General features: G+C 75.0%; 414 protein-coding genes, 5 pseudogenes and 1 riboswitch (2 of these 420 only partly in view). Of the genes and pseudogenes, 216 read left to right on the top strand and 203 right to left on the bottom strand.

Annotated elements, in window-relative coordinates:
* The 3 genes from MTO91_RS14375 to hisG all read left to right on the top strand — a co-directional run.
* Positions 1–449, top strand: partial view of an HAD family hydrolase gene (locus MTO91_RS14375; protein ID WP_476651488.1) — the 3' portion only. 253 nt of this gene lie to the left of the window's left edge; only the last 449 of its 702 coding nucleotides appear in the window; its start codon lies off the left edge, out of view; its stop codon occupies positions 447–449.
* A gap of 165 nt (positions 450–614) precedes the next feature.
* Positions 615–878 carry a phosphoribosyl-ATP diphosphatase gene (locus tag MTO91_RS14370; protein WP_062395155.1) on the top strand — a complete coding sequence of 88 codons (264 nt, stop codon included), beginning with the start codon at positions 615–617 and terminating at the stop codon, positions 876–878.
* 53 nt (positions 879–931) lie between these two features.
* Entirely contained in the window at positions 932–1,822 is an 891-nt protein-coding gene (gene hisG / locus MTO91_RS14365; RefSeq protein ID WP_476651486.1) for an ATP phosphoribosyltransferase, read from the top strand.
* 102 nt (positions 1,823–1,924) lie between these two features.
* Here hisG and MTO91_RS14360 read toward each other — a convergent pair whose 3' ends face one another.
* The 4 genes from MTO91_RS14360 to MTO91_RS14345 are packed head-to-tail and all read right to left on the bottom strand — an operon-like array spanning position 1,925 to position 5,530.
* The gene (locus MTO91_RS14360; RefSeq protein WP_379672762.1) at positions 1,925–2,770 is read right to left on the bottom strand and encodes a thioesterase family protein; all 846 of its coding nucleotides are present in this window, start codon (positions 2,768–2,770) and stop codon (positions 1,925–1,927) included.
* Between the two features lie 7 nt (positions 2,771–2,777).
* The gene (locus MTO91_RS14355; RefSeq protein ID WP_476651485.1) at positions 2,778–3,665 is read right to left on the bottom strand and encodes a RecB family exonuclease; all 888 of its coding nucleotides are present in this window, start codon (positions 3,663–3,665) and stop codon (positions 2,778–2,780) included.
* A gap of 42 nt (positions 3,666–3,707) precedes the next feature.
* Entirely contained in the window at positions 3,708–4,952 is a 1,245-nt protein-coding gene (locus tag MTO91_RS14350) for a calcium-binding protein (protein WP_476651484.1), read from the bottom strand.
* Complete coding sequence (locus MTO91_RS14345) at positions 4,949–5,530, bottom strand: TasA family protein (RefSeq protein ID WP_476651483.1); 582 nt, start codon at positions 5,528–5,530, stop codon at positions 4,949–4,951. The genes MTO91_RS14350 and MTO91_RS14345 overlap by 4 nt, the downstream gene beginning before the upstream one ends.
* Before the next feature lie 127 nt (positions 5,531–5,657).
* Between MTO91_RS14345 and MTO91_RS14340 the strand changes: the two genes are divergently transcribed.
* The 5 genes from MTO91_RS14340 (at position 5,658) to MTO91_RS14320 (ending at position 10,022) form a co-directional block, all read left to right on the top strand.
* Positions 5,658–6,203 (top strand): signal peptidase I, encoded by a 546-nt coding sequence (locus MTO91_RS14340; RefSeq protein WP_476651481.1) that lies wholly within the window; start codon positions 5,658–5,660, stop codon positions 6,201–6,203.
* An 11-nt stretch (positions 6,204–6,214) separates the two neighbouring features.
* Positions 6,215–7,219, top strand: coding sequence for a tRNA (adenine-N1)-methyltransferase (locus MTO91_RS14335; RefSeq protein ID WP_476651479.1), 1,005 nt, complete (start codon positions 6,215–6,217; stop codon positions 7,217–7,219).
* Positions 7,220–7,445: 226 nt separating this feature from the next.
* Positions 7,446–9,266 carry a proteasome ATPase gene (gene arc, locus MTO91_RS14330; protein ID WP_178373760.1) on the top strand — a complete coding sequence of 607 codons (1,821 nt, stop codon included), beginning with the start codon at positions 7,446–7,448 and terminating at the stop codon, positions 9,264–9,266.
* 156 nt (positions 9,267–9,422) lie between these two features.
* Positions 9,423–9,569: a hypothetical protein gene (locus MTO91_RS14325; protein WP_168172083.1), complete on the top strand. Its 147-nt coding sequence runs from the start codon at positions 9,423–9,425 to the stop codon at positions 9,567–9,569.
* A 54-nt stretch (positions 9,570–9,623) separates the two neighbouring features.
* Positions 9,624–10,022, top strand: coding sequence for a VOC family protein (locus MTO91_RS14320; RefSeq protein ID WP_405417011.1), 399 nt, complete (start codon positions 9,624–9,626; stop codon positions 10,020–10,022).
* A 26-nt stretch (positions 10,023–10,048) separates the two neighbouring features.
* Here MTO91_RS14320 and MTO91_RS14315 read toward each other — a convergent pair whose 3' ends face one another.
* Both MTO91_RS14315 and MTO91_RS14310 read right to left on the bottom strand, forming a co-directional pair.
* Positions 10,049–10,801, bottom strand: coding sequence for a DUF6597 domain-containing transcriptional factor (locus tag MTO91_RS14315; RefSeq protein ID WP_476651478.1), 753 nt, complete (start codon positions 10,799–10,801; stop codon positions 10,049–10,051).
* A gap of 76 nt (positions 10,802–10,877) precedes the next feature.
* The gene (locus MTO91_RS14310; RefSeq protein WP_346107368.1) at positions 10,878–11,435 is read right to left on the bottom strand and encodes a YceI family protein; all 558 of its coding nucleotides are present in this window, start codon (positions 11,433–11,435) and stop codon (positions 10,878–10,880) included.
* A gap of 90 nt (positions 11,436–11,525) precedes the next feature.
* On the opposite strand from MTO91_RS14310, the gene MTO91_RS14305 reads away from it, so the two are divergent.
* A complete protein-coding gene (locus MTO91_RS14305; RefSeq protein WP_346107370.1) occupies positions 11,526–12,044 on the top strand; it encodes a MarR family winged helix-turn-helix transcriptional regulator in 519 nt (172 codons plus the stop codon).
* 9 nt (positions 12,045–12,053) lie between these two features.
* On the top strand, positions 12,054–13,457 hold the full coding sequence (gene lpdA, locus MTO91_RS14300; protein ID WP_251782498.1) for a dihydrolipoyl dehydrogenase: 1,404 nt from the start codon (positions 12,054–12,056) through the stop codon (positions 13,455–13,457).
* Positions 13,458–13,563: 106 nt separating this feature from the next.
* On the opposite strand, the gene MTO91_RS14295 is transcribed toward lpdA, so the two are convergent.
* The gene (locus MTO91_RS14295) at positions 13,564–13,758 is read right to left on the bottom strand and encodes a hypothetical protein (protein ID WP_062395124.1); all 195 of its coding nucleotides are present in this window, start codon (positions 13,756–13,758) and stop codon (positions 13,564–13,566) included.
* A gap of 166 nt (positions 13,759–13,924) precedes the next feature.
* Positions 13,925–14,482: an NUDIX hydrolase gene (locus MTO91_RS14290; protein WP_208823751.1), complete on the bottom strand. Its 558-nt coding sequence runs from the start codon at positions 14,480–14,482 to the stop codon at positions 13,925–13,927.
* A 109-nt stretch (positions 14,483–14,591) separates the two neighbouring features.
* On the opposite strand from MTO91_RS14290, the gene dop reads away from it, so the two are divergent.
* The 5 genes from dop to MTO91_RS14265 all read left to right on the top strand — a co-directional run bounded on the left by dop (position 14,592) and on the right by MTO91_RS14265 (position 18,828).
* Positions 14,592–16,100: a depupylase/deamidase Dop gene (gene dop, locus MTO91_RS14285; RefSeq protein ID WP_178373948.1), complete on the top strand. Its 1,509-nt coding sequence runs from the start codon at positions 14,592–14,594 to the stop codon at positions 16,098–16,100.
* Positions 16,101–16,207: 107 nt separating this feature from the next.
* On the top strand, positions 16,208–16,405 hold the full coding sequence (locus MTO91_RS14280; RefSeq protein WP_020626587.1) for a ubiquitin-like protein Pup: 198 nt from the start codon (positions 16,208–16,210) through the stop codon (positions 16,403–16,405).
* A 164-nt stretch (positions 16,406–16,569) separates the two neighbouring features.
* The gene (gene prcB, locus MTO91_RS14275; RefSeq protein ID WP_083474099.1) at positions 16,570–17,457 is read left to right on the top strand and encodes a proteasome subunit beta; all 888 of its coding nucleotides are present in this window, start codon (positions 16,570–16,572) and stop codon (positions 17,455–17,457) included.
* A 40-nt stretch (positions 17,458–17,497) separates the two neighbouring features.
* Positions 17,498–18,313 (top strand): proteasome subunit alpha, encoded by an 816-nt coding sequence (gene prcA, locus MTO91_RS14270; RefSeq protein WP_208823746.1) that lies wholly within the window; start codon positions 17,498–17,500, stop codon positions 18,311–18,313.
* A complete protein-coding gene (locus tag MTO91_RS14265) occupies positions 18,310–18,828 on the top strand; it encodes an SRPBCC family protein (protein ID WP_374107506.1) in 519 nt (172 codons plus the stop codon). The genes prcA and MTO91_RS14265 overlap by 4 nt, the downstream gene beginning before the upstream one ends.
* Before the next feature lie 6 nt (positions 18,829–18,834).
* Here MTO91_RS14265 and MTO91_RS14260 read toward each other — a convergent pair whose 3' ends face one another.
* A complete protein-coding gene (locus MTO91_RS14260; protein WP_476651475.1) occupies positions 18,835–19,344 on the bottom strand; it encodes a copper chaperone PCu(A)C domain-containing protein in 510 nt (169 codons plus the stop codon).
* Between the two features lie 88 nt (positions 19,345–19,432).
* Here MTO91_RS14260 and MTO91_RS14255 point away from each other — a divergent pair, with 88 nt between their 5' ends.
* Positions 19,433–20,458: an LLM class flavin-dependent oxidoreductase gene (locus tag MTO91_RS14255; protein ID WP_073574829.1), complete on the top strand. Its 1,026-nt coding sequence runs from the start codon at positions 19,433–19,435 to the stop codon at positions 20,456–20,458.
* Positions 20,459–20,510: 52 nt separating this feature from the next.
* Here the strand turns inward: MTO91_RS14255 and MTO91_RS14250 are convergent, their stop codons facing one another.
* A complete protein-coding gene (locus MTO91_RS14250; RefSeq protein WP_062395109.1) occupies positions 20,511–21,458 on the bottom strand; it encodes a LysR family transcriptional regulator in 948 nt (315 codons plus the stop codon).
* 73 nt (positions 21,459–21,531) lie between these two features.
* Between MTO91_RS14250 and MTO91_RS14245 the strand changes: the two genes are divergently transcribed.
* Positions 21,532–22,488 (top strand): DMT family transporter, encoded by a 957-nt coding sequence (locus tag MTO91_RS14245; protein ID WP_476651473.1) that lies wholly within the window; start codon positions 21,532–21,534, stop codon positions 22,486–22,488.
* A gap of 9 nt (positions 22,489–22,497) precedes the next feature.
* On the opposite strand, the gene fdhD is transcribed toward MTO91_RS14245, so the two are convergent.
* Positions 22,498–23,325 carry a formate dehydrogenase accessory sulfurtransferase FdhD gene (gene fdhD / locus MTO91_RS14240; protein ID WP_062395101.1) on the bottom strand — a complete coding sequence of 276 codons (828 nt, stop codon included), beginning with the start codon at positions 23,323–23,325 and terminating at the stop codon, positions 22,498–22,500.
* A 51-nt stretch (positions 23,326–23,376) separates the two neighbouring features.
* Between fdhD and MTO91_RS14235 the strand changes: the two genes are divergently transcribed.
* From MTO91_RS14235 to MTO91_RS14220, 4 genes are all read left to right on the top strand, one after another.
* Positions 23,377–24,165 carry an NTP transferase domain-containing protein gene (locus MTO91_RS14235; protein WP_476651472.1) on the top strand — a complete coding sequence of 263 codons (789 nt, stop codon included), beginning with the start codon at positions 23,377–23,379 and terminating at the stop codon, positions 24,163–24,165.
* A 65-nt stretch (positions 24,166–24,230) separates the two neighbouring features.
* Positions 24,231–26,156 (top strand): molybdopterin oxidoreductase family protein, encoded by a 1,926-nt coding sequence (locus tag MTO91_RS14230; protein WP_405417028.1) that lies wholly within the window; start codon positions 24,231–24,233, stop codon positions 26,154–26,156.
* The gene (locus tag MTO91_RS14225; RefSeq protein WP_476651471.1) at positions 26,157–28,043 is read left to right on the top strand and encodes an NAD(P)H-dependent oxidoreductase subunit E; all 1,887 of its coding nucleotides are present in this window, start codon (positions 26,157–26,159) and stop codon (positions 28,041–28,043) included.
* Positions 28,040–29,233, top strand: coding sequence for a 2Fe-2S iron-sulfur cluster-binding protein (locus MTO91_RS14220; RefSeq protein ID WP_476651469.1), 1,194 nt, complete (start codon positions 28,040–28,042; stop codon positions 29,231–29,233). Before MTO91_RS14225 ends, MTO91_RS14220 begins: the two co-directional genes overlap by 4 nt.
* Here the strand turns inward: MTO91_RS14220 and MTO91_RS14215 are convergent.
* Both MTO91_RS14215 and MTO91_RS14210 read right to left on the bottom strand, forming a co-directional pair.
* Positions 29,184–29,786 carry a TetR family transcriptional regulator gene (locus MTO91_RS14215; protein WP_062395095.1) on the bottom strand — a complete coding sequence of 201 codons (603 nt, stop codon included), beginning with the start codon at positions 29,784–29,786 and terminating at the stop codon, positions 29,184–29,186. The genes MTO91_RS14220 and MTO91_RS14215 overlap by 50 nt on opposite strands.
* 11 nt (positions 29,787–29,797) lie before the next feature.
* Positions 29,798–30,343 (bottom strand): pyridoxamine 5'-phosphate oxidase family protein, encoded by a 546-nt coding sequence (locus tag MTO91_RS14210; protein WP_178373773.1) that lies wholly within the window; start codon positions 30,341–30,343, stop codon positions 29,798–29,800.
* Positions 30,344–30,522: 179 nt separating this feature from the next.
* Between MTO91_RS14210 and MTO91_RS14205 the strand changes: the two are divergent.
* A pseudogene (locus MTO91_RS14205) lies at positions 30,523–30,696 on the top strand (short-chain dehydrogenase); the annotation flags it as partial.
* Positions 30,697–30,832: 136 nt separating this feature from the next.
* On the opposite strand, the gene MTO91_RS14200 reads toward MTO91_RS14205, so the two are convergent.
* Both MTO91_RS14200 and MTO91_RS14195 read right to left on the bottom strand, forming a co-directional pair.
* Positions 30,833–31,375, bottom strand: a complete 543-nt coding sequence (locus tag MTO91_RS14200) for a recombinase family protein (RefSeq protein WP_405417036.1) — start codon at positions 31,373–31,375, stop codon at positions 30,833–30,835.
* 44 nt (positions 31,376–31,419) lie between these two features.
* Positions 31,420–32,085 (bottom strand): thiolase C-terminal domain-containing protein, encoded by a 666-nt coding sequence (locus tag MTO91_RS14195; protein WP_405417037.1) that lies wholly within the window; start codon positions 32,083–32,085, stop codon positions 31,420–31,422.
* Positions 32,086–32,261: 176 nt separating this feature from the next.
* Between MTO91_RS14195 and MTO91_RS14190 the strand changes: the two genes are divergently transcribed.
* Positions 32,262–32,855, top strand: coding sequence for a plasmid pRiA4b ORF-3 family protein (locus tag MTO91_RS14190; protein WP_337826784.1), 594 nt, complete (start codon positions 32,262–32,264; stop codon positions 32,853–32,855).
* A gap of 18 nt (positions 32,856–32,873) precedes the next feature.
* On the opposite strand, the pseudogene MTO91_RS14185 reads toward MTO91_RS14190, so the two are convergent.
* The 3 genes and pseudogenes from MTO91_RS14185 to MTO91_RS14175 all read right to left on the bottom strand — a co-directional run.
* Positions 32,874–33,338 (bottom strand): annotated as a pseudogene (locus tag MTO91_RS14185) (IS5 family transposase); the annotation flags it as partial.
* A gap of 15 nt (positions 33,339–33,353) precedes the next feature.
* Positions 33,354–34,630, bottom strand: a protein-coding gene (locus MTO91_RS14180; RefSeq protein ID WP_232021061.1) for an IS3 family transposase whose coding sequence is annotated in 2 segments (ribosomal slippage) — positions 33,354–34,342 and positions 34,342–34,630 — 1,278 coding nt in all. Because the reading frame shifts where the segments join, the coding sequence is not laid out codon by codon here.
* A gap of 40 nt (positions 34,631–34,670) precedes the next feature.
* A pseudogene (locus MTO91_RS14175) lies at positions 34,671–35,057 on the bottom strand (transposase); the annotation flags it as partial.
* Between the two features lie 497 nt (positions 35,058–35,554).
* On the opposite strand from MTO91_RS14175, the gene MTO91_RS14170 reads away from it, so the two are divergent.
* Entirely contained in the window at positions 35,555–36,571 is a 1,017-nt protein-coding gene (locus tag MTO91_RS14170; protein WP_405417039.1) for a transposase, read from the top strand.
* Positions 36,572–36,771: 200 nt separating this feature from the next.
* Here MTO91_RS14170 and MTO91_RS14165 read toward each other — a convergent pair whose 3' ends face one another.
* From MTO91_RS14165 to MTO91_RS14130, 8 genes are read right to left on the bottom strand one after another with little or no spacing between them, the layout of a single operon-like run.
* Positions 36,772–37,293: a thiolase family protein gene (locus MTO91_RS14165; protein ID WP_476654879.1), complete on the bottom strand. Its 522-nt coding sequence runs from the start codon at positions 37,291–37,293 to the stop codon at positions 36,772–36,774.
* 53 nt (positions 37,294–37,346) lie between these two features.
* Complete coding sequence (locus MTO91_RS14160; protein WP_405417043.1) at positions 37,347–38,492, bottom strand: thiolase family protein; 1,146 nt, start codon at positions 38,490–38,492, stop codon at positions 37,347–37,349.
* Positions 38,485–38,898 (bottom strand): Zn-ribbon domain-containing OB-fold protein, encoded by a 414-nt coding sequence (locus MTO91_RS14155; protein ID WP_405417044.1) that lies wholly within the window; start codon positions 38,896–38,898, stop codon positions 38,485–38,487. Before MTO91_RS14155 ends, MTO91_RS14160 begins: the two co-directional genes overlap by 8 nt.
* Positions 38,899–38,956: 58 nt before the next feature.
* Positions 38,957–39,721, bottom strand: a complete 765-nt coding sequence (locus MTO91_RS14150) for an SDR family NAD(P)-dependent oxidoreductase (protein ID WP_405417045.1) — start codon at positions 39,719–39,721, stop codon at positions 38,957–38,959.
* A gap of 30 nt (positions 39,722–39,751) precedes the next feature.
* On the bottom strand, positions 39,752–40,888 hold the full coding sequence (locus MTO91_RS14145; protein WP_405417047.1) for an acyl-CoA dehydrogenase family protein: 1,137 nt from the start codon (positions 40,886–40,888) through the stop codon (positions 39,752–39,754).
* Positions 40,881–41,693: an enoyl-CoA hydratase/isomerase family protein gene (locus tag MTO91_RS14140; protein ID WP_405417049.1), complete on the bottom strand. Its 813-nt coding sequence runs from the start codon at positions 41,691–41,693 to the stop codon at positions 40,881–40,883. Before MTO91_RS14140 ends, MTO91_RS14145 begins: the two co-directional genes overlap by 8 nt.
* Positions 41,690–43,279, bottom strand: a complete 1,590-nt coding sequence (locus MTO91_RS14135; protein WP_405417051.1) for an AMP-binding protein — start codon at positions 43,277–43,279, stop codon at positions 41,690–41,692. The genes MTO91_RS14140 and MTO91_RS14135 overlap by 4 nt, the downstream gene beginning before the upstream one ends.
* A 24-nt stretch (positions 43,280–43,303) precedes the next feature.
* Positions 43,304–43,630, bottom strand: coding sequence for an AMP-binding enzyme (locus tag MTO91_RS14130; protein WP_405417052.1), 327 nt, complete (start codon positions 43,628–43,630; stop codon positions 43,304–43,306).
* A gap of 499 nt (positions 43,631–44,129) precedes the next feature.
* Here MTO91_RS14130 and MTO91_RS14125 point away from each other — a divergent pair, with 499 nt between their 5' ends.
* Together MTO91_RS14125 and MTO91_RS14120 are read left to right on the top strand one after the other, a co-directional pair.
* The gene (locus tag MTO91_RS14125) at positions 44,130–44,618 is read left to right on the top strand and encodes a MaoC/PaaZ C-terminal domain-containing protein (protein ID WP_476651466.1); all 489 of its coding nucleotides are present in this window, start codon (positions 44,130–44,132) and stop codon (positions 44,616–44,618) included.
* 31 nt (positions 44,619–44,649) lie between these two features.
* Positions 44,650–45,249 (top strand): TetR/AcrR family transcriptional regulator, encoded by a 600-nt coding sequence (locus tag MTO91_RS14120; protein ID WP_405417056.1) that lies wholly within the window; start codon positions 44,650–44,652, stop codon positions 45,247–45,249.
* 311 nt (positions 45,250–45,560) lie between these two features.
* On the opposite strand, the gene MTO91_RS14115 is transcribed toward MTO91_RS14120, so the two are convergent.
* On the bottom strand, positions 45,561–47,360 hold the full coding sequence (locus MTO91_RS14115; RefSeq protein WP_379674665.1) for an IS1634 family transposase: 1,800 nt from the start codon (positions 47,358–47,360) through the stop codon (positions 45,561–45,563).
* A 659-nt stretch (positions 47,361–48,019) separates the two neighbouring features.
* Here MTO91_RS14115 and MTO91_RS14110 point away from each other — a divergent pair.
* Together MTO91_RS14110 and MTO91_RS14105 are read left to right on the top strand one after the other, a co-directional pair.
* Positions 48,020–49,441 (top strand): alpha/beta hydrolase, encoded by a 1,422-nt coding sequence (locus tag MTO91_RS14110; RefSeq protein WP_476651465.1) that lies wholly within the window; start codon positions 48,020–48,022, stop codon positions 49,439–49,441.
* 381 nt (positions 49,442–49,822) lie between these two features.
* Positions 49,823–50,377 (top strand): hypothetical protein, encoded by a 555-nt coding sequence (locus MTO91_RS14105; protein ID WP_405417061.1) that lies wholly within the window; start codon positions 49,823–49,825, stop codon positions 50,375–50,377.
* A 75-nt stretch (positions 50,378–50,452) separates the two neighbouring features.
* Here MTO91_RS14105 and MTO91_RS14100 read toward each other — a convergent pair whose 3' ends face one another.
* Positions 50,453–53,455: a Tn3 family transposase gene (locus MTO91_RS14100; protein WP_405421813.1), complete on the bottom strand. Its 3,003-nt coding sequence runs from the start codon at positions 53,453–53,455 to the stop codon at positions 50,453–50,455.
* A 113-nt stretch (positions 53,456–53,568) separates the two neighbouring features.
* Here MTO91_RS14100 and MTO91_RS14095 point away from each other — a divergent pair.
* Positions 53,569–53,796, top strand: a pseudogene (locus MTO91_RS14095) (short-chain dehydrogenase); the annotation flags it as partial.
* 3 nt (positions 53,797–53,799) lie between these two features.
* Here MTO91_RS14095 and MTO91_RS14090 read toward each other — a convergent pair.
* From MTO91_RS14090 to MTO91_RS14075, 4 genes are read right to left on the bottom strand one after another with little or no spacing between them, the layout of a single operon-like run.
* Entirely contained in the window at positions 53,800–55,038 is a 1,239-nt protein-coding gene (locus MTO91_RS14090; protein WP_280118254.1) for an MFS transporter, read from the bottom strand.
* Between the two features lie 56 nt (positions 55,039–55,094).
* Positions 55,095–55,730, bottom strand: coding sequence for a class I SAM-dependent methyltransferase (locus MTO91_RS14085; RefSeq protein ID WP_476651464.1), 636 nt, complete (start codon positions 55,728–55,730; stop codon positions 55,095–55,097).
* A complete protein-coding gene (locus MTO91_RS14080; RefSeq protein WP_476651463.1) occupies positions 55,723–57,285 on the bottom strand; it encodes an amidohydrolase in 1,563 nt (520 codons plus the stop codon). Before MTO91_RS14080 ends, MTO91_RS14085 begins: the two co-directional genes overlap by 8 nt.
* A 5-nt stretch (positions 57,286–57,290) precedes the next feature.
* A complete protein-coding gene (locus MTO91_RS14075) occupies positions 57,291–58,868 on the bottom strand; it encodes a bifunctional phosphatase PAP2/diacylglycerol kinase family protein (RefSeq protein WP_357545625.1) in 1,578 nt (525 codons plus the stop codon).
* 42 nt (positions 58,869–58,910) lie between these two features.
* Here MTO91_RS14075 and pafA point away from each other — a divergent pair, with 42 nt between their 5' ends.
* The gene (pafA, locus tag MTO91_RS14070; protein WP_062395087.1) at positions 58,911–60,272 is read left to right on the top strand and encodes a Pup--protein ligase; all 1,362 of its coding nucleotides are present in this window, start codon (positions 58,911–58,913) and stop codon (positions 60,270–60,272) included.
* Between the two features lie 43 nt (positions 60,273–60,315).
* Here pafA and glsA (MTO91_RS14065) read toward each other — a convergent pair whose 3' ends face one another.
* From glsA (MTO91_RS14065) to MTO91_RS14035, 7 genes are all read right to left on the bottom strand, one after another.
* Positions 60,316–61,311 carry a glutaminase A gene (glsA, locus tag MTO91_RS14065; RefSeq protein WP_405417064.1) on the bottom strand — a complete coding sequence of 332 codons (996 nt, stop codon included), beginning with the start codon at positions 61,309–61,311 and terminating at the stop codon, positions 60,316–60,318.
* 51 nt (positions 61,312–61,362) lie between these two features.
* Positions 61,363–62,001 (bottom strand): DUF6226 family protein, encoded by a 639-nt coding sequence (locus tag MTO91_RS14060; RefSeq protein WP_405417065.1) that lies wholly within the window; start codon positions 61,999–62,001, stop codon positions 61,363–61,365.
* Between the two features lie 111 nt (positions 62,002–62,112).
* On the bottom strand, positions 62,113–63,201 hold the full coding sequence (locus MTO91_RS14055) for a sugar-transfer associated ATP-grasp domain-containing protein (protein WP_476651461.1): 1,089 nt from the start codon (positions 63,199–63,201) through the stop codon (positions 62,113–62,115).
* Positions 63,202–63,265: 64 nt separating this feature from the next.
* A complete protein-coding gene (glsA, locus tag MTO91_RS14050) occupies positions 63,266–64,315 on the bottom strand; it encodes a glutaminase A (RefSeq protein WP_062395077.1) in 1,050 nt (349 codons plus the stop codon).
* A gap of 64 nt (positions 64,316–64,379) precedes the next feature.
* On the bottom strand, positions 64,380–64,619 hold the full coding sequence (locus MTO91_RS14045) for a hypothetical protein (RefSeq protein ID WP_208823721.1): 240 nt from the start codon (positions 64,617–64,619) through the stop codon (positions 64,380–64,382).
* 104 nt (positions 64,620–64,723) lie between these two features.
* A complete protein-coding gene (locus MTO91_RS14040; RefSeq protein WP_346107411.1) occupies positions 64,724–65,386 on the bottom strand; it encodes a response regulator transcription factor in 663 nt (220 codons plus the stop codon).
* Positions 65,379–67,421, bottom strand: coding sequence for a sensor histidine kinase (locus tag MTO91_RS14035; RefSeq protein WP_476651460.1), 2,043 nt, complete (start codon positions 67,419–67,421; stop codon positions 65,379–65,381). Before MTO91_RS14035 ends, MTO91_RS14040 begins: the two co-directional genes overlap by 8 nt.
* Before the next feature lie 152 nt (positions 67,422–67,573).
* Between MTO91_RS14035 and MTO91_RS14030 the strand changes: the two genes are divergently transcribed.
* The 9 genes from MTO91_RS14030 (at position 67,574) to MTO91_RS13990 (ending at position 77,745) form a co-directional block, all read left to right on the top strand.
* A complete protein-coding gene (locus MTO91_RS14030; protein ID WP_405417069.1) occupies positions 67,574–67,993 on the top strand; it encodes a hypothetical protein in 420 nt (139 codons plus the stop codon).
* Between the two features lie 81 nt (positions 67,994–68,074).
* Positions 68,075–69,067 (top strand): helix-turn-helix transcriptional regulator, encoded by a 993-nt coding sequence (locus MTO91_RS14025; RefSeq protein ID WP_476651459.1) that lies wholly within the window; start codon positions 68,075–68,077, stop codon positions 69,065–69,067.
* Positions 69,064–70,092, top strand: a complete 1,029-nt coding sequence (locus tag MTO91_RS14020) for a helix-turn-helix transcriptional regulator (RefSeq protein ID WP_405417071.1) — start codon at positions 69,064–69,066, stop codon at positions 70,090–70,092. Before MTO91_RS14025 ends, MTO91_RS14020 begins: the two co-directional genes overlap by 4 nt.
* A 160-nt stretch (positions 70,093–70,252) precedes the next feature.
* Entirely contained in the window at positions 70,253–70,546 is a 294-nt protein-coding gene (tatA, locus tag MTO91_RS14015) for a Sec-independent protein translocase subunit TatA (protein ID WP_405417072.1), read from the top strand.
* A 61-nt stretch (positions 70,547–70,607) separates the two neighbouring features.
* Positions 70,608–71,618, top strand: coding sequence for a twin-arginine translocase subunit TatC (tatC, locus tag MTO91_RS14010; protein WP_405421815.1), 1,011 nt, complete (start codon positions 70,608–70,610; stop codon positions 71,616–71,618).
* A gap of 102 nt (positions 71,619–71,720) precedes the next feature.
* Positions 71,721–72,467, top strand: coding sequence for a UMP kinase (pyrH, locus tag MTO91_RS14005; protein ID WP_405417073.1), 747 nt, complete (start codon positions 71,721–71,723; stop codon positions 72,465–72,467).
* 73 nt (positions 72,468–72,540) lie between these two features.
* Positions 72,541–75,447 carry a DEAD/DEAH box helicase gene (locus MTO91_RS14000; RefSeq protein WP_337831541.1) on the top strand — a complete coding sequence of 969 codons (2,907 nt, stop codon included), beginning with the start codon at positions 72,541–72,543 and terminating at the stop codon, positions 75,445–75,447.
* An 82-nt stretch (positions 75,448–75,529) separates the two neighbouring features.
* The gene (locus MTO91_RS13995) at positions 75,530–76,411 is read left to right on the top strand and encodes a DUF4333 domain-containing protein (protein ID WP_476651457.1); all 882 of its coding nucleotides are present in this window, start codon (positions 75,530–75,532) and stop codon (positions 76,409–76,411) included.
* Between the two features lie 68 nt (positions 76,412–76,479).
* Positions 76,480–77,745, top strand: coding sequence for a GNAT family N-acetyltransferase (locus MTO91_RS13990; RefSeq protein ID WP_476651456.1), 1,266 nt, complete (start codon positions 76,480–76,482; stop codon positions 77,743–77,745).
* A 25-nt stretch (positions 77,746–77,770) separates the two neighbouring features.
* Here the strand turns inward: MTO91_RS13990 and MTO91_RS13985 are convergent, their stop codons facing one another.
* Entirely contained in the window at positions 77,771–78,544 is a 774-nt protein-coding gene (locus MTO91_RS13985; protein ID WP_476651455.1) for an SAM-dependent methyltransferase, read from the bottom strand.
* A 66-nt stretch (positions 78,545–78,610) separates the two neighbouring features.
* Between MTO91_RS13985 and MTO91_RS13980 the strand changes: the two genes are divergently transcribed.
* A complete protein-coding gene (locus tag MTO91_RS13980) occupies positions 78,611–79,207 on the top strand; it encodes a helix-turn-helix domain-containing protein (protein ID WP_304580074.1) in 597 nt (198 codons plus the stop codon).
* 9 nt (positions 79,208–79,216) lie between these two features.
* On the opposite strand, the gene MTO91_RS13975 is transcribed toward MTO91_RS13980, so the two are convergent.
* A complete protein-coding gene (locus tag MTO91_RS13975; protein ID WP_476651454.1) occupies positions 79,217–80,554 on the bottom strand; it encodes a M20 family metallopeptidase in 1,338 nt (445 codons plus the stop codon).
* Entirely contained in the window at positions 80,551–81,516 is a 966-nt protein-coding gene (locus MTO91_RS13970; RefSeq protein ID WP_476651452.1) for a 5'-3' exonuclease, read from the bottom strand. Before MTO91_RS13970 ends, MTO91_RS13975 begins: the two co-directional genes overlap by 4 nt.
* Before the next feature lie 71 nt (positions 81,517–81,587).
* Here MTO91_RS13970 and MTO91_RS13965 point away from each other — a divergent pair, with 71 nt between their 5' ends.
* From MTO91_RS13965 to MTO91_RS13945, 5 genes are all read left to right on the top strand, one after another.
* Complete coding sequence (locus MTO91_RS13965) at positions 81,588–82,439, top strand: GAF and ANTAR domain-containing protein (protein ID WP_374231367.1); 852 nt, start codon at positions 81,588–81,590, stop codon at positions 82,437–82,439.
* 129 nt (positions 82,440–82,568) lie between these two features.
* A complete protein-coding gene (locus MTO91_RS13960) occupies positions 82,569–83,696 on the top strand; it encodes a M24 family metallopeptidase (protein WP_346107429.1) in 1,128 nt (375 codons plus the stop codon).
* A gap of 115 nt (positions 83,697–83,811) precedes the next feature.
* Positions 83,812–84,006, top strand: a complete 195-nt coding sequence (locus MTO91_RS13955; RefSeq protein WP_345650873.1) for a PspC domain-containing protein — start codon at positions 83,812–83,814, stop codon at positions 84,004–84,006.
* Positions 84,007–84,273: 267 nt separating this feature from the next.
* Positions 84,274–85,080 (top strand): PIG-L deacetylase family protein, encoded by an 807-nt coding sequence (locus MTO91_RS13950; RefSeq protein WP_224402491.1) that lies wholly within the window; start codon positions 84,274–84,276, stop codon positions 85,078–85,080.
* A gap of 200 nt (positions 85,081–85,280) precedes the next feature.
* Positions 85,281–86,057 carry a polyprenol monophosphomannose synthase gene (locus MTO91_RS13945; RefSeq protein ID WP_476651450.1) on the top strand — a complete coding sequence of 259 codons (777 nt, stop codon included), beginning with the start codon at positions 85,281–85,283 and terminating at the stop codon, positions 86,055–86,057.
* A 24-nt stretch (positions 86,058–86,081) separates the two neighbouring features.
* Here the strand turns inward: MTO91_RS13945 and MTO91_RS13940 are convergent, their stop codons facing one another.
* The 5 genes from MTO91_RS13940 to ligD all read right to left on the bottom strand — a co-directional run bounded on the left by MTO91_RS13940 (position 86,082) and on the right by ligD (position 92,642).
* A complete protein-coding gene (locus tag MTO91_RS13940) occupies positions 86,082–87,833 on the bottom strand; it encodes a DUF885 domain-containing protein (RefSeq protein WP_476651448.1) in 1,752 nt (583 codons plus the stop codon).
* Between the two features lie 105 nt (positions 87,834–87,938).
* Complete coding sequence (locus MTO91_RS13935) at positions 87,939–88,280, bottom strand: RNA polymerase-binding protein RbpA (protein ID WP_020627709.1); 342 nt, start codon at positions 88,278–88,280, stop codon at positions 87,939–87,941.
* Between the two features lie 241 nt (positions 88,281–88,521).
* Complete coding sequence (locus tag MTO91_RS13930; RefSeq protein WP_476651446.1) at positions 88,522–89,847, bottom strand: MFS transporter; 1,326 nt, start codon at positions 89,845–89,847, stop codon at positions 88,522–88,524.
* A 63-nt stretch (positions 89,848–89,910) separates the two neighbouring features.
* Positions 89,911–90,678: a glycerophosphodiester phosphodiesterase family protein gene (locus MTO91_RS13925; protein ID WP_476651445.1), complete on the bottom strand. Its 768-nt coding sequence runs from the start codon at positions 90,676–90,678 to the stop codon at positions 89,911–89,913.
* A 5-nt stretch (positions 90,679–90,683) separates the two neighbouring features.
* Positions 90,684–92,642, bottom strand: coding sequence for a non-homologous end-joining DNA ligase (ligD, locus tag MTO91_RS13920; protein ID WP_476651443.1), 1,959 nt, complete (start codon positions 92,640–92,642; stop codon positions 90,684–90,686).
* A 113-nt stretch (positions 92,643–92,755) separates the two neighbouring features.
* Here ligD and MTO91_RS13915 point away from each other — a divergent pair, with 113 nt between their 5' ends.
* Entirely contained in the window at positions 92,756–92,983 is a 228-nt protein-coding gene (locus tag MTO91_RS13915; protein WP_226357144.1) for a DUF3072 domain-containing protein, read from the top strand.
* 10 nt (positions 92,984–92,993) lie between these two features.
* On the opposite strand, the gene MTO91_RS13910 is transcribed toward MTO91_RS13915, so the two are convergent.
* Positions 92,994–93,386, bottom strand: a complete 393-nt coding sequence (locus MTO91_RS13910; RefSeq protein WP_476651442.1) for a VOC family protein — start codon at positions 93,384–93,386, stop codon at positions 92,994–92,996.
* A gap of 160 nt (positions 93,387–93,546) precedes the next feature.
* On the opposite strand from MTO91_RS13910, the gene serA reads away from it, so the two are divergent.
* Positions 93,547–94,746: a phosphoglycerate dehydrogenase gene (serA, locus tag MTO91_RS13905; protein ID WP_062395041.1), complete on the top strand. Its 1,200-nt coding sequence runs from the start codon at positions 93,547–93,549 to the stop codon at positions 94,744–94,746.
* A gap of 4 nt (positions 94,747–94,750) precedes the next feature.
* Here the strand turns inward: serA and MTO91_RS13900 are convergent, their stop codons facing one another.
* Together MTO91_RS13900 and MTO91_RS13895 are read right to left on the bottom strand one after the other, a co-directional pair.
* A complete protein-coding gene (locus MTO91_RS13900) occupies positions 94,751–95,230 on the bottom strand; it encodes a hypothetical protein (protein WP_405417094.1) in 480 nt (159 codons plus the stop codon).
* A 188-nt stretch (positions 95,231–95,418) separates the two neighbouring features.
* On the bottom strand, positions 95,419–95,904 hold the full coding sequence (locus MTO91_RS13895) for a GNAT family N-acetyltransferase (RefSeq protein ID WP_208825088.1): 486 nt from the start codon (positions 95,902–95,904) through the stop codon (positions 95,419–95,421).
* A 356-nt stretch (positions 95,905–96,260) separates the two neighbouring features.
* Here MTO91_RS13895 and MTO91_RS13890 point away from each other — a divergent pair, with 356 nt between their 5' ends.
* Positions 96,261–96,788 (top strand): histone-like nucleoid-structuring protein Lsr2, encoded by a 528-nt coding sequence (locus tag MTO91_RS13890; protein WP_405417096.1) that lies wholly within the window; start codon positions 96,261–96,263, stop codon positions 96,786–96,788.
* A gap of 37 nt (positions 96,789–96,825) precedes the next feature.
* On the opposite strand, the gene MTO91_RS13885 is transcribed toward MTO91_RS13890, so the two are convergent.
* Positions 96,826–100,242 (bottom strand): arabinosyltransferase domain-containing protein, encoded by a 3,417-nt coding sequence (locus tag MTO91_RS13885; protein WP_405417097.1) that lies wholly within the window; start codon positions 100,240–100,242, stop codon positions 96,826–96,828.
* Between the two features lie 53 nt (positions 100,243–100,295).
* Complete coding sequence (locus tag MTO91_RS13880) at positions 100,296–100,949, bottom strand: antibiotic biosynthesis monooxygenase (protein ID WP_405417098.1); 654 nt, start codon at positions 100,947–100,949, stop codon at positions 100,296–100,298.
* A gap of 112 nt (positions 100,950–101,061) precedes the next feature.
* Here MTO91_RS13880 and MTO91_RS13875 point away from each other — a divergent pair, with 112 nt between their 5' ends.
* The 4 genes from MTO91_RS13875 (at position 101,062) to MTO91_RS13860 (ending at position 104,132) form a co-directional block, all read left to right on the top strand.
* The gene (locus MTO91_RS13875; protein ID WP_307799761.1) at positions 101,062–101,517 is read left to right on the top strand and encodes a GNAT family N-acetyltransferase; all 456 of its coding nucleotides are present in this window, start codon (positions 101,062–101,064) and stop codon (positions 101,515–101,517) included.
* 440 nt (positions 101,518–101,957) lie between these two features.
* Complete coding sequence (locus MTO91_RS13870; RefSeq protein WP_405417100.1) at positions 101,958–102,389, top strand: hypothetical protein; 432 nt, start codon at positions 101,958–101,960, stop codon at positions 102,387–102,389.
* Positions 102,390–102,487: 98 nt separating this feature from the next.
* On the top strand, positions 102,488–103,444 hold the full coding sequence (locus MTO91_RS13865) for an esterase/lipase family protein (protein WP_476651440.1): 957 nt from the start codon (positions 102,488–102,490) through the stop codon (positions 103,442–103,444).
* Positions 103,445–103,463: 19 nt separating this feature from the next.
* Entirely contained in the window at positions 103,464–104,132 is a 669-nt protein-coding gene (locus MTO91_RS13860; protein ID WP_476651438.1) for a pentapeptide repeat-containing protein, read from the top strand.
* 6 nt (positions 104,133–104,138) lie between these two features.
* On the opposite strand, the gene MTO91_RS13855 is transcribed toward MTO91_RS13860, so the two are convergent.
* The 5 genes from MTO91_RS13855 to MTO91_RS13835 form a co-directional block, all read right to left on the bottom strand.
* The gene (locus MTO91_RS13855; protein WP_476651436.1) at positions 104,139–104,765 is read right to left on the bottom strand and encodes a hypothetical protein; all 627 of its coding nucleotides are present in this window, start codon (positions 104,763–104,765) and stop codon (positions 104,139–104,141) included.
* 69 nt (positions 104,766–104,834) lie between these two features.
* Positions 104,835–105,428, bottom strand: coding sequence for a hypothetical protein (locus MTO91_RS13850; protein ID WP_476651435.1), 594 nt, complete (start codon positions 105,426–105,428; stop codon positions 104,835–104,837).
* Positions 105,429–105,755: 327 nt separating this feature from the next.
* Positions 105,756–106,619, bottom strand: coding sequence for a hypothetical protein (locus MTO91_RS13845; protein ID WP_476651434.1), 864 nt, complete (start codon positions 106,617–106,619; stop codon positions 105,756–105,758).
* Positions 106,620–106,780: 161 nt separating this feature from the next.
* On the bottom strand, positions 106,781–107,752 hold the full coding sequence (locus MTO91_RS13840; protein WP_405417107.1) for a 5-oxoprolinase subunit C family protein: 972 nt from the start codon (positions 107,750–107,752) through the stop codon (positions 106,781–106,783).
* Positions 107,749–108,165, bottom strand: a complete 417-nt coding sequence (locus MTO91_RS13835; protein WP_476651433.1) for a carboxyltransferase domain-containing protein — start codon at positions 108,163–108,165, stop codon at positions 107,749–107,751. The genes MTO91_RS13840 and MTO91_RS13835 overlap by 4 nt, the downstream gene beginning before the upstream one ends.
* Between MTO91_RS13835 and MTO91_RS13830 the strand changes: the two genes are divergently transcribed.
* Positions 108,143–108,433 (top strand): TSUP family transporter, encoded by a 291-nt coding sequence (locus tag MTO91_RS13830; RefSeq protein WP_405417109.1) that lies wholly within the window; start codon positions 108,143–108,145, stop codon positions 108,431–108,433. The genes MTO91_RS13835 and MTO91_RS13830 overlap by 23 nt on opposite strands.
* 40 nt (positions 108,434–108,473) lie before the next feature.
* Here MTO91_RS13830 and MTO91_RS13825 read toward each other — a convergent pair whose 3' ends face one another.
* Both MTO91_RS13825 and MTO91_RS13820 read right to left on the bottom strand, forming a co-directional pair.
* The gene (locus MTO91_RS13825) at positions 108,474–110,537 is read right to left on the bottom strand and encodes a serine/threonine-protein kinase (protein WP_476651432.1); all 2,064 of its coding nucleotides are present in this window, start codon (positions 110,535–110,537) and stop codon (positions 108,474–108,476) included.
* A 124-nt stretch (positions 110,538–110,661) separates the two neighbouring features.
* Entirely contained in the window at positions 110,662–111,171 is a 510-nt protein-coding gene (locus MTO91_RS13820) for a MarR family winged helix-turn-helix transcriptional regulator (RefSeq protein WP_476651431.1), read from the bottom strand.
* A gap of 271 nt (positions 111,172–111,442) precedes the next feature.
* Between MTO91_RS13820 and asnB the strand changes: the two genes are divergently transcribed.
* A complete protein-coding gene (gene asnB, locus MTO91_RS13815; protein WP_476651430.1) occupies positions 111,443–113,317 on the top strand; it encodes an asparagine synthase (glutamine-hydrolyzing) in 1,875 nt (624 codons plus the stop codon).
* A 73-nt stretch (positions 113,318–113,390) separates the two neighbouring features.
* Positions 113,391–114,221, top strand: coding sequence for a DUF427 domain-containing protein (locus tag MTO91_RS13810; protein WP_476651429.1), 831 nt, complete (start codon positions 113,391–113,393; stop codon positions 114,219–114,221).
* A 16-nt stretch (positions 114,222–114,237) separates the two neighbouring features.
* Here MTO91_RS13810 and MTO91_RS13805 read toward each other — a convergent pair whose 3' ends face one another.
* Positions 114,238–114,729, bottom strand: a complete 492-nt coding sequence (locus MTO91_RS13805) for a MarR family winged helix-turn-helix transcriptional regulator (RefSeq protein ID WP_476651427.1) — start codon at positions 114,727–114,729, stop codon at positions 114,238–114,240.
* A gap of 76 nt (positions 114,730–114,805) precedes the next feature.
* On the opposite strand from MTO91_RS13805, the gene MTO91_RS13800 reads away from it, so the two are divergent.
* Entirely contained in the window at positions 114,806–115,921 is a 1,116-nt protein-coding gene (locus tag MTO91_RS13800) for a M20/M25/M40 family metallo-hydrolase (protein ID WP_476651426.1), read from the top strand.
* On the opposite strand, the gene coaA is transcribed toward MTO91_RS13800, so the two are convergent.
* Complete coding sequence (gene coaA, locus MTO91_RS13795; protein WP_476654877.1) at positions 115,893–116,822, bottom strand: type I pantothenate kinase; 930 nt, start codon at positions 116,820–116,822, stop codon at positions 115,893–115,895. The two genes, MTO91_RS13800 and coaA, sit on opposite strands and share 29 nt — an antisense overlap.
* A 313-nt stretch (positions 116,823–117,135) precedes the next feature.
* Here coaA and MTO91_RS13790 point away from each other — a divergent pair, with 313 nt between their 5' ends.
* Genes MTO91_RS13790 through MTO91_RS13780 form a run of 3 tightly spaced genes read left to right on the top strand, consistent with a single transcriptional unit; the run spans position 117,136 to position 120,545 of the window.
* On the top strand, positions 117,136–118,506 hold the full coding sequence (locus MTO91_RS13790; protein WP_405421822.1) for a hemolysin family protein: 1,371 nt from the start codon (positions 117,136–117,138) through the stop codon (positions 118,504–118,506).
* A complete protein-coding gene (locus MTO91_RS13785; protein WP_476651425.1) occupies positions 118,503–119,564 on the top strand; it encodes a hemolysin family protein in 1,062 nt (353 codons plus the stop codon). Before MTO91_RS13790 ends, MTO91_RS13785 begins: the two co-directional genes overlap by 4 nt.
* Before the next feature lie 27 nt (positions 119,565–119,591).
* Complete coding sequence (locus tag MTO91_RS13780; RefSeq protein ID WP_476651424.1) at positions 119,592–120,545, top strand: 3-methyladenine DNA glycosylase; 954 nt, start codon at positions 119,592–119,594, stop codon at positions 120,543–120,545.
* A 4-nt stretch (positions 120,546–120,549) separates the two neighbouring features.
* Here MTO91_RS13780 and MTO91_RS13775 read toward each other — a convergent pair whose 3' ends face one another.
* The 4 genes from MTO91_RS13775 to MTO91_RS13760 form a co-directional block, all read right to left on the bottom strand.
* Positions 120,550–120,747 carry a hypothetical protein gene (locus tag MTO91_RS13775; RefSeq protein ID WP_208820333.1) on the bottom strand — a complete coding sequence of 66 codons (198 nt, stop codon included), beginning with the start codon at positions 120,745–120,747 and terminating at the stop codon, positions 120,550–120,552.
* 126 nt (positions 120,748–120,873) lie between these two features.
* The gene (locus tag MTO91_RS13770; protein ID WP_476651423.1) at positions 120,874–121,737 is read right to left on the bottom strand and encodes an SDR family oxidoreductase; all 864 of its coding nucleotides are present in this window, start codon (positions 121,735–121,737) and stop codon (positions 120,874–120,876) included.
* A gap of 54 nt (positions 121,738–121,791) precedes the next feature.
* A complete protein-coding gene (locus MTO91_RS13765; protein ID WP_476651422.1) occupies positions 121,792–123,495 on the bottom strand; it encodes a P-loop domain-containing protein in 1,704 nt (567 codons plus the stop codon).
* An 84-nt stretch (positions 123,496–123,579) separates the two neighbouring features.
* Positions 123,580–124,260, bottom strand: a complete 681-nt coding sequence (locus tag MTO91_RS13760; RefSeq protein ID WP_405417131.1) for a DUF4232 domain-containing protein — start codon at positions 124,258–124,260, stop codon at positions 123,580–123,582.
* A gap of 138 nt (positions 124,261–124,398) precedes the next feature.
* Here MTO91_RS13760 and MTO91_RS13755 point away from each other — a divergent pair, with 138 nt between their 5' ends.
* Positions 124,399–125,472, top strand: a complete 1,074-nt coding sequence (locus MTO91_RS13755) for a DUF368 domain-containing protein (RefSeq protein WP_476651421.1) — start codon at positions 124,399–124,401, stop codon at positions 125,470–125,472.
* A 37-nt stretch (positions 125,473–125,509) separates the two neighbouring features.
* Here MTO91_RS13755 and MTO91_RS13750 read toward each other — a convergent pair whose 3' ends face one another.
* The gene (locus MTO91_RS13750; RefSeq protein ID WP_476651419.1) at positions 125,510–127,033 is read right to left on the bottom strand and encodes a CoA transferase; all 1,524 of its coding nucleotides are present in this window, start codon (positions 127,031–127,033) and stop codon (positions 125,510–125,512) included.
* Positions 127,030–128,781: an acyclic terpene utilization AtuA family protein gene (locus MTO91_RS13745; protein WP_476651418.1), complete on the bottom strand. Its 1,752-nt coding sequence runs from the start codon at positions 128,779–128,781 to the stop codon at positions 127,030–127,032. The genes MTO91_RS13750 and MTO91_RS13745 overlap by 4 nt, the downstream gene beginning before the upstream one ends.
* Before the next feature lie 81 nt (positions 128,782–128,862).
* On the opposite strand from MTO91_RS13745, the gene MTO91_RS13740 reads away from it, so the two are divergent.
* Positions 128,863–129,768 carry a LysR family transcriptional regulator gene (locus MTO91_RS13740; protein ID WP_208820321.1) on the top strand — a complete coding sequence of 302 codons (906 nt, stop codon included), beginning with the start codon at positions 128,863–128,865 and terminating at the stop codon, positions 129,766–129,768.
* 36 nt (positions 129,769–129,804) lie between these two features.
* Here MTO91_RS13740 and MTO91_RS13735 read toward each other — a convergent pair whose 3' ends face one another.
* Together MTO91_RS13735 and MTO91_RS13730 are read right to left on the bottom strand one after the other, a co-directional pair.
* The gene (locus MTO91_RS13735; protein WP_476651416.1) at positions 129,805–131,166 is read right to left on the bottom strand and encodes an MFS transporter; all 1,362 of its coding nucleotides are present in this window, start codon (positions 131,164–131,166) and stop codon (positions 129,805–129,807) included.
* Positions 131,167–131,315: 149 nt separating this feature from the next.
* A complete protein-coding gene (locus MTO91_RS13730; protein WP_476651415.1) occupies positions 131,316–131,972 on the bottom strand; it encodes a TetR/AcrR family transcriptional regulator in 657 nt (218 codons plus the stop codon).
* A gap of 142 nt (positions 131,973–132,114) precedes the next feature.
* Here MTO91_RS13730 and MTO91_RS13725 point away from each other — a divergent pair, with 142 nt between their 5' ends.
* From MTO91_RS13725 to MTO91_RS13715, 3 genes are read left to right on the top strand one after another with little or no spacing between them, the layout of a single operon-like run.
* Positions 132,115–133,047, top strand: coding sequence for a shikimate dehydrogenase (locus tag MTO91_RS13725; protein ID WP_476651414.1), 933 nt, complete (start codon positions 132,115–132,117; stop codon positions 133,045–133,047).
* 4 nt (positions 133,048–133,051) lie between these two features.
* Entirely contained in the window at positions 133,052–134,416 is a 1,365-nt protein-coding gene (locus MTO91_RS13720; RefSeq protein ID WP_476651412.1) for a sugar phosphate isomerase/epimerase family protein, read from the top strand.
* Between the two features lie 29 nt (positions 134,417–134,445).
* The gene (locus MTO91_RS13715) at positions 134,446–134,952 is read left to right on the top strand and encodes a hypothetical protein (protein WP_476651410.1); all 507 of its coding nucleotides are present in this window, start codon (positions 134,446–134,448) and stop codon (positions 134,950–134,952) included.
* An 86-nt stretch (positions 134,953–135,038) separates the two neighbouring features.
* Here the strand turns inward: MTO91_RS13715 and MTO91_RS13710 are convergent, their stop codons facing one another.
* Positions 135,039–136,424 (bottom strand): chloride channel protein, encoded by a 1,386-nt coding sequence (locus tag MTO91_RS13710; protein WP_476651409.1) that lies wholly within the window; start codon positions 136,422–136,424, stop codon positions 135,039–135,041.
* 53 nt (positions 136,425–136,477) lie between these two features.
* On the bottom strand, positions 136,478–139,369 hold the full coding sequence (gcvP, locus tag MTO91_RS13705; protein ID WP_476651407.1) for an aminomethyl-transferring glycine dehydrogenase: 2,892 nt from the start codon (positions 139,367–139,369) through the stop codon (positions 136,478–136,480).
* Between the two features lie 168 nt (positions 139,370–139,537).
* Positions 139,538–139,632, bottom strand: a riboswitch (glycine riboswitch).
* Between the two features lie 73 nt (positions 139,633–139,705).
* Here gcvP and MTO91_RS13700 point away from each other — a divergent pair.
* A complete protein-coding gene (locus tag MTO91_RS13700) occupies positions 139,706–140,005 on the top strand; it encodes a YiaA/YiaB family inner membrane protein (protein WP_062394965.1) in 300 nt (99 codons plus the stop codon).
* Between the two features lie 122 nt (positions 140,006–140,127).
* Here MTO91_RS13700 and MTO91_RS13695 read toward each other — a convergent pair whose 3' ends face one another.
* From MTO91_RS13695 to clsA, 5 genes are all read right to left on the bottom strand, one after another.
* A complete protein-coding gene (locus tag MTO91_RS13695; protein ID WP_208623102.1) occupies positions 140,128–140,706 on the bottom strand; it encodes a MerR family transcriptional regulator in 579 nt (192 codons plus the stop codon).
* Positions 140,707–140,979: 273 nt separating this feature from the next.
* Positions 140,980–141,456 carry a bifunctional nuclease family protein gene (locus tag MTO91_RS13690; RefSeq protein WP_010224693.1) on the bottom strand — a complete coding sequence of 159 codons (477 nt, stop codon included), beginning with the start codon at positions 141,454–141,456 and terminating at the stop codon, positions 140,980–140,982.
* 388 nt (positions 141,457–141,844) lie between these two features.
* Positions 141,845–142,297 carry a glycogen accumulation regulator GarA gene (garA, locus tag MTO91_RS13685; protein ID WP_062394962.1) on the bottom strand — a complete coding sequence of 151 codons (453 nt, stop codon included), beginning with the start codon at positions 142,295–142,297 and terminating at the stop codon, positions 141,845–141,847.
* 183 nt (positions 142,298–142,480) lie between these two features.
* Entirely contained in the window at positions 142,481–142,873 is a 393-nt protein-coding gene (gcvH, locus tag MTO91_RS13680) for a glycine cleavage system protein GcvH (RefSeq protein ID WP_062394959.1), read from the bottom strand.
* Positions 142,874–142,883: 10 nt separating this feature from the next.
* Positions 142,884–143,522 carry a cardiolipin synthase ClsA gene (gene clsA, locus MTO91_RS13675; protein WP_318299300.1) on the bottom strand — a complete coding sequence of 213 codons (639 nt, stop codon included), beginning with the start codon at positions 143,520–143,522 and terminating at the stop codon, positions 142,884–142,886.
* A 189-nt stretch (positions 143,523–143,711) separates the two neighbouring features.
* On the opposite strand from clsA, the gene MTO91_RS13670 reads away from it, so the two are divergent.
* The 4 genes from MTO91_RS13670 to MTO91_RS13655 all read left to right on the top strand — a co-directional run bounded on the left by MTO91_RS13670 (position 143,712) and on the right by MTO91_RS13655 (position 147,486).
* A complete protein-coding gene (locus MTO91_RS13670; protein WP_476651406.1) occupies positions 143,712–144,239 on the top strand; it encodes an OsmC family protein in 528 nt (175 codons plus the stop codon).
* 295 nt (positions 144,240–144,534) lie between these two features.
* Entirely contained in the window at positions 144,535–145,452 is a 918-nt protein-coding gene (locus tag MTO91_RS13665; RefSeq protein ID WP_405417139.1) for an MEDS domain-containing protein, read from the top strand.
* Positions 145,449–146,318, top strand: a complete 870-nt coding sequence (locus MTO91_RS13660; protein WP_476651405.1) for an ATP-binding protein — start codon at positions 145,449–145,451, stop codon at positions 146,316–146,318. Before MTO91_RS13665 ends, MTO91_RS13660 begins: the two co-directional genes overlap by 4 nt.
* A 298-nt stretch (positions 146,319–146,616) precedes the next feature.
* Positions 146,617–147,486: an AfsR/SARP family transcriptional regulator gene (locus MTO91_RS13655; protein WP_476651404.1), complete on the top strand. Its 870-nt coding sequence runs from the start codon at positions 146,617–146,619 to the stop codon at positions 147,484–147,486.
* Between the two features lie 63 nt (positions 147,487–147,549).
* Here MTO91_RS13655 and MTO91_RS13650 read toward each other — a convergent pair whose 3' ends face one another.
* The gene (locus tag MTO91_RS13650; protein WP_224402517.1) at positions 147,550–148,329 is read right to left on the bottom strand and encodes an enoyl-CoA hydratase/isomerase family protein; all 780 of its coding nucleotides are present in this window, start codon (positions 148,327–148,329) and stop codon (positions 147,550–147,552) included.
* The gene (gene fgd / locus MTO91_RS13645) at positions 148,326–149,330 is read right to left on the bottom strand and encodes a glucose-6-phosphate dehydrogenase (coenzyme-F420) (protein WP_208820313.1); all 1,005 of its coding nucleotides are present in this window, start codon (positions 149,328–149,330) and stop codon (positions 148,326–148,328) included. The genes MTO91_RS13650 and fgd overlap by 4 nt, the downstream gene beginning before the upstream one ends.
* Before the next feature lie 368 nt (positions 149,331–149,698).
* On the opposite strand from fgd, the gene recQ reads away from it, so the two are divergent.
* The 3 genes from recQ to MTO91_RS13630 all read left to right on the top strand — a co-directional run bounded on the left by recQ (position 149,699) and on the right by MTO91_RS13630 (position 152,983).
* Positions 149,699–151,525, top strand: coding sequence for a DNA helicase RecQ (gene recQ / locus MTO91_RS13640; RefSeq protein WP_476654875.1), 1,827 nt, complete (start codon positions 149,699–149,701; stop codon positions 151,523–151,525).
* Positions 151,522–152,292 carry a gamma-glutamyl-gamma-aminobutyrate hydrolase family protein gene (locus MTO91_RS13635; protein WP_405417142.1) on the top strand — a complete coding sequence of 257 codons (771 nt, stop codon included), beginning with the start codon at positions 151,522–151,524 and terminating at the stop codon, positions 152,290–152,292. The genes recQ and MTO91_RS13635 overlap by 4 nt, the downstream gene beginning before the upstream one ends.
* A gap of 115 nt (positions 152,293–152,407) precedes the next feature.
* Positions 152,408–152,983 (top strand): DinB family protein, encoded by a 576-nt coding sequence (locus tag MTO91_RS13630; RefSeq protein WP_405417143.1) that lies wholly within the window; start codon positions 152,408–152,410, stop codon positions 152,981–152,983.
* Positions 152,984–153,002: 19 nt separating this feature from the next.
* Here the strand turns inward: MTO91_RS13630 and MTO91_RS13625 are convergent, their stop codons facing one another.
* The 4 genes from MTO91_RS13625 to MTO91_RS13610 all read right to left on the bottom strand — a co-directional run bounded on the left by MTO91_RS13625 (position 153,003) and on the right by MTO91_RS13610 (position 160,605).
* Positions 153,003–155,276: a HelD family protein gene (locus MTO91_RS13625; RefSeq protein ID WP_476654874.1), complete on the bottom strand. Its 2,274-nt coding sequence runs from the start codon at positions 155,274–155,276 to the stop codon at positions 153,003–153,005.
* A gap of 301 nt (positions 155,277–155,577) precedes the next feature.
* Positions 155,578–157,962 (bottom strand): glycoside hydrolase family 65 protein, encoded by a 2,385-nt coding sequence (locus tag MTO91_RS13620; RefSeq protein WP_208820309.1) that lies wholly within the window; start codon positions 157,960–157,962, stop codon positions 155,578–155,580.
* Positions 157,959–158,693 (bottom strand): beta-phosphoglucomutase family hydrolase, encoded by a 735-nt coding sequence (locus MTO91_RS13615; RefSeq protein ID WP_405417145.1) that lies wholly within the window; start codon positions 158,691–158,693, stop codon positions 157,959–157,961. Before MTO91_RS13615 ends, MTO91_RS13620 begins: the two co-directional genes overlap by 4 nt.
* Before the next feature lie 73 nt (positions 158,694–158,766).
* Complete coding sequence (locus MTO91_RS13610; RefSeq protein ID WP_476651403.1) at positions 158,767–160,605, bottom strand: histidine kinase; 1,839 nt, start codon at positions 160,603–160,605, stop codon at positions 158,767–158,769.
* Positions 160,606–160,765: 160 nt separating this feature from the next.
* Between MTO91_RS13610 and MTO91_RS13605 the strand changes: the two genes are divergently transcribed.
* Positions 160,766–163,315, top strand: a complete 2,550-nt coding sequence (locus tag MTO91_RS13605; RefSeq protein ID WP_476651401.1) for a DEAD/DEAH box helicase — start codon at positions 160,766–160,768, stop codon at positions 163,313–163,315.
* 123 nt (positions 163,316–163,438) lie between these two features.
* Positions 163,439–165,583, top strand: a complete 2,145-nt coding sequence (locus MTO91_RS13600) for a putative bifunctional diguanylate cyclase/phosphodiesterase (protein ID WP_476651400.1) — start codon at positions 163,439–163,441, stop codon at positions 165,581–165,583.
* Positions 165,584–165,585: 2 nt separating this feature from the next.
* Here MTO91_RS13600 and MTO91_RS13595 read toward each other — a convergent pair whose 3' ends face one another.
* From MTO91_RS13595 to MTO91_RS13585, 3 genes are all read right to left on the bottom strand, one after another.
* Positions 165,586–166,371, bottom strand: a complete 786-nt coding sequence (locus MTO91_RS13595; protein ID WP_208820301.1) for an LLM class F420-dependent oxidoreductase — start codon at positions 166,369–166,371, stop codon at positions 165,586–165,588.
* A 47-nt stretch (positions 166,372–166,418) separates the two neighbouring features.
* Positions 166,419–167,321 (bottom strand): DUF742 domain-containing protein, encoded by a 903-nt coding sequence (locus MTO91_RS13590; protein ID WP_476651398.1) that lies wholly within the window; start codon positions 167,319–167,321, stop codon positions 166,419–166,421.
* Between the two features lie 203 nt (positions 167,322–167,524).
* Positions 167,525–168,463 carry an alpha/beta hydrolase gene (locus tag MTO91_RS13585; RefSeq protein ID WP_179759882.1) on the bottom strand — a complete coding sequence of 313 codons (939 nt, stop codon included), beginning with the start codon at positions 168,461–168,463 and terminating at the stop codon, positions 167,525–167,527.
* 93 nt (positions 168,464–168,556) lie between these two features.
* On the opposite strand from MTO91_RS13585, the gene MTO91_RS13580 reads away from it, so the two are divergent.
* Together MTO91_RS13580 and MTO91_RS13575 are read left to right on the top strand one after the other, a co-directional pair.
* On the top strand, positions 168,557–169,486 hold the full coding sequence (locus MTO91_RS13580) for a hypothetical protein (protein WP_476651397.1): 930 nt from the start codon (positions 168,557–168,559) through the stop codon (positions 169,484–169,486).
* Positions 169,480–169,833 carry a GntR family transcriptional regulator gene (locus MTO91_RS13575; RefSeq protein ID WP_251782654.1) on the top strand — a complete coding sequence of 118 codons (354 nt, stop codon included), beginning with the start codon at positions 169,480–169,482 and terminating at the stop codon, positions 169,831–169,833. The genes MTO91_RS13580 and MTO91_RS13575 overlap by 7 nt, the downstream gene beginning before the upstream one ends.
* 16 nt (positions 169,834–169,849) lie before the next feature.
* On the opposite strand, the gene MTO91_RS13570 is transcribed toward MTO91_RS13575, so the two are convergent.
* Entirely contained in the window at positions 169,850–171,058 is a 1,209-nt protein-coding gene (locus MTO91_RS13570; RefSeq protein WP_073574915.1) for an acyl-CoA dehydrogenase family protein, read from the bottom strand.
* A gap of 233 nt (positions 171,059–171,291) precedes the next feature.
* Here MTO91_RS13570 and fdhA point away from each other — a divergent pair, with 233 nt between their 5' ends.
* The gene (gene fdhA / locus MTO91_RS13565) at positions 171,292–172,506 is read left to right on the top strand and encodes a formaldehyde dehydrogenase, glutathione-independent (protein WP_073574916.1); all 1,215 of its coding nucleotides are present in this window, start codon (positions 171,292–171,294) and stop codon (positions 172,504–172,506) included.
* A gap of 43 nt (positions 172,507–172,549) precedes the next feature.
* On the opposite strand, the gene MTO91_RS13560 is transcribed toward fdhA, so the two are convergent.
* Positions 172,550–173,392 (bottom strand): DUF1932 domain-containing protein, encoded by an 843-nt coding sequence (locus MTO91_RS13560; protein ID WP_476651395.1) that lies wholly within the window; start codon positions 173,390–173,392, stop codon positions 172,550–172,552.
* A 220-nt stretch (positions 173,393–173,612) separates the two neighbouring features.
* Here MTO91_RS13560 and MTO91_RS13555 point away from each other — a divergent pair, with 220 nt between their 5' ends.
* On the top strand, positions 173,613–174,350 hold the full coding sequence (locus tag MTO91_RS13555; protein ID WP_476651394.1) for an HpcH/HpaI aldolase family protein: 738 nt from the start codon (positions 173,613–173,615) through the stop codon (positions 174,348–174,350).
* 4 nt (positions 174,351–174,354) lie between these two features.
* On the opposite strand, the gene MTO91_RS13550 is transcribed toward MTO91_RS13555, so the two are convergent.
* From MTO91_RS13550 to MTO91_RS13535, 4 genes are all read right to left on the bottom strand, one after another.
* Entirely contained in the window at positions 174,355–175,518 is a 1,164-nt protein-coding gene (locus MTO91_RS13550; RefSeq protein ID WP_476651393.1) for a VanZ family protein, read from the bottom strand.
* Between the two features lie 54 nt (positions 175,519–175,572).
* Positions 175,573–176,556, bottom strand: coding sequence for a methylmalonyl Co-A mutase-associated GTPase MeaB (gene meaB / locus MTO91_RS13545; RefSeq protein WP_346106699.1), 984 nt, complete (start codon positions 176,554–176,556; stop codon positions 175,573–175,575).
* Positions 176,557–176,676: 120 nt separating this feature from the next.
* Positions 176,677–178,887 carry a methylmalonyl-CoA mutase gene (gene scpA, locus MTO91_RS13540; RefSeq protein WP_251782676.1) on the bottom strand — a complete coding sequence of 737 codons (2,211 nt, stop codon included), beginning with the start codon at positions 178,885–178,887 and terminating at the stop codon, positions 176,677–176,679.
* Positions 178,884–180,815 (bottom strand): methylmalonyl-CoA mutase family protein, encoded by a 1,932-nt coding sequence (locus tag MTO91_RS13535; RefSeq protein ID WP_476651391.1) that lies wholly within the window; start codon positions 180,813–180,815, stop codon positions 178,884–178,886. Before MTO91_RS13535 ends, scpA begins: the two co-directional genes overlap by 4 nt.
* A 259-nt stretch (positions 180,816–181,074) precedes the next feature.
* Between MTO91_RS13535 and MTO91_RS13530 the strand changes: the two genes are divergently transcribed.
* The 13 genes from MTO91_RS13530 to MTO91_RS13470 all read left to right on the top strand — a co-directional run bounded on the left by MTO91_RS13530 (position 181,075) and on the right by MTO91_RS13470 (position 200,347).
* Positions 181,075–181,569, top strand: a complete 495-nt coding sequence (locus MTO91_RS13530) for a DUF3237 domain-containing protein (protein WP_476651389.1) — start codon at positions 181,075–181,077, stop codon at positions 181,567–181,569.
* A gap of 43 nt (positions 181,570–181,612) precedes the next feature.
* Entirely contained in the window at positions 181,613–182,218 is a 606-nt protein-coding gene (locus MTO91_RS13525; RefSeq protein WP_179759888.1) for a sulfite oxidase-like oxidoreductase, read from the top strand.
* Between the two features lie 2 nt (positions 182,219–182,220).
* Positions 182,221–182,949, top strand: a complete 729-nt coding sequence (locus tag MTO91_RS13520) for an FAD-binding oxidoreductase (protein WP_100877794.1) — start codon at positions 182,221–182,223, stop codon at positions 182,947–182,949.
* A gap of 67 nt (positions 182,950–183,016) precedes the next feature.
* The gene (locus tag MTO91_RS13515; RefSeq protein WP_350590312.1) at positions 183,017–183,946 is read left to right on the top strand and encodes an alpha/beta hydrolase; all 930 of its coding nucleotides are present in this window, start codon (positions 183,017–183,019) and stop codon (positions 183,944–183,946) included.
* A 239-nt stretch (positions 183,947–184,185) separates the two neighbouring features.
* Positions 184,186–188,748 carry a Pls/PosA family non-ribosomal peptide synthetase gene (locus tag MTO91_RS13510; protein WP_476654872.1) on the top strand — a complete coding sequence of 1,521 codons (4,563 nt, stop codon included), beginning with the start codon at positions 184,186–184,188 and terminating at the stop codon, positions 188,746–188,748.
* Positions 188,745–189,446, top strand: a complete 702-nt coding sequence (locus MTO91_RS13505) for a BPL-N domain-containing protein (protein WP_301548893.1) — start codon at positions 188,745–188,747, stop codon at positions 189,444–189,446. Before MTO91_RS13510 ends, MTO91_RS13505 begins: the two co-directional genes overlap by 4 nt.
* Positions 189,443–191,044, top strand: a complete 1,602-nt coding sequence (locus MTO91_RS13500) for a heparan-alpha-glucosaminide N-acetyltransferase domain-containing protein (RefSeq protein ID WP_405417162.1) — start codon at positions 189,443–189,445, stop codon at positions 191,042–191,044. Before MTO91_RS13505 ends, MTO91_RS13500 begins: the two co-directional genes overlap by 4 nt.
* Positions 191,045–191,101: 57 nt before the next feature.
* Positions 191,102–192,553 (top strand): M1 family aminopeptidase, encoded by a 1,452-nt coding sequence (locus MTO91_RS13495; protein WP_405417164.1) that lies wholly within the window; start codon positions 191,102–191,104, stop codon positions 192,551–192,553.
* A gap of 110 nt (positions 192,554–192,663) precedes the next feature.
* Complete coding sequence (locus MTO91_RS13490) at positions 192,664–194,151, top strand: cytochrome ubiquinol oxidase subunit I (RefSeq protein WP_476654784.1); 1,488 nt, start codon at positions 192,664–192,666, stop codon at positions 194,149–194,151.
* Positions 194,152–194,167: 16 nt separating this feature from the next.
* Positions 194,168–195,232 (top strand): cytochrome d ubiquinol oxidase subunit II, encoded by a 1,065-nt coding sequence (gene cydB, locus MTO91_RS13485; protein ID WP_476654782.1) that lies wholly within the window; start codon positions 194,168–194,170, stop codon positions 195,230–195,232.
* A gap of 5 nt (positions 195,233–195,237) precedes the next feature.
* Positions 195,238–197,010, top strand: coding sequence for a thiol reductant ABC exporter subunit CydD (gene cydD / locus MTO91_RS13480; protein WP_476654780.1), 1,773 nt, complete (start codon positions 195,238–195,240; stop codon positions 197,008–197,010).
* Complete coding sequence (cydC, locus tag MTO91_RS13475; protein ID WP_476654779.1) at positions 197,007–198,713, top strand: thiol reductant ABC exporter subunit CydC; 1,707 nt, start codon at positions 197,007–197,009, stop codon at positions 198,711–198,713. Before cydD ends, cydC begins: the two co-directional genes overlap by 4 nt.
* 185 nt (positions 198,714–198,898) lie before the next feature.
* Positions 198,899–200,347, top strand: a complete 1,449-nt coding sequence (locus tag MTO91_RS13470) for a GH39 family glycosyl hydrolase (protein ID WP_476654777.1) — start codon at positions 198,899–198,901, stop codon at positions 200,345–200,347.
* A gap of 63 nt (positions 200,348–200,410) precedes the next feature.
* On the opposite strand, the gene fabG is transcribed toward MTO91_RS13470, so the two are convergent.
* Complete coding sequence (fabG, locus tag MTO91_RS13465; RefSeq protein ID WP_178373846.1) at positions 200,411–201,169, bottom strand: 3-oxoacyl-ACP reductase FabG; 759 nt, start codon at positions 201,167–201,169, stop codon at positions 200,411–200,413.
* A gap of 166 nt (positions 201,170–201,335) precedes the next feature.
* On the opposite strand from fabG, the gene MTO91_RS13460 reads away from it, so the two are divergent.
* From MTO91_RS13460 to MTO91_RS13450, 3 genes are all read left to right on the top strand, one after another.
* Positions 201,336–202,094 (top strand): class I SAM-dependent DNA methyltransferase, encoded by a 759-nt coding sequence (locus MTO91_RS13460; protein WP_100877803.1) that lies wholly within the window; start codon positions 201,336–201,338, stop codon positions 202,092–202,094.
* Between the two features lie 222 nt (positions 202,095–202,316).
* On the top strand, positions 202,317–203,183 hold the full coding sequence (locus MTO91_RS13455) for an iron-siderophore ABC transporter substrate-binding protein (protein ID WP_476654871.1): 867 nt from the start codon (positions 202,317–202,319) through the stop codon (positions 203,181–203,183).
* 19 nt (positions 203,184–203,202) lie between these two features.
* Positions 203,203–203,964, top strand: a complete 762-nt coding sequence (locus MTO91_RS13450) for an SDR family NAD(P)-dependent oxidoreductase (RefSeq protein WP_226365196.1) — start codon at positions 203,203–203,205, stop codon at positions 203,962–203,964.
* Between the two features lie 54 nt (positions 203,965–204,018).
* Here the strand turns inward: MTO91_RS13450 and MTO91_RS13445 are convergent, their stop codons facing one another.
* The 5 genes from MTO91_RS13445 to MTO91_RS13425 all read right to left on the bottom strand — a co-directional run bounded on the left by MTO91_RS13445 (position 204,019) and on the right by MTO91_RS13425 (position 209,183).
* Positions 204,019–204,612 (bottom strand): TroA family protein, encoded by a 594-nt coding sequence (locus tag MTO91_RS13445; RefSeq protein WP_405417177.1) that lies wholly within the window; start codon positions 204,610–204,612, stop codon positions 204,019–204,021.
* Positions 204,609–205,376: an ABC transporter ATP-binding protein gene (locus MTO91_RS13440; RefSeq protein WP_476654775.1), complete on the bottom strand. Its 768-nt coding sequence runs from the start codon at positions 205,374–205,376 to the stop codon at positions 204,609–204,611. The genes MTO91_RS13445 and MTO91_RS13440 overlap by 4 nt, the downstream gene beginning before the upstream one ends.
* Complete coding sequence (locus MTO91_RS13435; protein WP_476654774.1) at positions 205,373–206,401, bottom strand: FecCD family ABC transporter permease; 1,029 nt, start codon at positions 206,399–206,401, stop codon at positions 205,373–205,375. The genes MTO91_RS13440 and MTO91_RS13435 overlap by 4 nt, the downstream gene beginning before the upstream one ends.
* A gap of 46 nt (positions 206,402–206,447) precedes the next feature.
* A complete protein-coding gene (locus MTO91_RS13430) occupies positions 206,448–206,969 on the bottom strand; it encodes a cytochrome P450 (RefSeq protein ID WP_476654772.1) in 522 nt (173 codons plus the stop codon).
* 624 nt (positions 206,970–207,593) lie between these two features.
* Positions 207,594–209,183, bottom strand: a complete 1,590-nt coding sequence (locus MTO91_RS13425; protein WP_251783001.1) for a Na+/H+ antiporter — start codon at positions 209,181–209,183, stop codon at positions 207,594–207,596.
* Positions 209,184–209,288: 105 nt separating this feature from the next.
* On the opposite strand from MTO91_RS13425, the gene MTO91_RS13420 reads away from it, so the two are divergent.
* The 4 genes from MTO91_RS13420 (at position 209,289) to MTO91_RS13405 (ending at position 212,179) form a co-directional block, all read left to right on the top strand.
* Positions 209,289–209,822 (top strand): YbhB/YbcL family Raf kinase inhibitor-like protein, encoded by a 534-nt coding sequence (locus MTO91_RS13420; RefSeq protein ID WP_476654770.1) that lies wholly within the window; start codon positions 209,289–209,291, stop codon positions 209,820–209,822.
* A 10-nt stretch (positions 209,823–209,832) separates the two neighbouring features.
* Positions 209,833–210,810, top strand: coding sequence for a hypothetical protein (locus tag MTO91_RS13415; protein ID WP_476654768.1), 978 nt, complete (start codon positions 209,833–209,835; stop codon positions 210,808–210,810).
* Between the two features lie 78 nt (positions 210,811–210,888).
* Complete coding sequence (locus MTO91_RS13410) at positions 210,889–211,356, top strand: nitroreductase/quinone reductase family protein (RefSeq protein WP_476654767.1); 468 nt, start codon at positions 210,889–210,891, stop codon at positions 211,354–211,356.
* Positions 211,357–211,396: 40 nt separating this feature from the next.
* Entirely contained in the window at positions 211,397–212,179 is a 783-nt protein-coding gene (locus tag MTO91_RS13405; protein ID WP_476654765.1) for an LLM class flavin-dependent oxidoreductase, read from the top strand.
* Here the strand turns inward: MTO91_RS13405 and MTO91_RS13400 are convergent.
* A complete protein-coding gene (locus MTO91_RS13400) occupies positions 212,163–213,860 on the bottom strand; it encodes a class I adenylate-forming enzyme family protein (protein WP_476654763.1) in 1,698 nt (565 codons plus the stop codon). The two genes, MTO91_RS13405 and MTO91_RS13400, sit on opposite strands and share 17 nt — an antisense overlap.
* A 144-nt stretch (positions 213,861–214,004) precedes the next feature.
* On the opposite strand from MTO91_RS13400, the gene MTO91_RS13395 reads away from it, so the two are divergent.
* On the top strand, positions 214,005–215,084 hold the full coding sequence (locus tag MTO91_RS13395) for an AbrB family transcriptional regulator (protein WP_476654761.1): 1,080 nt from the start codon (positions 214,005–214,007) through the stop codon (positions 215,082–215,084).
* 7 nt (positions 215,085–215,091) lie between these two features.
* Here the strand turns inward: MTO91_RS13395 and MTO91_RS13390 are convergent, their stop codons facing one another.
* Positions 215,092–215,973, bottom strand: coding sequence for an ABC transporter substrate-binding protein (locus MTO91_RS13390; RefSeq protein ID WP_476654759.1), 882 nt, complete (start codon positions 215,971–215,973; stop codon positions 215,092–215,094).
* A gap of 54 nt (positions 215,974–216,027) precedes the next feature.
* On the opposite strand from MTO91_RS13390, the gene pgm reads away from it, so the two are divergent.
* The 3 genes from pgm (at position 216,028) to MTO91_RS13375 (ending at position 219,257) form a co-directional block, all read left to right on the top strand.
* Complete coding sequence (gene pgm / locus MTO91_RS13385; RefSeq protein ID WP_476654757.1) at positions 216,028–217,683, top strand: phosphoglucomutase (alpha-D-glucose-1,6-bisphosphate-dependent); 1,656 nt, start codon at positions 216,028–216,030, stop codon at positions 217,681–217,683.
* The gene (gene ppgK / locus MTO91_RS13380) at positions 217,680–218,429 is read left to right on the top strand and encodes a polyphosphate--glucose phosphotransferase (protein WP_179759904.1); all 750 of its coding nucleotides are present in this window, start codon (positions 217,680–217,682) and stop codon (positions 218,427–218,429) included. Before pgm ends, ppgK begins: the two co-directional genes overlap by 4 nt.
* A 204-nt stretch (positions 218,430–218,633) precedes the next feature.
* The gene (locus tag MTO91_RS13375; protein ID WP_179759905.1) at positions 218,634–219,257 is read left to right on the top strand and encodes a TetR/AcrR family transcriptional regulator; all 624 of its coding nucleotides are present in this window, start codon (positions 218,634–218,636) and stop codon (positions 219,255–219,257) included.
* Between the two features lie 12 nt (positions 219,258–219,269).
* On the opposite strand, the gene MTO91_RS13370 is transcribed toward MTO91_RS13375, so the two are convergent.
* Positions 219,270–219,815, bottom strand: coding sequence for a dihydrofolate reductase family protein (locus tag MTO91_RS13370; RefSeq protein ID WP_062402989.1), 546 nt, complete (start codon positions 219,813–219,815; stop codon positions 219,270–219,272).
* Between the two features lie 80 nt (positions 219,816–219,895).
* Positions 219,896–221,377 (bottom strand): mannitol dehydrogenase family protein, encoded by a 1,482-nt coding sequence (locus MTO91_RS13365; RefSeq protein WP_476654755.1) that lies wholly within the window; start codon positions 221,375–221,377, stop codon positions 219,896–219,898.
* Positions 221,378–221,583: 206 nt separating this feature from the next.
* Between MTO91_RS13365 and MTO91_RS13360 the strand changes: the two genes are divergently transcribed.
* Genes MTO91_RS13360 through MTO91_RS13320 form a run of 9 tightly spaced genes read left to right on the top strand, consistent with a single transcriptional unit; the run spans position 221,584 to position 230,988 of the window.
* Positions 221,584–222,501 carry a TetR/AcrR family transcriptional regulator gene (locus MTO91_RS13360; protein WP_073574947.1) on the top strand — a complete coding sequence of 306 codons (918 nt, stop codon included), beginning with the start codon at positions 221,584–221,586 and terminating at the stop codon, positions 222,499–222,501.
* Entirely contained in the window at positions 222,498–223,391 is an 894-nt protein-coding gene (locus MTO91_RS13355; protein ID WP_073574948.1) for a beta-keto acid cleavage family enzyme, read from the top strand. The genes MTO91_RS13360 and MTO91_RS13355 overlap by 4 nt, the downstream gene beginning before the upstream one ends.
* The gene (locus MTO91_RS13350) at positions 223,384–224,352 is read left to right on the top strand and encodes a 3-hydroxyacyl-CoA dehydrogenase NAD-binding domain-containing protein (protein ID WP_476654753.1); all 969 of its coding nucleotides are present in this window, start codon (positions 223,384–223,386) and stop codon (positions 224,350–224,352) included. Before MTO91_RS13355 ends, MTO91_RS13350 begins: the two co-directional genes overlap by 8 nt.
* Entirely contained in the window at positions 224,349–224,822 is a 474-nt protein-coding gene (locus MTO91_RS13345) for a thioesterase family protein (protein ID WP_253068963.1), read from the top strand. The genes MTO91_RS13350 and MTO91_RS13345 overlap by 4 nt, the downstream gene beginning before the upstream one ends.
* Before the next feature lie 56 nt (positions 224,823–224,878).
* Complete coding sequence (locus MTO91_RS13340; protein WP_179759909.1) at positions 224,879–226,435, top strand: ABC transporter substrate-binding protein; 1,557 nt, start codon at positions 224,879–224,881, stop codon at positions 226,433–226,435.
* 5 nt (positions 226,436–226,440) lie between these two features.
* Positions 226,441–227,400 carry an ABC transporter permease gene (locus tag MTO91_RS13335; protein WP_476654870.1) on the top strand — a complete coding sequence of 320 codons (960 nt, stop codon included), beginning with the start codon at positions 226,441–226,443 and terminating at the stop codon, positions 227,398–227,400.
* Entirely contained in the window at positions 227,397–228,278 is an 882-nt protein-coding gene (locus MTO91_RS13330; RefSeq protein WP_246352627.1) for an ABC transporter permease, read from the top strand. Before MTO91_RS13335 ends, MTO91_RS13330 begins: the two co-directional genes overlap by 4 nt.
* Complete coding sequence (locus MTO91_RS13325; RefSeq protein ID WP_476654751.1) at positions 228,275–229,870, top strand: ATP-binding cassette domain-containing protein; 1,596 nt, start codon at positions 228,275–228,277, stop codon at positions 229,868–229,870. Before MTO91_RS13330 ends, MTO91_RS13325 begins: the two co-directional genes overlap by 4 nt.
* Before the next feature lie 8 nt (positions 229,871–229,878).
* On the top strand, positions 229,879–230,988 hold the full coding sequence (locus MTO91_RS13320) for a serine hydrolase domain-containing protein (protein ID WP_476654749.1): 1,110 nt from the start codon (positions 229,879–229,881) through the stop codon (positions 230,986–230,988).
* A gap of 62 nt (positions 230,989–231,050) precedes the next feature.
* On the opposite strand, the gene MTO91_RS13315 is transcribed toward MTO91_RS13320, so the two are convergent.
* The 4 genes from MTO91_RS13315 to MTO91_RS13300 form a co-directional block, all read right to left on the bottom strand.
* On the bottom strand, positions 231,051–231,650 hold the full coding sequence (locus MTO91_RS13315) for a malonic semialdehyde reductase (RefSeq protein ID WP_253069073.1): 600 nt from the start codon (positions 231,648–231,650) through the stop codon (positions 231,051–231,053).
* A gap of 80 nt (positions 231,651–231,730) precedes the next feature.
* Positions 231,731–232,663 (bottom strand): aldose 1-epimerase family protein, encoded by a 933-nt coding sequence (locus tag MTO91_RS13310; RefSeq protein ID WP_100877823.1) that lies wholly within the window; start codon positions 232,661–232,663, stop codon positions 231,731–231,733.
* A gap of 27 nt (positions 232,664–232,690) precedes the next feature.
* The gene (locus tag MTO91_RS13305) at positions 232,691–236,233 is read right to left on the bottom strand and encodes an AAA family ATPase (RefSeq protein WP_476654747.1); all 3,543 of its coding nucleotides are present in this window, start codon (positions 236,231–236,233) and stop codon (positions 232,691–232,693) included.
* Positions 236,230–237,456: a metallophosphoesterase family protein gene (locus MTO91_RS13300; RefSeq protein WP_073574958.1), complete on the bottom strand. Its 1,227-nt coding sequence runs from the start codon at positions 237,454–237,456 to the stop codon at positions 236,230–236,232. The genes MTO91_RS13305 and MTO91_RS13300 overlap by 4 nt, the downstream gene beginning before the upstream one ends.
* Before the next feature lie 223 nt (positions 237,457–237,679).
* Between MTO91_RS13300 and MTO91_RS13295 the strand changes: the two genes are divergently transcribed.
* Both MTO91_RS13295 and MTO91_RS13290 read left to right on the top strand, forming a co-directional pair.
* Positions 237,680–237,862: a hypothetical protein gene (locus MTO91_RS13295; RefSeq protein ID WP_062394822.1), complete on the top strand. Its 183-nt coding sequence runs from the start codon at positions 237,680–237,682 to the stop codon at positions 237,860–237,862.
* Positions 237,859–238,086: a hypothetical protein gene (locus MTO91_RS13290; protein ID WP_179759914.1), complete on the top strand. Its 228-nt coding sequence runs from the start codon at positions 237,859–237,861 to the stop codon at positions 238,084–238,086. The genes MTO91_RS13295 and MTO91_RS13290 overlap by 4 nt, the downstream gene beginning before the upstream one ends.
* An 8-nt stretch (positions 238,087–238,094) precedes the next feature.
* Here MTO91_RS13290 and nhaA read toward each other — a convergent pair whose 3' ends face one another.
* The 3 genes from nhaA to edd all read right to left on the bottom strand — a co-directional run bounded on the left by nhaA (position 238,095) and on the right by edd (position 242,207).
* Entirely contained in the window at positions 238,095–239,408 is a 1,314-nt protein-coding gene (nhaA, locus tag MTO91_RS13285; RefSeq protein WP_476654745.1) for a Na+/H+ antiporter NhaA, read from the bottom strand.
* A gap of 314 nt (positions 239,409–239,722) precedes the next feature.
* Positions 239,723–240,340, bottom strand: a complete 618-nt coding sequence (gene eda / locus MTO91_RS13280) for a bifunctional 4-hydroxy-2-oxoglutarate aldolase/2-dehydro-3-deoxy-phosphogluconate aldolase (RefSeq protein ID WP_179759916.1) — start codon at positions 240,338–240,340, stop codon at positions 239,723–239,725.
* Positions 240,341–240,365: 25 nt separating this feature from the next.
* Positions 240,366–242,207: a phosphogluconate dehydratase gene (gene edd, locus MTO91_RS13275; protein ID WP_476654743.1), complete on the bottom strand. Its 1,842-nt coding sequence runs from the start codon at positions 242,205–242,207 to the stop codon at positions 240,366–240,368.
* 139 nt (positions 242,208–242,346) lie between these two features.
* Here edd and MTO91_RS13270 point away from each other — a divergent pair, with 139 nt between their 5' ends.
* A complete protein-coding gene (locus MTO91_RS13270) occupies positions 242,347–243,525 on the top strand; it encodes an ROK family transcriptional regulator (protein WP_179759918.1) in 1,179 nt (392 codons plus the stop codon).
* Between the two features lie 5 nt (positions 243,526–243,530).
* On the opposite strand, the gene MTO91_RS13265 is transcribed toward MTO91_RS13270, so the two are convergent.
* Positions 243,531–244,268: a GNAT family N-acetyltransferase gene (locus MTO91_RS13265; protein ID WP_476654741.1), complete on the bottom strand. Its 738-nt coding sequence runs from the start codon at positions 244,266–244,268 to the stop codon at positions 243,531–243,533.
* Between the two features lie 135 nt (positions 244,269–244,403).
* Here MTO91_RS13265 and galK point away from each other — a divergent pair, with 135 nt between their 5' ends.
* Positions 244,404–245,540 (top strand): galactokinase, encoded by a 1,137-nt coding sequence (galK, locus tag MTO91_RS13260; protein WP_073574965.1) that lies wholly within the window; start codon positions 244,404–244,406, stop codon positions 245,538–245,540.
* Between the two features lie 138 nt (positions 245,541–245,678).
* Positions 245,679–247,175 carry a glucose-6-phosphate dehydrogenase gene (gene zwf / locus MTO91_RS13255; RefSeq protein ID WP_100877830.1) on the top strand — a complete coding sequence of 499 codons (1,497 nt, stop codon included), beginning with the start codon at positions 245,679–245,681 and terminating at the stop codon, positions 247,173–247,175.
* 7 nt (positions 247,176–247,182) lie between these two features.
* Here zwf and MTO91_RS13250 read toward each other — a convergent pair whose 3' ends face one another.
* The 4 genes from MTO91_RS13250 to cobT form a co-directional block, all read right to left on the bottom strand.
* Positions 247,183–247,860, bottom strand: coding sequence for a cutinase family protein (locus tag MTO91_RS13250; protein WP_253067601.1), 678 nt, complete (start codon positions 247,858–247,860; stop codon positions 247,183–247,185).
* A gap of 133 nt (positions 247,861–247,993) precedes the next feature.
* Positions 247,994–248,737 carry a precorrin-4 C(11)-methyltransferase gene (gene cobM, locus MTO91_RS13245; protein ID WP_073574968.1) on the bottom strand — a complete coding sequence of 248 codons (744 nt, stop codon included), beginning with the start codon at positions 248,735–248,737 and terminating at the stop codon, positions 247,994–247,996.
* Between the two features lie 10 nt (positions 248,738–248,747).
* On the bottom strand, positions 248,748–249,959 hold the full coding sequence (gene cbiE / locus MTO91_RS13240; RefSeq protein WP_073574969.1) for a precorrin-6y C5,15-methyltransferase (decarboxylating) subunit CbiE: 1,212 nt from the start codon (positions 249,957–249,959) through the stop codon (positions 248,748–248,750).
* Entirely contained in the window at positions 249,952–251,670 is a 1,719-nt protein-coding gene (gene cobT, locus MTO91_RS13235; protein WP_476654738.1) for a nicotinate-nucleotide--dimethylbenzimidazole phosphoribosyltransferase, read from the bottom strand. The genes cbiE and cobT overlap by 8 nt, the downstream gene beginning before the upstream one ends.
* 100 nt (positions 251,671–251,770) lie before the next feature.
* On the opposite strand from cobT, the gene MTO91_RS13230 reads away from it, so the two are divergent.
* The 6 genes from MTO91_RS13230 to MTO91_RS13205 all read left to right on the top strand — a co-directional run bounded on the left by MTO91_RS13230 (position 251,771) and on the right by MTO91_RS13205 (position 257,441).
* A complete protein-coding gene (locus MTO91_RS13230) occupies positions 251,771–252,157 on the top strand; it encodes a YchJ family protein (RefSeq protein ID WP_073574971.1) in 387 nt (128 codons plus the stop codon).
* A gap of 58 nt (positions 252,158–252,215) precedes the next feature.
* On the top strand, positions 252,216–252,863 hold the full coding sequence (locus tag MTO91_RS13225) for a hypothetical protein (RefSeq protein ID WP_476654737.1): 648 nt from the start codon (positions 252,216–252,218) through the stop codon (positions 252,861–252,863).
* 86 nt (positions 252,864–252,949) lie between these two features.
* The gene (locus MTO91_RS13220; protein ID WP_476654735.1) at positions 252,950–254,218 is read left to right on the top strand and encodes an HNH endonuclease; all 1,269 of its coding nucleotides are present in this window, start codon (positions 252,950–252,952) and stop codon (positions 254,216–254,218) included.
* 50 nt (positions 254,219–254,268) lie between these two features.
* Positions 254,269–255,453: a CaiB/BaiF CoA transferase family protein gene (locus MTO91_RS13215; RefSeq protein WP_073574974.1), complete on the top strand. Its 1,185-nt coding sequence runs from the start codon at positions 254,269–254,271 to the stop codon at positions 255,451–255,453.
* Between the two features lie 63 nt (positions 255,454–255,516).
* Positions 255,517–255,999 (top strand): DUF4188 domain-containing protein, encoded by a 483-nt coding sequence (locus MTO91_RS13210; RefSeq protein WP_073574975.1) that lies wholly within the window; start codon positions 255,517–255,519, stop codon positions 255,997–255,999.
* A gap of 44 nt (positions 256,000–256,043) precedes the next feature.
* Entirely contained in the window at positions 256,044–257,441 is a 1,398-nt protein-coding gene (locus MTO91_RS13205) for a sugar porter family MFS transporter (RefSeq protein ID WP_179759927.1), read from the top strand.
* Here the strand turns inward: MTO91_RS13205 and MTO91_RS13200 are convergent.
* The gene (locus MTO91_RS13200) at positions 257,422–259,725 is read right to left on the bottom strand and encodes a molybdopterin-dependent oxidoreductase (protein ID WP_476654732.1); all 2,304 of its coding nucleotides are present in this window, start codon (positions 259,723–259,725) and stop codon (positions 257,422–257,424) included. The genes MTO91_RS13205 and MTO91_RS13200 overlap by 20 nt on opposite strands.
* 53 nt (positions 259,726–259,778) lie before the next feature.
* Between MTO91_RS13200 and MTO91_RS13195 the strand changes: the two genes are divergently transcribed.
* Together MTO91_RS13195 and MTO91_RS13190 are read left to right on the top strand one after the other, a co-directional pair.
* On the top strand, positions 259,779–260,294 hold the full coding sequence (locus MTO91_RS13195; RefSeq protein ID WP_073574978.1) for a mycothiol transferase: 516 nt from the start codon (positions 259,779–259,781) through the stop codon (positions 260,292–260,294).
* 27 nt (positions 260,295–260,321) lie between these two features.
* Entirely contained in the window at positions 260,322–261,245 is a 924-nt protein-coding gene (locus MTO91_RS13190; protein WP_073574979.1) for a LysR family transcriptional regulator, read from the top strand.
* Between the two features lie 21 nt (positions 261,246–261,266).
* On the opposite strand, the gene crcB is transcribed toward MTO91_RS13190, so the two are convergent.
* The 5 genes from crcB to MTO91_RS13165 form a co-directional block, all read right to left on the bottom strand.
* Positions 261,267–261,635 carry a fluoride efflux transporter CrcB gene (gene crcB / locus MTO91_RS13185; protein ID WP_073574980.1) on the bottom strand — a complete coding sequence of 123 codons (369 nt, stop codon included), beginning with the start codon at positions 261,633–261,635 and terminating at the stop codon, positions 261,267–261,269.
* Positions 261,632–262,021 carry a fluoride efflux transporter FluC gene (locus tag MTO91_RS13180; protein ID WP_476654730.1) on the bottom strand — a complete coding sequence of 130 codons (390 nt, stop codon included), beginning with the start codon at positions 262,019–262,021 and terminating at the stop codon, positions 261,632–261,634. The genes crcB and MTO91_RS13180 overlap by 4 nt, the downstream gene beginning before the upstream one ends.
* The gene (locus MTO91_RS13175) at positions 262,018–263,265 is read right to left on the bottom strand and encodes an MFS transporter (protein ID WP_476654728.1); all 1,248 of its coding nucleotides are present in this window, start codon (positions 263,263–263,265) and stop codon (positions 262,018–262,020) included. Before MTO91_RS13175 ends, MTO91_RS13180 begins: the two co-directional genes overlap by 4 nt.
* Positions 263,262–263,702 carry a MarR family winged helix-turn-helix transcriptional regulator gene (locus tag MTO91_RS13170; protein WP_073574983.1) on the bottom strand — a complete coding sequence of 147 codons (441 nt, stop codon included), beginning with the start codon at positions 263,700–263,702 and terminating at the stop codon, positions 263,262–263,264. Before MTO91_RS13170 ends, MTO91_RS13175 begins: the two co-directional genes overlap by 4 nt.
* An 81-nt stretch (positions 263,703–263,783) precedes the next feature.
* Positions 263,784–264,251, bottom strand: a complete 468-nt coding sequence (locus MTO91_RS13165; RefSeq protein ID WP_073574984.1) for a MarR family winged helix-turn-helix transcriptional regulator — start codon at positions 264,249–264,251, stop codon at positions 263,784–263,786.
* Between the two features lie 509 nt (positions 264,252–264,760).
* Here MTO91_RS13165 and MTO91_RS13160 point away from each other — a divergent pair.
* Positions 264,761–265,171 (top strand): DoxX family protein, encoded by a 411-nt coding sequence (locus tag MTO91_RS13160; RefSeq protein ID WP_179759933.1) that lies wholly within the window; start codon positions 264,761–264,763, stop codon positions 265,169–265,171.
* On the opposite strand, the gene MTO91_RS13155 is transcribed toward MTO91_RS13160, so the two are convergent.
* From MTO91_RS13155 to MTO91_RS13145, 3 genes are all read right to left on the bottom strand, one after another.
* Entirely contained in the window at positions 265,168–265,647 is a 480-nt protein-coding gene (locus MTO91_RS13155; RefSeq protein ID WP_073575352.1) for an SRPBCC family protein, read from the bottom strand. The two genes, MTO91_RS13160 and MTO91_RS13155, sit on opposite strands and share 4 nt — an antisense overlap.
* A 62-nt stretch (positions 265,648–265,709) precedes the next feature.
* Positions 265,710–266,807 carry a baeRF2 domain-containing protein gene (locus MTO91_RS13150; protein ID WP_476654726.1) on the bottom strand — a complete coding sequence of 366 codons (1,098 nt, stop codon included), beginning with the start codon at positions 266,805–266,807 and terminating at the stop codon, positions 265,710–265,712.
* Between the two features lie 48 nt (positions 266,808–266,855).
* On the bottom strand, positions 266,856–267,566 hold the full coding sequence (locus MTO91_RS13145) for an IclR family transcriptional regulator (RefSeq protein ID WP_476654724.1): 711 nt from the start codon (positions 267,564–267,566) through the stop codon (positions 266,856–266,858).
* 57 nt (positions 267,567–267,623) lie between these two features.
* Between MTO91_RS13145 and MTO91_RS13140 the strand changes: the two genes are divergently transcribed.
* Genes MTO91_RS13140 through MTO91_RS13125 form a run of 4 tightly spaced genes read left to right on the top strand, consistent with a single transcriptional unit; the run spans position 267,624 to position 271,664 of the window.
* Entirely contained in the window at positions 267,624–268,841 is a 1,218-nt protein-coding gene (locus MTO91_RS13140; RefSeq protein ID WP_246352628.1) for a CaiB/BaiF CoA transferase family protein, read from the top strand.
* Entirely contained in the window at positions 268,838–269,575 is a 738-nt protein-coding gene (locus MTO91_RS13135) for an acetoacetate decarboxylase (protein WP_476654722.1), read from the top strand. The genes MTO91_RS13140 and MTO91_RS13135 overlap by 4 nt, the downstream gene beginning before the upstream one ends.
* Positions 269,572–270,471 (top strand): 3-hydroxyacyl-CoA dehydrogenase NAD-binding domain-containing protein, encoded by a 900-nt coding sequence (locus MTO91_RS13130; RefSeq protein ID WP_476654720.1) that lies wholly within the window; start codon positions 269,572–269,574, stop codon positions 270,469–270,471. The genes MTO91_RS13135 and MTO91_RS13130 overlap by 4 nt, the downstream gene beginning before the upstream one ends.
* Positions 270,468–271,664, top strand: a complete 1,197-nt coding sequence (locus tag MTO91_RS13125) for an acyl-CoA dehydrogenase family protein (protein WP_476654718.1) — start codon at positions 270,468–270,470, stop codon at positions 271,662–271,664. Before MTO91_RS13130 ends, MTO91_RS13125 begins: the two co-directional genes overlap by 4 nt.
* Here the strand turns inward: MTO91_RS13125 and MTO91_RS13120 are convergent.
* On the bottom strand, positions 271,618–272,469 hold the full coding sequence (locus MTO91_RS13120) for a hypothetical protein (protein ID WP_476654716.1): 852 nt from the start codon (positions 272,467–272,469) through the stop codon (positions 271,618–271,620). The genes MTO91_RS13125 and MTO91_RS13120 overlap by 47 nt on opposite strands.
* A gap of 107 nt (positions 272,470–272,576) precedes the next feature.
* On the opposite strand from MTO91_RS13120, the gene MTO91_RS13115 reads away from it, so the two are divergent.
* From MTO91_RS13115 to MTO91_RS13090, 6 genes are all read left to right on the top strand, one after another.
* Positions 272,577–272,906, top strand: a complete 330-nt coding sequence (locus MTO91_RS13115; RefSeq protein WP_251782760.1) for a hypothetical protein — start codon at positions 272,577–272,579, stop codon at positions 272,904–272,906.
* Positions 272,907–272,952: 46 nt separating this feature from the next.
* Positions 272,953–273,348 (top strand): hypothetical protein, encoded by a 396-nt coding sequence (locus tag MTO91_RS13110; protein ID WP_073574993.1) that lies wholly within the window; start codon positions 272,953–272,955, stop codon positions 273,346–273,348.
* A gap of 214 nt (positions 273,349–273,562) precedes the next feature.
* Positions 273,563–274,681 (top strand): polyprenyl synthetase family protein, encoded by a 1,119-nt coding sequence (locus tag MTO91_RS13105; protein ID WP_476654714.1) that lies wholly within the window; start codon positions 273,563–273,565, stop codon positions 274,679–274,681.
* Between the two features lie 85 nt (positions 274,682–274,766).
* A complete protein-coding gene (locus MTO91_RS13100) occupies positions 274,767–275,525 on the top strand; it encodes a class I SAM-dependent methyltransferase (RefSeq protein WP_476654712.1) in 759 nt (252 codons plus the stop codon).
* Positions 275,522–277,132: an FAD-dependent oxidoreductase gene (locus MTO91_RS13095; RefSeq protein ID WP_476654710.1), complete on the top strand. Its 1,611-nt coding sequence runs from the start codon at positions 275,522–275,524 to the stop codon at positions 277,130–277,132. The genes MTO91_RS13100 and MTO91_RS13095 overlap by 4 nt, the downstream gene beginning before the upstream one ends.
* Positions 277,133–277,155: 23 nt before the next feature.
* A complete protein-coding gene (locus tag MTO91_RS13090) occupies positions 277,156–278,163 on the top strand; it encodes a Rieske (2Fe-2S) protein (protein WP_476654708.1) in 1,008 nt (335 codons plus the stop codon).
* Positions 278,164–278,196: 33 nt separating this feature from the next.
* Here MTO91_RS13090 and MTO91_RS13085 read toward each other — a convergent pair whose 3' ends face one another.
* On the bottom strand, positions 278,197–279,228 hold the full coding sequence (locus MTO91_RS13085) for an AraC family transcriptional regulator (RefSeq protein WP_405417249.1): 1,032 nt from the start codon (positions 279,226–279,228) through the stop codon (positions 278,197–278,199).
* Between the two features lie 117 nt (positions 279,229–279,345).
* On the opposite strand from MTO91_RS13085, the gene MTO91_RS13080 reads away from it, so the two are divergent.
* From MTO91_RS13080 to MTO91_RS13070, 3 genes are read left to right on the top strand one after another with little or no spacing between them, the layout of a single operon-like run.
* Positions 279,346–280,929, top strand: a complete 1,584-nt coding sequence (locus MTO91_RS13080) for a flavin-containing monooxygenase (protein WP_476654706.1) — start codon at positions 279,346–279,348, stop codon at positions 280,927–280,929.
* A complete protein-coding gene (locus MTO91_RS13075; protein ID WP_224402586.1) occupies positions 280,929–281,789 on the top strand; it encodes an SDR family NAD(P)-dependent oxidoreductase in 861 nt (286 codons plus the stop codon). Before MTO91_RS13080 ends, MTO91_RS13075 begins: the two co-directional genes overlap by 1 nt.
* The gene (locus MTO91_RS13070; protein WP_476654704.1) at positions 281,786–282,673 is read left to right on the top strand and encodes an alpha/beta fold hydrolase; all 888 of its coding nucleotides are present in this window, start codon (positions 281,786–281,788) and stop codon (positions 282,671–282,673) included. The genes MTO91_RS13075 and MTO91_RS13070 overlap by 4 nt, the downstream gene beginning before the upstream one ends.
* On the opposite strand, the gene MTO91_RS13065 is transcribed toward MTO91_RS13070, so the two are convergent.
* Complete coding sequence (locus MTO91_RS13065; protein WP_476654702.1) at positions 282,610–283,029, bottom strand: SRPBCC family protein; 420 nt, start codon at positions 283,027–283,029, stop codon at positions 282,610–282,612. The two genes, MTO91_RS13070 and MTO91_RS13065, sit on opposite strands and share 64 nt — an antisense overlap.
* Before the next feature lie 69 nt (positions 283,030–283,098).
* Between MTO91_RS13065 and MTO91_RS13060 the strand changes: the two genes are divergently transcribed.
* Positions 283,099–284,451 carry a PQQ-dependent sugar dehydrogenase gene (locus tag MTO91_RS13060; RefSeq protein WP_476654700.1) on the top strand — a complete coding sequence of 451 codons (1,353 nt, stop codon included), beginning with the start codon at positions 283,099–283,101 and terminating at the stop codon, positions 284,449–284,451.
* 104 nt (positions 284,452–284,555) lie between these two features.
* Complete coding sequence (mtnA, locus tag MTO91_RS13055; RefSeq protein ID WP_476654698.1) at positions 284,556–285,611, top strand: S-methyl-5-thioribose-1-phosphate isomerase; 1,056 nt, start codon at positions 284,556–284,558, stop codon at positions 285,609–285,611.
* Here the strand turns inward: mtnA and MTO91_RS13050 are convergent.
* Entirely contained in the window at positions 285,529–286,209 is a 681-nt protein-coding gene (locus MTO91_RS13050) for a class II aldolase/adducin family protein (RefSeq protein WP_476654696.1), read from the bottom strand. The genes mtnA and MTO91_RS13050 overlap by 83 nt on opposite strands.
* 95 nt (positions 286,210–286,304) lie before the next feature.
* Between MTO91_RS13050 and MTO91_RS13045 the strand changes: the two genes are divergently transcribed.
* From MTO91_RS13045 to MTO91_RS13035, 3 genes are all read left to right on the top strand, one after another.
* Positions 286,305–286,841 (top strand): hypothetical protein, encoded by a 537-nt coding sequence (locus MTO91_RS13045; RefSeq protein WP_476654694.1) that lies wholly within the window; start codon positions 286,305–286,307, stop codon positions 286,839–286,841.
* Entirely contained in the window at positions 286,838–287,842 is a 1,005-nt protein-coding gene (locus tag MTO91_RS13040) for a hypothetical protein (protein WP_476654692.1), read from the top strand. Before MTO91_RS13045 ends, MTO91_RS13040 begins: the two co-directional genes overlap by 4 nt.
* A gap of 169 nt (positions 287,843–288,011) precedes the next feature.
* The gene (locus tag MTO91_RS13035; RefSeq protein ID WP_476654690.1) at positions 288,012–288,314 is read left to right on the top strand and encodes a hypothetical protein; all 303 of its coding nucleotides are present in this window, start codon (positions 288,012–288,014) and stop codon (positions 288,312–288,314) included.
* A 7-nt stretch (positions 288,315–288,321) separates the two neighbouring features.
* Here the strand turns inward: MTO91_RS13035 and MTO91_RS13030 are convergent, their stop codons facing one another.
* The 3 genes from MTO91_RS13030 to MTO91_RS13020 all read right to left on the bottom strand — a co-directional run bounded on the left by MTO91_RS13030 (position 288,322) and on the right by MTO91_RS13020 (position 293,375).
* On the bottom strand, positions 288,322–289,170 hold the full coding sequence (locus tag MTO91_RS13030) for a CBS domain-containing protein (RefSeq protein WP_476654688.1): 849 nt from the start codon (positions 289,168–289,170) through the stop codon (positions 288,322–288,324).
* A 40-nt stretch (positions 289,171–289,210) separates the two neighbouring features.
* Positions 289,211–292,621, bottom strand: coding sequence for a proline dehydrogenase family protein (locus MTO91_RS13025; protein ID WP_476654686.1), 3,411 nt, complete (start codon positions 292,619–292,621; stop codon positions 289,211–289,213).
* A gap of 70 nt (positions 292,622–292,691) precedes the next feature.
* Positions 292,692–293,375, bottom strand: a complete 684-nt coding sequence (locus MTO91_RS13020; protein WP_208825587.1) for a maleylpyruvate isomerase family mycothiol-dependent enzyme — start codon at positions 293,373–293,375, stop codon at positions 292,692–292,694.
* A gap of 176 nt (positions 293,376–293,551) precedes the next feature.
* On the opposite strand from MTO91_RS13020, the gene MTO91_RS13015 reads away from it, so the two are divergent.
* Positions 293,552–294,259, top strand: coding sequence for a DUF4190 domain-containing protein (locus MTO91_RS13015; protein ID WP_476654684.1), 708 nt, complete (start codon positions 293,552–293,554; stop codon positions 294,257–294,259).
* Positions 294,260–294,286: 27 nt separating this feature from the next.
* Here the strand turns inward: MTO91_RS13015 and MTO91_RS13010 are convergent, their stop codons facing one another.
* Entirely contained in the window at positions 294,287–295,450 is a 1,164-nt protein-coding gene (locus MTO91_RS13010) for an SGNH/GDSL hydrolase family protein (protein ID WP_476654683.1), read from the bottom strand.
* Between the two features lie 49 nt (positions 295,451–295,499).
* On the opposite strand from MTO91_RS13010, the gene MTO91_RS13005 reads away from it, so the two are divergent.
* Together MTO91_RS13005 and MTO91_RS13000 are read left to right on the top strand one after the other, a co-directional pair.
* On the top strand, positions 295,500–295,922 hold the full coding sequence (locus MTO91_RS13005; RefSeq protein ID WP_357460952.1) for a hypothetical protein: 423 nt from the start codon (positions 295,500–295,502) through the stop codon (positions 295,920–295,922).
* Positions 295,923–295,936: 14 nt separating this feature from the next.
* On the top strand, positions 295,937–296,704 hold the full coding sequence (locus MTO91_RS13000; protein ID WP_253069497.1) for a PIG-L deacetylase family protein: 768 nt from the start codon (positions 295,937–295,939) through the stop codon (positions 296,702–296,704).
* Between the two features lie 21 nt (positions 296,705–296,725).
* On the opposite strand, the gene MTO91_RS12995 is transcribed toward MTO91_RS13000, so the two are convergent.
* A complete protein-coding gene (locus MTO91_RS12995; RefSeq protein ID WP_476654681.1) occupies positions 296,726–297,664 on the bottom strand; it encodes an ATP-binding protein in 939 nt (312 codons plus the stop codon).
* Positions 297,661–298,545 (bottom strand): MEDS domain-containing protein, encoded by an 885-nt coding sequence (locus tag MTO91_RS12990; protein WP_476654679.1) that lies wholly within the window; start codon positions 298,543–298,545, stop codon positions 297,661–297,663. Before MTO91_RS12990 ends, MTO91_RS12995 begins: the two co-directional genes overlap by 4 nt.
* 231 nt (positions 298,546–298,776) lie before the next feature.
* Between MTO91_RS12990 and MTO91_RS12985 the strand changes: the two genes are divergently transcribed.
* On the top strand, positions 298,777–298,998 hold the full coding sequence (locus tag MTO91_RS12985; protein WP_208825571.1) for a hypothetical protein: 222 nt from the start codon (positions 298,777–298,779) through the stop codon (positions 298,996–298,998).
* Between the two features lie 38 nt (positions 298,999–299,036).
* Positions 299,037–300,626, top strand: coding sequence for a benzoylformate decarboxylase (gene mdlC, locus MTO91_RS12980; protein WP_405417263.1), 1,590 nt, complete (start codon positions 299,037–299,039; stop codon positions 300,624–300,626).
* Positions 300,627–300,645: 19 nt separating this feature from the next.
* Here the strand turns inward: mdlC and MTO91_RS12975 are convergent, their stop codons facing one another.
* Positions 300,646–302,448, bottom strand: a complete 1,803-nt coding sequence (locus MTO91_RS12975) for an ABC transporter ATP-binding protein (protein ID WP_476654678.1) — start codon at positions 302,446–302,448, stop codon at positions 300,646–300,648.
* A gap of 71 nt (positions 302,449–302,519) precedes the next feature.
* Between MTO91_RS12975 and MTO91_RS12970 the strand changes: the two genes are divergently transcribed.
* Positions 302,520–302,975: a MarR family winged helix-turn-helix transcriptional regulator gene (locus MTO91_RS12970; RefSeq protein WP_476654676.1), complete on the top strand. Its 456-nt coding sequence runs from the start codon at positions 302,520–302,522 to the stop codon at positions 302,973–302,975.
* A 46-nt stretch (positions 302,976–303,021) separates the two neighbouring features.
* On the opposite strand, the gene MTO91_RS12965 is transcribed toward MTO91_RS12970, so the two are convergent.
* Positions 303,022–304,293, bottom strand: a complete 1,272-nt coding sequence (locus tag MTO91_RS12965; RefSeq protein ID WP_476654675.1) for an APC family permease — start codon at positions 304,291–304,293, stop codon at positions 303,022–303,024.
* 55 nt (positions 304,294–304,348) lie between these two features.
* On the opposite strand from MTO91_RS12965, the gene MTO91_RS12960 reads away from it, so the two are divergent.
* Entirely contained in the window at positions 304,349–304,636 is a 288-nt protein-coding gene (locus MTO91_RS12960) for a YrhK family protein (RefSeq protein WP_476654673.1), read from the top strand.
* 10 nt (positions 304,637–304,646) lie between these two features.
* On the opposite strand, the gene MTO91_RS12955 is transcribed toward MTO91_RS12960, so the two are convergent.
* From MTO91_RS12955 to MTO91_RS12935, 5 genes are read right to left on the bottom strand one after another with little or no spacing between them, the layout of a single operon-like run.
* Positions 304,647–305,321 carry a phosphonatase-like hydrolase gene (locus MTO91_RS12955; protein ID WP_476654672.1) on the bottom strand — a complete coding sequence of 225 codons (675 nt, stop codon included), beginning with the start codon at positions 305,319–305,321 and terminating at the stop codon, positions 304,647–304,649.
* Positions 305,318–306,148 carry a phosphonate ABC transporter, permease protein PhnE gene (gene phnE / locus MTO91_RS12950; RefSeq protein WP_476654670.1) on the bottom strand — a complete coding sequence of 277 codons (831 nt, stop codon included), beginning with the start codon at positions 306,146–306,148 and terminating at the stop codon, positions 305,318–305,320. Before phnE ends, MTO91_RS12955 begins: the two co-directional genes overlap by 4 nt.
* Positions 306,145–306,888, bottom strand: a complete 744-nt coding sequence (locus MTO91_RS12945) for a phosphonate ABC transporter ATP-binding protein (RefSeq protein WP_476654669.1) — start codon at positions 306,886–306,888, stop codon at positions 306,145–306,147. The genes phnE and MTO91_RS12945 overlap by 4 nt, the downstream gene beginning before the upstream one ends.
* Complete coding sequence (locus tag MTO91_RS12940) at positions 306,885–307,796, bottom strand: phosphate/phosphite/phosphonate ABC transporter substrate-binding protein (protein WP_405417272.1); 912 nt, start codon at positions 307,794–307,796, stop codon at positions 306,885–306,887. Before MTO91_RS12940 ends, MTO91_RS12945 begins: the two co-directional genes overlap by 4 nt.
* Before the next feature lie 14 nt (positions 307,797–307,810).
* Positions 307,811–308,965, bottom strand: a complete 1,155-nt coding sequence (locus tag MTO91_RS12935) for a TIGR03364 family FAD-dependent oxidoreductase (RefSeq protein ID WP_476654667.1) — start codon at positions 308,963–308,965, stop codon at positions 307,811–307,813.
* A gap of 125 nt (positions 308,966–309,090) precedes the next feature.
* Here MTO91_RS12935 and MTO91_RS12930 point away from each other — a divergent pair, with 125 nt between their 5' ends.
* Positions 309,091–309,825, top strand: a complete 735-nt coding sequence (locus tag MTO91_RS12930; RefSeq protein ID WP_202968498.1) for a GntR family transcriptional regulator — start codon at positions 309,091–309,093, stop codon at positions 309,823–309,825.
* A 256-nt stretch (positions 309,826–310,081) separates the two neighbouring features.
* On the opposite strand, the gene MTO91_RS12925 is transcribed toward MTO91_RS12930, so the two are convergent.
* Positions 310,082–311,137: an alcohol dehydrogenase catalytic domain-containing protein gene (locus MTO91_RS12925; RefSeq protein WP_476654665.1), complete on the bottom strand. Its 1,056-nt coding sequence runs from the start codon at positions 311,135–311,137 to the stop codon at positions 310,082–310,084.
* A 140-nt stretch (positions 311,138–311,277) separates the two neighbouring features.
* On the opposite strand from MTO91_RS12925, the gene hchA reads away from it, so the two are divergent.
* Positions 311,278–312,156 carry a glyoxalase III HchA gene (hchA, locus tag MTO91_RS12920; protein ID WP_100877878.1) on the top strand — a complete coding sequence of 293 codons (879 nt, stop codon included), beginning with the start codon at positions 311,278–311,280 and terminating at the stop codon, positions 312,154–312,156.
* Positions 312,157–312,171: 15 nt separating this feature from the next.
* On the opposite strand, the gene MTO91_RS12915 is transcribed toward hchA, so the two are convergent.
* The 3 genes from MTO91_RS12915 to MTO91_RS12905 are packed head-to-tail and all read right to left on the bottom strand — an operon-like array spanning position 312,172 to position 317,070.
* The gene (locus MTO91_RS12915) at positions 312,172–314,886 is read right to left on the bottom strand and encodes a molybdopterin-dependent oxidoreductase (protein WP_476654662.1); all 2,715 of its coding nucleotides are present in this window, start codon (positions 314,884–314,886) and stop codon (positions 312,172–312,174) included.
* A complete protein-coding gene (locus tag MTO91_RS12910; protein WP_345645078.1) occupies positions 314,883–315,689 on the bottom strand; it encodes an FAD binding domain-containing protein in 807 nt (268 codons plus the stop codon). Before MTO91_RS12910 ends, MTO91_RS12915 begins: the two co-directional genes overlap by 4 nt.
* Positions 315,690–315,693: 4 nt before the next feature.
* Positions 315,694–317,070 (bottom strand): 8-oxoguanine deaminase, encoded by a 1,377-nt coding sequence (locus MTO91_RS12905; protein WP_405417278.1) that lies wholly within the window; start codon positions 317,068–317,070, stop codon positions 315,694–315,696.
* 92 nt (positions 317,071–317,162) lie between these two features.
* On the opposite strand from MTO91_RS12905, the gene MTO91_RS12900 reads away from it, so the two are divergent.
* The gene (locus MTO91_RS12900; RefSeq protein WP_476654661.1) at positions 317,163–318,716 is read left to right on the top strand and encodes a PucR family transcriptional regulator; all 1,554 of its coding nucleotides are present in this window, start codon (positions 317,163–317,165) and stop codon (positions 318,714–318,716) included.
* Between the two features lie 7 nt (positions 318,717–318,723).
* On the opposite strand, the gene MTO91_RS12895 is transcribed toward MTO91_RS12900, so the two are convergent.
* Positions 318,724–320,649: a solute carrier family 23 protein gene (locus tag MTO91_RS12895; RefSeq protein WP_476654659.1), complete on the bottom strand. Its 1,926-nt coding sequence runs from the start codon at positions 320,647–320,649 to the stop codon at positions 318,724–318,726.
* Between the two features lie 249 nt (positions 320,650–320,898).
* On the opposite strand from MTO91_RS12895, the gene MTO91_RS12890 reads away from it, so the two are divergent.
* Genes MTO91_RS12890 through MTO91_RS12865 form a run of 6 tightly spaced genes read left to right on the top strand, consistent with a single transcriptional unit; the run spans position 320,899 to position 325,418 of the window.
* Entirely contained in the window at positions 320,899–321,201 is a 303-nt protein-coding gene (locus tag MTO91_RS12890) for an urease subunit gamma (protein ID WP_020622559.1), read from the top strand.
* On the top strand, positions 321,198–321,524 hold the full coding sequence (locus MTO91_RS12885; protein WP_476654657.1) for an urease subunit beta: 327 nt from the start codon (positions 321,198–321,200) through the stop codon (positions 321,522–321,524). Before MTO91_RS12890 ends, MTO91_RS12885 begins: the two co-directional genes overlap by 4 nt.
* Positions 321,521–323,236 (top strand): urease subunit alpha, encoded by a 1,716-nt coding sequence (locus tag MTO91_RS12880; protein ID WP_476654656.1) that lies wholly within the window; start codon positions 321,521–321,523, stop codon positions 323,234–323,236. Before MTO91_RS12885 ends, MTO91_RS12880 begins: the two co-directional genes overlap by 4 nt.
* Entirely contained in the window at positions 323,236–323,913 is a 678-nt protein-coding gene (locus tag MTO91_RS12875) for an urease accessory protein UreF (protein WP_476654654.1), read from the top strand. The genes MTO91_RS12880 and MTO91_RS12875 overlap by 1 nt, the downstream gene beginning before the upstream one ends.
* On the top strand, positions 323,903–324,622 hold the full coding sequence (gene ureG / locus MTO91_RS12870; protein ID WP_405417289.1) for an urease accessory protein UreG: 720 nt from the start codon (positions 323,903–323,905) through the stop codon (positions 324,620–324,622). The genes MTO91_RS12875 and ureG overlap by 11 nt, the downstream gene beginning before the upstream one ends.
* Before the next feature lies 1 nt (position 324,623).
* Entirely contained in the window at positions 324,624–325,418 is a 795-nt protein-coding gene (locus MTO91_RS12865; RefSeq protein WP_476654653.1) for an urease accessory protein UreD, read from the top strand.
* A 57-nt stretch (positions 325,419–325,475) separates the two neighbouring features.
* Here the strand turns inward: MTO91_RS12865 and MTO91_RS12860 are convergent, their stop codons facing one another.
* Positions 325,476–327,113, bottom strand: coding sequence for a purine-cytosine permease family protein (locus tag MTO91_RS12860; protein WP_476654652.1), 1,638 nt, complete (start codon positions 327,111–327,113; stop codon positions 325,476–325,478).
* Positions 327,114–327,394: 281 nt separating this feature from the next.
* On the bottom strand, positions 327,395–328,174 hold the full coding sequence (locus tag MTO91_RS12855) for a GNAT family N-acetyltransferase (RefSeq protein ID WP_476654651.1): 780 nt from the start codon (positions 328,172–328,174) through the stop codon (positions 327,395–327,397).
* Between the two features lie 154 nt (positions 328,175–328,328).
* Here MTO91_RS12855 and uraD point away from each other — a divergent pair, with 154 nt between their 5' ends.
* Genes uraD through MTO91_RS12835 form a run of 4 tightly spaced genes read left to right on the top strand, consistent with a single transcriptional unit; the run spans position 328,329 to position 331,561 of the window.
* Complete coding sequence (gene uraD / locus MTO91_RS12850; protein WP_476654650.1) at positions 328,329–328,835, top strand: 2-oxo-4-hydroxy-4-carboxy-5-ureidoimidazoline decarboxylase; 507 nt, start codon at positions 328,329–328,331, stop codon at positions 328,833–328,835.
* Positions 328,832–329,137: a hydroxyisourate hydrolase gene (locus MTO91_RS12845; protein WP_405417297.1), complete on the top strand. Its 306-nt coding sequence runs from the start codon at positions 328,832–328,834 to the stop codon at positions 329,135–329,137. Before uraD ends, MTO91_RS12845 begins: the two co-directional genes overlap by 4 nt.
* 2 nt (positions 329,138–329,139) lie before the next feature.
* On the top strand, positions 329,140–330,054 hold the full coding sequence (pucL, locus tag MTO91_RS12840; RefSeq protein ID WP_476654648.1) for a factor-independent urate hydroxylase: 915 nt from the start codon (positions 329,140–329,142) through the stop codon (positions 330,052–330,054).
* A gap of 28 nt (positions 330,055–330,082) precedes the next feature.
* Positions 330,083–331,561: a nucleobase:cation symporter-2 family protein gene (locus MTO91_RS12835; RefSeq protein WP_476654647.1), complete on the top strand. Its 1,479-nt coding sequence runs from the start codon at positions 330,083–330,085 to the stop codon at positions 331,559–331,561.
* Positions 331,562–331,657: 96 nt separating this feature from the next.
* Here MTO91_RS12835 and MTO91_RS12830 read toward each other — a convergent pair whose 3' ends face one another.
* From MTO91_RS12830 to MTO91_RS12810, 5 genes and pseudogenes are all read right to left on the bottom strand, one after another.
* A complete protein-coding gene (locus MTO91_RS12830) occupies positions 331,658–332,578 on the bottom strand; it encodes a type IV toxin-antitoxin system AbiEi family antitoxin domain-containing protein (RefSeq protein WP_405417301.1) in 921 nt (306 codons plus the stop codon).
* Positions 332,579–332,789: 211 nt separating this feature from the next.
* The gene (locus MTO91_RS12825; protein ID WP_476654645.1) at positions 332,790–333,611 is read right to left on the bottom strand and encodes an IclR family transcriptional regulator; all 822 of its coding nucleotides are present in this window, start codon (positions 333,609–333,611) and stop codon (positions 332,790–332,792) included.
* A 9-nt stretch (positions 333,612–333,620) separates the two neighbouring features.
* Positions 333,621–335,030 (bottom strand): allantoinase AllB, encoded by a 1,410-nt coding sequence (gene allB, locus MTO91_RS12820; protein ID WP_476654643.1) that lies wholly within the window; start codon positions 335,028–335,030, stop codon positions 333,621–333,623.
* 10 nt (positions 335,031–335,040) lie between these two features.
* A pseudogene (locus MTO91_RS12815) lies at positions 335,041–335,760 on the bottom strand (aspartate/glutamate racemase family protein); the annotation flags it as partial.
* Positions 335,760–337,235, bottom strand: a complete 1,476-nt coding sequence (locus tag MTO91_RS12810) for an NCS1 family nucleobase:cation symporter-1 (RefSeq protein WP_476654642.1) — start codon at positions 337,233–337,235, stop codon at positions 335,760–335,762. The gene MTO91_RS12810 and the pseudogene MTO91_RS12815, both read right to left, overlap by 1 nt.
* Before the next feature lie 288 nt (positions 337,236–337,523).
* Between MTO91_RS12810 and MTO91_RS12805 the strand changes: the two genes are divergently transcribed.
* From MTO91_RS12805 to alc, 6 genes are read left to right on the top strand one after another with little or no spacing between them, the layout of a single operon-like run.
* Positions 337,524–337,916 (top strand): allophanate hydrolase-related protein, encoded by a 393-nt coding sequence (locus tag MTO91_RS12805; protein ID WP_405417308.1) that lies wholly within the window; start codon positions 337,524–337,526, stop codon positions 337,914–337,916.
* Between the two features lie 20 nt (positions 337,917–337,936).
* Positions 337,937–338,725 carry a hydroxypyruvate isomerase family protein gene (locus MTO91_RS12800; RefSeq protein ID WP_476654640.1) on the top strand — a complete coding sequence of 263 codons (789 nt, stop codon included), beginning with the start codon at positions 337,937–337,939 and terminating at the stop codon, positions 338,723–338,725.
* Complete coding sequence (locus MTO91_RS12795; protein WP_476654639.1) at positions 338,722–339,603, top strand: NAD(P)-dependent oxidoreductase; 882 nt, start codon at positions 338,722–338,724, stop codon at positions 339,601–339,603. Before MTO91_RS12800 ends, MTO91_RS12795 begins: the two co-directional genes overlap by 4 nt.
* A complete protein-coding gene (gcl, locus tag MTO91_RS12790; RefSeq protein WP_476654637.1) occupies positions 339,600–341,390 on the top strand; it encodes a glyoxylate carboligase in 1,791 nt (596 codons plus the stop codon). The genes MTO91_RS12795 and gcl overlap by 4 nt, the downstream gene beginning before the upstream one ends.
* Positions 341,387–342,553 (top strand): glycerate kinase, encoded by a 1,167-nt coding sequence (locus MTO91_RS12785; RefSeq protein WP_476654635.1) that lies wholly within the window; start codon positions 341,387–341,389, stop codon positions 342,551–342,553. The genes gcl and MTO91_RS12785 overlap by 4 nt, the downstream gene beginning before the upstream one ends.
* Positions 342,550–343,542: an allantoicase gene (gene alc, locus MTO91_RS12780; RefSeq protein WP_100877899.1), complete on the top strand. Its 993-nt coding sequence runs from the start codon at positions 342,550–342,552 to the stop codon at positions 343,540–343,542. The genes MTO91_RS12785 and alc overlap by 4 nt, the downstream gene beginning before the upstream one ends.
* A 21-nt stretch (positions 343,543–343,563) precedes the next feature.
* On the opposite strand, the gene MTO91_RS12775 is transcribed toward alc, so the two are convergent.
* The 4 genes from MTO91_RS12775 to MTO91_RS12760 all read right to left on the bottom strand — a co-directional run bounded on the left by MTO91_RS12775 (position 343,564) and on the right by MTO91_RS12760 (position 346,088).
* Positions 343,564–344,028 (bottom strand): sodium-independent anion transporter, encoded by a 465-nt coding sequence (locus MTO91_RS12775; RefSeq protein WP_476654633.1) that lies wholly within the window; start codon positions 344,026–344,028, stop codon positions 343,564–343,566.
* 351 nt (positions 344,029–344,379) lie between these two features.
* Complete coding sequence (locus MTO91_RS12770; protein ID WP_405417316.1) at positions 344,380–344,808, bottom strand: DUF2795 domain-containing protein; 429 nt, start codon at positions 344,806–344,808, stop codon at positions 344,380–344,382.
* The gene (locus MTO91_RS12765; RefSeq protein ID WP_405417318.1) at positions 344,805–345,005 is read right to left on the bottom strand and encodes a hypothetical protein; all 201 of its coding nucleotides are present in this window, start codon (positions 345,003–345,005) and stop codon (positions 344,805–344,807) included. Before MTO91_RS12765 ends, MTO91_RS12770 begins: the two co-directional genes overlap by 4 nt.
* Before the next feature lie 183 nt (positions 345,006–345,188).
* The gene (locus tag MTO91_RS12760; RefSeq protein ID WP_405417320.1) at positions 345,189–346,088 is read right to left on the bottom strand and encodes an isocitrate lyase/PEP mutase family protein; all 900 of its coding nucleotides are present in this window, start codon (positions 346,086–346,088) and stop codon (positions 345,189–345,191) included.
* A 140-nt stretch (positions 346,089–346,228) separates the two neighbouring features.
* On the opposite strand from MTO91_RS12760, the gene MTO91_RS12755 reads away from it, so the two are divergent.
* The 4 genes from MTO91_RS12755 (at position 346,229) to MTO91_RS12740 (ending at position 349,627) form a co-directional block, all read left to right on the top strand.
* A complete protein-coding gene (locus MTO91_RS12755) occupies positions 346,229–346,885 on the top strand; it encodes a GntR family transcriptional regulator (RefSeq protein ID WP_476654632.1) in 657 nt (218 codons plus the stop codon).
* A complete protein-coding gene (locus MTO91_RS12750; RefSeq protein ID WP_476654631.1) occupies positions 346,882–347,523 on the top strand; it encodes an isochorismatase family protein in 642 nt (213 codons plus the stop codon). The genes MTO91_RS12755 and MTO91_RS12750 overlap by 4 nt, the downstream gene beginning before the upstream one ends.
* Positions 347,524–348,603, top strand: coding sequence for an LLM class flavin-dependent oxidoreductase (locus MTO91_RS12745; RefSeq protein ID WP_476654630.1), 1,080 nt, complete (start codon positions 347,524–347,526; stop codon positions 348,601–348,603).
* 76 nt (positions 348,604–348,679) lie between these two features.
* Entirely contained in the window at positions 348,680–349,627 is a 948-nt protein-coding gene (locus MTO91_RS12740) for an acyl-CoA desaturase (protein WP_405417324.1), read from the top strand.
* A 20-nt stretch (positions 349,628–349,647) separates the two neighbouring features.
* Here the strand turns inward: MTO91_RS12740 and MTO91_RS12735 are convergent, their stop codons facing one another.
* Genes MTO91_RS12735 through MTO91_RS12725 form a run of 3 tightly spaced genes read right to left on the bottom strand, consistent with a single transcriptional unit; the run spans position 349,648 to position 353,347 of the window.
* A complete protein-coding gene (locus MTO91_RS12735; RefSeq protein WP_476654629.1) occupies positions 349,648–350,715 on the bottom strand; it encodes an ABC transporter ATP-binding protein in 1,068 nt (355 codons plus the stop codon).
* Positions 350,712–352,301 carry an ABC transporter permease gene (locus MTO91_RS12730; RefSeq protein WP_476654627.1) on the bottom strand — a complete coding sequence of 530 codons (1,590 nt, stop codon included), beginning with the start codon at positions 352,299–352,301 and terminating at the stop codon, positions 350,712–350,714. Before MTO91_RS12730 ends, MTO91_RS12735 begins: the two co-directional genes overlap by 4 nt.
* A 2-nt stretch (positions 352,302–352,303) precedes the next feature.
* On the bottom strand, positions 352,304–353,347 hold the full coding sequence (locus MTO91_RS12725; RefSeq protein ID WP_476654625.1) for an extracellular solute-binding protein: 1,044 nt from the start codon (positions 353,345–353,347) through the stop codon (positions 352,304–352,306).
* A 123-nt stretch (positions 353,348–353,470) separates the two neighbouring features.
* Between MTO91_RS12725 and MTO91_RS12720 the strand changes: the two genes are divergently transcribed.
* The 5 genes from MTO91_RS12720 to MTO91_RS12700 all read left to right on the top strand — a co-directional run bounded on the left by MTO91_RS12720 (position 353,471) and on the right by MTO91_RS12700 (position 358,979).
* Positions 353,471–354,133, top strand: coding sequence for a LuxR C-terminal-related transcriptional regulator (locus MTO91_RS12720; protein WP_476654623.1), 663 nt, complete (start codon positions 353,471–353,473; stop codon positions 354,131–354,133).
* Complete coding sequence (locus MTO91_RS12715) at positions 354,130–355,434, top strand: sensor histidine kinase (RefSeq protein ID WP_476654622.1); 1,305 nt, start codon at positions 354,130–354,132, stop codon at positions 355,432–355,434. Before MTO91_RS12720 ends, MTO91_RS12715 begins: the two co-directional genes overlap by 4 nt.
* A gap of 90 nt (positions 355,435–355,524) precedes the next feature.
* Positions 355,525–357,486, top strand: coding sequence for an MFS transporter (locus tag MTO91_RS12710; protein ID WP_476654621.1), 1,962 nt, complete (start codon positions 355,525–355,527; stop codon positions 357,484–357,486).
* Positions 357,479–358,105, top strand: a complete 627-nt coding sequence (locus MTO91_RS12705) for a TetR/AcrR family transcriptional regulator (protein ID WP_405417338.1) — start codon at positions 357,479–357,481, stop codon at positions 358,103–358,105. Before MTO91_RS12710 ends, MTO91_RS12705 begins: the two co-directional genes overlap by 8 nt.
* A gap of 31 nt (positions 358,106–358,136) precedes the next feature.
* Positions 358,137–358,979 carry an alpha/beta fold hydrolase gene (locus tag MTO91_RS12700; RefSeq protein ID WP_476654619.1) on the top strand — a complete coding sequence of 281 codons (843 nt, stop codon included), beginning with the start codon at positions 358,137–358,139 and terminating at the stop codon, positions 358,977–358,979.
* A 32-nt stretch (positions 358,980–359,011) separates the two neighbouring features.
* Here MTO91_RS12700 and MTO91_RS12695 read toward each other — a convergent pair whose 3' ends face one another.
* The 11 genes from MTO91_RS12695 to MTO91_RS12645 form a co-directional block, all read right to left on the bottom strand.
* Positions 359,012–359,866, bottom strand: coding sequence for an ABC transporter permease (locus tag MTO91_RS12695; protein WP_083474056.1), 855 nt, complete (start codon positions 359,864–359,866; stop codon positions 359,012–359,014).
* Positions 359,867–359,870: 4 nt separating this feature from the next.
* Positions 359,871–360,719, bottom strand: a complete 849-nt coding sequence (locus MTO91_RS12690; protein WP_083658341.1) for an ABC transporter ATP-binding protein — start codon at positions 360,717–360,719, stop codon at positions 359,871–359,873.
* Between the two features lie 47 nt (positions 360,720–360,766).
* Entirely contained in the window at positions 360,767–361,795 is a 1,029-nt protein-coding gene (locus tag MTO91_RS12685) for an ABC transporter substrate-binding protein (RefSeq protein ID WP_073575059.1), read from the bottom strand.
* A complete protein-coding gene (locus MTO91_RS12680) occupies positions 361,792–362,907 on the bottom strand; it encodes an amidohydrolase family protein (RefSeq protein ID WP_337826166.1) in 1,116 nt (371 codons plus the stop codon). Before MTO91_RS12680 ends, MTO91_RS12685 begins: the two co-directional genes overlap by 4 nt.
* Complete coding sequence (locus MTO91_RS12675) at positions 362,904–364,034, bottom strand: amidohydrolase family protein (RefSeq protein ID WP_179759994.1); 1,131 nt, start codon at positions 364,032–364,034, stop codon at positions 362,904–362,906. Before MTO91_RS12675 ends, MTO91_RS12680 begins: the two co-directional genes overlap by 4 nt.
* Positions 364,031–364,471, bottom strand: a complete 441-nt coding sequence (locus tag MTO91_RS12670; protein ID WP_073575062.1) for a Rieske (2Fe-2S) protein — start codon at positions 364,469–364,471, stop codon at positions 364,031–364,033. The genes MTO91_RS12675 and MTO91_RS12670 overlap by 4 nt, the downstream gene beginning before the upstream one ends.
* Positions 364,468–364,905: an aconitase X swivel domain-containing protein gene (locus MTO91_RS12665; RefSeq protein WP_062394624.1), complete on the bottom strand. Its 438-nt coding sequence runs from the start codon at positions 364,903–364,905 to the stop codon at positions 364,468–364,470. Before MTO91_RS12665 ends, MTO91_RS12670 begins: the two co-directional genes overlap by 4 nt.
* Positions 364,902–366,182 (bottom strand): aconitase X, encoded by a 1,281-nt coding sequence (locus MTO91_RS12660; RefSeq protein ID WP_476654615.1) that lies wholly within the window; start codon positions 366,180–366,182, stop codon positions 364,902–364,904. Before MTO91_RS12660 ends, MTO91_RS12665 begins: the two co-directional genes overlap by 4 nt.
* Positions 366,183–366,237: 55 nt before the next feature.
* Positions 366,238–367,545, bottom strand: a complete 1,308-nt coding sequence (locus tag MTO91_RS12655; protein ID WP_476654613.1) for an FAD-dependent oxidoreductase — start codon at positions 367,543–367,545, stop codon at positions 366,238–366,240.
* Positions 367,546–367,630: 85 nt separating this feature from the next.
* Positions 367,631–368,581 carry a LysR family transcriptional regulator gene (locus MTO91_RS12650; RefSeq protein ID WP_062394618.1) on the bottom strand — a complete coding sequence of 317 codons (951 nt, stop codon included), beginning with the start codon at positions 368,579–368,581 and terminating at the stop codon, positions 367,631–367,633.
* Between the two features lie 11 nt (positions 368,582–368,592).
* The gene (locus MTO91_RS12645; protein ID WP_476654612.1) at positions 368,593–369,576 is read right to left on the bottom strand and encodes an AraC family transcriptional regulator; all 984 of its coding nucleotides are present in this window, start codon (positions 369,574–369,576) and stop codon (positions 368,593–368,595) included.
* Positions 369,577–369,657: 81 nt separating this feature from the next.
* On the opposite strand from MTO91_RS12645, the gene MTO91_RS12640 reads away from it, so the two are divergent.
* The gene (locus MTO91_RS12640; protein WP_476654611.1) at positions 369,658–370,107 is read left to right on the top strand and encodes a pyridoxamine 5'-phosphate oxidase family protein; all 450 of its coding nucleotides are present in this window, start codon (positions 369,658–369,660) and stop codon (positions 370,105–370,107) included.
* Positions 370,108–370,141: 34 nt separating this feature from the next.
* On the opposite strand, the gene MTO91_RS12635 is transcribed toward MTO91_RS12640, so the two are convergent.
* On the bottom strand, positions 370,142–370,720 hold the full coding sequence (locus tag MTO91_RS12635) for an Rv1733c family protein (RefSeq protein ID WP_251782835.1): 579 nt from the start codon (positions 370,718–370,720) through the stop codon (positions 370,142–370,144).
* Between the two features lie 314 nt (positions 370,721–371,034).
* Between MTO91_RS12635 and MTO91_RS12630 the strand changes: the two genes are divergently transcribed.
* Positions 371,035–371,607, top strand: a complete 573-nt coding sequence (locus MTO91_RS12630) for a L,D-transpeptidase (RefSeq protein ID WP_476654610.1) — start codon at positions 371,035–371,037, stop codon at positions 371,605–371,607.
* Between the two features lie 23 nt (positions 371,608–371,630).
* On the opposite strand, the gene MTO91_RS12625 is transcribed toward MTO91_RS12630, so the two are convergent.
* A complete protein-coding gene (locus tag MTO91_RS12625) occupies positions 371,631–372,131 on the bottom strand; it encodes a DUF4234 domain-containing protein (protein WP_476654609.1) in 501 nt (166 codons plus the stop codon).
* A gap of 129 nt (positions 372,132–372,260) precedes the next feature.
* Positions 372,261–372,773, bottom strand: coding sequence for a peptide-methionine (S)-S-oxide reductase MsrA (gene msrA, locus MTO91_RS12620; protein ID WP_073575069.1), 513 nt, complete (start codon positions 372,771–372,773; stop codon positions 372,261–372,263).
* 125 nt (positions 372,774–372,898) lie between these two features.
* Between msrA and MTO91_RS12615 the strand changes: the two genes are divergently transcribed.
* Both MTO91_RS12615 and MTO91_RS12610 read left to right on the top strand, forming a co-directional pair.
* Complete coding sequence (locus tag MTO91_RS12615) at positions 372,899–374,071, top strand: acyl-CoA dehydrogenase family protein (protein WP_476654607.1); 1,173 nt, start codon at positions 372,899–372,901, stop codon at positions 374,069–374,071.
* Positions 374,072–374,153: 82 nt separating this feature from the next.
* Positions 374,154–376,697: an HAD-IC family P-type ATPase gene (locus MTO91_RS12610; RefSeq protein WP_476654605.1), complete on the top strand. Its 2,544-nt coding sequence runs from the start codon at positions 374,154–374,156 to the stop codon at positions 376,695–376,697.
* Here the strand turns inward: MTO91_RS12610 and MTO91_RS12605 are convergent.
* The 3 genes from MTO91_RS12605 to MTO91_RS12595 form a co-directional block, all read right to left on the bottom strand.
* Positions 376,682–378,049: an AI-2E family transporter gene (locus MTO91_RS12605; protein WP_476654604.1), complete on the bottom strand. Its 1,368-nt coding sequence runs from the start codon at positions 378,047–378,049 to the stop codon at positions 376,682–376,684. The genes MTO91_RS12610 and MTO91_RS12605 overlap by 16 nt on opposite strands.
* A gap of 99 nt (positions 378,050–378,148) precedes the next feature.
* Positions 378,149–378,811 carry an SDR family NAD(P)-dependent oxidoreductase gene (locus MTO91_RS12600; RefSeq protein ID WP_100877922.1) on the bottom strand — a complete coding sequence of 221 codons (663 nt, stop codon included), beginning with the start codon at positions 378,809–378,811 and terminating at the stop codon, positions 378,149–378,151.
* Positions 378,812–378,866: 55 nt separating this feature from the next.
* Complete coding sequence (locus MTO91_RS12595; protein WP_476654602.1) at positions 378,867–379,745, bottom strand: hypothetical protein; 879 nt, start codon at positions 379,743–379,745, stop codon at positions 378,867–378,869.
* A gap of 157 nt (positions 379,746–379,902) precedes the next feature.
* Between MTO91_RS12595 and MTO91_RS12590 the strand changes: the two genes are divergently transcribed.
* The 4 genes from MTO91_RS12590 (at position 379,903) to MTO91_RS12575 (ending at position 383,670) form a co-directional block, all read left to right on the top strand.
* Positions 379,903–380,439, top strand: a complete 537-nt coding sequence (locus tag MTO91_RS12590) for a dimethylamine monooxygenase subunit DmmA family protein (protein WP_476654600.1) — start codon at positions 379,903–379,905, stop codon at positions 380,437–380,439.
* Positions 380,436–381,374 carry a PDR/VanB family oxidoreductase gene (locus tag MTO91_RS12585; RefSeq protein ID WP_226369467.1) on the top strand — a complete coding sequence of 313 codons (939 nt, stop codon included), beginning with the start codon at positions 380,436–380,438 and terminating at the stop codon, positions 381,372–381,374. The genes MTO91_RS12590 and MTO91_RS12585 overlap by 4 nt, the downstream gene beginning before the upstream one ends.
* A complete protein-coding gene (locus MTO91_RS12580; RefSeq protein WP_476654598.1) occupies positions 381,371–382,345 on the top strand; it encodes a heme-dependent oxidative N-demethylase subunit alpha family protein in 975 nt (324 codons plus the stop codon). Before MTO91_RS12585 ends, MTO91_RS12580 begins: the two co-directional genes overlap by 4 nt.
* 89 nt (positions 382,346–382,434) lie before the next feature.
* Positions 382,435–383,670: a hypothetical protein gene (locus tag MTO91_RS12575; protein WP_357546994.1), complete on the top strand. Its 1,236-nt coding sequence runs from the start codon at positions 382,435–382,437 to the stop codon at positions 383,668–383,670.
* 79 nt (positions 383,671–383,749) lie between these two features.
* Here MTO91_RS12575 and MTO91_RS12570 read toward each other — a convergent pair whose 3' ends face one another.
* The 4 genes from MTO91_RS12570 to MTO91_RS12555 are packed head-to-tail and all read right to left on the bottom strand — an operon-like array spanning position 383,750 to position 387,941.
* Positions 383,750–384,676 (bottom strand): hypothetical protein, encoded by a 927-nt coding sequence (locus MTO91_RS12570; RefSeq protein ID WP_476654597.1) that lies wholly within the window; start codon positions 384,674–384,676, stop codon positions 383,750–383,752.
* 45 nt (positions 384,677–384,721) lie between these two features.
* A complete protein-coding gene (locus MTO91_RS12565) occupies positions 384,722–385,975 on the bottom strand; it encodes a glycosyltransferase family 2 protein (RefSeq protein ID WP_476654595.1) in 1,254 nt (417 codons plus the stop codon).
* Complete coding sequence (locus tag MTO91_RS12560) at positions 385,972–386,931, bottom strand: hypothetical protein (RefSeq protein ID WP_476654593.1); 960 nt, start codon at positions 386,929–386,931, stop codon at positions 385,972–385,974. Before MTO91_RS12560 ends, MTO91_RS12565 begins: the two co-directional genes overlap by 4 nt.
* A complete protein-coding gene (locus MTO91_RS12555) occupies positions 386,928–387,941 on the bottom strand; it encodes a glycosyltransferase family protein (RefSeq protein WP_346108207.1) in 1,014 nt (337 codons plus the stop codon). Before MTO91_RS12555 ends, MTO91_RS12560 begins: the two co-directional genes overlap by 4 nt.
* Before the next feature lie 75 nt (positions 387,942–388,016).
* Between MTO91_RS12555 and MTO91_RS12550 the strand changes: the two genes are divergently transcribed.
* The 4 genes from MTO91_RS12550 to MTO91_RS12535 all read left to right on the top strand — a co-directional run bounded on the left by MTO91_RS12550 (position 388,017) and on the right by MTO91_RS12535 (position 391,996).
* Complete coding sequence (locus tag MTO91_RS12550; protein ID WP_346108205.1) at positions 388,017–388,919, top strand: WcbI family polysaccharide biosynthesis putative acetyltransferase; 903 nt, start codon at positions 388,017–388,019, stop codon at positions 388,917–388,919.
* Between the two features lie 145 nt (positions 388,920–389,064).
* Complete coding sequence (locus tag MTO91_RS12545) at positions 389,065–390,126, top strand: glycosyltransferase (RefSeq protein ID WP_346108203.1); 1,062 nt, start codon at positions 389,065–389,067, stop codon at positions 390,124–390,126.
* The gene (locus MTO91_RS12540; RefSeq protein WP_476654592.1) at positions 390,123–391,199 is read left to right on the top strand and encodes a glycosyltransferase; all 1,077 of its coding nucleotides are present in this window, start codon (positions 390,123–390,125) and stop codon (positions 391,197–391,199) included. Before MTO91_RS12545 ends, MTO91_RS12540 begins: the two co-directional genes overlap by 4 nt.
* Positions 391,196–391,996: a glycosyltransferase family 2 protein gene (locus tag MTO91_RS12535; protein ID WP_476654590.1), complete on the top strand. Its 801-nt coding sequence runs from the start codon at positions 391,196–391,198 to the stop codon at positions 391,994–391,996. Before MTO91_RS12540 ends, MTO91_RS12535 begins: the two co-directional genes overlap by 4 nt.
* A gap of 283 nt (positions 391,997–392,279) precedes the next feature.
* Here the strand turns inward: MTO91_RS12535 and MTO91_RS12530 are convergent, their stop codons facing one another.
* Positions 392,280–392,843: a hypothetical protein gene (locus tag MTO91_RS12530; RefSeq protein ID WP_208823552.1), complete on the bottom strand. Its 564-nt coding sequence runs from the start codon at positions 392,841–392,843 to the stop codon at positions 392,280–392,282.
* 30 nt (positions 392,844–392,873) lie between these two features.
* Complete coding sequence (locus tag MTO91_RS12525) at positions 392,874–393,494, bottom strand: LysE family translocator (RefSeq protein WP_179760011.1); 621 nt, start codon at positions 393,492–393,494, stop codon at positions 392,874–392,876.
* Positions 393,495–393,575: 81 nt separating this feature from the next.
* On the opposite strand from MTO91_RS12525, the gene MTO91_RS12520 reads away from it, so the two are divergent.
* From MTO91_RS12520 to MTO91_RS12510, 3 genes are all read left to right on the top strand, one after another.
* A complete protein-coding gene (locus MTO91_RS12520) occupies positions 393,576–394,058 on the top strand; it encodes an Lrp/AsnC family transcriptional regulator (protein ID WP_100877935.1) in 483 nt (160 codons plus the stop codon).
* A gap of 47 nt (positions 394,059–394,105) precedes the next feature.
* Positions 394,106–395,599, top strand: a complete 1,494-nt coding sequence (locus tag MTO91_RS12515) for a CoA-acylating methylmalonate-semialdehyde dehydrogenase (protein WP_476654868.1) — start codon at positions 394,106–394,108, stop codon at positions 395,597–395,599.
* A 166-nt stretch (positions 395,600–395,765) separates the two neighbouring features.
* A complete protein-coding gene (locus MTO91_RS12510; RefSeq protein WP_178374918.1) occupies positions 395,766–396,035 on the top strand; it encodes a hypothetical protein in 270 nt (89 codons plus the stop codon).
* A 61-nt stretch (positions 396,036–396,096) separates the two neighbouring features.
* Here the strand turns inward: MTO91_RS12510 and MTO91_RS12505 are convergent, their stop codons facing one another.
* Entirely contained in the window at positions 396,097–397,281 is a 1,185-nt protein-coding gene (locus tag MTO91_RS12505; protein WP_476654587.1) for an alcohol dehydrogenase catalytic domain-containing protein, read from the bottom strand.
* A gap of 126 nt (positions 397,282–397,407) precedes the next feature.
* Between MTO91_RS12505 and MTO91_RS12500 the strand changes: the two genes are divergently transcribed.
* Positions 397,408–397,713, top strand: a complete 306-nt coding sequence (locus tag MTO91_RS12500; RefSeq protein ID WP_476654586.1) for a hypothetical protein — start codon at positions 397,408–397,410, stop codon at positions 397,711–397,713.
* Between the two features lie 30 nt (positions 397,714–397,743).
* Here MTO91_RS12500 and MTO91_RS12495 read toward each other — a convergent pair whose 3' ends face one another.
* Entirely contained in the window at positions 397,744–398,361 is a 618-nt protein-coding gene (locus tag MTO91_RS12495; protein ID WP_476654585.1) for a DUF4383 domain-containing protein, read from the bottom strand.
* Between the two features lie 162 nt (positions 398,362–398,523).
* Here MTO91_RS12495 and MTO91_RS12490 point away from each other — a divergent pair, with 162 nt between their 5' ends.
* The 4 genes from MTO91_RS12490 to MTO91_RS12475 are packed head-to-tail and all read left to right on the top strand — an operon-like array spanning position 398,524 to position 403,351.
* Complete coding sequence (locus tag MTO91_RS12490; protein WP_476654583.1) at positions 398,524–400,116, top strand: phytoene desaturase family protein; 1,593 nt, start codon at positions 398,524–398,526, stop codon at positions 400,114–400,116.
* A 54-nt stretch (positions 400,117–400,170) separates the two neighbouring features.
* Positions 400,171–401,226: an acyl-CoA dehydrogenase family protein gene (locus tag MTO91_RS12485; protein WP_476654582.1), complete on the top strand. Its 1,056-nt coding sequence runs from the start codon at positions 400,171–400,173 to the stop codon at positions 401,224–401,226.
* Positions 401,226–402,512, top strand: a complete 1,287-nt coding sequence (locus tag MTO91_RS12480) for a PIG-L family deacetylase (RefSeq protein ID WP_476654580.1) — start codon at positions 401,226–401,228, stop codon at positions 402,510–402,512. Before MTO91_RS12485 ends, MTO91_RS12480 begins: the two co-directional genes overlap by 1 nt.
* Positions 402,509–403,351: a glycosyltransferase family 2 protein gene (locus MTO91_RS12475; RefSeq protein WP_476654578.1), complete on the top strand. Its 843-nt coding sequence runs from the start codon at positions 402,509–402,511 to the stop codon at positions 403,349–403,351. The genes MTO91_RS12480 and MTO91_RS12475 overlap by 4 nt, the downstream gene beginning before the upstream one ends.
* A gap of 16 nt (positions 403,352–403,367) precedes the next feature.
* On the opposite strand, the gene MTO91_RS12470 is transcribed toward MTO91_RS12475, so the two are convergent.
* The gene (locus MTO91_RS12470) at positions 403,368–403,865 is read right to left on the bottom strand and encodes a bifunctional nuclease domain-containing protein (protein WP_251782884.1); all 498 of its coding nucleotides are present in this window, start codon (positions 403,863–403,865) and stop codon (positions 403,368–403,370) included.
* Between the two features lie 130 nt (positions 403,866–403,995).
* Between MTO91_RS12470 and MTO91_RS12465 the strand changes: the two genes are divergently transcribed.
* From MTO91_RS12465 to MTO91_RS12455, 3 genes are all read left to right on the top strand, one after another.
* Positions 403,996–404,655: an HAD family hydrolase gene (locus MTO91_RS12465; protein ID WP_346107247.1), complete on the top strand. Its 660-nt coding sequence runs from the start codon at positions 403,996–403,998 to the stop codon at positions 404,653–404,655.
* A 72-nt stretch (positions 404,656–404,727) separates the two neighbouring features.
* Entirely contained in the window at positions 404,728–405,723 is a 996-nt protein-coding gene (locus MTO91_RS12460) for an amidohydrolase family protein (RefSeq protein WP_476654577.1), read from the top strand.
* A 314-nt stretch (positions 405,724–406,037) separates the two neighbouring features.
* Positions 406,038–408,164, top strand: a complete 2,127-nt coding sequence (locus tag MTO91_RS12455; protein WP_346107250.1) for a DEAD/DEAH box helicase — start codon at positions 406,038–406,040, stop codon at positions 408,162–408,164.
* A 9-nt stretch (positions 408,165–408,173) separates the two neighbouring features.
* Here MTO91_RS12455 and MTO91_RS12450 read toward each other — a convergent pair whose 3' ends face one another.
* Together MTO91_RS12450 and MTO91_RS12445 are read right to left on the bottom strand one after the other, a co-directional pair.
* Positions 408,174–408,530: a VOC family protein gene (locus MTO91_RS12450; protein WP_346107252.1), complete on the bottom strand. Its 357-nt coding sequence runs from the start codon at positions 408,528–408,530 to the stop codon at positions 408,174–408,176.
* A 91-nt stretch (positions 408,531–408,621) separates the two neighbouring features.
* Positions 408,622–410,529 carry a S9 family peptidase gene (locus MTO91_RS12445; protein ID WP_476654576.1) on the bottom strand — a complete coding sequence of 636 codons (1,908 nt, stop codon included), beginning with the start codon at positions 410,527–410,529 and terminating at the stop codon, positions 408,622–408,624.
* Between the two features lie 324 nt (positions 410,530–410,853).
* Here MTO91_RS12445 and MTO91_RS12440 point away from each other — a divergent pair, with 324 nt between their 5' ends.
* On the top strand, positions 410,854–412,410 hold the full coding sequence (locus MTO91_RS12440; protein ID WP_476654575.1) for an FAD-dependent oxidoreductase: 1,557 nt from the start codon (positions 410,854–410,856) through the stop codon (positions 412,408–412,410).
* A 44-nt stretch (positions 412,411–412,454) separates the two neighbouring features.
* On the opposite strand, the gene MTO91_RS12435 is transcribed toward MTO91_RS12440, so the two are convergent.
* Positions 412,455–413,072: a hypothetical protein gene (locus MTO91_RS12435; protein ID WP_476654574.1), complete on the bottom strand. Its 618-nt coding sequence runs from the start codon at positions 413,070–413,072 to the stop codon at positions 412,455–412,457.
* A gap of 128 nt (positions 413,073–413,200) precedes the next feature.
* On the opposite strand from MTO91_RS12435, the gene MTO91_RS12430 reads away from it, so the two are divergent.
* The gene (locus MTO91_RS12430; protein WP_405417393.1) at positions 413,201–413,836 is read left to right on the top strand and encodes a TetR/AcrR family transcriptional regulator; all 636 of its coding nucleotides are present in this window, start codon (positions 413,201–413,203) and stop codon (positions 413,834–413,836) included.
* 27 nt (positions 413,837–413,863) lie between these two features.
* On the opposite strand, the gene MTO91_RS12425 is transcribed toward MTO91_RS12430, so the two are convergent.
* Positions 413,864–414,730 carry an alpha/beta fold hydrolase gene (locus MTO91_RS12425; protein WP_476654573.1) on the bottom strand — a complete coding sequence of 289 codons (867 nt, stop codon included), beginning with the start codon at positions 414,728–414,730 and terminating at the stop codon, positions 413,864–413,866.
* A gap of 96 nt (positions 414,731–414,826) precedes the next feature.
* Between MTO91_RS12425 and MTO91_RS12420 the strand changes: the two genes are divergently transcribed.
* Entirely contained in the window at positions 414,827–415,309 is a 483-nt protein-coding gene (locus MTO91_RS12420) for a CGNR zinc finger domain-containing protein (protein ID WP_405417397.1), read from the top strand.
* 7 nt (positions 415,310–415,316) lie between these two features.
* On the opposite strand, the gene MTO91_RS12415 is transcribed toward MTO91_RS12420, so the two are convergent.
* Positions 415,317–415,760: a Rid family hydrolase gene (locus tag MTO91_RS12415; protein ID WP_208818580.1), complete on the bottom strand. Its 444-nt coding sequence runs from the start codon at positions 415,758–415,760 to the stop codon at positions 415,317–415,319.
* 71 nt (positions 415,761–415,831) lie between these two features.
* Between MTO91_RS12415 and MTO91_RS12410 the strand changes: the two genes are divergently transcribed.
* Together MTO91_RS12410 and MTO91_RS12405 are read left to right on the top strand one after the other, a co-directional pair.
* Entirely contained in the window at positions 415,832–416,323 is a 492-nt protein-coding gene (locus tag MTO91_RS12410; RefSeq protein WP_405417401.1) for a MarR family winged helix-turn-helix transcriptional regulator, read from the top strand.
* A 167-nt stretch (positions 416,324–416,490) separates the two neighbouring features.
* Positions 416,491–417,486 carry an LLM class flavin-dependent oxidoreductase gene (locus MTO91_RS12405; RefSeq protein WP_178374929.1) on the top strand — a complete coding sequence of 332 codons (996 nt, stop codon included), beginning with the start codon at positions 416,491–416,493 and terminating at the stop codon, positions 417,484–417,486.
* 89 nt (positions 417,487–417,575) lie between these two features.
* Here MTO91_RS12405 and MTO91_RS12400 read toward each other — a convergent pair whose 3' ends face one another.
* Positions 417,576–417,857 carry a helix-turn-helix domain-containing protein gene (locus MTO91_RS12400; RefSeq protein WP_476654867.1) on the bottom strand — a complete coding sequence of 94 codons (282 nt, stop codon included), beginning with the start codon at positions 417,855–417,857 and terminating at the stop codon, positions 417,576–417,578.
* 168 nt (positions 417,858–418,025) lie between these two features.
* Between MTO91_RS12400 and MTO91_RS12395 the strand changes: the two genes are divergently transcribed.
* Positions 418,026–418,949, top strand: a complete 924-nt coding sequence (locus MTO91_RS12395) for a DUF5996 family protein (RefSeq protein WP_476654572.1) — start codon at positions 418,026–418,028, stop codon at positions 418,947–418,949.
* Positions 418,950–419,026: 77 nt separating this feature from the next.
* Here MTO91_RS12395 and MTO91_RS12390 read toward each other — a convergent pair whose 3' ends face one another.
* Positions 419,027–420,745, bottom strand: a complete 1,719-nt coding sequence (locus tag MTO91_RS12390) for an AMP-binding protein (protein WP_476654571.1) — start codon at positions 420,743–420,745, stop codon at positions 419,027–419,029.
* A 304-nt stretch (positions 420,746–421,049) separates the two neighbouring features.
* On the opposite strand from MTO91_RS12390, the gene MTO91_RS12385 reads away from it, so the two are divergent.
* The 5 genes from MTO91_RS12385 to MTO91_RS12365 are packed head-to-tail and all read left to right on the top strand — an operon-like array spanning position 421,050 to position 428,006.
* The gene (locus tag MTO91_RS12385; RefSeq protein ID WP_476654570.1) at positions 421,050–422,651 is read left to right on the top strand and encodes an acyl-CoA carboxylase subunit beta; all 1,602 of its coding nucleotides are present in this window, start codon (positions 421,050–421,052) and stop codon (positions 422,649–422,651) included.
* Between the two features lie 7 nt (positions 422,652–422,658).
* Positions 422,659–424,647, top strand: coding sequence for an acetyl/propionyl/methylcrotonyl-CoA carboxylase subunit alpha (locus MTO91_RS12380; RefSeq protein WP_476654569.1), 1,989 nt, complete (start codon positions 422,659–422,661; stop codon positions 424,645–424,647).
* A gap of 1 nt (position 424,648) precedes the next feature.
* A complete protein-coding gene (locus MTO91_RS12375) occupies positions 424,649–425,410 on the top strand; it encodes an enoyl-CoA hydratase/isomerase family protein (RefSeq protein WP_251787094.1) in 762 nt (253 codons plus the stop codon).
* Positions 425,411–425,421: 11 nt separating this feature from the next.
* Positions 425,422–426,249 carry a TIGR03084 family metal-binding protein gene (locus tag MTO91_RS12370; RefSeq protein ID WP_476654568.1) on the top strand — a complete coding sequence of 276 codons (828 nt, stop codon included), beginning with the start codon at positions 425,422–425,424 and terminating at the stop codon, positions 426,247–426,249.
* Positions 426,246–428,006, top strand: a complete 1,761-nt coding sequence (locus tag MTO91_RS12365; RefSeq protein ID WP_476654567.1) for an acyclic terpene utilization AtuA family protein — start codon at positions 426,246–426,248, stop codon at positions 428,004–428,006. Before MTO91_RS12370 ends, MTO91_RS12365 begins: the two co-directional genes overlap by 4 nt.
* A 24-nt stretch (positions 428,007–428,030) precedes the next feature.
* On the opposite strand, the gene MTO91_RS12360 is transcribed toward MTO91_RS12365, so the two are convergent.
* On the bottom strand, positions 428,031–429,545 hold the full coding sequence (locus MTO91_RS12360) for a class I adenylate-forming enzyme family protein (protein ID WP_476654566.1): 1,515 nt from the start codon (positions 429,543–429,545) through the stop codon (positions 428,031–428,033).
* Between the two features lie 226 nt (positions 429,546–429,771).
* Between MTO91_RS12360 and MTO91_RS12355 the strand changes: the two genes are divergently transcribed.
* Positions 429,772–430,794, top strand: a complete 1,023-nt coding sequence (locus tag MTO91_RS12355) for an ABC transporter substrate-binding protein (protein WP_476654565.1) — start codon at positions 429,772–429,774, stop codon at positions 430,792–430,794.
* Here the strand turns inward: MTO91_RS12355 and MTO91_RS12350 are convergent.
* The 10 genes from MTO91_RS12350 to MTO91_RS12305 form a co-directional block, all read right to left on the bottom strand.
* A complete protein-coding gene (locus MTO91_RS12350) occupies positions 430,781–431,593 on the bottom strand; it encodes an alpha/beta fold hydrolase (RefSeq protein ID WP_476654564.1) in 813 nt (270 codons plus the stop codon). The two genes, MTO91_RS12355 and MTO91_RS12350, sit on opposite strands and share 14 nt — an antisense overlap.
* Complete coding sequence (locus tag MTO91_RS12345; RefSeq protein ID WP_476654563.1) at positions 431,590–433,230, bottom strand: (2,3-dihydroxybenzoyl)adenylate synthase; 1,641 nt, start codon at positions 433,228–433,230, stop codon at positions 431,590–431,592. The genes MTO91_RS12350 and MTO91_RS12345 overlap by 4 nt, the downstream gene beginning before the upstream one ends.
* Positions 433,227–434,585, bottom strand: coding sequence for a salicylate synthase (locus MTO91_RS12340; RefSeq protein WP_476654562.1), 1,359 nt, complete (start codon positions 434,583–434,585; stop codon positions 433,227–433,229). The genes MTO91_RS12345 and MTO91_RS12340 overlap by 4 nt, the downstream gene beginning before the upstream one ends.
* A gap of 87 nt (positions 434,586–434,672) precedes the next feature.
* Entirely contained in the window at positions 434,673–435,356 is a 684-nt protein-coding gene (locus tag MTO91_RS12335) for a formyltransferase family protein (RefSeq protein WP_405417420.1), read from the bottom strand.
* Positions 435,353–436,711 (bottom strand): MFS transporter, encoded by a 1,359-nt coding sequence (locus tag MTO91_RS12330; RefSeq protein ID WP_405417422.1) that lies wholly within the window; start codon positions 436,709–436,711, stop codon positions 435,353–435,355. Before MTO91_RS12330 ends, MTO91_RS12335 begins: the two co-directional genes overlap by 4 nt.
* Positions 436,711–450,924 (bottom strand): amino acid adenylation domain-containing protein, encoded by a 14,214-nt coding sequence (locus tag MTO91_RS12325; protein WP_476654561.1) that lies wholly within the window; start codon positions 450,922–450,924, stop codon positions 436,711–436,713. Before MTO91_RS12325 ends, MTO91_RS12330 begins: the two co-directional genes overlap by 1 nt.
* Before the next feature lie 86 nt (positions 450,925–451,010).
* A complete protein-coding gene (locus MTO91_RS12320; protein WP_476654560.1) occupies positions 451,011–454,466 on the bottom strand; it encodes a non-ribosomal peptide synthetase in 3,456 nt (1,151 codons plus the stop codon).
* 35 nt (positions 454,467–454,501) lie between these two features.
* On the bottom strand, positions 454,502–454,909 hold the full coding sequence (panD, locus tag MTO91_RS12315; RefSeq protein WP_178375031.1) for an aspartate 1-decarboxylase: 408 nt from the start codon (positions 454,907–454,909) through the stop codon (positions 454,502–454,504).
* A 68-nt stretch (positions 454,910–454,977) separates the two neighbouring features.
* Positions 454,978–455,187, bottom strand: coding sequence for an MbtH family protein (locus MTO91_RS12310; protein WP_476654559.1), 210 nt, complete (start codon positions 455,185–455,187; stop codon positions 454,978–454,980).
* Between the two features lie 641 nt (positions 455,188–455,828).
* Positions 455,829–456,821 (bottom strand): iron-siderophore ABC transporter substrate-binding protein, encoded by a 993-nt coding sequence (locus MTO91_RS12305; RefSeq protein ID WP_476654558.1) that lies wholly within the window; start codon positions 456,819–456,821, stop codon positions 455,829–455,831.
* 238 nt (positions 456,822–457,059) lie between these two features.
* Here MTO91_RS12305 and MTO91_RS12300 point away from each other — a divergent pair, with 238 nt between their 5' ends.
* Entirely contained in the window at positions 457,060–458,268 is a 1,209-nt protein-coding gene (locus MTO91_RS12300; protein WP_476654557.1) for a TetR/AcrR family transcriptional regulator, read from the top strand.
* A gap of 159 nt (positions 458,269–458,427) precedes the next feature.
* Here MTO91_RS12300 and MTO91_RS12295 read toward each other — a convergent pair whose 3' ends face one another.
* Positions 458,428–459,066 (bottom strand): TetR/AcrR family transcriptional regulator, encoded by a 639-nt coding sequence (locus MTO91_RS12295; RefSeq protein WP_476654556.1) that lies wholly within the window; start codon positions 459,064–459,066, stop codon positions 458,428–458,430.
* A gap of 96 nt (positions 459,067–459,162) precedes the next feature.
* Between MTO91_RS12295 and MTO91_RS12290 the strand changes: the two genes are divergently transcribed.
* Both MTO91_RS12290 and MTO91_RS12285 read left to right on the top strand, forming a co-directional pair.
* A complete protein-coding gene (locus MTO91_RS12290; RefSeq protein WP_476654555.1) occupies positions 459,163–460,662 on the top strand; it encodes an MFS transporter in 1,500 nt (499 codons plus the stop codon).
* Positions 460,663–460,919: 257 nt separating this feature from the next.
* Positions 460,920–461,373 carry the 5' end (the start) of a DNA alkylation repair protein gene (locus MTO91_RS12285; RefSeq protein WP_405417431.1) on the top strand. It continues 665 nt past the right edge of the window, so the window shows 454 of its 1,119 coding nt (coding positions 1–454); the start codon lies at positions 460,920–460,922; its stop codon lies beyond the right edge, outside the window.

The raw sequence follows: 461,373 nt of genomic DNA, 5'->3' as shown, positions 1-461,373 counted from the left end.
GGCTCTACGACCGCGCCGGGGAGCTGTTCTCCCACGGCGTGCCGTGGCGGCCCGGTGCCCGGGAGCTGCTCGGCGCCCTGCGCGAGGCGGGCATCCCGACCGTGCTCGTCACCAACACCATCCGGGTGCTGGTGGAGCGGGCGCTGGAGACCCTGGGCCGGGAGCACTTCGCCGCCGTCGTGCCCGGCGACGAGGTGCGCGAGCCCAAGCCGCAGCCCGAGCCCTACCGGCGCGGCGCCGAGCTGCTCGGGGTCGAACCGGGCGACTGCGTCGCGGTGGAGGACTCGCCGACGGGTGCGCTGTCGGCCGAGCGGGCCGGCTGCGCGGTCCTGGTGGTGCCCTGCGAGCTCGAGGTGCCGGCCGGTCCGCGCCGGGTGCTGCGCGAGACCCTCGCCGGGATCGGGCCGGCCGAGCTCGGGGCGGTCCTCGCGGAGGTCCGGGCCCGCTGAACGGCGCAGGCACCGGTGTGAGCGGGCCGTTCGCGGCGACGAGCGGCACCCCGACCTGGTCTTGCTCACTCCGGGTGAACCATCCGGCGCGGTCCGTTGCCCACACGGCTTACCGCCCCGGATGCGCCCGGCGTGCGGCGTGGGTCACCGTTCACACTGGTACCCGTGAAGACATTCGACGACTTGTTCGCCGAGCTGCAGGCCAAGGCCCAGGAGCGGCCGGCCGGTTCGGGGACCGTCGCCGCGCTGGACGCCGGGGTGCACGCCCAGGGCAAGAAGGTGCTCGAGGAGGCCGGTGAGGTCTGGATCGCCGCCGAGTACCAGGGCGACGACGAGCTGGCGGAGGAGATCTCGCAGCTGCTGTACCGGCTGCAGGTGATCATGCTCCAGCGGGGGCTCACCCTCGAGGACGTGTACAAGCATCTGTAGGTCGACCCGACCCACCGACACCACCACCGACGACGACCGTCAGGAGAGCGGAAATGCTCCGCGTGGCACTGCCGAACAAGGGCACCCTGGCCGAGCCCGCCGCGACGATGATGCGCGAGGCGGGGTACCGCCAGCGGACCGACTCGCGCGACCTCAGCGTGGTCGACGACGAGAACGAGATCGAGTTCTTCTACCTGCGGCCCAAGGACATCGCGACCTACGTCGGCAAGGGTGACCTGCATCTGGGCGTCACCGGCTTCGACCTCATGGAGGAGTCGGGCAGCCAGACCCAGGAGATCATCCCGCTCGGCTTCGGCAAGTCGCGGTTCCACTTCGCGGCCCCGGCCGACGCCGACTGGAAGATCGAGGACCTCGACGGCCGCAAGATCGCGACGTCCTACCCCTGTCTGGTCCGCTCGTACCTCTCCGGCAAGCGGATCGGCGCGGAGATCGTGAAGCTCGACGGCGCGGTGGAGATCTCCATCCAGCTGGGTCTGGCCGACGCGATCGCCGACGTCGTGTCCTCCGGGCGCACGTTGCGCCAGCACGGTCTGCAGATCATCGGCGAGGCCATCGCCACCTCGCAGGCCACGCTCATCGAGCGGGAGAAGCGGCACGACCGCGCCGAGGACGCCGAGACCACCCGCCTGAAGAAGGTCTTCGCCGACCGGCTGCAGGGCGTCGTCGTGGCCCGCGAGTACCTGATGATGGACTTCGACTGCCCGGAGGGGCTGCTGGAGGCCGTGGAGAAGGTCGCACCGGGCCTGCAGGCGCCGACGGTCTCGCCGCTGTCGAAGAAGGGCTGGGTCGCGGTCCGCACGATGGTGCGCACCAAGGACACGAACCGCGTGATGGACAAGCTCGCCGACATCGGCGCCACCGCGATCCTCACCTCGGAGATCCGGTCCTGCCGCGCGATGACGGTCAACGGCCACGGCCACTGAGCCCACCCCGTCCGACGTCCGTTCCCCCCACGGCGGCCCGCCCCGGTGACTCCGGTGGCGGGCCGCCGTCGTGCGGCCGGGGCGGTGCCGGCGGCCGTACGGCTAGCGGGCCCGGACGGTCAGGGCCTGGGCGATCCGGCCGGTGTGCCCGTCGTCGTCGAACAGGGTGGCCGAGCAGGTGCCCAGCCCGTCCGGCCCGACGACGGTCGCGGCGTCGACGCCGATCCACTCGCCGGCCGGGGCCCGGTGCAGGTGCACCGTCAGCTCGGTGTTGACGAACAACCAGCGCGTCACGTCCAGCGGTGCGGCGAGCCCGTTCGCACAGTCCGCGGCGACCATCAGTCGCTGCGCCGGGCTCGGATCCTCACCCTCGACGAGCGGGACCCGCATCCGGATCCAGCCGCGCCCCGGGCCCTCGTCGCCGAGGCTGCCCCCGTCGAGCCAGGCCCACTCGATCGCGTCGAGGAACCCGGGCAGCCAGCCGTCCGGCCGCTCGGTGCGCACGACGGCGGCGTCCCGCCCGGGCAGCGCGGCTGCCTGCCCCTGCGCGACGACGGCGGTGTCGGACGCGGCGAGCCGCCAGGCCCGGGCCCGCAGCACGTCCCGGTCACCGGCGCGCATCGTCGCCGACAGCAGCTCGATCGTCCGCCCGGGCCGCTCGACGCCCGCGGTGACCGTGACCGGCCCGGCGGGCACCGCCCCGAGCACCTCGACGGTGACGCGGGCGATCCGCCACCCCGCCTCGGCGCCGCCGGGGCGGGACTCGGGCAGCCGTTCGAGGGCGCGGACCAGCAGCGCCGAGGGCGGGCCCATGTGCTGGGCGTCGGCGAACCAGGGGCCGGTCGTCGACGGCGTCGCCTCGAAGGCGGCGTGGGTGACGCCGTCGGCGGTCTGCTCGCCGCGGGGCAGGTAGAACGGGCCGGGCGGGATAGGGGGCGGTGCGCTCACCCGTCGATCATGCCGCGCCGCCCGGCCAGCCGGGATACGGCGGGGGAGTACCGCCCCACGCGGGGCAGTGGGCCTTGTGGTCGCAGGTGCGGCAGGCCGGGCCGGTGCGGGGCCGGAAGTCCCCGGTGGGGGCGGCGAGCCGGATGGCGGTCCACACCGCCTCGAGCAGGCGCCCGAAGCGGGTGAGCTCCTCGGCGTCGGGCCGGTAGGTCAGGGCGGTGCCGTCGGCCAGGTAGAGCAGGCGCAGCTCGTCGGGGACGCGGCCGTGGGCCAGCAGGACGGCCAGTGCGTAGAACTTGAGCTGGAACAGCACGCCGGACTCGTAGCCCTCGCCGGGCGTCGCGCCGGTCTTGTAGTCGACCACCCGCAGCCCGTCGGGACCGTCGTCGAGCCGGTCCAGGATGCCGCGCAGCGGCACCGGCGCCGCGTCGCCGGCGCCGGGCAGGGCCGCCTCGATGCGGGTCTCCACCGCCGTCGCGGTGACGCCGGCCGGGTCCTCCAGCGCGAAGTAGCGGTCGAGGAGCGCCGACGCCGAGTCCAGCCAGAGCGCCAGCTGCGGGTCATCCGGGCCGCTGAACAGCGCCGCCGCGGCGGGCTCCGCGGCCGCGAGGTCGTCCCAGCAGGGGCCGAGCAGCTCCCGCGCGGCCTGCGGGGTCCGGTCGGCCGGGTCCCGGGCGAACAGCCGCTCCAGCACCGCGTGCACCAGTGTCCCGCGGACCTGCGCCTGCGACGGCGGCTCCGGGAGCCGGTCGACGGCACGGAACCGGTAGAGCAGTGGGCAGCGGCGGAAGTCCGCCGCACGCGACGGGGACAGGGCGGGGGGACGCGGTGCGGTGGCGGCCGGGGACGCACCGGGTCCGGCCGCGCGGGCGGACGGGGGCTCCTGGACGGTCACGCGGGCAGGCTAGCCGTGCCCCCCGACGATTCCGGGATCCGATCAGCCGGGCGGGGCGGTCGTCGCCGGGTCGGGCTCGCCCTCGGGCACGGCCGGCGCGGGCGGGGCCGGCTCCGGGGGTGTGGAGGCGGGGTCCCCGGGCGCGGCCGGGTCGGCCGAGCCCTCCGGCACCGGAGTCGCGCCGGGTGCCGGTGACGGTGCGGTCGCCGGTGGCGTCGCGGCGGGGGCCGGTGCCGTGCACGCGGTCAGGAGGTCCTCCGGGCCGGCGTCCGGACAGGTCGCGCCGTCGGCGAGCCCGCCGTGCAGCACGTCCGGCACGCGCGGGTTCTCCGGTCCGCCGAGCAGGGTGTCGGCTCCGGCGCCGCCGTACAGCCGGTCGGCGCCGTCCCCGCCGGAGAGACGGTCGTCGCCGTCGCCGCCGAGCAGCACGTCGTCCCCGGCCCCGCCGTCGAGCACGTCGTCCCCGCCCGCCCCGACCACGCAGTCCCGCCCCGCGGACCCGGTGATCCGGTCGGGCCCGGGGGTGCCCACGACGAGCAGCGGCCCGGTGGCCCCCGGCCGGTCGGTGCGGGCGTCGAAGACGGCGCCGTCCCCGCTCAGGACGACGGTCTCGGTGACCGAGGTGATACCGGCGTCCACGCACTCGGCGGGCGGGGCGGCGACGGCCGGGACGACGCTCGGCGCGGCGACCCGCAGCGAGCGGGCCCCGAGCACGGTCGTGCCGATCCGCAGGGTCCCGTCCACCCGGTCGGTGAACCCGCCCGAGACCCCCAGCCGCAGCGTCGCGCTCTCGGTGCGGGGCAGGAGCACGACCGGGCCCACCGCGACGGTCAGCGGGACCGTCACCACGGTGCCGGGGGCGAGTGTGGTGACGATGCGGTCCTTCCCGTCGAGCAGCGCGCAGTACGACTCGGCGGCCCGCGACCCGATGCGGACCGTGAGCGAGCCGACGTTCAGGCCGTCGAGCAGCCCGCCGACCCCGCTGGTGCAGGCGGTCGAGGAGTACGCCGGCAGCGACATCGACAGCGTCGCCGGCACCGAACCGCGGTAGTCCACGGTCACCGAGGTGGTCGTCGTCGAGTTCGCCCGCAGGCCGGTCAGTGCGACCGCGGGCGGGGTCGCCCGCCCGCCCAGCACCACCGTGCCCGCCGAGGTCGAACCCGCGGCACCCGGGTCGCTGTCGGTGAACACGGCCCAGGTGCCCCAGGCCGCGGCCGACACCGCGACGAGCACGGCCGCGGCCCCCAGCGCGAGCGCTGCCCGCCGCCGGGGGACCGCCGGGCTCACGACTGGTTCAGGGTGAACGTCGACCCCACGGTGATCCGGTCGCCCTGCACCTTGTTGTCCGCCGACGACGGCAGCGCGAAGGTCAGCGTGTAGGTACCGGTGGCCCCGGCGCCCAGCGGCCCGGACGGCAGCGGGCTCTGGACGAAGGTGCGCAGCGGAACCGCCGCCCCCGCGGTGCCCACCCCCGGCCCGGAGACGACCTGGACGGTCATCTCCTCCTGCAGGTTGCCGCCGGCGGCGCAGGCGTTCGCGGCCACCTTCTCCGCCTCCGCCTCGGGCTCGGTGCAGGTGACGTCGGACCCGGTCGCGGTCAGCGATCCGGTGACGGTGCCGGGGACAGAACCGGCGTTGCGGACGTCGACGGTGACGGTGGTGGAGAAGCCGGGGGCGATGGTGGCCTGGTTGAAGAGGACCTTGTCGGCGTTGGAGCCGACGGTGAGGTCGAGGGTGCCGGAGGAGACCTGCCCACCCGGCCCGTCCTCGGTGTCGGTGAAGGCGGCGTAGGTGCCGAGGCCGATCGCGAGTACCGCGACCGCGACCGCGACGACACCGATCCCGACGCGTGTGCGTGTGTCCATGCGCGTGGAGGTTCCCATTGCATCGTCGCAGCTCACCGCCCGATCGTGTACGTCGGGTGTCCGGGAGCGGACCTAGGGTGAGCGGATGGGCCGAGATTCCGTCGCTCCCTCGCATACGTCATGGCCGGTGCCGGCCGTATCCCGCCCGTCCGCGTGGCGCCGGATCGGTGGGGCGCTCGTCACCGTCGTCGTGCTCGGGCTGGTCGGGATGGCCGCGGCGGTCGCGGTCGTCCCAGCGCTGACCGGGTCCCGCGCGTACACGGTGCTGTCCGGGAGCATGGTCCCGACCCTTCCCGTGGGCTCGCTGGTCGTGTCCCGCCCGGTGGACGCGGCCGACGTCGTGATCGGTGACGTGATCTCGTTCGTCGACCGCGACCGGACCAGCGGCGAGACCCGGACCGTCACCCACCGTGTGGTCGCGGTCGATCCCGGCCCCGCGTTCACCACCCGCGGCGACGCGAACCCGGCGCCGGATCCGCATCCGGTGACGGCGCGGGACCTGCTGGGCCGGGTCTGGTACCACCTGCCCTGGGTCGGTGGCGCAGCCGGGTTCCTGCGCACCGGCCCGGGCCTGGTGGTCGGTGGGGGAGCGGTGCTCCTGCTGCTGGGGCTCGGCCTGCTCGTGCCGCGCCGCCGACGCCCCGGCGACCGGGCCGTGCGGGAGCGCGGATAGCGTCGTCGCCCGTGCACGACGCCCTCCCGACCTCCGACGGTGCCACCGGTCCCGTCGACGCCGACCCCACCGACGCCGACCTCACCGGCGCCGACCCGGCCGACGCCGACCCGGCCGACGCCGACCCGGCCGACGCCGACCCCGCCGACGACGACCACGTCGCCGGGAGCGCCGACGTCGTCTGGGAGCCCCCGCGCCGCGGCGGGCCGTTCCGCGAGGGCGACCGGGTCCAGCTCACCGACCCCAAGGGGCGCCGCTACACCGTCGTCCTCCAGGCCGGCGGGGCGTACCACACCCACCGCGGCCAGATCGACCACGACGACATCATCGGCTCGCCCGAGGGCGGGCTCGTGCACTCCGCGGCGAACACGCCGTACCTGACCATGCGCCCCCGCCTGGCCGACTACGTGCTGTCGATGCCCCGCGGCGCCCAGGTGATCTACCCCAAGGACTCCGCGCAGATCCTCATGTGGGGCGACGTGTTCCCCGGCGCGCGGGTGCTGGAGGCCGGCGCCGGGTCCGGCGCGCTGACCTGCTCGCTGCTGCAGGCCGTCGGGCCGACCGGCAAGGTGATCTCCTACGAGGTCCGCGACGACCACGCCCCGCACGCGGTCACCAACGTCGAGACCTTCTTCGGCCACCGGCCCCCGCACTGGGAGCTGACCGTCGGTGACGTCCGGCAGCACCGCGGCGAGGTCGACCGGGTCGTGCTGGACATGCTCTCGCCGTGGGACGTGCTCGACACCGTGCGCGACTGCCTGGTGCCGGGCGGGATCCTCGTCGGCTACGTCGCGACCACCACCCAGCTGTCGGTGCTCACCGAGGCGCTGCGGGAGATGCAGTGCTGGACCGAGCCCGAGTCCTGGGAGGCGATGGTCCGCCCCTGGCACGTGGTGGGTCTGGCTGTCCGTCCGGAGCATCGGATGATCGCCCATACGGCCTTCCTGCTGACCACCCGGCGGCTCGCCGACGGCGTCACGCCGCCCCGGCAGCAGCGACGGCCGACCGGCCGCTGACCTGTGCGTTCTGTCCGGTTTCGACCGGATCGCGGCCGCGACGCGCCGGAGCGCGGAACGAGAACGTTACGAACTACCCTCCGTGTGGACGTGGCGGTGACGCCCGTGAAGCCGCAGAGTGACCACATGGTGCCGACCGGCTGAGGCCCGGATCACCGGTTCGACGCACCGTCGCGGTCACCCGTCACGGGTACCGTGGTGAGACGGAACACGGAGGGAGGCTGCCGTGAACCACCCCTACGACGACGGTCCCGGCAACCAGGGTTTCCAGTCTGACCGCGACCTCAGCCCCGCTGAGGCCGCCGAGCACATCCGTCATCTCGAGCACGAGATCTCCACGCTGCGTCAACGGCTGACCGAGACGCCCCGGCACGCCCGAGTGCTGGAACAGCGGCTCGCCGAGACCACGAGCCGGCTCTCCGCGCTCAACGCTCGGAACGAGAAGCTGACCGAGACCCTCAAGGAGGCCCGCGGCCAGCTGGTCGCGCTCCGCGAGGAGGTCGACCGGCTCGCGCAGCCGCCGTCCGGCTACGGGGTCTTTCTCGGCCGGTACGACGACGACACGGTCGACGTCTTCACCTCCGGCCGCCGGATGCGGGTCCCCGTGTCCCCGGCGGTCGAGGGCGAGACGCTGCGCAGCGGCCAGTCCGTCCGGCTCAACGAGGCGCTCACCGTGGTCGAGGCCATGGGCTTCGAGCAGGTCGGTGACCTCTACTCGCTGCGGGAGATCATCTCCCGTCCGGGTGAGGACGGCTCGGCCGGTCGCGGCCTGGTCGTCGGCCACTCCGACGAGGAGCGGGTCGTCTGGCTGGCGGCGCCGCTGTTCGAGCTCGGACAGGAGGAGGGCACCAGCCCGCTCAAGTCCGGCGACTCGGTCATGGTCGACTCGCGGGCGGGCTACGCCTACGAACGGGTCGCCAAGGCCGAGGTCGAGGACCTCGTGCTCGAGGAGGTCCCGGACATCGCCTACTCCGACATCGGCGGCCTGTCCCGGCAGATCGAGCAGATCCAGGACGCGGTCGAGCTGCCGTTCCTGCACACCGAGCTGTTCACCCAGTACGAGCTGCGCCCGCCCAAGGGCGTGCTGCTCTACGGGCCGCCCGGCTGCGGGAAGACGCTCATCGCGAAGGCCGTCGCGAACTCGCTGGCGAAGAAGATCGCCAAGCAGCGGGGCGACGACCCGGACGAGGGGCGCGCGTTCTTCCTCAACATCAAGGGCCCCGAGCTGCTCAACAAGTTCGTCGGCGAGACCGAGCGGCACATCCGGCTGATCTTCCAGCGCGCGCGGGAGAAGGCGAGCGCCGGCACCCCGGTGATCGTGTTCTTCGACGAGATGGACTCGATCTTCCGGACCCGTGGCTCGGGTGTGTCCTCCGACGTGGAGACGACGATCGTCCCCCAGCTCCTGGCCGAGATCGACGGCGTCGAGGGCCTGGAGAACGTCATCGTCATCGGTGCCTCGAACCGTGAGGACATGATCGACCCGGCGATCCTGCGGCCGGGCCGGCTCGACGTGAAGATCAAGATCGAGCGCCCGGACGCCGAGGGCGCGATCGACATCTTCTCCAAGTACATCACCGACACCCTGCCCATCCACGAGGACGACCTGGCCGAGTTCGGCGGCGACCGCACGGCGTGCACCACCGCGATGATCCAGCGGATCGTCGAGCGGATGTACGACGAGTCCGAGGAGAACCGCTTCCTCGAGGTCACCTACGCCAACGGGGACAAGGAGACCCTCTACTTCAAGGACTTCAACTCCGGCGCGATGATCCAGAACATCGTCGACCGCGGGAAGAAGTCCGCGATCAAGGCGGTGCTCGAGTCCGGCCAGCCGGGGCTGCGGGTCCAGCACCTGCTGGACGCGATCGTCGACGAGTTCGCCGAGAACGAGGACCTCCCGAACACGACCAACCCCGACGACTGGGCGCGGATCTCGGGCAAGAAGGGGGAGCGGATCGTCTACATCCGCACCCTGGTCACCGGCAAGAACGACGCCACCGGCCGTGCGATCGACACCGCGTCGAACACCGGCCAGTACCTGTAGGCGCGCTCCGCGCGCACGGGCCCCGCCGCATCCTGCGGCGGGGCCCGTCGTGTGTCCGGGGATCGTCACCCGGTGGAATGATGTCCGGACGAAACGGGCATCCTGTGCACGGAGCCGTGCACGTCCGTGTCGCGGCCCGCCACCACGGAGGTCGTCATGGCCGGCATCATCGGGCGCATCAGCGCATTCCTGAAGAGCCCGCAGGGGCGTCGCTACAGCGACCAGGCCAAGCGGATGGCGAGCGATCCGCGCAACCGGCAGCGGGCGCAGGACATGCTGCGCCGCTTCCGCGGGAAGCGCTGAGCGCTGTCCGATCCGTTCACGACGCCGGGCCGCCCGCGGCCTAGCGTCGTGGGCATGGACACCTCGATCGGCGCCGAGCTCGACATGATCGGCATCGTGGTCACCGACATGACCCGCTCGCTGGCCTTCTACCGCCTGCTGGGGCTGGAGTTCCCCGAGGGCTCCGAGACCGAGGCGCACGTGGAGACCACGCTGCGCGGCGGTGTGCGTCTGGCCCTGGACCTGCAGTCGATGGTGGAGGGCTTCCACCCGGGCGCCGCCCCGGACGGCCACGGACGGGTCGGGCTGGCGTTCCGGCTGCCGACCGTCGCGGCCGTCGACGACGCCTGGCGCCGGATCACCGCGGCCGGTCACGCCTCGGTGCTGGACCCGTTCGACGCGCCGTGGGGGCAGCGCTACGCCACCGTCGCCGACCCCGACGGCTCGTCGCTGGACCTGTTCGCCTGGACCTGACCTCGCACACGTTCCCCCGATGTCGCCTACCCCGCAGTGGCTGCGACGTCGGGGGAAGCCGTGCGAGGTGCGAGGGACGCCGGCGACACGCCGGCGAGTGCGCGGACCTCGCGGGACAGGTGGGGCTGGTCGGCGTAGCCGGTACGGGCGGCGACCGCGGCCGGGGGGACGCCGTCGTACAGCAGCGCGGCCGCGGCCCGGAAGCGCAGCACCCGCCGTGCGACGGCCGGTCCGTACCCGAGAGTGGCGACGCAGCGGCGGTGCAGGGTGCGTCCGGTGACGCCGAGCCGGTCGGCCAGCTCCGCGGCGGGCATGCCCCCGGCCAGGGCGCGCAGCGCGGGACGGGGGAGCGGGGCGGGCGTCCGGTCGTCCACCGCCGCCGCCTGCAGGGCGAGGGCCAGCCGGGCGAGCCACCCGGCGTCGCCGTCGCCGTCGTCGGCGGGGGTGGGCCGGAGCAGCCGTCGCCGGCCGGGGTCGAGCACGTCGGCGAGCGGGACCCGGCGGTCGCGCAGCGCGTCGGCCGGGACGCCCAGCAGGGCCGGGAGGGCGCCGGGGCGGAAGCGCAGGCCGGTGGTCACGCCGCCCGCGGGCGAGCCGGCGAGGTGCGCCGTGGTGTCGGGACCCGCGACGACCGCCCGGCCGCCGGACAGGAGCAGGTCCATGCAGCCGTCGGGGAGGACCCGCTGGACGTGCGGCGCAGTACCGGTGTGCGCCCGCCAGGCCACCTCGACGACCGCGCGCAGTGGCCCGGTGGGAGGCGTCTCGGCGTAGCTGCGCACACGGTCAGGCTACGGACGCGCCGCGACCCCGGGCCGCGGGTGCGGTCCGGGGTCGCGCAGGCGTGCGAGGGTGCGGTCAGGCGGTCTTCAGGACGGCCTCGATCTCGAGCAGGACGCTGATCTTGTCGCCGACGACGACGCCGCCACCGTCCATCGGCAGCTCGATGTCGACCCCGAACTCGGAGCGCTTGACGGTGGTCGTGGCGGTGAAGCCGGCGCGGGTGCCGCCGTAGGCGTCCGGGCCGAAGCCGCCCAGCTCGAGGTCGAACTCGACGGGACGGGTGACGCCCTTGATCGTGAGGTCGCCGGCCAGGACGAAGTCCTCACCCTTGGCGGTGAGGCCGGTGGAGCGGAAGGCCCACTCCGGGTACTTCTCGACGTCGAAGAAGTCGGCGGAGCGGATGTGGCCGTCGCGCTGCTCCTGGCCGGTGGTCAGCGAGGTGGCGTCGACGGTCGCGGTAACGCTGGAGTCCTCGAACTTCTCCGCGGTGACGAGCTCGCCCGAGACGCCGGTGAAGCGCCCGCGGACCTTGCTGACCATCATGTGACGGACGGAGAACGAGACGTCGGAGTGCGCCGCGTCGATGTCCCAGGTGCCGACGACGTAGCCGGGGATCGTGGTGGCCGTGGTCATGATGTCTCCTCGCGAGATGGTTGAACTTTCACTTGTTGAGAGCGATACTAGGGACAACAAGAGAAACGCTCAAATGTTTCGGAGGGTGCTGTGGGTCACACACGCTGGCTCGACGACGAGGAGCAGCGGACGTGGCGGGCGTTCCTCGCCGCGCAGCGGCTGGTGTCGGACAAGGTCGAGCGACGGCTGCAGTCCGGGGCGGGGATGCCCCAGGCGTACTACGAGATCCTGGTCCGCCTGTCCGAGGCGCCGGACCGCACTCTGCGTATGAGCGTCCTCGCGGACTCCGCGCTGTCCTCGCGCAGCCGGGTGTCGCACGCGGTGGCCCGGATGGAGGAGGCGGGCTGGATCGAGCGGCGGTCCTGTCCCACCGACCGCCGCGGCCAGCTGGCCCGGCTGACCGACCGCGGCTTCGAGGTGCTGGCCGGTGCGGCCCCGGACCACGTCGAGAGCGTCCGCGAGGCGGTGTTCGACGGGCTGACCCCTGCCCAGCAGGCCGGGCTGCGCGAGGCGTGCGAGGCGGTCGTCGCGCACCTGTCCGGTGGCGGGGAGTGGCCCGTGACCCGGGACTCGGGACCGGACGGCCCGGACCCGGCCCAGGCGTCCTAGGCTGGGCACATGCCTCATTTCGACGTCGTCGTACTCGGAGCCGGACCCGGTGGATACGTGGCGGCCATCCGTGCCGCCCAGCTCGGCCGCAGTGTGGCGGTGATCGAGGAGAAGTACTGGGGCGGTGTCTGTCTCAACGTGGGCTGCATCCCCTCCAAGGCGCTGCTGCGCAACGCCGAGATCGCCCACATCGTCACCAAGGAGCAGAAGACCTTCGGTCTGTCCGGTGAGGTGTCGCTCGACTTCGGCGCCGCCTTCGACCGCAGCCGCTCGGTCGCGGACGGGCGCGTCAAGGGCGTGCACTTCCTGATGAAGAAGAACAAGATCACCGAGTTCGACGGGTTCGGCCGGTTCACCAAGCCGGGCGAGATCGAGGTCGAGCTGTCGAAGGGCGGCAACGAGACCGTCACCTACGACGACGTGATCATCGCCGCGGGCTCCACCGTCAAGCTGCTGCCGGGCACCGAGCTGTCCGACCGCGTCGTGACCTACGAGGAGCAGATCCTCACCCGCGAGCTGCCGGAGAGCGTGATCATCGCCGGCGCCGGTGCGATCGGCGTCGAGTTCGCGTTCGTGCTGGCCAACTACGGCGTCGACGTCACCATCGTCGAGTACCTGGACCGGCTGCTCCCGCTCGAGGACGCGGACGTGTCCAAGGAGCTGCTCAAGGCCTACAAGAAGCTCGGCGTGACGGTCCGGACCTCCACCAAGGTCGAGTCCATCACCGACGACGGCAAGGGCGTCACCGTCTCGGTCTCCTCGTCCAAGGGCAGCGAGGAGCTGCGCGCCGACAAGGTCGTGCAGGCGATCGGCTTCGCCCCGCGGGTCGACGGCTACGGCCTCGACAAGCTCGGCGTGAACCTCACCGAGCGCGGCGCCATCGAGATCGACGACTACATGCGCACCAGCGTGGAGCACGTCTACGCGATCGGTGACGTCACCGCGAAGCTCATGCTCGCCCACGTCGCCGAGGCGCAGGGCATCGTCGCCGCCGAGACCCTGGCGGGCGCCGAGACCCAGGAGCTGAACTACAAGATGATGCCGCGCGCGACCTTCTGCAACCCGCAGGTGGCGTCGTTCGGCTACACCGAGGCCGAGGCCCGCGAGCTGGCCGACGAGAAGGGCTGGAAGGTCAACACCGCGACCTTCCCGTTCACCGCGAACGGCAAGGCGCACGGCATGGCCGAGCCCGCCGGCTTCGTCAAGCTGATCGCCGACGACACCTACGGCGAGCTGCTGGGCGGGCACATCATCGGCGCCGAGGCGACCGAGCTGCTGCCCGAGCTGACCCTGGCCCAGAAGTGGGATCTGACCGTCCACGAGATGGCGCGCAACGTGCACGCGCACCCGACCCTGTCGGAGTGCCTGCAGGAGGCGATCCACGGCCTGGCCGGCCACATGATCAACTTCTGATCACGGCCGCGACGGGCCCGCGTCCCACCCGGGAAGCGGGCCCGTCGCGCTGTCCGGCCCCGCCTCCGGGTGCACGGGGACCCGCCGGCGGGGCGGGCGGGGAGGGTCAGGACCGGCGGGAGTCCGGCTCGCGGCGGGCGGTGTGCTCGCGACGCGTGGTGGAGCCCGCGGCGGCGCGCTGCTCGTGGCGCTCGGCGGCCAGTGCCGCCTCCACCGCGGCCTGCACGGCGGCGGTGTTGACGTCGGGATCGATCAGCCTGGCGGCGGCGAGGGAACGGGCCGAGACCGAGATGCTGACCATGGGTGACTCCTGGAACTGTCGCGTGGTGGGCGTGGTGGGCGTCGGGGAGGCTCCACGCTGGGCCCTTCCCGGGGTGGCGTCGCGCGACCCGCCCGGTGTCGACCGATTCAGGTACCGATGTGGGTGACGTATGTTACCCACTGGTAAACGCGCTGGCCCGAGGACCTTAACGGACGAGGTCGGCCAGCAGCAGGCGGGTGACGTACAGGCCGTCGGGGACCCAGGCCCGGTCCGGCGCGCCGATCCGGGCCGCCAGCTCGTCGAGGGTCCACCAACCGCCCTCGGCCACCTCCGAGGGCTGGTGGGTCACCGGGCCGTCGGAGAAGGCGCGGTAGACGTGCACGTGGGCCCGCAGACCGTCCGGGCCGGTGCCGGGCCCGGTGTCGACACCCAGCGCGGCGGCGTCGAAGGCGACCACGGCCAGCTTCTCCAGCGGCACGCCGGTGACGCCGAGCTCCTCGCCCAGCTCGCGGGCGGCGCACGCGTCGGGGGTCTCGCCCTCGTCGAGGACCCCGCCGGCGAGGCAGTCCCACATCCCGGCCATGACCAGCTTGGTGTCGGTGCGACGGTGCACGTAGACCCGCGTGCCGTCGGCGGAGCGGAGCAGGACCGCCGTCGTGGCGTGCCACAGCGAGCGCGCGTAGACCTCGCCGCGCTCGGCGACGCCGGTGGGCGCGCCCCCGGCGTCGAAGACGGTCAGGCGCTCACGTGCGGGATCGGTCACGCCACGATGATCCCGCCGGGCCTCGGTGCACCCCGGGTGGGGGCGCGGACGGTTAGTCTCGTGCAATGCACTCTCGCGCAGGGGGCCGGTCGTGACGGCCCGCCGGATCATGGGCACCGAGGTGGAGTACGGCATCGCCGTGCCCGGTGACCCCACCGCGAACCCCGTCGTCACCTCGACGCAGGTGGTGCTGGCCTACGCCGCCGCGGCGGACGTGCCCCGCAACCGCCGGGCGCGCTGGGACTACGAGGTGGAGTCGCCGCTGCGCGACGCCCGGGGGTTCGACCTGTCGGCGCCGTCGCTGGCGCCGCAGCTCGACACCGACCTCGACGACCTCGGCGCGGCGAACGTCATCCTCACCAACGGCGCCCGGTTCTACGTCGACCACGCCCACCCGGAGTACTCCACTCCCGAGGTCCTGTCTCCGCGCGACATCGTGACCTGGGACAAGGCCGGCGAGCGCATCATGCTGGAGGCGGCGAACCGCGCGGCCACCGTGCCGGGCGCGCCGCGGATGCAGCTCTACAAGAACAACGTCGACGGCAAGGGCGCCAGCTACGGCTCCCACGAGAACTACCTGATGGCCCGGACGACGACGTTCCCGTCGATCGTCACCGGCCTCACCCCGTTCTTCGTGACCCGCCAGGTCGTCTGCGGCGCCGGCCGGGTCGGCCTCGGCCAGCAGGGTGACGAGGCCGGTTACCAGATCGCCCAGCGCTCGGACTACGTCGAGGTCGAGGTCGGCCTGGAGACCACGCTCAAGCGCGGCATCATCAACACCCGCGACGAGCCGCACGCCGACGCCGACAAGTACCGCCGCCTCCACGTCATCATCGGCGACGCGAACCTGTCCGAGATCTCGACGCTGCTCAAGGTCGGCACCACCGCCCTGGTCCTCGACATGATCGAGAAGGGGCGCTCGTTCGAGGACCTGCGCCTGGCCGAGCCGGTGAAGTCGGTCTCACGGATCAGTCACGACCCGACGCTGCAGCGGACCGTCCCGCTGGCCGACGGCCGTCACCTCACCGCGGTGCAGATCCAGCAGGAGTACCTGGCCCGCGCGGTCGAGCACATGGAACAGACCGTCTCCCCGCGCCGCGAGGAGTGGGACCCCGACACCCGCGAGGTCGTCGAGGAGTGGGAGTCGGTTCTGGTCGACCTGGAGCGCGACCCGATGCTGACCGCCGACCGGCTCGACTGGACGGCCAAGCTCAAGCTGCTCGAGGCCTACCGCGAGCGCGACGGCCTGACCTGGGCGTCGGGCCGGCTCGGGATGGTCGACCTGCAGTACTCCGACGTGCGGCTGGCCAAGGGTCTCTACAACCGGCTCGTCACCCGCGGGTCGATGCGCCGGCTGGTCACCGAGGAGCAGGTCGCCGCGGCGATGACCGAGCCGCCCGAGGACACCCGCGCCTACTTCCGCGGCACCTGCATGGGCCGGTTCCCGGTCGAGGTCGCCGCCGCGTCCTGGGACTCGGTGATCTTCGACCTGGGCCGCGAGTCCCTGGTGCGCATTCCGACACTCGAGCCGCTGCGCGGGACCCGCAAGCACGTGGGGGAGCTGTTCGAGGCGGTGTCGACGGCCGAGGAGCTGGTCGACAAGCTCACCGCCTCCTGAGCCCGCCCGCCGGGGGGAGCGGATCACACGCCGCTGCGCAACAGGCGATTTTGTCGCCCCCGGTAGGTAGGGTGAACCTGCAGGCAACTCTGCGAGGAGGAGGCGTCATGTCCCAGGAGCAGACCAAGCGCCAGGGTGGCGGCGACGGAGACGACGAGTCCGGGGAGAACGCGTCCGGATCCGGTCAGGAGCGCCGCGAGAAGCTCGGTGAGGACGTCGACACCATCCTCGACGAGATCGACGACGTGCTGGAGGAGAACGCGGAGGACTTCGTGCGGTCCTACGTGCAGAAGGGCGGTGAGTGAGCCCCACGAGGCCACTCACCCTGCCGCACCCCGGCACCAGCAGTACCGTCCCGGCCGGGTCCGCACCTGCGGGCCCGGCCGTGCCGGAAGGGCCGCGGACCCCGCCGACGTGGGGGAGCGGGACCACCGGCGCACGCAGTTCGAACGAAAGGCACGTCCGAGAGATGGAGTTCCGGCCGTCGGTCACCTCCGGGCTGGTGCCCGGGCACCACACGGGTCAGCTCGGCACCTTCCTGACCGGGTCGCAGTCGTTCTCCGACTTCGTCGGCGGCGCGGCCCCGCACCTGCTCCCCGGCGCGGGCCTGGACCGGACAGCCGGTCCCGGCACCTCCGCCGACGCCCTGGGCGTCCCGCACGGCACCACGATCGTCGCGCTGCTGTTCGCCGGCGGCGTCGTGATCGCCGGTGACCGGCGCGCGACCGCGGGCAACGTGATCGCCCAGCGCGACATCGAGAAGGTGTTCGTCACCGACACCCACTCCGCCGTCGGCATCGCCGGCTCCGCGGGGATCGCGCTGGAGATGGTCCGGCTGTTCTCGGTCGACCTCGAGCACTACGAGAAGCTCGAGGGCGTCCCGCTCTCGCTCGACGGCAAGGCCAACAAGCTCGCCGGCATGGTCCGCCAGAACCTGGGCGCGGCGATGCAGGGCTTCGTCGTCGTCCCGCTGTTCGCGGGCTACGACACCGACGCCGCCGACCCGGCGCAGGCCGGCCGGATCGTCACCTTCGACCCGACCGGCGGCCGGTACGACGAGAACCTCGGCTTCCACGCGGTCGGTTCCGGCTCGGTGTTCGCGAAGTCGTCGCTGAAGAAGCTGCACGACCCGGCCGCGGACCTCGACGGCGCGGTGCGCACCGCGGTCGAGGCGCTCTACGACGCCGCGGACGACGACACCGCCACCGGTGGGCCGGACACGGTGCGGCGCATCTACCCGGTGGTCGTCGGCATCACCGCCGAGGGCGCCGTGCGCCGCGACGACGCCGAGATCGCCGCCGTCGTCGACCAGGTGATCGCCGGGCGCCGGGAGCGCCCTGGCGGTCCGTCCCGCTGACCCCCTCCCCGCACGAAGCACGAGCCTGGAGCGCCTCCCCATGACGATGCCGTTCTACTCCTCCGTCGACCAGCTGCTGCGCGACCGTTCCGAGCTGGCCCGCAAGGGCATCTCGCGCGGCCGCAGCGTGGTCGTGCTGACCTACGCCGGTGGCGTGCTGTTCGTCGCGGAGAACCGGTCGACGGCGCTGCACAAGGTCTCCGAGATCTACGACAAGATCGGCTTCGCCGCGGTCGGCCGGTACAACGAGTTCGAGAACCTGCGTACCGGCGGGATCCGGATGGCCGACTTCCGCGGGTTCACCTACGACCGGCGCGACGTGACCGGCCGGATGCTGGCCAACGCCTACGCCCAGGCGCTGGGCACCGCGTTCGTGGAGCAGCAGAAGCCCTTCGAGGTGGAGCTCTGCGTCGCCGAGGTGGGCGTCGAGGCCGCCGGGGACCAGCTGTACCGGATCACCTACGACGGGTCGATCACCGACGAGCCGCGGTTCGTCGTCATGGGCGGTCAGACCGAGCCGATCTCGCAGAAGCTGTCCGAGACCTACGAGTACGGCCTGGAGCTGGGTGCGGCGATCGAGGTGGCGCTGGGCGGGTTGCAGGTGCCGGGCGCGGACCCGGCGTCGCCCGGCAACGGCGCGAACGCGCAGCCGCGGGTCCTGGGCGCCGAGGCGCTGGAGGTCGCGGTGCTCGACCGGACCCGGCCACGGCGGACTTTCCGCCGTCTCGAGGGTGCGGCGCTGGCCGACCTGCTCCCGGCCGCGAACCGCGGCACCGAGGAGCCCGAGCCCGACGTGGCGGGCGGGGACGACACCCCGGCCGCCGGTGGGGCGCTGGGCGGGGACGGGGCGTCCTGACCCGCTTCTCCGCGACCACCGCGTCCGAGGCCGTCGTGACGGCCTCGCGAGACGACGTATGGCGCGTCCTGACCGATCCCGATGTGCTGCCGACGCTGACGCCGCTGCTCAACCGGATCGACGCCGACTCCGCGCGGGACGCGGCCGTCGACGGCTACGAGCTGTGGCGCTGGCACATGGTGCGGATCGCGGTGCTCGGGGTGGGCATCAAGCCGGTGTTCACCGAGCGGATGACCTTCGTCGAGGGCAAGCGGATCGAGTTCACCCATGCGCCGCCCACCGGGGTCAGCGAGTGGGCGGGCGCGGAGGGCTACTACGCGCTGAGCGACGCCGACCCGGAGCCGGACGGCTCGCCGGCGACGCACCTGGAGATCTCGCTGACCGTCGACGTCGACATGCCGCTGTCGCGGCTCGCGGCGCCGGTGGTCACCCGCACGATGAAGGCGACGATGGACGCGACCGGGGACCGGTTCGCGGCCAATCTGCTGCGTCGCCTCGGGGCGCGCGAGCGCTGAGCGGGTTCAGCCGCGGTCCGGGTTGTCGACCGGGAGCTCCAGGGTGACCGACCCGGCGCGCTCGAAGGTCAGGGTGACCGGGTAGGTCGGGCCGACCGACAGGGCCTGGCGCAGGTCGTCGAGGGTCACCGTGGCCCGGGTGACCGACGCCGCGCCGGCGGGGGCGGTGGACCCGGTGTCACCCACCAGCAGCGTCGCGCCGCCGAGCAGGGCCTGCTCGCCGCCGACGGCGACGTCCTCGGCCAGCGGGGAGCTCGCCGAGACCAGCCGGTCGGCGGTGTCGCCGCTGTTGACCGCGACGAGGCGCAGCCCGACGTCGGAGCCCGCGGGGTGGGCGATCCCGCCCTCGGCGTCGTCGGCGGGTGCGATGGCCGCGTCGCGGATCTCGATCGTGCCGATCGAGGCGACCGCGTCGCCCGCGGTGCCCATCGGGTCGTCCAGGTCGACGGTGGGTGCGGCGGTGCCGCACCCCGCGAGCAGGAACAGGGCCAGCAGTGCGGGCGCGGTACGTCGCATGTGCCCGGGTTCCCCGTTCCGGGCCCGTCCACGCACGGTCCGTCTCCGTGGCATGATGGTTGAAGAATCAACCATATTGGGGGAGCGGATGAGCGACATCGTCTTCGGCATGGACACCTTCGGCGACGTGCCGGTGGGCGACGACGGCACGCCGCTGTCGCACCCGCAGGCCATCCGCCAGGTCGTCGACGAGGTGGTGCTGGCCGACGGGGCCGGCGTCGACGTCGTCGCGCTGGGGGAGCACCACCGCCCCGAGTACGCCATCACCACCCCGGAGACGGTGCTCGCCGGGATCGCGACCCGTACCTCCCGGATCCGGCTGTCCTCCGGTGTCACCGTGCTCAGCTCGGACGACCCGGTGCGGGTGTACCAGCGCTTCGCCACCCTCGACGCGCTGTCCGACGGCCGTGCCGAGGTCATCGTGGGCCGCGGCTCGTTCACCGAGTCCTTCCCGCTGTTCGGCTACTCCATGAACGACTACGAGCAGCTGTTCGAGGAGAAGCTGGAGCTGTTCGTGCAGCTCCTCGACGAGAAGCCGGTGACCTGGCGGGGCGCCACCCGCGCCGCGCTCGACGGCGTCGAGGTCTTCCCGACGACCGGCCGCCGGCTGCCCGTGTGGGTCGGGGTCGGCGGCTCGCCGGAGTCGGTGGTCCGCACCGCCCGCCACGACCTGGGCCTGATGCTCGCCATCATCGGCGGCCCGGCCGGACGGTTCGCGCCCTACGTCGACCTCTACCACCGCGCCGTCGAGCAGTTCGGGCACGCGGCGAAGCCGGTCGGCATGCACTCGCCGGGCTTCGTCGCCGACACCGACGAGGAGGCGAAGGAGATCTTCTTCGCCCCGTACAAGGCGCAGATGGACCGGATCGGCGCCCAGCGCGGCTGGCCGCCGCTGGACCGCGCCCGGTTCGAGGCCGAGGTCTCCGGCGGTGCGCTGCACGTCGGGTCCCCCGAGACGGTGGCCCGCCGCATCGCCGACTCGATCCGCTCGCTGGGCGCCCAGCGCTTCGACCTGATCTACACCGTCGGGCCGCAGCCGGTGTCCGCCCGGCTGCGCGCGGTCGAGCTGTACGGCACCCGGGTCATCCCGATGGTGCGCGACATGCTCGCCTGAGCGGACCCACACTCCCCCCGGCGGCCGGAGGGAGTGGCTGCGGCCCCGGGACTCAGGCGGGGATGATGCGGGCCGCCGCGGCGCGCAGGCCGTCGACCAGGGCGCGCAGGGCGGGGAGGTCGGCGTCGGACCCGCGGGTGGCCAGGACCAGTGAGCGGCCCGCCGCGGGCCGGCAGGGCAGCAGGCGCACGCCGTCGTCGGCGGTGACCGGGACCGGGCCGGTGCCGCCGGGGACCGCGGACCCCGCCACCGCCATGCCCGGGACCAGCGCGATCGCGAGCCGCGCACGGACCAGCGCCAGCTGGGTGGCGAAGTCGCCGACCCGGTAGCGGATGTCCGGTTCGGTCCCGACGCCGCGCAGCAGCTGCAGCAGCGCCTCGTAGGGCTCGGTGCCGACCGGGCCGGAGGTCCACACCCGCCCGGCCAGGGTGCGCAGCGGCACCGGGTCGGGCCCGGTGAGCGGGTCGTCGGCGGGGACGGCGAGCATCGCGGGCTCGGTGGCCAGCGCGGTCACCCGGATCCCCGCGGGCAGCCGGGCCGGACGCTGGGTCCAGCTCTCCATGAGCACCGCGTCCAGGTCGCGCGACTGCAGCGCGGGCAGCAGGTCGACGACCTCGCCGTCGTCGACGGTGGGGACCAGCCGGGGGTGCGCGGCGGCCAGTCCGTCGATGACCTCGGGCAGCAGGGTCCGCAGGGCGCTCGCGACCGAGCCGATCCGCAGGGGTCCGGCGGCGTCGTCGTGCAGGGCGGCGAGGTCGCGCTCGGCGCCGGCGACGGTCGCCGCCGCGGTGGCCGCGTGCCCGGCCAGCACGTGCCCGGCCGCGGTGAGCCGGATCCCCCGCCCGTCCGGTTCGACGAGCCGGGTGCCGGTCTCACGTTCGAGCTTGCGCAGCTGCTGGGTCACCGCGGGCCCGGTGATGTGCAGCGCGGCCGCGGCGGCGCCGACCGAACCGTGCTCGGCGACGGCGTCGAACACCCGCAGCCGGTCCCAGGAGATCACACAGCACAGCTTATCGGTACCGGGTAGGAACAATCATTGGAGCTTCGCGGTGCCGGCGGGGATCGTGGAGCACGTGAACGCACGCACCACCCCCGATCCGCACTCCGCCCTCCTTCTCGTCGCCGGCGCCTCGGTCCTGGCCTGGACCGGCATCCTCGTCGCGCTCGCGGGCGCCGACCCGGCGACGGCGTCGGTCTGGCGGTGCGTGCTCGCCCTGGTCGTGCTGGGGCCGTGGGCACTGGCCGAGTACCGCCGCGCCGGTGGCCTCCCGCCGGCGACGGTCGGCTGGTCCCTGCTGTCCGGGGTGTTCCTCGGTGCGGACTTCCTCCTGTGGACCCGCGCGGTGCTCGACGCGGGCGCCGGGATCGCGAACGTCGTGCTCAACATCCAGGTGCTGGCGCTGCCGCTGATCGCCTGGGTCGTCGCGGGGGAGCGGGTCCCGCGCCGGCTGGTGTACGCGGCGCCGCTGCTGCTGGGCGGCATCGCGCTGGCCGGCGGGGTGCTCGGAGCCGGGGTGGGTGGACCCGAGCCGGTGCGCGGCGCGGTGCTCGGCACCCTCGCCGGGATCGCCTACGCCGGGTTCCTGCACCTGAACCGCTCGGTGTCGCGGGGCCGCCCGCGTCACCTGGTGACCCCGGTCGCGCTGGCGACCGTCGGGGCCGGGGTGACCTGCGGGATCGTCGCCGTCGCCGGGGGCGGGATCGCGGTCGCCCTGCCCGCGACGACCTGGGCCTGGCTGATCGTGCTGGCGCTGGCCGGGCAGGTGGTGTCCTGGGTGCTGATCGGGCGCGGCTCGGCCGGGCTGGCGCCGGGCACCGCGGGGGCGCTGCTGCTGGTGCACCCGGTGCTGTCGGTGGTGCTCGGCATGCTGGTGCTCGGGGAGACCCTGACCGCGTGGCAGGTCGCGGGCTGCGCGCTGGTCGTCGCCACCGTCGCCGCGCTGGTCGGTCCGGCCGGGACCACCGGGCGGCTGCGCCGGGTGGTGGACCGCCACGAACGGGCCTGGGCCACGCTCACCCCGCGGGCCTGACCCGCCTGGTCAGAGCTCGATGCGCTCGGCCCCCGTGTAGACGTTGCCGGTCCGCCCGCGCAGGAACCCGACCAGGGTCATCCCGGACTCCTCGGCCAGCTCGACGGCCAGCGACGACGGCGCCGACACCGCCGCGAGCATCGGCACCCCGGCCATCACGGCCTTCTGCACCAGCTCGAACGACGCCCGCCCCGACACCATCAGCACGGTGCCGGTGGCGGGCACCCGGCCGTCCATCACCATCCGGCCCAGCACCTTGTCCACCGCGTTGTGCCGGCCCACGTCCTCGCGGGCGGCGAGCAGGCCGCCGTCGGCGTCGAACAGGGCGGCGGCGTGCAGCCCGCCGGTGGAGCCGAACACCTTCTGGTGCTCGCGCAGCCGGTCGGGCAGCTCCAGCAGCAGCTCCCGGCCGATCCGCAGCGGGTCCGCGGCCGGGGAGTGGCGGGTCTTGAGCTTCACCGCGTCCAGCGAGGCCTTCCCGCACACCCCGCACGACGAGGTGGTGTAGAAGTTCCGCTCCACCGACGCGTCCGGCGGGGCGACGCCCTCGGCCAGGTCCACGTCGAGCACGTTGTAGGTGTTGCGGCCCTGCTCGTCGACGGAGTTGCAGTAGCGGGCCCCGGCCAGGTCCAGCCCGGAGCCGATCACACCCTCGGTCAGCAGGAACCCGTGCGCGAGCTCCACGTCGTGGCCGGGGGTGCGCATCGTCACCGACAGCGCCTTCCCCCCGACGCGCAGCTCCAGCGGCTCCTCGGCCACCAGGGTGTCCGGCCGCGAGCGAGTGCTGCCGTCCGCGTTCAGGTGCAGCACCGGTCGCCGCACGGTGAGCCGTCCCATTCCGATCCCCTCCCGCTGTCGACCCCCCAGGGTAGGAGGAGGATCGGCCGCGTGCGCGGGTACGGGGGGCGGCGGCCGGGGGCGGGGATCGTGCCGGCGGGCGGTGCGTCCTCGCGGATGGGGTCGGCGAAGGCGTCGCTGGACTGGCACGGGGCGGCGCTGCTGACCCGCACCGTCGCCGTACTGGGCCGGGCGGTGGACGGGCCGCTGGTCGTGGTGCGTGCCGCCGGGCAGGAGCTGCCGGAGCTGCCGCCGGGCACCGAGGTCGTCGACGACCCGGTCCCCGGGCTCGGCCCGCTGCCCGCGATCGGCGCCGGGCTGGCCGCCGTCGCGGGCCGGGCGCAGGCGGCGTTCGTCGCGTCGGTCGACCTGCCGCTGCTGCACCCCGCCTTCGCCGCCCGCGTGCTGGACCTGCGCGGGGAGCACGACGTCGCGCTGCCCGAGGCGTTCGGGCACCACCAGCCGCTCGCCGCCGCCTACGCCACCGCACTCGCCCCCGTGATCGACGGGCTGACCGCGGCCGGGCAGGGCCGCCCGCCGTCGCTGTTCGACCGGGTCGCGGTGCGCCGGATCGGCGAGCAGACCCTGCGCAGCGACCCGGTACTGGCCCGCCTCGACCCGGACCTGGCGTCGCTGACCAACGTCAACACCCCCGCCGAGCTGGCCGCGGCCCGGGCCCGCCCGCTGCCCGCGGTGCGGCTGGTCGAGGGGGGCGTGATCCGCACCGTCCGCGCCCGCACGGCGGGGGAGCTGGGGCGCCCGGTGGCCGTCGCGGGCGGGACGGGGCCGCTGCCGCCGTGGTTCCCGCTGGTGACCGGTGACGAGCTCGAAGGGGTGTGACGGGGGTCTCGACCTTGCTACGGTGCGGAGGCCGAAGGTCACCACCACCACCCCGGAGGTCGACGATGACCGCCACCCGCCCGCAGGGATCGCGCCGGGGCTTCCGCCCCCGCCACGTCCGCCTCACCGAGCCGCTGGTCCGCGAGAACGGGGTGCTGCGCCCGGCGTCCTGGGACGAGGCCCTCGACCGTGCCGCGGCCGGGTTCGCCGGTGTCCCGGGCGACCGCTTCGGCATGTTCAGCTGCTCCAAGGCGACCAACGAGATGAACTACGTCGCCCAGAAGTTCGCCCGGGCGGTGATGGGCAGCAACAACGTCGACAGCTGCAACCGCACTTGACACGCTCCCAGCGTCGTCGGTCTGACGGCAGTGTTCGGTGCCGGCGGCGGCACCTCCGCCTACGTCGAGGCGGAGAACGCCGACCTCCTCGTCCTGTGGGGTAGTAACGCCCGCGAGACGCACCCGATCTTCTTCCACCACGTGCTGCAGGGGATCCGCAAGGGCGCCCGGATGTTCTCGGTCGACCCGCGCCACACCTCCACCGCGCACTGGGCGGACTCCTGGCTCGGGCTCGACGTGGGCACCGACATCGCGCTGGCCAACGCGGTCGGCCGCGAGATCATCCACGCCGGGCTGGTGAACCACGCGTTCGTCGAGCGCTCCACCACCGGCTTCGAGGACTACCGGGCCGCGGTGGAGCCGTACACGCTGGAGCGCGCCGAGGAGATCACCGGGGTACCGGCGTCGTCGATCCGGGAGCTGGCGCACGCCTACGGCCGCGCCGACCGCGCCCAGATCTGCTGGACCCTGGGCATCACCGAGCACCACAACGCCGCCGACTACGTCTTCGCCCTGATCAACCTCGCGCTGCTGACCGGGCACGTCGGCCGCTACGGCTCCGGCCTGGTGCCGCTGCGCGGGCAGAACAACGTGCAGGGCGGCGGCGACATGGGTGCCATCCCGGCCAAGCTGCCCGGCGGCTACGACGTCGGCGACGCCGAGGCCCACGCCCGTTTCCACGCCGTCTACGGCGGCGTCGAGTTCCCCGACCGTCCCGGCCGGCACCTGTCGCAGATGTTCGAGGCGATGGAGGCCGGACAGATGAGCGCGCTGTACTGCATCGGGGAGAACCCGGCCGAGTCCGAGGCCGACGCCACCCACGCCCGGCACCTGTTGTCCTCCCTCGACCACCTCGTCGTCCAGGACATCTTCCGCACCGCGACGGCCGAGCTCGCCGACGTCGTGCTGCCCGCGGCCGCGGACTGGTGCGAGTACGAGGGCACCGTCACCAACTCCGAGCGCCGCGTCCAGCGGGTCCGCAAGGCCCTCGACCCGCCGGGCCTGGCCCGCCCCGACACCCACATCATCTGCGGCGTCGCGCAGCGGCTCGGGCACGACTGGGGCGAGCCGACGGCCGAGCAGGTGTGGGACGAGCTGCGCTCGGTGTCGCTGAACTGGCACCACGGCATGAGCTACGACCGCCTCGACGCGCTCGGCGGCATCCAGTGGCCCTGCCCCGCCGAGGACCACCCGGGCACCCCGCTGATGCACACCCGGCTGTGGGCCGACGACCCGGACGAGCGCGGCGCGCCGGCGCCGTTCACCCCGGTCGAGCACGTCCCGCCGGCCGACGAGCTCACCGAGGAGTACCCGATCCGGCTCACCACGGTGCGGCTGCTCGACGCCTACAACTCCGGGGTGCAGACCGGCGGCTACGCCTCGCCGCTGCGCCGCCGCGAGTCGCTGCGCATCGACGCGGCCGACGCCGCCGCGCTCGGCGTCACCGACGGCGACCGGGTGCGGGTCACCAGCCGTCGCGGCAGTGTCGAGGCGCCGGTGTGGGTCGACCGGTCGCTGCGGCCGGGGCTGGCGTCGTTCACCCCGCACTTCACCGAGCAGGTCGACGTCAACGCGCTCACCAACGACGCCTGGGACCCCAAGTCGGGCACCTCGGAGTTCAAGGCGACCGCCGTGCGGATCGAGAGGCTGTGAATGGATCTCCACATCTCCACCGCCGCACCGACCGCGGCCGAACGGGACACGATCGACGCCGCGTTCGCGCTGCTCGCCCCCACCGCCGCGGACGCCACCGCCGGGGACCGGCCGACCCGGTCGGCGCACGCCGGGCACGCCGCCCGCTCGCGGCGCCACCTGCTGCTGCCGCTGCTGCACGCGGTGCACGACGCGGCGGGCTGGCTGTCGGAGGGGTCGCTGAACCACGTCGCGCGGACGCTGCAGGTCCCGCCGGCCGAGGTGTACGGCGTCGCCACCTTCTACGCGATGTTCTCGGTGGAGCCGCGCGCGCCGCGGGTGGTGCACGTCTGCGACGACGTGGCGTGCGGCCCGTCCGGCGGCGAGGAGATCGTCGCGGCGCTGGAGCGCGACCTCGACGGCGGGCGCGCCTGCGTGGTGCGCAGCCCCTGCCTGGGACTGTGCGAGCGGGCGCCCGCGGTGCTGCACCAGCGCGCGGGCGAGCCCGACCTGTCCCAGGCCCCCGCGACCCCGCAGGCCGTCCTCGCCGCGGCGCACGCGCCCGCCGACCCGGCCGGGGAGCAGGCGGCCGAGGCCGACCGGGCCTTCGCCGACACCACCGTCTCGGCCCCGCAGACCCGGACCGGGGAGCACCTGCGGCTGCTGCGCCGGGTCGGCGTCGTCGACCCCACCTCGCTCGACGACTACCGCGCCCGCGGCGGTTACGCGGCCCTGCGCCGCGCGGTCCGCCTCGGCGCCACCCGGGTGATCGCCGAGCTCAAGGACGCCTCGCTCACCGGGCGCGGCGGCGCCGCGTTCCCCACCGGCGTCAAGTGGGAGGGTGTGGCGCAGTCCCCGGAGCGCCCGCACCACCTCGTCTGCAACGCCGACGAGTCCGAGCCGGGCACCTTCAAGGACCGGGTGCTCATGGAGGGCGACCCGTTCGGCCTGGTCGAGGCCATGACGATCGCCGGCTACGTCACCGGCGCCACCGTCGGGCACCTCTACGTCCGCGGCGAGTACCCGCTGGCCACCCGCCGGCTGCAGGACGCGATCGCCGCGGCCCGGGCGCGCGGCCACCTCGGCGACGACGTGATGGGGGAGGGCTTCGCCTTCGACATCGACCTGCGCCGCGGGGCGGGCGCCTACATCTGCGGTGAGGAGACCGCGCTGCTGGAGTCGATCGAGGGCTACCGGGGCGAGCCGCGGAACAAGCCGCCGTTCCCGGCGACCTCCGGGCTGTTCGGGAAGCCGACCGCGATCAACAACGTCGAGACCCTCTACAACGTGCTGGAGGTGCTGAACATCGGCGGCGGGGCGTTCGCCGCGGTCGGCGGTGGCCGGTCCACCGGGTCCAAGCTGTTCTGCGTCTCCGGTGCCGTCGGCGCCCCCGGGGTGTACGAGGTCGACTTCGGCACCACCCTGCGCGAGCTGCTCGACCTCGCCGGGGGCACCCGCGGCACGCTGCGCACCGTGCTGCTGGGCGGCGCCGCGGGCGGGTTCGTCCTCCCGCAGGACCTCGACGTGCCCCTCACCCTGGAGGGGGCCCGCGACATCGGCGCCACCCTCGGGTCCGGTGTCGTGCTCGTGTTCGACGACCGCGCCGACCTCACCGCCACCCTCCGCCGGATCGCGGCCTTCTTCCGCGACGAGTCCTGCGGGCAGTGCGTGCCGTGCCGGGTCGGGACGGTCCGCCAGGAGGAGGCACTGGCCCGGCTGGAACGCGGTGCCCCGCTCGGGTCGCGGGAGACCGAGCTGGGCCTGCTCGACGACCTCGCGCGGGTCATGCGCGACGCGTCGATCTGCGGGCTCGGGCAGACCGCGCCGTCGGCCGTCGCCTCGGCACTCGACCTGGGGCTGATCGCGGCGCCGTCGCACTCGTCGAACGGACACGGAGGGCGTCGATGACCACGACCAGCGGGAAGGGCCCGATGGGGCCGGGCGGCGGCTCGCGGGCACCCCGGGCCGGGGAGGTCGACGGTGCGCCCGAGGCCGACGCGTCGTCCGGCGACGGCACCCCCGGCGACGGCCCCGGCGCGGGCGAGGGCGTCGCCGCCCTGCACCGCACGAACGGGGCCGGCGCGGTCGGCGTGACCGTCGCCGACCCGGCGGGCTCCGGTCCCGGACCGGCCGAACGGCTCGCCGGCGGCCCGGTGATGCTCGGCGCGATCCGGCGCACCGTCAGCGTCTCCCTGGACGGCACCGAGGTCCGGGTCCCGGAGGACGCGACGATCCTCGACGCCCTGCACCGCGAGGGCTCGCCCGCCCAGGCCGACACCCCCACCCTGTGCTGGGCGCCGAACATGGACCCGGTGAACGCCTGCCGGGTCTGCGTGGTCGAGGTCGAGGGCTCCCGCGCGCTGGTGCCCTCCTGCGCGCGGCGCTGCGAGGACGGCATGGAGGTGCGGACCGACACCGACACGGTCCGGCACAGCCGCCGGATGGTCCTCGAACTGCTGGCGTCCTCGGTGGACATGACCCAGGCGAGCGCCGACGTGGCGCGCTGGATGACCGACTACGGCGTCGACCCCGACCGCTACGGCCCACCCGCCCCGCCGGCCGCGGCGGGGGAGCGCGACCGCCGCCACGCCGGTCACCACCCGGCCCCCGACGGCGCGACCCGGGCCACCGTCGCCCAGCCCGTGAAGATCGACAACGAGCTCTACGTGCGGGACTACTCGCGGTGCATCATGTGCTACAAGTGCGTCAACGCCTGCGGGACCGACGCCCAGTTCACGTTCGCGATCGCCGCCGCGGGCCGCGGGTTCGACGCCCGCATCGCCACCGAGCACGACGTCGAGCTGCCCGGGTCGGCCTGCGTCTACTGCGGCAACTGCATCGGGGTCTGCCCGACCGGGGCGCTGAAGTCCGTCGCCGAGCACGACCGCCGCGAGGCAGGCGACTGGCACCCCGACGAGGAGACCGTCACGACGACGATCTGCTCGTTCTGCGGGGTCGGCTGCAACCTGGAGCTGCACGTGCAGCGGGGCGAGGTCGTCAACGTCACCAGCCCGGCGGACCACTCGGTCACCCACGGGCACCTGTGCATCAAGGGCCGGTTCGGGTTCCGGCACGTGCAGAACCTGCCGGAGGCGTGAGCACCGCGGCCACGAACCGGGTCAGCTCCCGCTCCACGTGCTCGGCCACCGGCAGCCGGGGGTCGAAGCTCCACCACAGCAGGGTGCCCTGCCAGTGGGTCGCCAGGAGCGCGCCGGCGCCGTCCGGGGCGCCCGGGGTGCCGGCCAGGCACGCGTCGAGGACGTCGGTGAGCGCCTGCCGCCAGGCGGCGCCCCGCCGTCGGACGTCGGGGTCGAGGAGGTCCTCGCGCAGGACCAGCAGTGCGTCGGCGTAGCTGTCGATCCCGCCGTACTGCCCCGACAGCCCGACCAGGAACGCGACGGCGCCCTCCGGCGTGCGCTCCGCCTCGGCGCCGCTCCCGGCGGTCTCGCGGTCGAGCCGGTCCCACGCGTGCAGCAGGGTCCGGCGCAGCAGGTCGGACTTGCCGCCGAAGCGCTGCACGAGCGTGGCCGGGGCCAGCCCGCTCGCCCCGGCCAGCGCGGCGAAGGTGAGCGCCTGCGGCCCGCGGGCGTGCAGCACGTCGAGGGCGGCGTCGAGGACGTCCGCGTCGGGGACCTGCTTGCGACGGGGCACGGCTCACCCTCTCAGGCGGGCGGCGCCGTCGACGCCGCGGACCCGGCGAGGCCGGCCGGGTCGGGGCTGTAGGCGACCATCCAGGTCGGCTCGATCCGGTAGAAGACGACCTCGTCCCAGACGAACCCCTCCGGTCCGTAGCAGCGCTGCAGGTGGTCGAGGGTCGCGGGCCACCGGGGGTGCGCGGGCGCGCCGGCCGGGTTGAGCGGGTGCGCGGTCCCGTGCGTGAAGATCCCGAGGTCGTCGCCGCGCAGGTGGGCGGCGCTCACCGCGGGGCGGTCCGCGAGGTGACGTGCCTTCACGGCGCCGGGGTCGGTGCCGACGACCCACGCGCCGTGCAGGAAGTGTCCGTCCACACCACTGACCCGGGGCTCGCCGCGCCGCGTGGTGGTGGCCAGCGCCAGGGTGCAGATCCCGGTGGCGACCCGGACGAGCTGCGCGGCGGTCAGCGTCCGTTCCCCCGGGGTGACGATGCTGCGCAGGTGGTCCCCGGCTCCGGAGACGGAGGCGTCCAGCAGCCGCTGGAGGTCGGTGAGCTCGGTGGTCGTCTCGAACATGCCGGTGGTCGGTCCCCTCGTCGGCTCGGGTCGGCTCCGACGAACATAACCGAATGCTCGTTTACAAACAATTCGGTCCCTGGCAGGCTGCCCGGTGTGACGGACCTGAGGGACAGGGTGGCGCTGGTGGCGGGCGCGACGCGCGGCGCCGGGCGGGGGATCGCGGTCGAGCTGGGCGCCGGCTCAACGTCTTCTACGACCTGGCCAAGATCGCGCCCATCCGGCTGGCCCGGTCCTGGGCGCACGAGCTGCGCGGGCACGGCGGGACCGCGGTCGCGGTCACCCCGGGCTGGCTGCGCTCGGAGATCATGCTGGAGCAGTTCGGGGTCACCGCCGACACCTGGCGCGACGCGTGCGGGGGTCGCCGTAGTTCTCGCCGAAAATCGGGCGGATATAGCTGAGTAGCCTCCTGAGCTGCGGATGGTGGTTGCGCGGGAGAGCGCAGTTGGCGACGACCCGAAGTGCAAGGTAACGGCCGAGCCGGTCGGGTCAGCCCACCTTCGCGCGAGCGCGGGAGAGCGCTCGGTAGACCGTGGAGCGGGTGACGGAGAAGAGCTCCTCGAGCTCGCTGATGGTGTGCTCGCCGGCGGAGTGGAGTGAGACGAGGTGCGCTTCCTGCCGCGGCGAGAGCTTGGGCTGCTTGCCGCGCAGCCGGCCCTTGGCTCTGGCGACCTTCATACCCTCCCGTGGCCTCATCCTGACGAGATCGGCCTCGAACTCGGCGATCATGGCGAGCGCGTTGAACAGCAGTCGGCCGATTGGGTCGGTGGGGTCGTGCACCGAGCCGCCGATGCAGAGCTTGATCTCGCCGGCAGTGAGCTCGTCGGCGATCGCACGGGCGACGGGCACCGAGCGGGCGAGGCGATCAAGCTTCGTGACCACGAGGGTGTCGCCGGCGCGGCATGCGGCAAAGGCTTCGCGTAGCCCGGGTCGGGCGCGGTTCGTGCCGGTGAGCCCGTGGTCGACGTAGATCCGCTCGGTCGCGACGCCGAGCGCGATGAGGGTCGCTTGCGGGACAGCCGACGCAGTCATGCCGAGCGCGCTGCGGACCCGGGAGGGTGGTCATCACAAGCGCTTCAGCCGACGACTGTGACGACGCCGGCTCCGCCCACACCGATGTTGTGCTGCAAACCGATTCGCGCTCCCTTGACCTGACGGCCGTCAGCAACCGCGCCGCGGAGCTGTTGGGTGAGCTCGGTGATCTGCGCCAGTCCCGTGGCACCGATCGGGTGTCCCTTGGAGAGGAGACCGCCCGATGGGTTGACGACGACGCGACCGCCGTAGGTGTTGTCGCCGGCGTCGATGAACTTCTCCGACGTGCCCGGCGCCGTGAGGCCCAGCGCTTCGTAGCCGAGGATCTCGCTGACCGTGAAGCAGTCGTGCAACTCGACCACGTCGACGTCACCCGGGCCCAGACCCGCTTGCTCGTAAGCCACGGCTGCGGCCCGCTCGGTGACTCCGTAACCGACGACCCCAGACAGGTCGTCTGGGTCGAAGCTCGCCGCCGTGTCCGTCGCCAGCCCCTGTCCCAGGATCCGGGCACCGGAGTCGATGTTATGGGCCCGGGCGAAGTCCGACGTGCAGACGATGACCGCGGCGGCGCCGTTGGTGGGCGGGCACGCCTGCAACCGCGTCAGCGACTTGAACAAGGTCGGCGAGGCCAGCACTTGCTCGACCGTGACTGGGTCACGGAAGACGGCGTTCGCGTTGGAGCATGCGTGCTGTCTCGCCTTGACCGTCACCTTCGCGAATGTTTCCGGTCGCGTTCCGTATCGCTCCATGTAGTCGGCGCCGGCAGCCCCCGAATAGTAGGAGCGCCATGGGCACGTCCTAGTAAGAGGTCATTGCAGAAGTCCGGGAGCGGGTACCGGGCGCTCCCAGGGGCGGTGGGAGCATCGCGGGCATGGCGAGGCCTCGGGTGACGACGAAGACGAAGATCTTCCGGATCGAGATCGTGCTGGTCGATGTCGAACCGACCGTGCGGCGGGTGGTCGAGGTCCCGGGTGAGGCCAGTCTCGCGGTCCTGCACGAGGTCGTGCAGGACGCGATGGGCTGGACCAACTCCCACCTGCACGAGTTCGAGATCGACGCTGTGCGCTATGGGATGCCTGATCCGGACTGGGACTCCGGCACGCTCGACGAGGCCAAGACGAAGCTGTTCCGGGTGCTGGCCGCCGGGCAGGACGCGGGCTATGTCTACGACTTCGGCGACAACTGGCACCACGTCCTGACCGTCGACGCAGTCACCACTCCAGAGCCTGGGGTGCGCTACCCGCGCTGTGTCGAGGGGCAGGGTGCATGTCCACCCGAGGACGTGGGCGGGGTGTTCGGCTACCCGGAGTTCGTCGACGCGCTCGCCGATCCCGATCATGCTGAGCACGCCGAGCGGGTCGAGTGGTGGGGCTCGGACCAGTTCGATCCGCACCATTTCGACCTCGCCGGCACCGACCGAGCGCTGGAGCGGTTGGCCTGGTCGCCGCTGGCCGGGTCGAGCGCGACGGCGCGGTCCTGATCCACCGCGAGGGGTCGTTCAGGGCAGACGGCGCAAGCAGATCAACGCGCACGCCAGCTTCAGCAAGGCCTCGATGCTGGTGCGGGAGCGTTCGTAGCGCAGCCCGAGCCGCCGGAACGACAGCAGCCAGGCCATCGTGCGCTCCACGACCCACCGGACCCGGCCGAGCCGGGCCGAGTCTTCGACTCCGCGGCGAGCGATCCGCACCCCGATCCCGCGCCCGGAGAGGTAGCGCCGACACCGTGGGTAGTCGTAGCCCTTGTCGGCGTGCAGCTTGCCGGGACGCCGCCGCGGGCGTCCGGCCTGGCCGCACCGTTCGCGGACGCCGGGATTGGTGTCGAGCAGCTCGGCCAGCATCCGGCTGTCGTGGGTGTTCGCGCCGGACACGACCGCGTGCAGCGGCAGGCCGTTGCGGTCGCAGAGCACGTGGTACTTCGACCCGGCCTTCCCACGGTCGGTCGGCGAGGGCCCTTGAACCGCCCCGGCGTGTCCGGAGAGCTATCGGGTTGAGTGCTCTGACTCGGGCTGGCCGATGTGTTGACGGTAGTGCGCGGCCTCCAGCTCGGCCGGGGGCAGGTCCGCGGCAGCGGAGTGCAGCCGTCGGTGGTTGAACCAGTCGACGTACTCGAGGGTGGCGATCTCGACCTGCTCGACCGTGCGCCACGGACCTCTCGGCTTGATCAGCTCGGTCTTGAACAGCCCGATCGTCGACTCCGCCAACGCGTTGTCATACGCGTCGCCCACCGACCCGACCGAGGGCGCCGCGCCGGCCGCGGCGAGTCGTTCGGTGTAGGCGATGGACCGATATTGCGACCCCGCATCCGAGTGTGCGACCAGCCCGGACAGGTCCTTATGGCCCTGTCGGGCGCGAGTCCATACCGCGTGTTCGAGGGCATCGAGCACCAGCTCGGTACGCATCGACGTGGCCGCGCGCCAGCCCAGGATCCGCCGCGAACAGGCATCGATGACGAAGGCGACGTAGACCATCCCCGACCACGTCGGCACGTAGGTGAAGTCAGTAACCCAGAGCTGGTCCGGGGCCGGCCGGTCGAACCGGCGCTCGACCAGGTCACCGGCCCGCGGCCCACCACCGTCGATCGTGGTGCGGACCCGGCGTCCGCGGCGGACCCCGGCCAGCCCCGCCGCGCGCATCAGCCGCTCGACCGTGCATCGGGCGACGTCGATGCCCTCGCGGCCCAGCTGGATCCAGACCTTCCGAGCGCCGTAGACGCCATAGTTCTCGGCATACACCCTGCTGATCTGAGCGGTCAGTTCCTCGTCACGCACCTGCTGTCTGCTCGGGGCCCTCAACGCCGCGGCGCGGGCGGCGTAGTAGGTCGACGGGGCGATCGCCACGCCCAGCTCGGCGAGCTGGGCGCAGATCGACGCGACACCCCACCGCCGTCCCACCGTGGAGCGGGCGGCGTGCTGGTCGATGAACCTCACCAACGCTTGTGTGGCCGGTCGATCTCGGCCGCGAAGAAAGCCGAAGCAGCCTTGAGGATCTCGTTGGCCCGCTTGAGCTCCGCGACCTCCCGGCGCAGCCGCTTGACCTCCTCGGACTCCTCAGTGGTGGTGCCCGGCCGGACACCACCGTCGATCTCGGCTTGACGGACCCACTTGCGCACCGTCTCCCCGGTGCCGACCCCGAGCTTGGTGGCGACGGCGTTCATCGCCGCCCACGGCGAGTCGTAGTCCGACTCGACCTCGGCGACCATGCGCACCGCCCGCTCACGCAACTCCGGCGGATACGGCGGCTGGGAACGACGTGTCATGACTCCATCTCCTCAGAAGATCAAGTCTCCCGACACGCCGGGGCGGTTCACCTGTCTGTTCGCCGCGGCGCTTGGCGCGCACGCTGACCGAGTCCACCGCAGCTCGCGACCAGTCCAGAACCCCAGCCTGGCCGAGCCGATCAAGGACCACTCGGTGCAGCTCACCCCAGACCCCCGCCCGCTGCCAGTCGCGTAGCCGTCGCCAGCAGGTGGTCCCTGATCCACAGCCCAACTCGGGCGGCAGGTCGTTCCAGCCGATCCCCGTGGCCAGCACGAACACGATCCCCGCCAGCGCGGCCCGGTCCGGTACCGGTGGCCGGCCCGTCCGCGCGCCTCGCCGACGTGGCCGAGGCCGGGGAAGCAGCGGCTCAACCAGCTCCCACAGCTCGTCGGTGACCAGTCGTTCGACCGTCGATGCCCTTGCCATCGACCCCGAGCATCACCCGACCAGATCCATCTACATAGGACCGACACACCCCGACTTCTGCAACGACCTCTAAGTGGCGGTAGAGGTTGATCCGGGGTTCATCGTGCTGCGTCTCCTTTGGTGTGGTGATCGACTCGGGGTCTGGCTACTACCGAGGAGGACTCGTTGTCGAACAAGGCTGGGAAGCTCACCCGCGGTGATCGTCGGCGCAACGAGCGGCTGGCTCGGTTGCGGTCGATCGTCGATCGGAACTACACGATCGTGGCGGTGGACCTGGCCTCGGCCAAGCAGGCCGCGGCGGTGACCGACCATGACTCGGCGGTGCTGGCTCGGCGGATGTTCGCCGGCGACGCGTGGGTGATCGACCAGATTCTGGACTGGGCCCTGCCGATCGCGGCCGAGGCCGGGTTCTCGGGGGTAGTGCTGGGCTGCGAGCCGACCGGGCACCGCTGGAAGCCACTGCTGGACCGGGCCCGAGATCGTGGGATCGAGCTGCTGTGTGTGAACGGGAGGAGGAAGACTTCACTCGCGACCGCTCGGATTTCAAAGACGCCACCATCATCGCCAAACGGGTCGCCGAACTGCGCTGCTACGTGCCCTTCCAGCTGGAGGGCCACTGGTGCCGGCTGCGCCACCTCGGGGCCCGTCGTGACGGCCAACTCGTGGTGGCCACCGCAGCGCGCCAATGCCTGCGTGACGTACTCGAGTGCGCCTGGCCCGCGGTGCTGCGCGTGGCGTCCAAGCCGCTGGAGGCGATCACCTGGCGGGCGGCGATGGCGGTGTCCACCCAGCCCGCCCAGATCGCCGCGATGAGCTACGCCGACCTCGCCGCGGCGGTGCGCGCCGAGCTCCCGCGGTGGGGCGGCACCCGCTGCAACCACCGTGTCCTGCGCGCGGTGCACGCTGCCGCCTCGGCCCCGGGCGCAGTGCCCGCCGAGCGCGACGCCGCGGCCGAACGCGCCGCGTTCGCGCTCTCGGACTGGGCCCGCGCCCTCGACGAGCTCGTCGAGGTCGAGACCCGCATGCTCACCGTGCTCGACGCCCTGGAACTGACCGAGCTGGTCACCACCATCCCCGGGGTCTCCGCGATCGGCGCGGCAGCGATCCTGGCCGAGACCGGCGACCCCGACCGCTACGACTGCGCCCGGACCTGGGTCAAACACGCCGGGCTGTGCCCACGCGACAACGAGTCCGGCACCTTCGCCGGCACGACCACGATCTCGCGGCGCGGCCGGCCCGGACTGCGCACCGCGGCCTGGCGCGCGGTCTGGGGCGCCCTGCGCCACAACCACGTCTACGCCGCCCGCTACGCCCACCTGACCGGGCGCACCCACAACCCGCTGCGCGACGGACAGGCCCGCGCCGCGATCGCCGCCGCCCTGCTGCGCCAGCTGTTCAACATCGTCACCCGCCGGGTGGCCTGGGACCCCCTCCTCGCCGGCAGCGCCACCACCGGTGACACCGGTCGCACCCCCGGCGAGCACCGCCCGGAGGTGGCGTCGCTGGCCGCATGAAGCGATGATGGCGCCGGGCGGGGCGAACCCCACCAGTCCTTGGGCAGAACCCGTAACTGAGCAGGGGCGCCCCGCCCACCCTCCACCCGAGCTCGCATGAGGGCTGTTGGGCCGAACCCGGTTGTCCGCTAGGTCGAGCACGGAGCGTGGGCGCAGGCACCCGCCGACACGGCGCCAGCCACCGCTACCACCCACCACGATCAACCCCGCCCGACCCGCGGGGGCGACGACCCCTGCCCAGGAACCGAATCAACCGCCCTTGACTTCGCCCTCATAGGTTGCTCAGTGCCCTCGTAGCGGCGGCCGACAACGTCGATGAACTCCTGGGCGGGGCTCGGTCGGTCAGTCCACATCATGTTGAGCGCGCCCCTTTGAATCTGCTCGAAGCCGAAGCCGAAGCCGAAGCCGAAGCCGAAGCCGAAGGCGAGGGCGCAGTCCGCGGTCCCGCTGCGCACTGCTTGGGTCGCCAACCACAGGGCGGTCGACCCGGACGAGCAGTTGTTGTTGACGTTGACGATCGGCATCCCGGTCTTGCCCACGTGGTATAGGCCACGCTGCCCTGAGGTTGAGTCCCCGAATACGTAGGAGGCATAAGCCTGGTCGATGTCAGTGAGTTCCAGACCCGCATCGGTCAGGGCGCGTCGGACTGCGTCGGCCGCCATGACGTCGTACGTGGCTGACGCTCCGGGCTTGGCGAAGGGAGTCATTCCGACCCGCGCGATGAGGGCGAGTCCATGGTCGTGGGTCCTTCGGTGGTTGTGGGCAGGGTTGCGGATCAGCGGGTGAGAACGTGCACACTTGCGGCGGCGACGTCCATGCCGTTGACCACGCCGCCGAGCATCTGGGCGAGACCCACTCGGGCGTCTGGCACCTGCACGTCGCCGGCACGACCGCGCAACTGGTTGGTGATGTCGGCGATCGTGCGCACACCGGATGCGGCCAGTGGATGGCCCAGGGAGAGCAGGCCCCCACTGGGGTTGACCGGGATCCGCCCGCCGGGAGAGGTCGCTCCGGAGCGCAGCAGGCCCACGCCTTCGCCGCGCTCGCACAGCCCGAGATCTTCGTAGTGGACGATCTCCTCGCTGGCGAAGGCGTCGTGCAGTTCGACGACGTCGACGTCTGAGGGTGAGACACCCGCCTGCTCATAGGCTAGCTGCGCGGCCCGCTGCCCTGCCGGCATCGAGGTGACGTCCGGACGCAGGAAGTCCTGCTCTCCGGAGACCAGTGCCGAGCCCGCGATGCGGATCGGCAGGTCGGCGTACTTCTGGGCCACCTCGGCGGAGGCCAGCACAACTGCTGCCGCGCCGTCGGTGTTGGGGCAGCACTGTAGGAGGGTGATCGGGTCGGCGATCATCCGCGAGCCGAGAACCTCCTCGACGGTGAATCGCTTGCGGTACTGGGCCCGCGGGTTGAGCGCACCGAAGTCGTGCGCCTTGACCGACACCCGAGCAAAATCCTGAGGCGTAGCTTCGTGGGTCTCCATCAGGCGCTGGGCCTGCAATGCGAAGACCACCGGCATGGTCAGGCCCATCTGCCCGTCGAGGTCGTCCTTGTCCGGTGGGATGAGCTTGCCGGCGACCGGGCTGGTGGTCATCGACTCGACACCGATGGCGATGCCGATATCGATGAAGCCCGCGGCGATGTCCTTGTACAAGCTGCGGACGGCGGTGGCGCCTCCGGAGCAGGCGTTCTCCACGTTGACCATCTCGATGCGGGCGGCACCGATGTCCTTCATGATGGTCTGGCTCGTGACCATGGCGTCGAAGACCCGTGACGAGACGGCACCTTGCAGGTCGGCGGGCCGTATCCCGGCGTCTTCGATCGCTGCGAGCGCGGCCTGGCGGCCCATCTGTGCGGCGCTGCGCTCCGGTGTCTTGCCGAAGTCGCTCTGCCCGGTGCCGATGACGAAGACGTCACGCATCCTTGGTCTCCTTCGTGGCGGGGACGAATCGGTAGGCGAGCACGTCCTGCTCGCCCTCCTGCCACAGGGGCGCGATCTCGAGCCGCATCGGCGTGCCCGAGGGGAGCGGCTGCTCACCGCTCGTGGTGATCTGGCTGAAGACCCGGATGCCGTGGGGCATCATCACGTAGCCGACGCTGTACCCGGGTTTGAAGCGACCGTTGCCCATGTGCACGACAGTGGCGCAGAGCAGCTCTCCTTCCGCGCCGAGCTCGACGCTCTCGATGCTGCGGTGCCCGCACTCGAGGCAGTGCTCGGTCGCCGGGAAGACGGTGCGCCCGCACTGGGCACACCGCCCCGCGAGCAGGGTTGGTCCATCGTCGGTCTCCTGGAAGAGACCCTCCCGAACGGGGATTGCGGCGGTCACTATCGGTTCTCCTGTGTCCGGGCGGTGGCCCGTGGTCGGCTGCAGTGGGTGCGCATGGTCAGCTCGGACGGAGGATCATTCCGGCGTCGAGTCGGATCGTGCGGCCGTTGTGCATGGGGTTACGGACGATCTCCTCGATGAGCAGGCCGAACTCCTCGGGTCGCCCCATCCGCGGTGGGAACAGCGACTGGGCGGCCAGCTCCTCCTTCAGCGCCGGTGGCACCCCGCCGTAGATGGGCGTGTCGAAGGCGCCCGGGGCCACGGTCATGACGCGGATGCCATGAGCGGCGAGCTCCCGGAACAGCGGCATCGTCAAACCCACGAGCGCAGCCTTCGACGCGCTGTAGGCCACCTGTCCGACCTGGCCCTCGTAAGCAGCGCCCGAGGAAATGTTGATAATGACGCCCCGCTCGCCGTCCGCATCGGGGTCGCTGCCGGCCATCCCCGGAACCACGCTGCGCATGAGGTGGATCGGACCGTAGAGGTTGACCTTGATCCCTGTGTCGAAGACGTCCATCGGCAGCGGGCCCCGACTGCTGAGGAGCTTGGCAGGAGCGGGCACGGCCGCGGCGTTGACGACGACCCGGACGGGTCCGTGTTCTGCCTCGACGGCGGCGACCGCGGTCTCGACCTGCTCGAGCTGGCTGACGTCGACCTTGTAGTACCGGAACCGCTCGCCGAGCTCGGACTCCAGCTGTCCTCCCTTCGCGTCGTCGAGGTCGAAGGCGGCCACGGTGGCGCCGAGGTGGATGAGACGCCGGACGGCAGCCTCCCCGAGACCCGAGGCACCGCCGGTGACGATGGCGGTGGTGTCGAAGTGCATGTGCTGTCTCCTTCGTGGTGACCGGGTCGGTCAGCGGGCCATGACCTCGGGGCCGATGGCCGCTCGGGCGATGATGAGCTTCTGGATCTGGGGCGTTCCGTCGCCGATCTGGAAGCCGGAGACGTCACGCAGGAGCGCCTGGAGCGGCATCTCCTCCGACCACCCGAGGTGTCCATGGAGGACCACGCACTCCTGGACGGCCTGGAAGCCGACCTGCGGGGCCCACCACTTGAGCATTGCGGCCTCGACCGTGTGCGGCCGGCCGGCGGAGCGTGCATCGAGCGTGGAGTCCGCCAGCGCCCGCACCGCCGCGAGGTGGGTGAGGTGTTCGGCGATCGGGAAGGTGACACCCTGGTAGTGGCTGAGCGGCTTGCCGAAGCTCGTGCGGTTGCGCACGTGCTCGATCGTCAGGTCGATGGCCCGGTGGGCGATGCCGAGCACCATGTAGGCGATCAGCGTCCGGGTCAGGTCGAACTCCTGCATGATCAGCGCGAAGCCCCGACCGCCCGCCCCCAGACGATGTGACACGGGCACGGAGACGCGGTCCATCATGATCGAGCCGCGGCCGACCGCTCGGAAGCCGGGGTCGTCGAAACGCTGCCGCGAGATGCCCGGGGCATCCATCGGCATGACGAAGGCACTGATCCGCCCGGAGTCGCTCTCCCGCGCGACGACGATCGCGACATCGGCGTCCGGCCCCTGAGTGATCGAAGTCTTCTCCCCCGACAGCTCCCAGCCGCCGTCGACGGGCACGGCCTTGGCCGCGAGCCCCTGGGCGTCCGACCCCGACCCGGGCTCGGTGAGCGCGATCGCGCACACCGCCCGCCCCTCGACCGTCGGGGCGAGCCAGTCGTCGATGACCTCCGGCGAGCCCGTCGTGAGGAACAGCTCGGCCGCGACATTGTTGGCGAAGACCTGGTAGGCGCACGCCGAGTCGGCGTAGGCCACCTCCTCGCAGGCGATCCCTAGGGCCCGCAGCCCGGCCCCCTGGCCCCCGTGCTCCTCGGGCAGGCACAAGCCGAGCAGGCCGTTGTCGCCGAGGACCTTGAGGGTGTCGCGTGGGTAAGTCCCGCTCTTGGCCCGCTCGAGGTATCCGTCGAGGAAGGTCTTGCGAGCCAGCGCGCGCACTGTGGCCCGGAAGTCGGACAGTTCGGCAAGGTCAGTCATCGTTCTCCTTCATGGTCGTGAATCGCGGCTCGCGCTGCTCGGCGAAGGCTCGTAGGCCCTCGTCCACGTCGCCGCTGTGCAGATGCTCGGCTGTCGCCAGGAGCTCGAGCCGCAGCGCGCTCTGCAGGGGCTGGTCCAGGCCGTCGTCGATGACCTGCTTGAACAGTCGTAGTGCGCTCGGGCTGCGCCGGGCGATCGCCAGGGACAGTTCCTCGGCCCGTGGCTCGAGCTCGTCCGGTGGGACGACCTCGACGACCAGACCCATCGTCATCGCCTGCTCGGCAGTGAGTAGCTCGCCGGTGAAGGCGAGGTACTTGGCCCGTGTCGGACCGATCACCCGTGGCAGACGCGCCGCCCCACCGGCACCGGGCAGCAAGCCGTAGTTCGTGTGGCCGTCGCCGACGCGCGCCTGCGACGAGGCGATGATGAGGTCGCAGTGCAGTGCGAGTTCCAGACCACCGGCCATCGTGATGCCGTTGAGCGCGGCAATGGTCGGTTTGGGCAGGGCGGCCACCCGAGTGAAGGTTGCCTGGGCTTGCCGCTCGAAGCCGAGCATCCGGGCTGGATTCAGGGTGTCCCCCGCTCCGAGAACTGCCTTCAGGTCGGCGCCGGCGCAGAAGGCGCGACCGGTCGCGGTGATGACCACCACGCGCACGGCCGGGTCGTCCGCCACCGATCGGGCGTGGGCGTCCAGCTCGCCGAGCAGATCCGTGTCGAGCGCATTCATCGCGTCCGGACGGTTCAGGGTCAGCCACGTGACCGATCCTCGGTCCTGCCGGATCACCATCGGCTCCGTGCCGCTCACCGACCGTGCTCCCCGAGCTCACGCAGCTTCTTCTTGTCGATCTTGCCCACGAGTGTCGTGGGTAGGTCGTCGATGACATGCACCGCCTTGGGCGACTGGTGGGCTCCCTTGGCATCGCGCACGACCCGTTGGATTTCGGTCGCATCGACCCGGGCACCGTCGCGGACGACAACGAAGGCGGTGACGGCCTCACCCCAGGTGTCGTCGGGCAGCCCGACCACGGCAACGGCGGCCACGTCGGGATGGGTGGCGATCGCGTTCTCGACCTCCTTGGGATAGACGTTAAAACCACCGGTGATGATCATGTCCTTGGTGCGGTCGACGATGTGCAGGTAGCCCTGCGCGTCACGGATGGCGACGTCGCCGGTGTGCAGCCATCCATCGCGGAGCGTCTCCCGGCTGAGGTCTGGCAGCTTCCAGTAGCCGGTCATCACCGCTCGCGAGCGCACGCACAGCTCGCCCGGGGCGCCGTCCGGGACCTCGTGGCCCTGCTCGTCGACGACCCGGACCGCGGTGCCCATGACGGGACGGCCGCATGAGCTGAGCAGTTCTGGACGACCGATGGGGTCGTGCTCCTCGCGGTACAGGCTCGTGGTCACGCCCGCGCACTCGGTCTGCCCGTAGATCTGCATGAGCCTGGGGCCGAATCGCTCGAGCGCCTGGGCCAGCCGGTCCGGGGTGATCGGGGCCGCTCCGTAGAAGAAGGTCTCGAGACTGCTCAGGTCGCCGTCCTCGGCCGTCGTGTGGTCGAGCAACGCGTTGATCATCGTCGGCACGCCGAAGGTGCAGTTGGCCCGCTCCCGCTCGATGGCCGCGACGAAAGACTTCGGCTCGAAGCCCTGCAGGAGAATCACGGTGCCGCCACGGGCAAGGGTCGGGAAGAGTGGGAGCAGGCCGGCGTGGGTGATGGGCGGCGCCACGAGATAGCGGGGCGTCTCCGGCATCTGCCAGCTCGTCAGGGCAGCTCGGGCCAGCTCAACCATGGAGCGGTGCGGGACCATGACGCCCTTCGGCCGGCCGGTGGTGCCGCCCGTGTACTGCAGCCAGGCGAGGTCCTCCTCGCCCACGGGGCCGGGGACGAGGGGCTTGGGTTCGAAGCGCTGCATGGCCTCGAAGAGGTCCTCGGTGCCCTCGGCGTCGCCGAAGACGAGGAGGTGGCGCACGGAGCTCGATCGTTCGGCGACCTCGAGACCGACCTTGGCAAACATGGGGTGGACGACGAGCACCTCGATCTCGGCGTCGTCGCAGATCCACACATGGTCATCGACGGAGCCGAGGGGGTGCAGGCCGCTGTAGTGGGCACCCAGCGCGTAGGACGCGGCCTGGGTCAACCACACCTCGGGGATGTTGCCGCTGAGCGCTCCCACCCCGGAGCCGTGCACGATGCCGCGGTCCTCGAGGACCTGCTGGATGCGGCTCATCGACTCGGCGGCCTCGGCGTAGGTCATCCTCGTCTGATCGAGGACGAAGGCCTCACGCTCGGGATACCTGGTCAGGGCCTCGATGATCAGACGGTCGTAGGTGGTGCCGCGGGCGGCCTCGGTCGCCACCGGGATGTCGTGATTCGTGGACGTCATCTCATACATCTCCAGAAAGTGTGTCGTCGGTCGTCAGGCGGGGGTGAGGTCTTTACGGATGACGTGCTTGAGGACCGTGCCCGAGGGATCGTCCGGGATCTCCCGGACGACGATCTCGCGCGGCAGCTTGTCGGCGACGTACGTCGCCGCGAACTCCCGGATGCCCTCGAGGGTGACCTCAGGCCCGTCGTGCGGGGTGACCACGGCGACGATCCGTTCGCCGTAGGTGTCGTCGGGACGGCCGATGATCGCCGCGTCAGCGATGTCGGGGTGCGCCGCCAGCGCGTTCTCCACCTCCACGGAGTACACGTTGCGGCCACCCGTGATGATCAGGTCCTTGAGGCGGTAGACGATCGTCATGTAACCCTGCTCATCGACGACCGCGAGGTCACCGCTGTGCAGCCACTCGTCGCGGATCGTCGCGGCGGTCGCCTCGGGCTGCTGCCAGTATCCTCAATCAGAGTCTCGCCCCGATAGACGAGCTCGCCGGCGCCGCCGTCGGGGGTCGACGACGCGACCTCGCAGTTGGGGATGGGCCAGTGGCCGGACGGGCGCGGACCGATGTAGTCGGGAAGCAGCGCGCTCACTTTCCCCTCTCCTCGGTCCTCGGTCGGGGGCGCATGTGCAGGTAGGCCGCGAGAGCCACGGTTATGACGACCTGACCGCGCTGGTTGGGCAGCTCGCCAGCGAAAGTGACCAGCCCCCGACCCCGGTCCGGCTCCGGGACCGCGGGCGGTGGAGGGTCGGAAGCATCCATGTCTGCACCTTTCGTTAGATTAACTAGTCAGTTAGTGTAGATAGGTGCTCGTGCACGTCAAGGGGCTGGTTCAGATTTCGTTCCGAGAGGGGTTCCCTGTCGATGAGTAGCGGTGCTGGCCGAGCTCAGCGTGAGGACGGCCTGCTGTACGCCGAGGACCTTGCTGTGCGCTCCGGCGAACTCCACCCGCTGGGCCCGGTCGCCATGACCGAGTCCGAAATACGCGCCTTCGCAGAGCAGTGGGACCCGCTTCCCATTCATGTCGGCGACGGCGGGCCGTTCGGCGGTGTCATCGCCAGCGGGCTCCACACCTTCGCTGTGTTCCAGCGGCTCGCGGTTGACGCCGCGTACTCCTCGTGGGCCGTCGTCGCCGGACGTGCGATCCGGGAGATGGTGCTGCCGCGGCCGGTCTTCCCCGGTGATGTCCTGACCGGCTGGGTCCGTATCAACCGCGCTGCTCCCCCGCGCAACGGCATGGTGCAGCTGGAGGTGGAAGGCCGGTTGGCCAACCAGCACAACGAGCCGGTTCTCACCCTGCTCATCGCGAGCTACGTGCAGACCCGCGCCGCCTTCGACCATTCGGTCGAGTAATCTCTCACGGTTCGACCCGGAAGGAGTGCGCGTGGCGAGACAACGGGCGACGACCACCGCTGCGATCGTCGCGGCAGCCGCGCAGGTCTTCGAGACTAAGGGCTACCGGAACTCCACCATCGACGACATCTGCCTCGAGGTGGGCATCTCACGTCCCACGGTCTACAAGTACATCGAGAGCAAGCCCTGGCTCCTCGACCAGATGGTTGCCCTCGTCACCGTTGAGCTCGGCGAGAAGCTCCAGGAGCTGCTGACCAGCCCGCTCTCGCCCCGGGAAAAGATCCGGGCAGTGATCAAGCTGCACATCGAGTCCGCCACGAACAAGCGCGTCTACTACGCGACTGTCTGGAGTGAGCAGCCGGAGCTGTCCGAACAGTCCCTCCAGTCGTTCCGTGCTTGGTCGCACACAGTAACCAACGAGTTCGTCCTACTCCTCGACGATTTCATTAAGGACGAGGGACTCGAGCCACGGGCTGACACGACGGTGCTGGCGAACCTGACCCTCACCATGCTCACCGGCCTCTTCCGGTGGTACGACCCGAACGGGCCGACCACGCCAGACGACCTGGCCAACCAGGTGCTGGCCCTGCTCTCCGGTCCGCTTCCTGGGATCGACCAGGTCGGGCACTGATATTCACAGTCAGCCCGAGAACCGCAGCTGCAGGCTGCGATCGCGCAGCCATTCCCCTGCATAGCCTCTCCGAAGCGACAGCGACCACGACAGCCGCGCCCAGCCCGCGACCCCGGAACCGGGGTTCCGCAGCTGTCGGCCGGGTGAAAGTGCCCGAATGTGGGGTCTGAGCTGGGCAAACAGGTGTCGGCCTGGTCCGGGGTTCCGCAGCTGTCGGCCGGGTGAAAGTGCCCGAATGTGGGGTCTGAGCTGGGCAAACAGGTGTCGGCCTGGTGACATGTCGTGTCACTAGGCGTAGGTGTTGTGCCTGGTCAGCGCGTTGCGGGCTGCTCGGGGTCGAGGTGCAGGATCCGCGGTGGCAGCGCGAGGTCGAGGGCGGTGTATAGCCGGCGGGCCTCGGTGCTGGGCTGGCTGGTCTGGCGGAACATCCCGGCCGGGCCGGTGAAGGTGCCGACGTGCAGGCGCTGCAGCTCGGTGCGGGCGCGGGGCCAGCTTGTGTGCGCGCGGGTCTCGACGATGCGGGCCAGCAGCAGCGCGAGCCAGCAGAGCAGGACGTGGGCGCGGATGCGGTCCTCGAGCCGGTGATAGACCGGGCGCAGGTCGAGGACCTGTTTCATGTCGCGCCAGCCGCGCTCGACCTCCAACAGCTGCTTGTAGCCCAGCGCGATGTCCTCCGTCGTGAGGTGCGGGTCGCTGGTGCGCAGCAGGTACTTGCCATCCAGCTTCGCGTCGGCGGCGATCTTGGCGGCATCTATGCGTAGTAGCCCGCCCGGTGTGACGCGCAGGAACCGGTTCAGCCCGGGCTTGGTGGAGATCACCCCGCGCAGCTCGGCACGCTTCGACGGTGAGAGCCGGTCCGAGCCGGCGATCATCGCTTCCAGGCGGTCGACGAGCCGGGCACGGACCGCGGCGTCCCGGTCGGCGGCGTCGGGGTTGCGGCAGATCACGAACCGCTCGGTCTCGGAGATCTTGACTTCCTTGACCCGCAGGTTCGCGTTCACCTCCTGGTAGCGGCCTTGCCGGGCCATCGCGGCGGTCGCCTCCGCCGAGCCGGAGCGTAACTTCTCACCGAGGATGTAGCCCCCACCGCCGGCGGACAGGTGACGCCGGTTCTCCTTGGAGGTGAACCCGCGGTCGGCCACCCAGATGACCTTCCCCAGCGTCCAGTCCCGCATGTCGTCCTTGACCTGGCGGATCAGCGGCGAGTCGGACGTGTTGCCCGGCCAGCACCACACCCGCACCGGGATCCCGTCCCGGGTGACGGCCATGCCGACCACGACCTGGGGCAGGTCGTCACGGGAGTCCTTCGACTTGCCGTGGGTGCGGAACCCGGCCTGTCCCGCCGCTCCCGGCGGCGGCTCAGCGCGCTCACCGCCATCTGCCCGTTCGGCGTCCTGCCCGGCGTCCTGCTCGACGGGGCGGCCATGCTGGTCGCGCCAGACTGGGGCGTCGGCGTCCTCGGTCTCGAAGTAGGTGCTGGTGGTGTCGAAGAAGATCAGGTCCACTTCCAGGTTGAGCAGGTCGGCGACCGCGTCGAACACTCCTCGCGCGAGCCGGTCCTCCACCGCGATCAGCCAGTCCATGGCCCGGTAGCAGGCATCGTCGGACACCGTGTCCAGACCGGGAACGTGCACGTCATGGGCGACCCAGCCGGTAGCGGCCAGCTTCGAGGACGGCGCCAACGCCCGGTTCGCGACCAGCGCGAACAGCACCCGCTCCACGACCGGATCCCGCCGTGATCTCCCCCCTGATCTGCCGGAGGTCCCGGCGGCGAGGCGGCGCAGCAGCGTGTCGATCCCCAGCCGATGCCACAGCCCGTCGAGCAGCCACACCCCGCCCAGCGGGCGGGACTCGATGAACTCCAGCCCCGGCACCCCGACCGCCCGCGCCCGATCCGGGCCGACCGCGGCGGGTTCGACGCCCACGACCCGGGTCAGCGCGGCGATCAAGCGTTCGATCGCAGGCCGGTCGAGCTGATCGGCCCGGCCGAACGAGTACAGCACCTTCGTCCGCGCGGTCTTCGCTGTCGGGTCCCACTCGTTGTGCGCCAACTGCAGGTAGGACACCTTCGACCCGTCCCGGTTCCGCCGGGTCGACGTACGCACGAACACGCCACCAGACCTTACACGGTCCGTAGCAGCTCAACGGCCCTATCTCGGGTTAAGTCGTGTTACTAGGGCTTTCGAACGACCGGACCAGGTCTCACCCCGCTGACCTGCACCAACGCCCGTGATCATGCACCAGATCACACGTTAGCTGCGGAACCCCGGCCGGAAGCGGAGGACCCAACTCCAGGCGTTCAGGCCGAGCACGACCGGTGATGATCGGCTCAACCTCGCCTCCGTCGTGCTGGGGGTCGATCGTTCGGCCCGAGACAGCCGCAGGTCGAGTTCCGACGCGAAGAACGGACTGGTCGCCAGCAAGATCTCTTGGGCGCGCCGGACCCGAACGCCTCTAACCCAGAACCTCGGCCCTGGCCGCACCGGCGCGCGCTCAGGTGCCCGCGCCGGTGGGGGCCTGAACCGCCGCCATCCAACGAGTGCGCCCCGGCCGTACGGAATTCAGCCACAAGCGTAACCAAATACTACTCAGGCAGTTAACTTTAGGTCGGCCTCGTGAACCGCCGACGCACGGAGCTTCCTGCGACCTGAGAGGACGACGAACATTGGGGTTCCTCGGACTACGCGCGCCACGCACAGCGGTGGTCGCGTCCTTGGTAGCGATACTTGCCATCACCTCGTCCACGATCGCGGCAGCGCAGGACCGGTCGGTGGATCCGACCTCCGAGCTTCCTGACTCCTTCTCTGACTGGAACGTGCAGGTCGAGCCGCACCCGGGCACCCGCGGTGTGCTCGACCTCGTTTTCGACAGCCCGTTGCTGGAGAAGCGGATCACGAACCGGGTTTACCTCCCGAGCAGCTACCGTCCCGACGGTCCAGCACTGCCAGTCATGTACTACCTGCACGGGACGGTCGAACCGGCGCTCGACAACCCGGTCGTCGGGCCGGTCACCCAGCATGAGGCACTGCTCGACGCGATCGGCCCCGGCGGAGGGGCGCGGCAGACCGACATCTTCCGCTTCGAGGAACAACGCGACCGGGCTCAGTACCTGCTGGTTGCCCCGGACACTGCCTACGAGGACACGATCTGCGAAACCTGCATCTGGATCGACGGTCGCCCGGATCCCGTGCCCACCGCACCTCCGGCGACGGCCGAGACTCTCCCCGCAGACAGCTTTCTCCACCAGGAGCTCTACCCGTTGGTCGAGGCGCTGTTCAACGTCCGGCACGACCGTGGCGGCCGCGGGGTGATGGGCTTCTCCATGGGCGGAGTCGCCGCCTACCTGCAGGGCATGCGCCACCCCGACCAGTACGGGGTCACCGCATCGATCAGCGGCGCTCTCGACGTGGTTGACGAGCCGGGGGGGCGCGGCATCTGGGAGTCGATCGGCTACATGCGTGACCAAGGCTATGGCACCGCAGCTACCAACGAGGCCGACTGGCGAGGCTTCAACCCCATCGACCTGGCCTCCAACCTCAGCGGAATCGACCATCCCGTGTTCTCCAGCACCGGCGACGCCTGCCTGCCGCCCTCGTCGCTGACCCATGAGGACTGCATGCGCCTCCCGCCAGCGACCAACCCCGCCGCCGCGAGCGTCGAAGCTTTGCTGGCGCGCCAGTACGCGCTCCATTCCCGCGTGCTGCCGGAGCAGGGCGTCACCGAGACGCGCGCCCAGCGCCCCGGCGTGCACGGGGCAAACAACCACCGCGTGTACGCCGAGAACGTGGTACCGCTGGCGAACTCGGTCTTTGAACGTGACGTGAAGAAGCCCGACACATTCCGCTACCGGTCCACCGCGAGTCAATTCTCGGTGTGGGGCTATGACCTCTCCGTCGGGCGGAGCACCGTCGAGTTCCTCGATCTCAACGACGCGCGCAGTGACGGCCGGAGTTTCCAACTACGCGGATCCGGCGCTGTGCGCATCTTGACCCCACCGACTCTCGAGGCCGGGAAGTCGTACCAGGTCGCCACCACCGCAGACGACGGCACCACGTCAGCAAGTTCCATCGTGGCGGACAGTGACGGCCGCCTGCCTATCCTAGTCGATCTCGGCCGGGGCCAGCTGAGCAACCAAGTTCTCGAACCCACCGGCGCCAGTCCGGCGAGGTCAATGACTGTCGAGGTGAGCTGAGAAACGCGCCTTCACCGAGTGGCGGCGGGGCTGACTCCGCGTGCGTCGGTACCCGTCGCCGCGGAGTCACCCGACTGCGGCTGCGCTGTCAGGCGCCACGGTGGATGACGATGAGCGGCGGCGTTCGCGCCATTCACAGTGACGAGGAAGCGGCCGCACATGGCGGCTTGGTCGGCGGCGCCACCGTGCAGATGAACGTCGGAACCCGGCCCGAGCGGTCGGGCCCATCTTCGGCGTGGCGGGCCGGTTGCCGGCGAGGTGCTGCGGCCCGCGGGCGGGTCGCAGCGGCACCCGCGCAACACCAGTTGAGCCCTACCGGCGTCGTTGCTGGTAGACCGTGCCCGTGCGCTGTGGCGAGATCAGTGGGTCATGATCGGAGTGTTGGATCCCGACGGAGCCGAGGCCGACCTGACCGAGGGCCGGCTGGGCTGCCCAGGCTGGTCGTTCCCGACGGGCCGGGTGACGATCGTGAAGTTCCTCGACGGCGCCGAGCACGTCGACCGCTACGTCGGCCTGACCCCGCTCTGGGACGGCACGAACACCGCCGGGCTCGCGTTCCTCAACCGCACCGGCGAGCAGCTGGGCTGCGGCGCCGGGTTGCGGCCCTGGGGCGACGCCCGGCCCCGACGAGTGCGCGACCAGGACTCGACCCAGATGGTCCTGCGGCCCCGGCGCGCCCGCTGCCCCGGCTGCGGGGGACTCAGGTGCTCCCCTGCCCAGGACGGTGTTGCCCCGCCGGGCCCACACCCCCGAGGTGATCGGGTCGGCGCTTCGGCCAGCGCGAACGGGATCGGCTACCGGCGGATCGCTGCTGAGCTCGCCTGCCCACCGGCCACCGTGCGCCGCTGGATCGCCGCGGTGCGCGGGGCGCACACCGAGTGGCTGCGTACCCACCACAACCCGCTCACCGGCCCGAGCAGCGATCGTCGTGCGTAAGGGGATCCGCTTACGGCACTCGGATTCGCCGCTCGGCTGGGAGTGGCTCCACAGGCACTGGGGGCCTGTGACCGATCAGAACAGGGTGTCGCGCACGCGCAGCGGTCGGTACCCGGAGGGGTCGAGCTGGGCCAGTTCGCCATCGATATCGACGTCGATCGTGCCGAAGAAGTTGATGTTCTCGCTGTGCGCCGGTGAGATGTGCGCGAGCACCTCATCGTCAACGCGCCGACCCGCCGCGCGCATCGACTCCACCGCCAGGCCGTAGTACTCGGTCGTCCACGCCACGACGGCGTTCGTGACCAGGGTCAGACACCACGCCTGTTCGGTTTGGGTCTGCAGCTGCCGGGCGCGGACGGTGCCCTCGTGGGCGTAGAGCAGGTCGCGCTTGAGCGCGTGCAGCGACTCGCCCTTGTTGAGCTGCCGCGAGATCCTGCGCCGGTAGGTCGGGTCGGACAGGTAGCGGGCGGCGTAGATCGTGCGCCGCAGCGCCCCGTACTCCTTGAGCGCGGCGGCCAGCGCGTTCTGCCGAGACGACGCCGAGAGCTTCCCGACGATCAGCGACGCGGTGGCGTGCCCGAACTTCAGCGACCCGGCCAGGCGTAGCAGGTCGTCCCAGTGCTCGGCGATCAGCTCGACGTTCACCCGCCGGGTGAGCAGCGGCCCGACATGCGGGTAGTCGGTCTCGGCGCGGGCCTTCGCGGCGATCCGGTGCAGCGTGATCTTGCCCAGGTCCCGGATCCGCGGCGAGAGCTGCAGGCCGAGGAGATCGAACAGGCCGAAGTTGACCAGGGTGACACCGTGGGTGTCGGTGGCGTGCTCGGTGATCGGGACGTCAGTGGCGTTGCCGAGGATCTCATCGAGCACGTAGTGGGCCTCGCGCTTGGTCGCGACGATGATCTTCGTGCCGTAGGTGGTGTGCTGGTCGGTGACGTGGGTGTAGGTCGAGAGGACCTGCCCGCCGTGGATGGTCATCTCCCGCCCGGTCGTCGTCTTGCCCCGCACCGGGAACCGCTGCCCGTCCGAGGAGGACAAGGTGCCGGTGCCGAACACCTCGGCCAACGGCATCCGCTGGTGGTGATCGATGATCGCCAGGTTCGCCGCGCGCAGCGTCTCCTCGCGCACGTACCACTCGGCGGTCCAGGCCAGGATGTCGTAGGAGATCCCGCACGCATCGGCCATCCGGGTCAGCCCGAGGTTGGTGGAGTGGCTCAGCAGCACCGCGATCAGGTTCCGCTTCAACTCCGGGGAGCGGGCCTGTTTCCCGCCGGCGTGGGTGAAGCAGTCCAACAACCCGATCCGCCCGTCCAGCTCGATCAGTAGCGACACGATCGGCGCGAACGGCAGCATGTCGGTGAGCTCGGCTTTGAGCGCGACCGCCTCGCCGGGAATGTCCTCCGCGGTCAGCGGGGAGATCACCAGGTCGCCGGCGTCGTCGAGGCGGACCGGGCCGTGCCCGGCGGCCAGGACCTGCTCGAGCTCGCCGAGCGCGCCGGACAGCTCGTCGGCGACCGCGGCCAGCGCGACCGCCGGGCCGGCGGACTTGCCGACGAGCCCACAGAACGACGTCCGCTGCAACGACCACTGCTCGGCGGTGAGCAGGTAGGCGGCGGGGTCGGAGTAGCGGCGCGAGCCGGGCACGTACACGTCCCCGGTGCGCAGCCCGTCGCGGAGCCCGAGCAGGGTGCACAGCTCCCAGAAGTGCCGGTAGGCGCTGGCGTTCCCCGCTGCGTGGGCCGTGTCGAGGTAGCCGCGCCAGCGCGTGGGCACGAATCCCGTCGGTGCGCCGGCCGGGACCCGGCGGGCCCCGGTGGCGTTCAGGGTCCGCAGGATCTCCACCGCCGCGAGCAGCTCGGCCGCCGCGGTGCCGCCGGCGAACTCCACCGCGGCCAGGACCTGCGGGGTGAACTGCCGCAAGTACCCGTAGGACGACACGTCGAGCGCGCCGAGGTGGCCGTGATCCCGGGGAAGGCGGGGAACGGCTTGGGCCATCGCCGCCCGGATCCGTGCCCATCCGATCCGTTCGCCCCGAATCACGCTGCCGATGTCCTCGTCGGCGATCGTGGTGTCGGCGATAACGGCCAGCAGCTCGTCGAGCAGCGCCTGGCGGTCTTCGCCGGCCTTGCCCCGTTCGGCCAGCGCGTTGCGCATCGTTCGCTCGGCCTTGCCCTCGCGCGCCGACACCGCCTGGTCGAACAGGCTCACGACCTCGTCGAGCACGTCGGTTGCGGACTGGGCCAGCAGCGTCAGCAGGATCGGGTAGCGGCGCTGCGGCTCCCGCCGGTCGAGGGCTTGCGCGGTCAGCCGGCGCCCGACCGTGGCCAGGAAGCGGCGCCGCTCGGCCGGCAGCACCGACAGATCCAGGGCGTCGGCGCCCAGCCCGCGCAGGAACTCCAGCTTCGTGGCCTCGGCCTTGATCCCGGCCGGGGAGGCCTCGACCGGGGCGGTGCTCAGCCATCGCAGCCGGGTCATCCCGATCGCGGGATCGACCACCAGCAGCCCGTCGAGCCCGGCACAGCGCTGTTCCGTGAACTCGTGCGCGAGCCGGTCGTAGGTCTCTCGCTGGGCCTCTGCGCGGGCGTGCGCGACCCGCTCCAGCACCGTCACCGGGCCCGGCCGGATCACCTGTACCGAGATCAAGTACTCACACGCCAGCCGGAACAACAACGTCGGAGAGTCGTGCTCCATCGCCCGCGCCAGCAGGAACTCGTCGAACTCCTTGAACTCCAGCGACGTCGGCACCCGCCAGCTGCGGTACTGCGCTACCAGTCGTAGATGTTCAGTGCGGGTCTTCGCCCGCCGGCCGTAGTGCCGCAGCACGCCCGGATCGACGGTGAGCTGGTCAGCCAGCCGGGCGACCGCCACTGGAGGCGCGGCGGCGACGTCGTCGGGCACGAACCCCAGCCACGGCAACGTGCACAACGCCACCGACAAGCCCAACCGGTCCGCCGGTCCGCGGCCCCGGCCCGGGTCGACGAACGCGACATCCGCCGGCGCCAGCGTGAAGAACCGGAACAACTCCTCCCGGCCGATCTCCGGGAACCCCCGCAGCCGCTCCAGCTCCTCGTCCGAGAACACCTGCGTCGCCAACCCCGACCTCCCCCCGCGCAACCACCATCCGCAGCTCAGGAGGCTACTCAGCTATATCCGCCCGATCTTCGGCGAGTACTACGGTGACCCCGTGCGTGACCGAGCCGCACTTCGCGATCTCGGAGAGCCCGCGGTTCGTCGGCCGCGGGATCGCCGCGCTGGCCGCCGACCTCGACCGGCACCGCTGGAACGGCCGCTCCACCTCCTCGGGCGAGCTCGGGCGGGTCTACGAGGTCGACGACGTCGACGGGTCCCGGCCCGACGCCTGGCGCTACGTCACCGAGGTCCAGGACGCGGGACTGCCCGCCGACACGACCGGCTACCGGTGAGGCTCACACGGACGCGCGCGCGTCGCGCCGCCGGATGACCAGCAGCGCCGCCAGCGCCAGCAGCGCGAGCACCGCGGCCGCGACGCAGAATGCGATCCCCGCGGTCCGCAGCCCCCACGCCTGGCTCGACGCCCCCAGCCCGACGACCGGCAGCGAGATCGCCACGTAGACCACCACGAAGTACGACGACGTCGTCCCCGCCCGCTGGTGGGCCTCCACCCGCGCGTTCACCGCGGCCAGGCCCTTGGAGAACGTCATTCCCTGACCAACCCCGGCGACCACCGCGCCGGCCACCAGCTCGGCCATCGACCCCTGCGCCACCGACAGTGCGACGAGCGCGAGACCGGCCGCCAGCAGCACACAGCCCAGGGCGAGGATCCGCTCGGTGGGCGCGGTGCGGACCGCGAGCTGTGCGAGCACCGAGGCGCCCAGCAGCAGCAGCGACATCGCCCCGGCGACGGCATGGTTCGGGATCCCGATCAGGTCCGACACGATGCGCGGGGACAGCGCGGTGAACAGGCCCAGCACCGCGAACCCGGCGAACCCGGCCGTCGCCGCCGGCACGAACACGGCGCGCACCGCGGGCGGCACCTCGGGGACCTGCGGCCGCAGGGCCGGGTGCGCGGGCCGGTCGGTCACCGTCTCCGGGGCGCCCAGCACGAGGAGCCCGCACAGCGCGACGGCGACCGCGTGCACCGCGAAGGACAGGTGCAGCGGCGCGGGCAGGTACTCCACGGCCACCCCGGCGAGCGCGGCGCCCAGCCCGAGCCCGCCGATGTTCGCGACGGTCGCGACCGCGGCCCCGCGTTCGCGCCACGACTCCGGTGCGGCCTCGATGACCGCGGCGGTCGCCGCCCCCGCGAAGATCCCGGCGGAGAACCCGGACAGCAGCCGCCCCACCAGCAGCACCCACACCGGACCCGCGACCAGGAACACCAGGCTCGACGCCAGCGACAGCGCCACACCGGCCAGCAGCACCGGTCGCCGCCCCAGCTGGTCCGACCACCGGCCGGTGACCAGCAGCGCGGCGAGCACACCGACCGCGTAGAGCGCGAAGACCACGGTCTGGACGGTGGGGGAGAACCCGAGCTCGCGCTGGTAGAGCGCGTACATCGGGGTCGGCATCGTCGCCCCGAGCATGACCACGGCGAACGTCACGGCCAGGCCGGCGAAGGCGGCGGCCCGAGGCAGGCGGAGGATGGCGGAACCCCTTCCGGTGGACGTTGCGCGGTGCACCGCCATGATCGCAGCCGGTCGGTGCGACGGCATCCGCACCTTGGCCGCCCCCGGCCGGACGGTCAGGGGCGGCGCAGGACGTGCAGGTCCACCCCGCCCGGCAGCCTGCGGGATGTGACCGTCCAGGTCTCCCGGGCCGCGTCGAGCCAGCGGGGCGCCTCGGGCCGCCCCGGGTCGGCCAGCCACACCTGCCCGTCCGGGCCGGTCACCTGCGGCAGCAGCGCGGTGAGCGCGTCCGCGGCGGCCGCACCGTAGAGCACGTCGGCGGCCAGGACCAGGTCCCAGCCGCGGCCGGTCAGGGCGTCGCCGGAGCCGTCGAACGCGGCGACCGCCGTCGCGACCCGCAGCCCCGCGCGGCGCGCGGTCGCCGCCACCCAGCCCGGTGCGGCGGGCGAGCGGTCGGTCGCGAGCACCGGGTGCGCCCCGGCCCGGGCGGCCACCAGCGACGGCAGACCCAGCCCGCAGCCCAGCTCCAGCACCGAGCGTCCGGCCAGCAGGTCGGGACCGGCGTCGTCCAGCGCCGCCGCCAGCGCCCGCCCGGACGGCCACAGCCGCGCCCAGTGCGGCGGGTGCAGCTCCTCCACGCCCTCGTCGACGGCGACCGGGTCGAACGCGACGGCGTCCGGGTCGGCGGGACGCAGCAGGTCCAGCGGCCCGCCCGGGAGCCGAACCCGCTCGTGCGCCCCCGGGTCAGACACCGGCGCGGTGGGTGAACCGGCCGCCGACGAGCGTCGCCGCGACCGGCATGGCCCGCAGCGTCGCCGGGTCGCAGGAGGTCGGGTCGGCGTCGGTCAGCACGAGGTCGGCGGGCGCACCCACGGCGACCGCGGCGGCCGAGCCGTCGACCACCCCGAACGACGCACCGAGCGCGGTCGCCCGGTCGATCTCCTGCTCGGGGTGCCAGCGGTCCCGGTCGTCGGCGGTGCGGTGCACGGCCGCGGCGAGCGCGATCCACGGGTCCAGCGGCGCCACCGGGGCGTCGGAGCCGAGCGCGAGGCGGGCCCCGGCACGGTGCAGCGTCGCGAACGCGAACGCCCGGCCGGTGCGGCCCGCCCAGAGGCGGTCGGCGACGTCGCGGTCGTCGAGGGCGTGCTCGGGCTGCACGCTCGCGACCAGGCCGAGCCCGGCGAAGCGGGGCACGTCGTCGGCGGTGAGCAGCTGGGCGTGCTCGACCCGCCCGCGGGCGCCGCTCCCGGCGAACGCGTCGAGGACCAGGGTGTTGGCGTGGTCGCCGATGGCGTGCAGGGCCGCGGTGAGGCCGGCCGCGTGCGCCCGGCCCAGCAGCGGCCGCAGCTGTGCCGGCGGGACCAGCAGCAGCCCGCACGGGTGCTCGAGGGGGTTCTCCGGCGGGGAGGGGTAGGGGTCGTAGCAGTAGGCGGTGCGGGTGTTGAGCGACCCGTCGGTGATCACCTTCAGCGGGCCCGCGGTCAGCAGACCCCCGGTGCCCTCGACGACGTCGCCGCTGCGCAGCCCGGTGGCCAGGGCGTCGTCGAGGCGGTCGGGCCACACCGACGCCTCGACCCGCAGTCCGGTCGTGCCGCCGGCGATCCGGCGCCGCCAGTCCGGCAGCGACCACGGCGCCTCGAAGTCGACGACGCCGACCACCCCGCGCGCCGACGCCGCGGCGACGGCGTCGGCGACGAACCCGTCGAGGACCTCGGTCGGTGCGTCCTGGAGCGCGGGGGAGACGACGGCGAAGAACTCCGACTCCCGGATCCGGCCGGTCGGGTGCCCGCCGTGCCCGAAGCGGGCCAGCGCGGCGCCGTTGAGCCACCCCTGGTGCAGGTCCCCGGACACCAGCACGACCGGGGTGTTACCGGTGACCGGGTCGAGCAGCGAACGGTGCGCCTCGTCGGGCCACAGCGCGTCGCGGAACCCGAACCCGACCAGTACCTCACCGGCGGCGGGCGGTGCGGTCGCCATCCGGGCCGCGACGAGTGCCGCGGCGTCGGCGGCCGAGCGGGCGCCGGACACGTCGAGCCTGCGGCGGGCCAGCGCCCACTGCGCCATGTGCACGTGGTGGTCCCACAGCCCGGGGAGCAGCGCCCGCCCGTCGCACCCGACGACCTCGGCGCCGCCCGGGTCGAGCCCGGCGCCCACGGCGCGCACCCGGCCCCCGGCCAGGAGCACGTCGACGGGGTCGCCCAGGCCGTCGCAGCCGGGCCGCAGCGGCCGCACCGACCGCAGCAGCACGGTGCCCGTCGCCACGGTGTCCGTCGCCACGGTGTCCGTCGCCACGGTGCCCGTCGGCACGCCGCTCATCCCTGGAACGGGCGGTCCCGCCCGGTCCAGCGGTCCTCGTCGCGGCGGTAGACCGGGATCGGCTTCTCGGCGACCCGGAAGGTGTAGCGCCCTGCCTCCTCGACGACCTCGCCGTCGGTGGCCAGCATGCTCGGCTCCAGCAGCTCGACGTCGAGGCTGGGTACCTCCCGCTGGTGGTAGACCCGGCTGTGCCCCAGGGCCCCCAGGATCAGCGCGAGGACGACCCGCAGCCGGGAGAACCGCACGTCGGCGCGCAGCCAGCGGACGTCGAGCAGGCCCGAGTCCAGCGTCGGACGCCAGGCGGGCACCGCGCCGCGCGGGTGGTACGGGCCGTTGCCCACGAACAGGAACCAGACCTTGTACCAGCGGTCCCCGAGCCGGACCGAGATCTTCTCCGAGCGCTGGAGCACCGTGATCAGTGCCGCGGCGAACGCCGGCCACTTGCCGTAGCGCGGCTGCCACTGCTCGCGCAGCCGCACCAGCTCCGGGTAGGAGCCGATCGAGGCGGTGTTGATGAAGTAGCGGGTGCGGGTGACCGAGACGTCCTCGGGGTCGTCCAGGCGGCCCGGATGGGCCTCGACCAGGGCCAGGTCGACCGCGACGGCCTCGCCGGCCTGGGTGGCGTCGACGGCCTCCTGGGTGTCGTAGACACCGACGTCGCGGGCGAAGTGGTTCAGGGTCCCGCCGGGCACGACGACCAGCGGCAGGCCGTGCCGGTCCGCGACCGCGGCGGCGGTCGCGACGGTGCCGTCCCCGCCCGCGACGCCGACCGCCTGCACCCAGGAGCCGAGCCGGTCCAGGGCGTCGGTCAGCATGTCCTCGACCTTCACCCCGTCACCGACGACGAGGTGGTGCGCGGCGGGCAGCCGCTCGCGGACCTCCTCGGACACGTCCTGGTCGGGCGGCCCGGAGAACGGGTTCGAGACGATGACCAGGCCCTCGCCCTGCGGCAGGACCGGGACGGTGTCGATCGGGCGGGCGCGGGCCTCGTCGCTGGGACGCACCGGCCACCAGCGGTTCGTCAGCTTCGCCACGCCGGTGCCGATCGCCGCCCCGACGAGCACGTCGGAGGTCCAGTGCACGCCCACGTGCACCCGCGACCAGCCCACCAGCGCCGCCAGCGGCACCACGACCGGTGCGGCCCGGCGGTTCTCCATCACCACCGCGGTCGCGAACGCCGCGGCCGAGGCGGCGTGCCCCGACGGGAACGACGACGACGACGGCGGGTCGGCCACCGTCCGGTAGACGGGCAGCTCCGCCGCGGCCGGCCGCCGGCGCGGCAGCAACGGCTTGAGCAGCGCGTTCGCGGTGAGGCTGGTCAGCGCGATGGAGGCGATCCCGCGCATCGCCGCCTTGCGCCCGGCGCCGCGGCGCACCGCCATCAGCGCCGCGATGGTGAACCACAGCACGCTGTGGTCGGCGGTGCGGGTGAGCCGGCGCAGCGAGGTGTCCACCCGGCTCGGCGGACGGCTCGCGATGAACTCGGTCACCGCCCGGTCGGCCCGGGAGACCGAGTCCACCCCGCGGTCCAGACGACGGGACCTGCGGGCGACGCGTTCGAACCATCCACTCACAGTCGTGACAGTAGAGGGGGTCGGGCGCCTACCCTGAACGGCATGCAGCGTCGGATCTTCGGGGTCGAGACGGAGTTCGGTGTCACGTGCACCTTCCACGGGCAGCGCCGACTGTCCCCGGACGAGGTGGCGCGCTACCTCTTCCGCCGGGTGGTGTCGTGGGGCCGGTCCTCCAACGTCTTCCTCCGCAACGGTGCCCGTCTCTACCTCGACGTCGGGTCGCACCCCGAGTACGCCACGGCGGAGTGCGACTCGCTGACCCAGCTCGTGTCGCACGACAAGGCCGGTGAACGGATCCTCGAGGACCTCCTCGTCGACGCCGAGCGGCGCCTGGTCGACGAGGGCATCGGCGGGGACATCTACCTGTTCAAGAACAACACCGACTCCGCGGGGAACTCCTACGGCTGCCACGAGAACTACCTCGTCGCGCGGCAGGGCGAGTTCTCCCGGATCGCCGACGTGCTCCTGCCGTTCCTGGTCACCCGCCAGCTCATCTGCGGTGCCGGGAAGGTCCTGCAGACCCCGCGCGGCGCCGTGTACTGCCTGTCCCAGCGGGCCGAGCACATCTGGGAGGGCGTCTCCTCGGCGACGACCCGGTCCCGGCCGATCATCAACACCCGCGACGAGCCGCACGCCGACGCCGAGCGCTACCGGCGGCTGCACGTGATCGTCGGCGACTCGAACATGTCCGAGGTGACGACCCTGCTCAAGGTCGGGTCGGCCACCCTGGTGCTGGAGATGATCGAGGCCGGCGTCCAGTTCCGGGACTTCACCCTGGACAACCCGATCCGCGCGATCCGCGAGATCAGCCACGACCTCACCGGGCGCCGCCCGGTGCGGATGGCCGGCGGCCGGGAGGCCTCCGCGCTGGACATCCAGCGCGAGTACCACGCCCGCGCCGTGGAGTACCTGGAGGCGACCGGGCACCCGGACCCGGCGATGGCGCGCGTGGTCGAGCTCTGGGGCCGCACCCTCGACGCCGTCGAGTCCCAGGACCTGTCGAAGATCGACCGGGAGATCGACTGGGCGATCAAGCACCGGCTGGTGGAGCGCTACCGGGCCAAGCACGACCTGGAGCTGTCCAGCGCCCGCGTCGCCCAGCTGGACCTGGCCTACCACGACGTCCGCCGTGGTCGCGGCCTGTTCGACATGCTGCAGCGCAAGGCGCTGGTCGACCGGGTCACCGACGACGGCGAGATCGAGGCGGCCAAGGACACCCCGCCGCAGTCGACCCGGGCCAAGCTGCGCGGGGACTTCATCGCCGCCGCACAGGCGGCCGGACGGGACTTCACCGTCGACTGGGTGCACCTGAAGCTGAACGACCAGGCCCAGCGAACCGTGCTGTGCAAGGACCCGTTCCGCGCCGTCGACGAGCGGGTGGACCGCCTGATCGCCTCGCTCTGACCGCGGCCCCGGGGTGGGTGGACACCCACCCCGGGGGTACGGCTCAGTCGGGCTGGGCGATCCGGCCGAACCGCGACTCCTGCGGGTCGGCGAACACGTGCAGCCCGAACCGCGACGACAGCTCCCGGCAGACCGCGACGCCGCGCACCGAGTTGCCGTGCCGGTCCAGGCCGGGGGAGTACACGCCGAGCCCGAACCAGCGCGGCAGCACCCCCATGATCCCGCCGGACACCCCGCTCTTGGCCGGGATGCCGACGTCGTGCGCCCACTCGCCGGCGGCGTCGTACATGCCGCACATGCTCATCACGCTGACCACGGTGCGCAGGTGCTCGCTCGGCAGTGCGCGCTCGCGGGTCAGCGGGTTGACCCCGCCGTGGGCCAGGGTGGCGCCCATCGCCGACAGCTCCGGCGCGGTCACCGTGATCGAGCAGGCGGCGAGGTAGACGTAGAGGGTGTCGTCGATGTCGCCGTGCAGCATGCCCAGGCTCCGCATGAGGTAGCTGAGCCCGAGGTTGCGGTCGTTGGAGACCAGCTGCTCGTCGAGGACCGCGCGGTCGATCTCCAGCGACGGGTTGCCGGTGTAGACCCGGTTGCGCTCCAGGAGCCGCTCGGCGCGCTCCTCCTTGGTGGCCCCCTTGACCATGTTCGCCGCGACCAGCGCCCCCGCGTTGATCATCGGGTTGAACGGGCGGTGGTGCGTCTCGTCGAAGGTGATCGAGTTGAACGGGTCCCCCGACGGCTCGACCCCCACCCGGCGCAGCGTCTCGGCCAGGCCGTTGTCCTCCAGCGCGAGCCCGTAGGTGAAGACCTTCGAGATCGAGTGCAGCGGGAAGCGGACGTCGCAGTCGCCGACCTGCCACTGCGTGCCGTCGACGTTCGTGCCGGCCAGGCCGAACTCCTCGGCGCGGGCCTCCATCTCCGGCGGGTAGTAGCTGACGACCTCCTCGCCGGGCAGCAGGATGCCGCTGCCGGCGGTGCAGGTGCTGCGGAGGTCCTCGAACTGCTGCTGGACCATTTCGCGTTCGGCCTGCGCGACCATCGGTGTCCCTTTCGTCGAGGGTGTCCGGTCGCACCGTAGCGAGCGCGCGGCTCAGGCGTGGCGCAGCGGCCAGGGCGCCCACACGACCGGAGCGTCACCCGGGCCGGCGCACGCGGTCGCCCCACGGCCGTCGGACGCGGTGCCGGCGACGGTCTCCCCGGACGACGACCTGCCGCGGTGCGGTCCGAGCGCGTGCCCGGCCCACGTGACGCCGTCGCGACGGGCGCACCACTCCCGGAACGTCCCGGCGACGACCGCCGCGACGGTGTGCTCGAGCTCGTCGGCGACCTGCTCCCAGGTGTCGTCGCAGGCGTCGCACCCGCACGGCGGCAGGTGCGCGGACAGCAGGTGCCCGGCCCGGACCACGACGCCCGGGAAATCCGTCCGGACCAGCGTCACCGTGGCCGCGTCCGGGTCGCGCGGGCGCAGCGTCGTCACCCGGACCGCGCCCGGCTCGTCCCGGGCGGGGGCGTCCTCGTGCTCGACATCGACGTCGTAACGGGCGGCCAGGTGCGCGGCGACGGCGTCGGCGACGGTGTGCAGCGGCCGGAACCGCTCGGAGTGGGTCACCACCGAGTAGCTGTCCTCCGGCGGGCCGTCCGGACCCCAGCGGCTCCCGTGCGGGACGACCGCGCCGGTGGCGTCGTGGAACACGGCGGCCGGCACGTCCGGTCGCCGGTAGGTGTCCATGCCCCGCAGGGTGCCGGACCCCGCGGGGCGGCCGCACCCGGATTCCCCGGGCCCGGCTCGGCCATGACACCGGAGCGTCGTCCCCCGGCCGGGGGCGTCCGGCGACCGAACCTACGGGCCGGGCCGCCGCGGGGCCGGGATCCGGGCCGCGGGTCGCCACAGCCGCTCCCAGCCCATGTCCGCGAAGCAGGGACCCTGGGTGGCCTCGGAGAACTTGATGTCGTTGTGCCCGGCGTTCCACTCCAGTACGACGGGCCGCTCGTCGGCGTCGACGGCCAGGTCCCACCCGACGCAGCGCGCGAACGGCATCCCCCGGTGCAGCTGCAGCACCGCGGCGACGCACCCGTCGAAGCCCGGCACGGTGGTCCCCGTGAACCCCGCCCCGGAGTCGGGGTGGGCGTCGACGCGCGTCCAGCGCGGGGTCAGGCCGTGGTCGGCGAGCCGGCCGGTCGTGGTGTCCACGGCGACGCGCACGTGGCTGGCGGAGCGCACGTGGGTGTCGGCGGCGCGCCCGAACCGCAGGTAGGCGGCCCGGACCGAGGCGACGCCGTCGTCGGTCACGACGGTGGTGACCCGCATCGTCGCCACCGAGCCCGGGGTGAACCCCGCGAGCAGCGGGTGCTGGTCGACCCAGCTCTGGAACACCCCCGACGGCAGCCCGCCGAGCTCGGCGGGGTCGAACCCCGACCGGTGCAGCACCCGCACCCCGGCGCCCTGGATCGAGTCGTCGGACTTGAACACCGCCCGGTCCGAACCGGCGAACAGCACCGACGCGAGCCCGGCGCGGTCGAGGTGGCGCAGGTCGCGGTCGTAGAGGCCGCCGTTGACCCAGTAGGCGACGTCGGCGATGAGGTCGGACCGCAGCAGCCGCCGCGACAGCGGCTTGAGCTTCGAGACCTCGCCGTAGGGCCCCTGCACGGCGGGGAGCACGACCCGGCCGTAGTAGTTGTCGGGGATCCAGCCCTCCCGGAACTCCCCGGCCACCGCGGCGTAGACGCGCAGCCAGGGGGCGTAGCCGCGCCAGCCCAGCACGTCGACGGCCCAGGCGTCGCACGCCCGGGCCGTCGCCGGGTCGGACGGACCGCGCTCGGCCTCGATCGCGGCGAGGAGCGCCGCAGCCTCCCCGCGGTGGCGGCGGTGGAACCGGATGGCCCCGGCCCGGCGCAGCGCCCGGTCCGCGACGACGTCCAACGTGGCCATGCGTGCCCTGCTCCCGGTGTCGACGACGATGTCCCCCAGAGGACTCGTCCGCGGCGCCGGATCGTTAGAGCCCGTCGGGCAGCCAGCCGTCGCCGGAGGGGTACATCTCGGTCGCCTCCTCCCGCCGGCCCGGGCGCACGATCCGGCCCAGCCGCGACTCCGACGGGTCGGCGAACACGTGCAGCCCGAACCGGTCGGACAGCTCGCGGCACACCGCGACCCCCCGCACCGAGTTGCCGTGCCGGTCCAGCCCGGGGGAGTAGACGCCGACCCCGATCGCGTCCGGGATCGCCGCCAGGATCGCCCCGGACACGCTCGACTTGGCCGGGATCCCGACCTCGTAGGCCCACTGCCCGGCGGCGTCGTACATGCCGCACATGCTCATCACGCTGAGCACGTCACGGGTGTAGGTCCGGGGCAGCGCAGGCACCCCGGTGAACGGGTTCGCCCCGCCCCGGGCCAGGGTCGCCGCCATCGTCGACAGCTCCGCGGCGGTGACGGTCACCGAGCAGGCCGCCAGGTAGACGTACAGGTTGTCCTCGATGTTGCCGTGCAGCATCCCCAGGCTGCGCATGAGGTACGACAGGGCGACGTTGCGGTCGTTGGAGACCAGCTGCTCGGCCAGGACGTCGTCGTCGACGGCCAGGTCGGGGTTGCCCGCGTAGATCCGCAGCCGGGTCAGCAGCCGCTCGACCTTCTCCTCCTTGGTGGCGCCGTGCACCAGGTTCACCGCGACCAGCGCCCCCGCGTTGATCATCGGGTTGAACGGGCGGTGGTTGACCTCGTCGAAGCTGATCGAGTTGAACGGGTCGCCGGAGGGCTCGACCCCGACCCGCAGCAGGACCTCCTCACGGCCGTTGTCCTCCAGCGCCAGGCCGTAGGTGAACACCTTGGAGATCGAGTGCAGCGGGAAGCGGACCCCGGCGTCGCCGACCTCCCACTGCGTGCCCTCGATGTCGGTGGCGGCCAGCCCGAACAGCTGCGCCTGCCCGGCCATCGACGGCGGGTAGTACGCGACGACCCGCCCGTCGGGGACCCCGCCGGGGCTCCCGACCGCACGGTGCAGCTCCTCGAGCTGCCGCTGCACGATCGCGCGCTCGGTCTGCTGCTCCATCGGCGCCCCTCCTCGCGGACCGGTCCGTCCGGTGCGGAGCGCAAACTAGATCACCGGTGCCGGGTCACTCGATCCCGGGCATGATGCGGCGGCGCAGCTCGGCCAGCTCGTCCTGTACCTCCGGGTCGGCCGGACCCGCCTTCTCCGGCGCCGGGGCGACCCCCATCGACCGCAGCAGCCCGGTCGCGGCCGCGGCCGGGTCCCCGGTCTCCCCGAGGACCGGGTGCAGACCCTGGTCGGCCAGGTGGTGGAACACCAGGTTCACCACGGTCCACGGGTTGAACGTCTCCTGCTCACCGGACATGCGCCACCTCCACGTGCCGGTACGGCCGCGGCGCCGCACCCGGGGTCGAGCCTTTTCCGTACACGCGCCGCCGTCAACGACCCTGTCGCAGGATGAGACACCGATCAGCGGTGACCGGTCCCCAGACCGGCGTCGCGGGCGGCGACGATCGCTGCGGCCCGGTCCGCGACCCCCAGCTTGAGGAAGATCGACGACACGTAGTTGCGGACGGTCTGGTGGCTCAGGTGCAGCTCGGCTGCGATCACCGGGTTCGGCAGGCCCGCCGCGATCCGGTCGAGCACCTCCCGTTCCCGGGCACTGAGCTGCGGGAACGTCTCCGGGGCCGCAGCCGTGCCCCGGTGCACCGCCAGGGCGGCGTCGGCGACCGCGGGCCCCAGCACCGACCCGCCCGCCGCGACGATCCGGATCGCCGCGGCGATCTCGGCCTCGTCGGAGCCCTTCACCAGGTAGCCGCGGGCACCGGCGCGCAGCGCGGCCAGCACCGTGCCGTCGTCGGACAGCATCGTCAGCACCACGACCGCGACGTCCGGGTGGCGCTCGGCGAGCCGTGCGGTGACCGTCATCCCGTCCGGACCGGGCAGGTACAGATCCAGCACCACCAGGTCGGGCCGGGTGGTGGCGACGGCGGCGAGCGCCGCGTCGCCGTCCGCGGCCTCACCGGCGACCTCGGCGTCGGGCATCCGCTCGACCACCCCGCGCAGCCCGGCCCGGAACAGCGGGTGGTCGTCGACGACCAGCACCCGCACCGGGCGTCCCGGCTCACCCACCGGACCGTGCCCCGCCCACCGGAAGCACGGCCCGGACCAGCGTGCCCGTGGGCACTCCGGGGAGCACCTCCAGCGTCCCACCCAGCGACCGGGCCCGCTCCGACATCGAGGCCAGACCGGTCCCGCCGCCCGGCGCCGCACCGCCCGCGCCGTCGTCCTCGATCTCCAGGCACAGCCTCGGCCCGTCCAGGGTCAGTCGCACCGAGCACCGCCCGGCCGCCGCGTGGCGCAGCACGTTCGTGATCGCTTCAGAGGTGATCCGGTAGGCGGCGACCTCGACGGCGGCCGGCAGCGTCGTGCCGTCCAACCCGCTCTCCACGACGAACCGCGGCGCGCTGTCGGTGTGCCGGAACGTGGTGAGGTACCGGTCCAGCGCCCCGGCCAGACCGAGCTCGTCGAGCGCTGGGGGGCGCAGCGCGTCCACGATCCGCCGCAGCTCCCCGATCACGTCCCGGACCTCGGACTTGACCGCGTCCACCCGGTCCGGGACCGCTCGGGCCGGGTCGGCACCCCGTGCGGCGTGCGCGATCCCGTCCAGGGCGAGGACCAGCGCCGCCAGTGACGGCCCGACGCCGTCGTGCAGGTCGGCCCGCAGTCGTCTCCGTTCCCGCTCCAACGCCTCCACCAGCGCCTCCCGGGACCGGCGCAGCTCGGAGCGCAGCACCGCCGCCTGCACCGTCGCGGCCAGCGGGCGCGCCAGGTCCGCCAGCAGGACCTGGTCGCGCGCGGTCAGCGGCTCCCCGGGGCGGCGGGTCGCGACGTGCAGCTCACCCACCGGGGTCCCCTGGTGCAGCAGCGGAACCGTCTCCACCGCGCGCCCGTCGCCGGGGCGGCGGCCGAGCACCGACTCGGTGCCGCACTCCCCGCCGCTCCCGTCCGCCTGGCCGTCGTGGACCCGCAACGCCACGTACGGGACCCGCAGCGCGGTGCGGACCTCGGCCAGCGCCGCTCCCGGAACGTCCTCGGGGTCCAGGTTCGCCTCGAGCCGCTCGGCCAGCCGGGTCAGCGCGGCGTAGGGGTCGTCGCGGTCGCCGTGGATGAGGGTCCGCGCCATCCGTTTCACCCGCGACAGCAGCGGCGCGAGCACCAGCGCGACCGTGGCCGCGCCCAGCAGCGCCGCGCCCTCGGGCAGGACCCGGTCGGCCAGACCGACCACCCCGACGTAGACCAGGAGCAGGCACAGCGCGACCGTCCCGAACACCAGCGTCCGGTGCAGGGCGGGCTCGACGCCCCAGAGCCGGTGCCGCACCACCGCGACAGTGATCGCCAGCGCGGCCAGCCCCAGCGCCAGGCCGGTGAGCACGTCGCTCACCGGTGGCCCCGGCACGAACATCGACGCCGCGACCACCGCGGCCGCCAGGAGGAACCAGCGCAGCCGCACCCGCTCCCCGTCATCGCCCCGCAGATGGGTCACCACCGCCGCGGGGACGCAGACGAACGCCGCCGCGAACACGCACCCCACGACGAGCCCCTCGACCAGCGGCGTCACCCACCGCGGGCCGGTCACCAGGGGGTTCGCGGCCAGTCCCAGGGCGACCCGCGGCTCGAGCAGGCTCAGCACCGGTACCGCGACCAGCACGACCAGCAGCACCCGTTCGGCGACCGTCCAGAACCGGCCGGCGGGCCGTCCGTCCGGGAACCACAGCGGCAGCAGCGTGATGAGGGCCAGGAACGGCGTCCAGGTGGCGCCCGCGACCAGCGCCGCCCACTCCGCCCCGGGCAGTGCACCGGGGCGGCTCCGCAGCGCGTAGTCGGCCCAGCTCAGCGCCAGGAACGACACCCCGAGACCGGCAGCAGACAGGAGCACCAGACCGATCCGGTGCCCCGGCCGTCGCGCGAGAACGAACGCTCCCGCCGGCGGGACGAGCACCCCGACCAGGGCGTTCACGACGTACACCGACCCGGGCCCGAGAGTCCGCCAGTTCACCACCGCCGGCGGGACGGCCGCGGCGACGCACACCGCGGACCCGACGGCCACCGCCCACACGGCGACGACGGTGCCGCGGCGGGCCGGACGTACCCCGGCGGGTTCCACCGGCCCATCATCGTGCGCCGGGGTCCCGCTGTCACCGGACACCGGTCACGGACCGGACGGGTACACCGGTCCCTGGCCGTGGGACCGCCGCCCGCGCTGCACTCGTCGTCGTCCGTCGAGTGACGGGGCGAACGGAGAGAGGGTGGACGGCGATGACAGGGACCGAGCGATGGCTGGCGATCACCGCGGGCGCGGGTGTGCTGGGCGGCGTTGCGTGGACGGCGAAGGTCGTGACGCTGTGGGCGACCGGCACGGAGGGCGGGCTGGACCAGCTGTTCTTCGGGGTGGGGTTCGCCGCGTTGCTGCTCGCGGCGACCGGGCCGGGGGTGTGGCTGCTGCGCGGGCGGCCGGTGGCGTGGCGGGTCCTGGGCGGCGTCCTCGGGCCGCCCCTGGGCGTCCTGATCTTCCTCGTGGGGGTGCAGGGGGCGGTGGAGCCGGTGAACCCGGCGCTGCCGTTCGGGCTGGCGGGGGAGGTCGGGATCGTGCTCGCCGCGCTCGCCGGAGTCGTGCTCGGCGGCGGGCGGATGGTGCGGGTCGTCGGCGACCGGGTGTCGGCGCCGTCGGCGACCTGAGGCGACACCCCGGCGCGGTCCCGGGTGCCCGCGGCCCGGGGCGCCCGATCCGTCCCGTCCGGCCTGGCTACGATGCCCGTCGTGTCCTCCGCCCGCGCCGAGCGACTGGTCAACCTGGTGCTCTGCCTGATGTCGACGCGCCAGTACCTGTCCGCGGAGCGGATCCGGTCCATCGTCCCCGGCTACGCCGACGGCGCCGGCGACGAGGCGTTCTTCCGGATGTTCGAGCGGGACAAGGCCGAGCTGCGGGAGCTGGGCGTGCCGCTGGAGACCGGCCACAACTCGGTGTTCGACACCGTCGAGGGCTACCGGATCGCCCGGGCCGACTACGAGCTCGGCGAGATCCACCTCGACCCGGACGAGGCGACCGTCGTCGCGCTGGCCGGGAACCTGTGGGACTCCCCGGAGCTGGCCGGCGCCGCGCACGGGGCGCTGGTGAAGCTGCGCGCCGCGGGCGTCGAGGTCGCCGAGACCCCGGCCGCGGCGATCCGGCCGGGCGCCGCCGCGGGTGAGCCGGCCCTCGCGCCGCTGCTGGGCGCGGTGCGCACCGGCCGCGTGGTCACCTTCGACCACCGCCGCGGCGGCCCCACCGGGGAGCTGGTGCGGCGGACCGTCGAGCCCTGGGGCGTGGTGTCGTTCCGGGGCCGCTGGTACCTGGTGGGCCACGACCGCGACCGCGACGACGTGCGCTGTTTCCGGCTCACCCGCGTCGAGGGCCCGGTGCGTGCCGTCGGACCGGAGGGCGCGGTCACCGTGCCCGCCGGTGTCGACCTGCGGGCGCTGGTGCGTGCCTCGGCGGGCCCGCAGCCGGTGTCGGGCACCGCGCGGGTCTGGGTCGCGGCGGGACGCGCGGCCGGGCTGCGCCGCGCCGGCCGCGAGCGCGGGCCACGCGAGCACGCCGGACGGCCGGGCGTGGAGATCGAGCTGGACCTGCGCGACCGGGGCACCGTCGCGCGGTGGCTGGCCGGGCACGGCCCGGACGTCGCCGTCCTCGACCCGCCGGAGCTGGCCCGCGCGGTCCGCGAGCTGTGGGAGGCCGCGCTCGGTGCCGGTGCCCTCGGGACCCGCACGTGAGCCGCCAGGGCGTCGCCCAGCGCCTGCCCCGGCTGCTGTCGCTGGTGCCCTACCTGCGGGCGCACCCCGGGGTGCCGGTCGCCGAGGCCGCCGCGGACTTCGGCGTCGACGAGCGGCAGCTGCGCAAGGACCTGGAGCTGCTGTGGATGTGCGGGCTGCCCGGCTACGGGCCGGGTGACCTGGTCGACCTGTCGTTCGCCGGGGACACCGTCGACGTCGTCTTCGACGCCGGGCTGACCCGGCCGCTGCGCCTGACCACCACCGAGGCGACCGCGCTGCTCGTGGCGCTGCGGATGCTGCACCAGACCGCCGGGGTCGTCGACTCCGACGCCGTCGGGCGGGCCATCGCGAAGGTCGAGGCCGCGGTGGGGGAGGCGGCCGGTCCGGGCGGTCTGGTCACCGTCGAGTCCGGGATCGGCGAGCGCGACACCACCGCCGTCGTGCGCCGGGCGCTCGACCGCGGGCGCGCGCTGCGCATCGTCTACTTCACCGCGGGCCGTGACGCGGTGTCCCGCCGCGACGTCGACCCCATGCGGCTGGTCGTCAGCGGCGGGCGCGGCTACCTGGAGGCGTGGTGCCGCCGCGCCGAGGACGTGCGTATGTTCCGCCTGGACCGGGTGGAGCAGGCCGAGGAGCTCGACGAACCGGCCCGCGCCCATCCCGAGGCCCGGCCCGTCGACGTCTCGCACGGGCTGTTCAGCCCGCGCGCCGAGCACCGGTACGCGGTCCTGGAGCTCGACCCGGACGCGCACTGGGTCGCCGAGTACTACCCGGTCGACGAGGTGCGCACCGGCTCCGGTGAGCTGGTCGAGGGCGACCCGCCGCCCGGCGCGCCGGACCCGGTGCCCGCCGCGGCGGGCGACGACCGGCTGCGGGTGCTGCTCCGCTTCGCCGACGACGACTGGCTGGTCCGCCTCGTCCTGGGGCTCGGTGGCGCGGCCCGCATCGTCGAGCCCCCGGAGCTGGCGACGGCGGTGCGCGAACGGGCCCGCGAGGCCCTCCGGATCGCCGACGCATCACCCTGAGTCACCCCGGCACCCCCGGGAGGGGGAATGCGACAGGATGACGACGACGGCATGAACACCGGGTGACCGGAGCCACGTCCCGGGACGGGGGGACCGGGCGACCGATTCGCCCGTGTCTACACTCGGTGTCGACCCGGCCCGATCGACGCGAGGTGGACCCATGCCCGGTGGTTACGAGTGGCTGATCATCATCGCCGTTCTGCTCCTGCTGTTCGGCGCGAAGAAGCTGCCCGAGATGGCGCGGTCGGTCGGTCAGTCCGCCCGCGTGTTCAAGGGCGAGATGAAGGGCCTCAAGGACGACGACGCCCGCAGCCGGCAGGCCGAGGAGCCCAAGCCCGCCCAGCAGCTGCCCTCCGCCGCACCGGCGCCGCAGCAGACCGCCCCGGCCCCGCAGCAGACGCCGCAGCAGCCGCAGGCACAGGCCACCGACCGGTCCGCCGGTCCGACCGCCTGAGGCACCTCCTCCCGTGAAGGCGCCGTTCCGTCGGAAGCGCAGGCTGAACCCCGACGGGACCATGACCCTGATCGAGCACCTCTACGAGCTGCGCAACCGGCTCGGCATCTCGCTCGCCGCGATCGTGGTGACGACGGTGTTCGGCTACATCTGGTTCGAGGTCTCGTTCTTCGGTTTCCCGAGCCTGGGTGAGCTGCTCAAGGAGCCGTACTGCTCGCTGCCGCCCTCGGCGCGCGCGTCGCTGACGGCCGACCCGAACGCCTGCACCCTGCTCGGCACCACCCCGTTCGACCAGTTCATGCTGCGCCTGAAGGTCGGGGCGACGGCCGGGGTGATCCTGGCCTGCCCGATCTGGCTCTACCAGCTGTGGGGCTTCATCACCCCGGGCCTGCTGAAGAAGGAGCGCCGCTACGCGCTGGGCTTCGTCTCGGTGGCCGCGGTGCTGTTCGTCGCCGGCGCGGTGCTGGCCTACCTGATCATCCCGCAGGCGCTCGGCTTCCTGCTGACCATCGGTAGCGAGATCCAGACGACGGCGCTGACCGGCACGTCGTACTTCTCGCTGGTCGTGAACCTGATCGTCATCTTCGGGGTCAGCTTCCTGATCCCGCTGCTGGTCGTCGCGCTCAACGCGGCCGGGGTCGTGTCCTACGACGTGCTCCGCCGCTCCCGGCGCGGGCTGATCTTCGGGCTGTTCTGCTTCGCCGCGATCGCCACGCCCGGCCAGGACCCGATCTCGATGCTGGCGCTGGCGTTCGCGCTGACCCTGCTGTTCGAGGGCGCCATCCAGGTCTGCCGGATCACCGACCGGCGCCGGGCCCGCCGTCGCGCCGCCGAGGGCTGGGACTCCCTGGACCCGGACGAGCCCTCGCCGCTGGACACCACGCCGTCGCCGATCGAGGGGCCGTCCCGGATCGAGCCGTCCCGGATCGAACCCCCCGCGCCGGTGTCGACCACCCGGGCACCCGTCGTTGCCCCGGACGGCGGCACCGCGGGTGCGGGGAACGGCCGCACCGGGGGTGCCGGGACGAACGGGACCGTGCCCGGGCCGCCCCGCTACGACGACATCACCTGACCGGGGCGGTGCCGCGGATCCCCCCGCGGCCCCGTCCGGCACGGCTCCGTAGGCTTGCCCCCCGGATCGGGTCGGGCGGCACTGAGGAGCGGGTCGGGACAGATGAAGTACAACCGGGTGGTCATCAAGCTCAGCGGACAGGCGATGGCCGGTGCCGACGGCTTCGGGTTCTCCGCGCACGCCCTGTCCCACCTCGCCGACCAGATCCGGCAGATGCGTGCGCTGGGGGTGCAGGTCGCGGTCGTCGTCGGCGGCGGGAACGTGTTCCGCGGCAACCGCTCCGAGACCTGGGGGATCGACCGCGTCGAGGCCGACAACATCGGCATGCTCGGCACCGTGATCAACGGTCTCCTGCTGCGCGGCAAGCTCTCCGCGGGCGGTGAGGAGAACGTCCGCGTCATGACGGCGATCCCGATCAACGCCGTCGCCGAGCCGTTCCTGCGGCTGCGCGCCAAGCGGCACCTGGAGAAGGACGCGATCCTGATCTTCTCCGGCGGCAACGGGCAGCCGTTCATCACCACCGACTACCCGAGCGTGCAGCGCGCCCTGGAGATCGGCGCGGACGCGCTGCTGGTGGCCAAGCACGGCACCGACGGCGTCTACGACACCGACCCGCGCACCAACCCCGACGCGCGCCGCTACGAGCGCCTGCCCTACGACGAGGTCCTGTCGCGCCGGCTGGCCGTGATGGACCAGACCGCGTTCATCCTGGCCCGCGACCACGGCCTGCCGCTGCACGTGTTCGACATCGAGAAGGACGGCCTGATGGCCGCGATCTGCCGCGGTGAGCACCACGGCACGGAGATCAACCCTGACATCGTCGAGGCGGAGTTCGCCCACCCGGAGTAGGCCGGCGGTGCCACGTGGCCCGGCTCACCCTGTGACGGAGCAGGGTGTCGGTGCCGTGTGACAGCCTGGGGCCGTGAATGGTTCCGCCGCCGACCCGGCCGCCGCGTACGCGGCGGCGAAGGCCCGCGCCGCCTATCCGCGGCTGGCCGAGTTCACCGGTCTGATGCCCTTCGACCTGGACCCGTTCCAGCGCGAGGCGTGCGAGGCCCTGGAGGACGGCCACGGCGTCCTGCTCTGTGCGCCCACCGGCGCCGGCAAGACCGTCGCGGGCGAGTTCGCCGTGCACCTGGCCCTGTCCGAGGGCCGCAAGTGCTTCTACACCACGCCGATCAAGGCGCTGTCCAACCAGAAGTACGCCGACCTGGTCGCCCGCTACGGCGCGGACGCGGTCGGCCTGCTCACCGGTGACACCGCGGTGAACGGTGACGCCCAGGTGGTCGTGATGACCACCGAGGTGCTGCGCAACATGATCTACGCCGACTCCGACAAGGCGGCGAACCGGCGGCTGGACCACCTCGGCTACGTGGTGATGGACGAGATCCACTACCTGGCCGACCGGTTCCGCGGCGCGGTCTGGGAGGAGGTCATCCTCCAGCTGCCCGAGCACGTCGCGGTCGTCGGGCTCTCGGCCACGGTCAGCAACGCCGAGGAGTTCGGCGACTGGCTGGTCGAGGTCCGCGGTGACACCCGCGTGGTGGTCGACGAGCACCGCCCGGTGCCGCTGTGGCAGCACATGATGGTCGGGAACCGGCTGTTCGACATGTTCGGTGAGCGGAGCACCCCCGGCGGGCCCGGTGAGGTCGTCGTCGACCCGGAGCTGGTCCGCTACACCCGCGAGATGGCGCGGCGGGACTTCACCACCTCACGCGGCTCGGACCGGGCGGGCGACCGCGGGCCGCGCGGCCGGGGTGGTCCGCAGCGCGGCCGCACCCGGGGCGGGAAGACCGACTCCACGGCCGTCGTCGGGCGGGGGCCGCGCGGGGGCGGGCCGTCGCGCGGTGGGTTCCGGCCGCCGTCGCGGGTGCAGGTGATCGACCGGCTCGACCGCGAGGGGCTGCTGCCCGCGATCACGTTCGTCTTCTCCCGCGCCGGCTGCGACGCCGCGGTCGGCCAGTGCGTGCGGGCCGGGGTGCGCCTGACCGTGCCCGAGGAGGTCGACGAGATCCGCCGGATCGTCGAGAAGCACACCGGCGACCTGCCGCAGGCCGACCTCGGCGTGCTCGGGTACTGGGAGTGGCGCGAGGCCCTCGAACGCGGCGTCGCCGCCCACCACGCCGGGCTGCTGCCGGCGTTCAAGGAGACCGTCGAGGAGCTGTTCGTCGCCGGCCTGGTGCGCTGTGTGTTCGCCACCGAGACCCTGGCGCTGGGCATCAACATGCCCGCCCGCACCGTCGTGCTGGAGCGGCTGGTCAAGTACAACGGCGAGGCCCACGTCGACCTCACCCCCGGCGAGTACACCCAGCTCACCGGGCGTGCCGGGCGGCGCGGGATCGACGTCGAGGGCCACGCCGTCGTGCTGTGGGCACCCGGCATGGACCCGGAGCAGGTCGGCGGGCTGGCCTCCACCCGCACCTACCCGCTGCGCAGCTCGTTCCGGCCGGTCTACAACATGTCGGTCAACCTGGTCGGGCGCCTGGGCACCGACGCCGCCCGCGAGCTGCTGGAACGCTCCTTCGGGCAGTTCCAGGCGGACCGCTCGGTGGTCGGGCTGGCCCGGCGGATCGACCGCAACACCGAGGCCCTGGACGGCTACCGGGAGGCGATGAGCTGCCACCTCGGCGACTTCGCCGAGTACGCCGACCTGCGCAGGCGCATCGCCGACCGGGAGAAGTCGCTGCGCCGCCAGAACACCGTCGCCGCCCGCGACGAGGCCTCGGAGTCGCTGCGCGAGCTGCGCCCCGGCGACGTGATCGCGGTGCCCTCGGGCAAGCGCGCCGGGATCGCCGTGGTGCTCGACCCGGGGATCGGGGCGGTGTCGGCCGCGGGCCGCGACGCCGAGGTCCGGCCGCTGGTGTGCACCGAGGACCGCTGGGCGGGACGGTTGTCGGCGGCGGACTTCCCGGACGCGGTGGAGGTGCTGGGCCGGATCAAGCTGCCGAAGCGGGTCGAGCACCGGTCCCCGCAGGTCCGCCGGGACCTGGCCTCCTCGCTGCGTGCCTCCCGGCTGGGGGAGGGGCGCGCCCTCGGGCGTCGTCGCCGGCCCGGGGTGCAGGACGACCCGGAGCTGTCGACACTGCGCCGGGCCCTGCGCGCGCACCCCTGCCACGGCTGCGACGACCGCGAGGCGCACGCCCGCTGGGCGGAGCGGCACGCGAGGCTGGAGCGGGAGACCGAGACGCTGCGGCAGAAGGTGCGGGCCACGACGCACTCGCTGGCCCGGGCGTTCGACCGGATCCGGGCGCTGCTCGCCGAGCGCGGCTACCTCGTCCCGGCCGGGGAGACCGAGCCCGGCGAGGAGGAGATCACCGCGCACGGCCGGGTCCTCGCCCGGCTGTGGGGCGAGTCGGACCTGCTGGCCGCCGAGTGCCTGCGGCACGGCGCGTGGGACGGCCTGGAGCCCGACGAGCTGGCCGCGGTGGTCTCGGCGCTGGTCTACGAGTCCCGCCGCGACGACGCACCGATGCCGCGGCTGCCCACCGGCCCGGTGTCCGACGCGCTGGAGCGGACCGTTCGGCTGTGGGAGGAGCTCGACGCCGACCAGCGCCGGCACAAGGCCGAACGCACCCGCGCACCCGACCTGGCCTTCGCCTGGCCGATGCACCGGTGGGCCCGCGGCGAGTCCCTGGCACAGGTCCTGGAGGCCGCCGAACGGAACGGGCACGAGCTGTCCGCGGGCGACTTCGTACGCTGGACCCGGCAGGTCCTCGACCTGCTCGACCAGATCGCCGGGGTCGCCGGGCGGTCGAGCGCGGTCGGGAAGGCGGCCCACCGGGCCTCCGGTGCGGTCCGGCGCGGCGTGGTCGCGGCCGGTATGCAGTAGCAGTCACGAACAGCACCGGCAGTCACGAGCAGCACCAGCTGTCACGACGGCACGACGAGAGAGACGGGCGGACGAGTAGGCGATGAACAACCCGCAGGGACCGGACCGGCATCCCGAGGATGCCGCGGAGCGGACCGGGGAGATCCCCGCCTGGGGCACGCCACCGCCCGGCGGGTGGGGCGCCGACCCCGAGACCACCGGAGCCTGGTCCCCCGACCGCGACGACCGTGACGGCTGGGCCGCCCCCGACGCCGCCCACGACGCCGGCGGCGCACCCGCGCAGGGCACCGGCGGCTGGGACGCCGTCCCGCCCGCGGGCGGACGCCACAGCGGCGACACCGGCGGCTGGGCCGCCCACGACGGGGGCGCCGGGGACCCGGCCCGCGGCGAGCCGCTGTGGGGCGACGAGGCCGGCCCCGACACCGGCACCGACGGCGGATGGGCCGTCCCGACGGGGCGCCGCGCCCGTCGCCGGGCCGCCGAGACCGGAGCGCCCACCGACGCCGTCCCCGCGTCGTCGCCCGGGTCGCCCTGGGCCGACGCGCAGACCACCGCGGCCGTCCCGGCCGACGGCGGGTCCGGGCCGGGCGGATGGCAGAACCCCGGCCCCGGCGAGGACGAGCCCTGGGTCTCCCGGGACGCGGTCCGCTCCCCGTCGCGGACGCGGCGCTACGTCCTGGCCGGGATCGGCGCCGTGGTGGTGGCCGCACTCGTGGTCGGCGCGCTGTTCTGGGCGGGCGTGCTCGGCAGCGACCGGCTCGACCGCACCGCGCTGCAGGCCGGGGTCAACCAGGTCCTCACCCAGGACTACGGCCTGCAGGTCGGCGCGATCGCCTGCCCGGAGGACGTCGAGGTATCGGCCGGCACGCAGTTCACCTGCCAGGCCGTCGTCGACGGCGAGCAGGTGGAGGTCCCCGTCGTCGTGACCAGCGACCAGGGCGACTATCAGGTCGGGCGGGTCTGACCGGGCCGCGGTGGCGGGCCGGGTAATCGGCTGGCGCGCGGGGCGCGCGGACGCGAGGCTCGTCGGATGTGAGCCCCGATGACCCGTTCGCCCCGTACCCCGCCCCGCCGGCCGTCGCCCCCCACCCGGTCCGGACCCTGACCGACCCCGCCGACCGGCGCCGCGCGTTCGACCTGTTCCTGGGCACCCTGCACCACGGCCCGATCACCGACGACGCGTGGGAGGCCCACGGGCAGGCCCCCGACGAGCACTGGCTCGGCGTCGTCGACCCCTCCGGTGCGGTGGTCGGGTCGGCGTACTCCTTCCCGACCCGGCTGACCCTGCCCGGCGGGGCCCGGGTCCCCGCCGCCGCGGTCAGCGGCGTCGGGGTGCGACCCGACCGGACCCGCGCCGGGCGCCTGACCGCGCTCATGCGCGCCCAGCTGACCGCGGCCCGCGACCGCGGCGACGTCGCCGCGGTGCTCCGCGCGTCGGAGGCCGGCATCTACGGTCGCTACGGCTACGGCGTCGCCTCCCGCGCCGACCAGGTCCGCGTCACGGCGGGGGCCGCGTGGCGCCCGGAGGCCCCGGCCGGGGGCACGGTGCGGATGCTCGACCCCGACGAGGCGACCGGGCTGCTGCCCGGCCTGCAGGAGCGCCTCGCCGCGGACCGCCCGGGCGGGATGACCCGCTCCGCGCGCTGGTGGCGGCGGGCGCTGCGCCCCGCGGGCCCGCCCGCCGGCGAGTACAAGGGCGTGGCGGTGCACACCGGCACCGACGGCGTCGACGACGGGTTCGTGGTGTGGGGTGTCGCGGAGGGCGACCTGGCCACCGGCGGCACGGACGAGGTCCGGCTGCAGCAGCTCTGGGCCGCCGGGCCCTCCGCGACCGCCGGGCTGTGGCGGTTCCTGACCGGCCTCGACCTGGCCGGCGCGGTGACGAGCTGGGCACGTCCCCTCGACGAGGACCTCGATCTGGTGCTGGCCGACTCCCGGGCCCACCGGGTCACCGGCCGCGGCGACGACCTGTGGCTGCGCCTGCTCGATCCGGATGCCGCGCTGCGGGCCCGCGCCTGGGGCCCCGGCGGACCGGTCGTGCTGCGGGTGCACGACGCGTTCCTCGGCGACACCGGCACCTGGCGTCTCGCCGACGGCGCCGCCGAGCCCGCCGCCGGCACCGATCCCGACCTGGAGTGCACCGTCGACGCGCTGGCGGCGGCGTTCCTCGGCGACCGGTCGCCGTCGTCGCTGGTGGCGGCGGGCCGCTGGCGCGAGCACACCCCCGGCGCCCGGGCCCGGGCGGACGCGCTGTTCGCGGTGCCCGGACCGGCGCCGTGGTGCGGCACGTTCTTCTGAGCGTCCCCGCCGGCGACGCGGACGCTCAGGCCCGGCGGCGGGCCCGGACGACCGCGTCGTGGCCGGTCACCGTGCTGCCGTCGGGCAGCGTCACCGGCCGCGCGTCGGCGACCAGCACCTCCCACCGGTCCGGGTCGAGCGCACCGGCGAGCTCGTGCTCGTCGGGGAACAGCTCCGGCTCCGGCGGGCGCGGGATCCCGGCGGCCAGGTCGCGCGGGTGGTGCAGCACCAGCAGCAGCGTCCCGCCGGGGGCGACGGCGTCGGCGAGCGCGGCGTACAGCGGGCGGCGCACGTCCGGGGGCAGGTGCAGGAACTGGGCGTTGACCAGGTCGTAGACGCCCGCGGCGGGCGGGGCGGAGCGCAGGTCGGCGGCGGTGAGGGTGACCGCGTCGGCCCACCCGGCCCGCTCGACGGCGGCCCGGGCCCGCTCCACCGCGACGGGGGAGACGTCGACGGCGTCCACCCGCCAGCCCCGCGCGGCGAGCCACACCGCGTCGCCGCCCTCCCCGCAGCCGACGTCGAGCGCCCGCCCGGGCGGCAGGTCCGCGGCCTCGGCGACGAGGGCGGCGTTGGCGTCGCCGCTCCAGATCTGCGGACGGGTGTCGTAGTGGGCGTCCCAGAACGCCGCGGACCAGCGGTCCTCGGTCACGGTGGCTCCTCCGGTGGATGTGGTCGGTGTGGTGGGCGCAGCGGCGGTGGTGATGCCGGTGGCGAGTCCGTGCACCCGGTCGTCCGCGACGAGCGCGGCGACCCGGCGCTCGGACGCGGCACCGAACGGGTCTGCGGGAGAGGAGGTCATGGCACCACCCTGCGCGCCTCCGCGCGAGACTGGCAAACATCGTTGCCAGGATGGCAAACTGCCGGTGTGGACGAGGCGATCGCGGACACCCTGGCCGGCGTCGGCCCCCGGCTGGCCGGGCTGCGCACCGCGCACGGCATGACCCTGGCCGACCTGTCGGAGGCCACCGGCATCTCGGTGAGCACGCTGTCGCGCCTCGAGTCCGGCGGGCGCCGTCCGACCCTGGAGCTGCTGCTCCCGATCGCGGCCGCCCACCAGGTGCCGCTCGACGAGCTCGTCGCCGCCCCACCGGTCGGCGACCCGCGGGTGCGGCTGCGGCCGCGCCGGGCCAACGGGATGACCGTCGTCCCGCTGACCGAGCGCCCCGGCGGGCTGCAGGCGTTCAAGATGCTCATCCCGTTCCGCGGCGACGAGCCCGACCCGCGGGTGCACGAGGGCTACGAGTGGCTCTACGTCCTCGACGGCAGGCTGCGCCTGGTCCTCGGCGGGCACGACGTCGTGCTCGGCGCCGGGGAGGCCGCCGAGTTCGACACCCACGTCCCGCACTGGTTCGGCTCCGCCGACCGCGACCGCGCCGTCGAGCTCCTCAGTCTGTTCGGCCCGCAGGGCGAGAAGATCCACACCCGCGCCGCGCCGCGGGAGCGCCGCACCGCAGGCAACTGAGGCTGAGCCTCAGTCGAAGAACGCGGGCACGTCCACCGGGCCGCCCGCCTCGGCGAACTCCGCCGCGACCGCCCCGCGCAGCGCCTCGTCGTACAGCAGGTCGGCCACCACCGCCGCCAGCCCGGCGGCGCCGTCGAGCACCGCGCGGTCCCCGGCCGCGCTCGCGGCGGCCTCGGCGAACCCGGTGGTGTGCAGCGCGGTGCCCGGCTCCGCGATCGCGATCATCGGATGGATCGACGGCACCCGCAACGAGACGTTGCCCAGGTCGGTCGACCCGGTCTCGGTCTCCGGCACCACCCCGCGCGGGTACACCGTGCGCCCCCGCCCGGCCTGGTGCACCGCCCAGCGCGCGGCGAGGGTCCGGTTGTGGCGGATCGGCAGGTACGGCGGGCGCGGGTCCCACTCCAGGGTGTGGCCGCAGCCGGTCATCGCCGCCGCCGCGACGGCGATCGCCTCCACCCGCGTGGTCAGGTCCCGCAACGTCTCCGGGCGCTGCGAGCGCAGGTAGTAGCGCGCCGCCGCCCGCTCCGGCACGACGTTGGGTGCCTGCCCGCCGTCGACGACGACGCCGTGCACCCGGTCGGAGTCGGGGATGTGCTGGCGCAGCATCGCGATCCCCTGGTAGCCCAGGACGACCGCGTCCAGGGCGTTGCGGCCCCGGTGCGGCTGGGCCGAGGCGTGCGCGGCGACCCCGTGGTAGGTCACCTCCAGCTGACGGCGCCCCAGGAACGGGTGGTCGGCGATGTCGTGGGCGAACGGGTGCAGCATCACCGCGGCGTCGACGCCGTCGAAGGCACCGTCGCGGGCCATCGTCTCCTTCCCGCCCCCGCCCTCCTCCGCCGGCGTGCCGAGCAGCACCACGGTGCCGCCCACCGGGTGCGCGGCGAGCACCCGCGCCAGCGCCAGGAACGCGCCCACCGCCGCCGAGCAGATCACGTTGTGCCCGCAGGCGTGCCCGATGCCGGGCAGCGCGTCGTACTCGGCGAGCACCGCGACCGCCGGGCCGTCCCCGGAGCCGAGCGTCGCCCGCAGCGCCGTGTCCAGCCCGTGCACGCCGACGGCGGCGTCGACCCCGTGCCCGGCCGGCAGCGCGGCCACCGCGGCGACCGAGCGGTGCTCGGACAACGCGGTCTCCGGGTGGGCGTGCAGGTCGTGCGAGAGCGCCAGCAGCTCGTCCCGCAGCTCCTCGACCGCGGTCGCCACCGCCTCCCGCACCGCGGCGGGGGCGCCGTCGTGGGGGGAGGTGATCGGCCCGGCCGCCGCCGCGCGCACCGCGGTCTCCCGGGCCACGACCTCGTCGTACGCCGACGACGGCGGGACCGGCAGCCCGTGGTCCGGGCAGGTCACGGCGCCGCCGCCGCGTCCAGGGCCTTCCGCAGCCGCCCGACCGAGGACTCCAGACCCCACCTCCGTGCCAGCTCGTCGAGCCGGTCCGGGTCGGCGAACGACGCCGGGAGCACGTCGTCGCGGCTCAGGTCGACCTCGGCGTCGGTCCGCACCCGCACCACCGGCTCGACGACGTCGAGGTAGTCCCGCGCCGCCGCCAGCTTCGCCCGCGGCCCCGCCCCGATCCGGGTGTCGCCGTCGCCGACCGCGGCCAGCAGCTCCGCCCACGAGCCGAACCGGCCCACCAGCGTCGCCGCGGTCTTCGCCCCGACCCCGGGCACCCCGGGCAGCCCGTCGGAGGGGTCCCCGCGCAGCATCGCCATCTCCGCGTACGCCGCGCCCGCCCGCTCCCGGGGCACCCCGAACTTCTCGGCGACGTCGTCCGGGCCCAGGTTCTCGGCCTTGTTCAGCCCGCGGCCGATGTACAGCAGCCGCACCGGGGGGGCGTCGCGCACGATCTGCATGAGGTCCCGGTCCCCGGACACCCCCAGCACCGGGTCGGAGGCCTCCCGGTGGGCCAGGGTCCCGATCACGTCGTCGGCCTCGCAGCCCACGGCCCCGCCGGTCGCGATCCCCGCCGCGGCCAGCACCTCCATGATCAGCGGCACCTGCGGGGCGAGGGTGTCCGGCACCTCCTCGGGCACCCCGGCCGGCACCTCGTCGCCGGCCCGGCCCGCCTCCACCCGGTGCGCCTTGTACGACGGCAGCGCGTCCACCCGGAACGCCGGCCGCCAGTCCAGGTCGAGGCAGGCCACCAGCCGCACCGGGCGGTGCTCGGTGACCAGCCGCGCGATCATGTCGGTGAACCCGCGCACCGCGTTCACCGGCGTCCCGTCCGGGGCGGTGACGCTCTCCGGCACGCCGAAGTAGGCACGGAAGTACATGCTCGCGGAGTCCAGCAGCATCAGCGGGCGCTCACTCATGCCGCGAGTCTGGCACCGCCGCCGTACCCGGGTGGGCGCCGGACCCGCGCGGACCGTGCAGAATGCCCGGTGTGGAGAACAGCGGAACCACCACGAACAGCGGACCTGCTGCGGTCACCGGGCGCGACGACTGGACCGCCGAGCGGGATCTGTTCGTCGTCACCGAGCAGCGCGGTGGCCCCGCCGAGGACGCCCTGGCCGACACCGGCCCGCTCGCCCGCGAGTTCGCCGCCCTCACCGGCGCCCTGCTCGCCTCCGGCTCGGTCGCCGACGTCCTCGCCCGGGTCGTCGCCGCGGTCCGCCGGGTCGTGCCCGGCGCGGACATGGTCAGCGTCACCCTCCGCGACGACGACGGCCGCTTCCACACCCCGGTCGAGACCGACCCCGCCGCCTCCTCGATCGACGAGGCCCAGTACACCAGCGGCTGCGGCCCCTGTGTCGAGGCCGCCCGCGCCGACGGTCCCGCGCTGGCGTTCTCCGACGACCTCGCCGCCGAGAGCCGCTGGAGCGACTTCGCCCACGCCGCCGTCGGGCACGGGTTCCACTCGGTGCTGGCGGTCTCGCTGATCCCCGACGCCGAGCCGCCGCGGCTGCCCGGCGCGCTCAACGTCTACGCCACCGACCGCCGGGCGTTCACCTCCGCCGACCGCGACCGCCTGATGCTGCTCGCCACGCACGCGTCGCTGGCCCTGGCCACCTGCGTCGCCGTGTCCGACGCCGGGCTCCAGGAGACCCAGCTGCGCCAGGCGATCGCCTCGCGCGACGTGATCGGCCAGGCCAAGGGCATCCTGATGGCGCGCCGCGGGCTCACCGCCGAGGAGGCCTTCGACGTGCTCCGACGCACCTCCCAGGACCTCAACGTCAAGCTCGTCGAGCTCGCCGGGACCGTCACCGCGCACCCCACCGCGCTCGACACCGACTGACCCGCCCTCCGGCTCCGCAGGCGTCGGGTCACGCAGCGCGTCCGGACGCCCACCGGCTTCCGCCCGGCCCACGCCGCGGTGCTCCGGGTGGCGGTCGTGTACCCCCCGTGCCCGCCTACGCTCACGGTCATGACCGATGCCGTCCCCACCGAGCTGCTCGCCGACCGGCTGCGCCGTGCCGGTGAGCACGCCGCCGAGCAGGGCACCGACGTGCTGTTCCTGACCCCGGGAACCGACCTGCGCTACCTGACCGGGTTCGACGGGTCCTCGCACGAGCGCCTGACCTGCCTGATCGTCCCGGCCGCCGGGCACCGGGCGCCGCCCGCGCTCGTCGTCCCGTCGCTGGAGGCGCCCGGGTTCGCCGGTGTGCCGCTGGAGGCGCTCGGCATCGACCTGGTCACCTGGACCGACGGCGAGGACCCGTACCTGCTGGTCAGCGACCTCGCCGGCGGCCCCACCCGGATGTCGGTCGACGACGACATGCCCGCCCGCCACGTCCTCGGCCTGCGCCACGCCTTCCCCGACGTCCCGCAGTACCTCGGCGGCACCGTGCTGCGCGAGCTCCGCATGCGCAAGGACCCGGCCGAGATCGACCGCCTGCGCGAGGCCGGCGCCGCCATCGACCGGGTGCACCGGCGGATGGGCGAGTTCCTGCGCCCCGGCCGCACCGAGGCCGAGGTCGGCGCCGACATCACCGCCGCGATCATCGCCGAGGGCCACACCGAGGCCGCGTTCGTCATCGTCGGCTCCGGCCCCAACGGCGCCAGCCCGCACCACGACGTCTCCGACCGCGTGATCGAGGCCGGCGACGTCGTCGTCATCGACATCGGCGGACCGCTGCCCGGCGGCTACAACTCCGACTGCACCCGCACCTACGCCGTCGGCGGCGAGCCCGGCCCGGACGTCAAGGAGACCTACGCGGTGCTGCAGGAGGCCCAGGAGCGCGCCGTCGCCGCCGTCCGGCCCGGTGCCACCGCCGCCGACATCGACGCCGCCGCCCGCGAGCACATCGCCGCCGCCGGGCACGGTGAGCACTTCATCCACCGCACCGGGCACGGCATCGGCCTCGACGTGCACGAGGAGCCCTACATCGTCGGCGGCAACGACCTCGTCCTGACCGAGGGCATGACCTTCTCGATCGAGCCCGGCATCTACCAGGCCGGCAAGTGGGGCGCCCGGATCGAGGACATCGTCGTCGTCACCGCCGACGGCGTGGAGCGGCTCAACACCACCGCCCGCGACCTCGTCGTCCTGTAACGACCCCCGGGGCGCGTTCGGGGTCACCCTCCGGGTGTTCCCCGAGCGCGCCGGGCCCCGGTGGTGCCAGGGTGGGGGAGGTCCCACCCGCACCACGAAGGAGCACCCCGTGAACATGCCCGTGACCCAGCGTCTCGTCCGTCCCCGCAACGGGAAGGTGATCGCCGGGGTCTGCGCCGGGCTGGCCGACCGTTTCGGGATGGGTCGCAACACCGTGCGGTTCCTGTTCGTGCTGTCCTGCCTGCTGCCCGGCCCGCAGTTCGTCATCTACCTGGCGCTCTGGCTGATCATGCCGAGGAGCACCGTCTGACCGGTGTGAGCGCCGTCGCGGGGGCCCGGTGTGGACCCGTGACGGCGGCCCTGCCATCATCTCCCGCGTGATCGAGCCGACGACCGCCGCCGCCGCGCGCCCCGTGCGCGCCGCCGTGTGTCGCTGTCGTCGGGGTCCGTCCCCGCGCGGCTGACACTGCCGTCCCGGCTCACCGTCCGTGGACCGCTCGCGCCGCCCGGGTACCGACCCGCTCCGGACCCGTGTCCGTACCGGCCGCCCCGGCCCCGCACGCGAAGCGATCACCAGGTGCACACCCTCTCCGGCCAGACCGTCCTGGCCCTGCACGCCCACCCCGACGACGAGTCGATCTTCACCGGCCTGACCCTGCGCCGTCTTGCCGACGCGGGCGCCCGCGTCGTGCTCGTCATGGCCACCGGCGGCGACCTCGGCGAGTCCCGCCTCCCCCTGGAACCCGGCGAGACCGTCCCCGACCGCCGCCGCCGCGAGCTCACCGACGCCGCCGCCCTGCTCGGCGTGCACCGCCTGGTGCTGCTCGGGCACCGCGACTCCGGCCTGCCCGGCGGCCCCGGCCTGCGCCATCCGCGCGCCCTCGCCGCCGCCGACCCCGTCGCGCTCGGCCGCGCCGTCGCTGAGATCGTCGACGCCGAGGGCGCGGGCACCGTCCTGCACGACGACGACGCCGGCATCTACGGCCATCCCGACCACCGCGCCGCACACGCCGCGGGCGCCATCGCCTGCTCGCTCACCGGCGCCCACGGCTACCGGATGACCGTCGACCGCGAGCACCTCGCGCTGGCCGCGCGTGACCGGCACCTCGTCCACGGCGCCGCGCACGCCGCCGGCGTCGGCTACGGCCGGGTCACCGCCGAGATCGCCGTCGCCGTCGGGGGCGGCCCGGCCGAGCTCGCCGTGAAGCGGGCCGCGATGCTCGCCCACGCCAGCCAGATCGCCCCGGACGCGGTCGACGAGGCGGGCTTCGCCGCCGCCTACGGCTACGAGTGGTTCCTCCCCGGCGAGAACACCGGCGGCCGGGCCCGCGGCGGTGTCCTGGAGGCGCTGGGCAACGCCCATCTGCTCGCCGGGACCCGCTGACCGCCGCCCCGTCCCGCGCCGGTTCCCGCCCCGGGCCCGGTCCCGCGTCCGATGCCGCCGCGTCGGGCGGTCGCGGCGCTCCACTACGCTGTCCGCACGACCGCGCTCCGCCGCAGCACGACGAGCGGTGACCGAGCAGGTGCGGTCGGTACGGGTAGGGTCGCCCGGTCGACACCGATCGGGCGGGGGAGAGGACGAGCATGGTCGAACCGCCGGGCCCGGTCCTGGTCGTGGTTCCCACCTACGACGAGCGGGAGAACCTCGGTCCCGCCGTCGCGCGGCTGCACGCCGCGCTGCCCGACGCCGACGTCCTCGTCGTCGACGACGCCAGCCCCGACGGCACCGGAGAGCTCGCCGACGCCCTCGCCGCCGCCGACGAGCGGGTCCGCGTCCTGCACCGCTCCGGCAAGGACGGCCTCGGCGCCGCCTACCTCGACGGCTTCCGGCACGCGCTGACCGGCGAGCACCAGGTCGTCGTCGAGATGGACGCCGACGGCTCGCACGCCCCCGAGGACCTCCCCGCGCTGCTCGCCGCCCTGACCGACGCCGACGTCGTCCTCGGCTCCCGCTACGTGCCCGGCGGGCGCGTCGTGAACTGGCCATGGCACCGCGAGCTCCTCTCCCGCGGCGGCAATCTCTACTCCCGCCTCGCACTCGGCGTGCCGCTGCGCGACATCACCGGCGGCTACCGCGTCTACCGGCGCACCGTGCTCGAGCAGCTGCAGCTGGACTCGGTCGCCTCCCAGGGCTACTGCTTCCAGGTGGACATGGCCTGGCGGGCCCTGCAGGCCGGGTTCCGGGTCAGCGAGGTCCCGATCACCTTCACCGAGCGCGAGCGCGGTGCGTCCAAGATGAGCGGCGGCATCGTCGCCGAGGCGCTGTGGCGGGTCACCTGCTGGGGCCTGTCGCACCGGCTCGGCCGCGACACTCCCCAGCGCCCCGCGGGGCCGGTCACCGAGGGCGCCGCACACGGCTGAGCCGCGCGGCGCCCCCGGGTGCGCTCAGGCGCGCGCCGGCAGGGCCGCCAGCTCCGGCACCAGGTCGTCGAGACCCAGCGTGCCCTGCGCGAGCGCGGCGGCGTGCCACGCGGCGAGGTCGAACTCCTCCCCGCGGGCGGCGTGCGCGGCCCGGGCCCGCTCCCGCCCGGTCAGCCAGGCCCGCTCGCCCAGCTTGTAGCCGATCGCCTGGGCCGGTCCGCCGAGGTAGCGCAGCAGCTCCGAGTCGGCCATCGCGTCCCCGCCGCCGACGTGCCGGCCGAAGAACTCCCGCCCCAGCTCCGGGGTCCACCGCTGACCGGCACCGACCGGGGAGTCGTCGGGTACCGGCAGCGACAGGTGCATCCCCAGATCGATCACCACACGCACCGCGCGCAGCATCTGGGCGTTGAGGTAGCCCAGCCGCGACCCCGGGTCGGAGTGGTGGCCCAGCTCGTCCATCAGCCGCTCCGCGTAGAGCGCCCAGCCCTCCACGTCCGCGCTCACCGCACCCACCAGCGACGTCTGGAACGTCGACAGCTCCCGGCTGCGCACCGCCCACGACGCCAGCTGCAGGTGGTGGCCCGGGACGCCCTCGTGGTACCAGGTGCTGATCAGGTCCCAGAGCGGGTAGCGGTCGTCCTCGCTCGCGGGCAGCCAGGTCCGGCCCGGCCGCGAGAAGTCCAGCGCCGGCGGTGTGTAGTACGGCGCCGCCGCACTGCCCGCCGGCGCCAGCCGGGACTCGACCTCCCGCAGCCGGCCGGACAGGTCGAAGTGGACGCCGTCGAGCTCGGCGATCGTGTCGTCCATGATCTTCTGCAGGTGCGCCCGGGCGGCCTCCCCGCCCACGACGACCCCGGTCGAGCCCCCGTCGGTCTCCAGGAACTCCATCGCCTCGCGCACGCTGCCGCCGGGCACGATCCGCGCGGCCTCGACGGCCATCTCCTCACGGATCCGGCGGAACTCCGACCAGCCCCACTCGTAGACCTCGACGGTGTCGATGTCGGCGCCGTTCCAGAACCGGTTCGCGATCCGGTACCGGTCGGGGCCCACGCCGACCGGGGTCCCCTCCGCGGCCGGCAGGTACTCCGCGGCCAGCCAGTCCCGCAGCTCGCCCAGCGCCGCCGTCGCCTCCCGCGCACCGCGGTCCAGGTCGGCGCGCACGGCGTCACCGACGGAGGCGTCCGCGGCGAACCCGGCGAACCAGCCACGGCCGCCCGCGTCGCCGTTCCAGGCGTCGATCTGCTCGGTCACCCGCACCACCTGGCGCGGCGCGGCGAACAGCCCGCGACGGCGGCCCTCGGCCAGCGACGCCCGGTACCCGGCGAGTGCCTCGGGGACCCGCGCCATCCGCGCGGCCACGGTGGCCCAGTCCTCGTCGCCGTCGACGGGCATGAGGGTGAACGCGGTCCGCAGGGTCGCCAGCGGTCCGAACAGCTCCTGCACCGCACGCAACGGCTCCCCGGAGGTCAGGTGGTCGAGCTGGGCGCCGAGACGCTCACGCAGCAGCCGCGCGCAGCGACGCTCGTCGGGGTCCGCGGGCTGCCGGGCGCCCGTGGTGGTGTCCAGCCGCTCCAGGGTCTCCCGGCAGGCGGCGACGAGCGCGGCGGTGCCGTCGGGGGAGAGGTCGGGCAGCTCGTCCTGCCGCTCGGTCCAGCCGAGGTCGCCGGCGAGGACCGGGTCGAGCTCGGCGAGGCGCCGGACGTGGTCGTCGGCGAGGTCGCGGACCGCTCGGGCGGGGCGGGAGGGGCTGGCGGTGCCGGTCTGCTGATCGTTCATCACCGGTCATCATGCCCGCACGCGACGGAGCCCGGACCCCCTGAGGGATCCGGGCTCCGTGGTCACCGGGTGGTGGTCCGGTGTGTGCCTGCGGTGCGGCCGGGATCAGGCGATCTCGGCGCGCCGCTCGCGCAGCAGCTCCAGGCGCTCGTCGAGCAGCTCCTCGAGCTCGGCGATCGACCGGCGCTCGAGCAGCATGTCCCAGTGCGTACGCGGCGGCTTCTGCTTCTTCTGCTCCGGCTCGGTCCCGTCCACCCGACGACCGACGCCGCCCTGCGGGGACTCCCACGTCGCGGGAGCCTCGGCGTCGTTCGCGAACGGCACCTGGAACTCGTAGCCGGACTCGGACACATAACGGACCATCTGCCGCGGCGCCAGGTCGTGGTTGCGGTCCGTCTCGTAGCTGACAGCCCCGAGCCGGCTGCCACGCAGAACGCGGTCGGCCATGCGTCACCCTCCTGTAGCGCGATGTCGAGGGAGCACCTCGACGGTTACGTCTTCGCCACCGGGTGTAACGTACGTGGAGCTACGGTATTCCGGCGGCAGGGCAGAACAGACCCGCTCGAGTTACCTCGCGGTAACCCGCTCTGCGCCCGATTGACCAGTGTTCCCTATCGCCGCCCGTTACACACTCCGATGTGACGTGTCAGCCATGTGTGACGGTGCCCACCCGGGTGTCGACGAGTGTTCATACAGCCGACCGGACCGGTGCACGGTCGGGGGAGCGCACCGGCAGCAATGCGACCAGTCCCGCCGCCAGGACCAGCACGATCCCGATCGTCCCGGCCCGGTCCGAGCCGAACACGTAGGTGAACAGGCCGATGAGCGCCGGCGCCAGGAACGACACCGCGCGCCCGGTCGTCGCGTACAGACCGAACAGCTGGCCCTCCTGCTGCGCCGGGCACACCCGCAGCAGGTACGACCGCGACGACGCCTGCGCCGGCCCCACGAACAGCCCCAGCACCAGCCCGAAGATCCAGAACATGGTCGGCCCGGACACGAACAGCAGGATCACACCCACCGCCACACTCCCGGCGAGCGACCCCACCACGACGGCCTTGGGCCCCAGCCGGTCGTCCAGCCGGCCGCCCATCACACAGCCCAGCGCCGCGACCACGTTGATCGCCACACCGAAGATCAGCACCTGGCCCGGCTCCAGCCCGTACACCGTCACCGCCAGGACCCCGCCGAAGGCGAAGACCGCGTTGAGGCCGTCCCGGTACAGCGCGCTCGCCCCGAGGAAGTACACCGTGTGCGGGCTGGCCCGGTAGAGCGCGCGCAGGTCGGCCACCAGTCTGCGGTAGGAGCCGACCACGCCCAGCTTCGGTGCGTCCGGCGCCACCGGTGGAGTCTCGGGCAGCAGGAGGAACATCGGCGCGGCGAACACCGCGAACCACACCGCCGCCACCAGCACCGCGATCCGCACGTCCAGACCGTCGGCGGTGGGGACACCGAGCAAGCCGCCGTCACCGGACAGCAGGAACGCGTACACCCCGAGCAGCAGCACGATCCCGCCGATGTAGCCCAGCGACCAGCCGAAGCCCGACACCCGCCCGACCGTCGTCGGCGTCGACACCTGCGCCATCAGCGCGTAGTACGACACGTACGCCAGCTCGACGAAGATCGACGCCAGCGCCAGCAGCAGCAGACCGAGCCACAGGTAGGACCAGTCGTCGCGGACGAAGAACATCCCGGCCATGCAGAGCACGACCAGCGCCGTCCACACCCCGGTCGCCCGCAGTCGCCGCCCCGTGCGGTCCGCGCTCTGCCCGACCACCGGCGCCATCAGTGCGATCAGCACCCCGGCGGCCGCGGTCGACCACGCCAGCCAGCTGTTCGCACTGACCGAGCCCGGCAGGTCCGCCCCGACGGCGTCGGTCAGGTACACCGAGAACACGAAGGTCAGCGCGATGTGCTGGAACCCCGAGGAGCCCCAGTCCCAGAGCCCCCAGGCCCACAGCCGGGATCGGCGGGGCGGGGCCGGCTCTGCGGTCGGAGCGGTCGAGGCGGTCACGGCGCGAGCGTATCGACGCCCGCGGGACCCGGCCTCCGATCATCTACGCAGGCGCCCACCCGGTCAGCTCCCGACGACGTCGAGCAGCCGGTCCGGCCGGTCGGACAGCAACCCGTCCACCCCGAGGGCCAGCAGCCGTCGCATCTGCTCGGTCTCGTCCACCGTCCACACGTGCACCTCGTGCCCGGCCCGGTGCGCCGCCTCGACGAACCGGCGGTCCGACGCCACCGGGATCAGCCCGAACATCGGCGGGACCTGCGCGAACACCCCCGCCGACGCCGGCAGCAGCCGGCCCGGGACGCCCCACGCGCGGGCCCGCAGCGCCACCACCTCGGCCTGCCCCATCGACGTGCACAGCCTCGGCCCGGCCAGCCTCCGGGCGACGCCCAGCCAGCGGGTGGAGAACGAGCCCAGGCACACCCGGTCCCAGGCGTCGGCGGCGTCGAGCACCGCCAACGTCGGCGCGACGACCTCGGCCGACTTCAGCTCGATCGTCACCCGCACGCCGGGGACCGCGTCGAGCACCTCGGCCAGCCGCGGCAGCGGCTCGGTGCGTTGTGTCCCCGTGATCCGCACGGTGTCGAGCTCCGCGGCGGGGCGCGCGTCGATCCGGCCGGTGCCGTCGGTGGTGCGGTCCAGCGTCGGGTCGTGGTGCACGAACGGCACCCCGTCGGCGCTGGCGTGCACGTCCATCTCGACGTAGCGCAGACCGTGGTCGGCGGCGGCGGTGAACGCGGCGACGGTGTTCTCGCAACCTGCCAGCTCGCCGATGTGCCAGCCACGGTGGGCGTAGGCGCGGGGGTGCGGACCGTCGAGGTACGGGTGGTGCACGGCGGTCAGCCTGGCACCTGCCCGATCACGCCACCACGGGGGAGCCGGAAACCCTCGGTGTCGATCAGGGGACGCATGAGGTCGCCGTGCGTGTCCAGCCGGGCCGGCAGGTCGTCGAGGGTGAACACCAGGTCCGCGGGCTCGCGGCAGCCCTCGACCTCCGCCCACGTCACCGGGGTCGCGACGGTGGGTCGCTCGCGGCCGCGCAGCGAGTACGAGGCGATGGTGGTCTTGGCGGTGTTGTTCTGACTCCAGTCGACGAAGACCTTGCCGCGCCGACGGGCCCGGGTCATCACCGCGATCACCTCGCGCCGGTGCTCCTCGGCCAGCCGCTCGGCCACCTCGCGGGCGAACCCACTGGTCCGCTCCGGAGCGGTGACCCGCGCCGGCAGGTAGAGCTGCATCCCCTTGCCGCCCGACGTCGACGGGTACGCCACGAGTCCGTGCTCGTCGAGCAGGTCCCGCACCCACAGCGCCACCCGGCAGCACTCCACGATCGTCGTGCCCTCGCCCGGGTCCAGGTCGAACACCACGCGGTCCGGCGGGTGGCGTCCGTCGCGCGGGCCCAGGCGCCACTGCGGCACGTGCAGCTCCAGCGCGGCCAGGTTCGCCGCCCAGGCCAGTCCCTCGGCGTCGGCGAGAACCGCGAAGTCCGCGGACTCCGACCGGCCGCCGGGCGTCCCGACGCGGGCGGTGCGCAGCCAGCCCGGCGCGTGCCGGGCCACGTTCTTCTCGAAGAACGACGACCCCTCCACCCCGTCCGGCCAGCGCTTGAGCGTCGCCGGCCGGGCGTCGAGGTGCGGCACCATCACCTCGGCGACGGCCAGGTAGTGCCCCAGCACGTCGGCCTTGGTCGTGCCGGTGGCGGGGTAGAGCACCTTGTCCGGGTTGGACAGCGACGCCCGCCCGTACCCCTCCCGTCGCGCGGCCCCGCGCTGTGCCGTCCTCCGGCTCGCCCCGTCCACCCGGACCTCCCGCCAGTCGTCGCCCGCGCCCTCGGGGTACCCGGATCCTGCCCGGACGGCGACCACCCCGGGCAGGCCCTGGTCGCGCACCGCGTCGAGCAGCCGGGCGCCCGCGTTCGGGTACGACGGCGCCGCCCGCCGGTGCGGCCCGTCCAGCGGCAGCTCCTCCAGCAGCGCGCGACGCTCCTCGGCGGGCAGCGCCCGGACGTCGCGGCCGCCGGTGTGCAGGACGTCGGCCACCCACAACTCGCCGCGGCCGGTCAGCTCGGCGTCGAGCAGGTGCCCCCCGGCGCCCAGGGCGGGCCCCAGGCCCCGCAGCGCACCCGGCGGGTCGAACGGCTCCCCGGCCCGGCCGTCGTCGTCCACGGGGCGCAGGGAGAGCCGGCCGCCGTCCACCCGCACCAGCACCCGGTGGCCACCGAAGACCGGGCGGACCGTCCAGCCGTCCCCGGTGGGCAGCCGGTCGGCGGGGCGCGGGACGGCCAGGACGACGTCGTGGGGGAGCGGCTCACCCCCGGCGTCCATGCCGTCGGGCTGGTCCCGGGTGCGGCGCAGCAGCCAGTTGTCCTTCCGCCCGCCGGAGCTGCGGTGCAGCAGCACGAAGCGGCCGCGGACGCGCCCGCCGTGCAGGACGAACGCGATCTCGCGGTCGTTCCACTTCTCGGTGTCGTAGCGGCCGTGGTCCCAGATCGCCATCCCGCCGCCGCCGTACTCGCCGCGCGGGATCTCCCCGGAGAACTCGAGGTACTCCAGCGGGTGGTCCTCGGTCCGGACGGCCATCCGGACGGTCTCGGAGTCCTCGGGCAGTCCCTTGGGGACCGCCCACGACGCCAGGACGCCGTCGCGTTCGAGCCGCAGGTCCCAGTGCAGCGCCGTCGCATGGTGCTCCTGGACGACGAACCGGTCGCCGACGGTGCCCGGCGGCCCGGCGTCGTGCTCGGGCACCGGCTCGGGCGTGCGCCGTGCGTCGCGCCGGCGGCGGTACTCGTCGAGGGGCACAGCGGCAGCGTAGTGACCGGCACCGACACCGACCGGGTCGTCGTTATGACAGTTCCGGTGGGGCCGGGACGGCTCGACGTGCGGGGAGTGCCGGTCGAATATACGTTCGACCCATGACCAACGACCACAGCACCGACGCCGTCGACCCCGGGACGGCCGAGAAGGACCCCGCGGACTGGACGACCGGCGACGAGCCGATGACCGGCCCGCAGCGTTCCTACCTGGAGACGCTGCTGCAGCAGGCCGGGCAGGACGCCCCGGAGGACCTGGACAAGCTGACCAAGGCCGAGGCCTCGAAGCGGATCGACGAGCTGCAGGACGCGACCGGCCGCGGCAACTGAGCCGGTCCGGTCAGGGCGCGACGAGTTCCACCTCGAAGCCCTCGGCGTTCTCCGCGAACAGCGCGGTGTGGTCCGGGCCGCCGGCATGCGGGTAGGCCCCGGCGAACAGCTCGGACCACCCGTGCGCGGCGCAGTCCGCGCGCAGCGCGTCGAGCCGGGCGCGGCCGGACACGGCCAGGGCCAGATGGTTCAGACCCGGACGCGTCCGGTCGTGCACGCCGTGGACGGCCGGCGACTGTTCCAGGACCACGTACACGCCCGAGGGGTGGGTCCAGATCCGGCCGCGGTCCCAGCCGTCGTCACGCAGGGTCCAGTCGAGCTCTGTGAGCAGCCAGTGGAACGACGGCGCCGTCCCGGTGAGGTCTCGGGGCCACAGCTCGACATGATGGATGGCGGTGGTCATCGATCCACCTTAGCGTCGAGCCGATAATGCACGTTATGACAGTTCGAGCGGTGCGGGCCTGCGCACCGAGGTGACCCTCCTACCCCCCGAACGGCGTCATGCCGCAAGGATCACCCGGCCCCGGTGCCTCCGAGACCTCCCGGCGTCCTAGGTTGGACGCGTGAAGGTCCTGCTGCTCGAAAACATCCACCCCGGCGCCGCCGAGGCGTTCCGACGCGACGGCTTCGAGGTCGAGACCCGGCCCGGGTCGCTCAGCGGCGACGAGCTGCACGACGCGCTCGCCGGTGTGCAGCTGCTCGGCATCCGCTCCAACACCACGATCACCGCCGAGGTGCTCGACGCCGCCAAGGACCTGCTGGCCGTCGGCTGCTTCTGCATCGGCACCAACCAGGTCGACCTCACCGCGGCCGCCGAGCGCGGCATCGCCGTGTTCAACGCGCCGTACTCGAACACGCGCAGCGTCGTCGAGCTGGTCATCGGTGAAATCGTCGTGCTGGCGCGGCGGCTGACCGAGAAGACCCAGCGGATGCACGAGGGCGTCTGGGACAAGTCCGCCAAGGGCGCGCACGAGTTCCGCGGCCGCACCCTGGGCATCGTCGGCTACGGCAACATCGGCACCCAGCTGTCCAACATGGCCGAGGCCATCGGCCTGCAGGTCGTGTTCTACGACACCGCCGACCGGCTCGCCCACGGCAACGCCCGGCGGATGCCGAGCCTGGACGCGCTGCTGGCCGAGTCCGACGTCGTCTCCATCCACGTCGACGGCCGCCCCGGCAACGCCGGCCTGTTCGGCGCCGAGCAGTTCGCCCGGATGAAGCCCCGCTCGATGTTCATCAACGCCTCGCGCGGCATGGTCACCGACGAGCACGCCCTGCGGGACAACATCCTGTCCGGGCACCTCGCGGGCGCCGCCGTCGACGTGTTCCCGGTCGAGCCCAAGGCCCAGGGCGACGAGTTCGACTCACCCCTGCGCGGCCTGGACAACGTCATCCTGACCCCGCACATCGGCGGGTCGACCCAGGAGGCGCAGGAGGGCATCGGCACCTTCGTCTCGCGCAAGATGCTCGACTTCGTGCAGCTCGGTGCCACTCCCCTGTCGGTGAACCTGCCCAACGTCGGCGCCCCGAACCCGCCCGGGGTGTTCCGGACCGCCTACCTGCACACCAGCACCCCCGGTGTGCTCGCCGACATCAACCGGCTGCTGGCCGACGCCGGCGTCAACGTCGTCGGGCAGTCGCTGTCCACCGGCGGCGACCTCGGCTATGTCCTGACCGACACCGACCAGGTCCTGCCCGAGGACGTGCTCTCGGCGCTCCGTCGGGCCGCCCAGACCGTCTGGCTGCGGTCCTACCGGCTCTGAGCGCTCAGGCGCAGGCGTTCGCGCCGTACTCCTCGACGTCGGAGGGATGCATCGGGCCGTGCACCCCGTGGAAGACGACGAACTCGACGCCGGTCGGGCGGCGGAACAGCCCGCCCGTCCGGCGCCGGTACACCAGCGGCGCGCAGCGGTACCCGAACAGTGCTCGCGCCCACCCCTCGGCCTCGCCGCGCGCCAGCGGCTCCGACCCGGTGACGGCGAGCTCCCAGATCCCCACGCCGGTCGCCGGGGAGCTCCGGTCCGGTGCGGTCGAGGCCACCAGCGTCAGCTCACCGGTCCCCCGCATCGCCGGGACGACGGTCCGCGCGCGGTGCCAGTCGGCCACCGGGTGCGGGTAGGGGTAGGTCAGCAGGCCCTCGCGCAGCGCCGTCACGGGTCCCCCGTGCTGCTCGTGGATCAGCTGTGCCAGGTCCACCGACCGCTTGCGGCGCAGGTCGGCGTTGACCAGACCGGCTTCGACCGTCATCCCCGTGGCCTCATTTCCGTCCCCGCGTCCCGGGACGGACCTCCGGCGCTGAGGCGGCGCGGTGGGGCCCGACGCCCGGGTGGGAGGACCCTCGAACGGTCCGGCGTCGGCACCGTGTTCTACGGCTCGTAGAGCATTCTAGATCACGTGTGGCATCCGGGCGAGAGCGGGATCACATGATCGCCGGATCACACGAGTCGTCGGTAGTGCACGCTCAGCGGATCGACCGGGTAGTCGGCGAACGGCGGGCAGACGGCGAAGCCGAAGCGCTCGTAGAGCCGCCGCGCCGGGGCCCAGTACTCCCCCGCGCCCGTCTCCAGGTACACCGCCCGGTGCCCCCGCCCGCGTGCCGCGTCGAGCAGCCGGGTCAGCACCGCGGCGCCGACGCCGCGACCGCGGGCCCGCTCGGCCGTCCGCATGGACTTGATCTCCGCTGCCGGGTGCTCGGGCACCGACCCGGCCGCCAGCTCGCTCAGCGCGCCGCAGCCGAGGAGGGTGCCGTCGTCGTCGCGGGCGGCCCAGACGGTCACACCGGGCCCGCGGAGTCCGTCGAGGTCGAGCGCGTGTGTGCTCTCCGGCGGCCCCTGGGCGCGCATGTCGGAGAGGTGCCCTGCCAGGAACCGCCGGATCTGCGCTCCGGACAGGTCGTCGACGTCGATCTGCACGTGCTCCATCCTGGACCCTCCCCCGGCGGGCACGGCTCAAGAATTGCTCAAATACCGCGCCGACCCATTCGGCACGCTCCTATCGTCGGTACATCGCACTTTCACCGGCGGCGGGTGGCCGCGTACCGACCGGCGAGGAGAACACCGTGAGCGCAGTCGTCGCAGTACTGCTGGTCATTGTCCTGATCGGCCTCGCCGTCCTGATCGGAACGCTCCGTGAGGTGCGTCCGACCAGGCCGAGTGTGGTCCGGGCGCGGGAGTTCCGCCGTTCCGCCCGGCCGGGCGCCCACGATTAGGAGGACCTCCATCGTTATGCTTCCGGAGATCCCGGGTGAATCCGGGGCGGCGAACCGGGAGGAACTGCAGTGGCGAAGGTCGAGACGATCCGGCTGGTCGACGACATCACCGGCGGCGACGCCGACGAGACCGTCGATTTCGGGCTCGACGGCCGCCGGTTCGAGATCGACCTGACCGCGGACAACGCCGCGGCGCTGCGGGACGCGCTCGCCCCGTTCGTCGGGGTCGCGCGTGCCGCGGGGTCCCCGCGCACCGGACGCAACGCGGGCGTGTCCGCGCCGTCGGCCGGGCGCAGCGGTGCGGACGGCTCGGACACCGCGACCCGCGAGCACAACCGCGCGGTGCGGGCCTGGGCCCGGGAGAACGGCTGGACGCTGTCCGAGCGGGGCCGTATCCCGTCCGAGGTCGTCGAGGCCCACCGCCGCGCCCAGGACGGCGACGCCGCGGGCGACACGCCGCAGGGCCCGGTCACCGACGAGCCCGCCGCCGAGGCCGTGCCGGCAGCCCGGGCCGTCCCGGACCGCGAGACCGGGGACGAGGGGCCCGCGGAGCGCAGGCAGTCCTCCGCGGCTCCCGCGGTCGAGTTCAGCGGCTGACCCCGTTCCCCGGGCCGTCACCGGCCCGGGCCCGCCGTCACCGGCTCGGTGACGGGATGCCCGGCGGCGGCGCCGGCAGCGGACCGGAGCTGTAGAGCCCGGAACGGTCCACGTCGCGACGTTCCAGGGTCGGGGTGACCGCGTTCGGCCGGTACGGCTGGATCGCCTGCACCTTGCCCCAGTCCCGCCCCGGGTCGCCCTCGAGGTAGGTGGGCAGCTCGGTCTGCTTGCCGATCACGGTGATCCAGCCCAGTGGGCCACCGGCCTGCGGGGACGACCACCCCTCCCCGTCGGCACGCATCTGGCTGCCGTCGGCCTGCAGCCGGTAGGCGGGGACCTCGGCGATGCCGCCGGAGGTCCGGAACGGGTGCAGGCACGGGCTGGCGAGCGACACCGGGTACTCGAGGAACATTGGCTGGTCGCCCACCACCTGTGACAACGGCGCCAGCTGGGGCGCCCGCAGCGGCGCGATGGCGAGCCAGCCGTCGGCGCCGAGTGAGTTGTCCTGCACGACCATCCGGACCTCGGTCGCGGCGCGGGCGGTGTCGGGCAGGTCGAAGCGCAGCTCGCGCCACGGCATCTCCTCCACCCGGCCGTCGTCGAGGGTGGTCTGCTCGACGACGCGGACCCGCCCGTCCGACAACCGTGTCGCGTACTGGACGGTGAGCCGGTTCCCGTTGCCCAGGCGCCCGGCCGCGGTGACGACCAGCGGCGTGGTGCCGGCGCGCTGCTCGGCGGTCAGCATCACCCACGGGGTGCGCAGGGTGCCGGTGTTGCGGTCGCCGCGGGGCACGTAGCTGCCGAACGCGGGTGCCGCGTCGCTGCCGAGCCCACCGGACAGGACGTACTCGAACCCGGAGGCGCCGGTGCCGCCGCCGGTCGGCGGGATCCCGTCGCGGACGAAGCCGCTGCCCCCGCTGTTGGGGTCGAGCAGCTGCGCGTCGGGGCTGTTGGCGGGGACCACCCCCGGGGCCAGCGGTGCCGGGGTCGAGGTCGGCTCCCCCGGCGGGGGCGGCGGGGCGACGGTCGGGAGCAACCCGGAGCGGGCCGGAGCGGCCATCCCGGTCGGTTCCGGGGCGGGGGGCAGCACGCCGTCGACGGGGCGGCGCTCGGCGAACACCTGGCTGGCGAGCCCGCAGGACCCGCCGAACGGATGGGACAGCGCGTCGGCGCCCATCGTCCAGGTCCCGGAGCGGTCCTGGACGGCCGAGACCATCGACCACACGTTGAACGTGACCAGCAGCCCGCACAGCACCGCCAGCGGTGCCGAGGTCAGCCGCAGCCGCCGTGTCGCCCGCAGCGCCGATGACGCGTCGCGGCGCCAGTCCCGGGCACGGACCCAGCGGCCCAGCAGCGGGATCCGGCCCAGCGCCCGCTCCACACCCGCCAGCTGGTCGGGGTGACGCTCCTCGCGGATCCCGCGCAGGTGCTCGACACCGGCGCCCGCGGCGAGCAGCAGCGCGACGAGCAGCAGGATCGTGGAGAGTTCGTAGCCGGCGACGGTGACCTGCTCGCCGGCCCAGGGCACGCCCCAGTTGTTCGTGTACCACCACAGGTTCGGCCCGGCCGCGGACAGCGCCGCCACCAGGAACACCGCGGACAGGAACGCGAGCCGGTTGCGCAGCGAGCGCAGGACGTCCGAGCCGGTGGCGATCGCGGCGAGCGCCACCATGCCCGAGCCCAGACCGACCAGATCCCCGAAGTGGTGGGTCCACTTGGTCGGGGTGAGCGCGAAGATCAGCAGCGCGATCACGGTGCTGCCGATGAGGCGCTGGGCGGGCCCGAGCGCGGCACCGGGGATCCGGTTGCGCCGGATCAGCACGACGACGCACGCCAGCAGGCAGAGGATGACCAGCAGGATCGGGAACCGACGGGCGATGGATCCGTCTGCGAGCCCCTCGAACAGGGGCGCGTAGCGCTGGGCGATCTCGGTGTACCAGGGCCAGTCCGGGCCGATGTCGGACCGCAGTCGGGTGGAGTCGACCACCGCTGCCCAGCTCTGGTCCGCCCAGGCGATCATCAGGATCGCGGTGCCGGAGGCCAGCAGCGGGGCGAGAACGGGGACGGCGCCGACCGCCCGCACCCGGGCCGACAGCAGGTGCCACAGCGGACGCACGCCGGCGATGAACGGCGCGATCGCGATCAGCCCGGCCGGGTTCGCCCCGACCGCCATCGACGCCGCGAACAGCCCCAGGGCGACCGGCAGCAGCCGCTGCAGGGCCAGCGCCCGCTCCACGCACACCAGGGCGAGCAGCGAGCACACGACGACGACCGGCTCGGGCCGCAGCCCGGAGTTGTAGGCCATCCAGAACGCCAGGAACACCATGCCCGCGGCCCAGGTGGCGGCGCGGGAGCGGCGGGCCTGACGGCCCAGGCGCGGGAGCAGGCCGCGGGAGACCAGCCACCAGGCCATGATCCCCATCAGCACCGAGGGCAGCCGCAGCCACAGCAGCGAGTCCGAGACCCGCACCCACAGCGCGTAGAGGTCGTAGAACCAGCCGAACGGCGCCTCCGCGGCGTCGTACCAGCGGTAGTAGTTGCCGACGTAGCCCGAGGTGGGGACGTCGCGGACGATGCCGAGGGTGAACCCGTCGTCGGAGGTCTGGCCCCCGATCGCGGCCCACCCGACCAGCACCACGGTGACGATCAGGTCGATCGGCCGGGGCCTCGCACGGGACCACCAGCGGCGCAGCCGCGGCGGCCACCGCCCGGCGAGACCGCCGATGGCGTCGCGGCCCGCCCGGTGCGGGCTGCGGCCCAGGTGCCGGTCGACGCCGGCCAGCGCGAGCAGCGAGCCCAGCAGCGCCACCGCGGCGACGACGGTGGCCGCGGTCTTCCACACCGACGGGCTGGTGTCGAAGCGGGTGTCCGGGGTGATCCGGACCGCGGTGCCGGCCGTCGGGTCGAGCGCGGTGTCCAGGTCGGAGTAGATCCCCACGACCTGCGGCCGCAGGTCCCCCTCGAAGGTCTGCGCCCCGGAGCCCAGGTCGATCGTGGTGGACGTGCCGTCGGAGGTGATCCGGACCTCCGACGGGCCGGCCCGCAGCGGCGCCGTCGCGAGCTGCTGGCCGCGGTCGACCAGCGCCAGCTGGCCGTCGGCGACGGTCAGGACCATCCCGGAGCGGGCGCCCTCCGGCGACTCCGGCGGGACGGTCGACAGCACCGTGGCGGAGCCGTCGGCGCGGTCGTCGAGGCTGCGGATCGCGTCGGCGGGGACGACCACCGACATCGTCTCCGGGCGCAGCGCGACCAGCGGCGCGTTGACGTCGGCGGTGCCGTCCGCCACCGACGGCCAGACGATCGTGGTCGTGTGCTGCACCACGGGCAGGAAGGGCACCGCGACGGCGAGCACGAACGCCAGGAGACCGAGCCGGCCCGCCCAGTGCAGGCGTCGACGGTCGCGGAGCGTGTCGACCGGAGCCGGCGCGGCGACCGTCGCTTCGGAGGTGAGCACCGAACGACGGTAGCGGCCTCGCTCCGCGTGATCCGGGGAGCCCCCGGGGGTGATCAGCCCACCGGGACGCGGTGCCGGTCGCGGAACCGCCTGCCCTGCAGCCACCACCACAGCACACGGGTGATCCAGGGCAGCATCACGTACACCATGACCGGGGTCAGGACGATCGTCGTGACCGCCAGCCGCGGCACGACGGGCCAGTCCGCGAGCAGCGCGCCGAGGGTCACCGTGGCCAGGAGGTTCATCGGGAAGAAGACGAGCCAGATCGTCGTCGCCTGCTTCCAGCGCGGGGGTGTGACCTGGGGCGGGCCGGCCGTCTCCACCGCGGTGGGCTGGTCGAACCAGCCCTCGATCCCGGTGCGGCGCTCGGCCCGGGTCATCTCCGCCAGGCCCTGGGCGGACCCGAGCCACCAGCGGCGCTCGGGGCTCGCCTCCCAGCGCCCGAGCGACTCCGGGGAGTCGAAGCGGGCCAGCATGTGCCACTCGTCGGAGCCGTCGCGGCTGCGGACCCAGCCGCCGCCGAGGAAGCCGGGGAACCCTTCGGCCATGAGCAGGCCGGAGCGGATCCAGGCGGTCATCTCCGCGGCGTGACCGGGGTCGGCGCGACGGGTGAACGAGACCGTGACGGGGTCGCCGCCGGTCGGAGCGGGAGCGGACGCGGCGGCGGGGGTGGTGCCGTCGGCCCGGTCGCGGGTGTCGAGGGACATGCCCCTCATGGTGACCGCCGACCCGGCGGACTCCCAGCCCGGCCGCACGACATCACTCCGGGACACTCTCCGGAGCCCGCTCCCCCGCCGTCCCGCGTCGAGAGGTCCCGCCGTGCCCGTACCCGTCCTGCGCCGGGCCACGGTCCGTGACGTGCCGTCCGTCGTCGCGCTGCTGGCCGACGACCCGCTCGGCGCCACCCGGGAGACCCCGGAGGACCTGGCGCCCTACCTCGCCGCGTTCGCCGAGCTCGACGCCGACCCGCGACACCTGCTCCTGGTCGCCGACGACGACGGCACGGTCGTCGGGACCCTGCAGCTCAGCCTGCTGCCGGGCCTGGCCCGCCGCGGCGCGCTGCGGGCACGGATCGAGGCCGTCCGGGTGGCCGCGGGCCGGCGCGGCGACGGGCTCGGGGCGACCATGGTCCGGTACGCCGTCGACGAGGCCCGTCGACGTGGCGCGGCGCTCGTCCAGCTCACCTCCGACCGGTCCCGTACCGACGCCCACCGGTTCTACGAGCGCCTCGGGTTCCTCCGGACCCACGACGGCTTCAGCCTCCCCCTCACCTGACGGCCGCTCCCCCGGCTCGGCTCGGTCCTGGCGGCTCTGTTGTCGTCGTTTCGACGACCACGAGTAGGCGTCAATGAAACATTGACCTCAGAGGAAACCGAGGCGCCGGCGGCGGGGATCCGGACCACGAGCGGGTCTCGACAGCCGTGGGGGCATTCCGGTTCGCCCCCGTCCGGCCGCGGGAGGTTCAGCGGGCCCTGGACAGGCCCGGTCGTGCGTGGCCGCCGGATGGTCCACCCCCACCGCGGCGGCCCGCACAGGGCCGTCCAGGGCGCTCCCAGCGCCTCCTGGGCCTCCTCCGGCGACGACCGGTACCCCGGGGCACCCGGCGCGTGGCCCGGTCGCCGGTACCGCGGCCGTCGTTGTGGCCCGCTCCCCCGCGACACGCCGGTGTCGCGCAACGGTTGACCGCGCGTACGCGTCAATGAACCATTGACATCATGAGGTACGAGGAAGCGCAGCGCTGGCTGGAACGGGCCGACCCCTCGATCGCGAAGAAGCGGGAGTCCATCACCGAACAGCTGGACGGGATGAAGGAGCGGGCGGCCGACGGCGTCCTCACCCACGACGGGGCGGCCGCCTGGTACGCCCTGGTGCAGGAGATGCGCCGGCTGGCCGACTACTACGAGCGCGACCTGATCCGCACCCTGCGGGCCGGCGGGATGACCTGGAAGGAGGTCGCCGACGCCGTCCAGGCCCAGCTGTCGAGCCGACAGGCGGCCCAGGCCAAGTGGAAACGCCTGGTCGACCCGACCCGGCGGACCACCAACGGGAACATGCGCCGCGGCGGACGTCCCCGCCAGGACCAGGTCCCCCGGCACGACGGGTCCACGGAGCCGGACGGGAGCGCCGGTCAGGATCGGACGGAGTAATCACCCCTCCCCCGGACGGCCCTGTCCGGTGACGGTGCGCAACCTCCGGTGACCGTCGTCGTTGATCCTCGTGACGACGGCACCCGAGGAGGCGGCTGGTGGCTGGACAGGGCAACGACCGGCGCAGGTGGGCGGCGGTCGTCTCGATCGCGGTCGCGGTGTGCACGGTCGGCCTCGCGCTGGTCCCGCCCGCCCAGGCGGCGGCACCGGAGCCCGAGCAGGTCGCCTCGGTGCAGGACCTGCTGGACCCCTCCCCACCCGGGTCGAACGACTGGGGCTGCCGGCCGTCCGAGGCGCACCCGGAGCCGGTCGTCCTCGTCCACGGCCTCTCGGCCAACCAGGGGAACAACTGGGCCTACATGGCCCCGCAGCTGGCCCAGCGCGGTTACTGCGTGTTCTCCCTGACCTACGGCCGCAACCCCCTGGCCCCGCCGCCGCTGACCCAGGTCGGCGGGCTCGCCCCGATGGAGGACAGCGCCGCCGAGCTCGCCGCGTTCGTCGACCGGGTGCGCGGGGCCACCGGTGCCGCGAAGGTCGACATAGTCGGCCACTCCGAGGGTTCGCTGATGCCGAACCACTACGTCCGGTTCCTCGGCGGCGCCGAGAAGGTCCGGCGCTACGTCGGCCTGACCCCGCTCTGGGACGGCACGAACACCGCCGGGCTGGCGTTCCTCGACCGCACCGGTGAGCAGCTCGGCCTCGGCCCGGCGGTCGGCACCGTCCTCGACCCGCTGTGCGCGTCCTGCCGCCAGTTCCTGCACGGCTCGGACTTCCTGCAGCGCATGAACTCCGACGGCGGACCCCGCGCCGACGGCGTCGACTACACGATGATCCTCACCCGCTACGACGAGCTGGTCGTCCCCTACACCTCGGGCCTGCTCGACGGCGCGCACAACATCGTCCTGCAGGACGGCTGCCCCACCGACCTCGCCGAGCACGTCGCCGTCGCGTTCGACCCGGTCACGCTGCAGCACGTGCTCAACGCGCTCGACCCGGCCCATGCGGACCCGGTGCGCTGCCTGCCGGTGGGCCCGGACGCACCCGCCGCATCCTGACCGTGCCACGCTGTCGCCCGTGACGGCGGTGACGACGGCGGAGGACCTGCTCGCGGCGGCCCGGGACGGCGTGGAGGTCGGCTCGGCCGTCCTCGACGAGACCGACCTGCGGGAGACCGACCTCGCCGGGCTGGTCCTGCGGGGCGGTTCGCTCGCCGGGGCCGATCTGCGCGGCGTGCGGCTGGACCGGGCGCGGATCACCGGGACGTCGCTGGCCGGGGCCGATCTGCGCGAGGCGGACCTGACCGACGCCGTGCTCGGCGGGGTCGACCTGTCCGGGGCCCGGCTGGCCGGGGCGACCCTCGGCGACACCCGGTTCACCGGCTGCCGGATGATCGGCACCGTCCTGCGCGGACTGCGTGGGCTGACGGCGTCGTTCGTCCTGGACGACTGCTCGCTGCAGCTGGCCGACCTGCGCGACCTCGCGATGCGCGGGCTGCGGATCGCCGACTGCGACCTCTCCGAGGCCGATCTGTCCGGCGCCGACCTGCGCGACGTCCGGTTCGAGCGGTGCCGGCTGCGCGGCACGGTGCTGCGGTCCACCCGGCTCGACGGCGCCGACCTGCGGGGCTGCGATCTCGGCGAGGTCACCCCCGACACCCCGCGCGAGCTGCGCGGGGCGATCGTCTCCCCCACCCAGGCGGGCGCGATCTGCGCGGCGCTGGGACTGACGGTGCTCGAGCCGTAGGCCGGGTCAGCCGACGGGGCGGTCGAGACCGCCGCGGCGCATTGCGTCGTCGACCTGGCCGGCGATCCACGGGTCCTCGTCGCACTGCGGGCCGGCCGCGGTGAGCGGGCCGAGCCGGACGACGTCCGCGGCGCGGCAGAGCGGCGAGGTGCCGGCGAGTTCGTCGTCGCCGGTCTGGTCGTCGGGGACGACGGGGCGCGAGGCGTCCGCGACCCGGTCCTGCCGGGCCGCCTCGTCGCGGTGGTAGGCGGCGAGCTCGGCGTCCCCGGCGGCGCGGGCCGCGTCGGCCCGGGACCGTGCCTGGTCGCGCAGCTCGGCGGCCACGGTGCTGACCCGGTCCGCGGTCCGTGCGTCGCCCGCGCGGGTGGCGGCGTCGCGGGCCCCGCCGACGGCGTCCAGCACGATCTCACCGCGCCCGGGGACAGCCACGGCGTCGGTCGGGTCGACCGCTGTGCCGTCGACCGTCGTGCCGTCGGCGGCCGCGGCGGTGGGGGTGAGATCCCGGGCCGGGTCCGTGCCGGCGACGCCACCGACGAGGGCGGCCGCCAGACCGGCACCGCCGACCAGCGGGACGGTGCTGAGAAGGGCCAGGCGGCCCGGCGTGGTGCGTGGACGTCGGTGCCGTGCGCTCATCGTGATCGCCTCCTGCACTGTCGGTAGCCGGAGCCGGAGGGGCTCAAACCTGCCTCGCCCGGCCGGGCCTCAGCAGGGGACGATCACGAACCGGACGACACGACAGACGACGCCCTCGGTGCGCGGGGTGTCCCCGGTCGGGGCGGGGGTCGCGGTCCGGGCGTCGTCGGGCGCGGTGCCGGTCGGCGGGGCCGGGGTGGTGGTCGGGGCGGGCGGCGTCGTGGGTGTCCCGGTCGGGGGGACGGCGGCGCGACGGCGCGCGTCGGCCTGCTCCCGGGTCCGTTGCGCGGCACGGTCCTGCGCCGCGCGCTGCTCCGCGGCCAGACGCTCCCGTGCGGCGGCCTCGGCGGCCCGGCGCTCCTCGGCGATCCGGGCCGTGGCCGCCCGCACCGCCCCGTCGGCGACGGCGGCCGCGCGCGTCTCGCGGGCCGCGACCGGTGCCGTGGTGGGCGCGATCCCGGTGCCGGAGCCGTACCAGCGCGACGGCATCGGGATCGAGGAGGCGTCGTCGACGGTCGGGCCGGACGCGAAGGTCGGTACCGGGACGTGGTCGTCGACCCGCTGGTCCGCCGGAGCGACCCCGCCGAGGACCCCGGTCCCGAGGAGACCCGCGACGGCGACCGACGCGACCAGCACCACCGGGACGACCCCGGCCAGGGTCACGCGGAGACGCCGGCGGCCCCGCGGCGGCCGGGCCCGGCCCTCGACCGGTCGTGGCGCGTCCCACGGGCCGACGGGCGCCGTCGCGGTCGCGCCCCGGGAGCGGGCAGCGGAGCTCGGCCACACCTCGGGCCCGGCGGGGTCCGGGCCGGCCGGGCCGGGCCCGCCCGGCATCCGGTGCCGGCCGGTCACGTGGTGGAGCCGCTCGCCGTGCGCATGGGGTGATCGTCACCGGCGGACGGCGGTACGGCCATGCACCGAATGGGTGTGTCGCCGTCGCAGGCCGTCCCGGTGGGGTGAACTGCGCGCCGCCCGGACGGGCGGCCGGGCTCAGCCCCCGAGCAGCGACAGCGCGGGTCCGGGCACCCGGACGTCGACGGGCGGGGTCTCGGCGATCCGCAGGCGCAGCCGGAGCAGCGCCCCGTCCGCGGCGCCGGTGTCCGGGTCGGCCGGTGTGACGGTGCCCGGGGAGACACCGGAGGAACCGCTGCCGGCCGGGTCGTCGTCCGGCGGCGCGGCGGACCGTGGGGCGGCCTGGGGCGGGACGGCCACGCGCGGGGCGGGCACCACCGGCCGCGGGACCGTCGGCCGGGACGGGGCGGACCATCCGGTGTCGTCGCCGGGTGCGGTGTCGTCGGCCGGGGGCGTGTCGTCCGGGGCGGTGTCGTCCGGGGCGGTGTCGTCCGGGGCGGTGTCGTCCGGAGCGGTGTCGTCCGGAGCGGTGACCTGGCCGGGCGCCGGCGCAGTGCCCGTGCCGGGCGCGACCGCGAGGGGTCCGGGCGCGGTGCGGTCAGCCGGGCCCGCCGGAGCGGGGCCGTCCGCCCCGCCGGTCGTCGACGGCGGTGCGGCGGCGCGCGACGCACCACCCCCGCCGGACCGGACCGGGCCGGACCCGCCGGTGGCCGTACCCGGCGACCCCGGCTCCCGGGGCGACCCCGCCGTGGCTTTCCGGGGTGCGGCGGCCGCGGCGTCGGCGGCCGCCCGCACCGGTGCCTGCGCGAGCGGTGCCGGGTCGGCCATCCGCGCCGGGGAGCCACCGCCGGGCACGGCGGGACCGGCGGCGAGCGGCGCGGCCGGGCGGGGGCCGGTCTGCTCCCCCTGCTCTCCCTGCGCCGCGACGGGCTGCTCCCCCGGCGTCACGGTGACGACGACCGCCGCGGCGACTGCGATCGCCCCGACCACGGGGACCGTCACGGCCAGGACCCGCCTGACCAGTCCGGCCCCCGCCGCCCTCCGGTGCCTGCCGCTCATCGCTCGGTCCTCCCCCACGTCCGGTACCGCCCCGCGTCACCGAGCGTCGAGTCTGGACCAGACGGCGCTGCGGGGCCAGCCCGAACGGGTGAGCAGGAACGGTGTCACCGCTCCAGTGCGCTGTGCATCCGCGCGAGCCGGTCCGTGCGCTCGGCCCGCAGCGACAGCGCCGTCTCCAGGTCGACCGCCACGAACCGGGTGCGGGTGCGCGGCGCCGACTGGGCGACGACGTCGAGGTCCCCGGAGATCACCGTCGCCACCATCATGTAGCCGCCGCCGGACACCGCGTCCCGGTGCAGCACGATCGGCTCCACACCGCCCGGGACCTGGATGGAGCCGATCGGGTAGGGCGAGTCGACGATGTTCGACGGGTCCTGGCCCGCCCCGAACGGCGGCTCACGGTCGACGGTCTCCAGCTCCCCGCCGGTGTAGCGGAACCCGATCCGGTCCGCGACCGGGGTCAGCGTCCACGTGGTGTCGAGGAAGGTGGCGCGGCCCCGGTCGGTGAGCCGGTGGTCGTAGAGCCCCATCACGACCCGGACCTCGACGTCCTTCGCGAGCGACGGCCGCAGGTCCTCGGGTACGACGAGCCCGGCCCGGCCGGTGCCGGACCCGACGGGCAGGACGTCGCCCTCGGCCAGCGGCCGGCCGTCGAGCCCGCCCAGGGCGCCGAGCGCGTACGTGGCGCGGCTGCCGAGCTTCTCCGGCACGTCGATCCCGCCGGACACCGCGAGGTAGGCCCGTGCGCCGGCCTTGAGGTAGTCGAAGGCCAGCACGTCGCCCTCGGCGACGTCGAAGGACTCCCAGACGGGCACCGCCGACCCGTTGACCTTCGGGGCGATCGTCGCCCCGGCGACGGCGAGGGTCGCCGGGCCGGTGAACACCAGCTCCGGGCCCATGTAGACGATCTCCAGTGCGGCGGCGCCGTCCGGGTTCCCGACCAGCGCGTTCGCGCAGGTCAGCGAGTACTGGTCCAGCGCGCCCGACGGCGGGATGCCCAGGTGGTAGTAGCCGGAGCGGCCACCGTCCTGCACGGTGGTGGACAGACCGGGCTTGCGGACCTCGATGCGTGTCACGCGAGCACCTCCAGCAGGCGCTTGTTGTAGCCGTCGGGGTCGTCGAGGAACGGTTGCAGGTCGAACGCCACCGGACGGGCGGTGATCCGGTACTCCCCCGCCTCGGCGGCGGCGTGGAGCTGGTCGTACTCGTCGCGGTCGATGCCGCGGAACTTGACCATGTCCCCGGGCCGCATGAACACCATGTGCTCGGTGAAGTCGGGCTTGCTCTGGGTCGGGTCGTAGATCGGCGCCGGGGTGATGCCGAACATCTGGTAGCCCCCGGCGCCGCGCACCGAGTAGATGCAGGAGAAGCAGCCGCCGTAGCCGACGGTCTGCTTGGGGGTGTCGGTGCGCGGACGCAGGTACTTCGGCACCACGATCTGCCGGTCCCGGGGCACCATCTGGTACTTGAACGGCAGCCCGGCGCTCACGCTGTCGCTGCCGGGCGCGACCCTGCTGCGGGCCAACGCGCTGAAGAACGTGCTGACCTGGGCGGCGAACGCCGTCGCCGCGGTCGGGTTCGCGGTCCTCGGCGACGTCGCGTGGGCCGCGGTGCCCGCGCTGGCCCTGGGCCTGCTCATCGGCGGCCGGCTCGGCCCGGTCGTGGCCCGGCGTCTCCCGGCCCGCCTGGTCCGGATCGGCATCGCGGTCGCGGGCCTCGGCCTGGCCCTGCGGCTGTTCGTCCAGGCCTGGCTCTGAGCGGTCCGGCGTGGCCCTGCGCCACGCCGTGGGCGGGCCCTCAGCCCCGGCGGTACTCCAGCATCGCGGTGACCGGGCCGTCGGTGCGGTGCCCGTGGCGGCGCAGCCAGCCGTCGAGCTTGCCCTGCACCGTCGGCAGGTCCGGGCGCCGGTGCGGCTCGGTGCGCATCGCCTGCTTGAGCAGCGCCAGGTGTGCGGTGCGGCTCGGCAGGTGGGTGAGCTTCGCCCCCGCCGCGGCCGCCCGCAGCCCGGCGACGGCGTCGGCGGACTCCCCGCGCGGTGGGTGCCCGCTCAGCGCGAACGACACCGCCGCCGCGAGCTGCCAGGCGTCGGAGGCGGGCGAGGCGGGCTTCCCGGCCGCGGCCTCCGGCGCCAGGTAGTCCGGCGTGCCCAGGACGTAGCCGGTCTGGGTCAGCGTGGAGTCGCCCTGCTTGCGCGCGATCCCGAAGTCGATCAGGTGCGGGTGCCCCTGCGGGTCGACGACGATGTTGCCGGGCTTGATGTCGCGGTGCAGCACCCCGGCACGGTGCGCGGTGTGCAGGGCGCCGGCGATGCCGGTCCAGATGCGGGCCGCGGAGATGTCGTCCACCGGGCCCTGCTCGCCGACGAGCTGGCCCAGGGACATGCCGTCGACGTACTGCATGACGATGACCAGCCCGTCCATGCCCTGCAGGCCCGGGTCGGACGAGGCGTGCAGCAGGTCGTGGATCTGCACGCAGCAGGGGTGGCGCAGCGCGCCGAGCGCGGCGGCCTCCCGGCGGATGCGCTCCTCGGTCTCCGGGTCCGCGGCGTGCGCGGACTTGACCGCGACGGTGTGGCCGAGCTTGGCGTCGTGGGCCAGCCAGACCCCGCCGAAACCACCGGCACCGAGGCGGCGCATCAGCCGGAACCGGGGCGCCCGCGGCGGACCGCCCGCCACGGGTGCGACGAGCGTGGGCCGGCGCGGCGGCCCCGCCGGGGGCCGTCCCGCACCGGAGACCGGGCCGCGGGCCGCTCCCGGCACCGGGCCGCGCAGCGGACCCGCGGCGGGGTGCGCGGCCGGGCCGGTGAACGGCGGCGGTCCGGCGGGCGGGCGCCCGGCCGGGCCGGGGGCGTACCCGGCGGGCGGCGGCGCGCCGTACCCGGACGGCGGGCGGGGCGCGGCGGCGAACCCGGCATAGGGCGCGGACTGCTCGACCGAGGACGGCCCGCGGGTGCCGTTCGTCCCGGCGGTGCCCGGGGTCTCGCGGGCGGAGAAGCGCTGGGCGAGCCGCTCGGCGACGCTGGGCGTCGCGGCGGCGCCGGACTGCGGGGCGAGCCCGTCGCCGCCACCGCGCCCGGCCCGCGACGACCCGGTGCCGGTGCGTCCCGCGGCGGGTGGCTCGGCGCGGCGCGGCGGCGCGTCGCGCCCGGCGCGGATCCGCTCGACCGTCGCCCGCGACGGTGCGGGGAACAGCGGGACGATCAGCACCCCGGCCAGGCTCGCGGCGAGGATGCCGACCCACAGGTGCTCGGCGGTGCCCGCGGGGACCCCGCCGGTCAGCACGATCAGCGCGAACAGCGGGAGCCAGAAGAACTTGGCGGGCCAGCGGGGCCCGCGACGCAGCGCGGTGCGCGCCTGGACCGCGACGAGCACGGTCGCGAGCAGCGGCACGACGCCGAGCAGGGCGACGGAGGTGACCGAGGTGACGACGTCCCCGCCGATGGACCCGGCCACGGTGCCGCGGCCCAGGTAGCTGCTCTGGGTCCCGACGACGCTGCAGGTCTCGACCCGGATCGACGAGGTGGCCGACGAGCTCAGCCCGGGGACGGCCGGCACGCCGGCGGTGGCACGGCTGAACACCCCGCCCGCCCCGACGAACACCGCCAGCGGGAGCAGGCCCGCCGACAGCACTCCGATCCCGGCCAGCAGCACGGACTCGGCCGAGCCGTAGCCCGACGAGGACCCGGAGCCGATCCCCCGGCGCAGCAGCGCGACCAGCGCCGCACCCGCGGTGGGCAGCAGCCCCGTCAGCACGCCGAGCGCGGTGACCGACCAGGCCCAGTCCCCCGGGCACACGTCCGGCACACCGAGCCCGCGGATGCCCTCCAGAACCCCGGCGACGAGCGCCACCAGCGCGTCCACGCCCGTCCTCACCCCCGAACTCGCTCCGGGTGCGGCCACCCGGACTGCCCACTATCGCATCACCCGGGTGGGGCCCGGCGGAGCAGCGGGTGCACGGGGGCGCGCGCGGGCGGGTGCAGCGGGGTCAGCGCACGAAGAGGTCCAGGTCGGTGTTGAACCGGTCGAGCAGCTCGGCCAGGGAGTCGCGGTCGTGGGTCGGCCAGTGCGCGATGACCTCGCGCAGCGGCGCCAGGCGGGCCTCGCGGACCTGCTCCCGGGCGGCGAGGCCGGCCGGGGTCAGGGTGACGCTGACCGAGCGGGGGTCGCGCTCGTGCGGGGACACGTCGACCAGGCCGGCCCGCGACAAGCGCGAGACCTGGCGGCTGGCGGTGGGCTTGGAGACGCCCAGCTTGCCGGTCAGCGCGGTGAGCGAGAGGGCGCCCTCGTCGTCGAGCAGCATGAGGACCGGGTAGGTGTAGCGGTCCACGGCGTCGTTCGCGCCGTAGCCGTGGGACCACACCGACTCCATGGTGCGGCGGACCAGCAGCGTGATCTGCTTCTCCAGCGAGTGCAGCGGGTCCTGGGTCGCCGTGGCGAGACCGCCGGCCGCCACGGTTGCGTCGTCGTCAATCGGGCCAATCGGACGTTCCGTCATGATTCGCATGCTACACAGGTTGCGGACTGCAACATTGACGATCGCAATCACGTAAGCGGATCGAAAGGTTCGTGCGCCTTCACGCAACGATGCTGCGCCGAACGGGTGTGATCAGCGACGCCTGTCGTCGAAAGTGCTGGACGAACCGCCCATCACCGGACGGAGCGCCCACGTCGTGTTACCCACGTGTTGCGGCTCGCAATCATTAGCGTTGCAATCGATCTTACCGGGCGGCGCGGCCCGGGCCACGAGATCGAGGAGGCGCTCAACCGTGTGCGGAATCTGCGGCTGGATCGACTACCGACACGACCTGGGGGCGGACGAGCACGCCCGCACCCTCGCGGCGATGAACGAGACGATGTCCTGCCGCGGACCGGACCAGCAGGGCGTGTGGGCCCAGGGTCCGGCGGCGCTGTGCCACCGCAGGCTCGCGGTCATCGACATCGAGGGCGGCCGCCAGCCGATGACCCTCGACGAGGGCGGGGCCCCCGCCCTGCACATGGTCTACTCCGGCGAGACCTACAACTTCCGCGAGCTGCGCGAGCAGCTCGCCGCCGCCGGGCACCGGTTCCGGACCTCCAGCGACACCGAGGTCGTGCTGCGGGCGCACCGCGAGTGGGGTGCGAAGGACCCACGGGACGTCGCCCGCCGACTCAACGGCATGTTCGCCTACGCCCTGTGGGACTCCGGCACGAACGAGCTGGTGCTGGTGCGTGACCGCCTGGGCATCAAGCCGCTGTACTACTACCCCACCCCGCACGGGGTGCTGTTCGGCTCCGAGCCCAAGGCGATCCTGGCCAACCCCGAGGCCGAGCGGGTCGTCGACGCCGAGGGCCTGCGCCGGGCGCTGGCGTTCGTCTCCGACATGTCCAACGCGGTGTTCCGCGGCATGCGCGAGGTCCCGCCCGGCTGCGTCGTGCGGGTCTCGCGGGACGGCGGCGTCCGCGAGGAGCGCTACTGGCAGCTCACCGACACCGGGCACACCGACGACGTCGACACCACCGTGCACCACGTCCGCGAGCTGCTCGAGGACACCGCGCTGCGCCAGCTCTACGCCGACGTCCCGCTGTGCTCGCTGCTCTCGGGCGGGCTGGACTCCTCGGCGCTCACCGCGCTGGCCGCGAAGCACGTCGACGGCACCGTGCGGTCCTTCGCGGTGGACTTCGTCGGCTACGCCGACAACTTCGTCGCCGACGACGCGCGCGGCACCCCCGACTCCCCCTACGTGCACGAGGTCGCCGAGTACGTCGGGACCTCGCACCGCGACATCGTGCTGCGCACCGAGGACATGATGGACCCGGCCGTGCGCCGGGCCACGGTGCACGCCCGCGACCTGCCCGCCGGCATCGGCGACATGGACTCGTCGCTGTACCTGCTGTTCTCCGCGATCCGCAAGGAGTCCACGGTCGCGCTGTCCGGGGAGTCCGCCGACGAGGTGTTCGGCGGCTACCGCGACTTCCACGACCCGGAGACCGTCGCCGCGGACACCTTCCCGTGGCTGGCCGGGCGGATGATGAACGCCGACCAGTCCGACCCCGGGCTGTTCGACCGGGCCCTGTGGGACAAGCTCGACGTCCCCGGCTACCTCGACGACCAATACCGGGCCGCGCTCGCCGAGGTGCCGGAGCTGACCGGCCCGGCCGCCGACGACCCGCACGAGCGCCGGATGCGCGAGATCTGCTACCTCTACCTGACCCGCTGGCTGCCGGTGCTGCTGGACCGCAAGGACCGGATGAGCATGGCCGTCGGGCTCGAGGTGCGGGTCCCGTTCTGCGACCACCGCCTCGTCGAGTACGTCTTCGGCACGCCGTGGGCGCACAAGAACTTCGACGGGCGCGAGAAGTCGCTACTGCGCCACGCCACCTCCGACCTGCTGCCCGAGTCGGTGGTGCAGCGGGTCAAGAGCCCCTACCCCTCCACCCAGGACGACTCCTACGAGAAGTCGCTGCGCGACCAGGTCGCCGAGATCGTCGGGCAGGGCGACGACGCGCCCGTCGCGCCGCTGGTGGACCGGGCGGCGGTGCGGCGCAGGCTCGACGAGGGCGGTGGCCACGAGGCCAACTCGATGGGCCGCCGGATGCAGCTGGAACGCATCATCGACCTCAACACCTGGATCGGCGACTACGACGTGCAACTCTCGCTGTAGCCCCGTGGCAGGTTCTCCCCGTGGGTGGTTGTGTGGGTACCGACCCGCACGACCACCCACGAGGTGAGGCCACATGGGACTGACCCGCACCGACGGCCCGCTGTCGCCGTACGCGCCGACCACGGTGAACTACGCGATCGACGGCCCGCCGCACAAGCTGCTCATGCATCCGTTCCCGAGGCGGGTGCGGGCGGAGTTCGCCGGGCGCACCGTGCTCGACACCCGCGGCGGGTTCCTCGTCCACGAGTCGAACCTGCTGCCCGTGCTCTACGTCCCCGAGACCGACCTCGACCAGGACGTGCTGGTCGCCACCGACCACACCACGCACTGCCCGTTCAAGGGCGACGCGTCCTACCGGTCGCTCGTCGTGGGCGACCGGATCGCCGAGAACGCCGTCTGGCACTACCCCGAGCCCGTGGCGGCCGCACCCTGGCTGCGCGGGCTCGCCGCGGTGTACTGGAACGCCGCCGACGCCTGGTACGACGAGGACGAGCAGGTCTTCGCCCACCTCACCGACCCCTACACCCGGGTCGACGTGCGCCCGACCCACCGCGAGGTCGTGGTCACCCACGTCGCGACCGACGGCGTCGAGACGGTGCTGGCCCGCTCGGAGCACCCGTGGGTGCTGTCGGAGACCGGGCTGCCGAACCGCTGGTACCTGCCCGCCGCCGACGTCGCCGTCCCGACCACGCCGAGCGGGCTGCGCACCCGCTGCCCCTACAAGGGCGAGGCGCACTACGAGCACGCCGACCTGCCCGGCGGGACCCGGCTGGCCGAGGTGTTCTGGCACTACCCCGACCCGCTGCCGGAGTCGGCGCGGGTCGCGGGACTGCGGTCCGTCGCGGGCGGCAGCCGGGACGACGGCTCCCGGGTCGTGGTCACCGTCGACGGCGCCGAGGCCTGAGGGGATCCGGCAGCGCTCAGTCCTCGTCGGCGACGATCAGGGCCTCGATCGCGGGCAGCGCGGCCTCCAGCGCGGCGCGCTGGGCGGCGTCGAGCCGGTCGAGCCGGCGGGCGACCAGCGCGGTGCGCTGGCTGCGGACCTCGCGCAGCCGGTCGAGCCCGTCGGCGGAGATCGAGATGAGCACGCCGCGGGCGTCGCCCGGGGCCGCCGCGCGCTCGACCATGCCCTGGTCGTCCAGCGCGGACAGCACCCGGGACATCGTCGGTGCGGTCACGCCCTCCCGACGGGCCAGCTCCGACAGGCGCAGCGGGCCGTGCTGCTCGACGGTGACCAGGGTCGACAGCTGCAACGGCGGCAGCGACTCGGAGCCGTCGATGCGGATCCGGCGGTTCAGCCGGCCCACGGCCAGCCGCAGCCGGGATGCCACCTCGTCGTCGCTCGTCTCGAAGCGGCTCGACACCACGGTGCCGCCGGAGCCGCCGGACTCGCTGCCCGATCCCTCACTCATCGCCCCATTCTGCCAAAGAAGTGATGAGCAATGGCATCGGCCCTCGGAGCGGCGGGGTCGTGGAAGGGTCGGGGAGATGGAGACCCCCGACCCCGTCGCCCTCGCCGGCTCGCTGATCGCCCTCGACACCCGGGGCGGCGGGGAGCGCGCGGCCGCCGACCTGCTCGCCGGCCTGCTCGACGACGGCGGCTTCACCGTGCGCACCGAGCCCGACCCGGCCGACCCGGCGCGGGCGAACCTGGTGGCGCGCCGCGGCGACGGCCGCCCGCCGGTGACCCTCACCGGGCACCTCGACACCGTCCCCGCCGACCCGGCGGGCTGGTCGTTCGACCCGCACGCCGGTGACGTCGTCGACGGGCGGCTGCGCGGGCGCGGCAGCACCGACATGAAGGCCGGGGTCGCGGCGCTCGTCGTCGCGGCGCTGCGCAGCGACCCGGCCACCCCGCTGCAGCTGGTGTTCACCTTCGGCGAGGAGACCGGCGGCGACGGCGCCCGCCTGCTCACCGGCCTGGAGCCGTCACCGCTGCTGGTGGTGGCCGAGCCGACCGCCAACCGGGTGCTGCACGGCCACAAGGGCGTGCTGTGGCTGCGGCTGGTGCAGCACGGGGTCGGCGCCCACGGGTCGCGCCCCGAGCTGGGCGACAACGCACTCGTCGCGCTCGGCCGGGTCGCGGCGGCGCTGCACGACCACACCTGGCCCGTCAGCGCCACGCACGGCGCCGCCACGGCCAACCCCGGGACGCTGCACGCCGGGCTGCAGCCCAACCTGGTGCCCGACCGCGCCGAGCTGGAGGTCGACCTGCGCCTGGTCCCCGGCCTGGACGCCGCCACCGCCCGCGACGAGGTCGCCGGGATCGCCCGCGCCGCGCTGGCCGCCACCCCCCACCGCGGCGTCCCGGACGTCGAGGTCCGCCTGGACCTGCCCGCCGTCGCGACCGACCCGGCCGACCCGCGGGCGGCCGCGGCCGCGACGGTGCTCGGGTACGGCGGGCCGGCGGCGTACGCGTCCTACTTCACCGACGCGTCGGTGCTCGTCGGGGCGCTCGGGGACCCGGCGGTGCTGGTGTACGGGCCCGGCGACCCCGAGCTGGCGCACGTCACCGACGAGACCTGCTCCGCGGCCCGGGTCGGCGAGGCCGCCGACGCCCTGGTCCCGGCGCTGGTCAGAGCTTGCGCAGCCGCACCCGCGTGACGTCGTGGCTCGGCCCCTTGGTCAGCACCGCGCTGGCCCGTGAGCGGGTGGGCAGCACGTTCTGCTCCAGGTTGGGCTGGTTGATCGTCGCCCAGATGTGCTCGGCCCGGGCCACGGCCGCGTCGTGGTCGAGCTCGGCGTAGCGGCGGAAGAACGACTGCGGGTCCCGGAACGCGGTCTCGCGCAGCCGCAGGAACCGCTCCACGTACCAGCGGCGGACGTCGGCCGTGGCGGCGTCGACGTAGACCGAGAAGTCGATGAAGTCCGACACGGTCAGCGCGCCCGCGACCGCGGGCTGGAGCACGTTGAGGCCCTCGACGATGAGGATGTCGGGGCTGCGGACCACGAGCTGGGAGTCGGGCACGATGTCGTAGACCAGGTGCGAGTAGACCGGGGCGCTCACCTCGGGGCGGCCCCCCTTGATCTCGGAGACGAACCGCAGCAGCTTGCGGCGGTCGTAGGACTCCGGGAAGCCCTTGCGCTCCATCAGCCCGCGGTCCTGCAGCTCGGCGTTGGGGTAGAGGAACCCGTCGGTGGTGACCAGCTGCACGTCGGGGTGCTCCGGGGAGCGGGCCAGCAGCAGGCGCAGCAGCCGCGCGGTGGTCGACTTGCCGACCGCGACCGAGCCGGCGATCCCGATCACGAACGGGGTGCGGGCCCCGCCCGAGCCGAGGAAGCGCCGGTAGGCCCGGTAGAGCCGCCCGCCCTCCTCCACGTGCAGGTTGAGCAGCCGCGACAGCGGCAGGTATACCTCGCGGACCTCGTCGAGGTCGACGAAGTCGCCGTAGCTGCGCAGCTGCTCGAGCTCCTGGGCCGACAGCGGCACCGTGGTCGAGGACGCGAGCTGCGCCCAGGAGCGGCGGTCGAAGTCCACGAACGGTGAGGCGCTCCCCCGGGCCAGCCCGGAGCTGCGCCGGCCGCCGTACTGCGGGGGCGCCGCGGCCGCGCGGGTCGCGCGCTCCGACGGGGGCGTCGGCTGCGGGGCGCTCACCGCTGCGCCGCGGTCGGGGCCCCGGCCACCGGCCCCCGGCGGCCGTCCGGGGGACCCGGTGGCGCGGGGAGCGGTGCGGAGGGCGACGTCGCCGTGGTCATGGCTGACCAACCTAGACCCCGGTCACGGCCCGGATCACCGTCGGGACGCCGTGAGATCACTCGCAGCTCCCGTCGGGCGGGCCGGGCGCGGCCGCCGTATCGTCGTGCACCGTTTCTCCCTGATGGAGGCCCTGAGCTCCGTGTCCGTCCTGCTCTCCTGTCTCGGGCTGCTCGCGGTCGTCGCGCTCACCCTGGGAACCGCCGTCTCCGTCGCCTCGGAGTTCTCCCTCACCGCGCTCGAGCGCAGCCGCATCGACGCCGCCGTCGCCCGCAGCGACGACCGGCGGACCCGCTCGGTGCAGCGGGCGCACGCGGGCCTGTCGTTCCAGCTGTCGGGCTGCCAGCTTGGCATCACCGCCACCACCCTGGCCACCGGCTACATCGCCGAGCCCGCCGTCGCCGAGCTGATCCGGCCGGTGCTGGAGGCCGTCGGGCTGCCCGCCGGGATCGCCTCGGGCACCGCCACCGTGCTGTCGCTGGTCCTGGCGACGGTGCTGTCGATGGTGTTCGGCGAGCTGGTCCCGAAGAACCTCGCCATCGCCCACCCGATGGAGGTGGCGCGCTCGGTGGTGTGGCTGCAGGCCGGGTTCGCCGCGGCGTTCCGCTGGCTCATCACCGGCCTGAACACCGCGGCCAACGCCATCGTGCGCCGCCTCGGCATCGAGCCGGCCGAGGAGCTGCGCTCGGCCCGCTCCCCCGGCGAGCTGAGCTCGCTGGTCCGGGCCAGCGCCGAGAGCGGCAGCATCGACCCGGGCACCGCGGTGCTGCTGGAGCGCTCGCTGCGCTTCACCGACCGCGTCGCCGAGGACCTGATGACCCCGCGCGTGCGGGTGGAGACCATCGACGCCACCGACACCGTGACCGACCTGGTGGCGCTGGCCCGCCGGTCCGGGTTCTCCCGGTTCCCGGTCGTGGACGGCGACCCGGACGTCCCGCTGGGGCTGGTGCACGTCAAGCAGGCGTTCTCGGTCCCGCCGGCCCGCCGCGCCGACACCGCGGTGCGGGACCTGGCCCGGCCGGTCGAGACCGTGCCGTCGTCGCTGGACGGTGACGAGCTCATGACCCGGCTGCGGGCGGCCGGGCTGCAGACCGCCGTCGTCGTCGACGAGTACGGCGGCACCGCGGGCCTGGTGACCATGGAGGACCTGGTGGAGGAGATCGTCGGCGACGTCCGCGACGAGCACGACCGCGGCGAGCAGAACCGGGTGCGCCGCCTCGGCGACGGGGTGTGGGCACTGTCCGGGCTGATGCGCGACGACGAGGTCGACGAGGCCACCGGCTTCCGGATGCCGCACGGGGAGTACGAGACCCTCGCCGGCCTGGTCGTGGCCCGGCTGGGCCGCATCCCCGACGTCGGCGACGCCGTCGAGGTCGACGGGTGGACCCTCGAGGTCCTGCGCCGCGACCGCAACCGGGTCGCCGAGGTCCGGGTGGGCCGCACCACCGACCGCGCCACCGACCGCACCGCGGCGCACGGGGCGGTGCCGGCGTGAACGACCTGATCGCACTGCTCGCCGCCGTCGCCCTGCTCGGGGTGAACGCGTTCTTCGTCGCTGCGGAGTTCGCACTGATCTCCGCCCGCAAGGACCGCCTGGAGGCCATGGCCGACGGCGGGTCCGCCGGGGCGCGCCGCGTGCTCGACGCCTCGCACGACCTGTCCCGGATGCTCGCGGCCTCCCAGCTGGGCATCACCATCGCCTCGCTGCTGCTCGGCCGGCTCGGCGAGCCCGCCGTCGCGCACCTCATCGACGGGCCGCTCGCCGCCGTCGGGGTGCCGGAGGCGTTCGCCTACCCGGTCGCGTTCGCGGTGTCGCTGATGATCGTCGTCGTCGCGCACATGATGCTCGGCGAGATGGTGCCGAAGAACATCTCGATCGCCGGTCCCGAACGCGCGGCGATCCTGCTGGTCCCGCCGTTCCTGGTGTGGACCCGGGTCACCCGCCCGTTCATCGACCTGTTTAACGCGATGGCCAACGGCACCCTGCGCCTGGTCGGGGTGACCCCGCGCGACGAGCTGGAGACCGCGTTCACCACCGGCGAGCTCGCCGAGATGCTGGGCGACTCGCGCCGGGAGGGCCTGCTCGACGACTCCGAGAGCTCCCGGATCGAGCGGACCCTGTCCTCGGCGGAGGCGACCGTCTCCGACGTCGTCGTCGCGCTGGAGGACCTGGTCTGCCTCGACGCGGGCCCCGGCGGGTCGACGACGGTCGCCGCGCTCACCGAGGCCGTGGAGCGGACCGGGTACTCCCGCTTCCCGATCCGCGGCGCCCAGGGCAGGCTCACCGGGTACCTGCACGTCAAGGACGTGCTGGACCTCGCCGACTCCGAGTCGGCGACGATCCCGCCGCAGCGGGTGCGCAGCCTGCCCTCGGTCCCGGCCTCGGCCCGCCTGGACGAGGCGCTGGCGACGCTGCGGGCGGCCCGGGCACACCTGGCCCGCGCCGTCGACGGGCACGACACCACCGTCGGCATGGTCACCATGGAGGACCTCACCGAGGCGTTCGTCGGCAGCGTCCGCGACGCCACCCACGCCCCCGGCACCCCGACCTGACCCGGGCGGGTCGTACCGTCGGACACCGTGCCCACGCCCTCCGCCCCCACCGCCGCCGTGCCCGTCCTCGACGGCGCCGCGTGGCGGGCGCGGGCGGCGGCGCACCGGGAGCGGGTCGCGGTGTGGACCGTGCCGCACCGCGAGCGGCGACGGCACGGCGAGCCGCACCCGGTGTGGGACTTCCTGTTCACCTACTACTCCCACCGCCCCGCCCAGCTGGAGCGCTGGGACCCGGGTCCCGGGGTGGCGCTTGCCGACGCCGCGGAGCTCGCCGACCGCCCCGGCCACGTCACCCGGCCCGACGGCACGGTGCTGTTCGACCCCGCGGCGGCGCCGGCGCGGCTGCGGACGACGGCGGCGTTCGTGCACCGGCTGCTCACCGCCACCCGCTCCCGGGCGCCGCGGCTGGGCTGCTTCGGCCTGCACGAGTGGGCGATGGTCTACCGCACCGACGACGCCCGGCACCGCGACACGGTGCCGCTGCGCCTCGGGCGGGCGGGCACCGACGCCGTCGTCGAGTCGGCGCGGATCAGCTGCACCCACTACGACGCCTACCGGTTCTTCACCGACGCCGCGGCCCCGCGCAACGAGCTCGTCCCGACCCGGGAGCGGCAGGTCGAGATGGAGCAGCCGGGCTGTCTGCACGCGACGATGGACCTCTACAAGTGGGCCTACAAGCTCGCCCCGGCGGTGCCGTCGGAGGTCGTGGCCGACTGCTTCGCCCTGGCCGCGGACGTGCGCGAGCTGGACATGCGGGCCTCCCCCTACGACCTGTCCGGCCACGGGTTCGACCCGGTGCCGATCGAGACGCCCGCCGGGCGCGCCGAGTACGCCCGCGCCCAGGCCGGGTTCGCCGAGCGGGCGGCGCCGCTGCGCGAGGAGCTGATCGACCTCGCGGGGCGCCTCGCCGGGGCCGGTGACCGGCCCGGGAACGACGACGGGGCCGCCGGGGAGGTCCCCGGCGGCCCCGCGACCGCGTAGCGGCTCAGCTCGCGACGAGCTCGTCCAGCAGGCCGTTGCGGGCCGAGGCGACCAGGTCGGCGAACTGGTCCACGCTCATCTGCACGCGCTGGCCGAAGTCGTCGGTGACCACGATGCGCTTCTCCGGCGCGGCGGCGTCGTCGACGTACAGCTCGGGGCATCCGCAGTTGCAGCTGCCGCAGAAGGTGGCGATGTGTCGCACTCGGGTGCTCCTCGTCGTCGGTCCGGGGTGGCGGGACGGGTGCCCGCGCCGTCGTGAGGGGTCGCGCATCCGGGCCCGCCGGTTCCGGGCGTCACCCGATGGGGTCAACCGGTCACCGTCGGGGCACTAGTAGTGCTTCGGGAGGTCGGCCGGGTCGGTGCCCTCGATGAAGAAGTCGATGTCGTTGTGCTCGGAGGCGCCGTACGGGGCGAGGTCGGTGACGCCGTGCGCAGCGAGCACCTCGTCGTCGATGAAGGTCTGCCCGGTGGGGCGGGCCGGGTCGGTCAGGACGGCCACGGCGGCGTCGGCCATGATCTCCGGGGTGCGGGCCCGCCTGCCGGCGTCGTCGCCGCCGAGCAGGTTGACCACGGCCGCGGTGGCGATGGTGGTGCGCGGCCACAGGCAGTTGGCCCGGATGCCGTCGCCGGCGAACTCGTGCGCCCAGCCCAGGGTCAGCAGCGACATGCCGTACTTGGAGAGCATGTAGGGCGGGAACTCCCCGAGCCACTTCGGGTCGAGGTTGATCGGCGGGGACAGGGTGAGGACCTGCGCGTCGTCGGAGGCCTTCAGGTGGTCCAGCGCGGCCCGGGTCAGCAGGTAGGTGCCGCGCGAGTTGATCGACTGCATGAGGTCGTAGCGCTTGGGCGTGACGTCGGCGGTGCCGCTCATGTTCAGCGCACTGGCGTTGTTGACGACGATGTCGACGCCGCCGAAGGTCTCGACGGCGGTCGCGACGGCGCGGTCCACGTCCTCCTCGACCCGCACGTCGCCGACGACGGCGACGGCCTTGCCGCCGGCCTGCTCGATCTCGGCGACCGCGGTGTGCACGGTGCCGGGCAGACGGGGGTCGGGCTGGTCGGTCTTGGCCAGGATGACGGAGTTGGCGCCGCGGCGGGCGGCCGCGAGCAGGATCGCGAGGCCGATGCCACGGCTGCCGCCGGACATGACGATGGTGCGGCCGTTCAGGTCCCGCTGGGCAGGCTGGGTCATGGGGTCCTCCGGTGACGGTGCGTCGGTGCACGTGCTCGGAGCGCACTGTAACAGTCAGATCTGACCGTTTCCGTGGAGGTGGGTCACACGCGCCGGTCGCAGTCGGTTCAGGGCGGCCGCGACCTCGTGCCGCCGCGGCACCGCGACGTCCACGGGGGCGCCCCGGGTGATCGCGTCGGGCCCCTCGCGGCGCACCGCCTCCTCCAGCCGGTCCAGGGCCTGTGCGAGGGTGACCCCGCGCAGGTCGAGGGCGGCCAGGGCGTACCCGACGCCGGTGGTCTGGCCGGGGTCGGCGAGCTGGGCTATCGCGGACAGGTCGATGTCGTCGGCGCCGAAGGTGAGCCGGCCGCGGCCACGGGCGGTCACCCGGCGCCGGCCGCGCACCGAGGCGTCCACGCTGCGGGGGTCGAACTCGCGGCGCGCGAACGCCGGGAACGCGGAGTCGCCCGCCTCGTCCGCCCGCCCGGCGATCTCCCGGGCCCGCCCGGTGACCTCGGAGGCGGTGTAGTCCTGCAGCAGGACCACCGTGTCGGCGCGGTCGAGGTACTCCCCCGACCCGCCCATGACGAGCACAGTGGACACCCCGTGCCCGCGGTGCAGCGGCCGGACCCGCTCGACGAACGGGACCAGCGGCTCGGCCGGGATCAGCGCGCGCATCCGGTCGTCGCGGATCATGGCGTTGGTGGCGGCGGTGTCCTCGTCGATCAGCAGCACGCCGGCACCGGCCTCCAGCGCCTCGACCGTGGCGGCGGCCTGGGAGGTCGACCCGGACGCCGACTCCGTCGAGAAGTCGTCGGTGGGGTTCCCGGACGGCAGGCCGGTGACGAAGGCCGACACGTCGACGCGCTGCACCGAGCGCTCGTCCTCGGCGCGCACCGACACCGTGTCGGCACGGGCGACGACGAGCTCACGGCCGTCGCCGGGGACGTGGTCGTACACGCCGCTCTCCAGCGCGCGCAGCAGCGTGGACTTGCCGTGGTAGCCGCCGCCGACGATCAGCGTGACCCCCTCGGGGACGCCCATCCCGGTCACCGTGCCGCGGTGCGGGACGTCCAGGGTCACCCGCAGCTCCGGCGGGGAGACGAACGGCACCCCGCCGGCCAGCGGCCGGTCGTCGACACCGGAGGCCCGCGGCAGCACCGCGCCGTCGGCGACGAACCCGACCAGGCCACGACCGGCCAGCGCGTCGCGCAGGGCACCCGCGTCCTCGACGGTCTCCACGAACTGCTCGGCCGCGGCGGTGTCGGCGGTCTCCCAGCGCAGCGCGCCGAGCACCGCGCGGGGCAGCATGACCGTCAGCGCGGCGGCCGCGGCCCCGCCGTCGATCCGGCGCCCACGGCCGGGCAGCGGGACCGACAGCTCGGCGACGACCGTGCCGTCGGGCCGGATGCGGACCGCGCTGCGGTCGAGCACCTCCTGGCCACCCGCGTCGACCCGCAGGGTGCTGTGCTCCACCGCGCGGCGCAGGGCGCGGGCGAGGAACCCGCCGAGGGCACGCGCGCGGACGGCGCCGTGGTACAGGCCGGGCGGCAGTCCCGCGGTCCGGGCGGGCACGGTCACCCGCAGCCGCGACGGCGGCGCGAACGGGTCGGCCTGCACCGTCCGGATCTCGAGGTCGTAGCCGTCCTCACCCGTCCAGACGCCGGTGAGGCCCTTGTAGGAGCGGTACGAGGCTCCGTCGAGGTCCTGCAGCCGGTAGCCGAGCGCGGCGACGTCGCCACGCCGGTGGGGTGCGTCCGGGCGGTCGTGCGGGGTCATGCGGGGTTCACTCCTCCACCGTCGTGGCGGCCACCCGCGGAGCCCGCCGGGCCCGGTCCGCGGCGGACCGGGCCCGGGCGCGGGTCAGCGCGCGGTGAACGCCTGGATCACCAGCTGGTCCCCGGGCGGGGTGGCGGCGCAGCCGGTGCCCTCCATCGGGACGAACAGCGAGTCGGTCTCGCCGGGCGGGTAGACGCGCAGGCCGCGCACGGCCGTCGGGCGGCAGGCCGCCTCGTCGAAGTTGCGCACGTTCACCACCCGCAGTGTCGCACCGGCGGTCCCGCCGGGGGCGAGGCGCACCGGGTCGCCGTGCCCGCCCTGCATCGCGGCGGCCGGGCCGATCTGGTGGCCGTCGTCGCCGCCGACGTAGGACACGCCGGGGAAGCCCCGCACGTAGCAGGTGCGGCCGCCCTGGTTGCGCAGCGTCAGCGTGACGTACGACGAGCCCGCGGCGCCGCCGCCCGGGTCGGCCGCGACCGAGCCGGCGAGCTCGGAGGTGTGGCAGCGCTCGTCGCCGCCCGCCTCGGCGCCCCCGGTGCCGGTGTGGGTGCCACCGTTCCCGGCTCCCCCGGCCGATCCGGTGCCCCCGGCGTCGGACACCGGGGCGCTCGTCGTCGGCGCGGCGGCGCTCGGGGTGGCGGAGGCGCCACCGGAGCCGGCGGCCGCCGGCCAGTCGCCACCGCCACCGCAGCCGGCCAGCACGGCGCCGCAGGCGGCGATGGTCACGGCCCAGCGGGCGGTGCGGTGCAGGACATACCCGTCCATGTCAGTCCCCCGATCGTCATGGTGTGTACGTCTCCTCGGACGTATCGGCACGCAACCGGTTGCCCCGATCCTTCGTGATGCGAACGAGAGTTCACCCGTCCGTTCCCGACAGGCGCCCGGTCGGTACCGTCCTGTCCCGTGTTGTCGCGTATGTCCGGTATTCATCTGGCCCGTGGGGCCGCGATCGGCGTGGTCGAGACCATCCCGGGGGTCAGCGGCGGGACCATGGCCCTGGTCGTCGGGATCTACGAGCGCCTGATCGCCCAGGGGGCCCACCTCGTCGCCGCGGCCCGGGGGCTGCTCCCGGGCGCGGCGGGCGGTGACGCGGCGCCCCGCGAGGAGCTGCGACGGCTGGACTGGGGCCTGCTGCTGCCCGTCGCACTGGGCATGGTGCTGGCGGTCCTGGCGGCGTCGCAGGTGCTCCCGGGGCTGATCGAGGACCACCCCGTCGGCGCCCGGGCAGTGTTCCTGGGGATGGTCGCCGCGTCGGTGGCGGTCCCGCTGCGGATCACCGGGCGGCTGCGCGGGCCGCGCGAGTGGGCGCTGGTCGTCGTCGCGTTCGTGGCGACGTTCGCGGTCAGCGCGCTCCCCCCGGCCGTCGGCGACGGCCGCCCGCCGATGCCGCTGGTCGGGCTGGCCGCGGCGGTCGCGGTGTGCGCGTTGGTGCTGCCGGGCTTCTCCGGGTCGTTCCTGCTGCTGGTGTTCGGGCTCTACGAGCCGACCCTGCGCGCGGTGCGCGACCTCGACCTGGCCTACATCGCGGTGTTCGGGCTCGGCGCCGTGCTGGGGCTCGCGAGCTTCGTGTCGGTGCTGACCTGGCTGCTGGAGCACCACCGCCGCACCCTGATGGTGATCATGACCGGGGTGCTGCTGGGGGCGCTGCGGGCGCTGTGGCCCTGGCAGGACGACGCCCGCGGTGTCCTGGCGCCCGACCCGGGCTGGTGGTGGATGCTGCTGCCGGCCGCGGCCGGCGCCGCGGTCGTCCTGGCGATCATGGCCGTCGAGCGGCGGGTGGACGGGTCGGCGGCGCCGGCCGCCCCGGAGGACACCCCCGAGCGCGCCCCTGACCGGGCCGCGACCCGGGTCATGGACCGCGTCCCGGGCCCCGTCGCGGACCCGGGCGCGCACCGCGCCCTGGACCGGACCGTGGACGACGCCGACGTGACCCGCCCGATCCCCCGGGTGGAGCCGCCGCCGCGCCGCGACCGCTGAACGGCGGGCCCGGGATCCCGACGGCCGGGCGCCCGGTTCAGCGCTCCAGCCACTCCGGGCGTCCGGAGCCGCGCGGGACGAGCACCGTGCGGTACTCCCCCGGCGTCGCGCTCATCGTGACCTGGTCGGTCACCCCCTGGTAGTGCCCCAGCGCGGTCTGCGCGGTGAACGTCTCCGGGGCGGGGTAGGCGTGGCGCTCGCCGGTGCCCGCGACCTCGCGGGCGTAGCCGAGGTCGAGGACACCGAGCTCCAGCATCCAGAGCGCGGCCCGGGCCAGCGACACCTCCACCGCCCAGGAGCCGCCCTCCACCGCGCGGCGGCGCAGTGCCGCCGCGACCCCGGCGGCGGTCAGCCAGGACACGATGTAGTCGTTGACGACCAGGATCGGTGAGAGCCGGGGCGCCACCGTCGGGTCGGTGGCCGAGCCGCCCTCCAGGGTCATCATCCCGACCAGGGTGCCCGCGGACTGGTCGAACCCGACGCGGTGCGCCCACGGCCCGACCGGCCCGTGCAGGGTGTTCGAGGCGTGCACGATGCCGGGCCGCACCGCGGCGGCCTCCTCGGCGGACAGCCCGAGCCGGTCCAGGTAGCCGGGGCGGCGGTTGGCGTAGAACACGTCGGCGTCGGCGAGCAGCCCGCGCAGCAGCGCGGCGCCGTCGGCGGCGTGCGGGTCCACCGTGGCGGACCGGACGCCGACGTTCGCGGTGACGTAGGTGCTGTCGTGCTCGAACTCCGTGGGGCGCCAGATGTTGAGCACGTCCGCGCCGTGCAGGGCCAGCGCCCGGCCGGTCCCGGCGCCGGCGATGACGTGGCCCATCCCGAGTGCGCGCAGCCCGTCCAGCGGCAGGTCGGCGCGGCGGCGCTGCGGGAACGGCTCGGGCGGGGCGTCGCCGATGCGGCGCAGGGTGATCGGCGGGGTGCCGGCCAGCGCCGCGTGCTGCTCGGTCGCGAGCCACTCGGCGGGGGTGCGGGCCATCGGCATGACGATGCCGGCGTCGCTCGCGGCCGCCTCCAGCTCGGCGGCGTCCCACCGGGCGACCGCGTCGGCGACGCCGCTCTCGGGCACCCCGAGGAAGGTCTCGGCCCGGGCCCGCAGTGCCGGGTACGGGTTGAGCGGCATCACCCAGCGGTCGTCGCGGGTGCGGTGGAACGAGAACCCGAGCGCCTGCGAGGTGATCGCCGGGCTGGCGGCGGGATGGCCGTTCACCAGCTCCCAGCGGCGGTCGTAGAACGGGCAGAGCCGGTGCGGGGCGCGGCGCACGTCGACGGTGACGTCCTGGCCGTCGCCGCCGCGGTCGCGGTGCACCGCGGCCATCCCGACCGACTTCGCGGCGAGCGCGACGGCCGCACCGCCGCCGAGGCGCAGCGCGCTGGGCACGACCGGGTCGGCGCCGACGAAACCGACCCGCCCGCCGGCGTCGGCGCCGCTCATCCCGACGCAGCCCAGCAGCCCGTCGAGGGCCGCGCCGGGGTCGAAGGCGTCGTCGGTGGCGGGGGACGCGACGTTCGCGAGGATGCGCTCGGCGGTGGCGTCGCCGGTCGTGGCGCCGGTGGTGCTCATGCGGTGGGTCCTTCCACGTGCCGGGCCCGCAGGTACTCGCCCACGGACTTGCCGATCTGGTCCACGCGCAGATTGGCCGAGCCGCCCGAACCGAGCAGCCCGACGAGCACCAGGTGCACCGCGCGCAGGTGCGGGAACTCGTGGCGGACGATGCGGCCCTGTGCCTCGGGGAGCAGCGCGGCAGCCCGCTCGGTGGTCAGGGTGGCACGCAGCCACTCCCAGTGTGCGGGGTCGCGGCACCAGACGCCCACGTTGGCGTTGCCGCCCTTGTCCCCCGCCCGGGCCCACGCGTACTCGCCCAGCTCGGCGCGCGGGCCGGTCGGTGCGGGCAGGTCCGGCTCCGGGTGCACCGGCTGCGCGGTCTCCTCCGGGGTGGCGGTCCGGGTGGCGCGCGGGACCTCGACCCGGCCGCCGTCGTCGTCGAGGACGGCGTGGTGGTCGAGCAGCGCGGACTCCAGCAGCGCGGGCCAGTACTCGATCCGCGGCCACGGCTGCGACGCCCGTGGCGCGTGCCCGTCGTGGTGGAAGCCGGGGAAGCCCTGCAGGTACAGCGACCCGACGGCCGGTGCGAACCGGAGCAGCGGTTCCTTCTCGCGGGCGGTCGCGATCACCCGGATCGGGACGGTCGCCGCCCACTGGGTCGGCGGGTCGACCGCGGCGACGCCGAGCGGGGTGACCTCGAGGGAGTCGACGTGCCCCTCCAGCGCGGCACGCAGCTGGGTGCGCAGCAGCTCCACCTTGCCCTCGACGTCCGGGGCGGTGCAGAACAGCATCGTGGAGATCTCGTAGCCGATCGGGGCGAACAACGCGACCTTCGCCGTGGGCGGCGGCGGGGACCCGGTGACGGGGCCGATCGCGACCCGGTCCGGGCCCTCCCTGCTCAGCCGCACGGTGTCGAGGTGCACGGTGACGTCGGGGTTCAGGTAGCGGGGGCCCTGGATCTCGTAGAGCAGCTGCGCGGTGACGGTGTCCACGGTGACGGTGCCGCCGTCGCGGGCGTGCTTGGTGATCACCGAGGAGCCGTCGGCGGCGACCTCGGCGATCGGGAAGCCGGGGCGCAGCATGCCGGGCACCGACCGGAACCCGGAGAAGTTGCCGCCGGTGGCGTGCGCGCCGCACTCGATGACGTGCCCGGCGGTGACCGCGCCGGCCAGCGCGTCGAACTCGTCGGGGCCCCAGCCGTGCCACCAGGCGGCCGGGCCGGCGGTGAGCGAGGCGTCGGTGACCCGCCCGGTCACGACGACGTCGGCGCCGGCGGCCAGCGCCGCGGCGATCCCGAAGCCGCCGAGGTAGGCGTTCGCGGTGATCGGGGCGAACCCCCAGTCCTTGAGCGGGGCGCCGGTGTCGAGGTGCTCCAGCCCGTGGCCGTCGGTGTGGAAGTCGGCGAGCCGGTCGAACACCCCGTCCCCGGCGACGTGCGCGACCCGCAGCGGCAGCCCGGCCGCCGCGATCCGGCCGCGCAGCTCCTGCGCCATCCCGGCCGGGTCGAACCCGCCCGCGTTGGTGACGACCCGGATCCCGCGCCGGGCGATCTCGGGCAGGTGCGGGGTGAGCTGGTCCAGGGCGTAGGCGACGTAGCCGGGGCCGCCGCGCCCGGCGGCGGCGGCGAGCGCGGCGAGGGTGATCTCGGCGAGGTAGTCGCCCATCAGGACGTCCACCGGGTCACCGGCCATCGCCTCGTCGACGGCGGTGTACCGGTCGCCGAGGTAGCCGGAGACGTTCGCGATGCGCACGGGACGGGAGGCCATGCCGGTCACGCTAGGACGGCAGCCGGACCGGTGACCAGGACCGATGGATGCAGGCCGGCGTGACCTCTAGGGTCACGGTCCGTGGAGCTGTTCCATCTGCGGTACTTCCTCGCCGTCGCCGACGAGCTGAACCTGACCCGGGCGGCGGCCCGGCTGCACCTGGCCGCGTCGCCGTTGTCGCGACGGGTCCGCGACCTGGAGCGGGAGCTCGGCGCGCCGCTGTTCACCCGGTCCGCGCGCGGGATGGCGCTCACCGCGGCCGGACGCGCGCTGCTGCCGCGGGCCCGCGACATCGTGGCCCGGGTGGAGGCGCTGCCCGGCGCGCTGGCCGCCGCGGACGGGCACCCGGTCGTCGTGGTGGGGATGGCGCCGGACGTGACCGCGGCGGTCCGCGACGGGTTCCTGGAACGGCTGCGGGCCGCCCGCCCGGAGCTGGCGGTGCGGATCCGGCCGGGGACCAGCGCGGAGCTGGCCCGTGCGGTCGCCCGCCGCGAGCTGGACCTGGCGTTCCTGCACGGCGGGAGCGACGACCCCGCGCTGACCGTGCGGCGGGTGGACACCCGGCCGGCCGCCGTCGCCGTCGGGCACGGGCGCGGCTTCGACGACCGCACCGAGGTCCGCCTCGAGGAGCTGGCGGAGCTGCCGTACGTGTCCATCCGCTACGACGCCGCCCCGGCGGTCTACCGGGCCACCGGGGAGCTGCTCGCCCGGCACGGCGTGCACCGGCGGATCGAGCTCGACACCCACAACCCGGGCGACCTCACCCACGTCGTCGCGGCCGGGGAGGCGTTCACACTGGTCGGGCTGGGGTCCGGCGCCACGCACAAGGCGTTCGTCGGGGAGCCGGTGCACGTGCTGCCGGTGACCGGGGCGCAGGTGCGGCTGGGCACCGACGCGGTGTGGCGCGGTGACCGGGCCGCCGACCCCGGCGACGTCGTCGGGGTGCTGGCGGCCGCGGCCGGGACGCCGGCGGGCCCCGTGGCGTGACGCCACGGGGCCCGCTGCGGGACGGGTGCGGTCGGGTCAGACGCGGGCCGGGGCCCGGTCACGGGCCTCGAAACCGGCCTCGATCTCGTCGAGGGTCAGGTGCGCGGTCTCCGGGGCCGACCAGGCCGACGCCGCCGCCACCAGGCAGATCACACCGCCGAACACGGCGACCGGCAGCCAGCCGCCGACGCTGTTCTCGGCCAGGGCTGCGGCGATGGTGGGGGCGAACCCGCCGAACGCGAAGCCGATCTGGGTGCCGACGGCCATACCGGTCAGGCGGACCCTGGCCGGGAACATCTCGCCGTAGAACGAGGGCCACACGCCGTTGGCGGCGCTGTAGACGATCCCCGACAGCAGGATGCCCACGCCGAAGACCAGCAGGTACACCCCGGTGGACACGGCCCACAGGTAGGCGGCGAGCAGCACCGCGCTGCCCAGCGCCCCCGCGATGAACACCGGGCGCCGCCCGATCCGGTCGGCGAGCGTGGCGAACAACGGGATGGCGGCGAGGGCGACGACGTTCGCGCTCACGACGACCCACAGCATGGTCGAGCGCTCCAGGCCGACGGTGTTGACCGCGAACGACAGGGCGAACACCGTCATCAGGGTGCTGACCGAGGCCACCGTCGCGGCGAGGGTGACACGCAGCAGGTTCGGCCAGTGGCCGCGGAACAGCGCCGCGATCGGGAGCTCGTCCTTCGCCTTCGGCGCGCCGTCGGTGTCGGCGACCTCGGTGGTGAACACCGGGGTCTCGTGCAGCGTCCGCCGGATCAGCACACCGGCGACCATCACCAGCACGCTCGCCCAGAACGGCACCCGCCAGCCCCAGGACAGCAGGGCGTCCTCGGGCAGCAGCGCGATCGGCAGGAACACCGCGGTCGCGATGATCTGCCCGCCCTGGGTGCCGGACAGGGTGAAGCTGGTGAAGAACGCGCGGCGGCCCTGCGGGGAGTGCTCCAGCGTCATCGAGTTCGCGCCGGCCTGCTCACCGCCCGCGGACAGGCCCTGCAGCAGCCGGCAGGTCACCAGCAGCGCCGGGGCGAGCACCCCGACCTGGCCGTAGGTGGGCAGGAAGCCGATCGCCAGCGTCGCGACCCCCATCATCATCAGGGTCGCGACCAGCACCTTCTTGCGCCCCAGTCGGTCACCGATGTGACCGAAGAGCACCGCACCGAGCGGGCGGGCGACGTAGCCGAAGCCGAAGGTGGCCAGCGACAGCAGCGTGCCGGCGACCGGGCTGGATTCGGGGAAGAACACCTTGTTGAACACCAGCGCCGCGGCGGTGCCGTAGATGAAGAAGTCGTAGTACTCCAGGGCGCTGCCGATCCACGCGGCCAGGGCGGCCCGTGTCGGTTGCGCCTGCGGCGCGGTGGGCGCGTCGGACGGTTGCTGGCTCACGGTGGCTCCCGGCGTGTGCGACGTTGCAGGCACTGGTGTGGACGACGGCTCCCGGGCGGCGAGCCGCTCGCTTATGTACCGTCTGGTTACGTACCGAATAGTGAGTTGCGCAGCGACACCTGTCAAGAGCCGGATGGACGCCGGTCCCGTCAGTCCTGCCCGACGCGGGCGGTCAGGTACTCCACCACCAGGTCACCGACCATGCGGCGGTAGTGCGCCCGGCGAGCCGGGTCCAGCAGGTCGCGGCCGAAGATGGCCGAGACGGTGTGCCGGTTGGCCACCCGGAACACGCAGAACGAGCTGATCAGCACGTGGACGTCGAAGGCGTCGACGTCGTCGCGGAACATGCCGGTCTCCCGGCCGCGGGCGAGGATCGGCTCCAGCACTCCGACCGCGGGCCCGGCCAGCCCCTCGCGCACCGGGGAGGACCGCAGGTGCTCGGCGTGGTGGATGTTCTCGATCGCCACCAGCCGGATGAAGTCCGGGTGCGCCTCGTGGTGGTCGAAGGTGAGCTCGGCGACCGCACGCACCGCACGGGCCGGATTGAGGTCCGACACCGACAACTGCTGCTCCAGTGCCCGGATCCCGGTGTAGGCGCGTTCGAGAACCGCCAGGTAGAGGCCCTGTTTCGAGCCGAAGTAGTAGTAGAGCATCCGCTTGGTGGTCCGGGTGCGCGCGGCGATCTCGTCGACCCGCGCCCCGGCCAGTCCCCGGTCGGCGAACTCCGCGGTCGCCTCGTCCAGGATCTCGGTGCGGGTGCGCTCGGCGTCGCGCTGCCGGACGCCGTCCTCCGGTGCCGCTGCCACTGCGGTCCCCCTCCGCCGGTCCGCGCCGCCGGGATCCCGGCGGCGTCCCCGGACTCTACGGATCACCGGCCGTCTCCCCTGGCCGATCCGTCCGCCGTCCGGTACAACTAACCGTACGGTACATAAATCCGAGGAGGGATCCGTGCGGAGCAGCAGCGAGACCCGGCGCGACACCGACGCCACCGGAACCGGCACACGGGTGCGGACGGGGCTGATCGGCGCCGGCATCGGTCCGTCGCTGTCGCCTGCCCTGCACGAGCGCGAGGGCGCCGCGCACGGCCTGGACCTGACCTACCGGCGCCTCGACCTCGACGTCCTCGGGGTCGCACCGGACGGCGTCGGCGACCTGCTCCGCCGGGCCCGCGCCCAGGGCCACGCGGGACTCAACATCACCCATCCCTGCAAGCAGCGCGTGATCGGCCACCTCGACGCCCTCGCCCCGGACGCCGCCGCCGTCGGCGCGGTCAACACCGTCGTCATCGGCACGGACGGGTCGATGACCGGGCACAACACCGACTGGACCGGGTTCCGCGACGGCTGGCGGGCCGGGCTGCCCGGCGCCGCGACGGGCCGGGTCGTGCTGCTGGGTGCCGGGGGCGCCGGCGCCGCGGCCGCCTACGCCATGGCTCGCGAGGGCGTCGGCGTCCTGCAGGTCGTCGACGTCGACGGGGACCGCGCCGCCGCGCTCGCCGCGTCGGTGACCCCGCACCTGGCCCCGGGCGCGCAGGCCACCGGCCACCCGTCGCCGGAGCTGGCCGCGCTGCTCCCCGGCGCCGACGGCCTCGTGCACGCCACACCGGTGGGGATGGCCGAGCACCCCGGCCTGCCGTTCGACCCCGCGCTGCTCGCGACCCGCCCGTGGGTCGCCGAGATCGTCTACCGGCCGCTGGACACCGCGCTGCTGGGTGCCGCGCGCACCGCGGGCTGCCGCACCGTCGACGGCGGCGCGATGGCCGTGCACCAGGCCGCGGAGGCGTTCCGGCTGTTCACCGGCGTCGCACCGGACCCGGCGCGGATGCTCGCCCACCTCGCCGAGCTGATCACCGCCGAGCAGGAGGCCGCCCGTGTCGCCTGAAGCCGTGCCCACCGGAACCGCGCCCACCGGAACCGTGCCCACCGGAACCCCGGCCACCGGGACCGCGCGCCTGTCCCTGGCCACGGTCTGCCTGTCCGGCACGCTGGAGGACAAGCTCGCCGCCGCCGCGACCGCCGGATTCGACGGCGTCGAGATCTTCGCGCCGGACCTGCTCGCCGACCCCGGGTCCCCGGCGGCGATCGGCGCCCGCTGCCGCGACCTGGGCCTGTCGGTGGACCTCTACCAGCCGCTGCGCGACATCGACTCGACCGACCCCGACCGGTTCGCGGCGAACCTGCGCCGCGCGGACGCGACCTTCGAGGTCATGGCGGGGCTCGGCGCCGACACCGTGCTGGTGTGCTCCTCGGTGTCCCCCGACGCCGTCGACCCCGCCGCCGACGCCGACCTGCTCGCCGACCAGCTGCACACCCTCGCCGCCCGCGCCCACGAACGCGGGCTGCGCATCGCCTACGAGGCGCTCGCCTGGGGCAGGCACGTCGACACCTGGGACGCCTCCTGGGACGCCGTGCGCGCCGCCGACCACCCCGCACTCGGCCTCTGCCTGGACTCCTTCCACGTCCTGGCCCGCGGCTCGGACCCGGCCCCGATCGCCGAGGTCCCCGGCGGGAAGCTGTTCTTCCTGCAGCTCGCCGACGCCCGGGAGCTGTCGATGGACGTGCTCTCCTGGAGCCGTCACCACCGGCTGTTCCCCGGTCAGGGCGGGTTCGACCTGCCCGCGTTCCTCGCCCCGGTGCTGGCGGCCGGGTACGCCGGGCCGCTGTCGCTGGAGGTGTTCAACGACGTTTTCCGCCAGTCCGACCCGGTCCGCACCGCCGTCGACGCCCGCCGCTCGCTGATCGCCCTCGCCGAGGCCACCGCGCTGGCCGGTGCCGGGACCGACCCGGTCGCCACCGCGGCGCCGTCCCTCGACGGGACCGCGTTCGTCGAGCTGACCGCGGGCCCGGAGCTGGGCCGGGTGCTGCGTGCACTGGGGTTCAGCCGTACCGGGGTGCACCGCACCAAGCAGGTGGAGCGCTTCGAGCAGGGCGGTGCCCGGCTGCTCGTCAACGCGGCGGGCACCGGGTCCGGTGCGGTCGCGGCGATCGCCGTCGAGACCCCCGACCCGGACGCCTCCGCGCGCCGGGCCGCCCGGCTCTGTGCCTCCCCGGTCCCCCGCGCGACCGGGCCGGGGGAGGCCGAGTTCGCCGAGATCCCCGCATCGGACGGCACGGCGCTGTTCCTGTGCCGCACCTCCGGCGACGCGGGCCCGGACTCCACGCACGGCCCGCCTGGCCGCACGACTTCGTCGGCGTCGACGAGGCGCCGGCCCCCGGGACCGGGATCACCGGGATCGACCACGTCGGCCTGACCCAGCCCTACGACGCGTTCGACGAGGCGGTGCTGTTCCACCGTGCCGTCCTCGGCCTGGACCCGGTCGGCGACGGGGAGTACGCGGCCCCGTTCGGGCTGGTCCGCAGCCGGGCGCTCGCCGACCCCCGGCGCCGGGTCCGGCTCGCGCTGACCGTGTCGGTGCTGCGTCGCGGGGACTGGAGCCCGGCCGTCGCCGACCCGCAGTACGTGGCCCTGGCCTGCGACGACGTGCTCGCCACCGCCGCCGCGGCACGGGCCGCCGGGGTGCCGCTGCTCGCGGTGCCCGCCAACTACCACGACGACCTGGCCGCCCGGCTCGACCTGCCCGCGGACACCGTCGCCGCCTACCGGGAGCTCGGGGTCCTGCACGACCGCGACGCGCACGGCGACTACCTGCAGGTCTGCACCGAGCTGCTCGGCGGACGGCTGTTCCTCGCCCTGGTGCAGCGCACCGGCACGCACGACGGGCACGGCTGGCCGGACGCCCCGGTCCGGATGGCGGCCCACCGCCGGTCCCGGCTCGCCCGTGGCTGAGCGGTCCCGCCGGCGTCGCGGCCGTCGTCGGGGAGGTCCCGGCCCCGCGCACGCCGCCCCGCTGCCGGGGACCTGACCGCCCGGTCTCAGGTCGACTGCTCCGGCGACGGCTGCGCGGCCAGGCGCGCCGAGTAGATCGAGTACCCGTCGAGCCACCGGGCCACCGCGGTCGCCACCAGCGTCGCGGCGACCAGCGGGACGGCGATCCCGAACCCGGTGCCGGTCAGCTCCAGCACCAGCACGAGGCCGGCCAGCGGCGCCTGCATCCCGGCCCCGATCATCGCGGCCGCCCCGACCAGGGCGAACGTGCCGACCGGGGTGCCCGGCCACAGCGCCGACCAGGCCCCGCCGAGCGCGGCCCCGAGCACCGCGCCGGTGCACAGCGTCGGGGTGAACAGTCCGCCGGACGCGCCGCTGCCCAGGCACATCGCCGTCACCAGCGGCTTCAGCACGGCCAGCGCCGCGAACAGCAGCAGCGCCCCGCCGCCCAGGAAGGCCTGCTCGGCCAGGTCCGCGCCGTTGCCGTAGAGCTGCGGGAACGCCAGCCCGGCCACACCGAGCAGCCCGAACGCGACGACCGGGGCGGCGATCCGCCACCACGTCCGCCGGGGCCCGTGGTGCGACACGAACCCGATCAGCCGGACCCAGCCGGTCGCGAGCACCCCGATCAGCACACCCGCGGGCACCGCCCACACCAACAGCGACGGCGTCGTCGCCGGGACCGGGAGGCCCGGGTAGACCGGCCCGGCGGGCAGGTACAGCCAGGCGACGACGGTGGCGGTCGCGGTGCAGGCCAGCGCGGGCAGCACCACCGGCAGCCGCACGGTGCCGACGAGCACCTCGGCGGTGAACAGCGCCCCGCCCAGCGGCACGTCGTAGACGCAGGCCAGCCCGGCGCCCGCGCCGCAGGCGACCAACAGCCGTCGCTGCTCGAGCGACAGCCCGCCCCAGCCGGCCAGGACCGCGCCCCACACCCCGCCCATCAGCTTGGGCGCGGCCTCCCGGCCGAGCGAGGCACCCAGCCCGACGACGATCTCCGACAGCGCCGCGGTGCCGGTGCTGCGGCGCACCCCCAGCCGCGCGTCGCCGGTCCAGATCGCGTCGTCGACGTCGGTGCGGCCGGGCACGAACCGGCGCAGCAGGTACCCGCCGACCCCGGCGACGAGCCCCGCCACCAGCAGCGGCCACACCCGCCCCCAGGCGTCGGCCCGCTCGACCGCCGCCTGGAACCCCTCCGCCGCCCCGGACCCCCAGACCCGCTCCGACACCGCGTGCAGCAGTGCCATCAGCACGATCCCGGACAGCCCGGCGGCGACCCCGGTCACGACGAGCAGCAGCCAGAACCGGACGGTCAGCGGCGACGCGCCGTCGCCGGTGACGTTGGGCTGGTCGGTGGCGGCCCGCTTCGACCCGACGCGCGTCCGCAGGACGGGGGCGGGGACCCGGAGGCGCTCACTCGGTCGGCGTGACACGCCACCATGATCCCCGCCCTGTCCGGACATTCGCCCGGCGGGCCGGTGCCGGCTCAGGCGAAGGCGTCCGGCGGCGGGCAGGAGCAGACCAGGTTCCGGTCGCCGTGGGCGCCGTCGATCCGGCGCACCGGAGGCCACACCTTGCGGTCGTGCACCCCCGGGGTGACCCCGGTGGGGTACGCGGCCAGCTCCCGCGGGTACGGGTGGTCCCACTTGTCGTCGGCCAGGCAGGCCGCGGTGTGCGGGGCGTTCCGCAGCGGGTTGTCCTCGGCGGGCCACTCCCCCGCGGCGACCCGGTCGATCTCGCCGCGGATGGACACCATCGCGGCGACGAACCGCTCGATCTCCGCGAGGTCCTCGGACTCGGTGGGCTCGACCATCAGCGTCCCGGCCACCGGGAAGGACATGGTCGGGGCGTGGATGCCGTGGTCGATGAGCCGCTTGGCGACGTCGTCGACGGTCACCCCGGTCTCCTTGGTCAGCGTGCGCAGGTCGAGGATGCACTCGTGGGCGACCGTGCCGTCGGCGCCCGCGTAGAGCACCGGGAAGTGCTCCCGCAGCCGGGTGGCGACGTAGTTGGCGGCCGCCACCGCGGTGAGCGTGGCGCGGCGCATCCCGTCCAGGCCCATCATCCGCAGGTAGGCCCAGGAGATCGGCAGGACGCCGGGCGAGCCGTGGCGGGCGGCCGACACCGGGCCGACGCCGCCGTCGGAGCGGGGCGTGCGCCCGGGCAGGAACGGCGCCAGGTGCTCGGCCACCGCGACCGGGCCGACGCCGGGCCCGCCGCCGCCGTGCGGGATGCAGAAGGTCTTGTGCAGGTTGAGGTGGCTGACGTCGCCGCCGAAGGCCCCCGGGCGGGCGACCCCGACGAGCGCGTTGAGGTTGGCGCCGTCGACGTAGACCTGGCCGCCGGCGTCGTGCACCGCGGCGCACACGTCGCGGACCCCGGCCTCGTAGACGCCGTGCGTCGACGGGTAGGTGATCATCAGCGCGGCGAGCCGGTCGCCGTGCTCGGCGATCTTCGCGTGCAGGTCGTCGAGGTCGACGTCGCCGCCCGGTGCGGTCCCGACGACGACCACCCGCAGCCCGGCCATGATCGCCGAGGCGGCGTTGGTGCCGTGCGCGGAGGCCGGGATCAGGCAGACGTCGCGGTCGGTCGCCCCGCGGCTGCGGTGGTACGCGGCGATGGCGAGCAGCCCGGCGAGCTCGCCCTGGCTGCCCGCGTTGGGCTGCAGCGACACCGCGGCGTAGCCGGTGAGGTCGGCCAGCCAGGTCTCCAGCTGGTCGATCATCTCCCGGGTGCCGGCGGTGTCGGACTCCGGCGCGAGCGGGTGCAGGTCGGCGAACTGCGGCCAGGTCACCGCCTCCATCTCGGCGGCGGCGTTGAGCTTCATGGTGCACGAGCCCAAGGGGATCATCGTGCGGTCCAGTGCGAGGTCGGCGTCGGCGAGGCGGCGCAGCCACCGCATCAGCGCGGTCTCGGACCGGAACTCGTGGAACGTCGGGTGCGTGAGGTACTCGCTCGCGCGGCGCAGGCCCGCGGGCAGCGCGTCGGCGGTGTCCCCGTCGAGCGCGGCGACGTCCACCCCGGTGACGCCGAACGCCGCCCACACCGCGTGCAGGTGCGCCACGGTGGTGATCTCCGAGGTGGCGACGCCGACCTCGTCGTCCGAGGCGCGGCGCAGCGCGATACCGGCGTCGTGCGCGGCGGCGACGACGGCGTCGGCGCGGCCGGGGACGCGCGCCAGCACGGAGTCGAAGAACGCGTCGTGGACGATCTCCACCCCGCCCGAGCGCAGACCTGCGGCGAGCACCGCGGCCATCCGGTGGGTGCGGGTGGCGATGTCGCGCAGCCCGTCTGGGCCGTGGTGCACCCCGTAGCAGGCGGCCATGACCGCGAGCAGGACCTGCGCGGTGCAGATGTTGGAGGTGGCCTTCTCCCGGCGGATGTGCTGCTCGCGGGTCTGCAGCGCCAGCCGCAGGGCGTAGTGGCCGTCGGCGTCGCGGGAGACCCCGACCAGGCGTCCCGGCAGCTGACGGGCGTGGCGCTGCCCGACCGAGAGGTAGCCTGCGTGCGGGCCGCCGAAGCCGAGCGGCACCCCGAAGCGCTGGGTGGACCCGACCGCGGCGTCCGCGCCGAACTCCCCGGGCGGGGTGAGCAGGGTCAGGGCCAGCAGGTCCGCCGCGACGGCGACGAGTGCCCCGCGCCCGTGCGCGGCCTCGACCAGCGCCGACGGGTCGGCGACCCGGCCCGACGCGCCCGGGTAGGACAGCAGCATCCCGAAGAACTCGCCCTCGGGCAGCACGCCGTCGCCGAGGTCGGCGACGACCAGCTCGATGCCGAGCGGCTCGGCGCGGGTGCGCAGCACGTCCACGGTCTGTGTCACGGTGTCGGCGTCGACGACGAACCGCGGGCTGGTCGAGCGGTTGGCCCGGCGCAGCAGCGTCATCGCCTCGGCGGCGGCGGTGGCCTCGTCGAGCAACGAGGCGCCGGCGACCGGGAGCCCGGTCAGGTCGGACACCATCGTCTGGAAGGTCAGCAGGGCCTCGAGCCTGCCCTGGCTGATCTCGGGCTGGTACGGCGTGTACGCGGTGTACCAGGCCGGGTTCTCCAGCACGTTCCGGCGGATCACCGACGGGGTGCGGGTGCCGTGGTAGCCGTAGCCGATCATCGGGACGGTGACGGTGTTGCGCCCGGCCAGCTCGCGCAGCTCGGCGAGCATCTCGGCCTCGCCGACCGGCGCGGGCAGCGAGGCACCGACCGGTGCGTCGTCGCGGATGGTGTCGGGCAGCGCGCGGGCGGCGAGCGCGTCGAGGGAGTCGACGCCCAGCACCTCCAGCATCCGGGCCAGGTCATCGGGGCGGGGCCCGATGTGGCGCTCGGCGAACGGGAGCCCCCGCTCCAGCTCGGCGAGGGTGGGACGGTGCTCGGACGTCGGGCTCACGGCGCCTCCGGAGGTCGTCGGGCGGATCGGGGCAGGGCGACTGGCCCCTTCCCCTCTGTCCGTACCCGGAGACCGGGCGCCTGAGAGATTCACCGGAGGCTTCCGGCTTTCCCCGTCGGCGGACGGGCGCCCCGCGTGCGTGTGCGGCCCGTCGCTTTCCAGAGGCGCCTCGACCGCGCGGTCCGTGTGCCTGAGAGATTCCGGGAAGGGGTTGCTCCTTCGGCGCCCGGGCTCGTTCCCCGGGGCTCTCCCGCGCGGCGTCGACGACTACCGGGCCAGCCTACCTGCGTAGTTCTGCGGCGTCGCCGCCTGCGCCGGCTCGTCACACTTCCTGCCATGTCGAACACCAGCGCTCCGAACACCACCCCGGCCACCACCGCCGCGTTCCACACGCAGGCGATGCTGTCCTTCGGCGTGTCGCTCGCGGCCGTCGTCGTCGGAACCGTCTACCTGCCCGTCGACGGGTGGGTGAAGGCGTTCCTCGCCATCGCCGTGCTGTACGCGATCACCTCGGCGTTCACCCTGGCGAAGTGCGTCCGGGACCGGCAGGACAGCCTGACCGTGGTCAACCGGGTCGACCAGGCGCGGATGGAGAAGCTGCTGGCCGAGCACGACCCGTTCCGCGCCGTCGCGTAGGCCCGCCGGAGCGGCGCATCGACGCCGTCGCGTAGGCCCGCCGGAGCGGCGCATCGACGCCGTCGCGTAGGCCCGCCGGAGCGGCGCATCGACGCCGTCGCGTAGGCCCGCCGGAGCGGGAGTCAGGAGATCGCGCGGCGTGCGCGGCGGCGGGCCAGCTCGTCCTCGGGGGCCTCGTCGACGGTGCCGCCGTCGGCCCGCTCGGCCGGGAAGTCCTTGATGACGCCGGAGATCTCGCGCATCGCCCCGGACACCGCGATCCCGAACACGCCCTGGCCGCCCTGCAGCAGGTCGACGACCTCCTCCGGGGAGGTGCACTCGTAGACGGTGGTGCCGTCGGAGAACAGGGTGATGCCGGCCAGGTCGCGGATCCCGCGCCGGCGCAGGTGCTCGACGGCGATCCGGATGTTCTGCAGCGAGACACCGGCGTCGAGCAGCCGCTTCACGATCTTGAGGACGAGGACGTCCTTGAAGGAGTACAGCCGCTGGCTGCCCGACCCGGCGGCGCCGCGGATCGACGGCACGACCAGGCCGGTGCGGGCCCAGTAGTCGAGCTGCCGGTAGGTGATGCCGACGACCTGACACGCGGTCGGCCCGCGGAAGCCGACCAGGCGGTCGGTCACCCCGTCGAGCCCCTCACCGACGAGCGGGTCCGGGAACAGCTCTCCCTGACCCGGCCCCTCGGGTGGTGGCGTCTGCACCGCGCGGTCTCCCTCGGTCGGGACCGTGGCCCTCCCCTACCATGTGACTCTGGGTAGTGGGTGAGTTCCACGGATGTCATCAGTCGTGATGACGGTAGGCCCAGTGGCCGAGGTGGTCAACGCGGCTCGCCGACCCGGGCGTACCGGACACCCGCCCGGGTTGCCGGGTACGGAGGGCGTACAGCCGCCGAACGGTCGGTGACGTCGGTGAACGGTCGGACGGTGGTCCATGCGGTTCCACCGCCGGATGACGGCGGTGGTCACCCGGACGGGTCAGCCCGGCTGGGCCCCGCGGAAGTCCTCCGGCGACACGGAGTCGAGGAACTCGCGGAACTTCTCGACCTCGTCCTCCTGCTCGTCGGGGATGACCAGGCCCGCCTCGGCGAGGACGCTCTCGTCGGCGTGCACCGGGACACCGGTCCGCAGCGCCAGCGCGATCGAGTCGCTCGGCCGCGCGGACACCGTGACGCCGCCGTCGAAGATCAGCTCGGCGTAAAAGGTGCCCTCCTGCAGGTCGGTCACCCGCACCTGCTCGAGCCGCCGCCCGAGTGCCCCGATCACGTCCTTGAGCAGGTCGTGGGTCAGCGGCCGCGCGGGCTTGACCCCCTGCTGCTCCAGGGCGATCGCCGTCGCCTCCACCGATCCGATCCAGATCGGGAGGTATCGGTCGCCGTTCGTCTCCCGCAGCAGCAGGATCGGCTGGTTCGCCGGAAGTTCGACCCGGACGCCCACGACGCGCATCTCGCTCATCAGCCCGCCTCCCCGGCCCTGTCGGGCCTGTCGGGCCACCCGGGTGGACACGCCACCCCGGCCGCCCTGATCGCCTTGCTCGCCCTGGCCCGTGCGGCGGACCCCGACGGGCTCCGTGCCGTTGTCACCGCACTGCCACCGACACCTGATGACGCTACACGGCGGTCCGCTCCGACGCGCGCCTCCGGACGGGGAGTGACGGGGTCCGTTCGACGATCGTCACACGCCCGTCGCGCACGGCGTGTCGGCTCGACACCCGCCGGTCCCCGTGCGCGCAGAAGGCCCGTCGTACCAGGGGGTACGGGAGCACCCCCGGCCGCGACGGGCCGGTCGTACGCGGGGGGGTCCGTGAGCGACGCACAGGGGGCGCCGCCGCACGGACCCGCGGTCAGCCCTGGGCGCCCGGCTCGCGGGGCCCGGTCAGGAAGACCAGCCGGAACTTGCCGATCTGCACCTCGTCGCCGTTGGCGAGCACCGCCGTGTCGACCGGCTCGCGGTTGACGTAGGTGCCGTTGAGGCTGCCGACGTCGACCACGACGAACTCACCGGCGTCGCGGCGGAACTCCGCGTGCCGCCGGGAGACAGTGACGTCGTCGAGGAAGATGTCGCTGTCGGGGTGCCGGCCGGCGCTGGTGGTCGGCACGTCCAGCAGGAAGCGCGAGCCGGCGTTCGGACCGCGCCGGACGACGAGCAGCGCCGACCCGGCGGGAAGCCCGTCGACACCCGAGACGGCGGGCTCGGCGGCCGGCTGCTCGACGTCGGCGAGGAAGTCCGCCCGGAAGACCGACGTGGTCTCCGGTGCGCGCTCCGGTGGCACGTCGCGCGGGTCGTTCGTGGTCACCTCGGGGACTCCTCCTCGCGGATGCGGTGCCCGGACGGCGTCCGGGCGGTCAGGGCTGTGCGGGGCCGGTGTCCCGGTCCCTTCCGGACGGCACGTCCAGGGGATGTGAACCTACCGGTCGGAGCGGCCGGGGCGATACGGAGGTCGGCGCGCCGTGCCGCGTGGTGCGGCGGGCGGGCCGGCTCAGGCGCCGTCGGACAGCTGGCGGTAGGCCTCGGCGTCGAGCAGGCCGTCGAGCGAGGCCCCCTCGGCCAGGCGGATCTCGACGATCCACCCGTCGCCGTAGGGGGCGGAGTTCACCAGCTCCGGACCGGCGTCCAGCCCGTCGTTCACGGCGACGACCTCACCGCCGACCGGGGCGTAGATGTCCGACACCGACTTGGTCGACTCGACCTCGCCCATGGCGTCGCCCGCGGCGAGGGTGTCGCCGACGGCCGGCAGCTGCACGAAGACGACGTCACCGAGCTGCGACTGGGCGTGGTCGGTGATGCCGACCCGGACCACCCCGTCCCCGCTGCGGCGCACCCACTCGTGGGCCTCGGTGTAGGACAGGTCCGACGGAATCTCCGAGCTCACGCCGGGGAGCCTATCCCCCGGCGCCGCCGTGATCGAACCGGGTCGACGGGGCCGGGACGCCCGGCGCCGGGCGCCGCAGTGCCAGCCGGAACTGGACCAGGTACAGCAGCCCGGACCACAGGTAGAGGGCCACGCCCCAGATGGCGAAGGCGTTCGCGACGACGCCGACCACGGCCTCGGCGGGCGAGGGACCGTCGCCGAGCAGGAGCAGCGGGAAGGCGTAGAGCAGGACGAAGGTGGCGGCCTTGCCGAGGTAGACGACCTCGAAGGGGCCGTAGCCGCGGTGGCGCAGCACGAACACGCAGACGGCGAGGACGACGTCGCGGGCCACCAGGGCGACCACCGCCCACCACGGCACGATGTCGCGCGCGGCCAGCCCGACCAGCGCGGCCAGGATGTAGAGGCGGTCCACGGCCGGGTCGAGCATGGCGCCGAACCGGCTGAACTGGTCCAGGACGCGGGCGAGCTTGCCGTCGAGCCAGTCGGTGAACCCGCCGATCGCCAGCACCGCGACGGCCCAGCCGTCGGCCTCCGGGCCGAGCATCAGCCACAGGAACAGCGGCACCCCGGCCAGGCGCAGCATGCTGAGCGCGTTCGGGACGGTCCACAGCCGGTCGTCGTCGGTGGGCGGGCCGACGGTGTCGTGCACCGAGTCCCGGACGGTGTCGCGCACCGTGTCCCGGACGGTGTCGCGGGCCTCGCGGACCGAGTCGGCGGCCTCGCGGGCGCTGCGGCGCACCGCTGCCGCCCGTCCGGTGTCGCTCTCCCCGCCCACACCGGGCACCCTAGTCGTCGGGTCGGGATGTGCGGGGCGCCCCGTCGAGGTGAGGATGGGGACATGACCGACACCAACATCTCCCTGCGCGACATCCAGGCCCCCCTCAAGCAGCAGTACCGCGACGACCCGGAGTCGGCGGTCATCACCCTCAAGGCGGACGGCGAGCTCGGCTCCGGTGTGGCGTGCAAGGTCTCGACCGGCCAGGCGATGGCCGAGGCGGGCCTGCACCCGGCCACCGGCGGCGACGGCACCCAGCTGTGCTCGGGCGACATGCTGCTGGAGGCGCTGGTGGCCTGTGCCGGGGTGACCCTGCGCGCGGTGGCCACCGCGCTGGAGCTCGAGGTGCTCGGCGCCGTGCGCGCCGAGGGCGACCTCGACTTCCGCGGCACCCTCGGCGTCGCGAAGGACGCCCCGGTCGGTTTCCGGGAGATCCGCCTGTCCTTCGACGTCGACATCCGCGACGGCGGCGCGCCCGCCGCCGAGGACAAGGTCGCGACCCTGGTGAAGCTGACCGAGCGGTACTGCGTCGTCCTGCAGACCGTCCAGGGCAGCGCGACCACCTCGGTCGCGGTCAACCCGGCCGCCTGACCCGCCCGCGGCGCGCCGGACGGCGACCACCCGGACACCGGGTGCCACCGCCGTCCGGCGTGCACCGGGCAGCGCCGAACGGCCGTAGGTCCTGGTCGGACCGGGTCTGCCGACCCCGGTCGCCCGCCGGTGGCGATCCGCTCGTCGCGCGTCACCGTCGGTTCGGCGCCCCACACGCTCCGAGGTCTCCGGTCCCCGCCGAGGGCCTCCGTACGGTTGATCCGTCCAGGAGTTCGTGACGGGGTGTGCCCGGCGCCGCGACGTGCGGCGGCGGGGCGCGCGCGGCAGGTGAGACGTGATCAAACTGGCGGACGCGCTGACGTCCGGCGATCACGTGTGCGCGGTCCCGGACAGCACGGAGCACCTCGGCGAGCTCGCCGCCGCCTACGTCGCGCACGGTCTCGACCGGGGCGAGCGCATCCTCTACTTCGACGACGACGGCGCCGCCGACGTCCTGCTCCGCCGCCTCGTCGAGGACGGCGTCGAGGTCGACGACCCGCTGCGGCGCGGCCAGCTGGAGATCCTGCCCGCCGAGCGGACCCGGCGCACCTTCCGCACCCCGCTGTCCGAGGTGCACGCCGGGATGTCCGGCGAGGTCGCCCGCTCCCGCGAGCTCGGCTGGAACGGCACCCGGATGACCGGCCAGATGCACTCGGTGCTCGAGGCGGGCGCCGCGGGCACCCTGCCCGAGTACGACGGCCTGCTGGCCCGGCTGGTCCGCGAGAGCGCGGGCGGGCTGACCGCGCTGTGCACCTACGACACCGAGCACTTCCCGGCCGAGCAGATCGACATCATGCGGGCGCTGCACCGCGACCACGTCCCCTGCTCCACCGCCTACGACGACGGCCTGCTCCGGATCGTGCGCCTCGGTACCGGTCACGCCCGGCTGGCCGGCGAGGTCGACCACAGCAACCGCTCGAAGATCACCTCGCTGCTGCACTCGGCACTGGACGCCGCGCTGCGGTCCGCGGACGCCTCCACCGACATCGGCCTGGACCTGGCCTCGGTGCGGTTCGTCGACGTCGCCACCGCGATCGCGCTGGTGCACGCCGCCGAGGGCTTCCCGGCCACCCACCGCCTGGTGCTGCACCGGGTCCGGCCGCGGGTGCTGCGGGTGCTCGAACGCTGCGGCGCGGCCTTCTCGCCCCAGCTCGTGTTCGACGACCGTCCGCCGGCCCCCGGGGTCGTGCACCCGGGAGGACAGCTCCGGTGAAGGTCAACCCCGCTCCCCGCCCGCCCGGCTTCCGGCACGCCCTCGTGCACGCCGACGACCCGGTCGAGCTGCTCGCCGCCGTCGCCCCGGCCGCCCGGGCCGCGGCGCGGGACACCGGCGCCCGGATCGCGGTGGACCTGCCCGCGCCGCTGGAGCAGGCGCTGCACGACGAGCTCGGCGACGAGGTCGAGCTCGGCAGGCTCACCTCGCTGACCAGCTCGGCCCGGGAGTCCGGACAGACCGTCGCCGCCTGGCGGGCCCGGGAGCTGCGGGCGCTGACCTCCTCGGGCCGCCCGGTGTTCGTGGTGGGCGCGCACGACCCGGACCTCGACGGCGTCGACGGCGGGTTCTGGGTCGAGCTGGAGGCCGCGCTCAACATCTCCCTCGCGGGGCTGCCGGTCCTGCAGGTGTGCGCCTACCCCCGGCTGCCGCTGCACGGCGCGGTCGGCGAGTCGGCGGTGGCCAACCACCCGCTGCGGCTGCGCGCGTCCGGGCTCACCGAGAACCCGCGGCACCGCCCGCCCGCCGAGGTCCTCGCGGCCCTGCCGATCGCGCCGCCACACCTGCTCGGACCGCCGGACATCACGTTGTCCTACAACACCTTCGAGCTGTCCCGGGTGCGCGACGCCGTCGAGGAGGCCGCCCGGGTGTGCCGGTTCGACACCGTGCGCGGCGAGGACATGGTGCAGGCGGTCAACGAGGTCGCCACCAACGCGGTCGAGCACGGCTCCCCGGAGGCGGGGCTGTCGGTGTGGGCGCGCGACGGGGAGCTGGTCTGCGAGGTGCAGGACAGCGGGGCGATCGCGCTGCCGCTGATCGGGCTCGCGCCGCCGCACCCGTCGCAGGCACGGGGGCGCGGGACCTAGATCGCCCGGCAGCTCTGCGACAGCCTCCACGTGTGGCGGGCCCCGGACGGGACCCACGTCCGGCTGCTCTCCCGGGCCTGACGCAGATCTCACAATCCGGCCGTACCCGGATCTCACACCGTGGGCACTGCTGGGCTATCCTCGTCCCACGACACCACACGGAGACGCCGCCCGCCGTCCGTGTCGGTGCGGTTCCGTCGTGCCCGCTCCGCGATCCGAGGCCTCCCGCCCGGCGCGCCCCGGCTCCGTGCGGAGCCGATCGCGGGCCGCACGTCACGACCGATCCGGGGAAACGGCCATGTCCGACGATCACTGTCGATCCAGTGAGCAGAGCACTCCCACCTCCACCCCGCACGTGCGGGTGCTGGGCTCGTTCGGGCTGCGCGCGGGTGACCGCGCCGTCCCGCTGCCGGTCGACTCCCGTCGCCTGGTCGCCTACCTCGCCGTCCACCGGCGGCCGCAGCCGACCGCGGCGCTCGCCGCGACGCTGTGGCCCGGGGTCGGTCCCGTCCCCGCGGCCCGGCTGCTCGACGATGCCGTCGCCGGCGTCGACGTACCGGGCCTGCTCGACGCCGACCACCTCGGCCGGCTGCAGCTCGGCGACGACGTGGTCGTCGATCTCACCGAGGCCATGCTGTTGATCCGTGGGCTGTCCGCGCCCAGCATGCTGCGCACCGTGCGGGAGATCGGCGCGCCGGAGACCGCGCTGCTGGAGGCCGACATCCTCCCGTCGTGGACCGCGGCGTGGATCGCCGTGGAGCGCGAACGGTTCCGCCAGCTGCGCCTGTCCGCCCTGGAGGGGCTGGCCGGCACGCTCACCGCCGCCGACCGGCACGACGACGCCGTCGCCGTCGCGCGCCGGGCCGTCGCCACCGCGCCGAGCCGCGAGCGGTCGCGCCGCGCCCTGGTCGAGGCCCTGCTCGCCGGCGGTCAGGTCGCCGACGCGCTCGCCGAGTACGAGGAGTTCCAGCGGCTGCTCCGCAACAGCGTCGGCGCCACCCCGGACTCCGAGCTGGACCGCCTGCTCGCCCCGCTCGACGCGGGCTGGCCGCTCGGCCCGGGCCTGCACCGCCCGGCCCGGCGCTTCGCCGTGGGCATGCCCGGCACCGCCCGCGGCGCGCAGCGCTCACGCCGGGTCGTCGCGGGGAGCCCCGCCAGCGGGCGCTGACCGGCCACACCGACGACGAGGGGGCGCGACCGGACGGTCGCGCCCCCTCGTCGTGTGCGGTGGTCAGTGGAACTGCGGGCGGCGCTTCTCGCCGAACGCGGCGAGCCCCTCGGCACCCTCCGGACCCGCGGCGCAGGTCGCGATGGAGTCCGCCTCCGCCGCGAGCTGCTCGTCGAGCCCCCGGTCCCAGGTCGCGGTCAGGAGCCCGCGGATGCGGCCCAGCGCGGCAGTCGGTCCCTGGGCGAGCCGGTGCGCGACCGCGGCGGCCTCGTCGGCCACCCGGTCGTCGTCGACGACGGAGGCGAGCAGCCCCAGCTCGGCCAGCGTCCCGGCCTCGAGGACCTCGTCGGTGAGCAGGACCCGCCGCGCCCGCGCGGCGCCGATCAGCCGCGGCAGCGTCCAGGTCATCCCGCCGTCCGGGGAGAACCCGATGCCGGGGTAGGCCGGACGCATCCGGGTCGAGGTCCCGCCGACGGCGAGGTCGCAGGCCAGCGCGATGCTCATGCCCGCACCGGCGGCCCAGCCCGGCACCGCCGCGACCGTGGGCACCGGGGACGCGGCCAGCGGGCGCAGCATGGAGTGGAAGGTGTCGGCGAGGCCGTGCACGTAGGCGTAGCGGTCCTCGGCCCCGGCGAAGGCTCGCACGTCACCGCCGGTGCAGAAGTTCTCGCCGTCGCCGTGCACCAGCACCGCTCCGGTCTCGGCCGGGTCGAGCGCCAGCAGCGCCTCGGTGACCTCGGCCATGGCGGGCCCGTCGAGGGTGCCGTGCCGGCCGGTGGAGACCCGGCAGCGCAGCACCCGCCCGTCGCGGGTGACGGCGGGCGCGCTCGTCGCGGCGCTCACGCGAGCGCCCGCAGCTTCGGCGCGACGTCCTCGGTGAACTGCGTCAGGAACCGGCGCTGGTCGTGCCCCGGTCCGTGCACGACGAGGTGGTTCAGGCCCGCGTCGAGGTAGGGCTTGATCTGCTCGACGGCCTCGTCGGGATCCGACGCGACGATCCAGCGCTTCACCACCTGCTCGATCGGCAGCTCGTCGGCCAGGCGCTCCATCTCCTGCGAGGAGTCGACGGAGTTCTTCTGGTCGGCGGTCAGCGACAGCGGCGCCCAGAACCGGGTGTTCTCCCGCGCGGCGTCGGGGTCCCGGTCGTAGCTGATCTTGATCTCGATCATCTTGTCGATGGCGCCCGCGTCGCGGTCGGCCTTGCCCGCGCCCTCCTCGACGCCCGGGAGGAGCTTGTCGGTGTAGAGGTCCATGCCCTTGCCGGAGGTGCAGATGAACCCGTCGCCGAACCGGCCTGCGAACCGGGCGACCATCGGGCCCCCCGCGGCGACGTAGATCGGCACCGGCTGCTCGGGCCGGTCGTAGATCATGGCGTCGACGAAGGTGTAGTACTCGCCCTCGGTGCTGACCGACTCCTCGGTCCACAGCGCGCGCATCATCTTCACGGCCTCGCGCAGCCGGGCGAAGCGCTCCTTGAACTCGGGCCACTCCCGCCCGGACACCGCGATCTCGTTGAGCGCCTCGCCGGTGCCGACGCCGAGCGCGACCCGGTTGCCCGTGAGCAGCGCCATCGTGGCGAACTCCTGGGCCAGCACCGCCGGGTTGTAGCGGAACGTGGGCGTGAGCACGGAGGTGCCGATCTGCACCCGCTTCGTGCGCTCCCCCACCGCCGCCATCCAGGGCAGCGCGGCCGGGGCGTGCCCGCCCTCGTGCCGCCACGGCAGGAAGTGGTCCGACGCCCAGACGCTGTCGAGCCCGAGCTCCTCGGCCAGCACCGCGTACTCGACGAGGTCGCGGGGGCCGAACTGTTCGGCCGACGCCTTGTACCCGATCTTCAGATCCACGGATCCGTCCTTCTCGCGTGATCGCCCGGCGCCCGGTGTGCGAACGCCGTTGGTCCTGCAGGCCTTGCTACACCCCGGGGCCGTCCGGCGCAGCACCGCGACGCCCGCGACACCCGGGCGGTGACCGGGACCACGCCACGGCCGGGCCCGGGCGCGGCCGGCGGTGCCGTGAGGTGAGTGCCGGGCGGGGCGCACGCGGCGGGGCTCGTACGATCGACGACGTGTTCGACGCCTCCGACCCGGACGAGATCCCGCTCCCGCCCGAGCCCGAGGACGACTACGGCGACGAACCCCCGCCGGAGGACGCCTGGGCCGCCGCTCCCGCCGGGCCGGGCCGGGAGCCGGAGGCGGAGCCGGTCCCGGAGCGCGTGCACAGCAGCGACCCGCACGAGATCCTGCGCCGCGTCTTCGGCTACGACGCGTTCCGCGGCGAGCAGCAGGCGATCGTCGAGCAGGTCACCGGCGGCGGGGACGCGCTGGTGCTCATGCCGACCGGTGGCGGCAAGTCGCTCTGCTACCAGGTACCGGCGCTGGCCCGGCCGGGCACCGGGGTCGTGGTGTCGCCGCTGATCGCGCTGATGCAGGACCAGGTCGACGCGCTGCGCGCGCTCGGGGTGCGGGCCGGGTTCCTCAACTCCACCCAGGACGCCGACGAGCGCCGCCTCACCGAGCAGGAGTTCCTCGCGGGCGAGCTGGACCTGCTCTACCTCGCCCCGGAGCGGCTGCGGGTCGAGGCCACCGTGCGGCTGCTCGAACGCGGCCGGATCGCCCTGTTCGCGATCGACGAGGCGCACTGCGTCGCGCAGTGGGGGCACGACTTCCGGCCCGACTACCTGCTGCTCTCCGAGCTGCCGAAGCGCTGGCCGGACGTCCCGCGGATCGCGCTGACCGCGACCGCGACCGACGCGACCCGCACCGAGATCGCGCAGCGCCTGGAGCTGACCGGGGCTCAGGCCTTCGTCGCGAGCTTCGACCGGCCCAACATCCAGTACCGGATCGTCGCGAAGAACGAGCCGCGCCGTCAGCTGCTGGAGCTGCTGCGCTCCGAGCACGCCGGGGACGCGGGGATCGTCTACTGCCTGTCGCGCAGGTCGGTCGAGCAGACCGCGGAGTTCCTCACCGCGCAGGGGATCCGGGCACTGCCGTACCACGCGGGGCTCGACGCGTCGGTGCGCCGGGAGAACCAGTCCCGGTTCCTGCGCGAGGACGGCCTGGTCATGTGCGCGACGATCGCGTTCGGCATGGGCATCGACAAGCCCGACGTCCGCTTCGTCGCCCACCTCGATCTCCCGAAGTCCGTGGAGGGCTACTACCAGGAGACCGGGCGTGCCGGCCGCGACGGCGAGCCGTCGACGGCGTGGCTGGCCTACGGGCTCGCCGACGTCGTCCAGCAGCGCAAGATGATCGACGACGGCGAGGGCGACGCCGCGCACAAGCGGCGCCTGGCCCAGCACCTGGACGCGATGCTCGCGCTGTGCGAGACCACCGAGTGCCGCCGGGCGCAGCTGCTGCGCTACTTCGGGCAGAAGCCCGCTTCCCAGCGGTGCGGGAACTGCGACACCTGCCTGACGCCGGTGTCGTCGTGGGACGGCACGGTCGCGGCGCAGAAGGTGCTGTCGACGGTGTGGCGGCTGAAGAAGGAGCGCAACCAGGAGTTCGGCGCCGGGCAGGTCGTCGACATCCTGCTGGGCAGACGCACCCCGAAGGTCGACCAGCACCGCCACCACGAGCTGTCGGTGTTCGGCGTCGGGACCGAGCTGACCGACGTCGCGTGGCGCAACGTCCTGCGCCAGCTCGTCGCGCGCGGACTGCTGACCGTCGGCGGGAACTACTCGACGCTGCGGTTCACCGACGAGTCCCCGGCGGCGATGCGTGGCGAGCAGAAGGTCATGCTGCGCTCCGAGCCGGAACGCGCGGCGCGGTCGTCGCGGTCGCGGGGCGGGTCGAAGCAGGCCGTGGAGATGCCGGCCGAGCTCGCGCCGGTGTTCGAGCGGCTCCGGGCCTGGCGGGCGGCGACGGCGAAGGAGCAGGGCGTCCCCGCCTACGTGATCTTCCACGACGCGACGCTGCGCGAGATCGCGATGCGGTCCCCCGCCGACCGGGCCGCGCTGGGCACGATCTCCGGGATCGGCGAGGGCAAGCTCGCGCGCTACGGCGACCAGGTGATCGACGTGTTGCACGGGGCCGGCTCGTGACGCGCCCGCTGATCGGCATCAGCTGCTACAGCGAGCGGGCCGACTACTGGATCATGCGCGACGACGACGTCGTGCTGGTCCCGCGCACCTACGTCGAGATGGTGCTGGCCGCGGGCGGGGTCCCGGTGCTGCTCGCCCCGACCGACGGCGCCGTCGAGGCCGTCGACGCCCTCGACGGGCTCCTGCTCACCGGCGGCCAGGACGTCGACCCGGCCCGCTACGGGCAGGTGGCCGGCGCGCACACCGACACACCGCGCACCGGGCGTGACGCCGCCGACGTGGCGGCGCTGCACCGGGCGCTGGGCCGCGGGATCCCGGTGCTGGGCGTGTGCCGCGGGCTGCAGCTGCTCAACGTGGCGCTCGGCGGGACGCTGCACCAGCACCTGCCCGACGTGGTGGGTGCACAGGTCGCCGGAGCGCACTCGGTCGGACCGGGGGTGTACGCGCCGGTGCCGGTGCTGACCGAGCCGGGGACCCGGGTCGCGGAGATCCTGGGTCCGGGCCCGGTGACGGTGCGCTGCCACCACCACCAGGGGGTGGACCGGGTCGCCCCCGGGCTGCGGGTGTCCGCCCGCGCCGGGGACGTCGTCGAGGCGCTGGAGTGGAGCGACCCGTCGGGCCCCGCCGGCACCGACGCGCCCTGGGTCGTCGGTGTCCAGTCCCATCCCGAGCGCGACGCCGACGACCTGCGCCTGGCCGGTGCCCTGGTCGCCGCCGCCACGCGGGCCCGCAGCCGCGCCTTCCGCCCGGTCCGCCTCGCCGGCTGACCCGGATCCACACCCCCTGTCCGGTGTCCACACCTGCCGCACCGGGTGTGCCGACCGGGCAGGGGGTGTGGACGCGGGCAGTCGGTGTCCGCGATCAGGGGCAGGCTGTGGGGTCATGACGGAGACGGGGACGAGGACGGGTGTCGACTGGAACGGCGAGCTGCTCGCGCAGCTGACGTTCCACTGGGAGACCGCACTGCGCCCGCGGCTGGCCGGGCTCACCGACGACGAGTACCACTGGGAGCCGGTGCCCGGCTGCTGGGGCGTGCGCCGCCGCGGGGAGTCGGTGACCCCGCCGGGCGCCGGGTCCGGCGACTGGGTGATCGACTTCGCGTTCCCGACGCCGGAGCCGCCGCCGGTCACGACGATCGCGTGGCGGTTCGGGCACCTCCTGGTCGGGGTGTTCGCGATGCGCTCGCACTCCCACTTCGGCGGGCCGGCCGTCGACTACGACTCCTACGCCTACCCCGGTACCGCGGCGTCGGCCCTGGACGCCCTGGACACCGAGTACGCCCGCTGGACCGCCGGGGTCGCCGCGCTCGGCGCCGAGGGCCTGGCCCGGCCGTGCGGACCGGCCGAGGGTCCCTACGCCGACGCGCCGCTCGCGACGCTGGTGCTGCACATCCACCGGGAGGCCATCCACCACGGGGCGGAGATCGCGCTGCTGCGCGATCTCCTCCGGGCCGGCTGAGCCGAACGCCGGGCCGGGCTCAGCCGGCCCGCCCGATCCGCTTGAGCACCGGGGGCAGGTCCCCGGAGTGGAGCACCCCGAGCCGCTGGGTGGCCCGGGTGATCGCGACGTAGAGGTCGTTGAGCCCGCGCGGGGACTCGTCGAGCATCTCCTGCGGCTCCACCACGACGACGGCGTCGAACTCGAGGCCCTTCGACGCCGCGACCGGCAGCACGACGACCGGTGCGTCCAGCTCGGACTCCCCCTCGGCGGGCTCGGGGGTCGTGAGCCCGGCGGCGTCGAGGACGGCCCGGACCCGGTCCAGGCGGCCCTGCGGCGTGAGGACGACGGTGCGCCCGTCCCCGACGGCGTCGCGCTCGGCGCGCACCCGCTCGGCCAGGACCCGGTCGCCGTCGGCCCCGGCGGGCAGCGCCGCCGCCGACGGCGGCACCCCGGTCGAGCGCACCGACGACGGCGGCTGCAGCGAGGCGTCGATCTCGGCGAGCACGTCGTCGGCGACGTCGGCGATCTCCGAGGGCGTCCGGTAGTTCACCGTCAGCTGCTCCAGGCGCCAGCGGCGTGCGACGAACGGTGACAGGACCTCGTCCCACGAGCCCGCGCCGCCGCGGTCACCGGTCTGGGCGATGTCCCCGACGAGGGTCATCGACCGGGCGGGGGCGCGACGCATGACCATCCGCCAGGCCATCGCCGACAGCTCCTGCGCCTCGTCGACGATGATGTGGCCGTAGGTCCACTCGCGGTCCGCGGCCGCCCGTTCGGCGGTGGAGTCGTAGCGGGAGACCTGCATGCGCTCGGCGAGCCGGTCGGCGTCGATGATGTCGGTGGCGCGCAGCAGCTCGGGGTCGAGGTCCTCCTCCAGGTCGAGCACGTCGAGCACGCCCTGGGCGTACTCGACCTCCTCGCGCAGCGCCGCGGCCTCGGCGGCGGCCTGGGCGGCGCCGTCGTCGCCGAGCAGTTCGGCGGCCTCGTCGAGCAGGGCGACGTCGGCCGGGGTCCAGCGCAGGTCCGGGGGCACGTCGGCGGCGGGCGCCGCGCGCTCCAGCAGGGCCCGCTCGGGCGCCGGGATCCGCCGGGCCACCGAGTTGAGCCGACGGCGGTCGGCGAACAGGTCGGTGAGCAGCTGCTCGGGCGACAGCGTCGGCCAGAGCTCCTCGAGCTGCGTCGCGACCTCGCCGGACTCGGCGAGCTCGTCGCGGATGTCGTCGACGTCGCGCCGGTCCAGCAGGCCGGACTCGCCGCCGCCGACGCGACGGGCGACCTGCTGGGCGAGCAGCCGCAGCAGCTCCTTGCGGAAGATGCGGCGGGCCTCGTTGTGCGGCTTGCGGGAGCGCCGGGCCCGGGTGCGGGCCTGGGCGACGGTGTCCCGGTCGAGGACGACCCGCTGCTGCTCCACGACGAGCTCGACCGGGGTCCGCGGCAGCTGCTGCCGGTCGCGCACCGCGGCGGCGATCACCGGCGCCATGTCGGCGCGGCCCTTCAGCTCGGCCGTCGCCGGGGACTCGGTGCGTCGCGCGTCCAGGCCGGGGAACAGCTGGGCGACGGTGCCGAGCACGACGCTGGTCTCCCCCAGCGAGGGCAGGACCTGGCCGATGTAGCGCAGGAACGTCGGGTTCGGCCCGACGACGAGCACGCCGCGCCGGGCGAGCCGGTCGCGGTGGGTGTAGAGCAGGTAGGCCGCGCGGTGCAGCGCCACCGCCGTCTTCCCGGTGCCGGGGCCGCCCTGCACGACCAGCACCCCGGACGGCTTCGACCGGATGATGCGGTCCTGCTCGCCCTGGATGGTGGCGACGATGTCGCCCATCCGCCCGGTGCGGGCCGAGGACACCGCCGCCAGCAGCGCGGCCTCGCTGGTGAGCCCCGAGCCCGAGCGGGCCCGCTCCGCCTCGGTCATCTCGGCCAGGTTGAGCGGCTCGTCGTCGACCGCGACGACCTGCCGCAGCCGGGTCCGCAGGTGCCTGCGCCGCCGCATCCCCTCGGGGTTCGCGGCGGTGGCGGTGTAGAACGGCCGGGCGGCGGGTGCCCGCCAGTCCATCAGCAGCGGCTCGTACTCGTTGTCCTCGTCGAGCAGGCCGATGCGGCCGACGTAGCGGATCTCGCCGTCGTCGGCGTCGAGCCGGCCGAAGGCCAGCCCGTGCTCGGCGGCACGCAGACCGGCGAGCCGGTCGGTGAGCATCTCCGCGGCGGCGTCGCGCTGGGTGATGGCCTGCGGGGTGCCGACGGTCTCCTCGCGCAGCGTGTCGGCCAGCCGGCGCGCGGTGTCGCGACGGCGGTCCTCGAGCTGCTCGTAGAGCATGGCCACGTAGGACTGTTCGTGGGCCAGCTCCGGGTCGACCGGCGCGGCGGGGTCGGCCGCGTCAGCCGGGGAGCCGGCAGCAGAAGTGGGTTCGGGCACGGCGCGGGGATCCTCCACCGGGGGGACGTACACGACACGTCCGCGCGGTGGCAGGACGAGCCTGTCGCCGACGGAGCGACTGACCAGGCTACCAGTGGTGCACGACCATCCGGTGAACGACGGACCGGGCACCGGACCGCCGCGGGGGACGGCGGCGGGATCCGCCGTCCCCCGCCGTCCTGCACGGCCCGGCCCGGCGCGGTCAGCCGCGGACCCGCGGGGCCCGTCCGTGGGGCTGCTCCACCGGCTCCACCCACTCCGGGGTGGGGGTCGGCGCGGTGGCCGGGCCCTCGTCGTCGAGCGCGATGGGCTCGCCGTGGTGGCGCAGCCGCATCGGGGCGCCGTCGGTGAGCCGGTACTCGGTCTCCTCGGGGGTGATCGAGACCCGGATCCGGCGCCCCTGCCACTTCAGGCCGAACGAGATCCGCGACAGCGACGCCGGGAGCACCGGGGCGAACGACAGCCCGTCGGCCTCGCAGCGCATCCCGCCGAAGCCCAGCACGACCGCGGTCCAGGTCCCGGCCATCGACGCGATGTGCATGCCGTGGTCGGTGTTGCCCGCCAGGTCCTGCAGGTCCACCAGGGCGGCCTCGGCGAGGTACTGGTGGGCCAGCTCCAGGTGCCCGGTGCGGGCGGCCATCACCGACTGGGTGCACGCCGACAGCGACGAGTCCCGCACCGTGATCGCCTCGTAGTAGGCGAAGTTGCGGCGCTTCTGCTCCTCGGTGAACGCCTCCGGGAAGATCTGCATCGCCAGCACGAGGTCGGCCTGCTTGATGACCTGCTTGCGGTACAGGTCGAAGTAGGGGTAGTTCAGCAGCAGCGGGTACCGCTCGGCCGGGGTCTCCTCGAAGTTCCACCGCTGGTGGTCGGTGAAGCCCTCGGACTGCGGGTGCACGCCGAGGCGCTCGTCGAACGGGATGAACATCGCGCCGGCGGCGTCGCGCCAGGACGCGATCTCCTCGGAGTCCACCCCGAGCCGTGACGCCGACCGCGGGTGCTTCGCGGCGACCTCGGCGGCGTAGCGCAGGTTCTGCTGGGCCATCAGGTTGGTGTAGACGTTGTTGTCCGCGATCGAGGAGTACTCGTCGGGACCGGTGACGCCGTCGATGCGGAAGTTGCCCGCCGAGTCGTGGCTGCCCAGCGAGCGCCACAGCCGCGCGGTCGCGACCAGCAGCTCCAGCCCGACCTCCAGCTCGAACTTGGTGTCGCCGGTGGCGTGCACGTGCCGCTTCACCGCGTCGGCGATGTCGGCGTTGATGTGGAACGCCGCGGTGCCCGCGGGCCAGTAGCCGGAGCACTCGTGGCCGCGGATGGTGCGCCACGGGAACGCCGCGCCCTTGAGACCGAGGGTCTCGGCGCGCTCGAAGGCCAGCGGCAGGATCGACTTGCGCCAGCGCAGCGCGTCCGCCGCGGCCTCCGGGGCGACGAAGGACAGCACCTGCAGGCAGAACGTCTCGGTGTCCCAGAAGGTGTGGCCGTCGTAGCCGTCGGCGGTCAGCCCCTTGGCCGGGATGCAGCGGCGCTCGGCGCGGGCGCCGGCCTGCAGGATGTGGAAGGTCGCCAGCCGCACGGCCTGCTGCAGCTCGGCGTCGCCGTCGATCTCGACGTCGGCGGTGGCCCAGAAGTCGTCGAGGTAGTCGCGCTGCTCGGCGACCAGGCCGTCCCAGCCGGTGTAGCGGGCGGCGGCGATGGCGGCGCGCACCTGGTCGTAGACGGCGGGCAGGCTGCGCCGCGAGGACCAGCCGTAGGCGAGGTACTTGACCACGCGCAGCGACTGGCCGGGCTTGACCCGGGCGATGACGGTGGTGCGGGCGAGGTCCTCGTTGGCGTCGGTGGACACCTGGACCCCGTCCGGGCCGAACACCTCGTGCTCCATCGCCGCGCCGCAGCGCAGCTCCGACTTGCGGGTGCGGTGCACCAGAGTCGCCCCGGCGTCCCCGGCCCGGGACTGCTCGGGCTCCAGGACGTTGTCCAGCGCGGTGTCCAGGCGCGGGTCGTCGGCGTCGCGGCCGGGCAGCTGCTCGTTGGCGACGAGCTCGGACTGCAGCACCAGCAGCGCGGCGTCACCGGCGGCGCCGCTGCCGTCGTTGCCGTTGCTGACCAGCTCGACCTCGTAGGAGATCGCGGCGACCGCACGCTGGGTCAGCGACACCATGCGGGTGGAGCGGACCCGGACCCGGCGCCCGGCCGGGGACTCCCACTCGACCTCGCGGTTCAGCGTGCCGGCCTGCATGTCCAGCACCCGCTCGTGCCGGTGCAGGGTGCCGTAGCGCAGGTCGAACGGCTCGTCGTCGACCAGCAGCCGGATCAGCTTGCCGTTGGTCGTGTTGATGATCGTCTGCCCGGACTCGGGGTAGCCGTAGCCGCCCTCGGCATACGGCAGCGGACGCACCTCGTAGAACGAGTTCAGGTAGGTGCCGGGCAGGACGTGCGGCTCACCCTCGTCAAGGTTGCCGCGCAGCCCGATATGGCCGTTGGACAGCGCGAAGACCGACTCGGTCTGGCCCATCGCGTCCAGGTCGAGGCGCGGTTCGCGGACCACCCACGGCTCGACGGTGAAGGTGGGCAGGTGGTCGGGCTTCACGAACGCTCCAGCAGGTCGGCGAGATCGGTGACGACGACGTCCGCGCCGTGCTCACGCAGCGCGTCCGCCTGTTCGAGACGGTCGACACCGACGACGGCGCCGAAGTCCCCCGCGTGGCCGGCCTGCACGCCGGCCAGCGCGTCCTCGAACACGACCGCGGCGGACCGGTCGACCCCGAGGTCGGCCGCGGCGGCGAGGAAGGTGTCGGGAGCGGGCTTGCCGGGCAGGCCGCGCTCGCGGGCGGTGACGCCGTCGACGCGGTGGTCGATGAAGGTCTCCAGCCCGGTGACCCGGAGGATCTGCTCCGCGTTCGCGCTGGAGGACACGACGGCGGTGGTGAGCCCGGCGTCCTTCACCGCCTCCAGGTAACGGCGCGACCCCGGGTAGACCTCGACGCCGTCGGTGCGGATCCGCTCCTGCACGAGGTCGTTCTTGCGGGTCGACAGGCCCCACAGGGTCCCGGTGTCCGCGGAGTCGTCCGGGGACCCCTCGGGCAGCTCGATCCCGCGCGAGGCGAGGAAGCTGCGGGTCCCCTCGAGACGGGGCTTCCCGTCCACGTACGGACCGTAGTCGGCGTTGACGTCGAACGGGGTGTACCCGTCACCGTCGCGGGAACGGAGGTACTCGTCGAACATCTGCTTCCACGCCGCGGCGTGGACGCTCGCGGTGTCGGTGAGTACGCCGTCCAGGTCGAACAGGCACGCGCGTGTGCCCTCGGGCAGCCCCAGCATGGCGCGCACGCTATCCGGATCGATGAAGGTCCGTCGCCCCGGGCGGTGCACGCCACTCCCCCGCCGACGGGTGTCACACGACGGGCACGCCCAGCGGCAGGACCAACAGGACGAGCGGGACGCGGGCGGACCGCTCCGCCGGGTCCGCCGGATGGACCTCCACCCGGGCCGCGGGCCCGCCGGGGGCGTCCGGGTCCAGCCGCACGTGGACCGCGCCGCCCGCGCTGTGCGGCTCGATCTCCTCCTGCACCCCGCGGCGGACCGCGGCGAGCACCGACAGCGGCGGCACCGCCGACGACGGGTCGACACCGGCCCCGGACGGGTCGTCGAGCTCGGTGGTCAGCCGGGCGCCGAACCGGGTCCGTTCGATCTGCAGGTACGCCCGCACGGCGGCGAGCTCCTCGTCGAGCCGGATCGAGGGCTCCCCGGCCCGGTCCGCGGCCCGGGACAGGTCGGCGAAGCCGAGCAGCAGTTCCCGGGCCCGTGGCGGGTCGGTGCGCACCAGCGAGGCGATGGTGTTGAGGGTGTTGTAGACGAAGTGCTGCTCCAGCCGCCGCGACAGCGGCCCGTGCCAGGGGCCGTCCGGGGCGGCGGCCGGCGGCGCGGGGTCCACGGGGACGGGCGGGACGGCGTCGCGGACCCGGATGCGGACGGTCTCGTCGGGGGCCGGGGCGCGATGCGCGCCGGGCCGGGCCGGGCGGCCCTCGTCCGGTGGCGTGTCACCGGCGGGCCGGTCGGGGTCCGCGGTGCCGGCGCGGCCGGCGGGGCCCGGGGCTCGGGTGCCTGCCGCGGCGTCCCCGTCCTCGGACGCGGGCCGGGTGCCCGGTGCGGCCGCGGCACCGGCGCGGGGCAGGACGACGGTCTCCAGGCCGTGCCCGGGTGCCTGCCCGGTCCCGCGGCCCGGGCGGCGCAGCGCGACGGTCGGGCGGGCCGCCGACGCCGCCCGGCGTGCCGCGTCGATCGCGCCGGCCAGGTCGTCGTCGTGCTCGGCGGGCGCCACCAGACCGCGCCAGGACGGCAGGGTGAGCCGTCCGGCGGCCGTACGGCCCCGGTGCTCGACCGCCGCGACCAGGCCGGGGGCCAGCCAGCGGGCGTCGACACCGATCCCGTCGGGCACCCCGAGCGGCGGGCTCCCGGTGGCGGGGACGCGCAGGACGGTGCGGGCGTCGACGTCGGCGGCGCCGATCCCGACGCGGCCCACGTAGCGGAGCCCGTCGGGCTCGGGCAGCGCCAGCAGCACGGCACCGATCCGCTCCCGGCCCCCGCCGGGGCCCCCGGCGGGCACCCAGCCCGCGACGAGCACCTGCCGGTGGCGGCGCAGCGGCACCCGCAGCCAGTTCCGGGTGCGCCGCCCGGGCTGGTAGGGCAGGTCGAGCCGCTTGAGGTGCAGCCCGTCGAGGCCGTAGCGCTCCGCGGTCCGGACCACGAGGTCGGCCTCGTCGAGCCCGAACGAGGGCGGGACCAGGATCTTCGGCCCGGCCAGGTCGAGCGCCTCCAGCTCCGCGCGGCGCCGCCGGTAGGGCAGCTCGAGGGTGCGGCGGCCGTCGCAGAACAGCAGGTCGGTGACCACGTAGCCGACCGGCACCTCGGTCCGCAGGGCCGCGTCCGGGGACACCGTCGCGGTGCGGCGCAGCAGCGGGGCGCGCGACGGGCGGCCCGCCTCGTCGAGGGCGACCACGGTGCCGTCGAGCACCATGCCGCCCGGCGGGGCCTGGTCGCCGAGCACGGCGAGCTCGGGGAAGGACCCGGTCACGCTGCGTGCGGTGGAGGACAGCAGCCGGACGCGGCCGGGCCGGGCGTAGGCCACACAGCGGTGGCCCTCCCAGGCGAACTCGACCGCCCAGCGGTCCGGGTCGCCCGCGTCGGTCAGCTCCCCCGCGGCGGGCAGCATCGGCGGGACGAGGTCGGGCATGGGCGCAGCAGGACCCGCGCCGGCGCGCGCCTGCCCGGCGCCGTGCGTCGCACCGACCCCCACCACGGCATCCACGCTATCCCCCGCACGGGCGAGTGCGGCCGCCACCTCGGCGCTGCGGCGCCCGGTGTCGGGGGTGTCTGCGACGATCGGTCCCATCATGACGCTCACCGACCGGCTGCCGCGCTCCTCCGACCCCGCGAACCCCCCGGATCCCGCCGCGCTGGTGGACACCTTCGCCGAGTGGGCGTTCGACGAGCGCGGTCTGTCGCTGTACCCGGCGCAGGAGGAGGCGCTGCTGGAGCTGGTCACCGGCGCCAACGTGATCCTCTCGACGCCGACGGGCTCGGGGAAGTCGCTGGTCGCGATCGGCGCGCACGCCGCGGCGCTGGCCCGCGGTGAGCGCAGCTTCTACACCGCGCCGATCAAGGCGCTGGTCAGCGAGAAGTTCTTCGCGCTGTGCGAGGTGTTCGGCGCGGACAAGGTCGGCATGCTCACCGGCGACGCCGCGGTGAACGAGAAGGCGCCGATCATCTGCTGCACCGCGGAGATCCTGGCGAACCTCGCCCTGCGCGAGGGCCCCGGGACCGACGTCGGCTCGGTGATCATGGACGAGTTCCACTTCTACGCCGACCCGTCGCGCGGCTGGGCCTGGCAGGTGCCGATCGTCGAACTGCCGCAGGCACAGTTCCTGCTGATGAGCGCCACGCTGGGCGACACGTCGTTCTTCGCGGAGGACCTGACCCGGCGCACCGGGCGGGAGACCGCGGAGATCACCTCCGTGGAGCGGCCGGTGCCGCTGCACTTCCGCTACGTCGTCGAGCCGCTGCACGAGACGATCACCGAGCTGCTGTCGACGCGTGAGGCGCCGGTCTACGTCGTGCACTTCACCCAGCAGGCCGCCGTCGAACGGGCGCAGGCGCTGATGAGCGTCAACGTCACCTCCAAGGAGGACAAGGCCGCGATCGCCGAGACGATCGGGGCGTTCCGGTTCACCTCCGGCTTCGGCCGCACCCTGTCCCGCCTCGTGCGCCACGGGATCGGCGTGCACCACGCCGGCATGCTCCCCCGCTACCGCCGGCTGGTGGAGACCCTCGCCCAGGCCGGCCTGCTCAAGGTCATCTGCGGTACCGACACCCTCGGCGTCGGCATCAACGTGCCGATCCGCACGGTGCTGTTCACCGCCCTGTCCAAGTACGACGGGCGCCGCGTGCGCCCGCTCAAGGCCCGCGAGTTCCACCAGATCGCCGGCCGCGCCGGGCGGGCCGGGTACGACACCGTCGGCACCGTCGTCGCGCAGGCCCCCGAGCACGACATCGAGAACGCCAAGGCACTGGCCAAGGCGGGCGACGACCCGAAGAAGCGCCGCAAGGTGGCGCGCAAGCAGCCGCCCGAGGGGTTCGTCGGCTGGTCGGAGACCTCGTTCGAGAAGCTGCAGCAGGCGCGTCCGGAGCCGCTGACCAGCCACTTCGAGGTCACCCACGCGATGCTGCTCAACGTGGTCTCGCGCGGCGGGGACACCTACGCCGCGATGGAGCACCTGCTCATCGACAACCACGAGCCCCGCAAGCGGCAGCTGAAGCACATGCTGCGGGCGATCGCGATCTACCGGGCGCTGCGCACCTCCGGCGTCGTGGAGCAGTACACCGTGGACGGTGCGACCCGTCCACGGGCGCGGGTGGTCGACGAGCTGCAGCTGGACTTCGCGCTCAACCAGCCGCTGTCGCCGTTCGCGCTCGCGGTGTTCGAGCTCCTCGACCGGGAGTCGCCGACCTACGCACTCGACGTGCTCTCGGTGATCGAGTCGACCCTCGACGACCCCCGCCAGATCCTCGCCGCCCAGCAGAACAAGGCCCGCGGCGAGGCGATCGCGGCGATGAAGGCCGACGGCATCGAGTACGAGGAGCGGATGGCCCGCCTGGAGGAGGTCACCCACCCCAAGCCCCTCGACGAGATGCTGCACGCCGCGCTGGAGACCTACCGCCGCGGCGCACCGTGGGTCGCCGACGCCGTCCTGTCGCCGAAGTCGGTGGTCCGGGACATGAGCGAGCGGGCGATGACGTTCACCGAGTACGTCTCGCACTACCAGCTCGCCCGCTCCGAGGGCCTGGTGCTGCGCTACCTGGCCGACGCCTACCGGGCGCTGCGCCAGACCGTGCCCGAGCACGCCCGCACCGAGGAGCTCACCGACCTCGTGGAGTGGCTGGGCGAGCTGGTCCGCCAGACCGACTCCTCGCTGCTCGACGAGTGGGAGAAGCTCGCCGCCGGGGCGGGTGCCGACGGGGAGGTGCTGCCGCCGGGGGCCGAGGTCGCCGTCGCCACGCCGACCGGGGTCACCGGCAACGCCCGCGCGTTCCGGGTCATGGTGCGCAACGCGCTGTTCCGCCGGGTGGAGCTCGCGGCGATGGGCCGCTACGCCGAGCTGGGCGATCTCGACGCCGACGCCGGCTGGACCGCCGACCGCTGGCGGGACGCCCTGGCCCCCTACTTCGCGATCCACGACCGGATCGGCTTCGGGCCGGACGCGCGCGGGCCCGAGCTGTTCGACCTCACCGAGGAGACCGACCGCTGGCTGGTGCGCCAGGTCCTCGACGACCCGGCAGGCGACCGGGACTGGGCGATCACCGCCGAGGTGGACCTCGCCGCCTCCGACGAGGCCGGTGAGGCCGTCGTGTGGGTGACGGAGGTGACCGACGGGTCGCCGGACTGACCCGATCGGTCCGTCGCGGGGCGTAGAGGTAACCCGGTCGGCCCCACCGGGCGGGTCGGATCGGTTACGGTGTCCACCGATCATGAGGGATGTCCCTCCCACCGGAGCGAACGGGGGCGGTGGATGCAGCAGGCCGACGTCGCCGCTGCTCGCGCCGACCACGGACGGGCGCTCGTCCCCGCAGCGCTGCCCGACCCCGCCGACCTCGCCGCTCCCTGGGCCTCGGAGCTGGCCCGGCACTCGGTGCTGCCGGCCACCGAGCTCCGCCCGGTCCTCGACCGGGTGACCACGCAGCTGCGGGAGGCCGCGCTGGCGGAGCGGTACGACCCGGCCCTCCCGGCGGCAGCCGGCGGGGACCTGGTGCGGGCGCGGATCCACCAGCCGGGCTGCCTGGAGATCGGGATGGAGCTGCTCGGGGCGCACCTGGAGCCGGCCGCGGACACCGCCGCCCGGGTCCGGCGGATCGCGGCCGTGCTGGCGGCGTTCGCCCGCGGGTTCACCGAGGCGACCCGCAGCCTGGTCCTCGCCGAGCACGAGCAGGTCACCCGGGCCGCGCTGGAGGCCCGCCGCGTCGCCGAGGAGGCCCGCCGCCGCTCGGACCTGCGGCTGCGGACCGTCGTCGACTCCGCGGCCGTCGGGATCGTGATCTTCGAGCCGGACGGGCGGCTCGTCGAGGTGAACGAGGCGGCCGCCGTCATGACCGGGTACACGCCCGCCCAGCTGCTGAGGATGCGGGTCACCGACTTCGTGCACCCGGAGTCGGCGCCGGAGGTGTGGGCCGAGCGGCCACGGCTGCTCGACGGCTCCCTGGACCGGCTCCGGGTGGTCCGCCCGGTCCGGCGCGCCGACGACAGCGACGTGTGGATCGACGCCGTGGTCACCCTGCTCGGCCCGGTCGGTGGTGACGAGCAGCTGCTCGTCGCGGTGGTGTCCGACGTGACCGACCAGTTGCTGATGCAGGAGAACCTGGCCCACCAGGCGTCGCACGACCCGCTGACCGGGCTGCCGAACCGGTCGCTGTTCTTCGAACGCCTGGGCGCCGCGATCGACGCGGGCTCCTCCGGTGCCCGCCCGGGGATCTGCTACCTGGACCTGGACGGGTTCAAGGTCGTCAACGACACCCTGGGCCACCAGTCCGGGGACCGGCTCCTGCAGGTGCTGGCCGACCGGCTCCGGGGCGCGCTGGAGCCCGGCGGGCATCTCGTCGCGCGGATGGGCGGCGACGAGTTCGTCGTGCTGGTGCCGCGCACCGCCGACCGGGCCGAGCTGGAGGAGGTCGCGACCCGCGCGCTGGGGACCGTGCGCCGCCCGGTGCGCGTCGACGGCCGCGACATCGTGATCTCGGCGAGCGTCGGGGTGGTGCGCCACGACGGCGAGCTGGGCATCGACGAGCTGATCGCCGCCGCCGACACCACCCTGTACTCGGCCAAGCGGGCCGGCCGCGGACGCTACGTGCTCTACGACCGCGACCGGCACCGCGACGACGTCGCCCGCTTCGAGCTGTCCTCGCAGATGCCCGAGGCGCTGCGCCGCGACGACTTCGTGGTCGTCTACCAGCCCCTGGTGCGCCTGACCGACGAGCAGACCATCGGGGTCGAGGCGCTGGTGCGCTGGCAGCGGCCCGACGGGCAGCTGCTGGGCCCGGACCGGTTCATCCCGCTCGCCGAGGAGACCGGGCTGGTCGTGCCGCTGGGCCGCCGGGTCCTCGACGAGGCGTGCCGGCAGGGCCGGGTCTGGGCCGACGCGTACCCGGACAGGCCGCTGACGATCAGTGTGAACGTCGCCGCCCGGCAGGTGACCGAGTCGGACCTGGTCGCCGACGTCGCGGCGACGCTGGAGCGCCACGACTGGCCGCCGGAGCTGCTGCAGGTCGAGCTGACCGAGTCCGACCTGATGGGCTCCCCCGGCCGGCCGCTGGCCACGCTGCGCGAGCTCGATCGGCTCGGCGTGAAGATCGCCATCGACGACTTCGGGACCGGCTACTCCAACCTCGCCTACCTGCGGCACCTACCGGTGCACCGGCTCAAGCTGGCCGGGCACTTCCTGGCCGGGACCGCCGAGCGCGACGACGTCATCCTGCGCACGCTGATCTCGCTGGCCTCCGCGCTGGACCTGGAGGTCACCGCCGAGGCGGTGGAGACCCGGGAGCAGGCGGCGCGGCTGCGCGAGTACGGCTGCGCCAACGCGCAGGGCTGGTACTACGCACCCGCGGTCGTCGCGGAACGGGTCCCGGATCTCATCCGGGACCCGTTCCTGCGTGCCCTCTGAGCTCAGCCGTTGCGCTCGTCGCGCCAGGCGATCCAGTCCTTCAGCCGGGACAGGTCGTAGCCGCCCTGGCCGTCCTGGCCGACGGTGAACAGGCGCACCCCGGCGTCGTACAGCGCGGCGCCGTCGTCCTCCGGGGCGCCCTCGACGCCGACCGAGCGCTCGATCTCGGCCGGGTCGCGGCCGATGTCGCGGCAGTGCCCGTCGAGGATGCCGCTCTTGCGGGTGACGGTGTCGACGTCGCCGAAGCCGTGCCAGATGCCGGCGTGCTCGGCGGTGTAGCGCAGGGTCTTCTTCTCGCCCCCGCCGCCGATGAGGATCGGGATGTCGCGGGTCGGCGCCGGGTTGAGCGCCGACCAGCGGCTCCGGATGCGGGGCAGGGCCGCGGCCAGGTCGTTCAGCCGGCCGCCCGCGGTGCCGAACTCGTAGCCGTACTCGTCGTAGTCGCGCTGGAACCAGCCGGAGCCGATACCCAGGATCAGCCGGCCGTCGGAGATGTGGTCGACGGTGCGGGCCATGTCCGCGAGCAGCTCGGGGTTGCGGTAGCTGTTGCAGGTCACCAGGGCGCCGATCTCCACCCGGGAGGTCGCCTCGGCCCAGGCGCCGAGCATGGTCCAGCACTCGAAGTGCTTGCCGTCGGGCTCGCCGTAGAGCGGGAAGAAGTGGTCCCAGTTGAAGACGACGTCGACGCCGGCCTCCTCGGCGGCGGCCACGGTGCGGCGGATGTCGGCGTAGTCGGCGTGCTGGGGCTGCAGCTGCAGTCCGATGCGGACGGGACGGGGATCGGTCATGTCCCCATCCTGGCCCCGGCGGCCGGGCCCCGCAGGGCACCCGCGGGTCAGAGCCGGCGCAGCCCGGCCAGCACCCGGTCCATCAGCGCGACGCTCGGCCCGTCCTCCGCCGAGGACACACCGTGCACCACCAGGCGCCCCTCGGAGGCGAGGTCGTCGATGAGCACCCGGGCGACGCCCAGCGGCACCGCGGCGAGCGCCGCGACCTCCGACACCGACCGGGGCCGGGTGCACAGCCGCAGCACCGCGGCGCGCTCGACCGAGTCGGCGCGCGGGACGGGGCCGGGGGCGGGCCGCACCGAGACCAGCGTCTCCAGCCGCAGCTCGGCGCGGACCCGGGTACGGCCGCCGGTCATGACGTAGGGCCGGACCGTGGCGAACGCCGGGACCTGGATCGGCTCGGCGTCCGGCGGCGCGGCGAGCTGGGGCACCGGGTGCGGGGACGTCGCGTGCGGGGGCGCGGACGGGGAGGAGACGGGGCCCGCCGCCGCGGCCGGGCGCCCCGGTCCCGGCGCGGGGCGGCCGGCGACCACGGGCAGCGGCGCGGTGTCGGCGGGCCCGGGCGTGCCGGTGTCGCCCTCCGGGCCGCGACCGGTGCCGGCCGCCGCGGGGTCACCGGTCGCGGTGCCGCCCGCCGTGGTGCCGCCCGCCGTGGTGCCGCCCGCCGTGGTGTCGTCGGCCGGGAGCCCGTCCGTCTCCGCGCGGGCCGCCGCACGGCGCGCCGCCCGCTCACGGCGGCTCAGCCGGGTGCGCTTCGCGGAGTGCCCGCCGAACCGGGCCCCGGTCACCCCGACCAGGTCCTCCGGCCCGGGCTCCGGCTCCTCCGCCACGACGGCGGGCTCCGGGTCCGGCTCCGGCGGCCTGCCGTGCGGGTACTCCGGGTCGGGGGCGTGCCGGGACGGGGGCGCCCCGAACCGGGCCCCGGTGCGTCCGATCTCCGACCGTGCCATCCACCCTCCGCGCCTCGCGGCCGCGGCGACCCGCGGGCGCCGCTGTCGTCCGTTCCGTCCCGCGGTGCGGTCGTCGTCACGATGCGCGACCGGGGAGCCACAGGGTGGCGCGGGACCACTACCGCACCGTGTCGCCCGTGTCACATCCGTGTGACGTGACCTCGTCGGTGCAGGTCACGAGCACAGCGGTTCACCCGATCCGGCTAGCGACGCAGCAGCGTGGTGAACGTGGCCAGCGCCTGCCCGGCGATCCGCTCGGCCGCGGGCACGACGCCGAGGAACGCGACGTAGCCGTGGATGAGACCGGGTCCGTCGACCTCGGTGACCTCCACCCCGCCCGCGCGCAGCGCCGCGGCCCAGTCGCGGCCCTCGTCGCGCAGCGGGTCGAACTCGGCGGTGGCGACCACCGCGGGCGCCAGCCCGGACGGGTCGGCGGGCGCAGCGGCCCCCAGCGGCGCGACCTCGGGGTCGGCCGGGGCGGGGCCGGACAACAGGCTGTCCCAGAACCAGCGCATGTCCGCCGCGGTGAGGAAGTAGCCCTCGCCGTTCTCCCGGTGCGACGGCGTCGCCCCCTCCGGCGCGAGGGCCGGGTAGAACAACAGCTGGGCGGCCGGGCGCGGGCCGCCGCGGTCGCGACAGCGCAGCGCCAGCCCGGCGACCATGCTCGCCCCGGCGCTGTCGCCCGCCAGCCCGAGCCGCCGGCCCGGGAACCGGCCTGCGACGGCGAGCAGCGCGGCCCAGGCGTCGTCGAGCGGCGCGGGGTGCGGGTGCTCGGGCGCGAGCCGGTAGTCCACCGCGACGACGACCGCGCCGGTCGCATTCGCCACCCGCCGGCACACCGGGTCGTGGGTCTCCAGGTCCCCGACGACCCAGCCGCCGCCGTGCAGGTAGAGCACCACGGCCGCGCCGTCGTCGCCCTCGGGGACGTAGCTGCGCACCGGCACCGGGCCCGCCGGGCCGGGGACGGTGTCGTCGTCGACCCGGCCGACCTGCTCGGGCACGAACCCCGGTCCGCGTCGGGCCAGGGCGAGCGACCGGTAGTGGGCCCGGGTGGCGACCGGGTCGCCGTCGCGGACCAGCGGCAGGGCCCCCGCCCCGGCGAGGGTGTCGAGCACGGTCCGGAACGCGGGGTCGAGCGCCATGGCCGTGACGCTAGCCGGTCCCCGGGGGATGCGCAGACACTATTGTTCTAGTACATTGCGAACAAGTTCGGATCACTCGACGAGAGGGACGCCATGACCACACCCGTCGTGCGCACGAGCCGTCGCCGGCTCCTCGCCACCGCACCGGCCACCGCACTGACCGTCGCGGGCCTGGCCGCCCTGGTGGCCACCCAGCCGCCCGGCCGGACGCTCCAGACCACCCTCGCGGTGGTCGTCGTGGGCCTGCTCGCGATCGGGCTGCCGCTGCTGCGGCTGCGCTCCGGGCGGCCCGACGTGGAGCGCCGCGCCGTCGGCACCGCCTGGGCCTTCGCCGTCATCGTGTGGTGGGTGCCCGGCACCCGGCTGGCTCCGCAGGTCCCGGGCTGGGCCTGGACCGCCGGCGTCCTGACGGCGGTCGCCGCCGCCTACGGCATCGGACACCTGCTGGCCGGGCCGGACGCCCCGCGGCCGTCGGCGACCGGCAGCGCCCCGGCCGGAGCGGTGCGCACCCCGCTCGCGCCCGGTGAGCGGTACCTGTGGGCCCGCACCGTGCTGTCCCGCCCCACCCTGGTCGTCGCGGCGGTGCTGCTCCTGGCGGCCGTCGCCCAGCTGGCGGCCGGCGGCAGCGCGGTGCTGGTCGTCGTGCTCGTCGCCGCCGCCGTCGTCTCGACCGCACTGACCGCCGTCGCCCGGGTCCGTGTCGACGGCGACGGGGTACACGTCCGGCAGGCGCTGCTCGGACGGCCGCTGGCGGAGGCACCGCTCACCGAGGTCCGCGGCGCGCGGTCGGAGCAGCTCGACCCGGAGCGCTTCGGATGGAACGAGTACGGCGTCCTGCGCCGGTCGCCGTCCGTGCTCGGCTACCGCGCCCGGCGGGCCGGGGAGGCGCTGGTGCTCGACCTCACCGACGACCGCCGGTTCGTGGTCACGGTGCCCGACGCCGCCACCGCGGCCGGGCTGGTCAACGCCGAGCTCGACCGTCGCGCCGGGCACGGCGCGGCCGGCGCCGCACCGTCGTGCTGATCCGGGTCGACCCGTCGTCGCCGGTGCCGCTCGGGGACCAGGTCGCGGCCTCGGTCCGCCGGGCGGTCGCCGACGGCCGGGCCACCGCCGGGGACCGGCTGCCCCCGGCCCGCGAGGTCGCGGGCGCACTGGGGATCAATCTGCACACCGTGCTGCGCGGCTACCAGCAGCTGCGCGACGAGGGCCTGGTCGACCTGCGGCGCGGCCGCGGGGCCGTGCTCACCGAGCGGGCCACCGGCGGACGCGCCGAGCTGGAGCGCAAGGCCGGTGAGCTGGCCGAACTGGCCCGGCGGCTCGGGCTCGACGAGTCCGACGCCCTCGGCGCGGTGCGGGCGGCCTTCCGCTGACGCCGCGGCGCCGCCGTCAGCCGAGCGGGCTGCGCGGCAGCAGCCGGTCGGAGATGATCTTGCGCTGGATCTCGCTGGTCCCCTCGAAGATCGTGGTCAGCCGGGCGTCGCGCCAGTGCCGTTCCACCTGGTGCTCGGTGGTGTAGCCGTTGCCGCCGTGCAGCTGGATGCCGTCCGCGGTGACCTCGGCGGCCATCTCGGTGGCCAGCAGCTTGACCATCGCCGCCTCCCGCTCGCAGGGCTCGCCAAGGTCGAGCCGGTGCGCCACGTTCTGGTAGAAGGCGCGGGCCTGCTCGACCCGGGCGGCCATCGTCGCGAGGGTGAACCGGACGGCCTGGAAGTCGCCGATCGGGTGCTCGAACTGGTGGCGTCGCTGCAGGTAGCGCACGCAGTCCTCGACGGCGGCCCTGGCGAGCCCGACCGCCCGCGCGGCGGTGTGCACCCGGGCGATGTTCAGCCACGACTGGGCGTCGGCGAAGCCCTCGCCGCCGGCGCCGAGCTGGTTGCCGACCGGCACCCGCACGCCGTCGAACTCCAGGTCCCAGGTGACGAAGCCGTGGTAGCCGATCTTGTCGATCGGGCGGCCGGTGATCCCGGCGGGGAAGGTGTCGCGCTCCTTCTCCACGACGACCGTCGCCAGGCCCGCGGAGCGCTTCTCCCCCGGCGCAGGGTCGTCGGTGCGCACCAGCACCTGGATGAAGTCGGCGGCCTTGGCGTTGCCGGTCCAGCGCTTGTGCCCGGTGATCACGAACTCGTCGCCGTCGCGGACCGCGCGGGTCTCCACCCCGGCCAGGTCGGACCCGGCGTCGGGCTCGGACAGCGCGATCGCGCCGATCCACTGCCCGCGGGCCGACCGGCGCAGCAGCTCCGCACGGCGCTCCGGGTCGGTGACGGCGGTACCGGCGCCCTGCGCGCGGGCGATGATCGACCCGACGCTCATCCACGCCCGGGCCAGCTCCTCGGCGACCATGCAGTACTCGAACGCCCCGAGGCCCAGCCCGCCGTGCTCACGGTCGACGGTGATGCCGAAGTAGCCCAGCTCGCCCATCTCGTCGAGCAGGTCGCGCGGGATCTCGCCCTTGCGCGGGTCCAGCTCGTCGGCGACGGGCAGCACCCGGGTCGCGGCGAACTCACGGGCCTGCTTCTGCAGCGCCTCGCGCTCGGGGGTGTGGTACGGCGCGGTCAGTACCGGGACAGGCGGCTCGAGAAGATCGTCACTGGCCATGGGCGCAGTATCACCCGTCCCGGCCGCCCCCGCCCGGACCCGACCGGTCCGGCCCCGACCTTCGGCACAGGACCGCTGCGTCTCGCATCGCCGCGTGCGCATGTCGGCACGGGGTGGGAGGGTCGGCAGCGGGCGGCGCGGCCCGACCCGTGGGGGCGCGGGATCGGGTGACCGCGACGCCGCCGCGCGGCCGCGACCGCGGTCCGCGCGTCCACGCAGGAGGGGAGCGCACCATGCCCGACAACCGCGTCGTCGTGTACAAGGGACCCGGCGAGGTCGCCGTCGAGTCGATCGACTACCCGAAGCTGGAGCTGCCCACCGACGTCGTCGACGGGCTCGGCATCCAGCGGAAGGCTCCGCACGCGGCGATCCTGAAGATCGTCACCACCAACATCTGCGGATCCGACCAGCACATGGTCCGCGGCCGCACCACCGCACCGGTCGGGCAGTCGCTCGGCCACGAGATCACCGGCGAGATCGTCGAGGTCGGCGACGACGTGCTGTTCGCGAAGGTCGGCGACATCTGCTCGGTGCCGTTCAACATCGCCTGCGGGCGTTGCCGGATGTGCAACGAGGGGAAGACCGGCGTCTGCCTGAACGTCAACCCGGCCCGTCCCGGCGCCGCCTACGGCTACGTCGACATGGGCGGCTGGATCGGCGGCCAGGCCGAGTACGTGATGGTGCCCTTCGCCGACTTCAACCTGCTGCGCTTCCCCGACCGCGACCAGGCGTTGGAGAAGATCCTCGACCTCACGATGCTGTCGGACATCTTCCCGACCGGCTACCACGGCGCGGTGACCGCCGGGGTCACCACCGGATCGACGGTCTACGTGGCCGGCGCCGGGCCGGTCGGGCTGGCCGCGGCGCACGCCGCGCAGCTGCTGGGGGCGGCGGCGGTCGTCGTCGGGGACATGATCCCCGAGCGGCTTGCGCAGGCGCGCAGCTTCGGCTGCGAGACCGTCGACCTGTCCGGCGACGGGACCCTGGCCGAGCAGCTGGAGCAGCTGCTCGGCGAGCCCGAGGTGGACGCCGCCGTCGACGCCGTCGGGTTCGAGGCCCGCGGGCACGGCCGCGACGCCGGGGAGGCGCCCGCGACCGTGCTGAACTCGGTCATGGAGGTGACCCGGGTCGGCGGCGCGCTCGGCATCCCGGGGCTCTACGTCACCGGCGACCCGGGTGCCGCCGACGACAAGGCCAAGGAGGGCACCCTCGGCGTGCGGATCGGGCTGGGCTGGGCGAAGTCGCACAGCTTCACCACCGGCCAGTGCCCGGTGAAGAAGTACAACCGGCAGCTGATGCAGGCGATCCTGTCCGACCGGGCGCAGATCGCGAAGGCGGTCAACGCGACCACGATCTCGCTGGACGACGCCCCGCGCGGCTACCAGGAGTTCGACGGCGGCGTGGCCCGCAAGTTCGTGATCGACCCGCACGGCAGCGTCGCGGCGTGAGACCGGCCGGGTCCGGTGCCGCCGTCGCGGTGCCGGGCCCGGCTCACCCGCCCGCCCCGGCGGCGCGCCGGTAGAGCTCGGCGGCGGCGCGGGAGAAGCCGTCGGGCACCCCGGCGGCGGCGAACGCGTCGGCCGCCTCGTCCATCTCCCCCGCCCAGCGCCACGCCTTTCCCGCCATCCGCTCGCGGGCGCGGGCCAGCGCGGCGGCGTGGTCGACCCCGGCCCGGTCCAGCTCGGCGTGCAGGGCCCCGGTGACGCCGAACGCCGCGGCGGCCTCCTCGAGCGCCAGCCACAGCACGGGTGCCGCCTTGCTCTGCAGCGCGAAGCAGGCCTTCAGCCCGCTCGCGGCGCCCAGGTCGGTCCCGGCGGTGCCGAGCACCCGGGCGTCGAACGGGCCCGGCTCGAACAGGGTGGCGGCGGTGTCCGCCCCGGGCCCGGACAGCCACAGCGTCGTGGTGCCCACCGTCCAGGCGGGCGGGCCGATGACGGCGCCGTCGCAGACGGTCGCGCGGTCGCCGAGCAGTGTCGCGATGCCGCGGACGGTGTCCGGGGACACCGCGTTGGCCTCGACGTAGAGCGGGCGGTCGGTGCGCCCGGCCAGCCCGGCGCCCACCAGGCCCGCCACCTCCCGCGCGGCGTGCGGCGGGCAGATCGACACGATCACGTCGGCCCGGGCGGCGAGGTCGGCGACGGTCGGCACCGCCTGCAGGTCGGCCAGCTCGGCGCGCTTGGCGGTGGCGTGCGAGCGCCCGGCGTCGGCCCAGATCACCGCGCCCGCGCGGGCCTTGAGCGCCGATCCGAGCGCGGCGCCCATCGCGCCGGGGTGCAGGACCCCGACCACCGGCCGGGCGGGCAGGGACACCGGCTGCGCGGACGGCGACGACATGGGGTGATGATGGCACCCCGCCCCGCCCGTCGCGGCGGGCTCACCCCGTCCCGAGTGCGGAGGCCAGGTCGTCGAGCACCACGCGCGCGGCCTGCGGGCCCGCGTCGAGGAACCCAGATGTCGTCGTCGACGGCGGTGGTGTGCCGGACAGGCGCCCGGCACACGACGGGACGACGGCCTCGACTGGCGTGTCGGGCGGGCGGGGCGGCACGGTCGTCGCATGACCCCTGATCCACTGTTCACCGGCGACGCGGTCGGTGGCTGGCTCCAGCTGCCCTCCCCCGCCGTCGCCGAGATCGCCGGCTCCGTCGGGTTCGACCTGGTCTGCGTCGACACCCAGCACGGCCTGATCGGCGACGACACCGTCCTGGGCATGCTGCAGGCCCTGTCCGCGACGGGCACGCCGTCGCTGGTGCGGGTCCCCGGCCACGGCGCCGAGGGCATCGGGCGGGCCCTGGACCGGGGCGCCGACGGCGTGATCGTCCCGCTGGTCGACACCGCCGAGCAGGCCGCTGCGGCGGTCGCGGCGTGCCGCTACCCGCCGGACGGGGTCCGCAGCTTCGGGCCGGTCCGCCCCTCGTGGCAGGGCCGCGACGTGTTCGCACCGCCGCACACGGTGGTGATGGTGGAGACGGTCGCGGCCGTGGCGAACCTGGCCGACATCGTGGCCGTCGACGGGGTCGCGGCGGTGTTCGTCGGGCCGTCGGACCTGGCGCTGGCGCACGGGCTCCCGCTCGCCGCCCAGGGCGACGGCGGCCCGGAGTCCCGGCACGCCGAGCTGGTCTCCGGGATCGCCGCGGTGTGCGCGGGGGCCGGGGTACCGGTGGGGATCTACTGCGACTCCCCCGCACACGTGCGCCGCTTCCGGGGGCTGGGGTGCACCTTCACGATGCTCGCCGCCGAGCAGGCGATCCTGCGGTCGGCGCTGGCGGAGAAGCTGGCCGACGCCCGGCCCTGAGTCGTCAGCCCGCGGAGCGGTCGGGCACTGCGGGACGGCCGGGCACAGCGGGACGGTCGGCCGGGGCGGTGCGGGCGGGCTCCCGGGCGTCGACCATCGTGAGCCCGGTGAGCCAGCCGGCCACCCCGCGGTGGCCGGTGCTGCGCCGGAGCCCGACCAGGCCCGCGATCCCCCACAGCAGCCCGAGCACGCCGAGCGCGCCGGACGGCCCGGACAGCAGCAGGAACCCTCCGGTGCCGAGCAGTACCCGGGCGAGGCGGCGCCCGCGGCCGGGGACGCCGCCGCCGGGCAGCGCGGGCCGCAGCCGCACCGCCCGCTGGCCGACGGTGCCGCCGCGCCCCACCAGCGGCACCACCAGGAACATCAGCAGCGGCAGCCAGAACCCGAGGACGGTGTTCGCGGTGTCGAACCAGTCGGGCAGCGGCCCGCCGGTGTACCCGGTCAGCGCGGTCCCGGCGAGCAGCAGCGAGCCGAGCAGGGACCCGGTCACCCAGACCGCCGCCAGGTCGCAGAGGGCCCCGAGCAGCCGGCGTCCGGCCGTCACCGGGGCGGGCCGGTCGGGGTCGGCGCCGGCGTCCCACGAGCGGGGCCGCACCAGGGCCGCGGCGAGACCGCCGAGCAACGCGCCCGCGGTGTTGGCGATCAGGTCGTCGACGTCGGCGAGCCGGTAGGCGCACGGGAACAGGAACCAGTTGCCGGTGTACTGGGTGGCCTCGACGAGCAGGGACACCGCGAGCCCGGCGGCCACGGTGACCGGCAGCGAGCGGCGGAACACCCCGCGCAGGAACCAGCCCAGCGGCGCGAACAGCGCCACGTTGAGCACCACCTGCTGCACCGCGGCGTTCGCGAGCCAGGCCCGCACCCCGGTCGCGTCCTGGCGGGCGGCGATCCGGGTGATGTCGCCGACGAAGGCGAACGGCCGGGTCTGCAGCGAGTCCGCCGCGGTCCGCCCCGCGCAGAACGCCGCGTCGACCTGGGGCAGCGGGAGCAGCGTGTAGCCGAGGACCGCCAGCCCGTACACCGGGACGGCGACGAGGACGGCCAGCTCGCCGGGCCCGAAGCGGCCGCGGCGGCGGTAGGTCAGCGCCACGGCGGGGACGAGCACGGCGAGCACCAGCGCCGACCCGAGCCCGATCGCGAGCACCCCGGGGATGATCCGGTCGTTCACGGTCGCCGACGTTAGCGACCGCCCGGGGTGCGCCCGGGGACCGAAACGGGTGGTTCAGCCCAGGACGTCGAGGATCTGCTGGGCGGCGAGGGTGGGGGTGAGCCCGCCGTCGCGGACCTCGGCGGTGAGCTTCGGGAGCCGCTCGGCCGTCGCCGGGTCGTGCAGCACCCGGTCCATGAGCCGGTCGCGCACCATCTGCCACATCCACTCGACCTGCTGGTCGGCGCGCCGGGTCGCGAGCTCGCCGCCGGACTCGAGTGCCTCGCGGTGGGCGGTGACCTTCTCCCACACGGTGTCCAGGCCCTTCCCGGTCTGCGCGGAGCAGGACAGCACCGGGGTGCGCCAGTGCGCCGAGGTGGGGGTCATCATGTGCAGCGCGCCGGCGAGCTCGCGGGCCGCGGCGCGGGCGTCGCGCTCGTGCGGGCCGTCGGCCTTGTTCACGGCGACGACGTCGGCGAGCTCCAGGATGCCCTTCTTGATCCCCTGCAGCGCGTCGCCGGTGCGGGCGATGGTGAGGAACAGGAAGGTGTCGACCATCCCGGCGACGGCGGTCTCGGACTGGCCGACCCCGACGGTCTCGACGAGGACGACGTCGAACCCGGCGGCCTCCATGACGACCATCGTCTCCCGGGTGCGGCGGGCGACCCCGCCGAGCGTCCCCGCCGACGGCGACGGCCGCACGAACGCGTGCGGGTCGACGGCCAGGCGCGGCATCCGGGTCTTGTCACCCAGGATGGACCCGCGGGTACGGGTGGACGACGGGTCGACGGCGAGGACCGCCACCCGGTGGCCCCGAGAGGTGAGCGTGGAGCCCATCGCCTCGATGAAGGTCGACTTCCCGACCCCGGGTACCCCGGAGATGCCGACCCGCACCGCGTGCCCGGCCTTCGGGGTCAGCTCCAGGAGCAGCTCCTGGGCGGCCCGCTGGTGGTCGGGCCTGCTGGACTCGACCAGGGTGATCGCCCGGGCGAGCAGGGTGCGGTCGCCGGCCAGGACACCGCGGGCGAGCTCCGCGGGGTCGGGGACGCGAGGGGCCATCGGCGGGACTCTCCTTGCGGGTCGGCACCGCGCCCGGTGCGCGGGTGGGCGCACCGGGCGCGGCGACGGCGGCACGATGACGAGCCACCGTGACGGCGGCACCGTGACGGCGGCGGCGGCTCAGTCGGCGTAGACGCTGCCGGTCGGGGCGGACGTGTCCGGCTCGTCGTGGCCGAGCGCGGCGGCCAGCTTGCCGAGCAGGTCGACCGCCGCCTCGGCGATGACCGTGCCGGGCGGGAACACCGCGGCCGCGCCCATCTCCAGCAGCTCCGGCACGTCCGCGGGCGGGATGACCCCGCCGACGACGACCATGATGTCGTCGCGCCCCAGCTCGGCGAGCTCGCGGCGCAGCTCCGGGACCAGCGTGAGGTGCCCGGCGGCCAGCGAGCTGGCGCCGATCACGTGCACGTCGGACTCGGCGGCCTGCTTCGCGACCTCGGCCGGGGTCTGGAACAGCGGCCCGACGTCGACGTCGAAGCCGATGTCGGCGAACGCGGTCGAGATGACCTTCTGGCCGCGGTCGTGGCCGTCCTGGCCCATCTTCGCGACCAGGATGCGGGGCTGGCGGCCCTCGTGGCCGGCGAACTCGGAGACGAGCTCGCGGGCGCGGTCGATCGCCGGGTTCTGCCCGGCCTCGGCGGAGTACACACCGGAGATGATGCGGATCTGTCCGGCGTGGCGCCCGAAGACCTTCTCGAGTGCGTCGGAGATCTCCCCGACCGTGGCCTGGTCGCGGGCCGCGTTCACGGCCAGCTGGAGCAGGTTCTCGTCGTCGGAGCGCGACGAGCCCTCGGCGATCTTCTCCGCGGCGCCGGTGAGCGCGCGCAGGGCCTCGTCGACGGCGCGGTCGTCGCGGTCGGCACGCAGCCGGGCGAGCTTCTCGAGCTGCTCGCGGCGCACGTTCGCGTTGTCGACCTTGAGCACGTCGATCTGCTCGTCGGCCTCGACGACGTACTTGTTGATGCCGATGACCGGCTGGCGGCCGGAGTCGATCCGGGCCTGCGTGCGGGCCGCGGCCTCCTCGACGCGCATCTTCGGGATGCCGGCGTCGATGGCCTGGGCCATGCCGCCCGCCTTCTCCACCTCGTCGATGTGCGCCCACGCCCGCTTCGCGATGTCGTAGGTGAGCTTCTCGACGTAGTACGAGCCGCCCCACGGGTCGACGACGTCGGTGGTGCCCGACTCCTGCTGCAGCAGCAGCTGGGTGTTGCGGGCGATCCGGGCGGAGAAGTCCGTCGGCAGCGCGAGGGCCTCGTCGAGGGCGTTGGTGTGCAGCGACTGGGTGTGGCCCTGGGTCGCGGCCATCGCCTCGATGCAGGTGCGGACGACGTTGTTGTAGACGTCCTGGGCGGTCAGCGACCAGCCGGAGGTCTGCGAGTGCGTCCGCAGCGACAGCGACTTGGCGCTCTGCGGCTCGAAGCGGTTCACGAGCTTCGACCAGAGCAGGCGCGCGGCCCGCATCTTGGCGACCTCCATGAAGAAGTTCATGCCGATCGCCCAGAAGAAGCTCAGCCGCGGTGCGAACTTGTCGATGTCCAGGCCCGCGTCGACCCCGGCCCGCAGGTACTCCACGCCGTCGGCAAGGGTGTAGGCGAGCTCCAGGTCGTTGGTCGCCCCCGCCTCCTGGATGTGGTAACCGGAGATGGAGATCGAGTTGAACTTCGGCATCCTCCGGCTGGTGAAGCTGAAGATGTCGGAGATGATCTGCATCGACGGCTGCGGCGGGTAGATGTAGGTGTTGCGGACCATGAACTCCTTCAGAATGTCGTTCTGAATGGTTCCGGTCAGCTTCTCGGGGCTCACGCCCTGTTCCTCGGCCGCGACGATGTAGAGCGCCAGCACCGGGAGCACGGCGCCGTTCATCGTCATCGACACCGACATCCGGTCCAGCGGGATGCCGTCGAACAGCTGGCGCATGTCGAGGATCGAGTCGATCGCGACACCGGCCATCCCGACGTCGCCGGCGACGCGCGGGTGGTCGGAGTCGTAGCCGCGGTGGGTGGCCAGGTCGAACGCGATCGACAGGCCCTTCTGCCCGGCGGCGAGGTTGCGCCGGTAGAACGCGTTGGACTCCGCGGCGGTGGAGAACCCGGCGTACTGGCGCACCGTCCAGGGCTGGTTGGTGTACATCGTCGGGTACGGCCCGCGCAGGTACGGGGTGATGCCCGGATAGGTGTGCAGGAAGTCGACGCCGGCGAGGTCGTCGGCGGTGTAGAGCGGCTTGACGCCGATCCCCTCCGGCGCCTCCCAGACCTCGGCGGAGCCGGTCCAGGTGGTCGCGGGGGTGGTGTCGCCCAGGAGCGGCACGCCGGTGAAGTCGGGAATGCTCACTTCGAGCCCTCCAGGTGGGTGTACACGTCGTCGAGGACGGCGAGGGCGTCGCAGCCGGCGAACAGGTGACCGTCGACGCCGGGCACCTCGTCCTTCGGCTTCCCCGCGAGCAGGATGCGCGCGGCGCCGGCCTCGCGCAGCGCGGCGGCGGTCTCGGCGGCCCGCTCGTCGTAGACCGTGTCCGAGGAGCAGAGCACCACGACCGGCGTGCCGTCCTTGCCGTAGGCCTCGACGACGTCGGCGGTGGAGTCGGTCGGGCCGGCGTCGACGGTGTCGACGCCACCGGCGGCCAGCAGGTTGCGGGTGAACCCGGCGCGGGCGGTGTAGACCGCGAGCGGGCCGAGGGTGGCGAGGAACGCGGTGGGCCGCGAGCCCGTCTCGCTCAGCAGCGCGTCGGAGCGGTCCCGGTGGGCCTCGTAGGCCTCGGCGGGGCGGTAGAGCGGCAGCCCCCCGCGCTCGACGGCCGGCGGCAGCGGGGTGCGCTCGACCGGCTTCTCGTTCAGGTCGGGGAACTCCGAGACGCCGGTGAGCGGCGTCCTCCGCTTCGCGACGTCGGCCTCGCGGCGGGCGCGGACCTCGCCGACCCGCTCGGCGACCAGGCCGGAGTCGAGGGCGGCGACGGCGCCGCCCGCGGCCTCGATCTCGACGAAGAACTCCCAGGACAGCCGGGCGAGGTCGTCGGTGAGGTGCTCGATGTACCAGGAGCCGCCGCCCGGGTCGATGACCCGCGCCAGGTGCGCCTCCTCCACGAGCAGGTTCTGGGTGTTGCGGGCGATGCGGCGGGAGAACGGCTCGGCGACGCCGAGGGCGGCGTCGAAGGGCGGCACGGTGACCGCGTCGGCCCCGCCGACGCCCGCGGCGAACCCGGCGACGGTGCCGCGGAGCATGTTGACCCACGGGTCGCGGCGGGTGAACAGCGCCTCGGGGACGGTGGCGTGCTGGGTCTGCGGCACGTCGGTGACGCCGGAGGCCTCCAGCACCCGGGCCCACAGCCGCCGCCCGGCGCGCAGGGCGGCGATCGTCGGGAACTGCTCGGGGGTGGCGGCGTAGCGGAACTCGAGCAGCCGCGCCGCGTCGGCGACGGCGATCCCGGCCGCGTCGAGCGCCCGCAGGTAGGCGACGCCCGCGGCCAGGGACCAGCCCAGCTCCTGGGCGTCGGAGCCGCCCGCCTCGCGGATCACGGTCGCGTCGACGGTGATCGCGGTGACCTTGTCGAAGGTGCCGTGGACGCGGCGGGCGACCTCGACGACCGCGTCGACGTCCGGGCCGGACCCCGCGCGGGCGCGCAGCCCGATCGGGTCCACGCCCAGCGAGCCGAGCAGCTCGGCGTCCTCGACGCCGTTGCGCGCGGCCAGGTCCAGGTAGGCGTGCGCGGCGGCGACCTGCTCGGTCCCGGCGTCCAGGGCGACCCCGGCCAGGTCCAGGTGCACGCCCTCCAGGGCGCGGGCCAGGTCGGCGACGGCGATGCCGCCCTCGCCCACGCGCAGCCACACCGAGGTGACGCCGCACTCCAGGTCGGCCAGCACGGCCTCGCGGACGGCCGCCGGATCGGTGCCGGCGTGGCGCTGGCGGATGTCCCAGCCGTCGGGTACGTGCCCGTCGGTGCGGGCGCCGCGGGTGAACGGCCACGACCCCGGCACGCCGGTGGGCGGCAGGTCGGTGGTGTCCTCGTCGGCGTAGAGCGGCGCGACACGGATGCCGTCGGGTGAGGTGCGGGTCAGGGTCTCGATCCCGGCCCCGAGCTCGGCGTCCTCGCCGATCCGGCCCGACTTGCGCACCACCGCGTCCGCGGCGGCGAGCCACTGGTCACGGGTGACCGGGTCGAAGCCGCCGGCCAGGACCAGCTCCTCGGGCTCCACCGGACCGTCCACGGCAGAGCCCTCCGGACCGGCTGCGCGGTCGACCGCGCTGCGGTCACTGTCCGTCATCCGCTCTGTTCTCCTCACCGGCCCGCGGGGCGGCCTCGTTGCCCGCCGGGTGGCGCCGTCGTCGACGCCACCGAAGTGCAGTGGAGTCTAGTGAGCCGGTGCCGCCGGGGGCATGCGCTGTGGCGAGGCGCGCACGGCCTGTGATGCACCCGACTGGCGCAACGGGACCGTCCGGGGGTCTCGCGGCGTACACCCGGCGGTTCCCCGCCGGTAGTCCTCACGGGTAGCCCCGGGCGGCCCCGGACGCCAGTCTGGGGCCGTGTCGACTCCCGGACCCGCACCCGCCGCCCCCGGGCTGACCCCGGTCGCCCGCGTCCACGTCTTGCTCGACCCGCCGCTGGAGGTCGGCCGGACCCCGTTCGGCCGGGAGCGGGAGATCCCCATCGTGGGCGGCACGGTCTCCGGACCCGGCCGCGACGGCGAGGGCCTGCACGGCGAGGTGCTCCGCGGCGGGGCCGACCGCCAGAGGGTGCTCGACGACGGCACCGCCGTGATCGACACCCGCTACACCGTGGCGCTGCGGTCGGGGCACCTGCTGCAGCTGGCCACGGCGGGCTACCGCACCGGTCCGGCCCCGGTCCTCGACGCGCTGCTCGCCGGGGAGCCCGTCGACCCGGCCCGCTACTACTTCCGGGTCGTCGTCGACGCCCGGACCGCCGACCCGGACCTGGCCTGGCTCAACACCGCGGTGCTCGTCGGCTCCGCGGTCCGCACCGCCGACGCGGTCGCCTACGACGCCTACCTCGTGACCTGAGACGGGTGGGAACAACCGGGGGTGGGGGTGCATTGTGATCGGCATGCCCCCCGTGACCCGAGGATTCGTCGGGCGCAGGCCGCGGGACCGGCGGCTGCCACCCGGCCAGTACGACGCCGGTGACCAGTGGCCGGTGCTGACCGCCGAGCGCGCCCCCACCCTGGACACCGCCCGCTGGACCTTCCGCATCGACGGCCTCGTCGAGCGCCCGGTCGAGTGGACCTGGGACGAGATCCGCGCCCTGCCCCGCGAACGCTGGGACGGCGACATCCACTGCGTCACCACCTGGTCGAAGTTCGGGATGCGCTGGAGCGGGGTCGCGGTCGACACGCTGCTGGAGACCGCGGGGCCGCTGCCGGAGGCACGGTTCGCCGTCGCGCACTCGCACTCGGGCTACACCACCAACATGCCGCTGTCCGACCTCACCGGCGGCCGGGCGTGGCTGGCGTTCGAGGCGCAGGGTGCGCCGCTGACCCGCGAGCACGGCGGCCCGGCGCGGCTGCTCGTGCCGCACCTGTACTTCTGGAAGAGCGCGAAGTGGGTCGCCGGTCTGCGCCTGACCGCCGAGGACGAGCCCGGTTTCTGGGAGCGCAACGGCTACCACGACCGCGGCGACCCGTGGTCCGAGCAGCGCTTCCAGGGCGACTGACCGTGGACACCACCCCGGCCACCACCCCTCGCCGGACCCTGCGCTGGCAGACCGCGACCGTGCTGTCGGTGCACGACGAGGCCCCGGGGGTGCGGACGTTCCGGCTCGGCCTGGCCGAGCCCGCCACGCACCTGCCGGGCCAGTACTACGTGCTGCGCCTGACCGCCGAGGACGGCTACACCGCACAGCGCAGCTACTCGGTGGCCTCCGCTCCCGACGGGCGGCCGGAGATCGCGCTGACCGTCGAACGTCTCGACGACGGTGAGGTGTCGGAGTTCCTGCACGACGTCGTCGTCGTCGGGGACGTGCTGGAGGTCCGCGGCCCGGTCGGCGGCTGGTTCGCCTGGGACGGGGTCTCCCCCGCGCTGCTGGTCGGCGGCGGCTCCGGTCAGGTCCCGCTGGCCGCGATGCTGCGCCACGCCCGCGCCACCGGCCGTCCCGACCTGGTCCGGATGCTGGTCTCGGTCCGCACCCCCGACGACCTGTTCTACGGCGAGGAGCTCACCGGGCCCCCGGTCACCACGGTGTTCACCCGGACCGCCCCACCCGGCGCGGTCCGCCCGGCGGGCCGGCTCACCCTCGACGACCTGGCCCCGCTCGTCCGCGGCGGGGAGACCGCGTTCGTGTGCGGCTCCCCCGCCTTCGCCGCCGCCGCGGCCGACCTGCTCGCCGCCGCCGGGGTCCCCGACCACGCGATCCGGATCGAGCAGTTCGGCCCGACCGGGGCCTGACCCTGCGGCCCGCCGCGGGGGTGCGGCAGGATGACGCCGCCCCGCCCGCGCACCGCAGGAGCCGACGATGACCGTCACCCCCGCCGAGACGTCGTTCCCGAGCGGCGGGCTGCGCTGTGCGGCCTGGCACCTCGCCCCGGTCGGCGACGCGCTCGCGAACGACCGCGGCCGCCCCTGCGTGGTCATGGCGCACGGCTTCGGCGCCACCCGCGACTCCGGGCTGCTGCCCTTCGCGCAGCGTTTCGCCGCTGCGGGCTGCGCGGTGCTCGTGTTCGACTACCGCGGGTTCGGCGCCTCGGACGGCACCGGCGATCCCCGTCTGGACCAGGACGTCCACCACGGCAGGCACCGCGCCGACTACCACGCCGCGATCGCGCACGCCCGCACGCTGCCCGGCGTCGACCCCGAGCGGATCGTGCTGTGGGGCAGCTCGTACTCCGGCGGGCACGTCGTCCCGGTCGCCGCCCGCGACGGCCGGGTCGCCGCGGTGATCTCTCAGGGTGCGGCGATGGACGGGACCGCCGCGCTGCTGGAGATCCTGCGCTACGCCGGACCCGGGCAGCTGGCCCGCCTCACCGGGCACGGGCTGCGCGACGCCGCCGCCGGGCTGCTCGGACGCCCGCCGCACCGGATCGCGGTGTTCGGACCGCCCGGGTCGACCGCGGCGATCACCTCGCACGACGCCGAGAGCGGCTACTCCTCGATCACCGGGCCCGGGTTCCGCAACACCATGCGGGCCCGGGGCGCGCTGCGGATCCCGCTGAACCGCCCGGTGACGGCGGCGGCGCGGCTGCGGGCGCCGATCCTCGTCGTCGTCGCGGCGCGGGACTCGATCGCGCCACCCGCGTCGGTGCGCGCGGTGGCCGCGCGGGCCGGGGCGGGCTCGGAGGTGCTGGAGCTGCCGTGCGGGCACTTCGACATCTACCTCGGCGCGATGTTCGAGCGGTCCGTGACCGCACAGGTGGACTTCCTCCGCCGCACGCTCGCCGTCGCCTGACTGAGCCGGACGGAGGACCCGGAGGCCCCGGCTGGGGCAGCACCACCTGTGAGCGGCCACACTCCGTAAAACTGAGCACCTATCGCTTACTCGCTCGCCGTAACAGGCCCCTCCCCCGTGGCGATGTCACGGGGGACCACGGCGGCCTCACCGGTCCGTACCCCTGAACCCACAGGGAGCTCCCCACTGGACCGGAGGAAGCGTTCCGTCGCCGTGTAGGGAGATGACGGCACGTGACGATGTCCCCGCCCCGCGCGGGGGTCGCCGTGGCGCACCCGGCCCCGGCCGGTGCGCCCGCGCGACACCCGGACCGCCTGCACCGGTTCTTCGAGGCCACGGTCGCCCGGACACCACGGGCGGTCGCGCTGCAGGACGGCGGCCTGGAGCTGACCTACGCCGAGCTGGACGCGCGCGCGAACCAGCTCGCCCGCCACCTGGCCGGGCTCGGCGCGGGCCCGGGCCGGCGCGTCGGGATCCTGCTGCACCGGACCTGGCGGACCTACGCGGTGCTGCTGGCGATCGGCAAGACCGGCGCCGCGTTCGTCCCGATCGACCCGGCCGCCCCGGCGGACCGGGTCGGCTACATCCGCGACGACGCCGGGCTGGACCTGCTGGTCACCACCTCGGACCTGGCGGGCGAGCTGCCCACGCCCGGGCTGGTGCTGCTCGACACCTGCGTCGACGCCGTCGCCGCACTCCCCCGTCACCCGCTCGCCCCGGTCGCCCCCGACCCGGACCCGGCGCCGCTGGCCTACATCATCTACACCTCGGGCTCCAGCGGGCGACCCAAGGGCGTCGCGATCGCCCACCCGAGCATCTGCAACTTCGTGCACGTCATCACCCGCGTCTACGACGTCCGCTCGCACGACCGCGTCTACCAGGGCATGACCATCTCCTTCGACTTCTCGATCGAGGAGATCTGGCCGACCTTCGCGGCCGGGGCGACGCTGGTGGTCGGGCCGACGGACTCGCGCCGGATCGGCGCGGAGCTGGGCGACTTCCTCGCCGGCACCGGCGTCACCGTGCTGTGCTGCGTGCCGACCCTGCTGGCGACGATCCCGCGGGAGCTGCCCGCGCTGCGCACCCTGCTCGTCGGCGGCGAGGCCTGCCCGGCCGGCCTGGTGGAGCGCTGGGCGCGCCCCGGGCGGCGGATGCTCAACACCTACGGCCCCACCGAGACCACCGTGACCTGCACCTGGGGCGAGCTGCACCCGGGGAAGCCGGTCACGATCGGGCGCCCGGTGCCGACCTACTCCGCGGTGATCCTCGACGACACCCTGCGCGAGGTCCCCCGCGGCGAGGTCGGCGAGCTCTGCATCGGCGGCCCCGGGGTCGGCATCGGCTACGTCAACCTGCCGGAGAAGACCGCCGACCGGTTCGTCCGCCACCCCGCGGCGCCCGCGAACGGCGACGGGCGGCTCTACCGCACCGGTGACCTCGCCCGGTTCGACGAGCACGGAGAGATCGTCTACCTGGGCCGCGCCGACGACGAGGTCAAGATCCGCGGGCACCGCGTCGACCTGGGCGAGATCGAGACCGTCGCCCTGGAGCACGCCGACGTGGAGAGCGCCGTGGCCGCGGTCGCGAGGACCGACGACGGCACGGGCGAGGAGCTCACCGTCTACGTCGTCCCGGCCGCCGGGCCGGGCGGGCCGGTGGACCGGGCGGCGCTGCACGAGCTGCTGCGGACCCGGCTGCCCGAGTACATGGTGCCGGGCTACCTCGAGGTGCTCGACGCGCTGCCGATGATGCCCAGCGGCAAGGTCGACCGGCCGAAGCTGCCGGCCCCGTCCGGGCCGCGGATCGTGGTGACCCACGGCCCGCACGTCGAGCCGTCGACGGAGCTGGAGACCGGGGTCCGGGCGGTGCTCGCCGAGGTGCTGGCGCTCGACGCCGGCCAGGTCTCGGTCACCGCCGACTTCTTCGACGAGCTCGGCGGGCACTCGCTGCTCGCCGCGCGGCTGGTGACCCTGCTGCGCGAGCGCGGCGTCGGCCGCTCCCCCGCGGTGCGCGACCTGTACGAGCACCCGACGGTCCGCGGCCTGGCCGCGGCACTGGACCCCGACGCGGCGGGCGACGGCGGCGACGGCTCCGTGCCCCCGCCACCGCGCCCGGAGCCGCTGCGCCACTCGCGGCGCCGCTACTCCGCCGCCGGGACCGCGCAGGGCGCCGCGCTGTTCGTGCTGATGCTGGTCATGACCCTGCCCGCGGCCGGGGTGTACGCCTGGCACGGCGGCCGGGTCGCCCCGGACGTGCTGGCCCAGCTCGCCCTCGGCGCCACCGCGATCTTCCTGCTGCAGCGTTGGCTGCTCGCCCCGCTCGCGGTGCGCGCGCTCACCGCCCGGGTCGCACCCGGCCGCTACCCCATGTGGGGACGGGTGCACCTGCGCCTGTGGGCCGCGGACCTGCTGCTGTCGATGTCACCGCTGCCGGTGCTGTCCGGCGGTCCGCTCGCCCCGGCCTACCTGCGGATGCTCGGCGCCACCGTGGGCCGCGACGTGCACCTGGGCACCTCGGTGCTGTCGATGCCCGCGCTGCTGCGGATCGACGACGGCGCCACCGTCGGCTACGGCGCCGCGCTGCGGCCCTGGACGCTGGCCGACGGCTGGGTGACCGTCGCCCCGATCGCGGTCGGCGAGGGCGCCCACGTCGGCGCCAGCGCGGTCGTCGAACCGGGTGCGGTGGTCGGCGCGGACGCCGTCGTCGGGGAGCAGTCCGCGCTCGCCGCGGACCAGGTGGTGCCGCCCGCCGAGCACTGGGCCGGGTCCCCCGCGGTGCCCGACGCCGCCGACGCCGCGGTCGCCGAGCTGACCGAACGCGGCCCGGCACCGTCCTGGACGCGGCCGCAGCGGGCGGCCGCGCTGGCCGGGATCGTCGCGCTGGAGCTGGTGTCGCTGCTGGCGCTGGTCCCGGCGGTGCTGCTGGTGTGGTCGTCGCTGCTGCTGTTCGGCGACGGCCCCGCCCTGCTCGTCGCCGCCCTGGTCGGGCCGGTGTTCGTGGTGACGGTGTGCGTGCTGGTGGCCGTCGGCCGGTGGGCCGTCGCGCCCCGCACCGGGCCCGGGGTCTTCCCGGCGCGCTCCGCGCTGGGGCTGCGCAAGTGGTTCGGCGACAAGCTCCTCGAGATGAGCCTGACCTACACCAACTCGCTGTACTCGACGCTCTACACGGTCGGCTGGCTGCGGCTGCTCGGCGCCCGGATCGGGCGCGGCGCGGAGGTGTCCACCGCCTCGCACATCGACCCGGAGATGCTGACGATCTCCCAGGGCAGCTTCGTCGCGGACATGGCGAGCGTGGGCAGCGCGACGTTCCACAACGGCTGGATGGTCCGCCGTCCGACGCTGGTGGGGCGGCGCGCGTTCGTCGGGAACGCCGCCGTCGTCCCGGCCGGGTCGACGCTCGGCGACGAGTCGCTGATCGGCGTCGCGACGGTGCCCCCGGCGTCGGGCGTGCCGCACGACACCACCTGGCTGGGGTCCCCGGCGATGCACCTGCCGGTGCGCCAGGACTCCGGGGACCACCCGGAGTCGCTGACGTTCACGCCCTCACGGCGCCGCGTCGCGGAGCGGCTCGGCATCGAGTTCCTCCGGGCCACGCTGCCCGCCTCGGCGATCTCGGTGTCGATCTACCTGTTCCTGCAGGGCCTGTCCGGCGTGGCCCGCACCGGCGCCGCGTGGCAGGTCGTGCTCGCGGCACCGGTGCTGGCGCTCGCCTCGGCGCTCGCGCTGGTCCTGCTGGTCGCAGCGGTGAAGTGGCTGGTCGTGGGCACCTACCGGCCGCGGACCGAGCCGCTGTGGAGCCGGTTCGTGCGCCGCTCGGAGTTCGTCACCGGACTCTACGAGGCCTCCGCGGTGCCCGGGCTGCTGAGCATGCTGTCCGGGACCCCGTTGCTGCCGCCGATGCTGCGGCTGCTCGGCGCCCGGATCGGGCGGCGGACCTGCGTGTCGACGACCTACCTCACCGAGTACGACCTGGTGGAGATCGGGGACGACGCCGTCGTCGGGCGGGACGTGTCGCTGCAGACCCACCTGTTCGAGGACCGGGTCATGAAGATGTCGACGGTGTCGGTCGCGGACGGCGCGTCGGTCGGGGACCGGGCGATCGTGCTCTACGACGCCGTGGTCGGCGCCGGGGCGCGGCTCGACCCGCTGTCGCTGGTGATGAAAGGCGAGCACCTGCCGCCCGGCTCCCGGTACCGGGGCATCACCGCCCGCGCGGTGCCCGACGCCGCACCGGCCGACGCGGCACCGGTCGTGCCGCCTGCCGTGCTGCCCGCCGTGCAGCCCGCCGCGGCGCCGGAGACCGTGGCCGGGACCGTGCGGGTCGCGGCCGTCGACCCGGAGCGCACGATGGTCCTCACCCGGTTGCAGGGGACCGACGACCCGGGCCGCACGCTGCGGATGCGCTCGGTCCTGGCCGGGCGCCAGGCCCCGCGCCGCGGCAGCACCGGCCGGCACCGCGCGGGTGCCGCCGGCTCGGCCGGTGCCCCCGGGACCGGGCCCGCCGGCGCCGGGCACGACCGCCGTGCCCCCGCCCGGCCGGGCAGCACGCCCCGTGCGCGGCACCGCCACGCCGCCGCGGGCCCCGACGATGGCGCCGGCGCGGTCGTCGGTGCGGGCGACGGGGGAGCGACCACCGGAGCAGGTACCGCCGCACGCGTCCCGGTCCCCGCGGCGCGGTCCGCGGAACGCACCGCACGGACCCTCCCCGCCGTGCCGCCCCGGCCGGGACCGGGGACGGCACCGCCCCCGGTGCCGCAGCCGCGCGACCACCGTTCCGCCCGCTCCGGGCCGGGCCCGCGGTGAGCCTGTTCGGGCGACTGCTCGGCCGCCGCGGCCCGGCCCCCTCCGCCGGCGACCGCCCGGTGGCGCTGGTCTACCGCGGACCGGCGTCGCGGCCGACGGGGTGCGCGGAGTCGGTGGCGGCGCTGCTGGCGTCCTCGCGGCACGGGTTCGACGTGCACTACACCGGCCCGCGCGAACGGCTCCCGCTCACCGCGGACACCCTCGCCCGCGCGACGCTCTACGCCCAGCCCGGCGGCGGCACCCTGTCCGCGGCGTGGCGCACGATGCGGCCCGCGGCCGGCCCGCTGCGCGACTGGGTCGGCGACGGCGGCCGCTACCTCGGGTTCTGCCTGGGCGGCTACCTGGCCGGGGCCACCCCCGGGTTCGGCCTGCTGCCCGGCGACACCGACCGCTGGATCGACTCCCCCGGCGCCACCGTCGGCCACGACGGCGACGCCCTGGTCCGGCTCGACTGGCGCGGCCGCGACCGCACCCTGTTCTTCCAGGACGGCCCGCACTTCCTGCTCGACTCCGGGACCGTCCTCGCCCGCTACCCCGACGGGCTCGTCGCCGCCGCCGTGACCCCGTTCGGGCACGGCCGGGTCGGCGTCGTCGGCCCGCATCCCGAGGCCGGACCCGACTGGTTCGCCGACGCCGGGCTGCCCCCGGCCGACGCCCGCGACCTCGGGCACCAGCTGATCGACGAGGTTCTGACATGACCCGACCGCAACCGCCCGGCAGCCACCGCCGCGGCGCCGACCGCCCCGCGCCGCCCCGTCCGCCGGCGCCCGCCCTCGTCCCCGTACCGGGCGCGCCCCGGCGGACCGGCACCGGCACCCACCGCGCCCCGGAGGGACGGCCGGACGCCGCCGCCACCCGGACCGCGAGCCGGCCGCGCCGGCCGTCCGGTCCGCCCGGCACCGCGCCCGCGACGACCGTCGCCGTCCCGGCCCCCCGCACCGCGGGTCCCCCGCCTGCCCCGTCGGCACCCGCGCGGACCCTGCGCACCCCGTCCGCACCACCGGACACCACGGGGACCACCACCGTGCTCCCGGCCACCACCCGGGCCACGCCCGCCCCGGACCCGGCTCCCCCGGCCGCGCCGGAACCCGCGCCGCCCCGCGAGCGCGCCTCGCGCCTGCTCGGCGTCGACGCCACCCGCGGGATCGCGCTGCTCGGCATCATCGCCGTGCACGCCCTCGTCGAGGCCACCGACGACGGCACCCCCACGCCCAGCTACCTCGTGTTCGGCGGCCGCTCCGCGGCGCTGTTCGCCGTCCTCGCCGGGGTCTCGTTCGCGTTCATGACCGGGCGCGCCCGGGTCCGCACCCCCGACCTGCGCGCCACGGCGGCGATGCTCGCCACCCGCGCCGGCGTCCTGATGGTGCTGGCACTGGCCCTGAGCTGGACCGACCCGTCGATCGCGGCGCTCATCCTCCCCTACTACGCGATCGCGTTCCTGCTCGCGATACCGCTGGTCGCGCTGCCGACCCGGGTCCTCGCGCCGCTCGCGGTGCTGCTGGGTCTCGGGATACCGGTCGGATCGCACCTGGTGCGCCCGTTCCTGCCGGTGCCCGACCTCGGCAACCCCTCGGTGCTCGACCTCGTCACCGACCCCGGCGCGCTGCTGTCGGAGCTGACCCTGACCGGCGCCTACCCGGCGGTGGTCTGGCTCGCCTACATGGCGGTCGGGATCGTGGTCGGACGGCTGCGGCTCTCGGACCGGCGCACGGCGGCGGCGCTGCTGGCCGGCGGCGTCGTCGCGGCGACGGCGGCCACCGGGCTGTCGATGTGGCTGCTCGGCCCGGGCGGCGGGTACGCCGCGATCGCCGCGGTGAGCCCGCCGGAGATCCTCGACAGCGCGCCGACGATCGCCGATGCCGTCACCGGCTACCCCGACGGCGTCACCCCCACCTCGACGTGGTGGTGGCTCGCGACCGTCGCGCCGCACTCGGGCACGCCGCTCGACGTCGTCCAGACCACCGGGTCCGCGCTCGCCGTGCTCGGCGCGGTCCTGCTCCTGGCTTCGGTCACCGCCCGCGGTGCCGGGCCGCTGCTGGGGCACCTGCTGCGCCCGCTCGCCGCAGCCGGGTCGATGACGCTGACCCTCTACGTCGGCTCGATCCTGTTCATGAACTCCCCGCTCGACGACCTGGGCCCCTGGGAGGGCTACCTGTGGCAGGTCGCCGTCGCGGTCGGGATCGGGCTGGCCTGGCGGCGCGCGGTCGGGCGCGGTCCCCTGGAGACCGTCGTGTCGGCGCCCGCGCACGCCGTCCGGGACCGGCTCCGCGGCCGGGCCCGCGATCGGGTGGCGTAGCCGGGCGGTGCCGCACGCCGGTCGCCGCCCGTGCGCACCGCGGCTAGCCTCGCCCTCATGATCGACCTGACCCGGCTGCGCCGGGCCCTCGTCGGCGTCGCCGTCGTCCTGGCCGTGCTGGGGGGCTGCGCGGCCGGCGTGCCGCAGGTCGAGCGGGCGGCCCCGTGGCCGCAGCGCCCGGTCGTCGACGCGTCGCTGGACCTCGCCCCGGACCTGTCCTCGGCCACCGGCCGCCAGACCGTCCGCTTCACCCCCGACGCCCGGATCTGCGAGCTGGTCTTCCGGCTCTGGACCAACCGGCCGACCGTCGTCTCCGACGGCGGCTCGTCCCGGGTCACCGACGCGAGCGTCGACGGCACCCCGGTCACCCCGCGCACCGAGCAGGCGGGCGCCCCGGACGGCGCGCCCGGCACGCTCGTCGAGCTGCCGCTGCCGTCCTGCGCCGACGCGGGCACCACCGTCACCGCGCAGCTCGGGTTCACCCTCACCCTCGGCGAGGACTCCACCGAACGCATCGGGCACTCCCCGTCGGCGGGCACCGCCTGGCTCGGCAGTCCGCTGCCGGTGCTGGACTGGGTCCGCGGCCGCGGCTGGGTCCGCACCCCCGCGGTGCGGATGTCCGGCGAGACCGTCGTCGCCGAGGACTACCGGCTCGCCTCGCTCGCCGTCACCGCGGCGGCGGACCAGCAGGTCGTCGGGGTCGGGACCGCCACCGGCACCCGCGACGCCGGCGGCGGGCGGCTCACCCGCACCTTCGCCGCCGACGCGGTCCGCGACGTCGCGGTCGCCGTCGGCGCCTACGAGGTCACCGAGTCCACGGTCGGCGCCACGAGGGTGCACGTCGCGCTGCCCACCGCGGGCCGCGCCGGCGCCCGGCGCGGCGGTGAGCTCCGCGGCTCCGCGCAGGACTGGCAGGGCGACGTCGCCCGCTTCCTGCCCGCCCTGGAACGGCTCCTGGGGCCCTACCCGTACCCGGACCTGTGGCTGACGGTCGTGCCCACCCAGAGCGACGGCGTCGAGTTCCCGACCCACCTGCAGTTCGGCGACGTCGACGACGCCACCCGCCCGTCGCTGGCCGCGCACGAGATCGCCCACTCCTGGTTCTACGCGCTGGTCGGCAACGACCAGGCCCGCGACCCGTGGCTGGACGAGGCGTTCACGACCTGGGCCCAGGCCCTGGTGGCCGACCAGCGCGACCTGTACCGGATCGGCAGCTTCGGGCCCGGCGACGTCGCGGGCCCGATCGGCGCCCCCATGTCGTTCTGGGACTCCCGCGGCGGGTTCACCGACCTCGTCGACGGCGTCTACGACCAGGGTGCCGCCGCGCTGTTCGCGGGTCGCGACGCCGTCGGCGCGCAGCGCTTCGACGCCGCGGTCCGCGCCTACGTCGAGGCGAACGCACACCGCGTCGCCGCCCCGGCCGACGTCGAACGGGCCTTCGCCGACCTGCCGCAGGTGCTCGACGTGCTGCGCGAGCACGGCGCCTTCGACCCGCGCACCGGCGGCTGAGCGCCTCCGCGGCGACCCGCGTGTCCAGGGCCACCGGGTCCGACCCCCCACTGATCTTCTACTTACGGTAGAACTACTACTGGACGTAGAACTTCGCTCGGGAGGTCCGGATGGACGCGCTCGACCTGGCCCGCTGGCAGTTCGGGATCACCACGATCTACCACTTCCTGTTCGTGCCGCTGACCATCGGCCTGTCGGTGATCGTCGCGTCGCTGCAGACCGCCTGGTTCCGCACGGGCCGGGAGGAGTACCTCCGCGCCACGAAATTCTTCGGGAAGCTGTTCCTGATCAACTTCGCGATGGGCGTGGTCACCGGGATCGTGCAGGAGTTCCAGTTCGGGATGAACTGGAGCGCCTACTCCACCTTCGTCGGCGACGTGTTCGGCGCACCGCTGGCGATGGAGGCGCTCATCGCCTTCTTCCTGGAGTCCACCTTCATCGGGCTGTGGATCTTCGGATGGGACCGGCTGCGGAAGGGCGTGCACCTGGCCTGCATCTGGGCCGCGGCGATCGGGTCCAACCTCTCGGCGTACTTCATCCTCGCGGCGAACGCGTGGATGCGGAACCCGGTCGGCTACGAGGTCGACCGCGCCACCGGACGGGCCCGGCTCACCGACATCGGCGCCGTGCTGACCAACCCGCAGGCCTGGTCGACCTACACCCACGTCGTCGCCGCGGCGTTCCTGATCGCGGGGCTGTTCGTCGCCGCGGTGAGCTCCTGGAAGCTGATGCGCGAACGCTGGAGCCGTCCCGGCGACCGGGCGCCGCACCCGAGCGAGCACACCCTGTTCCGGAAGACCCTGCGCACCGGGTTCCTCGTCACCCTCGTGGCCGGGGTGCTGGTCATCGCCTCCGGTGACCACCAGGCCAAGCTGGCCGCCACCTACGAACCGATGAAGCTCGCCTCGGCCGAGGCGCTGTGGCAGACCGAGGAGTCGGCCGGGTTCTCGCTGTTCGCCGTCGGCGACGTCCAGGGCAGCCGCAACCACGTCAACGTGCAGATCCCCGGTGTCCTGAGCTTCCTGGCCACCGGCAGCCCGTGGGGTCCGGTGCACGGCATCGAGAACGTGCAGGCGCAGTACGAGGCGCTCTACGGGCCCGGGGACTACCGGCCCAACATCGCCGTCCTCTACTGGGCGTTCCGGCTGATGATGGGCCTCGGCCTGGCCGGGGTCGCGGTCGCGACGGCCGGGCTCTGGCTGACCCGCGGCGGCCGGCTGCCCGGCTTCACCCGCGACGGCGCACCGGCTCCGGCCGGGCGGCTGTCGCGGTGGGCCTACCGGGGTGTGGTCGCCGCGCTGCCCGCGGCGCTGGCGGGGAACATCGCCGGCTGGGTGCTGACCGAGATGGGCCGCCAGCCCTGGACGGTGCACGGCGAGCTGCTCACCGCGCAGAGCGTGTCCCCCGGAGTGAGCCTGGGCCAGGTCGCGTTCTCCCTGGCCGCGTTCACCGCGCTCTACGGGATCCTCGCCGTCGTCGAGGTGCGGCTGCTGTTCCGCTACGTCGCCGCCGGACCCGCCGCCCCCGCGGCCCCGCCCGACCCCGCCGACGACGCCGACACCGACGCCGAGCGCCGCCCCGCGGCGTTCAGCTACTGACCCCGGAGGGACGACGATGGACCTGCCCACGATCTGGTTCCTGGCCGTGGCCGTGCTGTGGACCGGCTACCTGGTGCTCGAGGGGTTCGACTTCGGCGTCGGGATGCTGGTCCGCGTCCTGGGCCGCGACGCCGAGGACGACCGCGAGGCCGCCCTCGGCGCGATCGGCCCGGTGTGGGACGGCAACGAGGTGTGGCTGATCGCCGCCGTCGGCGCGATGTTCGCCGCGTTCCCCGCCTGGTACGCCGCCATGCTGTCGGGCCTCTACCTGCCGGTGCTGCTGGTCCTGCTGGGCCTGATCGTGCGCGGGGTCGGGCTGGAGTACCGGCACAAGCGCTCCGACCCGCCGTGGAAGGCCCGCTGGGACCTGTTGATCGGTCTCGGGTCGCTGGTGCCGGCGTTCGTGTGGGGCATGGTCCTCGCGAACCTGGTCCGTGGCCTGCCCACCGTGCTCAGTGCCCCCGGCAGCGGGCAGAACACCGTGGTCACCGCGTCGCTCGGGGACCTGCTGAACGGCTACGCGCTGCTCGGCGGCGTCGTCACCACGGCGCTGTTCCTGCTGCACGGCGCGGTGTTCCTGGCACTGAAGACCGACGGGCCGGTGCGGTACCGGGCGCGGCGGTTCGCGCTGCGCGCGGTGGCCCCGGTGCTGCTGGTGACCGTCGCGTTCCTGGCCGCGACGCTCGCGCTGCGCGAGCCGTCCTGGACCACCACGGTCGCCTGGGTCTCCGGCGCGGCCCTCGCCGCGGCCGGGGTGGCGCTGCTGGCCGGCCGCGAGGGGTGGGCGTTCACTGCCACCGCGCTCGCGATCGGCGGGCTGTCGGTCGTGCTGTTCGGCCAGCTGTACCCGACGCTGCTGCCCTCGACGACCGACCCCGCGCACACCCTGACCGTCGCGAACGCGGCGTCCGCGCCGTACACGCTCGGCGTCATGTCCTGGATCGCGGCCGTGTTCCTGCCGCTGGTGCTCGGCTACCAGTCCTGGAGCTACTGGGTGTTCCGCCGCCGCCTCGGCGGGGCGCGGGTCGCCCCGGCCGGGACCTCCGACACTGGTGACACCGCGGTACCGGCCCCACGATGACGACCGTGTCCACCCCGTCCGCCACCGCCGGGGCGCCGCCCGCGGGCGGCCCGCCGGTCGACCCCCGGCTGCTGCGCACGGCGAGCGCGGTCCGGGTGCACCTGGCCGTCGCCGCGGTCTGCGGGGTCGCCGCGACCGGGCTGATCCTCGCCCAGGCCTGGCTGGTGTCGCGGGTGGTGGCCGGGGCGACGCCGTCGTTCGGCCTCGACGGCGCACGCACCGGGCCGGGTGCCGGGCTCGACACCCTGGCCTGGCTCGTCGGGGGCGTCGCCGTCGTCGCGGTGGCGCGGGCGCTGCTGTCCTACGGCGCGGAGTCCGCGGCGCTGCGCAGCGCCGCCCGCGCCAAGTCCCAGCTGCGGATGCAGCTCGTGCGCCGGCTCGCGCTCGCCGCACCGGACCCGCGGCGGTCCTCCGGTGAGATCGTCACCCTGGCCACCCGCGGCCTCGACGCCCTCGACGACTACTTCGCCCGCTACCTTCCCCAGCTGGTGCTCGCGGTGCTGGTCCCGGTCGCGGTGCTGGTCGTCGTCGCCGACGCGGACTGGATCTCCGCGGTCGTCATCGCCGTCACGCTGCCGCTGATCCCGCTGTTCATGGCCCTGGTCGGGATGCACACCCGGGCCCGCACCGACCGCCAGTGGCGGCTGCTGTCCCGTCTCGGCGGGCACTTCCTCGACGTCGTGCAGGGGCTGCCGACGCTCGCGCTGTTCCGCCGTGCGCAGGTCGTCGCGGGCAAGGTCCGGGAGACGACCGACGCCCACCGGCACGCCATGACCGGCACCCTGCGGGTCGCGTTCCTGTCCGCGTTCGTGCTGGAGGTCCTCGCGACGCTCGCCGTCGCCCTGGTCGCGGTCGAGGTCGGGCTGCGGCTGCTCTACGGGGACCTCGACTACGCCACCGCACTGTTCGTGCTGGTCCTGGCCCCGGAGGCCTACCTGCCGCTGCGCGAGGTCGGTGCCCGGTTCCACGCCAGCATGGAGGGCGTCGCCGCGGCCCGGCAGGTGTTCGCCGAGCTGGACCGCCCGGCCGGCGGCGCGCCCGGCGGGACCGCACCGGTGCCGGCGGCCGACCCGGCGGGCCGCGGCCTGACCGTCGACGGGCTGCGGGTGCGCTACCCCGGCGCGGACGCCGACGCCGTCGCCGGGCTGTCGCTGGACCTCGCCCCCGGGGAGACGGTGCTGCTGCGCGGCCCGTCCGGGGCCGGGAAGTCCACCCTGCTCGGCGTGCTGCTCGGCATGGTCGCCCCGACCGGCGGCACCGTCACCGTGCACGGCCGCGACGGCACCGGCGCCGACCTCGCGGACCTGGACCTCGACGCCTGGCGCCGCGGGGTGGCCTGGGTGCCGCAGCAGCCGCACCTGTTCGCCGACACCGTCGCCGCCAACGTCCGGCTCGGCGCCGGGCGGGACCACGCGGGCGTCACCGACGACGCCGTGCGGGCGGCCGCACGCCGGGCCGGGCTCGACGCCGTCGTCGCCCGGCTGCCGCACGGCTGGGACACCGTGCTCGGCGAGGGCGGCGCGCAGCTGTCGTCGGGCGAGCGGCAGCGGGTCGCGCTGGCCAGGGCGTTCCTGCGCGACGCCCCGCTGGTCCTGCTCGACGAGCCGACCGCGCACCTCGACCCCGACTCCGCCGACGCGGTCCGCACCGCGGCCGCCGAGCTGCTCCGCGGACGCACCGCGGTCGTCGTCGCGCACGACGCGGGCTGGGCCGAGCACACCGACCGCACCGTCACGATCACCCCGGTCGCGACCACACCCGCCGGAGGCCCGCGATGAGCCCCTGGTCGCTCGCCCGCAGCGTGCTGGCGCCCCGGCTGCGCGGCGTCGTCGGCGGGGCGCTGCTCGGCGCGCTCGCCACCGCCTGCGGCGCCGGGCTGCTGTCGCTGGCCGCCTGGCTGCTCGCCACCGCCGCCCAGCACCCGTCGGTGACGGCGCTGTCGGTCGCCGTCGTGCTGACCCGTGCCCTCGGCGTCGGACGGGGCGTGGCCCGCTACGCCGAGCGGCTGGTCGGGCACGACGCCGCGCTGCGCGCGCTGTCGGACATGCGCGCCCGCGTCTACGCCCGGCTCGCCGCCACCGAGCCGGTGCGCCGGTTCCGGTCCGGCGAGCTGGTCGCCCGGCTGGTCGGCGACACCGACTCGGTGCAGGACCTGGTGGTGCGCGGGGTGCTGCCGGTCGTCGCGGCCGGGGTCGCAGGGTCCGGTGCGGTGCTGCTCGCCACCGCGCTGTACCTCCCCGGCGGGGCGCTGCTCGCCGCCGGGCTGCTGCTCGCCGGGGTCGCGGTGCCCGCGCTGGCCGCGGCGCTGTCGCGGCGGCCCGCCGAGCGCGCCGGCGTCGCCCGGGACCGGCTCGCGACCGCCCTGGTCGACCTGCTCGACGGGGGTCCGGAGCTGCTGGCCCACGGCGCGACCGGCCGCGCCGTCGACGCGGTCGCCCACGCCGACGCCGAGCTGACCCGCACCGCCCGCCGCGACGCCGCACTGCTCGGCCTCGGCGCGGGGTCCGGCGCCCTGGTCGCCGGGCTCACCCTGGCCGGGACGCTGCTGCTGGGCGTCGCCGCCGTCGACGCCGGCGCCCTGGGCGCGGTCCCGCTGGCCGTGCTGGTGCTGACCGCGCTGGCCGCGTTCGAGATCGTCGCGCCGCTCCCGGCCGCCGCGGCGCGGCTCGCCGCGGTCCGCGCCGGGCTGGCCCGGCTGGTGCCGGTGCTCGACGCCGCACCCGCCGTCGTGCACCGCGACCCGGGGCCGGGACCGCTGCCGCACCGCGGTGACCTGCAGGTCCGCGGGCTCACCGCCGCCTGGCCCGGGCCGGGACCGGACGGGCGCGGCCGCACCGTCCTGCACGGGGTGGACCTCGACGTCGGACGCGGGGAGGTCGTGGCGCTGGTCGGTGCCAGCGGGTCGGGCAAGTCGACGCTGGCCGCGGTGCTGTTCCGGTTCCTCGACCCGCGCGCGGGGTCGGTCCGGCTCGACGGGCACGACCTGGCCCTGCGCCCGCCCGACGAGGTCCGTGCGGTGGTCTCCGGGGTACCCGCCGACCCGCACGTGTTCGACTCGACGGTCCGGGAGAACCTGCGCCTGGCCGCCCCCGACGCCGACGACGCCCACCTCACCGACGTCCTGCGCCGGGTCGGGCTCGCCGGCCTGGCCCTCGACGACGAGGTCGGCGTGCACGGCGCGCGGCTCTCGGGCGGGATGCGCCGGCGGCTCGCGCTGGCCCGCGCACTGCTCGTCGACCCGGCGGTACTGGTGCTCGACGAGCCCACCGCGCACCTCGACCCGGACACCCGCGACGCCGTCCTCGACGACCTGCTCGCCGCCGCGGCGGGCCGGGCCGTGCTGGTCATCACCCACGACCCGGCGGTGCTGCCGCGGGCCGACCGGGTGTACACGCTGCGCGACAAGAGGGTTCACCTGCGCAGCGGGGCTGCGTGCGGCCCTCGCGAACCGCGGCCCTACTCTGCTCCGAACGTCCGATAGCGGGCCCCGGCCGGCTCCGGGCGTTCGCGAGGTTCTCTCAGTCGGGTCACAGGAGCCCCCTGACACGCTGGGAGCACCTCGCCGGGACACCGTCCCGCGCAGGAGTGCAGGAGTCAGTACGAGCCCGCGCGCGCCACGGCATCCGCCCGGCGCCGCGTCCGGTCAGAACGTGAGGTCACCAGCCCGTGCGAGCGTCACGCCGTCCCTCCCCGACGACGTCCGGACCGAGGTCCCCGTCGCGGACCCCCCGGTTCCGGCCCGGCCTGCGCCGGACCCCGGCCCTGGCCCTGCTGCTCGCGGGGGTCCTGGCCCTCGCCGCCTGCACCTCGGGGACCGGCGGCACCACCACCGGTGACACCGTGCCGTCGTCGGCGCTGGAGGCCTCGGCGAAGGCCGTCGACCTGAACGGCTGGCGCTGGGACGAGCAGCCGGGCCCGATGGAGATCGGGGTGACCCACACCCAGGACAGCCTCGACGACACCGAGCCCGCGCAGGCCCGCCAGCGCGGCGTCGACATCCTGTCGAGCCTCGGGCAGGAGTACCAGAACCACCACCTCATGGGCTTCGGCACGCTGAACCCCGAGCCCCGGCCCGGTGAGTTCGAGTGGGGCTCGCTGGACCGCCGGATGCAGCTCACCGAGGAGACCGGCGGCAAGGCGATGCTGACGCTCTGCTGCTCCCCGGACTGGATGAAGGGCGCGCCGCGCGACAGCGGCGCCACCCGCTGGGACCGGCTCGAGAAGGCACCGCTGCCCGAGCACTTCGCCGATTTCGCCAACCTCGCCCGTGAGGCCGTGCAGCGGTACCCGCAGGTCGACCGCGTCCTGGTGTGGAACGAGCTCAAGGGCTTCTACAACCAGGCCGAGAACCGCTGGGACTACGAGGGCTACACGAACTTCTACAACCAGGTCTACCAGGCGGTGAAGTCCGTCCGGCCCGACGTCCAGGTCGGGGGCCCGTACGTCGTGATGAGCAGCGTGCCGGTCGACTCGGGCGACGCCTCGGCCATCCGCGGCCCCTGGGGCGCGCTCGACCAGCGGCCGCTCGACGTCCTGGACTACTGGCTGAAGAACAACGTCGGGGCGGACTTCATCGTCGTCGACGGCTCCACCACCAACCGCGGCCAGCAGGACGCCATCTCACCGGTCGACGTCGGCGCCGAGAAGTTCTCGGTGATCGACCGCTGGATCCAGGAACGGACGCAGCTCCCGATCTGGTGGGCCGAGTTCTACGCCAACGTCCCCGCCGACGCCCAGGCCGGTTTCGCCTCCCCCGCCAGCGCGGTCTCGACGATCGCCGCCCTGCAGGCGATGGCCCGCTCCGGCACCCAGGGCTCGCTGCTGTGGGGTCCCGAGGGCAGCAACTCGCTCGAGTACTCCTCGCTGTGGACCCCCGCGACCGACGAGAACGGCGGTCAGCCGACCCCGCTGACCGACGCGTGGCGCTGGCTGGTGCCCAGGCTCCGTGAGGGCACCGTCGAGCTGGGCCGGGCGACCGACGGCTCGTCGCTGGGTGGTTTCCGCGCGGCGGACGGCTCGGTGCTGCTCGTCAACTTCTCCGCGGACGCCGTGCCGGTCTCCGGCCAGGACGACATCCCCGGCTGGGCGATCGTGCCGATGACCAGCAGTTCCTGACCCCCGCGACGACCGACGGGCCGGCACCGCAGCAGCGGAGCCGGCCCGTTCGTCGTGGGTGGGTCAGGCCTTCGGGCCACCGGCCACGTAGATGACTTGGCCGCTGACGAACGACGAGCGCTCGTCGACGAAGAACGACACGGTCTGGGCGATGTCCTCGGGCGCGCCGGGGCGCTGCACCGGGATCTCCTTGGCCCGGGCGGCCTTGAACTCCTCCCAGTCCACGCCGATGCGCTCGGCGGTCGCCTTGGTCATCTCCGAGGCGATGAAGCCGGGGGCGATGCAGTTCGCGGTGACGCCGAACTTGCCGAGCTCGATCGCGAGGGTCTTGGTGAAGCCCTGCATGCCGGCCTTCGCCGCGGAGTAGTTCGCCTGGCCGCGGTTGCCCAGCGCCGAGGTCGAGGAGAGGTTCACGACCCGGCCCCAGGCGGCGTCGACCATGTGCTTCTGCACCGCGCGGGTCATCAGGAACGCACCGCGCAGGTGCACGCCCATGACCGCGTCCCAGTCGTCGACGGTCATCTTGAACAGCAGGTTGTCCTTGGTGATACCGGCGTTGTTGATCAGAACCGTCGGGGCGCCGAGGCGCTCGGTGACCGCGTCGACGGCCGCGGCGACGGCCTGCTCGTCGGCGACGTTCGCACCGAACGCGGCCGCGGTCCCGCCGGCGGACTCGATGGCCTCGACGGTGGCCTTCGCGGCCGACTCCTCCAGGTCCAGCACCGCGACCTTGTGCCCGTCGGCGGCGAGCCGGATCGCGGTGGCGGCCCCGATGCCGCGCGCCCCACCGGTCACGACGGCGGTCCTCTGCTGCTGGGTCATGTCTCTCCTCGCTGATCGACGGTGATCTCCGGGTGTCTCCCGCAGCCGATCGTGTCACCACCTACCGCCGAGTCACATCGCGGCCCGTGCGACATCGCTCACCCCCGGTCGGAGGCGCCGGGTGCACTAGCGTCGAGGTGTCCGTTCCCGACCAGGAAGGATTTTCATGGCCGTCGAGCGTTCCGAACCGACCTACCGGCTTGCTCTGCCGGAACCCACGACCTCGTTCGAGCAGGACGCGGAGTACTGCGTGCTGGACCTCGGACACGGGTGGACCGAGTACCGCTTCCACGACTACGACGAACTCTTCAAGATCCCGGGCCTCTACGAGAAGCTGTTCTACGACATCCTGCAGTGCCAGTCCCCGGCCGTGGTGGCCGGCGCGCTGGCCGAGCAGCTCGACGCCGTCGGCGTCGACCCGTCCGGGCTGCGGGTCCTCGACGTCGGCGCCGGCAACGGCATCGTCGCCGAGGAGCTGCGTGCCCGCGGCGTCGGCAAGGTGGTGGGGATCGACATCCTCCCCGAGGCCCGCGAGGCCGCCGAGCGGGACCGCCCGGGGGTCTACGACGACTACCACGTCGTGGACCTCACCGACCTGGACGAGGAGACCACCGAGACCATCGCCGCGGGCGGTTTCGACGCCCTGACCTGCGTCGCCGCGCTCGGCTTCGGCGACATCCCGCCCGCGGCGTTCCGCGCCGCGTTCGACATGGTCGCGGTCGACGGCTTCGTCGCGATCACCCTGCGGGACGACTTCCTGAGCGACGGCGACACCTCCGGGTTCGCCGGTCTCATCTCCTCGATGCTGGCGTCCGGCGAGCTCGAGGAGCTCGGGTCGACCGTCTACCGGCACCGGCTCGCGACCAGTCGCGACCCGCTGCTCTACCGGGCCGTCGTGGCCCGCAAGCGCCGCCCGCGCGGCTGAGCCCGCGCGTTCGCACCGGTCCGCGACGCGTCGGCCGGTGCGAACGCGCCGCGGCGAGATCTTCCGGACATTTCGGGTTAGGTTAGCCTCGGTTATTGTCCCGATGTGCTTCGACGACTGATCCCCCTGCTGGCCCTCGTGGGCCTGCTCACCGCCTGTACGTCCGGCGGTCCCGGCCCGACGGCCGCCCCGTCCACCGCCGACGGCGCGTTCCCCGTCCGCATCGACAACGCCTTCGGCACCGCGGAGATCCCCGCCCGCCCACAGCGGGTCATCGCCCTCGGCGTCACCGACGCCGACCCCGTCCTCGCCCTGGGTACGACCCCGGTCGCGGTCGCCTCCTACACCTTCTACCAGGAGACCGGCGGGCTGGGCCCGTGGGCCCGCGGGCTCGTGCGGGGTGAGGCGCCGCAGGTGCTCACCGAGCCCGAGCCGAACCTGGAACGGATCGCCGCGCTGCGCCCGGACGTGATCATCGCGCTGTCCTCGGGCATCGACCAGGCCGCCTACGACCGGCTGACCGCGATCGCGCCGGTCGTCGCCCGTCCCGCGGGCTCCATCGCGTTCGGGGTGAGCCGCACCGACCAGATGCGCGCCGTCGCGACCGCGCTGGGTGAGACCGCTCGCGGCGAGGAGCTGGTCCGGACCGCCGACGCCGCGTTCGCCGACGCCGTCACCGCGCACCCGCAGTTCCGCGGGAAGGTCGGGGCGACGGTGCTGCCCTTCGACGGCATGTACGGCGCCTTCACCGCCGCCGACGCCCGCGGCCAGTTCATGACCGGTCTCGGCTTCGCGCAGCCACCGGCCATCTCCGAGCGCGACGATCGGCAGAGCTTCTACGTCGAGGTCTCCTCCGAGCAGGCCGGCCTGCTCGACGGCGACGTCCTGGTGATGCTGGCCGACGAGGGCGCCGCGAAGCAGCAGGTCGACTCCGACCCGGTCCTGCGCCAGGTCCCGGTCGTGGCCCGCGGCGACATGATCGTCCCCGACGCCGACACCCGCGGCGCGATGACCTACAACTCCGTCCTGTCCGCGCCGTTCGCCCTGGAGCGGCTCGTCCCGCAGCTCGCGGAGAAGCTCGGCGGCTGATCCGGGTTAGGGTCGCCGGGTGAGCGTGATCGAGCGATTCCGACTGGACGGCAGGGTCGCCGTCGTCACCGGCGCCTCCTCCGGCCTGGGCGTGGCCTTCGCCAAGGGCCTCGCCGAGGCCGGCGCGGACCTCGTGCTGGGGGCGCGGCGGGCCGAGAAGCTGGCCGACACCGTGGCGCTGGTCGAGGCGGCCGGGCGGCGGGCGGTGGCCGTCGCCACCGACGTGGCGGAGCCGGAGGACTGCCGGGCCCTGGCGCAGGCCGCCGTCGACGAGTTCGGCCGGCTCGACGTGCTGGTCAACAACGCCGGCGTCGGCACCGCGGTGCCCGCCCTGAAGGAGACCCCGGAGCAGTTCACCAGCGTCGTCGACGTGAACCTCAACGGCTCCTACTGGATGGCGCAGGCCTGCGCCGCCCACATGGCGCCCGGGTCGAGCATCGTCAACATCTCCTCGATCCTCGGGCTCACCACCGCGTCGCTGCCGCAGGCGGCCTACTCCGCGTCCAAGGCGGCGATCGTCGGCCTGACCCGGGACCTGGCCCAGCAGTGGACCGGCCGCCGGGGCATCCGGGTCAACGCGGTCGCGCCCGGGTTCTTCGCCTCCGAGATGACCGACCAGTACCAGGACGGCTACCTGGAGCGGATGACCGAGCGGATCCCGATGGGCCGCAAGGGCGACCCGGAGGAGCTGACGGCGGCCGTGCTGTTCCTCGCCTCCGACGCCGGTGGCTACGTCACCGGCCAGACCTGGGCCGTGGACGGCGGCATCACGATCACCTGACCGGCCGGTCCGGTCCCGGGGGCGCCGTACGGCGTGCCCCCGGGACCTCCGCGCTCAGCTGCGGGGCACGTCGTCGGACTCCGGGGTCAGGCCGGAGGCGGGCACCAGGTTCCAGCGCTCCAGCGCCGCCCGGACCTGCTCGGCGGCGTCGACGTTGAGCGGGCCCGAGGTCCACAGGGCGTAGGGCAGGTTCAGGAACCGGTTCTCCCTCACCGCGGGCAGGTCGCGGGTGTCGGGCGGGGTGAGGTTCTTCTCCTCGCCGTAGCCGTAGTTCCAGCCGGCGACCATCACGTCGGGGTCGCGGGCCAGGACGGTCTCCAGCGTCGGGTACTCCGGCGCGGCCTGCGCCAGGCCGTCGACGGCGGCACCGTAGTGGCGGCGCAGCGTGTCGGCGTCGCGCTGCATGCTCGACACCGCGGTAACCCGGTCCTGGGCGCCGAGCGCCAGGACCATCGAGATCATGTTGCCGTCGTTAACGAACAGGCGCTGCGCCGGCGCCGGGAACTGCGCGGGGGCACCGCAGTTCTGCACGGTGACCGTGCCGGCGGGGTCACCGGCTGCGGCGGGTGCCGGGGCGGGCGCCGAGCAGGCGGCGAGGGCGACCACCCCCGCGGCGAGGACGGCGGACAGGCGTAGCGGACGGGTCACGAGCTCTCCCTGAGCGAGTCGAACACGAGGCGGGACCGCCCGGTCACCGGATGCGTGACACGGGCGGCGGCGACCCCGAAGACCCGAGAGACGGTGTCGGGGTCGAGGTCGGACACGGCCGGGAGGGCCCGGCCGTCGTGCAGGACGACGAGGCGGTCGCACCAGCGGTCGGCCAGGTCGAGGTCGTGCAGGCTCACCACCACGGTCCGGCGCAGCGACCGGACCAGCTCCAGCAGGCCCAGTGCGTGCCGGACGTCGAGGTGGTTGGTGGGCTCGTCGAGCAGCAGGACACCGGCGTCCTGGGCGAGGCCGCGGGCGAGCAGCACCCGGCGCCGCTCACCGCCGGAGAGCCGGTCGACCGGGCGGTCGGCGAGCCCGTCGAGCTCGACCGCGGCCAGCGCCGCGGTGACCGCGGCCCGCTCGACCGCGTCGCCGCCCGCCCACGGCGGCCGGTGCGGCACCAGACCGAGCGCGACGACCTCCCCGGCGCACAGGTCGGGCGGCAGGTCCTCCTCCTGGCCGACGAACGCGATCCGCCGGGCCCGCTGCCGGGCCCGCAGCGCGGTCAGCGGGGTGCCGTCGAGCAGTACGCGCCCCGCGGCGGGCCCGCGGATCCCCGCGAGGGCGCGCAGCAGGGTGGACTTGCCGCTGCCGTTGGGCCCGACGACGCCGAGCACCTCCCCCGGCTCGACGGCGAGGTCGATCCCGGTCAGGACGGTGCGGCCGCCCAGCGCGCAGGTGAGCCCCTCGGCACGCAGGCTCACGCCAGGCTCCCGGCGGTCCGGTAGCGGCGGCGGCCCATCAGGATCAGGAACACCGGGGCGCCGATCAGCCCGGTGACCACGCTCAGCGGCATCTCGGTGGGCCGCACCGCGATCCGGGCGGCGACGTCGACGACGAGCAGGAACAGCGCGCCGCCCAGCGCGGTCACCGGCAGCAGCACCCGGTGCCGGGACCCGACGAGCAGCCGGGCCAGGTGCGGCACGACCAGGCCGACGAAGCCGATCGCCCCGGACACCGCGACGAGCACGCCGACCGCGACCGCGCACACGGTGAACAGCGCGGTCCGGGCGGCGGTCACCGGCACGCCGAGTGCGGCCGCGGTGTCGGGCCCGGCGGTGAGCGCGTCGAGCCAGCCGCTGAACGCCACGAGCAGCACCAGCAGGAGCGCCACGGTCACCGCCGGCACCGCGACCCGGTCCCACTGCGCCCCGGACAGGCTCCCCAGCAGCCAGAACAGCACGGACTGGGCGGCGGCCGGGTCACCGGAACGGAACACCAGGTAGCTCGCCGTCGCCGAGAACGCCGAGCCGAGCACGGTGCCGGTGAGGATCAGCCGGATCGGGGTGAGCCCGCCCTGGGCGACGGCGATCGCCCCGACCAGTGCCCCGGCCGCGAGGGCCCCGAGGAGCGCGCCGGTGAACAGCGCCCAGGTGCCGAGCGCACCCAGCACCCCGGTGGTGATGACGGCCGTGGCGCCCACGCTCGCGCCGGAGGACACCCCGAGCAGGTAGGGGTCGGCGAGCGGGTTGCGCACGAGGGTCTGCACCCCGGCGCCGGCGAGCGCGAGGCCCGCGCCGACGATCGCGGCGAGCAGCGAGCGCGGCATCCGCAGGTCCCGGACGATCGTCGAGACGGGGCCGGGCCGGTCGTGCAGCACCGCGTCGACGACCTTCGCGACGGGGAGGACCTCGGCGCCGAACGCGAGCGAGCCCACGAGCGCGACCGCCAGCAGTACGGCGAGTGCCGCGGTCACGGTCGCGGACCGCACCGCCCGTCGCTCGAACATTTGCACAGTTCATCATGTGATGGCTGGAGAGGGGATGCGGGAAGGATCACCGCGCGGGATGCAGCCGTACCGGTAACGCGGCGAGCCGCGCCCCGACCGGTCCGCCGGGGTGCACCTCGACGAGCCCGCTCACCGGGCCGGCGGGACGGGCGTCGGGGAACCTGTCCCGCAGCACCTCCAGCACGGCGCGGAGCTCGAGGCGGGCCAGGTGCGCACCGGCGCAGAAGTGCAGGCCGTGCCCGAAGGTCAGCGGGTGCCCGACGGCCGGGCGGGCGTCGATCCCCCGGATGTCGACCAGCACCGGTGCCCCGGCGGGCAGCGGCTCACCGCCGAGGTCGGTGTCGGTCCGGGCGAAGCGCCACAGCGAGAACGGGGCGGGCGGGTGGACCCGCAGCACCTCGGCGACCAGCGCGTCGAGCTCCTCGGCGGTGCGGTCGGCGAGCCCGGAGTCCAGGGCGTGGGCGACGACGTACCCGAGCGCGGCGTCGGTGGTGAGCTGCCCGGCGAAACACCAGCCCGAAGACGAGGTAGCCGACCTGGGCGTCGGTGAGGTCGGGCAGGCCGGCACGCAGTCCGGCCGCGACGCCGTCGCCGGTCCCGTCGGTGACCGCGGCCGTGCCGATCGCCTGCAGCCGTCCGAACGCCGCTCCCGCCACCGCCGGGTCGGGACTCCACATCGCCCGGCAGGCGGCGACGGCGTCGTCGAGGAGCCCGGGTGGGGCGCCCACGACCTCGAGCACGACGGCCAGCGGGTAGCGGGTGGTGAAGTCCTCGGTCAGGTCGACCTCACCGGGGCCGAGGCCCTCGAGGAGGGCGGAGGCGAGGGAGCGGGCGCGCCCGGCGTACCGGGCGAGCGCGCGGGCGGACAGCAGCGGTGCGTGCGCGCGACGCAGCCGGGCGTGCCCGGGACCGTCGGCGGTGGTGAGCGAGAGCCGCTCGGTGGCGGACGGTTCGAGGTCGGTGACGCCCGGAGGGGCGAGCGCGGGGTCCTTCGCGAACCGCGGGTCGGTGAGCACCCGCCGGGCGAGCGTTTCGTCGGTGACCACCCACACCGCGGCCCCGCCGGCCGGCGCCGTGCGCACGACCGGCCCTCCGGGAACCGTGGGATCGGGCTCGGACAGGGATCGGGTGCGGGCGCTGAACGGGCACGTCATGCGGTGAGCGTGACCGTCGACGCGGACACGTCCGGCCCTCAGTCGAGCAGCACCGTGCGCAGGTCGAGGCGGCGCAGCACCCGGTCGACGGCGTGCGGGTCGACACCGGGCTCACGCCGCGCGGCCAGTACCTCGGTCCGGGCGGCGGCCAGCGCCGAGGCCTGGGCCTCGGCGAAGGCGGTGCGGGCCTTCTTCACCGCCGCGATCCGGGACCGCTCCTCCTCCGAGGGCGTCTCCCCCGACAGCACCCGCTCCAGCCGCTCGACCCGCTCCCGCATCGCGGTGCCGACCTCCTCGGGCAGGCCCCGCACCGTGCGTTCGAACTCCAGGGTCGCGACGGCGGCGCGGCGCGCCCGCAGCACGATCTCGCGTTCGGCGCGCTCCTCGGCGTCGGCCTCGTCGTCGATGTCGAGGGCGCGGACCAGCATGCCGAGGGTGAAGCCGGGCACGAGCAGCGTCACGAACAGCACCGACACGGCGATGAGGACGAGCTGGTCGCGGGCGGGGAACGGCGCCCCGGACGCGGTCTGCACCGGCAGCGACAGCGCGAGGGCGAGCGTGGCGAGACCGCGCATGCCGCACCAGGACAGCAGCACCGCCTCGCGTCCGGTGAGCGGCGCGGCGCCGGCCGCGGCGGCGTCGTCGGCGCTGCGGGACAGCAGCCGCCAGGCGACGACCATCCACAGCACCCGCACCGCGACGACGACCACGCACACGACCGCCGCGTGCGCGAGCATCGCCGGCAGCTCGTCGCCCGCGGCGAGCACGACCTGGCGCAGGTCGAGCCCGATCAGGCCGAACGCGAGCCCGGTGACCAGCAGCTCGACGACGTTCCACAGCGAGGACTGGGTGAGCCGCTCGGCGGCCTCGTCGGCGTCGGCCCCGGCGCGCAGCTGCAGCGCGAGCACGACGACGGCGATCACCCCGGAGGCGCCGAGCTCGTCGGCGGCCAGGTAGGTGGCGAACGGCAGGACCAGGGTGAGTGCGCTGCGCCCGGTGGCGTCGGTGAGCCTGCCGAGCACCCGGCGCGCCAGCCAGGCCACACCCAGTCCGATGAGGACCGCGCCGGCGGCGCCGAGCACGAACCGCAGGCCCAGCCCGAGCGGGCTCAGCTCGTCGCCGGAGACGGTCGCCAGCACCGCGGCCTGGAACACGACCAGCGCGGTGGCGTCGTTGAACAGGCCCTCGCTCTGCAGCACCGCCACCACCCGGCGCGGGATCGGGACCTGCCCGGCGACGGCCTCGACGGCGACCGGGTCCGGTGGGGCGACCATCGCCCCGAGCGCGACGGCGGCGGTGAGTGCGAGCCCCGGCACGAGCAGCCAGACCGTCCCGGCGACGGCGGTGGCGGTGACCAGCACCAGGCCGACGGCGAGCAGCGCGATCGTCCGCCTGCGCGCCCGGAACAGCGCCCACGACGTGCGCTGCGCCGTGGCGAACAGCAGCGGCGGCAGGAACAGCGGCAGGATCAGCTCGGGGTCGATGACGAACGCGTCGGGCAGTCCGGGCAGCAGCGCGACGACCACGCCGAGGACCACCATCAGCGCGGGCCAGGGCAGCCGGAGCCGGTCCCCCACCCCCACCAGGACGACCGCGGCCACCATCAGCCCGACGAGCACGAGCAGCATCTCCACGGACCGACACCCTGCCCTCCCCGCGGCCGGACGGCGGCCGACGCGCCGTGCCAGGATCACGGCGAGACCCACCGCCACCGATCCGAGGAGGTCCGCCCCGTGCCCCGCAACCCCTACGACGAGCTGCCCCCGGTCCCGTCGTTCACCCTGACCAGCACCGACGTGAACGACGGCGCTGCGCTCGCCACCCCCCAGCTGTCCGGCATCTTCGGCGCGGGCGGGGAGGACGTCTCGCCGCAGCTGTCCTGGTCCGGCGCGCCCGAGGGGACGCAGTCCTACGCCGTCACCTGCTACGACCCGGACGCCCCGACCGTCGCCGGGTTCTGGCACTGGGCGGTGTTCGACGTGCCGGCCTCGGTGACCTCGCTGCCGTCCGGCGCGGGTGACGACAGCGGGTCAGGCCTCCCCGAGGGCGCGGTCCAGCTGCCCAACGACGCGAGCCTGGCCCGCTACCTGGGCGCCGCGCCGCCGCCCGGGCACGGCCCGCACCGGTACTACTTCGTGGTGCACGCGGTCGACGTGCCCACGCTGGACGTGCCCGCCACCGCGACGCCCACCTTCCTGGCGTTCACCCTGTTCAGCCACACCGTCGGCCGCGCCGTCCTGGTCGGGACGCACGCGAACCTGAGCTGAGGCCGCCGGCGTGGACACGGACGCGGAGCTGGACCGGCTGTACCGGGTCCCGCCGGAGGACTTCGTCGCCGCACGCGACGATGCCGCCGCCCGTGCCCGCGCCGCCGCGGACACCGACGCGGCCCGGGAGATCGCCGCCGCCCGGCGGCCGACGCGGGCCGCGTGGCTGGCGAACCTGCTGGTCGACGACGCCCGCGACGAGGTCGAGGGGCTCCTGGCCCTGGCCCCGGTGCTGGCCCACGCCCAGCGTTCCCTCGACGGCGCGGCCCTGCGGGAGGTGTCCGCGCAGCGCAACCGGCTGGTCGGGGCGCTGGCGCGCCGGGCGGCGGCCCTCGGTCGCGCCGCGGGGGCCCGGGTGGGCTCCGGTGTGGAGCGCGACGTGCGGTGGGTGCTGGAGTCGGCGCTGGCCGACCCGGACCTGGCCGACCGGGTCCGGTCGGGGCGGCTGGAGCGCTACGAGCGGCACAGCGGCTTCGGGCCGCTCGGGGAGGCGGGGTCCGGGGCGGCGGGCTCCACGGCGGACGCGGACGCTCCGCGTCGCGCCCGGTCCCCGCAGCCGGACGGGGGCGGCGAGGGCCGTCACGGCGACGGGGAGCTCGCCGGGCGACGGCGCGACGCCCGCCGGCGGGAGGCCGAGCACCGCGCCGCGCAGGAGCGGGAGCGACGCGAGGCCGAACGGCGTGCGCAGGCGCTCGCCGATGCCGAGAAGGCCGTCGAGACCGCCCGGCTGGCCGCCCACGACGCCGGCCGCGAACGCGACGACGCCCGCGACCGCGCCGACCGGGCCGACGGGCGTCGCGACGACGCGCACCGCCGGGTGGACGAGCTGACCGCCGAGCTGGACCGCGCCCGCTCCGCCGCCGAGGACGCCGACCGTGCCCGCGACGAGGCCGGCCGCGCCGCCCGGGACGCCGCGGGGCGGGCCGAGCGGGCCGAGGAGGACCTGGCCCGGGCCGAGGAGGCGCTGGACGGGCTGCGGTCGGACTGAGTCCCCTCCGCTCCGACACCCCGCGCCCGCCCGCCGGCCCGTGGCATCCTGACCCGGATCCGAGAACGAGGAGCCCCCGTGTCCGACGATCCCCGCCGTCACATCCGTGCCCCGCAGCAGATCAAGCACCTGAACGACGACCTGCTCGCCCGGCGCGACCGTGGCGAGCTGCCGTTCGAGCTGCCCGTCCTGACCGTCCCCGGCCGGCGCAGCGGCACACCCCGGCACACGCCGCTGACGGTGTACGCGACCGGCGGGCAGCGGTTCGTCGTCGGCGGGTTCCCGGGCGCGGACTGGATCGTCAACGTCCGGGCCGCGGGCGGGCGGGCCACGCTGAGCACGGGACCCGACGCCGACCCGGAGTCCGTCGTGCTGGTGGAGGTGCCGCCGGAGCAGGCGCGCCCGGTGCTGGAGGTGTGGCCGCAGGTCACCCCGGAGGGCGTCGGGATCATGGTCGAGAACGGGGTCGTCGCCGAGCCGACGCCCGCGGCGCTGGGCGCCCTGACCGGCATCTGCCCGGTGTTCCGCATCGACCCGGCCCGGTAGCCGTACGACGCCGGCGGCCGCGCGTGGCACGGTGACCGCCATGGACATCGGCATCGTCTTCCGGCCCGAGCTGCCCCCCGAGGAGCTGCCGGGCGTGGCCCGTGACGTCGAGGCCGCGGGGCTGGACCAGCTGTGGCTGTGGGAGGACTGCTTCCTGCACGGCGGGACCGCCACCGCGGCCGTCGCGCTGGCCCGCACCGACGCCCTGACCGTCGGGGTCGGGCTGTTCCCGGTGCCGCTGCGGAACCCGGCGGTCGTCGCCATGGAGACCGCCTCGCTCGCCCGGCTGTTCCCGGGCCGCTACCTGCCGGTCCTCGGGCACGGCGTGCTCGACTGGATGGGCCAGGTCGGCAACCGGGTCGCCTCGCCGCTGACCCTGCTGGCCGAGCTCACGACCGCGGTCCGGGACCTGCTCGCCGGTCGCGAGGTCACCCGCTCCGGGCGCTACGTCTCCCTGGACCGGGTCCGGCTCGACCACCCGCCCACGACCGTCCCACCGGTGCTGGTCGGCGGGCGCGGGCCACGCACCCTGCGGCTGGCCGGGGACCTCGCCGACGGGGTCCTGCTCGACTCGGGCCTGACCCCCGCCGACGTCCGGTCCTCGCTCGACGCGTGCGGCCCGGGCGGCGCCGCGGACGGGTTCCGGCGCATCGGCTACGTCGCGCTGCCGGAGCACCGGGCCGAGGTGGAGGCGGTCGTCCGGAGCCACGCCGCGGCCGGCCCGGACACCGTCGACCTGGTCCCGCCGGCCGGCGCCCCGGACCCGCGTCCCTGGCTGGAGGCCGTGGCCGCGGCCCGCAGGACGCTCACGCCGGAGCGGTGAACCCCGAGCGCAGCTCCCGCTTGCGGACCTTCCCGGTCGCCGTCCTGGGCAGCGGCTCGTCGGTCCACCGCACGTGCGCGGGCGCGGCGAACTCCCCCACCCGCGCGGCGACGGCGGCGCGGACGGCGTCGTCGTCGCGGGCCGCTCCGGGGCGGGCCCGGACCAGTGCGGCGACCTCCTCGCCCAGGCGCGGGTGCGGCACGCCGAGCACCGCCACCTCCAGCACCCCGTCGACGGTGTGGATCGCCGCCTCCACCTGCGCGGAGTAGACGTTCTCCCCACCGCGCAGCACGACATCCTTCAACCGGTCCACGACGTACACCCAGCCGTCGGTCACGTGCCCCAGGTCGCCGGTGCGGAACCAGCCGTCGACGAACGCCTCGGCGTCGGCGTCGGGCCGGTTCCAGTAGCCGCGGACGACGTTCGGGCCGCGGAACCACAGCTCGCCGACCTCGCCGTCGCGCAGCGCCTCCCCGTCCGGGCCGGCGACCCGCAGCCGGGCCCCCGGCGCGGGCCGGCCGACCGAGTCGGGACGGGCCCGGTACTCGGACCTGGTGTTCGCGCAGATCGCCGAGGTCGTCTCGGTCAGGCCGTAGCCGTTCGCGGCCCCGGCGCCGAGGTCGCGCCCGATCCGCGCGACGAGCTCGGGCGGCACGGGTGCCCCGCCCATCCCGACCGTCCGCAACGACGCGAGGTCGGCGGGGTCGGCGCCGTCGAGCAGCTCCGCCGTCGTCGACGGGACACCGTTGGAACGGGTCAGCCGCTCGGACCGGACGACGGCCCGCGCCGCGGCCGGGTCCCAGCGGTGCAGGGTCGCGAGCTTCGCCCCGCCGAGCACGGCGCCGACGAGTCCGTTGATGCCGGCGATGTGGAACATCGGGTACATCAGCAGCGTTCCCTGCTGCCCCGGCGGCGGTCCCACCCCGGAGTCGAGCGCGGTGGCGCGGGCCTGCAGCGCGACGTTGAGCAGGTTCGTCACGTGGTTGCGGTGGGTGCCGACCGCGCCCTTCGGTCGGCCGGTGGTGCCGGAGGTGTAGAGGATCGTCGCGTCGTCGTCCGGGCCGGGCGCGGTGACCCCGACCGGGTCACCGGGGCCGTCGGTGCGCAGCCCGAGGTCCTCCCACCCGGTCACCGGACCGGGCTCGGGCGCGCCGCCCCCGCGGACCCGGACGACCGGCACCCCGGTGCCGCTCCCACCGCACAGGGCGGCGCACCGTTCCGGGTCGGCCACGACCAGCCCGGCACCGGAGTCGGCCACCGCCCACGCCAGCTCGGGTGCGCGCCACCAGGCGTTCAGCGGGACGACGACCAGCCCCGCGACCTGGGCGGCGAAGAAGACCACCGGCCACTCCGGCAGGTTCCGCATCGCGATCGCGACCCGGTCGCCGGGGCGCAGCCCGAACCGTCCGGTGAACACGCAGGCCAGGTCGGCGACCAGGCTCCGGTGCTCGCCGTAGGTGCGACGCTCGCCGTGGTGGACGGTGAACGTGCGCTCCGGCCACGCCGCCGTCGCCGCCCACAGCTCGGCCAGGGTGTGCGGGCCACGCCGGTAGACCCGCATCGCGGCGCCGCGCACGTCGGCGTCGACCAGCTCGAACTCCCCGCCGGGCGCGGTCAGTGCGGCGATCACCGGGCCGAGCCCGGTGGTCGCGGCGGTGTCGTCTCTCGGGGTGTCTCGCATCGGCGCACCTCCTCGTGCCCGTCCGTCCTACCCCGGCGGGGTCCGGAGGGGAAGCCGTGGTCGTTCGCTCTCGACAACGATCGTGTCCCGACTCACCGCGCACCAGTACGCCTGTCCCATTTAGGCTCGGGTCGTGATCACACGGTGAGCCCCCGCCCGTCGCTGTCCGGATGGTGGCGCTGGCTGCTGCTCGCCGCGCTGACCGTGCTCGTGACCGCCGGGCTCGCCGCGGTCGACGTGCCCTCCCCCGCCCTGTTCGCCGGGCTGCTGGTCGCGACCGTCCTCGCCCTGACCGGGCTCGGCCCCGCGCGGGTCGCCCGCCCGGCGACGTCGGGTGCGCAGGCGGTCATCGGCGTCGTCATCGGCCTGCTCGCCCGCCCGGACACCCTGGCCGCGGTGGCAGCCGAGTGGCTGCCGGTCCTGCTGATCAGCCTCGCGACGCTGCTGGTCAGCATGGTATCCGGACTCCTCATGGGTCTGCAGCGGGGGGTCACTCCGCTCACCGGGATGCTCGCGCAGACCGCGGGCGGCGCGTCCGGGCTCGTCGCGATCAGCCGCGAGCTGGGTGGCGACGAGCGCACCGTCGCCGTCATCCAGTACCTGCGGGTCGGGCTGGTCACCGCGACGATGCCGGTGGTCGCCGCGGTCGTCTACGGCGCCTCCCCCGGCGCACCTGCCGCCGCGCCCACCGGCCCCGGCGCGCCGTGGTGGGTCGGGCTCGCGGTGACCGCGCTGTGCGTGGGCGTCGGCGTCCCGCTCGGGAAGCTCGCCCGGGTCCCCGCCGGTGCGCTGCTCGGACCGATGGTGGTGGCGCTGGTCATCAGCCTGGCCGGGTTCTCCTTCGCCGCGTCGGTGCCGCTGCCGCTCGTCGACGTCGCCTACGCCGTCATCGGCTGGCAGGCCGGGCTGCGCTTCACCCGGGCCGCGCTCGGCACCGTCGCGCGGGTGCTGCCGCTGGCGACCGCGCTGATCCTGGGCGTCGTCGCGCTCTGCGCCGGACTGGGGCTGCTGCTGTCGCACTTCACCGGCATGACCCCGCTGGAGGGCTACCTCGCGACCACCCCGGGCGGGGTGTACGCGGTGCTGGCGACGGCGATCTCCTCCGGCGTGGACGCCACCTCGGTGGTCGCGGTGCAGGTGCTGCGGGTGATCCTGATGCTGCTGGTCGCGCCGTGGATCGCGCGACTGGTCGGCCGGCGGCTCGGCCCGGGCGGCGCGGCCTGAGGCCCGCTCAGCGGACCCGCGCGACCCTCCCCGGCGGCGGCGCCGGGACCGCACCGGGGTGCAGCAGGGCGGCGATCGCCTCGACCCCGTCGACCAGGCGCGGACCGGCCCGCACCACGAACGACGCCGAGTCGATCGCGTGCACCGGGACCCCGGCGGGCAGCCACGGCAGCGCCGCGCGGGCCTGGGCGAGCGCGTCGTCGAGGCCGAAGCCGCACGGCGCGACCAGCACGGCGTCGCACGGGGGCAGGTCGGCCGGGTCGACGGCGGTGCTGCGACCGCCCGGGGCGGCCGCCACCGGGACGCCACCGGCCGCGGTGACCAGATCGGGCACCCAGTGCCCGGGCAGGAACGGCGGGTCGGTCCACTCCAGCACCAGCATCCGCGGCGCCGGGCGGCCCCGCACGGCGGCGGCGACGGCGTCGAGGCGCGCCGACAGGCCCGCGACCAGCGCGGCGGCCCGGTCCGGCACCCCGGCCGCGGCGCCGACCGCGATCACCGCGTCGAGCACGTCGGCCAGCCGGTGCGGGTCCAGCGACAGCACCCGGGCCCGGGTCCCCAGCTCCTCCTGCACCTGCGCGACGGTCGAGCCGGGCAGCGCGCACACCGCGCACAGGTCCTGGGTGAGGATCAGCTCCGGGTCGGCGGCGCCGAGCCGGGCGCGGTGGACCTCGTAGAGCGGCAGCCCGGCCGCGGCCCGCTCGCGGACGACGGCGTCGATCTCCCCCGGCGACGCGGCGGGCGGCAGCGCGGAGCCGACGACCACCGGCACCCGGTCCCGGACGCCCACCGGGTCGTCGCACTCGAAGGTGACGCCGACCAGGTCGGCGGCCAGGCCGAGCCGCCCGGCGATCTCGGTCCCGGCAGGGAGCAACGACGCGATCCGCACACCGCGGAACGGTAGGCGGTGGCGTGGGCCGCGGCGAGGAGGAAGGATCGCGGCATGACCGTGCACGAGCGCGCCGGGACCCCGGCCCGCCCCGAGGACCTCGTCGACGTCGACGCGCTGCTGGCCGCGTACGCCGCGACCCACCCCGACCCGTCGGTCGACGTGCAACGGGTCGCGTTCGGCACGTCGGGGCACCGCGGGTCGGCGTTCACCGCGACCTTCAACGACGACCACATCGCCGCCACCAGCCAGGCGATCGTCGAGTACCGGGCCGCGCAGGGCACCGACGGCCCGCTGTTCCTCGGGCGCGACAGCCACGCGCTGTCCGAGCCGGCCTGGCGCACCGCGGCCGAGGTGTTCGCCGCCAACGGCGTCGACGTCGTCGTCGACTCCCGGGACGGGCTGACCCCGACCCCGGCGATCTCGCACGCGATCCTCGTGACCAACGCCGGGCGCGACGTCCGGCACCTCGCCGACGGCGTGGTCGTCACCCCGTCGCACAACCCGCCCGCCGACGGTGGCTTCAAGTACAACCCGCCGGACGGCGGCCCCGCCGGCACCGAGGCGACGTCCTGGATCGCCGACCGGGCCAACCAGCTGCTCGAGAGCGGGCTCACGGAGGTGCGCCGCGCCCGGTTCGACGCCGCCGCCGCGCACCGCTACGACTACCTCGGCACCTACGTCGACCAGCTCGACCAGGTGCTCGACATGGCCGCGGTCCGCGACGCCGGCGTCACCATCGGCGCGGACCCGCTCGGCGGGGCCTCGGTCGACTACTGGGGCGTGATCGCGCAGCGCTGGGGCCTGGACCTGACCGTGGTGAACCCCGACGTCGACCCGGCCTTCGGGTTCATGACCCTGGACTGGGACGGGAAGATCCGGATGGACTGCAGCTCGCCGTACGCGATGGCGTCGCTGCGCGCCCGGATGGAGGCCGACCCGGCCCCCTTCACCATCGCCACCGGCAACGACGCCGACGCCGACCGGCACGGCATCGTCACCGCCGACGGCGGCCTGATGAACCCGAACCACTACCTCGCCGTCGCGATCGGTTACCTGTTCGCCCACCGCCCCGGCTGGCCGGCGGCCGCCGGGATCGGCAAGACCGCGGTCAGCTCGTCGATGATCGACCGGGTCGCCGGTGACCTCGGCCGCAGGCTGTTCGAGGTGCCCGTCGGGTTCAAGTGGTTCGTTCCCGGCCTGCGCTCGGGGGAGATCGGCTTCGGCGGCGAGGAGAGCGCGGGCGCGTCGTTCCTGCGCCGCGACGGCTCGCCCTGGAGCACCGACAAGGACGGCCTGCTGCTCGCCCTGCTGGCCTCGGAGATCACCGCGGTCACCGGGTCGACCCCCAGCGAGCACTACGCCCGGCTCACCGAGCGGTTCGGCGCCCCCGCCTACGCCCGCACCGACGTCGCCTGTTCCCGGGAGGACAAGGCGGCGCTGTCGAAGCTGGACGCCGACGCCGTCACCGCCACCGAGCTCGCCGGGGACGCGATCACCGCGAAGCTCACCCGCGCCCCGGGCAACGACGCCGCGATCGGCGGGCTGAAGGTCGTCACCGACGCCGGGTGGTTCGCCGCCCGCCCGTCGGGCACCGAGGACGTGTACAAGGTCTACGCCGAGAGCTTCCGAGGGCCGGAGCACCTGACGCGCGTCCAGGACGAGGCGCGCGGCGTGGTCGCGGCGGCCCTGGAAGGATCGGGGGCGTGAGCAGCACGCACGCACTCGGGTTCGGTATCGACATCGGCGGCTCCGGCATCAAGGGCGCCCCGGTGGACCTGCACAAGGGCCGGCTGGCCGCGGACCGGGTGCGGATCCCGACGCCGCAGCCGTCCACCCCGGAGGCGGTCGCCGAGACCGTCACGCAGATCCTCGACGAGTTCGACTGGCGGGACTCCTTCGGCTGCACGTTCCCGGCCGTCGTCCAGCACGGCGTGACCCGCACCGCGGCCAACGTGGACCGGGCCTGGATCGACTGCGACGCCGCCGCGGTCCTGCGCCGGGTCACCGGCCGGGACGCGCTGCTGGTCAACGACGCCGACGCCGCCGGCGTCGCCGAGGCCGAGTTCGGCGCGGCCGCCGACCACCATCACGGGCTCGTGCTCGTCGTGACCCTCGGGACCGGCATCGGGTCGGCGCTGGTCAACCACGGGAAGCTGGTGCCCAACACCGAGTTCGGGCACCTGGAGATCGACGGGTTCGACGCCGAGTCACGCGCCGCGGACTCCGCCCGCGAGCGCGAGGACCTGGACTGGGAGGAGTGGGGCGGGCGGCTGCAGCGCTACTTCACCCACGTCGAGAACCTGCTGTGGCCGGACCTGATCGTGGTCGGCGGCGGGGTGAGCAAGAAGTTCGAGAAGTGGTCGCCCTACGTGCGGACCCGCACCGAGCTCGTCCCGGCCGGGCTGCTCAACGAGGCCGGGATCATCGGGGCAGCGCTGCTGGCGCACGGCTGACCGGGTCCCCCGGCGCTGGCGCGGCGGCCGCTCCGGTTCCCGCGCCTTCTCCTGTGACACGCGTCCTCCGTCCGGGTTTGCGTCATGCAATAGTTTGCGGTGCTCACGAATGTACGAGCACACTGCAGTGACTGCACGACTGCACTCCCCGCACGTTTCGAGGGTGCGAGCCGCGCCGGGACCGGCGGGAGAGGTGGGACGGGCATGATCGGCGAGATGCTGACCGACCAGGAGGCGCACTGCCACGGGCTGCGGGAGCGCAAGAAGGTGCGGACCCGCCAGGCGCTGCGCGCAGCGGCCCTGGAACGCGCGCGCACCCAGGGCCCGGACGCGTTCACCGTCGAGGAGATCTGCGCCGACGTCGACCTCGCGCCGCGCACGTTCTTCAACCACTTCCCGTCGAAGGACGCGGTGCTCTTCGACTGGGACACCGCCTCCCTCGACGAGCTCGCCGCCGAGGTCCGCGCCCGGACCGAGGTCTCCCCGCTCGGGGCGGCGACGGCGGTGCTCGCCGAGGTCACCGTGGCACTGACGACCAGCCCGACCTGGCACGGGCAGATGGAGCTGCTGCGCGCCCACCCCGAGCTGCACCCGCGGATCGCCCACGTCGGGCGGACCGTGGAGCAGACCGTCGCGCAGGCGCTCGCCGAGCGCGACGGCGCCGACACCCCCGCGAGGAACCACCGGCTCGCCGCGGCCGGTGCGATGGCGGTGATGCAGGTCGCCGTCGCCGGCTGGCTGGCCGACCCGGCGGGCCCGCCGGCCCGCCGGGTCTACGGCGACGTGCTGGCGGCCGCCCGGGAGGCTTTCGCGGCCCTGCCGGACTGAGCGCGCTCGGACTCAGGTGAGCGGCGGACCGTAGGTCAGCCGGACCACGCCGTTCTCGTAGGCCTCGGACTCGCGCAGCCGCAGCGGCACCCGCGCGCCCTCGGCGAACAGCCGCAGCCCGGCCCCGAGCGACACCGGGTAGACGAACAGGTTGAGCGTGTCGACCAGGCCGTCGGCGAGCAGCGCACGGACCAGGGTGACGCTCCCGGAGACGTAGATGCCGCCGTCGGTCGCGTCCTTGAGCTGCCGGATCCGCGCCGGGTCGTACGGGCCGAGCACCCGGGAGTTCTCCCACTCCAACGGGTCGGCCAGGGTGGAGGTGACGACGTGCTTGGGCGCGCCGTTGAAGAACGCGCCGCCGGACTCGACGTCGTGCCCGCGGGCCGACCATGCCGGGTGGAACATCTCGTAGGTGTTCCGGCCGAGCAGGATCGCCGCGTCGGTCAGCCGGCCGATCGCCTCCCCCATCGCGTCGGTGAAGCCGTACTCCGCCGTCCAGGACGGGTCGGAGACGACCCCGTCGAGGCTGATGAACTCGTGCACGTCGATCGTGCCCACTGTGGTCTCCCGGGGTCGAGGCGAGGGGTCATCGGCTACGACCGCAGACGCGTGGGGAACTCATCGGTTCCCCCTGCCGGTCACGCGAGGTCGGCGACGGTCGCCGCGGCGCCGCGGGACCACAGCGACTCCAGCGCCGACCGGAACGCTCCGGCGAACCGCTCGTCGGAGCCGAGGTCGCCGAACACCCCGCGGTGGGACAGGAACGACCCCGGGGTGTCCCGCTCGGCCCGCGCGAGCGCGGTCATCTCCTCCGCCAGGCGGTCCTGCTGGGGGATCTCCCGCCCCTGCTCGTCGGCGCCCTCGGCGTAGCGGCACCATCCGGCGACGACGGCCGCGGCCCGCTCGACCGGCCCGCCCGCGGCGAGCTGCTCGCGCACCACCGGCAGGAGGAAGATCGAGATCCGGTCGGAGCTGCCGTAGTTGATCCGCATCAGGGTGTCGGCGACGCCCGGGTTCGCGAAGCGTTCCAGCAGGGTGTCCTTGTACGCGTCGAGGTCGATGCCGGGCACCGGGCGCAGCGTCGGTGTGGCCTCGTCGTCCATGTAGCCGCGCAGGAACGCCGCGAACGTCGGGTCCTGGGCGACCTCGTGCACGTAGCGGTGCCCGGCGAGGTAGCCGAGGTAGCCCAGCGCCTGGTGGGTGGCGTTGAGCAGGCGCAGCTTCATGAACTCGTAGGGGACGACGTCGTCGACGACCTGGACCCCGACCCGCTCGAACTCCGGGCGGCCCGCGGCGAAGTGGTCCTCGAGCACCCACTGGGTGAACGGCTCGCACACGACCGGCCAGCCGTCGCGCAGCCCGAAGCGCCCGGCGAGGGCCTCGCGGTCGGTGTCGGCGGTGGCCGGGGTGATCCGGTCGACCATCGAGTTCGGGAAGGTGACCGACTCCGCGACCCAGGCGCCCAGCTCGGCGTCACGGAGCTGGGCGACGCCGGTGAACACTCGGCGGGCGACGTCGCCGTTGCCCTGCATGTTGTCGCAGCTCATGACCGTGAGCGGGCCGGTGCCGCGCTCCCGGCGGCGCGCCAGCGCCTCGACGACCAGCCCGAACGCCCCGGTCGGGGCGGAGCCGGCGGCCGTCGCGTCGAGGTCGGCGCGAATGCCGGGGAAGTCCGGGTCGAACTCGCCGGTCTTCTGGTCGATCGCGTAGCCGCCCTCGGTGATCGTCAGCGAGACGATCCGGGTGTCGGGGTGCGCGATCCGCTCGATGACGGCCTCGGGGTCGTCGGGGGCGTAGAGGTAGTCGACGAGCGACCCGACGACCCGGGGCGTCAGCGTCCCGTCGGCCTCCTTGAGCACGAGTGTGTACAGCCCGTCCTGGGCGGCGAGCACGTCGCGCATCCGGTCGTCGGCGGCGAGCACACCGACCCCGCAGATCCCCCACCCCGGTGCCCCGCCCGAGGCGAGCAGCGCGTCGACGTACATCGCAAGGTGCGCGCGGTGGAAACCGCCGACGCCGATGTGGACGATCCCGCGGCCGACGGTGGCCCGGTCGTAGCCGGGGACCTCCACGCCCTCGATCCCGTCGGTCCAGATCCCGGTCTCGTCCAGCGAACGCATGGTCCCCCTCGCCACGTCCCCGGCGCCCCTCCGCGCCGTCGGGTGAGAGGCCGACCCTACCGCCCACACCGTCCGACGCAAGCGCTTCCGAGAGCAGCTCCCGCGAACTGGTCGACGCACCGGAAACCTCCGGGAAACACCTCGTGTGCTCGAACGATCCGATTCGATGCTTGCGCTCATCGCAAGTCGCAGCCTACGGTCGCCCGGTGACCGACCCCTGTACCCCCCGGACCGCCGAGGACGCGGTGGCCGGGCGGGTGCGCGCCCTGCTGCAGCGGGACGGCTGGACCCAGCGCCGGTTCGCCGCCGCGGTCGGGCTGGAGGAGACCAAGCTGTCCAAGTCGCTCGCCGGGCGCCGCCGTTTCGCCGCCGACGAACTCGTCCGCATCGCCGACGTCACCGGCGAGACCGTGGCCCGGCTGCTGCACGGCCGCGACGGCGCCCGCGCCCGGACCGCGGTCCCCACCGGGGCCGCCGCCGCGGCCGCCGAGCCCGACCCGGGCCGCGAGCCCGGCGGGACCCACGGCACCCGCGGCCGGATCCTCGACGCGGCCTGGGAACTGATCGCCGACCACGGATACCACCGGGTCCGCACCGCCGACGTCGCGCGGGCGGCGGGCACCAGCCCGGCGGCGATCCACTACCACTTCCCCACCCGCTCGGAGCTGCTCGACTCCGCGCTGCGGCACAACGTGCGCCTCGCCTTCGACCGCCAGGTCGCCGAGCTCGACACGATCGCCGACCCGCACGACCGGCTGCTGCGGCTGATCGACCTCCAGCTCCCCGACGGCGCGCTGCTGGAGCGCGAGTGGTCGATCTGGATCCAGGTGTGGGCGGAGTCGGCGATCGACCCGGCCCGGCGCGATCTGTACTGGGACGCCTACGACCGCTGGTTCCGCACCGTCGCCATGACCCTCACCGAGGGCGCCGCCGCCGGGGTCTTCGTCCCCGACGCCGGTGACGCCGCCCGGCAGCTCACCGCGCTGGTCGACGGCCTGGGCATCCAGGTCATGGCGCGTACCCCCGGCACCTCCGCCGCGCAGATGCGCGCGGACCTCGCCGCCTTCATCGATCGGGCCGTGCTCGCGGCACCGGCACGCACGGAGCGAACGGAGAACGGATGAACCGTGACGTCATCATCACCTGCGCGGTGACCGGGGCCGGGGACACGGTGGGCCGCAGCCCGCACGTGCCCGTCACCCCGGCCCAGATCGCCTCGGACGCGATCGCCGCGGCCCGGGCCGGCGCCGCCGTGGTGCACATCCACGTGCGGGACCCGGAGACCGGCAGCCCGTCGCGGGCGGTGGAGCTCTACCGCGAGACCGTGACCCTGATCCGGGACTCGGGCGTCGACGTCGTGCTGAACCTGACCGCGGGTATGGGCGGTGACCTGGTGATCGACGCCGAGGACCCGCTGAAGCCGATCGACGGCACCGACCTGGTCAACGCCCTGGAGCGGCTCCCGCACGTCGAGGAGCTGCTGCCCGACATCTGCACGCTGGACTGCGGCTCGCTCAACTTCGGCGAGGGCAACCAGCTCTACATCTCCACCCCGGACATGCTGCGCACCGGCGCCAGGCGGGTCCAGGAGCTCGGTGTGAAGCCGGAGCTGGAGATCTTCGACACCGGCCAGCTGTGGTTCGCCACCGTGCTGGTCGAGGAGGGCCTGATCGACGCCCCGGCGCTGTTCCAGCTGTGCATGGGCATCCCCTACGGCGCTCCGGCCGACCCGGGCGTGCTGGCCGCGGAGGTGAACCTGCTCCCCGAGGGCGCCAACTTCGCCTCGTTCGCGATCGGGCGCGACCAGCTGCCGTGGGTGGCGCAGTCGGTGCTGGCCGGCGGGCACGCCCGCGTCGGGCTGGAGGACAACCTCTACCTCTCGCGCGGGGTGAAGGCGACCAACGAGCAGCTGACCGAGCGGGCGGTGGAGATCGTGCAGAACCTCGGTGCCTCGGTGGCGACGCCGGACCGCGCCCGGGAGATCCTCGGCCTGAAGGAGCGCACCGGTGCCTGAGCCGCGTCCCGTCACGGAGATCCGGACCGTCGCCTGCATCGGCGCCGGGGTGATCGGCGCCGGCTGGGCGGCGTACTTCCTGGCCCGCGGGCTGCGGGTCCGGGCCTGGGACCCCGCCCCGGACGCCGGGGAGAAGCTGCGCCGGGTGGTCGACGCCGCCTGGCCCGCGCTCACCGAACTGGGCCTGGCCGAGGGCGCCGACCGGGACGCGTTGTCGGTGCACCCGACCGCGGCCGAGGCCGTCGCGGGAGCGGACTTCGTGCAGGAGAGCGCCCCGGAGGACCTGGAGCTCAAGCGCGCCCTGCTGGCCGAGCTGGCCGACGCCGCCGTGGCGGCCGGGCCGGACGTGGTGGTGGCGTCGTCGACCTCGGGGTTCCCGATGACCGACATGGCGACCACCGCGGCCGAGCCGGGCCGGCTCGTCGTCGGGCACCCGTTCAACCCGCCGTACCTGATCCCGCTGGTCGAGGTCGTCGGCGGCGAGAAGACCGAGGCCTGGGCGGCGTCGCGGGCCGCGGACTTCTACCGGCACATCGGCAAGTCGGTGATCGAGATGGAGCGGGAGCTGCCCGGCTTCATCGCGAACCGGCTGCAGGAGGCGATCTGGCGCGAGGCGCTGCACATGGTCGCCGCCGGTGAGGCCACCCCCGAGGAGATCGACCGCTCGATCACCGACGGCCCGGGGCTGCGCTGGCCGGTGCACGGTCCCTGCCTGACCTTCCACCTGGCCGGCGGCCAGGGCGGGATGGCGCACATGCTGGACCACTTCGGACCGTCGCTGAAGGCGCCGTGGACGCGCCTGGAGGCCCCGGAGCTGACTCTGCAGCTGCGCGACGACATGGTCGCCGGCGCCGAGGTCTCCGCCGGTGGGCGGCCGATGGCAGAGCTTGTCGCCGAGCGCGACCGGGCCGTGATCGCGGTCCGCCGGGCGGTCGCCGCGGCCCGGGGGAACGCCCGGTGAGCGCGCCGCCGGTGCACCACGACGTCGTCCGTCCCGAGTGGATCGACTACAACGGCCACCTGTCCGAGCCGTACTACGTGCTCGTGTTCGGCGACGCCACGACCGCGCTGATGGACCGGACCAGGATGGACGCCGGGTACCGCGCGGCCACCGGCCGCTCGCTGTACACCGTCGAGGCGCACGTCCGGTATCTGCGCGAGATCGGCCCGGACGCGGCGCTGGAGGTGCGGACCAGGGTCCTCGGCCGGGACGCGAAGCGGCTGCGCCTGTGGCACGAGCTGTACGTCGACGGCCGCCTGCGGGCGACCGAGGAGCTGATGTGCCTGCACGTCGGCCCGGACGGTGCCGAGCCGTTCCCCGACGACGTCGCCGCGGCCCTCGACGCCCTCCACGTGCCCGGCGAGCCCGAGCACGCGGGCCGGTCCATCGCCGCCGTCGGCCGGGGGGAGGTGCGGCGCCCCTCGACGTGATGTGCCCGAGACCGCGGCCCCGGCGCGACCGGGGCCCTCTGCGAGGAGACACGTTCATGATCAGCCCGACACCGGCGCGCGGCGGGTTCTCCCGCCGCCGCCTGCTGGGTGGAGCGGCCGGCCTCGCCGCGGCGGCCGTCCTGGCCGGCTGCGGCGGGCCGGCCACGGCCCGTGAGGCCGGAGCCCCCCGCCGCGGCGGGGTCCTGCGGGTGGGGGTGACCGGCGGCGGATCGTCGGACTCCCTCGACCCGCACAGCCCCGCCACCAACCCGGACATCGCCCGCGTCGTCAGCCTCTACGAGCCCCTCGTGCGCTGGGACGACGACTACACGCTGCAGCCCGCCGTCGCCGCGTCCGTCCGCCCCGACCCCGGCGCCCGCAGCTGGACCGCGACCATCCGGCCCGGCATCACCTTCCACGACGGGCGCCCGGTGACCCCCGACGACGTCGTCGCGACCTTCCGGCGGATCACCGACCCGGCCGACCCCAAGTCCGGCGCCGCGCAGCTGGAGACGCTCACCGACGTCGTCGTGGTCGGCGACGACCGGGTCCGGTTCGTGCTCAGCGAGCCCGGGCCGGTGTTCGACCAGTACCTGGCCGAGTACAGCTGCGGGATCGTCCCGGCCGACTTCTCCGTCGACCGTCCGGTGGGTACGGGTGCGTTCCGGTTCGAGTCCTTCTCCCCCGGGCAGCAGAGCGCCTTCGTCCGCCACGACGGGTACTGGCGTCCGGACCAGCCCTGGGTCGACCGCCTGGAGCTGATCAACTTCAGCGAGGAGGACGCCCGGATCAACGCGCTGCTGTCCGGGCAGGTCGACGCGATCGACCAGGTACCGCTGTCGCTCACCGAGGTGGTCGGCGCCTACGACTCGATCTCCCTGCTCACCGCCGAGACCGGGAGCTGGCTGCCGTTCACCATGCGGGTCGACGCCCCGCCGTTCGACGACGTCCGGGTCCGGCAGGCGCTGCGGCTGGCCACCGGCCGCGGCGAGATGGTCGCCCAGGTGCTCTCCGGCCAGGGCGTCGCCGCGGGCGACCTCTACGGCCGCTTCGACCCCGACTACCTGGACCCGCGCCGGGAGCAGGACCTGGAGCGGGCGCGCGACCTGCTGGCCGCCGCCGGGAAGCCGAACCTGTCCCTGGAGCTCGTGACCTCACCGATCCAGGCGGGCTCGGTCGAGTCCGCCCAGGTGCTCGTCACCCAGGCCCGCGCCGCCGGCATCGACATCGGGCTGCGCCGGGTGGACACCTCCACCTTCTTCTCCGACCAGTACCTGCAGTGGGAGTTCGCGCAGAGCTTCTGGAACACCCGCAACTACCTGCCGCAGGCCGGGTCGTCGTCGCTCCCGGACTCGCCGTTCAACGAGACGCACTGGAACGATGCCGAGTACATCCGGATCGTCCGCCGGGCCCGCGCCGAGGTGGACACGGCCCGGCGCGGCGAGCTGGTCCGCCAGGCCCAGCGCATCGAGTACGACCGCGGCGGCTACCTCATCTGGGGCTTCCCGAACCGGGTGGACGCCCACCAGACCTACGTCGGCGGGCTCACGCCCAGCCGCACCGGGCTGTCGCTGTCCGGCTACGAGTTCCGGAAGGCATGGGTCGGCGCATGAGCCTCGTGACGAGAATGATCCTCCGGCGGCTGCTGGTGAGCGTCCTGGTCCTGTTCGTGGTGTCGCTGCTGGTCTTCGCGGCGACGCTGCTGCTGCCCGGCGACCCGGCTCGCGCCATCCTCGGTCAGCAGGCCACCCCGGAACGGGTCGCGGCGCTGACCGAGCAGCTCGGCCTCGACCGCCCGGTCTGGGAGCGCTACCTCGGCTGGCTCGGCGGTGTCCTCACCGGCGACCTCGGCTACTCCGCCGCCACCCAGGGGCCGGTCACCGAGCTGCTCGGCGGCCGGATCACGGCGTCCGCGGTCCTGCTGGTGCTCACCGCGCTCGTCGCCACCCCGGTGGCCCTGGCGCTGGGCGCCTGGGCCGCGGTCCGCCGCGGCACCCGCACCGACTCCGCGCTGTCGGGCACCAGCCTGGTCCTGGCCGCGCTGCCCGAGTTCGTCATCGGTGTGCTGCTCGTCGTGCTGTTCGCGACCTCGGTGCTGCAGGTCCTGCCGTCGGTCACGATCGCCCGCCCCGGCGAGCCCGTGTGGACCCGCCCCGGGCAGCTCGTGCTGCCGGTGCTGACCCTGGCGCTGGTCGTGATCCCCTACGTCGTCCGGATGACCCGGGCGACGCTGTCGGAGACCTTCGACACCGGGTTCGTCGAGATGGCCCGGCTCAAGGGGCTGCCCGAGCGCACGGTGCTGCTGCGCCACGCCGTCCCGCACACGATCGGGCCGGTCGCGCAGGTGCTGGCACTGCAGCTGGCGTGGCTGGCCGGCGGCGTCGTGGTCGTCGAGTTCCTGTTCCGCTACCCCGGCATCGGGCAGGCGCTGATCGACGCCGTCAACAACCGCGACGTGCAGGTGGTCCAGGCGATCTCGATGCTGATCGCCGCGTTCTACGTCGTGGTCAACCTGGCCGCCGACGTCGCCGGGATCGTGGCCGACCCGCGGATCCGTACCGCCGGAGGTATCCGATGAGCGTCACCAGTCCCCCCGTCACCTCCGGCACCGCGTCCGCACCGGCCGGACTCATCCGTCGTACCTTCCGGCGCCGCCAGGCCCGGATCGGCGCAGCGCTGACCCTCGTCGTCGTCGCCGTCGCCCTGCTCGGGCCGACGCTCGGCCCTCTGCTGACCGGCTTCGGCGTCGACGACTTCGCCGGCCGCCCGTTCAGCTCGGACGGTGTCGTCGGCACCGACGACCTCGGGCGCGACGTGGTCGCCCGCTTCCTCGCGGGTGGTGGGCCGGTCCTGCTCTACGCGCTCGCCGCGACCGCGCTGGGCCTGGTCGGCGGTGCGGTCGCCGGCATGCTGGCCGGATACTCCGGCGGCCGGCTCGACACCCTGATCATGCGGGGCGGCGACGTGCTGCTGTCGTTCCCGCAGCTGGTGCTGGCGCTGCTCGCGGTGGCCGTGCTCGGCTCGTCCGGCTGGCTGCTGGTGCTGGTCATCGGCATCTCGCACATCCCTCGGGTGGCCCGGGTCGCGCGGCAGGCCACGCTGTCGGTCGCCGGGCAGGACTACGTGCTGGCCGCCCGGATGTACGGCGTCCCGCGCCGCCGGATCCTCGGCACCGAGATCCTGCCGAACATCACCGGCCCGCTGATGGTGGAGCTGGGCCTGCGGTTGACCTACTCGATCGGCTACATCGCCTCGCTGTCGTTCCTCGGTCTCGGCGTGCAGCCGCCCGCCGCGGACTGGGGCCTGCAGATCAACGAGAACCGGATCGCGCTGATCGTCGCCCCCTGGGGCGTCCTGCTGCCGGTGCTGGCCATCGCGATCCTCACCGTCGGCACCAACATGATCACCGACGCCCTCGCCAAGGAGTCGGCCGACACCACCGGGGAGGGCGCATGACCGCCACCGCGACACCCACGATCGGCTGCACGGGCCTGCGCGTGTCCACCACCGGCGGGCGGGAGGTGCTGCACGGTGTCGACTACGCGGTCGCCCCGGGTGAGATCCTCGCGCTGGTCGGCGAGTCCGGCTCCGGGAAGACGACGGCGGCACTGGCCGCGCTCGGCCACTTCCGGACCGGGCTCGCGCACACCGGCGGCACCATGGCGTTCCACGGCCACACCGAGACCCACGACGACCTGCTCACCCTCGACCCGGTCACGCTGCGCGGGGTCCGCGGCCGGCTGGTCAGCTACGTGCCGCAGGACCCGGCGCTGTCGCTGAACCCGTTGCTGCGGGTCGGCACCCAGGTCGCCGAGGTGCTGGAGGCGCACTCCTGGGACGGTGACGTCACCGGCCGGGTCCGGGAGGTCCTCGCCGAGGTCGGCCTGCCCGACGACGACGCGTTCCTGGCCCGCTACCCGCACCAGCTCTCGGGCGGGCAGCAACAGCGGGTCGGGATCGCGGCCGCGTTCGCGAACCGGCCCGACGTCGTCGTGCTCGACGAGCCGACGACCGGGCTCGACGTCACCACCCAGGACCTCGTCCTGGACACCGTGCGGGAGCTGGTGACCCGCTCGGGAACGGCGGCGCTCTACATCACCCACGACCTCGCCGTCGTCGCCGGGCTGGCGAACCGGGTGGCGGTCATGCAGTCCGGGGAGGTCGTCGAGACCGGGCCGGTGGCCCGGGTGCTCACCGCACCCGAGCACCCGTACACGCGGGGCCTGATCGCCGCGGTGCCCGACCTGGACCGGCGTGTCGAGCGGGCACCGGTCCCGAGCGGCGACGCGGCCGGCGAGCCGGTGCTGCGGGTGTCCGGCGCCGGGAAGCGCTTCGGCGCGACCACCGTCCTCGACGGGGTGGACCTGGAACTGTGGCCGGGCGAGTGCCTGATGCTGCTGGGCGAGTCCGGCTCGGGGAAGACCACGCTGGCCCGCGGGCTGTCCGGGCTGCTGCCGCTGGACTCGGGGACGCTGACGCTCAAGGGCGAGGAGCTGGCCACCCCGCGGTCCCACGCCCAGCTGCGCAGCGTGCAGTACGTGTTCCAGAGCCCGTTCGCGTCGCTGAACCCGCGCCGGACCCTGGCCGGGTCGCTGGAGGTTCCGCTGCGCCACCTCACCGACGCCGACGCCGGCACCCGCCGGGCCCGGGTCCTGGACATGCTGCGCCAGGTACGGCTCGACGAGTCGTTCGCGGCGCGCTACCCGGGGTCGCTCTCGGGCGGCGAGCGACAGCGTGCGGCCATCGCGCGGGCCCTGGTCACCGCACCGGACGTGCTGGTGTGCGACGAGGTCACCTCGGCGCTGGACGTGTCGGTGCAGGCCGCGATCCTGGACCTGCTCGCCCTGGTCCGCCGCGAGCTGGGCACGGCGATGGTGTTCGTGACCCACAACATCGCCCTGGCCCGCGAGGTGGCCGACCGGATCGCGGTGCTGCAGGGCGGCCGGATCGTCGAGCAGGGCACCGTCGAGGAGGTCCTGTCGAACCCCGCGAACGACTACACCCGCGAGCTGCTGGCGCACACGCCGTCGATGGCGGCGGTCCGATGAGCGGAGGGATGCGCGGCACCGTCGCGCCCGGGTACTCCGCCGTCGCGGACGCCTTCGCCGCGGTGCTCGCCGGGAGCCGTGCCGGCGTCGCGTTCTCGGTGGTCCGCGACGGGGAGGTGCTCGTCGAGCTGCACGGCGGGCTCGCCGACCCCGCCACCGGACGGCCCTGGGAGGCGGACACGGTCGCGGTGCTGTTCTCCGGCACCAAGGGTCTGACCGCGGCCGCCTGCGCGGCGGTGTCCGACCGGCTGGAGCCGGACGCTCCGGTGGCCCGGTACTGGCCGGAGTTCGCTGCGGGCGGCAAGGAGCGCGTGACCGTCGGCCAGGTGCTCTCGCACACCGCCGGGCTGCTGTACCCCGACCCCGAGCCGGTCGGGGCCGACCGGTGGGACGACCGGGCGTGCGCCGCGGTGCTCGCCCGGCAGGAGCCGCTGTGGGAGCCGGGCACGGCGGTCGCCTACCACCCGACGACCTACGGGGCGATGACCGCGGAGCTGCTGGCGCGGGTCACCGGGCGGGACCCCCGTGCGGTCGTGCGCGACCTGGTCGCGCAGGTCCCCGGTGCCGGGGTGTTCCTGGGTGCGGCCCCGCCGGGACCGGCGCGGATCGTGCGTGACCCGGACTACCGGATCTCGACGTTCCTCACCGAGCCGCGGCGTCGACGACTCGTCGAACGGATGTACCGGATGCTGCTCGAGGAGCCGGACCTGCCGAACACGAGCGTCTACCACCGGTCCGGCGGTCTGGCCGGGGCCGGCCTGGGGAGCGCCCCGTCGATGGCCCGGTTCTACGCGGCGCTGTGCCCGTCGGGCCCGGCACCGGGGGTCGCCCCGGTACCGGCCGCGGCGCTGGCCCGGGCCACCCGGACCTGGTCGGAGGGGACCGACGCGGTCAACGACCGGCCGCTGCGGTTCGGCCTCGGCTTCGAGCTCGCCGACCCGATCGGGACCTACGGACCCGAGCCGGTCGCGTTCGGCCACTCCGGCGCGGGCGGCGGGCGGCACGGTGCCTGGCCCGAGCGGGGGCTCGGGTTCTCCTTCCTCACCAACGAGATGCGCGCCGAGGACGTCGACGACCGGGCGTCGAGCCTGCTGGCGGCGCTGCAGACCTGCGGGTGAGCTCCGACGCCGACGGGGGCGCCCGCTGTGCGGACGCGCCCGTCGGTGCGGTCGTGGCGCGCTCAGGCGAAGTCGAGCACGTCCGCGGCGTCGAGGCGGGGCAGCCGCGGGTGCCAGGCGTCCGGGCCGGGGTGGCCCAGGTTGACCACGAGCAGCGCGCGGTGCCGGCCGCCGGGGAAGAACTCCTCGGTGACGGCGTCGGCGTCGAAGCCGGCCATCGGGCCGGTGGCGAGACCGTGCGCGCGGGCGGCGAGCAGGACGTAGCCGATCTGCAGCGAGGCGTTGAACCGCGCCATCGGCTCGCGGCCCTCACGGCCCTGGGACTCCAGGCCCTCGCGGAAGCCGGGCTTGACCGGGAACGTGGTGTCCGAGTGCTCGTGGAAGTCGAGGTCCGCGGCCAGGATCGCGACGACCGGGGCGGCCTCGGACTTGGCCCGGTTGCCCTCGGCGAGCAGCGGCAGCAGGCGCTGCTTCCCCTCGTCGCTGCGGACGAAGGTCACGCGCAGCGGCTGGGTGTTGGCCGCGGTCGGCGGCCACTGGGCCAGGTCCCACACCGCGCGGAGCGTCTCGTCGGTGACGGGCTCGTCGGTGAAGGTGTTGGCGGTGCGGGCCTCGGTGAACAGGGCGGCGCGGCCGGCCTCGTCGAGGCGGGGCAGGAGCACCGGGGAAGCGGTCTCGGCAGTCACAGAAGGTAGAGCGTTCAACGACCTCTCCGGTATTCCGCTCCCGGCGATGATCCGGATCACCCGGTGGCGTGGACGCCCCAGCGCAGCACCTGGGACTCGCCGGGGACGAGCTCGATCAGGTCGGTGCCCGAGTTCAGCGCGTCCGGCGGGCAGGTCATCGGCTCGACCGCGATCGCCCGCGACGGCGTCACCGCTCCGTCCGGGCCCTGGCGCGGGAAGTCCGACGGGGTGAAGACCTGCACCCAGCCGAACGCCGCGTCGGCCCACAGCTCGGTGCCGCCGCCGTCCCGGGACCCGACGCGGTGCCGGACCCGGCCGTCGGCGCCGCCGTCCGGGCCGTCGCCGGGGGTGCAGCCGCCGAACGCGCTGTCCAGGACCAGCCCGGCGAGCCGGGTCCGGGAGACCGCGCCGTCCAGCGGCCGCGCCGGGCCGTCCGGGAGCTGGTCGCGCAGCGGCAGCTCGGTCCGGGCGGACAGGGTCAGCTCCAGCTCGTCGGTCGGCACGTCACCGACCCGCAGGTACGGGTGGAAGCCGAGGCCGAACGGGACGGGCGCGTCCCCGAGGTTCTCCACGACCGTGGTGACGGTGAGCCCGTCGCGGCCGACGGCGTAGGTCACCGTGACCCGCACCGGCTGCGGCCAGCCGGGCTGCACCGGCGCGACGGCGGTCAGCGTGATCCGGTCCCCCGCCCGCTCCACCGGGGTCCAGGTCACGTGCCGCAGCAGGCCGTGGATGGCGTTGCCGGCGTCCGGCTCGGTCAACGCGAGCTGCCTGCGGGTCCCGCGGTGGGTCCAGGCGCCGCCGCGGACCCGGTTCGGCCAGGGCGCGAGCACCGCGCCGGAGCCCTTCGGCGGGCGGGCCGTGGGCGGGTGCGGCTCGACCCGGACCCGGCCGCCCTGGGAGAAACCGGCCAGCGCCGCCCCGACCTCGTCGACCTCGGCCCGGGAGTCGCCGCTGACGATCACGAACCGTTCACCGCACGCGTCCACGTCGGTGAGTCTCCGTGATCGCTCCGCTCAGCCGGCCAGCGGGGTGGCGCGGGCGGTGTCGGCGTCGCCGACGACCTCGACCGGGGCGGGCGGCCCCAGCTCGGCGACGGTGAACCCGACGCCCGCGTCGCGGGCGAGCCCGACGACGTGCTCGTGGTGGGTGAACAGCAGCACCTGCGCGGTGGCGGCCAGCTCCCCCAGCACGGCGACGGCGGCGGCGCCGCGCTCGTCGTCGAAGGTCATGAGGACGTCGTCGAACACGACCGGCACCGTCGGCAGCCCGGCGGCGACCCGGTCGGCCTGCAGCTGCTCGATCCCGGCCAGGCGCAGCGCGAGGTGCACCTGGTCGGCGGTGCCCTCCGAGAGCCGGGTCGGGGCGAGCTCCTCGCCGTCGGCGCGCACCGCGACCAGGCTGCGTCCGGCGCCGCCCGCGTCGGCCGGGGGCCGCAGCGCGACGAACCGGCCGCCGGTGAGGCGTTCGAGCACCACCCCGGCGCGGACCAGCAGCGGGGAGGCGTGGCTGCGCTCGTAGGCCTCCAGCTCGCGACGCAGGATCTCGCGCTGCAGGTGCAGCACCAGGTAGCGCTCCGCGGCGTCGGCGACGCCGGCGAGCTCGGACTGGGCGCGGGCGTGCAGCTCGGCGGCGCCCTCGGCCTCCTCCAGCTCGCGGCGTCGGGCCCGCAGCCCGCCCAGCTGCTCGCGCACCTCGTCCTGCTCCGCGCCGAGGTCGCGCTCGTGGGCCTGCGCCCGGTCGAGCGCCTCGGTCAGCGCGCCGGGCTCGGTGTCCGGGGCCGCGGCGACCAGCTCGTCGGCGTCGAGGTCGGGGGCGGCGGCGGCCAGCAGGCGCTCCTGCTCGGCGATGCGGGTGTCGAGCCCGGCGACGTGCGCGCCCCGCTGCGCCGCGGCCTCCAGCCCGCCCGGCTCCGGGGCCTCGGTCAGCGCCAGCTCGACGGCGAGCCGGTCCAGCACCGCGGTCGCCGCGGCCGCGCTGCGGGCGGCGCGGGCGGCGTCGTCCTCGGCGGCGGTGATGCCGTCGTCGAGATGGCCGGCCGACACCGCGGCCTTGGTGACCTCGCGGACGCGGTCGGCGAGCTCGCCGAGCCGGTCCGCCGACGCGGTACCGGTCGGTGCGGGCTCCAGGTGCCGCTCCACCAGCGCGACGACGGCCCGGCCGTGGGCGGCCACGGCCCGCTCCAGGCGGCGGGCCTGTTCGTCGTCCTGGCGGGCGAGCGCCCCCGCGGTGCGGGCGTCGGCGACGGTGTCGCGGCGGGTGTCCCAGCCCGCGGGCTCCAGATCGGTGGGCAGCCCGGCGCCGCGCAGCGCGAACCGCCAGCGCTGGGCGGCCAGCTCCCGTTCGTGGCGGGCGGCGTCGGCCGCTCCCCCGGCGCGTTCGGCCTCGCTGCGCAGCCGGGCCAGCAGCACCCGCCGGTCCCGGGCGTGCTCGGCCTCGGTGGCGAGGTCGGCGGCCGCGACGAGCAGCACGTCCAGCGGGGCGCCGTCGCGCGGGCGCCCGGCCGCGGCGAGCGCGGAGCCCAGCGCCCGTTCCTGCACCTCGGCCTGGTCGCGCAGCCGGGCCAGGCGCTCGTCGGCGCGGGCGGCGTCGTCCTCGGCGCGGGCGGCCTCGGCCAGCGCGGCGACGACGGCGTCGGCGTCGTCCGGGTCCGGGACGGCGACGCCGTGCGCCCGCCACAGCGTCGCCCAGGCCGTGCCGGCGGCGGCGGTGCGCTCCCCGGCCGCGGCAGCGGCGGCCGCGGTCCGGGCGGCCTCGGCGTCGGCGGTGTCGAGCTCGGCGTCGCGGTGGGCCAGCTCGGCGACCCGGTCCGCAGAGGCGATCATGTCGTCGGCGACCCGGTCGGCCCCGGCGAGCGCGGCGGACAGCCTGCCCGCGGCCGCGGCGGCGCCGTCCGGGCCCGCGGCGAGCAGCTGCTCCAGCGCGGTGTCACGGGCGGCGCGGGCCGCGGCGAGCGCGTCCGCGCCGACGGGGCGGCCGTCGGCGGCCACCCCGTCGCGGGCGGCCCGGGCGCGGTGCGCGCGGTCCGCGGCGTCCGCGGCGGCCCGCTCGGCGCCGCGCTGGTCCTGCTCGGCGGTGCGCAGCGCGGCCCGCAGCTCCCGGACCTCGCGGCGCGGCGGGGCCAGCACACCGCGACCGTCGACGGCGGGGCCGTCGGGGGTGCCGCGGTACCCGGCCGCGGCGAGCGCTTCGCCGCGCCGGGTGCGGGCGCCGTCGCGGTCGGCGACGGCGGAGCGGCACAGCGCGGCGGCGGAGCCCTCGGCCTCGATCGCGCGGCGGACCTCGGCGACCCGGCCGACCCGGTCGGCGTCGAGACCGCCCGGGACGTCGGCCACCTCGCGGACCTCGGCGAGCGCGTCGGTGTGCAACCGCTCCGCACGGGTCTGCTCCGCGAGCGCCTCGGTGAGGCGGCGGGCGTGCTCGTCGAGGTCGCGGGCCCGGTCGGCCGGCAGGTGGACGGCGGCGAGCCGGTCGGCGGGGCTGCGCCCGTCCTCGGCGACCAGCCCGGCCAACGCGGTCTCCGCGCGGCGGTGGGCCTCGGCGGCGTCGGCGCGCAGCCGGGCCGCCCGCTCGGCGTCGCCGCGGCGGGCCTGCGCGGCGGACTCCAGCTCGCGGACCCGGGTGGCGTCGGCGAGCAGGTCCTCGTCGAGGTCGAGCTCGGCGCGGCGGGCCCGCAGTGCGTCGGCGGTGGCACGGTGCTCGTCGCGGGCGGTCTCGGCGTCGGCCAGCGCGGCGGTGGCGCGGGTGTACTCCTCCAGCGAGGCCGCGTCGAGGGCGGCGCCGGTCGCGCACAGGGCGGCGCGTTCGGCGCGCAGCGCGGCCAGCTCCCGGGCCGGGTCCTGGCCGCGGACGGCTTGCCGGGCCCGGTCCGCCGCCCCCGCCGCCGCGCGACGGGTGCGGGTCAGCTCCGCGGCGCGGCGTTCCAGACGGGCGATCTCCTCGGCCAGCGCCGTCACCTCACCGGCCCGCGACACCCGCTCCCCCACGGCCTTCTCGGTCTCGGTGAACCGGGCGAACGCCGCGCGCACCTCGACCGACCGGTTACCCCGGTGGTCCTTGAACAGGGCGTCGGCCTCGGTGTCCAGCGCGGCGATCAGGGCGCGGGCGTCGCGGCCGCTGCGGGCGGTGAACACCAGCTCGGCGAGGTCCCCCTCTCCCGCGCACAGTGCCCGGCCGCCCTCGCGCAGCTCCTCGTGGCCGAGCCCGAACCCCTCCCGCCAGCGGCGCCGGGCGTCGGCACCGGACTCACCCCAGGGCGGGTCGGCGACGGCGCCGGTGTCGTCGTGCAGGCCGCGGGTGGTGCGGCGGAGCACGGTCTCAACCCCCGCAGCGGCGACCCGGGCCGAGACGGCCAGCCGCGACGGGCCGACGGCGTAGGCGTGGCGCACCGGGCGTGGCATCCCCCACAGCAGGTCGGACAGGGCGTCGAGCAGGGTGGTCTTGCCGGCCTCGTTGGGGCCGGACACGATCGTCAGACCGTCGCCGAGGGTCAGCTCGCGGCCCTCGTAGGCGCCGTAGCGCTCCAGGACCAGGGTCCGCAGCCGCGCGGTCGTGCTCACGACCCGGCCATCCGGGCGAGCAGCTGCTGCTCGGCCTGGCGGGCCAGCGCGGCGAGGCGCTCGTCGTCGCGCAGGTCCAGCAGGCCCGCCTCGCGCAACCGGCGGCCGACCTCGCGTTCCAGCGGGGCGGCGAGCTCGCGGATGCGGTCCGGCTCGGCGGCCAGACCGGCCGCGGCGGCGGACACCGCGGCGGTCAGCTCCGGGTCGACGGCGAGCGCCCCGGCGGGCGGGCGGGTGCGGTTGCGGACCTTCTCCAGCACCGCGCCGCAGCGCTCGGCGAGCAGCTCCAGCTCGGTGCGGACCCCCTCGGCGGAGGTGAGGTCCGCGGCGGCCGGCCCGGCCCCGTGCAGCGTCACCTGGGCGACGACGGTGCGCGGCGCGGCGGCGGCGCACCGCTCGCGCAGCGCGGACTCGACGGCCTCGTAGACCTCGTCCGCGCCGCCGAGTCCGGCGATGTCGACCTCGACCAGCTCCCAGCGGGCGACGTCGAGGACCAGCGGGGTGACCGTCGCCCACCGCTCGGGGGCCGCGTCGACGAGCAGGGCGCCCTTCGCGCCGCGCTCCTGCGGGTGGCGGCCCTGCAGGTTCCCGGAGAACCAGGCCGGGTGCGGGCCGTCGCAGACGGCGCGCTGCTCGTGCACGTGGCCGAGGGCGAAGTACTCGTAGCCGCAGCCGGACAGGTCCTCGGGGCGGCAGGGGGCGTAGGTGTCGTGCCGGTCGTCACCCTGCACCGAGGTGTGCAGCATGCCGACGTTGACCAGGCCGGGGATCCGGTCGGGGTAGGCGGGGACGAGGTTCTCCAGCACCGCGCGGCGGGCGAAGCCCTGGCCGTGCACGGCCAGGCCGAGGTCGTCGTCGACGACGGTCTCGGGCGCGTCCACCGAGAGCCGGTGGGTGTTGGGCGGCAGCCGCAGCGACCGGGTGATCTCGGACTCGGCGTCGTGGTTGCCGCTGATGAGGAACACCGGGATGCCCTCGTCGTGCAGCCGCGAGAGCTGCCGGACGAAGAACGCGCCGGTCGCGTAGTCCTTCCAGTCGCCGTCGTAGACGTCACCGGGCAGCACGAGCGCCTCGGCCCGGGAGTCGACGACCGCGTCGACGAGGTTCTCGCAGGCCCGCCGGGTCGCCGCGCGCAGCGTCGTGGCGAGCCCGGAGTCGCCGAGCCGCGACAGGCCGCGCAGCGGGCTGTCGAGGTGCAGGTCGGCGGCGTGCACGAAGCGCACGGAGGAACTCCCGGAGCGGTCGGGTACGGGGAACCGCCGAGTCTAGGACGGGGCCCCCACCGTTCCCCGCCGCGACACCGCCCGCCCGCTCACCGATGACGACGCCGCAGGTCAGGTGGGGCGGACCACACAGCGGCGCCGGTCACGTTCCGGTGTCCGGACGATGGCCCGTGGGTGGATCCTGGGCGTCCGATCCCGAGAGAGAGCCGCGAGGTCGAGCCCGATGATCCAGCTCTGCGAGCGCTGCTACGCCCCCGTCGACGCCGCGACCGAACGCGTCTACCGGTTGTCCCACATCGAGTCGGCCGACGCGGCCGGCGAGGTGACCTGGCGCGAGGCCGTCGTGCACGTCGCGGCGTGCGTCCCCGCGGGCACCGTCGTCCCGGCCGGGCGGTGGGCCGCGTGATCCGGGACGCGTTGTGCGAGCGCTGCCTCAACCCGATCGACCCGACCCGCGAGCCGCTGCGGATGCGCACCCACGGCGGCACCGCGGCCGACGGCGGACCGGCCCGCAGCTTCGTGCACGCCCTGCCGTGCGTGCGCCCGGACACCGGTGACTGGGACCGCGGGCGCCGCGGCCTGTCACCGGCCGCGGTGCGGCACGCCGCGGCCCGCGCCGACCACCGCTGACCCGGCGCTCACCCGTCCCGGTGGGGGTCGCCCTCCTGGTAGACGTCCGGCACCCCGTCACCGTCGGCGTCACGCGTCTCGATCTGCTCGATCCGCCGGTAGTGGGCGTTGCGGGCGCGCAACACCACGGTGGCGAGCAGGGCCGCGAGCAGTGAACCGGCCAGCACACCGATCTTGACGTGGTCGTCCTGCGGGGTTCCGGTCCCGAAGGCCAGCTCGCCGACCAGCAGGGACACGGTGAACCCGATCCCGGCGAGCTGGGCGAGACCGAGCAGGTCCCACCAGGACAGATCGTCGGACAGCCGGGCCCGAGTGAACCGCTGCACGAGCCAGGTCGCGCCGAGCACACCGACGGTCTTGCCGAGCACCAGGCCGGCGACGATGCCGAGGGTGACGGTGTCGAGCAGGGCGCCGCCGATCCCCCCGCCCTCGCCACCGACGACGGTGACCCCGGCGGCGAAGAACGCGAACACCGGTACCGCGAACCCGGCCGACAACGGGCGCCAGCGGTGCTCGAAGTGCTCCGACAGCGACACCCCGTGCACCCGGCGACGCCCCAGGACCGGCACCGCGAACCCGAGCAGGACCCCGGCGACGGTGGCGTGCACCCCCGACTCGTGGACCAGCACCCACGTGACCGCGGCGAGCGGCAGCAGCACCCACCAGGAACGGATCCCACGCTGCACCGCGAGGGTGAACAGTGCGAGCGGTACGAGGGCACCGAGCAGCGCGGGCACCGACAGCTGGTCGGTGTAGAAGACCGCGATGATCGTGATGGCCAGCAGGTCGTCGACGACGGCGAGGGTCAGCAGGAAGGTCCGCAGCGCGGTGGGCAGGTGCGTCCCGATGACGGCGAGCACCGCGAGCGCGAACGCGATGTCGGTGGCCGTCGGGATGGCCCAGCCGACCAGGGCGTCGCGGTTCGCGAGGTTGATCGCGACGTAGACCAGGGCGGGCACCGCCATGCCGCCGACGGCCGCCGCCACCGGCAGCAACGCCGTCCGCGGGTCGCGCAGGTCCCCGGCCAGGAACTCGCGTTTGAGCTCCAGCCCGACGACGAAGAAGAAGATCGCGAGCAGACCGTCGGCGGCCCAGGTCGCGAGCGACAGGTCCAGATGCAGCGCGGCGGGCCCGACGGTGAACTCCGACAGCGCCGTGTACGTGTCGCGCCAGGGCGAGTTGGCGAACAGCAGCGCGACCGCGGCCGCGATGACGAGCAGGACGCCCCCGACGGTCTCGGTGCGCAGCACGTCGGCGACGCGACGGGCCTGCGCCCACGAGCCGCGGGAGAACAGGCGACGGGAGGCGGGGGTGGTGTTCACGGGGCTCCGGGGAGGTCGGGAGGGCAGGGGACAGCGCTCGCCGACCAGACTTCCCGGCACACCGAACGAGATCCTAACGGTCCCGGGCCCCCGCGTCAGCCCGTTCGAGGCGCTCGCCACCTCCCGCACCGGATGCCCGGGGGCGGCCCCCTCGTGCCGTCCCCGGGCATCAGGATCGCGTCAGGACCCGGCCCGTCGGTGTCGCCGCGGGCGCACGATGACGCGATGAGCGACATCGCCGGGTGGGCGCTGATCCTGGTCTATCTCCTGCTGGCCGTGGCGGCGGCCAGGACCGTGCTCGTGGGCCCGCGCCGTCAGCCCAGCGCGGCGGCGGCCGCGGCGAGGCCGCGGATCCGGTCGAACTCCCCCGCGGCGACGGCGTCGGCCGGGGTGAGCCAGGAGCCCCCGACGCAGGAGACGTTGGGCAGCGCCAGGTAGCCCGGTGCCGAGTCGACGGTGATCCCACCGGTCGGGCAGAACCGCAGGTCCGGCAGCGGCCCGGCGACCGATTGCAGGAACGGGCGCCCGCCCGCGGCCTCGGCGGGGAAGAACTTGCAGGCGGTGTGACCGCGCTCGGCGACGGCCATCATCTCCGAGATCGTCGCGGTGCCGGGGAGGAAGTCCAGCCCGGAGTCCTCCATCGCGTCGAGCAGCCGCGGCGTCGCACCGGGGCTGACCAGGAATCGGGCGCCCGCGTCGACCGACGCGCGGACGTCGTCGGGGGTGCGGACGGTCCCGGTGCCGACGACGGCGTCGGGCACCTCGGCCGCGATCCGGCGGACGGCCTCGAGCGCGGCCGGGGTCCGCAGGGTCACCTCGATGACCGGCAGTCCGCCGTCCACCAGGGCACGGGCGAGCGGGACGGCCGTCGCGGCGTCGTGCAGCACGACGACGGGGACGACGGGGGCCAGCTCCAGCAGCTTCTCGCTCATGGTTCCTCTCGGACGGGACGGTCCCTCAGTGGGGCAGGACGACGGTCGCACCGGAGTCGGCGGGCCCGACCGCGGCGCGGAACGCGGCGAACAGCTCGCGTCCGGTGCCCGTCGTCGGGCCGGACGGGCCGGCGGGCCGGGCGGGCTCGCGGGCGTCGAACTCGTCGGCGTCGACCAGCAGGGACAGGGTGCCGTTCAGGGTGTCCAGGCGTACCAGGTCGCCGTCGCGCACGTTCCGCAGCGGTCCGCCCTGCGCGGCCTCCGGGGTGACGTGCAGCGCGGCGGGGACCTTGCCCGAGGCGCCGGACATGCGACCGTCGGTGACGATCGCGACCTGGTGCCCGCGGTCCTGCAGCAGTCCCAGCGCGGGTGTCAGCTTGTGCAGCTCGGGCATGCCGTTGGCGCGCGGTCCCTGGTACCGGACGACGGCGACCAGGTCACGCCCGTCGAGCTCGCCCGCGGTGAACGCGGCCAGCAGGTCGTCCTGGTCGTCGAAGACCACGGCCGGTGCCTCGACGACGCGGTGGTCGGGCTCGACGGCGGAGGTCTTGACCACCGAGCGGCCCAGGTTGCCGTGCAGCACGCGCAGCCCGCCGTCCGGGGAGAACGGGTCGGCGACCGAACGCAGCACCGACTTGTCCAGGCTCTCCGTGGTGCCCTCACGCCACACGAGGGTGTCCCCGTCGAGGAAGGGCTCGCGGGTGTAGCGGGACAGGCCGGGACCGTCGACCGTGCGGACGTCGTCGTGGGCCAGGCCGTGGTCGAGCAGCTCGCGGATGAGCAACTGCATCCCGCCGGCGGCGTGGAAGTGGTTCACGTCCGCCGTGCCGTTGGGGTAGATTCGGGCCAGCAGCGGCACGACGGTGGACAGGTCCGAGAAGTCGTCCCAGGTGATCTGCACGCCCGCGGCGGCGGCCATCGCGACCAGGTGCATCGTGTGGTTGGTGGAGCCGCCGGTGGCCAGCAGCGCGACGATCCCGTTGACCACGGCCTTCTCGTCGACGACCGCACCCATCGCCTTGTCCGGGTCACCCGCGGCGTCGAGCGCGCGGTGGGCGACCTCATCGGTCAGGGCGTCGCGCAGCGCGGTGCCGGGGTTGACGAACGACGACCCCGGCAGGTGCAGGCCCATGACCTCCATCAGCAGCTGGTTGGAGTTCGCGGTGCCGAAGAAGGTGCAGGTCCCCGGGCCGTGGTAGCTGGCCGACTCCGCCTCGAGCAGCTCGGCGCGGTCGGCCTCGCCCGCGGCGAACGCCTGCCGGACGCGGGCCTTCTCCTTGTTCGGCAGGCCCGAGGTCATCGGACCGGCGGGTGCGAGCAGCACCGGCAGGTGCCCGAAGGACAGCGCGCCCATCACCAGCCCGGGGACGATCTTGTCGCAGACCCCGAGCAGCACCGCGGCGTCGAACATGTCGTGGCTCAGCGCGACGGCGGTGGACAGGGCGATGACATCGCGGGAGAACAGCGACAGCTCCATGCCGGCGCGGCCCTGGGTGATGCCGTCGCACATGGCGGGGACCCCGCCGGCGACCTGGGCGACTCCGCCCGCGGCACGGGCCGCGGCCTTGATCCGCCCGGGGTAGGTCTCGAACGGCTGGTGGGCCGAGAGCATGTCGTTGTAGGCGGTGACGATGCCGATGTTGCGGGCGGGCGACGCGGTGAGGGTCAGCTTGTCCGGCCCGCACGCGGCGACCGCGTGGGCGAGGTTCGCGCAGCCGAGGTCGGCGCGGCCGGGGCCGGCGGCGGGCCCCGCGGCGGCGGCCGCGCGGATGCGCTCGAGGTAGGCGGCGCGGGTGGTGGCCGAGCGGGCGGTCACCCGTCGGGTGACGGCGTCGACGACGGGGTGCAGCGGCACGGAAGCGGTCACGGTACGTCGATCTCCAGGTGGTGGGGTGCGTGGCGAACCGTTCAATAGGCACTCTACCGACTGACTTATGTACTCACAAGACGTTAGTGAGACCCGATCAGCGTTTCACCAGGTCGAAGCCCTGTGGTTCACTGGACGAATGCGAGGACGCACCCCGACCAGCGCGCCCGCCACGGCGGGCGAGATCTTCCGGTTGGTCCGGGACGGCGTGGCCGGGACCCGGACCGAGATCGGTCGCGAGACCGGCCTGTCCCGGACCGCGGTCGCCGCGCGCGTCGACCGGCTGCTCGCCGACGGCCTGGTCACCGAGGTGGTCGGCGCCGCCGCGACCGGCGGACGGCCGGCCGCGCGCCTGGAGTTCAACGCCGCGGGCGGCACCGTGCTGGCGCTGTCGGTCGGCGTCAGCCGGTCCAAGGCCGCCGTGTGCGATCTGTCCGGCGCCGTGCTCGCCGAGGAGGTCGTGGACATCCCCGCCTCCGCCGGGCCGGAGCACCTGCTCTCCGAGGCGGTCATCCGGCTGGAGAAGCTGCTGCTCACCGCCGGTGTCGACGACGCCACGATCCGCGGCATCGGGTTGTCGATCCCCGGCACCGTCGACGGCGCACGCGGCTGGTCGGTGGGTGTCCCCGCGCTGCCCGGCTGGGAGCGGATCGCGCTGCCGCCGCTGCTCACCGCCCGCTTCCCCGCCCCGGTGCTGGTCGACAACGACGTGAACGTCATGGCCCTGGCCGAGCACGACGCCCACCCCGACGTCGACGACCTGCTGATGGTCAAGATCGGCTCCGGGGTCGGCGCCGGGCTCGTCTGCGGCGGGGTGCTGCAGCGCGGCGCCTGGGGCGCGGCCGGCGAGATCGGGCACACCCCGGTCCACGACGGGCCGGGCATCGGCTGCGGCTGCGGCAACATCGACTGCCTGGAGGTGCTGGCCTCGGGCCGCGCCCTGGTGCGCGACCTCGCCGAGTGCGGGCAACCGGTCACCGCGATCGCCGACGTCGTCGCCCTGGTCAAACAGGGCGACCCGGACGCGGTGCGGCTGGTGCGCATCGCCGGGCGCCGGCTCGGCGAGGTCCTCGCCGCCGCGGTGAACCTGGTCAACCCCGCGCTGGTCGCGATCGGCGGGGACCTGGTCGGGGCGTTCGACCCACTCGTCGCGGGCGTGCGGGAGGCGATCTACCGGCGCTCGATGGCCGCGGCCACCCAGAACCTGCGCATCGAGCCGGGACTGCTCAGCGGGCGGTCGGGCGTGATGGGCTGCGCGATCCTGGTGCTCGACGAGGTGCTCTCCCCCGGCTCCGTCGACGCCGCCCTGTCGGCCTGAGCCGCTCAGCGGTGCGGCGCGCGGAGCAGGTCGAACCGCATCGTGCGCGACAGCGTGAACCCCATCGCCTCGTAGAGCCGGATCGCGCCGCGGTTGTCCGCGGCCGCGTGCAGCACCGGGCGCTCACCGCGGGCGACGATCCCGGCGGCGACGGCGTCGACCAGGCGGCGGGCCAGCCCCCGGCCCCGGAACTCCGGGGCGGTGCAGACAGCGCTGATCTCGGTCGCCCCGGCGGCGCCCTCAGCGCCGATCCGCATCCGCTCCCCCGCCATCGCGACCAGCCGGCCGTCGTGGCGGACGCCGAGGTAGCGACCCAGCTCGGCGGTGCGCGCCAGCCAGGGCCCGGGCCGGGTACGACCGGTCAGCTCCGCCATCTCCGCCCGGTCCGACGGTCCCAGCTCGACGAGGTCGTCCGCGTCCGCGCCCGGCACCGCGCCGCCGTCCATCTGCACCCCGGGAAACGCGCGCAGCAGCTCCCAGCCCGCCGGGATCCGCGGCGGCCCGGCGGCGGCGCGCACCACCACGACCTCGCTGCCCGGCGCGCAGAGCGCCGCGAGGTCGGCCCAGTCCCCGGCGCTGCCGTGCCCGTCGGCGTCGAGCGGGAGCGCCGCGAAGGGCGACACCTCCGGGTCGAAGCGCGCCGCGGCACCGCGGGTCGCGCCGAAGCCGGCCAGCCGCCCGCGCAGGGCGGAGGCCACCGGGTCGGTCAGGGCGGTGTCGAGGCGGTCGGGGGCGTCGGGCACGGCCGTCATCGTGCCCCGGCGCCCCGGCCACCCGGCGCAGGGGTCGGCTACCGTGCCCGCGCCCCCGGCCGCCACCTGCCGCGGGATCCGTCCCGATCATGCCACCGACCACGCACCAGTACGTCCGGAGCTGCCATGTCCACCGTCGCCGACGCCTTCGCCACCCGTCACGGGGCGGCCCCGACCGGGGTCTGGTTCGCCCCCGGGCGGGTCAACCTGATCGGCGAGCACACCGACTACAACGACGGCTTCGTGCTGCCCTTCGCGCTGCCGCACCGGGCCGTCGTCGCCGCGGCGCCCGCGGCCGGGGGCCGCAGCCGGGTCCGGTCGGTGCAGGAGCCGGGCGCCCCGGTGGAGTTCTCCGCGGCCTCCGTGGTGCCCGGCGAGGTGCCCGGCTGGGCGGCCTACGTGGCCGGGACCTGCTGGGCGTTCCGCGAGGCCGGCTACCCGGTGGGCGAGGTGGAGCTCGAGCTGGACTCCGACGTGCCGGTCGGGGCCGGGCTGTCGTCGTCGGCGGCGGTGGAGTGCGCGGTCGGCGTCGCGCTCGCCGGGCTCGCCGGGGCCGACGTCGACCCGACCACGCTGGCCCGGATCGCGCGGCGCGCGGAGAACGAGTTCGTCGGCGCCCCCACGGGCGGCATGGACCAGATGGCCTCGATGCACGGGCGCGCCGGCCGGCTGGTGTTCCTCGACACCCGCGGTGACACCGTCGAGCTGGTCCCCTTCGACCTGCCGGCGCACGACCTGGAGCTGCTGGTCATCGACACCCGGGCGCCGCACGCGCACGCCTCGGGCGAGTACGGCGCCCGGCGCGCCGACTGCGAGGCCGCGGCCGCCGCCCTCGGCGTCCCGGCCCTGCGGGACGCGGGCCCGGACGACCTGCCCCGGATCGCCGACGAGCGGATCCGGCGCCGGGCCCGGCACATCGTGACCGAGAACGCCCGGGTCGTCGAGACCGTGCGGCTGCTGTCGGGCGGCGCGGACCCGCGGGCGATCGGGCCCCTGCTCGACGCCTCGCACACCTCGATGCGCGACGACTTCGAGATCACCGTCCCGCACGTCGACGTGGCCGTCGAGGCGGCCCGCGACGGCGGCGCGACCGGCGCGCGGATGACCGGCGGCGGCTTCGGCGGCTGCGTGATCGCGCTGGTGGAGGCCGACGGGGCGGCCGCGGTCACCGCCTCGGTGCGGGAGGCCTTCGCGCAGCGCGGCTGGGCCGAACCGGTCGTGTTCCCGGGCACGCCGTCGGACGGGGCGGGCCGGCTGACCTGACCGGGGTCCCTTCCGCCTTTCGTGAGCGGAACGGAATCGGTACAGTACGGAAGTGCCCGTCACGCGGGCCCTGGCACCGCTCGACCCGCACCCGTTCGCTTACCGAGGAGACGGCTCGTGCCGCACCCCCTTCCCGTCATGGACCCCGCCGACGTCGTCGTGTTCGGCGGCACCGGCGATCTCGCGATGCGCAAGCTGCTGCCGGCGCTCTACCTCCGCGACCGCGACGGCCAGCTCGCCGACGACACCCGCATCGTCGCCGTGTCCCGATCAGGGCTCGACGACCCCGGCTACCGCGACAAGGTCGACTCCGAGCTGCGGCGCACCGCGCCGCGCTGGGCAGGCCCCGACGCCTGCGCCGACGACGCGCAGCACCACCGCTTCCTGGACCGGCTGCACCACGTGACCCTCGACGTCGCCGACGACGACTGGTCGCTGCTGTCGGAGCTGATCGGGGCACCCTCCCCGAGGCGCACCCGGGTGCTCTACCTCGCCTCCGCCCCGCAGCTGTTCGGGCGGATCTGCGTCGGCAGCGCGGCCGCCGGCATCGTCGACGACCGCACCCGCGTCGTGCTGGAGAAGCCGCTGGGCACCGACCTGGCCTCGGCGCAGGCGATCAACGACGAGGTCGGCTCGGTCTTCGCCGAGGAGCAGATCTACCGGATCGACCACTACCTCGGGAAGGAGACGGTGCAGAACCTGCTGGTCCTGCGCTTCGGCAACTCCCTGTTCGAGCCGCTGTGGAACGCCTCGCAGATCGACCACGTGCAGATCACCGTCGCCGAGTCGATCGGCGTCGGGAACCGCGCCGACTACTACGACGGCTCCGGCGCGCTGCGCGACATGGTGCAGAACCACCTGCTGCAGCTGCTGTGCCTGGTCGCGATGGAGCCGCCGGCCAAGATCGACGGCGAGGGCGTGCGCGACGAGAAGCTCAAGGTCCTGCAGTCGCTGCGGCCGCTCGACGGCCCGGACGTCGTGCGCGACACCGTGCGCGGGCAGTACGCCGAGGGTCTCGTCGACGGCACCGCCGTGCCCGGCTACGCCACCGAGCTGGCCGAGTCGCGCGCCGGGACCCCGCGGGAGCGGGAGCGGTCCTCGACCGAGACCTTCGTGGCGCTGCGCGCCGAGGTCGCCAACTGGCGCTGGGCCGGGGTGCCGTTCTACCTGCGCACCGGCAAGCGACTGGCGACGCACGCGTCGGAGATCGTGGTGCAGTTCAAGCCGGTCCCGCACTCGATCTTCCCGGCGTTCGGCGAGGAGATCCCGGCCAACCGGCTCGTCCTGCGGCTGCAGCCCGACGAGGGCGTCCGCCTGCACATGACGGCCAAGCAGCCCGGCCCCGGCGGCATCCGCCCGATCCCGGCGCCGCTGGACCTGAGCTTCGCCCGCACCTTCGGCGACCGGCTGCCCGACGCCTACGAGCGGCTGCTCATGGACGTGCTGCGCGGCAACCCGACACTGTTCATGCGCCGCGACGAGATCGAGGCCGCGTGGCGCTGGGCCGAGCCGATCCTGCGGACCTGGGAGGCCACCGACCAGCGGCCCCGCCCCTACTCCGCGGGCAGTCACGGCCCGGCCTCGGCCACCGCGCTGATCGAGCGCGACGGCCGGGCCTGGCACGAGGACTACTGAGCCGGGTTCAGCCCCCGATCCGTCCCAGGGCGAACGTGGTGGCGGCGGTCCGGTCGCTCGCGTAGCGGTAGTGGCCGCCGCCGCTCGCCCCGCGCTGACAGAAGTTGTCGGTGGCGTTGCAGTAGGAGCGGATCGACGAGGCGTAGGCCGACAGCGCGCCGCGGGAGCGCGGGAACACGCCGTTGCGGGCCGCGGAGTAGCTGCCGGTGTTGTAGCTCTCACGGCCATTGAACGTCGGGTCGCCGAACAGCACCACCGCCGGGATGCGGTCGGCTCCGGGGACGCCACCGCCGGCCAGGGTGTCCCCGACGACCTGGGCACCCTGCGAGTACCCGATCAACACGAACCGGGTGGACGGGCACTGCGACGACGTCGACGACAGCCGGCTGCGCAGCGCGGACACCCCCTGGCGCACGCTGCTCGCGTAGTTGCTCAGCGTCGCCGGGTAGACCAGGTCATGGGTCCGGACGGTCTGCGTCGACCGTGACCGGATCGACGACGCCAGCGGACCGGCGATGCTGCCGCCGCCCTGGGCCTCGGTGCTGCCGCGTACGGCGATCGTCTCGATCTGTGGGCACCCGCTCGGCGGGGCGGGTGCGGCGCCCGCCGTGGGGGCGGCGACGACGCCCGCCAGCGCGATGCCGGCCACGGCCGCGATCACGGTGACGACACTCCTGATGTGCACGGCTTTCCCCTTCCTACACGGATCCGATCCACCGATCGGGCGTATCAAGTGGGCCATGCGCAGACGCATCGGATGATCTTTGCGCGCCGAGATCCCGGCTTCGCGCGGCGAGCGGAGGGCGAACGGTCGGGCCTCAGCTCCGGCAGCGGTCCGAGCTGTAGAGGTGCGAGTCCGGGAAGTGCCGGGCCGCCAGCGCCTCCCCGACGATGATCACGGCGGTGCGCTGGATCCCGGCCTCGTCGACGGCCTTGGGCATCTGCTCCAGGGTCCCGCGCAGCACGATCTCGTGTGCACGCGACGCGTGTGCCACCACCGCGGCCGGGCAGTCGCCGCCGTAGGAGGGGGCCAGGGCGTCGACGACCTCGGCGATCCGGTGCACGGCCAGGTGCAGCACCACGGTGCCGCCGGCGGCGCCCAGCTTGTCGAGTCCCTCGTTCTCCGGCATCGGGGTCGCGCGCGCGGCGATCCGGGTGAGGGTGACGGTCTGGGCGACCGTGGGGACGGTGAGCTCGCGGCCCAGCGCCGCGGCCGCCGCCGCGTAGGCGGGGACTCCGGGGCACACGTCGTAGGGCACGCCCTCGGTCTCCAGGCGGCGCATCTGCTCGGCCATCGCCGAGAACACCGACGGGTCCCCCGAGGCGAGGCGGGCGACGTCGAGCCCGTGCCGGTGCGCGCGCACCATCTCGTCGAGAATCTCGTCGAGGGTCATCAGCGCGGTGTCGACGGTGCGGGCGCCGGGCGGGCAGATCTCCAGCATCTCCGGCGGCACCAGGCTGCCCGCGTAGAGGCAGACCGGCGCGGCCGCGATGAGGTCGCGGGCCCGCAGCGTCAGCAGGTCGACCGCACCGGGTCCGGCCCCGATGAAGTGCACCGTCACAGCTCGGTCCTCACAGAACGTTCCTCCAGCTCCACAGGGTCACGGGCATGGCGGGGCGCCATCCGTGGAAGCCGCCGACGGGGACGGCGCGGGCGACCTGCACCCGTACGAGGTCCCCGCCGTGTGCGGCGTGGGCGGCGGCCAGGGCCGCCTCGGTCTGGACGGTGACCGCGTTGGCGACCAGGCGACCGCCCGGGCCCAGCGCGGCCAGGCAGGCGTCGAGGACGCCCTCGCGGGTCAGCCCGCCGCCGACGAACACGACGTCGGGCCGTTCCAGCCCGGCCAGTACGTCCGGCGCGGGACCGGTCACCACCCGCAGGCCGGGGACACCGAGCGCCGCGGCATTGGCGGCGACCCGGTCGGCGCGCTCGGGGCGGGTCTCGACGGCGATCGCGCGGCACCGCGGGTGCGCGCGCATCCACTCGATGCCGATCGACCCGGACCCGGCGCCGATGTCCCACAGCAGCTCCCCCGCGCGGGGCGCGAGGTGGGCGAGGGTGACGGCGCGGACCTCGCGCTTGGTGAGCTGACCGTCGTGGTCGTAGGTGTCGTCGGGCAGGCCGGGTGCCTCCCCCGGCGGGACGAGCCCGGCGTCGGGGACGCACTCGAGCGCGACGACGTTCAGCGCGTCCGCGTCGCCCCGCCAGGCCGCGGCGGTGGCGGACACCCGGCGCTCGTCGGGCGCACCGAGCCGCTCCAGCACCGTCATCCGCGAGTCGCCCCATCCGGCGCCGGCGAGCAGCCCGGCGATCTCGGTGGGTGACCCGGCTCCGGCCGAGAGCACGACCAGCCGGGCGCCCGGGGCCAGCGCCCGGCGCAGCGCGTCGAGCGGGCGGCCCACGACGCTCAGCACCGCCACGTGCTCCGAGCCCCAGCCCAGCCGGGCGCAGGCCAGCGCCACCGACGACGGGTGGGTCAGCACCCGCAGCCGGTCCGGCCCGGCGACGCGGGCCAGCGTGGCGCCGATCCCGAAGAACATCGGGTCGCCGGAGGCGAGCACCGCGACGCGCCGGTCGGCGAGGGAGTCGAGGATCCCCGGCAACGCCGGGACCAGCGGCGACGGCCACGCCCGCCGGTCCCCCGCCACGTCGGCGGGCAGCAGGTCGAGCTGGCGGGGCCCGCCGAGCAGCACCTCGGCGTCGCGGAGCGCGTCGCGGTGGGTCTCCGGCAGCCCGGCCCAGCCGTCGGCGCCGATCCCGACGACGGTGAGCGGGTCACCCACCGGTCTTGTCCGTGACCCCGGCGGCGTCGAAGGTGGCGACGTCGGCCATCGCCCGCGCCGCGCCCTGCAGCACCGGCAGCGCGAGCAGCGCGCCGGTGCCCTCGCCGAGGCGCATGTCGAGCTCCAGCAGCGGCGCGAGGCCGAGGTGGTCCAGGGCGAGCGCGCCGCCCGGCTCGGCGGAGCGGTGCCCGCCCAGGCAGTAGCCGACGACGTCCGGCGCGAACGCGGCGGCGACCAGGGCGGCGGAGCCGGCGATGACGCCGTCGAGCACCACCGGGACGCGCAGCGCGGCGGCGCCCAGGACGAACCCGGCCAGCCCCGCGTGCTCCAGCCCGCCGACGGCGGTGAGCACCCCGAGCGGGTCGGCCGGGTCGGGCCGGTGCAGCTCCAGGGCGCGGCGCACGACGTCGGCCTTGCGGGCCAGGGTCTCGTCGTCGACGCCGGTGCCGCGCCCGGTCGCGACGGCCGGGTCGGCGCCGGTGAACGCGCACACCAGCGCGGCCGCGGCGGTAGTGTTGGCGATGCCCATATCCCCGGTGAGCAGGCAGCGGTTCCCGGCGGCGACCAGGTCGCGGGCGACCTCGATGCCGTGCTCGAGCGCGGCGCGGGCCTGCTCGCGGGTCATGGCCGGGCCGGTGGTCATGTCGGCGGTGCCGCGGGCGACCTTGCGGGGCAGCAGGCCGGGCACCGGGTCGAGCCCGGCGGCCACCCCGACGTCGACGACGAGGACCTCCGCCCCGAGCTGGCGGGCGAACGCGTTCACCACCGCACCGCCCGCGGTGAAGTTCGCGACCATCTGTGCGGTGACCTCCTGCGGCCACGGGGTGACGCCCTGGGCGTGCACGCCGTGGTCGCCGGCGAAGATCGCGACCGCGGCCGGGGACGGCACCGGCGGCACCTCGGCCCCGGCGATCCCGGCGAGCGCGACGGCCACGTCCTCCACCCGGCCGAGCGCGCCACGCGGCTTGGTCATCCGGTCGAGCCGGTCGCGGGCCGCGGCCCGGGCGACCCCGTCGACCGGTGCGACGGCGTCCACGGTGGACTCCAGCAGGGCGGTGGGCGCGGCGCCGGGCAGCCCGCGGGCGCCCCAGGTGTCCTGGTGCACCGCCCAGTCCAGCGGGCGCCGCCGGGCCCAGCCGTGCTGTTCCAGCTCGGGCCGGTCGGGGAAGGCGTCGACATGGCCGACGCACAGGTAGGCGACGACCTCGACGTGCGCGGGCAGCCCGAGCAGCGCGCCGAGCTCGGTGAGGCCGTCGTCGCCGAAGAACGACACCCAGCCGACCCCGAGGCCCTCGGCGCGGGCGGCCAGCCACAGGTTCTGCACCGCGAGGGCGGCGGAGTACGGACCCATCTCGGGGCGTTCGTGGCGGCCGAGGGTGTGCCGGCCGCCGCGGGTGGCGTCGGCGGTCACGACGACGTTCAGCGGGGTCTCGCGGATCGCCTCCACCCGGATCGCGCGCAGCGCCTCGGCGCGGGCGGCGGGCAGCGACGCGGCGTAGCGGTCGCGCTGGGCGGAGACGAGGGCGTGCACGCGCTCGCGGACGCCCGCGTCGCGGACCAGGACGAAGTCCCAGGGCTGGGAGAACCCGACGCTCGGGGCGGCGTGCGCGGCCTGCAGGACGCGGGTGAGGACCTCGTCGTCGACCGGGTCGGGCCGGAAGCCGGTGCGTACGTCGCGGCGGGAGTGCAGGACGTCGTAGAAGTCCGTCACGTCGGCATTCCTCCTGCGGTACACGGCTCGGCGACGGATGAGACGACCACACGTCCGTAGAGGTGGTCAACTGTCCCTTCGGGTCGGTCGGGCACCTCACATGCCGGATGGGGCATGCTCGACGACCGTGCTCTGCCCCTGCGGTACCGGCCGCCCCGAGGACACCTGCTGCGCCCCCGTGCTCGCCGGGCGCCCCGCCGCCACGGCGGAGGCGCTGATGCGCAGCCGCTACACCGCCTTCGTGCGGGGCGACCGTGCGTACCTGCTGGCGTCGTGGCACCCGTCGACGCGGCCGCGACGGCTGCGGCTGGAGCCGGGGTCGGTGTGGACGGGGCTGGAGATCGTGGCGCGCTCGGGCGGGACGATGTTCTCCACCGACGGGACCGTCGAGTTCCGGGCCCATCGGACGGACGGGGTGCTGGCCGAGCGCAGCCGGTTCGTCCGGGAGGACGGGCGGTGGTTCTACGTCGACGGGGACGTGGAGTAGGTAACACCCCGTCCCCCGGCGACGACTCCGCGTGGACTCACGGGTGGGGGACGGACGGTTGGCACGGCACAAGGAGCGCGGCCCGGACGGGCGGTTCGTGAAGGCGGGCACGGGCGTCGGGGCGTTGCTGCTGGCCCTTTGGCTCGCCGTGTCCGGCGGAGGCCTGGGCGGCGGCGCCGCCGGTGGGGTCGCCGGGTCGGGTTCGTCGGCTGCGGCAGGCTCCTCGGGGTCCGGCGCATCGGCCTCGCGGAGCGTCCGGGCGAAGAACCGCAGCCAGGACGGGACGGCACGACGGCTGTTCCGCGCGGGGCGGGAGGTGCATCGCCTCGGCGGCGACGTCCGGACCGACTGCGGGTCCGTGTCCTACGGTCGCGTGCGCGACTTCTTCGTCGGGACCCCGTGTGTCGGGGTCGGCCGGGCGTCGTTCGAGGTGCGGGAGGGTGGCGCGCGGGTGGTGGTGGCCGTCGCCGCGGTCGAGATGCCCGGAACGGCCGACGCGGTGGGATTGAAGCGCCTCGTCGACACCTACGGCACCGGCAACGTCCGGGAGCTGCGGACACCGCGTGGGGTGCGCTGGACGGGGCGCCACTACACCTCGGGGCGCGATGACGTGACGGTCGTGAACGCCCAGGCCGAGCCGATCGGTGCCTCCGCCGTGGCAGCGCGGCTGGCCGACGCGGTGGCCCGCGACGCCGCCCGGAGCTGAGGTCCGGGATACCGGGGACGGCGAACGGCCCTCCACCTGCGGCGACCGAACTTGTATCGAACATGTGTTCGATTATACTAGGTGGCGTGACCGTGACCCACGAGCCTCCCGTCCACGCCCCCGGCGTGGACGGGCGCGGGTTCGCGTCCGGTGAGCTCGCGCTGCTGCGGCTCCTGATCGACCAGGTCGTCGACGACGACGTCTCCGTGCTCTCCGAGGCCGACCTGATCGACCAGATCCGGCAGATCGAGTCCCTGCAGTCGTCCCTCGCCGCGCTCCAGGCGACGCGCATCCGGGCGTTCGCCCAGGCACACGTCGAGAACAGGCTCACCGACGACCGCGCCGACGCCGACGAGCTCCATCGCAGTGTGGTCGCGCAGGTCCAGCTCGCCTGCCGCGTCTCCACGGCCGAGGCCCGCACCCGGGTGGCGAACGCCCGGGACCTGTACGCCGGGTTCGGTCGTGTCCGGGACCTGCACATAGCCGGGCAGCTCAGCGCCGCGAAGGTCTCCGCGATCGCACTCGAATGCCGTGACCTCGATGCGCGCCGGCGCAGGCAGGTCGATGCCTGTCTCGCCCTGCACGACCTGACCCGCCTGGGCATCGGACGGCTCCGCGCGATGACCCGCCGGCTGGTCGCCGAGATCGCCCCCGACCGGTTCCGCGCCCGCGTCCACACCGCCCGAGCCGAACGCCGGGTCACGCTGCGGCCGGCGCCGGACGCGATGAGCTACCTGACCGCCTACGTGCCGGTCGAACAGGGCGCCGCCTGCCTCGCCGCCCTCCAGAAAGCCTTCGTCGAGGTCCAGGTCAACCCCGCGCCGCTGACCCGCACCCGCGGACAGGTCCTCGCCGACACCCTCGTCGAACGCGTCACCGGACAGACCACCGCCACCGCGGTGAACCTCGAGGTCCAGGTCACCGTCCCGGTCCAGGCCCTGCTCGACCCCACCTCCCCGCTCCCCGCGGAGATCCCCGGCCTCGGGCCCGTCCCGGCCGATCTGCTCGCCACCTCCGACGGGACGAAGGCGCTGCGCCGGCTGCTCACCGACCACGGTCTGGTCACCGGCGGCGACTCCCGCCGACGCACCTTCACCGGCCTGCTCGCCACCCTGGTGAGGGCCCGTGCGGAGAACCGGTGCACCGAGCCCTACTGCGACGCACCGATCCGCCACCTCGACCACATCCACCGCACCGCCGACGGCGGCCGCACCGAGCTGGACAACGGGCGGGGTGTGTGTGAGTTCCACAACCACGTCCGCGAACAACCCGGCTGGCACGTCGCCCGTGGACCCGCCGGGGTCACGACCACCACCCCCACCGGACACACCTACCTCGCACCCGACCCACCGTGAGCCGCGTCGCGACTGTCGCCGGTGCGGCGACGCGGCTAGCGTGCCGGGACGTGGATCATTCCCCGCTCGGCGACGACCCCACCGGCGGACCGCTGGACGGCGTGCTGGTCGCCGACTTCTCCCGCGTCCTCGCCGGGCCCTACGCCACGATGATGCTGGCCGACCTCGGCGCGACGGTGATCAAGGTCGAGGGTCCCGGCGGCGACGACACCCGCACCTGGAAGCCGCCGGTGGTCAGCGACCCCGAGCAGGGCGACATCTCCACCTACTACCTGTCGATCAACCGGAACAAGCGGTCCGTGGTGCTCGACCTGACCGACCCAGGCGACCTCGCGGCGGCACGCGAGCTGGCGCGGCGGGCCGACGTCGTCGTCGAGAACTTCCGGCCGGGCGGCGCGGCGCGGTTCGGGCTGGACCACGACAGCGTCTCGGCCGGCAACCCCGGGGTCGTGTACTGCTCGATCACCGGGTTCGGCGCCCGCGGCGGCGCCCACCTGGCCGGCTACGACCTGCTCGTCCAGGCGGTGTCCGGGCTGATGAGCCTGACCGGCGACGTCGACGGGCCGCCGTTCCGCGCGGGGGTCGCGGTGTTCGACGTCCTCACCGGCCTCCACGCCGCACTCGCGGTCGGCGCGGCGCTGCGGCACCGCGAGCGGACCGGGCAGGGCCAGCTGCTGGAGACCAACCTGCTGTCGGTCGCGATGTCCACCCTGGTCAACCAGACCGAGGCCTACGTCGCCGCCGGCGCGGTCGGCCGCCGGATGGGCAACGCCCATCCCAGCGTCTTCCCGTACCAGCCGATGCCCACCGCGGACGGTGACCTCATCGTCATCGCCGGCAACGACGGCCAGTTCCGCAAGCTCGCGACCGTCCTCGGCGACCCGGCCATGGCCGAGGACCCGCGCTTCGCGACCATGTCCGACCGGATCGGCCACCGGGAGGAGATCGAGCAGCGGCTGCGCGCCCGCCTCGCCACCCGTACCGCCCAGGAGTGGTACGACGCGATCACCGCCGCCGGCGTGCCCTGCGGCCCGATCAACACCGTCGACGGCGGTGTCGCCCTCGCCGAGGAGCTCGGCCTCGACCCGGTCGTCCGGGCCGACGACGCCGCCGCCGTCCCGACCGTCCGCAACCCGGTCACCTGGTCGGTGACCCCACCGTCCTACCGCCGCTCTCCCCCGCCGCTGGGCGCCGACTCCGCCGAGGTCCGGGCCTGGCTCGACCAGAACGGATAGCGCCACTCGCCGCCATCGGATAGTCTCAGTATCCACACAGCACCGTGACGAGGGAGTGGACCGATGGCGCCGTACACCCGCACGACCAACGAGCCGACCGACGGGCCGGTCGTCGTGTTCCTCATCGGCATGCGCTTCAACCGGCCCTGGAAGGTCCGGGCCTGGCTGCCGGTGGTGAGCGCGATGTCCGGGATGCTGCGTGAGCTGGAGCGCGACCCCGCCCACGGGCTGCTCGGGACCCGCCCGGGGATCGGCCCCGGCGGCCCGTTCCTCGTGCAGTACTGGCGCGATCGCGAGTCCCTCTACGCCTACGCGAGCGACACCGCGGCGACGCACCGGCCGGCCTGGGCCGCATTCAACCGCCGCGCCCGCCGCTACCCCGGCGCCGTCGGGATCTGGCACGAGACCTTCGTGGCCGGGGAATTCGAGACGATCTACGGCGACATGCCGCCGTCGGGGCTGGCGAAGGCACTGGGCGTGCGGGAGATCGACGCCGCCACCGACGGCGGCCGCCGCCGGCTCGACGCCTCACGACACGCCGCCTGACGTCTCGTGTTGCGGGCCGTAACGGGCCACCGGAGGATCGGCCGATGAGTTCGGGGGCGCAGACGGCGAAGCGGCCGTCGCAGTGGGCGATCTGGTTCTTCGGGGCACTCGGCGGGATCCTGTGGGGGTACGACACGGGCGTCATCTCCGGGGCGATCCTGTTCATCCCCGACGACATCCCGCTGTCGTCGCTGGAACAGGGCACCGTGGTGTCCGGCCTGCTGGTCGGCGCGATGCTCGGGGCGGGCGTCTCCGGCAAGCTCGCCGACACCCTCGGCCGGCGGCTGCTGATCCTGCTCGGCGGGATCGTGTTCGTCATCGGCACGCTCGGCGCCGCCCTCGGGGTGAACGTCGCGATGCTCGTCGGGTTCCGGTTCGTGATGGGCGTCGGCGTCGGCATCGTGTCGGTGGTCGTGCCGATGTACCTGTCCGAGCTGGCCCCGGCCCGCATCCGCGGGCGGCTGACGTCGCTGATGCAGCTGCTGGTGACCGTCGGGATCTTCCTGGCCTACGTCACCGACTTCGCCTTCGCCGAGTCCCGGGACTGGCGCTGGATGATCGGGCTCGGCGTGATCCCCGCGGTCGTCCTCGCCATCGGCATCTACACCCAGCCGGAGAGCCCCCGCTGGCTGGTCGCGCAGAAGCCCGACGGCGGCGAGGAGGACGCGCGGGTCGTCCTGGAGCGGCTGCGCGGTACCCCGGAGGCGGCCGAGGCCGAGCTGTCGGAGATCCGGGAGAGCGTGCGCGTCGAGCGGGAGAACACCGAGAAGGTCGCGATCGGGACGCTGTTCTCCCCGCGGCTGCGGCGGCTGACCCTCATCGGGATGCTGCTGGTGTTCTTCCAGAACTTCGTCGGCATCAACACGATCATCTACTACGCGCCGACCCTGCTCACCGACGTCGGCTTCGGAGCGACCGGCGCGATCGGCGCCAACGTGGGCATCGGCGCGGTGAACATGCTGATGACGCTGCCCGGGATGTGGTTGATCGACCGCGCCGGGCGACGCCCGCTGCTGCGCTGGGGCGCGGTCGGCATGTGCGTGGCGATGATCGTTCTGGCTGTCACCAACCTGGTCGGGTTGGAGCAGGGACCGCTGCTGCTCGGGCTGACGCTGGCCGGGATCGTCGTCTACATCGCCTCGTTCTCGATCTCCTGGGGCCCGGTGCAGTGGGTGCTGCTGCCGGAGCTGTTCCCGCTGCGGGTCCGCGCCGGCGCGGTCGCGTTCTGTGTGACGTTCAACTGGCTGTTCAACATGACCGTCGCGCTGCTGTTCCCGTCGCTGCTCGAGGCGTTCGGCGCGGGCTGGAACTTCCTGTTCTTCGCGATGACGACGGCGGCCGCCTACATCTACGCGACCCGGCTGCTGCCCGAGACGAAGGGCCGCAGCCTGGAGGAGATCGAGAGAAGCCTGGCCCAGCCGGTCACGGCGAAGCCGGCGTGACCGGCGGGGTGTGCGCGGTGACCTCCGGGGCCTCGTGGCGGTACGGCTCCACCGCGACCGCGCACAGCTGACCGCTGCACCCCTGCGCGAAGCCCGACGTCCCCCGGTCGCGGGTCACGGCGTTCGGGTTGCCGTGCACGCAGAGGCCGTCGTCGCCGAGCTCGGGACGGTCCGGGTCGGGACGCGGGTCCCACCATGCCCCGGTCGGCAGCTGGAGCACGCCGGGCCGGATGTCGTCGGTGACCCGCGCCGCGGCCAGACAGGCGCCCCGGTCGTTGTGGAGGCGGACGACGTCGCCGTCGCCGATGCCGAGCCGGGCGGCGTCGTCGGGGTGGATGCGCACGACCTCGCGCCCGGAGCGTTTCGACCCGGCCGAGTGGGCGCCGAAGTCGAGCTGGGAGTGCAGCCGGGTCGCCGGCTGGTTCGAGACCAGCCAGAACGGGTGCCGGTCGTCGGGGACCTCGGTCGGCTCGATCCACGCCGGGTGACCGGGGTGCTCGGGCAGTCCGAGCGCGGCGATCGGGCCGGACCCGACCTGGACGCGGCCGGACGCCGTCGGCAGCGGGTGCGCGACGGGGTCGGCGCGGAAGCGGGCCAGCACCCCGCCGTCGTCGGGGCGCTGGGGCAGCTCCAGCTCGCCGCGCTCCCAGAACTCCTCGAACGACGGCGCGTCGAGCCCGCGGTCCGCCAGTCCCTTACGGGTGCGGTCGTACATGTGGACCAGCCACTCGTGCGACGTCCGGCCCTCGGTGAAGGCCTCGCCGTGCCCGAGCCGCACGGCCAGGGCGGCGAGCACGTCGTAGTCGTCGCGGGCCTCGCCGTGCCGGGGCACCAGCTGCTTCATCGCGACGACGAGCGGGTCGGAGCTGGTGGCGCCGATGTCGTCGCGTTCGAGGGTCGTCGTGGACGGCAGCACGACGTCGGCGTGCCGCGCGGTGGCCGTCCACATCGGGTCGTGGACGACGAACGTGTCCAGCTCGGCGACCGCGCGCCGCATCCGGCGCAGGTCCTGGTGGTGGTGGAACGGGTTGCCGCCGGCCCACCACGCCATCCGCACGTGCGGGTAGGTGTGCCCGACGCCCTGGTAGGAGTAGGTCTCCCCCGGGTGCAGCAGCATGTCCGCGACCCGCGCGACCGGGATGAACGAGGTCACCGGGTTCGGCGCCCGGGAGAACGTGGGCACCGGCACCGAGTTGCGCGGGCGCCCGTAGTGCCCGAGCGACCCGAGGCCGTAGTTGAAGCCGCCGCCGGGCAGCCCGATCTGACCGAGCACCGCAGCGAGCGCCGTCCCGCCCCAGACCGGCTGCTCGCCGTGCTCGGCGCGCTGCAGCGACTGCGCGACGGTCACCAGGGTGCGGCCGTGTGCGATCCGCCAGGCCAGCTCGCGGATCGTCGCCGCCGGGATGCCGGTGACGCCCTCGGCCCACGAGGCGTCCTTCGCCGGGGCGGCGAACAGGTACTCGCGCAGCCGGTCCCAGCCGTCGCAGTGCGAGGCGAGGAAGTCGGTGTCGGCCCGCCCCGCCTCCACGACGGTGTGCATGAGCGCCAGCATCAGCGCGACGTCGGTGCCGGGCCGGATCGGCAGCCAGGTGGCGTCCACCTCCTCCGGCAGGTCCGGACGCAGCGGGCTGACCAGCACGAACACCGCGCCCCGGTCGCGGGCGGCGCGCATGGCCCCGCGCTCGACGTGCCGGCTGACCCCGCCCGCGGCGATCGCGGAGTTCTTCAGCGCCATCCCGCCGAACGCGACGACGGTGTCGGTCTGCGCCGCGACCTGGTCCCAGGTCACCGCGTAGCGGGTCACCGCGTCGAAGGTGCCCAGCACGTGCGGCAGCACCACCTCGGCGGCGCCGCCGGAGTAGGTGTTGACCGAGCGGGTGTAGCCCCCGGTCAGCGCGAGGAACCGGTGCAGCTGGCCCTGGGCGTGGTGGAAGCGCCCGGCCGACGCCCAGCCGTAGGAGCCGCCGTAGACGGCCTCGTCGCCGTGGGTGGAGCGGACCCGGTGGGTCTCCTCGGCGAGCCGGTCGAGCACGGCGTCCCAGGACACGGTGCGGTAGCCGTCGCGCCCACGACCGGGGTCACGGCCCGGGCCGCGGTCCCACCAGCCGCGGCGCACCGCGGGCGCGGCGACCCGGGCGGCGTGCCCGACGGCCGCGGGGATGTTGTCCAGCACCGGGGACGGGTCCGGGTCGCCCGGGTGCGGGCGGACCCGCAGCCTGCTGCCGTCCCACCGGGCGTGGAACACGCCCCAGTGCGCGCTGTGGGTCCTCACGTTCTCGGTCACCACCGATCACCGTAACCCGCATGCGGGGGCCCGCATACGGGAAAGCCCGTCCCATGACGACGACCGCTGAACTGCTGACCGACCACGTCGGCCGGATCGACGAGCTCGTGCGCGAGGTGGTGGACGGCCTGTCCGAGGCCGACCTCGCCCGCCGCCCGGAGGGTGCGGACGGCCCCGGCAACCCGATCGGCTGGCTGGTGTGGCACCTGCTGCGGGTGCAGGACGACCACGTCGCCGAGGCGTTCGGGTCCGACCAGGTCTGGACCGGCGAGGGCTGGGCGCAGCGCTTCGGCCTGGACCTCGACGTCGCCGACACCGGGTTCGGGCACACGTCGTCGCAGGTCGACGCCGTGCGCACGACCGCGGACCTGCTGTCCGGCTACGGCGCGGCGGTGCACGAGCGCACCGTCGGGCACCTCGCGGGCCTCGCGGACGACGACCTGTCCCGCGTCCTGCCGCCCACCTGGGGGGAGAACGTGACCCTCGGCGAACGCCTGGTCAGCGTGGTCGGCGACGACCTCCAGCACGCCGGTCAGGCGGCCTACCTCCGCGGGCTGCTCGGGGTGTGACCCCGCCCGCCACCTAGGCTGGTCCCGATGGCCACCGCACCCGCACGCGTCCCCGACCTGACCGCCCTCGCCCTGCTCCGTGACATCGCCTGCACCGGGAGCATGTCCGCCGCGGCCGAGGGGCTCGGGCTGACGGTGCAGGCCGCGTCCGCGCGGATCCGGGCCGCCGAGCAGCAGGTCGGGGGCCCGGTGCTCGAACGTGCACGCCGGGGTCGGCGGTCCAGCAGGCTCACCACCCGCGGGGTCCTGCTCGTGGAGTGGGCGGGCCCGCTGCTGGCAGCCGCATCCGATCTGGACGTCGCGGTCGCGGCGCTGCGCGACGAGCCGGCCGGGGAGGACACCGTCGTCCTGGCCGCGAACCCGGTGGTCGCGGAGTGTCTGCTGCAGGCCTGGCTGGTCGAGCTGCGCGACGGTCCGGGCGGGCGGGTCGTGCTGCGCGACACCCCGGATCCGGCGGCGGCGGTCCGGTCCGGTGACGCGGCGGTCGGTGTGGTGTCCACGCCCGGCCCGCTGGAGGACCTGCACGCGGCGACGGTGGGATCGGACCCGCTGGTGCTCGTCGTCGCCCCCGGGCACCCGTGGGCCGGGTCCGACGGCGTCGACGCCGCACAGCTGGCCGGTACCCCGCTGCTCACCCGTCCGCCCGGTGCCGGGGCCCGGCCCGCGCTGGAGTCCGTGCTCGACGCCGCCGGTGCCGGGGAGCCCGTGCCACCGCGGCGCGAGTACGCCGCGGACGCCGCCCTGCGTGCGGCGGTCCGCGCCGGTGAGGGCCCCGCGGTGCTGGGGCGGGCGGTCGTCGGCGCCGACGTCGCGGCCGGGTCGCTGGTCGTCGTCGACGTCCGCGGTCTCGACCTGACCCGGGAGTTCCGCGCCGTCTGGCGGGAGGGCACCTCGCCCCGCGGCACCGCCCGTGACCTGCTGCGGATCGCCACCGGCGGCCGGATCCGCTGACCCGGCCGGACCCGACCCGGCTCAGCCGGCGGCGGCGGTGAGCAGCGCGTGCCCGGCCAGTGCGGCCGCGACGCCGACGACCGCGCTCGCCGCCGCGTAGCCCACGGCGAGCGCGGTGCGGCCGCGTTCGAGCAGCGACAGCGTCTCCCAGCCGAAGGTGCTGTAGGTGGTGAACGCCCCGCAGAACCCGGTGCCGAGCAGCGCGGCGAACCCCGGCCCGAACAGCGGGGTCAGCGCCACCACGCCGCCGAGCACGAACGACCCGGCCAGGTTGACCACCCAGGTGCCCCACGGGAACGCCGAGGGCGTCCGCGCCTTGATCGCCGTGTCGACGAGGTAGCGCAGCGGCGCTCCGACGGCCGCACCGAGGGCGACGAGCAGCGCCGTCACCGGGCTCCTCCCCCGGCGAGCGCGCGGGTCAGGGTCGCGCCGAGCGCCGTCGCGGCGACGGCGAGCACCGGGGTGCCGACCATCAGCGCCAGCGACCCCGGCGAGCCGAACGCCGGCGCGGCGACGTCCACGGCGTAGGTGGAGAACGTCGTGTACCCGCCGAGCACCCCGACGCCCAGGGCCGGGCGGACGAGCGGGTGGGCCCGGAACCGCTCGGTGACCAGCACCATCAGCACCCCCATCAGCAGGCAGCCGGTGACGTTGATGAGCAGCGTCGTCCACGGGGCGGGCGGGCCGACGAGCCCGAGCAGCCAGCGCGCCTCGGCGCCCACCACCCCGCCGGCGGCCACCGCCGCCGGCACCGCCGGCCGGCCGGGCGCGCTCACGCGGCCGCCTCCGCCCGGGCGGCGCGCCGCGCCGTGGGCAGGCCGATCGCGGCCGCGATCAGGCAGGCCACCGCGCCCAGGGCGAGCCCGCCGCGACCGCCCCACTGCTCGCTGACCCAGCCGGCGATCGGGCCACCGATCGGGGTGGACCCGAGGAGGGCCACCGACCACAGCGCCATCACCCGGCCCCGCATGTGCGGGGCCGAGGCCAGCTGCAGCGTCGAGTTGCCGCCGGCCATGAACGCGACGCTGGCCATCCCGACCAGCCCCATCGCGGCCAGCGCGACCCACAGCGCCGGCGCGACCGCGGCCAGGCCCAGGACCAGGCCGAACAGCAACGCGGTCCGCACCAGCATCGGCACCCCGGTACGCCCGTGCCCGGCGACGACGAGCCCCCCGACGACCGCGCCGACGCCCATCGCGCCGGTGAGCCAGCCGTAGGTGGCCGCGTCGCCGCCGAAGGTCTGCGAGGCCACGACCGGCAGCACCACCGGGAACTCGTAGGCCAGGCAGCCGATCAGCGCCATCATCACCAGGGGCACCCGCAGCTCGGGGTTGTCGCGCACGTGGGCGAGCCCCTCGCGCAGCTGCCCGGGCGCCCGGGGCGCCGGAGCGGTGGGCATGAGCGCGGAGGTGTCCAGGCGCAGCAGCGAGGTCACGACGGCGACGAAGCTGACCGCGTTCACCGCGAAGCAGATACCGGTCCCGCCCGCGACGATGACCAGCCCGGCCACGGCCGGTCCGACGGCGCGCGCGGCGTTGACCAGGACCGAGTTGAGGGTGACGGCGTTGCGCAGGTCCTCGGGCCCGACCAGCTCGTGCACGAAGGTCTGCCGGGCCGGGTTCTCGACGGCCTTGTTCAGCCCGAGCACCGCGGCCAGCACGTAGACGTGCCAGAGCGCGACGGTACCGGTGAGGGTGAGCACGGCGAGTGCGGCGGCCTGCAGGCCCATCATCGTCTGCAGGCCGACCATCAGCCGTCGCCGGTCGAGGCGGTCCACCCACACCCCGGCGTAGGGGCCGAGGAGCAGGGTGGGCACGGTCTGGACGGCGACGACGGTGCCGAGCACCGCCGCGGACCCGGTCAGCTCGTACACCAGCCAGGACTGGGCGACCGACTGCATCCAGGTACCGACCAGGGAGATCGACTGGCCGCCGATCCAGAGCCGGTAGTTGTGGCCGGACAGCGCGGCGAAGGTGCGGGCGAGCGCCCGGCGGGACGCCTGGTCCGGACCGGCGCTCACCGGGCGTCCCGCAGGGCCCCGGCGAGCGCGTCGAGCGCGGGCAGCGCGGCCCGCAGCCGTGCGGCGTGGTCGGGGGTCAGGGCGTCGACGTGTGCGGCGAGCAGCCGGGTGCGTTCCTCGCGGCGTCGGCGGTGCTCGGCAGCACCGGCCTCGGTGACCGCGACGCGCACGGCGCGACCGTCGTCGGGGTCGGTGTCGCGGACGAGCAGCCCGGCGACCTCCAGCTTGCCCGCCAGGCGCGACAGCATGGTGGGGTTGACGCCCTCGACGGTGGCGAGCTCCCCCATCCCGATCGGGCCGCGGACGGCGACGGTGCCGAGTACCGACACAGCGCTGCGGGTGAGGTCGGAGCCGCGGGTGGCCCGGTCCAGGCCCCGGGCGATCCGGGCCAGGTCCGTGCGCAGCCGCGCCAGCTCGTCGGGGTCGAGGCCGCTCATGCACACTCCACATGTTTGCCTGTCGGCAAGCATATACCTGTGCAACGATCCGCGCCGCGCACGGACGGGGCGGCGCCCCGGTCAGGCGGGAGCGACCTCGGACTCGGCGGACCGGAGCCGGGACGCCAGCCGCTGCAGGTCGTCGCGGAGGCGGAACAGCTCGTCCATCGACATGCCGGTGGCCTCGATGACCTGGTCCTGCGCGGCGGCGGCGTGCTCGCGCAGCGCCTTGCCCTTCTCGGTCAGCGACACCTGCACGGTGCGCTCGTCGTCCGGGCGACGGGCGCGGGTGACCAGCCCGTGACCCTCCAGCCGGGTCAGCATCGGCGACAACGTGCCGCTGTCCAGGAACATCCGCTCGCCGAGTTCCCGCTGGGGCACCGTCTCCTCGGCCCACAGCACGAGCAGAACCGCGTACTGGCTGTAGGTCAGGCCGATGGAGTCGAGGATCGGGCGGTAGCACCCGGTCATCGCACGCGACGCCGAGTGGAGCGCGAAACAGAGCTGCTCGTCGAGCGCCAGCGGCGCAACGGTTCCGGGCTCGGTCATTCCCACAGGGTAAGCGCTCGATGTCGGGAGTTCATCCGAGCCCGCAGGATCGGCTCGGCACCGGGCTCCCGCGGACCGGTCACGACGAGGAACGGGTCCGGGGCGCGACCACCCCCGAAGCGGTCGCGCCCCGGACCCGGGGCCGACGGACCGGAGGGCTCCCCAGCGCCCGGTCCGTGCAGAAGTTCGTGTCGTTCTGTTGTGCACCCCGGATTCCCCGACTCTGCGCGCCTCAATCGCAAACAGCTCCGGTTCACCCGCAGCGCCCAGTGTCGGCGCGCACCGTGACCCGGTCGCCGGTATCCCGCTGCGACAACGGGGTGACGGGGGGCGGTACGACGGCGGTACCGCGACCGCCCGTCAGCGTCGGCGGCCGGGTGGCGGGACGGGCTCGGGAGCGGTCATGTCAGGGCCTCCGTGGGAGGGTGACCCCGGGGTGTCCGCACCCGTCCGGTCCCCGGTCCGGCCGGGGCCGCGGACACCCGGAATCGCTGACGTCCGGAGGCGCCGTGCACGCGGTCCGCACCACCGCCCGGCTGCTGCTGGGCGCCTTCCTCGTCGCCGCGGGCGTCGCCCACCTGCTCGTCCCGGCCGAGTTCCTGGCCCAGGTGCCACCGTTCCTGCCCGCGCCCGGCGCGGTGGTGCTCGTGTCCGGGCTCGTCGAGATCGCGGTCGGGGTCGGGGTGCTCCTCGCACCGGCCCGGCTGCGCCCGCACGCCGGGCTGGTCGCGGCGGCGCTGTTCGTGCTGGTGTTCCCCGGCAACGTGGCGCAGTACCTCACCGGCACCGACGCGTTCGGCCTCGACAGCGACGGCGCCCGCGCGACCCGGTTGCTGTTCCAGCCGCTGCTGGTGGTGTGGGCCCTGTGGGCGTGCGGCTCCGGTGCCCTGCTGCGGCGGGGCCGCCGCCGCATCGCCTAGGACTTCTGCACGGTCCGGGCGAGGATGCCCAGGGTCGCCTTGAGCGACGCCGCGGAGATCACCGGGAACAGGTCGGAGTCGCGGTACTGCGGGTGGATGTCGGACCAGTCGCACCACGAGACGACCCGGGTCCCGCCGCCGTCGGCCTCGGCGACCGGCTCCAGCCGGTAGCCGTAGACGTGACCGACCGGCGGGCGCATGACGCCCACGATGGTCCAGGAGATCTCGCGGTCGGGCACGTAGCTCGCGATGTGCACGGTGACGTCGTAGCGGCCCATCGGGCGGTCGCCGAGCGACTCGCGGTCCATGTGCACGACGAAGGTGTCCCCGGCCGCCGAGACCGGCCCGCCCTCGGCCGACATCAACATCCCGGAGCTGTCGACGGCCACGTGCCCGCGCGGGTCGCGGAGTACGGCGAAGATCTCGGACGGGCTCGCGTCGACGATGCGCGAGGTCTCGATCCGCTGGTCGCTCATGGACCCGATCATGCCCCGTCCCGGCCGGTCCGGCCCGGGGACGGGGCACGACGGTGGCGCGATCAGGAGGCGGGGCCGACCGGGAAGCGCAGGACGGCGCCGACGCCGTCGGTGAGCGTGACGTCGTCGTCGGGGTGGACCAGCACGACGGCGGCGCCGGTCGCGGCGGCGGCGCGGACCAGGACGTTCGCGGCCGGACCGGACAGCACCGGGGTGTCGCCGACGAGTTCGTCGGCCTCCTCCCCCACCGCGGCCGGGTCGGAGCCGACGACCAGCTCGGTGCCGGGCACCGCGGCCGGGTCGACCAGCAGCGTCTCGACGGCGTGCGCGCGGGTGGCGCCGGCGACGTCGCCGAGCCCGGTGACGGCGAGCCCGTCGCCGCGCCCCGACGCGGTCGCGAAGCTCGCGACGGCGTCGCCGCGGCGGGTCTCGCGGACCTCGTCGGCGGCGGCGCGCACGGTGTCGTCGACCTGATCGGGGACCGTGCCGCCGGTGTTCTCGATCTCGGCCATGATCCCGGCCGAGGCCGGGGGCAGCTCGTCGCGCAGGCGGGCCCGGGACTCCGCGTCCCCGGCGACGACGAGCAGGCCCGCGTTGCCGGCCCGGACGGACTTCTCCACCTGCTCGGCGACGGCCTGGGCGTTGCGCTTCCAGGTCTCCTCGACCCGGGCGTCCGCGGTGCCCTCTCCGGGGCCCGCGGTGCTCGCCTTGTGGACCGGGCCGCCCGAGTCGGTCGACACCTCGGAGACCGTGCCGTCCACACCGCGGACCCGGCCACCGGTCCGGTCGACCGCGACGACGACGGTCGCCACGTCCTCCCCCACGGCGCCGAGCACGCCCAGCAGGTCCGGGACCGCACCCCAGGCCGCGGTCCCGCGCTCGGGCGGGAACTCGGTGTGCCGGTCGAGCAGGACCCGCGCGGCGTCGGCGACGAGGACCCGCCCGGCCGTGCCGTCGGGGGCGTCGGCGGCGGTCACGGCCTCGTCGAGCACGGCGAGCGCCGACTCGTCGGCACCGTCGTCGGCCAGGCGCTCCCGCAGCTCGCGCCAGCGCAGGCGGTACTGCTCGGTGGCGTCGGCGGTGTCGTGCGTGGCATCGAGCACGACGGTCGCGAAGGGACCGTCGCTGTCGTTCAGGGTTCGGATCCAGTCGGTACGCATCCCCCCGCACCTTCCCGGCACACACGGCGGCAAACCTGGCGCGGCGGCTCAGGTGGACCAGGCTCCCGCGGCGTCGGCGAGGGCGTCGACGACCTCACCCGGCAGCGGCCCGGCACCCCGGGCGGCGGCCGAGAGCGCCCCGGTCACCCGGCCGTCGTGGCGCAGTGCGACCGCGACCGCCGTCGCGCCGGGCAGCAGGGCGCCGCTCGCGCCGCGTTCGAACCCGTCGGCGCGGATCCGGGCGCAGGTGTCGAGGAGCGCGGCGGCGGCGCCGGGATCATCCTCGTGCGCGGCGAGCGCGACCCGTTTGCGTTCGGCCGGGCCGAGGTGGGCGAGCAGGACCCGGCCGGCCGCGGTGTCGGGCAGCGGCGCGCGGACCCGCGCCGACAGCGCCACGTCGAACCCCTCGTCGGCGCCCGCCCAGTCGAGGTAGACGGCGTCGTCGCCGATCCGGGCGGCGAGCAGCACCGGCAGCCCGGTGTGCCGGGCGAGCTGGTCGAGCGCCTCGTGCGGGATCGCCGGGACGGGTGGTTCCCCCGCTCTCGCCGCGAGCATCCACGGCGCGGGGCCCAGGGTGTACCGACGGTCGCGCTCGTCGAGGTAGCCGGTGGCGACCAGGCCGTCGACGAGTTTCTGCACCGAGGACACCGGGGCGCCGACGCGGCGGGCCAGCGCCGACAGGGAGCTGCCGTCGGGCCGGCGGGCGGCGGCCTCCAGCAGACCGGCCACCCGGTCCACGGTCCGGTGGTGGTTACGCATATGGGTAAGGCTAGCTCGCAGGAGCGAGAGAAGTTAGCCATGCTCATGGAGAACGTGATGGGGACCGACCGAGGGGAGCACGACATGGGTGGCGCACTGGACGGGCTGCGGGTGATCGACCTGGCGTCGGTGGTCATGGGCCCGTACGCCTGCCAGATCCTGGGCGACCTGGGCGCCGAGGTGATCAAGATCGAGCCGCCGGCCGGGGACATGACCCGCCGCACGCTGCCGCAGCGCAACCCCGGGATGGGCGCGCTCGCGCTGAACGTGAACCGCAACAAGCGCTCGGTGGCGCTCGACCTCAAGACCGACGCCGGCCGCGCGGTGCTCGACGACCTGCTCGACACCGCCGACGTCCTCGTGACGAACATGCGCCCCGGCGCGCTGGACCGGCTCGGGCTCGACCCCGGGCGGGTCGCCGAGCGCTTCCCGCGCCTGGTCCAGGTCCGCGCGCAGGGCTTCCGCAGCGACTCCGAGCTCGCCGACCGCGCCGCCTACGACGAGATCGTGCAGGCGTCGTCGGGGATGGTGGACCTGATGCGCCGGGCGACCGGCACCCCCTCCTACGCGCCGACGATCCTGGCCGACAAGGTCTGCGCGCTGACGATCGCCTACTCCACACTGGCCGCGGTGATCCACCAGCGGGCCACCGGCGAGGGGCAGCTGGTCGAGGTCCCGATGACCGACACACTGCTCGCGTTCAACCTGGTGGAGCACCTGTCCGGGCACACCTTCGTGCCCGCGGAGGGCCCGACCGGGTTCAACCGGTCGATGGCCGCCGGGCACGAGGCCGTCGCGACGAAGGACGGCTGGGCCTGCATCCTGCCCTACACCCCGCGCAACATCGCCGACTTCTTCACCGCGGCCGGCCGCGACGACCTCGCCGCCGACGAGCGGTTCGCCACCTCCGCCGCGATGGCCGCGCACCAGCCCGAGCTGTACGCGCTGATCGGCGAGCTGGCCCCCCGGCGCACGACCGACGAGTGGGCGCAGCTGTGCGCGCAGTACTCGGTCCCGTTCGCGCCCGTCCTCGCCGTCGACGACGCCGAGACCGACCCCTACGTCACCGACGGCGGCCTGCTCACCGAGGCCGAGCACCCCACCGAGGGCCGCTACCGGTCCATCGGCTTCCCGGTCCGGTTCACCGCCACCCCGGGCGGGATGCGCACCCCGGCCCCCGCGCTGGGCGCCGACGGCGCCGACGTGCTGCGCGAGCTGGGCCGCACCGACGACGAGATCGCCGCGCTGGTCGCCGACGGGGTGCTCGCCCGATGAGGGCCGCCGACGTCCTCGCCGCCGGAACCACCCCGCTGACCGCGCCCGCGTTCACGCCGGGATCGCACCGGTTCACCGACCGCGAGTACCTGAACGTCGTCTACCGCACCGATCCCGACGCGTTCCGTCGCGCGCTGCCCGAGCCGTTGGTGGCCGGGGAGCCGCTGGTCCGGTTCGAGGTCATGCACATGGGCGACGTCGACGGCTTCGGCCCCTACACCGAGTCCGGGCAGGCGCTGGCGTGCTCCTTCGACGGCGAGGACGGTGAGTACCTGCACGGCATGTGGCTGGACAACGCACCGGCGACCTTCGCCGGGCGCGAGCAGAGCGCCTACCCGAAGGCGTTCGGCACACCACGACTGGGCGTCGAGGACGGCGCGCTCGTCGGCACCCTGCACAAGGGCTCGCTGCCGGTGGCCGTCGCGACCATGGCCTACCAGCACACCGAGCTCGATCCGGCGGAGGCCGCCGCGCAGGTCGGCGTGCCGACCTTCATGGTCAAGCTCGTGCCGGGCCGATCCGGACCGGTCGACGCCCGGCTGGTCCGCACCCGGATCACCGGCCTGACCGTGAAGCGGGCGTTCACCGGACCGGCCCGGCTGCAGCTGTTCGACCACGTCCTCGCGCCGCTGGCGGACCTGCCGGTGCGCGAGATCGTCTCCGCATCACACGTGCTGACCGACCTCACGCTCGCGCCGATCACCACCGTGCACGACTACCTGGAGGAATCGTGAGGATCACCGAGATCGGTGCCGGCACCATCGGCGTCTCCTGGACCGTGCTGCTGGCCGCGGCCGGACACGACGTCGTCGTCACCGACCCGCGGCCGGACCTGGCCGAGGTCGTCGACGCCGGTGTGCGCCGGTTCGGGTCGGCGGACCTGCTCGAGCGGGTCGCCTGCGAACCGGACCTCGCCCGCGCCGTGGCCGGTGCCGACGTCGTCCAGGAGCAGGGACCCGAGCGCCTGGAGGTGAAGCAGGACATCTGGGCGACCGCGGCCGCGCACGCCCCCGCCGGTGCGCTGCTGCTCAGCTCCACCTCGGGGATCCTGCCCACCGACGTCGCCGCCCGGCTCGACGACGACGCCGCCGCCCGGTTGCTCGTCGCGCACCCGTTCAACCCGCCGCACGTCCTGCCGCTGGTGGAGCTCATCGCCGGCAGGCGCACCGCGCGCGACAACGTCGCGCGGGCCGCGGAGTTCCTGCGCTCGGTGGGCAAGGACCCGGTCGAGATCCACAAGGAGGTGTACGGCTTCGTCGGCAACCGGCTGCAGTCGGCGCTGTTCCGCGAGGCCGTCTCCCTCGTCCGTGACGGTGTGGTCTCCCCCGCCGAGCTCGACCGCGTGGTCACCGGGGCGCTCGGTCCGCGCTGGGCGACCGGCGGACCGTTCCTGAGCTTCCACCTCGGCGGCGGCGACGGCGGCCTGCGCCACCTGCTGGAGCACCTCGGCCCGGGGATGGCGCGCCGATGGGCCGACCTGGGGGACCCCACCCTCGACCCGGACACCGTCGAGGCGATCAGCACCGCCACCGAGGACGCCTACGGCCCCAGCCGCGAGGCCCTCACCACCGCACGCGACCGCGCCGAGACCTCCGTGCTCGCCGCCCGGTCGGAGATGGAGGAGTCATGACCGCACCGCTTCCCGCCGACCTCTTCGGCTACGTCGACCTGCTCGCCCCCGAGGAGCAGCAGATCCTCTCCCGGGTCCGCTCCTTCGCCGAGGAGCAGATCGCCCCGATCGCCGACGCCTGCTGGGACCGCGCGGAGTTCCCGCACGATCTGCTCCCGGGGTTCGCCGAGCTCGACGTCGTCGGGCTGGCGCGGGAGTGGCCGGACCGGCCCGCCTACTCGCGGCTGCTCACCTCGTTCGTGTCGATGGAGCTGTCCCGCGTCGACCCGTCGATGGCGACCTTCTTCGGCGTGCACGCCGGGCTCGCGCTGACCTCGATCGACCTGTGCGGGTCGCAGGAGCAGAAGGACCGCTGGCTCCCTGCCATGCGCCGGATGGAGAAGATCGGCGCGTTCGCGCTGTCCGAGCCGCACGGCGGGTCCGACGTCGCGGGCGGGCTGGAGACCACCGCCCGCCGCGACGGCGACGAGTGGGTGCTGGACGACGCCAAGCGCTGGATCGGCAACGGGACCTTCGCCGACCTGGTGATCGTGTGGGCCCGCGACGTGGCGGACGACTCGGTCAAGGGCTTCGTCGTCGAGAAGGACATGCCCGGGTTCACCGCCACCAAGATGGAGGGCAAGCTCGCGCTGCGCACCGTGCAGAACGCCGACCTCACCTTCGACGGCGTGCGCGTGCCGGAGGCGAACCGGCTGCCCGGCGCACAGAGCTTCGCCGACACGAACCGGGTACTGCGGGTGACCCGTGGCGGCGTCGCCTGGAACGCGGTCGGCGCGATGGCGGGCGTGTTCGAGCTGGCCCGTGACTACGCCGTCGAACGCGTCCAGTTCGGGCAGCCCATCGCGTCCTTCCAGCTGGTCCAGGACCACCTCGTGTCGATCCTGGGCGCCGTCGTCGCCTCGCTGGGGATGGCGGTCAGGGTCGCCCAGATGCAGGACGACGGCACCTTCCGCGACGAGCAGGCGGCCCTGGCCAAGCGACAGGCCACCCTGATGCTGCGCGACGCGGTCGCCCGGGCCCGGGAGGTGTTCGGCGGCAACGGGATCCTGCTGGAGAACAAGGTCGGCCGGTTCTTCAACGACGCCGAGGCCCTCTACTCCTACGAGGGCACCAAGGAGATCAACACCCTGGTCGTGGGGCGCGCGGTCACCGGGATCGGGGCGTTCGTGGGACGGAGGCCCGCGAAGCACTGAGTACCGCCAGGGCGTCGCGCAGCGCCCGCAGCCCGGTGACGGCGGGGTCGTCACCGGGCAGCGCCGCGAGATGGGCGTCGACGCACTCCCGGTACAGGCCCCCCAGGTGGTCGGTCAGCAGCGTCCAGGCCGCGACCCGTTCGCCGAGCGCCCCGTCGCGCCACCGCAGGGCGGCCCGGGCCAGGTCGCGGTGGGCGCCGTCGTAGGAGGCGACGGCGGCGTCGTTGCGGCCGATCTCCCCGGTCGTGAGGGTGTGCAGGAACCGGACCGGGAACAGCACCGTCTTGGTGACCGTGCGCAGCCCGCGGGCCAGCAGTGCGGCCGGGTCGGCGACCCCGGCGAGCCAGGCGTCGTCGACCCGCTCGACGAGGAACCCGGCCGAGCCGCGGACCAGCTCGTCGTGGCCGGGCGGGACGGCACCGTCGCGGACGTCGGTGCCGTGGCGCAGCACGCCGGAGTCGAGCAGGTCGAGCCGGTCGACGGCGGGCAGGCGGGCCGGTCGGCGCCCGGTGCCGTGGCGCACGGTGTCCGGGTCGGCCCAGAACACCGAGAGCCGCTCGGCGAGCCCGTCGGTGCCCGCGGCCGCGTCCCGGGCCGCGGCGACGACGTCGTGCACCCGCGAGGCCGTGCCGCCGCCGGTCTCCCGCAGCACCAGGGCCAGGTCGACGTCGCTGACGGCGGGGGCGAACCCGCCGTGCGCGAGGCTGCCGAGCGTGTAGGCCGCCACCAGCTCGCCACCGAACTCGCGGCGGGCCGCGTCGGTCGTGGCGGCCAGCACCGCCTCGCCCCGCTCGTCGTCCGCCACCGGTCCAGCCTGCCACGCGGGGCCGTCGGACGACCGCCGGACGAACCGGAGGGCCCACCCGTCCCGCCACGGGTTGCGCACCACCGGCTCCCGGGGATGATCACCGCGTGCTCTACATCGGACCGGTGGAGATTCCCGGGTCGGACGACCACGAGGGGTTCGTCAGCGCGGACACCGCCGACGGCCGCGCGACGGGGATCTGGAGCGACGCACGCCGCGCCCCGGCCGTGGCCTACCGCGCGGCCTGCGAGTGCGGGTGGCGCGACGACGTGGCGTTCGTCCCGGACCGGCTCGGCCACTCCGCGGCGCTGCGCGCGTTCGTGGACCACCACTTCACCCCGGTCACCGGCTCCCCCGCGCTCGACCCGGTGCGGCACTTCCTCCCGGCCTGGGCCGCCGTCGTCGGCGCGCGGGAACTCGCGCCCGCGATGGCCTGAACGCCCGGTTCGTGCACCTGCGGCCGGTTGTCGGCAGACTGCGAGGATGTCCGCCCCACACCGCCACGCCGCCCCCGACGTCACCCGCTCCACCCCCGTCCTGGCCCTGCGGGTGCTCGCGACCGCGTCGGTCGTCGTCCTGGCCTGGCAGTTCGTGACCGCCGCCGGCCTGTTCACCGGCGGCGACGTCGGCCCGCACGGCACCGGCGCGATCGTGCTGCACGTCGTCACCGGGCTCGCCGCGGCGGCCGCGGTGTGGCTCTGTGTCGTCACCGCCGGAGCGTGGTGGCCGTCGGTCCTCGCCGCGGCTGTCTTCGCGTTCACCTTCGTCCAGGCGTGGTTCGGCGACATCGCGGGGCTGATCGTGCACGTGCCCGGGGCGATGGCACTCGTAGCCGGGTCGGTGTGGCTGGTCGCCTGGTCGTTCCTCCGGGCCGGCTGACCGGCCCGGACGGCCGGTGACGTGGGTCACCCGAACCACGTGGCCGCTCCGTCCGAACCCGACCGGGGTGGTCTGTCCGATTCGGCGCGCGCGATCACGACGCCCCCCATACCCTCGACAGACCCGGCCCGGTCGTGCCCTCGGCCCCCGACCGGGTCCGGACGCCGACGTCCGGCCGCTCACCACCCCAGGCGACCCGACGGGAGGCCGCGCGATGTTCGTGGAGACCGGGCAGGACCGGCGGCTCGAGCACGTCCCCACCCACCCGGACTGGGTCGCGGAGATCCGCGGCCGGGTCCGGGCCCACGTCGACGAGACCGTGCGGCTCCGGTGCGCCGAGCACGTGCACTCGATGCGCGGTGCGGACTTCGTCGCCGGGGTCCTGAGCGACTTCGTCGGCCGAGGCAAGTACCTGCGGTCGATGTTCGGCTACCTGGGCTGGCGGGCCGCGGCCCCGGACTCCCCCGCCGCGTTGGCGGCCGTGTCCGGGCTGGAGCTGCTGCACGCCTTCGCCCTGCTCCAGGACGACGTCATGGACCGTTCGCAGTTGCGCCGCGGCCGGCCGACGGTGCACGTCCAGCTCGCCTCCTGGCACCGCGGCCAGGGCATGTCCGGCTGCCCGGACCGGTTCGGCGAGTCCGGCGCGGTGCTGCTGGGCGACCTGTGCCTGGTGTGGGCCGAGCAGGCGATGCGTGAGAGCGGGCTGCCGCGTGCGGTGCTCGACCGCGGCTGGCCGCGCTACGACGAGATGCGCTCGGAGCTGGCCGTCGGGCAGTTCGCCGACCTGCTCAACGAGGCCCGCCGCGTCCCCACCCTCGACGAGGTGATGGACGTGCTGCGCCGCAAGTCCGGCAACTACACCGTCCGGCGTCCGCTGGAGCTCGGCGCCGCGATGGCCGGGGCCGCACCGGAGCTGCTCGCGGCACTCGGCGACTACGGGACGATGGTCGGCGAGGCCTTCCAGATGCGCGACGACGTGCTGGGCGTGTTCGGTACCGACGCCACCGGCAAGTCCGCGGGCGACGACCTGGCCGAGCGCAAGGCCACCAGCCTGGTCGTGCTGGCCCGCGAGGTCGCCGGACCGGCCACCCGGGGCGCCCTCGACGCGCTGCTGCACGGCTCCGACGAGGCCGACGGCCCGGTCGACGTCGCCGCGGCGCGGGTGGCGATCGAGTCGACCGGGGCCCGCCGCCGCATCGAGGAGCTCATCGCCACCCGGGTCCAGGGTGCACTGCGGCTGGTCGACGGCGCGGTCGCCGACGGGGTGCTCGGCGACGACGTCGCCGCGGTGCTGCGCGCGATGGCCGTGCGCTGCGCCGACCGGGTCTCCTGACCGGGGCCGCCCCCGCGAGTGGCTGCGGTGCAACAGGATGCGACCCGACGCGCCGTGCGACGCCGGCGGTCCTAGGCTCGCGGACATGGTCGACCGTTCCCCTTCCCGTCCCACCCGCCCCGGAACCGTCGGCCGTGCGGGCCTGCCCCGCGAGCAGGTCCCGTCGCACTTCGACGACGGCGCGGCCGACTACGACCGCCTGGTCGGGATGAACCCCGGCTACCACGACCACCTGCGCGCGTCCGCGGCCCGGATGCGGCTCCCCCGCGACGGCGCCGGGCTGCGTCTGCTCGACGCGGGCTGCGGCACCGGGGCCTCCACCGCGGCGCTGCTCGGTGTCGCCCCGCGCGCCGAGATCGTCGCCGTCGACGCCTCGGCCGGGATGCTCGAGCGCGCCCGCACCAAGCCGTGGCCGGCGTCGGTGCGGTTCGTGCACTCGACCGCCGAGTCCCTCGCCGAGAACGGGGTCGAGGGCCCGTTCGACGGGATCCTCGCCGCCTACCTGCTGCGCAACCTCGACGACCCGGACGCCCAGCTGCGCCGCTTCCACGACCTGCTGCGCCCGGGCGGGGTGCTCGCACTGCACGAGTACTCGGTCGCCGACTCCCCCCGCGCCCGGCTGTCCTGGCACGCGGTCTGCTGGGGGATCATCGTGCCGCTCGGCCGGATGACGACCGGCGAGACCGCGCTGTACCGGCACCTGTGGCGCAGCGTGAACACCTTCGACGGCATCGGCCGCCTGCGCGACCGGGTGCGCGCCGCCGGGTTCGACGCCGTGCACTCCGAGACCATGACCGGCTGGCAGAACGGCGTCGTGCACACCGTGCTCGGGACGCGGTCGTGACCGCCCGCCCGACCGACCCGCGCCGCGTCCGCCACGAGCCCGCCGGTGGCCTCGGCGACGCCGGGCAGCTGGGGCGGCGGCCGCGGGCGGTCGTCGTCGGGGGCGGGATCGCCGGGTTGGCCGCGGCGACCGGGCTGGCCGAGCGCGGCGTCGTCGTCGAGGTGCTGGAGCGCGAGCCCTACCTCGGCGGCCGGGTCGGTGGCTGGTCGGAGACCCTGCCCGACGGCACGCCGGTGTCGATGAGCCGCGGCTTCCACGCGTTCTTCCGGCAGTACTACAACCTGCGCGCGCTGCTGCGCCGCGGCGACCCCGGACTGGAGCGGCTGGTGCCGCTGGAGGACTACCCGCTCGTCGACGCCCAGGGGCGCCGGGACACCTTCCGCGGGTTGCCACGCACGCCCCCGTGGAACGCCGTGCTGTTCGCGCTGCGCAGCCCCACGTTCCGCCCGTCGGACCTGCTGCGGCTCGACGCCCGCGCCGCCGCGCCGCTGGCCGCGGTCAGCGTGCCCGGCATCTACGAGGCGATCGACCACCTCGACGCGCAGAGCTTCGTCGAGTCGATCAACTTCCCGCCCGCGGCCCGGCACCTGGCGTTCGAGGTGTTCTCCCGCAGCTTCTTCGCGCCGCCCTCGACGATGTCGGCCGCCGAGCTCGCCACGATGTTCCACATCTACTTCCTCGGCTCCTCCGAGGGCCTGATGTTCGACGTGCCCGACGCCGGCTTCGACACCGCGCTGTGGGAGCCGCTGCGCCACTACCTGACCACCCGCGGCGTCACGTTCCGGACCGGGGTCGCGGTGTCCTCGGTGGAGCGGTCCCCGGTGGACGGTGTCGGCAGTGGACGGTTCCACGTGAATCATCGCGACGGCGGCGGCAGCGAGGCGGACGCGGTCGTGCTGGCCACCGACGTGCGGGGGCTGCGCGACATCGTCGCCGCCTCCCCCGGCCTGGGCGACCCCGCGTCGGCCGTCGACGGTCCGGACGCGCTCGCCCGGTGGCGCGACGACGTCGCCGCGCTGGGCAGCGCCCCGCCGTTCCTCGTGCAACGGCTCTGGCTCGACCGGCCCGTCGACGCGACCCGGCCGCCGTTCCTCGGCACCGGCGGGCTCGACCCGCTCGACAACGTCTCCGTGCTGGACCGCTACGAGCACGACGCCGCGGGCTGGGCCGCCCGGCACGGCGGGTCCGTCGTGGAGCTGCACGCCTACTCCGCGGCTCCGCCCCCGGGCGTCGACGACGACACCTGGACCGCCGACCTGCGCCAGCGCTCGGTCGCCCGGCTGCACGAGCTCTACCCGGAGACCGCCGGCGCCGGGGTGGTCGGCGAGCTCGTGCAGTGGCGGGCGGACTGCCCGATGTTCGGCGTCGGCGACTTCGCGCGGCGGCCCACCGTCGCCACCCCCGTGGACGGCCTGGTGCTGGCCGGCGACGGCATCCGGATCGACCTGCCGGTCGCGCTCATGGAGCGCGCCGCGAGCACCGGCTGGCAGGCGGCGAACCGGCTGCTCGCCGGCTGGGGCCTGGCCGGCCACCCCCTCGAGACCGTCCCCACCAGCGGCCGCCTCGGTCCGCTGCGGCGCGCCGCCGAGTACGCGATGCGCACCTGACACCCGTCGAAGGACACCACGTCATGACCCTGCTCTCCCGTCTCACCGCGCACTGGCCGTCCCACTGGCCGCTGCAGCCGCTGCCGTCGCAGAAGTGGGCGGCGCAGAAGCCGACCTACGCCGGCGCGGACCCGAAGCTGATCTCGGCCGCACTGGAGCGGGCGCAGGCGCGCCCGTCGGGGAACTGGTTCGTGGTCGCCGCGAGCCGGGAGATCCGCAGCGACCGTCCGCTCGGCGTGCGCATCGGCGGGGTCGAGCTCGTCGCGTGGCGGGAGGAGGACGGGACGGTGCGCGTGGGTCCCGGCGCCTGCCCGCACCTCGGTGCGCCGATGGCGCTGGCGGCCGTCGACTGCGGCGAGCTGGTGTGCCGCTGGCACGGGCTGCGCCTGGGCGCCCGGTCCGGCCCCGGCTGGGCGGTGCACCCCGTCCACGACGACGGGGTGCTCGTCTGGGCGCGGCTCGACGACGTCGGCGGTGAGGAGCCGACCGAGGCCCCGGTCGTCCCGGCCCGCCCGGCCGGCGCGGTCCTCGACGCCGTGACCACCCTGGTCGGGGTGTGCGAGCCCGAGGACATCGTCGCCAACCGGCTCGACCCGTGGCACGGCGCCTGGTTCCACCCGTACTCGTTCCAGAAGCTGACGGTGGACTCCGCGCCCGCCGTCACCGACGTCGACGAGTCCGACGACCGCTTCCTGGTCACCGTCACCTTCAAGGTCGGTCCGGGGCTCGGCGTCCCGGTGCGGGCGGAGTTCGTGTGCCCGGAGCCGCGGACGGTGGTGATGCGCATCGTCTCCGGCGAGGGCGTCGGCTCGGTCGTCGAGACCCACGCGACCCCGCGCGGCACCGACCGCGACGGGCGGCCCCGGACCGCGGTGATCGAGGCCGTCGTCGCCGGGTCGGACCGGCCCGGGTTCTCCGTGGCCTCGAAGCTCGCCCCGGCGATCCGCCCGGCGATGGCCGCGGCCGCCACCCGGCTGTGGCGCGACGACCTCGACTACGCCGAGCGCCGCTACGCGCTGCGCGCCCGGTAGGACCGTCGGCGCAGCACGGGGCCCGTACAGCCGTCAGCCCACCGGCAGCCCGGCCGGTCCGGCCTTGCGCAGCTCCCGCGGAGGCCTCCCGAACCAGCGCCTCGACGCACGGGACAGCGCCGACTGCTCCGCCAGCCCGATCATCGCCGCGACCTGGGTGAACGGGAGGTCGGTCCGCAGGATCAGGCGCTCGGCGGTGTCCCGGCGGGCGTCGTCGACGACCTGCTCGAACGTCGTCCCCTCCACCGCGAGGTGACGCTGCAGCGTGCGGGGGTGGACCCGCAGCAGCCGGGCGACGGAGCCGATCCGCACCGGGCCCGACGCCAGCGACCGGTCGACGGCGGCGCGCACCCGGTCGGTGACGGTGCGCCCGGGCCGGTCGAAGTGGGTCTCCAGGTACTCGATGGCGATGGCGCGCACGGTCTCGTCGCCGCCGGCCAGCGGGCGTCGCACGAGGTCGGCGGGCACCCGCAGCACGGCGGCGGGCCGGTCGAAGCGGACCTCGGCGCCGAAGAACTCCCGGAAGCGGTCGGCGTCGGCGGGAGCGGTGTGCGGCAGGTGCACCGACCGCAGCCCGTAGGGCCCGCCCGACAGCAGCCCGACGATCCGGTGCAGCACCCCCACCCCCAGGTCGGCGACCTGCGGCGGGAGCGGGTCGGTGCTGCCGTACTCCAGCCCGGTCACCCCGGCGACGCCCTCCGGGTCGGCGACGGCGCCGATCGTCAGTGCCGGGCTGTGCACGTAGAGGTAGCGCGAGGCGCAGTCGAGCGCGTCGCCGAGGGTCGCCGAGTTCTGGACGGCGACGGCGAGCGGCCCGAGGATCTCCGGGCCCTGCCGCTGCGCGAGGCGCAGGCCCAGGTCGCCGCACCCGAGCTCGGCGGCCGCGGTCTCCAGCACCCGGGCCACCGACCGGGTCGGGACCAGCGCGTCCGGGTCGGTCCCCTCGACGGCGTCGATCGGGATGCGGAACCGCGCGAACAGCTCCGCTCCGTCGCCGCCCAGCTCGCCGACCAGCGCGACGAGCCCCCGCAACGCCCTCGCCCGGGTGAGTGATCCGGTGCCCATGTCGTACGAGGGTAAGTTGTTGTCGCGCCGAGTCAAGTTACTCCGGGTAGGTTTGGGGCAGACTGGATCTCGGTCGAAGAGGTAGTCAGCGCGGACGCGCCCGATGAGGAGGACCACATGACGCAGGCCGGCACGACGCCCGCTCCGGACAGCACCGCCGTCGAGCACCGCGACGTGATCATCGTCGGAGCCGGGCTCTCCGGCATCGGCGCCGCGGCCCGGCTGCACCAGGAGCTGCCCGGCAAGGACTACGCGATCCTCGAGGGCCGCGAGAACATCGGCGGCACCTGGGACCTGTTCCGCTACCCGGGCATCCGCTCGGACTCGGACATGTTCACCCTGGCCTACCCGTTCCGGCCGTGGCGCGAGCCGAAGTCGATCGCCGACGGCGCCGACATCCGCCGCTACATCACCGAGACCGCCCGCGAGTACGGCGTGACCGAGCGGATCCGCTTCGGCACGAAGGTCGTCGGTGCGTCCTGGGACTCGGCCACCGCGCGCTGGACGGTGGACACCACCACCGCGCAGGGCCCGAAGCGCTACACCTGCTCGTTCCTGTTCATGTGCTCGGGCTACTACGACTACGACAAGGGCTTCCAGCCGGAGTTCCCGGGCCGGGAGGACTTCGCCGGCACCTGGGTGCACCCGCAGTTCTGGCCGGAGGACCTCGACTACACCGGCAAGAAGGTCGTCGTCATCGGGTCCGGCGCCACCGCCGTCACGCTGATCCCCTCGCTGGCCGCGAAGGCCGGGCACGTCACGATGCTGCAGCGCTCGCCGTCGTACCTCACGGTGCTGCCCAGCAAGGACCCGGTCGCCGACCAGCTGCGCCGCTTCCTGCCCGCGACGGTCGCGCACGCCATCCTGCGGCTGCAGTACGTGACGCTGACCCAGGCGTTCTACCAGCTCGCCCGGCGCCGCCCGGAGCGTGTGAAGAAGGTGCTGCGCGGCCTCGCGCTGAAGTTCCTCAAGGACGAGTCCTACGTGGACAAGCACTTCACCCCGAGCTACGACCCGTGGGACCAGCGCCTGTGCGTCATCCCGGAGGGCGACTTCTACAAGTCGATCAACCGGGGTGACGCCTCGGTCGTCACCGACCACATCGAGCGGATCATCGAGAAGGGCATCCGGCTCCGGTCGGGCGAGGAGCTGGAGGCCGACGTGATCGTCTCGGCGACCGGCCTGTCGCTGAGCCCGCTGGGCGGCATCACGATCCACGTCGACGGCGAGCAGGTCGACATCGGCAAGACCGTCACCTACCGCGGCCTGATGCTGTCGGGCCTGCCGAACCTGGCGTTCTGCATCGGCTACATCAACGCGTCCTGGACGCTGCGCGCCGACCTCGTCGCCCGCTACGTGCCGAAGCTGCTCGCGCTGATGGACCGCGAGCGGATCGCCGTCGCCACCCCGGCACCGACCGCGTCCCCGGACCGGCCGCTGCTCGACATCGAGTCGAACTACGTGAAGCGCTCGGAGCACCTGTTCCCGCGCCAGGGCCGCAAGGACCCGTGGCGGCTGCACCAGAACTTCTTCCTCGACGCCGTCGGCCTCGGCCGCGCCGACCTCAAGCGGGACATGATCCTCACCCCCGCCTCGGCGCTGGGTGCCCGTGACGCCCGCGTCCCCACCCCGACCGCGTCCGGCATCGCCGCCGACACCGTCGCCGCACCGGCGACCGCACAGCAGGAGGTGGCCTCCTGATGGCCCGCTCACCGTTCCGCTTCGCCGAGGGCACCGCCGTCGTCACCGGTGCCGCCGGTGGCATGGGCGAGCACGTGGCCCGGCTGCTCGCCGAGCGCGGCAGCGACCTCGTGCTCGTCGACCGCGACGGCGACCGGCTCGGCACCGTCGCGTCGGCGATCCGCGCGAAGCACCCCGGCCTGTCGGTGACCACCGAGACCGTCGACCTGGCCGACCGCGACGCCGTCGACGCGCTGTCGAGCCGGATCCTCGCCGGTCACCCGGAGATCAGGCTGCTGGTCAACAACGCCGGCGTCGCGCTCGGCGGGGACTTCGCCCGGCTGACCCTCGACGAGTTCGACTGGGTCATGGACGTCAACTTCCGCGCCCCGGTGCGGCTGACCCACGCCCTGCTGCCCGCGCTGACCGCACGGCCCGGCGCGCACGTGGTCAACGTGTCCAGCCTGTTCGGGCTGATCGCCCCGCCCGGGCAGTCGGCGTACTCGTCGTCGAAGTTCGCGATCCGCGGCTTCTCCGAGGCGCTGCGCGCCGAGCTCGCCCAGGTCGGCACCACCGTCACCACGGTGCACCCGGGCGGCATCAGGACCGGGATCGCCGCCGGCGCCCGGGTCGGGGTCAACATCCCGGCCGAGGAGGCCGAGCGCGGCAAGAAGGACTTCGAGAAGCTGCTGACCTTCCCCGCGGAGAAGGCCGCCGAGCTGATCGTCGACGCGATCGCGAAGCGCCGCCCGCGGCTGCTCATCGGGATCAGCGCGAAGGTCCCGGACCTGCTGGCCCGGCTCGCCCCGGCGAACAGCATCCGGATCTTCGCGAAGCTGGTGGGCGCCTCCGGGAACGCGAAGGCGGCGCGCACGCGATGACCCTCCCGCAGACCCGCTTCGTCGATGTCGGCGGCACCCGGGTCCGGGTCCGCGAGACCGGCGACCCCGCCGGTGAGCCGGTCCTGCTGCTGCACGGGATCGGCCGCAGCCTGGAGGACTGGGATCCGCAGCACGAGTTCCTCTCCCGGTACCGGGTGGTCGCGCTCGACCTGGCCGGGTTCGGCCACTCCGACCGGGTGCCCGGCCCGGCGACGCTGGAGAAGCTCGCCGACACCGCGCTCGCCACCCTCGACGCGCTCGGCGAGACCCGCCCGGCGCACGTCATGGGCAACTCGCTCGGCGGCGCCGTCGCGCTGCTGATCTCCACCCGGCACCCCGAGCGGGTCGTCTCCCTGGTGCTGGCCGACCCCGCCGGGTTCGGTGCCGAGGTGACCCCGGCGCTGCGGGTCATCGGGGTGCCGCTGCTGGGCCGGTTCCTGCTCGGCCACCTGGACGCCAGGGCGGCGCGACGCTCGGAGCGGTCCCTGTTCGTCGACGGCTCCCTGGTCACCGACGAGCGGGTCGCCCGCGCCGTGGAGATCGCGCGGCGGCCGGAGTTCGCCCGGACCTTCGCCGAGGTCGCGGCCGAGCTGGGCACCGTCCGCGGGGTCCGGCCGGGCTGGCGGCGCGCGCTGCTCGACGCGTTCGCCCGCGCCCCGAAGCCGACCCTGGTCGTGTGGGGTGAGCGGGACCTGATCCTGCCCGCGGCCCAGCTGCGCGCGGCGGGCCGGCTCCCGCAGGTCACGACGCACGTGTTCGGCCGGGTGGGACACATGCCCCAGATCGAGGTACCCGGCGCGTTCGCGACGCTGGCGTGCGATCACCTCGCCCGGGCGGGGCGGCGGACCAGCATCTCCAGCGACAGCCGCGCCGGCACCAGGTAGGGCAGGACCACGGCGGGCGGGCCGTGCACGGTCAGCCAGGTCCGGGTACCGGCCCCGGATGGCCGCACGCCGTGGTCCAGGCTCAGCCGCACCCGGTTCAGCGGGGAGGCACTGGCGCCGAGGGCGACGTCCCAGGCCCAGGTGCGGGCGCACTCGTCGACCTCGGTGACCGCGAAGGACACCGTGACGCCGAGCGGGCCGCGGACCTGCCCGGTCACCCCGGGGCGTATCCGGTCCGCCGCGGTGTCGACACCGAGGATGTAGGGCGCCCACTCCGGCCAGCGGGCGGGCACGGCGTAGCGCTCCCAGACCTCGTCGGCGGGCTGCGGTCCGCGGGCGTGCAGTGTCAGGCGCATCGACGACGATCCTGACGGCTGCGCGCCCCCGCCGCGCGACGGGCCGGTTGCGGCCGTAGCGTCGGGTTCATGCGGATCGCCCCCTGGCTGGCCGCCCTGGTCACGCTCCCCCTGCTCGCCGCCTGCGGCACCGGCCCCAACCCGGTGACCAACGCGCTGTCCGGCGCCGAGGCCCCGGTCGCCGCGGCGGGCGCGGACCTGGTGCCGGTCACCGTGTCGGTGCCGCCCGGGGCCGCGACCGCCCCGTTCGACGAGCCCCGCGAGGCGCTCGTCCCGGCCGGGTGGACGGTGTCGGTCCTCGCCCGCGTCCCGAACGCCCGGCTGGCCGTCTGGACCCCGGACGGCGAGCTGCTCGTCTCGGTGCCCGACGACGGCCGGGTGCTGGCACTGTCGCGCACCGGTGAGCAGCGGCCGTTGCTCGACGGGCTCACCCAGCCGCACGGGCTCGCGTTCTCCCCGGACGGCGGCACCCTCTACGTCGCCGAGTCGAACCAGGTGTCGGCGTACGCCTGGGCCCGCGGCGCGGCGACCGGGCGGCGGGTCGTCGTCCCCGGCCTGCCCGATGCCAACTCCCCCGACCTGCGCGGCGCCTACGGCCACGAGCTGAAGTCGGTCACCGTCGGCCCGGACGGCGCGGTCTACGTCTCGGTCGGGTCGACCGGCAACATCTCGGTCGCCGACCGGGACGCCACTCCCCCGCGCGCGTCGATCCTGCGGATGCCGCCCACCGGCGGGCCCGCCGCGCCGTTCGCGACCGGCGTCCGCAACGGCACCGGGCTGGCCACCGCGCCCGACGGCTCGGTCTGGACCGCGGTCAACGGCCGCGACAACGTGCCCTACCCCTACGACCGGCCCTACGGCGACGCCGGCGGCTCGTCGTTCGGGAAGGTCGTCGACGCCTACGTCACCGACCATCCGGCCGAGCCACTGGCCCGGCTCACCCCGGGCCGCGAGCTGGGCTGGCCGTTCTGCAACCCGGACCCGGACACCGACCCGGGCGTCGCCGGCTCCGCGCAGGACTTCACCGACGTCGGTCTGGTCGCCGACGCCGAGCTGAACCCCGGCGGGCGCGCGATGGACTGTGCGGCGCTGGCCCCCGTGGAGCAGTCCTTCCCGGCGCACTCGGCGCCGCTGGGGCTCTCGTTCACCGACGGGGTGCTGCCCGCGCCGTACGCGGCCGGGGCCCTGGCCGGGGTGCACGGCTCCTGGAACGCCGACCCGCCGAGGGCCCCCGAGGTGTCGTTCTTCCCCTGGCGGGACGGGCGCCTCGGCGCGCAGCAGACGCTGGTCGGCGGGTTCCAGGACCCGTCCGGAGCGCGCTGGGGCAGGCCGGTCGCGGCCGTCGCCGGGCCGGACGGCGCGGTCTACGTGACCGACGACGACGCCGGTGCGGTCTACCGGGTGGCCCCGCCCGGACGGTGAGCACCCGCCCGTGACCGGGACCGCAGTCGGCCCGGCCGCCCGCGGCGCCGGGGTAGGTTCACCCCGGTCACCCGAGGGCGGACGACCGGGGAGGGTACGGGCCGATGCGGATCGTGGACTGGGCCGGCGACGACGAAGCCGGCCCGGCGGTGGTCCTGCTCGACCAGCGCGCACTGCCCGGCGCGACCGAGCACCTGTACCTGCGCACCGTCGACGAGCTGATCGAGGCGATCCGGTCGCTGGCCGTGCGCGGTGCCCCGAGCCTGGGCATCACCGGCGCCTTCGGGGTCGCGCTGGCCGCGCACCTGCACGGCACGGCGACGCCGGTCGCCGTCGCCGCGGTGCGGGCCGCGGCCGAGCGGATCGCCGTCGCCCGGCCCACCGCCGTCCCGCTGGGGCTGGGGGTGGCCCGGGCCCTGGAGGCGCTCGACGACGGCCCGGCCGCGGTGCTCGCGCAGGCCCGCGCCGTCGCCGCGGAGGCCGCGCGGGTCAACGCCGCGGCGACCGCCCGGGCCGCGGACCTGGCGCAGGAGCTGTGCGCGGACCGCCCGCTGCGGGCGCTGACGGTGTGCAACACCGGCCCCCTGGCCACCGGCGACGGCGGCACCGCGCTGGGGGCGGTCCTGCGGCTGCACGAGCGCGGCGCACTGGCCGAGGTGCTGGCGTGCGAGACGCGCCCGCTGCTGCAGGGCGCGCGGCTGACCGTCTGGGAGCTCGCCGCGGCCGGGGCGCCGCACCGGCTGTGCGTCGACTCGGCCGGTCCCGCGGCGATCGCGTCCGGGCTGGTCGACGCGGTGTTCGTCGGTGCCGACCGGATCGCGGCCAACGGCGACGTCGCGAACAAGATCGGGACCTACATGCTGGCCTGCGCCGCGGCCCGGTCCGGGATCCCGTTCGTGGTGGTCGCGCCGGAGGAGACGATCGACCCGCACACCCCGACCGGGGCCGACATCGTCGTCGAGCAGCGGGGGGCCGAGGAGGTCCGTGAGCACGGCGGCACCCTGCTCACCCTGCCCGGGACCCCGGTCTACAACCCGGCGTTCGACGTGACGCCGTTCGACCTGGTGACCGCGATCGTCACCGAGGAGCGGGCGTGGGGACCGGGCTCGTCGCCCGCACCTTCGACCGCTGGGCCGCGAACCGCCCTCGCACCGCGCTGATCTCGGCGTCGGGCAGCAGCCGCGGCTCGCCGACGGCGCGGGCGCGCAGCCAGACGTCGCAGAGCCACTCCAGCTGGCGGGCGCCGTCGTAGGCGGCGCCGAGGGTGTCGCCGAGCACGAGCGTGCCGTGGTGGCCCAGGACGACGGCGGTGGACTCCCCCAGCGCCGCGAGCGCGTTCACGACCAGCTCACGGCTGCCGAACGGCGCGTACTCCGACACCCGCACGCCGTCGCCGAACATCGCGAGCTGGTAGTGCACGGCCGGGACGTGGTCGGACAGCGTCGACAGCGCGACCGCCGCCGGGGAGTGCGTGTGGACCACCGCGCCGGTGCCGGGCCGGGCCTGCGCGGCCACGTGCAGCGCGAGCTCGCTGGTCGGCTCCCGGGTGCCGTCGACGAGCGTGCCCTCCGCATCGACGAGCACGACGTCCGCGGCGGTCATCGTCTCGTAGTCCACACCGGACGGGGTGACCGCGATCAGGTCCCCGGTGCGCAGCGACAGGTTCCCCGAGGTGCCGACGACGAGTCCGTCGCGGACCATCCGGCGGGACCAGGTGCAGAGCAGATCGCGGGCGGGGGTGTGGTCGTGGGGGCTCACCGCGGAAGGGTCCCACGGCGCCGGCCGCACACAGTGGATCGTCAGTTCTGGGTACGTGCGGTCCCGGTGCGGCCGCGCCCGGCGACGATGGGTACATGCCCACCACGGAGGACTCCCCGCCGGCCGCCGCTTCCGCCCGCGAGCGGCTCCGGGAGCTGCACACACGGCTCCCGGCCGGGGCGGAGCCCGCGGCGGAGGACCTGGCGCGGGTGCTGGAGCTGACCGAGCAGGCGCTGGCCGACGACGAGGCCGCTGCCGCCCTCGGGGAGGACGCCGCCCACCGGCGCAGCACCCGGGTCGTCGTGGTCGCGGCGTCGGGCCTCGCGGCTGCGGTGGTGCTGGTCCTGGTGGTGCTGCTCGTCGTCGGCGGGGTGGGGCCCGCGGAGGTCGGGAGCGGTGCCGGTGGGCTGCTGCTCGCGGGCGGGACCCTGGTGCTGCACCTGCGGTCCGGGGCCGGCGGGCACCGGCGGCGCGCCGTGCTCGCACCGGTCGTCGCCGCCGCCGGGACCGCGGGGCTGCTCGCCGTCGCGATCGGGGCCCCGGGCCCGGTGCGCTTCGTGCCGGCGGCGGCCGCGGTGGTCGCTCTGCTCCTGCTGGCCGGGACCGTCACCGCCCGCGGCGGTGTCCGGTGAGCCCGCGCGACACCACGGCCGACACCGGCCGCAGACTGGACCGGATCGAGGGCGAACTGACCCACCGTCCCACCCGCAAGGACCTCGCGGCCCTGCGCGACGGCCAGGGGCGGCAGGTCCAGCAGGTCGAGCGGCACGAGCGGAGGCTGGGGACGCTGGCCCGCGAGGTCGAGGAGCTGGGTGCGGCCCTGGAAGCGGTGCGCCGCCGGTCGGTGCGCGCCGCGAAGGACGCCGCGGCCCGGGTCGACGAGCTCACCGCGACCGTCGCCGACCAGGCCGGACGGATCGAGCGGCTGCACGGCGAGCTCGTCCGGCTCGACGACCGGCTGCGGGTCGCGACCGGCGTCCCGGACGCCGACCTCACCCCCACCGGCGCCGACCGGGAGCTGGCCGCGACGGTCCTGCGCGGCCGGGAACACGACCGCGCCCGGCTCGGCGACGCCGACCGCGCCGCACGACGGCACGACGCCGCGGGCCCGGAGCGGTGGGACCGCGAGCGCGCCGCGGCGGTCCGAGCGGTGCTCGACGCCAGCCGCGCCGTCGCCGACGGGACGGACGGGACCGCCGCCCTCGCCGGCCGGTTCCGGGCCGCCCGGGACCGCCTCGACACCGTCCGCGCGGCCGAGGGCGACGTGCGCGCGGCCGCGGCCCGCGCCCGGACCGAGCTGGACGCCGACGCGGAGCGGGAGATGCGGGACGGCACCGTCGTCGCCGAGGGCCGCGACGCCGGGACCGAGCTGACCGGACGGCTGCGGGAGCGGCTCGTCGCCGCCGTCGACGCGGGGCACCGGCTCCCGCCGTGGTTCACGACGGCACTGGGCTCGGGCCCGCCCGCACCACCGGAGGACTGGTACGAGACCGCCGTCGCGCTCCTGACCCACCGTGTCCTGTACGGGATCGGTGACACCGCCTCGGCGCTCGGCCCGCCGGACGGTCCCGCGGAACGCGCTGCCGAACACTCCGCGCTGGCCAAGCGGATGCGGCCCTACGGTCTGCGCTGACCCGACCGGGGGTCACACCTCCAGGTCGACCCGTGCCCGTCGGGGCGCGCCGGGTGCCGCCGGGGCCGCAGGATCGTGCCACCGCGGACGCCGGGCTCGGCCGGGACGTCACGCGGAGGGCGGTAGGACCCCGACCGCGCCGGCCCCCGGCGCAGGAAGCGAGCACATCGTGAGGACCGCCCTGCGTGCCGCCACCACCGCGGTGGGCGCCGTCGCCGCCGCACTCGTCCTGGCCGCCGTCACCGCCGGGACGGCGTCGGCGCAGCCCGCGCCGCCCGCCGAGCCGCCGCTGAGCCCCGCCGACCAGGCCGCCCAGTTCGCCTGCCTGCAGAAGTACCTGGACTTCGGGGCGCTGCCGGGGCAGTCGCTGGAGGACCCGGTGGCGTTCTCGCTGCTGGTCGCGAAGGCCGCCCAGGAGTGCGACGCGGTCCGGGCACCGGCCGCTCCCGCCGCCCCGGTCCCGGGGGCCTGACCGCGGGTCAGAGCAGGTCGCTGCGGCTGAGCACCCCGACCAGCACGTCCTCGGCGTCGACGACCGGGACGACCCGGAACCCGCGCCGGGACAGCAGGTCCTCGGCGTCGGTGAGCGGGTCGCCCGGGTGCACGACCTCGGCGTCGCGGGTCATCACCTCCGAGACGGTGCGGGCCCGCAGCCGCCGGCCGCCGTCCAGGGAGCCGTGCATGAGGTCGGCCTCGGAGACGATGCCCAGCAGGTGGTCGCGGTCGTCGACGACCGGGACCGCGGTGAACCGGTAGGACAGCAGGACCTCGGCGGTCTCGTCGAGGGCCAGCTCCGGCGGGATCGCGACCAGCCCGCCGTCGGTCATCACGTCCGCGACCCGCAGCGACGACGTCGGCCGGCCGCCGATCCGGCCCGCACCGCGCGGCGCCATCGCCTCCGGCAGCGGCGCCACCGGCACGACACCGCCGATCCGGCGGGCGGTGCGGCGCAGCCGCCCACCGGAGTGCCGGTGCCGCAGCAGGTCGCTGCGGGTGATCACACCGACCAGGATGCCCTTGTCGACGACGGGCACCAGCCGCAGCTCGCCGTAGACCCGCATGCGGTGCGCGACGATCGAGACGTTCGTCGTCGGGAGCACCGACACGACCTGCTCGGTCATCGCGTCGCCGACGACGGCGTGCGGGTCGTCGCGGTGGCGCAGCACGTCGACCAGCGAGATCACCCCGACCAGGGAGAACCGCCGGTCGACCACGGGCAGGGCGGAGAACCGGGACTCCGCCATCCGCTCCTGTGCCCGGGCCAGCGGTGCGTCCGCCCAGATCGTGACGACGCGTTCGGTCATGACATCGCGGGCACGCACCACCATGGACGCACCGTAACCACGGCGACGGTGCGTCCGCCATCGCTCACCGTTCGAGGTGGCCGAACCGGTGCCGGGTGCGGCTGACCGCCTGCTCCCGCAGCACGGACGGCATCTCCCGGCGTCCGTCCAGCACCACCGGGGTGTCCACGACCGACGCGCCCACCTGGGCGGCGGCCGCCCGCAGACCGTCGGGCACGGTGCCCAGGGCCCGGATCCGCTCGCCCGCCACGGGGACGAGCCCGTCGCCGCCGTGCACCCCGCCCGGGACCTCGCCCGGCGGGACCCCCGGCCCGTGCAGCCGGACCGGGACCCCCGCGGTGGCCGCGGCGAGCAGCACCCGCAGGACGTCGGCGCGGGCGGCACCGGCGCCGCACCACAGCGTCGCCGACGGGGCGGGCCGGTAGCGGAACACGTTGGACTCCGCGGCCAGCCCGGTCGGGTCGTGCTCGATCCCGAACTCGGTGTCCCACGCGCGGGCGTCGGAGGCGGCGGCGCGGGCGAGGCGGTCACGGGCGGCCGGGTCGAGGTCGGCCGCCGCGGCCAGGACGCGGTCCGCGGCCGGGCCGGACGTCGGTCCCGGCCCGGGGAGGTCGCCGTCGTGCCAGGTACCGAACTGGGCGACGTAGTTGGGTCCGCCGGGCTTCGCGCCCGGGCCGAGCACCGAGCCCTTCCAGCCGCCGAAGGACTGGCGCTGCACGATCGCGCCGGTGATGTGCCGGTTGACGTAGGCGTTGCCGACCTCGACGCGGTCGAGCCAGTGCGCGATCTCGTCGGAGTCCAGGGAGTGGATGCCGCCGGTGAGGCCGAAGCCGGTGTCGTTCTGCCAGGCGATCGCCTCGTCGAGGTCGCGGGCTGCCATCAGGCCGAGCACCGGGCCGAAGCACTCGGTGCGGTGGAACCAGCTGCCCGGCGACACCCAGGCGCGCACGCCCGGTGTCCACACCGTCTCCGAGACCCGGCGCGGGCGCACCAGCCACCGCTCCCCCGGCTCCAGCGTGGTGAGTGCCCGGTGCAGCTTCGCCGAGGGCGCCTCGATGAGCGGGCCCATGGTCGTCGCGAGGTCGGTTCCCGGGCCGACGCGCAGGGTGGTGACGGCGTCGACGAGCTGGCGGCGCAGCCGCCTCCCGGTGGCCGAGCCGGTCGCGGCGGGGCCGACGAGGATGGCCAGCGACGCCGCGGAGCACTTCTGCCCGGCGTGCCCGAACGCCGAGCGCACGAGGTCGGCGACGGCGAGGTCCGGGTCGGCGGCGGGGGTGATGACCAGTGCGTTCTTGCCGCTGGTCTCGGCGACGAGGTTCAGGTCGGGCCGCCAGGACCGGAACAGCGCGGCGGTCTCCGAGGAGCCGGTGAGCACGACGCGGTCGATCCCGGGGTGGGTGACGAGCCGGCGTCCGGCGTCGGCCTCGTCGGTGGGCAGCAGCTGCAGTGCCTCGCGCGGGATCCCGCCGCGGTGCAGCGCGGCCACGCCGGCCTCGGCGCACTCGCGGACCTGCGGGGCGGGCTTGAGCAGCACCGGGGCACCCGCGGCGAGCGCGGCGAGGCAGCCGCCGAGCGGGATCGCGACCGGGAAGTTCCAGGGCGGGGTCACGACCACGACCCGGTCCGGGGTGAACGGGGCGCCGTCGAGCTCGGCGGCGCGCTCGGCGTAGTAGGCGGCGAAGTCGACGGCCTCGGAGATCTCGGGGTCGGCCTCGGCGACGGTCTTGCCCGCCTCGTGCAGCATCACCGACAGCAGCGTGCCGCGGGCGGCGGCCAGCGCGCGGGCGGCGCGGTGCAGCGTCGCGGCCCGCTCCGCGGCGGGGACGTCGCGCCAGCCGCAGGTGCGGGCGCGCTCGACCGCGGCGTCGACCGCGGCCGGGTCGGTGACGACGGGGACATCGGTCCGGGCGACGGCGGTCGTCGCGGCGCGACGGGCCCACTCCCGGTTCGCGGGCAGTGACGGGTCGGTGTCGGGCTCGGCGCGGAACCCGGCCGGCACCGGGTCCACGGGCAGCGGGCCGTCGGTCCCGACGGGTGCGGACACGGTGCGGTCCTGGGTGCGGCGCGGGGTGTCGGCGACGGCGTCGCGGTCGCGCACCGAGGCGAGGAACCGCTCCTGGTAGGTCGCCGGACCGCCCGAGCCGGGGGTGAACAGCGTGTACAGGTATCCCTCCGGCGAGGCGTTCTCCTCCAGTCGCCGGACCAGGTACGACACGGCGGTGTCGAAGTCGCCGCGGTGCACGACGGGGGTGTAGAGCACCAGCTGCGAGCCCGGCCCGGACTCCGGCAGGTCGCCCGCGACGGCGTCGGCGAACGCGGGGGCCATGCCCTGCAGCATCTCCAGGTCCAGCTGGGCCCGGGCACCGCGGGCGTCGGCCAGCTCCAGGGCGAGCGCGACGTGGTGCAGGTGGTGCGACGCGACGCCCAGGCGCATCCCGTCGGCGTGCGGGCCGCCGATGCCGTGGTCGAGGAGCCGGACGTAGTTGGCGTCGACCTCAGCCTTGGTGGCGTAGGGCGCCTGCGGCCAGTCGTGCAGCTCGGCGTCGACCCGTTCCATCGCCAGGTTCGCGCCCTTGACCAGGCGCACCTTGATCGGCGCCCCGCCCGCGGCGGCACGGCGGGCGGCGAACTCCCCGAGCTCGTCCAGCGCGGCGACGGAGTCGGGCAGGTAGGCCTGCAGGACGATCCCGGCGGGCAGGTCGTGGAACTCCGGGCGCGCCAGCAGCGTGGTGAACAGCGCGACGGTGAGGTGGAGGTCCTTGTACTCCTCCATGTCGAGGTTCACGAACACGCCGTGCTCGCGGGCGGCCCGGTAGAGCGGCAGCAGCCGGTCCACGAGCAGGTCCCGGCTGCCCTCGAGGTCCCACGGCACGAGCTGGGCGACGACCGAGGACGCCTTCACCGACACGTGGTCGACGCCCGGCCGGCGCAGCAGCGCGATCGTGCGGGCGAGGCGACGGTCCGCCTCGTCGTGGCCGAGGACCGCCTCGCCGAGCAGGTTGAGGTTCAGCCGGTGCCCGTCGCGCCGGGCCGCGGCGAGGCGGCGGTCCAGGCCGCGCCCGCCCGCGTCGACGATCAGGTGCCCGACCAGGCTGCGCAGCCGCGACCGCGCCGCGGGCACGACGACGTGCGGCAGCGCCGTCGCCAGCCGGCCGCCGGCCCGCAGCAGCAACCGGTCGGTGCCGGTGACGAACGCGGGCAGTGCGGCGCCCGCCCCGGCGAGCCGGGCCAGCTCACGGGCCGCGACCCGGTCGTCGGCGGGGCGGGCGACGCGGTCGACGAAGCGCAGCGTGAAGTCGACCCCGGCGGGGTCGTGCATCAGCGCGGCCAGCCGCTGCGTCGGGTCCGCTCCGCGGCCGGAACCCGACGACGGTGCGGTACCGGTGCGCTCGGTCCAGCGGCGGACGCGCTCGACGGCGCGCCCGGTCAGCGCGTCGTCGAGGGCGGGGACGGGGTGGGTGGGGTGCACGCTCACCCGCCCAGTCTGGACCCACTGTCAGGACCGTGTCACGTCGACGGTGCTGACAATCCGGTGACGACCGTGGTCAGGACTCCGTGAGATCGGTGCCGGGCAGCGGCCCGAGCAGGGCGAACGCGTCCAGATAGGGCTCGACGTCGCCGCGCTCGGTCCAGGCCCGCAGCTGCGCCGCCGACCGGCGGGTGACCAGGGCACGGGCCAGCTCGAAGTCCGGGGCCCGCACGACGACCGCGGCCCCCGCCTCGTCGCCCGCGGACACCCAGCGGCGGCCGTCACCGACCAGGGCGATCGGCGCCCGGTCCCCGACCGCGCCGGCGAACCGGCCCAGGAACGTGTCCATGACCGCGTAGAGGCCGGGGGTGTGCTGCCCGCCGGGCTCGCGCAGGGCACCGCGCAGGTCCTGCTCGTGGATGATCACGTCGCCGAGCGGGCGGGTGTTGTGGGCCGCCATCCAGTCGCGCAGCGGGCCGGTCAGCGACTCCCACTCCGCGACGAGTGCGGCCACGTCGTGGTCCCGCCGCGCCCGCACCTGCCGGTCCGTCCACTCCTCGTTGTGGTCGTCGGGCTCGTCGCCACGCACCACGTCCGCGCCCAGGCCGACCATGTGCGAGAACAGGTCGCGCACCGTCCAGTCCGGGCAGGACGGGACCGTCAGCTCCGCGCGCTCGGGCGGCAGGTCCCGCACCAGGTCGATGACCCGGCGTTGCGCCCGGGTCCACTCCTCGATCTCGTCGATACCGCTCACGGGCACCGATCCCACCACGACCGGGGCCCCTGTGCCGTCCCATGGGTGTTTTGCCTGGACCGAGCCCGGGCACCTGGGGATCATCGAACCGGACACGACGGCGACGACGGTCACGGCGACTCCGCCGGACGGCACCGCCGGCACCGGGGACCACCCGGTGCGTCGGTGAGGAGAGGACGAGCGTGAGCAGCCCACCCCCGTACCCGGGTCGCCCCGGGGACCCGCAGGACCCGCACAACCTGGACCAGCCGACGCAGCAGAACCAGCCCTACGGCGGGCAGCAGTACGGCGAACAGCCCGGTCAGCCGTACGGGCAGCAGCCGTACGGGCAACAGCCGCGGGACGGGGAGCAGCCGCAGTACGGGGGGCAGCCCACCGGACAGCAGTACGGGCAGCAGCCCTACGGTCAGCAGCAATACGGACAGCAGCAGTACGGCGCGCAGGGTCACGACCCGGCCGCCTACCCGTACCGTCCGCCCGCCGGGCCGCCGGGGTGGCCGCAGGGCGGGGCGCCCACGACCCCGCCGCGCAACGGCATCGGGATCGCCGCGCTGGTGCTCGGCATCCTCGCCGTGCTGCTCGGGTTCTTCCTGGTCGGCGCCCTGTTCGGTGTCGTCGCGGTCGCGCTCGGCATCGTCGGGATCAGCCGGGCGTCCAAGGGCGCCGCCACCAACCGCGGGGTCGCGATCACCGGGCTCGTGCTCGGCCTGGTCGGCATCGTCATCGCGATCGCCGTCGTCGCCTTCGGTCTCAGCGTGTTCAACCAGGTCGGCGGGGACGAGTACGTCAGCTGCGTGCAGCAGGCGGGCACCGACCAGTCCGCGATCGCGCAGTGCCAGCAGGACTTCGAGGACCGCCTCCAGGGGCAGCTGGACCAGGACGGCAACTGAGCCCCCGCCCGCGGGCCCCGTGGCCGGTCACCGGTCACGCGGGCCCGCGGCGTGGAACGGGCCCCCCGCACCGAACACCAGCCGGGCGAACCGCTCCCCCATCCGCAGGTGCGCCTCGGGACACGGGTGCAGCCGGTCGGGCAGCGGCAGCTCGGCCGCGTCGGCGTCCCCGTAGAGCTCACGGCCGTCGAGGTGGGACAGCGCCGGGTCCTGCGGGGTGCGGCCGGCCACGACCCGCGCGAGCTCCTCGCGGATCACCGACAGCGTCAGCTTCCCCGCCGCCACCTCGGCCGGGTCGCCGGTCGCGCGGAACCGCAGCCGCCCGTCGACGACCTCCGGCGCGCCCGGGCCCGGGGTGTGCTCGTGGATCGGGCACAGCACCGGGGACACCACCAGCAGCGGGGTGTCGGGGTGCCCGTCGCGGATCGTGTCGAGGAACCCGTGCACGGCGGGGGCTAACGCCCGTCGGCGCATCAGGTCGGCGTTGACGACGTTGATCCCGATCTTGACGCTGATCACGGCGGCAGGGGTGTCGCGCAGCGTGCGGGCGACGAACGGGTCCAGCATCGCGCTGCCGGAGAACCCCAGGTTGACCAGCTCGACCCCGGCGGTGCGGGCGGCGAGCGCGGGCCAGGTGGTGCTGGGCCCCGCGGCGTTGCTGCCCTGGCTGATCGAGCTGCCGTGGTGCAGCCACACCGGGCGCCCACCGGTCGGGACGACGGCGACCGGCGCGTCGGTGCGCAGCGCGACGACCTCGGTGATCTCGTTGTGCGGCAGCCAGATCTCCACGAGCGCGTCGCGGCCGGGCAGGGTGAACCGCACCGGACCGGGTGGGCCGTCGGTGACCGCGACCTCCCCCGTCGCCGGATCGGTCATCAGGAGCTTCCCGCCGGAGGTCGTGGCGCTGCCCGCCGGCCGGCCGTCGACGATCAGGTCGTAGGCGCCGTCGGGCCGCAGCGGGGCACCGACGAGACCGATCCGGGTGCGCAGGGTCTCCAGCTCGACGGTCCGCGCGGCGGTGCGGAACACGACACGCACCCCGGACGGCTGGCTCTGCGCGCCGGCCAGCTGCGGGTCGGTGTTGCGGGCGCGGGCGGGGGCGGGCAGCCGCTGCGGGAGCAGGCCCCGTTCGCCGTCGACGGCGTCGAGGACGCCGTGCAGCAGCTCGGGCCCGATCGCGGTGGTGATCACCCCGGCAGCCTGGCACGCGCGCGGCGCCGGTTCACCCGAGAATCGGGCGGTGCTGATCGCCGCCGTCGTCCAGACCGTCGCGACCGTGCTGCTGGCCGGGATCGCCTGGACCGTGCAGGTGGTGGTCTACCCGGCCTTCGCGCTGGTCCCGGCCGGGTCGTGGGCCCGCTACCACGCCGCGCACAGCCGGGCGATCACGCTCGTCGTCGGTCCGCCGTGGGTCGCGCAGGGGCTCGCGACGGCGGCGCTGCTGGTCCTCGCGCCCGGCGAGCCGCTGGTGTGGGTGGCCGCGGTGGCGGCCGCCGCGGGTGTCGCGGTGACGCTGCCCGCGGTGTCGCTGCACGGCCGGCTCGACCCGGCCGCGCACCCGGGGGACCTGCGTCGGCTGCTGCGGGTCAACCTGGTCCGTGCGCTCGTGTGGTCGGCCGGGTCCGTGGTGGGGGTCCTGCTGACGACCGCCTCCGGCGCGTGACCCAGGATGGCCGGGTGACTGCGACCGAGGACGAGCGCACGGCGGCCGACGACCGTGCGCACACCGGGGTGGAGCGCGTGCTGGTGATCGCCGCGCACCCCGACGACATCGACTTCTCCTGCAGCGGCACCGTCGCGGTGTGGACCGCGGCCGGGGTCGCGGTGACCTACTGCCTGGTGACCGACGGCGACGCGGGCGGCTTCGACCCGGCCGTGCCGCGCAGCGACATCGCGGGCATCCGCCGGGCCGAGCAGACCGCCGCGGCCGCCGAGGCCGGCGTCACCGACCTGGTGTTCCTCGGCCACCCCGACGGGCGGCTGACCGTCACCCTGGAGCTGCGCCGGGACCTGGCCCGGGTGATCCGGCAGGTCCGCCCGGACCGGGTCGTCGTGCCGCAGCCGGTGCGCGACCTGCGCAGCATGTACGGCAGCCACCCCGACCACACCGCGACCGGCGAGGCGGCCCTGTGCGCGGTCTACCCCGACGCGCGCAACCCCTACGCCTTCCCCGAGCTGGCCGAGGCCGGGTACGAGGCACACACGGTCGGCGAGGTGTGGGTCCTGGGGCCGGCCCCGGCCGACGACCCCGAGGGGGCACGACACGTCGACATCACCGACACGATCGACGTGAAGATCGCGGCGCTGCGCGCGCACGCGAGCCAGACCGCGCACATGACCGGCCTGGAGGACATGATCGGGCAGTGGTCCGGGTCGCTGGCGAAGCGGGCCGGGTTCCCGTCCGGTCGCCTGGTGGAGTCCTTCCACGCGCTCGACACGCGCTGAGGCCCCCGGGCCCGGGTGGGCTCAGGCGGCGGCGCGGATGCGGACGTGGGTGCCCGCGTCGTCGCCCCAGACGTGCAGCAGGTCGCAGAGCTGGCGGGCGATCCAGATCCCGCGCCCGTGCGCGCGGCCCGGGTCCGGCGGGGCCAGGCCGGGCAGCGGGTCGGCGAGCCGTCCGCCGTCGTGGATCTCGCAGACGACATCCTGCTCGGGCGTCCACAGCATGAGCCGCGCCGTGTGCGTCCCGTGGTGGACGGCGTTGGTGGCGACCTCGTTCACCGCGACGGTGACGTCCTCCGCACGGCTGTCGGGGAACCCCTGGCCGCGCAGTGTTTCGTCGACGGCGCGGCGCACGTCGCGCAGCTGCGTGGCGTCGAAGCGGAACTCCCGTGCGGGGGCGCCGAGCTCGGCGGGCACCGGGGCGCCGAGGCCGTCGAGCAGCCGGCGCGGGTCGGCGTCGACGCCGGTCGGGACGGGTCTGCCGTCGTCGAGGACGAACGGGTGCGCGCGCCGCACGACCTCGGCGACGGGCCCGGGCAGGTCGGCCGGGAAGAAGCAGAGCAGCCGCAGCGGCAGGTCGGCCAGGGCGAGCGCCGCGGCCGCCTCGACCTCGCCCCAGTAGGCGCCGCGTGGGTCGTCGAGGTCCGCGGAGTGCTCGACGACGACGGTCACGGTTCCCACGACCGCCCGGTGGCGGGCGCGCAGGACCCGGGCCAGCCGTGCCGCCTCGGTCTGGCCCGACGGGCCGTCGGGCCCGCAGTCGCGGCGCAGCCGCAGCAGCCCGGCGACGGCGTCCGCGCCGAGGGCCTCGGCGACCCGGCCGCGCAGCGCGACCTCGGTGACCGGGCGGAGCAGGGTCGCCACCGACCCGCCCGCGGCGAGCGCGTCGAGCACGGTGTCGGCGAGCCGGTCGGTCAGGTCGTCGTCGCCGTGCCGGCACAGGGCGTGCACCAGCCCGCTCACTCCGCCGCACCCCCGGCGAGGCCCAGCGCGTCGGCGGGGCAGAGGACGTGCCGCTCGCGGGTGCTCATCTCCAGCTGCGGGGCGAACCCCGCACCGCAGCGTTCGAGCAGCCGGGCCACACCGGGGCGCAGGTTCACCAGCCGCAGCCGCACGCTGACCGGGAGCTCGTCGGCGGCGTGCACGAGGCTGACCGCACCGGCGACGTCGACGAACCGCAGCGCGGACAGGTCCGCGGTCAGGGTCCCCTCGCCGACGTCGCCGCGCACGACCTGGTCGATCAGTCTGGCCAGCACCCGGCGGACCTGGGGCCGGTTGGCGTGGTCGACCTCGCCGGCCAGCCGGACCCGGGCCGGGCCGATCTCGGTGACGCGCAGCAGGCTGTCGTCGTAGAGCGGGGCGGCGGTCAGCTCGGCGGGGTGGAGGCTGCGCATCGTCGCGATGAGCTCGTCGGGGTAGCGCAGGTGGTCGTAGACGCACAGCGCGCGCAGCGGGTGGTCGCGGACGGCGTCGTCGAGCCTGCGGTCGTACTCGTCGAGCACCTGTCCCCCGGGCCGGCGCAACCCGTGGTCCATCTGGCCGCTGAAGCGCAGCCCGGCCCAGCCGTCGTCGAGGGCGGAGGTGATGTTCTGCTCCATCACCCCGGTCAGCTCGTCGAGCGGGGCGTGCACGGCGGCGCGGGTGAAGTCGCCCGGGACGAGCTGGAACTGCCCGGACCGCAGCGGGCCGGTCACGTCGACGCCGTCGTCGGCCAGGCGGGACAGCACCAGCCCGGCGGTGTCGTCGTCGAAGTAGGCGACCCGCTCCCCCGCCGTGAGCCCCTCGGCCAGGAACGCGGCGACGTCCTCGGCGAGCTGCTCGTCGCTGACCGGCACGGTCAGCACGTGACGGCGGGGATCTCGTACCGGTGCGGTCACACGTCACCCCCGTCGTGGCGTCCCCGACGGCCCCCCGACAGGTGTGACGCTGCGTACACGATAAGTGATCACGGGTTCCGCGGCGACCCGACGCTGTTGTTCAGGCGCGCCGAGGAGTAGAGTTAGCCGGACCGAACTCCGGTGTTCGGGGCGCACGGAGCGAGCAGGGGCCCGGGCGCCGATCAGGAGGTGGACGCCATGTTCCGAGCCGCTCCGCAGTCGCGGTCGACCGAGGTGCGCACGGTCGTGCTCGCCGGTGTGCTCATGGTGCTGCTGGCCGTCGCCACGATCGTCTCCGTGCCGCTGGCACCCACCGCCGTCACCCTGGTCCTGGCCGCCGCCGCGCTGGCCGTGCGGCCGCTGGTCGTCGCCCACGTGCGCCGCGGCGCCCGGGCCGAGCGGGTCGCCGCACACCGCTGAGGGCACCTACGGTGGGGTCCCGCGACCCGAGGAGCCCCATGACGACCGTCGGCGAGGCCGGCTGGCAGGTGCTGACCGCCCACGGCATCGACACCGTGTTCGGCAACCCCGGCTCGAACGAGCTGCCCTTCCTCGCGGCGATGCCCGACGGGGTGCGCTACGTACTCGGCCTGCACGAGGGTGCCGTACTGGGCATGGCCGACGGCTACGCCCTGGCCACCGGCGGCCCGGCGCTGGTCAACCTGCACGCGGCGTCCGGGTCGGGCAACGCGATGGGCGCGCTCACCAACGCCGTCTACTCCCACTCCCCGCTCGTGCTGACCGCGGGCCAGCAGGTGCGGTCCACGGTCGGCCAGGAGGTCATGCTGACCAACGTGGACGCGGCCGCGCTGCCACGCCCGCTGGTCAAGTACGCCGCCGAGCCCGCGTCGGCCCAGGACGTGCCGCGTGCGCTGTCCCAGGCGGTGCACACCGCGCTGCTGGCCCCCCGGGGGCCGGTCTACCTCTCGATCCCCTACGACGACTGGTCCCGCGAGGCGGGCCCGGACGCCGCGCACCTGCCGTCCCGGCGTGCGACCGCCGCCGCCGAGCTCGGCGAGGCGGCGCTCTCCGAGCTGGCCGGGGCGCTGGCCGGGGCGGCGAACCCGGTGCTGGTGCTGGGCCCGCAGGTCGACGCGGACCGGGCCAACGACCACGCCGTCGCCCTCGCCGAGCGGCTCGCCTGCCCGGTCTGGATCGCACCGTCGGCGTCGCGGTGCCCGTTCCCGACCCGGCACCCGGCGTTCCGCGGGATCCTCCCGGCCTCGGTGCGCGACGTGTCCGACCGGCTGGCCGGGCACGACGTCGTGCTCGTCGCGGGCGCGCCGGTGTTCCGCTACCACCAGTGGGTCCCCGGTGACCTGCTGCCGGCGGGCACCCGGCTGCTGCACCTGACCGCGGACCCGGCCGAGGCCGCGCGGGCCCCGATGGGCGAGGCGTGGGTCGGCCCGGTCGGCCCGGCGCTGGCCGCGCTCGCCGGACGGGTGCCCGCCTCCGGGCGGGAGCCGCTGCCGCCCCGGTCCGGGCCGCCCGCACCGCAGGGCGCCGAGGACCACGTGCCGCCGCAGCAGCTGTTCGCGCTGGTCCGCGACGCGGCCCCGGCCGGGACCGTGCACGTCTGCGAGTCCACCTCGACCATCGACGACTTCGTCGCCCAGGCCGATCTCACCGAGCCGGGCAGCTACCTGTTCCCCGCCTCCGGCGGGCTGGGGTTCGGGCTGCCCGCCGCCGTCGGGGCGCAGCTGGCCCACGGCGAGGCGCGCCGGGTGGTCGCACTCGTCGGCGACGGGTCGGCCAACTACGGCATCACCGCGCTGTGGACGGCGGCGCAGTACCGGGTGCCGGTGGTCTTCGTGATCCTGCGCAACGGCACCTACGGTGCGCTGCGCGGCTTCGCGGGGCTGCTGGGCACCGGGGAGACACCGGGCCTGGACGTCCCCGGCCTGGACTTCGTGAAGATCTCCGAGGGCTACGGCGTCCCGGCGGTGTCGGTGTCCGACGCCGCGTCGGCGGCGGCCGCGCTGAAGGACGCGTTCGCTGCCGACGGGCCGCGGCTGGTCGAGGTCGTCACGGCCCCGGGCGTGGCGTAGGCGCCCATCCCGTCGCCGCTCACACCGTGGCCAGCGCGGCGTAGCGGCCCGCGTCGGCGAGCAGCTCGTCGTGGCTGCCGGACTCGACGATCCGGCCGTGGTCGACGACGGCGATCCGGTCGGCGTCGCGCACGGTCGACAGCCGGTGCGCGATGGTGATCGTCGTGCGGCCGTGGGCCAGCGCGTCGAACGCGGCCTGCACGGCCCGCTCGGTGCGGGTGTCCAGCGCGCTGGTGGCCTCGTCGAGGACCAGCACCTTCGGGTCGCGCAGCAGCGTCCGGGCGATGGCGATGCGCTGCTTCTCCCCGCCGGAGAAGCGGTGCCCGCGCGACCCGACGACGGTGTCGTAGCCGTCCGGCAGGCCGGTGATCAGGTCGTGGACCTGTGCGGCGCGCGCGGCGGCCTCGATCTCGGCGTCGGTGGCGTCCGGACGGGCGTGGCGCAGGTTCTCCCGCACGGTGGCGTGCAGCAGGTAGGTGTCCTGCCCGACGACGCCGACGATCCGGGTGAGGTCGGCGGCGGCCATGTCCCGCAGGTCCACGCCGTCGATGGTGACCCGGCCCGCGGTCGGGTCGTGCAGCCGCGCGACCAGCCCCGCCAGGGTGGTCTTGCCGGAGCCGGTCTCGCCGACCAGCGCCAGGGTGGTCCCGGCCGGGACGTCGAGGTCGATCCCGGCGACGGCGGCGGCGTCGCTGCCCGGGTAGGCGAAGGTGACGCCCTCGAGGCGCACGTGCCCGCGGACGCGGTCGTGGTCCATCGCGACCGGGTGCTCGGGCTCCACGACGTCGACGGTCAGGTCCAGGTACTCGAAGATCCGGGCGAACAGCGCCAGCGACGCCACGATCTGGACCCCGACGCTCAGCAGCCCCATGACCGGCCGGAACAGCCCGCCCTGCAGCGCGGTGAACGCGACAAGGGTGCCGATGCTCATCGTCCCGGCCGCGAAGGGCAGGCCGGCGGCGAGGTAGATGACCGCCGGGACGGCGGCGAACACGACCTGGGTGACGGCCATCGTCCAGCGTCCGGCGAGCTGGGAGCGCAGCTCCAGCCCGATCAGGCGCGACGAGGAGTCGGTGAACCGCCGGGTCAGCTCCGGTCCGCTGCCGAGGGTCTTGGACAGGGCGACGCCGTCGACGGACAGGCTCTCCTCGACGGTGACGTTGAGGTCGGCCAGCTCCCGCTGCTGGGCGGCGGTGATCGCGCGGCGGGTGCGGGCGACCCGGCGGGTCAGCAGGATCGCCGGGGGCAGCACGACGAGCGAGACCAGGGTGAGCTGCCAGGACAGTGCGAGCATGGCGACCAGGGTCGCGACGGTGGTGGTCAGGTTGGACGCGACCGAGGTCGCGGTGTTCGTAACCACCGACTGCATGCCGCCGATGTCGTTGGTGATGCGCGACTGCACCTCACCGGTGCGGGTGCGGGTGAAGAAGGCCAGGCTCTGGCGCTGCAGGTGGGCGAAGACGCCGGTGCGCAGCCCGTGCATGACCTCCTGGCCGATGCGGGTGGAGATCCAGGTCTGGGCGACGCCGAGTGCGGCGGTGACCGCGGCGACCGCGACCATCCCGCCGGCGAGCCAGGCGAGCAGGGCGACGTCGCGCTGCGGCAGCGCCACGTCGATGACCTCGCGCAGCAGGAACGGCGAGGCCATCCCGACGATCGACGAGGCGACGATCGTCGCGACGACGACCGAAAGCGGGCCCCGGTGCGGGGCGAACAGGGCGCCGATGCGCCGCAGCGAGACCGCGCGGGCCTGTTCCTTCTCCTCCGGGGAGGGGGTACGGGTGTCGGGCCGGCCGGGCCGGTTCGGGGGTCGGGGATCCAAGGAGCGCTCCTCACAATGCTGTGGTTACCTCACTATGAGGCAGCAACAGCATTGCTTGCTAGTCTGTTCCCGTGCCGGACCGGGACCAGACCAGGACCTCGCGCAGCGACCTCGTCGACACGTTCTGGTCGGTGGCGCGCTCGCTGCGCCACGCCTCGGCCGAGCGGCTGGCGGGCTGGGGCCTGACGCCGTCGCAGGCCCGGGCGCTCGGCACGCTCGTCCGTCACGGCGAGATGCGCCCGGGCGCACTGGCCGGGCACCTGCGCATCACCCCGCGCTCGGCGACCGAGGTCGTCGACGCACTGGCCGGGCTCGGGATGGTCGAGCGGGCCACCGACCCTGCGGATCGGCGTGCGGTGCTGGTGCGGGTCACGGACAAGGGCGCGGCGACGTCGCAGGCCGTGCGGGCCGCTCGGGCCGACGGCGCCGAGGCCCTGTTCGCCCGGCTGTCCGATGCCGACCGTCGCGAGCTGACCCGGATCCTCGGCGTCCTGCGCGACGGGACCGACGGGCACCGCCCCTGCTGAGCGCCGGCGTGGTCCGCCGCTCCCGGGCGCGGCCAGGTCGCCGGGCTCAGAGCCCGGTGGGGTCCGACCGGCCGCACCCCGTCGGCGGCCGCGACCCCCGGTCGCGCCCGGTCCGGACCACGGCCCGCACCGCCGTCCCGGCCGCCAGGACCACCGTCCCGGTGAGCACCGACACCGGGGGCAGCAGCACCGCCAGCAGCACGCAGCCGAGCAGCCCGGACCCCGACAGCGCCCGTCGCCACGGCCGGTCACGGTGCAGGGTCAGCGCCGCGGCGTTCGCGACCGCGTAGTACAGCAGCACCGCGAACCCGGACAGGCCGATCGCGGTGACCGGGGCGGCGGTCAGGACCAGCAGCAGCACGACGGCGCCGGTGGCGAGCTCGGCGCGGTGCGGCACCGCGAACCGCGGGTGCACCGCGGCCAGCGCGCCCGGCAGCTCCCGGTCGCGCGCCATCGCCAGCACGGTGCGGCCCACCCCGGCGACCAGTGCCAGCAGCACCCCGGCCGAGGCGAGGGCACCCCCGACCCGGACGAGCGGCGCCGTCGGGTCCCCGGCCGCGGTGGCCAGCGGCGCAGCGGAGGCCGCCAGTGCGTCCGGACCGGCGGCCCGCAGCGCCGCGACCGCGACGACCGCGTAGACCACCAGCACCAGGCCGAGCGCGAGCGGGATCGCCCGCGGGATGGTGCGGGCGGGGTCGCGCACCTCCTCCCCGAGGGTGGCGATGCGGGCGTACCCGGCGAAGGCGAAGAACAGCAGCCCGGCCGCCTGCAGCACCGCGAGCGGACCGGCGCCGGCCCAGCCGTCGAACGGGGAGACGACGGCCGGCCGGGAGAACGCGGCGACGACCACCGCGGCCAGCACGGCGACGGTGCACACGACCAGCAGCCGGGTGACGAGCGCGGTGCGGGTGATGCCGCGCAGGTTGACCGCCACCATCGCGACGACGGCCGCCGCCGCGACCGCGCGGGCGTGCTCCGGCCACGCGTAGGAGCCCAGCGTCAGGGCCATCGCGGCGCACGAGGCGGTCTTGCCGGTGACGAACGCCCACCCGGCGAGGAACCCCCACGTCTCCCCCAGCCTGCGACGCCCGTACACGTAGGCGCCGCCGGACTCCGGGTACCGGGCGGCGAGCCAGGCCGAGGACATCGCGTTCGCCGTCGCGATCGCCCCGGCCACCAGCAGCGCCGGGAGCAGCGCGGTCCCGGCGATCGCCGCGGCGGGCCCGAACACCGCGAACACCCCCGCACCGAGCATGGAGCCGACACCGAGGACGACGGCGTCGCCGGTACCGAGCCGGCGCTGCGGGGTCGTGTGCACGTGCTCACCCTTCCCCCGCGTGCGACCGGCCGGTCGGCGGGGTACCCGGCGGCTCATGGGACAGACCGCGCACGACCGGCCGCTGACGTTCACCATCGGGCGCGAGGAGCTCGTCGTCCGGCAGCGGTACGAGGTGCTCAGCATCGTCAACGACATCCTGGTCGCGCTGTGGTTCGTGATCGGCAGCGTGCTGTTCTTCCACGAGGCCACCACCTACGCGGGGACCTGGCTGTTCCTCATCGGCTCGATCGAGCTGATGATCCGCCCGGTGATCCGGCTCGCGCGCCGGGTGCACCTGCGGCGGATCACCGGGGCGCCGCCGGAGGCGGGCCACGACTTCTGATCCGTCCCGCTCAGCCCGCCCGCCGGGTGCCCCCGAGCAGACCGGGGAGCACCGCGACCCCGTCGACGACGTCGGTCGGCCCCGCCGCGCGGAGCTCGGCGCGGCCCTGCGCCCCGGTGAGCACCGCGACGACCCGCCCGGCCCGGGCGTTGCGGCCGGCCTCGACGTCGAGCACGGTGTCCCCCGCTGTCAGCACCGCCGCGGGGTCGTCGACCCCGGTCAGCGCCATCGCGCGCCGGATCATCGCCGGGTCGGGCCGTCCGGCCGCGACCTCCTCGGCACAGACCACGGCGTCGAGCTGCCCGGTGAAGCGCCCGGGGAGCGCGGCCAGCAGCGGGTCGGTGACCTGCCGGTCGAACCCGGTGGTCAGCACCACCGCGATCCCCGCCGCGCGCAGCGCGGTCAGCGCCTCGGGGACCCCGGGCAGGGGACGCGGCGGGGACGCGGCGTAGGCGTCGGCGAGGCGGGCGACGAAGGCGTCGTGCAGGCCCTCGACGGCGCGGGCGTCGCGGACGCCGGTGAGCGCGCCGAGGGCCTCGCGCTTGTCGGCCCCCATCCAGCGGCGGATCGCGACGTCGTCGGCCGGATGCCCGGCGCGGGCGACGACGTCGGCGAGGACCCGGTAGACCGCTCCCCCCTCGTCGACGGTGGTCCCGGCGATGTCCAGTGCGGCGAGTCGGATCACGTGTCACTCCCGAGGCGGCGGCGGACCAGCGCGGACAGCTGGTCGACCGCGACGATCAGCACCAGTACGACGAGGATGTGGGTGAGCATCTCGTCGAACCGGAACAGCTGGATGGACTGGTTGATGAGGAACCCGATGCCGCCGGCGCCGACCAGGCCGAGCACCAGCGACGAGCGGACGTTGACGTCGAAGCGGTAGAGCAGCAGCCCCACCAGCTGCGGGGTGACCGACGGCAGCAGCGCGTGCACGGCGACCTGCAGCCGTCCGGCACCCGCGGAGCGCAGCGCAGTGGGCGGGCCGGGGTCGGCGTCCTCGACCGTCTCGGCCCACAGCTTGCCCATCACGCCGATGTTGTGCAGGACCAGCGCGAGCACCCCGGGGAACGGGCCGAGCCCGACCGCGGTGACGAAGACCAGTGCGAACACGACGTCGGGCACGGCACGCAGGAACGACAGCAGGCCACGGGCGACCTGGTAGGTGACCGGCCCCGGGGCGGTACCCCGCGCGGCGGCCAGGGCGAGCACCAGCGCGAACGGGATCGACAGGGTGGTGCCGAGCAGCCCGATCCACAGGGTGACCAGGGCTCCCTGCAGGCTCGGCCCCAGTACCGCCCAGGACAGGTCGGGCGGGACCGCCTCGGTGAGGAACTCGGCCATGCCGTCGGCGCCGCCGAGCAGCGTCGCGAACGACATCTCGGTGGTGCGCCAGGCGATGACGTGCACGACGAGCAGCACGACGACGACCGTCGCGGCCACGACGAGGGTGCGTGGGTCGCGGCGGCGCGGCGGGACGGGGACGCGACGGACGTCCGGTGCGGTGGTGGTCACGGTGCGGCCTCCAGGGCGGACGCCGGCTCACGGTGGTCGGCGGTGTCGGGGTAGAGCGCGCGGATGTCGCCGCCGGGTGGTCCGTCGAGGACGACGTGCCCGGACCGCAGCCCGACGACGCGGTCGGCGTGCCGCGCGGCGAGGTCGGGCTGGTGCAGGACGGCGAGCACGGCGAGGCGCTCGGTGTGGGCGAGCTCGGCGAGGAGGTCGAGCACCTGCTCGGCGGCGGCCGGGTCGAGCGCGGACACCGGCTCGTCGGCGAGCAGGACCCTGGCGCGCTGGCACAGTGCGCGGGCGACGGCGACCCGCTGCTGCTGCCCGCCGGACAGCGACCCGGCGCGGTCGTGGGCGCGTTCGGCGAGGCCGACGCGGTCCAGGCAGCCCATCGCCTCCTCCCGCAGCGCCCGCGGGAACAGGGCCGGGACCAGCGAGGACCGCAGCGGGAGCCGTCCCAGAGCGCCGGCGCAGACGTTGTCGAGCACGGTGCGCCGGGTGACGAGGTGGATCCGCTGGAAGACCAGGGCGACGTCGAGTCGTCCGCGCGGCCGGCCGCCGACGAGCACCCGGCCGAGGTGCGGGGTCAGCCCGGCGGCAGCGCGCAGCAGCGTCGACTTGCCCGAGCCGTTGGCGCCGAGGACGGCGAGCAGCTCCCCGGCGTGGACGTCGATGTCGACGCCGTGGAGGACCTCGCGGTCGCCGTAGCGCACCCGGGCCCCGCGGACCGCCAGCAGCGCGCTCACTGGACGTCCTTCTCGGTCAGGCCGAGCGTGCCGGCCAGCTCGAACAGCGGTGCGTAGGTGTCGCGGGTGACCGGGACGAGCTTCCCGGGCGGGGTGACGTCGAGCAGCGCGCCGATCTCCCCCACCGCCTGCGGGTCGAGGTTCAGCAGGGCGTCGGTGACGGCGGCCTTGAAGGCCGGGTCGAGGTTGCCGCGCACGGTCACCGGATCGTTGGGGATCGGCGCGGAGGTCCAGACCCGGCGGAACCCGGCCGGGTCGAACGTCCCCGACACGGTGGCCGAGGCCAGCTGCTGGGAGTTGATCTCGGCGGCGTCGACGGTGCCGTTGGTCAGCGCGAGCAGCGCCTCGGGGTGGCCGCCGGCGTAGTCGACCCGGACGTCGGCGGGGGCGAGCCCGGCGTCGAGCAGTGCCTTGCGTGGGAGGGCGTCACCGGAGGTGGAGCCGACCGAGCCCAGGGCGAGGGTGCGGCCGCGCAGCTGGGCCACCGTGGTGACGTCGGAATCGCGCGGCACCCAGATCCCGGCGGTGTAGGCGGACAGTTCCCCGGTCGAGGTGCCGAACGAGGCGACCGGCTCGGCCCCGGCGCGCTCGGACGCGAAGACGTAGCCGAGCGGGCCGAAGATCCCGATCTCCAGACGGTCGTTGCGCATGGCGAGGACCTCGGCCGCGTAGTCCTCGGTGACCTGTACCCGGACCGGGCAGCTCAGCCGGCGTTCGAGGGCGTCGCCGAGGATCTCCGCGGCGGGCACGAGCTTCGCCGGGTCCTCGAAGGGTTCGATGCCCATCCGGATCTGCCCGCCGGGGCAGGTGGGCGACCCGGCGACGGCGGGGCCGGACGGGCCGGCGCAGGCGGTGAGGGCGAGGCTCGCGGCCAGTGCGGCGACGGCGAGCAGGCGGGGGCGGCGCATGGGGGTCTCCCGTTTCAGAGGACGCGGTCGAGCACGGCCGGTGCGAGGCCGAACGCGGTGGTCATGCCGATGCCGGAGGTGACCGCGACGGCGGTCGTCGCCGGTGCGACCGGGCGGATCAGGAACTCGCCGGGGGCGTCCGCGTAGACGCCCCGCCAGCGGCGGACGACGTCGACGTCGGTCCCGAGCAGCGCCCGGGTCTCGGCGAGCAGCAGGTCGTCGAGGGTCTCGTCGGTCCAGGGCTCGGGCGTGCGGTCGTAGTGGTGGGTGTCGCCGACGACGAGGTCGCCGCCGGGCAGCTGGGTGAGCATGTGGTTGACGCCCGCGTCGAGCAGGTCCGGGCGCTCGGTGCGCCAGCGCTCGCGCAGCGCGGCGGCGCCCGCGGTGCCCGACAGGGCCGGGTAGCGCAGCATCGAGCTGCCGGTGAGCACGGCCGGGCCGATCGTGAGCGGGGTGTACGGGCGGACCTGCAGCATCTGCAGGACGCAGCGCCGCAGGCCCGCGTCGTCGGCGAGGCCGGGGACGAGGCGGTCCAGGTCGTGACCGACGCACAGGAGGACCCGGTGGGCCCGGAACTCCCCGCGCCCGGTGCGGACGACCACCGGGCCGTCGCCGTTGTCGTATCCGATCTCGCCCGGCACGGCGCCGGCCGCGTCGATGCTGTGCACCGGGCAGCCGAAGTGGATCTCGGCACCGGGCCGGGCCGCGAGCCACGCCGCGATCGCCCCGGCCGCCCGGCGCTGTTCGACCCGCAGGTCACGCGGCAGGAACGCCCCGCCGTGCAGTCCCTCGCGGGCGACCGGGACCCGGTCGACGACCTGCGCCGGGTCGAGCAGTTCGACGTCGTCGCCCCGAGTGGCCGCGAGCTCCTCGAGCGCGGCGCGCTCCTCGGCCGACCGGGCGACGACCACGGTGCCGCACTCGGCGACGCCGAACCCGGCCGCGGCACCCAGTCGCAACCAGGTGCCGCGGCCGCGGGTGGCGAACTCCAGCGCGTCGCCGGTCTGGGCGGTGAGGCAGCCGTGGCCGAAGTTGCGCACCGTGGCCCCGACGGCGTGCTCGTCCCGCTCGAGCACGGTCACGTCCAGGCCGCGGTCGACGGCCTCGACGGCGTGGGCGAGGCCGACGACGCCGGCCCCGACGATCAGGAGGTCACTCGTCCGGGTCACGGCGGCGACGGTGCCAGCCGGATGTCCCGGACCGCAATGACTTGTCGATACAAGTCGGAATCCGTTCACCTGCCCGACCGCTGGACGTCGTGCTCAGCGCCCTGGCACTTGTAGAGTCACCATCCGTGGGGACCCCGTTGCACCGCACGCTGGCCGACGAGCTGCGCACCCGGATCCGCAGCGGCGCGATCGGTGTCGGGGAGGCGCTGCCGTCCGAGGCCGAGCTGTGCCGGGAGTTCTCGGCGTCGCGCGGCCCCGTTCGCCAGGCCCTGGCCGCCCTGCGCGACGAGGGCCTGATCGGCGGCGGGCAGGGCCGGCGCCCGGTGGTGCTCGACGCGGTACCCGCCCAGCCGTTCGAGTCGTTCCTGTCCTTCACCCGGCGTGCGGAGCTGACCGGCCACGTCCCGGGCCAGCGCCTGCACGAGATCGCGCTGCGGCACCCGTCGCCCGCGGTCGCGGCGGCGCTGGGCCTGGAGCCCGAGGACTACGCGGTCCAGCTGATCCGGCTGCGCCTGCTCGACGACCGTCCCGCGATGCTGGAGCGGATGACCTACGTGGAGAAGGTCGGGCGCGCCCTGCTCGACGCCGATCTCAACGCCGGGTCGATCTACGCCCTGCTCACCGGCCAGGGCGTCGACCTGCACGCGGCCCGGCACACCTTCGACGCCGTCGCCGCCGACGAGCTGGACGCGTCCCTGCTCGACGTCGAGGTCGGACATCCCCTGCTCCGCGAACGGCGGCTGACCTGGGACTCCGCCGGGGACGCCCTCGAGTGGTCGGAGGACCGCTACCGCCCGGACGTCGCGACCGTGACGGTGACGAACACCCGCAGCGGGCGGGGTGGGTTCGCGCGGGAATGAGCGGGCGGGAGCGGGTCCACCCGCGGGTGGGCTGCGACGCGCTCCCGCCGGCGACGGCGGTGCTCGGACCGGGGGTCGCACCGCCGCCACCCCTGCAGCCGCCGCTGCCCCTGCCGCTGCCGCTCAGAGGTGCCCCTGTTCTGAATTCGCTTACCGGGTAAGCGAATCGACACACACATCCCCTCCGGAGCCGGGAGAAGGACCGCCCTGCCGCATCGGTTCGTGCGATGCCCCGGCCCGGCGATCGGGAGCGACGTCAGGGACGCACGGCCTGGCGCGGCGCCGCACCCGGCGCCCCGGCGGCGGCGAAGGCGTCGTCGAGCGCGTCGAGGGACCACGGGCCACCGGTCAGCTCGGCGAACGGGAACCGCGTGTGCTCCGCGACGAGGAACGCGACCGCGGCGGCGAGGTGGCGGGGCGCGTAGTTGTGCACGCCGACGACCGTGTGCAGCCCGCGGACCAGGCGTTCCGGGTCGAGTCCCACCGCGGGGCCGGGCGAGACCGACCCGGCGAGGACGGCGGTACCGCCGACGTCGAGCGCATCGAGGCAGGCGCGCACGGCGGCGGGTGCACCGGACAACTCCAGCGCGACGTCGAACCCCCGTTCCGGCGGGGTCCCGACCGTGTCCGCTGCGCCGAAGCGGCGGGCCCGGGCGCGACGGTCGGCGTGCGGGTCGGCGACCACGACCTCGGCGCCCGCGCGGGAGGCCATCGCCACCGCGGTCACACCGAGCATGCCCGCACCGGTCACCAGCACCCGCGATCCCGGTCCCGGCGAGCCCGCGGCGTCGAGGACCGCGGCGACCGTGGCCGTCGCGCACGAGGCGGGTGCGGCGACCTCGTCGGGCACCGCTGGGGGGACGACGACCGTCGCCGTGCCCGGGGCGAGCAGGCAGTGGGTGGCGAACCCGCCGGTCAGCGGACGGGCCTCGTCCAGCGGGGCGTGGCCGTACTTGTGCAGGTCGGTGCACTTCTGGGGGATCCCGCGACGGCAGCGGCGGCACTCCCCGCAGGACGCGGCGACCGAGAAGACGATCCGGTCGCCGGTCCGGACCGGCGCGCGGTCGACGTGGCGCAGGCCCGGCGCCGTCGCGACGACCCGCCCGACCTGCTCGTGCCCGAGCACCCCCGGCACCGGCGACGAGCGATGGCCGCGGGTCGTGTGCAGGTCCGAACCGCACACCGTCGCCAGGTCGACCGCCACCAGGACCTCCCCCGGCCCCGGCTCGCCGAGCGCGGTCGTGACCAGGCGGAACGGGGCGCCGACACCGTCCCAGCGGGCGTAGCGGGCGGTCGTCACGGGAGCTGCCATGCCCGCGACGGTCGCACCACCTCGCCGGCCCGTCCACCACCCTGTATGGACAAGTTGGTGAACGCACGGCGGCGCGGTTCGCCGACACCGGGCGGGGGTACGCCGTGCGGGCACCGCACGAACGACCCGGAGGCACCCCGATGTCCGACAGCACGCTCAGCAAGGACCCGACCGCGGACCCGGCGGAGCACGAGGCGTACTTCCCGTCGCCGTACTCCCTGGACGCCTACACCGCGCCGAGGACCGACTTCGACGGTCTCGCCACCGAGCGGAACGCCTGGTCCGGCGGCCGCTGGAAGGTGCTCGTGCTGGCCACCGACGAGCGCTACCTGCGCATGGGCAACGGCACCTTCTTCTCCACCGGCAACCACCCGGTGGAGACTCTGCTCCCCCTGCACCACGTCCTGGAGGCCGGGTTCGGCGTCGAGATCGCGACGCTCACCGGCAACCCGGCGAAGTTCGAGTGGTGGGCCTACCCCGGCGAGGACGAGGCGGTCGGCAGCGCCCGCGACACGCTGCTCGCGCAGTGGCGGGCCCCGAAGTCGCTGGCCGAGGTCGTCGAGCGCGAGCTGGGCGAGGACTCGGACTACCTCGCGGTGTTCGTCCCCGGCGGGCACGGCGCGCTGTCCGGGCTGCCGTTCTCCACCGACGTCCGCGACACCCTGGAATGGGCGATGCGCACCGACCGGCTCGTGGTGTCGCTGTGCCACGGGCCCGCCGCGTTCCTCTCCACCCGCATCGGCCGCGGCCGGTCGGTGTTCGAGGGCTACGAGATGTGCGTGTTCCCCGACGCCCTCGACGCCGGCGCCAACATCGACATCGGCTACCTGCCCGGCGAGATGCCCTGGCTGCTCGGCAAGGCCCTCCAGGACGAGGGCGTCCGTGTGGTCAACGACGACATGACCGGCCGCTGCACCACCGACCGCAACGTCATCACCGGCGACAGCCCGCTGGCCGCGAACGAGCTGGGCAAGCTCACCGCGACCGCGCTGCTGGAGCACGCGCGCCGCCGGGGCTGACCCCGCCCCGGCGCCTCAGGGCGCCGTACCACCGGCCGCGAGCCGCCACACCCGGTCGCGGCTGAACGGCTGGTGGTACGGCCGCACCCCCAGCGCCCGGCGGATCGCGTTCGCGACCGCGGGCGCGACCGGGTTGTAGGGCGCCTCGCTCATCGACTTCGCGCCGTAGGTGCCGAGCGCGTCGTGGGTGCGGGCGTACCGCACCTCGGTGTCCGGGACGTCCGCCATCTGCGGCACCCGGTAGGTGCGGAACACCGGGTTGAGGATCTCCCCGGACTCCCCCACGTACACCTCCTCGTAGAGCGCGCTGCCCAGCCCCATCGCGGCGCCGCCCTCGACCTGCCCGCGCAGCTGCTCGGGGTTCAGGACGGTGCCGGCGTCGACGGCCTGCACCGAGCGCAGCACCCGGACCTCGCCGGTCGCGGTGTCCACCGCGACACGCACGCCGTGGCAGTTCGCAGTGATCGCCCGCGCGGTGCCGGGCTCCTCCCCCGTGGCCACCAGCCCCGCGGGCGAGGACGCGGCGGCCAGCACGTCGTCGAGCGTCCACTCGCCGCCGGGCGCCGTGACCCCGGCCGCGTGCAGCTCCCCGCCGCCGGTGACGGCGAGGATCCGCTCCCGCAGCGCGGTCGCCGCGGCGTGCAGTGCCTTGCCCGCGACGGTGGTGCCCGCGGAGGCGAACGCCCCGGTGTCGTAGCCGCAGGCGTCGGTGTCGCCGTGGTGGGCGTCGACGCGGTCCGGGGTCGTGCCGAGCACGGTGGCGACGACCTGGCGGTGCGTGGTCGTGGTGCCGTTGCCGAACTCGACGGTGCCGGCGCCGAGCCGGTAGCGCCCGCCGGGCAGCAGCGTCACCGTGGTGGTCGCGGCGTGCCCGAACGGGGCCATCGTCGTCATCATGCCCAGGGCGACACCCTCCCCGACCCGCCATGTCGGGCCGTCGGGGACCGGGTCGCCGGTGCCGTCGGCCAGGGCGTCCTGGACGAGGTCGAGGCACTGGTCCATGCCGTAGCTGGTCCAGTGCAGGTCGTGCTCCGGCTCGCCGTGGTGGGCGACGTGCAGCGGGTCCCCGGCCCGGACCATGTTGCGTCGCCGCAGCTCGAACGGGTCGACGTCCAGCGCGATCGCGAGCTCGTCCATCGCGGACTCGACGGCGAACATCACCTGGCCCAGGCCGTAGCCGCGGAACGCGCCGCTGGGCACGTTGTGGGTGTAGACGACCTCGGCGTCGAGGCGCTTGACCGGGCAGTTGTACACGCTGACCGACTCGGCGACGGAGTGGAACAGCACCCCGCGGGAGTGGTTGCCGTAGGCGCCGGTGTCGGACAGGACGTCGAGCTTCATCGCGGTGAGGCGGCCGTCGTCGTCCGCGCCGAGCGTGACCGCGACCCGCATCGGGTGGCGCAGCGCGGTGCGGGTGAACTCCTCGGACCGGGTGAACTCGTGGACGACGGTACGCCCGGTCCGCAGCACGGCGAGCCCGACGAGGTCCTCGGCGAACATCTCCTGCTTGCCGCCGAACCCACCACCGACCCGCGCGGTGTGCACCCGGACCCGGTCCGGGTCGAGTCCGAGGACGCGGGCGAGCTCGCCGCGGGTGAGGAACGGGACCTGGGTGCCCGCCCGCACGACGAGCCTGCCGTCGGCGTCGAGCGAGCCGATCGCGCCGTGGCACTCCAGCTGGGCGTGCGCGACGCGGCTGGTGCGCCAGGTGCCGGTGACGGTGTGCGCGGAGGCGCGCAGTGCGGCGTCGACGTCGCCGCCGTGCCCGCCGTGCAGGGCGAGCACCACGTTGCGCCCGGCGTCGTCGACGCGGTCGGCGGGGGTCCGGTCCGGGTGCACCGGCGGCGAGCCGGGGCGCCGGGCCGCCTCCGGGTCGAGCACGGCGGGGAGCACCTCGTAGTCGACGGCGATCAGCGCGCAGGCGGCCTCGGCCTGCGCCGGGGTCTCCGCGACGACGGCGGCGACCCGCTGCCCGACGTGGCGGACGACGTCGTCGAGCATCCGGGTGTCGTCGGGGTCGTCGGTGCGGTGCTCGTGCCGGGCGGTGGAGTAGCGCAGGTCCGGCACGTCGTGGTGGGTCAGCACCAGCGCGACGCCCGGTGCGGCCGCGGCCACGGTGGTGTCGATCGACCGGATGCGGGCGTGGGCGTGCGGGGAGCCGAGGACCCGCAGGTGCAGGGCCCCGGTGAGGTCGGTGTCGAAGGTGAACGGCTCGCTACCGGTGACGATCCGCTCGGCCGCCGGGGGCCGGGCCGAGCAGCCGACGGTGCCCGCGGTGTCACGGGGGGCGCAGCCGCCCCGGACGCCGGTCTCGATCGCCTCGCGGATGCTCCGGTAGCCGGTGCAGCGGCACAGGTTGCCCTTCATCCGCCGCGGCAGGTCGTCGAGGTCGTCGGGGGTGAGCGCGGTGGCGGTGACGATCTGGCCGGCCGTGCAGAACCCGCACTGGAACCCGAACTTCTCGACGAACGCGGCCTGGACCGGGTGCAGCTCCCCGTCCGGCCCGGCCAGCCCGGCGACGGTGGTGACCCGCGCGCCGTCGAGGCGCTGGGCGGGGATCAGGCACGAGTGCACGGGCCGGTCGTCGAGCAGGACGGTGCAGGCGCCGCAGTCCCCGGCGTCGCACCCCTTCTTCACCTCGAGGTGCCCGTGCTCGCGCAGGAACGTGCGGGTGCACTGCCCCGGGGCGGGCTCCGCCTCCAGCTCGGTGTCGTTGACGTGCAGTTTCACGACAGCTCCTCCCGGATCTGCTCCAGCAGCACCGCGCTGACACCGTGGCGCCAGTCCGCGGAACCGAGCGGGTCGGTGTACCAGCCGTCGACGGCGTCGACGTCGGCGCGCAGCCGGTCCGCGCCGGGCACGCCGGCCGGGTAGCGCAGGACGGTGGGCGCCTCGGTCGCGGCGGTGATCACGAACGTGGCGGCGCCGCCGTCGGGTGCGGTGTCGACCCGCCCGGTGAGCACGGCGCCGGAGCGGCCGAGCTCGGCGAGTGCGATCCTGCGGAAGGCGGTGCGGGCGCGGAGTGCGGCGCCGGGCAGCTCGACCGCGCGCAGGACCTCGCCGGGGCGCAGCGCGGTGGTGCCGTTGCCGGTGACGAGCGCCGCGACCGGGACGCGGTACTCCTCGCCGTCGGGGGTCCAGACGACGGCGAGCCCGTCGAGCGTCGCGGCGAGCGCGACCATCCCGGCGGCGGCGTAGGCGCGGCACACGTTCCCGCCGACGGTCGCGGTGTGCCAGATCTTCCACGACGCGAGCAGCGCGTGCGCGCACTCGGCGAACAGCGGGGTCCCGGTGCGCCCGCCGTACGCGGCGAGGTCGGCGATCGGGCAGGTCGCGGCGACCGACAGGCCGCCGTCGGGCAGGTCGGAGAGGGGCTCCCAGCCCATCGTGGTGAGGTCGACCAGGCCGGTGACGCCGGGCTGCGGCTCGGAGAACAGCCACGTCCCGCCGGCGAGGATCCGCTCCCCCGGCGCCAGCGCCAGGTCGGCGCGCTCGCGGGCGCGCCGGAACCCGGTGACGGTGTGCAGGTCCATCCGCTCACCCGGCCTTGGCCACGAGGTCGCGGTGCACGGCGGCGCACTCGGCGGCGACGGCGTCGGTGTCGACGGTGAGCACGGTGTCCCGTTCGACGACCGGGCGCCCGTGCACGAGCAGCAGCTCCAGCGGCGGCGGGGTGCCCAGGACGAGGGCGGCGACCGGGTCGGCGACGTCGCGGTGCCGGAACCCGTCGAGCCGCCACAGGGCGAGGTCGGCGAGCTTGCCGGTCTCGATCGACCCGATCTCGTCCTCGCGACCGAGCACCCGGGCACCGCCGAGCGTGCCGAGCTCCAGGGCCTCGCGCACCGACAGGGCACGGGGGCCGCCCGCGGCGCGGGCGAACAGGACGGCGTGCTTGACGTCCTCCAGCAGGTGGGTGCCCTCGTTGGAGGCGGCGCCGTCGACGCCGATCCCGACCCGGGCGCCCGCGTCGACGAGGTCGCGGACCCGCGCGATGCCCGCGCCGAGACGGCCGTTGGAGGTGGGGCAGTGCGCGACGCCGGTGCCGGTCGCGCCGATCGTCTTCACCGCGTCGTCGTCGAGGTGCACGGTGTGGGCGAACCACACGTCGGGCCCGGTCCAGCCCAGGTCGGCGACGTACTCGGTGGGGGTGGCACCGAAGCGCTCCCGGCAGTACGCCTCCTCGTCGTCGGTCTCGGCGAGGTGGGTGTGCAGCCGCACCCCGAGCTCGCGGGCCAGCGTCGCGGAGTCGCGCATCAGCTCCGGCGTCACCGAGAACGGCGAGCAGGGGGCCAGCGCGATCCGCAGCATCGACCCCGGCGACGGGTCGTGCCAGCGGGCGACGGCGTCGGCGGACGCGGCGAGGATCTCGTCGCGGTCGGAGACGACGTGGTCCGGCGGCAGCCCGCCCGCGCTGCGCCCGAGGTCCATCGAGCCGCGGGTCGGGTGGAACCGCAGCCCCACCTGCTGCGCGGCGCGGATCTCGGCGCCGAGCACGTCCCCGCCCTCGCGGGGGAAGACGTAGTGGTGGTCGGTCGTGGTGGTGCAGCCCGACAACGCGAGCGCGGACAGCGCGCCGGTGGCGCCGGTGTGCACGGCGTGCTCGTCGATGCCCGCCCACACCGGGTACAGCGTGGTCAGCCACTCGAACAGCGTGTGGTCGACGGCGAGCCCGCGGGTCACCCACTGGTAGAGGTGGTGGTGGGTGTTGACCAGGCCCGGGGTGAGCAGGCAGCCGCGGGCGTCGACCCGGCGGTCGTAGGACCCCGCCGGGGCGGGACCGGGCCCGACGCCCGCGATCCGTTCCCCCTCGACGACGACGTGCCCGCCGGGGATCTCCTCCCCGGTGACGGTGACGACGTGGGCACCTTCGATGGCGGTCCGGTGTGCGGTCCGGCCGGCGCTCGGCTGCTGCATGGACCCAGTGCACCGCGCGCCGGTCACCGGGAGAAGGCACCGCCGTGACGAATCGGGATCCCCCGCGGCGCACCGAGTTGTAGGTTCCTCCCATGCTGCTCTCGGAGCTCGTCGCACGCCCGGAGCTGCGGCTGCGGGTCCTGCACGGCTCGGCGGCCGACCTGGACCGGTCCGTGCGATGGGTCTACCCGACCGACCTGCCCGACCCGTCGCGCTACCTGGGCGGCGGTGAGCTGGTCGTGTCCGGCCTGGTGTGGCGGCGGACGCCCGCGGACTCGGAGCGGTTCGTCGCGGCGGTCGCGCGGTCCGGTGCGGCGGCGCTGGTGGCCGGGGAGGCCGTGTTCGGCGACATCCCGGCCGACGTCGTCGACGCCTGCCGCCGCCACGACCTCGTGCTGGTCGCGGTGCCGGTGGACGTGTCGTTCGGCGCGGTGACCGAGGCGGTGATCGGGGCGCTGTCCGCGGCCCGCGGGGACCGGCTCGCCCACACCCTGGGCCGGCACCGGCGGCTGCTCGCCGCGTTCGCCGGCGGCGCGGAGCTGGCCGACCTCGCCGCAGCGGTGTCGGCGGGCACCGGCCTGGTCTGCCGGGTGCTGACCGCGGCGGGCGGCCTGCTCGCCGGTCCGGCCCTGCCCGAGGCCGAGCGCGACGCCGTCGTCGCCGGGTTCCTGACCGCGGGCCGGTTGCCGGTGACCGTCCCGGCCGGGCCGGCGGGTGCGGCGCACCTGGTGGTGCCCGCGGCACCGGGGACGGCCCGGGCCACCGGCTGGCTGGTCGCGGCGCAGCTGCCGCCGGGCACGGCGCAGGCGGGGACCGACGCCGTCGACGCCGTCGGCGAGCTGGCCGCGATCGCCGCGCTGGACCGGTCCCGGCGCCGGGAGGGTGCTGCGGTGGCCCGCCCGATCGCCGACGACGCGCTGGCCCGGATCGCCGCCGACACCGGGGACCGCCCCGAGACCCGGGTGCGGCTGCGCCAGGCCGGGGTCGAGCCGGACGGGACCCTCGCCGTGGTCGTGCTGCGCGCCTCGGGCGTCGCGGACCCGGCCGACACCGCGCACACCGTGCTGCTCGACGCGCTGGTCGGCACCGGCCCGGCCGCGGTCGGCGTGCAGGGCGGCGACGCGGTCGCCGTCGTCGCGGTGCCCGGGGCCCGGGACGCCCCGGACCCGGTGGAACAGGTGCTCGCCGCGGTGCACCGGCTCGGACCGGGCCTGGCCGGCGGACGGCTCTCGGCCGGGGTGTCGCGGCCGTCGGCGGCGGACGCGCTGTCCGGTGCACTCGCCGAGGCCGGGCACGCCGCGGGGCTGGCGGCGGCCCGGTCCGGCCCGGTGACCTCGGTGCGGGCCGGGGAGATCACCTCGCACGTCGCGCTGCTGGCCGGCGTCCCCGACGACGTGCGGCGCGGCTTCGCCGCCCAGGTCCTCGGCCCGGTGCTCGACCACGACGCGCGGTCGGGCACCGGGCTGCTGGAGACCCTGGAGGTCTTCCTCGACGAGTCCGGGTCGTGGAACCGGACCGCGGCCCGGCTGCACCTGCACGTCAACACCGTCCGGTACCGGATCGGCCGGGTGGCGGAGCTGACCGGGCGCGACCCGTCGTCGTTCACCGACCGCGTCGACCTCTACCTGGCGCTGCGCTCGCGCTGACGGCGGCTCAGCCGGACACGAGGTCGTCGAAGCGGTGCCCGGCGACGGTCGCGACGGCGACGAGCGCGGCCGCGTGCTCCTGCGCCGGCGGGTGGGTGAGCCGGCGCCGCGCGGTCGCGAGCAGGGCGCCGCGGTCCCCGGCGTCGCGCAGGCACACGATCGGGGGGAAGCCGAACCGCTCCCGGTAGGCCGCGGCGAGCCGGCCGAGCTCGGCACGGTCGTCGCCGTCGAGCAGGGCCAGACCGGCCCGGTCGCGCAGAGCCGCCGCGCCGGCGCCCGTGGTCGCGGTGCCCCCGTCGCGGGCGGACGCCGGCGCGGCGGAGCCGGTGCCCACCAGACCGCCCAGATCGGGGTAGTGGCCCATCAGCGCCCGCTGCTCCTCGGGCGGCGCGGCGAACAGCTCGTCCTGCACCGCGGCGCGCAGCGCCGTGGCGTCGGTGAAGGGGCCGCGGGCGTGCACCCGCCCGGGCACCGCGGTCGGGCCCTCGAACAGCCGCCCGAGGACCGCGGCGAACTCCCCGGCGTCGGCGGCGGCGAGCCGGTCGAAGGTCACGGTGTCCCCGCCGGCCGTCGCGGGGGCGGCGCCGCGATGGCGCCCGGTGTGGAAGAACAGCAGGTTGAGCCCGATCGCGACGACGCTGCCCGCGGTGATCCCGGAGCCGAGCACGATGCCCGCCCACGGCGGCAGGGCCTGCGCCACGTCCGGCTGCACGGTCACGAACAGCGCCACCCCGAGACCGGACCCGACCACGACCACGTTGCGGTGGTCGCGGAAGTCGACCCGCGACAGCGTCTGGATCCCGACGACGGCGACGGTCGCGAACATCGCCAGCGCCGCCCCGCCCAGCACCGGGTGCGGCACCGCCGCGACCAGCGCCCCGGCCTTCGGCACCAGCCCGATGAGGATCATGAAACCGCCCGCGGCGGCGACCACCCAGCGGCTGGAGACCCGGGTGAGCCGGACGAGGCCGACGTTCTCGGCGAAGCAGGTGTAGGGGAAGGAGTTGAGGACACCGCCCAGGGTGGTGGCGGCACCGTCGGCGCGCAGGGCGCGGGCGACGTCGTCCGGCCCGACCTTCTTGTCCACGATCTCGCCGGTGGCGATCACGTCACCGGTCGTCTCGACCGCGGTGATCATCATGACGACGATCATCGACAGGATCGCGGCGAGCGAGAACTGCGGCCAGCCGAAGTGGAACGGGGTGGTGACCCCGACCCAGTCCGACTCCCCCACCGCGGACAGGTCGACCAGACCGAACGGCACCGCGGCCAGCGTCCCGAGCACGAGCCCGGCGAGCACCGCGACGGTGGCGAGGAAACCGCGGAACAGCCGCTGGATCAGCACGATCACCGCGAGCGTGCCGAGGGCGAGCCCGAGGTACAGCGGGTTGCCGGGGTCGGGGGCGTTCGCGCCGCCGACGGCGTCGGTCGCGGCGACCGGCAGCAGCGCCAGCCCGATGACGGTGATCACCGTGCCGGTGACGACCGGCGGGAAGAACCGCAGCAGCCGCGCAACGTAGGGCGCGGCGAGGAAGGTCACCAGCCCGGCGACGATCACCGCGCCGTAGATGGTGGTGAGCCCGGCGGTGCCACCACCCGCGGCCAGCCCGATCGCGATCATCGGCGAGACCGCGGTGAACGTGACGCCCTGCAGCAGCGGCAGCCGCACCCCGATCCGGCCGATCCCGACCGACTGCAGGATCGAGGCGATGCCGCAGGTGAACAGGTCGGCGTTGATCAGGTGGATGAGCTGGCGCTCGTCGAGACCGACGGCGTTGGCGAGCAGGATCGGCACGACGACGGCGCCGGCGTAGAACGCCAGCACGTGCTGCATGCCGTAGACGGCGAGCCGTCCGGCGGGCGGCACCCGGTCGACCGGGTGGACGGGGCGGGCGGGATCGGTGGTTCGGCCGGTGGATCGGCGCAGGCGCATCGGTGACCTCGATGGGAGCCGGAGGGTGTGACGGGGCAGGGCGCGCGGAGGGGGCCGGATTGCGACCTGCATCACCATGCGCCCGGGCCGGGACCGCCCGGCACCGCCGTCTCCGACGAACCCCGGGCCGCTCGTCGCGGGGCTTTCGTAGGTTCCGACAGTCGACCCGGTCATCGGGCCCCCGGCGGGACACCGTTCGGAACCTCCCGGCAATCCCGTCGCAACCCGGGTCCGGACACAATGCGGGGCATGCACCTCAGCCCGAGCGAGCGCGACAAGCTCCTCGTCCACGTCGCCGCCGACGTCGCCCGCAGGCGTCGCGAGCGGGGTCTGCGGATGAACTACCCGGAGTCGGTCGCGCTGATCACCGAGCACGTCCTGGAGGGCGCCCGCGACGGCCGCACCGTCAGCGAGCTGATGAGCAGCGGCCGTGAGGTCCTGACCCGCGACGACGTACTCGACGGCGTCCCGGAGATGCTCGACTCGGTGCAGGTGGAGGCCACCTTCCCGGACGGCACGAAGCTCGTCACCGTGCACGGGCCGATCGCGTGATCCCCGGCGAGATCCTCGTCGGCACCGAGCCGGTCGAGCTGCACCCCGGCCGCCCCCGGCTGACGCTGGCCGTGGTCAACGCCGCGGACCGCCCGGTGCAGGTCGGGTCGCACTACCACTTCGCCGCCGCGAACCCCGGACTGTCCTTCGACCGCGACGCCGCGTGGGGACACCGGCTCGACGTCCCCGCCGGGACGTCGGTGCGGTTCGAGCCCGGTGTGGAGCGCGAGGTGACGCTGGTGCCGATCGCCGGGGCGCGCCGGGTCCCCGGTCTGCGTCCCGAGCAGGCCGGTGCCCTCGACGAGCGGAGCTACGAGCAGTGAGCATCGACCGCGCGCGCTACGCCGACCTGTACGGCCCGACCGTCGGGGACCGGGTCCGGCTCGCCGACACGAACCTGCTGATCGAGGTCACCGAGGACCGCTCGCGCGGCCCGGCGTCCGGCGACGAGGTCATGTTCGGCGGCGGCAAGGTGATCCGGGAGTCGATGGGGCAGGCCGCCGTCGCGGCTGCGGACTGCCCGGACCTGGTGATCACCGGCGCCGTTGTGCTGGACCACTGGGGCGTGGTGAAGGCCGATGTCGGGGTGAAGGACGGCCGGATCGTCGGGATCGGCAAGGCCGGCAACCCCGACACCATGGACGGGGTCGACCCGGCACTGGTGATCGGTCCCGGCACCGAGGTCCTGGCGGGCAACGGCCGCATCCTCACCGCCGGTGCGATCGACGCGCACGTGCACTTCATCTGCCCGCAGCTGGTCGAGACCGCGCTCGCGTCCGGGGTCACGACGCTGTTCGGCGGCGGCACCGGGCCGGTCGACGGGTCGAAGGCCACCACCGTCACGCCCGGCCCCTGGAACATCGGCCGGATGCTGCAGGCGATGGACCACCAGCCGGTCAACCTGCTGCTGATGGGCAAGGGCAACACGGTCTCGACCGGGGCGCTGCACGAGCAGCTGCGCGCCGGGGCGGGCGGGTTCAAGCTGCACGAGGACTGGGGCACCACCCCGTCGGCGATCGACGCCTGTCTGCGGGTGTGCGAGGAGACCGGCGTGCAGGCCGCGATCCACACCGACACCCTCAACGAGGCCGGGTTCCTGCAGTCCACACTGGAGGCGATCGCCGGGCGCTCGATCAACGCGTTCCACACCGAGGGCGCCGGCGGCGGGCACGCCCCGGACATCATCGAGGTCGTCGGCACGTCGCACGTGCTGCCGTCGTCGACGAACCCGACCCGCCCGCACACCGTGAACACCCTCGACGAGCACCTCGACATGCTCATGGTGTGCCACCACCTCAACCCGTCGGTGCCCGAGGACCTGGCCTTCGCCGAGTCCCGCATCCGCCCGACGACGATCGCCGCCGAGGACGTGCTGCACGACCTGGGCGCGATCTCGATGATGTCGAGCGACTCGCAAGCGATGGGCCGGATCGGCGAGGTCGTCATCCGGACCTGGCAGACCGCGCACGTCATGAAGGCCGCCCGCGGCCCGCTGCCCGGTGACTCCGAGCGGGCGGACAACCTGCGTGCGCAGCGCTACGTCGCCAAGTACACGATCAACCCCGCACTCGCCCACGGCGCCGCCGAGCACGTCGGGTCGGTCGAGGTCGGCAAGCTCGCCGACCTGGTGCTGTGGGAGCCGAAGTTCTTCGGGGTGCGCCCCGAGGTCGTCCTCAAGGGCGGGTTCGCCGTGTGGGCGCAGATGGGCGACGCGAACGCCTCCATCCCCACGCCCGGCCCGGTCTACGGACGCCCGATGTTCGGCTACGCCCACACCCCCGCCGCGCTCGGATCGCTCACCTTCATGGCGCCGTCGGCGCTGGAGGCGGGCGTTCCCGAGCGGCTCGGGCTGGCGACGCCCGCGGTGCCGGTGGCCGACACCCGCTCGGTGCGCAAGGCCGGGATGCTGCGCAACGACGCCACCCCGGACGTGCGCGTCGACCCGGACTCGTTCGAGGTGACGATCGACGGCGCCGTCGTCGAGCCCGCGCCGGTGAGCGAGCTGCCGATGGCGCAGCGGTACTTCCTGTTCTGATGGCGGGTCTCGCGTCACTGGTGCTCGCCGACGCCCGGTTCCCCGGCGGCGGGCACGTGCACTCCGGCGGGCTGGAGGAGGCCGCCGAGCGGGGGTTGGTCACCGACGTCGCGTCGCTGCACGCGTTCCTGCGCGGGCGGCTGCGCACCGCGGGCCGGGTCGCGGCTTGCGCCGCCGCGGCCGCCGCGCACCCCGCGGGCCGGGACCGGCTCGGGGCGCTGGACGCGGCACTCGACGCGCGCACGCCGTCGCTCGCGCAGCGCGAGGCGTCGCGGGTGCAGGGGAAGGCAGCCCTGCGCGCGGCGCGGGCGGCGTGGCCGTCGCCGGAGCTCGACACGCTCGTCGCGGTCGACCGGCGGCCGCACCACCCGCTGCTCGTCGGCGTCGTCGTCGGCGTCGCCGGCGAGTCCCCGTCCGCCGCGGCCCGCTGCGTCGGCTACCTCGCCGTCTCCGGGCCCGCGTCGGCGGCGGTCCGGCTGCTCGGGCTGGACCCGTTCGCCGTCAACGCCGCGCTCGTCGCCCTGGACGACGACCTGGCCGTCGTCGTCGACGAGGCCGCGGCCCTCGCGGCGGGCGACCCCGCCGACCTCCCGGCGCCCGGCGCGCCGGTCCTCGACCTCATGGCCGAGTCCCACGTCCACCACCACCGCGAGAGGGCGCGTCTCTTTGCCTCCTGAACAGAGCCCGCCGACCGGGCACGGCCACGGTCATGTGATCAGCTTCGACCCGACGGTCACCGACCACGACCACCACGACCCGGCCCCGGCCGGCGGCCGCGCGGTGCGGATCGGCATCGGCGGCCCGGTCGGGTCGGGCAAGACCGCGCTGGTCGCGGCGCTGGCCCGCAGCCTCGGCGAGCGGGTCCGCCTGGCCGTGGTCACCAACGACATCTACACCACCGAGGACGCGGACTTCCTGCGCCGCAACGCCGTGCTGCCGCCGGAGCGGGTCGAGGCCGTGCAGACCGGCTGCTGCCCGCACACCGCGATCCGCGACGACATCACCGCCAACCTCGACGCCGTCGAGCTGCTGGAGGAGCGCTTCGGCGACCTGGACCTGGTGCTCGTGGAGTCCGGCGGGGACAACCTCACCGCGGTGTTCTCCCGCGGCCTGGTGGACCGGCAGATCTTCGTCGTCGACGTCGCGGGCGGGGACAAGGTGCCCCGCAAGGGCGGCCCCGGCGTCACCACCGCGGACCTGCTCGTGATCAACAAGACCGACCTGGCGCCGCTGGTCGGCGCGGACCTCGGGGTCATGACCGGCGACGCCGCACGCATCCGCGGCGAGCTGCCGGTGATCGCGCAGTCGCTGGTCGAGGACCCGGGCGCCGGCGACGTCGGTGCCTGGGTGCTCGAGCAGGTCGCCGCGGTCCGGGCGAGCGTCTGAGGTGCTGGCCTGCGCGGAGCTCGTGGTCGTCGCGCGGGAGGACCGGTCGGTCGTCACGACGCTGCGGGCGCAGTCCCCGCTAGCCCTGGTCCCCCGTCGTGGCGTCACCGGTGCGAGCCGGTCCGACGCCGTCGTGCACCTGGTGGGGTCGGCCTCGACCCCGCTGGCCGGCGACGACGTCACCCTCACCGTGACCGTCGGCGCGGGGGCGCACCTGACCCTGACCGGGGTCGCGGCGGCCGTCGCCCTGCCGGGTGGCCGCCGTGCCGACCGCGTGGCCCGGCCGAGCCGGACCGTGCTGCGCTGCAGCGTCGGCGACGGCGGGTCGCTGACCTACCTGCCGGAGCCGACCGTGGTGACCGGGCGGGCCCACCACGAGACCGTGCTCGACGTGGTGCTCGCCCCGACCGCCGCGTTGCGCGCCCGGGACCTGCTGGTCGCCGGCCGCACCGGGGAGCGGCCGGGCCGCTGCCGCGGGACCGTCCGGGTCACCGAGTGCAGTGCCGCCGGGAACGGTGCCCCCGGGAACGGTGCCGCGCCCGGCCGGCCGCTGCTGGTGCAGACCCAGGAGATCGGCGACCCGCTGCTCGACGCCTCCCCCGCCCACCTCGCCGGGCACCGGGTCCTGGGCACCGAGGTCCTGGTCGGTCCCGCCCGCGAGCAGGTCCCCGCGACCTGCGGGGACGGCTGGAGCCTGTCCCCGCTGCCGGGACGCGGGGCGCTCGCGACGGCCGTCGCGCACGACGCCGTCACCGCCGCCCGCCGCCTCGCCGAGGCGGTCCGCGCCGCCTCCTGAGCCGTCGGGCGACCGGCACCGGTGAGGGGCCGGGTGCCGCTCCCCCACCGGTGGCGGTCACACCTGGGCCGGGAGCAGGTGCTTGCCCGTCCGGTCGGTGCTCAGGCACAGCGAGCACACGTAGGCGTCGTGCGCGGGGCACGCCGCCATGTCCGGTCGTTCCAGGTCCTGACCGCACACGTGGCACGGCAGGGTGACGGCCGAGGGGTTGCCGTGCTCGTCGAGCATCGGCAGGTCGATGCCGTCGTCGGTGCGGCGCAGGTACCAGCGGCCCCGGGTGGCGAGCGCGATCACCGGGGGCAGCACCACGCCGAGCACGATCGCGACCAGCGGCGAGAACGGGGCGATCGCCTCGCCCAGCAGCCCGAAGAACGCCGCGATGGACAGCCCGCCCGCGACGACCACCGAGCCGAACCCGACCGGGTTGACCGCGTACAGCATGCCGCGGCGGAACTCCGGGACCTTCGGCGAGATGCCGAGCAGGTACTTGTTCACCACGATGTCGGTGGCGACCACGACGATCCAGGCGATGCCCATGTTGGCGTAGAACCCGAGGATCGCGTTGAGGAAGTCGAACATGTTCGCCTCCATCAGCACGAGCGCGATCACCAGGTTGACGCCGAGGAACACCAGCCGCCCGGGGTAGGTGCCGGTGACCCGGGTGAAGGAGTTGGTCCAGGCCAGCGAGCCGGAGTAGGCGTTGGTGACGTTGATCTTGATCTGGCTGATGACGACGAGCACCACGGCCAGGGTGATGGCCAGCCACGCGGGCATGAGCTCCTGGTAGATGGCCAGGAACTGGTGCACCGGCTCGTTGGCCACCGTCGCGCCGTCGGCCAGGTTCGCGATCAGGTAGACGGCGAGGAACAGCCCGACGACCTGCTTCGCCGCCCCGAACAGCACCCAGCCCGGTCCGGCGAGCAGCGTCGCGGCCCACCAGCGGCGGGCGTTCTCCGGGGTCCTGGGTGGCATGAACCGCAGGTAGTCGATCTGCTCGGCGATCTGGGCGATCAGCGACAGGCACACCCCGGCGGCGAGCATGACCGAGCCGAGACTCGGGGCGCCCGCGCCGTCCTCGCCCTGGTAGGCCAGGAACGTCGACACCGAGTCCGGGTGCGCCAGGAGCAGGTAGCCGAAGGGCAGCACCATCAGGACCAGCCACAGCGGCGTCGTCCACACCTGCAGCGTGGACAGCAGCGACATCCCGTACACGACCAGCGGGAAGATGATCACCGTGGACACGGCGTAGCCCGCCCACAGCGGCAGCCCCAGGCCGAGTTCGAGACCCTGGGCCATGATCGAGCCCTCGAGGGCGAAGAAGATGAAGGTGAAGGTCGCGAAGATGACGTTGGTCAGGATCGAGCCGTAGTAGCCGAAGCCGCTGCCGCGGGTGATCAGGTCCAGGTCCAGGTTGTAGCGGGCCGCGTAGTACGCCAGCGGCAGCCCGGTCGCGATGATCACCAGCGCGAACACGGCGATGCCCCACAGGGCGTTGACCGTGCCGTAGGCGATGCCGATGTTCGCGCCGATCGCGAAGTCGGCGAGGTAGGCGATCCCGCCGAGCGCGGTCACCCCGACGACGCCGGGTGACCAGCGGCGGTAGCTGCGCGGCGCGAACCGCAGCGTGTAGTCCTCCAGCGTCTCGCGCGCGGCTCCCGCCGGCGCCGCCGCGGTCCGGTCCATCTCCTGCGTCATCGATGCCCCCACGGTGGCCGGGTCGGAGGACCACCGGTGAGGAATGCTGCGTCCCGCAACGGCGGCGCCGGTTGCCGTCGGGTGACGACTGCGTGACACCGGCCCCGGCCGATCCGGGCGCCGCGTGACGGCCGGCGGACCGGCCGGGACGACTGCGTGACGATCCGGGCACGACGGGTGCGTCCCCACGCCGGACCGGCCACCGTGGTGGCCGGGGCGTACGGCGGCCCCGCGACGACGGTGGCGACGGACGAGGGCGGGCGGGGACGCTGGGCGGTCGGTCAGGAGGGCGGGTGCTCCCACATCGTCGTGCGGAACAGGTCCCAGAAGCCCAGCCGGCGGTAGACCGGGTGGCCGTCGTCGCTGGAGATCAGCAGCGACGGCAGCCCGGGCGCGGCCGCGCAGACGGCCGCGGTGACCGCCCCGCCGAACCCACGGCCCCGGTGCTCCGGCAGCACCGACACCCAGTCGACCTCGACCACGCCGTGGTGCACACCCGCCCCGGCCGTCGCGACCGGCTCGTCCCCGGCGTACCCGACGACCAGGTGCAGCAGGTCCGCGGACCGCGGGTCCGCGACGGCCGGCCGCCCCACCTCAGCGAGGCCGTAGCCGGCGACCAGGACGCGCTCGAAGTCGGCCGGGTCGGCGTCGGGCACCGTCCGGATCCGCAGGCCCGGCGGGGGCGCCGGCAGCGGTCCCGGCGGGCGGAACATCAGCGGCGGATGGCCGACCCGCACCAGCCCGTACCGGGTCAGGTCGGGCAGCGCGAACAGCGAGAGCAGCACCCACCAGCGGTGCGGCGGGAAGAACCCGGCCGCGTCGTCGAGCACCCGGCGCAGGTCGCCGGGGCCCGGCGGGGCGGTCAGGACGACCGCGTTGTCGTAGCCGAACGGGGACCCGGGGTCGGCCAGGACGGCACCGGCCACCCGTCGCGCCCGCCCGCCGGACCGGGCCGCCATGGCGGTGGTCCGGTCGGCGTAGGCGTGCACGAACCGGCGCGCGAGGCTGTCGCCGACCGGGCTGTCCGGCTCCCAGCCGGTGGTGAGCGTCTCGGTGGTCATGACCGGGGATGGTCCGCCGGTCCCGCGTGCTCCGGCAGGGCCGTTCGGCCGGGTGACCCTTGACACGCTGCCGTCGCGAAACCAACACTGATGACACTTCGGAACCAAGATTCCGCATCGTGAAATTTCACGGACAAGTACGGAAGCAGGACCCATGCCGGACGACCTGACCCTCGACCGACTCAACACCGCCCCACCCGACGAGCTGCGCCCGGCCCTGCGTGCCTGCGCCACCTCGCCGGGGTGGGCGGACCGACTGCTGGCCGGTCGCCCCTACGGCAGCGTCGACGACGCCGTCGCCGCGGCGGAGAAGGCGGTCCTCGCCCTGGACAGCGCCGAGATCGACGCCGCGCTGGCCGGGCACCCCCGCATCGGCGAGCGCCCCGGCGGCGCCCATGCCGACGGCGCCGCGTTCTCCCGTTCCGAACAGTCCGGTGTGGACACCGGGGCGGACTCCGCCGCCCGGCTCGCCGCCGGCAACGCCGCCTACGAGCAGCGCTTCGGCCACGTCTTCCTGATCCGGGCCGCCGGTCGCGACGCCGGGCAGATCCTCGCCGAGCTGGAGCGCAGGCTGGGCAACGACCCGGCCGCCGAGCGCGCCGAGGCCGCCGGTCAGCTGGCCGAGATCACCGCCCTGCGGATGCGGCAGGTGCTGGCATGAGCAGCTTCTCCACCCACGTCCTCGACGCCGCGGCGGGCCGCCCGGCCACCGGCGTCCCGGTCACCCTGACCGGCGCGGACGGAATGGTGCTGGCGTCGGGCACCACCGACGACGACGGCCGCTGGCGCGCCCCGGAGTCCGCCGCGCTCACCGCGGGGGTGCTGCACCGGATCACGTTCACGACGCCGAGCCCGTTCTTCCCGGAGGTGTCGATCGCGTTCCGCCCGGAGCGCACCGACCGCCACCACCACGTCCCGCTGCTGCTGTCGCCCTACTCCTACTCCACCTACCTCGGGAGCTGATCATGTCCGTCTCGGTCCACCTCGGCGACAACAAGTACGGCAAGGCGGAGGTCCGCGTGGTGCGGGTCGTGCGCGACACCGCCCGCCACGAGATCACCGACCTCAACGTGACCAGCCAGCTGCGGGGCGCCGCCCTGGAGAGCAGCTACCTGACCGGCGACAACTCCAAGGTCGTCGCCACCGACACCCAGAAGAACGTGGTGTACGCCTTCGCCTCCGAGCACGGGATCACCTCGCCCGAGGAGTTCCTGCTGCTGCTCGGCGACCACTTCACCGGCGAGTTCGAGTGGATCACCGGCGGGCTCTGGCAGGCCGAGCTGTACGAGTGGGAGCGGATCGTCGTCGACGGCGCCGGGCACGACCACTCGTTCGTCCGGAAGGGCCGGGCCACCCGGCTGGCGACGGTGCAGAAGACCGGCGGCGCCACCCACGTCACCGCCGGGCTGAAGGACCTCACCGTGCTCAAGTCCACCGGCAGCGAGTTCCACGGCTTCCCGCGCGACCGCTACACCACCCTGGTCGAGACCGACGACCGCATCCTCGCCACCTCGGTCACCGCGCGCTGGCGCTACCTGCCCGAGGCCGTCGCCGCCGGGATCGACTTCAACGGCGCCTACGACGCGATCGGCGCGGCGATGCTGTCGGCGTTCGCCACCACCCACTCGCTCGCGCTGCAGCAGTCGCTCTACGAGATGGGCCGGGCCGCGATCGAGGCCTGCGACGGCGTCGCCGAGATCCGGTTCGCGATGCCCAACAAGCACCACTTCCTGTCCGACCTGTCGCCGTTCGGGCTCAAGAACCCGAACGAGGTCTTCCACGCCGCCGACCGCCCCTACGGCCTGATCGAGGGCACCGTCGTCCGCGACGGCGTGACCCCGGCGCCGGAGGCGTGGACCGACGTGCCGTCCTCCGTCTGACCCGCCACTCCCACCGAGGGGATCCGCCATGAGCTCGGAACAGGCAGTACGTCCGGAGGACGAACGGCTCGGCATCGGGCCGACGCTCGGCTACGGCGTCCAGCACATCCTCGCGATGTTCGGGGGCGTGATCGCGGTACCGATCATCATCGGCGGTGCGGCCGGGCTCACCCCCGCGCAGAGCGCCGTGCTCGTCGCCTCCGGGCTGTTCGTCAGCGGGCTCGCCACCCTGCTGCAGACCCTCGGCCTGCCGTTCTTCGGATCGCAACTGCCGCTGGTGCAGGGCACCTCGTTCGCGTCGGTGTCGACGATGATCGCGATCGTCGGCGACGACGGCACCGACGGCCTGCGCACCGTCTACGGCGCGGTGATCGTCGCGGCCGCGGTCGGGCTTCTCATCACCCCGTTCTTCGCCCGGGTGGTACGGCTGTTCCCGCCGGTGGTGACCGGGTCGATCATCACCGTGATCGGGCTGTCGCTGATGCCGGTGGCGACCGGCTGGATCACCGGCCGCGAGACCGTCACCGTGGGCGGGGCGACGGTGCCCAACCCCGAGTTCGCCGCGCTGCCCTCGATCGCGCTGGCCGGGTTCACCTTCCTGGTGGTGGTCGTCGCCGGGAAGATCGCGGTGCTCTCGCGGCTGTCGGTGCTGCTCGGGCTGCTGGTCGGGACCGTCGTCGCGCTGGTGGCCGGGCTGAGCGACTTCTCCGGCGTCGGCGGGGCGAGCGTCGCCGCGCTGCCCGCGCCGTTCGCGTTCGGCACCCCGCTGTTCACGGTCGGGGCGACCGTCTCGATGGTCATCGTGGTCCTGGTGATCATGGTGGAGACCACCGCCGACATCCTCGCGGTCGGCGAGGTCGTCGAGACCCGGGTGGACGCCCGCCGGGTCGGCGACGGGCTGCGCGCCGACATGGCCGCCTCGGTGGTCGCGCCGGTGTTCAACTCCTTCCCGGCGACGGCGTTCGCCCAGAACGTCGGGCTCGTCGCGCTGACCGGGATCCGGAGCCGGTTCGCCGTCGCCGCCGGGGGGCTGCTCCTGCCCGTCCTGGGGCTCTCCCCGATGGCGTCCGCGGTGTTCTCGGCGATCCCGCAGCCGGTGCTCGGCGGGGCGGGCATCGTGCTGTTCGGTACGGTCGCCGCCAGCGGGATCCGGACACTCGCCGCGGTCGAGTACCGCGGGACCAACAACATGGTGATCGTCGCGGCGTCGGTGGCGTTCGGCCTGGTCCCGGTGGTCTCGCCGGACTTCTGGGCGAACTTCCCGGACTGGTTCGCGACGATCTTCCACTCCGGCATCAGCTCGGCGGCGATCGTCGCGGTGCTGCTCAACCTGTTCTTCAACGTGTTCGCCCCCGGCCGGCCGTCGGCGCCGTCGGTCGTCGCGGCGGGCCCGCCGGTGCTGGTGCAGACCGGGGAGATCCGGATCCTGGCCTCGGGCGAGGTGCTGGGCCCGGAGTCCTACGAGCCGGTCACGGCGAAGCCGGGCACCCAGGTCAGGGACGACTGAGCATCGCGGCATGATCGTCGTTCCGGAAGGGTCCGGTGCCGTCCGTGGCACGGATCCCTTCCGGGACGACGATCACCGCTGCCGGCCAGGGGCCGGTCACGCTGCGGCGGCCAGGAGCTCACGGACACGGCGCACGACGAGCTCCGGTGCTCCGGTCAGATCCGCCCAGGTGAACCGCAGCAGGACCCACCCCGCGGTGCCGAGCGCGTTGCCCTTGCGCCGGTCCGCAGCGAAGCGCTCGGCGTCCACGTGCCAGGCCCAGCCGTCGACCTCGATCGCCAGCCTGCGCTCCGGGAACGCCAGGTCCAGCGTCCACGGGCCGAACCGGTGGCCGTGCACCCACCCGGTCACACCCGCCTCCCGGAGCAACCGCATCATCCGGCGCTCGGCCACCGAGTCGGCGCGGTCGGCGCATGCGACGAGGAGCTCCCCCATCCCCCGGTTCCCGCGGGCACCCATGTGCCGGCAGTAGGCCGCGTGCAGCTCGGCGAAGCCGACATGACGTTGCAGGGCGCGGTCGAGGAAGCGAGGTCCCGCCACCGGGGCGGTCTCGAGCACGGTGCACGTCGGCGTCGTCACCGCGACGCCGTGCAGCACCGTCCGGTCGTCCGGGTCCAGGACCCGCCTGCGCAGCGTCACCCCGGGGGCGGGGACCCGGTGCATCGTGCGCGGGACCGTGAACCCGATCGTGCCGGGCGGCTCGTCGAGCATCCGGTGCCAGAACGCGGCTGCGGGTCCGCTCAACGTCGCCCGCGGACCGGCCCAGAGCGCCGCCGCTCGGACCCTGCTCTCGTGTCCCGGTCGGTGCCCGGCGACCAGGTAGACCCCGGGGTGCACCATGCACCATGCCCCGGTCGACGCCCGGCGGGCGACGGTGCGCCCCGACATACCGCAGGCGATGGCCTGGGCCCGGCTGATGACGCCGGCCTGCCGGACCAGCAACGCGGCGACCCCTCCGGCCACGCCGGAGGGACCGGCGGAGGGGATGTCGTGGCCGCTGTCCGGGCTCTCGGTCATCGCCGGAGCATCCGGCCGCGGCGCCCCGGCCGGGCCCGTTCGCTCCGTTCCGGTGGCGATCGCGAACCGCATCCCCGTGGTGATCGAGGACTCGGAAGGGATCGGTGCCGGCAGTGGCACCGATCCCTTCCGGATCTCCGATCATGGTCGGGCCCGTCGAGATCCGGCAACGTCGGCCGCGGTGTGGGCGACACCGACAGGAGGCCCGGCCTCAGACCCCCGCGGCGTCCTGCCGGGCCAGCTCGGTCACCAGCGCGTCGGCCACGGACCGCAGCTTCGGCACGGCGGAGTCGAGGAGCGCGTCGGTCATCCGGATCGTCGGGCCGGAGATGGACACCGCGGCGGGCAGCGGCCCGTCGAGCGCGACGGCGACGCACCGCACCCCCAGCTCCTGCTCGCCCTCGTCGACGGCGTACCCGGCGGCACGGACCTTGTCGAGCTCGGTGAAGTACTCCTCGGGCGAGGTGATCGTGTTGTCGGTGTGCCGCACGAAGTCGGTGTGCCGCAGCACCTCCCGCGCCCGCTCGACCGGCATCCGGGACAGCAGCGCCTTCCCGACGGCGGTGCAGTGCGGCGACACCCGTCGCCCGACCTCGGTGAACATCCGCATCGAGTGACGGCCGGGCTCCTGGGCGACGTAGACGACCTGGTTCCCATCCAGCAGCGCCAGGTTGGCGCTCTCCCCCAGGTCGTCGACCAGGCCGGCGAGCCGCGGGCGCGCCCACATGCCCACCAGGCGTCCGGCGGTGTCGCCGAGGCGCACCAGGCGGGGGCCGAGGGCGTACTCGCGCGAGGACTGCTGGCGGACGTAGCCGCGCCCGGCCAGGGTCCGGACGAGCCGGTGGATGGTGGGCAGCGGGAGACCGGAGGTGGCCGCGAGGTGGGACAGGCTGACCGTGCCGCCCGCGTCGGCCATCGCCTCCAGCAGGTCCACGGCCCGCTCCACGGACTGCACGGTCCCCGAGCGGGCCGGTGCCGCCGCGGCGACGTCCGCGGCGGCACCGACGCGACTGTCGGGATCGTTCTTCCGCATGACGGAAGTCTAGCCCTGCTCGGGCGGTGCGGCCGGGACCTCGGTGCGGTCCGGGGCGCCGGGTGCACCCGTCACCCGCTCCACCGAGCCGCGGCGCAGCAGCCTGCCGTGCGGCTCACCGGACACCTCGACGTCGCGGCCGCCCAGGACGGTGCGCCGGACCACGCCGGACAGCGACCGGCCGGCGTAGGCGCTCACCTTGTTCTTGTGGTGCAGCCGGTCCGGGTCCACGACGAAGGCGGCGTCGGGGGCGAAGACCACGAGGTCGGCGTCGTAGCCGAGCGCGATCCGGCCCTTGGAACGCAGCCCGACCAGGTCAGCTGGCTTCGACGCCATCCACTGCACCACCAGCGCGAGCCCGATGCCGCGCCGGCGGGCCTCGCTCCACACCAGCGACAGCCCCAGCTGCAGCGACGACACCCCGCCCCAGGCGAGCCCGAAGTCCCCGGAGTCGAGCAGCTTCAGCTCGGCGGTGCTGGGCGAGTGGTCGGACACGATGCAGTCGATCGTCCCGTCGAGCAGGCCCTCCCACAGCAGCTCCCGGTTCGACGCCTCGCGGATCGGCGGGCAGCACTTGTGCGTGGTGGCGCCGTCGGGGATCTCCTCGGCGAACAGCGTGAGGTAGTGCGGGCAGGTCTCGGCGGTGATCCGGACGCCGTCGCGGCGCGCGGTCGCGATCATCGGGAGCGCGTCGGAGGAGGACACGTGCAGCACGTGCGCGCGTGCCCCGGTCCAGCGGGCCCGCTCGATGACCTCGGCGATCGCCAGGTTCTCCGCGCCGCGCGGACGCGAGCGCAGGAAGGTGTCGTACTTCGCGCCGTGCGGGGTGGGGGCCTTCTCGATGGCCCGGGAGTCCTCGGCGTGCACGATCATGACGGCGTCGAAGGTGGCCAGCTCGGCCATGTCGCGTTCCATCTCGTCGGCGTCGAGCGGCGGGAACTCGTCGACGCCGGAGTGCAGCAGGAAGCACTTGAACCCGAAGACGCCCTCGTCGTGCAGGCCGCGCAGGTCACCGAGGTTGCCGGGCACGGCGCCGCCCCAGAACCCGACGTCGACGAACGCCTGGTGCTCGGCGACCTTGCGCTTCACCTCCAGCGCCGCGACGTCCACGGTCGGCGGGATCGAGTTCAGCGGCATGTCGACGATCGTGGTGACCCCGCCCGCCGCGGCGGCCCGGGTCGCCGAGGCGAAGCCCTCCCACTCGGTGCGGCCGGGCTCGTTGACGTGCACGTGGGTGTCGACGAGACCGGGCAGGAGCACCTCGTCGTCGGCGAGGTCGATCACCCGGGCCCCGTCGAGGCCGTTGCCGAGCGGCTCGATGGCGACGATCCGCCCGCCGGTCACGCCGATCTCGCGGGGCTGCTCGCCCGCCGTGGTCATGATCCGCTTCCCGCGGACCACCAGGTCGTAGCTGGTCATGACATCTCCAGGGAAATCCGGTGATCTTCTTGGTTCGTGGTGCCGCGTAGGTGCGGCTCGTCGAGGTGGTCAGGCCGAGCCGGACCAGCGACTCGGCGACGGTGACCGCGGCCTGCACCCCGTCGACGACGGGGACGCCGGTCTCCGCGCGCACCGTCGCCTCCAGCCCGGCCATGCCGCCGCAGCCGAGGCAGATGACCTCGGCGTGGTCCTGCTCGACCGCGACCCGGGCCTGCTCGACGATCGCGGCGACCGCGCGGTCCGGGTCCTGCTCGAGCTCCAGCACCGCGAGCCCGGAGGCGCGCACCGAGGCGCAGCGCCGGTCCAGCCCGGCGAGCAGCAGCCGGTCGGAGATGAGCGGCACGGTGCGGTCCAGGGTGGTCACCACCGAGTAGCGGTGGCCGAGGTACATCGCGGTGGTCGCGGCGGCCTCGGTGATGTCGACGACGGGCACGTCGAGCATCTCCTGCAGGCCCTCGCGGCCGTGCTCGCCGTAGCCGGCCTGGATCACCGCGTCGAACCGCTCGCCGGAGGCGGCGTAACGCGCGACGGCGTCGGCGACCCCGACCGCGGCCAGGTAGCTCTCCAGGTTGCCCTCGACCGACTCGGCGCCGAACCGCGGCGTCAGCCCGACGATCCCGGTGCCGGGCGCGGCGACCGAGCGGGCCGACGCGGCGATCGCCTCGGTGACCGACACCGTGGTGTTGACGTTGACGACGACGATCCTCATCAGTGGCCCCCGGCCGGTGCGACGGCCAGCGGCTCCCCGGAGACCGCGCGGTAGGTCCGTCCGCGCGGGGCGACGAGCACGGTCAGCAGCGCCGCGACCCCGGCGCCGAGAAACCAGCTGAACGGCGCGACCGGCTCCAGCGCGGGGACGAACCCGACGGCGACGGCGACCACCGCGGACGGCACGAACACCGCGACCGCGCGCCGGTTGACCCCGCCCCGGTAGTGGTAGGCGCCGGTGCTCGCCTCGGTGTAGAGCGCGGGGACGTCGATCCGGCCGCGCCAGACCAGCCAGTAGTCGGCCATCACGATCCTGAACAGCGGGCCGAGCAGCGCGCCGAGCACACCCAGGAAGTAGGTGATCACCACCGGGGAGTCGTACAGGTTCCAGGGCAGGATGATCAGCCCGATCAGCGCGCTCACCACCCCGGCCCGGCGGAAGTCGAGCACCCGCGGGAACAGGTTCGACAGGGCGTAGCAGGGGGCCACGAAGTTCGCCATCAGGTTGACCGCGATCGTCAGGATCAGCAGCGCCGCGGAGGCGACCAGCAGCAGCGGGGTGTTGGGGATGGTGTTGACGACGTCGGCCGGGCTGGAGATCACCTGGCCGCCGATCCGCAGCTGGCCGCCCGCCAGCACCACGACCACGACACCGAAGAACAGGGTGTTCGGCAGGATCCCCCAGAAGCTGCCACGCCGGACCGCTCCGGTGGACACCGCGCCGCGGGTGAAGTCGCAGAAGTTGAGGACGAAGGTGCCGTAGATCGCCGTCCACAGCGACGCCCCGGCGAGAATCTGCACCCACATCGCCCCGCCGGTCAGCGGCTCGGGCACCGACAGCGCGATGTCGCCACCGGTCTGCCACAGCACCCAGCCCGCGAGCACCGCGAGGGTCACCAGCACGATCGGGCCGGCGACGGCCTCGTAGCGGCGGATGCCGTCCATGCCGCGCAGCAGGATCGCCACCTGCACGACCCACAGGACGACGAAGCAGATCCAGCCCAGCACCGACAGCCCCAGGAACGACACCTGCTCCAGCGCACCGGCCGACGGCGCCACGGCCAGGACCATCACGACGAGCACCCGGGTGGCGAGGTAGGTGTGGATGCCGAACCAGGCGATCGCGACCGCGCCCCGCACCAGGGCCGGGAGCTGGGCACCGCGCACGCCGAAGGCGATCCGGCTCATCACCGGGAACGGCAGGCCCGTCCGGTAGCCCATGTACCCGGCGACGGTGAGCAGCACGAACAGCACCAGCGCACCGATGCCGAGCGAGACCAGGATCTGCCAGGCGCCGAGGCCGAGCGCGAACAGGCCGAGGGCGAAGCCGTAGTTGCCCAGGCTGTGCACGTCGACGGCCCACAGGGTGAAGATGTTGTAGGCCTTCCACGACCGTCCCTCGACGGTGGTCGGCGCGAGGTCGCGGTTGTAGAGCCGGGGGCTCGGTGCGTCGGCGCCGTCCTGCGTGACGGGCACGGCGGCCACCCGCTCACCGGTCGGCGCTGCTGCGGATAGGTCGCTCGTTCCGGGTCCCGTCATCGGGGCCACCTCGGATCCCACGTCGTGGCGCGACCAACGTAACGCGCCGATTTCCGCGATGTGAAACGAATCTCTTACGTAGCGGAATCACGCTATGGCGCCGGTCACGCAAGCGTCAAGGGGTCGCCGCCGACGACGATGCTTGACAGCCCCCTGACGCCGTGGTCCGATTCACACCGCAAAACGGAATCACTCTTCCGCATTGCGGAATGATCGGAGGCTCCGGTGACTGCCCTCTTCTGTTCCGGTGACGCGATGCGCGGCGGCCGGCTCCACCACAACGTGTCCGCCCACCCGTTCCTGGGCGGGGTCCGGACCGCTCCGCACTACCGCATGTACTCGGTACGCGACCAGTTCCCGGCCCTGCTGGAGGACCCCTCCGGCGGCGTGCCGCTGGCCGGGGAGATCTACGACGTCCCGCTCTCGGCGATCCGCACCGACTTCCTGCCCGACGAGCCGCCGGAGCTCGAGCTCACCGTCATCGAGCTCGACGACGGCCGCGACGTCCTCGCCGTCGGGCTGCGGCCCGGTGTGCTGGAGCGCCAGCGCGACGAGCTCACCGACATCACCACCCACGGCGGCTGGCGGGCCTACCGGGGACTGCCCGAGCCCACCTGAGGACCGAGGAGGCCCCTGAAGTGCGCTACACCGTCAACTGCTCCATCGTGTTCCCCAACCTGCCGCTGCTCGACCGGCCCGCGGCCGCCGCGGCGGCCGGCTTCGACGCCGTCGAGTTCTGGTGGCCGTTCACCGACTCCGTGCCCGGCGACCACGAGGTCGACGCCTTCGTCACCGCCGTCGCCGACGCCGGCGTCACCCTCACCGGGCTGAACTTCACCGCGGGCGACATGCCCGCGGGCGAGCGCGGCATCCTGTCCGACCCGGCCCGCGCGAGCGAGTTCGCCGACAACGTCGCCGTCGCCCTCGGCATCGGCGAGCGGCTCGGCACGCTCGGCTTCAACGCCCTGTACGGCAACCGGCGCGACGACCTGGACCCGCGCGTCCAGGACGAGACCGCCGTCCGCAGCCTCGCACTGGCCGCCGACGCGGCCGCCCGCATCGGCGCGGTCGCGCTGCTCGAACCGGTCAGCGGCGTCGACGCCTACCCCCTGAAGACCGCCGACGACGCCGTCGCCGTGCTCGACCGGGTCGGGTCGCCGCACCTGCGGCTGCTGCTCGACGTCTACCACCTCGCTGTGAACGGCGACGACCCCGCGGCCGCGATCGACCGCCACGCCGACCGGATCGGCCACGTCCAGATCGCCGACGCCCCCGGCCGCGGCGAACCCGGCACCGGGGACCTCCCGATCGGCGACCTGCTCGCCCGGGTCGCCGCCGCCGGCTACGACGGCCCGGTCAGCCTCGAGTACAAGCCCGTCACCGCCGACCCGTTCGGCTGGCTGACCAGGGAAGGAGCCTCCGCATGAGCGCCATCGCCTTCGTCGGCCTCGGGATCATGGGCGGCCCGATGGCCCGCCACCTCGTGAAGGCCGGGCACGACGTCGTCGGCCACAACCGGAGCCCGGAGAAGGCCGAGGCCCTCGCCGCCGACGGCGGCCGGGCCGCCGCGACGGTCGCCGAGGCGGTGACCGGCGCCGACGTGGTCGCGCTGATGCTGCCCGACTCCCCCGACGTCGTCGACGTCTGCACGCGCGACGGCGGCGTGTTCGACACGGCGGAGCCCGGCACCCTGGTGGTGGACTTCTCCACGATCCGCCCCGACGTCGCCCGTGACCTCGCCGCCCGCGCGGCCGAGCGCGGCCTGCGGATGCTCGACGCCCCGGTCTCCGGCGGCCAGGCGGGCGCCGAGAACGCCGCCCTGTCGATCATGGTCGGCGGGGAGGAGGCCGACGTGGCCGCCGCCCGCCCGCTGCTCGACGTCGTCGGGAGCACCGTCGTGCACGTCGGCCCGTCCGGGGCCGGGCAGACCGTGAAGGCCGCTAACCAGCTGATCGTCGCCGGGAACATCGCCCTGCTCGCCGAGGCGATCGAGTTCCTGCGTGCGCACGGCGCCGACCTCGACGCCGCCGTCCGTGTGCTCGGCGGCGGGCTCGCCGGCTCGAAGGTCCTCGACCAGAAGGCCCCGAGGATGCTGGCCGGGGACTACGCCCCCGGCTTCCGGATCGACCTGCACCACAAGGACATGGGCATCGTCGCCGACTCCGCCCGCGAGGCCGGGGTGGTCGCCCCGGTGGCCGCGCTCGTCGCCCAGCTCGTCGCCGCCACCCGGGCCGCCGGAGACGGCGGCCTCGACCACTCCGCCCTGCACCGCGCCGTCCGCCGCCTGAACGGGGAGTCGTCATGACCCGGATGACCGCGGCCGAGGCCGCCGTCCGCATCCTGGAGGCCGAGGGTGCCACGCAGGCGTTCGGCGTGCCGGGTGCGGCGATCAACCCCTTCTACGCCGCGATGCGCGCCCGCGGCACGATCGGCCACGTCCTGGCCCGCCACGTCGAGGGCGCCTCGCACATGGCCGAGGGCTTCACCCGCGCGCGCCCGGGGAACATCGGCGTCTGCATCGGCACCTCCGGCCCGGCGGGCACCGACATGGTGACCGGGCTGTACTCGGCGTCGGCGGACTCGATCCCGATCCTGGCCATCACCGGGCAGGCTCCGGTCGCGCGGCTGCACAAGGAGGACTTCCAGGCCGTCGACATCGCGGCCATCGCGGCACCGGTCACCAAGATGGCGATGACCGTGCGCGAGGCCGCGCAGGTGCCGGGCGCGTTCGCCCAGGCGTTCCACCTCATGCGGTCCGGCCGGCCCGGTCCCGTGCTGATCGACCTGCCGATCGACGTGCAGCAGACCGTCATCGACTTCGACCCCGACACCTACGCCCCGCTGCCGGCGCACCGCCCCGCGATGACCGGCCCGCAGGCGTCGCGGGTGCTGGACCTGCTCGCCGAGGGCGAACGGCCGCTGATCGTCGCGGGCGGCGGCATCGTCAACGCCGACGCCTCCGCCGAGCTCGTCGAGCTGGCCGAGATCCTCGGCGTCCCGGTCGTGCCGACCCTGATGGGCTGGGGCTCGATCCCCGACGACCACCCGCTCGCCGCGGGGATGGTCGGGCTGCAGACCGCGCACCGCTACGGCAACGCCACCTTCCTGGCCTCCGACGTCGTCGTCGGGATCGGGAACCGCTGGGCCAACCGGCACACCGGTGGGCTGGACACCTACCGGCGCGGGCGCCGGTTCGTGCACGTCGACATCGAGCCCACCCAGATCGGGCGGGTGTTCGCCCCCGACTACGGCGTGGTCTCCGACGCCGGGGCCGCGCTGCGCGTCCTGCTGGCCGAGGCCCGCCGCCGCCGCGACGCCGGGACGCTGCCGGACCGCAGCGCGTGGGCGGAGTCGTGCCGCGAGCGGAAGGCGACGCTGCTGCGGCGCACCGACTTCGGCTGCGTCCCCATCAAGCCGCAGCGGGTGTACCAGGAGATGAACCGGGTCTTCGGCCCGGAGACCCGCTACGTGACGACGATCGGGCTGTCCCAGATCGCGGCCGGCCAGTTCCTGCACGTCTACCGGCCCCGGCACTGGGTCAACTGCGGTCAGGCCGGACCGCTCGGCTGGACCATCCCGGCCGCGCTGGGCGCCGTCGTCGCCGACCCGTCGACCCCGGTCGTCGCGCTCTCGGGCGACTACGACTTCCAGTTCATGCTGGAGGAGCTCGCGGTCGGCGCCCAGTTCGGACTGCCCTATGTGCACGTCGTGGTCAACAACTCCTACCTGGGCCTGATCCGGCAGGCGCAGCGCGCGTTCGACATGGACTTCCGGGTCTCCCTGGCCTTCGACAACATGCACGCCGACGAGGAGCTGACCGGGCTGCCCAAGGGCTACGGCGTCGACCACGTCCGCGTCGCGGAGGGGCTGGGCTGCGTGGGGCTGCGGGTCACCGAGCCCGACGAGATCGCCACGACCCTGCGCCGGGCGTCGCAGCTGGCCTCGGAGCACAAGGTGCCCGTCGTGGTCGAGGTGGTGCTGGAGCGGGTCACGAACATCGCGATGGGCACCGAGATCGACGCCGTCACCGAGTTCGAGGACCTCGCCGAGACCCCCGCCGACGCCCCCACCGCGCTGGCCCACCGCCGGTGAGCGCGATCCTGCTGGCCCCGGACAAGTTCAAGGGCTCGCTGGACGCCGCCGCCGTCGCCGACGCGCTCGCGGCCGGGATCGCCGACGTCGACCCGGGCCGCCCGGTGCGCCGCTGCCCGGTCGCCGACGGCGGCGAGGGCACCGTCGCCGCGGCGCTGGCCGCCGGGTGGGAGCCGGTCACGACCACCGCGACCGGCCCCACCGGGGCTCCGCTGACGGCCGTCTGGGCCCGCGACGGCGTGTCCGCGCTGGTGGAGCTGGCCTCGACGGCCGGGCTCGCGGTCCTGCCCGGCGGGGAGCGCGCCCCGGGCGGCGCGGGCACCGAGGGGCTCGGCACCGTGCTCGCCGCGGTGCTCGACGCCGGGTGCACCGACGTCGTCGTCGGGCTCGGGGGCAGTGCCACCACCGACGGCGGCGCCGGGCTGCTGCGCGGGCTCGGCGCCCGCGTGCTCGACGCCGGCGGCGCCGAGATCGGGCGGGGCGGCGCGGCGCTGGCCCTGGCCGACCGGCTCGACCTGGCCGGGCTGCACCCGCGGCTGCGGGACCCGGCCGTGCGGGTCCGGCTCGCCGCCGACGTCGACAACCCGCTGCTCGGCCCGCACGGCGCCGCGGCCGTCTACGGTCCGCAGAAGGGCGCCGACGCCGCCGGGGTCGCCGCGCTCGACGACGCGCTGGCCCGCTGGGTGCGGGTGCTCGCCGCCGCCACCGGCACCGATGCCGACGCGCTCGCCGCGGCGCGCGGCGCCGGTGCCGCGGGCGGGGCGGGGCTCGCGCTGACCGCCGTCTGCGGGGCGCGCGTCGCACCCGGCGTCGGTACCGTCCTGGAGCTGACCGGCTTCGACGACGAGCTGGCCGGTGCCGGCCTCGTCGTGACCGGGGAGGGCAGACTGGACGCCCAGACCCTGCGCGGCAAGGCCCCGGCCGGGGTCGCCGCCGCCGCCCGCGCGGCCGGGACCCCGGTCGTCGCCGTCGCCGGGCAGGTGACCCTCGGCCCGGCCGCACTGCGGGCCGCGGGTTTCGTCGCGACCTACGCCCTGACCGACACCGCCCTCGACCACCGCGACGCGGTCGACCGCGCCGCCGAGCTGCTGCGTCTGCTGGGCGCCCGGATCGCCACCGACCACCCGTCCCCCACCCGCCCGATGATCAGGAGCAGACCGTGACCGACCCCTCGCTCATCGACCTCGCCTCCCGCGCGCTCGGCGGCTCGGTCGTCGCCGCGAACGACGAGTTCTTCGCCCAGCGCGAGAACCTCATCACCGCCGCCCCGCCCCGCTTCGACCCCGACGAGTTCGGTCTCAAGGGCAAGGTCTACGACGGCTGGGAGACCCGGCGCCGCCGCGAGCCCGGCCACGACTGGGCGCTGGTCCGCCTGGGTGCGCCGGGCGTGGTGGACCACGTCGTCGTCGACACCTCCTGGTTCAGGGGCAACTACCCGCCGGAGATCGCCGTCGAGGCGACCGCCGTCGACGGCCACCCCTCCCCCGACGAGCTGGAGAAGGCGCCCTGGCACGAGATCGTGCCGCGCTCGGCGTGCGCCGGGCACACCGCGAACGTCTACCCGGTGACCGACACCCGCCGGGCCACCCACCTGCGGCTGATCATGCACCCGGACGGCGGGATCGCCCGGTTCCGGGTGCTCGGCCGGGTGCTGCCCGACCCGCGGTTCCTCGAGGGCACCGTGGACCTGCTCGCGGCGGAGAACGGCGGACACGTCACCGGCTGCTCCGACGAGTTCTACTCCTCCCCCGGCAACCTGCTGCTGCCCGGGAAGGCGCGGCACATGGGCGAGGGCTGGGAGAACGCGCGGCGCCGCGACGGCGGCAACGACTGGGTCGAGTTCGCGCTCGCCGCGGGCGGGGTCCCGCGGCACGTGGAGGTCGACACGACCTGGTTCGTCGGGAACGCGCCGGGCTGGGTCTCGGTCAGCACCCGCGACGAGCGCACCGGCGGGTCGTGGACGGTGCTGCGCGACCGCGAGCGGGTGCAGCCCGACACCCGGCACCGGTTCCTGCTGCCGGGCGCCGCACCGGCCACCCACCTGCGTCTGGACGTGTTCCCCGACGGCGGGCTGTCCCGGCTGCGGTGCTGGGGCGAGCTCGACGAGGACGGCGCGGCCGCCGTGCGCCGCGCCCTCGACGCGGCGGGCTGACGGCCCCGGGGCCGGTCGGGGTCAGGTACCGGAGGAGACCGGCCTGCCACCCGCGCGGTCGTCGCCGGCCCGGCGCGGTCCGGGCACGGTCCCGGCTCCACCGGCGGTGCCGGCACGGGCCGCGGTCAGCGTCCGGACGGCGACCTCGGCGGAGGGGAAGGCGCTGCAGCGCTGCAGGACCTGGCGGGCGCGCAGCGGCAGCAGCTCCGCCCGGCCGCCGCACCCGGCCAGGTGCAGACGCACACCCTCGGCATGCGAGCGGGCGACGACCGCGCCGAGCCGCTCGGTGGCGGGCCCGTCGAAGGCGTTGACCCCGGAGAGGTCGACGACGACGTGACCCGGGGTCCGCCCGCACCGCGCCTGCGCGTCGAGCATCCGCGCCAGCGCCTCCACCCCCGCACGGTCCAGCCGCCCGGACACCCGGACCAGCCGCACCCCCGGTCCCGCCGTCTCGACCGCGATTCCGATCTTCGTCTGCCCCGCCACGTCCGCCTCCTCGCCGCGCCGGGCCCGCCCGGGCCCGGACACCCGCGGCCTTCCCGGAGCTCCGCGGTCTACACGCGCAGGGACGGCTTGATCGATACCGTCGCCCGGTTCGGGGAAACCGGACCAATCCGGCCGCACCGCGTGATATACATCACCTCGCGTGAGCAGCCGGACTCCCACCGGCACGCACCCGCCTCGTCGCAGGCCACGCACCCCGAGGACCCACCACCCGTCGCTGGGGAGCGGACGGGTGGTCACCCCGGCCGGGGCCGGCGGATTCGGGACCGCCGACCCCGGCCGACTCGGCCCCACCCACCACCGTCCGGGGCGGTCGCACGGCCCCGTCGGAGATCAGGCCGGGCGGTGCCCCGGCGCGGGCGCGGGCCTGCCGTGGGCACGCGGCGGGCGCGGCGCGACACCGGCCCGCTCGGCGGGGTTCAGCCGGTCCGCGCCGATCGCGGGCCGGACCGGCGCCGGGCGCAGCCGGCCACGCGCCGCGGCCGTGAGCACCTCGACGACGGCCTCGAACGACGGGTACCGCCCGTCGGGCAGCGGGAGGAGCTGCTGGCGGACCACGCCGCTCACCCCCCACGCCTCGGCCTCGGCGAGGACCTGCCAGCGGTGGGCGGGCCAGCGCAGACCGGCCAGCACGCGTCCGAGGTTCTCGCGCAGCCGCTCCAGGTCGCCCGGCGACACCGGCAGCGGGTCGACCGGCGACAGCACGGTCCGGGCGGCCGGGACCGGGCGCAGCGCGCGTCCCGGCACGGGGGGTGCGCTCACGCGGCCCACCCCCTCTCCAGCTCGGGCTGCTGCGCCCCGCTGCACGCCGGGTCTCCGTCGAGGTGCCGGTAGGAGAAGGCGGGCCTCTCCAGCGGGGCCGCGGGGTCGGAGTGCCGGAAGATCCGACAGACCGAGCCGTCCGCGACCGACGACCAGCATCGTTCGCAGATGCGGAGCCGGGGAGTGTTCTGCTGCACGATCCACCGCCTGGGGCGATTCCGGGACCCTGCCCGCCCGCCCCGTTCCGATCGACGTCCGCAGGTCGGCAAGGTCATCTGCACCGAGTGTGGTGTACGACATATCGACCCGCCACTCCTGGGCGTGTACCGGCGTCGGCTCCGCGGGGCCGACGTTTGCCGCACGGGGCGTCCGGGAACTGTTCACTCCCCCTCCGCGCGGTAGCGCTGCTCCAGCTCACGGACCTCCCCGATCCCGGCGAGCTCGGCGAACGCGTCGAGGCCGCCGAGCCGGCCGATCAGCGACGCCGGGGTGCCCTCGGCCCGCAGCCGCTCCAGCAGCTCCCGCATCCCGGCCGTCGCCGCGAGCAGGGTGCCCACGGGGAACAGGACCAGGGCGAACCCGAGCTCGGCGAGCCGGTCGCGCGACAGCGGCGGGGTGCGGCCGCCCTCGGCCCAGTTGAACACCAGCCGGTGCCCGGCCAGCGCGGTCGCGACGGTCTCGATGTCGCGCTCGGAGGTCGGCGCCTCCACGAACAGCAGGTCGGCGCCGGCGTCGGCGAACCGGCGGGCCCGGTCGATCGCCGCGTCCAGCCCGTCGACGGCGGCGGCGTCGGTCCGCGCGATCACCAGCAGGTCCGGGTCGGTGCGGGCGTCGACGGCGGCCCGCACCTTCGCGGCCATCTCCGCGGCGGGCACCACCTGCTTGCCCGCGAGGTGCCCGCACCGCTTGGGCATGACCTGGTCCTCCAGGTGCAGCGCGGCGACCCCGGCCCGCTCGTAGTCGCGGACGGTGCGGATGACGTTGAGCGGGTTGCCGTAGCCGGTGTCCGCGTCGGCGATCAGCGGCAGGTCGACGGCGTCGGCCAGCCTGCCCGCGTGCGCGGCCATCTCCGCACCCCCGAGCAGACCGACATCGGGCCGGCCGAGGAGCCCGGCCGTCGTCCCGAACCCGGTCATGTAGACGACGTCGAACCCGGCCTGCTCGACCAGCCGCGCGGACAGCGCGTCGTAGGCGCCGGGGGCGAGCACCGGGGTGCCGGCGTCGAGCAGGGCACGCAGGCGCGCCCGGCGGTTCCCGGGTCGGCTGAGGAGGTCGGCCACGGCGGGGTCCCTTCGTCAAGCTGGATTGTGTACACGTGTCTCGTCCACTCTGCCCGTCATCCGGACGTAACAACAGGTGGAGCCTTGTGCGTGACCGGCGGCACTCGTAGGTTGCATACAGCCCGACGCCGGAGGTGACGATGGTCGACACGACTCCCCGGCGCGCCTCCGAGCGCGCCCAGGCCGCGCTGCGCGAGGAGATCCTCACCGGCGCGCTGGCCGCGGGCGCCCACCTGGGCGAGGTCGAGCTCGCCGACCGCCTCGGGGTGTCGCGCACCCCGGTCCGCGAGGCGCTGTCCCGGCTCGCCGCGGAGGGGCTGGTCGAGCTGCACCCGCACCGCGGTGCGCGGGTCGCCACGTTCTCCGAGGCCGACCTCGACGACATCTTCGGGGTCCGCACCGCGCTGGAGCCGCGGGCCACCGCGCTGGCCGCCGCCCGCGCGACCGCCGCCGACCTCGACGAGCTCGACGACCTCGCCGGCCGCATGCTCGCCGTCGGCGGCCCCGGCCCCGGGCAGGACCTCGACGCCCTGGTCGCCCTGAACCGGCGGTTCCACGCCCGGCTGCTCGAGATCGCCGACACCCCCGCGCTCGCCTCCGCGCTGGCCGGCGTCGTGCACGCACCGGTCGTGCTGCGCACCTTCCACACCTACGACGCGGCGTCGCTGGCCCGCAGCCTCGCCCACCACGCCGAGATCGTCGCCGCACTGCGCGCCGGCGACGGCGGCTGGGCCTCCGCGGTGATGGTCAGCCACATCGCCAACGCCCGCGCCATGATGACCGGGGACCGCCGGTGACCGGGGCCGGGGCGGGACCGCACGGTGCGCCGTTCTCGGGCCGGGTCGGCTGGGGCGCGGCACCGGCCGTCGTCGTGGTGGACCTCGTGGCCGCCTACACCGAGCCGGACGGGCCCTTCTTCCTCGGGGACACCGCGACCGCGGAGCGCGTCACCGGCGGCTGCGACGCCGTGGTCGCCGCGGCCCGCGCGGGCGGGCACCCGGTCGTCTGGACCGTCGTGCGCTACGCCGCCGACCTCGCCGACGCCGGGTTCTTCGCCGCGAAGGTCCCCGCCCTGTCCTGCTTCGCCGAGGGCGCCCCCGGGGACTGGGGCCGGCTCGTCCTCGACCCGGCGCCGGGCGAGGCGCTGCTGGCCAAGCAGCACGCGTCCGCCTTCGCCGGGACCTCGCTCGCCGCGACGCTGCGGGCCCGCGGGGTCGACACCGTCGTCGTCACGGGGGTGTCGACGTCGGGCTGCGTCCGCGCCACCGCCACCGACGCGCTCGCCGCCGGGTTCCGCCCGGTCGTCGTCGCCGACGCCTGCGCCGACCGCGACGCCGGCGTCCACGCCCGCAACCTCGCCGACCTCGACGCCAAGTACGCCGACGTCGCCGACCTGCCCAGCACCGTCACACAGCTGTCCACCCCGGAGGTCTGAGTGCACTACGGCGTCTTCATCCCGAACGCGACCAACGGCTACATCCTGTCCCCCGGCAGCCCGCAGTACCGGCCGAGCTTCGCCCACAACGTGGCGATCACCCAGGAGGCCGAGCGCCAGGGCCTCGACTTCGTGCTCTCGATGATGAAGCACCGCGGGGCGGGCGGGCCGAGCGACTTCTGGGGCGAGTGCCTGGAGTCGTTCACCCTGTTCGGCGGGCTCGCCGCGGTGACCGAGCGGATCGGGCTCTACCCGTCGGTGACCACGCTGGCCACCCACCCGATCATGGCCGCCCGGATGGTCGCGACGATCGACGAGATCTCCGGCGGACGCTGCGGGCTCAACATCGTGACCGGCTGGAACAAGCCCGAGTACACGCAGATGGGGCTGTGGCCCGGCGACGAGTACTTCGAACGCCGCTACGCCTACGCCGCCGAGTACGTCCGGGCGCTGCGCGCGCTGTGGAGCGAGGGGACCGCGACCTTCTCCGGCGAGTTCTTCTCCTTCGACGACGCCGACATGCGCCCCAAGTCGCTGCACACCCCGACGATCGTCTGCGCGGGCCAGTCGCCGGCGGGCCAGGCGTTCACCGCCGAGCACGGCGACCGGAACTTCATCATGGCCGAGCGCTCGAAGGTCGGGGACATCGCCGCCGGGGTGCGCCGGCTCGGCGACGAGGCGGGCCGCGACGTCGGCACCTACGCGCTGTACTGCATCATCGCCGAGGAGACCGACGACGAGGCCGACCGGCTGTGCGCGCACATCGTCGAGAACGCCGACCTCGAGGCGATCAGCTACATGACCACCGGGGCGTCGCTGGACACCAACCCGGACGGCACCTCGGCCCAGCTGCTGGCGTCGCTGGAGCGCCCCGCCTCGGAGGGGAACATGGCGTTCCTGTCACTGCCGGTGGTGAAGGGCTCCTACGAGCGGGTCGCGGCCCAGCTCGACGAGATCGCCGCGACCACCGGCATCGACGGGGCGCTGCTCACCTGGCCCGACTTCGTCGACGGCGTCACCAAGTTCGGCGAGCGCGTGAAGCCGCTGCTGCGGGAGGCCGCCCAGCCCGCCACGGCCTGAGGAGTCCCCACTCACGGTGCGTGAGGGGGGTTGTCCCCACTGCCCGTTCTGGTGCGAGCCGGAACCATCGGGGGGTGTGACCGACACCCGGCCCGCGCCGCGCTCCGACTTCTCCGACCGGCTCCGGCATCCCGTTCCGCACCTGTTCGTCTACGCGTTCGCGATCGTCCCGGCGATCGCGGTCGTCGCCGCGGTCCCGCTCGCGTGGGGCTGGGGTCTGACCTGGCTCGACGCCGGCCTCGCACTCGGCCTCTACGTCGTGTCCATGCTGGGGGTGACCGTCGGTTTCCACCGCTACTTCACCCACGGGTCGTTCACCGCGAACCGGCCCCTGAGGATCGCGCTCGCCGTCGCGGGCAGCCTCGCCGTCCAGGGGCCGGTCCGGCACTGGGTGGCCGACCACCGCCGTCACCACGCCTACGCCGACGCCGAGGGCGACCCGCACTCGCCGTGGCGCTACGGCACCTCTCCCGCCGCGCTGGTCCGCGGCTTCTGGCACGCCCACATGGGCTGGATCTTCGACCGGTCGCTGACCGACCAGCGCCGCTTCGCCCCGGACCTGCTCGCCGACCCCGACATCGACCGCGTCCACCGCGGCTTCACCGTCCTGACGATCCTGTCCGTGTTCGGCCCCGGCGTCGTCGGCGGCCTGGTGACCTGGTCCTGGTGGGGCGCGTTCACCGCGTTCTTCTGGGCCGGGCTGGTCCGGGTCGCGGTGTCGCACCACGTCGCGTGGTCGACCAACTCGATCTGCCACCTCGTCGGTGAGCGGCCGTACCGGGCCCGGGACCGCTCCACCAACGTCTGGCTGCTCGCCGTCCCGAGCATGGGCGAGTCCTGGCACAACCTGCACCACGCCGACCCCACCTCGGCCCGGCACGGCGTCGGCCGCGGCGAGATCGACATCTCGGCCGGGACGATCCGGCTGTTCGAGAAGCTCGGGTGGGCGTGGAACGTCCGCTGGCCGACCGAGAAGCGGCTGGCGAAGCTGGCCGCCCGGCCGGACGAGCCGGCCGCCGCCTGAGCCGGCCCCGGGGGTCCCGCTCAGCGGGGTCCCGGGACGGCGGGCACGACGTGCACGGCACCCCGGGACCGCACGCGGCACCGGTCGCCGGGGTGCGGCACCCGGTCCGTCCCGGCCCGCACCCGCAGCACGGTGCCCCGGTCCGGGACCCGTCCGTCGAGCAGCACGGTGACCAGCACGGCGTCGCCGACGAAGTCGACGGTGCCGACCCGGGCGGGCGCGCCGGGCCCGTCGGCGCCGGCCAGCTCCAGCTCCTCGGGGCGCAGCACCGCCACCAGCGGCGCCGCCGGGACGTCCGCGGTGCGGCAGGGTGCGGCCCCCAGCGCGGTCGTGACCGTGCCGTCCGCCACCCGGGCGGGCAGCAGCACGACGTCGCCGACGAACCCGGCGACCCGGGCCGAGACGGGGGCGGCGTAGAGCTCGCGCGGCGGCGCGGTCTGCTCCAGCCGACCGTCGTGCAGGACGGCGACGCGGTCGCTGACCGCCAGCGCCTCCCGCCGGTCGTGGGTGATGAGCACCCCGGTGGCGCCCGCGGCCCGCAGCGCCGCGACGACCTCCCCACGGACCTGCTCGCGCAGCCCGGCGTCGAGCGCGGAGAACGGCTCGTCGAGCAGCACCACCCGGGGGTCCGGCGCGAGTGCCCGGGCCAGGGCGACCCGGCGGCGCTCCCCGCCGGACAGGGCGTGTGGCAGCCGGTCGGCCTCGGCGGTCAGGCCGACCAGCGCCAGGAGCTCCGCGACGCGCCCGCGCGCGGCGGCGGCCGGGCGCCGGCCGGGCCCGCGACGCAGCCCGAACCCGACGTTGCCGGCCACGGTCAGGTGCGCGAACAGCGCCCCCTCCTGCGGGACGAGCCCGACCCGGCGCCGCTCCGGCGCGACGGCGGTGACGTCGTCGCCGTCGAGGTGCACCGTCCCGGCCGAGGGCCGGTGCAGCCCGGCGACCACCCGCAGCAGCGTCGTCTTCCCGCTGCCCGACGCGCCGAGCACCGACACCAGCTCACCCGGCGCGACGTCGAGGTCGATCCCGTGCAGCACCGGGTCCCGGCCGTAGCCCGCCCGCACCCCGCGCACCGACAACCCGGTCCTCATCGCTCTCCTCCCGGCCCGCCCGCGGTGGCCCGGACCAGCAGCGCCGCGGGGACGCACGCCAGCAGCAGCAGCGCCAGCGCCGCGGGGGCGGCCGCGCCGAAGGCCCCGAGCGAGGTCTGCGACCACAACCGGGTGGCCAGGGTGTCGATCCCGGTCGGGCGCAGCATGAGCGTCGCCGGGAGCTCCTTCATCGCCGTCACCGCCACGAGCAGCCCGCCGGCGGCCACCCCGGGCGCGGCCTGCGGCGCCGTCACCGACCACCAGGTCGACCACGGCGTCCGGCCGAGGGTGCGGGCGACCTCCTCGGCCTCGACCGGCACCCGCTCGACCGCCGCGCGGGTCGCACCGAGCGCCTTGGGCAGGAACAGGATCGCGTACCCGAACACCAGCACCGCCGCGGTCTGGTAGAGAGCCGGGACCAGCACCAGGGACAGGAACACCAGGGCCAGCCCGACGACGACCCCCGGCAGCCCCTGCCCGAGGTAGGCCACCGACTCGGTCGTGGCGACCGCGCGGGACCGGTACCGGGCCGCGAGCACCCCGACCGGCAGCGCCATCGCCACCGCCAGCAGCGCGGCCGCGCCGGACAGCAGCAGCGTCCACCCCGCCGCGACGGCCAGCCGCGGCAGGTCGGCGTCCACCCCGCCGGCGGCGACGACCCGGCCGACCAGCACCGTGGGCGGCCCGACCAGCGTCACCGCCGCGACCGCGCCCAGACCGGCGACGACCGCGGCGCCGGCGGCCGGGCGCAGCCGCACCGGTGCGGCCGCGGTCGGCGCGGTGCCCGCCCGGGCCCCGGTGAAGCGGCGCCGGGCGGCCCGCTCGGCCGCGACCAGGCCGAGCGTCGCGGCGGCCAGGACCAGCGCGGTCACCGCCGCGCCGGTCCGGTCGACGGTCCCCTCGTAGGCGGCCTGCACCGCCCAGGTGAACGACTCGTAGCGCAGCAGCGCGGGCGCCCCGAAGTCGGCGAGGGTGTACAGCGCCGCGAGCAGCGTCCCGGCCAGCGCGGCGGGCAGCGCCTGCGGGAGCGTGACCCGGCAGAACGCGCTCACCGGGCCGAGGCCGAGGGTGCGGGCGGCGTCCTCCGGCCCGGTGTCGGCGGCGCGCAGGGCGGCGGCCGCGGGCAGCGTCACGTACGGCGTGCAGGCCAGCACCAGCACGACGGCCAGCGGGCCGAGACCGCGGGCCTCGGGCCGGACCGCGAGCACCGCGAACGCGAGCAGGTAGGACGGCACGGCCAGCGGCAGCGCGGCCAGCACCCACCACAGCCCGGGTCGGGGCAGCCGCACGCGGACCAGCACCGTCGCGGTGGCGAGGCCCAACAGCAGGCAGCCGGCGCCGACGACGGCGACCAGCACCGCCGAGTTCAGCGCCAGGGTGAGCGTCCGTTCGCGCGCGAGCAGCGCGGCGACCCGCCCGGGGTCGGCACCCGCGACCCGGACGACGAGCCACACCAGGGGCAGCGCGGCGCACGCGGCGACGACCACCGCCGCGCCCAGCAGGGCACGGGGTGGTCGTCGCCGGCGCCGCACCGGGGCCGGCGGGCCGGCCGGCGCGGTACGGGGCGGGGACCGGCGCAGCAGCACGGTCAGAGCAGCCCGACCTGTGTCATGAGCTGCGTCGTGCCGTCGAGGTCCTCCAGGTCGGCCAGGTCGAGCCGCGGCGCCCGCAGGTCGGCCAGCGCGGGCATCCCCGCGGGCCCGGCGACGCCCGCCACCAGCGGGTACTCGCCGGTCTCGCGGGCGAAGTACTCCTGGGCCTGCGGCGACACCAGGAACCGGAGCAGCTCCCGGGCCTCGGTGGACTCCGCGGCCCCGGCGAGGACCCCGGCGCCGGTGACGTTCACCAGCGCGCTCGCGGTGCCGGGCGCGCCGAACTTCAGCGCGGTGTTCGCGGGCGGGGTCTCGGCGGCGGCCACGTAGTAGTGGTTGATGAGCCCGACGTCGACGACGCCGCTGTCCACCGCCTCCAGGATCGCGGTGTTGCGTGGGAAGACCTGCACCTCGTTGGCGCGCAGTCCCTCCAGGAACGCGCGGGCGGCGTCGTCGCCCTCCTGGACGCGCAGCGCGGTGACGAAGGCCTGGAACGAGGCGTTGGTCGGGGCGATGCCGACCCGGCCGCGCCAGCGCGGGTCGGTGAGCTCGGTGACGTCGGCGGGGACCTCGGCCTCGGGCACCCGGGTGTTGTAGGCCGCGACCCGGACCCGGCCGGTCAGCCCGGTCCAGGTGCCGTCGGTGGCGGTGTAGGGCGCGGTGACCGCGCCGCGCACCTCCTCGGGCAGCGGCGCGAAGGCGCCCGCCCCGGCCAGCGCGCCCAGCGCGCCGGCGTCCTGGGAGAGGAACACCTGGGCGGGGGTCGCGGCGCCCTCCTCGGCGAGCTGCGCGGCGAGCTCGGTGGTCGAGCCGTAGCGGGTGTCGACGGTGATCCCCGACTGCTGCTGGAACTGCGCCAGCAGCGGGCCGACCAGGTCCTCCTCCCGCCCCGAGTACAGGGTCAGGGTGCGCGGCCCGTCGCCCGCCGCCGGGGCCGGGTCGGCCGGGGCGCCGCCGCAGCCGGCCACGAGCAGGGTGGCGGCGAGGACGGCGCCGGTGAGCACGCCGCGCCGGGTCGGTCGGGTCGTCGATGGGGTCACGTGGTCCTCCGGGGTGCATGGGGGATCCGCCCGGTTCGCCGGGTCGGTCCCTTTTCGAGCGAGGGGAGGCTAACCTCTGGCGAGGACGTCCTGATCTCCCGAGAATTGAGGGGGTGCGCGCAGGTGCTGCGGGTGCTGCTGGTCGACGACCACCGGTCGTACACCGACCTGCTCGCGCTCGGCCTCGCCGTCCACGGTGACGCGGAGGTCGTCGGCGTCGCGCACGACGCGGCGGCCGCCCGGGCCGCCCTGGCCGGCGGGGACCCCCGGCGGGCGCCGCAGGTCGTGGTCCTCGACGTGCGTCTGCCCGGGGGCGGCCTGACCCTGCTCGGCGACGTCCACGCCGCCGGGGCCCGCGCCCTGGTGCTCACCGCGCACCCGCGGCCCGGTCCGGCCCGCGAGGCCCTCGAGGCGGGCGCGGCCGGGTTCCTGGGCAAGCAGACCCCGCTGGCGGGGATCGTCGCCGCCGTGCGGACGGTCGCCGCGGGCGGCACCGCGCACCCGTCCGCCGCGGAGTCCGAAGCGACCGGGGCGACCCTGCCGCGGCTGACCCCACGCGAGCTCGACGTGCTGCGCGGGCTGGCCGGGGGCCGCGACGTCACCCGGATCGCCGCGGCGCACCGGCTGTCGCCGCACACCGTGCGCGACCACGTCCGCGCGCTGCTCGGCAAGCTCGGCGCCCGCTCGCAGCTGGAGGCCGTCGTCGCCGCCGAGCGGCTCGGGCTCGTCGCCCTGGACCCCGGGGGCGAGCCGGTCCCCCGGGCCGCCGGGCAGCCCGTGCCGTGAGCGCACCCGGTACCACGGGCCCGGTCGTCGCCGGTCCGGACCGGCGGCTGCTGGCCCGCACCCTGGCGCGGCACGCGGTCGTCACCGCCGCCGCGGTCGCGCTGGTGTGCGCGCTGGTCGCCGCCGGGGTCTGGTGGCTGGCCCACGCCGAGGCCGAGCGGCGCGCCGAGGAGGTGTCGCGACGGGTGGCGACGGCCGTCGTCGTCGGCCTGGCCGACCGCGACCTCGCCACCGCCGGGCCCGCCGGGCGCGAACGGCTGCTGGCGGACCTCGCGCCGTTCCGGGCGACCGGGATGGTCAGCCGGGTCAAGGTGTGGCTGGTCGAGGGCCCGGTGGCGCGGCTGGTGTTCTCCGACGAGGCCCGCATCGAGGGTCTGACCCGCCGGTTCGATCCCGTCCTCGCCGCCCGGCTCGACGGCGGCGCCGCGGTGGTGCTCCCCGTCCCCGACGACGGCGAGCACCGCTACGAGCACGGCGACGGGCTCCGCGAGGTCTTCCTCGGCTTCACCGACGGTGCCGGGCGCCCGGCCCGGCTGGAGGTCTACGTCCCGGTCGACGTCGACGGGGCCACCGCGCACGCCGTGGGGCTGCTGCTGCCACCCGCGGTGGCCGGGATGCTGCTCGTCGCGGCGGCGGTCCTGCCGCTGTCGGTGGCGCTGGCGCGGCGGCGCGAGCGCGAGCGGACCGAGCGCCGCGACGCCGCCCTGTACGGGCTGGCCGCCGGCGAGCTCGCCCGCCGCGACCTGGCCCGCCGCCTGCACGACGACGTGCTGCCGACCCTGGCCGGCGCCGGGCTGATGCTCGACCTCGCCCCGGCCCGGCCCGAGCTGCTGGACCGGGCCCGGGCCACGGTCGGCGACGGCGTCGTCCGGATCCGGTCGGTGCTCGACGCCCTGCACCCGGCCGACGTCGACGCCGCCGGTCTGCCCGCCGCGCTGGCCGCGCTCGCCGCCGGCGGCGACCCGCCCGCGGCAGTCGTCACGACCGGGGACCCCGCCGGGACCCTCGACGACCGCGGCGCGGTCCTGCTGCACCGCGTCGCCTCGGAGCTGCTGCGCAACGCCCGCGCGCACGCCCGTGCCCGCACCGTCGAGGTCGGCCTGCACGTCGCGGCCGGCCGGGCCCGGCTCACCGTGACCGACGACGGCACCGGCTTCGACCCCGGCCGCGGCCCGGAACCCGGCCACATCGGGCTGCTGCTCGTCCGCCGCGCGGTGGCCGACGCCGGCGGGACTTTGGAGGTCCGCAGCGCGCCGGACCGGGGCAGCACCGTCACCGTCGTGCTCCCCCGCCGCGGCTGAGCCGGCCGCCGCGCCGCATCGGTGCACGGTGTGCGCCGACGCACGTTCGGCAAAGTTGCACAGCCTGCATCTTTGGGCCAGACTCGTTGCGTGCCGTCAACTACCCGCACCGTGCGCACCCCCGAGGAGGCCGCGGCCCACCGCCGCGACGTACTGCTCCCCCTGACCGGCCTGCTGATGGCGCTGTTCGTCGGCGTGCTGTCCAGCACGATCGTGTCGAACGCGCTGCCCCGGATCCTGGGCGACCTCGGCGGGACCCAGGCCGAGTACACGTGGGTGGTCTCGGCGTCACTGCTGGCGATGACGGCCTCGACCCCGATCTGGGGCAAGCTCGCCGACCTCTACTCCAAGAAGCTGCTGGTCCAGGCCGCGATCGGGATCTTCCTGATCGGCTCGCTGCTCTGCGGGCTGGCGGTCTCCACCGGGCAGCTCATCGGCTTCCGGGTGCTGCAGGGCCTCGGCATGGGCGGGCTGCAGGCGCTGACCCAGGTCGTGATCGCGGCGATCATCACCCCGCGCGAGCGCGGCCGCTACATGGGCTACCTCTCGGGGATCATGTCGATCGCCGTCGTCGGAGGTCCGCTGCTCGGCGGCATCATCGTCGACTCGCCGCTGGGCTGGCGCTGGTGCTTCTTCGTCGGCGTCCCGCTGGCCGCGCTCTCACTGCTCGTGCTGCAGCGCACCCTGAACGTGCCCACCCCCGTCCGCGCCGACGGCGAGCGCCCCAGCATCGACTACCTGGGCGCCACCCTCATCGCCGCCGCGGTGTCGGCGCTGCTGCTGTGGACCTCGCTGGCCGGCAAGCAGTTCGGCTGGGCCTCGCCGACCTCGTTCGGCCTGATCGGCGCCGGCCTGGTGCTGCTGGTGGGCGCGATCGTCGTCGAGCGACGGGCCAAGGACCCGGTCGTGCCGCCGTTCCTGTTCCGCGACCGCACCGTCGTGCTCGCCACCGTCGCGAGCCTGTTCGTCGGCGTCGCGATGTTCGGCTCCACCATCTTCCTGTCCCAGTACTTCCAGCTCGCCCGGGGCGCCAGCGCCACCGAGGCCGGGCTGCTCACCCTGCCCATGATCGTCGGCATGTTCGGCGCGTCGAACGTGGCCGGCCAGCTGATCACCCGCACCGGCGTCTGGAAGCGCTACCTCGTCGGCGGCGCGGTCTCGCTGACCGCGGGCCTGGCGCTCGGGGCGGCGGTCATCTCCTCGACCACGCCGTACTGGCTGGTCGCGGTCGCGATGGCACTGGTCGGCATCGGCGTCGGCACCACGCAGCAGAACCTCGTGCTCGCCGTGCAGAACACCGTCGCGCTGCGGCACATGGGCGCCGCGAGCTCCACGGTGACGTTCTTCCGCTCGCTCGGCGGCTCGGCCGGAGTCGCGGGGCTGGGCGCGCTGCTCGCCTCCGTGGTCGGGTCCCGGACCGCGGCCGGACTGGCCGACGCCGGCGTCGACGGCGGGGCGGCCGTCGGCGGCGGGCAGGTGCCGCACCTGGCCGAGCTGCCCGAGCCGGTGCGCTCGATCGTCATGGAGTCCTACGGCCACGCCACCTCGATGATCTTCCTGGTGGCCGCGCCGCTGGCCTTCCTGGCCCTGCTGGCGATCCTGGCCCTGCGCGAGGTCCCGCTGCGCGACACCCTCGACATCGCCAAGCCCGCCGACCCCGCGGCCGGTGCCCCGGCCACCACCCCGGCCCCGCCGACCGGTCCGGTGCTGCACGGGTTCGTGCGGGCCGACGGCGCCCCGGCGGGCGGCGCCGTGCTGACCGTCCTCGACGGCACCGGCGACGAGCTCGGCCGCACCCGCGCCGACGCCGACGGGCACTACCGCATCTGCGTCGCCACCGGCATCGTGTCCACCGTGTACCGCTGGGAGGGCCGTCCGGCCGCGCGCCGGGTGACCGTCGGCGCGGACGGGCTCCGACTCGACGTCGACCTGCCGGCCGGCACACCCGCCGACGGCACCACACGCACCGCCGACGGGCATCCGGGCCGGCACGAGCTCGTCTCGGTCATCGAGGCGCCCGAGCGCGAGCGGACGGGGGCCGACCGTGGCTGAGCAGGCCGCCCCCGGGCGTCGCGAGCGCAAGAAGGCCGCCACCCGGGCCGCGCTCGCCGGCGCCGCACTGCGGCTGTGCAGCACGCACGGCCCGGACGCGGTGACCGTCGAGCAGATCGCCGACGCCGCCGACGTCGCGCCCCGCACCTTCTTCAACTACTTCACCTCGAAGGAGGAGGCGGTCGTCGCGGGCTACGCGTCGTCGGCGGACACCCTGCTGACCGCGTTCGCCGCCCGCCCCGACGACGAGCCGGTCACCGAGTCGCTGCGGCACGCGCTGCGCGCCGTGGTCACCGACCCCGGCTACCTCGACCGGGTGCAGGCACTGCGGGCGCTGCGGGGGCACCCGGCGATCGTCGCGCACCAGATGGCCGCGTTCGCCGCCCAGGAGCGGGCGCTGGCCGACGCCGTCGTCGCCCGGACCGGGTCCGACCCGGCCCGCGACCTCTACCCGACCCTGGCCGCGGCCGCCGCGGTGACCGGGCTGCGCGTCGCGGTGCAGCACTGGCTGGGCGACCACGGCACGGACCCGCGCTCGCCGTCGCTGACCCAGCTGGTGGACGAGGCCATGGCCGTGTTCGACGCCGGCCTGCGCGCCCTGGCGGGGGCCCCGGCCTGACCCGGCGGGCGGCCGGGAGAGGATCCCCGGCGTGCCCGTCACCACCGTCCTGGACCGCCCGGCCCCGGCACCGCTGGAGCTGACCCTGCACCCGGCGCCCGACCCCGGTGCGCCCGTGCTGCTGGTCGTGCCCGCGATGGGGATGCGGGCGTCGTTCTACACCCCGCTGCTGGGGGCGCTGGCCGACGCCGGCGTCGCCGCCGCGGTCACCGAGCTGCGCGGGCACCAGGCCCGCCCCGCTCCCCCGCCCGGGCGCCGCCACGACTTCGGCTACGACGACCTCGTCGGCGACCTCGCCGCCGCCGTCGAGGCGGTGCACTCCGGGCGGCCCGGCGCGCCGGTGTTCGTCGTCGGGCACAGCCTCGGCGGGCACCTCGCCACCGCGTACGCCGCACGGCACCCCGACCGCGTCGACGGTGTCGCCCTCGTCGGGTCGGGCAGCGTCGACTGGCGGGTCTGGGGGCCGGCCCACCTGCTGCGGACCCAGGCCGTCGTGGCCGCGGCGATGCTGATCGGGCACTTCCCGGGCGACCGGGTCGGCTTCGCCGGGCGGGAGGCCCGCGGGCAGATGCGCGACTGGGGCCGGTGGGCCCGCACCGGGCGGCTCGCGTTCGGCACGCCGCGGGTCGACCACACCCCGTCGATCGCCGCGGTGCACCTGCCGGTCCTCGGGATCGGGTTCGAGCGCGACGGGCTCGCCCCGCCCGCCTCGGTCGACGCGCTGCTGGGCATGTTCGGCGCGGCCACGGTGACCCGCCACCGGCTCGACGTGCCCGCGGCACGCCCGCACTTCGGGTGGGCCCGCGAGCCGGCCGCACTCGACGTCGTCGTGCCGCTGCTGACCGGCTGGGCCCGCGACGCCGCCGGGGCGTGACCCCGGCGGCGTCGGCGTGCGGGCGCTGCGGCTCAGACCCCGGTGTTCACCGACTCGTGCCACGGGATGACCAGGCGTTTCGCGGTGGTCACCATCAGGTAGAGCAGTGACCCCAGCACCGCGAGCAGCACGATCACCGCGAACAGACGGGGCGCGTCGAGGGCGTTGAGGCTCGACACCACCAGGTAGCCGAGCCCGGCACTGCCGCCGAGGTACTCACCGACGATCGCGCCGATCACCGAGAACACGATCGCGACCTCGGCGCCGGCGAACACGTACGGCAGGGTCGCGGGCAGCTCCAGGTTCCGGAACGTCGCCCAGCGCGAGGCGCCCAGCCCGGTCATGACGTCGCGGTGCCCGCGCTCGACCGAGCGCACCCCGAGCATCACGTTGAGCATGATCGGGAAGAACGCGAGCAGCCCGGCCATGATGATCTTCGAGGTGGGGCCGAAGCCGAACCAGATCACGAAGATGGGCACGAACGCCACCTTGGGCACCACCTGCAGCGCGACCAGGGCGGGCTGCACCGCGCGGCGCAGCCACTCGATCCGCCCGAGCAGTGCGCCGACGCAGACACCGGCGACGAGCGCGGCGCCGAACCCGACGAGGACCTCCAGCAGCGTCACGCCGATGTGGCCCCAGATCGCCGGGTCGGCCAGCAGCTCTCCCAGGGCGCCGACGACGGCGGCCGGTGCGGGCAGGATGAACTCCGAGACCCCGACCACCGAGACGGTGAACTGCCAGGCCCCCACGAGCAGCAGCAGGAGCACCGGCCCGGAGATCCACGGCAGGCGCCGCAGCCAGGGCGACTCCTTCTCGGGGCCGCCGGGGTCGGTCACGGGGGTGGCGGGGTCGGTCGCCGGAGCGGGCCGTTCGGTCGTGGTCATCGGTTCAGTCCTCCCGGTCCAGCTCGGTGCGCAGCCCGGCGACCAGCGCGCCGAACTCCGGTGTCGTCTCGGTCGCGGCGGACCGCGGCCGGGGCAGGTCGATCGTGGTGATCGACCGGATGCGTCCCGGGCGCGGGGTCAGCAGCACGACCCGGTCGGCCAGGAACACCGCCTCGGGGATCGAGTGGGTCACGAACACGACGGTGGCGCCGGAGACCGCGTGGATCTGCTGCAGCTCCAGGTTCATCCGGTCGCGGGTCAGGGCGTCCAGCGCGCCGAACGGCTCGTCCATCAGCAGCACCGACGGGTCGCAGGCCAGGGCGCGGGCGATCGCGGCCCGCTGGCGCATACCGCCGGACAGCTCCCGCGGGTAGGACTCCTCGAACCCGCCGAGCCCGACGGTGGCGCACAGCTCGCCGGCCCGGGCGCGACGCTCGGCACGCGGCACCCCCCGCAGCTTGAGCGGCAGCGCAACGTTGTCGGTGATCGTGAACCACGGGAACAGGTTCGCCTCCTGGAACACCAGACCGAACTCGGCGAAGACCGCGTCGTCACGACGGCCGGCGGCCCACGCGGGCCGTCCGCCCGCCTCGACCAGCCCCGCGGACGGGGCGAGCAGGCCGGACAGGATCCGCAGCAACGTCGTCTTGCCGCAGCCCGAGCGCCCGACCAGCGAGACGAACTCGCCGCGGGCGACGTCCAGGTCGATCCCGGACAGTGCGCGCACCTCCCCCCGCCGGGTCGGGTACACCTTGTCCACACCGGACACCCGCAGGCCGACCGCGCCCCCGGTCGGGGCCGCGTGCGCCCCGGAACGGGTCGCCGTCGCCTGGGTCGCTGTCTCCTGGGTCATGCTCGTCTCCTGCTCCGCTGCCGGGGACCGTCGTGTCGTCGGGGTGCTCATCGGGTGCCCTCCGTGCCGTTGAGGCCGGCGTCGAGCCACTGCGCCGGGTCCAGGCCGGCGGGGACCTGACCGACCGAGGACACCTCGTCGTAGGTGGCCTGCCAGCGCTGCGGGGCGATGCCGGTCGGGCCCTGGCCCGCCGCGTAGCCGTCGACATAGGACGCGAGGGCGGCGCGGGCGACCTCGGGCCGGTCCAGCGCCGAGACCTGGTACTTCGAGCCGATGAGCTGCATCGTCTCGGCGAAGCCGCCTCCCTCGTCGGCGGTGATGAACGCGGTGGCGTCGGCGATCGCCGCGAGGTAGCGGCGCAGTTTGTCCTGCTCCTGCGGGTCGGTGGCGGTGGCCTTCGAGGTGGCGTAGATCTGCGACCCGGCGGAGATGGCGTCGTTGGGGTCGTAGACGACGGCCTCGGGCCGGGTCGCCTGCAGCAGCATCGCGGTGTCGAGCGAGACGATGAACGCGTCGACGCGGCCGGTGTTCACCAGGTCGAACACGCCGGGGCTGAGCCCGACGACCTGGCGGCGCAGCTCGGCGGGGGCGATCCCGGCCGACCCGGCGACGAGGTCGAGGGTGATCGAGCTGGTGCCGCCCTCCGACGGCGTCCCGACCAGCTTGCCGCGCAGCTGCGCGGCGTCGGTCACCGGCGCCCGCTGCGAGGAGACCAGACGCAGCGGCCCGTTGTGCACCACACCGCCGATCGCGACCAGCGGTGCACCGCGCTCGCCCGCGGCGACCATCGTCTCGATGTCGCCGATCCGGGAGATCTCCGCGGACCCGGCGAGCAGGGTCTGGATGGCCGGCGCCGAGCCCTGGGTGGCCTCGAAGGTCACGTCGAGACCGTGGGCGGCGAAGAAGCCCTTGGTGTCGGCGATCATCTCGGCGGCGTAGCCGAGCGACTCCATCGGCAGGATGTTGAGGAAGGTGATCCGGTCGCGGCCGTCCTCACCGCCGCCCGCGCCGCATCCGGCGAGTGCGAGGCAGGCGGCGAGCAGGACCGCGGCGAGCCGGGTCGTCGTGCGGGTCATCGGGGGACCTCCGGTGCGTGCTGGGTCGACGCGAGGGACGGCGCGGGTGGGGCGACGGTGTCCGTGCTGCGGTACCACGCGGTGGCGTTGCCGCGGCGGATCGCGGCCCGGGCGGCGGGGTCGAGGGCGGCGAGGAGACGGGCCACCCCGTCGCCGTGGCGGTGCGGGTGGTCACCGGCGTAGAGCAGGAGCCCGGCGGCGCCCAGGACGTCCAGGGCGTCGTGCAGCTCGCCGGGATCGCGCGGCAGGTGGACCGGTGCGGTGGTGAACCGGACCTGCTCGCGGACGTACTCCGACGGCATCCGGTCCACCCACGGCACCTCGCGGCGGATGCCGCGCCACTCCTTGTCCAGGCGCCACAGCAGCGGCGGCAGCCAGGACGAGCCGCACTCGGCGACGGTCACCCGCAGCCCCGGCAGCGCACCGAGGGCGCCCTCGGCGACCAGTGACACCAGCTGGGACTGGGCGACCTGCCCGTGGGACAGGTAGTCCTGCAGGTAGGTGTGGGTGAACCCGGTCGTGGTCGGGGCGCTGCCGACCCGGCCCCAGGCGTGCAGGGTGACGACCAGCCCGGCCGCGGCGGCCGCGGCGAGGACCGGCCGGAACACCGGGTGCCCCCAGCGCAGGTCGTGCCCGCGCACCGGGAGCAGCACCTGTACGAAGCGCGGGTCGGCCGCCCAGTGCTCGATCTCGGCGACGGCCGCGGCCGGGTCGCCGAGCGGCACCGCGACCGAGCCGCGGGCGCGGGGCTCGTGGTCGAGGAACTGCTGCGCGGTCCAGGTGTTCACCGCCCGGCACAGGGCGGCCTCGAAGGCGTGGTTGCGGCTGACGTCGAACGCGGTGGTGCAGGTCAGGACCGCCGTACCGACCCGGCCGCTCCCGGGTGCGGGAGCGTCGAGAACCGCGGCCCGCAGGGCCGCGACGTCGTGCGGGGCGGGCCCGTCGACCATCGCGGGCGGGTAGGCGCCACCCTGGACGGGGTCGGCGCGCAGTGCGGCGCCCGCCGCGTAGTCGCGCCAGTACGGGCTCAGCAGTCCCGCGAGGTCGGCGAACGACGCCGGCGCGACGTGGGTGTCGGCGTCGACGAACTCCTCGGGCGGATCGGCGCTCATTCCTCGCTCCCGGGCAGGGTCAGGCCGTAGAGGCGGGCGGCGTTGGCGGCCGCCATCGGCCGGCGCAGCGCCGCGGGCAGCACCCGCAGCGCCGTGATCGGGTCGTCGAAGTCCCAGTGCGGGTAGTCGGAGGAGAACAGGATCCGGTCGGTCATCCCGGTCTGCTCCCAGGTCGTCGCCAGGTGTGCGGGCACCGGCGGCTCGTCGATCGGCTGGGTGGTGAACCACACCCGCTCGCGCACGATCTCCGACGGCGGGCGGGTCAGCCACGGGACGTCGTCGCGGCACAGCTCCCAGGCGTCGTCGAGCCCCCAGAGCAGCGACGGCAGCCAGGACACCCCGCCCTCGACGAGCACGAACTGCAGGTCCGGCACCGCCTCGAGGACGCCGCCGGCGACCAGCCCGGTCAGCGCGACGGCGACGGCGTTGCCGTACCACGCGTGCTGCTCCAGGTAGAACGACGGCCAGCCGTCCCCGCGGTGGCCCTCGGTGCCGCCGAGGTGGATCGCCACCGGCAGCCCGTGCGCGGCGGCCGCGGCGTAGATCGGCCGGTACTTGGCGTCCGACCACGGCAGGAACGTGCCGCTGGGGAACAGGACCTGCACGAACCGCGGGTCCGCGGCGCGGCGCTCGATCTCGGCGACGGCCTCCGCCGGCGACTCGTGCGGGATGCAGATGCTGGCCCGCAGCCGCGGCTCGGGGTCGAGCCAGTCGGTGACCAGCACGTCGTTGTACGCGCGGCACAGCGCAGCCGCGAACGCGGGCTCCTCGGCGCCCGCGGTGTGGCCCTGCATCGGGATGAGCACCCCGGCGACGACGTCGTAGGGGTCGAGCAGCTGGCTGCGCATCAGGTCCAGGTCACTGCCCGGGGGCCGGACGGCGCTGCCGGGCGGGCCGGCCTCGGGATGGGAGTCGCGGCGCATGCCGCCGTGCCGGACCCGGGGGTAGACCGCGGGCGGCGGCGCGCCGCGCAGCCCGAAGCGCAGGAACCGGCGCCGCCAGGGCTCGGGCAGCGCGGCCGCGAGCCGGTCGGCGGTGACGACCGGGTGGATGTCGGCGTCGACGATCGGGGTCCGGGCGCGACGCCGGGCGGGGGCCCGGCCGGTGACGGGTGCGGTGCTGGTCATGACGCCTCCTCGGTGGTGGGACGGCGGCCGGTGTCGACGACCACCCAGCGGTCCTCGACGGTCACCTCGAAGGTCTCGGCGGTGTACGGACCGGGTGTCATGCCCGGCGGGCCCGGCTCGACCGACGCCGGGAGGCTGCGGGCGGGCGCGTCGCCGGGCTGGTAGGAGCGGCCGGTGCGCACGTCGTACTCCCAGCCGTGCCAGGGGCAGGCGACGAGCACGTGGCCCTCGTCGAGCCGCACGTCCGAGGGGCCGGTCGCCACCGGTGCCCCGGCGACGGAGCCGCGGCACAGCGGGCCGCCCTGGTGCGGGCAGTGGTCGGCGAGGGCGTAGTAGTCGTCGCCGACCCGGAAGACGCCGATCGAGCGGGTGCCGACCCGCACCACGCGGTGCTCGCCGGGGGCGAGCTCGTCGGCGGGCAGCACGGCGAGCCTCACGTCCCCTCCCCCGCCCTGGCCAGCAGCTCGACCGTGCCCGCGGTGGCGTCGAGCCGGATGCGGTCGCCGGTGCGCAGGACCTGCACCGGGTCGGCGTCGAGGTCGGCCAGGGCCGGGACCCGGGTGACGACGGCGCCGAGCGCGGCCTTCGTCGTGGTGACCGTGAAGACCATCCCGAGCGGGGCGGTGCCGAGGAGCCGGGTGCTCTGGAAGAAGGCCGACCAGCCCGAGGACCCCTTGGCGCCGGGGAACACGAGGATCTTCCCGGTGAAGCAGACGCCCTGCAGGGCGTGCCGGGCCTCGACGATCGTGCCGGTCGCCGGGTCGATGCCGCCCCAGCCGGAGATGGTCTCTGGGGATACCAGCGCCTCGCCGGTGACCACGCCGGGCACCACGGTCCGTCCGCGCAGGACGGTCCCGACCGTCGCGGTCATCGCAGCTCACCCGACCAGCGGCCGGTGGTCGCGGCCTGCACGCAGTCCTCGGTGGTGCCGAACCACGCCTCGATCCCGAGGATCGCGGGCAGGTAGTGGGCCTGCTTGGCGGAGTCGGTGGCGAACACCCGGGTCCCGGGCGGGGCCAGGCGGGACATCGCCGGGCAGGAGTCGGTGAGGACCTTCGCGCCGGCGGCCTCGATGGTGGCGGTGTAGCCGCTGCGCTCGGCCACCGCGGCCAGCGCCCGCGGCGCCATGATCCACAACGAGGTGCCGTCGTGCAGCCTGCGGCCGTCGAGGAGCCGGGCGACGTCGCGGATCTGGTCGAGCGAGGCGTGCGGGCAGCCGAGCAGGACGAAGTCGACGCACGCGCTGGTGCCCTGGTCGTTGAGCCGGGCGTAGGTGGCGGCCCGCTCGGCGGCGCCGTAGACGACCGCGTCGGCCGGGAGGTTGCCGCTGAACGCGGCCTCGACGGTCGGTGCCTCGGGGGTGACGCCGGGGACGTGGTACATCTCGACCCCGCCGGAGGACGCGGCCGCGGCGCCGAAGTGCTTCAGGTCGGTGAGGTCGGGCAGCGCGAGGTCCCCGGTGACGACGGGGCGGGCCTCCTGCACGACGTCGCCGGTGAAGTAGCCGAGCAGGCCCCAGTCGAGGAACCCGCCGACCGGGGTGTCGACCCGGACCAGGTGGGTGCCGCGGCGGTGTTCGTCGTGGTGGTTGCCCCAGCACGGGACGCGCCCGGTGAGGCTCGCCGCGCCGGTCGACGCCGTGCCCTCGCAGTTGGTGCGGGCCCCGAGCACCGAGTTGGCGTAGACGACCGCGGAGGACTCCATCCAGGCGCAGTGCTCGCCGCGGACCGGGAGGTTCCCGACCTGGTACGGCGTGCAGGTCGCGAGGATGGAGACGCCGCGACGGCCGTAGAAGGTCTCGGCGTCGGCCTGCAGCTCGACGAACTGTGCCGGGTAGGGCGCGACGGCGGCCGCGTCGGCGCCGAAACCCTGCTGGAGCTGGCAGGTGGGCACCGCCATCGGCGGGATCTCGTGGGTCTCGTCGCTGTCGAGGTTGATCACCGAGAAGGCGCGGTCCCAGCCGCCCTCGGCCACCAGTGCGGCCTTGAGCGGGGAGGGCTGGGTGGCGGTCCCGGCCACGTTGCGGACCGAGCAGAACCGCTCGGCGTCCAGTGCCTCGGCGTAGCGGGTGAGCAGGTCCATCGCGGCGGCGACGGCGGGCCCCTCGGCTCCGTCGAGCATCCTGCGGTCGTCGTCGGTGAGTATCACGGGGCGCCTCCGGGCATCGTTGCCTGTCTCCTGGTGGTGGTGGCGGTGGGACGGGTCAGTCCCCGACGTTCTCCCGGATCCGGTCGGTCAGGGCGTCGGAGGGCACGTCGTGCAGGCTGCCCTGCGGTCCGGCGAGGTCGAGGGCGTGCGCGGCCGCGTGGCCCATCGCCGCGCACGGCCCCATGACGCGCACGCTCGACAGCGCCGCGGCGTCGCCGTCGATGCAACGGCCCGCGGCGACCAGGTTCGACGCGGCGGGCGGCAGCATCGAGCGCAGCGGCACGTAGTGCAGGTGGTCGGCGTCGAAGGTCTCCCAGACGTAGCCGTCGGGGCTGTCGTGCAGCTCGATCGGCCAGGCGGTGCGGGCGACGGCGTCGTCGAAGCGGACCCCGGCGCGCACCTCCTCGACGGTGAGCTGGTGGGCGGCGGCGATCCAGCGGGTCTGGCGACGGCCGGGCAGCCCGTAGGAGCGCACCGTGGCCTTGCCGAACACCTCCGGGAACTCCGCGCGCAGGAACTCGACGACCCGGTCGGCCTGCGCCTTGCCCTCCAGCTGGGCCTCGGCGGCGGCGATCGGGTCCAGCGGCGCCTCGATGTGGGTCATGTTGAGCACCGCGGTGTCGCGGCCGGGGAAGTAGAAGGCGAGGCCGTCGCGGCGGAGCAGGCCGTACTGGTCGGCCTTGGCCGCGACCCGGGCGGCGAGCTCGCCGGGCTCCGGTGCGGCACTGGTGTCCAGGTGCTCGACGACGAGCTGCTGGCTGCCGTAGATCTCCCGGTCGGGCAGGCGGCACTCCAGGCCCGCGGCCCAGGCGAGCGCGGCGTCGCCGCTGGCGTCGACGAACCCGGCCGCGGTGACGTCGACGGCGCCGTAGCGGGTGGCGAAGCGGGCGCCGAGGACACGGTCGCCGTCACGCTCGACGCCGGTGAGGGTGGCGTTGGTGAGGACCCGGATGCCGTGGGCACGGACGGTGTCCTCGACCCAGCGGCCGAGGCGCACCTCGTCGTAGCCGACGGTGAGGGTGTGGCCGGTGCGGCGGAACAGGTCGCCGCCGGCCTCGAGGTCGGCGAACATGGAGTCGAACACGCCGTGGGTCAGCTGCCGGAACTCGGGACCGTTGCCGTAGACCCCGCAGAACAGCCCGATCAGCGAGTTGACCATCTGCCCGCCGAGGACGGGGGCCGCGTCGACGAGGACGACGTCGCGGCCGAGGCGGGCGGACTCGACGGCGGCCGAGAGCCCGGCGATGCCGGAGCCGACGACGCAGACGTCGGCGGTCACCGCGTGCTCGGCCGGGTCGCCGGCGCGCAGTGGGGCGTCCCGGATCACGGTGTGGACCGGCAGGGGCGTCAGCGGGTGAGGCATGGCTCACACACTAGGAACGGGGCGCGCCACCCCGGAAATAGAACGTTCACCTGCCGGACCATCGACCGGACGAATAGTCGCAGCTCTACAGGGTCGCCGACAGCTCGACGATGAGCTCGCGGAGCCACCGGTGGGCCGGGTCCGGGTCGAGGTCGGTGTGCCACCAGAGGCGCTCGCGGATCGGTCCGGGATCGCCCGGGCAGGGCAGCACCACCAGCCCGAGGCGGTCGGCGACCTGGCGGGCGAGCCGCTCCTGCAGCAGTGCGACGCGGTCGGTCCCGGCGACCAGGTAGGGCACCGACAGGTAGCTCTCCACCCGCACCTTGATGTCGGGTTCGACGCCGAGCCGGGCGAGCTGGCGGGTCATCGGCGCGGCCGCCGACATGCCGCGGTCCGGGGCGAACGGCACCACCCAGGGCATCGCGGCGAGCTCGTCGAGGTCCAGGGTCGGGTCCGGCCCGGCGGCGACCGGGTTGTCGGCGTCGACGACGCAGACCCAGCGGTCGTCGAACAGGGCGGTGGAGCGCAGTTCGGGCCGTTCGAAGCGGGCGGCGGGCGGGGCGATGAGGCCGTCGATGAGCCGTATCGTCTCGCCGATGTCGGCGGAGAACGACTCGCGGACCAACCGCAGCCGCAGCTCGATGCCGGGGGCGCGCCGGGCCGCCGCCGCGGACAGCGCGGGCCCGAGCACGGCGACGGTGTAGTCGGCGACGAGCAGGGTGAACCCGCGCCGGGCGTTCGACGGGTCGAAGCCGTGGCCGGTGCCGAACAGCCGCTCGGCGGCCGAGCAGACGCCCTCGACCTGCTCGACGAGCTGGGCGGCGAGCGGGGTGAGGACGTAGCCGCCGGGGTGGCGGGACAGCAGGTCGTCGTCGAAGTGGCGGCGCAGCCGGGACAGGGCCGCGCTGGCGGCGGGCTGGGAGATGCCGATGCGGGCGGCGGCGCGGGTGACGTTGCGTTCGCGCAGCAGCTCGCGCAGCGAGACGAGCAGGTTGAGGTCGAGGTTGGCCAGCCGGACCGTCGGCGGGGTCGTCACGGCGCCGCAGGCTAGCCGCTCACCCCGTCCGGAGCACCCACCCGGTCACCGTGCCGTCCGCCCTGCCGCTCACCCCGGCGGAACGCGCTCGGGGTGACGCCGCGGACCCGGGTGAAGGCCGCGCTGAAGCCGAACGGGTCGGCGTACCCGACCCGGCGCGCGATCCCGGCCAGCGGCGCGCCGGGCTCGGCGAGCAGCAGGTCCGCCGCCAGGGTCATCCGCCAGCCGGTGAGGTAGGTCAGCGGCGGCTCGCCCACCCGGTCGGTGAACCGCTTGGCCAGCGTCGCCCGGGACACCCCGGTGGCGGCGGCGAGCCCGGCGACGGTCCATGCCGCGGCGGGGTCGGCGTGCAGCAGCCGCAGCGCCCGCCCGACCACCGGGTCGTGCTGGGCCGTCCACCACCGCGGACGACGTCCGTCGGGCCGGTCGAACCACTCGCGCAGGGTGCAGACCAGCAGCCAGTCCAGGAGCCGGTCGAGCACCACCTGCCGGCCGGGGGCGTCGACGGCGACCTCGGCGGCGACGTGGTCGAGCACCGTGTCCCCGCTGCCCCCGGCACCGACCCGCAGCACCGGCGGGAGCGCGTCGAGCAGCCGGGCGCCGACCTCGCCCCCGGCCGGGGAGGCCCCGGTGATCAGGGTGCTCGCGCCGCTGCCCGGGGCCGGCGCCGGGTCGTGCCAGCCGAGCCGGTGGCGGGTGCCGCCCTGGTCGGGCGTCGCGCAGTCCACGCCGCAGACGATCGGCTCGGCCGGGGTGCCGACCTCGTCGACCACGTGGAAACCGGCCGGGCCGCGCACGACGGCGGTCTCCCCCGCGGCCAGCCGCACCGGGTCGGCGCCGGGGACGAGGATCCACCCCGCGCCGGTCAGCATGGCGCACAGGGTCAGCGGTGCGCCGTCGACGAAGTGCAGCGACCAGGGCGGGGTCAGGGTGGTGCTGCCGAACAGCGAGCCGTGCGACCGCAGCCCGCGGACGAGGTCACCGAAGGGGTCCACCGCACCGAGGTTAGACGACCGGACAGGAGTTCCGGCGTCTCACCCATGTCGTCGTCCGTGCCGACGTGGTGTCGTGGACCCATGCCCACCACCGACACCCCCAGTACCGACAGCCGCACCGCACTCACCGGCGACGACCGCGTCTTCCTCGCCCGCCCGCTGCACGGCTTCCTGAGCGTCGCGGGCGGCCCGGTCCCGCCGCAGCCCCGCCCGGTCTGGTTCGAGGCGACCGACGACGGCACCGTGCAGCTGTTCACCGGGCCGGAGTCGCTGCACATCCGCCGCAGGTGCAGGGACCCGCGGGCCTCGCTCGTCGTCGCCGCGCCGGTCGGGGAACGCGAGCGCTGGGTCGCGGTCGACGGCTCCACGACCGTCGAGACGGACGGGGCACACGCGCTGGCGCAGCGGCTGGCGCAGCGCTACTGGGACCTCGACGACCCCGCACGCGCCGCGGACCTCGCGGCGATCCTCGCCGAGGACCAGGTGCGGCTGGTGATCCACCCCGAGCGGGTGCGGCGGCTGATGTTCTGACCCCGGCCCGACCCCGCCGCTCCGGGCGCGCGGCTCAGGGGGTGCGGCGGCCCGACCACGCGGGCTCGACGGCCGCCCAGTCCTCCGCCCAGGCACGGGCGAACGCACGCCCGTTCCAGGCGAAGACCAGCCGCCCGGCGACCCACACCACGGCGGCCCACACCACGGCGGTGAGGAACCCGGCGGCGACGGCCACCGTGACGGCGTCGGCGGGGGTCGACGGCGGCGGCGCCAGCCGGCCGTCGGTGCCGACCCAGGCCGGCACCCGGTCACCGACGTCGTGGACGCCGGGCAGCGTGCTGCCGCCCGAGTGCGGCAGCCCGTCGGGGCCGGTCCAGCTCAGCGTGAGCGACTGCTGGCCGGTCTGCAGGTCGCCCACCGCGCTCGCCCGCGCGGTGACCGTCGCCGCGACCGGCACGCGCTCACGGGCCTCGACCGCGCCCCGCTCCAGGACCGACCCGTGGGCCGCGGCACCGGCGAGCCACGCCACGACCAGCCCGCAGGCGGCGAGCAGCCCGAGCACCACCGCGAGCAGGTCCTCGCGACGGGACGCCCGACGACGGAGCCGGTCAGCGGGTCCCGGCTCGGAGCCCGGCGGGTCGGCTGCGCGCATCGTTCCTCCTGGGGTCGGTCACGACGGGTCCTCCCCACCACCGCGGGTGAGGGGGCGATCACCGAGGACTACCCCCGTTATCGCCCCGTGACATCCCCCCGGGACGGAGATCACGCCCACCGGACGCCGTGCGGTCCCCTTCCGTACCCGGGCGGTCGGCCGCGCAACGATCCGCCGCCGGGCCCGCCACCCACCCGTTCGCCGTGCACCGCAGCCCATTCGCCGCCGCGGGGCGCGCCCGGGCAACCGCGGCACTCCGACGGGCGTCTGCCCCGATGTCACCCGGGTGGGTGATCTGTGACGTGGAGGTGGGCATGTCCCGGACCGAGCGGCTCCATCGCCGTCGTGGCGTTCTGGTGACCGGGCTCGTGCTCGTGGCCGGGGTGGGGCTGGGTGGCACCGCGATCGCCACCGCCGACCCGGAGCAGAGCCGGGTCGCCGCGCAGGCCCACGCCGAGCCCGCCGTCCCCGGGACACCGTGCGCGGCGTCGGTGCGGGCGTGCGTGGACCTGGAGACGCGGCAGGCGTGGCTCGTCCGCGACGGGAAGGTCACCGGCGGACCGTTCCGAGTCACCACCGGGGGCGAGGGGAAGGCCACCCCGGTCGGGCACTCGTTCCGGGTGTACCGCAAGGAGGCCGACCACCGCAGCGGCGAGTTCCCCGGCCCGGACGGCCGCCCGGCGCGGATGCCGTGGTCGGTGTTCTTCGCCGACGGCGGGATCGCCTTCCACGGCGGCGACCTCAGCCGCGAGTCGGCGGGCTGCGTCAAGCTCGGCGCCCGCGACGCGCAGCGCTTCTTCGACACCCTGCAGGTCGGGGACAAGGTGCAGGTCGTGAAGGGGTCGGTGGAACGCAGGCACCGCGCGGAGGCCCACGGCCGGGCCTGAGCCGCACCGACCCGGTCCGCGGGTCAGCCCGGCAGGACGATCCGGGTGCCCTCGGGCGCCCGGTAGGCGTCGACCACCCGGTTCAGCTCGATCTGGTAGTAGAGGGTCTGCAGGCCGAACACGAAGCACAGCAGCAGCCCGACGACCGGGCTGCAGGTGACGGGCAGGCCCGCGGAGCGCTGGCTGTCGGCGATCCGCTGCCCCGTGTTGTAGAACGACACGAGCGGCGCCACGACCGTCCAGCCCAGGAACAGCAGCACCAGCAGCGGCCCGGCGACCGGCACCTGGCGGCGCCGGTCGAACTCCGCCATCTCGCGGTGGATCCTGTAGTACCAGACGAGCCCGTAGATGCCGAGGGTGATCAGCGGCAGGCCGAGCCACACCGCGACCGGGTTGCGGCGCTTCATCGCCAGCCCGACCGGGGCGTGCGGCGGCGCCGCGAGCTCGCCGGGGCGCCACGGGTCGAGTCCCGTACCCGGGCCGCTGTGGGGACCGGGCGCCGGGTGGGCCTGCGGCCCCGGCACCGGAGCTGCGTCCCCGGCGACCTCGCCGTCCGCGAGCCGGCCGTTAGCCCCGTCCGGCGCAGACCACGCCGGACCGGCCCGCGACATCAGGTCGCGGGCCGGTCCCGATGTGGTGGGAGCGGTGGTACGTCAGCTCGTGCTGGCCGCCCGCCGCGGCAGCACCCAGTTCGGGCGCGGGAAGTGGCAGGTGTAGCCGTACGGGAACTTCTGCAGGTAGTCCTGGTGCTCCGGCTCGGCCTCCCAGAAGTCACCGGCCGGCTCGACGTCGGTGCTCGCGCGGCCCGGCCAGAGCCCGGACGCGTCGACGTCGGCGATGGTGTCCAGGGCGACCGCCTTCTGCTCCTCGCTCGTGTAGAAGATCGCGGAGCGGTAGCTGCGGCCGATGTCGTTGCCCTGCCGGTCCTTCGTCGACGGGTCGTGGATCTGGAAGAAGAACTCCAGGATCTCGCGGTAGGAGATCCGCTCCGGGTCGAAGACGATCTCGACGGCCTCGGCGTGGTCGCCGTGGCGCCGGTAGGTCGCGTTCGGGGTGTTCGGGTCGCCGGAGTAGCCGACCCGGGTGGACACGACGCCCGGGCGCTCGCGGAGCAGCTCCTGGACACCCCAGAAGCACCCACCGGCGAGGATCGCGGTCTCGGTCATCAGGCTTGAACCTCCCTGTATCGGGTCTCGACGGCTACAACGGTGCGGGCACCGCCGATGTTCCGTCGCGCACGACGGGTCTCCCGGTCTCGCGCCGGCCCCGCCGATGACCGATGCTCACACACATGGGAGCGGGCACGGAGGAACTGACCACCGAGGAACGGGCCGTCGTGGAGACGGTGCGCGACTTCGTCGACCGGGACGTCCGCCCGGTGGTGCGGGAACTGGAGCACGCGAACACCTATCCCGAGAAGCTCATCGAGCAGATGAAGCAGCTCGGGATCTTCGGGCTCGCCGTGCCCGAGCCGTGGGGCGAGGCCCCGGTGTCGATGCCCTGCTACGCCCTGGTCACCGCCGAGCTGGCGCGTGGCTGGATGAGCCTGGCCGGCGCGATGGGCGGGCACACCGTCGTCGCGAAGCTGCTGGTCGCCTTCGGCACCCGCGAGCAGCAGGACCGGTACCTGCCGCGGATGGCGACCGGTGAGCTGCGCGCGACGATGGCCCTGACCGAGCCCGGCGGCGGCTCGGACCTGCAGGCGATGACGACCCACGCCCGTCGCACCGACGACGGCTGGGTGGTGAACGGGGCCAAGACCTGGATCACCAACTCGCGGCGCTCGGGGCTGATCGCGCTGCTGTGCAAGACCGACCCGGCCGCCGAACCGCGCCACCGCGGCATCTCGGTGGTGCTCGTCGAGCACGGCCCGGGCCTGACCGTGTCCAAGGACCTGCCCAAGCTCGGCTACAAGGGCGTCGAGTCCTGCGAGCTGGTGTTCACCGACATGGCCGTCCCCGCCGATGCGGTGCTCGGCGGGGAGCCCGGACGCGGCTTCGCCCAGATGATGAAGGGCCTGGAGACCGGCCGGATCCAGGTCGCGGCGCGCGCACTCGGCGTCGCCGACGCCGCGCTCGCCGACTCCCTGGCCTACGCCCAGGAACGCGAGTCGTTCGGCAAGCCGATCTGGCAGCACCAGTCGGTCGGCAACCACCTCGCCGACATGGCCACGAAGATCACCGCCGCACGGACCCTGATCCTGCACGCCGCCCGGAGGTACGAGTCCGGACAGCGGTGCGACATGGAGGCGGGCATGGCGAAGCTGTTCGCCTCCGAGACCGCGATGGAGGTCGCCCTGGACGCGGTGCGCATCCACGGCGGCTACGGCTACTCCACCGAGTTCGACGTCGAGCGGTACTTCCGCGACGCCCCGCTGATGATCGTCGGGGAGGGCACCAACGAGATCCAGCGCAACGTGATCGCCGCCCAGCTCGTCAAGCGCGGGGGCCTGGAACGCTGGTGAGCCTTCAGCTCACGCACAGTCGGCACACATCGGGGCCTGCCATGATCGCCACTCGAGGGACCGACGGCGGGGAGGGGACGGCGTGGCGGCCGGGATCGTGGAGGCGGCACCCGACGACGGGCTGAGTGCGGCACAGGTCGCCGCGGCGCGCCGGGCGGGCCGGACGAACGCGCCGGTGACCGCCGGGACGCGCGGCTACGGGCGGATCCTGCGCACCAACGTCTTCTCCTCCTACAACACGATCCTGTTCGCGATCGGCCTGGTCCTGCTGGTGCTGGGCCGCTACGGCGACGCCCTGACCAGCGTCGGTCTCGGCCTGGTCAACGCCGTCGTCGGGGCGGTGCAGGAGATGCGGGCCAAGCGGAAGCTGGACCGGCTGCAGCTGCTCGACGCCGCGGAGGTCACCGTCGTGCGGGACGGGGCCGAGCAGCGGGTGCCCGCCGCCGACGTCGTCGCCGGGGACGTGCTGGTGGTGCGGGCGGGCGAGCAGGTCGTCGTCGACGGGCCGGTGCTGACCGGGCGGGTCGAGGCCGACGAGTCGCTGCTCACCGGCGAGTCCGACCCGGTCGTCAAGACCCCCGGCGACCTGCTGCGCTCGGGCAGCCACTGCGTCGCCGGGACCGCCCGCCAGCGCGCGTCCGCCGTCGGCGCCGACAGCTACGCCGGCCGGTTGACGCTGCAGGCCCGCGCGGACACCACCGAGGCGACACCGCTGCAGCGGCGCATCGACTTCGTCGTCCGGCTGACCATGGTGCTGGTCGTGCTGATGAGCGGCGCGATCCTGGCCCAGGCGTTCCTGGAGGGGTTCTCGCTGCTGCGGGTCGTGCAGATCACCGCGGTGCTGTCCGGGCTGGTCCCCTACGGCCTGTTCTTCCTGATCGCCGTCGCCTACACCCGCGGCGCGGCGCGGCTGGCCGGGCGCGGTGCGCTGGTGCAGCAGGTCAACGCGGTGGAGGCGGTCACCCACGTCGACGTCGTCTGCACCGACAAGACCGGCACCCTGACCACCGGCGCGCTGCGCCTGGACGGGCTCGACCCGCTGGACGGGACCGACCCGGGGCCGGTGCTCGCGCGGTTCGCGGCGACGGTGGCGGACCCGAACCTCACCTCCGGCGCGCTCGCCGCGGCGCTGCCCGGCACGCCGTGGGAGCTGCGCGACGAGGTCGCGTTCACCTCGTCGCTGCGCTGGTCCGGGCAGGTCACCACCGGCGGGGAGGCGTTCGTGCTCGGCGCCCCGGACGCGCTCGCGCCGCACCTGGGCGACCCCGACGCCGTCGCCGACCGGGTGGAGGCCCGTGCCACCGCCGGGCTGCGGGTGCTGCTGCTGGCCCGGGCCGCGCGGGCGGGCGCCGGGCTGCGCGACGACGACGGCCGTCCCACCCTGCCCGCCCTGGAGCCGGTGGCGCTGGTGGTGCTGTCCGACGAGCTGCGTCCCGGCGTCGCCGACGCCCTGGAGCGGTTCGCCGCGGACGGGGTCGCGGTGAAGGTGCTCTCGGGCGACGACCCGCGCACCGTCGCCGCGCTCGCCGCGAAGGCCGGACTCGACGTGGGTGAGGCGGTCGCCGGGTCCGAGATCGAGGAGCTCGACGACTCAGCCGGGGGCCGGGCCGCGCTCGACGCGCTCGTCGCCCGGACCACGGTGTTCGGGCGGGTCACCCCGGAGCAGAAGGAGCGGGTCGTCGCGAGCCTGCGCCGGGGCGGTGCGCACGTCGCGATGCTCGGTGACGGGGTGAACGACGCGCGTGCCCTCAAACGGGCCCACGTCGGCGTCGCGATGCGCAGCGGCTCGGCGGTGACCCGCGACGTCGCCGACATCGTGCTCGTCGACGACTCGTTCGACGCGCTGCTGCCGGCGCGCACCGAGGGCCGCCGGATCATCGACGGCATCGCCGTGTCGATGTACGTGTTCCTCACCCGGGTCGCCACCCAGGGCCTGGTGATCATGGCCGTGACCATGCTCGGGCTCGGGTTCCCCTACTCCCCCACCCAGGTCGGGCTGACGCTGCTGACCGTCGGCGTGCCCACGCTGTTCCTGACGCTGTGGGCGACGCCGTCCGAGCCGGACCCGGACCTGCTGGGCAACCTCGCCCGCTTCGTGGTGCCGGCGTCGGTGGTGACCGCGGGCGCGGGGACGGTCGTCTACACGGTGCTCTACCAGGGCATCCTGCAGGGCTTCACCAGCGGGCGGACCCCGGCGCAGGTGATCGACCAGTTCCAGAGCTACACCGGGCTGACCTACGGCACCGACGCCGACTTCGCCGGTGCGGCCGCGACGCTCGGCGCGCAGACCGGGCTGTCGACGTTCGTGGGGCTGGCGTCGTTCGTGCTGATCCTGTTCCTGCTGCCGCCGCACCGGTTCCTCGCGGCGTGGACGGCGCCGGTGTCCGACCGTCGCCCGGCCTGGCTGGTGCTGGGCCTGATCGTGGTGTTCGCGGGCGTGGTCGGGACCCCGACGCTGTCGTCGTACTTCGGGCTCACCGGCGCGGCGCGGCCGGTGTTCCTGGTGGTGCTGCCGGTCCTGGTCTGCTGGTTCGCCCTGATGTGGGTGGTGCTGCGGTTCCGGTTGATGGACCGGATGCTGGGGACCGACCGGCTGCCCGGGCGGGTCGGTCAGCCGCCGTCCTGACGGGCGGAGTCCGGCGGGGCGGGCACGGCGGTCTTGTTCTCGTTCCCGGTGGTGGCTGTGTCGGTCTCGGTCTCGGTCTTCGTGCCGGTGCCGGTCTCGGTGCCGGTGCCGGTTGCGGCGGAGGCCGGGGCCGCGCCGTCGACGGCGGTGACCGGGGTGCCCGCGGCGACGTCGTCGACACCGGAGAACCGGCGGTCCCGCAGGTCGATCTGCTCGCCCAGGTAGCGCAGCAGCACCGCGACGACGGCCGCGACCGGCACCGCGAGGAACGCACCGGCGATCCCGGCGAGCGACCCGCCCGCCGTCACCGCCAGCAGCACGACGGCACCGTGCAGCTTGAGGCTCTGACCCTGCAGGAAGGGCTGCAGCACGTTGCCCTCGATCTGCTGCACCGCCACGACCAGCACCGCCACCGCGACCGCGGTGCCGAAGCCCTGCGTGACCAGCGCGATGAGCACCGCCAGCGAGCCCGCGACGACCGCGCCGACGATCGGGATGAACCCGCCGACGAAGGTCAGCACGGCGAGCGGCAGTGCCAGCGGGATGCCCAGCAGCACCAGGCCGATGCCGATGAACACGGCGTCGATGAGGCTCACCAGGGCCTGGACGCGGATGAAGCCGCCGAGGACGTCCCACATCCGGCGCAGCACCTCGGCGATGTGCCCGCCCGCGCTGCGCCCGGTGATCGAGGTCAGCCACGGCAGGAACCGGGGCCCGTCCTTCACGAAGAAGAACGTCAGCACGAGCGCCAGCACCAGCGAGATCAGCCCGGACGCCAGGGTGGACACCCCGGTCAGGACGCCGCCGGCGATGGCGGTCGCGCTCTGCTGCAACTGCTGGGTGACCTGGTTGACGATGTCACCGATCTGACCGTCGCCGAGGTTCAGCGGTGGCCCGGACACCCACTGCTGGATCTGCCCGAGCGCCGCGATCACCCCGGAGGCGATCTGCTGGGTCTGCCCGGCGATCGACGGCGCGATGCTCACGAACAGCCCGGTCACCGCGGCGATGCCGACGAGCAGCACGATCGCCGAGGCCGCCGCGGCCGGCACCCGCCACCTGATGAGCAGCGCCGCGGGCGGACGCAGGACGGTGGCCAGCAGGATCGCGAGCACGACGGGCCAGACGACGACCCACAGCATGCCGATGACGTAGCCGACGATCACCAGTCCGACGGCGATGAGCGCGACCCGCAGGCTCCACGCCGCCAGCCAGGTGAGCCCGTTGCCGATGACGGTGCCGCGGCTGGCGGCCGGGGCCGTCGGCGACGGGCTCAGCAGCCCGCCCCCCGCCGGGTCCCGCCGCGCCCCACGGTTCTCGGCGCGCGCGGCCGGTTGCGACCCCGAATCCATGACCCACTCCGTTCGTACCGGTCGACCTGCGGCGGGAACCCTAGCGGCGCAGGAGCCCCGGTGCCCGCCGCAACGCCCACGCCACACCCCGGAGGGCGCTCAGAGGTCGTCGGCGAGATGGCGGAACCCGGCGGGCCGGTCGCGGTGCAGTGTCCACAGGGTCCCGGCGAGTACGGCGGGGTCCTTGCGGGGGTGCCCGGGCTCGATCGCGCCGGGGACGATCAGCTGGGCGACGTGCACGCCGTCGCCGGCCAGCTCGTCGTGCAGCATCGCCGCGAAGGCGCCGAGCCCGGCGAAGGCGATGGAGGTGCCCGCCACCCGCGACGACGGCCGGGCCCCGCTGCCGCCGTTGACGAACAGCACCGTGCCGCGGCCCAGCGCGCGCATCCCGGGCAGCACCTGGTGCACGGCCGCGACCGGCCCGTACACCGACATCTCGACCGGCCCGACGAGGTCGGCCGGGGTGGTCTCGAGCAGCGGCCGCAGGAAGTCCTTCTGCGGTGCGGGGCTGTACTGCAGCACCTCGACCGGGCCGACGGTCTCCGCGACCCGTTCCAGCGTCGCGGCGAGGGCGGCGGGGTCGCGGGCGTCGGCGGTGAAGGGGTGCGCGGCGACGCCGTCGTCGGCCAGCTCGGCGGCCAGCGCCTCGGCACGGTCGCGGCGCCGTCCGATCAGGGCGACCTCGAACCCCTCGCGCCCGAAGCGCCGGGCCGCCGCCGCACCGAGTCCCGGTCCGGCACCGACGATCGCGATGGTGGTCATGGCGTGATCATGCGGGTCGTGGCGCGGAGGCGCACGGTCCGCGGTGCCCGCGGGGTCAGCCGCCCGACAGCAGGGTGAGCCGGTCCGCGACGGCGCCCAGCTGCGTGCTCATCCCGTTGAGCTCCTGGGCGGCGTCGCCGAGCAGCCCGGGGTCACCGAGGGAGGCGCCCGCGATGCAGTGCCGGGCGGCGTCGGCGCCCGCGGCGAGCCCGTCACGCCAGTACACCTGGGCGACGGCGTCCGGGATCGCCGGATACGCCTGCGCGGAGGCGACCTCGTCGCGCAGGTCGCGGCAGGCCTCGGCCAGCGCGACGGTCCCGCCGCCGGACCCGGCGCGCGCGATGTCGCGCAGGGCCTCGGTGATCGCGGTGACGTGCACCTGACCACCCGCGGCGCGCCAGTCGCCGACCGCGGCCGTCGCGGTGGCGGCGTCGTCGATCCCGCGGCCCGCCGCACCCGCGGCGCCGACGACCACCGCGAACACGACGAGCATCCCGGCGATCCCGGCGGCCAGACCCGCGCCGACCGCGAGCGGACGACGGCGGCGCGGCAACAGCGTGGCCGGGAAGCCGGGCAGCCTCCCGTCGGCGCCGGGCCCGGCGGCGGGCTCGACGACGACCGGGGCCGGGGTGAACCAGGGCCGCTCGGGGGCCGGGGCGGGCGGCGCGGGGTCCGCTCCGTCGCGGGGTGCGGGGACGGCCGCCCACCAGGGCGCGGTGCCGTGCCGCGGCGCGGTGGTCGGCGGCGCCGGGCGGGGCTGCGGGACGGCGATCCGGTGGGCGGACACCTCCGGCTGCGGTGCGACGTGGCGGTGGCCGTCGACCTCCGGCCGGGTCACGGCCTCGCCCCGCGGGGCGCCCCGCTGCGCCGGGACGGCGATCGTGGGCGGGGTCTCACGCAGGGCGTGCCGCGGGCGGTACGACGTGCCGTCCATGACGTCCCCCTCTCCGGCGTGCGGGCGCTTCACGCAGTGCATCGCGCCGGCGCCGAGATCGTCACCGACTCCCCGACAGTGTCACCAGAAATGGCGACCCGCGCATGCGCTGGGCGCCGTCCACCGTTCACCCGACACTCGTAGCATCGCGTCCGTCATGGCCGATCCCGTCCGTCCGCTGCGCACCGGCGCGGCCGCCCCGTCCGCGCACGTCGCACCGGGCCGGACCACGGTGCCGCGCTACGCCGGCCCGGCCGGCCGCGGCGACGCGCCGCACCTGGTCGTCGTCGCCGGGTCCGCGCCGGATCCCGACCTCGGGCCCGCCGACCGCCTGGTCCGGCTGCCCACCGGCGGGGACCCGGCGGGCCTGCTGGACCGGGAGCTCGCGACGCTGGTCACCGGCACCCGGATCCTGGTCACCGGCCCCGAGACCGTCGTGCAGGCCGTGCGCGCCGCGGCGCTGCACCGGGGCGCCCTCGACGCGGAGCTCGTCCTGGTCCCGACCGACATCACCGACTCCACCCGGGACCGGACGGTGCACTGCGGACACTGCCACCACCGCGTCGTCGTGCACGCCGACGTCGGGGACGCCGTGGCCTGCCCCGGCTGCCGGCTCGTGCTGCACGTCGCCGGACACCACTCGCGCCGGCTCGCGGCGTTCCTCGGCGCGCCCACCCCGGAGCGGGCGCCGTGAACCGGCCCGCCGTGCACCTGCGGGTCGCCGCGGTCACCGACGCCGCGCCCGGCGTCCGTTCCCTGGAGCTCGCCGCCGCACCGGGGACCGGGCCGCTGCCCGCGGCCCCGCCCGGCGGCCACATCGGCGTCGAGTGGGCGCCCGGCCGCTGGAACTCCTACTCGCTGACCGCGCCGTCCCCCGCACCCGACCGCTGGCACGTCTCGGTCGCGCGACGCCCGGACTCCCGCGGCGGCTCGGTGTGGGCGCACGGTCTCGCCCCGGGCGATGCGGTCGTGGCGACGACGCCGCGCACCTCGTTCCCGCCGGTCGACACCGCACGCCACCACCTGCTCGTCGCGGGCGGGATCGGGGTGACCCCGATCCTGTCCCACGCCCGCTGGCACGCGTTCTGGGGGAACCCGTTCACGGTGCTCACCGTCCACCGCCCCGGTCCCGCGCCACACCGCGACGAGCTGCGCGCGCTCTGCGGGGACCGGCTGGTGGAGGCCACCGGCCGCGTCGAGGCCCACGCCGCGCTGGAGCGGCTGCTGACCACTGCGCCGTTCGGCAGCCACGTCCACACCTGCGGCCCGCCCGGTCTGATCGCCGCGGCCGCGCGGACCGCCCGCGCCGCGCACTGGGTCGACGCCCGCATCCACGCCGAGGCGTTCGTCGCCGAACCCGGGCCCGGTACCCCGTTCCGTGCGGTGCTGCGCCGCAGCGGTCGCACGGTCGAGGTCGGTGCCCGCGAGACCCTGCTCGACGCCGTGCACCGCGCCGGGGTCGCCGCGCCCGCGATGTGCCGGCGCGGGGTCTGCGGCGAGTGCGTGACACCCGTCGTCGACGGTCGGGTGGAGCACCGCGACACGGTCCTGACCGCCGACGAGCGCGCCGACCGGATGGCGCTCTGCGTGTCCCGCGCCGCCGGGCCCGCACTGGAGCTGGACCTGTGAGCGGCGTCGACGACTACCCGTTCCCGCTGCCGCACCCGACCTACCGGATCAGCGCGAACGTCGAACCGGCCGGGGTGGAGCGCCGTACCGAGGCCGGCTCCTGGGGCGCGCGGATCGTGCACGACGGCCCGGACCGTCCCGCCGTCGCCGCCGAACGTGCGTCGACCCTGAACCGCGAACCCGCCCGGTTCGTCGCCGCACCGCACGCCCGCGCGACCTGCTGGGACGCCTGCCTCTACCTGCTCGGGCGCCTCGCCGCCGAGCAGCCCGGCACCTGCACCCTGACCCGCACCCCCGGCCGGCCCGGCGGCACGGGTGGGTGGCGGTTCCGCGACACGGCCACCGGCACCGACCAGGAGTTCGTGTTCGGCGACGACGCCACCCTGCCCGAGCACCCGTTGCGCTGGGTGTCCCGGCTCGTCGCGGAGGACGTGGTGGTGCTCGGCGCCCGCGACGACGCGCTGTGGCTCGACGCCGGTGCCGTCGCGTTCGCCTCGGTCTGGTCGCTCGGGTTCGACGCCGGCATGAGCTTCCGGGAGCTGCACGGCCCGGTCCCCGGCAACGGTCCCGGTGGGGTGTTCGAGCGCGCCGAACGCTTCCTGCTCCAGCTGCACCCCGGCGAGGCCTACCGCCGTCTGAACTGGGGGCTGCAGCCCGACGACCGCCGCGACCTGTCCCTCGACGCCGCCCCGCTGTGGCAGCCCGCCCGGACCCGGCTCGACCTCACCGACCCCGGCCGGCAGATCCACCTGCGCACCGAGGTGCAGCACCTGGTGCGGCTGCCGCTGACCGGCGCGGTGCTGTTCCTGATCGGTGTCCGCCTGCTTCCGCTCGACGAGGTCGCGCGGGTACCGGCCTGGCGCGAGCGCCTCGCGTCGGTCCTGGAGACGCTGCCGCCGGAGGTCGCGGAGTACAAGGAGCTGGAGCCGCTGGCCTCGATCGCCGCGGGATGGTTGCGCGCCGGATCCTGACCGGCAACGGCGGTGGCGGCGGCGGGCACACCGCACCGCCCGGCCGCCCACCACCCGGACTCGGCCGACAGCAACTAGCCTCGCGCGCCGTGACCGACGCGACCCGTACCACCGTGCTCGACCTCGTCGCCGACCCCGGGCTGCCGACCGAGCTCGCCCACCGGCTCGTCCGAGACCTGCCCGCCGCGCTCGAGGAGCACGACGACGCCCGCTGGGAGGTCCGCCTCGCCGACGAGCCGATCGTCCTGGACGAGCGCGGCGCGCTGCCCGCCCTCGACATCGGCGACCGGGTGCGCGAGCGGGACGGCGCCGACGCCGTCGTGCTGCTCACCGACCTGCCGCGCCGCTCCGGGGCGGACCCGGTCGTCGCCGACGGCGGGACCGGGCACCGGGTGGGCCTGGTGTCGCTGCCCGCGCTGGGCGCGATCAACCAGTACCGGCGGTGCCGCGACACGGTGGTCCGTCTCGTGACCGGGCACCTGGTGCCCCCCGCCCGCGCGGGCGCCGAGGGGAGCGGGGCGCCGGACGCCGGTCATGCGGGGCCACTGACCCGCATCGACCCGGGGCCCCGCGCCGGGACCGACGGCGACCACCGCCACCGGGACCGCGACCGCGATCGGGGGCGCGCGGACGGCCACGACGCCCGGCGCGGGCCCGCGGACGACGCCGACGCCGGCAGCGGCGGGGTGGAGGACGAGATCGACGTCCGCCTCGCGCTGACCGGGCTCCGCGGGCGGGTCCGGCTGCTGGCCGGGCTGGTCCGCGCGAACCGTCCGTGGCGGCTGGTGCCGAGCCTGTCCCCCGCCATCGCCGCGGCGGCGGCCGGGGCCGCGTTCGGGATCTTCTACTCCAACATCTGGGAGCTGGCGACCGCGCTCGGGACCGCCCGGCAGGTGACGGTCATGTTGATCGCCCTGGTCGGGATGACCGCGTGGCTGATCCTCGACAACCGGCTGTGGGAGTCGCGACGGCACCGCTCGCTACGCGAGGAGATGGTGCTGTCGAACCTCTCGACGGTGATCACCGTGGCGTGCGGGGTGCTGGCGATGTTCGCGCTGCTGTTCGTGCTGGCCCTGGTCGCGGCGGTCCTCGTCATCCCGCCGGACTACCTCTCCTCGACCCTGATGCGCGAGTCCGGTCCGGACGACTGGATCATGATCGCCTGGCTGTCGACGTCCATGGGGACGGTCGCCGGGGCACTGGGTTCCGGGTTCGCCGACGACGGGGCGGTCCGCCAGGCCGCGTACAGCCGCCGGGAGCAGGAGCGGCGGGCACGGCTGGACCGGGCCGACGACGGTGACCGCGGCAGGGACACCCCGGCCTGACCGGCACCGGCGACGCGCCGGGGCCGCCGTGCGGTGCGGTGCGGTGCGGTGCACCCGGAACCTGCGTGGATCCGGCGGGTCAGCCCCGGACGAGGGCGTTCCGCAGCACGCGCAGCGCCGCGGCGTCCCGCGCCTGCCCGTCCGCGGCGGCGTCGAGCCGGGCGACCAGGTCCGCGGGCAGGTCGAGCACGATCCGGACCGGCGCCACGTCCGACGTCGTGCTCGGGCTGCCGACGTCGTCGCCCCCGGCGCCGCCGGAATCCGTCACCGCGGCCGTGGGTGCCGCCGACTCCGCCGCGTCGGCCCGCGCACCGGCCGACGCGGTGCCGTGGGCCGCGGCCCGCGTGCCCGTGTCCCCGTCGGACGCGGGCCGGGGCCCGGTGGCGGCGGGCTCGTGCCCCCGGCCGCGCAGGACCAGGGCCAGTACCGGCAGGGCGATGGTGCCGAGCGCGTCGACGATCCCCGCGACGCCGAACCAGCGCCAGTACCACTCGCTGTCGCCGACCTCGCCGTCGGTGATCACCGGCAGCGCCAGCATCGTCGCGACGACGGCGATCGCGGCCAGCGTCAGCCCGAGGCCCGCACGGATCACGGTGCGGCGCCGCTCGGCGAGCAGGAGGAGCAGGTTCGCGTGTGCCAGGCTGATCGCGACGATCGTCGCGACCAGCAGGCCCTTCAGCACCGAGCCGTCGCCGTCGCCCTCGAGGAGCCCGTCGCCGCCCCAGACCAGCCACAGCGCGGCTCCCGCGGCGACGACGCTCGCCGCCAGGCCGGCGAACCCGAGGGCCCGCACGGCGCGGGTGACGACGGCGAGGTGGCAGAGCGCCGAGGTGCCGAACGCGGCGACGATCAGGGTGGTCGCGACGATGCGGGCCTGCAGGTCACCGAAGCCACCGCCGAGCAGGGCGACGATCCCGCAGAGCGAGGCGACGAGCAGCGAGGCGACCACCGCGACGATCATCGCGCGGCGGGCCCCGCGGACCGGGGAGGCAGCTGGTGCGGTCATGCCGGCGAGGCTAGGGCCATCCGGGGCGGCCGGGCCTCCGTAGGGCTACGGCATCCCCGCGAGCAGGGTCGCGACGCCCTCCCGGTGCTGGGCGACGGCGTCGTCGTCCCGCCCGCGCCGGGCCCGGCCCGCCGCCCGGGACGAGACGAGTACGGCCTGCGTCCGCCCGTCCGGGCCGGCGATCTCGACACGGCCGAGGTCGTGGCCGGTGAGCAGGTCCATGGCACGGGCCAGCGCGTCGGGCGGGAGCGGCGCGTGGACGTGCAGCCGGGCCCGGGCGCGGCGCAGCCGGTCGGAGCTCCACGGGCCGGTGTCGGCGACGCCGTAGTAGAGCTCGTCGAGCCGCGGGTCGCCGCCGGGCAGCCGGACCCGGACGTCGCGATGGGTCTGGTTCAGCACCGCGTCGACGATCTCCACCAGCGCCCACCCGTACGCGTCCGCGTCGACGGTGGCGAGCACGTCCGGAACCGCGCCGGGCAGCGGTGCGCCGCGCACGCCGGGGTCGGGGACGAGCGCGGCGATCCGGATGCGTTCGCCGTCCTTGCCACCGCCGACGGCGTCGTGGTCCTCCGGGCGGCCACCCCAGTCGGGTCCGTCGTGCCAGGCCACCGCGGACGGTTCGTGGACGAGCAGCGCGCCGTTGTTCCAGGCCCGGTAGGCCAGGTCCCAGTCCTCGCCGCCGTAGCCGACGTAGCGCTCGTCGAAGCCGCCGAGGTCGTCGAACAGGCTGCGGTGCAGGGCGAGCACGGCGCTGATGACCAGCTGCCAGTCGGTACCCGACGCGTCGAGCAGGTCGCGGGTGCGGCGGTAGCCGTCGGCGAGCCAGGCCGGGTCGGGCAGCTGCGGCGCGGCCGCCGGGTCGCCGCCGGGGGCGGTGCCGGACAGGTCCGCGTGCCGGCGACGCCCGACGGCGAGAACGTCCGGGCAGGCCGCGATCCGCGCGGTGAGCGCCGCGACGAAGCCGGGCCCGGGGACGGTGTCGGCGTCGAGGAACACCAGGACGTCACCCTCGACCTGCGCGGCGCCGCGGTTGCGCGCGGCGGCGGCGCGGAACCCGCGGTCGTCCTGGGTCACCACCCGCACCGGGACCGGCCCCGCGAGCGTGGCCGGGTCGGGCGGCTCGGGGGAGCCGTCGTCGGCGACGACCACCGACACCGGCGGTCGGGTCTGCGTCTGCAGCGCGGCGACGGTGCGGGCCAGCTGCGCGGGCTGGCGGTAGTGGCACACCACCACCCCCACCGACGGCGGCGGCCCGATGTGCGGCGCGAGCAGGTCCCAGCGGTTCCCCGGCACGCTCACCGGGCGACCATCCTCCGGTAGAGGGCGGCGTGCCCGGCCCCGGCGTCCGGCCAGTCCGGGACCGGGCCGCGGGTCGCGCCGGACCGGGCCAGGGCGTCGGCGACGAGGGCGTCGCGGCGGGTGTCGTCGTCGTAGAGCGCCACCGCGCCCGGGGCGGCGGCGCCGACCTCGTGGGCATAGGCACCGGCCGCGGCCAGCGGGTAGCGGCCGTGGGCCAGCCACGCCAGCAGCGAGCCGCTGGCACTGACGGTGCGGCTCGGCGCGACCGGGACGGTGACCGCCGCCGCGGCCGCGGCGAGCGCCGCCGGCTCCAGGTATCCGGTGAGGATCCAGTCCACCCCGCGGGACCGGGCGTACCCGGCGAGGGACCGGGCGAGCTCGTCGTGCCCGTCGGACACCGCCCCCGCGGCGACGACCGCGGGCCGGTCCGGGTGCGCCGCCGCCGCGTCGATCACGGCCTCGTGTCCCTTGCCGGGGTAGACGAACCCGAGCACGCCGAGCGTGAGGCGCCCCGCCCACCCCGGGGCCTGCTCGGCGGGCACGACGACCGGCAGCGGCAGCGGCAGGGTCACCGGGTCGGGCGCGCCGAGCGCGCGGGCCTTGTCGGCCTCGTGCCCCGCGGACACGACGACCGCGTCGGCGACGGCGACCACCCGCCGGTAGCCGTCGGACCGGCGGACGTCGCGGGCCGGGTCGGGGTCGGCGCCGGGCAGGTCGTGCAGGGTCACGACGAGCGGCCGTGGCAGGACCTCCGCCTGCTCGACGAAGGCGTCGGCGGCCGCGGCGACCCCGGCACCCCACAGTGCGTCGGTGAACTGGGCGTGGGTGAGGTCGGCGTGGCCGGAACCGACCGGGACCACGCCGTCGGCGACCACCGCGGCGGCGACGGCGGCGGCGTGCCGGACCACGCCGTGCCCGGACGCCCCGGGCGCGACGACCCGCACGGTGACGGTCACCGCGCCACCCCGGCCAGGACGCGGCGGTACTCGCGGGCGTGGGCGTCGGCGACCTCGGCGCGGCGCCGTTCCCGGTCGCCGGGGTCGGCCCGCCAGGCCGGACGGGTCCGGTGCGCCAGTGCGACGGCGGCGCCGAGCGAGGCGCGGTCGGGGCCGTCGTCGGTGAGGGTGTAGGTCAGGCAGGGCGCCTGCTCCCGGAAGTGTCCGACGTCGGGCACCAGCGCGGTCGTGCCGAGGTCGTGGCAGGCCTCCAGCCAGCCGGAATGGGTCCCCCACCGGTACGGGAGCACCGACACGTCGAGCTCCTGGAGGTAGGTGTGGAGGGCGTCGTCGTCGAACGGGGGGTGCACCCGCAGCTCGAGGCGGGGCTCGTCACGCAGCGCGTGCGCCACGGCGCGGCCACGCGCGTCGTCGTGCGCGTCGACCCGCAGCCGGACGTCGGGCGGGGCGGTCGCGGCGAGCGCGCGGGCCACCCCGACCGGGTCGGCGTTGGTGCGGTGGCTCTTGGCGTGCAGACCGACGACGAACCCGTCGGCGCGGCGGGGCCGGGGACGGCGCAGCCACTCCGGCCCGACGACGGCCGGGTGCCCCAGCACCAGAGCCTCGCGGCCCCAGCGTTCCCGGATCCGCGCGGCGGCCCCCGGGGTCAGCGTGACGAGCCCGGCGGCGGCCGGTACCAGCACGTCGAGGGCCGCGGCGTGCGGCGCGGGGTCGGCGTGGTGCGGGTTGCGCAGGTCGTGCACGGTCAGCACCAGCGGGACACCCGTCTCCCCCAAAGCCGCGACGAGTGCGCGGAGCTGGTCGGGGGTGCGGTCGTCGAAGCCGAAGTGCACGTGCAGCAGGTCGACGTCCGCGGCGTGCGCGCGCAGATGGTCGGCGTCGAGCCACGGCGAGGGCCACCACACCCCCGGACGGGCACCCGGGACCGGCGGGTCCGGGAGCCGGACCACCTCGGGGTGGTGCAGCGACGCCACGTAGGGATGGGCGGTGGGCACGGACGCCACGCGCACGCGACGGCTCCTCTCCTCGGGTCCCCCGGGATGCCCGTCCGGGCGCGGATCAACCGCACGGGTCACGATGACCGGGTGACCGATCCGCGCCGCCGCCACTACGGCGTCCTCTACGGCCTCGAGGCCCCGCCGCCGGGGCCGCTCGCCCTGGTGTGGGGCAACTGCCAGGCCGAGTCGGTCCGGGTGCTGCTCGCCGGCGTCGACGGTCTGCCGGTCACCCCCGTGCGCATCCCGCCGGTGCACGAGCTCACCGCCGACGACCTGCCCCACCTGCGCCGGCTGCTGTCCCGGACCCGGCTGCTGGCGTCCCAGCCGGTCCGCGACGACTACCGCGACCTGCCCCTGGGCACCGCCCAGGTCGCCGCCGGGCTGGCGCCGGGGGCGGTCGTCGTGCGCTGGCCGGTGATCCGCCATCCCGCGCTGCACCCGTGGTCGGCGATCGTGCGCCACGCGGCCGACCCGGCCGCCGTCCCGCCGGGGGTGCCCTACCACGACCTGCGGGCCCTCGCGGCCGCCGCGGGACGCGCGCCGGGGCCGCCGCCGACGCCGGAGGCGTTGCGCGAGGTGGGCCGCCGCGGGATCGCCGAGCTCGCCCGGCGGGAGGCCCGGGACACCGACGCGGGGGTGTCCGACGCGATCGCCGGGTTCGGGGCGGCGGCCGCGCACACCCTCAACCACCCCGGCAACGGGGTGCTGATGCTGCTCGCCGGGCGGATCCTCGACGCCGCCGGGATGCCGGGCGTCGTGTGTGACCCCGGACGCACCCTGCTCGGCGGGATCCGGTCCCCGCTGCGCGCCGACGTCGTCGACGCCCTCGGGCTGGACACGCCGCCGCGCCCGCACTGGTGCGTCGCCGACCGGGCGATCGGCGAGGACGAGGTCGCCGCCGCGCAACGGGCCTGGTACGCCACGCACCCCGAATGGGTGGACGCCGGGCTGGCCCGGCACGCCGACACGCTGGAGCTGCTGGGGCTGTAGCCGGGCCGGGGCCCAAGGTCGAGTTGTGGGGGGGCCCGGGGCACCGCATGATCGGTGGAACGTCCGGGTTCAGCCGCCAGCTCGCACGGTTCCGCCCTACGAGCCTCGGAGCGTGTCGACCCATGACCCCGCCCGCCTTCCACCGGTGACCGCCCGGATCGCGCTCATCGCCTCCGCCCGCTACCCGATCCGTGAACCGTTCCCGGGAGGGCTCGAGGCGCACACCGCCGGGCTCGCGTCCCGGCTGCGACGCCGCGGTCACGACGTGACCGTCTTCGGCGCGCCCGGTTCCGACCCCGGACTGCGGGTGCGGGAGATGGCGGTGCTGCCCCCGATCTCGGATGCCGCCCGCAGCGACGTCGGCATGCCGCCGGAGTGGTTCCTCGCCGAGCACCACTCCTACCTGGAGCTGCTGCTGGCGCTCTCGCGCGAACGCGGCCGCTACGACGTGGTGCACAACAACTCCCTGCACTACCTGCCGCTGGCGCTGGCCGACACCCTCGACGCGCCCGTCCTGACCACGCTGCACACCCCGCCGACGCCGTGGATGGAGTCCGCGGTGCGGCTCGGCGACCCGCAGCGGCTGCGGTTCGCCGCGGTCAGCGCGCACACCGCGCGCGCCTGGGCGCCGACCGGTGCCCGCGCGACGGTGGTCCGCAACGGGGTCGACACCACGGCCTGGGAGTACGGGCCGGGCGGTGGGGTCCCGGTGTGGTCGGGCCGCGTCGTCCCGGAGAAGGGCCCGGTGGAGGCGATCCGGGCGGCGCGGCTGGCCGGGACCGGGCTGCGCCTGGCCGGGCCGTGCCCGGACCGGGCGTTCTTCGACTCCTGCGTCGCCCCGCTGCTCGGCGACGGCGTCGACTACGTCGGCCACCTCGACCACCGGGCGCTGGCCCGCCTGGTCGGGGACGCGACCGTCGCCGTGGTGTCGCCGTGCTGGGACGAGCCCTACGGCCTGGTCGTCGCCGAGGCGCTGGCGTGCGGTACCCCGATCGCCGGGTTCGCCCGGGGTGCGCTGCCCGAGATCGTCGATCCGCTCAGCGGGGTGCTGGCCGAGCCCGGCGACGTCGAGGGGCTGGCCGAGGCGATCCGCGCGGCGTCGCTGCTCTCGCGCACCGACGCCCGCCGGCACGCCGAGGCGACCTGCTCGGCCGAGGTCATGATCGACGGCTACGAGCGCCTCTACCGGGCCCTGGCCGCGGCATGACCGGCGGCACCGGCCCGGGCGCCACCGCCGGCACGATCGTCTACTACGTGCACCACCACGGCAGCGGGCACGCCCACCGCGCCGCCGCGATCGCCGCGCACTGCCGTACCCCGGTCGTCGGGGTCGGGTCCCGGCCCGCCCCGCACGGCTGGCCCGGCGCCTGGCACGAGCTGCCCCTCGACACCGGCGGCGGCGACACCGGCGACGGCGGGGGTGACACGGCCGACACCGCCGACGTGACCGCGGGCGGGACGCTGCACTGGGTGCCCCGCCACCACGACGGTCTGCGCGCCCGGACCGCCGCGGTCTCGGCGCTGCTCGCCGCGGGCCCGGCCCGGCTGCTCGTCGCCGACGTGTCGGTGGAGATCGCGCTGCTGGCCCGGCTGCACGGGGTGCCGGTCGCCGTCGTCGCGCAGCCCGGGGAACGGCTCGACCGGGCGCACCGCACCGTCTACGACCTGGCGGAGGTCCTGCTCGCGCCGTGGCCCGCCGATCCGCCGCGGCCGTGGCGCCCGGAGCTGACCGGCCGGACGGTGCACCTGGGCGGCCTGTCCCGCTACGACGACCGCACCGCCCGCCCGCGTCCGGGCCGTCGCCGGGTGCTGGTCCTGACCGGCAGCGGCGACGGCGGCGCCGACCCGGCCGCACTCGCCGCCGCGGCGTCCGCCACCCCGGACTGGACCTGGCGGGTCGCCGGCGGCCTGACCGGCGCGCTGCGCGACGCCCCGCCGAACCTCGCCTGCGCCGGGTGGACGGGCGAGGTGTGGGCCGAGCTGCAGGACGCCGACGTCGTCGTCGGGCACGCCGGGCAGAACGTCGTCGCCGAGATCGCCGCCGCCCGCCGCGCCGCCGTCATCGTCCCGGCCGAGCGTCCCTACGGCGAGCAGGTCGCCACCGGCGCGGTGCTGCGGGCGGCCGGGCTCGCCACGGTCCGCGACCGCTGGCCCGCACCGGCCGACTGGCCCGGGGTGCTCGACGAGGCGGTGTCCCGCGGCGGGGCGGGCTGGTCGCGCTGGTCCGACGGGCGGGCCGCGGAACGCGCGGCCGCGGTGCTCGACGGGATCGCCGGGTGAGCGCGCCCGGAGCGCGGGTCGCCGTGGTCACCGTGGTCCGCGGCCGCGCCGGCCACCTCGCCCGCCAGCGCCGGGTGCTCGCCGCGGGACCGCCGGTGACCCACGTCGTCGTCGGGATGGGTGCGGAGCCCGCCACCGACGGTGCGGGCCCGCCGACCCGGGTGCTCACCGTGCCCGCGCCGGGGCCCTTGCCGCTGGCGGCGGCGCGCAACGCCGGGGCGGGCGCCGCGCTCGCCGGCGGGGCGACGCTGCTGGTGTTCCTCGACGTCGACTGCCTGCCCGGGGACGGCCTGGTCGACGGCTATCTCCGCGCCGCGGCACGACGCCCGGACGCGCTGCTGTGCGGGCCGGTCACCTACCTGCCGGCGGGGGTGCTGCCGGAGCGGGACCTGCACCACCACACCGACCCGCTCCCGGCGCGCCCGGCGCCGGCCGACGGGGCGCTGGTCGCCGAGCCGCGCCGGGAGCTGTTCTGGTCGCTGTCGTTCGCCGTCACCGCCGACGCGTGGCGGGCCGGCGGCGGGTTCTGCGAGGACTACGCCGGCTACGGCGGCGAGGACACCGACTTCGCGCTCTCCTGCGGGCTGGACCTGGTGTGGGTGGGCGGGGCGCACGCGTACCACCAGCACCATCCGCCGGCCCGGACCGACCCGGCCCGGATCGCCGAGATCGTCGGCAACGCCCGGCTGTTCCACGACCGCTGGGGGTGGTGGCCCATGGCGGGCTGGCTGCGTGAGCTGCACGCGACGGGCGCAGTGGAGTTCGACCCGCGGCGTGACGTGCTGCGGGTCGGGTGAGACCGGCCGGGTCTCAGCGGGTGGTGCGGGGCGGGCAGGCGCAGAACTGCACCGGGCGCATGCACGAGTAGCACAGGTCCGACGCCCGGCCCGGCCGCGCACGGCGGGTCAGGGCCCGGTGTGCGCACGCGAGGATCGACATGACCGGGACGTGTCCCGCCGGCACCGCCCCCACACGCGACGGGACGGATTGAGGGGACGGGCGGCCCCGCAGCTGCGACGGACGGCCGCAGCCGCCGCGACGTCCGGGCGAGCGGCAGCGGCCGACCGTCTCAGCGCGGGGTCACTCCGGGCCCCGGGAGCGCAGCTCCTCCACCCGTCCCATCGCCTCGCGCAGCTCGGTCAGCCACTCGTCGGCGTGCCGGCCGACCAGCCGCACCGACCAGGCCAGCGCGTCCGACCGGGACCGGGCGACGCCGGCGTCGACGAGGGTGTCGAGCACCGCCCGCTCGGGCTGGCGCAGCCGGGTCATCACCGGCACCGAGATCGTCGTGAACAGCTCGCGCGTCCCGCCGATCCGCGCGCCCCAGGCGACCTTGCGCCGGTAGCGGCTCTCGGCCTCGCGGGCGATCTCGATCCGCCGGTCCCGGGTCTCCTCGCGGAACCGCGAGATCCGCCCGGTCTCGGCGGCCGCGGCGTCCGCCCGTCCCGCATCGGTGTCGGGGTGGTCGCCGCCCGGCGAGGGCAGCTCCCCCACCACGACGATCTCGTCCCGGTCGACCGTCACCTCCGGCGCGCCGGTGAACCACCCGTCGGGCAGCCGTCCGGTGAACCACGCCGCGGCGTCGTCGGCCGGGGGGAGGTCGGCCTGCTGCCAGCCGCCCCGTCCGCGTCCTCGTCCTGTCATCGCGCACCTCCTGCATCGATGATTACAGGATTACACCGTAATGAGCTGGGACGCCAGCAGGACGGCGCCGAGGGTCACCATCGCGGCGCCCGCGACCCGGGACACGACGCGCGCCGCGGCGGGCCGCGCGGCCAGGACGGTGCGGGCGCCGACGCCCACGCCGGTGTAGACGAGGGCGCAGCCCAGCACGTGCACGAGGCCGAGCAGGAGGATCTGCCCGCCGACGGGGACCGCGGCGGCCGGGTCGGTGAACTGCGGCAGCAGCGCCAGGAACAGCAGCAACGCCTTCGGGTTGAGCCCGCTGACCCCGGCGCCGCGGACCAGGTCGCCGAGCCCGGACCCGCCACCGTCCACGGCCGCGGCGGCGGGGCCTGCCGGGCGGAGCAGCGTCGTCGCGCCGAGCACCAGCAGGTACGCGGCACCGACGGCGGTGAGCACGGTGAGGACCTCCGGCCGGCGCGCGACGACCGCCGCGATCCCCGCCGCGACGAGCGCGGCGAGCGCCAGGTGCCCGCTGAGCAGACCCGCCAGCGACGGCAGCACCGTCCGCCCGCGCAGCCCCGCGCGGATCATGTACGCCCAGTCCGCGCCGGGTGTGAGGACCAGCAGCAACGACAGGCCGGAGAACCCCAGCACGCTTCCGATCGGCATACCCCGACGCTAGGCAGGATGCGCCGACAGGTGTTCCCGATGATTCCACCACACGCCCCGGGTGGTGCAAGAATTCTGTCCGTGGACGCGATCGACCGGAAGATTCTTGCCGAGCTGCAGGCCGACGGCCGTCTGACCGTCACCGAGCTGGCCGAACGGGTGCGGCTGTCGGTGTCGCCGTGCCACCGCAGGCTGCGTGCCCTGGAGTCCTCCGGGGCGATCGCGGGCTACCGCGCCCACCTCGACGCGCACCGGCTCGGCCTGGGCTTCGACGCCCTGGTGTTCGTGACCATGCACGAAGCCGTGCAGGACACGGTGCAGGCGTTCGAGTCGGCCGTCGAGGACATCGAGCAGGTCGTCGCCGCCCAGCGGCTGTTCGGCGACCCGGACTACCTGCTGCGGATCATCACCCGGGACCTGCCCGCGTTCCAGCGGCTCTACGACGAGCGCCTCACCACCCTGCCCGGGGTGCAGCGGCTGTCCTCGACGCTGGTCATGAAGGACGTCGTCGCCGACCGGGGGCTGCCGCTGGAGCACGGGCTCGCCCCCGGCCGGGCCGGGTGAGACGCTGGCGCCTGACCAGCTGAGAAGGGCCGATCATGACGAGCACGATGCAGAAGACGCTCCACCACTGGGTCGCGGGAGCGCGGGTCGAGGGCACCTCCGGGCGGACGTCCGAGGTCACCGACCCGGCCACCGGCGAGGTCACCGCGCACCTGCCCCTCGCGAGCGCCGACGAGGCCGCCGCGGTGATCGCCGCCGCGAAGGCCGCGTTCCCGGCCTGGCGCGACACCTCGCTCGCCAGGCGCACCCAGATCCTGTTCCGCTTCCGCGAGCTGCTCGACGCCCGCGCACCGGAGCTGGCCGCGCTGATCACCGCCGAGCACGGCAAGGTGCTCTCCGACGCCGCGGGCGAGGTCGCGCGCGGCCAGGAGGTCGTCGAGTTCGCCTGCGGGATGCCGCACCTGCTCAAGGGCTCGGCGACCGAGAACGCCTCCACCGGCGTCGACGTGCACTCGGTCCGCCAGCCGCTGGGCGTCGTCGGGATCATCAGCCCGTTCAACTTCCCGGCGATGGTCCCGATGTGGTTCTTCCCGGTCGCGATCGCCACCGGCAACACCGTGGTGCTCAAGCCCTCGGAGAAGGTGCCTTCCGCCGCGCTCTGGATCGCCGAGCTGTGGTCCGAGGCCGGCCTGCCCGACGGCGTGTTCAACGTCCTCAACGGCGACAGGACCGCCGTCGACGCGCTCCTGACCAGCCCGGACGTCAAGTCCATCAGCTTCGTCGGCTCCACCCCGATCGCCCGCCACGTCTACGAGACCGGCACCGCACACGGCAAGCGCGTCCAGGCGCTCGGCGGGGCGAAGAACCACATGGTCGTGCTGCCCGACGCCGACCTCGACCTCGCCGCGGACCAGGCGGTCAACGCCGGGTTCGGCTCCGCGGGCGAGCGCTGCATGGCCGTGTCCGCGCTCGTGGCCGTCGGCGACATCGCCGACACCCTGGTCTCCAAGATCGCCGACCGGGCCCGCGCCCTGCGCACCGGCGACGGCCGCCGCTCCTGCGACATGGGCCCGCTGGTCACGCGCGCCGCCCAGGAGCGGGTGTCGGGCTACATCGACGCCGGCGAGTCCGAGGGCGCCGTCGTCGTCGTCGACGGCAGGCAGGGCGAGTTCGACGCCGACGGGTCCGGCTTCTTCGTCGGCCCCACCCTGCTCGACCACGTCGGCACCGACATGACCGTCTACACCGACGAGATCTTCGGCCCGGTGCTGTCGGTGGTGCGCGTCGAGACCTACGCGCGCGCCGTCGAGCTGATCAACGCCAACCCCTACGGCAACGGCACCGCGATCTTCACCAACGACGGCGGCGCCGCCCGCCGCTTCCAGAACGAGGTCGAGGTCGGCATGATCGGCATCAACGTGCCGGTGCCCGTGCCGATGGCCTACTACAGCTTCGGCGGATGGAAGAACTCGCTGTTCGGCGACACCCACGCGCACGGCACCGAGGGCGTGCACTTCTTCACCCGGGGCAAGGTCGTCACCACCCGCTGGCTCGACCCGAGCCACGCGGGCGTGAACCTCGGCTTCCCGCGCAACGGCTGAGCCGGCCGCCGGGCGGCCACCCGACGGCGCCGCCCGGCACCGGCGCACCGGACACCGCTCGGGTCCCGCAGGCCCTCTCGGCGCCCGGCGGGAGCACCGGCGCACCCGCCCGTACGACGACATCGGGCACCGGGTGTGGACGCGGCCCGCGGAGGTACCCCCCGGTATGACCTCCTTCCTGGGACGACTGGTGGACCGGCTGCGCGGACGCGGCCCGGCCGAGGACGTCGAGCCCGACCCGAACCTGGCCAACTCCCGCGAGACCGGCGGCCTGCCCCGGGAGGACGGCGACGCGGCGTCCACCACCGGCACCGGCGCGTCGGGCGAGTTCGTGGGCCGCGTCGCCGGGCGCGACGAGGGCTACGCGGGCCGGACCGGAGCCGAGGCCCGCGCGGAGGCGCTCGCCGAGGACCACCGCGAGGACGAGGCCCGCTGACCGGGTCCCCCGGGGCGCGGAGCGTGCCCCGGGGGACCGGACGTCGGGGGCGGTGCCGGGCTCAGGGGGTGAAGATCACCTTCACCGCACCGTCGGTCTTGTCCTGGAACATCGAGTACGCCTGCGCGGCCTCCTCCAGCGGGACCCGGTGGGTGGCGAAGTGGTCGACGCCGAGCGGGTCGTCGTCACCGAGCAGCGGCAGCAGGTCCGGGACCCAGCGCCACACGTTGGCCTGCCCCATCCGCATCTGGACCTGCTTGTCGAACAGGGTGAGCATCGGCAGCGGGGTGGCGCTGCCGCCGTAGACCCCCGACAGGGAGATCGTGCCGCCCCGGCGCACCGCGCCGATCGCCAGCTCCAGCGCCGCGGTGCGGTCGCTGCCCGCCGTCTCCATGACCGTGCGGCCCGGCCCGGAGGGCATCGCGGCCACCACCTTCTGGGCGGCGGCCGCGACCGGGGACCCGTGGGCCTCCATGCCGACCGCGTCGATGACGGCGTCGGCGCCGCGGCCCCCGGTCATCGACCGGATCGCGCCGAGCACCTCGTCGTCGCCGTGGCTCAGGTCCAGCGCCGGGATCCCACGCGCCTCGACCCGGGCCAGCCGCTCGGGCACGAGGTCGACGCCGACCACCTGCCGCACGCCCAGGTGGGCGGCGATCCGGGTGCACATGTCCCCGATCGGTCCGAGCCCCAGCACCACCAGCGTCCCGTCGGCGGGGGTCGCGGCGTACTGCACGGCCTGGTACGCCGTCGGCAGCACGTCGGACAGGAACAGGAACCGGTCGTCCGGCGGCCCCTGGGGCACCCGGATCGGCAACGAGTTGCCGAACGGCACCCGCAGGTACTCGGCCTGTCCGCCGGGCACCTGACCGTAGAGCGCGGTGTAGCCGAACAGGGACGCGCCGGTCCCCTGGTCGCGGTTCTGCGTGGTCTCGCACTGGGACTGCAGGCCGCGCCCGCACATCCAGCAGTGCCCGCAGCTGACGTTGAACGGGATCACGACACGGTCGCCGACCGACAGCTCGGTGACGGCGGGCCCCACCTCGGCCACCACACCCATCGGCTCGTGGCCGAGGACGTCGCCGGGCGACAGGAACGGGGTGAGCACCTCGTAGAGGTGCAGGTCGGAGCCGCACAGGCCGGAGCTGGTGATCTGCACGACCACGTCGTCGGGCTGCTCGACGACCGGGTCGGGGACGGTGTCCACCCGGACGTCGCGGCGGCCGTGCCAGGTCAGGGCACGCATGGGGTCCTCCTCGGTGTCGCCGGTGGTGCGGCGCCCGGCTACCCGGCCGCCTCCCGGCGAAACCGGCATGGGCGCCCGGCCGGCGGGTAGGCGTCGACGGTCACCCCCCACCACCGGAGGACCGCCATGGAGCCCCAGCCCGTCACCGAGGACCCGGCCGGTCCGGCCGACGGCATCACGAACCGCCTCGCGCCGTACGTCGCCTGGCTCGCGACACAGGTCGGCGACGAGGCGACGCGGCGCCGCTACCGCGAGGTCGCCGAGGCGTTCCTGCGCTTCTCCGCCGCGGACCGGGGTGCGCCGGGAACCCGTGGTCAGCGGTTCGTCGTCGCCCACCGCGACCGGGCCGCCCCGGAGACCACGCGGGCCGCGATGGACCGCCTCGTCGAGTACGACGCCGTCGTGCGGTGCACGCTCCCCTTCGACGCCTGAGGCCGCGGCAGCGCGCCCGCCCCGCCCGCCTCACCGCGGCCCGCGGGCGGCGTCGCGCCCGCCGGACCGGTCGCCGTCACCGGCCGGCTCGTCGGTCCACGCCGCGGGGTCCCCGTCCTCGGTTCCCACGTCGTCGGTGCCCGCGTGCACGCTGCGGTCGCGCAGCCCCGTCACCCGGCGGCCCGCCGCCTCCACCGCGCGCTGGAGACCCGCGTACGGGGCGTCTCCGAACGCGCGTCCGAACACGGCGACCGCGCCCAGCACCAGCAGCAGGACCCCCACCAGCACCGAACCGGTGTTGGTGGCGAACGGCCCGGCCGGGACCAGCCGGAGCACGCCGGTCAGGAGCCCGAGCAGGACCTCGGCGGTGCCCAGGACCATGAGCACCACCCCGAAGCCCCGCGCCCAGGGCAGCCGCGTGGCGCACGGCAGCCCGGCCACGCCGAGGACGAGGTGCACCAGGTCGCGCAGCGGGTCCACCCCGATGCCCAGCAGCTCCCCGCTCGCCGCGGGCAGCCCGGGAAGGCCGCTGTAGCGGAACCCGAGGAGCCCGTAGAGCAGGAGCAGGAACGCCGCGACGACCACCAGCAGCTGCGGCCAGGGGAACACCGCGTGGCCGTGGGAGTGGTGCTGGGACTGGGTGGGCATACTCGTCCTCCGGGCGGTGCGGCACCGGTCGGTCCGGCGTGACGGCGCGGCTACCCGCCCACCGGCAGCGGATGCCGATCGTGACGGGCATGACCCCCGCGGACCCGGGTAGCGCGGTGCACGGCGCCCCGCGCGGGCCGCCGGCACGGGAGGGGGAACCGGGTGACCGAACGGGTCGACGCCGTCGTGGTCGGGGCCGGGCACAACGGCCTCGTCGCGGCGAACCTGCTCGCCGACGCCGGCTGGGAGGTCCTGGTCTGCGAGGCCGCCGAGGCGCCGGGCGGCGCCGTGCGCTCGGCGGAGATCACCGCGCCGGGCTTCGTCAGCGACCTGGCCAGCGCGTTCCACCCGCTCGGCGCCGCCTCACCGGTGCTGCGCGAGCTCGACCTCGGCGCGCACGGGCTGCAGTGGCGCCACGCCCCCACCGTCCTGGCCCACCCCACCCCCGACGGCCGGTGCGCGGTGCTGCACCGCCGCCTCGACGACACCGCCGCCGCCCTCGACGACGACCACCCCGGCGACGGCGACGCCTGGCGCGCGCTGGTCGCGCAGTGGGACCGGATCGGCGACGACGTCGTCGCCGCCGCGCTGCGCCCGTTCCCCCCGGTCCGGCCGGCCTCCCGGCTCCTGCGCACGCTCGGCACCGGCGACGCCCTGCGGCTGGCCCGGATGCTGGTGCAGCCGGTGACGCGGATGGCCCAGGAGCACTTCGGGGGCCGGGCCGCCCCGCTGCTGCTGGCGGGCAACGCCCTGCACACCGACCTCGGGCCGGACTCCGCGGCGGGCGCCGCCTACGGCTGGCTGCTGGCGATGCTCGGCCAGCGTGTCGGCTTCCCGGTCCCGGCGGGCGGGGCCGGGGCCCTGACCGGTGCGCTCGTCGCCCGGCTGACGGCCCGCGGCGGGCGGATCGACTGCGGACGGCCGATCCGGACCGTCATGGTCGGACCGTCCGGCCGGGCCTGCGGGGTCGTGGACGCGGACGGCCGGCGGGTCCTCGCCCGCCGGGCGGTGCTCGCCGACGTCGACGCGCCCCGCCTCTACCGCGACCTCGTCGGGGAGGCGCACCTGCCGGCCCGCTTCGTCGCCGACCTCGCCCGGTTCGACTGGGACTTCTCCACGGTCAAGCTGGACTGGGCGCTCGACGGGCCGGTGCCCTGGACCGCGCCGGCTGCCCGGTCGGCGGGCACCGTGCACCTCGGCGCCGACGTCGACGGCCTGCGCCGCTACGCCGCCGACCTGACCGCCGGCCGGCTGCCCCGCGACCCGTTCCTGCTGTTCGGGCAGATGACCACGGCCGACCCGACCCGCTCCCCTCCCGGCACCGAGTCCGCCTGGGCCTACACCCACGTGCCCCGCGGCCTGGGCTGGGGCCGCGACGAGGTGCTGCGCTGGGCCGACCGGATGCAGCAGGTCGTCGAGGACCACGCGCCGGGGTTCGGGTCGCGGGTGCGGGCCCGCGCCGTCGCCGGGCCCGCGGACCTGCAGGGCCGCGACGGCAATCTCGTCGACGGGGCGATCACCGCGGGCACCTCCGCGGTGCACCAGCAGCTGGTGTTCCGCCCGGTGCCGGGCCTGGGCCGCGCCGACACCCCGGTGCCGGGGCTGTTCCTGGCCGGGGCGTCGGCGCACCCGGGCGGCGCCGTGCACGGCGGGCCCGGCGCCAACGCGGCGCGGGCCGCGCTGGCCGCGTCCGGGGCGACCGGGGTGCTCTACCGGGGCGCGGTGCGGTTCGCCCACCGGCGGCTGTACGGCTGAGCCCCCGCCCCGCGGTCGGGTTTGGACCCGCCGGGACCGGACATACGGCAGCCCGTGAGCCTCGACCACCGACCCGACGTCCCCGGCGCCGACCACCGGGATGGCCGATCCGGGCCCGCCACCGGCGTCCTGGACCCGGTGCCCGCACCCGCAGGCCCTGCCGAGCCGTTCCCGGGCGGGGCCGGGGCCACGCTCGCCGCCGCCGTCGCCGCCGGTGGGCTCGACCTCCCGCTGCCCGGTTCCGGGGCGACCGCGACCCGGTGGGCGCGGCTGGCCCGGATCGCACGACGCGACCTGCCGGTCGCGCGGCTGGCCGAGGGACACGCCGACGCCGTCGCGATCCTCGCCGACCACCACCGCTCCCCCGTCCCGGGCGCCGGCTACGGGGTCTGGGCGTCGCGGTCCGGCGGCGGGGCCCGGCTCGACGGCGGCCACGACGGGCTCCGTCTGTCGGGCACCGTGCGGTTCTGCTCGGGCACCCACCTGCTCGACCGGGCACTCGTCGTCGCCGGGTCAGGGGCCGGCACCCGGCTCGTGGACCTGGACCTGCGTGCCCCGCAGGTAGAACGGGTGACGGCCTGGCGGGCCGCCGGGATGGCCGCCAGCGACACCCACGACGTCGTCCTGCACGACGTGCCCCTGCCGGCCGAGGCCGTGGTCGGCGGACCGGACGCCTACACCGACCGCCCCGGGTTCGCCCACGGCGGCGCCGGGGTCGCCGCGGTGTGGCTGGGCGCGGCCGCCGCGATCGTCGACCACGTCGCGGCGCCGCTGCGCACGGCCGACCCGGACCCGCACCGGCTGGCCGCGCTCGGGGCGGTGCACGCCGCCGTCGCCGCCGCGGACGCCCTGCTCGCCGTCACCGCGGCCCGGATCGACGCCGACCCCGCCACCGCCCACCACGACGCGGTGGCCACCGTGCGGGCCGCGGTGGAGCGGGCGTGCCGGAGCGTGCTCGACGCCGCCCCGGAGATCGCCGGGGTCGCCGTGCTGGCCGGGTCGCCGCTGCTCACCGCACGCCTCGCGGACCTGCAGATCTACCTGCGCCAGCACCACGGCGGACGCGACCTCGCCGCCCTCGGGCGCGCCCTGGTCACCCCGGCGACCTGATGGAGCCCGTGCAGTCCCCGGACGCCTGGGAGGACGCGGCCGCGAGCCTCGCCCGGCGCGGTCTCGACCCGTCGTCGTTCGGCCGCCTGGTCGTGGTGTGCGCCCACCCCGACGACGAGACCCTCGGCGCGGCCGGGCTCATGCGCGGGGTCGTCGCCGCGGGCGGCACCGTCGAGATCGTCCTGGCCAGCGACGGTGAGGCCGCCCTGCCCGAGGTCGGGACGATCGACCGGGCCGGGCTGGCCCGCACCCGCCGCGCCGAGCTCGACGCGGCGCTGGCCGAACTGGGCGTGCCCGCGACGGTGCACCGGCTCGGGCTGCCCGACTCGGCGCTGCGCGAGGACCAGCTCGTCGGTCCGCTGACCGGGCTGCTCGCCGGCGCCGACGCGTGGGCGAGCCCGTGGCGGGGCGACCCGCACCCCGACCACGCCGCGGTCGGCCGGGCCTGCCCGGCGGCGGCCCCGGTGACCGCGCACGGTTTCGGGTTCCCGATCTGGGCCCGCACCCGGATCGCGCCGACCGATCCCGGCGTGCCGTGGGACCGCGCCCATCGGCTGACGCTGTCCGCCGACGACCGGGACGCCAAGCGCCGCGCGATCGCCGCGCACGCCTCGCAGTCCGCCGTGCCGCCCGGCGGGACCCGCGCGGTCCTGTCCCCGGCGACGCTCGCCCACTTCCACGGCGGTCACGAGGTCTACTTCCGGGAGCCGCCGCCCTCGGGGGCGCCGCCGGAGCTGTTCGCCGGGCTCTACCGCGACGGCGCCGACCCCTGGGCCGTGCGCACGTCGTTCTACGAGCGGCGCAAGCGCGACGTGCTGCTGGCCTGCCTGCCGCGGGAGCGCTACGCGCTGGCCGCCGAACCTGCCTGCGGGCTCGGCGAGCTGACCCGTGACCTGGCGGCGCGCTGCGACCGGGTGGTGGCCTCCGACGTGGTCGACGAGGCCGTCGCCGCCACCACCGACGCCCTCGGCGGGACCCCGGGCGTCGAGGTCCTGGCGGCCGACGTCGACGACGACCGGGCGATCCCCGGCGGCGTCGACCTCGTCGTCCTCGCCGAGTTCCTCTACTACCTGCCCGCCGCGCGGGTGGGCGCCGTGCTCGACCGCATCGCGGGCGCGCTGGTGCCGGGCGGCGACCTGGTGCTGGTGCACTGGCGGCAGTGGCCCGCCGAGGCGCCCGCCGACGCCGCCACCGTGCACGCGCGGGTGCTGGCCGACGACCGCTTCGACACCCTCGTCGAGCACACCGACGAGCAGTTCCTCCTGCACGTGGTCCGGCGCCGGTGAACCGGACCGCGCGGTCGGGGACCGCACCCTCCGCCGCGGGCGTGCTCGTCCCCGCCCACGACGAGGCGGGCACCATCACCGCCTGCGTCCGGTCCGTGCTGACCGCCCTCGACCACACGCCCGGGCTCACCGCGCGGGCGCTGTGCGTGGTCGCCGACCGCTGCTCCGACGCCACCGCCGCGCTCGCCCGGGCCGCCGCCGCGACGCACCCGGCCGCGGACCGGGTGCGGGTGACGGTGCTCGAACCCACCGCCGGGGTGGCCCCGCTGCCCGGCTGCCGGTCCGCGCCGCGGCCGCACGAGGTCGCCGGGCCGGTCACGATCGGCGCGGTCCGCGAGCTCGCCGCCGTCACCCTGGCCGCGCTGCTCGCCGCCGACGGCGCCGCCCCGGCGACGACCTGGCTGCTCGGCACCGACGCCGACGGCACCGTGGCCCCCGGCTGGGTCGCCGCACACCTGGCGCTGGCCGCGGCCGGCGCCGACGCCGTCGCCGGTGGGGTGGTGCTCGACGTGCCCGGGCTGCCGCGCCCGCCCGGCGAGCCCGCGCCGCCCGACCACCCGGTGTATGGCGCGAACCTCGGCGTGCGCGCCGACGCGTGGGCCGCGGTCGGCGGGTTCCCGCCGCTGGCCTGCGGCGAGGACCACGGGCTCGTCGCCCGGCTGCGGGCCGGCGGCTACCGGGTCGTCGCGGGTGCGCCCGCGACGGTGCGGACCAGCGCCCGCACCCGCGGCCGGGCCCGTGGCGGGCTCGCCGACCTGCTGCGCGACGCCGGTGCGCCGGCCCTCCCGCAGGCCGGGACGGGTGCCGGCGCGGGCGGGGCGGGCAGGCCGGTCGCCTGAGCGTGGCCGCCGGGGGTCAGCGCGGGGGCCCGTCGAAGTCGTCGGGCGTGGCGGTGTCGAGGAACCGGCGGAACGCCTCCAGCTCGCCGGAGCCGCTGCCCAGCCCCTCGACCACGACCGTCGACGGGTCGACCCCGGCCACGGTCAGCACCGCGTCGGCGACGACGATGTCGGCGCCGAGCAGCAGCGCCAGGACCACCGCGTCGCTGGTGCGCGAGTCGACGCGGGTGCCGTCGTCGAGGTCGAGCTCGGCGTGGAACACCGCGTCGCGCAGGGTGTGCACGCGGACCCGGACCAGGCGGCGGCCCGCGGCGCGCAGCACGGCGCCGATCAGGCGGTGGGTACCGGGGCGGGCGCTCTGCACCCCCTCCAGCGCGGCCGCCGCGGCCAGCGCCTCGGCCTCCCCCACCGCGACGACGACGATCCGCCCCGCCCCGGACGTCTCCTCCAGCAGGACGACCCGGTCGGTCGTGGCCGCGTCGGTGCCGACGGCCTTCACCCGTACCTGCGGCATCTGCGCACATCCCGTCCTCGGTGTCGCACGGGGTACCCGCCGGGCGCCGGACCACACCCGCGCGGCGCGCGGAGTCCGACCTCACCGGCCGGCGCCGCGTGGACGCCGGGCGCGTGGGTACCCCGCGCGGATGACGACCCCCGACACCGCGGTGATCGACGTCGACGGCACGCTCGTCGACACCAACTACCACCACACCATCGCCTGGTCCCGCGCCCTGCGCCGGTTCGGCGTCACGGTGCCGCTGTGGCGGCTGCACCGTGCGGTCGGGATGGGCGGGGACCAGCTGGTCCCCGCCGTCGCCGGTCAGGGGTTCGAGGACACCCACGGCGACGACGCCCGCGCCGCCTGGAAGGAGGAGTTCGACCCGCTGCTCGGCGAGGTCGTCGCCCTGCCCGAGGCGGCGGACCTGCTCGTCGACCTGCGCGACGGGTTCGGGATGAAGGTGGTGCTGGCCAGCTCGGGCGATCCCGAGCACGTCGAGGCCTATCTGGACCTGTTCGACGGACGCACCCTCGCCGACGCCTGCCTCACCCGGTCCGACGCGCGCCGCACCAAGCCCGACCCGGATCTGGTCAAGGCGGCGGTGCGCCGGGTCGCCGGGTCGACCGCGTTCGTCCTGGGCGACTCCGAGTGGGACGTGCGCGCCGCCGCTGCCGCCGGGCACCCCGCCTACGCGGTGCGCACCGGCGGAGCGGGTGTCGACGAGCTGACCGCGGCCGGCGCCGTCGAGGTCCTCACCGACCTCGCCGCGGTGCGGCAGGCGATCCCGCGGATCCTGCGCGGCTGACCCCGGCACCGGGCTGGCAGCATCGGCGCGGGTCGTGGTCGCGTCCCGCGACGGGCCGGACAGGAGCACCGCATGTCGATCATCGCCGTCGAGGAGCACTGGACCTCCCCCGCGCTGGACGCGGCACTGGCCGCCCTGCCACCGCACCGCCGGGACCCGAGCACGGCCCTCAACGACATCGGCGACCACCTCGCGCAGCTGCACGACCTCGGCGCGGGTCGGCTCGCCGCGATGGACGCCCAGGGCGTCGACCTGCAGGTGCTCTCGGTCGTCCCGCCGTCGACCGGACCGCTGGACCCGGCGGACGCGGTCGCGCTGTGCCGCGAGCTCAACGACACCGCCGCCGCGGCCGTCGCCGACCACCCGCGGCGCCTGCGTGCGATGGCGACCCTGCCCACCGCGCACCCGTCGGCGGTCGCGGCCGAGCTGGAACACGCCGCCGACCTGGGCCTGGTCGGGGCGATGGTCTACGGCCGCAGCGGCGACATCCTGCTCGACGACCCCCGCCTCGACGACCTGTTCGCCGTCGCCGCGGCACGCGCGCTGCCGGTGTTCGTGCACCCGCAGGTCCCGCCGCCCGCCGTGCGCGACGCGTCCTACTCCGGGTTCGGCGACACCACCGACCTGGCGCTCGCGACGTTCGGGTGGGGCTGGCACGTGGAGGCCGCCGTCGCGGTGCTGCGCCTGATCGCCCGCGGCACCTTCGACCGGCACCCCGGCCTGACCGTCGTACTCGGACACTGGGGCGAGCTGCTGCCCTACTGGGCCGACCGCGCGAACGGCGTCGCCCGGGTCGCCGGGCTGGAGCACTCGGTACCCGAGTACGTGCGCGAGAACATCGTGCTCACCTGCTCGGGGATGCTCGACCCTGCGCACCTGCGGCACGCGCTGGCGGTGACGACACCCGACCGGCTGCTGTTCTCCACCGACCACCCCTTCCAGCACCCGTCGCGGGCGGAGGTCGCGGGGTTCCTCGACGGGTTCGCCGCCGCCGACCGCGACCTGTTCACCGAGGGCAACGCGCGTCGGCTGTTCCGCATCGAGGGACCGGTCGGCCCGGACCGGTAGCGGGGGTGGTGTCGTCCGCCACCGGTGTGTCACGCGCCGTACGGGCCCGCCCGAGGTAGGGTGGGAACCGGATCAGATCTGCCGACCGTCCCGGGTGTTCCACGGCCGGGTCGTACGGCGGGTCCCGGACACCGTCGACGGCCTGTGGCGCTTCCCGCAGCCGGACCGCCGACCTCCGTGACTGCGATCCCCCACCGGCCGGTTCGTGGTGCGGAGGGGCCATCCGGCCCTTCGTCACGTCGAGCACGTCCGGCCGCGGCCCCCCGGGGACGCGGCCACGGACCGGCGCCGCAGGACGTCGACAGGAGCAGTACGTGGCGCGAGGAGGCCGGCCCCGGACCGGGGCTCGCCAGGGCACCCCCCAGCGACGTCGCCGCCCGCGCGGCAACGACGTGATGTCGGTGCTGACCGGGGCCGCACGCGAGGTGCGGACCGCCCTGCGGACCGGCCGGGTCACCCCGGCCACCCGCACCAAGTTCCAGACGGTGGCGCTGCTGCTGCGTGACGAACGGGCCCGGGTCCGCGACCGGCACGACGACGCGAAGCGGGCCGAGACCCTGCAGCGGCTCGACGAGATCGCGAAGGCACTGGCGATGGACGCGGTCCGCGACGCGGGCCTGCTGGCCCTGCTCGCCGACGACGCCGTCGTCTCCGACTCGGCGCGCGCGCTCAAGCGGGAGATGCTGCGCTCGGCCGGGATCGAGGTCGACGAGCCCGAGCCGGAACCGGAGCCCGTCGAGGTCCCGCTGGTCCCGGCGAAGCCGCAGGTCGTGCCGCAGTCCGTGGTGGCCCGGCAGATGGCGAACCCGTTCCTCGCGCCCGACTTCTCCGCCGCGCCGCCGAGCGGCCCGCGCCCGACGCCGCTGACCGGCTGGGAGCTGCTCGGCCCGCTGCTGCGCTCCTTCGAGCGCGCCGGGGCCGGCGCACCGGCGTGCATGGAGCTGCCCGAGCCCTCGACCCGCCCGGTCCCGGGCGGCCGGGAGCTGATGCCGCACCAGGCGGAGCTCGTCGCCGCCGCGGAGAACGGCCACCGCACCTTCCTGCTCGCCGACGAGCCCGGCCTGGGCAAGACCGCGCAGGCACTGCGCGCGGCCGAGGCCGCGAACGCCTACCCGCTGCTGGTCGTCGTGCCGAACGTGGTGAAGACCAACTGGGTGCGCGAGGCCGCGCTGTGGGCGCCGCGCCGGGCCGCGACCGCGATCCAGGGCAACGGCGACTCCGTCGACGGCTTCGCCGACATCGTCGTCGTCAACTACGAGGTGCTCGACCGGCACATCGGCTGGCTGGGCGACTTCGGGTTCCGCGGGATGGTCGTCGACGAGGCGCACTTCATCAAGAACCGCACCTCCCAGCGGTCCAAGCACGTCCTGGACATCGCCGAGAAGATCCGGTCGTTCATCCCGCGGCCGCTGCTGATGGCGCTGACCGGCACCCCGCTGATCAACGACGTCGAGGACTTCCTGGCCATCTGGCAGTTCCTCGGCTGGATCGACGCGACGAAGCCCCGCGCCGAGCTGCTCGACAGGCTCACCGCGACCGGGATGACCCCGGCCGACGGGCTGTTCGAGCGCGCCGCGCGCCAGTGCGTCGTCGACATGGGCATCGTACGCCGTCGCAAGATCGACGTCGCCGCGGACATCCCGGCCCGGCGCATCGCGGACCTGCCCGTCGAGATCGACGGCCCGACCGGCCGGTCCATCCGGGCCGCGGAGAAGGCGCTGGCCCGGCGGATGGTCGCCCGCTACACCGCCGCGCTCGCCGCCCGCCGGTCCGGCCCGACGGTCGAGGGCATCGACCACGGCCTGGTCCGCGACGTCGCGGGCTGGGAACAGAAGGACGCCGCGGAGGCGGGCTCCGGGGACAACGTGTTCACGATGATGCGCCGCCTCGGCCGGGCCAAGGCCGGGCTGGCGGCGGACTACGCGGTGCAGATCGCGCGCAGCGCGGGCAAGGTCGTGTTCTTCGCCAAGCACGTCGACGTCATGGACGCCGCCGAGCAGACCTTCGCCAAGCAGGGCGTGCGGTACTCCTCGATCCGCGGCGACCAGACGCCGTCGGTGCGCCAGCGCAACATCGACGCGTTCGTGAACGACCCGGGCGTCGCGGTGGCGGTGTGCTCGCTGACCGCGGCGGGGGTCGGGCTGAACCTGCAGGTCGCCTCGAACATCGTGCTCGCGGAGCTGTCCTGGACCGCGGCCGAGCAGACCCAGGCGATCGACCGCAGCCACCGGATCGGACAGTCCGAACCGGTGACCGCGTGGCGGATCCTCGCCGCCCAGACGATCGACGCCCGGATCGCCGACCTGATCGACTCCAAGGCCGGCCTCGCGGCGGCGGCGCTCGACGGCGCCGACGACGTGTCCGGGTCGTCGGCCGACGTGCAGCGCGAGGCCCTGGTCGCGCTGCTCACCGAGGCCCTGGAGGCCGACCTGGCGGCGTGAGCGGCCGGGTCAGCTCGCGGGCGGCGTGTAGAACTGCAGGTCGTTGCCCTCGGTGTCGCGGAACGGGAAGATCCGGCCCCAGGAGTGCTCGCTGATGTCGCCCTGGACGTGGCCGCCGCGCCGCTTCAGGTCGTCGAGGGCCTCCTCGATGGACGTCTCCGGGTGGAAGCTGATCACGGCACCGCCGTGGTCGGCGGTCTCCGCGGTCTCCCGGCCGTTGAGCCCGATGGTGAGACCGCCGGCGTCGAGCTCGGTCCAGTCGTCGCTCTCCATCGTCACGGCCAGGCCGAGGACGTCCCGGTAGAACGCGGTCGCCCGCGTCATGTCGGTCACCGGCACCCAGACCGCTGCCACCTGCTTCGCCATGTCCACTCCGTTCCGCCGGCGTGCGCCGACGTGTCGCACGACACCCTGTCCCCGGACGGCTACCCCGGGGCGGGGCGGCGAAACGACGGGCTCAGGCGGAGCCGCCGAGGTGCTCGGCGAAGTGGCGCTCCATCGCCCGGAACAGCCGGATCCGGTTCTCCGGGTTGACGAAGCCGTGCCCCTCGTCGGTGGCCAGCAGGTACTCCACCGGCACCCCGCGCTCGCGCAGCGAGGCCACGATGTTGTCCGACTCGGCCTGCACGACCCGGGCGTCGTTGGCACCCTGAGCGACCAGCAGCGGCGTGCGGATCCGGTCGACCATCGTGATCGGCGAGCGGGCCGCGAGGTCGGCCGCCTGCTCCGGCACGTCCGGGTCGCCCGCGTAGCGGTACCAGGCGTTGACCTGGTACGGCCGGACGAACTCGGGCAGGGTCCGCATGAAGTTGGCCAGGTCGGAGATGCCGACGTAGTCGACGGCGGCGGCGAAGCGGTCCGGGGTGACGGTCACGCCGACCAGCGCGGCGTACCCGCCGTAGGAGCCGCCGTAGATGCCGATCCGGTCCGGGTCGGCCCAGCCCTGCCCGACGGCCCAGTCGCAGGCGTCGATCAGGTCGTCGTGCATCGCGCCCGCGAGCTCGCCGATCGCGGCGGTGAGGTGGCGGCGGCCGTAGCCGGTGGAGCCCCGGAAGTTGACCTGCAGCACGGCGTACCCGCGGTTCGCCAGGAACTGGACCTCGGGGTCGTAGCCCCAGGTGTCGTGCGCCCACGGCCCGCCGTGCACGACCAGGACCAGGGGCAGGCGCTCGGTGTCCTGCCGGGTCGTGCCGACGGGCAGGGTCAGGAAGCCGTGCAGCGGGAGGCCGTCGCGGGCGGTGAACGACACCGCGTCCATCGGTGCGAGGTCGGCCGGGTCGAGGTGCGGTTGGCCGCGGAACAGCTCCCGGCTCTCCCCCGTGGCACGGTCGTAGAGCCGGTACACGCCCGGCTCGCGGTCGTGGGTCCAGCCGGCGATCCAGAGCCGCCCGGACTCGTCGGAGGAGACCGACTCCAGCACGCCGTCGGACAGCGCGGACAGGGCCTCGAACACCGGTGCGAACTCCGGGTCGAGGATCTCCAGGTGCGGCCGCTCCCCCACGTACCGGGCGGCGACGACCTCGCCGGTCGCGCGGTCGGTGAGCAGCGTCTGCGGCAGGCCGGGGCCGAGCATCCCCATCGTGTCCAGGCTCCTCCCCTCGACCGCGGACACCACGGTCTGCTCGCCGGTCGCCCGGTCGATCCGGACCAGCCGCAGGTCGTCGGAGTCCTGGTGGAGGCCCAGGAGCAGACCGGTGCCGTCGGGGGTGACCATCTGCGGGTACACGCCGACCGGGTGCTCCGGGCCGCCGACGGTGTGCAGCAGCCGTCGCCCGCCGTCGGGGTCGACCGCGGAGATCTCGTAGTCCCCGGCCGCGGTCATGACCGAGTGGAACGCCGGGCGCCCCTCGCGGTCGGTCAGCCAGGTCTCGCGCAGCCCGGGCTGGGCCAGCTCCAGCGTGGCCTCGCCGGTCGCGAGGTCGACCCGGAACATGTCGATCGACATCGGGTCGGGGTTCATCCAGACCAGCACGGTGCCGGGCCGCTCGTGGGACGGCTCGACCCCGAACACCCGCGAGCCCGGCGCCATCGGCGTGAGGTCGACGGCGGGCTCCCCGGGGGCGTCGAGGTCGACCCGGTACAGGTGCCAGTCCTCGTTGCCGTCGGTGTCCTGCTCGTAGAGCATCCAGCGCGGGTCGCCGGTCCAGTGGTAGCGGGAGATCCCGCGGCGGGTGTCGTGGGTGACCGCGACGGCGTCGGCGTGGGTCTCCTCGACGGCCCGGACCCAGAGGTTGCGCCGTCCGCGGTGCGACGCCAGGTAGGCGATGCGCGTCCCGTCCGGCGACAGCGAGGGCCCGGCGAACTCCGGGTCGGCGAAGAAGTCCTCGAGGGTGATGCGGGTGCGGGTCGTCGGTGCCTGGGTCATCGGTGCCTCCTCACGGAGCCGGGGACCGTCCCCGGTGCCTGGGGCCCATGGCACCGTCGGCCGTCGCGGCACACTCCAGTGATCGTGATCCGGGTCACCCACCGGCGCGTCACGCGGCGGTCTCCGGGCTCTCCGGCGCGAGCCGGCGGCCACGAGGGCGACGGGACGCAGCTCGCCGACCACACCGGGGGCTGCAGGCACCGGACCCGGTTCGACTCGACGGGCACCACCGTGCCAGGGCCGTGCGTGCCGCGTGCGTGCCCCGCGCCAGCGGCCGGGCGCAGTGTCGGGTCACGACCTCGACGACGGAAGAAGGCGATCGGTGTGGACGACGTGGTGATCGTGGGAGCGGGCCCGGTCGGTCTGCTGCTCGCCTGCGAGCTGGGTCTCGCGGGCTGCTCGGTGACGGTGCTCGAACGCGAGCCCGGCGGGGAGAACCCCTGGCGGACCGCGCCGCTCGGGATGCGCGGGCTGACCGCGGCCTCGGTGGAGGCCTTCCACCGACGGGGGCTGCTGCCCGCGCTGCGGGAGGCGGTCGGTCCGACCCCGGCCGGTTTCGGCCCGGAGCCCGCGGCCGGCGACCCCACCGATCCCGGGGCCGGGGCCGCGGACGGGGTGCTGCCGCCGCCGCGGGCCGGGCACTTCGCCGGGATCATGCTGGGCGGGGTCGAGCTCGACGAGACCACGCTCCCTCCCCGGCTGCCCACCCCGGCCACGGACCGGCTGATGATCCACCTCGCCGACGTCGAGGGGATGCTGGCCCGGCGCGCGGACGGGCTCGGGGTCCGGATCCTGCGTGACACCCCGGTCACCGGCCTCGACCAGGACGACGACGGGGTGGTCGTGCACAGCCGCACCGGCACGTTCCCCGCCCGCTGGGTGGTCGGCTGCGACGGCGGCCGCAGCGCCGTCCGGCGGCTCGCCGGGTTCGACTTCGTCGGCACCGAGCCGCAGTTCACCGGCTACGTGCTGCACGCCAGGGTCGACGACCTCGACAAGCTCGACCGCGGCTTCAACCTGACCCCGCAGGGCATGTACCTGCGGATGCCCACCGACGGCCACCTCGGGATCATGGACTTCGACGGTGGTGCCTTCGACCGCTCGCGGCCGCCGACGCCCGAGCACCTCCAGGAGGTCCTGCGCCGGGTGTCGGGCACCGACGTGACCCTGCTCGAGGTGTGGAACGCCTCCAGCTTCACCGACCGCGCCATGCAGGCGACGACCTACCGGCGGGGACGGGTGCTGCTCGCCGGCGACGCCGCGCACATCCACTCCCCACTGCGCGGGCAGGGCCTCAACTCCGGCGTGGCCGACGCGCTGAACCTCGGCTGGAAGCTGGCCGCCACGGCGCGGGGCACCGCCCCGGACGGCCTGCTCGACACCTACGACGACGAACGGCACCCGGTCGCGGCCGCCGTGCTCGACTGGTCCCGCGCCCAGGTGGCGCTCATGCGGCCCGGCCCGCAGGCCGCCGCCCTCCAGTCGGTGGTGCGCGACCTGCTCACCACCCGCGACGGCGCGGGCTACGTCTACCTGCGGACGTCCGGCGCGGGCCTGCGCCTCGACCTCGGCGACGCACACCCGATGGCCGGCCGGGTCGCGCCGGGGTTCCGCCTCGCCGACGGCACCCGGCTCGGCGAGCTCACTGCCACCGGCTCGGGTGTGCTGTTCACCCCGGGGGCCGACCCCGCGCCGGGCGCCGTGGCACACGGCTGGGCGGACCGGATACGCCGCGTCACCGGCCCGCTGCGCGACGACCTCGGCACCGGCACCGTGCCCCTGCGTCCCGACGGCGCCGTGGCCCGGGTCGGCGGGGACCGGTCCGATCCCGCGGCGCTGCGGCGGGCGGACCGCCGCTGGTTCGGGGGGCCGGCCGCCTGACCGGGTGCGTGCCCCGGCGGGCGGACCGCCGGGGCACGCCCGGCTCAGTTGCCGACGCCGTCGAGCAGCCAGTGGTAGCGCAGCCGCAGCGCGCGTTCGGTGCTGGCCAGGGCGGCCGCGACACCGAGCGCGATGTTGAGCCAGATCGGCAGGTGGACCGGCGACTCGAACACCCCGACCGCCGCCGCGACCGGCGGGATCCGGCTGAGCGGCTCCAGCAGCTGCAGCAGGTTCAGCCCGACGCCGACGACCAGCGCCACCACCGAGACGACGCCGAGCACGCGGCTGAGCGAGGGGTGCTCGCGCTCCAGGCGGGCCCGGCGGCCCTCCGCCGAGCGCGGGTCCGGGACGAGCTGCCGGACCGCACCGGCGGCGGTGACGTACCGGCAGCGCTTCACCCCGAACGCGCTCGTCGCGACCTCGATGGCGCCGCCCTCGACCGGGACGACGGCCGGTACCCGCGACGACGCGTGGTGCCGCCCGTCGCGATACACCTGCGCGACGACCTGCCCGGTCTCCCCGCTGCCCTGGTGGCGCACGTCGACGGAGTACCGCACCGGCCGCCCGTCGGCGCCGTTCAGGTCCAGGTGCAGCAGGGCACGCCCCAGGAACAGCTGCCACCAGCGGAAACGCTTCAGCGGACTGCCGTCGCCCGGTCTCACGCGTCGGACGGCGCGGTGTCGTCGCCACTCGGTCAGCATCCGGTCCCCCCGAACCCGTGCCCTGACCAACACACTGTATTGGTCCGTTCGACGACACGCTAACACGGTGTACTAGTACGCTGCCAGGGGTGGACGAGACGCAGCGTCGGAGGCTCGGCAGCCGGGACCGGGTGCTCCTGGCCGCGATGGAGCTGTTCGGCCAGGACCCGGGGACCCGGCTGAGCGTGCGCGCGGTCGCCGCGCGGGCCGGGGTCAGCACCGGCTCGCTGCGCCACCACTTCCCGACCCAGCGGGCACTGCAGGACGAGGTCCTGACCCGTGTCTACGACCTCGTCGCCCCCGACGACGCCATCCATGACACCGCGGTGCCGGCCCGGGACCGCCTCGCCGCCTGCCTGCGAGAGGTGCTGCACCGGACCGGGGTCGGGGAGCAGGCGCGCCGGGCGCTGCGGACCGCGGTCGACACCTTCGTCGTGCCCGAGCCGGCCGAGGAGCTCCGGACGGCCTACCTCGCCATCGAGCGCGAGGTGCGGCGCCGGGTCGAGTACTGGCTGACGACCCTGGTCGACGAGGGAGCGCTCGCCCCGGGCGACAACGCCCGGCGGGCCCGGTTCCTCATGACCGTGGTCGACGGGCTCGGCATGGAACGGGCGCTGCCCGCCGCGGACCCGATCCTGCGGACCGAGACCGAGACGCTGTACCTGGCCGTGGACGCCGTCCTGGGCGACCCGGGCGGCGGGACCCGGGGCGACGGCCGGTCCTGATCACACGCCCCGCCCCGGGCACGTGCGTCACGCCGGGACCCGCTCCAGGAAGCGCTGCAGGTGGCCGGCGACGACGTCGAGATGGCTCTCGAGCAGGAAGTGTCCGCCGTCCACCAGGTGCACCTCGACGTCCCGGGCGTCGCGGGCGAACGCCCGCGCCCCGTCCGGTCCGAAGATCTCGTCGTTGCGCCCCCACACCGCCAGCACCGGGACCCCGCTGCTGCGCAGGAACCCGTGCAGGCGCGGGTAGAGCGGGCGGTTGGTGCGGTAGTCGCGGAACAGTGCGAGCTGGACCGCGTCGTTGCCCTCCCGGGAGACGAGCGCGTGGTCGTGGTGCCAGGTGTCCGGGTCCACCGTTCCCGGGTCGGGCACGCCGTGCAGGTACTGCCACCGGATGGCGTCGAGGTCGAGGGCGGCGCGGACGGCGGGCTCGGTCCGCGGGCCGGGCGCGTCGCCGTAGGCCCAGACGTCGGTCCAGAACGACTCGACGAAGCCGTCCTCGTAGCCGTTGCCGTTCTGGGTGACGATCGCGGTGATCCGCTCCGGGTGGGCGAGCGCGAGCCGCCAGCCGATCGGTGCGCCGTAGTCCTGGACGTAGAGGGCGTAGCGGTCGACACCCAGCAGCTCGAGCAGCCCGTCGGTGATGCCGGCGAGCGCGTCGAAGGTGTAGTCGAACTCCGCCGCGGGCGGAGCCGCGGAGTACCCGAAGCCGAGGTGGTCCGGCGCGATCACGTGGTGGTCGCCGGCCAGCAGCGGGATCAGGTGCCGGAACATCGACGAGCTGGTCGGGTAGCCGTGCAGCAGGACGATCGTGGGTGCGTCGGCGGGGCCGGCCTCCCGGTAGAAGATCTCGTGTCCGTCGACGGTCGCGGTCCAGTGGTGGACGAGCGGCATGACTAACTCCTTCACGCGATTGATCTGGTTAGTCCTCCTCACGGAAGCACGCCCGCGTGTAACCTGTCAAAGGACTCGATGCGGTTAGGAGACGACGTGGACCTGCTGCTGGACCTGCTCAACAGCAGACCCCTGGTCGACGGTGTGGAGCGCGACGTCCTCCGCGACCCCGCCTCCGCGCGCCGCTGGGCGCGGGAGCACGGCGGCGACGGCGGGCGAGAGGAGCTGACGGTCCTGCGCGACGCGCGGGACGCCCTGACCCGGGTCGCCCGGGGCGGCCCCGACCCGGGCGTCGCGCTGGCCCCGCTCCTCGACGGCGTGCACCGGACGCCGGAGTTTACCGACGGGCGGCTGACCTGGCGGACCGTCTCCCCGCCGCACGCCCGGCTCGCCGTCGAGGCCGTCCTGGCCTGGGCCGCCGTCGAGGAGGAGCTGCCCGGACGGCTGCGCCCCTGCGCTAACGACGCGTGCCGGCTGTTCCTGCTCGACCGCAGCCGCGCGAACCGCGCCCGGTGGTGCTCGATGGCGGTCTGCGGGAACCGCGCCAAGGCTCGCCGGCACTACGAACGGACCCGCTGAGGCACCCTCAGCCGGACCCCTCCACCAGGGCGGTCACCCGGATCTCGACCCGCATGGTGGCGAGCCCGAGCACGGTGACGCCGGTCTGGGTCCAGACCGGGGCCCGCCCGCCGAGCCGGCTGCGGAACTCCCGGACCATGATCCGGTTGTGCTCGTCGCCGATGGCGTCGGACCCGGGCGCGACCTTGTGGTACGAGTTCACGTGCACGACGTCGGCCCAGGTCGCGCCGGCCTCGGCGAGCGTGCGCCCGACGTTGTCGAACGCCCGCACGATCTCCTGCTCCAGGTCCTCGGCGACGACCAGGTCGTCGTCCCAGCCACCCTGGCCCGAGGTCTCCACCCGGTTGCCGATCCGGACCGCCTGGCTGTATCCGAGCAGGTCGCGGGCGGTCACACCGTAGCCCGGCGTGACGTGGAAGGTGGCGGTCTCGCGCTCGATGACTTCATCCATGAATTCAATCTACAAGTCATGGCTTCACCTGTAAAGTACGCTCCGACACCCACGGACGGGAGCGACGGGCGATGACGGACCGGGCGACACCGGAGGCCGGCGGTGACGGGACGACGTGGCTCGACAGCGGGGAGAAGGCCGCGTGGACGGGCCTGGTCTCGCTGATCATGCTGCTGCCCGGCCGGCTGGAGGCACCGCTGCAGCAGGCGCACGGCCTGACGCTGTTCGAGTACCTGACGCTCAGCCACCTGTCCGAGGCTCCGGGGCGCAGCCTGCGGATGAGCGAGCTCGCCTTCCTGACGAACGGCTCGCTGTCCCGGCTGTCCAACGTGGTCAAACGACTGGAGGGCCGCGGCTGGATGCACCGCTCCCCCGACCCCGACGACGGCCGCTACACCCTCGCCGCCCTCACCGACGCCGGGTTCGACGTCGTGCACGCCGCGGCGCCGACCCATCTGCGCGCGGTGCGTGCCCTCGTCCTCGACCGGCTCGACGCGGCGGACCGGGCGGCGCTGGGGCGGATCGCCGTCGCGCTGGGGGTGCAGGACCTCCCGCCGTCCTGAGCCGGCGCGACGGGAGGGCACCGGTCGGGCGTTCCCCCGGCATCCGGGCCGGCACGTGGCGGCCCGCCGTCCCACCACGTTTCCGATCCGGATCCCGCGGAGCGGAAGAGGATGCGCCTCCGGTTCGTTGACGGAGAGGTCACCATGTCGATCCGTGAGGTGCTGTCATGCCGCTACCACTGCCGTTGTCGATCCTGGACCTGGCCACCGTCGCCCGGGGTGAGACCGTCGCCCAGGGCCTGGAGGCCAGCACCCTGCTGGCGCAACGCGCCGAGGAGTGGGGGTTCCGCCGGATCTGGTACGCCGAGCACCACAACATGGGCTCGATCGCGTCGGCGGCGACGAGCGTGCTCATCGCCCACGTCGCCGCGCACACCGAGCGCATCACGCTCGGCTCCGGCGGCGTGATGCTGCCGAACCACTCGCCGCTGCAGATCGCCGAGCAGTTCGGCACCCTCGCCGAACTCCACCCCGGCCGCATCGAGCTGGGGCTCGGCCGCGCGCCCGGCACCGACCAGGCGACCGTCGCGGCGCTGCGGCGGGACCCGCGCGCGTCGGAGACCTTCCCGCAGGACGTACAGGAGCTGCAGGCGTTCCTCGGGACCACCAGCCTGGTCCCGGGCGTCGAGGCCCACCCGGGCCGCGGCACCGGGGTTCCGCTGACGATCCTGGGGTCCTCGCTCTACGGCGCCCAGGTCGCAGCCGCGCTGGGGCTGCCCTACGGCTTCGCCTCGCACTTCGCGCCGGACGCCCTGGAGCAGGCCGTGGCGCTCTACCGCCGGGAGTTCCGGCCGTCGGAGCAGCTGTCCGCCCCGCACGTCCTGGCCGGGGTGAACGTCATCGCCGCCGACTCCGACGACGAGGCACAGCAGATCCAGCGTGAGGTGCAGCGGTCCCGGGTCCGGCTGTTCACCGGCCGTCGCGGGGCCTCGCTCACCGACGCCGAGGCCGACGCCGTCCTCGACAGCGCCTCGGGCGGGCAGATCCGGTCGATGACCCGCTACACCGCGGTCGGGACTCCGGAGACCGTCACCGCGTACCTGGAGGAGTTCGCCGCCCGCGCCGACGCCGACGAGCTGATCGTCACCGGCCCGGCGCCGCGCCGGGAGAGCTGGTGGCGCAGCTGGGAGCTGCTGGCGACGAAGGTCCAGAACGCGAGCTGACGACGCCGGCGGCGGCGCGGGTGCACGCACCGCCGGCGGGCCTCCATTCCGACGACGCGTCGCGATCGGTCACCGGCCGGCGGACCGGGTCACTCCCCGCCCCCGGTGGTGCGCAACCTCAGGTCGCCCGCCATGTCGATCCGCGCGAGCTCGGCACGGGAGGTGACGCCGAGCCAGGGGTGGACGCTGCCCGGGTGGTGTCCGACCGTGCGGTGGTTCATCAGCACCCGGGCCGCGATCTCCCGGTCGGTGAGCCCCTCGGCGGCCGGCTGGGCGACCCGGAGCTCCTGGGCGGCGAGTCCGGCCCCCGGCCCGTCCGACCCGGACGGGGGTTCCGGCGGCCCGGAGAACGACGCCACCCACCGCAGCATCGCGTTCACGACCGACACCCTGATGCACCTCGCTGCGATGATCCGGGGCGCGCTCGGGCTCCCGGCCCGGGGCGACCGGCGCACGGGCGGGGACGGCGGCACCCGGCCCGGGCACACCGACCCCGCCCACCGCTGACGCGGGCGACGGCCGACCCACGAGGAGACCCGATGAGCAGCACGACGACGAGCTGGCCGAGCCTGCGCGTGGCGGACTGGACCGCCACCCGCGAGACCCTGCACATGTGGACCCAGATCGTGGGCAAGATCCGCATGGCCCACGCCCCGCTGCTGAACCACTGGTGGCAGGTGACGCTGTACGTGGGCCCGCGCGGGCTGACGACGTCGGCGGTCCCGTTCGGCACCGGGGCCTTCGAGATCGAGCTGGACCTGCTGGGCCACCGGCTCGAGGTCCGCAGCAGCGACGGCGGCGCGCTCGGCTTCGGGCTGGCGCCGATGCCGGTCGCCGAGTTCTACGGCACGGTCCTGGACGTGCTCGGCAGGCTCGGCGTCTCCGCGCCGATCCGGCCGCACCCCAACGAGGTCGACCCGGCGATCCCCTTCGCCGAGGACCACACCCACGCCTCCTACGACGCCGAGGCGGCCACCCTGTTCTGGCGGCAGCTACTGCAGGCGAACCGGGTGATCGGTGAGTTCCGGTCGCACTTCGTCGGCAAGGTCAGCCCGGTGCACTTCTTCTGGGGCGGCATGGACCTGGCCTGCACCCGTTTCTCCGGGCGGACGGCGCCGCCGCACCCGGGCGGGGTGCCCAACTGCGGCGACTGGGTCATGGTCGAGGGCTACTCGCGGGAGCTGTCCAGCTGCGGGTTCTGGCCCGGTGGCGGCGAGGAGGGCGCCTTCTACTCCTACGCCTACCCCGCGCCCGACGGCTTCGCCGAGGCCCCGGTCGGCCCCGACGGTGCCTTCTACAGCGCGGACTTCCAGCAGTTCCTGCTGCCCTACGAGGTCGCCCGCGCCGCACCGGACCCGGACCGCGCGGTCGCCGAGTTCCTCCGCACGACCTACAAGGCCGCCGCGGACCTCGGGCGCTGGGACCGCTCCGCGCTGGAGGACGACCCGCTCCGCTGGGCGTGACCGGCGGAGTGCGGTCGTCCCGCGGCCCACCCGGCGCGGCCGCGGGTCGGCCGCGCCGGCGGGCGCCCCGCCCGCGCTCAGACCTGCTCGAACAGGGCGCCGTGGCGCGCGCGGAGCCGGTACTTCAGGACCTTGCCGCCCACGGTCTCGGGCAGGCCGTCCACGAACACGACCGCCTTCGGCGTCTCGTACCCGCCCAGCGTCGCCCGGCAGTGCGCGATGATCGACTCCACGTCGGCCTCCGCGCCCTCCCGCAGCACGACGACCGCTGTCACGGCCTCGCCCCAGTGGGGGTGCGGCAGCCCGATCACCGCCGCCTTCTCCACGGCCGGGTGCCCGTGCAGGACGGACTCCACCCGCAGGCTGGAGACGTTCTCCCCACCGGACTTCACGATGTCCTTGAAGCGGTCCACCATGATCCGCAAACCGTCCTCGTCGACGGCTGCGCTGTCCCCGGAGTGGAACCAGCCGCCGCGGAACGCCTCCCGTGTGGCCTCCTCGTTCAGGTAGTAGCCCGCGGTGACGACGGGACTGCGGTACACCGCCTCGCCCGGGACGTGCGGGGTGTCCCGGACCGACACCCCGGTCTCGTCGACGACGTCGGAGGCGAGGAGCGGGCTCGGGACGCCGACGTAGTTCACCGACGGAGCCGTCCGCGCGTAGACCTCGCTCCACGTGGCGGGCCAGAACCGGTGGCAGGCGATCGCCTCGGTCTGCCCGAAGATGCCCAGCACCACGAGGCCGGGGGCCCGGTCCTGCAGCCGCGCGTACACGGCCGGTTCGAGGGCACCCCAGCCGTACACCAGCACGGTCAGGCTGGACAGGTCCGCGCCGGTCCGCTCCGCCACGGCGTCGATCGCGGCGACGAACTGCGGGGAGCCCGCCCACAACGCGGTCGGGCGCTCGTCGGCGATCGTGGCCACGAGCTGGTCGGGCAGCGGGCGCCGGCCCAGCACCAGGGAGCCACCGGCCAGGAACGCCGAGAAGGTGAAGATCTGGTCGCCGACGTGGTAGATCACCGGGAGCGCGGTGGCGACCCTGAGGTCGGTCTCCACCCGCAGGCCGCGGGTGAGCGAGACCGTGAAGTTCAGCGCGGCGAGGTGGGTCGACCCGTGCGAGATCATCACGCCCTTGGGCATCGCCGTGGTGCCCGAGGTGTAGAGGATCTCCCAGATGTCGTCCGCGTGGATCTCGACGTCGGGCTCGGTCGTCGGCAGACCCTCGAGGAGGCCCCCGAAGCTCGGGCTCCCCGCGACGGGCCCGCCGCCGATCGTGATCGTGGCACCGACACGCAGCCCGGTGGCGGTGAAGACCTGCTCGGCCCGCGGCCACAGCTCCGCATCGACGATCGCCAGGCCCGGCTCGGCCTGTCCGATCAGGTGCTCGAGCACGTCCGGGGCGAGGGCCGGGTTCACCGGCACGGCGACCATGCCCGCCTTCGCGACACCGACCTTGGCCAGGTAGGCCTCGACGGAGTTCTCGCAGAACAGCAGCACCCGCGCACCCGGCTCCAGCCCCCGGGCCGCGAGGGCGTGGGCGACCTGGCCGGTGATCCCGTCGGCCTCGCGGTAGGTGACGGAGGCGAACCGCTCCTCGCCGTAGGCACCGGGCCGGCCGGTGATCGCGGTCTTCTCGGGGTAGCTCCAGGTCAGGCGCTCGAACACGTCCCCGACCGAGGTCCGCTCCCACCGGTTCACCGCACGTCGTCCGCGCAGACGCGTGACATCGATCGTCCCGAGCTGTCCCTGCAGGTCCACACCAGCCTCCTTGCCGAGCTCACCTGAGGCGGACAGCATCGCGGCATCACCTCCCCGACCACAAGCCCGTAGTCACTCGTCGTTCACAACTTCCGCAGGCACCGGCGCGACGCCGCGGCCGGGCCTCCCGCGCGGGTCCGGACGCGCCCGCGCCGGGCCCGGCCGGTGGTGGCGACAGGACTTGCCACGGGCATGGTTAGTGAACGACGATGCACTCGTTGCGGGTGACGACGCCCCTCCGGATGCGCAGAGGAGTCGATGTGGACGTTCGGGAGAGCTCCGGGCACTGGGACCCCCGGGAACACGGCCCGGGCCCGGCCCGCTCGGACCAGGGGGGACACCCGTGACGACCGTCCTGCGCTCCGCGCTCGACACCTCGGACGAGGTCTACCTCGCCAACCGCGCGCACGCGGAGACGGTCCTGGCCGAGCTCGACGAGCAGGTCCGGACCGCCATCGCCGGGGGCGGCGAGCGCTACCAGCAGCGCCACCGCGACCGCGGTCGGCTGCTCGTCCGGGAGCGCATCGAGCTGCTCCTCGACCGCGACGCCGCGTTCCTCGAGCTGTCCTCGCTGGCGGCCTGGGGCACCCCGTTCACCGTGGGCGCCTCCATCGTGACCGGGATCGGCGTCGTCTCCGGCGTCGAGTGCATGATCATCGCCCACGACCCCACCGTCCGCGGTGGCGCGATGAACCCGTACTCGCTGCGGAAAACACTGCGCGCCCTGGAGATCGCGCGCGTCAACCGGCTTCCCACGATCAACCTCGTCGAGTCCGGCGGGGCGGACCTGCCCACCCAGTCCGAGCTGTTCGTGCCCGCGGGCAGGATCTTCCACGACCTGACCGAGCTGTCGTCGATGGCGATCCCGACCATCGCGCTCGTCTTCGGCAACTCCACCGCGGGCGGCGCCTACGTGCCCGGCATGTGCGACCACGCCGTGATGGTCGACCGGCAGGCCAAGGTGTTCCTCGGCGGCCCGCCGCTGGTGAGGATGGCCACCGGGGAGGAGTCCGACGACGAGGAGCTCGGCGGCGCCGCGATGCACGCCAGGGTCTCCGGCCTGTGCGACCACTTCGCCGTCGACGAGCGCGACGCCATCCGGATCGGGCGCCGGATCGTCTCCGAGCTCAACTGGCGCAAGCTCGGCCCCGGCCCCACGCTGCCCGCCGACGAGCCGGTCCACGACCCCGACGAGCTGCTGGGCATCGCGCCGTCGGACATCAAGGTGCCCTTCGACCCGCGCGAGGTCGTCGCCCGCGTCGTCGACGGCTCCCGGTTCGGCGAGTACAAGCCGCTGTGGGGCACCAGCGTCGTCACCGGCTGGGCCTCGATCCACGGCTACCCCGTGGGCATCCTCGCCAACGCCCGCGGCGTGCTGTTCAGCGAGGAGGCCAAGAAGGCCTCGGAGTTCATCCAGCTGGCGAACCAGACGGACACGCCCCTGATCTTCCTGCAGAACACCACCGGCTACATGGTGGGGAAGAGCTACGAGCAGGGCGGGATCATCAAGGACGGCTCCAAGATGATCAATTCGGTGGCGAACAGCAAGGTCCCGCACATCACGCTGAACCTGGCCGCCTCCTTCGGCGCCGGGAACTACGGCATGTCCGGACGCGCCTACGACCCGCGGCTGATGTTCGCCTGGCCGGGCTCCCGGCTCGCCGTCATGGGCGCCGCCCAGCTCGCCGGCGTGATGTCGATCGTCGCCAGGCAGTCCGCCGCGTCGTCGGGCCGGGAGTTCGACGCCGAGGCCGACGAGCGCAACCGCGCCGCCGTCGAGGCCCAGATCGAGCAGGAGTCGCACGCCTTCTTCGTCACGGCCCGGCTCTACGACGACGGCCTGATCGACCCGCGCGACACCCGCACCGTGCTCGGCATCGCCCTGTCGACCGCGCACTCGAACATCGTCGCCGGCCGGCGTGGCTACGGCGTCTTCCGGATGTGAGTGAGGCATGACCGTCCACAAGCTGCTCGTGGCCAACCGCGGCGAGATCGCCGAGCGGGTCGTCCGCTCGGCCCGCGCGCTGGACATCGCCACCGTCGCCGTCCACTCCGACCCGGACACCGACGCCCTGTTCGTCGAGGCCGCCGACGAGGCGGTGCGGCTCCCCGGCGCCGCCCCGTCGGAGACCTACCTGCGCGCCGATCTGATCATCGAGGCCGCGCTGCTCACCGGCGCCGACGCGATCCACCCCGGCTACGGCTTCCTGTCCGAGAACGCGGACTTCGCCCGCGCCTGCGCGGCCGCCGGCATCACCTTCGTGGGCCCGCCGGTCGAGGCCATCGAGGCCATGGGCTCGAAGATCGCGGCGAAGGAGCTGATGGAGAAGGCGGGCGTGCCCGTCCTGCCCGGCGCCACGATCGACGACGCCGAACAGGTCGACGCCGCCGCCGTCTCCGCCCTCGCCGACGGCATCGGCTACCCGCTGCTGGTGAAGGCCGCCTTCGGCGGTGGCGGGCGCGGCATGCGCATCGTCCGCTCCGCGTCCGAGGTGGTCGACGCCGTGACCGGGGCCCGGCGCGAGGCCGCGTCGGCCTTCGGCGACGGCACCGTGTTCCTCGAACGGTTCGTCGAGGACCCGCGCCACGTCGAGGTGCAGATCTTCGGCGACACCCACGGCACCGTGGTGCACCTGTTCGAGCGGGAGTGCTCGATCCAGCGCCGCTACCAGAAGATCGTGGAGGAGGCCCCCTCCCCCGCCGTCGACGACGCGCTGCGCACCCGTCTCGGGGACGCGGCCGTCGCCGCGGGCGCAGCGATCGGCTACACCGGCGCCGGGACCGTCGAGTTCGTCATGGCGCAGGACGGCGAGTTCTTCTTCCTCGAGGTCAACACCCGTCTGCAGGTCGAGCACCCGGTCACCGAGGAGATCACCGGCCTCGACCTGGTGGCACTGCAGATCGCGGTCGCCGAGGGCGAGCCGCTGCCCGCGGAGGTCACCGGGGCCACGATCACCGGCCACGCGATCGAGGCCCGGCTCTACGCCGAGGACCCGGGCCGGGACTACCTGCCCGGCTCGGGGACCCTCCACCGGTTCTCGGTGCCCGCCCTGCCCGGTGTGCGCGTCGACACCGGTGTGCGGGACGGTTCGGTGGTCGGGACGCACTACGACCCGATGCTGGCGAAGGTGATCGCGCACGGCCGCACCCGCACCGAGGCCGCCCGGAAGCTCGCCCGGGCGCTGTCCGAGGCCGAGATCCACGGCCCGGTCACCAACCGGGACCTGCTCGTCGCCGTACTGCGCGAGCCGGAGTTCCTGGCCGGGCGGACCGACACCGGCTACCTCACCCGCCACGAGCCCACCGCACTCGTCGGCCCTCCGGCGGAGTCCACCCTCGCCGTGCACGCCCTCGCCGCCGCCCTGGCCGACCAGGCGGGCCGCCGGGCGGGCGCCGCGGTCCAGCAGCCGGTGCCGTCGGGCTGGCGGAACGTCCGCAGCGCCGCCCAGCACGCGGAGTACCGGGCCGGCGACACCGACCTCGACGTGACCTACCGGCTCGGCCGCGGCACGCTCGAGGCCGGCGTGAACGGGACCGCGCTCCCGGGCGCGGCCGTGCTCGCCGCCACCGCGGACCGGGTCGACCTGCAGGTCGGCGGTGTGCGGCGCGCCGTGCGGGTGCACCGCGTCGGCGACACCGTCCACGTCGACAGCGCGCTCGGCGCCACCACGCTGACCGAGCGGGCCCGGCTGCCCGAGCCCGGCACCGACGCCGCCCCCGGCTCGCTGCTCGCCCCCATGCCCGGCACCGTCGTCCGGGTCGCGACCGGGGTCGGGCAGCAGGTCGAGCGGGGTGCGGTCGTCGTGGTGTTCGAGGCCATGAAGATGGAGCACCTGGTGCGCGCCCCCGTCGCCGGCACCGTCGCCGAGCTGGGCGTGCAGGTCGGGGACACCGTGGAGTCCGGCGAGGTCCTCGCCGTCATCGAGGAGGCGCAGGCCTGACATGAGCGACGTGACCTACGAGGTGACCGACGGCGTCGCCTGGCTGACGATCGACCGCCCCGAGGCCCGCAACGCCCTCAGCAGGGCCGTCCGCGAGGGTCTGTTCGACGGCGTCCACCGGTTCAACGCCGACGACACGGCGAAGGTCCTGGTGCTGACCGGCTCCGGGGAGAAGGCGTTCTGCGCGGGCGGCGACCTCAAGGAGATGAACGACGTCGCGCTCCGGGTCCCGCCCCCGGACTTCCTGCCCCAGCTCGGCCGCAACATCGACGTCCCCAAGCCGACGATCGCCGCGGTCAACGGGATCGCCTACGGCGGCGGGTTCCTCCTGGCCCAGCAGTGCGACCTGGTGGTGGCCGCCGAGCACGCCCGCTTCGCGGTGTCGGAGGTCAGGATCGGCCGCGGTTCCCCGTGGGCCGCGCCGCTGTCCTGGCTGGTCCCGCCGCGGGTGGCGATGAAGATCCTGCTCACCGGCGACCCGATCGGCGCGGCGGAGGCGCAGGGCCACGGGCTGGTCAACGACGTGGTGCCCGCCGCCGAGCTGCGCGGGCACACCCAGCGGCTCGCCGAGCGGATCGCCGCCAACGCCCCGCTGTCGGTGCTCGCGGCCAAGCGGACCGCGTACCTGTCGGCGAGCCACACCCGCGCCGAGGCCTACGAGCGTGCGGAGGAGATCTGGGAGCCGGTCTACCTGTCGCAGGACGCCCAGGAGGGCCCGCTCTCGTTTCGGGAGAAGCGTGCCCCCGTCTGGCAGGGGGTCTGACCATGGTGTCCATGGAGACGGTCCTCGACGACCTGGAGGCCGAGGGCGCGGTCGTCCGCGCGATGATCGCCGACCTCGACGACGCCGCCATCGGCGGCCCCACCCCGGCCGAGGGCTGGACCGTCCGCGACCAGCTCACCCACCTCGCCTGGTTCGACGAGGCGGCCACCCTCGCCGCGACGGACCCGGCGACCTTCCGCACGCAGGCGGACGGGCTGCAGGAGCTGGGGCCCGGCTTCCCCGACCGGATCGCCGCGGACCACGCCGGTCTGGGGGCCGAGGAGGTCCGGGCCTGGTTCGCCGGGGCCCGCGACGCACTCGTCAGCACCTTCCGCAGCATCGGGCCGAAGACCCGGCTGCCCTGGTACGGGCCGGACATGAGCGCCCTGTCCTCGGTCACCGCCCGGCTGATGGAGACCTGGGCGCACGGCCAGGACGTCGCCGACGCGCTCGGGGTGCTCCGGGAGCCGACGGACCGGCTGCGCCACGTCGCCCACCTGGGGGTGCAGACCTTCGGTTTCACCTTCCGCAACAACGGCCGGGAGGTCCCGCAGGCGCCCGTGCGGGTGGAGCTGGTCGCCCCCTCCGGCGCGCTGTGGACCTGGGGCCCGGAGGACGCCGCGGACCGGGTCACCGGCTCCGCCCTGGGTTTCTGCCTGGTCGCGACCCAGCGCAGGCATCCCGACGACACCGACGTGGCCACGACCGGGCCGGTCGCCGCCGACTGGGTCTCGATCGCCCAGGCCTTCGCCAACCCGCCCGGCCCCGGCCGCGCCCCCGGCGCCGTCGCCGCGGCGTTCCCCGCCCCGACCCGTCCCCCCGCAGGAGGGCCCGCATGACCCGCGCACCGGTGCGCATCGGCAACTGCTCCGGCTTCTACGGCGACCGCATCACCGCCGCGCGGGAGATGGTCGAGGGCGGGCCGATCGACGTCCTGACCGGCGACTACCTCGCCGAGCTGACCATGCTGATCCTCTACAAGGCGCGGCGGAAGGACCCGGCCGGCGGCTACGCGACGACGTTCCTCACGCAGGTCGAGCACGTGCTGGGCACCTGCCTGGACCGCGGCATCAGGATCGTGTCGAACGCGGGCGGGCTCAACCCCGCCGGGCTGGCGTCCGACCTCACCGCTCTGGCGCAGCGGCTCGGCCTCGCCCCGCGGATCGCCTACGTGCACGGCGACGACCTGGTCGACCGGCTCGACGACATCCAGGCCGACGGGCACACCCTGGCCCACCTCGACACCGGCGTCACGCTCGCCGACGCGGGGGTGACCCCGGTGTCCGCCAACGCCTACCTGGGCGCATGGGGCATCACCGAGGCCCTGCGCGCCGATGCGGACGTCGTCGTCACCGGGCGGGTCACCGACGCCTCCGTCGTCGTCGGCCCCGCCGCGTGGTGGCACGGCTGGGGGCGCACCGACTTCGACGCGATCGCCGGCGCCATGGCCGCCGGGCACGTCATCGAGTGCGGCCCGCAGGCCACCGGCGGGAACTACTCCTTCTTCGAGGAGATCACCGACCGCCGCTACCCCGGCTTCCCGATCGCCGAGGTCGCCGACGACGGCTCCAGCGTGATCACCAAGCACCCCGGCACCGGCGGGCTCGTCTCGCCGGGCACGGTCACCGCACAGCTGCTCTACGAGATCGCCGAGCCCGCCTATCCCGGACCGGACGCCGTGGCGCACTTCGACTCGCTGCGGCTGACGCCGGACGGCGAGCACCGGGTGCGCATCTCCGGTACCCGCGGCAGCGCGCCGACCGACCGGCTCAAGGTCGCGCTGAACTACGAGGGCGGCTACCGCAACACCATGACCCTGGTGCTCACCGGCACGAGGATCGAGGAGAAGGCGGCCTGGGCCTCGGAGCAGCTCACCGAGCTGCTCGGCGGCGCGGACCGGTTCGGTGAGCTCGACATCCAGCTGCTGCGCTTCGACCACCCCGACGCGCCCACGAACCCGCAGGCGACCGCCCACCTGCGGGTCACCGTCAAGGACCCCGACCGGCGCAAGGTCGGCCGTGCCTTCTCCGACACGACCATGGAGCTCGCCCTCGGCGGCTACCCCGGCTTCCACACCACCACCCCGCCCTCGGCCGAGAGCGCCTTCGGCGTGTACTGGCCCACCCTGGTGCCCGCCTCCGAGGTGGAGCACCTGGTCACGCTGCCCGACGGCACCACGACACCGGTGCCGCACAGCCCGGCCACCGCCGGGATCCCCGTCCCGGCCGAGCCGGTCGTGCCGGCACCCGTGGCGGGGCCCACCCGGCGGCTGCCACTGGGCGAGATCGCGGCGGCCCGCTCCGGGGACAAGGGCGGCAACGCGAACATCGGGCTCTGGACCCGCACCGACGACGAGTACGCGTGGCTGCGCGGCCACCTCACCGTCGAGCGCGTCCGCGAGCTGCTGCCGGAGGCCGCCGGGCTGGAGATCCGCCGCTTCGACCTGCCGAACCTGCGCGCGCTGAACATCGTCGTGGTCGGGATCCTGGGGGCGGGCGTCGCCTCCGCCACCCGCCCCGACCCGCAGGCCAAGGGGCTGGGCGAGTACCTGCGCAGCCGCCTCGTCGACATCCCCGTCGCCCTGCTGCCCGGCTGACCGGGGCGGCGGCCCCGCGCCGGGTCAGGGGAACATCGCGCGCAGCTCGGGCCGGTTCAGCTTGCCGCTGCCCGTGCGGGGCAGCGCGTCGACGATCTCGATCCGCTTGGGTCCGTGCATCTCCCGCAGGTCCGGGTCGGCGGCGCACCAGGCGGCGATCCGCTCCACGGTGACACCCGGCTTGTTGGGGACGACCACCGCAGTCACCTGCTCGACCCAGCGCTCGTGGGCGGTGCCGATCACCGCGACCTCGGCCAGGTCGGGGTGGTCGGCGAGGTGCTCCTCCACCATCTGCGGGAACACGTTCTCCCCACCCGAGACGATCATGTCGTCGATCCGGTCGACGTAGTACAGGTAGCCGTCCGCGTCCTGCGACATCAGGTCACCGGTGCGGAACCAGCCGTCCGCCGACCACTTCTCCGGGACGTCGATGTTCCAGTACCCCGGGGTGACCGCGTCCCCCTGGACCCAGAGCTCGCCGACGCCCTCGTCCCCCGGGCGCAGGTCCGGGCCGCCGTCGACGGGTACGAGCCGCGTGCGCACGATCTGCTCCAGCGGGGTGCCCATCGAGTCCGGACGCCGCACGTCGTCCGGGCCGTAGGTGACCACCAGGCCGTTCTGCTCGGTCTGGCCGTAGATCTCCACGCCCGCGATCCCGGTCCCCGCCTCGAGCCGCTCGATCGCGGCCGTGGGGGTGCGGGAACCGCCGAACATGCAGATCCGGAAGGAGTCGAGCACCACCGGCGACCCCACCGTCCGGTTGCCGACGTCGATCATCATCGTGGAGATCAGGCCACCGAAGGTCGGCCGCAGCTCCTGGGCCAGCTCCAGCCACCGCACGACGTCCCAGCGCGGTATGAACGTGATCTGCCCGCCGAGCAGCAGCAACGGCAGGCTCGCCAGCTGCAGGCCGCCGACGTGGAACAGCGGCATGCAGTTCAGCACGTGGTCGGCGGCGGTGAGCCGGTAGCGGCCGATGGCGCCCTCCGCCTCGGCGACGAGGTTGCGGTGGGTCTGCCGCACGCCCTTCGGCACCCCGGTCGAGCCCGAGGTGTACATGATGCAGGCGTCCTCGCCGTCGAGCCGGGGCAGCACGTCGGTCGCGGGCTCGTGGGCCGCCAGGGCCGCGGCGAACCCGTCGGTCGTCAGCAGCTCCGGGCACTCGTCGCCCAGCAGCGCGGCGGCCCGGTCCCGGTCCGCGGCGGGCAGCACGAGCACCCGCAGCCCCGAGTCGCGCACGACGTGGCGGAGCGCCGCGTCGGGGAACATCCGGTTGAGCGGCACGCCGACCGCACCGGCCTGCCACGTACCGAGCAGCCCGACCAGGTACTCGGGGCAGTTCGGCAGGAGGAACCCGACCCGCTCCCCCGGCTCGACCCCGGTGTTCCTGAGGTACGCGGCGAAGCGGGCGCCGCGTTCGGCGTACCCGGCGTAGTCGACCTCGTCGTCGTCCAGCCGGAGCGCGACGTCCGCCGGGTGGTCGGCCGCACTGCGGCGCAGGAGCGTGGCGATGTTCATCGGCGGGTCCTCCTCGGCCACGACCGCGCTCCGCGCACCCACGCCGTCGTGAGGTGATCAGCTGTTCACTAGCGGAACCTACCGGGAACGACGCGGCACGTCACGCGCCCCGACGGGCTGCCCGGCGGTCCGTCACGGCGCGCCGCACGCCCCCGGGCGCGTCTGCGCGCGAGGTCGCCGGACCGCTGCGGGTGTGGGGGACGCCGCTCCCCGGAACCCGGAGCCGCCCGCGGACGACTGTCGGGGTGTGTGTCCCCCACCGGTCTCCCCGGCCCGCTCGTCGGTCGTCGCGCTCGTCGCCGCGGCCCTGCTGTTCGTCGCCGGGTGCACCGGCACGCCACCCGGCCCCGGTCCGGCGGAACCCGGCGCCGGGTTCCCGCTGACGCTGGAGCACGCCTTCGGGGAGACGACGATCCCGGCCCGCCCGCAGCGGATCGTCGCGCTGGGGGCGGCCGACGTCGCTCTCGCGCGGGAGCTCGGGGCGGACGTCGTCGGCGGCCTGCGCAACGCCGGGGAGTCGCAGCCGCAGGCGCCCTACCTCGCGCCGTTCCCGGACGGGGTGCTGACGATCGACGAGCTGGAGCCGCTGCCGCTGGAGCGGATCGCGGCGTACCGCCCGGACGTCGTCCTGGCCGTGTCGTCCTACCTCGTGACCGACCGCGACGCCTACGAGCGCCTGAGCGCGATCGCCCCGACCGTCGTCCACCGCGGCACGCTGTTCGGCGCCACGATGCAGGACGACGCCCGGCGGATCGGGGCGGCCCTCGGCGTCCCGGACCGGGCCGAGGAGCTCATCGCCCGGGCCGACCGCGCCGTCGCCGCGCTGCGGGCGGAGCTGCCACGTCTCGCCGGTCGGTCGGTGCTGGTCGGGCAGGCGCGGGGGGACGTCATCCCGGTCATCGTCGACCCGGCGAACCAGTCGACGGCGCTGACCCGCGCGCTCGGGCTGCGTCTGCCGCCGACCTTCGCCACCGACCCGCCCGCCGGTGACGGGGTCGCCCCCGGCACGGTCGCGCTGTCCTACGAGGAGGCGGGGCGCCTGGCCGAGGCCGATCTGGTCGTCATGAGCTTCCCGACCGCGGCCGACCGACGGCGCTTCGAGGGCGACCCGGTGGTCGCGCGGGCGCTGTCGCGCACGACGTACGTCCCGATCGGCCTCGACGAGGCGATCGCCCTGCAGGCACCGAACGTGGTGTCCACCGGCTGGCTGCTCGACCGGCTCCGCCCCGCGCTGGACCGGGTGGCGGCCGCGCCCGCTACCCGCCGCTGAGGAACTCGACCGTCGCCCGGTTCACCTCGTCCGGCCGTTCGAGGTAGCCGTAGTGCCCGGCGTCGGCGATCTCGACGTAGCGGGCGCCGGGTACGGCGTCGGCGACCTCGCGGCTCAGGTGCGGCGGGATGGCGGCGTCGTCGGCGAAGGCGAGCACCAGCAGCGGCACGGCGAGCGCACGGTAGGCCTCGGTGCGGTCGCGCAGCGCCATCGACACCTGCAGCTGGGCCCGGTGCCCCTTCGACACACCGGCCCCGGCGAACGCCAGGATGTCCAGCCAGTCCTGCGCCTCCCGGTCGGCGCGCAGGGTCGCCGGCGACAGGTACTGCAGCGCGGACACCGCGGCGTGGTAGTCCTCGGGCAGCTCGACCCCGGCGTCGGCCAGCGCGATCTCACCGGCGGTGACCGCCCGCTGCACCGGGCCGAGCCGGGCGTGCGCGGCCATCGCCACGACCCGGGTCACCAGGTCCGGCCGGGCCAGTCCCGCCTCGATCACGACGCGTGACCCGAGCGAGGTGCCGACGAGCGCGGCCGGGCCCGCATCGAGGTGGGCGACGAGGGCGAGCACGTCGGCGGCCATGTCGTCGACGGTGAACCCGTGCGCGCACTCGTCGGTCGGCGGGATGCCCCGGTTGTCGAGGGTCAGGACCCGGTGGCCCGCGTCGCGCAGGGCGGGGACCTGGTGGGTCTGCCAGACCCGGCCCGGGCTGCCGGTGCCCATCACGAGGACGACGGGCGGGCCGTCACCGCCGTGGTCGGTCCAGGACAGCCGGATGCCGTTGAGGTGGGTGACCGTCATCGGGCAACCTTCCCCTCGGCGGCGAGCAGCACACCCAGCGCCCGCTTGTCGATCTTGCCGACGGCGGTGAGCGGCAGGTCGTCGCGGACGACCACCCGGTCCGGCGACATGAACCGGGCCAGCCCGCGCTCGGTGAGGAAGGCACGCAGGTGACGTCGCTTCGGCGGCGTCGCGCCGGGCGCCGGGACGATCACGGCGCACACCGCCTCGCCCAGGTCGTCGTCCGGGATCCCGACGACGGCCGCGCCGGCGATGTCCGGGTGGGCGAGCAGGTGCTCCTCCAGCTCGGTGGCGGCCACGTTCTCACCACCGCGGTTCACGACGTCCTTGATCCGGCCCTCGACGACGAGGTGCCCGGTCGGGAGGCGGCGCACCAGGTCACCGGTGCGGTAGTACCCGTCCGGGGTGAACGACGTGGCGTCGTGCTCCCGGGCCCGGTAGTAGCCGCGCAGCGTGTACGGCCCGCGGGTCCACAGCTCGCCCGCCGTCCCCTCCGCGACGTCGGCGCCCTCGCGGTCGACGACCCGGACCTCGTCGGCCGGGCTGAGCGGGCGCCCCTGGCTGACCGCGACGAGGTCGTCGGGGTCGTCGAGCCGGGTGTAGTTCAGCAGTCCCTCGGCCATCCCGAAGACCTGTTGCACGGTGGCGCCGAGCTCGGGGCGGACGCGGCGGGCGAGCGTCGCATCGCACTTGGCTCCGCCGACCTGGACCAGGCGCAGCGTCGACAGGTCCCAGGACCCGCGGCCGTCGCCGGCGAGGTCGGCCCAGAGCCGCAGCAGCGGCGGCACCATCGCGGTGACCGTGACGCCCTCGGCCGCGACCAGCCCGAGGGTGACCTCGGGGCTCGGGGCCGGCGCGAGCACGACCGTGGCCCCCACCCCGAGCGCTCCCAGCAGCCCCGGGCAGGCCAGCGGGAAGTTGTGCGCCAGCGGCAGGCAGGCGAGGTAGACGTCGTCGGCGGTCAGTGCACAGACCTCGGCGCTGGCCCGGGCGTTGTAGGCGTAGTCGCGGTGCGTGCGCGGGATGAGCTTCGGCTTGCCGGTGGTGCCCCCGGAGACGAGCAGGACCGCGACCTGTCCGGGGTCGGGCCGCGGCAGCGGGTCGGCGGTGCCGGCCGGCAGGTCCGCGAGCGCGGTCGTCCCCGCGACGGGGTCGCCGTCGACGAGCAGGTGCCGCAGCGTGGGCACCGCCGTCGCCACCTGCAGCGCGAGCTCGCGGTGGTCGAAGCCCTCGGCCACGTCGGGTCCGACGTAGGCGACGGCCCCGGACAGCGCGGCGAGGTGCTCGATCTCGGCCTGCCGGTGCGCGGGCAGGGTCAGCACCGGCACCGCACCGGCCCGCAGCAGCCCGAACAGGGTCACCGGGAACTCGGCGACGTTGGGCAGGTGCACCACGACGCGGTCGCCCTCGGCGATACCGAGCGCCCGCAGCGAGCGGGCGCGGGCGTCGGCGGCCCGGTCCAGCTCGGCGTAGGTCCGCCGGCTGGGCCCCGCGACGACGGCGACGGCGTCGCCGTAGCGGCCGGCCCACTCCCCCAGCAGGTCACCGAGGGTGTCCTCGCCCCAGTAGCCTTCGCGTCGGTAGCGTTCCACGGCCCCGGCGGGCCAGGCGAGCGCCCCGTCGATCAGCACGGTCACGGCGTCTCCTCCCCGACCAGGAACCGGCTGACGCTGCGCAGCTTCTCCCGGGTCTCCTCCAGCTCCCGTTCCGGTGTGGACGCACCGACGATGCCGGCCCCGGCCCGCAGCCAGGTCCGGCCCTGCGCGCGGTAGATGGCGCGCAGCACGAGCGCGGCGTCGAGCGCCCCGGTGTGGTCGACGGTCAGCACCGCGCCGCTGTAGAGCCCGCGCGCGCCCTCGTGACGGCTGATCGCCGCGCACGCCGGGGCCTTCGGCAGCCCGGAGGCGGTGACCGCGGGGAACAGCCGTCCCAGCGCGTCCCAGGCGGTGGCGCCGGGCCGCAGCCTGCCGCGGACGCGGGACGCGAGGTGCTGGACGCTGCCGCGCTCGACCACCCGCATGAACTCCTCCACGACGACGGCGTCCGGGTCGCTCACCTGCGACACCTCGTCCTGGGCGACCTGGACCGAGACGGCGTGCTCGTAGATCTCCTTGGGATCGCGCCGCAGCTCGTCGGACAGCTCGGCGTCGCGTCCCGGCTCCCCGGAGCGGGCCCGGGTGCCGGCCAGCGGCTGGGTCGAGAAGGTGCCGTCGGCGGCGACCTCGACGACGGTCTCCGGGCTGAACCCGGCCGCCTCCAGCCCGCCGAGCCGCAGCAGGAACGAGCGGGCCGGGGTGTTGTGCGCCCGGCCGTGCCGGTAGGTGGCCGGCAGGTCGACCGGCTCGGTGACCGGGACGGTGCGGGACAGGATGACCTTGCGGAACCGGTCCTCGGCGATCTCGGCGACGGCCGCGGCGACGGAGCCGCGATAGGCCTCGGCGCGGGCGGACTCGTCGACGGTCACCGGCGGACCGCCGCGCGGCGCACCGGGCCCGGCACCGAGGATCGCGTCGCGCCAGGACCGTGCGACGGCGTCGTCGGCGGTGTCGACGTCCGCGCCACCGGGGTGCAGGTGCGCGCGGTGGCGCGGAAGCAGCAGGTGCAGCAGGGTGCCCGTGCCCGCGGGCAGCTCCCCGCCGTGCAGGAGGTGGGCCAGCTCGAACGACGCCCAGCCGAAGGCCTGCCACCCGGTGCCGCCGACCGCGGCGAGGGCGGCGGCGACCTGGGCGAGCGGGTCCGTGCCGAGCGGTTCGTGCCGGGTGCCCGCCGGCGAGGAGACCGTGAGGCCGTCCGGGTCCAGCACGAGCTCGGCGGCGGTGCCCGCGGCCAGGAAGACGTCGTCGCCGCGCTCGTAGAGCACGTAGGGGTCCCCGTCGGGTACCGCGCGGGCGATCGCGGTGGCGCCGGCGATCCGGTCGGCGGCGGACCGGGTCCGCTCGGTGGGGGCCGGGTCGGTGCGCGGCGGGCCGGCCGCCTCGGTGGTCGTGGACATGGTCGGATCTCCTTCGGACCGGCGCTCGCGCCACCGGGGGTGGGGTCGTGGGGGTGCCGGGACGTGGTGGGTGGCGTCGTCGCCGGGTCAGCCCCAGGCCGCCGCGGCGTCGGGGTAGTAGTCGGCGAACATCCCCAGGTCGGTGGCCTGGTCGTAGCGGGGGTGGTCGCGCATCCCGGCGAGCTCGAGTCCCTCGGCGAGCCCGTAGTAGCCGGGGTCGCCCCCGGGTGTGCGGGCCGGTCCGGCGGTGCCGTCGGCGACCGCGGCGAGGTTGTCGGTGAACGCCCGGTGCGCGGCCTCGACGAGGTCGGACAGCACGTCCTCCAGGACGGCGTCGGGGTCGACGGGGAACCGGGCCTCGGCCAGCACCGGACCGGTGTCGATGCCGGCGTCGATCTCGTGCAGGGTCGCGGCGAAGGAGGTCTCGCCGTGCAGCACGGCGTAGGCCGCCGTCACCGGTGGCAGCCCCCGGTAGGAGGGCAGCGGCCCCCCGTGCACGTTGAGCAGCCGCAGCCCCGAGGCCAGCACCTTCTCCCGGAACAGGAACGGGTTGTCGATCGACCACAGCAGACCGTCGGTGCAGCGCGCGGCCAGTTCCCCGGCGAGCTCCTCCAGGTCGTGCCCGCTGTGGACCGCGCGGGCCTCGTCCGGGGTGAACCCGGGCGGCGGGGTGGTGCGGGGCCCGTGGCAGACGAGGTCGACGGGGTGGCCGTCGGCCCGGGCGTGCCGGACGGCGCGCCACAGCAGGGCGCCGTCGCCGACGAAGATCATCGTTCCTCCTCGATGGATGCGCGGGTGACCCGGCGCAGTGGTCCGAGCAGCAGCCCGGTCGCCGCGGCGACCAGGCCGGTGACGGTGTTGTAGACCCAGAGCGCGTCGCCGTCGCCGACGACGCCGCCGACGGACCCGGCGACGACGGCGCCGATCGCGGCGCCGGTCATGGCCTGGGCGGCGAACAGGCTGTTCACCCGGCCCAGCAGGGCGTCGGGGGTGCGGAGCTGCAGCAGCGTGTACCTCAGCACCTCCTCGATCGCGTTCGTGGCGCCGGCGGCGACCAGCGCGGCGAGGACCAGCGCGACGGTCGGTGCCGCCCCCGCCAGCGCGTAGCAGGCGTAGCAGGCGACCATCAGCACCAGCAGGAGACGACCGGGCCGCGGGCTGCGCCGGACCCAGCCGCTGCCCAGCGAGCCGAGCACGACCCCGGCGGCGAGCGCCGAGTACATGAGGCCGACGACGGTGGACGAGCCCCCGAAGCGGGCCTCGACGAACGCCGGGACCAGCACGAACGAGCCGCCCCCGATCATCCCGACCAGTCCGGCCACCATCACGCCGGACACCACCGGCTCCCGGACGGCGAACCGGGCGCCGGACCGCAGCGCGGCCAGCGGGCTCTCGGCCGGCTCCGGTGGCCCGTCGGCGACCGGCCGGTCGCCGGTGGCGTCGGCCCCGGGGCCCTCGGCGGTGCCGGGCGGCCCCGGTGCACCGGGTCCGGGCCCGGCGGGCGGCGGCGATCCGGCCGCGGCGGTCCGTCCCCGGCCGGGCGGTGGCGCGACCATCAGCAGCACCCAGGTCGCCGCGGCGGCCAGCGCGCCCGCGGTGTAGTTCCACGGGGCCGAGGCGACCGCGAACACGATGCCCCCGACGGCCGGGGCGACCACCGCGCCGAGCCGCAGCGACACGGTGTTCAGCGCGCCGACCGCGTGCAGCTTCGCCCGGTCCACGATGGACGGGGTCACGGCGAGCATGGCGGTGATGCAGGTGGCGCCGGACAACCCGTTCGCGGCGACCAGCGCGGCGGTCAGCGGGGTCGAGCCGATCCAGGCGGCGTTCACCGCGAGACCGGCGAACGTCGTCCCGCTGACCAGCCAGGTGACCCGCACCAGCAGCCAGCGGTCCACCCGGTCGGCGAGGACCCCGCCGCCGAGGTAGCCGACGACGAACGCCGCCGACTCGATCGCGGTCACCATCCCGACGACGGGGGTGGACCCCGTGCGGGCGTACACCTCCAGCGGCACGGTGACCGCGACGATCCCCACCCCGAACAGCAGGATGGTCCGGGCGACGAACAGGTTGCGGAACGTCCGGTCCTCGCGCAGCGGGCTGACGTCGACCAGCAGGGACGCCATCAGCGACGCCCCGCCCAGGTCGTGAGGACCTCGGCCCAGCGGGCCGCGACCCGGTCGACCGTGGCGGCGTCGAGGACACCGGTGGGGTGGCCGAACGTCGCCTCCAGCACGGGGCCCCCGGCGGTGTCGCGCACCAGCACGTCGACGACGAGCGAGTGCCCGGTCCGCACGCCGGGCGCGGGTCCGATCCGCACTGCGTCCTGCTCGGGGGCGAGCTCCCAGCCGCCGCCCGCGGTCCCGGCGGGCCGGGTGGTGCGACCGAGCCAGTTCAGCGCGACCTCCGCTCCCGGCCCGGTGACCCGTGGCGTGCCCTCGGCCGGGTACCGCAGCAGGCCCCAGCCCAGGCCCCGCCCGGGGGGCGCGGCGACGGCGTCGCGGGCCCGGGTGAGCGCCGCTGCCGCGTCGGGCACCTCCGGGCCGGGGCTGCCGTGCGCGGGGACCGGGGCGAGCACGGTGAGGCAGCCGACCGTGCGGGCGAGGTCGACGTCGGGTCCGAGCTCCTCGGCGCGGCCGTGGTGCTCCAGGTCGACCAGCACGGGCCCGTCGGGTCCGGTGACGGTGAGGGCCTCGCCGAGCGCGGCGAGGAGCACCGCCTCGGCCCCGGTGCCGTGGCGCCGCGCGAGCGCCGTGACGACGTCGCCGGGGCAGGACGAGGTGGTCTCGCGGACGGTCGCGTGGGTGTCGCCCCCGTCGCGCGGGCGCCGCACGGGCAGCGGGACGGCCGCGTCCAGGACCTCCTGCCAGAACCCGGCCTCGGCGCGGACCCCGGGGCCCGCGCCGTGCGCGTGCAGCCGTGCGGCGAACGCGGCGAAGCCGGTGGCCTCGGGCGCCGGTCCGGCCCCGGTGCCGTGGGTGGCGATGTCCTCGGCGAGCACCCGCCACGACGTCCCGTCCACCGCGAGGTGGTGCGCGACGACCGCGAGCCTGCCCGGTGCGGTGCCGCGGTCGAACCAGAGCAGGCGCAGCATCCCGCCGGGTCCGGCGTCGAGCTCGGCGCGGGCGGTGCGGGTCGCCGCGGTGACGGCGCGGGTGAGCGCGTCGTCCCCGGCGGCCGGGTCGACGGGCACCCGCCGGACCAGCGCCGCCGGGTCGGCGTCGCGGCGCGGGAGGATCCGCAGACCCCTCCAGTGCCCGTCGGAGCCGGTCTCCAGGGCCGAGCGCAGCACCGGGTGCCGGGTGAGCAGGGCGTCGGCCAGCGCGGTGAGGTCGTCGGCGCCGAACCCGGCGGGGGTGGTGACGAGCACCGCCTGCGCCCGGCCGGCGACCGGGCCGCCCAGGGACCCGAGCCAGGACAGGACCGGGGTGAGCGGGGCGGTGCCGGGCTCCTCGGTGGCCGGGGTGGCCGAGGGCCCGGCGGCGGCCGTTCCCGCCGTACCGACCGTGTCGTCGCCCTCGCCGGCGTCACCGTCGCCGCGGTCGAGCGCCGCCGCGACCGCGGCGACCGTCCCGGCGACGAGCAGGTCCCGCACGCGCAGCTCGATGCCCTCGCGCCGGGCGGTGGTGGCGATGTCGATGGCGCCGAGGCTGTCGCCGCCGAGGCCGAAGAAGTCGTCGTCGATGCCGACCGTGTCGAGCCCGAGGACGTCGGCGACGATCGCGCACAGCCGTTCCTCGAGCGGGGTGCGCGGGGCGCGGGAGGCACGCCGGGCGACCGGGGCGGGCTCGGGCAGTGCGCCGGTGTCGAGCTTGCCGTTGACGGTCAGCGGCAGCGCGTCGACGACCGCCCACAGGGTGGGCACCATGTAGTCGGGCAGCACGCGGGCCACCGCGTCGCGGACCGTCTCCACGTCGGCCCGGCCCACCAGGTAGGCCGCCAGCCGCTTCGTCGTCCCGGTCGTGCGGGCGACGACGGCTGCCTGGGAGACACCGTCCACCGCGCCCAGCGCGGTCTCGACCTCCGCCGGTTCCACCCGGTAGCCGCGGATCTTCAGCTGGTCGTCGCTGCGGCCCAGGAAGTCCTGGTTCCCGTCCGGACGGCGACGCACCAGGTCACCCGTGCGGTACATCCGCTCCCCCGGGGTCCACGGGTCGGCGACGAACCGCTCCGCGGTGAGGCCCGGCCGGTCCAGGTAGCCACGGGCCAGCCCGGTCCCGGCGATGTACAGCTCCCCGACGACGCCGTCGGGCACCGGACGCAGCCACCCGTCGAGGACGTGGGCCGTGGTGTTGGTGATCGCCGTGCCCACGGTCGACGTGGCGCTGTCGGTGGTGCCCGCCCCGAGGGTGTTGATCGTGTACTCGGTGGGCCCGTACAGGTTGTAGCCCCATGTCCCGTCGGTGTCACGCAGCCGCGACCACACCGACTCCGGCACCGCCTCCCCACCGAGCAGGACCAGCGGCGGGACGTGGTCCCCGTCGAGGAACCCGGCCGCGAACAGGTGGTGGGCGTAGGTCGGGGTCACGTTCACGACGTCGACCGCGTGCTCGGCGCAGTAGGCGACCAAGCGTTCGGCGTCACGGCGCAGCTGCTCGTCGCAGACGTGGACCTCGTGGCCCTCGACCAGCCAGAGCAGTTCCTCCCAGGACATGTCGAACGCGAACGACACCGTGTGCGCGATCCGCAGCACCCGCCCACCCGCCGCGTCGACCGTCGGCGCGAAGATCTCCCGGCGGTGGTTGACCTGCATGTTCGTGAGCCCGCGGAACGGGGTCACCACACCCTTGGGCTTCCCGGTCGACCCCGACGTGAAGATCACGTACGCGGGGTGGTCCAACCGGCCCGGGGTGCCGGGCGCGAAGGCGCCCAGCTCGTCGTCGGTCAGCGGGGTGTCCGGGACACCGTCGAACAGCCCGGCGTCGTCCAGACGCACCTGCTCCACCCCACCGTCGAACCGCGCGGCCACGGCCGAGTCGGTGACCAGCAGTGCGGCACCCGAGGCGGTGAGGATCTCGGCGAGCCGATCGTCGGGGTGGTCCAGCTCCAGCGGCACGTAGGCCGCCCCGGCCCGCAGCACCGCGAACAGCGCCACGACGTTGTCCACCGAGCGCGGCAGACCCAGTGCCACGACCGTCTCCGGGCCGGCCCCGCGGGAGCGCAGGACGCGGGCCAGCCGGGTCACGCGGGCGTCGAACGCGGCGAAGGTGACGCGCTCGTCGCCGGAGACCAGTGCGGTGCGCTGCGGGCAGGTCGCCGCACGCTCGGCGAGCAGCTCCGCGATCGTGACGTCCGGGACGTCGACGACCGCGGAGGCCGCACGCGCGACGGCGTCGGCGTGGTCGGCCGGGGCGAGGACGTCGATCGACCCGACCGGACGGCCCGGGTCGTCGGCGAAGGCCCGCAGCACCGCGACCATCCGGTCGGCGACGCGCTCCATCGTGGACCGGTCGAACAGGTCCGTGGAGTACTCGACGACGCCGGACAGCAGGTCGGGGGTGTCGGTGAAGTTGAACGACGCGTCGAACTTCGCCGTTCCCGTGCGGACCACGTCGGCGCTCGCGTCCACGCCGTCGAGGCGGGGGGTCAGGGCGTTCGCGTCGCCGCCCAGGCACACCACCATGACCTGGAACAGGGGGCTGCGCCCGGGCGCCCGGTCCGGGGCCACGGCCGCCACGACGTCGGAGAAGGGCACGTCGGCCCGGTCGTAGGCGTCGAGGTCGGCGCCCCGTACCGCGCGCAGCAGCTCGGCCACCGTGTGGTCGGGGGCCACGTCGGTCCGCAGGGCGAGGGTGTTGAGGAAGTAGCCCACCGCGTCGTCGAGCGCCGGGTCGAAGCGGGTCGAGATCGGGGTGCCGACGACGACGTCGGGTGACCCGGTGTGCCGGGACAGCAGCACGGCGAGCGCGGCGTGCAGCAGCATGAACACGGTGACGTCGTGCGAGCGGGCGAGCCGGTGGAGCTCGGCGGTGAGCTCCGGGCCGACCTCGACCGGCACGGCGTCGCCGGCTCCGGTGGGGGCGGCGGGACGCGGCCGGTCGACCGGCAGCGTGGTCTCGACCGGGGCGCCGGTCAGCGTGGTCCGCCAGAAGTCCAGCTGCGCCGCGGCGGAGGTGTCCGACCCGTCGGCGAGGCAGTCGCGCTGCCAGGCGGCGAAGTCGGCGTAGCGGACGGCCGGCGCGGGCAGCGACGACGGCGCGTCCGGGCCGGAGCGCAGCCGTGCCCGGTAGGCGGTCTGGAGGTCGTCGATGAGGGGGCGCCAGGACCACTCGTCGACGGCGATGTGGTGCAGCACCGCGACCAGGACGTGCTCGTCGGGGCCGAGCTCGAACAGGGTGACGCGGGCGGGTATCGCACGGGCCAGGTCGAACGGGGCGCGCACCGCGGCCTCGATCCGTTCGTCGAGGTCGCCGGCGTCGATCCGCTCGGCGGTGATCGCCGGGCCGACGGCGTCGAGGTCGAGCACCCGGGCCGTGGTCGTGCCGTCGGGGTAGGTCGTGCGCAGCACCTCGTGCCGTCCGAGGACGTCGAGCCAGGCGGCGCGCAGCGCGTCGGTGTCGAGCGGGCCGTGCAGGCGCAGGACGCCCGGCACGTTGTAGACCGCGCTGGGGCCGCCGACCCGCGACAGCGCGAGCATCTGCCGCTGCCCGGCCGAGATCTCCCGCTCGGGTCCGTCGTGCTGCACGGGCCGCAGGGCCGGGCGCGCGGCGGCGGTGCGGCTGCCGTAGGGGGCGAGCCGGGTGACGGTGCGGGCCTCGAACACGTGCCGGGGCCGGATCCGGATCCCCGCCTTGCGGGCCCGGTTGGCCAGGGCGAGCGCGGAGATGCTGTCCCCGCCGAGATCGAAGAAGTCGTCGTCGGGGCCGACCCCGTCGACGCCCACCACCTCGGCGACGATCGAGCAGAGGGTCTCCTCCAGGGGCGTGCGCGGTGCGCGGCCGCCGGTGGGGGCGATCGCCGCCGGCTCGGGCAGCGCGGCGACGTCGAGCTTCCCGTTGACGGTCAGCGGGAGCTTCTCGACCACGGCCCAGAGGGTCGGGACCATGTAGTCGGGCAGGGTCCGCGCGACGGCCTCGCGGGCCGCCTCGGGTGTCGCGGTGCCGACGAGGTAGGCCGCGAGGCGCCGTTGGCCGGGGACCTCGGGGTGCGGGCGGGCGACGACGGCGGCCTGGGAGACACCGTCGGCGGCGCTCAGCGCGGTCTCGATCTCGGCCGGTTCCACCCGGTAACCGCGGATCTTGAGCTGGTCGTCGCTGCGCCCCAGGAAGTCCAGGTTCCCGTCGCTGCGCCGCCGCACCAGGTCACCGGTGCGGTACATCCGGGCGCCCGGCGTCCACGGGTCTGCCACGAACCGCTCGGCGGTGAGGGCGGGGCGGTCGAGGTAGCCGCGGGCCAGCCCTGCTCCGGCGATGTAGAGCTCGCCGATCACGCCGTCGGGGACCGGGCGCAGCCAGCCGTCGAGGACGTGGGCCGTGGTGTTGGTGATCGCCGTGCCCACGGTGGAGGTCGGGCTGTCGCTCGTGCCGGCGCCGAGGGTGTTGATCGTGTACTCGGTGGGGCCGTAGAGGTTGTAGCCCCACGTCCCGTCGGTGTCGCGCAGGCGGGTCCACACCGACTCCGGGACCGCCTCCCCGCCGAGCAGCACCAGCGGGGGCACGTGGTCCCCGTCGAGCAGACCCGAGGCGAAGAGGTGGTGGGCGTAGGTCGGGGTCACGTTCACGACGTCGACCGCGTGCTCGGCGCAGTAGGCCACCAGACGCTCCGCATCCCGGCGCAGCTGCTCGTCACAGACGTGCACCTCATGACCTTCGACGAGCCACAGGAGTTCCTCCCAGGACATGTCGAACGCGAACGACACCGTGTGCGCGATCCGCAGCACCCGCCCGCCCGCCGCGTCGATCGTCGGGGCGAAGATCTCCCGACGGTGGTTGACCTGCATGTTCGTGAGCCCGCGGAACGGGGTCACCACGCCCTTGGGCTTCCCGGTCGACCCCGACGTGAAGATCACGTACGCGGGGTGGTCGAGCCGGCCCGGTGTGCCGGGGGCGAAGGAACCCAGCTCCTCGGCGGTCAGCGGGGTGTCCGGGACACCGTCGAACAGCCCGGGCTCGTCCAGGCGCACCTGCGGGACGGCCCGGTCGAAGCGCGGCGCGACGGTCGAGTCGGTGACCAGCAGTGCGGCACCCGAGGCGGTGAGGATCTCGGCGAGCCGATCGTCGGGGTGGTCCAGCTCCAGCGGCACGTAGGCCGCCCCGGCCCGCAGCACCGCGAACAGCGCGACGACGTTGGCGGTCGAGCGTGGCAGTCCGAGTGCCACGACGGTCTCGGGGCCGGCGCCGCGGGACCGCAGGACCCGCGCGGTGCGGGTGACCTGTGCGTCGAGCTCGGCGAAGCTCAGCCGGGACTCCCCCGCGACCAGCGCGGTGCGCTCCGGGCAGCGCGCCGCACGCTCGGCGAGCAGCTCGGCGATCGTCGCGTCGGAGACCGGGGCGGCGGTGTCCTCGGTGTGCGGCGCGACGCCCGGGTCGATCGTGGCCAGCGGTGCGCCCGGAGTGGCGGTGAGGGCGTCGAGCACGGCGACGAAGCGGTCCATCAGCTGCCGGGCCGTGCCGGTGTCGACGGCCTCCGGCCGGTGGTCGACGGTCAGCTCCATGTCGTCGAACGGGTTCACCGCGAACGACAGCGGGAAGTGCGAGTCGTCGAGGGTCTCGACGTCGGCCATCCCGTGCCGCTGCGCGGCCTCGGCGAAGGCGTCCCAGGCGTTGCGCAGCGTGAACAGGGTGTCGAACAGCCGCGGCCGGCCGGTGGCCTGCTGGATCTGCCCCAGCCCGAGGTACTCGTGCGCGACGAGCCCGGCGCGCTCGTCGCCGAGCCGGCGCAGCACGTCGGCGCCGGTGTCGGTGGGGGCGAGCCGGACCCGGACGGGGACCGTGTTGAGGAACAGCCCGACGGCGTGCTCCATGCCGGCGATCTCGTCCGGGGCGACGGCCATCGGGGTGCCGAGGACGACGTCGTCGCCGCCGGTGGCGTGCCCGAGCACGACGCCGAGCGCCGCGATCAGGACGGTGTTGACGGTGACCCCGTGCCCGGCGGCGACGGCCCGGACCCGGTCGGAGAGCGGGACCCCGAGCCGGGTCCCGATCCGCGACGACGGCTCGGTGAAGGACCGCTGCTCCTCCCCCGCGACCAGGGTGGGGGCGGTGAGGTCGGCGTAGGCCTGCGCCCACGCCTCGCGCGAGGTCTTCTCGTCCTGGTCGGCGGTCCAGCGCAGGTACGTGTCGTAGCCGGGCGCCGCCGGCGGCTCGCCGCCGTCGTGCAGGGTGAGCAAGCGGTCCGCCACGCGCATGGCCGAGGCGCCGTCGAACAGCTGGAAGTGGTTGGTCAGCACCAGCCGGTCCCGGCCGTCGGGCAGGTGCACGAGGAGCAGGCGGAACAGCGGCGGCGCGTCGAGCGGGATCGGCCGCGCCCGCTCGGCCGCGGCCAGAGCCCGGGCCTCGTCCACGGATCCGGCGGACCGCTCCTCGACCGGCAGCGCCGGCAGGTGGTCACGGACGACCTGGACCGGGCGGCCCCGGTCGTCGGTGGTGAACGCGACCCGCAGCAGCGGCGTGGCCGCGACCAACCGGGCCAGCGCTCCCTCCAGCCGCTCCCGGTCCAGGGCCCGGTCCAGGGTGAACACGGTATGCAGGATGTAGACGTCGCCGCCCGCCGCGGACCCGGAGGTGTCGGAGGTGTCGTAGACGGACTGGAAGTACAGCCCCTCCTGCAGCGGCGACAGCGGCCAGACGTCGGTCGCGGTGCCGCCGACCCGCTCGCCGAGCGCCGCGACGTCGGCCGGGCCGAGCCCGAGCAGGTCGCGCAGCGGGCGGGTGTCGGCGCGGGCCGCCCGCGGCGCCGTGCCCGCGGCGCGGGCCATCCCGGCCGGGGTCCGGTGGGCGAACACGTGCGCGGTGCGGACGTCGAGCCCGGCCTCGCGCACGGTCCGCACGACCCGGGTGGCGAGGATGCTGTCGCCGCCGAGGGCGAAGAAGTCGTCGTCCGGGCCGACCCGGCCGGCTCCGAGGACGTGGGCGAAGGCGGCGCACAGGGTCCGCTCGACGTCGTCGGCGGGCTCGCGGTCCGTCGCGGCGGGGCCGCCGCCGAAGTCGGGTTCGGGCAGTGCGCGGCGGTCGAGCTTGCCGTTGACGGTCAGCGGCAGCCGGTCCAGGACGACGATCGCGGCGGGGACCATGTAACCGGGCAGGAGGTCGCCCAGGGCGCTGCGCAGCGCGGCGGGGTCGGCCGCGGCACCGGGGGCGGGCACGACGTAGCCGACGAGCCGCCGGTCGGCGGGGTCGGTGCCGGTGTGCACCCGGGTGACCGCCTGCGCGATCCCGGGCAGCGCGAGCAGGCCGGCGTCGACCTCGCCCAGCTCGACCCGGTAGCCGCGGATCTTCACCTGCTCGTCGGCGCGGCCGGCGAACTCCAGCTCACCGGCCCGGTCGAACCGGGCGAGGTCACCGGAGCGGTAGAGCCGGGTGCCGGGCGGGCCGTCGGGGTCGGCGACGAACCGGACGGCGGTGAGGCCGGGGCGGTCGGCGTAGCCCTGGGCCAGCTGGGCACCGGCGACGTGGATCTCGCCGACGACGCCCGGCGGGACCGGTCGCAGCCGCCGGTCGAGCAGCCGCACCGCCAGCCCGGCGAGGGGACCCCCGACCGGGCTGACCGGCCGGTCGAGGTCCGCGGTGCCGATCTCGCGGTAGGTGGTGTGCACGGTGGTCTCGGTGATGCCGTAGAGATTGGCCAGCACCGGGGCGCCGGGGGTGTGCCGGGCACACCAGTCCCGCAGCAGCCGCGGTTCGAGCGCCTCCCCGGCGAACACGACGTAGCGCAGGCTCTCGGCGACGGCGGAGCCGGCCGGCTCGGCGAGGGCCAGGGGCCCGAACGCCGAGGGCGTCTGGCTGAGCACGCTGACCCGCTCGGCCGCGATCAGCGCCCAGAGGCGTTCCGGGTCGCGGGCGGTGTCGCCGTCGACGACGACGACCGTCGCGCCGGTCGCGACCGCGCCCCACAGCTCGAACACCGACACGTCGAAGGCGATCGAGTGGACCAGGGAGAACACGTCGTCGGCGGTGACGTCCATGGTGCCGCCGGGTGCGACGGTCGCCGCCAGCAGCGACAGCACCGCACGGTGCGGGACCTCGACGCCCTTGGGACGGCCGGTGGACCCGGAGGTGTAGACGACGTACGCCGGCTGCGCGGCGGGCACGGCGACGGGCTCGCGCAGCGGTGCGACGTCCGCCGGGAGCGCGTCGACGGCGACGACGCGGGGGCCGAGACCGGTCACGGCCCCCGGGGTCGTGGCGACGGCCAGCAGGCAGCGCGGCCGGGCGTCACCGACGATCAGTGCGAGGCGGCTCGCCGGGGACTCGACGTCCAGCGGCACCGCGGTGGCCCCGGCCAGGGCGACCGCGAGCATCGCGACGACCATGTCGGCGCCGCGCGGGACACCGACGGCGACCCGGTCCCCCGGGCGGACCCCGTCGGCGACGAGCACGGCGGCCAGCCGCCCGGCGCGGTCGGCGAGCCCGGCCCAGGTCAGCCGTTCCGCCCCCCCGACCAGTGCGGGGGCGTCGGGCCGGGCCGCGACGGTCGCGGTGAACAGCGCGGCGAGGGTGGCCGGGAGACCGTCGGCACCGGTCGGTGCCGGGTCGGGTCCCGGGGCGGGCGGGTCGAGCCGCAGCTGCGAGAGCCGGGTCCCGGGAGCCGAGGCGACCAGCTCCAGCACCCGCTCCAGCCGTGCGAGGACCGCCTCGATCGTCGTGGCGTCGTACAGCTCGGTGGCGTACTCGACGATCACGCCGAGCCGCGGGTCGCCCGTGTCGGTGACCGACTCGTGGAAGGCGAAGGTCGCGTCGAACTTCGCCGAGCCGGTGCCGGTGCGCACCGCCGTGGTGACGGCGCCGTCGAGGTCGAGCTCGCTGCGGTCGGGGTCGGTGCGCAGGTAGAGCAGCTCCACCTGGAACAGCGGAGAGGCCGCGCCCCGCTCGGGGGCGACCCGGTCGACGACGCGGTCGAAGGGGACGTCGGCGTGCTCCATCGCGGCCAGGTCCGCGGTGCGGGCCCGGTCCAGGACCTCGGCCAGGGTCGGGTCGCCGTGCAGGTCCAGCCGCAGCGCGAGGGTGGTCAGCGCGAACCCGACGACGTCCTCGGCGCCCGCGTGCCGCCGCGCCGAGACCGGGGTGCCGATGACGACGGCGTCACCGGCGTCGTCGCCGGGGTCGCGGTCGGCGTCGGCGTGCGCCTCGAGCAGCACGGCCAGCGCGCCGTGCAGCAGCATGAACATGCTGGTCCCGTGCCGCTGGGCGGCGGCGCCGAGCGCCGCGGCCAGCTCGGGGCCGAACTCGGTGCGGAGCTCGGCACCGCCTCCGCCGGGCGCCTCGGGCCGGGGCCGGTCGGTGGGGAGCGTGGTGACCGGCGGCGCGCCGGTCAGCCGGTCGGCCCAGAAGTCCAGCTGGCGCCGGGCCCGGTCGGTGGGCTCCTGCGGGGTCCCGACGAGCCCGGCCTGCCAGGCGGCGACGTCGCCGTGGCGCAGCGGCGGTGCGGGCAGGGCGGGGGTGCGCCCGGCGCGGCGGGCGGCGTAGGCGGTGCCGAGGTCGGCGAGCAGGACCCGCAGGGACCACTCGTCGACGGCGATGTGGTGACACACGAGCCCGATGCGGTGGCGGTCGGCGGCGGTGCGGACGACCTCGGCGCGGACCGGGGCCTCGCGCTCCAGGTCGAAGCGGTACCCGACGAGCGCGGCGAGCGTCGCGTCGGCGCCCGCCTCGTCGCAGGCACCCGTCCCGACGTGCACCGGCAGCTCACCGGCCGGATGGACGTGCACGGTCACCGTGCCGTCGGCGGTCTCGCCGTAGGTCGTGCGCAGCGCCTCGTGCCGGGCGACGACGTCGTGCAGCGCCGCGCGGAACGCCCCGGCGTCGAACGGGCCGTCGACGGTCCACTCGCGCGGGACGTTGTAGGCCGCGCCCGGCCCCTGCATCCGGTAGAGCGTCCACATCGGATGCTGGGCGGGCGCGAGGACCGCGGGTGCGGTGTCCGGGCGGCGGACCGGGCCGTCGGCCGTCGCCGGGTCCCGGTCCTCGGTCCCGGCGGGGTCCCGGCCGGCGACCAGCGCGGCGAGACCGGCGACGGTCGGGCGGGCGAAGACGTCGGGCACCGTGACCGGGGCGCCGAGCCGTGCCTGCACCCGGTTGGCCAGGCGCAGCGCGGACAGCGAGTGCCCGCCGAGGGCGAAGAAGTCGTCGTCGACGCCGATGCCGGTGCGGTCGAGGAGCTCGGAGAACAGGGCGCACAGCGCGCGTTCACGGTCGTCGCCGGGCGGCCGTGAGCCGGCGTGGACGCGGCCGGGCGCCGGCAGCGCCCGCTTGTCGATCTTGCCACCGGGGGTGCGCGGCAGCTCCGGGAGCACGACGACCGCGGCCGGCACGAACTGCGACGGCAGCCGCTGCGCCACGGCCGCGCGCAGGTCCTCGCCCACGGACTCGTCGGCGTGCTCGGCCGGGACGACGTACGCGACCAGGGACGGTCCGTCGCCGACCGTGCGGGCGACGACCACGGCCGACCGCACGCCCGGCTGCGCGACGAGGACGGCCTCCACCTCGCCGGGTTCGACCCGCACCCCGCGCACGGTGACCTGGTCGTCGGCGCGCCCGAGCAGCTCGAACCGGCCGTCGGGCAGGCGGCGGGCGAGGTCACCGGTGCGGTAGAGCCGGGCACCGGGCACCGCGGGGTCGGCGACGAACCGGGCGGCGGTCTCGCCCGCCCGTCCGGCGTAGCCGCGGGCCACCTGCTCACCGCCGACGTAGAGCTCGCCGACGACGCCGTCGGGCACCGGGGCCAGGAACCGGTCGAGCAGCACAACGGTGCTGCCGGGCACCACGCGGCCGGCGGTGACGCGCTCGTCGCCGTCGACCTCGCCGGCGAGCACGTCACCGGCGACCTCGGAGGAGCCGTAGGAGTTCACGACGACCGAGCCGGGCGCCCACGCCCGCGCGGCCGCGACGGCCGTGGCCGTCAGCGGCTCGCCGGAGCAGACCCAGCGGCGCACCGCGACCGGGCCGGGGGTCTCGGCGAGCACCGACACCAGCGACGGGACGGCGGTGACCTGCGCGACCGGCTCGGTGCGCAGCAGCCGGGCCAGTGCCTCCGGCTCGGTCGCGGTGGCGTCGTCGGCGACGAGCACCCGCGCCCCACCGGCGAGTGCGGCGAGCAGCTCGGTGACCCCGTCGATGAAGGCGATCGAGCTCTTGGCGACCCGGACGTCACCGGGCTCCACCGGCCAGGCGCGGTCCGCCCAGTCCAGCCGCCGGGCCAGGCCACGGTGCGTGCCGAGCACGCCCTTCGGCACACCGGTCGAGCCGGAGGTGTACACGAGGTAGGCGGCCTGATCGGGATGCGGCCGGTCGAACGGCCGGTCCGGGGCCGGGCCCGTCGACAGGTCCGCGACGGTCGCCGTGGCCGCACCGGCCGCGCCGGCGGGTGCGGTGACGGCACCGTCGGTGATCACCAGGGCGGGCGCGGAGTCGGTGAGCACGTGCCGGATCCGCGCGGCCGGGTAGCCGGGGTCCACCGGCACGAGGACCGCGCCGGCGCGGAGCACACCGAGCACCGCGGTGGCCAGGCCGGTGGTGCGGGGCAGCAGCACGGCGACCCGGTCCTCCGGGCCGATGCCGCGCGCACGCAGCGCGGCGGCGACGCGGTCGGCGGCGTCGTCGAGCTCGGCGACGGTGACCTCCACCGGCGCACGGCCGGGGGCGGGCGCGCCGACCAGGGCCACCTCCCCGGCGCGGGCGGCGGCGCCCGGGCCGAGCGCGTCCGCCGGGGTCCAGCGGGGTCCGCCGTCGGTGCCGGTGACCGACCGGTGCACCGGGCGGGTGGTGAAGATGTCGGCGAGCCGGCGGTCCGGGTCGGCCCCGGCGTCCTCGAGCAGCGCCTCCAGGTCGGCCAGCAGGGTGGACACCGCGTCCGCGGTGAGGTGCGCCGCGGCGTAGGTGGCCTCGACGTCGAAGCCGTCGTCGGTGAGGAACACCTCCAGTGCCAGCGGGTGCTGGGCGGTGCCGTTGTCGGTGCGCAGCCAGCTCGTGGTGGTGCCGGGCAGCTGCGGGCCGTGCAGCTTCTGGGTGAGGAACAGCAGCTGGGCCTCGAACAGCGAGCGGGCCTGCCCGGACGCCGACGGGTTCAGCAGCTCGACGAGCTGGTCGTAGGGGAAGCCCTGGTGCCCGAACCCGTCGGCCGCCACGGCCGCGACCCGGCCGGTGAGCGACCGGACGGTGTCGTCGGGCCGCACGGCCGAGCGCAGCACCACGAGGTTGCCGAAGTTGCCGACGAGCTCGGTGACCCCGCTGTCCTCGCGGTTGACGACGGCGGTGCCGACGGCGACGTCACCGGTCCCGGCGAACCGGCTCAGCACGGCGCTGTAGCAGGCGAGCACCACCGTGTACGGCGTCGTGCCCAGCTGCGCGGACAGCTCCCGCACGGCCTGGGCGGAGGCCGGGGAGAAGCGCCGGTCCACCCGTCCCCCCGCCTCGACGTCCGCCGCCGGGTCCTCGGCGGGCAGCCGGTCGAACAGCGCGGGCACCGGCTCGGCGAGCTGCTCCCGCCAGTACGCGGCGTCGGCCCCGGCGCCCCCGTCGCCGCCGGCCCAGGCCCGCTGTTCGGCGTCGGCGAAGTCCGCGACCTGACGCAGCGGCGGGGTCGTGGTCACCGCCCCCTCCAGAGCCTGCCGGTAGGCACGCTCCAGGTCGCGGGAGATCACCGCGAAGGTGAGGCCGTCCCAGGCGATGTGGTGGACCTGCAGCAGCACCGTCGTGCGCGCCGCGCCCTCCCGGACCACCGCCACCCGCAGCGCGGAGTCCGCGGCGAGGTCGTAGGGCCGCGACGCCCGCTCGCGGGCCAGTTCGCGGACCCACGCACGACGCGCGGCGGCGTCGGTCCCGGGCGCGTCGAGGACCTCCCAGAGGTAGCCGAGCGTGTCGTGCACCCGCTGGAACGGGTCGCCGTCGTCGCCGGCGTGGTAGGTCGTGCGGAGCACCTCGTGCCGGGCCACCAGCGCGTCGAACGCCGCCCGCAGGGCCGTCTCGTCCAGGTCCCCGTCGAGGGTCAGCTCGATGCACAGGTTGAACGCGGTGCTGTCCGGCACGATCTGGTGGTGCAGCCACATCCGCCGCTGCGCGAACGACAGCGGGAACTCGGTCCGACCGGCCCGGCGCGGCGCGGCGGCGGGGTCGCTGCGGCGCAGGCCGGCCTCGGCCAGGCGCCGGGCGATCAGGGCGCGCTTGCGCTCGTCGAGACTGGTCATGGTGCGGCCTCCGGTGTCCCGGGCGGGACGGATGGGTGCGGTCGTTCGGGTGCGGGGCGGCGGGGCTCAGCCGCGCGGGCGGTGGCTCACCGCTCGGCCAGCGCCCGGTCGAGGTCGTCCTCGGCGAGGGACTCGATCTCGTCGACGACCTCGGCGACGGCGTCGACGCGCTCGGGCTCCTGCTCGCGCAGGGCCCGGCACAGCTCCCGCACCGTGGGGTGGGCGAACACCGTGCGTGCGGACACGGCGTCGGTGTCGAGCAGCTCCCGCAGCTGCGAGACGATCACCGTGACCAGCACCGAGTCCCCGCCGAGGGCGAACAGCGGCGTCTCGACGCCGACCGGGCCGTCGTGGTCGAGCACCTGCGCCCACACCCGGGCCACCACCCGCTCCAGCGCGGAGCCGGGCTCGACCCGGTCCGCGCCGGCCGCCACCCGCTCGGCGACGGCGGCCCGCACGGCCCGGCGGTCGATCTTCCCGTTCGTGGTCAGCGGCACCCGGTCCAGCGCGACGACGGCCCGCGGGACCATGTGCGGCGGCAGCGCCTCCGGGAGCGCGGCCGCGACGGCGTCGGGATCGGCGGTGCCGTGCACCGCGACCGCGAGCACCGCGTCGCCGACGACGACGGCGACCGCGCGGGCGACCCCGTCGACCGCGGCGGTGGCGGCCTCCACCTCTCCCAGCTCGACCCGGAAACCGTTGAGCTTGACCTGGTCGTCGCGGCGGCCGAGGAACTCCACGGTGCCGTCGGCCCGGTAACGGGCGAGGTCCCCGGTGCGGTACCAGCGCCGCCCGTCGAGGGTCAGGAAGCGGTCCGCGGAGCGGTCCGGGTCACCGCGGTAGCCGTGCGCCACCCCGGCGCCGCCGATCCACAGCTCGCCGGGCACGTGGTCGGGGGCGTCGCGGCCGAGGTGGTCGACGACGCGCAGCGCGACCCCGTCGAGCGGGGTGCCGTAGGGGACGCACCGCCAGTCCGGGTCGACGGCGCCGGGGCCGTCGCCGACCTCGGTGACGGTGGAGTGGATCGCGGTCTCGGTCGTCCCGCCGAGACCGGCGAAGCCGCAGCCGGGCACCCGCTCGCGCAGCCGCCCGGGGAGGTCGGTGCCCACCCGGTCACCGCCGAGCAGGACCTGGCGCAGGGTGGGGCCGAGGTCGTGCCCGGTGGCCAGCAGCGCGTCGAGCAGCGCGGGCACGCAGTTGAGGATCGTGACGCCGTGCTCGCGGACCGCGCCCGCCCAGTGGTCGGGGTCGCGCTGGGCGCCCTCGGGCAGGACGACGACGGCACCGCCGGTCCCGAGCACCGCGAACAGGTCGAACACCGACAGGTCGAAGTCGAGCGCGGAGACCGCCAGCGTCCGGTCGCCGCTGCCGATCCGGTAGCGGCGGACCAGGTCGTCGAGGGTGGCGACGGCGGCCCGGTGCGGGACCTCGACGCCCTTCGGCTCACCGGTGGAGCCGGAGGTGAACAGCAGGTAGGCGACCTGTTCCGGGTCGGGGACGGCCGCCTCGGGCAGCGGCGCGTGCGCCAGGAGCTCGGCGAGGGTGACGCGGTCCTCCCCCGGCTCGGCGGTGATCGCCCACCGGTGTCCGGAGACCGCCCGGATCCGCTCGACCCGGGCGGGCGGCTGCTCCACGCCCAGCGGCACGTAGGTGCCGCCGGCGGCGAGCACCCCGAGCACCGCGACGACCTGCTCCGGTCCGCGGGGCAGCGTCACCGCGACCGGCTCGCCCGGTGCGACGCCGCGCTCGCGGAGCCCGGCCGCCACCCGCAGCGCCCGGTCGGCCAGCTCGGCGTGGCCCAGCACCCCGGAGCCGGCGACGACGGCGGGGGCGTCCCCGCGGGCGGCGGCGCCGGTGAAGAAGTCGTGGTGCAGCGGCCGCGCCGGCGGCAGGGCGGCGGTGGTGTTGACGCGCTCGCGGACGGCGAGCTGGCCGGCGGGCAGCAGCGCCGGGACGGGCACGGACCAGGTCCGCTCCTCCCCCAGGCCGCGCACGAGCCGGCTGAACGCGGCGAACATGGCCTCGCCGACGCCGTCGGGCAGCAGGTCCGCGCGGACGTCCCAGTTGACCAGGAGCTGCCCGCCGACCTCGGTGATCTGCGCGTCCAGCAGGACCTGCGGCCCCTGCGAGATCATCCACACCGGGTCGCCGAACAGCGCCCGCGCCCGCTCGTCGAACAGCTCGCCGAGGTTCAGCCCGCTGGTGAACACCACCGGCGCCAGGACCTGCTCGCCCGCGCGGCGGCCGAGCTCGCGCAGCACCTCCACGCCGGAGAACGCGGCGTGCTCGGCGTCGGAGTGCAGCCGGTGCTGGACGGCGCGCGCCCGCTCCAGGAACGTCGCGGGCGTCGTGAGGTCGACCTCGAGCAGCACCGACCCCGTGAAGTCGCCGACGACCCGGTCGATCTCGGGGTGCACCGGGTCGCGGTCGAACAGCGGGACGTTCACCACGAACCGCGGCTGCGCGCTCCACGCGCCGACGACCTCGGCGTAGGCGGTGGCGATGACGGCGGCCGCGGTCAGACCGTGGCGGCGGCACGCCGCGAACACCGCGTCCCGCTCGTCGCCGGCCAGGGTGAACGCGAGCCGCTGTGCGCGCGGGCGCCCGGTGCCGTGCTCGAGCGCAGGCAGCTCGGGCGCGCCGGGCAGCTCCGCGGCGCGACCCTCCCAGTAGGCGCGGGCGGCGGCGGACGCGGCCTGCCGGGCGCCCGGCCTGGCCTGCAGGTACTCCCGGTAGGTGACGCCGATCGGCTCGGTCTCGGGCGCGTCGAGGCACTGCTCGTAGCAGTGGGCCAGGTCGGCGAGCAGCACCCGGAAGCTGACAGCGTCGGCGGCGACCATGTCGACGTCGACGTGCAGCCGGGCACCGTCGGGCAGCAGGCTCACCGCGACACGGAACACCTCGCCACTCTCGATCGCGAGCATCTCGTGCGACATCGCGTCCCGGGTCGCGGCCAGGCGCTCGGCGCGCTCGGCGTCGCCCACCGTGCGCAAGTCGTGCACGGCGGGCGCGCCCTGACCGGTGGCGGGCAGGATCTCCTGGCGGCCGTTGTCGGTGATGCGGGCGCGCAGCATCGGGTGCCGGTCGACGAGCCGGCGCAGGGCGGCGGCCAGCCGGTCGGGGTCCAGACCGGGGCCGTCGAACTCCAGGTACAGGTGCGGAGCCACCCCGCCCAGGGGCTGGGCCGGGTCGCGGCCCGCCCAGTACGCGTGCTGGAGCAGGGCCAGCCCGAACTCGGCGTCTCCTTCGGTCCCGGCGGGCCGGTCGGCTCCGGTGGGCCGGTCGTCGGGGCCGTCCGTCGCCGGGTCGGCGTCGGGGCGGCGCGCCAGCAGCGCGGCCCACGCCGCGACGGTCGGGCGGGCGGCGAGGTCGCCGAACCCCACGTCGAACCCGTCGTCGCGCCAGCGCGAGACCAGGCGCATGAGCGCGATGGACTGCAGGCCGAGCTCGAACAGGTCGTCGTCGTCGCCGACGTCCTCGGGCTCCTCGTCGACGAGGCCGGCGATCAGCTCACGGAGCTCGTCGGTGGACACGGGGCTCATCAGGGGTGCTCCTCCTGCGCAGTGGTGGCGGACGCTCAGCGACCGGCGAGCTGGTCGAGGGCTCCGGGCACCGGCGCGGCGGGGTCGGTGTCGAGCTCGACGATCCGGTTGTGGGCGTCGACGTGGACGACGCGCGGCACGTGGTCGGCGACGGCGGACTGCGGGACCTGCTGGTAGGCGACGATGATCGTGAGGTCGCCGGGGTGGACGAGGTGTGCCGCGGCCCCGTTGACCCCGATCACGCCGGTGCCGCGCTCACCGGTGATGACGTAGGTCTCGAGACGGTTGCCGTTGTCGATGTCGAGGACCTGGACCTTCTCGCCCTCGACCAGCCCGGCCGCGTCCATGAGGTCCTCGTCGACGGTCAGCGAACCGACGTAGTGCAGGTCGGCCTGGGTGACCGTGGCGCGGTGGATCTTGCCGCTGAGCAGCGTGCGGTACACCTGCGGGACGACATCGGCGACGCCGGGCATGGGGGTTCCTTCCGTTTCGGGGGGTGAGGGTGGGCCGGTCAGCCTCTGCGGTCGACCAGGCTGCGCGGACGCAGGTCGGTCCAGTGCTCCTCGACGTGCGCGAGACAGGACGCGCGGTCGGCCGGACCGTGCGCGACCTGCCAGCCCGGGGGCACGGCGGCGAACGCGGGCCACAGGGAGTACTGGCCCTCGTCGTTGACCAGGGCGTGGAACGTCCCGGTCTCGTCGTCGAACGGGTTCTCGGACATGGCTGTCTCCTCGGTCGTCCGGTCGGGTCGGGTCAGCGCGCGGCGCGGCCTGCGGGACGCGGGCGGCCGCTCCCGGCATCACGCAGAGTGATCAGATCCGCCAGGGGTGCGTCCTGCCGCGTGGCGTCCTCGGGACGTGCCGCGGAGCCACCCGGACGGGTCCCGGCGCTCGACGACGTCGCCGGTCGTCCGACCGCCACCGGTCACCGACCGGTCGTGCACGGGTGGTGCGATCGCGACGCCCGGGTCGGCCGGTCCGGACCCGATGCCCAGGACGTGGAGGATCTCCTGGTCGGTACGGGTTCGTACGCCCACGGGGTCGGCCATCACGGTCCTTCGCACAAGGTCGGCTGCGCTGTTCTAAGGCGAGGCTAACTTCAACACGAGGACCACCGTCCCGCCTAGAGAGTGACATCACCCGAAACCCGCACACCGCCCGAATCCGCAGGTCGGAGCCCCGCTCCGGACATCGTGTCACTCGTTCGAGTGAACGCTGCCCGGCGTTGGCGTTACGTCATTGCGGTGCGCCGGACCCGCCCGTCCGCCGGGCCCGCGGACGGCACCCTCCGGACACGACGGCGGCCGGCACCGGAACACCGGCGCCGGCCGCTGTGGACGGACGGGGGGAGCGACTCCTCGGGCTACCGGGACACGGCGTCCGACAGGCGGGGGGCGATCCGGTCGACGATCCACGGGATCGACAGCGGGGAGGGGTTGCGCAGCCCGATGAACTCGTCGTAGTCGTAGTTCACGACGGCCCCGCGCTGCACCACCGGCAGCCGCTCGAACAGCGGGTTCTGCTCGAGCGTCCTGCGTGCCTCCGCGTCGCCGCCGTCGAACAGGACGAGGGCGTCCGCGTCGAGCGAGGCGATCTGCTCGGAGGAGAGCTGCACGCCGAACGACTCCCCCTTCGGCAGCGCGAGGATCTGCGGCGACAGCGACAGCCCCAGCGCCGTGGGCACCGAGTTCATCGCGTCGTCCGGGTCTCGCAGCGCGGTCACCGCGCCGGGCTGCACGAAGCCGAAGGTGTAGGTGGCGCCCTGCAGGGCCGGGTGCGCCGCCCGCGTCTCGTCGAGCTTCGTCTGCACCCGGCCGATGACCTGCTCGGCGTCGGCCGGCCGGCCGAGCGCCGTCGCGAGCTGCGTCGTCATCTCCTGCCAGGTGTCCTGGGCCGGACCCTTCTGGTAGCCGATCGTCGGCGCGATGGCACTGAGCTGCGGGTAGGACTTCTCCAGGGCGAAGTAGCCCGGAGCGAAGATCAGGTCCGGCTTCAGGGCCGCGACCTGCTCGATGTCCACCTCGGTGGCCTCGCCGGTCACGGGGAGCACCTCGACGTCCGAGGCTCCCTGGGCCTGCGACGTCCACGGGGCGAGACCGGACTCGCTACCGCTGGAGGACGCTCCGACGACGGGTGCGTCGAGGGCCAGCGCGACATCGACCCCGGTGGGTCCGAGGGCCACGATCCGCGCGACGCCCGGCGGCACCGTCGTGGTGCCGAGTGCGTGGGTGACCGTGACCGAGCCCTGGGCGGTGTCGGGGGCGCCGGAGGGCTCGCTGCCGCAGGCGACGGTCCCGGAGAGCAGTGCGCCGCACACGGCGGCACCGAGGAAGACCCGGCGACTTAAGTTAGGCATACCTCTTAAGCTACGCAGGAAGGATCCCCCGGGGAAGATCCGGGGCGGCACCGGTGCGGTGCCGCGCCCGTCACAGCGGTCCGATGAGGACGCGGCCGGCGGACGGCGACCCATGGACGCGGGGCCCCGTCGACGGGCACCGTCGCCACGGCGTCGGTCGGGCGGACGGGGGCGCCCCGCCCGAGGTCGTGCCGTGGTCTGTCTCGCTAGGATCACCGCGGCGAGAGGAGACCACGGCATGGACGCAACGAGTGCGCCGCCACGGTCCCGGCCCCGCAACCGGCGGGCCGAGATCGCCCGGCACGCCGGTGAGCTGTTCAGCGTCCGCGGCTTCCACGCCGTCCGCATGGACGACATCGCCGAGGCCAGCGGGATCACTGCGCGGGCCCTCTACCGCCACTACGCCAACAAGCAGGCCCTGCTCTCGCACGTGGTGCTCGAGGACCAGCAGCACGTCGTCGACACGATCACGGCACTGGTCGCACAGCCGCCCGAGCAGCGCGACCTCGACGCCACCCTCACCACACTCACCGAGGCCGCACTCGACAGCCGCCGGCTCTCGCTGCTGTGGCAGCGCGAGGCACGCCACCTCGGCAGCGACGACTTCCAGCTGGTCCGGGACCGGACGCTGTGGATCGCGCGGCAGCTCGGCGAGCTCCTGCTGGTCCCCACGCGCGGCGACCTGGCCCGCGACGTCACCGACATCCGCAGCTGGGTGATCGTCAGCATCATCTCGGGGGCCGGGTTCTACGACAGTCCCCTGCCCCGGCACCGGCTCGCCGGCGAGCTGGCCGCGGCGAGCAGGCGGGTGATCACCGCCCCCGCTGCGCCCGCCGCGGACCCCCCTGCGGACGAGTCCGACCGCACGCCGACCTCCCGTCGCGAGCAGCTCGTCTCCGCGGCGGCACAGGAGTTCCGGGCCAAGGGCTTCGCCGGCGTGAGCATCGACGACATCGGCGGCAGGGTCGGCATCGTCGGCCCCGCCCTCTACCGCTACTTCGACACCAAGGCCGAGATCCTGGCCGCCGCCGCCACCCGGTGGCACGAGTGGCTGGCACTGGAGACGACCCGGGCCCTGCGCCGCCCCGGCGGCGACGACGACGTGCTCCGGCTGCTGGTCGAGGGCTATGTCCGCGTGGCGCTCGAGGCGACCGACCTGCTCGCCGTGTGGCTGAACGAACGCCTCTACCTCCCCGACGCGACCCGCGAGCGCCTCGACCGCATCCAGGCCGACTCGCTGGCGGAGTGGCAACGGTGGCTGTCCGCCGCGCGCCCCCGGCTCCCCGACGCCGACGCCGCGACGCTCGTCACGACCGCGAAGACGATCATCGACGACTGTGCGCGGATCCCGCACTTCCGGCCCTACCCGACGGTGGCGGGCGAGCTCGCCGGCGCCGCCCTGACCGCACTCGGACTGCCCGTCGGTCACGGAGACACCGGGACGTAGGACGGCCGGTCGAACGCCACCGCCTCCCGGGAGCGCGTCGCGGCGTCCGGGCCGCAGCCGGTCCGACCCCGCACAGCCCCACGTCCGCGGGAGGCCCCGTCCGGCACCGCCGGAGACGAACGGGCCGACGGGGCGCCACGCCACCGACCCGTCGGACGACTACGGGACCGCCGACGCCTGGCCGGCCGTGGCGTGACCACGCCCGTGCGGCTGCCGCTCGCGGAGCGAACACAGCAGCCCGTGGAAGGCGTTCCAGACGGCTTCCCCGTCCCCCGCACGCCCGGACTCGGCCAGCCACAGAGCGGACTCGTTCATCGCGCCGGACAGCAGGCGGGTCAGCGGCTCGACGGGCTGGGACACGATCACCCCGTCGTCGACGAGCTGCTGCAGCGACTCCGCCAGATGACGCGCGGAGGTCTGCTCGTCCAGCCGGCGCCACTCCGACCAGCCCAGGACGGCGGGCCCGTCGATGAGCATGATCCGCGACAGCTCCGGGTCGTTGGACACCGAGAGGAACGCCCGGCAGCCGGCGACGAACGAGGTCCAGGGGTCCGCGTCGGAGGAGACCGATGTGGACACCCGGTCGGCCACCTCCGCCTGGACCTGGGCCAGGACCTCGCGGAACAGGCCGATCTTGCCGTCGAAGCTGTGGTAGAGGGCGCCCTTGGTGACGCCCGCGGCGGCCACGATCTCGGCCAGTCCGACCGCGCCGTAGCCACGCTGCGCGAACAACGTCCGCGCCTCGTGGATCAAGGCCTTCCGCGTCTGCTCCCGTTGCCGGATCCGCACTCCGGTCATGGACCCTCCCGAACTCATGTACCGGCGGTATGTGAATACGCTACGGTCTTCTCGTACGTACCGATGGTACGCCAAATCCTCCCTAGGAGTCCTGTCATGACCACCGTCGCGCCTCGCGAGCAGCGCGCCGGTACCCGCGAATGGCTCGGCCTCGCGGTACTGGCACTGCCCACCCTCCTCGTCTCGATGGACGTCAGCGTCCTGCACCTGGCCGGCCCGGCCATCACCCTGGACCTCGGCGCCACGGCGCAGCAGATGCTGTGGATCATCGACGTCTACGGCTTCATGATCGCCGGCCTGCTGGTCACGATGGGCAGCCTGGGCGACCGCATCGGGCGCCGGAAGCTGCTGCTCATCGGGGCGGCCGCCTTCGGCGTCGCGTCGATCGTCGCCGCGCTGGCCACCACGCCGGGGGCACTGCTGATCAGCCGGGCCGCCCTGGGCATCGCCGGCGCGACCCTGATGCCCTCCACCCTGTCGCTGATCAGCGCGATGTTCGCCGACCCGCGCCAGCGGGGCATGGCCATCGGACTGTGGGTCACCATGTTCTCGGTCGGCATCGCACTCGGACCGGTGATCGGTGGTGCACTGCTGCAGGTCTTCTGGTGGGGATCGGTCTTCCTGATCGCGGTCCCGGTCATGGCGCTGCTGCTCGTCGCCGGGCCGCTGCTGCTGCCGGAGTACCGCGCCCCGGAGGCGGACCCGATCGACCTGGTGAGCGTCGCCCTGTCCCTCGGCGCGATCATGCCCGTCGTCTACGGCCTCAAGGAGCTGGCGGTCGGCGGCAACACCGTCGTCGCCACGGTCGCGATCGTCGTCGGCGCGGCACTCGGCTACGTCTTCGCCCGCCGGCAGCGTCGCCTGACCACACCGCTGATCGACCTCACCCTGTTCCGCAGCCCTGCGTTCAGCACCGCGGCGGTGGCGATGCTGATGGCGATGTTCGTCGCCGGTGGCACCTACCTCTACGTCACCCAGTACCTGCAGCTGGCCCAGGGCCAGTCCCCCATGACGGCCGGCCTCTGGCTGCTCCCCGCGGCACTCGGCCTGATCGTCACCTCGATGGCCGCCCCGGCCCTGGCCGGTCGCTTCGCCCCGGCACACATCGTCGCCGGCGGTCTGCTGATCTCCATCGTCGGGCACCTGATGCTCGCCACGGTCGGCCCCGACAGCGCCCTGTGGGTGGCCGTGGTCGGCTTCAGCCTGACCTACGCCGGTGGCGGGCCGCTGATCGCCCTGGGAACCGACCTGATCGTCGGGTCCTCCCCGCCGGAGAAGGCGGGCTCCGCGGCCGCGATCTCCGAGACCAGCACCGAGCTCGGCATGGCACTCGGCGTCGCCGTGCTCGGTGCGCTCGGCACGTTCGTCTACCGGACCCAGCTCGCGGACGCACCGGTCGCGGGTGGCACCGACACCTTCGCCGGCACCGTCGAGGCCGCCGGAGGACTGCCCGGTGCCGAGGGCGCGGAGCTGGTCGCGGCCGGAACCCAGGCCTTCACCTCGGCGCTCTCGACGATCGGCCTCGTCAGCGCCGTGCTCTCCGCGGTGATGGCCGTGGCCATCGTGCTCGGGCTGCGCAGCAGGACTCCTGGGTAATCCGCCCCGGACACGTGATCGGGCACAGCGTCGGCGAGCTCACCGCCGGCTGGGCCACGGGGTGCCTGGCCCTGCCGAGCTCATGCGGGTTAACGCCCGCCGGGGACGGGCCATGCTCGACCAGCCGGCGACCGGCTCGATGGCGCGGCGCACGCCGACCGGGCGACCGTCGTCGGGCTGCTGCGGGACCATCCGGAGCTGGAGATCGCCGCGCACGACGGCCCGTCCAACACCGACCCCGGAGAGTGGGTACGTCCATGACGGAGTACGGCCTGAAGCGACACTTCGACAGCAGGGCGGCCCGCCTGCTCGGCGGCCTGGTGGTCCAGGTGCACCCGCCGTTCGACCTCGACGGCTACGTGGCCGAGGTCGGGGCGCTGGTGCCCCCGCTCGAGCTGAAGGACCGCGTCCGGGTCCTGTCCGACGGCCTGCGCACCAGGCTGCCCGAGGACTGTCCGCAGGCACTCGCGATCCTGCTGTCGGTCCTCGGCGACGAGCTCGGCGAGGGCGAGGGCATGTTCAACACCAGCTGGTACCTGATGCCGGTGGCCCGGTTCGTGGAGGACCACGGCCTCGGTCATCCGGAGGAGTCGCTCGACGCGATCGAGCAGATCACCCGCAGGCACACCGGCGAGTACGCGATCCGTCCCTACCTCGACCGCCACCACGACGCCACGATGGACCGCGTGCGGTCCTGGGCGGGGTCCCCCA

Source organism: Pseudonocardia sp. 2-7, assembly GCF_056341085.1.
The sequence above is the reverse complement of the archived record's forward strand: the minus strand, read 5'-3'. Positions and strand labels throughout refer to the sequence as shown.

Bases quoted from the DNA above. Each gene is read 5' to 3' on its own strand.
- hisG (WP_476651486.1), top strand. From the start codon at position 932: ATGCTCCGCGTGGCACTGCCGAACAAGGGCACCCTGGCCGAGCCCGCC.
- MTO91_RS14345 (WP_476651483.1), bottom strand. From the start codon at position 5,530: ATGGACACACGCACACGCGTCGGGATCGGTGTCGTCGCGGTCGCGGTC.
- MTO91_RS14325 (WP_168172083.1), top strand. From the start codon at position 9,423: ATGGCCGGCATCATCGGGCGCATCAGCGCATTCCTGAAGAGCCCGCAG.
- MTO91_RS14320 (WP_405417011.1), top strand. From the start codon at position 9,624: ATGGACACCTCGATCGGCGCCGAGCTCGACATGATCGGCATCGTGGTC.
- MTO91_RS14310 (WP_346107368.1), bottom strand. From the start codon at position 11,435: ATGACCACGGCCACCACGATCCCCGGCTACGTCGTCGGCACCTGGGAC.
- lpdA (WP_251782498.1), top strand. From the start codon at position 12,054: ATGCCTCATTTCGACGTCGTCGTACTCGGAGCCGGACCCGGTGGATAC.
- MTO91_RS14295 (WP_062395124.1), bottom strand. From the start codon at position 13,758: ATGGTCAGCATCTCGGTCTCGGCCCGTTCCCTCGCCGCCGCCAGGCTG.
- dop (WP_178373948.1), top strand. From the start codon at position 14,592: ATGGGCACCGAGGTGGAGTACGGCATCGCCGTGCCCGGTGACCCCACC.
- MTO91_RS14280 (WP_020626587.1), top strand. From the start codon at position 16,208: ATGTCCCAGGAGCAGACCAAGCGCCAGGGTGGCGGCGACGGAGACGAC.
- prcB (WP_083474099.1), top strand. From the start codon at position 16,570: ATGGAGTTCCGGCCGTCGGTCACCTCCGGGCTGGTGCCCGGGCACCAC.
- prcA (WP_208823746.1), top strand. From the start codon at position 17,498: ATGACGATGCCGTTCTACTCCTCCGTCGACCAGCTGCTGCGCGACCGT.
- MTO91_RS14260 (WP_476651475.1), bottom strand. From the start codon at position 19,344: ATGCGACGTACCGCGCCCGCACTGCTGGCCCTGTTCCTGCTCGCGGGG.
- MTO91_RS14255 (WP_073574829.1), top strand. From the start codon at position 19,433: ATGAGCGACATCGTCTTCGGCATGGACACCTTCGGCGACGTGCCGGTG.
- fdhD (WP_062395101.1), bottom strand. From the start codon at position 23,325: ATGGGACGGCTCACCGTGCGGCGACCGGTGCTGCACCTGAACGCGGAC.
- MTO91_RS14225 (WP_476651471.1), top strand. From the start codon at position 26,157: ATGGATCTCCACATCTCCACCGCCGCACCGACCGCGGCCGAACGGGAC.
- MTO91_RS14220 (WP_476651469.1), top strand. From the start codon at position 28,040: ATGACCACGACCAGCGGGAAGGGCCCGATGGGGCCGGGCGGCGGCTCG.
- MTO91_RS14210 (WP_178373773.1), bottom strand. From the start codon at position 30,343: ATGTTCGAGACGACCACCGAGCTCACCGACCTCCAGCGGCTGCTGGAC.
- MTO91_RS14200 (WP_405417036.1), bottom strand. From the start codon at position 31,375: ATGACTGCGTCGGCTGTCCCGCAAGCGACCCTCATCGCGCTCGGCGTC.
- MTO91_RS14160 (WP_405417043.1), bottom strand. From the start codon at position 38,492: ATGCGTGACGTCTTCGTCATCGGCACCGGGCAGAGCGACTTCGGCAAG.
- MTO91_RS14150 (WP_405417045.1), bottom strand. From the start codon at position 39,721: ATGCACTTCGACACCACCGCCATCGTCACCGGCGGTGCCTCGGGTCTC.
- MTO91_RS14145 (WP_405417047.1), bottom strand. From the start codon at position 40,888: ATGACTGACCTTGCCGAACTGTCCGACTTCCGGGCCACAGTGCGCGCG.
- MTO91_RS14135 (WP_405417051.1), bottom strand. From the start codon at position 43,279: ATGTATGAGATGACGTCCACGAATCACGACATCCCGGTGGCGACCGAG.
- MTO91_RS14130 (WP_405417052.1), bottom strand. From the start codon at position 43,630: ATGACGATCGTCTACCGCCTCAAGGACCTGATCATCACGGGTGGCCGC.
- MTO91_RS14125 (WP_476651466.1), top strand. From the start codon at position 44,130: ATGAGTAGCGGTGCTGGCCGAGCTCAGCGTGAGGACGGCCTGCTGTAC.
- MTO91_RS14090 (WP_280118254.1), bottom strand. From the start codon at position 55,038: ATGGCGGTGCACCGCGCAACGTCCACCGGAAGGGGTTCCGCCATCCTC.
- pafA (WP_062395087.1), top strand. From the start codon at position 58,911: ATGCAGCGTCGGATCTTCGGGGTCGAGACGGAGTTCGGTGTCACGTGC.
- glsA (WP_405417064.1), bottom strand. From the start codon at position 61,311: ATGGTCGCGCAGGCCGAACGCGAAATGGTCCAGCAGCAGTTCGAGGAC.
- MTO91_RS14060 (WP_405417065.1), bottom strand. From the start codon at position 62,001: ATGGACACCTACCGGCGACCGGACGTGCCGGCCGCCGTGTTCCACGAC.
- MTO91_RS14055 (WP_476651461.1), bottom strand. From the start codon at position 63,201: ATGGCCACGTTGGACGTCGTCGCGGACCGGGCGCTGCGCCGGGCCGGG.
- glsA (WP_062395077.1), bottom strand. From the start codon at position 64,315: ATGGAGCAGCAGACCGAGCGCGCGATCGTGCAGCGGCAGCTCGAGGAG.
- MTO91_RS14045 (WP_208823721.1), bottom strand. From the start codon at position 64,619: ATGTCCGGTGAGCAGGAGACGTTCAACCCGTGGACCGTGGTGAACCTG.
- MTO91_RS14030 (WP_405417069.1), top strand. From the start codon at position 67,574: ATGACAGGGACCGAGCGATGGCTGGCGATCACCGCGGGCGCGGGTGTG.
- tatA (WP_405417072.1), top strand. From the start codon at position 70,253: ATGCCCGGTGGTTACGAGTGGCTGATCATCATCGCCGTTCTGCTCCTG.
- tatC (WP_405421815.1), top strand. From the start codon at position 70,608: ATGACCCTGATCGAGCACCTCTACGAGCTGCGCAACCGGCTCGGCATC.
- pyrH (WP_405417073.1), top strand. From the start codon at position 71,721: ATGAAGTACAACCGGGTGGTCATCAAGCTCAGCGGACAGGCGATGGCC.
- MTO91_RS13995 (WP_476651457.1), top strand. From the start codon at position 75,530: ATGAACAACCCGCAGGGACCGGACCGGCATCCCGAGGATGCCGCGGAG.
- MTO91_RS13985 (WP_476651455.1), bottom strand. From the start codon at position 78,544: ATGACCTCCTCTCCCGCAGACCCGTTCGGTGCCGCGTCCGAGCGCCGG.
- MTO91_RS13970 (WP_476651452.1), bottom strand. From the start codon at position 81,516: ATGAGTGAGCGCCCGCTGATGCTGCTGGACTCCGCGAGCATGTACTTC.
- MTO91_RS13960 (WP_346107429.1), top strand. From the start codon at position 82,569: ATGACCGATGCCGTCCCCACCGAGCTGCTCGCCGACCGGCTGCGCCGT.
- MTO91_RS13955 (WP_345650873.1), top strand. From the start codon at position 83,812: ATGCCCGTGACCCAGCGTCTCGTCCGTCCCCGCAACGGGAAGGTGATC.
- MTO91_RS13945 (WP_476651450.1), top strand. From the start codon at position 85,281: ATGGTCGAACCGCCGGGCCCGGTCCTGGTCGTGGTTCCCACCTACGAC.
- MTO91_RS13940 (WP_476651448.1), bottom strand. From the start codon at position 87,833: ATGAACGATCAGCAGACCGGCACCGCCAGCCCCTCCCGCCCCGCCCGA.
- MTO91_RS13935 (WP_020627709.1), bottom strand. From the start codon at position 88,280: ATGGCCGACCGCGTTCTGCGTGGCAGCCGGCTCGGGGCTGTCAGCTAC.
- MTO91_RS13915 (WP_226357144.1), top strand. From the start codon at position 92,756: ATGACCAACGACCACAGCACCGACGCCGTCGACCCCGGGACGGCCGAG.
- MTO91_RS13910 (WP_476651442.1), bottom strand. From the start codon at position 93,386: ATGACCACCGCCATCCATCATGTCGAGCTGTGGCCCCGAGACCTCACC.
- MTO91_RS13900 (WP_405417094.1), bottom strand. From the start codon at position 95,230: ATGACGGTCGAAGCCGGTCTGGTCAACGCCGACCTGCGCCGCAAGCGG.
- MTO91_RS13895 (WP_208825088.1), bottom strand. From the start codon at position 95,904: ATGGAGCACGTGCAGATCGACGTCGACGACCTGTCCGGAGCGCAGATC.
- MTO91_RS13880 (WP_405417098.1), bottom strand. From the start codon at position 100,949: ATGTCCCTCGACACCCGCGACCGGGCCGACGGCACCACCCCCGCCGCC.
- MTO91_RS13870 (WP_405417100.1), top strand. From the start codon at position 101,958: ATGAGGTACGAGGAAGCGCAGCGCTGGCTGGAACGGGCCGACCCCTCG.
- MTO91_RS13855 (WP_476651436.1), bottom strand. From the start codon at position 104,765: ATGAGCGCACGGCACCGACGTCCACGCACCACGCCGGGCCGCCTGGCC.
- MTO91_RS13820 (WP_476651431.1), bottom strand. From the start codon at position 111,171: ATGACGGAACGTCCGATTGGCCCGATTGACGACGACGCAACCGTGGCG.
- MTO91_RS13810 (WP_476651429.1), top strand. From the start codon at position 113,391: ATGGGACTGACCCGCACCGACGGCCCGCTGTCGCCGTACGCGCCGACC.
- MTO91_RS13805 (WP_476651427.1), bottom strand. From the start codon at position 114,729: ATGAGTGAGGGATCGGGCAGCGAGTCCGGCGGCTCCGGCGGCACCGTG.
- MTO91_RS13800 (WP_476651426.1), top strand. From the start codon at position 114,806: ATGGAGACCCCCGACCCCGTCGCCCTCGCCGGCTCGCTGATCGCCCTC.
- MTO91_RS13790 (WP_405421822.1), top strand. From the start codon at position 117,136: ATGGAGGCCCTGAGCTCCGTGTCCGTCCTGCTCTCCTGTCTCGGGCTG.
- MTO91_RS13770 (WP_476651423.1), bottom strand. From the start codon at position 121,737: ATGACCCAGCCTGCCCAGCGGGACCTGAACGGCCGCACCATCGTCATG.
- MTO91_RS13765 (WP_476651422.1), bottom strand. From the start codon at position 123,495: ATGACCCCGCACGACCGCCCGGACGCACCCCACCGGCGTGGCGACGTC.
- MTO91_RS13760 (WP_405417131.1), bottom strand. From the start codon at position 124,260: ATGGACGGGTATGTCCTGCACCGCACCGCCCGCTGGGCCGTGACCATC.
- MTO91_RS13750 (WP_476651419.1), bottom strand. From the start codon at position 127,033: ATGAGCACCACCGGCGCCACGACCGGCGACGCCACCGCCGAGCGCATC.
- MTO91_RS13745 (WP_476651418.1), bottom strand. From the start codon at position 128,781: ATGGCCTCCCGTCCCGTGCGCATCGCGAACGTCTCCGGCTACCTCGGC.
- MTO91_RS13700 (WP_062394965.1), top strand. From the start codon at position 139,706: ATGTCGAACACCAGCGCTCCGAACACCACCCCGGCCACCACCGCCGCG.
- MTO91_RS13690 (WP_010224693.1), bottom strand. From the start codon at position 141,456: ATGAGCGAGATGCGCGTCGTGGGCGTCCGGGTCGAACTTCCGGCGAAC.
- MTO91_RS13670 (WP_476651406.1), top strand. From the start codon at position 143,712: ATGACCGACACCAACATCTCCCTGCGCGACATCCAGGCCCCCCTCAAG.
- MTO91_RS13655 (WP_476651404.1), top strand. From the start codon at position 146,617: ATGTCCGACGATCACTGTCGATCCAGTGAGCAGAGCACTCCCACCTCC.
- MTO91_RS13630 (WP_405417143.1), top strand. From the start codon at position 152,408: ATGACGGAGACGGGGACGAGGACGGGTGTCGACTGGAACGGCGAGCTG.
- MTO91_RS13625 (WP_476654874.1), bottom strand. From the start codon at position 155,276: ATGCTCTACGAGCAGCTCGAGGACCGCCGTCGCGACACCGCGCGCCGG.
- MTO91_RS13615 (WP_405417145.1), bottom strand. From the start codon at position 158,693: ATGCTGGGGCTGCCCGAGGGCACACGCGCGTGCCTGTTCGACCTGGAC.
- MTO91_RS13610 (WP_476651403.1), bottom strand. From the start codon at position 160,605: ATGCCCGACCTCGTCCCGCCGATGCTGCCCGCCGCGGGGGAGCTGACC.
- MTO91_RS13605 (WP_476651401.1), top strand. From the start codon at position 160,766: ATGACGCTCACCGACCGGCTGCCGCGCTCCTCCGACCCCGCGAACCCC.
- MTO91_RS13600 (WP_476651400.1), top strand. From the start codon at position 163,439: ATGCAGCAGGCCGACGTCGCCGCTGCTCGCGCCGACCACGGACGGGCG.
- MTO91_RS13595 (WP_208820301.1), bottom strand. From the start codon at position 166,371: ATGACCGATCCCCGTCCCGTCCGCATCGGACTGCAGCTGCAGCCCCAG.
- MTO91_RS13590 (WP_476651398.1), bottom strand. From the start codon at position 167,321: ATGGCACGGTCGGAGATCGGACGCACCGGGGCCCGGTTCGGGGCGCCC.
- MTO91_RS13585 (WP_179759882.1), bottom strand. From the start codon at position 168,463: ATGGCGCTCGACCCCGCGTTCCGGACCGTGCTCGACACCCTCGCCGGG.
- MTO91_RS13580 (WP_476651397.1), top strand. From the start codon at position 168,557: ATGACCACACCCGTCGTGCGCACGAGCCGTCGCCGGCTCCTCGCCACC.
- MTO91_RS13570 (WP_073574915.1), bottom strand. From the start codon at position 171,058: ATGGCCAGTGACGATCTTCTCGAGCCGCCTGTCCCGGTACTGACCGCG.
- fdhA (WP_073574916.1), top strand. From the start codon at position 171,292: ATGCCCGACAACCGCGTCGTCGTGTACAAGGGACCCGGCGAGGTCGCC.
- MTO91_RS13560 (WP_476651395.1), bottom strand. From the start codon at position 173,392: ATGTCGTCGCCGTCCGCGCAGCCGGTGTCCCTGCCCGCCCGGCCGGTG.
- MTO91_RS13555 (WP_476651394.1), top strand. From the start codon at position 173,613: ATGACCCCTGATCCACTGTTCACCGGCGACGCGGTCGGTGGCTGGCTC.
- meaB (WP_346106699.1), bottom strand. From the start codon at position 176,556: ATGGCCCCTCGCGTCCCCGACCCCGCGGAGCTCGCCCGCGGTGTCCTG.
- MTO91_RS13535 (WP_476651391.1), bottom strand. From the start codon at position 180,815: ATGACGGACAGTGACCGCAGCGCGGTCGACCGCGCAGCCGGTCCGGAG.
- MTO91_RS13525 (WP_179759888.1), top strand. From the start codon at position 181,613: ATGCCCCCCGTGACCCGAGGATTCGTCGGGCGCAGGCCGCGGGACCGG.
- MTO91_RS13515 (WP_350590312.1), top strand. From the start codon at position 183,017: ATGACCGTCACCCCCGCCGAGACGTCGTTCCCGAGCGGCGGGCTGCGC.
- MTO91_RS13510 (WP_476654872.1), top strand. From the start codon at position 184,186: ATGTCCCCGCCCCGCGCGGGGGTCGCCGTGGCGCACCCGGCCCCGGCC.
- MTO91_RS13500 (WP_405417162.1), top strand. From the start codon at position 189,443: ATGACCCGACCGCAACCGCCCGGCAGCCACCGCCGCGGCGCCGACCGC.
- MTO91_RS13495 (WP_405417164.1), top strand. From the start codon at position 191,102: ATGATCGACCTGACCCGGCTGCGCCGGGCCCTCGTCGGCGTCGCCGTC.
- MTO91_RS13490 (WP_476654784.1), top strand. From the start codon at position 192,664: ATGGACGCGCTCGACCTGGCCCGCTGGCAGTTCGGGATCACCACGATC.
- cydB (WP_476654782.1), top strand. From the start codon at position 194,168: ATGGACCTGCCCACGATCTGGTTCCTGGCCGTGGCCGTGCTGTGGACC.
- cydC (WP_476654779.1), top strand. From the start codon at position 197,007: ATGAGCCCCTGGTCGCTCGCCCGCAGCGTGCTGGCGCCCCGGCTGCGC.
- fabG (WP_178373846.1), bottom strand. From the start codon at position 201,169: ATGACCCAGCAGCAGAGGACCGCCGTCGTGACCGGTGGGGCGCGCGGC.
- MTO91_RS13460 (WP_100877803.1), top strand. From the start codon at position 201,336: ATGGCCGTCGAGCGTTCCGAACCGACCTACCGGCTTGCTCTGCCGGAA.
- MTO91_RS13435 (WP_476654774.1), bottom strand. From the start codon at position 206,401: ATGTTCGAGCGACGGGCGGTGCGGTCCGCGACCGTGACCGCGGCACTC.
- MTO91_RS13425 (WP_251783001.1), bottom strand. From the start codon at position 209,183: ATGCTGCTCGTGCTCGTCGGGCTGATGGTGGCCGCGGTCGTCCTGGTG.
- MTO91_RS13405 (WP_476654765.1), top strand. From the start codon at position 211,397: ATGGACATCGGCATCGTCTTCCGGCCCGAGCTGCCCCCCGAGGAGCTG.
- MTO91_RS13400 (WP_476654763.1), bottom strand. From the start codon at position 213,860: ATGCGAGACACCCCGAGAGACGACACCGCCGCGACCACCGGGCTCGGC.
- pgm (WP_476654757.1), top strand. From the start codon at position 216,028: ATGACCGTGCACGAGCGCGCCGGGACCCCGGCCCGCCCCGAGGACCTC.
- MTO91_RS13375 (WP_179759905.1), top strand. From the start codon at position 218,634: ATGATCGGCGAGATGCTGACCGACCAGGAGGCGCACTGCCACGGGCTG.
- MTO91_RS13365 (WP_476654755.1), bottom strand. From the start codon at position 221,377: ATGCGTTCGCTGGACGAGACCGGGATCTGGACCGACGGGATCGAGGGC.
- MTO91_RS13355 (WP_073574948.1), top strand. From the start codon at position 222,498: ATGAACCGTGACGTCATCATCACCTGCGCGGTGACCGGGGCCGGGGAC.
- MTO91_RS13340 (WP_179759909.1), top strand. From the start codon at position 224,879: ATGATCAGCCCGACACCGGCGCGCGGCGGGTTCTCCCGCCGCCGCCTG.
- MTO91_RS13330 (WP_246352627.1), top strand. From the start codon at position 227,397: ATGAGCGTCACCAGTCCCCCCGTCACCTCCGGCACCGCGTCCGCACCG.
- MTO91_RS13325 (WP_476654751.1), top strand. From the start codon at position 228,275: ATGACCGCCACCGCGACACCCACGATCGGCTGCACGGGCCTGCGCGTG.
- MTO91_RS13320 (WP_476654749.1), top strand. From the start codon at position 229,879: ATGCGCGGCACCGTCGCGCCCGGGTACTCCGCCGTCGCGGACGCCTTC.
- MTO91_RS13295 (WP_062394822.1), top strand. From the start codon at position 237,680: ATGATCCAGCTCTGCGAGCGCTGCTACGCCCCCGTCGACGCCGCGACC.
- eda (WP_179759916.1), bottom strand. From the start codon at position 240,340: ATGAGCGAGAAGCTGCTGGAGCTGGCCCCCGTCGTCCCCGTCGTCGTG.
- MTO91_RS13270 (WP_179759918.1), top strand. From the start codon at position 242,347: ATGCGAGGACGCACCCCGACCAGCGCGCCCGCCACGGCGGGCGAGATC.
- galK (WP_073574965.1), top strand. From the start codon at position 244,404: ATGTCCACCGTCGCCGACGCCTTCGCCACCCGTCACGGGGCGGCCCCG.
- zwf (WP_100877830.1), top strand. From the start codon at position 245,679: ATGGACCCCGCCGACGTCGTCGTGTTCGGCGGCACCGGCGATCTCGCG.
- MTO91_RS13230 (WP_073574971.1), top strand. From the start codon at position 251,771: ATGCCGGATGGGGCATGCTCGACGACCGTGCTCTGCCCCTGCGGTACC.
- MTO91_RS13210 (WP_073574975.1), top strand. From the start codon at position 255,517: ATGGCGCCGTACACCCGCACGACCAACGAGCCGACCGACGGGCCGGTC.
- MTO91_RS13205 (WP_179759927.1), top strand. From the start codon at position 256,044: ATGAGTTCGGGGGCGCAGACGGCGAAGCGGCCGTCGCAGTGGGCGATC.
- MTO91_RS13195 (WP_073574978.1), top strand. From the start codon at position 259,779: ATGACGACGACCGCTGAACTGCTGACCGACCACGTCGGCCGGATCGAC.
- MTO91_RS13190 (WP_073574979.1), top strand. From the start codon at position 260,322: ATGGCCACCGCACCCGCACGCGTCCCCGACCTGACCGCCCTCGCCCTG.
- MTO91_RS13170 (WP_073574983.1), bottom strand. From the start codon at position 263,702: ATGAGCGGCCTCGACCCCGACGAGCTGGCGCGGCTGCGCACGGACCTG.
- MTO91_RS13165 (WP_073574984.1), bottom strand. From the start codon at position 264,251: ATGACCGAGCCCGGAACCGTTGCGCCGCTGGCGCTCGACGAGCAGCTC.
- MTO91_RS13155 (WP_073575352.1), bottom strand. From the start codon at position 265,647: ATGAGCGACCAGCGGATCGAGACCTCGCGCATCGTCGACGCGAGCCCG.
- MTO91_RS13150 (WP_476654726.1), bottom strand. From the start codon at position 266,807: ATGCGTACCGACTGGATCCGAACCCTGAACGACAGCGACGGTCCCTTC.
- MTO91_RS13145 (WP_476654724.1), bottom strand. From the start codon at position 267,566: ATGCGTAACCACCACCGGACCGTGGACCGGGTGGCCGGTCTGCTGGAG.
- MTO91_RS13140 (WP_246352628.1), top strand. From the start codon at position 267,624: ATGGGGACCGACCGAGGGGAGCACGACATGGGTGGCGCACTGGACGGG.
- MTO91_RS13135 (WP_476654722.1), top strand. From the start codon at position 268,838: ATGAGGGCCGCCGACGTCCTCGCCGCCGGAACCACCCCGCTGACCGCG.
- MTO91_RS13125 (WP_476654718.1), top strand. From the start codon at position 270,468: ATGACCGCACCGCTTCCCGCCGACCTCTTCGGCTACGTCGACCTGCTC.
- MTO91_RS13110 (WP_073574993.1), top strand. From the start codon at position 272,953: ATGTCCGCCCCACACCGCCACGCCGCCCCCGACGTCACCCGCTCCACC.
- MTO91_RS13105 (WP_476654714.1), top strand. From the start codon at position 273,563: ATGTTCGTGGAGACCGGGCAGGACCGGCGGCTCGAGCACGTCCCCACC.
- MTO91_RS13100 (WP_476654712.1), top strand. From the start codon at position 274,767: ATGGTCGACCGTTCCCCTTCCCGTCCCACCCGCCCCGGAACCGTCGGC.
- MTO91_RS13090 (WP_476654708.1), top strand. From the start codon at position 277,156: ATGACCCTGCTCTCCCGTCTCACCGCGCACTGGCCGTCCCACTGGCCG.
- MTO91_RS13085 (WP_405417249.1), bottom strand. From the start codon at position 279,228: ATGGGCACCGGATCACTCACCCGGGCGAGGGCGTTGCGGGGGCTCGTC.
- MTO91_RS13080 (WP_476654706.1), top strand. From the start codon at position 279,346: ATGACGCAGGCCGGCACGACGCCCGCTCCGGACAGCACCGCCGTCGAG.
- MTO91_RS13075 (WP_224402586.1), top strand. From the start codon at position 280,929: ATGGCCCGCTCACCGTTCCGCTTCGCCGAGGGCACCGCCGTCGTCACC.
- MTO91_RS13070 (WP_476654704.1), top strand. From the start codon at position 281,786: ATGACCCTCCCGCAGACCCGCTTCGTCGATGTCGGCGGCACCCGGGTC.
- MTO91_RS13065 (WP_476654702.1), bottom strand. From the start codon at position 283,029: ATGCGCCTGACACTGCACGCCCGCGGACCGCAGCCCGCCGACGAGGTC.
- MTO91_RS13060 (WP_476654700.1), top strand. From the start codon at position 283,099: ATGCGGATCGCCCCCTGGCTGGCCGCCCTGGTCACGCTCCCCCTGCTC.
- mtnA (WP_476654698.1), top strand. From the start codon at position 284,556: ATGCGGATCGTGGACTGGGCCGGCGACGACGAAGCCGGCCCGGCGGTG.
- MTO91_RS13045 (WP_476654694.1), top strand. From the start codon at position 286,305: ATGCCCACCACGGAGGACTCCCCGCCGGCCGCCGCTTCCGCCCGCGAG.
- MTO91_RS13030 (WP_476654688.1), bottom strand. From the start codon at position 289,170: ATGGTGGTGCGTGCCCGCGATGTCATGACCGAACGCGTCGTCACGATC.
- MTO91_RS12985 (WP_208825571.1), top strand. From the start codon at position 298,777: ATGTTCCGAGCCGCTCCGCAGTCGCGGTCGACCGAGGTGCGCACGGTC.
- mdlC (WP_405417263.1), top strand. From the start codon at position 299,037: ATGACGACCGTCGGCGAGGCCGGCTGGCAGGTGCTGACCGCCCACGGC.
- MTO91_RS12960 (WP_476654673.1), top strand. From the start codon at position 304,349: ATGGGACAGACCGCGCACGACCGGCCGCTGACGTTCACCATCGGGCGC.
- MTO91_RS12940 (WP_405417272.1), bottom strand. From the start codon at position 307,796: ATGCGCCGCCCCCGCCTGCTCGCCGTCGCCGCACTGGCCGCGAGCCTC.
- MTO91_RS12925 (WP_476654665.1), bottom strand. From the start codon at position 311,137: ATGGCAGCTCCCGTGACGACCGCCCGCTACGCCCGCTGGGACGGTGTC.
- hchA (WP_100877878.1), top strand. From the start codon at position 311,278: ATGTCCGACAGCACGCTCAGCAAGGACCCGACCGCGGACCCGGCGGAG.
- MTO91_RS12910 (WP_345645078.1), bottom strand. From the start codon at position 315,689: ATGGACCTGCACACCGTCACCGGGTTCCGGCGCGCCCGCGAGCGCGCC.
- MTO91_RS12905 (WP_405417278.1), bottom strand. From the start codon at position 317,070: ATGCAGCAGCCGAGCGCCGGCCGGACCGCACACCGGACCGCCATCGAA.
- MTO91_RS12900 (WP_476654661.1), top strand. From the start codon at position 317,163: ATGCTGCTCTCGGAGCTCGTCGCACGCCCGGAGCTGCGGCTGCGGGTC.
- MTO91_RS12895 (WP_476654659.1), bottom strand. From the start codon at position 320,649: ATGCGCCTGCGCCGATCCACCGGCCGAACCACCGATCCCGCCCGCCCC.
- MTO91_RS12890 (WP_020622559.1), top strand. From the start codon at position 320,899: ATGCACCTCAGCCCGAGCGAGCGCGACAAGCTCCTCGTCCACGTCGCC.
- MTO91_RS12875 (WP_476654654.1), top strand. From the start codon at position 323,236: ATGGCGGGTCTCGCGTCACTGGTGCTCGCCGACGCCCGGTTCCCCGGC.
- MTO91_RS12860 (WP_476654652.1), bottom strand. From the start codon at position 327,113: ATGACGCAGGAGATGGACCGGACCGCGGCGGCGCCGGCGGGAGCCGCG.
- MTO91_RS12855 (WP_476654651.1), bottom strand. From the start codon at position 328,174: ATGACCACCGAGACGCTCACCACCGGCTGGGAGCCGGACAGCCCGGTC.
- uraD (WP_476654650.1), top strand. From the start codon at position 328,329: ATGCCGGACGACCTGACCCTCGACCGACTCAACACCGCCCCACCCGAC.
- MTO91_RS12845 (WP_405417297.1), top strand. From the start codon at position 328,832: ATGAGCAGCTTCTCCACCCACGTCCTCGACGCCGCGGCGGGCCGCCCG.
- pucL (WP_476654648.1), top strand. From the start codon at position 329,140: ATGTCCGTCTCGGTCCACCTCGGCGACAACAAGTACGGCAAGGCGGAG.
- MTO91_RS12835 (WP_476654647.1), top strand. From the start codon at position 330,083: ATGAGCTCGGAACAGGCAGTACGTCCGGAGGACGAACGGCTCGGCATC.
- MTO91_RS12830 (WP_405417301.1), bottom strand. From the start codon at position 332,578: ATGACCGAGAGCCCGGACAGCGGCCACGACATCCCCTCCGCCGGTCCC.
- MTO91_RS12825 (WP_476654645.1), bottom strand. From the start codon at position 333,611: ATGCGGAAGAACGATCCCGACAGTCGCGTCGGTGCCGCCGCGGACGTC.
- allB (WP_476654643.1), bottom strand. From the start codon at position 335,030: ATGACCAGCTACGACCTGGTGGTCCGCGGGAAGCGGATCATGACCACG.
- MTO91_RS12795 (WP_476654639.1), top strand. From the start codon at position 338,722: ATGAGCGCCATCGCCTTCGTCGGCCTCGGGATCATGGGCGGCCCGATG.
- gcl (WP_476654637.1), top strand. From the start codon at position 339,600: ATGACCCGGATGACCGCGGCCGAGGCCGCCGTCCGCATCCTGGAGGCC.
- MTO91_RS12755 (WP_476654632.1), top strand. From the start codon at position 346,229: ATGGTCGACACGACTCCCCGGCGCGCCTCCGAGCGCGCCCAGGCCGCG.
- MTO91_RS12735 (WP_476654629.1), bottom strand. From the start codon at position 350,715: ATGAGGACCGGGTTGTCGGTGCGCGGGGTGCGGGCGGGCTACGGCCGG.
- MTO91_RS12695 (WP_083474056.1), bottom strand. From the start codon at position 359,866: ATGACCACGACCGAACGGCCCGCTCCGGCGACCGACCCCGCCACCCCC.
- MTO91_RS12690 (WP_083658341.1), bottom strand. From the start codon at position 360,719: ATGACCCAGGAGACAGCGACCCAGGCGACGGCGACCCGTTCCGGGGCG.
- MTO91_RS12685 (WP_073575059.1), bottom strand. From the start codon at position 361,795: ATGACCCGCACGACGACCCGGCTCGCCGCGGTCCTGCTCGCCGCCTGC.
- MTO91_RS12680 (WP_337826166.1), bottom strand. From the start codon at position 362,907: ATGAGCGCCGATCCGCCCGAGGAGTTCGTCGACGCCGACACCCACGTC.
- MTO91_RS12675 (WP_179759994.1), bottom strand. From the start codon at position 364,034: ATGACCAGCACCGCACCCGTCACCGGCCGGGCCCCCGCCCGGCGTCGC.
- MTO91_RS12665 (WP_062394624.1), bottom strand. From the start codon at position 364,905: ATGACCGCGACGGTCGGGACCGTCCTGCGCGGACGGACCGTGGTGCCC.
- MTO91_RS12655 (WP_476654613.1), bottom strand. From the start codon at position 367,545: ATGCCTCACCCGCTGACGCCCCTGCCGGTCCACACCGTGATCCGGGAC.
- MTO91_RS12640 (WP_476654611.1), top strand. From the start codon at position 369,658: ATGCCCACCACCGACACCCCCAGTACCGACAGCCGCACCGCACTCACC.
- MTO91_RS12635 (WP_251782835.1), bottom strand. From the start codon at position 370,720: ATGCGCGCAGCCGACCCGCCGGGCTCCGAGCCGGGACCCGCTGACCGG.
- MTO91_RS12630 (WP_476654610.1), top strand. From the start codon at position 371,035: ATGTCCCGGACCGAGCGGCTCCATCGCCGTCGTGGCGTTCTGGTGACC.
- msrA (WP_073575069.1), bottom strand. From the start codon at position 372,773: ATGACCGAGACCGCGATCCTCGCCGGTGGGTGCTTCTGGGGTGTCCAG.
- MTO91_RS12615 (WP_476654607.1), top strand. From the start codon at position 372,899: ATGGGAGCGGGCACGGAGGAACTGACCACCGAGGAACGGGCCGTCGTG.
- MTO91_RS12605 (WP_476654604.1), bottom strand. From the start codon at position 378,049: ATGGATTCGGGGTCGCAACCGGCCGCGCGCGCCGAGAACCGTGGGGCG.
- MTO91_RS12600 (WP_100877922.1), bottom strand. From the start codon at position 378,811: ATGACCACCATCGCGATCGTCGGTGCCGGACCGGGACTCGGTGCGGCG.
- MTO91_RS12595 (WP_476654602.1), bottom strand. From the start codon at position 379,745: ATGGACGGCACGTCGTACCGCCCGCGGCACGCCCTGCGTGAGACCCCG.
- MTO91_RS12590 (WP_476654600.1), top strand. From the start codon at position 379,903: ATGGCCGATCCCGTCCGTCCGCTGCGCACCGGCGCGGCCGCCCCGTCC.
- MTO91_RS12570 (WP_476654597.1), bottom strand. From the start codon at position 384,676: ATGACCGCACCAGCTGCCTCCCCGGTCCGCGGGGCCCGCCGCGCGATG.
- MTO91_RS12540 (WP_476654592.1), top strand. From the start codon at position 390,123: ATGACCGGCGGCACCGGCCCGGGCGCCACCGCCGGCACGATCGTCTAC.
- MTO91_RS12530 (WP_208823552.1), bottom strand. From the start codon at position 392,843: ATGACAGGACGAGGACGCGGACGGGGCGGCTGGCAGCAGGCCGACCTC.
- MTO91_RS12525 (WP_179760011.1), bottom strand. From the start codon at position 393,494: ATGCCGATCGGAAGCGTGCTGGGGTTCTCCGGCCTGTCGTTGCTGCTG.
- MTO91_RS12515 (WP_476654868.1), top strand. From the start codon at position 394,106: ATGCAGAAGACGCTCCACCACTGGGTCGCGGGAGCGCGGGTCGAGGGC.
- MTO91_RS12510 (WP_178374918.1), top strand. From the start codon at position 395,766: ATGACCTCCTTCCTGGGACGACTGGTGGACCGGCTGCGCGGACGCGGC.
- MTO91_RS12505 (WP_476654587.1), bottom strand. From the start codon at position 397,281: ATGCGTGCCCTGACCTGGCACGGCCGCCGCGACGTCCGGGTGGACACC.
- MTO91_RS12500 (WP_476654586.1), top strand. From the start codon at position 397,408: ATGGAGCCCCAGCCCGTCACCGAGGACCCGGCCGGTCCGGCCGACGGC.
- MTO91_RS12495 (WP_476654585.1), bottom strand. From the start codon at position 398,361: ATGCCCACCCAGTCCCAGCACCACTCCCACGGCCACGCGGTGTTCCCC.
- MTO91_RS12480 (WP_476654580.1), top strand. From the start codon at position 401,226: ATGGAGCCCGTGCAGTCCCCGGACGCCTGGGAGGACGCGGCCGCGAGC.
- MTO91_RS12470 (WP_251782884.1), bottom strand. From the start codon at position 403,865: ATGCCGCAGGTACGGGTGAAGGCCGTCGGCACCGACGCGGCCACGACC.
- MTO91_RS12465 (WP_346107247.1), top strand. From the start codon at position 403,996: ATGACGACCCCCGACACCGCGGTGATCGACGTCGACGGCACGCTCGTC.
- MTO91_RS12460 (WP_476654577.1), top strand. From the start codon at position 404,728: ATGTCGATCATCGCCGTCGAGGAGCACTGGACCTCCCCCGCGCTGGAC.
- MTO91_RS12450 (WP_346107252.1), bottom strand. From the start codon at position 408,530: ATGGCGAAGCAGGTGGCAGCGGTCTGGGTGCCGGTGACCGACATGACG.
- MTO91_RS12445 (WP_476654576.1), bottom strand. From the start codon at position 410,529: ATGACCCAGGCACCGACGACCCGCACCCGCATCACCCTCGAGGACTTC.
- MTO91_RS12425 (WP_476654573.1), bottom strand. From the start codon at position 414,730: ATGCCGCTCGTCCACCACTGGACCGCGACCGTCGACGGACACGAGATC.
- MTO91_RS12415 (WP_208818580.1), bottom strand. From the start codon at position 415,760: ATGGATGAAGTCATCGAGCGCGAGACCGCCACCTTCCACGTCACGCCG.
- MTO91_RS12410 (WP_405417401.1), top strand. From the start codon at position 415,832: ATGACGGACCGGGCGACACCGGAGGCCGGCGGTGACGGGACGACGTGG.
- MTO91_RS12405 (WP_178374929.1), top strand. From the start codon at position 416,491: ATGCCGCTACCACTGCCGTTGTCGATCCTGGACCTGGCCACCGTCGCC.
- MTO91_RS12400 (WP_476654867.1), bottom strand. From the start codon at position 417,857: ATGCTGCGGTGGGTGGCGTCGTTCTCCGGGCCGCCGGAACCCCCGTCC.
- MTO91_RS12395 (WP_476654572.1), top strand. From the start codon at position 418,026: ATGAGCAGCACGACGACGAGCTGGCCGAGCCTGCGCGTGGCGGACTGG.
- MTO91_RS12390 (WP_476654571.1), bottom strand. From the start codon at position 420,745: ATGCTGTCCGCCTCAGGTGAGCTCGGCAAGGAGGCTGGTGTGGACCTG.
- MTO91_RS12380 (WP_476654569.1), top strand. From the start codon at position 422,659: ATGACCGTCCACAAGCTGCTCGTGGCCAACCGCGGCGAGATCGCCGAG.
- MTO91_RS12375 (WP_251787094.1), top strand. From the start codon at position 424,649: ATGAGCGACGTGACCTACGAGGTGACCGACGGCGTCGCCTGGCTGACG.
- MTO91_RS12370 (WP_476654568.1), top strand. From the start codon at position 425,422: ATGGAGACGGTCCTCGACGACCTGGAGGCCGAGGGCGCGGTCGTCCGC.
- MTO91_RS12365 (WP_476654567.1), top strand. From the start codon at position 426,246: ATGACCCGCGCACCGGTGCGCATCGGCAACTGCTCCGGCTTCTACGGC.
- MTO91_RS12350 (WP_476654564.1), bottom strand. From the start codon at position 431,593: ATGACGGTCACCCACCTCAACGGCATCCGGCTGTCCTGGACCGACCAC.
- MTO91_RS12340 (WP_476654562.1), bottom strand. From the start codon at position 434,585: ATGTCCACGACCACCGAGGCGGCCGGCCCGCCGCGCACCGACCCGGCC.
- MTO91_RS12335 (WP_405417420.1), bottom strand. From the start codon at position 435,356: ATGATCTTCGTCGGCGACGGCGCCCTGCTGTGGCGCGCCGTCCGGCAC.
- MTO91_RS12330 (WP_405417422.1), bottom strand. From the start codon at position 436,711: ATGGCGTCCCTGCTGGTCGACGTCAGCCCGCTGCGCGAGGACCGGACG.
- MTO91_RS12325 (WP_476654561.1), bottom strand. From the start codon at position 450,924: ATGACCAGTCTCGACGAGCGCAAGCGCGCCCTGATCGCCCGGCGCCTG.
- MTO91_RS12320 (WP_476654560.1), bottom strand. From the start codon at position 454,466: ATGAGCCCCGTGTCCACCGACGAGCTCCGTGAGCTGATCGCCGGCCTC.
- MTO91_RS12310 (WP_476654559.1), bottom strand. From the start codon at position 455,187: ATGTCCGAGAACCCGTTCGACGACGAGACCGGGACGTTCCACGCCCTG.
- MTO91_RS12305 (WP_476654558.1), bottom strand. From the start codon at position 456,821: ATGCCTAACTTAAGTCGCCGGGTCTTCCTCGGTGCCGCCGTGTGCGGC.
- MTO91_RS12300 (WP_476654557.1), top strand. From the start codon at position 457,060: ATGGACGCAACGAGTGCGCCGCCACGGTCCCGGCCCCGCAACCGGCGG.
- MTO91_RS12295 (WP_476654556.1), bottom strand. From the start codon at position 459,066: ATGACCGGAGTGCGGATCCGGCAACGGGAGCAGACGCGGAAGGCCTTG.
- MTO91_RS12290 (WP_476654555.1), top strand. From the start codon at position 459,163: ATGACCACCGTCGCGCCTCGCGAGCAGCGCGCCGGTACCCGCGAATGG.